Here is a 461,373-nt window from a genome sequence, read left to right as displayed (position 1 = left end):
TCATTATCACTTTTATCGACTCCAACACCAATGACAAACATTCTTTTATCAATATCCTTCGTACCACATCCAGCGGCAATGGGTATGAGAAGAATGAGTATTAATAGTAAGCTAATCCATCTAATTTGTTTTAAGGCTGCGGTTATCATGTTTATCCCTCCAGCTAATGAACCAACACACGATTAGCAAAAATAAGAAGAAAGGAGGAAACGCAACGAACAACGATCTTGCATACATTAAATAACTTGATTCGGTTATATTCATGCTGACGACGAGACTAATGCTCCAAACAACAAATGCAAAGATGTATGTAATCATATTGCTTTCTTTCTGCTTACGTCTCACTAGCTTAGCTGTGCTCTTTAGAAGCTCCAAGCTTACATGCCAAAAAATAATGATATTCACAAAGGTTACAGATATATGCAAGAAGAGAAACACAAACATAATTCGCTCTAGAAATGCTAGTGCAACCTTTAATGAGTCTGTACCTAGTATCCAAGGGAAATTGATATATTGGATTTGTTGAAAGCCATTGTATCCAATCGGTATAAAGTAATTCGTGAACAAAATCCAGGCTCCTAATACAAATAAAAGAAGGATTTGAAAGATAGTTAGCTTCTGTTTATTTTTGAACTCACGGTTAACGATGATCAAATTCGAAGCTCCTATAAAAATGAGAAAGGAGGCTGAAAATGCGAGAAGACTAGGAGCGTGATAAACATACATCATTGATTTCTTTACATAATCCCAATCTAGGGCTGTGTTGACATATAATATCCCGACAATATAAATCATAAGTGGAATATTAATGAACAATACAATTTCCAATGTATAGAGCAGCTTTTTAGTTTTCATAAAAAAGCTATACGTTATAAATAAAAGCACCAACGCAATGATCCAATGTATTTGTAAATGTGGCAATAAAAAACGCTTTAACAAAAAAGAATAATTGAGAAGTGTTTTTAAGCCGAATATAAACCACGCAAAACTAAGCATAAAAAAGATAGGGAATGCAATCCATTTAGGAATATGCTGTTGCAGCAATTCGGGTAATCCACGACCGGGATAATGATTAAAAAACTTAGTGATCCAATATATAAAAGCTACGCCTGCAAGCAGTGCGAGCAGCATAGACATTATCGTTCCCTTCTTGCTTGATTCGAATAAAAATGAAGGGATAACGGAGAGAATGCTTCCTACGAATTCAACAACTACAAGATAATAAAAATATCGGCTCACTGCTGCTCACCCTTCGATTTCAAATCTATATTTATTTTGAGATAAGGCTCGCCATAGCTTTCACTATTGGTTAAGTACATGACAATTGCCAGCAGGCCAAACGTAAGTCCGGCTAACCCGGCTATAGTAGCAAACAGAATAAACACATACTTCAATACTCTTATCGCTGAATTCAATTCACCAATAGGAATGGAGAAGTTACAAATTGCGACGGCAGAAACGACAATGATCATAATGTTAGAGGCGAGTGCAGCCTCTGTAATGGCAGTACCTAATATTAACCCGCCTACGGTTGTAGCTGCCGCACTTATCGTTTTTGGAAGTCTAATACTGGCCTCGATTAATAGCTCCATAATGATCAGCATAATGGTCACTTCAACATAGGATGGGTATGGAACGCCAACACGGCTGCCGGCAACAGATAAAGCAAGCTCTGTGTGTAAAATTTCTGGATTGTATGAAGTGGCTGCAACATAAAAGCCGGGTAGCAGCAGCGTGATAAATAAACCGACATACCTAATAATCTGTACGAATTTTGTATATAGTTTTGAGTGATATTTATCATCCATTGCAGCCATGAAGTCAGTAAAGATTGCAGGCGCAACAATCGTTGAAGGATCCCCATCAAGTGACAGTGCAATTTTCCCAACGCTAAGATTGTATACTATTCGATCGACACGCTCTGTAATCATAAAGAAGGGGAAGAGCGAAACCTTGCGTCCGTTAATTAATCTTTGTAATTCTACGGTAGATTGGATAAGTGGTTTATTTCTCAATTGCTCGAGTCTATATTTAATTTGTTCAAGGGCAGTTTGATCAACCAGCTCACGATCATAGATAACAGCTAAGGTTTGAATAGACTTCGAGCCAAGCTCTAGCATTTCAACGGTTAGCGTTGGTTGGTGGTATCGACTTCGAATGAGATTAATGTTTGTATGAATATCCTCACTCAAAGAGGATTGTGGTCCGAGCACTGTATTTTCAAGCGACGTCGTTGGCACCATATTCGTATTTACTTTTCTGATGTCGAACATAAAGAGATAATTATTCATCGAGACAACCACACTGCCCTTTGTCAGCTCTGAGAGCACCTGCTCCTGAGAGGTTATCTCTTGCCCATCTGGAAGTGAACGTAAATAATCAAGAAAGTTGCCCCGCGTTTCGATCTCGAAGAATGGCTTAATGATCAGCTGCTGGATTTTATCACTGTCAACGAGCGTTTTAATAAATACAAGCGTTGCTTCCTTCTGATTTGACTTAAGAGGCTTATTGACCATATCCGTTGTATGACCTAATTGCTGAATTAACCATTCAAGCGTTTGAGTTGCTTGGAGCATGCTGTCGTCCTCTTTTTCCTCGTAAATTGACTCTTCCGTCTGTTCTAATCCCTATAATAATGTTGTTTATGTTTACCACTGTTGTAAAAAAATATTCAGGAAATGGGTAATAAAACTAGACGAATTCGCTCATGATTTGCTACAATATATGTAAACGCTGTTTTATAATATAAAACATGAGGGGGTGAGTTTTTTGCCGATTATTCAGTCGGTAGACAGAGCACTTCAAATACTAGATTTGTTCGATGACTACAACAAAGAATTGAAAATTACTGAAATTAGCTTGCGCTTAGGTCTTCATAAAAGCACGGTACATTCATTGCTTAAGACGCTGCAATTACATGGTTATATCGAACAAGATGAGCATGGGCTGTATAAACTCGGCATGAAGCTATTAGAAAAAGGGCAGCTAATGTTAAGAGGACTGGATATCAGAGAAGTTGCTAACGTGTATCTCAGCAGGCTATCGGAAGAGACAGGGCAGACCGTACATCTCGTCATCCGAGATGGCTCAGAAGGCGTGTACATTGATAAGGTTGAAGGAAGCAAAGCAGCTATTCGTTACTCATGGATTGGCCGTAGAGTACCGCTCCATAGTAGTGCAGTAGGAAAAATACTTGCTGCATACATGCCTGTTAATGAAAGAGAGAAGCTGCTAGAAAATTATCAATATTCCATTCATACCTCACATACAATTAATAATGCAGATGACTTTGGAATAGAATTGCAACAGGTAATTGAAAGAGGAGTAGCCTATGACAGAGAGGAAAATGAAATAGGCGTTCGTTGCATCGCAGCTCCAATTTACGATCATAGTGGGCGGGTTATTGCCGCTATTAGTCTCTCAACGTTAATTACAACGGTCAACGATGAGGAGCTAGAAGCGTTGTTGCTACGCTTGAGTGAAACCTCGAAATATATTTCAACTGGACTGGGCTACAGGCCGTAAGGGTAGGAGATTTACGCTTCTCCCTCTTTATTATCGCCATTTTCAAGAACGTTGTTTTACATTATAAAACAATTGAATGGAGGATTATATTTATGAATATTTTTCGTTACCGTGATGCGCTACATACTTACCTGGGAGTAGTAACTGACAAGGGAGAGCTTTACCGCTTACCTGAATCGAATCTAATGGACCTTGTTGCTGCAGCACGTCATAATGGAAGTACAACCGCAGCGTATGTCCAATCTATTTTGCAGCAAGCAACACCTATTAGCTCAACGATAGATGAATTGCAGCTCCTTACACCTGTGGATGCTCCTGAGGTTTGGGCTGCAGGAGTGACCTATCAACGAAGCAGAGAGGCGAGAAATTATGAAGCAACGGAAGGCAAGCTAGATAGCCTAACCTTTTACGATAAGGTGTATGATGCGGATCGCCCAGAGCTATTTATGAAATCAACTGCTCAGCGTACAGTAGGACCTAATGAAGAGGTTTGTCTTCGCACGGATTCGAAGTGGCAGGTTCCTGAAGCTGAAATAGGGCTTGTTCTAGATGAAAGCGGTGCCATTATTGGTTATACGATTGGTAATGATATGAGCTGCCGTGATATCGAAGGTGAAAACCCTCTTTATCTGCCTCAGGCTAAAATATGGAGACGTTCCTGTGCGATCGGGCCGTTTGTTCGCTTGGCAGAAACGATCGATGATCCCTATTCACTCTCCATGGCATGTCGAGTATATCGAGATGGTCAGCTCGTCGTTGAAGAACAAGCAAATTCCAAGCAGCTAAAGCGCACATTTGACGAATTAGTTAGCTACTTAAAGAAGGATAATGTTCTATTTGCTGGAACGGTGCTGTTAACAGGTACATGTCTCGTGCCGCCTAATGATTTCACACTCCAATCGGGAGACAGAATTGAGATCGAGATTGAAGGATTAGGTACGCTTGTCAACGTTGCTGTCTATGAGCATGAATTAGCTGCAGAAGCCCTGCGATAAAACGCTATAATTAGGAGGATGTAACGATGTCTATCGAAACGAAAGTATTGACTGTTCAAAATTATATTAATGGAGCTTGGCTGGCACCAAAGTCAGACAATTATGTTGTCAATAAAAACCCAGCTCGCTTAAATGAAGAAGTTGGATCCGTTCCGCTTTCTAATGAAGAAGATATAGAGGCTGCTGTAGTGGCCGCGAGCGAAGCTCGTAAGAAGTGGCGCAGCATGACTGGTGCGGAGCGTGGCAATGTATTGTTCAAGGTTGCAAGCATCATGGAAGAAAGAGTGGAAGCGATCGGAACAATGATGACAAGAGAGATGGGGAAAACGCTAGGTGAAGCAAAAGGTGAAGTAACGAGAGGTATCGCAATTCTAAAATACTTTGCTGGCGAGGGAATGAGACCGGTAGGCGATGTTATTCCTGCCACTGACCCCTCCGCATTAATGTACACGACGCGAGCACCTTTAGGCGTTGTGGGCGTTATATCACCTTGGAACTTTCCAGTAGCAATCCCTATCTGGAAAATCGCACCTGCACTTATTTATGGCAATACGGTTGTTTGGAAGCCGGCGCGTGAAACATCTGTCACGGCATCACTTGTGATGAGCTGCTTTCATGAGGCGGGGATTCCAGCGGGCGTTCTAAATATGGTCATTGGAGAAGGAAGAATCATCGGCCAGACGATAGCTGAGCATAAAGATATCCATGGCATCACCTTTACAGGCTCTAATACGGTCGGCAAGCAAGTCGGTCAAACCGCTGCTGCGCGTGGTGCAAAATACCAGCTGGAAATGGGCGGGAAAAATCCGATCATTATTGCGGCAGATGCGGATCTGGAGCTAGCGGTAGAAGCGACGATCTCAGGTGGCCTGCGCTCCACGGGACAGAAGTGTACGGCAACTAGCCGAGTCATCGTGGTGAAGGATATTTATGAAAAATTCCGCGAGCTCTTAATCGAAAAGGTAAAGCAGCTTAAGGTAGGAGATGGACTAGATGGAACTACGTGGCTGGGTCCTTGTGCCAATCAAAAACAATACGAGACGGTTAAGCACTACATTCAAAAAGGTCTTGATGAGGGAGCTAAGATGGTTGTAGGTCAAGAGCAACAAGACGATAAGTCTATGGAAGGCTACTTTATCGCGCCAGTTGTTTTTGATAATGTCTCTTCACATATGGCGATTGCGCAAGAAGAAATCTTCGGTCCTGTTCTCACCTTAATTAAGGCAGATAGCTTTGAGGATGCGATTGCTTTAGCTAATGATACACAGTACGGCTTAAGCGCTTCGATCTACACAAAAAATATTGGTAATGCATTGACCTTTATTAATGAGACAGAAGCAGGTTTAGTTCGTGTTAATGCCGAAACTGCAGGAGTTGAGCTGCAAGCACCATTCGGAGGTATGAAAAACTCAAGCTCGCACTCACGGGAGCAGGGGCAAGCTGCCATTGAATTCTATACGTCGATTAAAACTGTGTTTATTAAGCCTTAGTAAAGGGAGCGATGTGGAATGACTGATCATCTCAGTCAAGTGATGGGACCTGAGAATGAAACGTTCTTCAAAATTGAAACACATGCACGCGGACCAGAAGGAAGCTTACCGTTCACACACGACATGCTGCTAAATGCGCCAAGCGGTGATCTTTTCGGTTGGAGTCAGAATGTTGGGATGGGCTGGAAGCCAAGCCGTCTCAAAGGAAAAGAAGTTCTTTTACTAGGAACTCAAGGTGGTATACGTTCGGATGATGGTCATCCCATCGCTCTCGGGTATCATACCGGTCATTGGGAGATTGGACTGCTCATGCGAGAAGCAGCCGACGAAATAAACAAACATGGAAATATTCCGTTTGCAGGCTACGTAAGTGATCCTTGCGATGGGCGTTCACAAGGGACAACAGGGATGTTCGATTCGTTGCCTTACCGAAATGATGCAGCGATCGTTATGCGAAGATTAATGCGTTCACTGCCCAATCGAGCAGCTGTACTAGGTGTTGCGACCTGTGATAAGGGATTGCCAGCTATGATGCTCGCCATCGCTGGCATGAAAAACATTCCAGGTGTAATCGTGCCTGGAGGTGTCACGCTCCCACCTACACACGGTGAAGATGCAGGCAAGATCCAAACAATTGGAGCAAGGTATGCAAACGGAGAATTATCACTAGAGGAAGCAGCAGATCTTGGCTGTCGCGCCTGCGCAACTCCAGGTGGAGGCTGTCAGTTTCTTGGTACAGCAGGTACGGCACAGGTCGTTGCAGAGGCACTTGGCTTAACCGTCCCACATGCTGCATTGTCTCCTTCCGGTCAGCCCGTGTGGCTAGAGATGGCACGTCAATCCTCGAGGGCAGCGATGCAGCTTGCCGGTCAAGGTCTCACGACAGCTGATGTACTAGTTGATGCTTCGATTCGCAATGCGATGGTCGTTCATGCAGCGTTCGGCGGCTCTACGAATTTGCTGCTGCACATTCCAGCTATTGCACAAGCAGCAGGCTTGTCCGTACCTGATGTAGCAGATTGGGCGAGTATTAATCGAAGTGTACCGAGATTAGTGAGTGTACTGCCGAATGGTCCAATTCCTCACCCAACGATCCGTTTATTTTTAGCTGGCGGTGTTCCAGAGGTGATGCTGCATCTAAGAAAGCTAGGGTTATTAGAGGAGCAAGTACTTACGGTAGCAGGTGTTACACTCGGTGAAACACTTGACTGGTGGGAAACGTCAGAGAGACGTAAGCGAATGCGGGATTATTTAGAGCAGCAGGAGGGAATTGACCCAGATACTGTTATCTATAGTCCTGAGCGAGCTAAGCAAGCAGGCTTAACCTCGACATTAACCTTTCCTGTCGGTAATATCGCTCCTGAGGGCTCGGTTATAAAGTCAACGGCTATTGAGCCATCGATGCTTGATGATCAGGGGGTATTTCGTCACATAGGAAGAGTTAAAGTATTTACAACAGAGCGCGATGCCATCCAAGCAATTAAAACAGGAGGCATCGTCGAAGGAGATATATTAGCTTTAGTTGGTCGTGGTCCTTCAGGTACTGGCATGGAGGAGACGTATCAGCTTACCTCTGCCCTTAAGCATTTGTCTTTTGGTAAGTATGTCTCTCTGTTAACAGATGCTCGTTTCTCTGGTGTCTCCACCGGTGCTTGTATTGGTCATATTGGTCCCGAGGCTCTTTCAGGCGGTCCGATAGGAAAGCTCCGCACAGGTGATTGGATTGACATTCGAATTGATACCCACAAGCTTGAGGGGAATATTAATATGGTAGGCTGTGGAGAGCATCCGGAATCACCAGAGGCAGGCAGCGCCATATTATCGAAGCGAACGATGCTATCAGACATTCATGAAGACATGCATCTCCCAGATGATACTCGTTTATGGGCTGCCTTACAAGCAGCAAGCGGAGGGACATGGAAGGGCTGTGTCTATGATACGGAACGTATTATTCGAACACTTGAAGCGGGCATGCGTACGCTCGAAGCTGAAAAGGCGATGACAAGTGGAAGCACAGAAAAGTAAAGAACGTATGGCAATCATAACGTTGTAATAGCATATAAAGCGAAGCCGGATTCGAACGTTGAATCCGGCTTCGTAGATTTTACGTTAAAATGACTTCATATACAGAGCAAGGAGATATCTTTATCGTTAATTCGTTATTGTTTATTTCTAACGGTTCAGCGGTTTGAATTGTAATTCGTTCAGGCTGCTCGAACGTATTGTGGTCTGTAATCGCTCCTGATATATAGCGAAGTTTCGCTGTTGAGAAGCTTCTTCCTTCTAAATGGGTATGCAATTGGACATCGTCATGAGCGGATAAATTGACGATCGTAAGATGAATACTGCCATCTTGTTTTTCTGAGGCGCTCACGTGCAGATGAGGAAGCTTTGCTTCATTAACTTGCAAGTCATCTGCTTCTAGTAAGCTGTCTACTAGTGTAGAATTGTGATGCCCTTTATACAGATCAAACACATGGTAGGTTGGTGTGAGTACGATCTGGTCACCCTCGGTTAAAATAAGAGACTGCAGAACATTGATCATCTGAGCCAGATTAGCCATTGTAACGCGATCACTATGTAAATTAAATATGTTCAAGGACAAGCCAGCTACGATCGCATCTCGCATCGTGTTTTGTTGATATAAGAAGGCGGGATTGGTGCCTTCCTCTGCAAGATGCCAGGTGCCCCATTCATCAACAATCAGGGCTACCTTTCCATCTGGATCGTACTTGTCCATTATTCGTTTATGCCGTACGATTAATTCATCCATAAAATAAGCTCGATCTAGCGTTCGATAATAATTATGTTCATCAAACGCTGTAGCAGACGATTTTGATTCCCATTTATACTTATCAGTAGAATAATAGCCTGGCATCGTGTAGTAATGAAGTGAGATTCCGTCCATGCGATGGCCAGCTAGCTGCATAACAGTGTCGGTCCAGTTTTGATCATCACCATCAGGACCACAAGCAACTCTTTGAATTTTTTTATTACCGTAATGACGAATGAAGGTTTCAAATTGTCGGTAGAGGTCAGAGTAATACTCCGGACGCATATGGCCACCACAGCCCCAATTTTCGTTTCCAATACCGATAAAATCTAGCGTCCACGGTTTATCTCTACCATGTGAGCGTCGAAGATCTGATTGCTCCGATTCGCCATCGAATGTAATATACTCTACCCACTCACTCACTTCTCTCGGTGTACCGGAGCCGACATTCGCCGCAATATAGGTTGAGCATTCGAGCAGCTCACATAGATCAAAATATTCATGAGTACCAAAGGCGTTGTTTTCGATAACACCGCCCCAGCCGCTATTCACCATCTTTTTTCGTTTAGGACCAATGCCATCTTTCCAGTTGTAATATTCAGCAAAGCAACCTCCGGGCCAACGAATGACAGGTACGTTAATATGCTTTAATGCATGCAGCACATCGGTACGAATGCCACGGATATTTGGAATCGGGCTATCTTGTCCAACGAAGATCCCATCATAAATACCTCTACCCAAATGTTCAGCAAAATGTCCGTAAATATTTTTGTTAATAACTGACAATTTCTTATTGACGTTAATGTGTAGTTTGGCCATTTCATACTTCCTTTCGTAATTGGGGTTGCTTTACTAGTGAACAATTAGTGCTATGCATAATATTACTATCATTTGCTTCTTATAGAAGCCTTTTTACGAGAAGGTAAAGAAATGATAACGTTATCAAAAAGTGAAAATATAGAAATTATAGATGGTGTAAAGAGATGATAATTAAGTAACAAATTGAAAATATACGAATGGTAGTAAGTACCTTAAAATTTAAATTGTGTTAAGTATTCATATTAAATGAGAGGGGTTTTAAAGTGAAGAAAAAAAAGTATTCAAAGGCAATACTTCTGTTGATCTCGCTGATGGTTACCACTGGAGCTCTAGCAGCATGTAGCTCAAACTCAAATGAAAAACAAAACAACACTCCAACTCAAACGAATGCAAACAACAACAATTCAAGCAACAATGGTTCTAACAGCAACAATTCAAATGATGCCGCAATCGGAGATGCTGATCCATTCGGCAAGTACGAAACACCACTTACGATTCATTTTACTAGAGATGTTGACAATGACACGCAAGATAATATTATTCCTAAAACACCAGGAGAGACGATTGAAGACAACAGATGGTTGAAAGCGTTTTCTGAAAAACTAGGTATTAATGTAGTCTATGACTGGACCGTTAGTACTGGCGATGCTTATACACAAAAAATGAACGTGACCTTAACGTCTGGGGATTTACCGGATATGCTTCGCGTATCGCCAGCGCAATTGAAGCAGCTTGCTGAAGCAGATTTAATTGAAGATTTAACACCATATTGGGAGCAGTACGCATCTGATGATCTAAAGGAACTGTATGCTGAACAAGGAACTGCAGTACTTAATTCTGGCACAGTTAATGGAAAGATAATGGGGATTGGTAAGGCAGACGTTTACGGTGATGGTGTATATCTGTGGATTCGCAAGGATTGGTTAGACAAATTAAGCATACCTGAGCCAACTTCTCTACAGGATGTATTGAAAATTTCTGAAGCATTTACAACACAAGATCCAGACGGTAACAATGTGAATGACACTTATGGCTTAGCTTTAACCAAGGATTTATACGGCGGTGCAATGGGCTTGGAAGGATTTTTTGCAGGCTACCATGCTTATCCGAATATGTGGATTGATGACGGCGCAGGCAATTTAGTTTGGGGAAGTACGCTTCCTGAAGTTAAGGAAGGGTTGAAAGCGTTATCTGAGATGTATGCAAGTGGTCAGCTTGATAAAGAGTTCGGTGTTAAAGATGGCGGGAAAGTAGCTGAAAGTATTGCAGCTGGTAAAATTGGTATCGATTATGGTGCACAATGGAATCCTATGTATCCGCTAATCAGCAACTACCAAAATGATCCTGATGCAAACTGGGTAGGCTATGCGCTCGTATCTGTTGACGGCAAACCAGCCCTTTCTCCACAAAAATTCCAATCAGACGGCGGCTACTGGGTAGTAAGAAAGGGATATTCTAATCCTGAAGCACTTATTAAAATGTTCAATTTGCACGTTGAGCTTAACTGGGGTGAATCAGGAGATTTCGATTACTATTACATGCCAGAAGCGAATGGTAGTGTAGGGGTATGGAAGTATTCTCCAGTACAGCCTGCATCAGCATTTAAAAACATTCGAGCTTTCCAAGAGATCGAAGAGGCAAGGAAAAATAATAGCTTTGACAGCTTAACAGGTGAAGCACTAGCTATTTATCGCAATATTACAGCATTCGAAAATGGGGATACGTCTCAATGGGGTTGGCCTAAGATCTATGGAGCAGAAGGCGTCTACAGACATGGGGTTAACTATATGAATGATAACCTATTCATGTATGAAGCGTTTGCTGGTTCACCTACAGAAACAATGGCTGAAAGAAAATCTACATTAGAGGCTTTGGAAAAAGAGACATTTGTAAAAATCATTATGGGTGCAGTTCCTTTGGATGATTTTGATAAATTCGTAGACGACTGGTATAAAGTCGGTGGATCCGACATTACCAAAGAAGTCAATGAATGGTATGCATCAAACAAGTAAAAAAATGATGGAAAGCAAGGTATATCCTTGCTTTCCATCTTCTTAATCCATAGGAGAGGGTGATTGAACTGAATATAAAAAAGTTAAAGAAGGAATTGCCGTTAAATCTCATGATATTACCAGGGTTTATATTCATTCTCATATTTAGCTATGTCCCTATGGCTGGCATTATTATTGCGTTTCAGAAATTTATTCCAGCTAAACGGCTCTTTGGTGATCAAAAATGGATAGGATTTGATAATTTTAAGTATGTAATGAGCCTACCTAATTTCGATAATATTCTGTGGAATACTTTTTATATTGCGTCGATGAAGGTCATATTGGGCTTAGTTGTTCCGATCACTATTGCATTACTATTAAACGAAATGAAGCATATTCTATTGAAACGCAGCATTCAAACAGCGATATACTTACCACACTTCCTATCATGGGTCGTATTAGGTGGTATCTTTATAGACATGCTGTCACCGACGGATGGCCTGATTAATACATTTTTAAATAAACTTGGCCTAGAATCTATATTCTTTTTGGGCGACAATAAGTGGTTCCCGTATACGATGATCATAACAGATACGTGGAAGGAATTTGGTTACGGAACGATTATCTATCTTGCAGCATTAACCGGGATTAATCCGAATCTGTATGAGGCGGCTCAAATTGATGGCGCTAACCGATGGAAACAGACGATACACATTAGTATACCTGGAATTCGGATGGTCATCGTCTTATTGATGGTCTTGAGTTTAGGTAATCTATTGAATGCGGGATTCGATCAAATATTCAACATGTACAGCCCAATGGTATATGAGAGTGGCGATATACTGGATACGTTCGTCTATCGGATTGGTTTATTAGATGCACAGTTTGGTGTAGCGACAGCAGTCGGATTGTTTAAATCTGTCATTGCGCTAATACTCGTCTCATCATCATACTATTTTGCTTATAGATTTGCTGATTATCGAATCTTTTAGGGGGTATAGGAATGCGAATCAAAAAAAAGCTAGACTGGTTTATTGTCATTAACAATATCTTTCTCATTTTGGTCGCGGCGGTCTGTGTGCTTCCAATGATTCATATTTTAGCAATCTCATTATCATCAAGTGCGATTGCAGCTACGGGTACGGTAACCTTTTGGCCTAAAGAATTTTCTTTAACCTCCTATGAATTTGTAGCTCAGCGTAAAGCGTTCTGGGACTCTATGATTGTATCGCTGCAGCGCATCGCCCTTGGAGGAGCAATTAATGTATTGTTAGCTACAACGATTGCGTATCCGCTATCTAAGGAAAAGAATGAATTTAGCTTTCGAACCTTTTATGCTTGGACCTTTTTCATTACGATGATTTTTGGCGCAGGATTAATCCCAACCTACATGCTTGTGAAGGAATTAGGGCTGATTGACACGATCTGGGCATTAATATTACCTGGTGCTGTACCTGTATTTAGTGTAATTATTCTGCTAAATTTCTTTAGAATCACACCGAAGGAATTAAGTGAATCTGCATTTATGGATGGCGCAGGTCATTGGAGAACCCTTTGGAGCATCTATATTCCAATATCGATGCCGGCAATTGCAACGATACTATTGTTTTCGTTAGTGGGGCATTGGAACAGCTGGTTTGATGGCTTAATTTATATGAACAATCCAGGTAATTACCCACTACAAAGCTATATACAGACGGTCGTCGTACAGAAAAACTTTGCGACATTAACACCTGAAGAAGCCAAGGTCATGGCTCAAATTTCCGACAAAACATTAAAGTCCGCTCAAATCTTTTTGGGTGCGTTACCAATCATTTGCGTATATCCATTTTTACAGAAATATTTTGTAAAAGGTATGGTTTTAGGAAGTGTGAAGGGCTAATGGTTAGCCAATGAGCTGTTGTTTGCGATATAAAAAATAGTAATGTGTTATGATAGAATTTTTGTTAAAATGTAGTAAAAGAATATAAAGGAGGGGGTGACGATTAAATCTAGCATTTTTGTTAGATTAATTGCTACATTCTTAGCAGCAATCGTAGTTATAGTCGCACTAGGGATCTATATGTACAACTGGAGCTTGAAAACGGTTAAGGACGAAATATTTAAATCAACGACTGCCCAGGTCACCTTTTACTTAGAGGGGCTAGAGGCAGAGATAGATCGTATAAAAATATTACAATATGATGTGCTGAATGACGAGGATTTAAATAAGCTTGCGATAAGACATTCGATTATGGACGATTATGAAACGATGGAGAGTATGAGAAAGCTGCATCATCGTCTAGTATCGATTCAAAACAGTAATGCGTATATTTCAAATGTTAGTGCGCATATCCACCCGATAAGAAAAACGATTTCCTCTAAGAAATCGGTAGGCGATTTGAATAGCGATAAATTTGAAGCATTACGAATACCTGTGGGGATGAAGGGCGCTCAATTATTAATTTATAATGGGAACCTTCATCTAACTACTTTTTTAAATGGACATATGGGGTTGAGCCCCTTGTATATGATTGAAATCGAACTAAATACCGCTGTATTCCGTGAAGCACTAAAGCAGTTCGATACCTATCCAGACAGCCGTTCGATCTTACTGGATCTAACGAATGGATTAACGATCTATAGTGAAGAGGATCAGTTATCTAACGAAGTTGTGCAATCCTTCGCAAAAGGTGAAAGCGATATCAAAATAGGTGAAGTCATAAGCCACGGCGATATGTTCATTATTGCTGAAAAATCCGACTACTTAAACATGGTACTGTTTCGATTCATACCGAAGGATGTTGTACTCGTTCCGACAAAAGGCTTTTACGTCTGGCTATGGGTGTTTACAGGTGTAGTACTTGTGCTTGTCATATTCATCTATGCTTATACCTATCAATTAATCCAGCGTCCGATGAAGGAGCTTGTAAAGTCGTTCCGCAGTGTTGAGAAGGGGAACTTTAACGTCAAAGTGGAAGTGAACCAAAACAATGAATTCGATTATTTGAACAAAGGCTTTAACTCCATGGTCCAAAACGTATCGAATCTCATTGATCAGGTGTATAAGCACAAGATTCTTGAACAAAAAGCTGAATTAAAGCATCTACAGTCTCAGATTAGCCCCCACTTTTTATACAATAGTTTTTTCTTAATTAATACGATGGCAAAGGTACAGGATGAGAATTTGATCCCTTTCACTAAGCTATTAGGTGAGTATTTCCAATTTATTACGAAAAATGATTCTGACTTTATCTCTTTATATGAAGAAATTGAACATGCACGAACCTATGCTGATATCCAATTGATGCGTTATCCTAGTAAGCTGACGATTGATTTCGAAGACAGTCTGTCTACATTTAAGGAGATTAACGTACCTCGCTTAATTGTTCAGCCTATCATCGAAAATGCATTCAAATATGCAGTTGAGCATACAAAGGGTCCCGTCACTATTCTCGTTTATTTTCAAATGGTGGATGACAAGCTGTCGATTGTTGTTGAGGATAATGGGAAGCATTTAACCAATGAAAAATTGCTAGAGCTGCAAAAGCAATTCAATGAAATTCAGAGCAGTGAGTCATCAGGGCTGAACAATATCCATCGACGAGTGCGTTTATTATACGGTGAAGATTATGGACTGCAGGTTGATCGAAGTGAGCTAGGCGGGTTAAAAGTCATATTACAAATTAATGCCAAGCTGAGGGAGTAGCCATGTTAAGACTTTTAATTGTAGATAACGAGGAAATTATAGTTAATCATCTATTTGAAGTTTTTAGAGGGATGGAGCACCTAGGGCTAGATGTGTATAAGGCCTATAGCGGCGAGGAAGCGATAGAATGGCTGCATCGCACGCGTATGGATATCGTGCTTACTGACATCGATATGCCGAATATAAACGGCCTACAGCTCATGGATGAGATCTTTAAGCAGTGGCCACAGTGTAAAATTATTTTTTTAACGGGACATAGTGAATTTAGCTATATCTATAAAGCGATCCAGCATCCCGACGTGAGCTATATTCTAAAGCTGGAGGATATTGATAAGGTCATTCAGGTTGTCGAGGAAACCGTACTTAAAATCCGCAAGGAAATCAAAACGGGCGATCTCATTAGAGAAGCCAAAGAGAAAATCCATATGGCATTAGAGCTGTTTCAGGAGGGTTACCTGCTTAGCTTGCTAAAGGGAAGCTCCATTGTAAAGGCAAGCAAGGATCAATTTGATCAGCTTTCCTTGCCGCTTAACGTTGAAGCTCCTGTTATTCTCGTTGTTGGCAAATTAGATGATATCACGATCGAGGACAATAACTATTTACAAAACGTGCAGCAAATTTACTCCGTTCGACAAATTATTAAACGCTATCTTACGACGAATTTAAAATGCGTTATTATTTTAGACGATCATTTTAGGTTTACTATTCTTATACAGCCGAAGGAAATGGCTAGTTCTACGGCATCTAACAATTATGAGCATACGTTACACTACATAAAAGGAATGCTGGAGTCCATTCAGCAAAGCTGTCAGGATAAGCTCGAGCATTCGATTAGCTTCACAGTAGGCAGCAAGCCGACGACTTGGACTGAGATCTCACAGCAGTATACAGCCCTGCATTCATTGTTGAATTACCGCATTGGAACCGAGAACACGATACTGCTCGTTGATAATGAAGTAGATCAAGCCGAAGAATCAGAGGCTAAAGTGAATAGCCCTTATGATGAAGAATTTGAGGCAGAGCAAACATTGCTGTCGCTTGCGACTCCCAATATGTTTACTTTTTTAGAGCAATATTTGGAATCAGGACAAAAGGAAAAGTATTTTGAGGAGCTAGAGCAAATATTACAGCCACTAAGCGCGATACATGATAAAAATAATTTGGTCGCTCAGCAAGCGTATTGCTCACTATCGATGTATTTATTATCGTATATGAACCGCTGGGGATTACGTGATAAGGTGATCGCGAAAATAGGTGAGATCCGTCTTGTAAACACCATTAATTTCTATAGCTGGGGCGATGCAGCTGCCTATATAAAGAAGCTATCACTATCAGTATTTGAGCTGCAGAAGCTAGAGCAAAAAAGAAGAGCGGATAATGTTATATCATTTATTCAAAATTTTATCGTTAACCATCTTGGAGAGGATTTGTCACTTGTTCGATTATCGGAGCAGGTGTATTTAAATCCATCCTATTTATCAAGAATATTTAAGCAAGAGACGAAAAAAAACTTAACAGAATTTATCGATGCAGCTCGAATTCAAAAGGCGAAGGAATTGTTGGTGAACGAAAATATAAAAATTCATGAGATTGCCAGACAAGTTGGCTATGAATCAGCCACCTCCTTTACAAGGTTCTTCAGAAGCTCAACTGGCTGCTCACCGCAAGAGTATCGCGATTCACATGTGATGAGGGTGAAGTGAAGGTTGGAAATTAAACAGCAAGCCAAGATCAAGACAACAAAAAAGCCCGAAAACCTTATGTATCAAGGCTTTCGGGCTTTTCCTATATGTATTAAACTTCACGTATATTCTTCTCATGGCGTCCCAGGAGGGATTCGAACCCCCGACAACTCGCTTAGAAGGCGAGTGCTCTATCCAACTGAGCTACTGAGACGCATGAGTAATAATATAGCAGATAAATTTCGAATTGACAATACCTCTGATCAAAAAAAATAAAAAAAAGTGCATTTTTTATTTTCAATACATCGTGCTATAATTTGACGGTGAATAGAATATGCCTTAATTTATAAGTGGTTAGGCGGTGTTATTATCTCGGATCAACCTAGTAAGAAGTTTAATCAACAGGATAATGTTTATTTATTTCCTACCATGCTTGATCAATACCAAATTCAACTGACACAGTATTTAGAAAAAGAGCAATATGAGGATGCGAAGGAGCTGCTTCGTTTTCTATTGCAATGCCAAGGTGATGAGCGTCAGCATGCTATAGAGTGGGGGAACCTGCTGAACTGGCTGGAGCAGGCATTTCCGAGCACTGATATTGTCGATGAATTGGATCAGGCGGAGGATTTGGAGCAGCAATTCAGAAAAGCAGCTTTAGGTGACTATGGCTCGATCAGTTCATTTCAAGCAAGTGAGAAGCTAATGAGTCAGCTGGAGAGCGGTGTACCGATGGAACAGCAAATCGTTGCTCTTGAGCGTGCTGAATTTATCGAGGCTGAAGGTTTAGATGAGCGATTAATCCAGTGGCTTGAATCAAGTGCACTACATCCTGCTCTGCAGTTTAAGGCGCTGCAAACGTTAAAGAAAAGAGGCGCTTCAGGGACGGTTACGTTTACTCGCTTAGGTGAAGTCGTTGAACTTGAAATAGAAAAAACACCACTTTCTATGAATGAATTTCCTGAATCTGTCAATGCTATTTTAGATAAGGCAGTAATGGCGCTAGAGGCGATTGATGTTACGATGCCAATTCTTGTTACAGAATTGTGGATGGAGTGCTTACAGTGCTTATACGGAACGCGTAGCTACGGCTGGATGCTGCATGAGGATGAGTACATTGAAGACTGCTTCGCCGCTGGACTACATACGACGATTCAGCTCATTGTGTACGGACAAGCAGTGGAGGATGACATTCGTGAGATATACGGCATAACAGATGAGTATCGCTTCCGCTACGAGCAGGCTAGTCGGATCATAAGAGACATTACACTTTATCTTCAAGAGCTAAGCTAATTCATGCCTTGAAATATAGCTATAACTTGTATATAATAGAGTGGTTTATTAGACGTGAAAACATGTAATGCGTGAGCATTTTTGGAGGGGAAAGCATAAAATGAAAGCAACTTGGGAAAAAATAGAGCTGAACACTGTATCATTAAATGTTGAGGTGGATGCAGATAAAGTTTCAGAGGCTCTTGATCAAGCATTCAAAAAAGTTGTAGCAAAAATTAACGTACCAGGATTCCGTAAAGGTAAAGTACCTCGCACTATCTTTGAAGCAAAATTCGGAGTAGAGAGCCTTTATCAAGATGCGATTGACATTCTACTGCCAGAAGCTTACACAGCAGCAGTGAATGAAACAGGTATTCAGCCTGTTGATCGCCCAGAGGTTGACGTTACACAATTTGCTAAAGGACAAGCATTTATCTTCACAGCAAAAGTAACGGTTAAGCCTGAAGTAACACTAGGTGACTACAAAGGCATTGAGGTTGCAAAAGTATCTGCAGAAGTAACAGAGGAAGAAATTGCTGCTGAGCTAGAGCGTTTGCAGCAACGTCACGCTGAGCTTTCTGTAGTTGAAGAAGGTGCAGCTCAAGATGGTGATATCGCTGTAATCGACTTTGAAGGCTTCGTAGATGGTGAAGCTTTTGAAGGTGGTAAAGGTGAGCGTTATTCACTAGAGCTTGGCTCTAACTCTTTCATTCCAGGCTTTGAAGAGCAAGTGGTTGGCATGCAGCTAGGTGACTTCAAAGATGTCGAAGTAACATTCCCAGAAAGCTACCACGCTGAAAACCTTGCTGGTAAACCAGCTGTATTCAAAGTGAAGCTTCATGAGCTAAAACGCAAATCCTTGCCAGCTCTTGACGATGAGTTCGCTAAAGATGTAAGTGAATTCGATACGCTTGAAGAGTATAAAAAGGATCTTGCTAGCAAGCTTCAAGAAAACAAAGAGCAAGAAGCTAAGCAAGCTCAAGAAGCTGAAGTAATTTCTAAAGTTGCAGAAGCTGCAACGGTTGAAGTTCCAGCTGCTATGGTAGAAACTGAACAAGACTATATGCTTAAGGACTTTGAAAACCGTCTTCGCATGCAAGGCATGTCGCTAGACCTGTATTATCAATTCTCTGGTCAAAACGAGGAAGCGCTTCTTGACCAAATGAAAGGTGATGCAGAAAAACGCGTGCTTAACAACCTTGTACTTGAGGCTGTTGCAAAAGCAGAATCTCTTGTTGTTTCTGAAGAAGAAATTACAGAAGAGCTTGAGAATCTGTCTAAAGCATACAACCGCCCAGCTGAAGAAATTCGCAGCATCTTTACTCAAAACGGAAACATGGAAAACCTTACAGAAGATCTATTGCTTCGTAAAGCAATCAAATTCCTTGTTGAAAACAGCGTAGCAGTTTAAGCGAAGCTAACATATACAGACGAAATAAGGCACGTGTCCAAACGTGCCTTATTTTAAACTATAGGGTATATGATTTGCTCGCTTGATAACTATTTTGCTGGTATTCAGCATACATAACGTAATGAAGAACACATACATATAGCTTCACCCATTGGTTTTAACAATCACATAGTCGAAAAAATGACATCAACTCAGCAACGTGTTACAATAGAAGTGTTCACTCTAGTTTAAATTGGAAAGAAGGTTGATCGCATGAATTTAGTTCCAGTCGTTGTTGAACAGACGAATCGTGGAGAGAGATCTTACGATATTTATTCTCGCTTGCTTAAGGATCGTATTATTTTTCTCGGAAGTGCGATTGATGATGATGTGGCAAATGCTGTCATTGCGCAGCTTCTGTTTCTTGCAGCTGAGGATCCAGAAAAGGATATCCATCTTTATATTAACTCACCTGGTGGTTCTGTAACTGCAGGGATGGCAATATACGATACAATGCAGTATATTAAACCTGATGTAAGCACTATTTGTATGGGGCTTGCAGCTAGTATGGGCTCTTTGCTATTGACAGCGGGTGCTCCAGGCAAGCGTTTTGCGCTGCCTAATGCAGAAGTTATGATTCATCAGCCGCTTGGCGGAGTAAGAGGTCAAGCATCTGATATTAAAATCCATGCAGATTGGATTTTGAAAACAAAACAAAAGCTTAACAATATCTATGTAGAACGTACAGGTCAACCGTATGATAAAATCGATCGCGATACAGATCGTGATAATTTTATGACGGCACAAGACGCTGTTGAATATGGCTTGATTGATAAAGTCATTACTGCGCCTGTAGGTTAACTAGAGAGCTGAAGGGGTGAATAAATGTTTAAGTTCAATGATGAGAAGACACAGTTAAAGTGTTCCTTCTGCGGTAAATCACAAGAGCAGGTGCGCAAGCTTGTAGCTGGCCCTAGCGTTTATATATGTGACGAATGTATTGATCTTTGCTCTGAAATTGTAGAGGAAGAGCTAGGTCAAGAGGAAGAAGTGGATTTGAAAAATATCCCTAAGCCAATGGATATTCGTTCAACACTGGATTCCTACGTAATTGGACAGGATTTCGCGAAAAAATCTTTAGCCGTTGCCGTTTATAACCACTATAAACGTATCAACACTGGCAGCAAGATTGAGGACGTCGAGCTGCAAAAGAGTAATATCTTACTATTAGGCCCAACGGGTTCAGGTAAAACATTGCTTGCACAGACGATGGCAAGAATCCTTAATGTTCCTTTTGCGATCGCTGACGCTACGTCCTTGACTGAAGCAGGATACGTTGGTGAGGATGTCGAGAACATTCTACTTAAACTGATCCAAGCTGCTGACTACGATGTAGAAAAAGCTGAGCGTGGTATTATTTATATCGATGAAATTGATAAAGTAGCTCGCAAGTCTGAGAATCCTTCGATTACACGTGATGTGTCTGGTGAAGGCGTACAACAGGCGCTGCTTAAAATTCTTGAAGGAACAGTTGCTTCTGTACCTCCACAAGGTGGACGCAAGCATCCTCATCAAGAGTTTATTCAAATCGACACAACAAATATTTTGTTTATTTGCGGTGGTGCGTTTGACGGACTAGAGCAAATTATCAAACGCAGAATTGGTAAGAAAATTATCGGGTTCAACTCCTCAGGCGAAACACAAAAGGATTTGAAGCCAGGTGAATATTTAGGAATGGTTCTTCCTGAAGACCTACTGAAATTCGGTCTAATTCCTGAATTCGTAGGCCGACTGCCAGTCATCTCTACGCTTGAGCCGCTAGACGAAGCTGCGCTTGTTCGTATTTTGTCTGAGCCGAAAAATGCGCTAGTTAAGCAATATCAAAAGCTGCTTGAACTAGACAATGTGAAGCTCGAGTTTAAGCAAGAGGCACTTGAGGCGATTGCACAGGAAGCCATTAAACGCAAAACAGGTGCACGTGGCCTGCGAGCAATTATTGAAGGCATTATGCTAGATCTGATGTACGAAGTTCCTTCTCGCGATGATGTAACGACATGCGTCATTACAGAGGAGACGGTAACTAACAAGATCGTCTCAGAGCTTAGCAATGCTGGCGAAGGCAATAAAGACGGTAAAAAAGAAGAAAGTGCTTAATGCACCTTGAATACAGCCAAAGGACCACCTCGTGCTTAATGAATACTTGAGCAAGGGGTGGGCTTTGGTATTTATGGGAGAGATCACTATGTACTTACGTCAGAACACCGTACCTGTCAAGGTTGGCAATCTAACGATTGGCGGCAGCAATGAGGTTCTCATTCAAAGTATGTGTACGACTAAAACAGCCGATGTTGATGCAACAGTTGCTGAAATTCTTCGTCTTGAAGAGGCTGGCTGCCAGCTTGTCCGTGTCACAGTGAACAATATTGAGGCTGCAGAAGCAATTAAAGAAATTAAAAAGCGGATCCATATTCCATTAGTTGCTGATATCCACTTTGATTACCGTTTAGCGCTTCGTGCGATTGAAAATGGAATCGACAAAGTACGCATTAATCCAGGAAATATCGGCCGCCGTGAGAAGGTTGAAGCGGTCGTTAAAGCGTGTAAAGAAAAAGGAATACCGATTCGTATTGGTGTCAACGCAGGTTCTTTGGAAAACCATTTACTCGAGAAATATGGTTATCCAACACCTGAAGCTATGGTGGAAAGCGCGCTTTATCATATTGGAATTCTTGAGGAATTAGATTTCCACGATATTATCGTTTCCCTAAAGGCGTCAGATGTACCGATGGCGATTAAGGCGTATTCTATGGCTGCTGAAGTCATCAAGTACCCACTGCACCTTGGCATTACAGAAGCAGGTACGCTTCATGCCGGCACAATTAAAAGCTCCGCGGGTATCGGTGCATTGCTATCGTTAGGCATCGGTAACACTGTGCGTATCAGCTTATCGGCAGATCCAGTCGAGGAAGTAAAGGTTGCTCGTGAGCTGCTAAAAACGTTTGGACTTATTACAAACGCTGCAACGCTAGTTTCTTGTCCAACCTGCGGACGTTTAGATATTGATTTGTTCGCTGTAGCGAATGAAGTAGAGGAGTATATCTCCAATATTAAAGTGCCATTAAAGGTGTCTGTACTAGGCTGCGCCGTAAACGGGCCTGGTGAAGCTCGCGAGGCAGATATCGGTATCGCAGGCGCTCGAGGTGAAGGCATGCTGTTCCGCTATGGGGAAATGATTCGCAAAGTACCAGAAGCAGAGCTATTGTCAGAGCTAAAGAAGGAAATTGATGAAATCGTACGTATTTATGAGGAGACAGGGGAAATACCTGGTCGCAAAGAGCATATTAAGCACTAATAAAATTCAAAAATAAGTAAAGCTAACAGCAACAGCAGAAAAGCGCTAATATCAAAATGACGCTTATCTGCTGTTTTTGTTGTGCTCTCTACTCATACGACAAGTGTCATGCTCTGTGCTACTGATTTCTACAATGGAAAATCCTGAAAAACAAAGTATTAAAGTCCATTTGAGCTTGTAATTCTGCAAAGCACTGTTTTAGCAATTTCCAGTCTAAAAGATTAATATGCCCGTGGAAGGGCAATAATATGTCTATTCAAATGAAATAAAGACTGGAAATGGAGTGAGGTACAACATGGATATGAGCATACTACTCATGGTTATCCAAGTGTTTTTTGCTGTAGTAATCGGTTTATACTTCTTCAATTTGCTGCGTAATCAGAAGCTTAACAAGGCGGCTGTTGACCGAGAGTCAAAGAAAGAAATGGAGAAGCTTCGTAAGCTTCGGTCTATCTCATTGACGAAGCCATTAGCAGAAAAAACAAGACCGCAATCTATGGACGATATCATCGGGCAAAAGGATGGATTAAAGGCGCTGAAGGCAGCATTATGCAGCGCGAATCCGCAGCATGTTATCATTTACGGACCGCCAGGTGTTGGTAAAACAGCTGCAGCACGTGTCGTATTAGAGGAAGCAAAGCGTAATGCTGCTTCTCCATTTTTACCTAGTGCAAAATTTACGGAAATCGATGCAACGACTGCTCGTTTTGATGAGCGCGGAATAGCGGACCCGCTTATTGGTTCGGTTCATGATCCGATCTATCAGGGCGCAGGTGCGATGGGGGTAGCTGGAATACCTCAGCCTAAGCCTGGTGCCGTAACCAAGGCGCATGGTGGTATATTGTTTATCGATGAAATTGGTGAATTACATCATGTACAGATGAATAAACTATTGAAGGTGCTTGAGGATCGAAAGGTATTTCTTGAAAGTGCGTATTATAATTCGGAGGATTCTAATATTCCTACGTATATTCACGATATTTTCCAGAATGGATTGCCAGCTGACTTTAGACTCGTTGGGGCAACGACTCGTTCTCCACAAGACATTCCGCCTGCGATACGCTCGCGCTGCATGGAAATTTATTTCCGTCCGCTGCTGGCTGATGAAGTAGGAGATATTGCGAATAACGCTGTGTTAAAAATTGGTTTCGCACCTTGCCCTGAGGCCGTTGAAGTTGTTAAGCAATATGCAACCAATGGCCGCGAAGCGGTAAATATTATACAGCTAGCAGCTGGGCTTGCTTTATCGGAAAAGCGTGATAAAATTCATGCTACTGACATTGAGTGGGTGGTTAACTCTAGTCAGATTCCACCTCGTCCAGAACGAAAAGTACCGTCTAAGCCGCAGATCGGGTATGTTAACGGTCTTGCAGTATATGGTCCAAGTATGGGAGCATTGCTGGAAATCGAAGTTAGCGCTATTCCAGTTGCGAAGGGTACAGGCAAATTTAACATTACTGGGGTGGTCGATGAGGAGGAGCTCGGCGGAGGCTCGCGGACGCTGCGTCGTAAGAGCATGGCTAAGGGCTCTATCGAGAATGTACTTACCGTATTGCGCTTAAAAGGACTTAACCCTCAGGATTACGATCTACATATTAATTTCCCTGGCGGCTCTCCAGTGGATGGACCTTCTGCGGGAATAGCGATGGCAACAGCGATTACTTCTGCGATCTTACAGGTGCCGATCGATAATAGATTAGCGATGACAGGAGAAATCGGGATACATGGCAATGTAAAACCAGTAGGCGGAGTGCTTGCAAAAGTAGAGGCAGCCTTTCAAGCAGGCGCAGTTCGTGTTATTATTCCTAAAGAAAACTGGCAAGAAATATTTTCCGATTTGAATGGATTGCAAGTTATTGCAGTTTCACGAATTGAGGAAGTGCTCGAGCAGGTGTTTCCAGAGCTTGCTAATTGGAAGGAAGAAGAGCAAGCTGAACAGTGGCGATTAAATTTGTTTAGCAAACCAACCTATCCATATTTGCAGGCTGATTCATTAGAATGATAAGATAATATGAAAGAACAAGGAATGGAGGTGCTGGAATGGGTTCTAGCAAAACGAAGACTCGTCGTATTCCGCTGCTCCCGCTAAGGGGCTTGCTTGTCTATCCCAGCATGGTGCTCCACTTAGATGTGGGTAGAGAAAAGTCAATTCGTGCTTTGGAGCGCGCGATGGTCGAAGATCAAAATATTTTGTTAGTTTCTCAAGCGGAGGTTAATATCGAGACCCCGCTTGAGGAAGATATATTCCGTGTTGGTACAATTTCTAAAGTGAAGCAAATGCTTAAGCTGCCTAATGGAACGATAAGAGTGCTGGCAGAAGGTCTATTAAGAGCGGAAATTGTTGACTATGTGAATAATGATGAATACTACGAGGTTCTTGTTAAGGAGCTGCCAGAGCCAACAGAGCAATCGTCTGCGATTGATGCATTGATGCGCTCGGTGCTCAGTCAGTTTGAGAATTATGTGTCCTTATCCAAGAAAATCACTGCTGAAACCTATGCCGCTGTATCTGATATTGATGATGCTGGACGGTTAGCTGATGTAATTACAAGTCACCTATCGCTTAAAATTAAAGATAAGCAGCTAATTCTTGAAACGGTAGATGTGGAGAAACGTCTTGAAGCTCTTCTTGAGCTGTTGAATAACGAACGAGAAGTACTTGAGATGGAGCGCCAAATTAATTCACGTGTCAAGAAGCAGATGGAAAAGACGCAAAAGGAATATTATTTGCGTGAGCAGATGAAAGCGATACAAAAGGAGCTTGGTGAGAAGGAAGGCCGGCTCGGTGAGGTAGAGGAGCTTCGCAATCAACTGGAGGAGGCTCAGCTGCCAGAATCCGTAGCTGAAAAAGTGAATAAAGAGATTGATCGTCTGGAGAAAATGCCACAATCTTCGGCTGAAGGTGGAATTATTCGTAATTATATTGATTGGCTGCTTGCACTTCCGTGGAGTAAGCTGACTGAGGATGATCTTGATATTGCTAGAGCAGAGCAAATTCTTGATGAGGATCATTATGGTCTTGAAAAGCCAAAGGAGCGTGTGCTTGAGTATTTGGCAGTTCAGAAGCTAGTTAAAAAGCTTAAAGGTCCGATTCTCTGCCTCGTAGGTCCTCCAGGCGTAGGGAAAACCTCGCTTGCCAAATCAATAGCAAAATCACTAGATCGTAAATTCGTTCGCATCTCATTAGGCGGTGTACGAGATGAGGCTGAAATTCGTGGGCATCGCAGAACGTATGTGGGCGCAATGCCTGGTCGAATTATGCAAGGAATGAAAACAGCAGGAACAAAAAATCCAGTGTTTTTATTAGATGAAATAGACAAGATGGCATCTGACTTCCGTGGTGATCCATCAGCGGCACTATTGGAGGTGCTCGACCCCGAACAGAACAGTACGTTCAGCGATCACTTCGTAGAGGTGCCGTTTGATCTATCCTCCGTTATGTTTGTAACGACAGCTAACTCTCTACATACGATTCCACGTCCCTTGCTGGATCGGATGGAGGTGCTTCAGGTTGCTGGCTATACCGAGCTTGAAAAGATGGAAATTGCAAAGCGTTATCTATTCCCTAAGCAACGCAAGGATCATGGCTTAGAGGAGGAGCAGCTATCTTTAGAGGATGATGCAATTAGCTTAATTATTAGACAATATACACGTGAAGCAGGGGTACGTAATCTAGAGCAGCAGGTCGCATCGCTATGTCGAAAGGCAGCAAAGGCTTTTGTTTCTGATGCTGAGCTTACTCATATTGGAATCGATGAAGCTAAGGTCAAGGAATGGCTAGGCAAGCCGATCTTCCGTTATGGTACGGTAGATGTACATCATCAGGTTGGTGCTGTGACCGGTCTAGCATGGACTGAGGTCGGAGGAGATACGCTCGTGATCGAGGTTTCTACTATGCCAGGCAGCGGTAAGCTGAACCTTACAGGTAAGCTTGGTGATGTAATGAAGGAATCTGCACAGGCAGCCTATAGCTATATTCGCTCACATGCGGAGGAGTTGAATATTGATCCTTCATTCCATGAGAAGCTGGATATCCATATTCATATACCGGAAGGAGCCATTCCGAAGGATGGACCGTCCGCAGGTATTACGATGGCCACGGCGCTCATATCAGCCCTTAGCGGCCGACTCGTCTCGAAGGATGTTGCAATGACCGGTGAGATCACATTGCGTGGTCGCGTGCTGCCGATTGGCGGCTTGAAGGAAAAGTCACTGGCAGCTCATCGTGCAGGAATCAAAAAAGTGCTGCTGCCCATTGATAATCAGCGTGATCTTGATGATATTCCGGACAGCATTAAGCAAGAGATGGATTTTGTTCCTGTAGCTCATCTAGATGAAGTGCTGAAGCATGCATTACTTGAGCAGAAGGAGCAAATAAACAATGAAAATTAAACAAACAGAATTCGTTATAAGTGCAGTACGACCTAATCAATACCCAGATGACGGCTTGCCAGAGATTGCTCTGGCAGGTCGTTCGAATGTTGGTAAGTCATCACTGATCAATCGGATGATCCAACGTAAGAACCTTGCAAGAACGAGCTCTCAGCCAGGAAAGACTCAGCAGCTGAACTATTACCGTGTAAACGAAGAGATCTATTTAGTAGATTTTCCGGGATACGGCTATGCTCGTGTTTCTAAGAAGCAACGAGAAGAGTTCGGTGTAATGATCGAGACATACTTGCGTGATCGTGAGCAGCTGGTTCTCCAGCTTCTAGTCATTGATATTCGTCATGAGCCATCCAAGGATGATGTGTTGATGTATGAATGGCTGAAATATTACGAAATTCCAACCTGCATCGTAGCTACGAAAGCAGATAAAATCCCACGCTCAAAATGGGATAAGCATTTAAAAGTAATTAAGGAGTCGTTAGGTGCTGAAAAAGATATTCCAGTCGTATTATTCTCCTCGGAAACAGGTTTAGGTCGTGATGAGCTTTGGGCCAAAATACTGCAAGCGATTAATGATGCTGGCATGAGTCGTGAAACTGAGCCGTTAGACCAAGAGGAGCAACCTATATTAGCTGATGCTTCCCTTGAGCAGGAGTAATAGAACAATTTCAATAACGGATAACAAATTGATGAGCAATAGTGAGATCGATTCGAAAGATAGCTAGGAATTGTTGTAATTGTCTTATATTTTTTTAGATAAAACCGTTTTTTCGCAAAATACGCTCAAAAATCAAAGATCTCTGGCAGGAATATCAATTGAAAATCTCGTATAATATAACATATAGGCGTGTATTCGGCCTTTCCTTGCAAAGTAAGGAGCTTGGAAAGCGAAGAATTGAGGAGATTTTTATGGCTAAGCGGATAGCCACAGAGTATGTCAGTGCAAAATTTCAGTTAAGCAGTTCAGAGCTTCAAGCATTTATGCAATTTATGGAGGAGCAGCAGCTTCGCCTTCAGGTGCTCATTCTTGAGAATGGGAGCCAGTCACTCGTTCTAGAGGACGTAGCCGGACATGAGAAGATTAAGATGACCTTTGAGCGTCACATTGATCAATATGTGTGTGAGATGTCATGCACCATTGTCCAACTAAAGCTGACGAACGCAATGCGCAAGGCGGTTTCCGTATTCCGCGGCAATGCAATCGTTAATCGAATTTATAGCCAATATACGATGCAATATCATTATAAGCAGGGTACCGTTCACCTTATCGTTGAAGTAACCGATAAAGGCAAGCGCGTTGTGTTCGAGAAGAAGAATACAGCCCTGAAACTACAGCGTGTATTCGAAAGCCGTCAAGTCGAAAGAGAGATTAAGCTCGTGCAGCTTGAGATTGACAGCCTTTTAGATGAGCGCAATGCTAACGTGAGCGCAGCTGAAATTGCGCAAATTGATGAAAAGCTAAAAGAGCTTACCTTCAAGCTGTTTAAGCTTGAAGCTAATTAACTTGGAGCAGGCATATGCCTGCTCTTTTTTTATCAATATGAACCATTAGTAAGATTAAGAAAATAAAGGTAAATTGAAAAAATAAATATTGAGTAATCGGTAGCAAAGTAGTGGAAATGCGAGTAAATTAAAGAGAAGTTGTGCTCGTAAAAAGCTAATGCAAAAAAGCAGTAAAAAAACTGTTGCATTTATCGTCATAAGATGTTATTTTTATTCTCGTTGAATACACATTGGGTTGTTCAAAATTAGGAACCAGGATTCACTCAGGACATAGTAATGTTACGAGAGATTAATCCCTCGAGAAGTGAATGACGTAGGTCCTAGCGGATGAAATTTGTTAAAAAACATTTTATTCCTAGGAAGGGGGAACCGAAGGATGGAATATTCTACTTTCGGAAGACACGTTGCTGTTGATGCATGGGGTGTTGATTTTGATTTACTAAATAGTGCAGAGGCGCTGCAATCTCATATGGTAGAGGCGGCAGAGGCTTGTGGAGCTACAGTATTATCTGTTCAATCTAAGCAGTTCGAACCTCAAGGCGCTACAGTACTAGTACTGTTGTCAGAGAGTCATCTCTCAATTCATACGTATCCTGAGAAAGGTTTCGCAGCACTTGATTGTTACACGTGTGGTGAAACTGTAGATCCTCAGCTTGCGATCGATTACATGCTTGCTGTACTGAAGCCAACAACTGCGCATGCGAAAAAGCTAGTTCGTGGAATGGGCGAGCTTCAAGTGGTTGAGCCAGAATTAAAGCAAACATCTTTAGTTTAACAATTAATTGAACAAGAAGAGTATATAATGAGGTAACCATAGGCAAACTGTCTATGGTTATCTTTTTAAATATTACGTAATCATGTCAATTGCGCGAAGTCGTACATATTATATTTCAAATAATAGTCAAAACTATAGTAATTAGATTTATGTTATAATAAGAATCATTATTAATTAGGGAGCAACGTTTAGAAAGGAGATCACCATGCATATTGTCGTTGTTGGCTTGAACTATCGTACTGCACCCGTAGAGGTTCGTGAGCGTTTTGCGCTTGCCGAGGAACAGCTTAGTGACGCACTAACTAAATTAAAATCAACAATGAGCATTATGGAGTGTGTGATGGTAGCTACTTGCAATCGTACGGAAATTTATGCAGTAGTGGAGCGCCCACAAATTTGTGGTCATGATGTACGCTGGTTTATGGAGCAATGGTTTGGGTTGCCGAGAGAGCAGTTCACAAACTATTTATATATGTACGAGGACCAACAAGCTATTTCACATCTTTTTAAAGTTGCTTGTGGTCTTGATTCGATGATTATTGGAGAAACTCAAATTCTAGGTCAGGTTCGTGATGCGTTTCTAGAAGCGCAGCGTTTGAAAACAACGGGCAAGATCTTTAATATGCTATTTAAGCAGGCGATCACGTTAGCCAAGCGAGCACATTCCGAGACAAAAATTGGTGAGCTTGCTGTTTCTGTTAGCTATGCAGCAGTAGAGCTAGGCAAGCATATATTCGGCAGCTTTAGTGAGAAAAATGTGTTCGTGTTTGGTGCTGGCGAAACAGGCGAGCTGACTGCAAAGCATTTACACAGCAATGGTGCTTCGAGAATTCAAGTTGTAAATCGTACCCTTGAAAAGGCTCAAGAGGTGGCTGCACAGTTTAATGGGGTGGCCTACACCTATGAGCAGGCAAGACCGGAGCTGGAGCAGGCAGATATTATGATCAGTTCAACGGCAGCTAAGCAGTATATACTAACGAAGTCTGATGTGGAAGCGATTATGGTGAAGCGCCGTAATAAGCCATTGTTTATGATAGATATCGCTGTGCCTCGTGATTTTGATCCGAGCATCGCATCGATTGATAATGTATTCTTATATGATATTGATGATTTGAAGGATATCGTTGAGAGCAATCTTGCACAACGCAAGATGGAAGCTGCCAAAATTGACGTGATGATCGTTGAAGAAATGAAGCAATTTGCAAGCTGGTATCAAACGTTAGGTGTTGTGCCGCTTATTCGTGCACTACACAGCAAAGCTGCACAAGTTCACGAGACAACAATGGATAGTCTCACAAAAAAATTACCGAATTTGTCCGAGCAGGAGCTAAAGGTCATCCGTAAGCTTACGAAAAGCATGGTCAATCAGATGATTCAGGAGCCAGTTGAACGGGTAAAAGAAATGGCTGGGGAGAAAAAGGCAGATGACGCGATTGAGGTCATTACGCAGCTGTTTAATCTCGAGCAGGAGCTATCCGAGCATAAGAATGGACAAGATTTAACGGATACGCCGGTTGTTGCTGCTTCTGACCGTAAAGGCATCGTTCGCTCTGCTAAAAAGCTTGCTGCCTTAGTGCGTTCATAGCCTTTCTAATGTTAGTGCCCTCAGGTTTCGAACATGCATATTGAAGTAGAACGCAGGGTGGTGCAAAGATGAATTGGGAATTGTGGATATACGACACGGTCGTCTATATATATGCCCTGAGTCTGCTGTTTTACTTTTCAGATTTTGTTTACGAAAATCGGAAAGCGAAGCAGCTAGGCACAGGGCTTCTTGTTTTTGTATGGATGCTCTCAGGAGGCTTTTTATGCATAAGGCTCATAACGGAATGGAAGGAGCCAGTTTTCGCATTTACGAATGTTGACCTTATGCAGCTGTTTTCTTGGATATTGATTACGCTCTCCTTTATTGTAAGGCGCTTCTACCGAATTGAGCTTATTGTGTTTTTTGTCAATATTATTGGATTTTCATTGTTCGCGCTTAACCTATATAGCAGAAAGCAAGAAGGTAATACGCTAGAGATGTGGCGAACAACACGAGAGCTGCTATATGTGCATATTAGCCTCGTTATTAGTGCATACGCGATTCTAACCGTTGGTGCATTGCTTGCTGTGATGTATCTCATCGTGCATTATGCGCTCAAAAAGAAAAAGTGGATGAAATGGCTGCGCAGGTTTCCCAGCCTCGAAGTTATTGCAGGTACGATGGAGCGTATGGTCATCATCGGATTTCCACTGCTTGTTATGTCGCTTGCCATTGCGCTAGTGCCGATTATGATTGAAGGAAAAGCGATTATGCTCCTAGATATACAGATCATTATGAGTGTATGCGCGATTGGAATTTATGGCTATTTCATTTATCAGCGTGCCGTACATAAAAAGCCAGGCCATGACATTGCACGACTGTATTTAGTTGCTTACGCCATTCAGATCGTGAATATGCTTTCTGGTGAATATTCTTCCTTCCATTAGTGAAGGTTGTTAGTGAGGCGGTTACATGACAGCTTATTATCCTATAATGCTCAACCTTCAAGCTCAGCGTATTATTGTCATTGGTGGTGGAAGCATTGCAGCGAAAAAAATTGTTGGGCTGCTAGAGAGCGGAGCAGAGCTTGTACGTGTTGTTTCTCCTCAGCTAAGTGCTCCCTTGCAGCTGCTAGCTGATCGGAAGGAGATCCAGTGGCTAGATCAGCGTTATGAGCCGCATTTACTGGAAGCGGCAACACTAGTATTTGCCGCTACCGATGATGCACAGCTGAATGAACAAATTAGCAATGATGCGAAGAAATACGATATACTGGTTTGTAATGTGAGTGAAGGACAGCAAGGAAGCTTTATAACGCCTGCCATTGCGAGATCTGGAGAGCTTACTGCAGCGATCTCATCTGCTGGCAGCAGCCCAAGCTTGGTGAAAATGATGAAGCAGGAGCTGGAGCAACATTATTTGCCGCGTTATGCGAATGCCCAGCAGCTTATGAAGCAGCTGCGTGCTCAAGTGCTCCGCAGCAATTTGAGCGCTGAGCAGCGAAAAAAACTGCTATCCGATGCTGCGAAGGAAGCTATGCATGTGATGGATATACCATTTGAAGCTTGGTATGCATCGTTGGTTGATAGAAATGTACTGGACGAAGGTGAGGATACGGAAGATGGAAGCTAGAGTAATTAAAGTTGGAACACGTCAGAGCCAGCTTGCTTTAACGCAAACAGGGCAAGTGATTAAACAGCTGGAAGAGCTATGTCAAAAGCATGATCTGCCTTACAGTTTTGAGATACATAAAATTGTAACAAAGGGCGATAAAATTCTTGACGTTACACTTTCTAAGGTTGGCGGTAAAGGGCTTTTTGTAAAGGAGATCGAGCAAGCGCTGCTGAATAGCGATATCGACTTAGCGATTCACAGCATGAAGGATATGCCATACGAGCTGCCAGAGGGATTAATGATTGGTGCAGTGCCAAAGCGTCTTACGCCACAAGATTGTCTTGTGCTGAAGCAGGGCTACTCCTTCGAGGACCTTCCACAAGGAGCAAAGGTCGGAACAAGCAGCTTGCGCCGCAGCAGTCAGCTAAAATATGCACGTCCGGATCTAGATATTCAGTGGATTAGAGGAAATATTGATTCTCGTATACGCAAGCTTGAGACGGAGGGCTTTGATGCGATTGTATTAGCTACGGCAGGCTTAATGCGTATGGGCTGGGAGCATAAAATTTCTACGTTATTGCCAGCTGATGTATGTGTGCCAGCTGTCGGTCAAGGTGCGCTAGGAGTACAATGCAGAACCGCAGACGAGAGTGTCAAGGAGCTGTTAGCACTGCTTAATGATCATGATTCTGAGATTACAGTGGCGGCAGAACGAAGCTTTCTCGGTACACTTCAAGGTGGCTGTCAGGTGCCAATCGGTGCACACGCAACGATCGTTGAACGCAATGGAGATGAAGAAGTATTAGAGTTAACAGGAATTGTAGGCTCTCCTGATGGTGTAACCCTATTAAAGTCAGTTCAGCGTGGAGCAGATGCGGTTCAACTAGGAGAACAGGTAGCGCGTCAATTGCTGGATGACGGAGCGCGCGACATACTAGCAAAGATTGAGGGATAACGATGAACAAGGGTAAAGTTTATTTGGTAGGCGCCGGTCCAGGCGATCCTAGACTCATTACGATACGTGGGATGCAGTGTATTAAAGAATGCACTGCGATCGTATATGACCGGCTAGCAAGTCCCAGACTATTGCGCTACGCTAGACCAGATGTAAAGCGTGTATATGTTGGGAAGCTTCCTGACCGACATACGATGAAGCAGGAGGACATTAATCAGCTGCTCGTAGATTTGGCACTCGAAGGACATACGGTAACACGATTAAAGGGTGGAGATCCGACAATTTTTGGTCGTGTTGGCGAGGAAGCAGGTTTGCTGAGAAAGCATAATATTGATTTTGAGATTATCCCCGGAATAACGTCGGCTATATCCGTGCCTGCGTATGCAGGAATTCCCGTTACACATCGTGAGCATGCATCGTCGTTATCGATTATTACAGGACATGAAAGCCCTGAGAAATTAGATCGGTCCATATATTGGGATAAGGTAACGAATGCTACGGGTACGCTTTTATTTTTAATGGGTGTAGCCAAAATAGATTACATATCAAAGCAGCTTATGAAGCATGGGAGAAGCGCAGATACCCCTGTAGCGCTCGTTCGTTGGGGGACGACGCCAGAGCAGCAAACGTTAGTTGGCACGCTCGGTACCATTGCTGAGCTAGTTAGGACGCGTAAGTTTGAATCACCAGCCATTATCATTGTAGGGGATGTAGTGAAGCAACGAGAAGCGTTACAGTGGTACGAGAAGATGCCGTTGTTCGGAATGCGAATTCTTGTAACACGAGCACGAGCGCAAGCAAGTGATTTCGCTGAAATGATTGAAGCGCTTGGTGGAGAGCCCTGTGAGTTTCCTGTTATTGAAGTACGTAAGCCTCAGGAATCTCAGCATTTACAGCATATTGAAGCCTGCTTAAAGCAAGCAGAAGGCTATGACTGGCTTGCTTTTACTAGTGTGAATGGCGTAGAGTACTTTTTCCAATACCTTATTGAGCATCGATTGGATATTCGAAAGTTTTATAAAGCTCGCGTTGCCGCTGTCGGTCCGAAGACAGCTGAAGCGCTTGAGCAGCGTGGAATAAAGGTAGACCTTCAAGCATCACGTTATGATGCAGAGGGATTATTAGAAGCATTTGAGCATGTTTTACAGCCTGGTGAGCGCGTGCTCTTGCCACGCGGAGATTTAGCGCGTGCAGTGCTGCCGGAGCAGCTGCGTCAACAAGGCATTCATGCTGATGAGATTAGTGTATATGAAACGGTAATCGCTCCGCTGCAGGAGCCGATCATTATAGATTGGTTAAAGGAAAAGCATATTCATATGCTGACCTTTACTAGCTCTTCTACAGTAAAAAATTTAATAAAGGTGTTGGAGCAAGCAGGGATCGAAGATCCTGTTGCCTTGATCTCACAATATCCAATTGCAAGCATTGGCCCAATTACAACGGCCACTATTGAGAGCTTCGGACTGAAGGTTACGATAGAAGCTGAGGAAGCGACGATTGAATCTTTAACGGCTGCTCTCATTGGCTATAATGCTGCACAGCGAATTGAACAGGAGGAAAAATAAATGGCATTTCCAATTACTCGAAACCGCAGATTAAGACGTTCTGCAGCATTAAGAAGCATGCTGCGAGAGCATACGCTGCAGGTTGAAGATTTTATCTATCCTATCTTTGTTACACATGGCGAAAATGTAAGAGAGCCTATTCCATCTATGCCAGGTGTTTATCATTTATCGATGGATCAATTAAAGCTGGAGATCGAAGAGGTTGTCGCGCTAGGTATTCAGTCCGTCCTTATTTTCGGGGTACCTAATTATAAGGATGAAGTAGGCAGCTCCGCGTATGATGACGAGGAAATCGTTCAGCAGGCTATTCGCGCGATCAAGCAATGGGCACCACAGCTTGTTGTCATTGCAGACACTTGCCTATGTCAATTTACAGATCACGGTCATTGTGGAGTAGTGCATGTGGACGAAGCGACAGGCGTTGCAGAGATTGTTAATGACGAGTCACTGCAGCTTCTTGTAAAAACTGCGGTTTCGCAGGCGAAGGCGGGTGCGGACATTATCGCTCCCTCTAATATGATGGATGGATTTGTAGCAGCGATCAGACAAGGGCTTGATGAAGCGGGCTTTGTAGATATTGCCATTATGTCATACTCTGTGAAGTACGCGTCGGCATATTACGGTCCGTTCCGTGACGCTGCGCACTCCGCGCCGCAGTTCGGCGACCGCAAAACGTATCAAATGGACCCAGCTAACGCTGTAGAGGCGCTGCGTGAGGCAGAAAGTGATGTGGAGGAAGGTGCCGACTTCTTAATGGTAAAGCCAGCACTAGCTTATCTTGACATCGTGCGTACGCTGGTTGATCAATTTGACCTTCCGGTTGTTGCCTACAACGTAAGTGCTGAATATTCGATGGTGAAGGCAGCAGCAGCGAATGGCTGGATAGATGAGCGGGCGATTGTACTGGAAACCTTGCTCGGCATGAAGCGTGCGGGAGCATCGCTTCTCATTACTTATCATGCTAAGGATGCCGCAAGATGGCTGAAGGGGGATGCTTAATATGGCGAAACGTATTGATACTTTGTCTAAGCAAGCGTTTGAGCGTGCGAAGAAGGTTATTCCTGGTGGAGTAAACAGTCCAGTCCGCGCTTATAAATCTGTGGGCTTAACTCCTGTTTATGTGGAGCGAGGAGAAGGCAGCAGAATCTATGACATCGATGGTAATAGCTATATTGATTACATATTGTCGTGGGGACCATTAATTGCAGGACATGCCCATCCTGAGGTTGTTAAAGCGCTGCAGGAGACGGCTGTAAAGGGTACGAGCTTCGGTGCACCGACTGAGCTGGAAACGTTAATGGCGGAGCTCGTTGTTGAGCGTGTACCGTCTGTTGATATTGTACGTATGGTGAACTCTGGGACAGAGGCTACGATGAGTGCGCTTCGCTTAGCTCGCGGCTATACAAAGCGTTCAAAAATATTGAAGTTTGAAGGCTCCTATCACGGTCATGCAGACAGCCTGCTCATTAAGGCTGGGTCAGGTGTAGCTACACTTGGCTTGCCAGACTCGCCAGGGGTTCCGGAATCCGTCGCGCAAAACACGATAACGGTACCATATAACGATATTGAAAGTGTGAAGCTTGCGTTCGAGCGCTTCGGCGAAGAGCTTGCCTGTGTTATTGTTGAGCCTATAGCGGGCAATATGGGCGTAGTGCCACCGCTTCCAGGCTTCCTAGAGGGTCTAAGAGAGCTTACTACACAGTATGGAAGCTTGCTTATTTTTGATGAGGTTATGACGGGCTTCCGTGTTGATTATTCGTGCGCGCAAGGTAAATTTGGCGTAACGCCTGATCTAACTTGCTTCGGTAAAGTTATCGGTGGCGGACTACCAGTTGGCGCTTATGGTGGTCGAGCTGAAATTATGGAGCAAATTGCCCCAAGCGGACCAATCTATCAAGCAGGTACATTGTCAGGCAATCCACTAGCGATGGCTGCAGGCTATACCACATTAAAGCTAATGACCAAAGAAGCCTACGAACAGCTTGACGTCAAAGCTGCTCGTCTGCAACAGGGCTTCGAGGACAATGCTCGTAAGTATGACATACCGATTACTGTAAATCGTGTTGGATCGATGGTATGTCCATTCTTTACCGCTGAGAAGGTTATTAACTTCGAAACAGCAAAATCATCCAATATCGACTACTTTACAAATTATTTCAGACATATGCTTGATCAAGGTGTTAGTGTTCCGCCATCTCAATTTGAAGGATTATTTTTGTCCATCGTGCATAGTGATGAGGATATTGAACATACGATTGCTGCTCATGAATATGCGCTGTCACAGCTAAAATAATCGGTTGAGGTGAATGCAATGTTAGAGGGGTTACTCTCGCGAGAAGGAACAGAGCTTGTGTTGAATTATACGGAATTAAAAAAACGCTTAACAGCAGAGCAGGCACAATATCAGCCTAAGGTCGGCAGTCACCCGCATCTTGTGCGGCAATGGCTGCTCGCCTGTTCAGTTTTTCCCGCAAAATGGTTGAATCGGATTTTCTCTGTAGGTGGAATTCGATTTGTCGGAGAGGATCTGCATCTGCTCGCCTATACGTATGCTGATTTAGAACAGGATGCAGATTACCGTGCGGCTAAGACAGAGGCAAAGGTTGGCGCTCCAAAAATTGAAGTGCTGTACGAGGATGATCATTTGCTAGTCGCTAACAAGCCTGCAGGGATGCCTGTCCACGGTGCGAACAAAGGTCAGCGTAACAGCTTGGATGTTGCTGTCGCTGTTCATATGCTGCGCAGCAATGATCCTATTATCGTCCGTCACATTCATCGCTTGGATGATGATACATCAGGACCTGTGTTATATGCGAAGAATGAGCTGGCACAGCAGCGACTAGATGAGCAAATGAGAAATAAAGAGATAGATCGTAAGTATGTAGCGATTGTTCACGGTCAATTAAAATCAAAAAAAGGGACAATTAGCGAGCCGATAGGCAAGGATCGTCATCAGCCTAAGCGAAGAATTGTGAATCCGAAGGGTGAGCACGCTGTCACCCATTATGAGCTGTTGGAGAGCGGCGAGAAGTATTCCGTTGTTAAGCTATCGCTCGAAACAGGGCGTACTCACCAAATTCGCGTACATATGAGTCATATCCGTCACCCGCTCGTTGGCGATTATCTATACGGCGGTAATACGGAGCTGCTTAGTCATCAGGCATTGCACGGTTCGAGCCTAACCTTTGTCCACCCGGTTACAGCTGAGGAGCTTGTCATCGAATCAAAACTACCGGATTGGTATGCACAAATTAAGCAGGATATAACTAAAAGTTAGTCATGCGTAGCCTTCCTTCACCATATAGATAAATAGTGAAAGCTTTTGTAAAACAAGCATTCATTATTGTGAAGGGAGGCTTTTTCGTGTCTAATGGACTTCGATTTGATATTTATGAGCGTGTACATTTACCTGAAAATGTAGCAGCAATTGATGAGCTGGAGGAAATTGAGCTAGTACCTCGGATTCAAGTGATAGATCAAGGTGAAAATGCGGTTTTACAGGGCCAGCTTGTATTGAACGGTATTTATCGAGCTCAAGGAGCAGCGGACGAGCAAGTTGCGCTTGAGCATTGGATTCCAGTAGAAATTACACTGCCAATGAATCGTGTAACGAAGCTTGATGAAATAACGGTAGATATTGATACGTTTGACGTCGTGCTGCTGTCATCACGTGCACTTAATCTAACAGGGATATTATCGCTGCGCGGAATTACGCTAGAGCAGGAAGAAGAAAGCGATAGTTGGAATGTGGAAGCTTTTACTGCATCGCACTCTCGTGGCGAAGAGGAAGATGGCAGAGAAGAGAATGCACAAGAAGCTGAGCAGCAGTTCAATTACGCCCAGCAGTATGAGGCAGTTCATCAATACGAGGCAGCTCAGCAATATGGAGAGGCTGAGCAGAGTCAAGAAGAAAGAGAATATGAAGCACAGCAAACTGAGGGAGCCGAGCAATATACGGAAGCTCATCAGTACGAGACATTCCAGCAATACGAAGCGGTTCAGCAGCATGAAGCAGCTGACCAAAATGAGGATGCTAGACAGTATGCTGCAGAAAATTATTATGAAGCGGCCCAGCAATATGAGGCAGCTTCACCCTACGAGTCTGCGGAGCAACAGGTTGAAGCTTATTACGCAGCGGCAGAGCATTCAGGCGAAGGGATGCAGCAGTATGAAGGTGAACAGCAGGAAGAAGCTCGTTATACCTACCCATACGAGCAGCCATATCGTGTAGAGGAACAGACAGTGGAAGCACCGCAGGAGCAGTATACTTATCCGGAAGCCTCTTTATATCATAATCAGATAGAGGCGGCTCCCGAAGAACAGATAGATGCAGCGCAGCAGGATCAGTCACGTCCAGACCTTAATAGCTATAATTGGGAGCAGTCCACGGCAGATCAGCTGTCGAGCTATGTTCAGTTTATTGAGCAAAAATACGCACCTGCTCCAGAGCAGGCTGTAACCAATGAGGACCATTGGAGCTTTGCTCGAGTGGTGGAGCAGCAAGAAGCGAACGCTAATCAAGCATCAGAAGAGCAGGTGGTGGAGGAAGCAGAGGAGCAGTTCTCCTATCAAGCTGAACAGGCTTCTCAGTTTACGCATAATGAGCAATCTGCTAGTGAGGCACGTGAAGAGGAAACTGCACTGCAAGAGGAGATTACTGCCAATAACTCAGATCTAGCGCAGGACAGCGAAAAGCAAGACAGCTCAGAGCAATGGAGTGCATGGGAGCCAGTAGCTTCGGAGGAACGTGCACAGGCAGAAGAAGATCAGGCAGAAGAATCCGAGGAGCAAAGCGAAGCCGATCAAGAGCAGAATGATAATGAACAACAAGAAGATGAGCGGGCGGAGGATGCAGAGGAAGCTAACGAACAAGTAAGTGAACAAGTAACAGAGCCTCCTGCTACACGCGAGCTTCACATCGCATTAAACGGCAACAAAGAGGAGAATGAAACGCAAGGGATTCGCACCATATTGAATTCAAGCTTAAGGGAACAGGCCGCTCAGCAAGCTGCAAACCTTCAGAAGCAGGAAGAAGATCGACAACAGGCTGAGGCAGCCGCGCAGCAAGCAGCGGATGATGAGGTTCAGTGGAAGCAGCTATTTATTAGCAAACGACCTGAGCAGAATGAATTTAAGCGTATCCGCATGATTATTGTGCAAAAAGACGATACCCTAGAGCAAATTGCTACGCGGTATAACATTAGTGCACGAGATATATTAGTGCGTAACAACTTGCATGAATCAGCCATTACAGCAGGCCAGCTGCTATACATCCCGTCTTAAGTTTTTGATGAGTTGTTTGAATAACCTCTCGTTGAAATTGACTAGAACCTCTTCATACGTTATTATACATATATATGTCTAATAATGATGATGAGGAATAGTATACGTACATTACCTTCAGAGAGTAGAGCTGTTCGCTGTGAGGCTTTACAGGATAATAAGTATATGGGTCGCCTCTGAATTGCCAAGCTGAACATAGCGATCTGATCGCTACTAATAGGTATGGCCGGCTGCAGCCGTTATCTGTATTGAGAGCCATACGAGGGTCGTTGTCGTATGGAATGAAGGTGGTACCACGGAAGAATAGCCTTTCGTCCTTTTTATAAGGATGAAAGGCTTTTTTATTGCATATTTATCGTATGGAGGATGAAGAAATGTCAGAGAATCAGTCTAAATTAAGCATGCCGACAACGTATGACCCGAAGGCTGCTGAACAAAAATGGTATGAATATTGGATGAACAACAACTATTTTCAAGCGGGGCAACGAAAAGATGCGGAGCCGTTTACAATTGTTATTCCACCGCCTAACGTGACGGGAATGCTTCATATTGGCCATGCGCTAGACTTTACGCTTCAGGACATTATTATCCGTGCGAAGCGCATGCAGGGCTATGACGCTCTATGGCTGCCTGGTTCAGACCATGCAGGTATTGCAACGCAAACAAAGGTAGAACAAAAGCTGCGTGAGCAAGGGATTTCCCGTCATGATCTCGGACGTGAAAAGTTCCTTGAACAAGTATGGGCATGGAAGGATCAATATGCCAACACCATTCGCGAGCAATGGGCAAAAATGGGACTGTCTCTCGATTACTCACGCGAGCGCTTTACGCTGGATGAAGGGCTATCGAAGGCCGTACGCGAGGTTTTTGTACGTCTATACGAAAAAGGCTTAATTTATCGCGGTAAAAAAATTATTAACTGGGACCCTGCAGCTAGAACAGCATTGTCAGATATTGAGGTTGAATATAAGGAGCTCAATGGTCATCTGTACCATTTACGCTACCCATTGAAAAACGGCTCTGGCTACATTACCGTAGCAACAACACGTCCAGAAACAATGCTTGGAGATACAGCGGTTGCAGTGCATCCTGAGGATGAGCGTTACAAGCATTTAATCGGTGAGATGATTGTTCTTCCGGTCGTTAACCGCGAAATTCCAATTATCGCTGATGAATATGTAGAGAAGGAATTTGGATCTGGCGCAGTAAAAATTACTCCTGCACATGATCCGAACGACTTTGAGGTTGGTGAGCGTCATAAGCTGCCGCAAATCATCGTTATGGATGAGACAGGTACAATGAATGATGAGGCAGGACCATATAAAGGAATGGATCGCTTTGATTGCCGCAAGCAGCTCGTTGCTGATCTTCAGGAGCAAGGCGTATGCGTGTTGATTGAGGATCATGTGCATCAGGTTGGGCACAGTGAGCGCAGTGGTGCTGTTGTAGAGCCTTATCTATCCACACAATGGTTCGTTGCTATGAAGCCTCTTGCTGAAGCGGCTATCGCAGCACAGAAGTCTGGTAAAGGTGTACAATTTGTTCCAGAGCGCTTCGAGAAAACGTATTTGAATTGGATTGAAAATGTTCGTGACTGGTGTATTTCTCGTCAGCTATGGTGGGGGCATCGAATTCCTGCATGGTACAACGATGAAACAGGTGAAATGATCGTATCGCGCGAGGACCAACAGGATCCGAATCTGCGTCAAGACAATGACGTGCTTGATACATGGTTCAGCTCTGCGCTATGGCCGTTCTCTACACTTGGATGGCCAGAGCAAACCGAAGACTTGAAGCGATACTACCCTACAAATGTGCTCGTTACTGGCTACGATATCATTTATTTCTGGGTCGCTCGCATGATCTTCACAGCGTTTGAGTTCACAGATGAGATTCCGTTCAAGGATGTTCTCATGCATGGACTTGTTCGCGATAAAGATGGACAAAAAATGTCGAAATCTCTTGGCAATGGCGTCGATCCACTTGAAGTAATCGAGCAATATGGTGCGGATGCGATGCGCTTCATGATCTCTACGGGCAGCACTCCGGGTCAGGATCTACGTTTCCGCTACGAAAAGGTAGAGCAAGCTCGTAACTTTGCCAATAAAATCTGGAATGCTTCACGTTTTGCTCTTATGAACTTGGAAGGCTTTACGTATGAGGATATTCAACTGGATGGGAAGCTTGGCACTGCAGATCGCTGGATCTTGCATCGACTGAATGAAACGGTTCGCGATGTAACTCGCTTAATGGACAGCTATGACTTCGGTGAAACGGGTCGCTTGCTTTATAACTTTATTTGGGATGATCTATGCGACTGGTATATCGAATTTTCGAAGCTTAGCCTTTATGGTTCCGATGAAGCGGCTAAAAAAGCAACGCAATCCGTGCTGGCTTATGTGCTGGATCGCACGCAGCGTTTAATCCATCCATTCATGCCGTTTATTTCTGAGGAGATCTGGCAGCATCTACCGCATCAGGGTGAAACGATTACGCTTGCTCCTTGGCCGGTATATGATGAAAAGCTAGCTGCTCCACAGGCTGTTAAGGAAATGGAGCTGCTCATGGATATGATTCGAGCTGTTCGTAATATTCGAGCAGAGGTTAATGTGCCGATGAGTAAGAAGGTAGATCTTATCGTGAAGCCTTCAAGCGAAGCGGAGCTTGCAATTCTAACTTCGAATGAAGAGTTTATTGAGCGCTTCTGCGGTACTTCAACGCTAGAGATAGCAATTGGCAAAGCCGCACCTGATAAAGCGATGTCTGCAATTGTAACTGGGGCAGAGCTATATTTACCGTTAGCTGGTTTGCTTGATATTGATAAGGAAATTGCTCGACTTGAGAAGGAAATCGAGCATTTGAATAAAGAGGTTGAGCGCGTAGAGAAAAAGCTTGCGAATGAAGGCTTTGTAGCGAAAGCGCCAGCTAAAGTGATTGAGGAAGAACGCAGCAAAATGAAGGATTATGCGGAAAAGCGTAACAAGGTTGTTCAACGTATTGCTGAGCTTCGCGGTTAATTCGCAGAAAAAAGGAGAATCGATATGAGCAAACTTCATGATGACGTTTTGATGCATTCCTATCAAGAAGCTGTCGATTGGATTAACGGACTGATTCCATTCGGAATACGTCCGGGACTGGAGCGTATTGAGCAGCTGCTCGATGCGCTTGAAAACCCGCATCGACGTCTGCGTTTTATTCATGTCGCTGGAACTAATGGTAAGGGCTCTGTATGCTCTTACCTTACGCATGTTCTTATAAAAGGCGGCTATGATGTTGGAACGTTTACTTCGCCGTATATTACAAAATTTACGAATCGCATGCAATATAATGGCCAAGATATAGAAGAGGAGACACTGCTTCAGCTCGCTAACAAGGTCCGACCGCTTGTCGAAGAGATGGCACGAACTGAGCTTGGTTCTCCAACGATGTTCGAGGTTACTGTTCTGATCGCCATCTTATATTATGCGACTGTAACCTATCCAGATTATGTCGTATGGGAGACTGGGCTAGGCGGCAGACTTGATGTGACGAATATCGTTCACCCTGTCGTTTCAGTCATTACAAATATCGGTCATGATCATATGGATAGACTTGGCGATACCATTGAAGCAATTACCGCTGAGAAGGCAGGAATTATAAAGCCGGGTACACCAGTTATTGCAGGTGTAACTCAGCCAGAAGCCATCCAAGTGATCACGAACACTGCTCGAGAAAAGAAGAGCACCCTATATTTGTATCAGCAGCAATTCGATCAGATGCCACTATATGTGGATGAGCAGGAGCAGCAATTCAGATTTGAAGGAATGTTCCGTAATCTTGAAGATGTTACAATCACGATGAAGGGCGCTCATCAACGACAGAATGCTGCAGTTGCCCTAATGACCATCGAAGTGCTTCGTCAATATTATGCGCTTGTCATCGAGGACGAGGATTTGCTTGAGGGAATGAAGATGACGACCTGGCCAGGGCGTCTAGAGCAAATCAGTGATCAGCCTCGCTTGCTAATTGACGGTGCACATAATCCTGAAGGCGCTGAGGTGCTTGTTGACTCCTTAACCTCTACGTTTAAATATGAAAAGTTACATCTTGTTATGGGAATGATCGAGAATAAGAATCACCGTGACACATTGAAGCATATATTAACTATAGCGGATACGTTAATACTTACAGAGCCTAATTATCGATCGGCAAAAGATGCTGAGCAGCTGCGTGCTGTGGTCGAGGATATTGGTCATGAGCTAGGCCTGCAGGCTTCTCCTAACGTCATCGTAGAGAAGGACTGGAAAAAGGCACTGGCATTATTACTTAAAATAACCGAACCATCAGATCTAGCAGTAGTTACTGGGACATTGTATTTGATAGGAGACGTACGCTCGTATATGCTACACAACAAGGATGCAGAAAAAGGCTGGTGAATTCTCTTTGAAAGCAAATGAACAAGTTCATTTCATCGGTATTGGTGGTTACGGAATGAGTGCGATTGCCAAGGTTGTATTGGAAATGGGCTACAAAGTAACTGGTTCTGATTTGGCACAGTCAGCACTTTCGAGCAAGCTCGCAGAGCAAGGAGCTCAGGTTAGTCTTGGTCATGATGCTTCTCATGTGGAAGGGGCGACACTTGTCGTATACTCAACCGCTGTCAGCTCTGATAATGTAGAGCTTGTTGCCGCTCAACGTGCAGGCATACCGGTGCTCCACCGCTCAGAAATGCTAGCTAAATTGCTTAATGCTACAGAAGGAATTGCAGTTGCGGGTGCACATGGTAAGACAACCACTTCATCCATGATCGCTCTTGTTATGGAACTGACGAATCAAGATCCTACGTACATCATTGGCGGAGAAATTGTTAATCTTGGTACCAATGCAAAAGCAGGCAAGGGTAGCTATCTTGTAGCAGAAGCAGACGAAAGTGATGGATCGTTCCTTAAGTACTTCCCATCAATAGCTGTTGTCACAAATATTGAAGCGGATCATCTTGAAAATTACGATGGAGATTTCGAAAATATTAAAAAAGCTTATGTACAGTTTCTAATGCAAGTTAAATCAGATGGCAAAGCGATCGTTTGTATTGATGACGCAAATGTTCGTGAGCTGCTGCCTCGCGTGTATGATTCAGAGGACTTACAGAAGAAGCAGCTGATTACTTATGGAATTACTGAGCAAGCGGATTATAAGGCGAGTCACATCGAAGAAGGAGATCGCTGTGTAAGCTTTGAGCTTCACCATCAGGGTCAGTCTCTAGGCAGCTTCAAGCTGTCTGTACCTGGACTTCATAATGTGTACAATGCAATGGCAACCATTATTACTGCCATTGAAGCAGGTGTAGCGATTGAGGAGATTCGTACTGCCATCACTAAGTTTGAAGGCGCCAAGCGACGTTTTCAAGTCGTGGCGGATGTAAATGATATGCTTGTGGTTGACGATTATGCACATCATCCTACAGAGATTACAGCGACTATTCGTGCAGCTAAAGCTTCTGGAAAACGTATTACAGCTGTTTTCCAACCGCAGCGATTTACGCGAACTTATTTTTTGTTGGATGAATTTAGCAAAGCGTTTCCAGAGGCGGATCGTGTGATCATCACTGATATTTATTCACCTGCTGGGGAAGCCGCAATAGAAGGGGTTTCTTCTGAGAAGCTCGTTGAATTAATAAAGGCAAGCGGTCAGCATAATGCTACGTATATTCCGACCAAGGAGCAGGTGCTGGCTCAGCTTAAGACAACAATTACCCCTGGTGATATCGTCATAACGATGGGTGCCGGTGATATATGGAAGGTTGCCCACGAGCTTGGCGATTACATCAAGCAATAAAAGACTACACGGTACAACAACATAAATTAGGAAAAGAACAAGCGGTGAGGGTTCTATTTAGCCCTCCATGCTTGTTCTTTTTTTGTTTTGGTCTTGAGAATCTATGAGCTATCACCGAAAACAATTTTCTTTTCTTGTCTATCATAATATGAATTCGCATTTCATAGAATACTAGTGATAGAAGAGAGGAGTGATTGTTGTGACAAAACCAAATCGCATTACATATCGTTTTGATCGTCAAGGAAATAAGATAGAAGAAACGCATCCAGCTCAGGAAGTTCTGCAGCCAGCTGCACTGCATGAAGAGGTTGAAGAACCTATACTTAGTAACGAGCAAAAGTGGAGCTTCGACGAGCCAGCTCATAATATAGATGCAACAACGACTTTGAATCAATACGAGATTGATATAGAAAAGCTAGAAAAACTAATTCGTGAAAGCAGCTTAGAAAGTAATCAAACTACTTATGATGAGCAGGTGCAAAAGGGTAACGTATCTGAGCAGTATATTGAAATCGAACAATATAAGCAGGAGCAGCAAGCAATCGTTGAACAAGCCAACCTATTACAAGAAGATGTGAACCAAGCCAAGCTGCAAGAAGAAGTGAAGCACGTTAAGATAAAACAGGAGTCATATAACGATACTCACGCAGAGCAGATTCCTGCGAATTGGTCTCATTACGAGGAACACGTTTATTCTCATGCTGTAAGCGACTATGTTGAACGTGATGATGAGAAGCAACGCTTATACGAGCTAGATCAGTATGAGGAAGCTTCAGCGGATTCAACGCGCGCTCGTAGCATTGATGAAGCCACGTTCCTTGAGCAAGCAACTCACGAGGAGCTAGATCGAAAACCTTTGCCTTGGTTAAATAGCGCGGTTTCTGTCATTAGTGCCATCGTGACGGGTATTTGTATTGGATATTTGATGCTATCACTAGTTTTTGGCGTGTCGGTATGGCCGCTTTCCGCACTGGCTAAGCCGAGCGAGGCTGAGCAAGCAGCAGCTGTCGGGTCAAATGATAATATGCCTGTGCCTGTAGTCGAGGGGCGGGATGCAAAGGAAGTTACATCAGGAACAGCTGTACAGCTTAGTGAAGCAAGCTTCCATTATCATGTGCTACAAGCAGGCGTATTCACTCAAGAAAAAACACGTGATGAAGTACTTGCTAGCCTGGAGCTAGGAGGGTTTAACGGACATTACATTAAAGATAGCAGTGATCGATATTTTGTATATGCTGGATTAGCAACGACTGCAACGAATGCAGCACCGATTCAAGGCAAAATAAAAGGTATTGAGACATATCGCAAGGAGATGACGCTTCAATTGCCATCTCAGTTTGCCTTCAATGGAGAGGCGGAGAAACTTGATCAATATTTTAAGGATAGCAATGCGTTAATTTCTATGTATGCTGATCTTGTAGCTATACAGCTTGAACAGACAAGCTTCAGCAAGATTGGTGAGGCTGCCTATTCCGCAGCCCAGATCTCCTACAATAATTGGCTGTCACTCGCTAATGAGATTGAGGCACATTGGGTTGATTCCGTTGATAAGCAGGAAGCCATTACATTAAAGGAAGAGCTGATGAATGCTCAGGCGCAATTGCAAAACTATCAAGCAGAGCCTAAGTCTGTATACCTATGGAGCATACAGTCATCCCTTGTGAAATCAGTACTCCTTCAGAAAGAATGGTATGAGTAAGTAAACTCATTGTCATCCCTGATCTAGGTGCGTATAATAGAGGGAGTAGACGCATGTAGAAAGGGATTGGACCAATGAAGAAAAACAAATGGACACTGTTACTACTTATATTACTTGGACTGCTTGCAGGTTCGCTTATTTCCTATTGGCTTGAATCCGTCCCTGGCCTATCGTTTTTAACGAATGCGATTACAACAGATTGGAGTCCTTCTTTTGATTTCCATGTAATCTCACTTGATTTGTCACTGCATGTTAATGTAAGCTTGCTTAGCATTGTGGGTATGGTAGTGGCCATTTGGTGGTATCGTAAGCTATAGAGGTAGAGGTAGTTAAAAAAGTTTCAACTTTGATCACGATGTTTTTCGTTGTAGCTTATTCGGCATCGAATCTTGAATTCAGCCGAGGGATTATGCTTCCGTGGTATGTTTTCTGCGAAAACATTGTAGATGCTCACGTACTAAATAATGTACGCTGCGCTACTCAATCTCTAGCTTCTTTCAATCTTCTCGGTGCTGAAAGCTGAACTTTTTTAACCTTATTGGATTAGGAAGTTAAAAAAGATTCAACTGATCACGATGATATTCGTTGTAGCGTATTCGACATCGAATATTGAATTCATCTTCTCGGTGCTGAAGGTTAAACTTTTTTAACATTTATTTTAAGTGGAAGTTAAGAAGATTCAACTTTGATCGTGAAGCAAGTACTAGATGCGTATCCGACGTCGTAAACGCACATCGGAAGCATTTTCCTTGTGCTGAAAGTTAAAATTTTTTAACCCCTGTGGAGGTTAAAATAGATTAAACTTTGATCACGATGTAATACGCTGTAGCTTAAAGTAGAAGGTACTCTTGTTCGAAGAGGTTGTACATGCATGTAAGGGAGAAAAATTAGATGAACGCATCTTCACATAATAATCTATATACATCGGTTAGCCAGCTTGTACTGGCTTCATCTTCACCGCGCCGGAAGGAACTGGTCGCCTTACTTGACCTTTCCTTGCCGGTTTCTGTTTTTTCAGTAGAGGTTGACGAGAGTATTACGGCAGACTGGAAGCCTGCTGAAGCTGTAGAGCAGCTTAGTATGGCTAAGGCAAAAGCAGTTGCGCAAGCCATTGCTGACAACAAAGCGCCTAGTCATATCGATCAGCATGCGCTCATCTTAGCTGCGGATACAGTCGTCGTCTTGGACGAGCAGATCATTGGAAAACCACGCTCAAGAGCAGAAGCTGTTCAAACCTTAAAAAGACTAAGAGGCAGGGAGCACCAAGTGTATACTGGAGTAACGCTGCTTCATCCTCTTACTGAAAAGCAGAGAGTATCACATCGTGCAACTGAAGTGCAGATGCGGCATATGTCTGATTCATGGATCGAACAATATGTTGCAACCGGAGAAAGCGATGATAAAGCAGGCTCATATGGAATACAAGGTAAGGGGGCTATTTTTGTAGACGGGATTCATGGCTGTTACTTTAATGTAGTAGGACTGCCTGTCTCGCTCGTAGCTCAAATGCTGGAGGAGAATTTTCAGGTCAATCTTTTTTAGTAAGTAAAAAAACATAAAAAACTATACCGGATGCTTATGTAATTCAATAGGAAGGTGGGAGTCAGGATGCAACATCAAACCTTGCGCCAGCTTCCCCATAACCAACGACCTAGAGAGCGCATGATTTCTTATGGGGCTGATGCTTTAAGTCATGCAGAATTATTAGCGATATTAATTCGGACAGGAACTAAAAATCAATCCGCAGTAGAACTTGCCACGAGCTTACTTCAGCAATGCGGATCATTAAGAGATCTAGTTGATATGAGTGTTGAAGAGCTGACGACAATTAAAGGCATAGGACAAGCTAAAGCATTGCAGCTATTGGCAGGCATTGAGCTCGGAAAAAGAGTGGCACGCAGCCGTCTAGGAGATGTTGTAACAGTTCGAAGCCCCTATGATGCTGCAATGTACGTCATGGAAGAAATGCGTTACTTAAAAAAAGAGCATTTTGTATGCTTATTTTTGAACACAAAAAATCATATTATCGGTAAGGAGACTTTGTCCATCGGAACGCTCAATGCGTCCCTCGTACATCCTAGAGAGGTATTTCGAGCGGCAATACGCATAAGCAGTGCATCCATCATCTGTCTGCACAATCATCCGAGTGGTGATCCGACTCCGAGTTCAGAGGATATACAAATTACACAACGATTGGCTGAAGCGGGATCCTTGTTAGGTATTGAGATACTTGATCATTTAATCATAGGCGATGGAAAATTCGTAAGTTTGAAGGAGCAAGGTAATCTGTAATATAATGTTTAAGGGTTGACCGACTAGAAGGGAGTTACATCATGTTTGGAAGTTTTACGAAAGATTTAGGAATTGATCTAGGTACAGCGAACACATTAGTATATATTAAAGGTAAAGGTGTGGTTGTACGCGAACCATCCGTTGTTGCTATTCGCAATGATACGAGAGAAGTCGTGCAGGTTGGGGAGCACGCGAAATTAATGATTGGTCGTACACCAGGTAATATTAGCGCGATCCGCCCGATGAAGGATGGTGTCATTGCGGATTTTGATATAACGACTGCTATGATCAAGTATTTCATTAAGAAGGCGCAAAAAAAACGCTCCTTATTCGGCAATCATCCGAATATTATGATCTGTGTACCATCAGGCATTACAGCTGTAGAAAAGCGTGCTGTTGAAGATGCTGCAAAGCAGGCAGGTGCGCGTGATGCACAAACGATTGAGGAGCCTTTTGCTGCTGCAATCGGCGCTGACTTGCCCGTTTGGGAGCCTACAGGTAGCATGGTTGTAGATATTGGCGGTGGTACAACTGAGGTTGCGATTATTTCACTTGGAGGCATTGTAACGAGCCGCTCCATTCGCGTTGCTGGCGATAATATGGATGAATCCATCATTCAGTTTATAAAAAAAGCATATAATCTTTTAATTGGTGAACGTACGGCGGAGCAGTTAAAGATGGAAATTGGCTCAGCTACGCATTTAGAAGAAAAGTTGACGATGGATATTCGAGGACGCGACATATTATCGGGATTGCCTAAAACGATGACCATTTCATCTGATGAGATTACAGATGCATTAGCAGATACGATTAATGCCATTGTAGAGGCAGTGAAAATTACGCTAGAAAAAAGTCCGCCTGAGCTGTCCGCTGACATTATGGATCGCGGCATTGTGCTTACTGGCGGCGGTGCTTTGCTTAAAAATATCGATCAATTATTAGTAAAGGAAACAGGAATGCCGGTTATGGTAGCCGATAACGCACTAGATTGTGTTGCAATTGGGACAGGTCTCGCCCTTGAGCATATGGATCTGTTTAAAACCAAATCATCTAAGTATAAGCGTTAGGCTATCCAACCGACATACGGCGGGTGACTCATTTGTTTAATTTTCTGAAAAATAAACGCTTATTTATGCTGATGGTCGGTTTTTTGGTGCTAATTGTAATGATAGGTCTTACAATTGGCGGCCGTGAAAAAATAACTTGGCCAGAAAAGTTTTTAAAGGATGCTGTAGGCTTTGTACAGCAAGTTATTTATCGGCCCGCAGGAGCAATTGCGGGCTTCTTTCAAGATATTAGACAACTAGATGAGATCTATGAGGAAAACGAAAGACTTCGTATGCTAGCAGCCGCGTATGCACGTGACAAGGTTGAATACAATTTTATAAAAAGCGAAAACGAACGATTAATGGAAGATCTGAATTTTAGGGAGCATCAGAAGGTCATGAACGATTATACCTATATGATCGCTCAGGTTATTTCCATCAATAATGATGCAAATAACCGTACCATTAACATTAATCTTGGCTCCAAGCATGGCGTCCAGAAGGATATGGCCGTTGTTACGGTGGATGGATTGGTAGGTATCGTTAATTCGGTTTCTCCCTTTACCGCCTCCATTACTCCATATACCGAGCTAAGTGCTACCGCGTCGACCTTCAACGCAATTTCTGCCACTGCAATGGGTAAGGAGTCAGACTCATTCGGAATATTGTCAGATTATGATACTGAGCAGGAACGAATCATCATGACGAAAATTGGTGAGAATGATCCAATGGTTGAAGGGGATGTCATCATTACATCAGGACTAGGAAACATTTATCCGCGCGGACTTCGCATTGGAGAAGTAGAATCGTTAAAGGTTGGGGATTTTGGTTTAACCTATGTAGCGACGATTAAGCCTTACGCTAATTTAAATAAATTGACAGAGGTTTTTGTTGTGTCTGCTCCCCAGCAATTAGATGATGAGGTTGATTCCACTGAGAAAGAGGAGACAACGCCATGAGCTTGAATCGTATCGTATTGCTTATGCTTGCGATATTTGTGCTGGAAGGCTCTCTTATGCCATGGCTCATTCCGGCTGAATACAGTGATCGAATTATTCCGCATTTTACGTTTGTGCTTGTTATATTTGCAGCATTATACGAGAGCAGATATCAAGCCCTTATATTAGGGATGTGCTTTGGTTTGCTGCAGGATATTATCTATTATGGTCATGTTATCGGTCCTCATTTCTTCTTTATGGGATTAATTGGTTATACGGTAGGTGTGCTGCTTGAACGAAAAAAAGCTACGCTTTTGTTAGCGATCGCAGTCGTTGGATTTGCAAGCCTTGCTTATGATTCCGCTCTTTATTTTGTATATTCAACATTCAAAATTACGAATGGTTCGTATCCATGGGCACTCATTCAGTACATTTTACCTAGTTTGTTCCTCCAGCTTGTTTTTACCCTATGTATCTATGTCCCAATCCGTAAAATGTTCGAGAAGCGAATGCGAGCCGCAGAATCCTCTGATGAAATATAGGTCGTAAGCAGGAAAGTCGCACGCTAAGCTAGAATACATTAGGTTGGGAGGGGCTTAGATGACTGTAAAACAACATATTATCATAAAAGGTGTTAAGGATGGTCTGCTTTTCCTTCTCGACGATCAATGTGATTTCGAGGCCATATTGAATGAGCTTAAACATAAAATCGAAAAAACACATCAACAGCTACTAACAGGTCCATTAATTCATATAACCGTAAAGCTGGGTAATCGAACGATTAGCGAGGAGCAGTCAAAGCAATTAACAGAAATTATTCGTTCGCAGGGCAATTTAATTATACATGCAATTGAAAGCGATGTTCCGACTGTACCTAAGGCGCATGCAGAGCTTAAGGTAATGACAGCAATCATACGAGCGGGTCAGGAAATCGAATATCATGGTGATTTGCTGCTGCTGGGAGATGTACATCCAGGTGGCTTGATACGCTGTACCGGGGATATCTATGTGCTTGGTTCATTAAGAGGTGTGGCGTACGCAGGAATTCATGGGCGAGAGGAAGCTATCATTGCGGCTTCATTGCTTAGGCCCTCGCATATGAAAATTGCTGACTTTTTATGTCCACCGTTAGACCAATTTGAGAATAGTGATGGAGTAATGGAGTATGCGTACATAGATAACGATCAGGTAAGCATACAAAAATTAACGCTTTTACATCGAGAGAATCGACTGCCAGTAATCATGAGGGGAGTGTAGCAAATGGGAGAGGCTATTGTAGTCACATCAGGTAAGGGCGGGGTTGGAAAAACAACAACTTCAGCTAATATTGGTACGGCACTAGCATTATTAGGAAAAAAAGTAGTATTGGTAGATACGGATATTGGCTTGCGCAACTTAGATGTCATTATGGGGCTAGAAAATCGAGTAATTTATGATCTAGTTGATGTAGCTGAGCAACGCTGCAGATTAGAGCAAGCGCTTATTAAGGATAAACGCTTTGATGAGCTGTATATGCTGCCTGCTGCACAGACAAAGGATAAAGATGATATTACGACAGATGCTATGCTTAAGATTATTACGGAATTAAAGCAAACGCATGATTTTGTAATCATTGACTGTCCCGCGGGAATTGAGCAAGGCTTTAGAAATGCAATAGCTGGCGCAGAGCGCGCAATTATCGTTACGACTCAAGAAACGGCTGCAGTTAGAGATGCCGACCGAGTGATAGGCTTGCTGGAGCAGCATAAAATTCCTTCTAAGCTTATCGTCAATCGGGTTCGTCCTGCAATGATGAAGCGTGGTGAAGTGCTTGAGATTAATGATATATGCCAAGTGCTTGCTATTGATTTGCTTGGAATAGTTCCAGAGGATGAAAAGGTTATCGCAGGATCGAACGCTGGTGAACCTGTAGCAATGAATCCAACCTTTAAATCAGGACTTGCTTATCGCAATATTGCACGACGCATGCTCGGAGATATGGTTCCGCTCATGACACTGAATGAAAAGACGGGGACATTAACGAAGCTTCGTAAGTTTTTCGGAATGAGTTGAGATAAGTGCTGAACAAAATTAAAAAAATTGACTGGATCATTACGCTTATTCTCTTAGCACTGATGGCTATCAGCTATTATGTGATTCACAGTGCAACATCGTATACGATTCTTTACGCTGGGTTTGAAAAAACTCAGCTTATGTATTTTGGACTAGGCTTTTTCGTCGTGTTCTCCATGTTATTTATCGATTATCGAATTTTCTTAAAGCTTTGGTGGCTGTTTTATTTAATAGGTGTTGCTTCATTAGTGCTCATATTTGTCTTGGGTGATGAGATCAATGGGGCAAAAGGCTGGTTTTCAATTGGGCGTCTATCGGTGCAGCCTGCTGAGGTCGTGAAAATTTTCTTAATTATCGGAATCGCATATTTGCTTGGACGCAGGCAAGGGGAATTGCTTCGATTTAGACAAGATATTTTGCCAATTGGATTGTTTTCGATTATTCCCTTTGCATTAGTTATGGCACAGCCTGACTTAGGGAATGCGATTATCTACTTTGTTATCGTTGTTGGTATGCTGTGGATGGGGAATGTGAAGTATTGGCATGCCCTGATCGGCATCGGAATCATTGTTGGCGCGCTTATGCTTTTCATGTTTTTATTTACAAGCTACAATGATGAAATAAAAGAGTTTTTTGTAGAGCATAACAAACCACATTGGTATGAACGAATTAATACATTTGTACACCCTGAGGAAGCAAGCTACGACGCCAGATTACAGTCTGAAAATGCACAGCAAGCGATCGGATCTGGAGGTCTGTCCGGACAGGGGTATCTGCAAGGAAGTATGAAGAACGGCGGGTTTATCCCTTATACCTACTCTGATTCGATATTTGTCGTTATTGGTGAAGAGTTTGGTTTTCAAGGCTCAGCATTATTGCTGCTGCTGTATTTCATGCTCATTTACAGGATGATTATTGTAGCCTTTAGCTGCAAGGATCGCCGTGCGAGCTATATCATTATTGGCATTGTCTCCATGTATGTATTCCAAATCTTTCAAAACATCGGGATGATGATTGGGATTATGCCGATAACAGGAATAACGTTGCCGTTTATTAGCTATGGCGGTACTTCGTTAATGATTAATATGTTTTCAATTGGAATAGTGTTCAGTATTCGTGCACATCAGCACCAGTACGAGCTAGAGGATTGATGTAGCTAAGAGAAGGGAGCTTTCAAAGTCATGTACAATGATTTTGAAAGCTCCTTTTTTGAGCTTAGAACTGAAACTTCATAGACCTAGCCATCATTGCCAGCCTGCTTCAATCAGCATACTTGTCCAGAATGCAACATATGGATAAGTATAAGAATGTTGATATGATGGAGTGATGGAGATGAATGAGATCGAGCGTGATCCTGAAGAGCTATGGAAGAAGGATCGGAGTTATTGGAAGCGTATGGAGGTAGAGGGACACGAGACACAAGAAGAGGAAGCTCATAGCTCCTATAGTTTTTTTAAGCATGTTAAAATTCAGTTCATTTTAGCAATCGTTTTATTTGCTGCTGTATTTGGTCTAAATTACTTGGAGCATCCAACCGTCTCTGAGGCTAAAGGTTGGCTAAAGACGGAGCTGGGGCGTTCCTTTGACTTTATCGCAATTGCGGCTTGGTATGAGCATACCTTTGAAGGCTCGCCATCCTTTATTCCAAGCTTTGGCTCAAAGAGCGAACTAGCGATAGCAGAGCATTCGAGTATTTCGACAGAAACAGCAGCACCTGTGGCAGGTGGTGTTTTGCTTCATTCCTTTGCTGAGCTGTTAAATGGAGTAGAAATAGCTGGTACTACCAAAGCAGAAGTACGAGCCGTAGATAAAGGACGAGTGATTTTAGTAACGGATAAGCAGGATAGTGTCATTATCCAGCATGCTAATGAACGGGTATCAATCTACTCGAGACTTAGTGATGTAAACGTTGAGGTTAGCGATTGGGTAGAAACTGGCAAGGTTATTGGGAAGCTTGCTCCGATTGCCGGCGAGGACTACAGTGTCCTATTTTTGGCGATGAAGCAGAAGGATCTCTATATTGATCCATTGGACGTGATTTCGCTTGAATAAATGGAGTCGGATCAAATGGAGCTTGCATCCGCTATTTGTAATCATATTGCTTTTCTCAGCATTAACCGGTTATTTTATTGAGCTCATGACGTTGTTTGCTATCGTTCTTGTTCATGAACTTGGACATTTATTTATGGCTCATGAGGTGGGCTGGAAAGTAAAAGCGGTTAGACTATTGCCCTTTGGCGGGGTTGTTGAAGTCGAGGAAGCAGGGGGCACTTCTGCGAAGGACGAACTGCTTGTTGCGATTGCAGGACCGCTGCAAAATGTGTGGATGATGCTTCTCGCAAAAGGCTTGGCTGAGCTAGGCTGGTGGTCTTATGAATGGTCGACTTATTTTATAGAAGCAAATCTATGGATCGCACTATTTAATTTATTGCCTGTTCTCCCTTTAGATGGTGGGAAAATTGTACAGGCACTGTTAAGCTATCGCTTCAGTTACTATAATACTTTGCTTTGGTCGATTCGACTAAGCGTTTGCTTTAGTGCGATTCTAGTCATATATTCCGTAGCACCACTTGCATTTAGCGAGACTCGCGGCATTAAGCTAAACGAGCTGATGATCGGTACATTTTTGCTTTTTTCCAATCTAGCAGCATTGCGCCATATACCCTTTCTCTTCTACCGCTTTATTCTTCACAGAACGGCGCGCTTAAAGCAGCTGGAGAAGAAACGTGCAAAAGCCTATCCTATTCTTGTCTCCTCTACCTTAAAGCTCTATGAGGCATTGAAAAGCTATCATAGAGAGAAGCTGAACATGCTCTGTGTTGTCGATCGAATAGATCAGCCCTGCCATATCATCTCTGAAGAAACCTCTTTACAATATTGTATAGAAGGCTTTGATGTTCATCGTGCAGTTGGCGAGCTTTTGCGTTAAAATAGTAGACAAGGAGAGGTGGTGGCAGGAAATGAAGCAATTGCTTATTCATATGGATCAGCTGCATACACAAGCGGCCGTTGTGAAAGAAGGGGTGCTGACTGATTTTTTTGTCGAGCAAACAAAGGAGCGGAGCTTGGTCGGAAATATTTATAAAGGCATCGTAAAAAATGTTTTGCCTGGTATGCAGGCAGCATTCATCGATATTGGCTTGTCGAAAAATGCTTTTATCTATGTTGATGACTTGCTTGACCCAAACATGGAAAAGCAACCAGAGCATAAGCCGGCTATTACTCAACTTGTTACGCCTGGGCAGCAGCTCATTGTACAAGTCGTAAAAGACTCCTTGGGCAATAAGGGAGCACGTGTAACGACTCATTATAATTTGGCAGGTCGCTGGCTAGTATATATGCCTAATGCTGATTATATCGGAGTTTCTAAAAAGCTATTAGATGAAGCTGAGCGCGAGCGATTACGTCGTATTGCAGAGTCTATGATGAAGGCACCAGAAGGTATTATTATGCGCACAGCGGCCATTGGTGAGACGGAGGAAGCACTGAAAAGTGATATTGAGCATCTAAGAGAGCAATGGCAGCATATTCTCGATCGTGCTAAAGCTCATGCAGGACCGTGCCTGCTGCATAGCGAGGAACAGCTTCTTAAACGAGTGTTTCGCGATCTATACAGCAACGAGGTTGATGCCGTATGGGTCAGCTCGAAGGAGCTTGAGGCGGAAGTGACGATGATCTTAAAGCTTATGTCTCCAAGCCATATGCCAGACATTCGCTGTTACATGCAAACAGAGCATTCCATCATCTCACATTTTTCAGTCAATAAGCAGCTGCGTGAAGCCTTTGAACGAAGGATTCCACTTGCAAGCGGAGGCTATATCATATGGGATACGACGGAGGCACTAACCGTCATAGATGTTAATACAGGGAAATATGTAGGCGTAAATGATTTAGAGGAAACTTTGTTTCAAACGAATAAAGAGGCTGCCGAACTTATTGCTCGATTGCTACGCATAAGGGATACAGGCGGTATGATCATTATTGATTTTATTGATATGGAGCAAGAGGAAAACCGCTCAAAAATCTATAAGCTTCTTAATCAAGCGGTGAAGGACGATGCAGCGAAATGCGCCGTGTTTGGCTGGACAAAGCTAGGGCTTATGGAGATGACGCGCAAAAAAACACGGGACAGCTATACGGCGAAATATTTACAGGAAATAGAGTTGAAGTGATAGGCGTGTTATGCTATAATCATTTGGTATGTTGTTCACAGCAACACTACAGGTACCGCACGAAACGGGTATAAGCACAGCTTGTCTGTCACCTGATTTAGGCGAGTCTTCGAATAATAAGGAGGTGCACCATTAATGTTCGCAATTATTGAAACTGGTGGTAAACAGTACAAAGTTCAAGAAGGAGATGTACTTTACATCGAAAAGCTTGAAGTAAGCGAGGGCGAAAGCGTTGTTTTCGACCGAGTTCTAGCTGTATCCGGTAGCAACGGTTTTGTAGCAGGTTCTCCAATTGTATCTGGCGCTAAAGTGACAGGAACAGTTGAAAAACAAGGCAGAGGTCAAAAAATCACTGTTTACAAATACAAAGCGAAAAAGAACTACCGTCGCAAGCAAGGTCATCGTCAGCCGTACACTAAAGTAACTATCGGAAAAATCGAAGCTTAATTAGGCTGTGATGATTACGATAAATATTGTACGCGACGAAGAGAACAATCGCATTGTATCGTTTGCTGTCGAGGGACATGCTAATTATGCGAGACATGGCGAAGACATTGTCTGCGCTGGTGTATCTGCTGTATCTGTTGGTACAGTAAATGCGATTGAAGCGTTGGCGGGAGTTGAACTTCCAGTCAAGATGAAGAATGGTTGGCTTTCCTCTAAAATTCCGCATCTATCTGATAAGGAAGTCGAGGCAAAGGTACAGCTGTTGCTGGAGTCTATGATTGTTAGTCTCGATACAATCGCTCAATCATACGGTGATCATGTAGCTGTACATGATCCACAATAAAATCATCGAAAGAAGGAGGGACACGAGATGTTGAAATTAAATCTTCAGTTGTTCGCATCCAAAAAAGGTGTAGGTTCTACTAAGAACGGTCGTGATTCTCACGCAAAGCGTCTTGGCGCTAAACGCGCTGATGGTCAAGTAGTTTCAGGCGGAAGCATTTTGTATCGTCAACGCGGTACAAAAATTCACCCAGGAACTAACGTAGGCATCGGTAAAGACGATACACTATACGCTAAGATTGATGGCGTAGTTAAGTTCGAGCGTTGGGGTCGTGATCGCAAAAAAGTGAGCGTATACCCAGTTGAAATGGCACCAGTTGCCGCAGCAGAAGCTTAATAAGGAAATAGCCCCTTCCAGCATTGCATGGTCGGGGCTATTTTTAATATAAGACATATTCAGTGACCGGCTAGAGTTGTCGGAATTGAAAGCAGTGATAGGCATTTAGCGTTTGTGCGAAAGGTTGGTTTAGATGAAAGGTTGGTTTAGGTGGCGGCTGTGGCTTTGGCTTACTGCAATTATTCCTGCATTATTCATCATCGTATGGCCAGGCCACAGCCTAGTTAATCTGCTTGCTGTAATATGGGTAGCAGTGCTTGGATTAGTGGATGTAAGGGTGCATCAGAAGCAGCATAAAGAGCAGCTGGCAAGTACGATTCGCTCAACGCACAAGCAATGGATCACAGTTATGAATCATCATCGACATGATTGGATGAACGACCTTCAGGTGCTATTCGGCTATGTCAAGCTTGGAAAGCAGGAGCGAGTAGCTGAATATGTAGAACGAATTAAGGTTAAAATGTTAGCTGAGAGTAGCGTCTCCAAACTGCAGGAGCCACATTTAGTCAGCTATTTGCTTGGCTTCCGCAGTTATCCAAGCAGTATTAGGCTAGATATCAGCTTTGAATATGAACATGATCGAGAATCGATTCATATAGAAGATCAGCAGCTAGGTGAGCTTATTATTGAAATATTGTCTATATATCGTCTCTATGCTAGTAAAGCTGGAGAGGATCAGCTGCTTAAATTAACATTTGCAAAAAAATCAAACGATCTACATATACAGTTTCTATATCATGGAAGCATAATGAATGAGTCATTGTGGAAAGAAAAAATAGAGCATCAGTTGAATGAGAATAGTTCTGCACAAATTATCGGAGCGTTAAGACCCGATCAGCTTGATTTGCAGATTACTAAGGTATGAACGGAGGCAAGTCATGTTTGTCGATAAAGCAAAGATATTTGTAAAAGGCGGAGACGGTGGCGATGGTTTAATCTCGTTCCGTCGTGAAAAATATGTAGAGAATGGCGGGCCGTACGGTGGAGACGGTGGTAACGGCGGTAATTTGATTTTTCGTGTGGACGAAGGATTAAGAACGCTAATGGATTTCCGTTATCAAAAACACTTTAAGGCTAGCCGTGGTGAACGCGGTAAGGTAAAAGGAATGCATGGTGCATCTGCGGAAGATACCGTTGTTCGTATCCCGCCTGGAACGGTTGTAACAGATGACGATACAGGTGAGGTTTTGGCCGACCTGACAAGACATGGACAAGAGGTTGTTATTGCAAAGGGTGGTCGCGGTGGCCGAGGCAATATGAGATTTGCAACACCATCGAATCCAGCTCCATACATTTCGGAGAACGGTGAGCCTGGTGAAGAGCGCTGGGTAGTTCTTGAATTGAAGGTTATGGCGGACGTTGGCTTGGTTGGATTTCCGAGTGTTGGGAAATCAACACTGCTATCCGTTGTATCGGGAGCGAGACCGAAGATCGGTGCTTACCATTTTACAACGATATCTCCTAACTTAGGCGTTGTCGATGTTGGGGATGGACGCAGCTTCGTTATGGCTGATCTTCCAGGACTAATTGAAGGTGCTCATGAGGGCGTAGGCCTTGGTCATGAGTTTCTAAGACATGTGGAGCGTACAAAGGTTATTATTCATGTCATCGATATGGCTGCGACAGATGGACGTGATCCGTTTGAGGATTGGATTAAAATTAATAACGAGCTAAAACTGTACAATGAGAAGCTTGCAGAACGACCGCAGATCATAGCTGTGAATAAGATGGATATGCCTGAGGCAGAGGAGAATTTCCCAATCTTTATGGAGCAGCTAAAGGCGTATGACGACAAGGAGCACATCATTATGCCAATTTCTTCTCTAACGAAGGAAGGGATCAATGATCTGATCTATAAGGCAGCAGATGTTCTAGAAGTAGTAGAGAAGCAGCTTGCTGAAGAAGAAGAGCAGAATATTGCGACTGCTGATCAATCAGAGCGTAAGGTGTTCAAATACGAGCGTAAGAAAGAAGCGGACTTCACGGTTAAGCGTGATAATGAAGATTATGTTGTTGAAAGTGAAGCAATTGAGCGCTATATGCAGCGCTTTAATATGACCAGCTACGATGCGGTTATGCGTTTTGCACGCATGCTGCGCCGTATGGGTGTTGATGAAGAGCTTCGTAGACGTGGAGCAAGAGATGGCGATACGGTGCGGATTGGTGATTTTGCATTTGAGTTTTTTGAAGGCTCTGATTACAATCCATACGATTAATGACATACTGACGAAAGACGATCGTGGACATATCCGCTATCGTCTTTTTTGTTAATACCTATTGAAATAGAACACGGAATTGTATATAATGTCCACTATAAGAAAACATATGTCTTTGCTAGGAGGACAGATGATGACGGCTCGATTTTATGTCGTTCGAGAGGATATTTTACCTGAAGCGATCGTAAAAACGATTCAGGTAAAGGACATTCTAAAAAGCGGCAAAGCTCAAACAATCAATGAAGCTGTTGAACGCGTCGGATTAAGTCGAAGTGCGTACTATAAGTACAAGGATGGCGTTTATGCACTAGCAGAGATTTCCAAGGAGCATATTATTACGGTAGCCATGGACTTGGAGCACCGATCTGGTGTATTGTCTAATGTATTAGCTATTATCGCAGCCAGCGAGGGGAATGTGCTGACGATGAATCAAAGCATTCCATTACAGGGATACGCGAATGTCGTGCTGTCGGTCGATGTATCGAAGCTTAATATGGACATGGATCCATTTATAGAGCTGCTTAAGACACAGTCAGGCGTTAGACATGCAGCTGTCATAGGGCAAGGATAGAAAAGTAAAACGAACCACAAGTGGAGGGATAGAGATGAAGCCAGTTAAAGTAGGGTTATTAGGATTGGGTACGGTTGGAACAGGTGTTGTCCGCATTCTTGAGAATCATCAGGAGGATCTCAATAAGCAGGTTGGTAGTGCGATTGAGATCGTAAAAGTATTAGTATCCAACGTCAACAAACCACGTAGCATTGCAATCGACCAAAGCAAGCTAACAGAGGATGCTTATGATGTCATTCGTCATCCTGAAATTGACGTCATCATTGAGGTGATGGGCGGCACAGATGCGACGAAGGATTACATCGTAGAAGCTCTTAACCAAGGAAAACATGTTGTAACAGCCAATAAGGATCTAATGGCGCTATATGGTGCGGAGCTTCTAGAGCTTGCACAGCGCAATGGCTGTGATATCTATTATGAAGCGAGTGTTGCAGGTGGTATACCAATCATCCGTACACTTGTAGATGGTTTTTCTTCAGATCGCATTACGAAGATCATGGGTATTGTGAATGGTACAACGAATTATATCTTAACGAAGATGACGCAGGAGGGTGCCTCGTACGCTGATGTATTGAAAGAAGCACAGGAGCTAGGCTATGCAGAAGCAGATCCTACAAGCGATGTAGAGGGACTCGACGCTGCACGCAAGATGACGATTTTGGCACGCTTAGGCTTCCATACGAATGTGGAGCTGAAGGATGTTTCTGTGGAAGGTATATCAACGGTTACGAAGGAAGATATTCAATATGCGAAGCGATTGGGATACCAGCTTAAGCTGCTTGGCATCGCAGAATGTGATGAGAATCAAGTAAGTGTGTCTGTTCAGCCAACAATGGTAAGCAATGCGCATCCGATTGCGTCCGTTAACGGAGTGTTTAACGCTGTGCTTGTAACAGGGGAAGCTGTTGGCGAAACGATGTTTTACGGAGCTGGAGCAGGTGAATTACCGACCGCAACCTCTGTAGTAGCTGACTTGGTAGCGATAGGTAAAAATATGAAGCTTGGCATTAATGGCAAGCGTGTTGTAGCTCCTTATAAGCAAACGGTATTAAAAACAGATGAGCAGATTTCTTCGAAATATTTCTTACTGCTTGAAGTAGCCGATCGTGCAGGGGTGCTTGCACAAATTACTCAGGAGCTTGCGAAAAATGAAGTCAGCCTAGAATCTGTACTTCAACAGGCAAATCCAAATGCTAGTACAGCAGAAATTATAGTTATTACCCATGACGCTAGCAAAGCAGCGATTCAAAGCTTGCTGAATTCATTCAAAGGCATGGACGTTATCCATCAAGTGAAAAGCGTATATCGAGTAGAAGGATAGGAACAGATGAATAATATAGTAAATGAGACAGTAGTCGTGAAAATACCTGCAAGTACAGCTAATCTAGGGCCAGGCTTTGATGCATTAGGCATGGCTTTATCATTGTATGCCTGGCTTGAGCTGTCAGTAGCGGAGACTACAGAAGTACACCTGTACGGAGATGGCATGGAGGAGCTGCCAACCGATACTAGAAACCTTGTATATAAGGTAGCACAGCAGCTGTTTGCCAAAGCAGGTTTAGAGGAACAGCCCTTAAAGATTAGCATGTATAGTGAAATCCCATTAACGAGAGGCCTAGGAAGCAGTGCATCGGCAATAGTTGGAGCTCTTGTAGCTGCCAATGAGATGCTAGGGAAGAAATTTTCAGATCAAGAGCTTTTCCATATGGCAACAGAGCTTGAAGGACATCCCGACAATGTCGGGGCATCCTTGCTTGGTGGAATTATCGTTTCATCATGGGATGGCATCGACGCTCCCTATGTTAAAATCACACCAGCTAATGCGCTGGAAACACTTGTTATCATACCGAATTTTCAATTATCAACGGAAAAGGCTAGACATGCTTTACCTGAGCAGTATACGAAGCAAGATGTTGTGTTTAATATAGGACGAAGCTCACTGCTTGTTGCGGCGCTGGCAAGTGGACAGCTGCAGCTTATTCGTCAAGCTATGCAGGACCGAATCCATCAGCCTTATCGTGCAGCTCTCATCCCTGGTATGAGTTATATATTAGAGCACGCAGTTGATTATGGAGCGCTTGGCGCAGCTTTAAGCGGTGCAGGACCAACGCTAATCGCATTTGTCGATTGTCATAGTGATAGCAAGGAACAGCTTGAACAATTTATGAATGAGACGATGAAGCGTGAAGGAATTAGCGCAGAGACGCTATGGCTTACTCCCGATCATTTCGGTGCTCGAGTAATTTACGAATCAGTAAATGCAGTGCATGATTTACCATTTATGGAACTTATCAAAGGGGAAGGTTACTGATGAAAACGGTAGCGCTATTACCAGCAGGGTCGGTTTCTGATGAAGCGGCAAAGCTATTTTTTCAAGATGAAGATGATCAAGTACAGTATCGGCATCATCGGATGATATCAGACGTGTTTTTATCGACAGTTAATGATGTAAGCCAATATAGTGTCATACCTATTGAAAACACGATTGATGGGTCTGTTTCGTTGCATTTGGATTGGCTTGTTCATGAGGTGGATTTGCCGATTCAAGCAGAATGGGTATATCCTTCAAATCAAAACCTGATCGGACGCCGTGTAGAACTTGAGGATGAGCGAGGAGAGATCGATTATTCTCGTATAAAGAAAGTAATCAGTCATCCTGTTGCAATGTCTCAGTGTTTGAATTTTATTCGCAAGCATCTCCCACATGCAGAGACAGAGCATGTAAGCAGTACTGCCGAATCAGTACGTATTGTTAAAGATCATCCGAACGAGGGTATGTTCGCGATAGGGACGAAGACAGCTGCAATCAACAACGGCTTAGATATCATCGCAGAATCCGTCACAGATCATCAAAATAACTATACACGCTTTTTCTTAGTAGGCAATAAGCCGTATCAGGGCATGGAGACGGAGCAAATTCGCACGAGTATATTAATTACGTTACCAGAGGATTTTCCTGGTGCGTTACATCAAGTTCTATCTGCATTTGCTTGGAGACGAATTAATTTATCTAGAATTGAATCAAGACCAACGAAAAAGAAGCTAGGCAGCTACTATTTTTACATTGAAATTAAGTATTCATTAAATGAGCTGCTGCTGCAAATGGCACTTAAGGAAATAGAAGCCATTGGCTGCCATGTACGAGTACTTGGTTGCTACCCAAGCTATACGTATGATCAACTTACTGCTAAGCAGCATGTATAACGCTTAGTATTAGCCGCTAACTATTGAAGATATTTATTAGTGAAGCTTTCGCGTTCATTAATAAATATCTTTTTTATTTGTTTAGTTTTTTTTCTTTGTTGTTATGGATTAGCATGAATAGGAAACTTACGTTAAAAATAGATGTTGAAAGATGAGAAATTGAAGATTGGGCGAATAACCTCTAAAATTTTTGCTAATTTCGGTGACGACTGCCCACTTCCTGCATAGGATGTATAGACTAAAATACGGCAAAAGCCCGTAGGCGAGTACATCTTGTATAGGAGGAATCAAGTAGTGAAGATACACATTATTAAGCAGGGTGACACGCTGCATCACCTCGCTCAAAAATATCATGTTTCCGTTGCCGAACTCGTCAACGCTAATCCAGGAATAGACCCGAACAATTTACAAATTGGCATGAAGATAAAGATTCCATCGTCATCCTCAGGTCATAGCGGACAATCACACGATAATATTATACATCAGCATGTGGTAAAAACTGGCGATACGATGTGGAAGCTTTCTCAAGAATGGGGTGTGCCTCTATCCACTCTCATCGCCGCTAACCAGCATATCAAAAACCCGAATGTGATGATGGCAGGCGAAATCGTAAATATTCCGAAATCGAGTGGTGCCCATGCTCACTCAGCTTCAGCTTCTATGGTTTCAGCTCAAGCTGTTCCAATTTCGCAATTGTTTAATCCAGAGCAAGGACATTCGCTTCCATCTGTTGGTTCTGTGATCGAACAAATTATGCCAGGATTCCATATCCATACGGTTGTAGCAGGCGATACATTAAATAAAATCGCTGAGCAAAACGGCATTACATTGGAATATTTAATGGCATTGAATCCGGGCTTAGGTGATGGAAGTAATCTGCTAATTGGAACGAAAATCGTTGTTCCAAAACCAGCTGCTTCTACTCCTGCACCTGATGCTGTTCAAACGTATACGATTCAGCCTGGTGACACGCTTTGGAAATTGTCACAGCAATGGAATGTTTCATTAGACGCATTAGTTGCGGCAAACGGTCAGTTAAGTAATCCGGATCAGCTATCACCTGGTCAAGTGATTAATGTTCCGAAAAATCTAACGACAGGAATAACGGCACAATCTGCATCTAATCCGATGATGATGGGAGCATCAACTGGTAAGAAAAATACTGGAGTAATCGGAAAAAGCAACACGAATATTAAAGGTACAGCACCGATAAATGTACAATATACTCCTCAAGAAGTACCGAAAGTAACGCCACAGGCACCAGCGAAGGTAACGCCTCAAGCACAAGCACCGGCGAAGGTTGTGCCTCAAGCGCCAGCAAAAGTAATGCCTCAAGCTCAAAAGCCAGCGAAAGTGATGCCGCAAGCACAAGCGCCAGCAAAGGTAATGCCGCAGGCTACAAAAGTTGAGGCTCAATCGAATAAGGTGGCTCCACTAGCAACAAAGGTAGAAGCCCAATCGAATAAGGTGGCCCCACTAGCTACAAAAGTTGAGGCCCAATCAAATAAGGTGGCCCCATTAGCAACGAAGGTAGAAGCCCAGTCGAATAAATTAGCACCGTTAGGTAACTCGAACGCAGTAGCGCCGCTTTCAACAAAGATGCAGCCGCTAGCGAATTCGAATGCGGTGGCTCCACTTGCAACGAAGATTGAAGCTCAATCGAATAAATTAGCACCGTTAGGTAACTCGAACGCAGTAGCGCCACTTTCAACAAAGATGCAGCCACTAGCGAACTCGAATGCGGTGGCTCCACTTGGAACGAAGATCGAAGCACAATCAAATAAAGTGGCGCCTCTAGCGAACTCCAATGCAGTAATGCCGCTAGGACATTCGAACGCAATCGCACCTCAATCGACAAAGGTACAGTCGCTAGCAAACTCGAATGCTATAGCGCCAATGTCAACAAAGGTACAGCCGTTAGCGAACTCTAACGCGATGTCGCCATACGGCAACTCAAATGCGGTGGCTCCGCTAGCAAATTCGAATGCAATGATGTCGCCATATGGCAATTCAAATGCAGTGGCTCCACTAGCGACAAAGGTTGAGGCTCAGTCGAATAAAATGAGTCCACTTGCGAACTCGAATGCCATAGCGCCAATGTCAACAAAGGTACAGCCATTAGCAAACTCGAATGCAATGTCACCATATGGAAATTCAAACGCGGTAGCGCCACTAGCAAACTCGAATGCAATGTCGCCATATGGCAATTCAAACGCGGTAGCACCGCTAGCAAATTCAAACGCGATCGCACCATTGTCTACTACAAAGGTACAGTCTTTAGCTAATTCAAATGCAGGATATCCGAATATGATGCCGTATGCGAGCAAAGTAGCACCAATGTCATATGAAGCGCCAGTAGCAAACAAAATCGCTCCGATGGCCGCAAACAAGATAGCACCAATGTCATATGAAGCGCCAGTAGCAAACAAAATCGCTCCGATGGCTGCCAACAAGATGGCACCAATGTCATATGAAGCGCCAGTAGCAAACAAAATCGCTCCGATGGCCGCAAACAAGATGGCACCCATGTCATATGAAGCGCCAGTAGCAAACAAAATCGCTCCGATGGCTGCCAACAAGATGGCACCAATGTCATATGAAGCGCCAGTAGCGAACAAAATGGCTCCGATGGCTGCAAATAAAATGGCACCAATGGCAAACTATGCAGGCTATAAGCCATTGCCATCTGAGCTTGAATATCAGAGCTATGCTTCTAATACACCATCTAATTCTAATATGCTCTATCAATACCAGGCTCCAAATGCGGTAGCTTATACTGCAGCGAACCAAAAGCCAATGGTTTATCCGACGGCTTATCAGCAACCAACATCGTATTATGGTTACGGGTACCCAACGTATCCTGCTCAGGCAAACTGGGGCTTTATGCAGCCAATGAATGTTAGCGGTAATGTTGCTGCGGCAAACACGATTAGTGCTCAATCTGCTATGTATCCACCAATGAATATTGCAAGTCATTCTAACGGATACTTTAATCCTTATCAAGCAGACTGTGGGTGCGGTGGAACGCAGGCTAACAAATTTGAAGCAATGAATCAAGCTGCAGCTACGAAGGTTAGTCCTGCTGCAACGTCAAAAATGAAGCGTGGCGGAAAAAAGGTTAATATTCAGTCGACTACAAAAACAGCAACGAAAAAAACTACAAAAAAGAAAACAGGCGGAAAGCCTTGGTTAAATATTTAATGCAATAGAACTTAAGCAAAGCAGTATTCTGTGCATGGATGCAGAATACTGCTTTTGTATTCATATTGGATGTTGGTATATATAAGAATGAAAATAAAATTATTGTCCACACTATGTATAACACACGTTGAAGGAGACAGCATGATGCATAATCTATTGTGGAAAAGATTAAAAGGTCGCATAAGGCGCAGGTTCAAAGCTCAAAAAAAGCTTGTCTGGGGTGCGGCTAGACTAGCATTTGCATTCTCTGCTGCTGTAGCTATTATTGTGCTTGCTTTCGGAGGCAGAACGGTCGCCGCGGAGCGGATAATTATTGCAGAAACGGAAGAGCTATCTTCATGGTTTGGCAATGGAAAGCAGCTGAGAGGAATACTCCATAAAGTATATGTATGTGGAGAAGAAATCGTTAATTTAGACATGCTATCCTATGAGGATGCGGTCATACTTGCCGAACAAAATCCACATTGGCAGCTTTCTGTTGACCAGACACATCAATTGATTCGATTTGAAGAGAAAATTGAAGATTTGTCACCGTATTGCAAAGCGAATGCATTTTTTGGGATAGATGATGAAGGGTTATTTTCACTATATGATGGAATTCCTGAACGAGAAAAAATAATGAAAACATTTTTTCAATTGAATATTCGTTACCTAGAGAGCAGATTGCCTAAGCAAGAGCTCGAGCATTTGCAGAATGGAATTAGAGTTCGGGATCTAGAGGAATATGACAGTGTGTTATCTACTTTTAATGAATTCCGTCTTGATCGAATTAGTCAATAGTTATCAATTATGTATCGATGATAACAAAGAACAAACATAAAGTCTGATGACTGAAGTTATTTTCAGTTGTCAGGCTTATTTATTTTTAGTTCAGTGATGAAACGTGAAACATTTGTTCTCATACGTACGTTGATTTGTTATAATGGTGGGTAGACGCTTAAAGAGCTTGTTTCTTTATGATCTTATAGCCTCTTAAGCAGTGAAAAGATTAGAGGTGAATGGATCAATGAGAGTGCTAGGAATCGATCCAGGCATTGCGATAGCTGGATTTGGATTCATTGATAAACAAGGACATAAGTTAACGCCTGTCCAATACGGAGCAATTACGACAGAAGCTCATACACCACCAGAACAACGTTTAATACAAATTTATGATTCTGCATGTGCACTTATGGAACGATATAAACCTGATGCTGTTGCCGTTGAAAAACTATTTTTTAATCGAAATGTTACGACGGCTTTTGCTGTAGGACAAGCAAGAGGAGTCATTATTCTTGCTGCCGCTCAGCGGGGGCTGCCTGTAGCTGAATATACACCTCTACAGGTGAAGCAAGCGGTCGTTGGATATGGAAATGCGGAAAAACGCCAAGTTCAGGAAATGGTTAAAATGTTTCTTAAGCTTAGCGCCATTCCAAAGCCAGATGATGTTGCTGATGCTTTAGCGGTTGCGATCTGTCATGCCCACTCGGCAGTGCTCACACAAAAAATTAATGAGGTGAAACCATCGTGATCGATTACTTGAAGGGTATTGTGACCTATGTTGAGCAAGATTACGCGGTAATAGAAGTTAAAGATATTGGTTACCGTGTATTTGCTCCGAATCCTTATGCGTTGCAGGCAGCACAGCAACCGATGATCGTACATATTCATTATCATGTGCGTGAAGATGCAATCTTATTATACGGATTTGAATCTAGAGAACAAAAAGCGCTATTTCGTAAATTGTTAGATGTTTCTGGCATAGGTCCTAAGGTTGCGCTAGGGATGCTATCTGCAGGTTCTCCTGAATCACTTGTTCAAGCGATTCAAATGGATAATCTAACTTATTTAACGAAGCTTCCAGGTATAGGTAAAAAAACTGCTCAACGTATTGTGCTTGATTTGAAGGATAAGCTTGGAGATCTTGGCTTTGATCAGTTTGGTTCAGGTACTGGGTTCTCATTACAATATGAGGATGCACCGCATGAAACGATACCAGAAGGCAAAGCGTGGATGGAAGCGAAGGAAGCGCTCAAGGCGCTTGGCTATACAGAAACGGAGCTTGATCAAGCGTGGCAGAAGCTTCAGCAAAGTGTTTCCTCTGACGACAGTGTGGATGTTTTGATGAAGAAGGCGCTGCAACAGCTATTTAAGGGATAACGGAAAGGAGCTCGAGCAGCATGGATGAACGGATAATTTCCGCAAATTTAATGATGGAAGAGCATGCGGCAGAACTAAGCTTGCGTCCTCGTTATTTGAACGAATACATCGGGCAAACAAAAGCAAAAGAAAACTTAATGATTTACATTGAAGCAGCTAAGCTGCGCAAGGAAGCACTGGACCATGTTCTGCTATATGGCCCTCCAGGACTTGGTAAAACGACATTGTCGAACATTATAGCGAACGAGCTTGGGGTGAATTTACGTACGACGTCAGGGCCAGCGATAGAGCGTCCTGGAGACCTTGCTGCGCTATTAACGAACCTGCAAGAAGGCGATGTATTATTTATCGATGAGATTCATCGCCTCCATCGTACAGTTGAAGAGGTGCTATATCCGGCTATGGAGGATTTTGCACTCGATATTATGATCGGAAAAGGTCCAAGCGCACGATCTGTACGGCTAGATTTACCTCCATTCACATTAATCGGGGCAACGACAAGAGCAGGGCTGCTGTCAGCTCCATTGCGTGATCGCTTTGGGGTCGTTAGCCGGCTAGAATTTTATACAGTTGATGAGCTTGCTTTTATCGTCTCAAGGGCAGCAGAAATATTAGACGTTGCGATTATCGGTGAAGCACCCTATGAAATTGCACTTCGATCTCGTGGGACTCCGCGTATTGCTAATCGTCTGCTTAAACGCGTTCGCGATTATGCGCAGGTACGGGGCGACGGCATCATTACAGAAGAGATTGCAAAGTCAGCGTTAGAGCTGCTTCAGGTCGATCCTAAGGGCTTGGACCATATCGATCATAAAATGCTGCATGCCATGGTGACAACCTTTTCCGGAAGGCCGGTAGGGCTGGATACCATTGCAGCTACGATCGGCGAGGAGCCACAAACGATTGAGGATGTTTACGAGCCGTATTTGATGCAGATTGGATTTTTGCAGCGAACACCTCGCGGGCGAATCGTAACGGAAGGTGCCTATCGACATTTAGGGCTACCATTTCCAGATCAAAAATAAGGATGTGATCATATGAACAAGCCATTTAGACGTGCAATGTCCACATTGCTTATCGTCATGGTTTTGCTCGCTGCTGGCACGTCACAGCTGGCACCGACAGCTCAAGCAGCGGTTCCAACGCTTGATAATATTCGGGTTGCGTTGTTTGTAAATCTACCAGGAAAATATACTAGTCTGACTAAGACTGCGACACTGAGCTCAAGCAGTGCGATGAATTTATCGGTAACAGCTTCTAAGCAAACGACGCAGTGGCTAAGCTTTCCTGAGAATGATCAGCTTAGACTCGCAATGAATGATTATAAAGTAAAGGTTTTTGAAGCTACTCAGTTTAATCAAGCGAAGCAGGTATACGATGCTGTTAAAGCAGCGGGAGGCTCACCGTTTCTAATTTCGCTTAGTAAAAAAAATACCGCTACCTATCAAGTATTAGAAGGTGGGTATAGTGCGCATAGTGAAGCGACTACTGCACTCAACAAATGGAAGGGTAATGCAACAATATCAAAGGCTGCAGGAACGAGTATGATCGTAGCAGGTCCTCACTCGCTTAGCAGTGGCAGCTATGCAACGAAATCCGAAGCACTCAAAGCAGCCGCAAGCTTTGGTGCACAGGGGCTAGATACAGCAGTCGGTATGAAGCTTAACAGCTCAGGTAAGCTGGAGTTTACCGTGCTCGTAGGCTTGGCAGGTACTGAAGCTGAGCTTGAGCTCGTAAAGACAGCTGCGTCAAAGGTGTCTAGCAAGCTAAGCACAGTAAAAGGTAACGAGGATATGCTTGTAATGCGTGTCGATCACAGTGTTGACGGCGCAGCGAATAGCTCCGATGAGCTCTACCTTTATAATCCTGGAATGGTTGTTTCCGTAAAAGCAGAAGCGAATGGTTATGTCTCTGTAGCCGAGCGGAGTGAGCGCAGCTATCGCGGAACGATCGAAGCGGGAGCACTCAACAATCAAATGTACATCGTTAATGAGCTGCCATTAGAGCAATATTTATATTCTGTTGTCGCTATTGAAATGTTCCCATCTTGGCCGATTGAAGCATTAAAGGCTCAAGCGGTGGCTGCTAGAACGTATGCACTGTACGGAGGGAATGGCTTTACGGTTGCCCATGTCGTCGATACAACGACAAGTCAAGCATATTATGGCGTACATTCAGAGCATCAGAATACAACTGCAGCAGTCGATGCTACTAAGGGCGAAGTGCTGATGTACAATGGAAGGCTGGTTGAAACGCTATTCAGCTCAAGTGCGGGTGGAAGAACCGCTGATGCGAAAGAGATATGGGGTAATGAAGTAGCTTACCTAAAATCTGTAGTAAGTCCCGATGCGATATCCGAGGCAGGACTACACAACTGGTATCGTGTCGTCCTGCCAAACGGCAAGGTAGGCTATATCCGTGAGGATCTTGTAAAGGATACAGGAATGAAGAATGCGGCGGGCAGGCCGATATTGCAATCCAATACGGATGGTACCAATATTCGCCGCAATGCATTAATTCAGAGCAATGTTTCACCAATCGAGGTCATTAACAGCGGCGTACAGCTTGTCGCACTTGAAAAAATTATACAATCTAATGCAATGACCTGGCGCAGAGGACCATATACAAGCGAGGAAATGCTAAAGGCGATAGGTGCAAGGCTATCGATTACGTCTCCGATTACAACGATGGAAGTTACGAAGAAGGGCCCATCGGGCAGAGCTACGGAGGTAAGCGTCAATGGTAAACCGCTAGCCGTAGCCAAGCCCGTTGATTTACGCGGTGTGCTTGGAGTAGACGGCACGCTTCAAAGCACGTATTTTTCCATTGAACAAACGGGACAGGTTGTCGTACTCGGTGCGAGCAGCAACAAAAGAACGAAGCAGGATGGCGCCTCTGGTTTGCAGGTGCTTGGTGCTAATGGTCAATCCTCTAAGGCTAGCTCTGACTACTTGTTTGTACTAGATGGAAAAGGCAATGTTCGGGCAGCGACAGCTGAAGCAGGCTTCCAGTTTGATGGTACGGGTAATGGTCACGGCGTAGGTCTATCCCAATATGGAGCCTACGGCTTAGCTAAGGAAGGGTATGACTATCAGTATATTCTGAAATACTATTATGCAGGATCAACAATTGCTAAGGACTGAGTAAACGATGAATGTAGATTTATTTGATTTTGAGCTTCCAGAGGAGCTTATAGCGCAAACACCTCTAGCGGAAAGAACGGCTTCAAGATTGCTCATGCTTAACAAGCAATCGGGAGCAATTGAGCACGGAGCGTTTATAGATTTATCGAGCAAGCTGCATGCGGGCGATGTCCTTGTGTTGAACGATACACGAGTTATTCCAGCAAGGCTGTTAGGAATGAAGCAGGATACTGGTGCGAAAATTGAGCTGCTGCTTTTAAAGCAGCTTGAGGATGATCGTTGGGAAGTATTGGCCAAGCCTGCAAAGCGGATGAAAATTGGTACAGTTGTAGATTTTGGCGACAACGGATCTGGCGAGCCGTTACTTCGGGCAACAGTAGAAGAGGAAGGGGAGATGGGAGCGCGAATCGTTCGATTTTCCTATGAAGGTATTTTTAACGAGCTGCTAGATCAGCTTGGAGAAATGCCGCTTCCTCCGTATATTAAAGAAAGACTAGATGAGAAGGAACGTTATCAAACTGTATATTCGAAGCATGAAGGCTCAGCTGCTGCGCCTACGGCAGGCTTGCATTTCACAGAAGCATTTTTGGCAGAGCTTGAGGCAAAAGGTGTGGAGCTGGCCTATATCACGCTGCATGTTGGCTTAGGTACGTTTCGCCCGATGTCCTCTGAAACGGTAGAAGAGCATGAGATGCATGCGGAATATTATGAGATTAGTGAAGAAACGGCAAAAATTTTGCAACGAGCTCGAGATGAAAAACGTAGAATAATAGCTGTGGGCACCACTTCAGCACGCACATTAGAAACGATTGGGCAGCGCTTTGGCGATGAACCACTTCAATCATGCAATGGCTGGACGTCGATTTTTATTTATCCAGGCTATACCTTCCAGCTTGTTAGTGGACTGCTGACAAACTTTCATCTTCCCAAGTCAACGCTAGTTATGCTTGTCAGCGCACTTGCTGGCCGTGAGCATATTATGCAGGCTTATGAAGAAGCTATTGGGAAGAAGTATCGATTCTTCAGCTTTGGAGATGCAATGTTTATATATTAAAAGATAGGACGAGTGAACAACTTGGCGATAAAATACGAATTTATTAAACAATGTAAGCAATCAGGGGCACGTCTTGGTAGAGTCCATACTCCACACGGCATCATTGAAACACCAACTTTCATGCCAGTAGGAACACAAGCTACGGTGAAAACAATGAGCCCTGAGGAGCTTAAATCGATGGATGCACAAATCATCCTCAGCAATACGTATCATTTGTTTTTGCGACCAGGGCATGAAATTGTAAAAAAGGCAGGCGGCTTGCATAAGTTTATGAATTGGGATCGTCCAATTCTAACTGACAGTGGCGGCTTTCAAGTGTTTAGCTTAAGCGATCGTCGTAAAATTACCGAAGAAGGCGTACAATTCAGCTCGCATTTAAGTGGCGAAAAATTGTTCTTAAGCCCTGAGAAAGCTATGGAAATTCAAAATGCACTTGGACCTGACATTATGATGGCTTTCGATGAATGTCCACCATACCCTGCGACCTATGAGTATGTAAAACAATCGACAGAGCGTACATCACGCTGGGCTGAGCGTTGTCTAGCGTCGCACCAGCGTAAACATGATCAAGCATTGTTCGCAATTGTACAGGGCGGCATGTATGAGGATCTTCGTGTACAGAGCGCAAAAGATTTGACTTCCATGGATTTCCCGGGTTATGCTATAGGTGGACTAAGTGTCGGAGAACCTAAGCATCTGATGTATGAGGTGCTTGATTATACAGTTCCACATTTACCTACGGATAAGCCTCGTTACCTCATGGGTGTAGGATCACCTGATGCGTTAATCGAAGGCTCAATACGTGGTATCGATATGTTCGACTGTGTTCTGCCTACTCGTATTGCACGAAATGGGACAACGATGACAAGCGAAGGAAGACTCGTTGTTCGTAATGCCAAATTCGCTGAGGATTTCGGATCATTAGATCCTAATTGCGATTGCTATACTTGTAAGAATTACTCTAGAGCATATATTCGTCACCTACTTAAAGCAGATGAAACGTTTGGCATTCGTCTAACGACCTATCATAATCTGCATTTTCTCGTGAATTTAATGAAAAACGTGCGTGAAGCCATTATGAACGATAGCTTGCTTGATTTTAGAGATCAATTCTTTGAACAATATGGCTTGCACGATAATGATAAAGGATTCTAACGTTGAAAGGGGTGATAACAAATGTCAATCTATCTAGCTGATGCAACGCAAACACAAAGTATTTGGGGATTATTACTTCCTTTCGTGCTTATGTTTGTTGTATTTTACTTCCTACTTATTCGTCCTCAACAAAAGAAGCAAAAGCAGCGTACTCAAATGCTACATCAATTGAAAAAGGGCGATAAGATCGTAACGATCGGTGGCCTTCATGGAACAATCGTTGAGCTTACTGATGATACTGCTGTTGTTCGTGTAAACGATACAGTTAAGCTTACGTTTGACCGCAGTGCGATCAGCACTGTATCTCAATCTGCACCATCTGCGGAATAGGCTACATAGCTTTTATAGCAATGAAAATGTCCCAATAGCGACACGGATTCATGTCGTCTATTGGGACATTTTTATTTACGCAAATTAACACCAATCATACCGCCGAAAGCTCCTGCTGCCAGCACAGATAACAGTAATGTAAAGCTGTGAAGGCTGAGTGATACGTCTGTTGCGAGGAAGCTTACAATGATAATTATAAGTCCATACAAAATTCCTAAGCTGCTGCCATAATACCAACCTTTAGAGCTAGCTCGCTTACCCGCACTAAAGCCTCCAACAAAAGAAGCTAAGCTATGTACAATAAAAGCCATCATCCCCAGATTGCTTTCCTTCACTGATGTAAAATGCAGTAACAATGAGAGCAGCAGTGCACCGGCGGCGAGCCAAATTAGCGCGAATGTAATTCCTGCCAGAAGTGGCATCGTCATTAGCTTGCGAGTACCTGTATTCATGATAACCCTCCTTAAAGTATTATAATTTACCTTATGGTCAACCCTCTGGAATTAGTACAAGTTGTCATTACAATATTTCTTTTTGTTAATTCCCATATAATACGTGACTCTAATCTGTATGAACCGTTACTCATGCGGTCACAATACCTCATACGTTAGTTAGAGAGGAAGTAGGTTCATGGATTGGATTGGATTATCATGGCGAACGTTATTAATGTACGTCATCGTATTCATTGTGCTGCGCCTCATGGGCAAACGTGAAATAGGGAAGCTGTCCGTATTTGATCTTGTAATTTCTGTTATGATTAGTGACTTAGCCGTCATCGTGATCGAAGATCCGGATAGTGAGTATACACATGGACTAATCCCTATCGCGATATTGTTAGTGGTTCAGTTCATTACTGCATTTATGTCCTTAAAGAGCCGCAAGCTACGTTTATTTCTTGATGGTAAGCCGTCAGTAATTATGGCTCAAGGACAGATTTATAAGGATGAGCTGAAGAAGCAACGATATAATTTGGATGATCTGATGACTCAATTACGTGAACAAGGGGTTGCTTCCATTGATGATGTTGAGTTCGCAATATTAGAAACGAGCGGAAAACTATCTGTTATTCCTAAGCCTAGTCAGCAGCAGGGAGATGCTAATGCTGAGCAAGCTAGTGATCAGAATGAACAGAATAAAGAACAGCAGGCACATCAACCAGCAACAAACGAGAATACCATACCACAAGGCTTCCGCTATGAGACCTTGCCGATACCACTCATCATGGACGGTAAAGTACAAGACAATAACCTTGAGAAGCTACAGAAAACAAGATTTTGGCTTAAAAATGTTATTCAAGAAAAAGGTGCTACACAGTTCAAAGAGGTGCTGCTCTGTACGATTGATCATAAAAATCGCATCTACATTGATATTGAGAAAAAGGATCATTAATGCGCGTTAAACCATTTACCAACATAAGGGATACGTGTTAAATCATCTCGATCTATAATTTTCATTAAAAACATAAAATATACGTAAATAATCATCGTCGTTGCACATGCAATCAGCAGACTAAGCCATTCTGGTTGAGCTGACAGCAGCGACTTTACATAATGTGCAAACGCCCCTGCGATAACAATCGCTGCTCCTACCTTTACAAAATCAAGGATATTCATTTGAAAGCCGACAAATCGCTTTACGCTAAACGCATGAAGGACGGTAACGAGTACAGTATTAACTGCAATCGCAATCAGCGCTCCAAGAATACCAAGTGCCGGATTGGATGCAAGGATAATGATCAGGCTGATTTTAACCACGGCACCAATAAAGGTGTTTCCTAATGCTACACCAGGCTTCTCTAACGCTTGCAGCGTCGCCTGCAGCGGAGCCTGAAGATAAATAAATATACCGATAGGAGCTATTAGCTGAAGCATAGGAGCATATTCTCTATGCGCATAGAGCAGCTCACAGATCGGCTCGGCAAACAAAAACATAATAATGGTAAACGGTGCTCCTGCTACGAGTGAGATACGCATCGATTGATGAAGACGTTTATGAATGAGACTGTTTTGTTTTTGTGCAGCTGCCTCGGATAAGGACGGTACAAGTGATACAGCTAAGGAATAGGTCAATGCTGTTGGCAGCAGAATAAGTGGCATAATCATACCCTGCAAAGCACCATACTGCGCGGTAGCTAAGCTTGTAATAATGCCAGCAGCTGCAAGGCTTCTCGCTGTAAAGATGGATTCTAACAAATAGCTGACTGAGCCTACAAGTCTGCTGCCTGTTACAGGAATAGATAGGGAAAGCAGCTTGCGAAGTATCGACGAATCCTTTGCTTCTATGGTCTTTGTTCTTTCCGTCTTTACTTCCACAGAAGTCGTATTCACTAATGCGGAGAGCTTGCGTTTGCGCTCTCGGTAATAGCAGAACAGCATCGTAAGTAATGAAGCCACTTCACCAATAACGACTCCAATCATTGCACCAGCTGCTCCCCATTGCAAACCGTAAGGCAAAAGCATATACGAGAGCACTAAAGAGAAAATAATGCGAATGATCGTTTCGATCGTCTGTGAAACTGCACTTGGAATCATATTCTGCTTACCTTGGAAGTAACCTCGATAAACTGCACTAACACCAATAATAACGAGTAGTGGTGTCATCACTAAAAAGGACTGATAAACTCGCGGCTCAGGTATAATGTACTTAATGATAAGCGGTGCAAAAAAAAGCATAAAGCTTGTTAGCGCAAGGGCAATCGATACACTTAGCACCATAGCTGTCCTGAAAATTCGTTTCACTCTGGCCGTGTCACCGACTGACTCTGCTTCTGCAATCCATTTTGCGATAGCTAAAGGGATGCCGCCTGTAATGAAGGTTAATAAAACAATAAGAAACGGATAGCTAAGCTGATAAATCCCAACTCCTTCAGCACCGATAATACGTGGCAATGTAATTCTTGGAATAAAACCTAAGATTCGATTTATAATTCCTGCCAGCAATAAAATCATGGCACCCTTAATAAAGCTTTGCTTTGTCATTACTTACACCTCTCTTAATAAGCCTGTACATTTCATCCTATGCTTGTCATCCTCCATTCCATGTCAAAATTGATAAGCATCAGCAGGAAATATGTTATAATTAGCGAATATATAGGTTGAGCTATGCTCCCTAAGCTTAGAGGAGGTGAAGCGATTGACCAGCATCGAGTGGGATTCAGTCATTGAAGAGCTTTGCAACAGTAAGGCGGAGGAATTTAGGCTGATTGGATATGATCATGTTGAGGCATCCGAGATATGGCGCTGCGTCAGTGCGAAGTATGCTAAGCAGGGCAAGCCGGAGCTCCATCAATTAGTGAGTGATATATTGTCTTTGAAACCAACACAATTTATGAATTTTCTCATGCTAAGTGCATATAAGGGAGACTCTTTCTAATTGTCGGAAGGAGTTTCTTTTTTTGACGTGAAATTACTCGATCTGTATAATGGGAATATTGAGATTTTAAGGGGGATAACTAAAGTATGGTAATGAAAAGATTGCTAGCCTTTTCCGTTGTGGTTGTAGTACTGTTTGGCGCAATCATATGGACAAGCCCTTCAATACTAAAAGAAGTAAAATTAGGATTGGATCTTAAGGGTGGCTTTGAAGTGCTGTATGAAGCCTCACCTTATGATGAAGGTGGAGTAGTAACACCAGAAAGTCTAAAGCAAACAGCAAAAGCATTAGAAAAACGGATTGATGAATCTGGTGTAGCTGAGCCAGAGATTTTACCAGAAGGATCGAATCGTATTCGTGTACGCTTACCTGGCGTAGAGAATGAAGAAGAAATTCGCGAGATGCTTGCTAAGCCTATTAACTTAACGTTTAGAGCACCAGACGGAACGATTATGCTTGATGGAAGAGACTTTAAGGAAAATAGTGCGGGTGTAGCTTATGATAACTTTAATCGCCCTATTGTTACGATTGAATTAAAGGATGGTAATAAGTTATATGATGTGACCAGTGCATTGGTAGGACAAAAATTAGCGATTTATTTGGATGAGGAAATGATATCTGATCCTGTCGTTAATTATCCAATTTCTGGAACATCCGCACAAATATCTCTAGGTGACGCAAAGGTTGCAGAAGCTGAATATTTGCGTGATCTCATTAATATGGGCTCATTGCCGCTTAAGTTGACGGAGAAATATACGCAAAGTGTTGGGGCGAAGCTAGGTCTTGACTCCATGAAGGATACGGTAACTGCAGGCGTAATTGGCTCAGTTATTGTACTAGTATTCATGATGCTAGTGTTCCGTATCCCAGGCTTTGTTGCATCGATTTCTATTATTACTTACGCTTGGCTCCTAATTCTCGTTCATAACTGGCTTAATGCCACTCTGACATTGCCAGGTATTGCTGCTTTTGTTCTTGGTGTCGGGATGTCTGTGGATGCGAACATTATTACGGCAGAACGAATTAAAGAAGAAATTCGCAGCGGAAAGAGCATGATTTCAAGCTTGAAGGCAGGCTCCAAAAACTCATTCCGTACTATTATGGACGCCAACATTACAAGTATTATTGCAAGTATTGCACTATATGTCATCGGAGACGGTGCAATTAAAGGCTTTGCACTTACGATGATCTTCAGTATTATTGTCAGCGTCATAACTAATATTTATTTATCACGCTTCCTGCTGTCTATGCTCGTACAGAGTAATGCTTTTATGAAGCCAAAATTTTACGGCGTAAAGGAGGAAGATGTTCGTGCGCTTTGATACAAAAATACGCTATGACTTTGTGAAAAATCGTAAGAAGTTTTTTACCTTTTCTATTGCGCTTACGATAATTGGAATATTGTCACTACTGATTTTCCAGCTTAATCTCGGTATTGACTTTAAATCAGGAACGACAATGGACACCGTGACAGAGCAACCGGTTAAGCAGCAAGAAGTAATCTCCGTACTCGATGAACTTGGCTACAGTGAAGTGCCAACGGTAGGCGGCACGAACAATGATCGTATCTCTGTACGATTTGGGGATGAGCTTACCAATGAACAAACTAGAGAAATTCAAACGGCTTTCAAAGCTTCATTCGGAGAAGGGGCTTCATTCGAGGTTAACGTCGTTTCTGCGGAATTAGCTCGTGAGCTGGCTGTGAAAACGATTTGGGCGATTCTCGCTGCTTCGATACTCATTATGCTATATGTGATGGTTCGCTTCGAATGGCGTTTTGCAGTTTCTGCGAATATAGCGATTCTATACGACTGCTTTGTCGTTGTAGCACTATTTTCGATTTTCAGGCTTGAAGTTGATCTACCGTTTATAGCAGCTGTATTAACGACGCTTGGTTATTCGATTAATGATAAAATCGTTATTTTTGACCGTATTCGTGAAAATCTACGATTTAATCCAACGAGAAATGAGAAGCAACTTACTGAGCTTGTTAATGCGAGTATCTGGCAAACGATGGCACGTAACCTTTACACTGTATTAACTGTATTTATCGTGACTCTATTTATCTTCTTGTTCGGAAGTGAGTCCATCCGATTGTTCTCACTAGCTATGCTGATTGGTCTTATTAGCGGTGCATATTCTACTCTTTGTATTGCAAGCCCATTATGGTTTGAATTTAAAAAGAGAGAGAAAAAGAAAAAAACGACAGGCGGTAACGCTAGACCTACCGATCAACCTATCGTCTAAGCTTGAAGCTATACAACGTAAAATAAATAAAAACTGGCTATGGTCACGTATGAATAACCATAGCCAGTTTTTTGTGACGAGAACATCGTCATGATTGACTTTGAATATTGCAGTTTTTTTTCGAGGCTATGCTATAATAAGTTATTGTAACGTTCATAACGATTGAATCGGCATTATATGTTTAGGAGGCTATTATGTCTACTGATGTTGACAAGGGAAAGGGTCTGCTGCAGCGTCTTATTCAACGTGTCTTTAATAAGCAAATCGGTCCAAATGAACAAGGACGCTTAGAGAACAGTGAAGACATTAAAAACGTTGTGCTGCGCATGATGGGTGTTATTGCAGTTGAATCATGCGAAGCTCGAGAGCAGGGTCACTATGTGATAGCTACGTTAACGATTAATGTTAACCCGAAAATAACAGTACAGGAAGGGTATGAAATTGCACAGCGAGTTCGCTGGCTGCTGATGCATCGCTTCACTCATTTAAGTGATGCTGTCATTCATGTGAAGCCTTTCACGCCTGAATATCCTTACAAAAACAATGAATCTAGCTCCTCGGAGGAGATTTCTACAATATTACAATAGCTGCAACTTGGTGGTGAAATAGAAAGGGCTGTCGATATGGTAAACCGAAGAAATCGCTGGCAGCTTGCATCATGGTCTGACGAATTTGAGCAATTAGCCAAACGATTAAGCAAACAGCTTAGCATTCCGACTCTCGTGACGAAGCTTCTTATTCAGAGAGGCTACCGTGATGAAGCAAGCATTGAAGCATTCCTATACGGAACAACAGCGTCATTGCATGATCCGTTTCAGCTAGCGGATATGGAAAAAGCGGTGAAGCGTATTATGCTGGCACTAGAGCGAAATGAGAAAGTAAGAATTTATGGAGATTATGATGCGGATGGTGTATCAAGCACAACGTTGCTTTGCTACACCTTTGATCGGTTAGGTCTACAATATGATTACTATATTCCACATCGAATGTTAGAAGGCTATGGAATGAACCGCGCAGCGATTGATAAGGCTAAGCAAGAAGGTGTGGAATTAATTGTAACGGTCGATACTGGTATTAGTGCTTATGATGAAGTAAATTATGCCGCATCTCTAGGGATTGATGTTGTTGTGACTGACCATCATGAGCCGCCAGAACAGCTGCCGCAAGCCTATGCCGTAGTCAATCCTAAGCAGGAGCATTGTCCGTATCCTTTTAAAGGCCTTGCAGGTGTAGGTGTAGCCTTTAAGCTGGCAACTGCATTACTTGATAAGCCGCCAATGGAATGGAGCGGTGTCGTCGCTTTAGGCACCATCGCAGATTTGATGCCGTTAGAGGATGAAAATCGAATTCTTGTTTCTTATGGACTTGCAGAGCTGCGCAAGGGTGAGCATATAGGGTTTAATGCTCTCGCAGAAGCAAGCGGAGCACAGATAGAGGAGCTAACGGCTACTAAGGTAGGCTTTGGTCTTGCGCCTAGAATCAATGCTGCAGGACGACTCGATCACGCGAGTATCGCTGTTCAGCTTCTTACGTCTATGGATAAGAAGAAGGCTGAACAAATTGCTGCTCAGCTTGATGCCTTGAACAAAGAGCGACAGGAAATTGTTGAGGAAATGGTCGTCGAAGCAGAAGAGCAATGGCAAAGAAAAAAACAATTAGCGTTAGAGCATAATGAGCAGGAGCCTAGTGTTATCGTGGTTGCACAGACAGGCTGGAATGTAGGTGTAATCGGTATCGTCGCATCTAAGCTGCTTGAACGTTATTATAAGCCAGTGCTCGTGTTCGGAATTGATGGGGAGACAAAAACAGCAAAAGGCTCTGCGCGTTCGATTGAAGGTTTCGATTTGCACGCAGCGTTAAGCGAGTGTGAAGAGCTATTGCTACATTACGGCGGTCATCAGGCTGCGGCAGGGATGACTGTGGCGGTTGAAGCGTTAGAGCAGCTAGAGCAGAAGCTAAGCGGGTTAGCAAACCAGTGGCTGTCAGAGGAGGATTGGATTCCAAAGCTGACGATTGACTTATCATGTAAGCTGTCCGATGTCACACTAGATACAATCTCGCAGCTATCCTTGCTTGAGCCTTTCGGCATGAGTAACCCTTCTCCTCGTGTGCTCATTAAAGGTGCAGCAATTAGTGAGCGAAAGGCGATAGGCAAAGAAGGAAAGCATCTTAAGCTACAGCTAAAGGATCACGGAAGCAGCCTCGATGTTATTGGTTTTGGTAAGGGCGAGTACGAACGACTTCTTCATCCGTATGATCGCGTTGAAGTGGTTGGCGAGCTTAATATAAATGAGTGGAATTCGATACGAAAACCACAATTGCAATTATATGATCTTCATGTCGAAAAAGATCGATTAAAAGTATTCCCTTCGCGAGAACAATTTGGTATTATTTATCAGTACATTCGTAAACAGGGCTCCATGCACCAAAGTGAACTAGTCAAGCAATTGTGCAAGATTAGTGGACTAGGGCAAGCAGAAATCGAATTAATCATTGATGTATTCGAAGAACTAAACTTTATCGTTCGTAAAGCTTCTCATATAACAGCTGTCTCAAAACCACAAAAGCGAGAGCTGACGAGCTCTACACGGTACCATCTAGCATGGCAAGATTTTGAAGCGAATTAAGAAAGGATTGAATCTGTTGACATATTCAACTATAAATTTTAAAGACTACATCCGTGTTATCGAGGATTTCCCAACTCCTGGTATTTCCTTCAAAGATATTACGACGCTACTGCAGGATGGGCAAGCTTATAAGGCAGCCATTCATGCGCTGCGTAACAAAGTGGAGCATTACAATATTGACGTTATTGCAGGACCAGAGGCTCGCGGATTTGTCATCGGCGCACCGCTTGCTCTAGAGCTCGGCGTCGGATTTGTTCCTGTAAGAAAGAGCGGGAAGCTGCCAAGTGAAACGATTAGCGCTAGCTATTCACTTGAATACGGTACGGATCAGCTTGCTATGCACAAGGACGCTATTAAACCTGGCCAACGGGTTCTAATTGCTGATGATTTGTTGGCAACTGGCGGTACGATTGCTACCGTTGTAGATCTTGTGAAGCAATTAGGTGGAGAGGTTGTCGGTGCGGCTTTTCTCATTGAGCTTGAAGAGCTGCAAGGAAGAAAGAAATTTGAAGGCATTGAGGTTCAATCACTTGTAACATACTAGCACCGGCAAAGGGTAGACCGATTAAAGCCTGTACTTTGAAATATTCATTGTACAGGCTTTCGCGGTCTGTTTTTTTACCACATTGACACCATTAAGCTAATACATTCATTAAATATAACAAGTCTCGATAGTGGATTTCTCAATCGAGCGTTGACGTAGGATGCTCGTAGAAGGCATAATAATGAGATAATAACTTTTGAGCTCGGAGAACGAGGAATGTCTAGCTTGGAAAGGGAAAACGATCATGGGCATTGAACAATTAATTGATAAAGCATCCGTTTATATGAAAGAGCAAGATCTCATGCTTATTAGAGAAGCCTATGATTTTGCTGAACAAGCTCATAAAGGACAGGTACGAAAATCAGGTGAGCCTTATATTCTTCATCCGCTTGCCGTAGCTGATATTGTACTTGATATGCACTTGGATGTGCTATCTATCGTTACTGCGCTGCTGCATGATGTGGTTGAGGATACAAAGGTAGATTTGCAAACCATTCGTGAGAAGTTTGGCGAAACGTGTGCCATGCTTGTTGATGGTTTGACGAAGCTGGAAAAGATTCGTTTCCAGTCACGTGAAGAGCAACAAAACGAAAACTACCGTAAAATGTTTGTAGCAATGGCTCAGGATATTCGTGTCATTATTATTAAGCTAGCTGACCGCTTGCATAATATGCGAACATTAAAATACCAATCAGAGGAGTCACAGCGACGTATCGCTTACGAAACGCTGGAGATTTTCTGTCCCATTGCGCACCGTCTAGGTATTTCTGCGATCAAATGGGAAATGGAAGATATTGCTCTTCGTTATCTTAATCCACAGCAATACTATCGAATTGCTAATTTAATGAAGAAAAAACGGGCTGAGCGAGAGGCGTTTATTGATGATGTAATTAATATGATTCGCGAGAAGCTTGCTGAAATGGGTATCGAGGGTGATATCTCGGGCCGACCAAAGCACTTGTATAGCGTTTATCAAAAAATGACAACTCGAAACAAACAGTTCAGCGAAATCTATGACTTATTAGCGATTCGCGTAATCGTGGATAATATTAAAGATTGCTATGCAACATTAGGGATTATCCATACACTTTGGAAGCCAATGCCAGGACGGTTCAAGGACTATATTGCGATGCCAAAGCCTAATATGTACCAGAGCTTGCACACTACAGTGATCGGGCCGAATGGCGAGCCGACAGAGGTGCAGATTCGTACGTGGGAAATGCACCGCACGAGCGAATACGGGATTGCTGCACACTGGGCTTACAAGGAAGGTAATCTCGTCCCAGATGGGACCTTTGGTGACAAAATGACGTGGTTCCGTGAAATTTTGGAGCTGCAGCAGGAAACGAAGGATGCGGCAGAATTTATGGAGTCATTGAAGATGGACTTCTTCTCTGACTTAGTGTTTGTATTTACGCCTAGCGGTGAGGTGATCGAACTTCCTGCTGGATCTGTGCCACTCGATTTCGCGTACCGCATTCATACGGAGGTTGGTAATCGCACGATTGGTGCAAAGGTGAATGGTAGAATTGTACCTCTAGATCATAAGCTGAAAACAGGCGATATAGTAGAAATATTAACATCGAAGCATTCTTATGGTCCAAGCTCGGATTGGTTGAAGATCGCTCAATCCTCTCATGCGAGAAGTAAAATTAAGCAATGGTTTAAGAAAGAGAAACGAGAAGAAAATGTTGCGAAGGGCAAGGATCTTATAGAACGAGAGCTTAAGAGACTTGGCTTAGAGCCGTATGTTTGGATGACAGACGAGAAGATGCAGGAGGCTGCAACTAAATTCACCTTCAATGATATCGAAGATATGCTCGCTGCTATTGGCTTCCAGGGGATAACAGCAGCTCAAATCGTTACGAAGCTGACGGAAAAGCTACGCCGTGAGCAAGAGGAAGCGAGTCAAATTGAGCTGACGAACGAAGTAACAGCAATTAAGAGCAGCTCGGCACCGAAGCATAGTAAAAATAACAATAACGGTATTCGAGTGAAGGGCGTAGATAATTTACTTGTTCGATTTGCACGATGCTGTAACCCTGTTCCAGGAGATTTAATCATCGGCTACATTACGCGTGGTCGTGGTGTTTCAGTTCATCGCATGGATTGTCAGAATATTCCGTTTGGTACCGATCATGAAGAGGTGGATCGTGTTATTGAAGTGGAATGGGTGGAATCGATAAGCGCGAATTATAGCGTCGATATTGAGGTTACAGGCAGTGATCGCCGTGGACTGTTGAATGAAGTACTGCAAGCAGTGTCTGAGACAAAAACCAATATCAGTGCAGTGTCTGGACGTACCGCCAAAAACAAAATGGCGATCATTCATATGACAGTGCTTATTAACAATACGGAACATTTGACGAGCGTAGTAGAAAAGATAAAGCGTATTAAAGATATATATTCCGTTCAGCGCATTATGCAGTAGAGGAGTTTTATTAGTGAGAGTTGTTGTACAACGAAGCAAGGCAGCTAGTGTTACGGTTGAGGGTAATGTGGTTGGCAGCATTGACCACGGACTTGTTTTGCTTGTAGGCATTACACATACTGACAGTGAGAAGGATCTTACGTGGATGGCGGACAAGCTTGCAGGCTTGCGGATTTTCGAGGATGAAGCAGGCAAGATGAACCTTGATATTACGCAAGTTGGCGGTGCGATATTATCCGTCTCGCAATTCACATTATATGGGGATTGTCGTAAAGGTCGCCGGCCTAACTTTATGCAAGCGGCAAGACCAGAGCAAGCAGAACTGCTCTACAATCAGTTTAATGAACTGCTGCGTGCAAAAGGTCTTGTTGTGGAAACTGGTCAGTTTGGAGCAATGATGGATGTGCAGCTAACAAATGATGGACCGGTTACGCTAATTATTGATAGCTTAGAATGAAGGCGCGTGAGCGTTTTCTTTTTTGTAATCTAATTGTAATATTACGATAATATGCTATTAATATGACACGCCTATAATAATAGTCGACCCCCTTTTTTAATAATATATTATTAATAGCCTGTGGAGATGCCGCAGGTTTTTTTCTGTCTATTTTTCGAGATTGGCTTGTTTGCTCAATAACTTGACTTTCCATTACACGAGAAGTAAAATAGGTTATCAGATACAAGTGAATAGTTTATTTGATGATGGGAAGAAGTAACTCAGCTACCGATGTTACCAGAGAAAGATGCCTTAGGCTGCAAGCATCTAACAGCGATTGAGTGAATAACATCCTTGAGAACATAAAATGAACGGCATCGAATGATGTGCCATTAGTTTTATGCGCGTTACGGGCGATATACGTATCGAGCGAATGATGGTTATACATAATTCGGAATGTGGGTGGTACCACGGGAGATACACTCTCGTCCCTTTTGATTAAGATCAAAAGAGGCGGGAGTTTTTTTGTTGTTTAAGCCCGTCTAATTGCTAAGCTGAACAATTGCTTTCGAATTAAACTTTTCTTGCAGAGAAGTTGCTCTTAGTAGTTGAAAAGTTTTGCTTATGCTTACGATGTAACTTTACTTTCAGTGAAGTTAATCAATGAAGTTAGTAAAGTTTTTAGGAGGTTATGTTATGTCTTTCCAAAGGTCTCCTGGTACGCAGGATATTTTGCCAGGCATGGTGGAAAAGTGGCAATATGTTGAGTCAAAGGCTCGCGAGATTTGCCGTCGCTACAATTTTAGAGAAATTCGAACGCCGATGTTTGAATCAACAGAGCTATTTCATCGTGGAGTCGGTGAGACGACTGATATTGTAGAGAAAGAAACGTATAATTTCATCGATCGCGGTGACCGTAAGCTGACACTTAGACCAGAAGGCACTGCTGGAGTTATGCGTGCCTATGTGGAAAACAAGCTGTATGGCGAACCAGACGTGTCTAAGCTGTACTATATTGGCTCAATGTTCCGCTATGAGCGTGCGCAGGCCGGAAGATATCGTCAGTTTAATCAGTTTGGTGTAGAAGCTGTTGGGTCTGTTGATCCAGCACTTGATGCTGAGGTCATTGCACTAGGCTATACGTTTTACACAGAGGTTGGTCTTAAAGGCGTACGTGTAGAAATTAACTCTGTTGGGACAACCGAGGTTCGTGCAGCGTTCCGCAGCAAGCTGCTAAGCTTTTTAGAGCCGAAGCGTGAGCTGCTATGCAAGGATTGCCAAAGTCGTATCGATCGCAATCCATTGCGCGTGCTTGATTGTAAAGTAGATCAGCACCACTTTACAGATGCTCCTTCCATACTTGATAGCTTGGATGAAGAGTGCGAGCAGCATTTTAATAAAGTGAAGCAGCACTTAACTGATATGGGCATTCCGTTTGAGATTAATCACCGACTTGTTCGCGGCTTGGATTACTACACGCACACAGCGTTCGAATTTAAAGCTGAAGGCATTGGTGCAATTGACACTGTAGGCGGTGGTGGTCGCTATAACGGTCTAGTCGCTGATATCGGTGGACCAGATCAGCCAGGGGTCGGCTTTGGACTAGGCTTGGAGCGTACAATTATGCTGTTAGAGCATCAAGCGACTGAGCTGCCAGATCTAACTTCACTTGATGTATATCTCATTGCACTTGGTGAGGCTGCAGATCGCGAAATTACAAAGCTTGTCTATGAGCTTCGCTCTGCTGGAATTCGAGCGGAACGAGATTATCAGGGACGCAAGATGAAGGCACAAATGAAATCAGCTGATCGCATGCAAGCAAAATATACAGCTATTTTAGGTGATGACGAGCTTGCAAACGGAGAAATCACGCTGAAGGAAATGGCTACTGGTGAGCAGCGTACTGTGAAGCTGCAAGAGGTTGCAGCAGCTATTCATGTTAAGTAGTGACTGAATCCATAAATTAATGAGAATAAGAAAGAGGGACTTCAAATGACGACGATGTTGAGAAACACAAACTGTGGGACACTATCTCTTGCAGATGTAGGTAAAGAAGTAACACTGAATGGCTGGGTACAACGACGCCGTGACCTTGGCGGCGTATTGTTTATCGATCTACGCGACCGCACAGGTATTGTACAGATCGTATTTAACCCTGATTTTTCTGGCCAAGCGCTTGAAATTGCAGACCGTGCACGTAATGAATATGTGTTGGCAGTTAAAGGTACAGTTGTTGAGCGTGATCCAGAAACATTTAACGACAACCTGTTCACAGGAAAAATAGAAGTGCGTGTGACAGAAATCGAGATTATGAACAGTGCTAAAACGCCTCCGTTCGCAATCGAGGATGGTGTTGATGTTGACGAGTCTATTCGTCTAAAATACCGTTACTTGGATCTTCGTCGTCCGGAAATGCACAAAACGCTATTGCTTCGCTCAAAAGCGGCTAAAATTTTCCGCGATTTCCTAGATGGTGAAGGCTTTATCGACGTAGAAACACCAATTTTGACAAAGAGCACACCTGAAGGCGCTCGTGATTATCTCGTTCCTTCACGTGTTCATGAAGGTGAATTTTTCGCACTACCGCAATCACCACAAATCTTCAAGCAATTGCTCATGGTTGGTGGAGTTGAGCGCTATTATCAAATCGCTCGCTGCTTCCGTGACGAGGATCTACGTGCTGACCGTCAGCCAGAATTTACACAAGTCGATATCGAGACTTCTTTCTTGTCTCAGGATCAATTGCTAGGCATGATGGAGCAGCTTATGGCTAAGCTTCTTCGTGAAACTGTTGGTGTAGAGCTTCAGCTTCCGTTCCAACGTATCACGTACAAAGACGCGATGAACAAGTACGGCTCTGACAAGCCAGATCTTCGCTTCGGTCTTGAAATTGAAGATATTACGGATATCGTAGCTTCAAGCGATGTTAAAGTGTTCGCAACGGTTGCTTCTAAGGGTGGCGTCGTTAAAGCGCTAAATGCGAAGGGCTGTGCGAACTGGAGCCGTAAAGAGCTTGATGATCTTCAGCCGTTTGCAGCACGCTATGGCGGTAAAGGTCTTGCATGGATTCAAGTTAAGGATGGCGAGTGGAGAGGTCCAATCGTTAAGTTCTTGAAGGAAGAGGAAATCGCAGCGTTGACTGAGCGTCTGAATGTTGAAGAAGGCGACCTGCTTACATTCTCTGCTGATAAGCCAAAAGTCGTTGCAGACGTGCTTGGTAACCTACGCTTGAAGCTTGGCAAGGATCTAAACCTTATTAATGAATCTGAATTCAAATTCGCTTGGGTCGTTGACTTCCCATTGCTAGGCTATGATGAAGAAGCGAAACGCTATGTAGCAGAGCATCATCCGTTCACTCGTCCTAACGAGGATGACATTGCTTACTTTGATACAGATCCAGGCCAAATTCGTGCACAAGCGTATGACTTAGTGTTAAATGGCTACGAAGTTGGCGGCGGATCGATGCGTATCTATAAACGTGATGTACAGGAAAAAATGTTTAAGGCACTAGGCTTTACAATGGAAGAAGCACATGAGAAATTCGGCTTCCTACTTGATGCCTTCGATTACGGTACACCTCCACATGGTGGTATTGCATTCGGCTTTGACCGTCTAGTTATGCTGCTTGCAGGTCGTACAAACCTTCGTGAGACGATTGCGTTCCCTAAAACAGCTAGCGCAACGGATCTGCTATGTGATGCTCCATCCGAGGTTGAGCTATCTCAGCTTGAACAGCTTCATATTCGCACAGTTGTAAAACCGAAGCCTGTTGCAGCACAAGCTGTAGAAGCGAATCAGGAACAATAATAACTGGAACCTAAAGGAGGCAGTACAGCAGCATGCTTCATCAATTTTCTCGAACAGAGCTTGCGATCGGTCCTGAAGGACTGGAGAAGATGAAAAATAGCACGGTTGCGGTTCTAGGCATTGGAGGCGTAGGTACCTTTGCCGCTGAAGCATTAGCAAGAACAGGAGTTGGCCGCATCATATTGGTGGATAAGGATGTTGTGGATATTACGAATATTAATCGTCAAATTCATGCTCTTACGACTACAATTGGTCAACCTAAAGCGGATCTAATGCGTGACCGAATTAAGCTAATTAATCCAGAATGCGACGCGATTGCACTACGCATGTTCTATACGGAAGAAACGTACGAAAAGTTCTTTGAACAAAAGCTTGATTACGTCGTTGACGCTTCCGATACGATCATTTATAAGGTGCACTTAATCAAAGAGTGCTTGAAGCGTAATATTCCGATTATTTCTAGCATGGGTGCGGCTAATAAAATGGACCCGACTCGCTTTAGAATAGCGGATATTTCTAAAACGCATACGGATCCCATTGCACGTGTGGTACGTACAAAGCTTCGTAAGGACGGCATTAAAAAGGGCGTTAAGGTTGTGTTTTCTGATGAAGATCCAATCAAACCGCGCGAGGATGTAACGCAGCGCATCGTGCCTGAGAATGCGCCAGAAATTCGTAAAGCGCAGCAGCCGCCAGCGAGTACTGCCTTTGTACCGAGTGTAGCAGGACTTGTTATGGCAAGCGCAGTAATTAATGACTTATTGAAATAAGTCATTAACAGCGAGCAGTTAAGCAGTAACAGTAATAACTTAAGAACGAATGGAATGTAATAAAAAGGACTATTTAAGCGAGGGAACTTCAGCTTGAATAGTCCTTTTCTACTCCAGCTATCATTGGATGATTGACGGAGTAGAAGGTATCTAGCATCATTCTACATAACATCATTTCAAGGAGGTTTCTAATATGCAGTCTAACGAACGATTTTCTGGACGCTCCAAGCAATATGTGAAGTACCGTCCTAGCTATCCGCCACAGGTCATTAGTCATTTAATGAATACCGTTGGCTGGACAGAGCAAATGCGTGTTGCTGATATTGGGGCTGGGACAGGGATATTTACAAAGCTGCTGCTAGATGAAGGGGTTAACGTAATTGCTGTAGAGCCGAATGAAGAGATGCGACAAGCGCTTAATGAGCAACTGCATGTATACGTTAGCGATCAAAAGGTGCACGCAAACATGCTGCTTGTAACGGCCGGTTCCGCTGAAAGTACAGAACTTGAGGATCAAAGTGTGGATGGTATTGTATGTGCGCAATCATTTCATTGGTTTGACCAAAAGCGTGCTCGTACCGAGTTTATACGAGTACTAAAACCGCAGGCGAACGTTGTGCTGCTATGGAATCAGCGGGATGTAGATGCCTCTGAATTTGTTCGTGATTACGAGTCGCTATTTTTACGATATGGTGAGCAGTATGATCAAGTAAAGCATAAGCAAATGAGCGTTAAAGCGCTAAGCTCCTTTTACGACAGCGAGCCGCAGCTAGTTAGCTACTACAACGAGCAGCCGCTCACTTATGAACAGCTCGTTGGCAGAATTCAATCCTCCTCTTTCAGCATCTCTGAGCACGATGTCCGCTACGATGCGTTTATGAATGATATTGAAGCATTGTTTCAGCGACATGAGCAGGGAGGAGTCGTTAAGATGATCTATCGAACAGATGTATATTGGGGCAGGATGAGATAGACCTTTATAGAATATGAACTAAAGGGATAAGAACGAATGTACGTTTATGCTATAATAGACATAATTACTTGAATAGGTTGTGTTTAGCATGGATTTATTTTCATTGGAAGATGAGCAGCAGCCTAATATTGAGCATAAGCTGCTTGCAGATCGAATTAGGCCTCAAACATTAGATGAATATATTGGGCAGGAGCATATCGTTGGTCCTGGAAAGCTACTAAGAAGAGCAATTGAAAGCGATCAGATCAGCTCAATCCTTCTGTATGGACCGCCAGGCTGCGGGAAAACGACGCTCGCGAACATTATTTCACAGCATACGAAGGGTGAATTTGTAAGACTGAATGCAGTGGATGCATCCGTTAAAGACGTCAGAGAAGTGATAGAGCGTGCTAAAAATAATAAAGCGCTCTACGGTAAAAAGACGATTCTGTTTCTTGATGAGGTACATCGCTTCAATACGTCACGCCAGGATGCGCTTTTACCTGCGGTGGAGCAAGGGATCATTATCTTTATTGGAGCGACGACAGAAAATCCATTTCATCATGTGAATGGAGCCTTAATGTCACGCTCAACGCTGTTTCAGCTGGAGCCATTAGAGCCTAAGCATACAATGCTAGCGATGGAGCGAGCGCTGTCTGATTCCGTTCGCGGTCTAGGCTTTATGAAGCTAAATGTGGATCAGGAAGCGCTAGAGCATTTTGCACTGATGGCAGGTGGAGACATTCGTAGAGCGCTTAATGCGCTGGAGCTTGCAGCAGTAACGACGAGCTCTAGCAGTGATGGAACCGTTCACGTTACACTTGAAATTGCCCAGGAATCGATTCGTAAACGGACGATTCGGGCAGATACGTCGATGCAGTATGATGTATTGTCCGCTTTTCATAAAAGCGTTCGCGGTTCAAGCGATGCTGCGCTTTATTGGTTTTTCTATGCAGTGGAAAAGCTGGGAATGGACCCGATGACGTTTCTAAGACGTCTAATCGTAGCCTGCAGCGAAGATATTGGTCTAGCAAACCCGCAAGCGATGGTACAGGCGGTTACCGCTATGGACGCTTATCATAAGATTGGCTGGCCAGAAGCGAAGTACAATATTGCACAAGCGATTCTATTCGCTGTAGAAAGTCCGAAGTCTAATGCAACGGCGGTTGCGATTGGCAAAGCGTATAGCATGATCGAGCAGTTTGGTGTAGACGAAGTTCCGCATCATTTGCGTGATACCCACTATAAGGGAGCGGAGCAGCTTGGACATAAAGGCTACAAGTATCCACACGACTACCCTAACCACTATGTGAAGCAGCAGTACCTGCCTGAACGAATCGCACATGTCGAGCTCTACCAAGCGACAGAGCAAGGAGCCGAAGCGAAAATTGCGATCAATCAAGAGAAGAGAAGAAGGCAGAAGTAGGCTGCTATTAGGTTACCGTGGTATTCGATTAAAAGAAATTCGACAATAACAGCGATGGGAACACCTGCATCCCGCAACGGCAGCACGCAGTCAGCAAGTTAAACATTAAACTAAAGTAAACGAAAAGCTGCTCCAACACTCAGACGAGTAATATGGAGCAGCTTTTTCTATAGATGCCAACGTACTAGCCGTAGGCGCTTCACTTCAGATTATTTATGCCGTCTAAACGTCCAGCCGAACACTTTAACGTGCACGAGCAGCTTGCTCAACCAGAAGGCTATTATATATAAAACAATAAAGACAACGACGAGCGGTCGAAACACAATCCAAGCTACGATCCAGCTTAAAAATACTTGCCATGGCTTCATACGACTAATCCACTTGCTAGGCGCTAAAAGGATGCGATAGAAGAAATAATTCTTCTGTAGTCCTTCTAGATATTCCTTTCGGATTTGCTCGTCAACTGGGTCCAGCTGAATTGCATTTTTTAGATAAAGAAGCTGAGCCTGATCATCACCTCGGCGATCAGCAGACCAGCTTAAATATAGATAAACGGTTTTGGATTCGGCATCACGCTTCAGCGCTTCCTTTTCCAGCTGCTTCGAAGCTTCCATATCTCCGAGAAGTGCTTCAATATAGCTTAAATTAGCTAAATAAAGCGCCTGCTCAGGATCAAGCTCAAGGGCAACTAATAGCTGCTGCTTGGCGGGCTCGTATTGATTACGAGTGAGCTTTCGATTAGCAAGTAAAAAGTAATATACTGCTTCATCTGGATCGAGCTGAATGGCTTGTTCGATCGTTGCATCAAACTGCTTCCAGTTCTCCGAATCGTAATAGCTTAATGTTTTAACATACCAGGCTTGCAAATTTTCTGGGTCACGACGCAGCGCTTCATCGCACCAATGAAGTGCATGATCATGTTCATCCTGACGGAAATAAATAAGAGCGATCAAAGAATAGGCTTCGGAATCGTCAGGATCCTCTTGAAGAAGTTTCATTGCTTCATCTAATGCTTCCTTATACCTCTTCCACTCCATAAGCTGATAGGCTCTAGATCGTGTCACATTATGGACCAGTTCAGTTACCATTGATGATTCCTCCTGCGTAAATATCCCTTATTTTAAGCCGTTGCTCTTCATATAGGCTAAGATGCCTTCATAATCACCATTAGGATCACTGAAGGTAGCATAGTTTTTAGCAGTAGAGAACCATTCTACGGTCGTTGCTTTCCGACGTTTAGCAGCTTGCAGCAGGTCAGTCTGCTCGATTGGTTGGATGCTGCCAGTTTCCAGTGTCCTCTCCAGTGCGCGTTCAACTGCATCACGTACGAGCTGTTCTAGGTCTGCTCCAGAAAAATGCTTTGTCTGTTTGGCGATTTGCTGTAGGTCAAGTTTACCGACAGGCTTACTGTCGAGCTTAAGCTTAAGGATTAGCTCGCGCTCTTGTTCAGCAGGAGGCTGTACAAACATCATATGATTAAACCGACCTGGACGACGTAGAGCCGAATCGAGATACCATGGCGTATTCGTAGCGCCAATAACGAATACACCGCTATTGAGCGCTTGAATTCCGTCTAGCTCCAGCAAAAGCTGATTGACCAGCATTCGGTCGTGATGCTGACGCATTTGGTTTCGGCTGCCTCCCATGGCGTCAAGCTCGTCTATGAAAATGACGCAGGGCTTGTTTTCACGTGCGCGTTCAAAAATATCATGCAGATTGACTTCACTTTGGCCAACATACATAGAAAGGATCGCTTGCAGCTCGATATGTAGAAAGTTTGCTTCAATCTCACCTGCAATCGATCTTGCTAAAAATGTTTTACCACAGCCAGGCGGTCCGTATAGTAAGATACTGCCACCGACATCTTTACCATAAGCCTCAAAAATCTCAGGCTGCTTGATCGGCAAAATAAAATTTAGATTGATTTTTTTCTTTACGTCCTCTAAGCCACCGACATCCTCGAAGGTTTCCTGTGGTTTTTCAGTTATGACAAGCTCTTGCTGATCCTGATCAAAGCGCATCAATTTGAGCTTATTGCGTCTGCGTTCACTTAATTCATCATGTCCATCAAAAGTCATTGAAGTTAATCCTCCATTCCAAACAAGCGATATCTTATGGTTTCATGATAGCCCATAATGTACTCGTTTGGTACTATTTGTTAATAAGTTAAGTTACTTGAAAAAGAATAGTGAAAACGAAAGAAATAGATAAATTAGATTGTAAACACTTACATTGTTGAAAATAGTGTTTCCTGATAATATTATTTTCAGCAATATTTGTTATGTACATAGCAATATAAGTAATTTTATAACTGAGTGATTATGATAATATCATCAGTGAAATTATTAAAAATCGTTATAATAGCAAGTTTTAGTAGAAGATAAGGAGGTGTTTTTAATTTCATTAATGATTCACACCCCTACGAATATTGCGCTTGAGAATAACCGCATATACGTACGTGCTCAAGCAGAAGATTGGCAGTATCAGTGGCCACTACATACACACCGAGGTTTAGAGGTTTATTATTTCATCCATGGTCAGGCAAATTATATTATCGGTGATAAGATTTATGAACTACTGCCTGGAGATATGCTTCTATTTCGAGGGGATGTCATTCATAGGGTAAATCCGAGCAATGAAATGAAATACATTAGGAGCTATATTAATTTTACAGTTTCATTTATAGAGAAAGAACTTCCAAATGAAATGTTCGATAAAATTATGGAAATGTTTGATAACCCTAGTGGCTTTCGGATTCATTGGTTACCCGAAGAAAGAGATGAAATAAGCAGATACTTTGCAACACTGGAAAACGAGAATAATAAAGAGTCTATCGGTTATAGCTATATGCTAAAATCGTTACTTGTTCAACTGTTAATCCACGTCTATCGAAAAAGCAAATATTTAATGGAAATCACACCCTCTGTAAAGCCTTCAAGCAGTCAATTAACGGTGCAGCGGATATTACAATATGTTAATCAAATGTATAGAAGCAATGAAAGCCTAGATGATATGGCAATACAGCTGCATTTAAGTAAATATTACATGTGTCATTGTTTTAAAGAGGTTACGGGCTATACGATTAACAACTATATTATGCGTAAGCGCATTGATGAGGCAAAGAGTCTATTGTTTGAAAGTGATGATACTATTTCTGAGATAGGCGAACAACTTGGATTTAATTCAACAATACACTTCAGCAGGACATTTAAACAATATGCAGGAATATCACCACAGTTTTTCCGAAAAAACACTGAACAACAAAAAAGGGGATGAACGCATTGATAATAAAATCAAAAGCAATCTATGTGCTATTAAGTATTCTAGTTATTGGTATGGTAGTATCTGCGTGTGGTAAAAATGAAAGCGCAAACAAGTCGGGTTCAACAACAAAAAAACAAGTTAAGCTAGATTTTGTATGGTTCTCTGATGGTAACGAAGGCGAAGTGATGAAAGAAATTATAGCGGATTATGAGGCAGAAAACAGTCATGTTGATATAGAACTGATCGAGGTGGCATACAGCGATTTATCCACAAAGCTAAAAACGATGATCAGTGGAGGCCAACCGCCTGCATTGGCACGTATTAGTACATCAGATATTGGATCGTTCTCCAATCAAGCTGTAGATTTAGCAGAAAAGCTGGGTGGGGTCGATGCATTCACCTCGCAATTTCTAGATTCGATTAAGCCTTATTATGTACTGGACAATAAAGTCGTGGCATCCCCAATGGATGTGACAGCTAACGGCATAATGTACAATAAGACGTTATTTAATCAGGCTGGTGTCCAGGTTCCGCAATCAGCAGATGACATCTGGACATGGGATGAGTTTAATACGGCGATTCAAACCGTATTAAATAATTCTGATGCGCAATTCGGATTAGCTTGGGATTTTACCCCTCATCGCTGGTCAACTCTTCTTTACCAATATGGTGGAAGCATGATTAATAGTGACGGAACTGCTGCTACGATTAATAATGAGGCTGGCGTTCAGGCTGTTGATTATTTCAAGAAAATGCATGACGATGGCGTAATTCCTACCTCGATTTGGCTAGGTGGAGAAAATCCTAACAACTTGTTCCGTACTGGAAAAGTTGCGGCCCATTTATCCGGTAACTGGATGATTAGCAATTATAAAGATATTACTGACTTTGAGTGGGGCGTAACGTATATGCCAATTGGTACGAATCGATCCTCTGTTCCAGGAGGAAAATTCGTGATGGCATTCCAAAAATCAGGTGTTGAGGATGAAGCTGCAGAGTTTATTCAGTATATATCCAGCAAAGAAATCAACTCAAAATTTAATGAAAAGTCTTTGTTTATGAGTCCGCGCAAGGATAGTGCTGAGCTTAATTATGAGTATGGCAAGGAAATGTTTGCGATTTTTGCTAATGAGTTGAGTAATACCATTCCAGCAGCTGCTGAGGATTGGTCCAAACAACAAATCGTGCCTAAATTCAGCAACGATCTGAAGGATGGATTGTCCGATGTCATCGCTGGAGGTAAAACATCACAAGCGATGCTAGATGACATTGCTGAGCTCATCAATGAGGCAATTGAAGACACGAAATAAGGATGAATAAAGGCATTGGGGCTGCTAGTGCAGCTCCAATGTTTCATACCTAGGAGGAATAGAAATGTCTACAGAGTCAATCGCAGTTCAGCAACAGCCTGTACAAAGGAGAAAAAGGAAGCTGCAGCTGGCACCTTATTTTTTTGTTTTGCCGAACTTATTGATCTTTACGATCTTTATTGTCGTTCCTACTATCCTTGGAGCTGTGTACTCATTACATGATTATGATGGTCTGAACCCTATGAAGTATATCGGGTTTGAAAATTATGTAGAGATTTTCTCAGATGATGCATTTTGGCTGACATTAGGTAAGACAGCTACCTATGCCGTAATAGTTGTACCATTGATTTATGCTTGTGCGCTAGGCATTGCAATTTTACTTGTACAACAAATTGTATTAAAAGGCTTTTTTCGCGCAATTTTCTATTGGCCGACCATGATTTCATTTATTATCGTAGGTCTAACATGGAGATGGATTTTCGGGGAATTAGGGATTATCAATGCAATTTTACAATTTTTGGACAAAAACACAGTTGGATTTTTATCGGATGCATTTTATTCGAAAGCAATTGTCATTATTGCAGCAGTATGGTCTAGACTTGGATTTTTCATGGTGATTTTTGTAGCGGGCTTGCTTGCTATTCCGAGAGACTATTATGAAGCGGCTCACCTAGACGGTGCATCTAAGCTAAAAGCTTTTTTTCATATAACAATGCCTTTGCTTAAGCCAACAACGTTGCTTGTTGTGATGCTTTGTACCATTGAAGCATTTAAGGCGTATCCCCTTATGTTTGCCCTTACTGGCGGAGGCCCGAATAAAGCAACAACTTATATCGTTCAATATATATATGAAACGGGATTTGCCAAGCAGGAGCTTGGTCTTGCCAGCGCGATGTCTGTTGTATTGTTTATCATTATAACGATCTTTACCGTATTGCAGTTCAAGCTGAGTAAAGGAGGAGAAAACGCATGACACAAACCTTTGCACAAAAGACTGTTGTTTATGTGCTATTAGTGCTATTGGCAGCCTTATGGTTGTTTCCTGTAATATGGATATTTCTTTCGTCCTTCAAAGATAATTCTGAGCTGTATCAATTTCCTCCTACGTTTTTTCCACAGCAGTTTACCTTTGAGCATTTTGTTAATGCATTTGAGAAGGGAAGCTTTGGACGATACTTTTTGAATAGCGCAATTGTGGCCGTGACATCTACACTATTACTGCTCATCATCAATTCGATGGCTGGCTTTGCACTTGCAAAATATCGATTCTGGGGAGGTACCTTTTTATTATTGGCGTTTATTTCGACACTTATGATACCGCTCGAGGTCATCATGATCCCCATATTTAAGGTGCTAAGCATGCTTGGGCTTTATAACTCATTGCTTGCGCTAATTATTCCTCCAGCAGCTACGCCAACCGGTGTGTTTTTGCTGCGTCAATATTTACTAAGCGTGCCTGATGAGCTATTAGAGGCGTCACGTATGGATGGAGCTAATGAATGGACGATTTACTGGAAGGTTGTTCTTCCATTATGCAAGCCTATTTTAGCAGCTTTAGCTATCTTCTCTTTTATGTGGAGATGGGATGATTTCCTATGGCCGCTAATCGGAATAAGCGATCCGAAAAAATATACGGTACAGTTGGCATTGTCCAATTTTATCGGGGAGTTCAATGTGGATTGGGGCAGCCTTCTGGCGATGTCAGTCATTACGATGATCCCTGTTTTAATCGTATTTTTAATATTTCAAAAGCAGCTGGTGAGCGGTATGGTTACTTCCGGAATGAAATAGATCATAGAACCAACAGAAAGAAAGAGGGGAACGACTTTGAAGATTAGCAGAAAGTTACTAACGATAACAGAGTGCATCGATTACATAGAACTCACGACAGATGCTGCGTTGTATCGTATTTATGCGATGAATGACGACATGTTTAGAATTCGTTGCAGCTTTGATCGTGAGTTTGCACCTGAAGCCTCCTATGCATTAGTTATGACAGCATGGGACGATGCAATGGACCACGTAATAAAAGACCGAAAGAAAATTACGGCGCTTTCATTAAAGATCGAAGAGCATGAGCATGATTATAGGTGCACTACGAAAAATCTCGTACTTAAAATCGTTAAGGAGCCTTTTGCTATTATATTTGAGGATCACGAAGGAGTGGTTCTTCACCAGGATGTTGGGAGTCGAAGTTATGTACAGGATGACTTGAATCGAATTTATCATTACTCAGTTTCTAGTGATGAAGATTATTATTACGGTTTTGGTGAAAAGAGCGGTTTACTTAATAAAAGAAATCGCAGGCTCCGTATGCAGAATGTCGATACACTAGGCTACAACTCAGAAAGCACAGACCCGTTGTATAAGCATATTCCATTTTATATTAAATTTAATGGAAAGAACCAAAGTGCCAGCGGAATGTTTTATCATAATACACATCAATCAACCTTCGACGTAGGTATGGAAAGAAGCGGATATTGGCCGAAATATACGTATTACAGCGCAGATGGAGGAGAGCTAGATTACTTTTTCATTCATGGACCTATGATAAAGCAAGTTGTTCAGCGATATACGGACTTAACAGGGAAAAGTATACTGACTCCGAAATTTTCACTTGGATACTTAGGCTCGACAATGTTTTACACGGAGCTAGAGGCTCATTCAGATCGAGCAATACTTGGTTTCTTAGAGCAATGTGAAGAGCAAGGAATTCCGTGTGACGGCTTTTTTATGTCATCAGGTTATACAACGGGGAAGGACGGTAAACGCTATGTTTTCAATTGGAACAAAGACCGTTTTCCTGATCCTGCACAGTTTGTTGAACAGTCGTCAAGTAAAGGCATTACGCTTTCTCCCAATATTAAGCCAGGCATGCTTACTACACATCCACTGTATGAGGAATTTTCTGAGCTCGGCCTATTTATTAAGGATGAGCATGCTCAAGCTCCAGTCATTGACCGTTATTGGGGAGGAGCCGCCTCATTTGTTGATTTTTCTAAACCTGCTGCACGAGAACGATGGAAGTCGCATATGAAGCAGCAATTGCTGAACTTTGGATTCACATCGATATGGAACGATAATAATGAGTATGAAATTCAGCAAACATCTGCTCAATGTGATTATGAAGGAGAAGGAAAGCCGATTTCCGCATTATCATCGGTCATGCCTAATCTTATGGCATTAACTGCAGTAGAAGCGATTGAGGAGAATAACGCATCCGTAAGACCGTATGTCATTAATCGTGCAGGTTATGCAGGTATTCAGCGATATGCTCAAACATGGGCAGGAGATAATTATACGAGCTGGCATAGCTTAAAATTCAATATCCCTTTAATATTAGGACTAGGTCTCTCAGGTGTTGCGAACCAAGGCTGTGATATTGGTGGTTTTTTTGGACCGGCTCCTGAACCAGAGCTGTTTGTACGATGGGTGCAGAACGGGATTTTCCAGCCACGCTTCTCCATTCATTCCTCCAACACAGATAACACAGTTACCGAGCCTTGGATGTATCCGAGCTATACACAGTATATCCGTGATGCAATCCAGCTTCGTTATCAGCTGATTCCATATTACTATTCATTGCTATATGAGGCTTCTGTAAGTGGAGCACCAATAATGCGGCCTCTTGTCTATGAGTTTCAAGATGACCCGCAAGTTTGGGAGGAAAGCTTTCAATTTATGATCGGCGCTTCTCTCCTCGTGGCAAATGTTGTAGAGCCTGAAGTACGAAAGCATAGCATATATTTACCTAGAGGAGCAAATTGGGTTGATTGGAGTACGAAGAAGCGATATGAGGGAGGACAGTATATTGAATTAGAAGTTACTCTATCTAGCATCCCCATGTTTATTCGCAGCGGTGGGATCATTCCGCTTGCAACTCAATTGCGCAATATACATCTGGATACGATCAAAAAACTGGTTGTACTTATCGAAGGTTCACAAGATGGATCATTTACTTATTACGATGACGATGGCGTTTCGAGTAGCTATAAAAATGAAAATTATTATAATTTAACCATAGACGTCGACGCAAAGGAAAATACGATCATCACGTTTACTGAAAAAGGATTGTACCATAGCCCGATTGAGGAGTTGGAAATTCAAGTTCTATGCTCTGATAACAGTCCTATTGCGATTGAGCTAGATGATGTGGTCATACCAAGGTTTTTAAATGAAGAAAAGTGGAAATGTAGTGACAAAGGTTGGTACTTCGATATTGAGTATAAGATGGCTTATATCAAGTACGTTCATCCTCGTTCAGATCATAAGCTGAAAGTGGATTTCTCAGTTAAGGATCTAATTTCGATTTAATATCAAAAGCAGCAGCACAGATTGTCACTGTGCTGCTGCTTTTTTACGTTATCATTCACTTTTTTATTCATAATAGGCTAGATTCAATCGGCTTTATACCGAACATAACAGCAAGATAAACAAATGTAACCAGCAAGATGCTGAGCAATATAATCCATATAATGCTGCGCTGTAGAAAAGCAGCTCGAATAGCATATAGCACTAACAGGGCAGCTGCAATCAGCAGCACACTACTTAGATTCCATTGCCATATCAGCTGTAAGTCAGGACTGAAGGACCCTTGGTAGATCGTAGTAAATAGCCAAGAGGGAGTTTCTGTCCGCAGCGTTTCCAGCACGTTGTGAGGCGGTGCTGTTTGTCCCATGATGGCAGTACTGCCAAGCACGAATAAAGCGATGATGCTCTCTATACGAAGCAGCTTTAGCTGTGATGGTAGTTTTCCTTCTCGAGCGAGTCGCGGATATACAAAGCCATTACTATACGCAAGCCATAGCAGCGGCAAAATGCTCGCATGCTTAATGAGCATTAGCTGGCCGTAATTTAACATAAGTGCATTGGTAGCCTGAGGTGTTGTGTAGGACATTAATGTAATGCCGGCAATGAGCGCTACGACAACACAAGTTATCGCTAGCGGAGAGAACCATTTCAGAAAGGAAGCCCAATGGTTATCATCAGTGGCAAACCAGCTTACGACGAACAAGATGCCAAGCCAGACGGCTACGGCTACAAAGTGTCCCGTATGTACGATGAGACCTTTGAAAGCGTCAAGTGAGGCAACGTGGCTGCCGTAGCCAAGCCAAAAGGTAAGCAGCAAGGTGAGCATAAGTGCGATCTTAGGCATATGCCTATCCTTGGCAAACACAGGGATGCCCACAATCATCGCGAGACCAGCAGCTCCGACTGCAGTCCATAGCCATGCCTCGCCGATTTGCAGATCCAGCAGAATGCTTTTCATCATAGCAGCATAACTAAGCTGGAAGGACTGTTTAAATTCTAAGGCGGTCAGATGAAGCGGGACATACGATAGAATTGGAATGGCGAGTATAGCAGAGAGGAGCAGCGCCTTTGGCACAACAATTGAAGGCTTATAACGCTGCGGCACAACCTGCATAACTGCATTTCCCATAACGATGGAAAAGCAGATATATAGTAAAAATTCTGATATATACTGCATACTACTTGCGCTTACGCATTGCAAAGGCAACGACTGCGATGATAATCAAACCAATTACGACATATGGCCATACGGCCGCGCTCTTCTCTGATGCAGGTGCAGCTTCTTCAGTCACATCAGTTGCGCTTGTGTCAGTGCTTGTTTCCGGGGTAGCTTCAGGTGATGGTTCAGCAGTTGGTTCTTCTGCAGTTTGCTCATCAATAGGCTCCTCAGTTGGCTCTGTCGCATCGGTATCCTGCTCCGTATTGCTTGCAGTTTCGGTTGGTTCAGGCTCAGCAGCTTGCACTGTAAAGGCTGTTGTGCCTTTAATTGCATGGCCATCAGCGCCGATTATGTTCCACTCAATGGAGTAGTTGCCATTGGCAAGTGTACCTTGCACCTCGCCACTCAATTCATTATCGTTTACTGAAATATTATCAACCTGCTGCTCTTCGCCGCTTTCATTAACAAGTGTAAATGTACTTACGGAAGAGATGCTCGTATTATACTTCAATGAAATTTGTGCAGGCGATTCGCTAAGCGTCTCTTGCTCTGCTGGAATCGATTCGGTTAATTTCGAATGAGCGAATGCTTGGACAGGCATTAAAACAAAAAGAATAACACATAACATTAATATTTTTTTCAACAGTAAATCCCCCTCAAATCATCATTCTCAAATGCATTATATCAAATGTTAGCACTTGGTAAATCAGTTCGGCAGCATAGAGTTCGAACATCTTATGAACAAACTTAAAGAAAGTAACCTAAAAAAGGATGGAATATGGTGCTAGCTGTCACGAATATATATGTCGTAATCATGGCGATTCTTTAAGCCATGAAAAAATGAAGGGAGGTGCATGTCATCCAGTCTCTGGATGACATAATCGGATTGGAGGATCCCGCATCGATTGGATGGTTCATGCTAAGTATAGTCATACTGCTTACAATGTACAGCGCTTACTTTTGCATCATACCTAATATACAAGCGGTCACTAATGGACATCGAATGCTGCAGTGGCTAAAAAAGCATGAACAGATCATCCTGATATTCCCTGCACTATGCTTATGTGTACTTGGGATGTGCGTTTTTAGGCTGTCACATGAAGTCCACAAGCTGCTTGTTTCGAATGAACTGCACTATAGTGAAGGCGCAATACTTACTGCATTGATCGTTATTATCGTTATTTCTCTATGGCTTGAGGTTCGTTATCGTTATAGGTGGCAGGAGTGGCTGTTGCGATTGCTACAGTTGGACAGCAGCACGGTACGAAAATCTATTAAAACGGAGCAAGAGCATTTAATGATTTCGAAGGAATTGGAGGAGTTTCAAGAAAAGCTTGCTAGAGAGGTGATGACACCAAGAATTGATATGATTTGTTTGGAGCAGCATCTGAGTTTTGAGCAAAATATTAATACTGCCATCCAACATATGCGTACGCGATATCCAGTAGTGAACGAGGATAAGGATGATGTTATCGGCTTTATGCATATTAAGGATTTACTAGCGATATATGATGAGGCCAACTCTAGAGCGCAATGGAAACGATGGATTCGTCCCATTATTACGGTGCCTGAGAGCATAGAAATATCCCAACTGCTCACGATGATGCAAGCTCAAAAAACACAGATTGCACTGCTGATTGATGAATTCGGCGGTACTTCTGGAATGGTAACGATGGAAGATATTATTGAAGAGATTGTTGGTGATATTCAGGATGAATTTGATGAAGAGGAGCTTCAGATTACAAAGCTAAAAACGGATGAATATAGGTTAAGTGCAATGCTGCTCATCGAGGAAGTGAACAGCTTCTTCAACATTCACTTGGAAGCAGATGATATGGACTCGATCGGTGGTTATATGTACGCAAATATACTATTCCCTCCGCATATAGGTCAAAGCGTGGTCTATGAACAGGGAGAGCATCAGTTCATATTTACAATTACTGGGATGGAGCAACTTCGAATAACGACTGTCGGGGTAAAACGTTGTAATAAGGAACTTCGTATGAGCAGTCCCCAGCTTTAAGTTTTATTCGATGTTGTTCAAGGATTAATGAGTAATCCTTGAACAACCATCGTATTTAGCCGTTTGAAAAACTAAAAGTTACGAAAGCAGCTACACTTGTTATGCTTGACTAGCAATTTTGTTAACCTTGTGTATCGTGCCGCCTCCAAGACAAACATCGCCGTCGTATAATACGACAGCTTGTCCTGGTGTTATCGCTTTTTGATGCTTTGCAAACGTAATAAGCGCTTCGTTATTTGGTAGCTTTTTAACAGTCACTTCTTGATCAGGCTGACGATAACGGAATTTTGCCGTGCATTGAACAGTATCTGCTGTGTCATCGTTGGTAATCCAGTTCATGTCCGTAGCAAGCAAGCTTTCGGAATATAAACTAGGATGATCACCCTGGACAACATAGAGAATGTTATTCTCCAAATCCTTATCAACTACAAACCACGGTTCGCCGTTACCACTGCCACCAATACCTAGACCTTGGCGCTGTCCAAGCGTATAGTACATTAAGCCGTCATGGCGTCCTTTTACTTCCCCACTTACGATATCCACCATATTCCCTGGCTGTGCAGGCAAGTAATGACTTAAGAACTGTTTAAAGTCACGTTCCCCAATAAAGCAAATACCAGTGCTATCTTTTTTCTTCGCTGTATATAAACCGGCTGCCTCGGCAATTTTTCTTACCTCAGGCTTCGGCAGATGTCCAATTGGAAACATTGCTTTTGCGAGCTGCTGTTGGTTCAGCGCATTAAGAAAATACGTTTGATCCTTGTTGCTGTCAACGCCCCGAAGCAGCTTCGTTGTGCCATCGGCTGAACGTTCTACTCTCGCATAATGACCAGTAGCCAAATAATCGGCATTCAGCTCTTCTGCTTTTTTTAGAAAATCACCAAATTTGATCTCACGGTTGCACATGACATCTGGATTTGGCGTACGTCCACGCTTATATTCATCAAGAAAATAAGTAAACACTTTATCATAATATTGTTTTTCAAAATTGACGGTATAATAAGGTATGCCGATCTGCTCACATACGCGGCGAACATCCTCTGCATCTTCCTCCGCTGTACAATGACCGAATTCATCAGTATCATCCCAATTTTTCATGAAGATACCGATGACCTCATAGCCCTGCTCTTTTAGTAGAAGAGCTGCAACAGAGGAATCAACCCCACCGGACATCCCTATAACAACCCGTTTATTTGAATTAGACATATAAGTCACCACCTTGTTCATTCAAGCAAAACATATTGTAACACAGAACGTAAAGTTTTTCATTTGGCATGTTTGAAAAGCAAGACTCTTGAGAATAGATATGATACCATATAAGAATAACCTATAAGTTTAATGGGATTACAATGATATGCAAAAGGAGTACAAATAAATGAAGATTTCGACTAAGGGAAGATATGGACTGACGATTATGATGGAGCTTGCTGCCAAATATGGAGACGGCCCCCTCTCCCTGAAAAGCATTGCGGAGAAAAATAATTTGTCTGAGCATTATTTGGAGCAGCTTATTGCACCATTAAGAAATGCAGGGTACGTCAAAAGTATCCGCGGTGCCTATGGCGGTTATGTGCTGTCGAAGTCGCCTGGTGACATTACTACTGGCGATGTCATTCGTACACTGGAAGGACCGATCTCTCCGGTTGACTTTACGGAGGAGGATGATCCGGCTAAGCGGAATTTGTGGCTGCGCATTCGTGACAATATCGCGAATGTGTTAGATTCTACAACGCTTAGTGACATGATTAATTATGAGCAGGATGATAATAATAGCGGCGAAGGAAGCTACATGTTTTATATCTAAACGAGCAGTGGAGTGAACGAATGCTATGAAGTCTTTTTATTTTGATCATGCAGCAACTACACCGATTCATCCGGAAGTTGCACATGAGATGATCGCGGTTATGCAGCAAGGGCCTGCAAATGCATCAAGCATGCATCATTACGGCCGTGCTGCAAAAGCACATTTGAACAGATCACGCGACACGCTTGCACGTCATTTAGGGTGCAAGCCTAGTGAGCTTACCTTTACATCGGGCGGAACAGAAAGTGATAACCTAGCCATAATAGGCGCTGCACGTGCACAGGCGGCGAAGGGTAGAAAAGGACTAATTACTTCATCTATTGAGCATCATGCTGTATTGCATACGATGCAGTGGCTGGCAGAGCACGAAGGCTTTGAGCTTCATATTGTTCCAGTTGATAACACGGGAATGGTTAAGCTTGATCAGCTAGCTGATGTATTAGATGAAAGCATTGGGGTAATTAGTATTATGCACGCGAATAATGAGGTTGGAACGATTCAACCGATTGAGCAGATTGGTAAGCTTGCACATGAGGCAGGCGCGCTGCTTCACGTTGACGCTGTACAATCCCTCGGGCATCTTCCGCTGAACCTCAATGAGCTGCCAGTGGATCTCGTGAGCTTCTCCTCCCATAAAATTAATGGTCCTCAAGGTATTGGTGCATTATACATTGCAACAGGCACACCAATTAGTGCCATTGTTCAAGGCGGCTCCCAAGAAAGAAAACGTCGAGCAGGCACTGAAAATGTTGCAGCGATTGTCGGTTTTGCAAAAGCTCTTGACATTTGTGTGAACGAGCGTAATAATTGGCAACCTTTTGTCGCTCAATTGCGTAATAAATGGGTAGAGCTGTTACAACAGGAGTTGGACCAGCACCCGTTCATAATAAATGGACATGCGACAAATACGCTGCAAAACATTGTTAACATAAGCTTTATTGGCGTAGACACGGAGAGCATGCTTATGAATTTAGATATGGCAGGAATTGCTGCTGCAAGCGGCTCTGCTTGTACGTCTGGTTCATTGGAACGATCTCATGTGCTGAAAGCGATGGGCTTAAGTGATGAACGACTGAATAGTGCGATACGCTTTAGTTTTGGGATGGGGAATACGATTGAGCAGCTGCAGGAAGCTGCGCCGATCGTTGCAGGCATCGTAAGACGTTTATCTACATAATTGAGGTTGCGGCTACATTGAAAAGATGAATGGATTAAAGCGTGCTACATTAGTAACATTTCAATAATTGGATATGCTACGTTTAAACTTGCCTTAAAGTGGACAACTTATAGAGGTGTGCGAACAAGAAATTTCTTACTTCTGCAGCAAGTTTAGGTTGGAGGTAGCACATATTGATTTCATTACAGCAGCTAATTGGTTTACCCGTCATTGCGATGAATAATGGGAAGCAAATTGGAATCGTTCAGGACGCATGGTTTGATGAGCATTGGCGCATGCAGGGGCTGGTACTTGAATATGCAAAATGGTTTGCTATGAAGGTGCGAACTGTACCGTGGAACAGCGTATGTTCTTGTGGTGAGGATGCTGTCTTTATTAAAGATGAGACACAAATCATTACAGGAAAAAGACAGCTGCTTCAACGTGGCTTTTGTACGGGCGTCATTCATTTGAAGGACATGCCTATCATTACGGTGACAGGTTCGCAGCTTGGGCGTGTGTCAGATGTATATTTTCAACCATTACAGGATACACAGATAGTAGGTTATGAGCTTACCGATGGTTTTGTTTCAGATCTAATAGAAGGTCGTAAATGGCTAAAGGCTCCAAGAAATATGAATGATATATTACTTGGACAAAATGCAATCATCGTTCCTGCTGTTAGTGAATCGGAATTGGAGCCAGTCGCAGCTTCCAATTTTAGAGGGTAAGGAGAATGTGTATGAGATGTCCGAACTGTAATTCCAAAGATATCGGGAAAATTGGTTCCCATCAATTTTATTGCTGGAGCTGCTTTATAGAACTGACAGTTAACGGCGATAAAATGTCAGTCTATCAGGTGGAAGAGGATGGAACGCTTAGCTCACTCGACGATTTATTTTTCGAGGAGCAGCCAGCAGCTGTAGACATACAATTAAACAGTTAAAATTTATCGATATAGAAAACGGCAATCCGCGTGAGGGTTGCCGTTTTTTGTGCTGAATAGGAATACTTGTACATATAATGGCAAAGAATAGCTAGAATGAAGGTGGTGAATATGTGGAGAGGTTTACAAAGAATAGACTTTTTGTTGTCTTAATCTATACGATTTTATTATTGTTTGTTATCTACTTTCTCCTATTGCTTAAACCGATCATTTTGTCCATCTTTTCGTTTCTAAAGGCGGTCTTAGGTCCATTTATTGTAGCGATGATTATTTCTTATATATTGAATCCTGTTGTCAGTATGCTGCACGATCGAAAGGTTCCAAGGACGATGGCTGTTCTACTCATTTATGCTGTTTTTTGCACGATCTTAACGGTTATTTTAGTAAATATTATACCGATGTTTATCGATCAGATGCAGGAGCTGAACAAGCATCTTCCTGAGCTATCCATGCGAGCACAAAACTTAGTTGTCGATATTAACAACAGCTCACTGCCTGAAAGCTTCCGTGAGGGACTGAATAAAACACTCGTACAATTTGAACGGAAAATATCAGAGACGTTGCTTACCTTCGTGGACAATATTGGTGGAATGGTCAATGCTTTGTTTGTCGCGTTTGTTGTACCGTTTCTTGCGTTTTATATATTGAAGGACTTTGAAGTGTTCGAACGAGCGATTATTAAATACGTACCAAAATCACATCGAAAAAATACGATTCGATTGTTAAAGGATGTCGATACTGCACTTGGCAGCTATATTCGAGGACAGCTGCTTGTTTGCTTAATAATTGGAACCTTCGCATATATCGGCTATCTCCTTGTTGGGATGCCCTATGCATTGCTGCTGGCAAGCATAGTGGCGATTACGAATGTCATTCCGTATCTTGGTCCGTTCATCGGAGCAGCACCTGCCCTGCTTATGGCATCTACCATTTCATTAAAAATGATGCTGCTTGTCGTGATCGTCAATACGGTCTGTCAAATTCTAGAGAGCAATATTATATCCCCTCAGGTTGTTGGTCGAACGCTGCACCTTCACCCGCTGGTGATAATATTAGCTGTGCTAGTTGGGGGCCAAGTGGCCGGTGTAGGGGGAATGATTCTTGCCGTGCCAATCTTCGCTTCCGGCAAGGTCATTATTCAGCATATGTTCGCCTATTATGTACGTCGAAAAATAATTTAACGGCAGCATTTGACAGCATCTTTCGCTGTAGCTATAATTTGAAAAGATGTATATGAAAATCGTTGATGAAAATAAGTACATCATAGCCCATTAGCCAGAGAAGGTGCTTCATTCCTATAGGGAATGGTTGAGAGAGCGCTACTAATGAAGAATGATGGAAAGCTGTTTCTGAGTGTGAGTCAAGCTCATCGGTTGGACCCGTTATCGTCCATGAGGCGATTGCTTTATGTTTTGAGCAATAACCAGGGTGGTACCGCGAACGATGATTCGTCCCTGTCTTGAACAGGGACTTTTTTTATTATTATGAGCAAATATTGCTATGGATCAGGAGGAATTTGCAATGAAAGCAAGTGAAATACGCTCTAAATGGTTAGCATTTTTTGAAAGCAAGGGACATGCGATTGAGCCAAGTGCATCACTCGTGCCGCACAACGACCCATCCTTACTTTGGATTAATGCGGGTATGGCACCGCTTAAGCCGTATTTCGATGGCCGCGTTAAGCCTGAGAATCCACGGATTACAAACTCTCAAAAATGCATTCGTACCAATGATATTGAGAATGTAGGTAAAACTCGTCGTCACCATACGTTTTTCGAAATGTTAGGTAACTTCTCTATTGGAGATTACTTCAAGGAAGAAGCGATCACGTGGGCATGGGAGTTCCTTACCGATAAAAAATGGATTGGCTTTGATCCAGAGCGTCTATCTGTTACCGTTTATCCAGAGGACGAAGAAGCATTTAAGTTTTGGAATGAAAAAATTGGCTTGCCAGCTGAGCGAATTTACAAGCTGGAGGAAAATTTCTGGGACATTGGCGAAGGCCCGTGTGGTCCTTGTACGGAAATTTTCTATGATCGCGGTGATCGTTACGGTGACTTAAATGATCCGGAATGCTGGCCAGGTGGTGAGAATGAGCGCTTCCTAGAGGTTTGGAACCTCGTATTCTCACAATTTAACCATAATAAAGATGGTAGCTACACACCGCTTCCGAATAAAAACATTGATACAGGAGCGGGGCTGGAGCGTTTTGCATCGATTCTGCAGGATGTTGATTCAAACTTTGATACCGACTTATTTATGCCGATTATCCGTCGTACAAGCGAGCTTGCAGGTGTAACCTATAAGCAAAACGAGGATCAAGACGTAGCATTAAAGGTTATCGCGGATCATATTCGTACCGTCGCTTTTGCTGTTGGTGACGGAGTTATGCCATCTAATGAAGGCCGAGGCTACATCATTCGCCGCTTGCTGCGCCGCGCAGTTCGCTACGGAAAAAAACTAGGGATAGACAAGCCATTCCTATTCGGTCTAACCGAAGTGGTTGGTCAAATTATGGGTGAATACTATCCAGCAGTAGTCGAGAAACGTGAATTTATAGAAAAAGTGATTCGTACGGAAGAGGAACGCTTCCACGAAACTTTATCTGACGGCTTAGGGTTGCTCTCTAACCTTGTTAATGAGGCAAAAGCAAGCAACGTAACGGTTATCGGCGGCGAGGATGCTTTTAAGCTGTATGATACGTATGGCTTCCCGTTCGATCTGACAGAGGACTTTGCGATGGAGCATGGCATGACGGTTGATCTAGACGGCTTTAATGCTGCGATGGAAGCTCAGCGCGCACGCGCTCGTGCTGCTCGACAAGATACAGGCTCGATGAAGATTCAAGGTGGACCTCTTGCTGATCTAACGGTTAACAGTCAATTTGTTGGCTATACTGAGCTAGAGAGCAAAGCTGTCATTACTGCGCTTATGTTTGATGACCAGCTTGTTGATGAAGTGCCAGCGGGTAATTCTGTTCATCTTATCCTTGACACAACACCATTCTATGCAGAAAGTGGTGGCCAGATCGGTGACCGCGGTACAATTACTGGCGATGGTTTTGTAATCGAGGTAGAGACAGTAACGAAGGCCCCGCATGGACAAAATCTGCATCAAGCAACTGTTGTTGAAGGTGTAGCTAAAGTGAATGCAGCTGTCACTGCGAAGGTAGATAAAGCTATTCGTGAGGATATCGTAAAAAATCATACGGCAACCCATCTTCTACATAAGGCTTTGAAGGAAGTGCTTGGCGATCATGTCAACCAAGCAGGTTCTCTAGTAGAAGGAGAGCGTCTGCGTTTTGACTTCTCACATTTTGGTTCCATTACGGTAGAGGAGCTTGCGCAGATTGAACGTAAAGTGAATGAGCAAATCTGGCTTGGTACACCGGTTGTTATCGAGCAAATGCCGATTGATGAGGCTAAAGCTCTTGGCGCTATGGCGTTATTCGGTGAGAAGTACGGCGATGTTGTTCGTGTCGTACAGGTTGGCAAATATTCGATCGAGCTATGCGGCGGCTGCCATGTGAATAATACATCTGAGATTGGTATCTTTAAGCTGCTTGGCGAGAGCGGCATCGGATCAGGTGTGCGCCGTATCGAAGCAGTAACGGGCAAGCAGGCGTATCTATATTATGAAGCTCAGCTTGATTTGCTTAAGCAAGCGGCTGCGCAGCTAAAAAGCAATGTAGCTGATGTACCTAAGCGCATCGATGGACTTCATGGTCAGGTGAAGGACCTACAGCGTGAAAATGAATCGCTGCAGAGCAAGCTAAGTCACATTGAAGCGGGCTCGTTACTAGACGGCGTTGTAAAAGTAGGAGAAATTTCTGTATTATGTGCAAAAGTAAATGCATCCAATATGGAAGCTCTGCGTAATATTGTAGATGAGCTGAAAACAAAGCTGCCTTCAAGCGTAATCGTACTAGGTGCAGCAGCAGATGACAAAGTGAATTTGGCAGCAGCTGTTTCAGCTGATCTCGTTAAGAAAGGTTTCCATGCTGGCAAAATTATTAAAGAAGCAGCTCAGCATTGTGGTGGTAATGGTGGCGGTCGTCCAGACATGGCACAAGCAGGCGGTAAGGATATCGAAAAACTTGAAGATGCATTGAAACTTACACAACAAGTAGTTGTGCAGCAAGCAAATGTGATATAGTAGAGATATGCCATTTACCGTGGTTATGTTAGAGGGGGTGTTGCTGATGAGTTCAATGGATCAGACGATGAAGTTTAGTGTGAAGAGTGAAGGAGAGCAATCTTCAGAAGATGTTCTGCTTAAGGTATACGATGCCTTACTTGAGAAAGACTATAATCCGATTAACCAGATCGTCGGCTATCTGTTGTCAGGAGACCCCGCATATATCCCACGACACAATAATGCGAGAAGCATGATCGGCAAGAAGGAACGCGATGAGCTAATTGAAGAGCTTGTTCGTTTCTATCTCTTGCACAAGAAACAATAGCTTAAGGGGCCGTATACGATGAGAGTCATGGGGTTGGATTATGGTGACCGTCGCATTGGCGTAGCCATTAGTGATGAGCTACGATGGACGGCACAGGGGCTAACCGTCGTGGAGAAAAGACGCGACGGTGGTGAACTCGACAGGATCGCTGAACTTGCACAGGAGCATGATGTTTCTGAGGTCGTGGTTGGGCTGCCCAAGAACATGAACGGTACGATCGGTCCTCGCGGTGAGATATGCCAGGATTTTGCCGAGCAAGTAAGGCAAAAGCTTGGCATGCCGGTTCACCTTTGGGATGAGAGATTAACCACAGTTGCAGCAGAGCGAACATTGGCGGAAGCCGAAATTGGTCTGAAAAAACGCAAGCAAGTCGTTGACAAAATGGCGGCAACGCTAATTTTGCAAAACTATCTTGATTCTAAATGAAAAGGTGAGTGTTAACATGGCAAACAATGAACATAACTATGAGGAACCAGAAATTATCTACATCCCAGATGAGGATGGCAATGAAGAAGAATTCGAAGTCATTATGAAGTTTGAGGTAGATGATTCTGACGCTAAATATATGATGGTCGTTCCTTTAATTTCTGAGAATGAAGAAGAGGACGAAGTATATGCATTCCGTTATACAGAAGACGGAGATGATCTTCAGCTATTCACAATTGATGATGAAGATGAATGGGCCATCGTTGAAGAAACGTTCAACACATTGCTAAGTGAGCTGGAGGAGTAGAGGATGTCTTTTCAATATCCAACATCATCTCCTAAGCTCTCATCAAGCTTAAATGAGCATTATGGACGCGAGGTAGAGCTCTTTAATGACGAAGGTGCTACTGAAGCATTTACAATCAAGCTGGAATTCACCTGGGGCGATATTGCCTATGTTGCTCTGCAATCAGCTGCAATGGTTGCTGAGGACGAGGTTGAATTTATGAGAGTGATCGTTGAAGGTGACGATATACAGCTTGAAAGCATCGCTGATGAGGATGAATGGGAAGCAGTGTCTGAGGCATACGACGATTTAATGTTCACCGACGAGGAAAGACCTTAATTGAAAAGCGTTCATCAAAAAGAGCGGCATAACACCGCTCTTTTTGATGATGTTAAAGCACGATAGCTAATAAGAGAGGTGCAAAGCTTTTGAATCATATAGATGATGAAATGTTAGAATCTAAGCCAGTAAAAGCAAAAAAAGCAAAGCGAAAAAAACCAAGAATTTGGTTAGTTTCGTTCTGGGTTTGCTTCTCCTTGCTATTTCTAATGGTCATCGTTGCTGTTAGCGGCTTGTATTATGTATGGAATCAGCTGAGTCCTACAAAAGCAGGTGCTCCTATTGAAGTAACGATTACGAAAGGGATGTCTGCGAATTCTGTATCTAAGCTGCTTGAAGAGAACGGTATTATAAAGAATAGCTTTATATTTGGATATTATCTTGTCTTAAAGGACGAAGGAGCTAATTTTCAAGCGGGCAAGTATAAGCTGAACCCAGGTATGGACAAGGCAGAAGTAATTGCTAAGCTTAATGCTGGTGACGTTATTGCCGAGGAAACGGTTACGTTTACGATTCCAGAAGGCTATTCTGTTGAACAAATTGCTGACAAGCTCTCTGCGGAAGGGCTTGGAGATCGCGAAAAGTTTATAGCGCTGGCCAACGAGGATCGTTCATGGTCAGGCGCCGAAACGGTATTACTGCTGCCGAATAAGCTTGAAAACGTAAAGTATCGCTTAGAAGGTTATTTGTTCCCTGACACCTATGAATTTGTGAAGGGGATATCCGAAGAAGAAATGATTATAAGATTGCTGAGAGAGCAGGATCGTAAGCTAGCGACACTGCCTGAGGACTGGGTAGATCAGCTAGATGTGCTCGGCTTAACGATGCATGAGCTGCTAACGATTGCCTCCTTGATTGAGCGTGAGGTTGTCGTTGATGAGGAGCGTCCAATTGTAGCAGGTGTTATCTATAATCGCTTAGCTAAACCAATGAGACTGCAAATCGATGCAACGATACAATACGCACTAGGGAAACAAAAGGATGTATTGTCCTATGAGGACACGGAGCTTGACAGTCCGTATAACACATATCAAATCGATGGACTGCCGCCAGGACCAATTGCTAATCCAAGCTTGGAATCTATTAAGGCAGCGTTGTACCCTGATGAACATAATTATTTCTATTATGTTACGAAGAAGGATGGTACTCAAACACATTTATTTGCTGAAACCTTTAGTCAGCATGAACGGAATATAGAAAAAAGTAAGCAAGCGACCCAATAATGGGGCGCTTGCTTAGATGAGGTGAGTATTTATGTCATATAATCCAGAATTACTAGCAACAGCTGCTCACATGGATGAACTGGAGAAGCTGATTGATGCAGGCGCAACAGCGATTGTTGTCGGTGAAGCAAAATTTGCTAGCAGGCTAGCTGGTCAATTTGATCTCAATATGATTAAACAAGCGACTGAGCTGGCGCACAGTAAGAAAGCTAAGCTGTATGTATCGATGAACAATTTGATCGATAACGCAACGGTTGATGAGCTTCCACAATATATCCAATCGATACAATCGTTCGGGGTAGATGCAATTGTCTATGGAGATCCAGCCGTCCTCATGGCCGTAAAGGAGCATGCGCCGGGCATGAAGCTGCATTGGAATGCTGAGATGACGTCAACAAACTATGCCACTGCAGAATATTGGGCTAGACGCGGAGCTACACGGTTCGTTATGGCGCGTGAGCTGAATATGGAGCAAATTGTAGATACAAAACAAAAAAGTGCAATTGAAATTCAAGTGCAGGTGCATGGCATGACAGCGATCTATCATTCGAAGCGTTCATTGGTACAAAGCTATGCTGAGCACCATCAGGAACGTGATCGCTATGCGCAGCTACAGCAAGCAGCAGGACTTTATTTAATGGAAAATGACCGTCCAGACGAGCGGTTTCCAATATTTGAGGATGAATACGGCACTCATATTATGAGCTCTGACGATATTTGTATGTTGGAAAATATGCATGAGCTGCTAGATGCTAGAGTTGATAGCTTCAAAGTTGAAGGAATACTCAAGTCAGTAGAATATAATGTAACGGCCGTAAAGGCGTATCGAGCGGTAATTGATGCGTACTTGGCAGATCCAGATAACTATGAATTTGATGAATCCCAGCTGGAGCCTATTCGAGAGCTGCAGGACCCAGGACGTGAATTAAGCTTTGGCTTCTTCTTCAAGGAACAAGTATATTAATTTGTATGTGCAGTAGGAGGTTAGACATGAGTACGACAACGAAAAGAGTTCCTCGCTTTAACGGTAAACGCAATCGTTTAGCTCGCCCAGAGCTGCTTGCCCCTGCCGGCAATCTTGAAAAACTAAAATTTGCTGTGCATTATGGTGCGGATGCCGTTTATATCGGTGGGCAGCAATACGGATTGCGCTCAAATGCGGATAACTTTAGCTTCGAAGAGATGAAGGAAGGCGTTGAGTTTGCTAAGAAATACGGCGCTAAAGTCTTCGTAGCAACGAATATTTATGCCCATAATGAGGATTTAGAAGGCATTGAGCAATATTTGAAAAACCTACAAGATGCAGGGATTGCAGCAATCATTGCGGCTGATCCCATCATTATTGAAACAGCTCAGCGTGTTGCTCCTAACATGGAGGTTCATCTCAGCACCCAGCAATCGGTGCTTAACTGGAAGACAGTCCAATTCTGGAAGGAAGAAGGCCTGCCACGCGTGGTGCTGGCACGTGAGACAAGCTTCGAAGAAATTCAAGAGATTAAAAATCATGTTGATATTGAGATCGAAGCATTTATTCATGGTGCAATGTGCTCGTCGTTCTCTGGCCGTTGTGTGTTATCCAATCACTTTACGGATCGAGATTCCAATCGTGGTGGCTGCTGCCAATCCTGTCGCTGGAAATATGACCTGTTTCTCGAGGGAGCGCCAGTTAATGAAGAGGGCGAAGACCCATTTACAATGGGCTCGAAGGATTTGTGCATGATTGAGCATATTCCTGATCTCATTGAGGTGGGGATCGACAGCTTTAAGATTGAGGGTCGAATGAAGAGCATTCATTATGTTGCATCGGTCGTAAATGCGTACCGTCAAGCTATTGATGCTTATTTCGATGATCCCGAGCATTACGAGCTGAAGCAGGAGTGGCTTGATGAAATTAATAAGGCAGCTAATCGACCGCTTAATACAGGGTTTTTCCTTGATGTTCCTGGCACAGAGGATCATATCTATACAGCGGAAGAGAAACCGGCACCTTATGATTTCGCTGCAGTTGTTCACGACTACGATGAATCGACACAGTTTGCTACAATCGAACAACGTAGTCACTTTACGGTTGGCCAGGAAATCGAATTTGTCGGGCCGGGTGGAAGATTCTTTAAGCAAACCGTTTCCGAGCTAACGGATTTAGAAGGTAACAAGCTGGATGTCGCACGTCATCCATTGCAAAAGCTGCGTATTCGTACATTGAAGCCAGTTCAACCAATGGATATTATGCGCAAAAAAATTAAATAACAATTACGCTGGACCCATGTGAAATTAAATTTTACATGGGTCTTTTTTACTGCAGACATTGACAATTTTCGCCGCTTAACAAATAATAGAGCTAGACAGGACTGCTGTACATAAACCAAAAAATGAAAGCGTTTAACTCAAATCAAAGGGCGGTGCTATAGGTGAAAGTAAAAAAGGATGACGCTTCGAAAAAGCAAAAGAAAGTGAAGAAGAAAGCTCCTATTAATATGAATCCGTTTCAATCTGTGGGTACAAAGCTGTTCTTCTATATCTTCGGTGGTATATTGGCCTGTGTATTAACGATGGGCATTATGGCTTACAACCAATCAAAAAGTATTATAGAGAATAAAGTATCTGAATCAGGACAGCAGACGATTAGTCAGCTTGCTGTGAATTTAAACAATACATTAAAGAAATACGACGACCTTACATTACAGGTCATGGTCGACCCTGCTTTTCATGAGCTTGTAGGCACGATTACGGATAAGCAATTAGGAGAGTATGAAAAATTTGAAGCGACAAAGGATATTTCCAGTAAGCTGCAAAGCATGATATTTGGTAATGATAATATTAATGGTATGGCTCTTATTCCAGTAGACTCAAGCGCCAATATCATTACAGCAGGAAGTGCTCAGCATAGTAAAGTTGAACAACTGAAGGATGAGCCATGGCTGGAAGAGGTTAAAGAGCTAAATGGCCGAACGGTATGGATTGATGCAAGACCAGGTGGACTTATCGCTAACAATACTTCGAGCGCTAGCTTTGGTGTAGCTCGCCTGTTGAAAAATACAACAAGCAGTCAAGCCGTTTATGTGCTAGTGCTTGATATTTCAACTAAAGGTATATTAAATGAGCTTGATAGAATCTCACTTGGTGAAGGTAGCGAGCTGTCTATTGTCAATGCAGATAACCAATATATGGTGCATGCTGAAGCTTCTAAAGTAACAACAGAATCAGTATTCAAGCTAGATGGATCTGAACATAATAGTGTTAGCACCACTTTAGAGGGTATCGGCGATGTGCTGTTAATGCACAATGTACTGGAATACACGGGATGGTACCTAGTCGGGAATATTCCGGTAGAAGAGCTGGTTAAGGATGCCGAGGTGATCAGAACCCTCACGATTAATCTAGCGATTATTGCAGCATTAATTGCGGTTGGGATAGCAGCAATTGTTATTATAACGATTGGTCGTCCGCTCATTAACCTCCGTAATTTAATGCAGGAGGGTGCAAAAGGAGATCTAACGGTTCGTTCGACGATTAAAAAGCGTAAGGATGAGATTGGGCAACTTAGCAGCAGCTTTGACCAAATGATGGAGCAAATTACGTACTTGGCAGAGCAAACTAAAAATTCTGCTGACGCCGTTCTAATGACGGCATCGACGTTAACCGATGCATCGACTAAAACAGCAATCTCAGCAAAGGAAATAGCTGTCGCGACAGAAGAAATTGCAAATGGCAGTACGAGCCTTGCAGTGGAAGCTGAGCGTGGCAATGACATTACACATATGATTAATGAGCAAATGCAGCAAGTCATACATGCGAATGAGCAGATGGTTCAATCTGCGTATGACGTTGAACAAGCGAGTGGTAAAGGAACAGCTTATATGGCTGAGCTCATTGAGAAAACTGGGATGACAGAGGTTATGACAAGAGAGATGGTCACGAAGGTAGACTCGCTGAAGGACAGTACCCGTTCCATTGTTCAAATTTTAGATGTGCTTAATGCTGTAACGAAGCAGACGAATATCTTATCACTGAATGCGACAATTGAGGCGTCTAGAGCGGGTAATGCAGGCAAAGGCTTTATGGTCGTTGCGAATGAAATTCGAAATCTCGCTGACCAATCTACACAATCGATTGATGTTGTAGCTCAAATTACAGATCGAATTCAAAGTGAAATCGTTGAGACAGTTGATGTGCTTTCCAAAGCTTATCCAATGTTCCAAGAGCAAATTCATTCTGTAAAGGAAGCCAATGTTATTTTCGAAAATGTACAAGGGCAAATGGGTGGACTGATAACAAAGCTAGAGGAGGTTACTCGCTCTGTACAAAAGCTAGAAGCCTCTCAGCACGTCCTTAATGAAGCAATGAGCAATGTTAGCGCAGTTGCACAGCAGTCATCAGCTACTTCCGAGGAGGTTGCAAGCTTAAGCTCTGAACAGCTGAGTGTTAGTGATAATTTAGTTATACTATCTACTGAGCTAAGCGAAGTGTCTAATGCACTGAAAGAAACATTGTCTCAGTTTAAAGTTTAGATATTGAATGTAGTGAATAGAAGCAGGTAATAGGGATATGAAGTCCCTATTACCTGCTTCTTTACGTAGGTTCGTAGAACTAATATATTGGAGTTGAATGCTTCCTGATTATGGTATATTCCGATAAAATAAAACATTTTAATTTCGAAATATGTAGAATTTTGGTGGGTAATGATGGTATGATTAGAGAAGTTTAATATTTAGTTCTAAAGCAGTACAATAATTTAAGGTGGTGCTAGACAGCATGAAGAAAGTCAGACAAAAAAATTCTTCATCGAATCAACAGAACAAGGATGCTAAAGCCGAAATGAAAAAAAGTTTCGAGCTATTAGGCAAAACATTTAGATCACAAATTAATACGATGAAGAGTGGAAATCGCAATAAGCTTACGCATAGTATAGGCGTTAAGCTGCTTATTATTATGTTTGTTAGTATCGTACTCTGTGTTTCAGCAGTTGGTACGATCTCGTTCCAAAAAGCAAAGAGCTTACTAGAAAGCAACGTATCAGCAGCCAACGTTCAGACGATTAATCAGGTTGGTAATAGCATTGATACAGTTCTGAAAAGCTATATAGATGTATCATTCCAAATTATGTTTGATAATACCATTATAACCGCAATGAAAACGTTGCTTACGACAGACAATACATATGAGCAGTTAGAAGCAAACCGTAACTTAACGGAAAAACTATCAAACTATATGGTGACGAATACGACGATTCGTAATATAGCAATTGTACCAATGTCGGAAAAGATTGAGCCATATATCAATGGTACAGCGACAAATTTAGCAGTACAACGCAAAACAGGTGAACAGTATCGCAGTACTGATTGGTTCCAAACTGCAGTTGAGGAAGCAGGGGCAGCTGTGTGGGTTGAGCCTCAAGCTGAAGGAATAATAGACCCTACACCATATCGATCGGTTGCGCTATCACGTCTCGTTCGAGATCTAGCGAATCCTGATCAATCCTATATGCTCGTGTTAGAGTTCGATGTTCAAAACCTATTCTCAGCAGCAAACGATGTTGACCTAGGAAAAAATAGTGAAGTAGTTATTCTGAATAATGAACATAAATTTGTTTTTAGTCAGAATGAAGAGGCTTACGGTACGGAACCGAATATTGTGATCTCAGAATCAACGACTGAGCTTACTGCGGATAGTCGAACAGTTAAAGGTACAGACGAAAAAAGCTACCTAGCCGTTTTCCAGACTTTGAATAACTATGATCAGTGGCGTGTAATTGCTGCCATCCCAGTAGAGGTTTTTGCAGCACAGGCTGCACCGATAGGTAATATTACCGTTATCATTTGTATTATTGCTGCCTTTATTGCGATTGCAGTCGGAATCTTCATTATGCGCAATATTGGTGCTCCGCTTGCGAAGCTTAGCGGTCAGATGGAAAAAGGTGCAGATGGTGACTTAACCGTTCGTGCATCGATTAAGGAACGTAAGGATGAAATCGGTACGTTATCGAAAAGCTTTGATGTGATGATGGAGCAGATCTCGTTATTAGCTACGCAGACGACTAGCTCCGCGGCTGAGGTTCTTAAAACCGCCTCTGAGCTTAGCGAAACGTCCAATAAGACAGCCATTGCATCCAGAGAGATTGCTGTGGCAACGGATGAAATCGCAGGTGGTGCATCAAGTCTTGCGGTGGAAGCAGAAAAAGGAACTGATTTGACGAGCCGGATTAACGAGCAGATGGATCAAATGAATCAGCATGCTAATAATATGTCACAGTCTGCCCAAGAGGTTGAACGTGCCAGTCAGCAAGGAACAAGCTATATGGCAGAGTTAATCGATAAGACCGGCACGACAGAACAGATGACACGTGCAATGGTAGATAAGGTTAATAAACTGAAGGAAAGCACAACATCGATTGTCAAAATCTTAGATGTTCTAAATGCAGTAACGAAGCAAACGAACATTCTTTCACTAAATGCTACGATTGAAGCTGCACGAGCAGGAGCAGCGGGTAAAGGCTTTATGGTAGTTGCGGATGAGATTAGACAGCTTGCCGATCAATCACGTCAATCGATTGAGGTTGTTGCTGACATTACGACAAAAATTACGACCGAGATTGAAGAAACGGTAGCCGAGCTAGATAAAGCCTATCCATTATTCCAGGATCAAATTAATTCTGTTAAGGAAGCTAACCAGCTGTTTCTATCTGTACAAGCTCAGATGGACGGATTTAAGGATAGCATGAACTTAGTAAAAGAATCGATTGATGATCTGAATCAATCTCAGCATGTGCTTAGCGATTCTATGAACAATGTTAGTGCGGTTGCTCAGCAATCTTCTGCTACGAGTGAAGAAGTTGCATCACTTAGCACAGAGCAATTAAACATTAGTGAGCATCTTGTGGAGCTATCCAATCAGCTGCAGCAAGTATCCAACAGCTTAAAAGATAGTCTATCAAAATTTAAGATCTAGTGTTCATTCTTTTTCAGGCTAATCCCTATGGATTAGCCTGTTTTTTTGTTTTTAGCACGTCATAAATAGGCAATACTAAATGTACAACCGAGGAGGAGTACATTTATGCATAAAAGAGCGCTTATCGTTGGTATAGGCTTTACATGCTTGATGTTCATCTATATTGCACGCTTAATGTTTGTTCAAATTATCCCAACTGCGATCAATGGATCGAGTGTAAATAATAAATATAAAGAACACAATTGGAAGGCTACTGCAGTGACGCAGCGAACGAAGCAGCTTCAGCTCGATGACGGTCGTGCTGTTTTCCTAGACCAGCATGAGCAGCCGCTGCAAACGGAGCGATATAAGACAATCGCATTCTTTCCGATAAAACGCTGGGATGAATTGACTTTAATTGAGGCGACTAAGCTTGGCACGATATTGGACCGAGCACCAAGTGAGCTCATGTCGTGGGTGAAGGAGCTAAAGTTTGCTGATTTCATCTACGATGATAAGCATTTACCAGTCCGATTGACTGAACAACAAATTAGGCAGCTCAGTCAGCTCGATCAGGAAGGGTTTGAGATAGTAGATTATACAGCGAGAAATGGACACAACGATAGCTACAGACATGTGATTGGTTTTATCGGTGAGCATCCAGAGTGGGTAGAGCAGCGCTATCGTTCAGAAATCGATACACTAAAAAACTGGGATCGCAACTCTAAGGTAGGAGTAAGCGGCTTAGAGCATTCATTAGACCGAATATTGCACGGTATAGGTCCAACCTACATATCATACACGTTGGACGGTCAATCGAGATATATGGCTGGTATTGGAGCTAGATTTATTGCACCGAACAATCCATACTACCCTTTACATGTTGTAACGACATTAGACTTAGAGCTGCAAAGCTCAATTGAGAAGCTAATGGATGAACGAAACGTTGCAGAGGGAGCAGTCGTTCTGCTTGATGCAAGCAACGGCGACATCAAAGCGATGGTTTCCCGTCCACGATTACAGCCGGAGTCTTGGGCAAATATCGATAACAATAGCTGGCGTAACCACGCGCTAACAGCCTATGAACCGGGCTCTATATATAAAATAGTTACTGCAGCAGCGGCATTGGAGTATGGTGTAGTAACAGAGGATGAGCAATTTCATTGTAGTGGTGAATATGGCAAATATGGCTTATCCTGCTGGAAAAAGGGTGGCCATGGAAAGCAAACATTAGCAGATGCTTTTGCCAATTCCTGCAATATCGTTTTTGCAACATTAGCTGAACGATTAACGTCACAGCAGCTTCATGATACTGCTGCAGCACTAGGTGTAATCCATCCTGTAGGCTGGCATAACGATCAGCGCATATCACCTTTACCTGGCCCAATGCGTCTTCTTGAAGAGGAGGAGGCTGGTACTGCCGTTCATGATGTTTTGACAAGAGATGGAGGAATTATGGCACAGTCTGGCATTGGGCAGCGGGATGTACGCTTAACACCACTGCAAGCTGCTAATATGATTGTAACGATCTTGAACGGAGGACTGCAGTATGAGACAAGAGTTGTATCAAGCATCAATTATGCAGATGGAATTCCAGTCGTCGAGCTTCCTGTTCATATCGGACACGAACATAAATATCGTATCCATCCATCTACAGCACATCGTTTAAGGTATTATATGGAACAAGTTACAGCGCGCGGAACAGCTGCTTATTTGCAGGGTGGAGCATGGTCTTTAGCTGGAAAAACGGGAACGGCTCAATTAAGCGGGAAGTTAGATGGTTACAACAATCAATGGTTTACTGGTTATGCGCCGGCAGACAAGCCTCGTTATGCTGCAGCCGTACTATTGAGAAAGACAAGAGCTGATAGCAAAAACAAAGCGGCAGCCTTATTTCAAGAGGTGATGGAGCTTGCTGCAGAGCACGAATTAGAGGAGCAGGGGCATAGCAGGAAGTGATTGTGATAAAAAAGGAGTAAGCTGGAGTATTACTCCAGCTTACTCCTTCTGTTAAGTACATGCTGCACTTATTGCTCTTCTACCTTATCCAGACTATCATATTCTCCGATCGGCTTACGAATCCAACGCTCGAAGTAGCCTTGATCATATAATGCTTTCACGAGAATAAGTAAAATTGGCGACATAATCATACCTGCGACACCAAACAAGGAAAGCGAAATAATCATAAATGCCAGCATTGTAAATGCTGAAACACCAAGCGAATCACCAGTAATTTTAGGCTCAAGCAATTGTCTTGCCACAATCACAACAAGCCAAATCGCTGTTACCCAGATCCCTAGCTGGACGTCTCCAACAATAAAAAGATAAGTAATCCACGGTATGAAGATTGTACTTACGCCAAGCAGTGGCAGTACATCAAAGATAGCAGCAATGATAGAGATAATGAGAGCATTTTTCACTCCTAATAGAAGGAGTGAAGCTAGAATAACGATAAACGTAATGCTAATGAGCTTACTTTGTGCCTTGATATAGACCCAAATCCCTTTTAGCACGTTATCTCGTAAAAAGAAAAATGCCTGCTTAAACGTATTCGGTGTTTTCTCATTGGCAATTCTTTTCCAATCTACGATTTCAATACTTAGGAAGTAGGCTAATATAAGACCGATAGCCGCATTAAATATAAAGGAAGTAAACGATGAAATTGAATTGATGACAGCCGTTAGTGCAGCCATCAGCCAGGTTTGAATTTTATCCGATGCGCTTTGCAATATCGCAGCGAGCTCATCGGCAATATTAATGTCAAATGGAAGACGTGAAAGCTGTTCTTCGACATACAGCGTTCCTTGCGTGATATTCGCTGTTAGTAGCTTCTGATAATAAGGAAGATCGGTGATAAGCTCTGTCCCTTGCATAGCAGCAATAAAGATGATTGCGCCAATAGAGCCAAGGATGATAAGCGTAAAGAGAATAGCAGAGATCGCAGCAGCGATGCTTTTTTTCATGCCTAGCTTGTGCAGACGTTTAGCTAGCGGTTCAATACATACGAAAATAACTAAGGAAAAAAATATCGGCTTAGCGATGTTGTAGATTAGGCTAAACAGCCACATTGCTAGTATGACCGTAACGACAATCAGACCGATATCGAACATCGTACGCCAATACTTTTTATAGAATGATAACAAGAGCATTCATCCTTTCAACCAAAATCTGAGATTGTTTACAACAGTAAATATTAGTGAGGAAAATGAGAAAATATGATACAATATTAGCTAGTGCTTTTAATAATTTCTTAATGATATAAAGCCTATATTGACTATATCATTTTTTGGGTGAGGAAGACAATCATGGAGAATCTCTTAACTTGGGGCTTTTATTTTATGACCTTCTACGCATTTATTCCAGGATTGCTTAGCAGAGTATTCGGTTATCGCGTATTCAAAAAGGGAGATGCAAGAAATGAACTTGCCTTAACCTTCGATGATGGGCCTGACCCTATATATACAGAGCAGCTACTAAATCTGTTGAAAAAATACAATGCTAAGGGTACATTTTTCGTAGTTGGTGTACATGCCGAGCAGTATCCTGAGCTGTTGTTACGTATGAAGGAAGAAGGCCACACGATTGGTGTACACAATTATGAGCATAAAACGAATTGGTTTATGCGGCCGAAAACGGTAAAAAAACATATTGAATTAACGAATGATATTATCGAAAAGGTGACAGGCGAGCGTTCGATTTATTACCGTCCTCCATGGGGGATAATGAATCTATTTGACTATAGAAATGTATCGAAGCTTCATATTGTGCTATGGTCCTCATTGTTTGGAGATTGGTCAGAAAAGATTACAGCTGACAAATTAAAAAAACGTATGCTAAAAAAAGTAGCGCCAGGAGAAGTGTTATTGCTTCATGACTGCGGAAGAACATTAGGTGCTGATGTGGATGCGCCTCGTAATATGCTGATTGCGCTAGAGGCCTACCTAAAGGCCGCGACCGAAAAAGGGTTGAAAATGGTTACGATTGACGAGCTGATTGCATTAAGTGAAGGGAAGCTTAAGCAAAAACGTTCACTTGGTAAACGAATGCTCATTAAGCTATGGCTTGGCTGGGAAACATTGTTTCACAAGGTGATGAAGTTGAAGGCAGTAAAGGTAGAGGATGGTTCCATGCTGCATTATCGTCTGATTACCTACAAGGGTGAGGAGATAAGCATGCATCAGGATGATGTACTATCGAATGGCGATCTCATTGCAGAGCTGCATTTTGATAATAGAAAATTATCTGAGATAGCTTTTACATCAAAAAATCCTTTAGTGGTTGCTGTTAAAACGATTCGTGAAGTAGAAAGAGCACTCCCTAAGCTTGCAACGATGCTGGCTGCTGAGCAACAAGCTAAGCATATTAAAGCCATTCAAGGAATCACGATGATTAATCGTGGGGCAGACAAGCTTGGTTTTAGCATTCATAGTATGCCTGAGGGCTTGTTCAAGAAAAGCACGGAAATGTATTTGAGTGTATTGATGAAGGTATTAACACCGAAACAAAACAGTGTTCAGTCCAATGCTGCCGCTAGAAAGGCGACAGTGGAAGAACCTAAAATCCTCATAATGTCGACAAACTATTTATATGAAAATTTCGCTCAGCACTAATAGATAATTATCATGAGTTAACACATACCTTAGAAATAATAAGCGTATTCGACTAAATCGAATACGCTTATTAATTTTTTAGATAAAATCTACTGTAGTGTTATTCTTTAGTATTGACACGTTACATTCAAAGAGCCTAAAAAAAGGGGTTCGAAATGCGGCTGCATTTCAAACCCCTTAAATTTATTGTATGCTGCTACATTTTCATAACAGCGCCTGTGTTAGCGCTTGTTACGAGATGAGCGTAACGTGCTAAGTAGCCGCGTTTAATCTTAAGATCAAAGCCAGGCCATGCAGCTTTACGAGCTTCAAGCTCCTCATCGCTAATCAGTAGGTTCATCGTACGATTGTTCATATCGATCTCAACGATGTCACCATCTTGGATGAAGGCGATTGGACCACCGTCAGCTGCCTCAGGTGAAACGTGGCCAATGGAGATACCACGAGAAGCACCGGAGAAGCGTCCATCTGTAATTAAGGCAACCTTAGCGCCAAGTCCCATACCCGCAATTTGGGAGGTAGGAGCAAGCATCTCAGGCATACCAGGACCACCACGTGGACCTTCATAACGAATAACGACAACGTCGCCTTCTTTAATTTTTCCGTTTGCAATACCTGCAAGACAGTCATCTTGAGAGTCAAAGCATACAGCAGGACCTTTGTGATAGCCGCCAACAGATTTATCTACCGCACCTGTCTTAATAACTGCGCCATTAGGAGCAATGTTACCGAACAGAATAGCTAGTCCACCACGCTCTGTATGCGGGTTATCGATTGTATGAATGACATCTGTATCTTTAATCTCGCAGCCTTCAACATTTTCACGAATCGTTGTACCAGAAACGGACAAGCAATCCCCATTAAATGCGCCTTCTTTTTTCAATAGCTCGTTGATGATCGCACTAACGCCACCAGCATTGTGCACATCTTCGATATGATAGTCAGAAGCAGGAGCAATTTTCGCTAAATGTGGTACACGCTCAGCAACCTCGTTAATGTTCTCGATGGAGTACTCGATACCAGCTTCATGCGCAATAGCAAGTGTATGAAGAACCGTATTCGTAGAACCACCCATTGCCATATCTAACGCAAAAGCATTATCGATCGCTTCCTTTGTTACGATATCGCGAGGCTTGCGATCCATTTTAATAAGCTCCATCAGTTGACGTGCAGATTGTTTAACAAATTCTTTACGCTCTGGAGAGACAGCAAGAATCGTACCATTGCCCGGCAATGCAAGTCCTAGGCCCTCTGCAAGACAGTTCATGGAGTTCGCAGTGAACATACCTGAACAAGATCCGCAGGTTGGGCAACCAAATTGCTCTAACTCTAGCAATTGATCGTCATTGATAATTCCGGATTGGTGAGCACCGACACCTTCAAAAACGCTGGAAAGTGAGATTGCGCGGCCATCAGAAGTTCTGCCCGCTTTCATCGGTCCACCACTAACGAGCATCGTAGGAATGTTAACACGCAATGCACCTAGAATCATACCAGGTGTAATTTTATCGCAGTTAGGTATGCAAATCATTCCGTCGAACCAGTGAGCATTAACTACTGTTTCTACAGAGTCCGCGATAATCTCACGACTTGCCAAGGAGTAACGCATACCGATATGGCCCATGGCAATACCATCGTCTACGCCGATCGTATTGAATTCAAATGGAACACCGCCAGCTTCACGGATGGCTTCCTTTACAATTTTACCGAACTCCTGTAAATGCACATGACCTGGAACAATGTCGATGTAGGAGTTACATACCGCAATAAACGGCTTATCGAAGTCTTCTTCCTGAACGCCTGCAGCACGAAGCAAGCTGCGATGTGGCGCGCGGTCAAACCCCTTTTTAATCATATCAGAACGCATTCTTTGTCTTGCCATATGAAGTTCCTCCTTATACCTTTACGCTATAATGACTTTCATTGTTTACACTCTTAAATTACGAGTTCAAACCGATTTCTATTTGAACATCCTATTAAGTCTATAAAAATAATATTAGCATACTGAAAACGTTATGGCTAGAAAGTTATGCTGGATAAAGTAAGGAATTAAAGCAGGCTGTCGAACTTTTTGCTATACTATGAATAGTTAATCATAGAATAAGCTTCAGCGACGTAAAAAGTCGATAAAGGAGAAAAAGACAAATGACGGATAATAACGAGCACAAAATTGAAATTATGTATCAGCTCGATGAATCATTCCGGGAAATACGGAGCGCAATTAATACATATTGGAGTAAATACAGTGTTCATGGAATTGGTATTACACATGGACGATTATTGTCCACACTCGCCAATGAAGGAGCACGAAAGGCATCGTATTTGGCTGATCGACTTCATATTACATGTGGTGCGGTAACTGGTATTGCTGACAAGCTTATCGAGCACGGTCTTGTCGTACGATTGAAGGATGATTCGGATCGCAGAGTGGTGCTTTTAAGTTTAACTGAGCTTGGTGCAAAGCGTGCGGAGGAAATTAAAATGATAAGAAAGAACCTCATGCTAAACATGTTTGCAAGTTTGAGTGAAGAGGAAATGGAGCAAGGCTTACAGCTCTTTACGAAAATTAAAAGCAATTTATTTGATTATTTGGATTCTGAAGAAGAATGAAAAAAGAAGCTTTGTAGCACATTAATATCATTAAGATTAATAGATGAAATTAAGCATAATGTTCGTGTTTTAGCCGTGTAATCGCTTTTAATTGTGACTAAATTTTGAAATTTATAAAATTTTGCTTAAAAACCGAAGAATATTGTGTAATATGAAGAAGTATTTTGTCGAATTACAACACAAGGAGAGAAAAACTGTGAAAAAGAGATTGACTTTAATGTTATCCCTAGTTCTAGTCATGGCTTTACTTGCAGCTTGCGGCAGCAATAACAGCAAGAACGAAGGATCCAATGCATCGGAGAGCGACAAAAAAGATCTGAAGATCGCTCTTGTTCTTCCAGAAGAAATTGGTGTTAACCCATTTTTCGAGCTAGCAGATCAAGGATTACAAAAAGCAGGTGAAGAGTTCGGTGTAAAAGTTTCAACGATCCAATCTTCAGATCCAAATGCTTTTGAGCAAAACTTCCGTTCTACAGTAGCTGAAGGCTATGATTTAATTATTACTGCTACTTTCCAAGCAGAGGATGTATTAAGAAAAGTAGCGGCTGAAAATCCTGACAAAGCATTTGCTATTATTGACACAGTTATGCCAGACGTTCCAAATGTACGAAGCGTTGCATTTATCGAGAATGAAGCTTCTTTCCTTCTTGGCGCAGCGGCTGGACTAATTACTGAATCAAATGTAGTTGGTAATATCGTTGCTGTTGAAGGCGCATTGATGGATAAATACACAATCGGCTTTGAAAAAGGTCTTGCTCATACGAATCCAGATGCAAAAGTTCTTGTAAGCTACGTTGGTGGCTTCACAGATTCAGCAAAAGCAAAAGAGCTTGCTAAGGTTCAACATTCACAAGGTGCTGACTTTATTGCTGGTATGTCTGCTGTTGGTGACTTCGGAGTGTTTGAAGCAGCTGCTGAAGACGGCTTCTATACATCTGGTCAGGACGTCGATCGTACGGTTATTGATCCAGAGCACATTATTCTTTCTCAAATTAAAAACGTAGACGTTGTAACTTACGATACGGTTAAACAATTCGTAAACAATACGTTTGAATACGGTGAAAATTACTACGGTCTTGCAGATGATGGCGTGGGACTTACTTTTGTAACAAGAGAATCTGAATCTCCATTAAGCGATGCAATCGGTGAAGAAAGCCTAGCTAAGCTTAAAGAAATTGCAGAGGGTATTAAAGACGGTTCCATCGACACTTCTGTTACTGCACAATAAGTGTTAGCCTAGTTACATTACCGGCTGCAGCCTATGCAGCCGGTTTAATTGTTTGAAAGGAGCGTTTGTATGCTGCTTGAAATGGACAGTATTACAAAGTCGTACGGATTAGTTAGAGCGAATCAAAACGTTAACTTTAATCTGCGCAAAGGCGAGGTTCATGCGTTAATTGGAGAAAATGGTGCTGGAAAAACAACGCTTATGCGTATTTTGTATGGTATGGAGAGTCCGACAAGCGGTCAGATCAAAATCGATGGAAAACCTGTTACATTCCATGATCCAACAGACGCAATAAAACATAAAATCGGCATGGTGCACCAGCACTTTATGCTGTTTCCAGCCTTTTCAATTGCAGAAAACATCGTCATTGGCGGGGAGCCAAAAAAGGGAATTGTTTTCGATCGTAAGCAAGCGATTGAGCAAACGATCGCTTTATCAGAGCAATATGGGATGCCGGTTGATCCCAAAAAGAAAGTTGCAGACTGCTCGCTCGGTATGCAGCAGCGAGTGGAAATACTAAAAGTGCTATATCAAGGTGCAGAAACAATTATTTTAGATGAGCCCACTGGTGTACTTACTCCGCTTGAAGTAAAAGAGCTTCTAGCATCTATTAAAGCGTTAACTGCAAAGGGAAAAAGCTTCATTATTATTAGTCATAAGTTAAGTGAAATTATGGAGGTTTCTGATCGTATTACTGTCTTGCGCGATGGCGTTGTAACAGGTACGGTGAATGCTTCGGAAACCAATGAAGAGCAGTTATCACGAATGATGGTCGGCCGCGAGCTTATCAAGCTTGAACGTAGTGAAGCCAAGATTGGCAAACCAGTACTAGAGTTGAAAGATGTAACTATTGTCGGCAATAAAACCAAGCCCTTGCTTGAAGATGTACAGTTTAATGTGCATGAGGGAGAAATTGTTGGTGTTGCTGGTATTTCTGGTAATGGGCAATCTGAGCTGCTACAGGCGATATCAGGGCTAATGCCAATAGATCGTGGTACGATTGCTTTACAGGAGAAGAATATTACTGGCGCTTCAGTAAAAATGATACGCGAAAGTGGTCTGGCTCACATACCTGAGGATCGATATTTATGGGGTGTGTCTAAGGAAGCGACCGTTTCAGATAATGGAATAATGGGTCATCTGTCTAGAACGAGTAAGCGTGGAATGCTGGATGGCAAGGCGATTCGCACACTTGTGTCTGGCTGGGTAGAACGATTCGGTATTAAGACTGGCTCGCTTCATACGAAAGCACAATATTTATCAGGCGGTAATCTGCAAAAGCTAATCGTTGCAAGGGAGATTGCACAGCAAACACCATTTTTAATTGCTGCAGAGCCAACGCGGGGAGTCGATGTTGGTGCAATGGAAATCATCCATGGCGAGCTGCTTAAACGTAGAGACGAAGGTGCAGCGATTTTACTCGTTTCAAGCGAGCTTACAGAAATTATGAAGCTTTCAGATCGAATTCTTGTGATGTATGAAGGAAAAGTTGTTGGTGAGCTGGATGCAGCCACAGCTACAGAAGAACAAATTAGTTTATTAATGGCTGGAGGGAAAGCGGTTGGACAAGCTTAAAAGTACACTACAATCACTTGTACAGCCTCTGCTTGCAGTATTAGTCGGCTTGCTCGTAGGTGCAATTGCGATATTAATTGTTGGCGGTGACATACTGGAAACGTATCGTGAGATGTGGAAGGGTGCTTTTGGCAGCTTCTATTTCCTTACGAATACTTTAGCACGTGCAACACCAATTATTTTAGTAGGTTTGGGTGTAGCGCTGGCGTTCCGTGCTGGTTTTTTCAATATGGGTTCAGAAGGACAGATGGTGTTAGGTGCATTAAGTGCAGCCTTAACCGCACTGTACATTCCAGGACCGGGCTGGGTGAAGATAATTGCTGCTTTTGCAGCAGCGGTTGTTGTAGCAGGGCTATGGTCAGCATTAGCTGGTTGGCTTGATTCAAAGTTCGGTATGAATCTGCTCATAACAACGTTACTTCTCAATTACATTGCTACGTTGTTTGCGGGATATATGGTTGCTTATCCGTTCAAGGACCGTTCAGGTTCAGCGGCCTTATCCCAAACAGAGATGATTGACGCAAGCGTCATGTTACCTAAGCTATTCCAAGGAATGACGGTTCACGTAGGCTTTATTATCGCGATTGTTGCTACATTAGCACTGCATTTCTTCATTAACTCGACAACAAAGGGCTATGAGATTCGTATGCTGGGAGGCAATCCCTTATTCGCCAGCTATGGTGGTGTAAGTCGCGGTAAGCTGATGGTGATGAGTATGTTCATTAGTGGAGCATTCGCTGGGTTAGCGGGTGTATCCGAGGTTTTAGGTACTCAGTATCGCTTTCTTGATGGATCACTAACTTCGGCTAACTATGCTTGGTCAGGTATTATGGCTACTTTACTTGCTAATTCTAACCCTATTGGAACGGCGATTGCGTCATTACTGCTGGCCGCTCTTCAAACTGGCGGAATGGGTGTAGAGCGTAATACTGACGTACCACTTGAAATTTCAAGCATAATTCAAGCCGTATTGATACTATTTATTTCTGCAAAATTCACGATTTCATTCATTAAACGTAAGAAAGCGGGGGCAAAAGATGGATCAGCTGTTTGATGTGTCATTGTTCGCTGCAGCATTACGTATGGTTGCTCCTATTTTGCTGGCAGCGCTAGGCGGAGCAATCTGTGCTCGAGTAGGGTTGTTTAATGTCGGCTTGGAAGGCTTGATCTTGATCGGTGCTTTTTCAGCTATATTAGGGAACTATCTAACAGGCAGCATTGCTGTGGCGATATTGTTCGCAATGGGATTTTCCTTACTGTTTTCGCTGCTGTTAGCTTATATGAGTATAAATTTGCAAGCGAATGTTATTATCGTCGGGATTGCGCTTAATTTCCTTGCTGCAGGTTTAACTACCTTTGCACTTCGTGCAATTTTTAATGTGAAGGGCGCCTATTATGACAAGGATATGAAGGGGCTGCCTAAGCTGGATATCCCCGTTCTTAAAGATATTCCGTGGCTTGGAGATGTGTTATCTGGTCAATCAATTCTTGTTTATGCGGCGATTGTTATCGTTATTGTACTGCAATTTTACTTGTTCAGAACGGTATCAGGCTTCCGATTGCTTGCTGCTGGTGAAAATCCTGTAGCATCAAGAAGCTTGGGACTTAATGTGAAAAAAATTCAATATGCTGCTGTACTGATTTCCGGCGCACTTTGTGGCTTGGCAGGTGCACAGCTGTCACTAGGTAATGTTACGATGTTTACGGAAGGCATGACCAATGGTCGTGGCTTTATTGCTCTAGTAGCAACGATGCTTGGACAATCTAATCCAATTGGTGTTGCAGGAGCAAGTATGTTGTTTGGATTTATGGAAGCATTGAGCTATCGCTTGCAGAACTTCTCTGTTCCGTCCAATATAACGGCTATGCTACCGTTTGTCGTCACAATTATCGCTATGATCTTCTTTAAAAGCTCCGGCTATAAAAATGAAGCGAAGAAATCAAGCGGCAGCTCCAGATAACTATTGTACGAGCGTTGAAGCAATCAAGATTAATGGTACAATAAGTAAGCAGAGAACATAGGCAGAGACGAGGAGGTTTTTTCATGCATAAAAAAGCTGAGCGCTTGAAAAAAGTAAAGGCACCATTAGCTGTAAATGTTCCGCCTGAGCTGGCACATCGGGTGCCACCTGGCCAAACGGTAACGGATCGCTTTCCGATTTTACATGAAGGTGATGTACCTGAGTATGATATGTCTACTTGGAGCATCAAGATTTTTGGTGAGGTCGAGAAGGAGCTGACATTTAGCTTTGATGAACTAATGAATATGCCTCAGACAGATATTACATGTGATATACACTGTGTGACACGCTGGTCGAAGCTTGATACAAACTGGACAGGCATCAAATTTTCTGATTTGCTGCCAAAACTCGGTGTGAAGCCTGAGGCAAAGTATGTTATGGTTCATGGTGATAACGACTATACAGCAAATATTCCACTTGAGGATTTGCTCCGTGACAATATTTTACTGGCACATAGCTATGAAGGTGAGCCTTTAACAGCAAAGCATGGCGGTCCGATGCGACTAATTGTACCTCATTTATATTTTTGGAAAAGCTGCAAATGGATTACTGGCTTTGAGTTTATGACGGAGGATGCTCCCGGCTTCTGGGAACAGAATGGCTTCCATAACTATGCAGAGCCTTTTGCTGAGCAGCGTTTCTCAGGCGACGGATTTGATCTGCCTGAAGATGAATGGCATAAGAAGGAGTTCGATTAAATGTTTTTATCTATATTAGAGGTTCAATCTGAGGAGCTTCCAGGACTTGCTATCGTTTGCGGCGATCCACGGAGAGCGAAAAAAATAGCCGATAAGCTTGAGGATGCCCGCGAGCTAGCTTATGCTCGTGAGTATCGTACGTTTGTCGGAACCTATAAAGGTGTTAAGCTTGCTGTAGTCAGCCATGGGGTTGGCTGCCCAGGAGCAGCAGTTTGCTTTGAGGAGCTTATTAAGGGCGGTGTACATACGCTAATCCGAGTTGGTACGGCAGGCTCTTATTCCGCCGATCACCCGGCTGGAAGCCTAGTTGTAAGTACAGGCGCGATTCGTACAGATGGATTAACGAAGCAGCTTGTTCCAGATGGCTTCCCAGCTATTGGCGATAGCGAGGTTGTAGCAGCACTTTATGAAGCCGCACAGACACAAGGCGGTATTGTGAAAAAAGGGATTACCGTTACGCTTGATGTATTCTTCAACGGTGTTGTAGACATTCCGCATAAAACATACAAAGCAGCAGGTGCTTTAGGTGTTGAGATGGAAATCGCTGCACTCTATGTTATTGCTGCGCTGCGCGGAGTACGTGCTGGGGCAATTGTAGCGATGGATGGCTATGCTGATTCAGATCTGGCTGCAGATTATGATCCTCATACTAATGTAGTGAGTGATGCTGTTGAACGCGAAATTAATGCAGCGCTAGAAGCGATGGTCGTACTAGCTAAGTAAAAAGTAGGTGGGAAGATGGGCAATTTGTTTTATGCGCATCATCTAGAGAAAACGAGCTACCCAACGTTTAGCGCGTACTATTATAGACAGTGGAAAAACTATGAGATGGATTTTCATAAGCATGACTCCATCGAAATGATGTATGTTATTAATGGTCACTGCGAGATTGAATTGCTCGAATCTGGGTCCCTAAAGCCAATCGTAAAAAGGCTAAAGAAAGGTGAATTCATATTGCTCGATGGACGTGTCTCACATCGCTTGCTTGTGAGAGATGAGATAGGCTGTCGAATGCTAAATATCGAGTTCACCTTTCAACCAGCTGAGTATCAATTACCAGCAATTGCTTCACTAGCTGATGAAGATGAGGATTTACAATATCTTCTTCAGCATGCTGGAGCATTTTTTGTTTTACGAGATATTGATGAGGTTTATTCAACTTTGAAAGCATTAGTATTGGAGCTTGATAATAAGCAGTCAGGCCGCAGCTTGAAGCGTGAGTTATTATTCACGCAACTCATTGTCCTTGTTGCCAAGCTGTTCAAAGCATCTCTTTGCTCAGCAGAGCAGTCAAGTGGTGCACTACACTATGTGCGTGAGGTACTAAACGATATTCATCAGCATTATGATGGTGACATTACCGTTGCGAGCTTAGCCAGGTCCGTCAATGTACACCCTAATTATTTGCATCGAATATTCCGAGCAGAAACGGGCATGACGATCGTTAGCTACTTAAATCGTTACCGCATGGAAAAGGCGATGATGCTGCTGCGGGAGACGGACATCCCTGTTGCACATATTTGTGAATATGTCGGAGTAAACAGTAGAGTATACTTTCATGATTTATTTAAGAAGCATACATCATTAACGCCAATGCAGTATAGAGAGAAAAGCAACAGACAGCATTATAACAATGAAGAAGTCAGAAAAGGTTAGAATAACTGACACATGATATGAAAAATGGTAACAATATTGTTAACGCTTCCTTAAGATGCACTGCTACAATGATAGCGTCATCACTTTAAGGAGGCGTTTTTATATGTCGACATTCAAGATTACATTTATCGGAGCAGGATCCATTGGATTTACACGCGGATTGCTTCGAGATCTACTCGCAGTGAAGGAATTTTCACAGATTGAGATTGCATTTACAGATATTAATGAGAATAACCTAGAGATGGTGCGCGCCCTTTGTCAGCGTGACATTGGTCAAAATGGACTAAACATAACGATTTCCGCAACGACAGATCGAAGAGAAGCGCTGCAAAATGCTAAATACGTCATATGTACGATTCGCGTTGGTGGACTAGAGGCATTCTCTACAGATATTGATATTCCGCTTAAATACGGGATCGATCAATGCGTTGGCGATACATTATGTGCAGGTGGTATTATGTACGGACAACGTGGAATTGCAGAGATGCTTAGCATATGCAGCGATATACGTGAAGTAGCTAGACAGGATGTATTGCTGCTTAATTATGCGAATCCTATGGCGATGCTGACATGGGCCTGCAATCAATATGGTGGTGTTCGTACGATTGGGTTATGTCATGGCGTACAAGGTGGCCATCATCAAATTGCGGATGTATTTGGCTTGGAGAAAAAAGATGTAGATATTATTTGTGCAGGAATTAATCATCAAACATGGTATATCCAGATTAAACACAATGGTAAGGATTTAACTAAAGATTTGCTTGAAGCGTTCGAGAAGCATCCGGATTATAGTAGAACAGAAAAAGTAAGAATTGATATGCTCCGTCGATTCGGCTATTACAGCACAGAATCCAATGGGCACCTTAGTGAGTATGTGCCCTGGTATCGCAAGCGCGAAGAGGAAATCAACGACTGGATTGACCTCAGCTCGTGGATCAATGGAGAAACTGGTGGCTATTTACGCGTATGTACCGAGGGGAGAAATTGGTTCGAAACTGATTTCCCGAATTGGATGAAAAATGATCCGATGATCTTTTCGGAGGAGAATCGTGGTGAAGAGCATGGCTCATACATTATCGAAGCGCTTGAAACAGGTAGAGTGTATCGTGGACATTTTAATGTGAAGAATGAAGGTATTATTACGAACTTGCCTTCTGATGCCATTATTGAAGCTCCTGGATATGTCGATCGTAATGGAATATCGATGCCAATGGTCGGTGATTTACCGCTTGGACCAGCAGCCGTTTGTACTGCCAGTATCTCTGTACAAAGGCTTGCTGTAGAGGCTGCTGTGAGTGGAGATGACCAGCTGCTTCGTCAAGCATTCATGATGGATCCACTGATCGGAGCCGTATGCAACCCTAAAGAAATATGGCAGCTCGTCGATGAAATGCTTGTCGCAGGCGAGAAGTGGCTGCCGCAATATAAGGATGCTATTGCGAAAGCAAAGCATCGTCTCGCGAATGAGCCGTTACTTCCTACAAGGGATTATAAAGGGGCTGCAAGATTAAAAGTAAAATCAATCGAAGAAATGGCATTAGACAAACAAGAAGCGAATCGTAATGCTGGTGAATCCGATAAGGGTAAAGTTCGAATCTAGCTATTGTTCTCTTAATGGGATAAATGGAGACGGATATCAACGATTATCTATATATGTAAGTTGAACATTTAACGGTCTATTTTTTTGCTATGTATGGTAAACTGTTCATTGATTGGAGAGTCAAAACCTACATAAGGGAGAGAAGCTATTTGTCACAGTGGAATTACTTCGCTAGATTACGTCGCAATTTTTCTTTAAATTCGATCCCTCCAGATCAAAGATTAGGCAGAGAAGCAATGATTTCACTTATCATTCATGCATGCTTTCAGTTTGGTGCATCGATGTCCGGTTTGTTTCTCAACTTATATCTATGGAGACTTACACAAGACTTTACCATTAATGCCGTCTATAACATTGTGAACTTTGGAATGACCCCGTTTGCATTTGCAATTGGTGGACTTATTGCAAAAAAGCTTGATCGAATGGTCGTGTATCGACTAGGTATTATGCTTTGTGCTGTTTTCTATCTGCTCGTTATTTTGGCAGGAGAAACGGTGCCGAACTATTATATAATATTCGCCTTGCTTAACGGCATTTCATCTGGTTTCTATTGGACAGGTTTTTTGATCCTTCAATATGATGTCTCAACAGATCGCAATCGTGTTCGCTATCTAGCTATTAATATGGTTACCTTTAACTCAGCTGGTCTTTTGGGTCCTGCCTTAGCTGGATCGATTATCGCACGCATGGAAGGGTTGGAAGGCTACCTTATTATCTTCTTAATTGCATTTATAATGTTTGTCATAGCTGCAATCATTAGTACAAAAATTAAAGCAATCGTTAGTCATCACAAGAAGTACTATTTGAAGTATGTTGGACTTGTGATGAAGAAGAACAAGCTTTGGCTGTATAGTTTATATAGCTTTTTTATATTTGGCTTATTTCAAGGGATTATGCTTTTTTTGCCCAATATACTTCTCTTTCAAGCGCTGGAGCGTGAGGATCTCGTAGGTTACTTCGGAGTGTTGTTTTCAGGGATAACGGTAGCTACTGGCTATGTTATATCCCGAAAGGCACAAAAGGAGCAAGCGAGAAAGTATATTATGTATGCTACGATGTGTGTTGTTGCAGCATCATGCATGTTACTTATTGATATTAAGCTCTGGTCAGTCATCATATTTATGGTTGTATTTTCGATATGTAATCCGCTTTCCGTCAATTCCATGACCTCGTATTTTTATCGTCTAATAAGCGGGCTTCCATTGAAGGGCCAGCTTAAGGTAGAATCGGTTGTCATGCGGGAGGCATTTCTCAATGGTGGTCGCGTGTTTGCTATATTCATTCTTATTATGCTCGCAAGTGACCTACAATCCAAGTGGTTGGCGATTGTTATTGCTATAATGGCTGCTGCACAGTTTTTAATTTTGCTGCTTATCAGACCAGAGAAAATTGAATCAGCTTCATCCGAAGTAAGTAATTCCGTTGCTAAGTAGATTAGCTATAGGCTGCATAGGCTATTAAAAGCTAACAGGTGGAGAACATTTCTCCACCTGTTTTTAGTTTGAAGCAACCGTGATTATCCGATTCTTATGGTATCGTATCGTTGATTAGATAACTTGAAAGATTGATATTGATACTACATATCGCGGTTTTGTGTTACGGAACTAGAGCTTCCTTCTTCTCCAATAAATGACGATCAAACAACCAATAGCCATAAAGCCAGCACTGATTAATGTAAGCTGAAAATGCTCCTGCTGTTTTGCCGAATCGATGAGCTGAGTCGAGGCTTGGCCATTCATATTACCTGGAAATCCCCCAAAGCCGCCGCCTTGCTGACGATCACCGTTACGAAAATTCGGTCTTTGCCCATCCTCAACGTTTGGTATCGTAATCTCTAGACCTACAATCTCTTGCTCTTCAGTAGTCTGAGCAGCTTCATTTATGTTTATATCTCCAGAGGAAGTGGCCTGCATTCCGTCCGGCAATTGAAAACCATCGGGTATTGGCATGCCCTCAGGTATTTGCAGGTCGTCAGGTGCTTGTATGCCGTCAGGCATCTGCATGCCCTCAGGTATTTGCATACCGTCAGGCATCTGCATGCCGTTTGGCATTTGCATACCATCTGGCATTTGTCTATTGCCACGTTGTCCCCCGAATCCACCGCCCATTCCGTTGCTCGCCGAACCAGTTCCATCGCCATACGAGGCCATTTCTCCGGAGAGCTGCTTCGTTATCGATTCTGCCTGTGTCTTTGCAAAGCTAATTAACGATTCTATTCCTTCTTCAAACTGTTCGAAGGTGACGAAAGCAGTTGGATCGTTTTTAACATATTCACTAATTAATGCTTGAAGCTGACGTACACGATTTTCGAATGTATCTCCACTAAAATAATCTGTTATGATAGCTTCAATGATATGATGATACTCCTCTTGATAGGCGTCTTCTGCGATAAGCTTAGCAATTAATGGCCGACTGCTTAATGATACGCCTGTAGGTTCATCAATTAGGATACCTGTACCTCCAAAGCCGCCAAATGCCATATTGAGATCCCAAGGAAAGATCGTGAATACACCGTTTTGCTCGTATAGATAATAGTTGTGTTTAAAGTTTCCTGCGTAGCTGTCCATATTTGCTGTTACGGTATTGAACGCGATAAATTGTAAGGCAGCCTGGACGTCTAACACTTGATCAAGCTCAGCAGGATCGCCATTGTTCAACCGATCCGTCATCTCTACTAATGCATCATTCGCTTCACCGTGCTTCGCATCCAGGCCAGTATAGACCTCTAATGAGCCTAACGCGGATAAATCAGCTCCATCACCTCCGTTAGACTTATACAAGGTACCTGATGCAGATGGAAATTCTCGCTCAATAAACGCGGTATTTATTTGTTCAACGGCTGTATACAGTCCCCACAGCTCGTCATTAATGTATACGTTGACAAAGGAATATTTTGGAGTAGGAATACCTATGCCTTCAGCAATTTCGTAAGCGATATATTCTCTTATATAGCTGGCATCGCTATATTCATTATTTAAGTTGATTTTTGTAATACCGCCGATGCTTTGCGTAACATACTCATCTAATGACAGCTTAAAGCTATAGCGATCAGAATCACTCATGCTCGCGACAGAACGCAAACTAGAGTTTCCTTTCGTACGTAAGCCAATATGCTCAAGCAGATGTCCATTGTAGTTAACAGCTGCTTCGATATACTCCTCTGAAGTAGCATTGTCTAAAAGGCTTTGAAAGGCCTCCTCATCAACGGTAATGTTAATATCAATGACTTGATCCTTCGGAAATATATCTTCGTCTAAAGTTGCTTCACTTATCATTGCAATGGACTGTGACGATGGTTCTGTTAAGGTATCGCTGCAGCCGCTAAGCAGTCCAGCGAGCAGTAGCAACGAAAATATAAGCATGCGGGTTAAATGCTTCATTGCGATTCCTCCTTATGAAACATAATCACCGTTATAGCTAATAAGCACAGCACTTTGTACGCCCGGAATTGCAGAAATTCCGTTAACAAAAGCACCAGTTTGCTCCTTCATGCGAACCTCAAAGGTTATTTCAATATTGCCAGCAGTAACAGATTTTTGTTTTACATTGAATTTTTTCACGACCTTGGCAAGTTGCTGTTCAAGCTGTTGCTCTGCTTGATCATTCCCGCAATGAACGACGAGCAGATAAGGCGCTTCTGGAGTGCTCCCTTTTATGAAGAAGAATAAAATTAACCCGATAATAAGAGAGCCGATTAATGCTAATGTATAAAAGCCAGCGCCCGTGACGATACCAGCGACAGCAGCCCAGAACAGGAAGATAAGATCGGTAGGGTCCTTAATAGGTGTTCTAAAGCGGACGATCGACAAAGCACCAACCATACCGAGCGAAAGGACGAGATTAGAGTTAATTGCGATAATGACTGTAGCTGTAATCATCGTCATACCAATTAATGCGACATTAAAGCTTTTTGAATAGAGAATACCGCTGAAAATCCGGCGATAAAGGAAATATATAAAAAGTCCAATCAAAAATGAAAGGCTAAGTGAGATAATGATTTCACTTATTGCAATATCCGTACCGAAGTTCTCAAGTACAGAGTTTTTTATAATATCAGTAAAATTAGTGCTTCTACTATTTTCTGTTGCAGCAGCAGCTACTGTTGCTTGATTTGTCATATCCATTAATAATCCTCCCAGTTGTTGCGTTTATTGTATTTTCTACAGATGACGTATTTAGAAGCTGAAGTACGATGCAAGCCTTCAAGCTGTAAAGCTGCTTGGATAGCTGAAGGCATATATTCATCATATTTGATTTCCATAATGATCCTATTGTCGTCAAGTGCGGGTATGGAGCAAAGCTCCTGATCAAAAATGTTCGTATGATGGAGCGCCGTACGTAAATCTTTATCAAACGTAATTCGTACATTACCGTATTGATATACATAGGGTTCACGCACATAATCTACAATAACGACTGGTCTAAGCAGCTTATTGTGAATGAGGTTGTAGATCTCTCGTAATAGCGGCTTATGTTCAGCTATGAGTACCTCATAGTTGCCTGCAAGTATTTGCTCGACCATGGCACGTGTAAGGGGCTCCTTGACCTTTGCAATGTAGTCTCGAAACTTAATTTTTTTCTCGAAATGAATAACGTTATCACGTTGGTTGTACATGCGAATTCGATATTTTACACGATCACGTACTCCACCAAGCTTTTCGTGAAGGGCTGTATTGGCCGCATCATCAAAATAAAGAGAACGGATATGATACTCACCAGTCTCGCTTGCATGCTGATCCAATGTTAATAGACCTTTTAGTTTTTGCGTGATAAGAATGCGTTGCTGCGGACTGATGTAGTATTTGAGTTCATTGCGATACTTTAAAGTCTCGTTCATTCGTACACCTCTCTTGTCTGTTAGAATGTTGATCATGTTGATCAAGTGGATAGCTTTATTGTAGGAGGCAATGCTTATATAAATCTGAAGCTAAACTGAAGAAAAGCTGAATGCTTGTCAAGCTGAAAATATGTTAAAATTTTGTAAAGTGTAAAAGGAGGCAATGCATATCGGATGAAGGATCATATATGGTTAATAGGCTTCGTTGCGGTTATTTTACTTGTCATTATTGCGCTGCAATGGCCTGATAATAATCAACAGCAGCAAGAGAGTGAAGGTGTTACACAGGAGCAAGTTCAACAAGAGCAGGAGGACCAGAATCGGGAGCGAGTGAACTCACAGCCACAGCAGACAAGTGTAGCAGCAGACGAGTATGCTATATACGGTGTATCGGTGTCGCTATTAAACGATACTGGGCGCGCGATAACCTGGCTTTCTCAAAAACGTATAGAACAAAGCGTACTGCAGCTGAAAAGAATTGATGATTCGTGGGAAAAAGCAATAATGATAGAGGCGGATGAACGTTCGTATACTGATCGAGAAGGAACGCAGATCTATGCATATACAGCAAGCTCGGAGCAATTCCAATCTGGTGAACAATATCATTACCGAATGATAGCTGGTGGTCAGCTTATTTCAGAGGAGTATACATTACACATAGCAGATATGTCTGAGGAGAGTTTTCAGTTCATACATATTACAGATAGTCAGGGGAAAGTGGAGAACGATTATAAGCAATGGGGGAGAACGCTGCAAGCAGCAATAGAAGCAGCACCACAGGCTGGATTTATTGTTCATAGCGGAGATTTGACGGATGATCCTACGAGTGAGCAGCAGTGGAAATGGTTCTATCACTATGCTCCAGCATTTTCGTTAATTCCATTTATGCCGACGACAGGGAATCATGAGGAGATCGATGGTAATGCAGCAGGCTTTTCTGTTCGGTTTAGTATGCCAGACAATGGTGCCACGGGCTCGCAACAGAATACTACTTATTATACTGGGTATCGCAATATGCTGTTTATTAGTTTGAACACGGAAGGGAACATAAAGGGTCAAGCAGAATGGCTTGAGCAGGTACTAGAAGAGCATCGCGCACAATACCAATGGGTTGTTGTATCTATGCACCGAGGGGGTTATGGAGCCAACCGCTTTAAGGATGGAAAGGACTGGGTCAAATTATTCGATCAATATCGTGTTGATCTTGTGCTGCAGGGGCATAATCATCAATATTCTCGTAGTTTTCCTCTCGTAGATGGTGAGATAGTAAATGAGCAGGAGAAAGGAACCATCTATGTCACGTTAAATGCTTCAGGGACTAAGCTTAATGAAGAGAAGAAGGAAAAAGACTATCAAGCCGTTGCTTTTCAGAATGGAAAGACGATGTATGCGGTCGTAGATGTATCACAAGAGGAGCTCATCTATTCCGCGTTTGATATAAGCGGCAAGCTGCTAGACCAATTTAGAATAGCGAGCAGTGGAAACAAAAACTAATTTAAATAATGGCACTCAAGTCTTAGTAGATGACTTGAGTGCCGTTTTATTTCAATCATTGTTATCGTTTGTTACTACTGGGAAATGAATCGCGAAGGTTGTTCCCTTGCCAATATCACTGCTCACCTGAATATGCCCATGGTGGGCATCGATAATAGATTTAGTAATGGATAAGCCTAAACCTGCACCTCCAGAGGTACGAGCTCTTGCTTTATCTACACGAAAGAACCGCTCGAACAAATGCTGCTGATGCTCTTTGGCAATGCCTACTCCGTTATCAGAGATAGATAGAATGACATGCTCTAAATTTTTCTCTAAGGTAATCGTAATAAAGCCATTAGAGGGTGCCGTATGCTGTATGGCATTGTTTATTAGATTAAGCATGACTTGCTTCAATCCGTTTTTACTGCCTAGTATGGTATACGTGTCCTTTTCGGTAAAATTAAACTGAACCGTTCGTTGCCCAGCCATCATGTCGAGCTGCAGCTTCATACTTATGACTAAGGAGTCGAGCTCGACTAGTGAAAATTCTTCAATCAGGCTGCTCTGATACGTATGGTCAAGCTTTGCAAGCTGGAGCAAGCTCTCAACTAAAGCTTTCATGCGAGTAGATTCCTGTTCCATCGCCTTAAGAGACAGCTCAAGCTGCTTTGGATGATGCATCGCACCTCGCTGCAGCACCTCAATAAAGCCATGAATGGATGTTATAGGTGTGCGCAGCTCATGTGAAGCATCCGCAATGAATTGCCGCATACGTTCGTTCATTAATCGTTCGGAGTCGAACGAATCCTCTAATCGTGCGAGCATATCATTGTAGGCAGCTGCAAGCTGTTGGAGCTCCTGCTGTGGCATCATAGGCAGCTGCTCAGTTAGATTTTGTGCGTTTGTGCGCTCAACCGTTCGGATCATGTCATTCAGTGGTCGAAGCGCTTTTCTAAGGCTGAGCAGCATAAGCACAGTACCTGCGGCAAGTGCAATGAGAGCAACAGCGATATAGATTCCAAGCTGAGTATAGAGCTGAGCTTGCAGTGGCTGGAGCTCGATACTAACCTGCAGCAGCATACTTGGCATGTCTCGTCCGCTCATATCTCGAAAGACGACCATGTGAGCATTACCTTCCGCATCAGTAAATCGATAGAATAGCTTATGATTTCGATTGCGAAATTGCTCGAATAGCTCCTCATATTGTGCAGCAGATATGATAGGGGCAAGCTGTGAATCTACATCTATATCTGATAGCAGTGTTTGCCGTCCAGTCTGATCGACGTAGCTAACGATCATGCCTGGTTGAAAGATAATGGCTCGTCCAGGTCTTGGGCCAATTGGCTCCTTCAGGTGTGAAAAGATTAAGTCTGGTGGCCATGTTCGAATTTGAGCATGGAGAGCTTCTGCTTTGTTCTTGTACAGAAAATCCTTCATAAATGTATACTGAAGCACTCCGATCAGCATAAATAATAATGCGATAACCATTAGTGTGATGGCGGTGATTTTACCACGCAGAGTGTTCATACGATATCCAGTCTGTAACCAGCTCCGCGCAGCGTACGAATGATGCGGTGCTCCTTATCACCAAGCTTCTCTCTTAATGAGCGAATATAAACCTCTACAATATTATGCTCACCGCCAAAATCATAGCCCCACACCTTATCCAATATCGTTGTCTTACTAAGAACTGCACCGTGATTCGTTAATAGCAGCTTTAATAGCTCATACTCAGTTGGTGACAGCTCAAGAACCTCTTGCTCGTGCACAATTTCTTTGCGGCGATCATCTAGTGTAAATGATCCATAGTGAACGGCACTTAGCAGCATTGGGAATTGATTGCGTAGACGAGCATGAATTCTCGCTAGCAGCTCAGAAAAGCTGAAAGGCTTCACGATATAATCATCTGCACCGAGCATAAGCCCATGAATTCGGTCACTGACATCCTCCTTTGCCGTAAGCATTATAATTGCAAGCTCACTCCCATCTTCCTTTAGCTGCTTACATGTATCAAAACCGTTAAGCTCCGGCATCATCACATCTAATATTACGATATGGGGCTTAAATTCAGCTGCAAGCTGCAAAGCTTCATGCCCATTCTTAGCACATTGCACGGTAGCTCCTTCATTGCTTAAACCAAGCTCTAAAAATTGCAGTATGCTTTCCTCATCGTCAACCAACATTACTTTTATACCTACTAAAGGACTCATGCTTGTCTCCTTGTTGATGTAATCTCTTTCTATTATTGAGCTTAGAGTGGATGACTCAAATAAAAAAGGATAATATAATATCATAATATACTTCATTTTAGGAGCATCTACATGAAAATTAGCTTAAAAAAAGTAGTGAACGGATCGATTGTTATTGCATTTATCGGAATGCTGATTTGCTTCCCTTTCCAGGACGCATTTATAGGTGGGCTATTATTCGCTGCTTGCAGTGCCGCTACGATAGGAGGTCTTGCGGATTCCTTTGCCGTAAGGGCATTATTCGGTCAGCCGCTGAAGATACGTTGGCCACATTGGATGGGCACGAACATTATCGCTCGTAACCGAGAGCGGCTCATTAAAGAACTCGTTGATATGGTAGAGCATGAGCTGCTGTCACCCGACATGATAATTAAGCAGCTGAAAAGCTACAAGCCAGCTCATGCAATTATTACTTATATGACAAGCGAGCAGGGAGAGCGTGCACTTAAAGAGCTCGCTACAAGGCTGCTTAGTGACTTGCTAAAGGTAAGCAGTCCTGCCGTGATTAGCCTGTCGTTAAAACGGCTAGTGAAGCAAGGCTTACATGCAACACGTCCAACCGTAGTGGTCGGCGGTTTCATTACGTGGTTAATCCGTGAGCAATATGATAGAAAAGTGGCAAGCGTACTAGCTAAGCAGCTAAAGCAGTTTATTCAGCAGGATGCAGTGAAGCAATTTGTCTATGAGTTTATTGCAACGGCGCTGCGCTCATATGAAAACAATAAAAAAGGTCGACAATTTGTAAATGGCATTGCTGGTCTGAATGCAGAGGAGCTAACAAGCAAAATTATGTCACTGGCGTCCGATACTTTGACAGGCGTTGAGAATGGAGAGCATGCCTTGCTAAGCAAGCTTCGGCAAATGCTGCAACAGCTTGTAATGAGCTGGGAAGAGGATGAGAAGCAGTCAGACCTGTGGAATGAACGGATTAGAAAGCTTGGAGAAGCAGTACTTGGAGGTATTCTGACTCCGCAGATGATCGAGGATGCCATCCAGCTGCTTATTACACAGTTGGATGATGCGGATGATTCGTCAACAGATGCTTCGATCGTTAAGCAATGGCTCGATCAGCAGATTAACAAGCTGCTCACTCGTCTAAGTGAGCAAAGTGAAATGCATGAGCAAATTAACCATTATATGATTTCTACATTAACAGCGTTTATTGAACGCAATCATAACTATATTGGTAAGCTTGTTCGTGAAAAGCTAGAGCAATTTGATGAACAGCAGCTCATAGAACTGGTCGAAGAAAAGGCAGGAAAGGACTTGCAATATATTCGCTTAAACGGGACATTTGTCGGAGCATTAATCGGAGTCATGCTCTTTCTTGTGCAAGCATTGATTGGAGGGCTGCTGGCATGACGATGAGACAACGAGCGAATTATAGCTTAATTGCATTGGCCTGCTTATTTATTATCTCGCTGATCCTGCATTGGAGGCTGGATCAACCGTGGTGGACAAAAGCGATGCTGTTTATCTCAGAAGCAGGTATGGTCGGAGCGCTGGCAGATTGGTTTGCTGTATCTGCACTATTCAGACATCCTTTAGGTATGCGCTGGATTCCTCATACTGCCATTGTTCCGCGAAATCGAGATAAGCTCGTAGACGGTGTTGTCCTTCTCGTAGAACAGCAGCTTCTGAATAAGAAGATGATTGAGGATCAGCTTGCTAAGCTGAATTTTACAGAGCTGCTCATCTCGTGGCTGGATAAACGATGGAATGTGAAGCTAGCAGAGCAGACGATCCGTAGGCTGCTGGCGTTGGTGCTGCGTAATGTGCAGACTGAATCGGCTGTACCTGTGTTAGAAAAGCAGCTTAAAGATGCTGTCAGTCGAACAAAGCTCGCACCACATGTTAGCAAAGGGCTAGCCTACGCGATGGAGAAGGGGTATGATCATCAGCTGCTTGATCTGCTCATTAATACTGCTCAGAAGCGGGTGCTACAAAGCGATGTTAAGCCAGCAATCAAACGATTGCTAGAATCCGAAAAAGATAAAATGCTTGGTAAAGACGGTGGAAGCTGGTTAACGAGGGCGCTGTTTTCATTTGCTCAAGCAGCAGATGCTGTTAATTTTGATGATGCAGTAGACGTCATCTATCGTGATTTACTTCTGCTGCTTGCACAGCTGAAGGATCATGACCATGAGCTAAGAATATTGCTTCGCAGCCAGCTTAAGCAGCTAGTTGTACTGCTTGAGAGAGAGGATATAGAAGACGCACTCGAGGTTTGGAAGCAGCAGCTGCTACAGGAGCTGTCGATTGCACCGTTCCTACAGCAGCTAGTTAATGGCTTAGTAGAACAGCTTGCTCCAGCTGCTTCAGCAGCGCAGGATATAGAGGCGACAACGATGCAGAAATGGCTGGCACGATTATTGCATCAATATTATAACTGGATGAAAACAGATGAGCTGTCGAAGGAACTGATAGAACAAAAGCTGAAAAGCTTTATGCTGCATATGATCGAGAAGGAGCATAAAGTGATTGGTCAAATTGTTCGCAGCACACTGGATACATTCTCAGAAGAGAGACTTGTGCAATTTATCGAGAGTAAGGTAGAGGTTGATTTGCAGCGGATTCGGGTGAATGGAGCGTTCATTGGAGCTGTAATCGGTGCGCTGTTGTACGGTTTACTGTATGGTGTCTATGAGCCGGTGCTTGAGCTCCTTGGTCGTAGCTAGAAGAAAACAGAAGCAGGATTGTAGACAATTGGAATGTTCATCCAAGTTTATTCATATGATTGTCCATAGAGGAGGGATCACATGAATAAGCTGATTAGCCGCTATTATCAATTGAAGCAGAGAAGTAAGTCAATCGAACAAGAGCTTGCTGAGCTAAAGGAGCAAATTGTTCAGCAGATGAATAATGAGGAAGTAACGGAACAAACGATAGGCGCTTACCGAGTGAGACTCATTCAGTCGGAACGCAAGGAATACCATGAAACTTTACTGTATAACGCTCTTCCTGATCCTGAGCTATGGCGTATGCTTTCCAAGCCGGATCAAGGTAAAATAACAGGTCTCATAAAGGTTGGCGCACTTAAGGAAGAGCATCTGAAGGATACGTATACCGTTAAGCAGCAGGTAGCGCTTATTATCGACAAGAAGTAAATACACAAAGCAATAGAGGCATTCATTAGTCATGAGAATGATTAATGAATGCCTCTATTTTTTGCTTGAGATGTTGCATGAAAAATAGCTAGATCGAACACATATTAGCTTCGCTATTAGCCTGTTGTGCGTCTAGGGTAGAAAATGGTTCGAAGATAGGTGAAAATGGTTGCTCGATAGCAAACAGATTCCTACGTATAAGCAACAGCTTTCTCTCCCTGATCAAGTTGAAAACAATCTACAATTACGATAACAAGTAAGCGCTTACGATGCGGTGCAACGTTGAAGGAGGCCGATGATGAATCCTGTAGTGGAACCTAAACGAAAACGAATTAATTTTTCTATAAGCTTACGATATCGCTTATTGCTTTATGCTGCGCCATTTTTAGTGCTTGTACTCATTTTTAGTTACTTCCCGTTGTACGGTTGGACGTATGCCTTTTTTAATTATCGGGTTGGATTTCCGTTATTTGAAACTGAATTTGTAGGGTTTAAATGGTTTACCTCGATTATATCCAACGAGTATCAGGTGCAAGAGGTTGTTCGTGTAATGAAAAACACGTTCGTAATTAGCACACTTGGCTTATTGACGTCTGTATTTCCAGTTATCTTTGCGATATTTCTCGTTGAAATTCGCACCAACTGGTACAAGCGCTTGGTGCAAACGTTAACGACGCTGCCGAATTTTATTAGCTGGGTATTAGTGTATGCCATTGCCTTCATGCTTTTTTCCGTCGACAGCGGCATTATTAATAAGCTTATGATCAGCTTGGGACTCCAATCACAGCCCGTCAATTATTTGGCCTCGTCCGAGCATATATGGCTGAAGATGACGCTATGGTCACTGTGGAAGGGGCTTGGCTGGAGTGCGATTCTCTACATTGCTGCGATTACCTCCATTGATCAGGAGCTATACGATGCAGCGAAGGTAGATGGGGCGGGGAGATTCCGGTTAATGTGGCATATTACGCTGCCAGGTGTCATGTCCACATTCTTCGTCTTATTGCTGCTATCGATTGCAAACTTTATTAACAACGGTCTTGAGCAGTACTTCGTATTCCAGAACAGCTTGAACAAGGACACCATTGAAGTGCTGGACCTGTACGTATACAACACGGGATTAGTGGGCTACAACTTCTCGTTTGCTACGGCCGTAAGCATGCTGAAGTCACTCGTCAGTATCTTTCTATTATTTGTTGCCAATCAGCTATCCAAATGGGTGCGGGGCGAATCGATTATTTAGCAGCTGCTAGAAAGGAGCAGGTAGCATGAAGCAAAGCTTTAGTGACCGATTGTTTAACGTATGCAATTATATTGGGTTTGGCATATTTACGCTAATCTGTATATTTCCATTCTATTACCTATTCATCCAAACGATTAGTGATAATTCGTTGAGTGCAAGCGGTCAAGTCACGTTTTATCCCAAGGGTATTCATTTTAATAATTATGTAGAGGTGTTGAAGGTAAAGGGGCTATCGAATGCAGCACTCGTGTCGGTTGCCCGAACCGTACTCGGTACGATTGGTACTGTCATTGGCTCTGCATTTCTCGGTTATTTGTTTACAAAGAAAAAGATGGCTGGGCGAGTATTTTGGTACCGCTTTGTCATCGTAACAATGTATTTTAATGCAGGTATTATTCCGTGGTTCATCATTATGATGAATTTGAATCTAACAAATAATTTCTGGGCGTACATTCTACCAGCCATCGTCTCACCATTTAACGTCATTCTTGTAAAAACGTTTGTGGAATCATTGCCTGAGGCGCTTGAAGAATCAGCAGAGATGGATGGAGCAGGGACGATTCTCTTATTTACTCGCATTGTCTTTCCACTCATTGTACCGATTGTAGCAACCATTGCGATATTTTCAGCGGTTAATCAATGGAATTCGTTTATGGATACGGTGTTCCTGATGACCAACGACAAGCTATATACATTGCAATTTGTCCTTTATAAATACTTAAATGAATCGAATTCACTGGCTGCAATTATTCGTTCAGGACAGGGAATGGAAAATATCGATCTTTCTAAGCTGCAAACGTCAACCTCGATTCGAACGACTGTAGCGATGATTGTGGTTACTCCGATCTTGCTCGTTTATCCGTTCTTTCAACGTTTTTTTGTAAAAGGCATTATGATTGGCGCAGTAAAAGGCTAGTCAGCAGCCCATAGCGATGGCTCCAATCTCTAATAGAGGGGGGTGATTTCCACACCAAGTAATGTCATTAGGTTTTAATAAGAAGGGAGTATAGAGTATGAGAAAAAAAACTAGAAGAACATGGCTTGTCTTGCTTTCATCAATGCTTGTGCTATCGATGCTGGCTGCCTGCAGCTCAAAAAACAATGATCCGCAGCCAACTGCTTCAGCTAATAACCCAGGCACGACTACGGAAGGGGACACAGATAAGCCTCAGCGTGAAGAAATAACGATTGACGTCTTTTCTATGCTGTCGAACTTCTCTGGTGAGCAAACAGGCTGGTTCGCTCATGTACTGAAGGAAAAGTTTAATGTGAAGCTAAATATTATCGCATCTAACCTTGAAGGCGGCGGTGATATTAAATTCCAATCGATGATGGCTGCTGGGGATTTGGGTGATCTTGTCGTATTCGGGGCAACGGACAGCAAATATTTGGATGCCATTGCTGCCGGTATGCTGCTAGATTGGACGAAGGATGGCCTCGTGGATACGTACGGAAAAAACATGCAGCAATATGCACCGAAGGCCCTAGAAAAGAATAAAGCACAATTTGGCGGCGGAACAAGCATTTATGGCATTGGCAATGAGGTAGGAGCTGAGTCAGATGGTCCGTCTGAGGCACTAGAGTTAAATTATCATCCCAATCTGCGCTGGGATCTATACGAGCAGCTTGGTCGTCCAGAGATTAATACGATGGAAGACTATTTACCGGTACTGAAAGCGATGCAGGAGCTTCAGCCGAGGAGCGACAGCGATAAGCCAACGTATGCTTTCTCGATGTGGAGCGACTGGGATGGCAATATGATGATGAACACAAAGGCTTGGGCAGGTATGCATGGCTATGAGGAAAGCGACGGCTTTAACCCAGGCGGCTTTACACTTGTATCAGCAGATACGGAAGATGTTCAAGGTATATTAGATGAAGACAGCTACTATATGCGCGGTCTTCGCTTATACTTTGATGCGAATCAAATGGGTCTAGTTGATCCAGACTCGATTACGCAAAACTTTGATGAGGCTGTTAATAAAATGAGAGATGGCCAGCTGCTATTCTCTTGGTTCTCCTGGTTTGATGACGCTTATAATACGCCTGAGCGCATGGAGGAAGGCAAGGGCTTCCACCTCGTTCCATTCAACGAAGCAAGATCATATTCCTATGGCTTTGATCCGTACGGAGGGAATCGAGTATGGTCCATTGGTTCGAAGGCCGAGCATCCAGAACGTGTGATGGAGATCATTGATTGGTTGTATTCACCTGAAGGTAATATGACAGCGAACTATGGTCCAGAGGGTATGGCTTGGGAGCTTAAGGATGGAAAGCCTGTTCTTACTGCACTTGGAGAAGAAGCATTTCCAGCTAACAAAACACCAATACCTGATGAGTTCGGTGGCGGTGTATGGGATGATGGCCGTAATCAAATTAATAACACTACCTTTAAGAGCACGATGATTAATCCGGATAATGGTGATCCTTACGATTACTCATTATGGACATCTACGCTTGCTAAGGATCCAACGAAGCTAGAGGAAAACTGGAGATCGGTCATGGGAGCATCGACTGCGGTGGAATGGTTTGTCAATAACGATAAAATAGCCGTTCAAAAATCGATCTACACGGGTCAGCCTTATGTAGAGATGAACGATGACCTTAAGCAGAAGCAAGGTCAGGTTGCTTCGGTAATTAAGGAATACTCATGGAAGCTTATTTATGCTAAGGACGAAGCGCAATTTAATCAATTGAAGGATGAGATGATTAATAAAGCGAAGGGTCTAGGCTATGATGATGTTGTTGAATTTAATAAAGAGCAGCATAAAGTAGTGTTCGAACTACGTAAAAACTCTTAAGTTAGATAAAGAAAGTATGGCGATGACCATACTTTCTTTTCTCTATTTTCAAGCAAATAGAAGTTGTTTACAATAGTAGTAAATATATACATATGGAGTGATTGCTTCGATGAAATCAGTTTCGCGTATCAAGCAGTTTTTCAAAAAAGGGACATTGAGGCGCACGCTCATTATTTATTTGCTTATCGCATGCTTAATTCCTCCATCCATACTAGCTGGATATACGTACAGCTCGATGCATTCAATACTCCAGCATAAAATATCTGCTGGAATTGAAGCGAGTTTAAGGCAGGAAGCGATGGGGATTGAGAATTTATTGAGCAATCTTGATTTTGTCTCGAAGCAGTTCGCATTAGATGGACAAACCGCTGCTAGAGTAAACGAATATATGAGCACGACGAGCCTATCAGAAAAAGTGGATATGATTGAGCAGATTGAGGCTACTTTTAACGTTGTAAATTTTACGAATCCAAATGTTGGACTTATGGTTTACTATCATGAGAATACTGAGCAGCCGATACTTTTTAACAATCTATCAGTTAGGGAGGATTTTAATATTAATGAGCTGCCTTTATTTGTACGCTACAATGGAACCGCTTACTATGGGCCACATCAGACACAATATAAAAATAGTGAGAATATCGTTTTTTCCTCGATTCGTGAAGTGAGATCTGACAGCAATGATTCCCTCTATATTTATTTAGAATCCAATTACAACATGTTCCGCAAAATGATGAATAATCATTGGTATGGTATGCCTGTCCATCATTATCTGATCTCGGATCAGAAGGAGGTGCTCTTTGCCGATGCCAATGACCCGCCTATTGCAGCAGAGGAGCTGAGCTGGGAGCTAGTCTCTAGTGGCGTGAAGCAGATACAAGGACACTACCTCTTTGGCTACGAGAGCATTCAAGGCTGGAAGCTTGTTATTGCGGTTAATAAGGATGAATATAATCGAGAGATCAATGCTTGGTTTTTAAGAATGGTAGCTTTAGTTCTAGGCTCGCTCATTCTAGCATTGATTATTGCGATGATGATATGGCGAAAAGTATACGGATCTTTAAGACGGATGAACCTAGAAATAATTAAATTAACAGGGGAACGTGAATCTCCTGTTAAGCCGATCGGCATCGAGGAGTTCGATACACTGCTTTATAACTTTCAAGGGATGAAGCATACCGTCAATGAACTGATTGCAGAGGTATCGCAAAATGAGCGCAATAAATCACAGCTGGAAATTGAAAAGCTGCTTAGCCAGATCAATCCACATTTTTTACATAATACACTTAATACGGTGCAATGGATTGCACGTGCTAAAGGACAGGATGATATCGACCGGATCGTCACACTGCTAGTAAAGCTGCTGCACTATAATATGGGGAAAAGCAGCCTAATCGTAACAATTAGACAGGAGCTGGAAGCACTTCAGCATTATATCGATCTCCATAAAATTCGCTACGAGGATGAGCTGAGCTTTAAGCTTGACATAGATGAACAGATGCTAGATGTTAACGTTCCAAGGTTTTTATTGCAGCCACTCGTTGAAAATGCTATCTATCATGGTCGCGGCGAGGAGCATAGCGTGATCGCCATTACGATTAGACCTCATTCGGAGCATGAAATAATGCTTAAAGTGGAGGACAATGGCCGAGGTGTTGATCGAAAAATATTAGAGCAGCTGCTTCCAGCTTCAAAAACGTCTTCTAGCGGCATGGGCATCGGTCTTAGTTACGTTCGACGATTGCTGGAACGCTTTTATGGTGGACGTGGGGTGCTACAGCTAGAAAGCATGGAGGGCGTTGGAACAAGTCTAACTGTCATTATTCCAAATAAGCTGGAGGAGGAGCGGCATGATTAATGCTCTTGTTGTAGATGATGAACGCTTAGTACGACAAGGCTTGCAATCCTTAATGAACTGGCAAGCATTTGATATTTCATTTGTCGGTGAAGCGAAGGATGGCGTGCAGGCGTTGAAATTTTTATCAGAGCAAGAAGTTGATGTCATGTTTGTTGATATTACGATGCCGAATATGAATGGCTTTGAGCTCATTAAGCATGTACAAGAGCGGCATCCACATGTGAATTTTGTCATCTTGACCTGTCATCACGAATTTGACTATGTGCAGGAAGCGCTGCAGCTAGGAGCTATTGATTATATTGTGAAGACACTGCTGAATCGTGACAATGTAGAGGAAACGGCAAAGCGCATCGTCTCAAGGCTTAAGCGGGAGCTTAAACGAAAACAGGATGTACCCACGCTGTACCCAGGCGGTATTTATCTATATTATTATACATCACATTCAGCCTATCATCCTCAGCATGCTCATTCATTGCAAACGGAAGGAAAGAAGCTAGATCCACACTGGTTTCGTTTGCATCCTGGCTATTCAATAGAAAAGCTGGACAATGTAGTTCAGTATGTGGATGTTGTGGTTGTAAAGCTAAGCGCTAGTAAACGAATGAACACGGAGGCAGTCGAGTGCTGGCTAATGGAGCAAGGAGAGCGATTGTTATTCTATAGTGGAGATAGAGATCAATATCTGCATCTGACGGATGCTCAGCTTTCACACTGGATGCAGCAACTTAGCGCATCAAGCAAGGAACAGGAGCAACGCTTTTTTCATGATACGGAAACCTATCGTTGGCTGCTGTACCCACAGGAGTGGGCGAGATGGGTCGAAGAGGTGCTGCAGCTCAAGCCTAGTCCAGCTTATATGCAGCAGCTGTGTCATTACTTTTATCGTCAGGTGCTCCTTACGATGACGATGAGTCATGCAGAGTATGGTGGGAAGCAATTAGATCAGCCGCAAGCGTTGACTTGGAAATGTACAGAACGATGGCTTCAGCAATTTTCTATTTTTTTGCGCAGCAAAATGGGAGATCTATCCTTCTCGCACGAGGTTATGCTTTGCATGATTAAAGCAATTCGTTATATGCATGAGCAAATATCTCTAGAGCTGAATCAAAGTGAGCTTGCCTATCAAGTTGGCATGAGTCGCAGCTACTTCAGCCAATGCTTTAAACGCTTTTTTGGAGTATCCTTTGGCGACGTACTTCGGACGCTCCGGCTGAATGCTGCCAAGCAGCTGCTAATCACGACTCAGCTAACGATCTCAGAAATTGCCAATCGCGTTGGCTTTGTTGATCACAAGTACTTTAGTCGAGCATTTAAAGCGCAGCTAGGCGTGTATCCGACAGAATATCGCTCACTTCATGCGGAGGAGTTGAAGTGATTATGGTGAGCAGATGGCTTGCTGTTGTAGCGATCATATATGTCGCTGTATGTAGTACTGGCTGCACTCGCGCCTCTAGCATAGAAATAGCACAGAATAGTGAACTGCTTTATGATGAGCCAATTCTGCTTCGAGTCCCTTATTCATACTCTGATATCGAGCTTCCGGAGGGTGATGTTGGTGATGATAATTTTGTAACACGCTATATATTGGAGAAAACAGGCATTGAGGTTCAATATAGCTGGGAGGCAAGCGGAGAAGAGCAATATAATACGATGCTAGAGCTAGCCATACGCAGCAATGACTTACCTGATGCATTTATCGTTAATCGGCAGCAGCTGTTTCAGTTGGCGGAAAGAGGACTAATTGAGCAGCTGGATGACGTTTATGAACAGCATGGCTCCCCTCTCGTAAAGTCGATCTATGAGTCGACAGGTGGAAAAGCGTTAGAGGAAGCGAAAATCGATGATAAGCTATTCGGACTGCCCAATGTTGGCATAGAGGCAGATGCGCCAACGTACTTATGGGTTAGACAGGATTGGCTTGATAAGCTGAGGCTTGAACCGCCTAGAACACTACAAGACATTGAGAATATTGCAATGGCGTTCGTGCATCGTGACCCCGATGGTAATAAGGAGCACGACACCTATGGACTCCCCGTTGACAAATCGCTTGTCTATCAGCAAAAAACCGGAGTGTTGGGACTAGACTCTTTTTTCGCAAGCTTTCACGCTTTCCCGCAAAATTGGATCGTCAATCAAGAAGGACATCTTGTGTACGGATCGATTCAAGCTGAATCGCGTGCAGCGCTTGAGAAGCTGGCGGAATGGTATGAACATGGAATTATTGATCGTGATTTTATGCTGCGTAAGGATGCGAGCTTGCTGGTAACGCAAAATCAAGTGGGGATGATTTTTGCACCGTGGTGGGCGCCCTTCTGGCCGTTAAGTGCATCGGTATCACTGGATACGAAGGCAGAGTGGAAGGTTTATATGGCGCCGTTAGATGCTGGGGGTCAATTTACAACGAAGTCTGCGCCGATAACGGACCGCTATCTAGTCGTTCGTAAAGGCTACCCGTATCCCGAAGCCGTAGTGGCACTTCTTAATCTGTTCACAGCCTTGGAGCGCTATGACAACATAGAGGATGAAGCTAGTAAAGAAATACGAAGTATAGCAGCACAGCAGGGTGTACAGCTGCGTAATTACTATTCATTTGATCTGCTGCTGGACGATCCAGATGGCGTGGTAAAGCGTTATGAGATGCTGCAGCAGCTGTTAGCAGAGGAACTAACCGAGGAAGAGCTGACGCCTGAGCTGTCAAGGCTGTACCAATACGTTGTGCAGGAGGAGGAGCAGCCGAAGAAGGATATGGAGGCATGGAGTGTAGCTGAGGCCTATATGCAGGGAGGGGAAATATCGAAGCAGCCGATGATAAAGGTAGAGAGCTACAGCATTGAGCATTTGCCGGCTTATTCGACTTATTGGGAGCAGCTTCTTGAGCTAGAGATGAACTATTTTCTAATGATGATTACAGGAGAGCTGCCGATTAGCAGCTTTGATAGGTTTGTAGAAGAGTGGATGAATCAGGGTGGAATACATCTAATGAGAGAAGCAAGTGAAGCGTACGAGCAGCATAAGTACAGCGTAAAGTAAGCTAATAATAAGTGTCGATAATAAATGTAAAGCTGCGGGCTAATTGCTGCCCGCAGCTTTACCTGTTGCTTCTGTCGTTTCATTTAACAGTGAGAAGAATAATTCTTGACCCTATTAGTATAAAAATCATATGATGGCTGAACAACAGCATAAAAATATAACTAGGCGCGTGTACGTGTGTCTAGTGCAGCTCTAAGTATGGTCCCAAGCTATAGCTTGCTGTCCGAGCTCAGCGAGATGGCGATTAATCGTTGAATACGGCTTGCTTCCAAAAAATCCGCGGTATGCAGCAAGCGGAGAAGGATGGACCGATTCAATAATGATATGATGAGCGGCGATAAGCTTTTTCTTCGCTTGCGCAGGCTTGCCCCATAGCACAAAGATGACAGGGTTTTCTCTTTTGCTAAGCAGCTGAATGACTTCATCGGTGAAAACTTCCCATCCTTTTCCTTGATGCGAGTTCGCTTCACCAGCACGTACGGTCAGTACAGTATTGAGCAGCAGCACGCCTTGTCTTGCCCACCCCTCGAGGTTACCGTGCTGTGGTGCAGCTATGCCGAGGTCGTTCTCCAGCTCCTTAAACATATTTCTAAGTGATGGAGGAAGTTTTACGTTAGGTTGAACCGAGAAGGCAAGTCCATGTGCTTGTCCTTCACCATGATACGGGTCCTGTCCCAAAATAACGACTCGTGTATCAGAGTAATCCGTTAGCTTTAATGCGCGAAATAAATGATCTTGCTTTGGATATATGTTCAATGTACTGTACTCTGTTATAATAAATTGTTGTAATTGCTTATAGTATGGCTTTAATTGCTCCTGCTGCAATAATTTTCCCCATTCATTGCTTGGTAGCTGCATATGCTGTAATCCCTCCTGACAAATCTAATTGAACAATACTATAGGTAGCTAGGAGAATCAACCCTATAAGAAGGCAAAGGAGGCGTCAATATGAGCTTTTTGGATAAATTAAAAAGTGGTGTATCGGAAGCAGGTACGAAAGCGAAAATACTCGTCGAAATTAATAGGCTAAAATTAATCAATGTTGGCAAACAAAACGAAATTAGCGGATTGTATAAGGAAATTGGGGAGAAGGTAGCACTTGCAGCAGAAGCAGGTCAAGAGCTGCAGCTATCGTTTTTTAGCCACCAGCTTGAGCAAATTTCAATGCTTAAAACAGAAATAGAGCAAAACCAATTGAAAATGTTGAATTTAGCAGATGACAAGCAGTGTCCGAGCTGCAATCGCAGTAATCCGATTGATGCGATTGGGTGTGTGCATTGTAATGCAAGCTTTATCGTTCAGGAGCATTCAACGATTGAGCCCCAATATATCGAGCTGAACCATCCAACGAAGCAAGCACGGCGAGACGATGAGTAAGGTGGTTCGTGTGAATAGTAAGCGATATATATATCGATATACCTGCCATGAGCAGGAGCTAGCCTTATGCAGCTTGGAAATTAGGCAAATGCTGCGTGTAGAGCCAAGCTGGTATCAATCAACGGCAGTTATAGATAGCGAGCTAGAGGTTTCTCCGCAAAGAAGCCCATATGTAAAATACCGACTGGAAGTGTTGCTCAGTGCTGAAAGCTACGAAGACTTGCTCCATGAAGCAGCGGAATTACAGCTACAGGAAGTATATAAGATTACTGCGCTTGAGGTGATCCAAGACGGTAACGCGAGTAAGCTGCCTTACGAGCTGAGGAGAAGGATGGAGCGGGAGCTTGGGACCGCGATTGGCGGCAGCATTCATCTTAAGTCCCCTGATGTTTGGCTAGGCGTCATACAGCTCGAGGGAGAGTGGCTGCTCGGCATATACGAGCAACATGCTGGCAAGTGGCAGCAATATGATCGCAAGCCAAGACACTACTCTACTGCGTTAAGTACACGCGTTGCACGTGCAGTGGTCAATACACTACTGCCTCAGCTGGATTCAACGGTAACACTGCTTGATCCTTGCTGCGGCATCGGAACGGTCTTGCTACAGGCCTGCGATCAAGGAGTCTCTGCAAGAGGCTATGATATTAATCCACTCGCAGTTGTTGGTGCCCGTGAGAATATGGCTGCCTTCGATTTTAGCTGCAGCATCGGCATTGCCGATATGAGAGAGCTGCAGGATGATTACGATGTCGCGGTGCTGGATTTGCCGTACAATCGTTGCTCCGTGCTGCCGGAGTCCGAGCGTAAAGAGATGCTGCAGGCCTTGAGCAAATTAGCGAAAAGAGCAGTGATCGTCTCTGTCGAGCCAATCGAGCATGAGCTGCAGGCGATTGGAGCTACGATCATCGATGCTGGACAGGTGCAGAAAACTCATTTCAAGAGAGATATATGGCTTGTACAGTTTGATCAATAGCGTTAGGGATACACGCTCGAGTCATTTTTATTACACTAGAAATGCCCATCACGGTTAGAAATCTAAACGTGATGGGCATGTTGTTGTTGCAGATGTATCAGGTTGGATGTAGCTGAAGCTTTTCAATATTATACCGGGAGCTCAGGAACGATAAGCGCGACGGCGGTACATATTAGCACGATGCAAACAAAGATGCCATCGTAGGCAGAGAAGCTAGTGATATAATAATAGGTTCGCTTTTGCTGAAATTGCTTTGCTTCCATTGCAATACCGATGCGATGGGCTCTGCGGATCGCCTGTGCAATTAGCGGAATGCTATACAGCTTTATCATCTGATAGATTTTAGCAAAGCCGCGATCTGCTTGAACTCGCCGTATACGTAGTGCTCGTCTTCGTAATTGAACCTCTTCGATCATGTAAGGTACGAGGCGCAGCCCTGCAAGAAACGCATACGCATACTTAGCTGGTAAACGAAGCTGCTGCATAAATGAATAAAGCAGCTTTACAGGTGGTGAGGTAAGCAGCAGCAGTAAGCTGATGATGCCGATTAATAAGGACTTCGTTCCGATCATCATACCTGAATGAATACTTTCATGGGAGATCTTTATGATCCACCATTGCCAGATGATATCATTTCCTCTGCCGAATAACGTCAAGGTGATACCTGAGGACAAGCTGGATATGAGGATCGGAATATGAAGTAAGGCAACCTTCCGCGCGGGGAAACCACTGCTAGACCAGAGCACGATACTAAGGCAAATGATATAGCCAACATATAATCCAATGGCGCGACTGAAAAATACAAACAGCATGATAGCGAATAAGGCAACAAATTTTAATGAAGGATTACAGCGATGTAGCCAGGTTTGTTTGTTAGGTGTGAACCAGTTGAGTAAGCTGTTCATCGTCTGCCTCCTTAGAATATAGCGCATGTGCTGGTAAACATGTCGTTAACGTACCATGCTCAATATGCCAAATTTGTGTTGCGAAGCGCCTCATAATTTGCTCATCATGCGTTATCATCATAATCGTTACGCCACTAGCCTGTAGCTGCTGCAGCCACTCAAGCATAATAAAGGTGCTGCGTGCATCTTGACCGAAGGTAGGCTCATCCAGTAATAGTATGGAACGATTTTCGACAAGTGCTGTCAACACGCTTAGTCTACGCTTCTGTCCGATGCTTAGCTCATAAGGATGTCGGTCAGGCGGTACGCTTAATTGAAGCTGCTCGAGTGCCGCTGATGCTTCAAGCGTTAGCTGCTGAAGATCGATTCTGCTCTTGCGTTGTTTAGGAGCAAATAGCCTTTTTATCCAATGTTCGCCTTGCTCCTTCTCTGTTCGTTCCTTATCATACTTGACGATAAGTGAATGCGTAACCTCATCAATGATTCGATCTGTAATGAATTGCAGCTCAGGATTTTGAAAGACATAGCTCATCGAAGGAGGTATGTCCTCGCCCACGTCCTCACCTTGGATGCGATAGCTGCCATTAGAGGCTAGCAAGCGTGCCAATGCGAACAGCAGTGTGCTTTTACCAGCCCCATTTGCACCTCTTATCGCAATCCAATCTCCTTGCTGTGCGGCGGCATATGGTACAACGAGTGAATACGCTCCGCGTTTAACTTTAAAGTTTTGCAGCTCGAGCAATGGTTGGCTACCGCTAATGTTTGGTTGAGCTTGCAGCTCGGCAGTAGCTTCAGCTCGGAAGGCTAAGCTTAGTGAGTTCGATTGATAAGAAAAATACTCCTCCCATATATTCGGATACCATATCCCTTCCTGCATTAAAAATGACTTCTGCTCTGCAAATACATGAGACGGGTGGCCATCAGCAATAATGTCACCTAGACGATTTAACACTACGACACGATCAAACCAGTCGAGAATACCGTCAATATGATGCTCAACGACAATGACGGTATGCTGCGCTAACGTGCTACGGATCGTTTCCCATATATATTGCTTGCCCTCAGGATCTAGCAGGGCAGAAGGCTCATCAAGAAATACAACATCCGGCTTAAGAAGCAATACCGCCGCAAGAGCAAGACGCTGCTTCATCCCTTGTGACAGCTCTGCAATCGGAGTATGTAGCTTGGGCAAGTGCAACTGGACATGCTCCAGAGCTTCCTCAATGAGCTGCTTCATCTGCTCTTGTGGGATTTGTTGATTTTCAAGGACAAACGCAAGCTCCTCATCGACATAGCTCATGCAGAATTGCGTGTCTGGGTCTTGAAAGACAAAGCCCCAGCTCTCTGGCTTTGTAATTTGCTCTGCCAGCAGTGGGATTTGGACTGCTCCCGGTATAATGCCGCTAATAATTTGTAAAAGCGTAGACTTGCCACAGCCGCTAGGTCCAAGCAGCAGTAGTTTTTGACCATGAGGGATGGAAAGGGTGAGATCGTTGAATATAAGCTGCTTTTCCCCACTGTACTTGGCTCTCAGCTTCGTAACACCTATCGCTTTATTCGTCATCCGTTAAACTCCTTCTTTACTGCTTAAGGTTGTCAATTTCTGAATAGTCAATTGGGCGAATTAACGAAGTGACCTTCGTTTTTTCTAGCGCAAGCACGATATAGTAGGCGAAGATCCCTGTAAAGATAAAGGCGCTAATGACACGTAATCCGTACTTCACGATTAATGCCCATGTTTCCAATTCAGCGTAACCATAGCTTAGATCTAGCAGGAAGCCGCCAACGCAGGACATGATGCCTGCTAATCCTGCAACTGCAATTGAAAATTTGCGATATCGGAATGCTAGGAAGACGAGCTCAGCTCCAAGACCTTGAATTAATCCGTACATTAGAACCTCAAAACCGTTACCGACTAACGCGGATAGACTTGCACCTGCAACACTTGCCAATAGCGCTGCCCCAGGCTTGCGAATAAGAAGAGCAGCAAATGGACCGACCATAAACCACATACCATAAATTAATTGACGCAGCGTTGGCAATAACGGCTTCACTACGCTGTATAGATCGTCCCAAAACTTCATGATTACTCCAAATACGATACCTATCACTATAATGACAACGATGTCTACTAAACTAAGTTTTTTCATGTTTTGACTCCTCCAACATTGTTTTGTATGCACAAAAAAACCGTCTGGATATACGCAGACGGTCAGAAAATCCCTCTTTTTCTAAACACCCATTCTCTACGCTGGTATTATCCAGTTCAGATCAACGGTCAGTAGCGGGGTAATAGCTACTATCTCAGCCTGTTTCCACAAGCACCCGGACGGTTTATATGCAACTGTGATCTAATGTACTATACATTTCCAAACTTGACAACTGTATATTAAGAAATTGTAAAGGTTGAGGAATATTTATAGCTCGTCGGGATGGCGGAAATTAGCCATCTGCTCTAACAGCTCGTGAGGCTGCTCCGCGACAAGATTAAGTGCAGCGTAGCGTCCTTTTAAGAATTGCTCCTGTACCATATGATCAAACAGATGGATTAGCGGGTTGTAGTAGCCTTTAACATTCAATAGACCGCATGGCTTTTTGTGCAGCCCAATTTGACTCCATGTAATGACTTCAAAGTACTCCTCCATTGTCCCAGCACCGCCAGGCATAGCAATAAAGCCGTCTGATAGATCCATCATTTGATGCTTACGCTCATGCATTGAATCAACCTTAATGAGCTTGGTAAGCTGCTCGTGGGCAATTTCTCGATGTGCCAGATGATGAGGGATTATGCCGATAACCTCTCCGCCAGCTTTTAACACAGCATCTGCAACCGCCCCCATCAAGCCCGTGCGCGAGCCACCATAGACGAGACCGATGCCACGTTGAGCAAGCTCATTACCTAATGCAATAGCAGCTTGTTCATAGTCAGAAGAAGCTCCAATACTGGAACCACAGTATACAGCAATACGTTTCATAGCAACTCTCCATTCTACATTAGGATAGGTTTAGTATAATTTTTCCAAAAGACATAAGCAAGCAGGAGTAAATGTGGATACTGTAAAGCATGCGGCAGAATAAGCTTGGGCCATTTAATGCAATGTGTAGTGCGTGTTTAACCTTATGCGCTTGGACTTGTCAACATTCAAACATATTACTTCGTCTACGTTGTTAGGACTAAGATCAGGACGTTAAGTCTTGCAGGATGGAGAACGTCATTGAATATTATTTGGTAGTGTCATGGATGTTGGGTGGGAATATGTCGTTATGTCATGTGGAGGGGAATTTGAGATTTTGAGATGGCAAAATGGTTCGGAGTGAGAATTCCTTTATGACATATCGAATAAAGCTCAGTATACAAGCTCCTACTTGCCGTAAGGCGCAGCTAGTTAATGTCACTTCCAGCCGGCGATATAAAACCCGCCAGTCTGGAAGTATATTTCCGCTGTTTAATAGCTTTAGTCTTCGTCATTAAATGTATCTAAAGCGGCATTCCCTTGTCCTTGATCACCAGGGTACTCACGCTCGGTTCCTGCATGCTGTGCTCGATCTTCATAATCAAATCGATTGGGAGGACGTTGATCCTTGCGCCACGGTGTACTCTTACCTAGTTGTTCTGCATTCATAGGCGAACCATATGGGCCGTCCGCGAATTCTTCTGGAATAAGGTCGTTGCGCTGGGATTCTACAGTGGCAAGATCAGTAGACTCGCTTCGTTTTTCATTCATAAAACCATCTTTAGACATGGAATACCTCCTACAGAATTTTCCATAGTATGCCCATGAGGCGGCAGAATATTATGGAGCACATGATAGATAAAGATTCTTTGCAAATTTTACTGAGGTGGTTGTTATAAGCTTTTATATACGCTACAATGGAAGGAACTTGAGGAACGGAGGGTTGTCCTAATTATGGGTGTTATAACTTACGGAAGATTGCGTTTTTTACTTTGTCCTACGAATTAAATAGTGAACAAAGGCTCTGTCTGCGTGCGGAGCAAACGGAATCGGTCTGCCCATTTTAGGATATCTCGCTTATTTAAAGTGTTTAGGGACAGTAATGATTGCTGTCTCTTTTTTGTGCTTGCAATAGATCATTTACTTAAGATGGAACATGATTCATGCTCAGCTTTTGCCATTTTATCGTTGTGGCATAGGCTTGTTTGAGTATGCAAATTGTTAAGCTCCCTTCTAGTAAACCGCTGCAGACAGCGGTTTTTGTTTTGAAAAAAACAAGAATGGAAGGGATTTATCTATGATGAGGCATAGCAAACAAAACCGAGCGAAAAGCAAAAAGAAAATCAGTCCTAATTTTACAGGTCAACATTTGCTTCATAATCCAAAAACGATTAGGAGATTGATCGAAGTGGCGAGATTAAAGTCTAATGATCTGGTACTTGAGATAGGGGCAGGGAAAGGAGGACTTACTTTCCCGATTGGCGAGCAAGTAAGGAAGGTTATTGCTGTGGAAATCGATGCTGCTTATGCTCAAGCACTGAAAAGCAAAGTCACTGCAAGTGAGCGTTCACATATTTCAATCGTTCAAGCGGATATTAGAACGTATTGCTTGCCAACAAGTTCATTCTCAGTCGTGGCGAATATTCCGTTTTCAATTACGACGCCGATTCTAGAGAGGCTGCTTGGTGCAGAAGGAAGAGCACTGCAAAAAGCAACATTAATTGTAGAGAAGGGTGCAGCAAAACGGTTTACACAAAAAACTACGTTTGATTCACGTTTATTGATGTGGAAAATGTTCTTTACGTTCAAGCTCGAGAGCGTCATTCCGAGAACAGATTTTGCACCGCCACCGCGAGTAGATGCTGCAATAATGATCATAAAGCGCAGAGAAACGGCTTTAATTCCTATGCAAGAAGCGAAAAGATTTGTTGCGTTCGCAGCTTATGTGCTTAGAGCCTACAAGGCACCGGTATCTGAAGTGCTCAGAGGTATTTTTACACCAGCACAGCTTAAAATTGTATTGGCACAAGCTGGTCTCCATCGAGAGCATATCGTAGTGGATATGAAGCTGCATCAATGGGGGACGCTATTTCATGCAATGCTGAAGCATGTCCCTGCTCATCGCTGGCCAAGGAATTAATATATTAGAAACAACAGGAACAATTACAAAGGCCAAGCTAAGTAGACACATCTACCTAGCTTGGCCTTTACCACTATATTATCTCCTACTCGACTTATCCTTTTCCTTATAAAACTCATGATACAGCTTCATCAGTGCCCGTTTCTCGATCCGAGAGACGTAGCTGCGACTAATCCCTAAATCCTTAGCAATTTCGCGCTGCGTGCGCTCATCACCGCCGCTAAGTAAGCCAAATCGCGTGATGATTACCTCTTTCTCTCTATCATCAAGAATACTGAGGTTTTTGAAAATTTTACTCTTTTCCATCTCTAGCTGTACTTGATCGGCAATATCGTCCCCTTCATTGCCAAGTATATCGATTAAAGTTATTTCATTGCCCTCTTTGTCAGTGCCGATAGGGTCATGAAGCGAAACGTCCTTGCGAGTTTTTTTGAGGGAACGAAGGTGCATTAGTATCTCGTTCTCAATACAACGAGCAGCAAAAGTAGCCAGCTTGGTGCCTTTGCCTTGCTGAAAGCCTTCGATCGCTTTAATTAACCCAATCGTGCCGATTGAGATGAGATCCTCTTGATCCTCACCCGTATTGTCGAACTTCTTCACGATATGTGCGACTAGACGCAAGTTATGTTCGATTAACGTATTTCGTGAATCTACATCCCCCTCAGCCATTCGCGTCAGATGATACTGCTCTTCCTCTTCCTTCAACGGCTGTGGAAAAGCATTGTTCTTGACGTAGGATACTAATAAGGTCAATTGCTTAATAAATAAGGCGATTGATGTGAAAAAACCAGGCATAGCTCCACCTCCTGATGAACTTTACATGGGCCTAAAAAAGGCAGCTGCAGTCTGTTCTCTAATGTATGTGGGTAGCTGCCCAGTTGTGCCTGTACCTTAAAAATAGGTACGAGCATATGTAGCATTCATGACAGGAACGTTCAACTAATCGTTATGCATTAGCTTTTTTATTAGCATCTCGGAACCTAGTCGGGGACATGCCCTTATAATCCTTAAATACTTTGCCAAAATAGCTTAAATGATTAAAGCCGCATCTGAACGCGATATCGATTACAGGCATATTCGTTTCAACTAATAGTGTGATAGCATGCTCCAGTCGAACTTGGATTAAATATTCAATGGGTGTTATACCGAGCAATTTTTGAAAGCAACGATTACATTCACTTGTACTTATATTTACCGAGTTTGCAATATCGATAAGCTTAATTGATTCATGAAAATGCGTATGGATATAGTTTAGCATCATATTAATGCGCTGCTGATTAATGGACAAATCAATTTGACTATTACTGATAAGTATCTCCCTAGAATCAACGACGAGGTGATTCCAAATCTTAGCTAAATGACTGATGACTAACAGTTCATAGCCGAATTTCCTTTGCTGATCTAATTGATAAATACAGGTTAATAGACGGATGCATTCCTTCTGCCATGCAGCATCGCGTAATTCAATATAGGGGATGCCCTTACTGTTCACTAGAGCATGAATATAATTTTCATAAATGAGACCGTGTTCAACATTAGCGATCTGCGGGCTAACAATAACTGAAAACAAAATTGCATTTTGTGAGCTAGTTGAGCTAATAGAATGTAACACCTCAGAGTTAATAAAAACACCTTCACCAGCTCGAAGAACAATAGATGCATCGTTCGCTCTAACCTCAACTTCTCCTTCTAATACAACAGAGAATTGAAATTCTTTATGCCAATGTAAATTTATATAGCCTAAATCATAGTTATGAAGATCGTCCAAATAAACCTGTATTGGAAATTTTATGCTGCCGTACTGTATTAATTCTTTTTTACGATGATCAACGTTAATTTTATTAATTTGCATAAATCCTCCATATTAGGGTAGTTAATGATAGATTTAGAAGGAATAATTAGAAATAATTAATATGTGAATCAATTTCATAAATCTAAAGCCCCGATATGACTAGCTTTCTAAGGCATGAAAAAAGGAGAACCTCCCCAAATCTCGAAATTGTTAAGTACCACCAAAACAATGAGATGAAAGGATGAACCCCTATGCCATATATTCGACACGAAAGTCTGTTTTCCTTGCAAGACTTGTTTTCTATGGAGCAAAAATTTCGTTTTGAAGCCATATTTAGTGCAATAGATATTCAACCTTTACTGTCCGTGGTCAGTAAAAAATCAAGGCTTGGTGCTCCCGTTGAAGTTCACTACTCGGCGATGATTTACTCGTTAATCGCTAGACTCATTTCACGCATCCCGACAATTAAAGATTTAATCAAAAGGCTCCGTGAGGATCTTTTGTTTCGTCTGGATTGTGGCTTTATGCTGTCAGATTCCATTCCTTCTGAAGCATCCTACTCTCGGCTTATTCAGAAAATTAGTCAGAGCAACGCACTAGAGCAGATGCAACAACAAGTCATTACTCATGCACTGCAAGAAGGATTTATTCTCGACGATACGATTGCCATCGATGCTACACATGTAGTCGCTCGTGATCAAGCACCTAAGAAGCAAGCGAAAGAAAAGCCTGAACCTAAAAAACGTGGACGTAAGTCGAAAGAAGAACATAAGATTTGGCTCGCACAAAAACAAGCTGAAGAAGCAACAAAAACGATTTACCAACGAGAAATAGCTGATCAATTGACAACATCCTACGAACAGCTAAGCCAACAGATGCCACTAGACCCACAGTGGGGCATCAAGAAAAATAGTGAACAAAACAACGTCTTTTGGTATGGCTACAAGGCACATTTGGCGGTTGCCACAAGTAGTCAATATATTCTAGGTGCGTTGCTATCTTCAGGTAATTTAAATGATGGAAAAGCTGCTATTCCTTTATTAAAGGGGCTTGCCCTTCATCATCCGTGCTTTAAGTATCGCTATGCAACAATGGATGCTGGGTATGACCATGAACCAATTTATGAGCAAGTAAGAAAAGCAGAAGCTCATGCGATTATCGCCTACAACCGTCGACGAGAACCCGAATATATCGGATTCGATGAGCATTTTGCTCCAACCTGTGTAAGAGAACAATCCTATCGTTATGATAGCTACGATGCGAAATACGAGACGCTAAAGTATATCCGTCCGAAAGCATGTGAAGAATGTCCGCTTAAAAAAGATAGTTTGTGTCAAAAGGTGTACAAAATTAAAATAACATCCAGTCTTCGCAAGTATACGGCACCTGCACGAGGAACGGTATCTTGGGATCATATAGCTAAACGCCGAACCGCTGTTGAACGTGTGAATGCCTATTTGAAGGGGTATTTTCAACTGAATCATATTCGTCATCGTTCAGGTCAAAAAGCAAAAGCACATTTGACGCTGGTTTCTTTAGTATACAATGCAACGAAATTAGCAGTAGACCGCATCAATAAAAGATTAAAACATCAAGCAGCTTAAGCTTCAAAAAATAGGAATTAATAAATTCTGTTAGTCTGACTTTGTTTAGATAAGTGCATTATGAAATTGATTCATGTATACTAGTATAATTATATTATTTACTGATAGTTTTTCAATCAGGTTGGAGGGCTTTATGAATTTTAGCTTTAAGCATACACTGTATGCATGTTTTATCGGTTATGTTACGCAAGCAGTGGTTTCGAATTTACCGTCATTGTTGCTAATAATATTTCAAGATCAATTTAATCTCTCCTTAGAAAAAATAGCTTTACTCATTACGATAGGTTTTTCTGTTCAGATTTGTATCGATATTATCGCTGGTAAGGTAGTCGATCGTATCGGTTATAGAGCTTCGATCATTATTGCAAACCTATGTTGTGTTGGCGGCTTGGCATGTATGAGTATTTTACCCGAGTATATGGAGCCGTTTTGGGCTTTACTCATTGCGATATCATTAAATTCAGTGGGTGGAGGTTTTATTGAAGTCGTAATAAGCCCGCTTGTAGGGGCATTGCCTGGTGATGAAAAAGCTAATGCGATAAGTGTGCTGCATTCCTTCTATTGCTGGGGGGTAGTTGGGGTTATATTCCTCACTACCTTGTATTTTACAATATTCGGTCTGCGTAACTGGATTTACTTGCCTATTATATGGAGTATCGTTCCTTTAATTAATACCTTCTTGTTTACAAGTGTTCCTGTAAGAGAGCTTGTGGAGCAGCATGAGCGGACATCAATGAGAAGGCTCTTAACATTAAAAACGTTTTGGTTATTGTTTGTGCTTATGATTTGTGCCGGAGCAGCTGAGCAGGCGATGTCAAAATGGTCCTCGTTGTATGCTGAGCGTGGGCTCGGTGTTTCTAAAGCTTTTGGTGATTTGTTGGGGCCCTGTGCATTTGCTGCGCTCATGGGGTTAGCGCGGATTGTTTATAGCAAGTTAGCGAGAAAAGTGGATATGAAGAAGCTGCTAATGTGGTCATCTGTTTTATGTATTTTTAGTTATCTTATTGCATCATTGGCGCTTGACCCGATTGTTGCATTAATAGGATGCGCACTTACAGGTTTAGCAATAGGTGTGATGTGGCCGGTTGCGATTAGCTTATCCTCTGAAACCTATCCAAGAGGCGGTAATTCCATGTTTGCTCTTTTGGCACTTGGTGGAGATATTGGGTGCGCGATTGGACCAAGCGCGGTAGGGATCGTGTCACTAGCAGTATCACATTCTAGTTGGTCATTAATAGAAGAAATACAAACGAGCAGTCAGCTTGCCGAGTTTAGCTTAAGAGGGGGCTTGCTGTTAACGATCATATTCCCAATAATTATTATCGTTTGTATTAGACAGCTGCAAAAAACAAAGAATGTATCCGTGAAGGTTTTGTAATAAACACATCGTTGCAACACATCGAACTGAATGATAGCAGTTGAATGACAGATTGATAAACAGAAGAGCAGCCTACTCCAAGTGAAGTGCACCCTGTCAAGTGGACAGTGTAAATAACAAAAATAATTTGCTTGGAGACCTCAGCTCATTTGAATGGAACTGGGGTCTCTTTATTATGCAGCTTGCCGGTATTCATTTGGTGACAAACCGCCTAGACGCTCTGTATAGCGATAGTTGTTATAATAGAGGATATATTCACTAACATCCTTGAGGACATTTTCATAAGTGTCATACTTTGTAAGATAATAGCTCTCTGACTTGTACGTCCCCCAAAAACGCTCAATCGGCTGGTTGTCCAGGCATCGACTCACGCGAGACATGCTTTTCCTAAATCCGTATTTCACATGGAGTCGGTTATACTCATGGGACGTGTACTGGAAGCCTCTGTCGCTTTGGATGAGCGGGATTACACCAGGATTTTTCTCGTAAGCCTTCTTCAGCGTATCCATTACGAGCTTATTGTTGTTGGAACGACCTAATACCCATGAAACAATGGAGTTATCGTACACATCAATAATCGCGCTTAGATAGGCTTTGCAACCATTTCCATACTTCAGTTCTGTCACATCTGTACACCACTTTGAATTAGGAGAATGGGCATCAAAGCTACGATTCATTACATTTTCAACAATATGGATCTCAGGAGTTTTCACGTAGCTTGGCCGTTTCCTACGAATGACCGCTTTGAGTCCAAGGGCCCGCATGATTCGGTAATATCGCTTCTTGTTATACTTCTTTTTGAGTTTTCGGTTGAGCTGAGTACGTATTTGACGGTAACCGAGTATTCCTTTTCGCTTGTCATAACGAAGCTTTACTTCTTTGGCTAACAAACGGACTTCCATTTCCCTGGCAGATGGCGTCCAGTTTAGCCACTTATAATAGGCAGATCGAGCTACCCCCGCTAGTGCACATAACTTTGTAATGGCGTACCCTTTTTCTTTGTTCAATTCTTGAATCGCTTGATACAAGTTTACGTGTCGAACAAGGGTTAGCGTGTATTTCGTCGCTTGATCTCTTCCAACTTTTTTGCGAAGGCATTCTCCATCTCTAGGTATTCGTTTCGAGCTTCTAGTTCCTTGATCCGTAGCTTAAGACGTTCATGCTCATCTAGCTCGTCTACAGGCTTTTTACGACCACGGTTGTCCTTGAGAGCATCCTCGTTGCCTGCTTGATATTTACGAACCCATGCATAGACTTGCTGATAAGAGACGCCGTACTTTACGATCGCTTTCTGATAATCCATGTTATTAGCGATGGTATATTGTGCAATTTCAATGCGTTCTTCAAACGTTGTTTTACGTCCTTTATTCATAGGAGATAGCCCTCTTCCTTTACGAGTAGGTTTCAATTCTATCTCACCAGTATACTTGGAAATCCATTTCTGCAGGACACTTCTACTTGAAATATTGTGTTTTTTTATTGCAGCTGCTACGGAATAATGACCAGACAATACATCTTTAATAGCAGTTAGCTTTAATTCCTTCGAGTACGTTTTCCATGTATTCGATTCCTTTAATCCATTAAAACCATCCGCCATATATTTTCTTATCCAATCACGAACAGTGAGTGGACTAACGCCTAGCTGTTTCGCTTCATAGGTTGGATTGGATTTGTGTTCTAAACATAGCTGTACGACATACAATTTCGTTTCCAAAGAGGTTAGACTTCTTTTAGACATTAGAAAAACTCCCATCATTGTAGCAGTAGAAGTTTTTGTTTTTTCTACTGTCTACTATGATGGGAGCATATCACAAGTGGAGTAGGCCTTTTTATTGAGATGATATTTCAATAGCGCATGTTGAGTTGATTAATGGGTAGCTTTCCAGCTATTCTATTTATAGGAAAATTTATTAATGATGGTGGTGAAAGATTTGTCTAATGCATTACTTACGCTTAAGCATGTTACGAAGGAATTCAATGATCGTATCGTGTTATCCGATATATCGCTGCAAATTAAAAGAGGCGATTCAATCATCATTATGGGAAGCAATGGTTCGGGCAAAAGTACATTGCTTCGTCTAATAAGCGGGCTTATTCCAGTAACTGCAGGAGAAAGATTGATAGATTCGACTGGAATTGTGCTAGGCTATGCGCCAGACCGTATGCCTAAGCTTAAAATGACGTCTACGGAGTATTTGACTCATATGGGAAGAATTGCACATATTCCGAAACAGCAGCTGCAAGCGCGCATTGATGAGCTGCATTCCTTGTTCCAGCTAGAGCAATCTACGATTAAAATGACACAGTTCTCTAAGGGAATGCTGCAAAAGGTTAACATTATGCAGGCAACACTTAATAGACCTGATCTTGTTGTATTGGACGAGCCATTCTCAGGACTTGATAAACCATCAGCTGAACATCTGGTGTCCTCCCTTCAGGCTATTCAAGCAGAAGGAGCCTCCATCGTTGCTGCTGTGCATGATCCATTACTCGCAAGTCGACTAGACAGCACGATCTATTTTATTCAACAAGGGAAACTAAGCGAGGAGCTAATGACTGATGCAGCAAGCTTCGACCAGATTAGCTTCGAGATTGTTTGTTATGTAGAAGAAGAGCTGCAAGAGCAACTTGCTAGTCAATTTCCTGAAGTCGTATTTCAATCTTCAGATGAGAACCGAAACATCATTACGATCCAGAAGAAGGATTATAACGACTTTATGACGGAGCTGCTGAAGAATGGCATAGAACTATTCTCGCTGCAGAGAAAGGTAGGGTGATGTTATTGATTTCCTTGTTATCCTATTTACATACTTGCTTTATCCGTTCCTACCGATTTGGCCCACCTAGCTTTATATTTTTGGCGGGAATTGTTTTTATATATAGCGTTGTACCTAATCCAGTGATGGAGAGCTATTCCTTTTCAGTATCCTTTTTATTTATTATTTCAACGATGCTAAGCTATGCCATTATCGATAATGAAACGATGAATCAAGAGGCGATATCGATTATACATGCTGGGAATATACGCACTTTATACATAGCGAAGCTGCTGTACAGCTGGTTCTTTACTGTCCCCTTTGCAATCTTTGCTCTGCTATACCCCGCACTAACTTATAAATTCGATAGAGCTCCTAGCATAACGGAGCTATTGATGTCACTGCTGTATCATTTATCTGCATCATGGCTTGCAGTAGCCATCACTTGCTGGTTCTGTACGAAATTCATCCGTTCCCGTTTAATGTCATTTTTACTGTTGACCTTGGTTGTCGTTGTTGCATTCAGTGCCCAGTCAATCAACAATCTATTGCCGAGTGCGATTCAATATGTGACGATATTGTTCCCACCTGTCAATGCTATGATGGATGTGCTATATAATTATGAGAATCATGCCCTTGGCATGAAGTGGATGCCAATAGGTGTGACGTTGCTTTACAGCTTTGCTTCATCTGCATTATTTCTAATTATACTGAATAGAAAAAAGCAGGATTCACCGACTTGAGTAATGAGCATGAGCAAGATTGTTGGATCGTGATCGAATGAAAGAGAATTAAGGGTAAGAGTATAGAAAAAGAGGAAAATAGGTCAAGCGATTTCCTCTGCTCTTACCCTAATTTATTGTTGAGAAAATGATATAAATTGCATACAATGATGAAGAAGATGTTGTTAATACATAAAATTAAGAAGTCAATTTTTAATGAAACTTGGTTAAGCGCTTACTTTAGTGGAGTTTTATTAATTTTCAATAACCCGCGTCACTACAGGGCTTGCGGGCCGTGATCTAGAGATTTGTATAGTAGACAGAATCATGTATGTTGACCCTTTGGATGCAGCACAATTATGATTCAGGTACACCACGAGGTTGCTTCTTGAGCTATATTCACTTTTTATTTTAGAAAAGGAGAGGGTAGCAATATGAAAGCGCTTAAAAGAATGGGGTCATTATTGTTCACTGTAACGCTTTGCTTCGCTTTAATTGTAGGGTGCAGCAGCAACTCAACAGGAACAGGTAACAGCAATTCAGGAGGTTCAAAGTCTACAACAACACCTAGCAGTAATCAAGACAGCAATAAAAATGAAAGCAAGGAACGTGTGAAATTAAGAGTAGAAGTGTTCGATCGCGGTAATGCGCCCGAAGGATTAACGGTTACAAATAATCTTATGACAGAATACGTACAGAAAAACTTTGGAGATCCAAACAACATAGATATCGAATATGTTGCTATCCCGCGCAGTGAAGAGATCAACAGCTTAAACGTGCAAATGGCTGCGGGAACTGCCCCAGACTTAATCTTTACGTACAATGAAGGTGCAGCATATAGCTGGGCGCAGCAAGGGGGCTTAACGGATCTTGGGCCAATTATTGATGAACATGGACCAAATATAAAGAATTATCTTGCCGATTCCTTGCAATACGGTGTATTTGAGGGAACACAGTATGCGGTTGTGGCAAGACGTGTAAATCTTCAAAAGTATTCTAGTTTAATTCGCAAAGACTGGCTTGACCAGCTGCAGCTGCCAGTACCGACAACTACTGAAGAAACCTACGAGACGCTAAAAGCCTTCAAGGAGAGTAATTTGGGTGGCCAAAGAACGATTCCATTAAGCTTTGCTTTAGCTCCAGACTCGTATGAGCCAGTGATTTGGTCCTTCATTAAGGAGCAATCGGACGAGGCGCGTTACTTGCGTTCTGTAACGATTGGTTCGCGTGAGTATCCGATTTTGATGGATGGTCATAAGGATGCGCTGCAATTTCTGAATAAGCTGTACAACGAAGGCTTGCTCGATCAAGACTTTGCTTTAGATAAAGATAAGAAGAAAAAAGAAGAGAATTTCGTTAATGGATACACAGGATTATATATGGCAGATACAGGTACAGCATTTGGAGGCGGGGAAAACTCCGTTGTTATGACACTTGAAGGTAACGTTGAGGGTGCTGAGGTTGTTCCAGTGCTGCCTTGGACTGATTTTGAAGGGAAGAATAGACAGCCTGCTTATAACCCAAGCGGTATGTATATTATGGTTCCTTCCTTCAGTGAGCGTGCGGAAGAAGCAGTTAAGTATTTGAACTGGATGGCACAGGATGAAGTGATTCAGTACATGGCTTTCGGTGAAGAAGGCTTGCATCATGATCTTGTAAACGGTTACCCAGTTGGTAATTCAAGTGAGGAAGCTCAAAAGCTGCTATTCAACTCTGGTGATATGCTCATTATTACAAACGGCATTGATTTCGGTTCACCTGAAAAAAATAACGAATATAACGCATTAAGCGTAGTAGAAAAACATCGTGAAATCGCGACAATCTCAAGAGAATATGCGAATAAGGATGCAGTAAGTCAGCCAATCAAATTTGAGAAGCCACTTGATTCAGAAGCTAAATATTCAGTAGTTATGCTAGAAAAGTACGAGGAATTGCTCGTTAAATCTATTATGGCTAAGCCAGATAGCTTCGATCAAACGTATGAAGCAGCGCTAAAGGATTTCATGGATACAGCAGGTAATGAGGTTATTCAGGAGCGTACTGCAATGTATGAGGCAATGAAATAAATATTGGCTCGTGCAATGGGCGGGAGGTCTATTCCCGCCCTCCTTTGTCTTAAAGCATCGTTAGAGGAGTGAGAGAGTCATGGTTCGTAAAAGTTACGTGCTTAAGCACTGGCAGCTATATATTATGCTAATTCTACCGTTGGCGTATTTTTTCGTTTTTAAGTATTTGCCCATCTATGGTGTGACGATCGCCTTTAAAGACTTCAACGTTTTCAAAGGGATTTCGGCTAGTGAATGGGTCGGACTAGAAGTATTCAAAGATATTTTTTCTCAGAAGAGCTTTTATGTTGCGCTTAGAAACACGTTTATGCTGAACGGCCTGGATTTGGTATTTGGATTTCCAGCACCGATTATTTTGGCCATCTGCTTGAATGAGCTGCGACTGCAAAAATTCAAAAAAGTGGCACAAACGATGCTCTATTTGCCGCACTTTATATCATGGGTCATTATTGGCGGTATCGTGTATCAGGTGTTTGCAACGAATTATGGGATGATCAATCTGCTATTAGAGGATCTCGGAATTGGCCCGATTCCATTTCTATCAGAAAAAAATGCTTGGCTCGCAACGTATACGAGCGTTGGTATTTGGCAAAGTGTAGGCTGGGGCAGCATCATTTATCTTGCAGCGATTACAGGTATCAACAAGGAGCTGTATGAGGCTGCTGAGGTTGATGGAGCTAGTCGACTAAGAAGAATATGGCATATTACGATACCTGGTATTCGGACCACCATTATTGTGTTATTCATTCTAAAAATTGGTGACATGGTCGATATCGGCTTCGATCGTCCGTTTATTATAGGTAATGTCATGGTTAGAGATTATTCTGATGTGTTAAGCACTTATATTTATCGTATCGGCTTACAGAGTGGACAGTTTTCAACTGCAACCGCTGTAGGTTTATTCCAAGCAGTCGTAGGCCTTGTATTTATTCTAACGGCGAACTATGTGTCGAAAAAGACGACGGATGAAGGCATTATCTAGCTTACTAGCGAGAAAGGAGCGATTGAGATGCAAAAAACGAGTAAGTTTTCGTTATTCGATGTTATTAACACATTATTTATTGTCGGCTGCGTCATCTTGTGCCTTGCACCGTTTCTGCACATCATGTCTGTCTCTTTAAGCTCTAATGCACCGATTGTTTCAGGAAAGGTTACGATCTATCCAATTGACTTGAATTTTGATGCGTACAAACGCGTATTTGCAGATATAACGATGATACGTTCATTACTATTTACCATTCTATTAACAGTGATGTTTACAGGCTCAGCGATGATTATGACGACAATGGCTGCATACTCCTTATCTGTTAATAGTCTGAAGGGCAAGCAGCTGTTTATGTTTATTATTGTATTTACGATGTTTTTTAGCGGCGGATTAATTCCAGAGTATTTGCTCATGAAGGATTTGAAGCTGCTAGATTCTATGCTTGTATTGATCCTACCAGGATTAGTCAGTCCGTTTTATATGATTATTATGGTGACGTTCTTCCGTTCGACTATTCCTGAGAGTTTGAACGAAGCAGCGGAAATTGATGGCTGCAGCGATTTTGGTAAGCTATTCCGCATCGTATTACCACTATCCCTGCCTGTGCTTGCAACCTTGAGCTTGTTCTACGCGGTTGGTAGATGGAATGGGTTTCGAGATGCGCTATTCTATATTACCGATCAAAATCTATACCCTTTACAGCTGAAGCTGTATCAGATGGTTATGAACAATATGATATCGGAGGTGACATTAGCAGAAGGAGCAAACGCCTCCGCAGTCGAATATATGCCAGAGAGTCTAAAAGCGGCCAGCATTATGTTTGCTACCGTTCCGATTCTTATTGTATATCCGTGGCTGCAACGATATTTTGTAAGCGGATTAACACTTGGTTCTGTAAAGGGATGATTGTGCGCCTATGAAAAAAAGCTGGTATACCAAAACAGTGCTCTCTTATGTTCCGACGCTCTATCTTACGATAGCCATTATCGTATTCATTGCTATTTTTGTAGTTAGTGAAGTATCGATGAAAGAAGCAGAGCGGACAAATAAGTATTCCACAGAATATATCGCAGATACGCTAGAGACCTCCCTCATGACGATAGAACGTCGCATGCTGGAGGAGCTGCGTATTGGCGATGCACTGTATGAGTATTTCGAGTTTAATGGTTCGACGAATGATCGATTATTGAACTACGAAGCGAATAAGAAGCTTAGACAGCTCGTTCTAGAATATCCAATCATACAATCCGCATATCTGTACCGAATCGAGGATGAGATGGTGCTGTCGATGAACGAGTATGAGTCTTTAAGTGAATTCGAAGATCAGCTCTTTGTGCTGTCCGAGCTTAAGCGCACGGACAGAAGCCGTAGATGGTCCTTACCTCGCAGCTATACGGATGGTATGGGTGAGGAGCCGCAGTATACCGATGTTATATCCTTTAGTCAGCGAACACATCTGCCCATGGGCAGTCAAGGAATTGTAGTGATTAATGTTTCGATTGATGCTCTTCTGTCAAATATTGAAAAAATGATTGACCCTGAACGTACGTTTTTGCAGATTTCAGCAGGTGAAGATATCATTGTGTATTCCTCATCAGAGACCGGTATCGAGAATCATGAGATTATGAACGCTTTAAGCTCCGGGTACTTGCAATGGCACTTCACCAGCGGAATACAATCCAAATTATCCTTTACCTCGTTGCAGACATTGTCGCGAATTTGGATTGCTGTCGGTATTGCGGTCATCATCGGAAGCTTTATTTATACGTTATTTATTACGAAGCGCAACTATCGCCCAATTCAAAACATTGTGGAGCAAATTCAATCGTTCCAGATGAAGCAAAGCACGGTAAAAGGCAATGCAACGGATGAGTTTTCCTTTATTCAAAAAGCTATTGAACGATTAAATGATGAAAATATGCAATATGAAGCTCAAGTGCAGGAAGCAAACCAACATAAGCGAATGCAGGCTTTCGTACATTTTTTGGAGCGGAGCGATGGTGCAGGGAAAAAGAAATGGAAGGATACCTTGGAAAGACTAGGCTATCCACAGCAATTTGGTCATGCACTTGTAGCTGTCGTTGAGATTGATCATTATCAAGCATTCGAGGATAAGTATAAAAAGTCATATGATCAGGGGCTAATCAAATTTGCTATGAGCAATGTGCTGCAGGAATATGTGCACGAAAAAGGCTTTACATGGTCTGAGTGGACGCGATTAAACCGCATGCCGATGATCTATCTGTTTGAACATGAGCAGCAAAGCAATGAGTGGCTGAATAAGCTTGAAACCTTTCGAGTATGGGTCGCTGCTAACCTTGGCGTGACGGTAACAATCGGTGTGGGTCAGCATGTTGGAAGCTGGGATGAGCTGTCTCATTCCTATAATGAGGCCGTGGAGGCCTTGCGCTATAAGCTGTCCTATGGCTGTAATCGAACGTTGCATTATACGCAAATCGCTTCCTCCAAAAGCGGTCAGATTCACCTTTACTATCAAGAATGCAATGCGCTGATCTATGATTATCGATTAGGACAGCAAGGATGGGATGAACGCGTAACAAGCTTTTTTGCGAATCTTGAACGTGAGGTACTGACTAATGAAGAAAATGTTCATCTGCTTCAATACTTCAAAAGTCTATTTGAGCAGATGGCCGAGAAGCTTCCGCAAGAGCTAAAGACACAATGTCAAGAAGTGCTCCTGCCAGAATGGAATGAACTACTGCATAAGGAATCAATGAAGGAAATTGCACCTCGACTCGCAGAGCTGCTGCTCCAATCGCACAATGAATACCTTGACTACGTAAGATCAAAGGACAGCAAACAGACGGTGCACAGCATTCGGGAGTATATCGAGGAGAATTATAAAAATCCCGAGCTATCCTTGAATCTCATTAGTGAGAAATTTAATCTAAGCAGTAAATATGTCAGTCAGCTCTTTAAGGAGCAATTAGGAATTAATTTTGCTGACTTTCTAATGGAGCTAAGAATTGAGCACGCCAAGCAGCTGCTGCTTGTAACCAGTAGCAGCATTAATGAAATTTCATCAAAAGTAGGCTATGAGATCCCTTTATCCTTCGGACGTGCTTTTAAGAAGCATGTCGGTGTTAGTCCGAGTGACTATCGAAAAAATATGAGCAGGGAAGAGGATATAGGCTAGGGTAGCTTACAATGGTTCAGCAATACAAGGACAGGGGATGAACAAGCATGGAAGAGTCAATCTATCAAAAGCTCATTACGCTAAACGATGCAGAAGTACGATATGCACTGCAGCATCAAATTAAAGATGGCAGTCGCAATGACGGTGGAGTGATCGATGAATATAGCGGTCTGGCATTTGCAAGCCATGGTGGTACAGCAGCCTATATGGCATCGATGACAGCAGCTTTATATACGAAACAATCTAAATATTATCGCAACAATGAGGTGGCCGAAGCGCTCTACAAGGCTGCTCAGTTTATGCTTAATAGGCAGCATGAGGATGGGACAATTTCGCTGGGTGGTACGAACTTCAATTCTCCGCCAGACACTGCTTTTGTCGTTAATGGTATGGCGCAAATCTATTGGGTGTTAAGCGATGAGACATGGGAGCGGGGTAAAGCATTGGCAGAGCAGATTAAGACATTTTTAGAACGTGCGATGCCTGCGATGCTTACAGGAGGTTGTCATACCCCGAATCACCGCTGGGTATTAACCGCAGCACTGAGTAGCCTATATCGTATTTTTGGCGATGAGCGCCTACGGACACGTGCGGAGGAATGGCTTGCTGAAGGATTGGACTGCACTGATGATGGGGAATGGACCGAACGAAGCAATGGGATTTATAATGCCGTTACCAACATTATGTTTATCTACAGCAGCATAGGCTTCCAAAAGCCAGAGCTGCTTGAGCCCGTAAGAAAGAATCTAGAGATGATGGCTTATTTGGTCTTCGATGATGGTGAGGTCGTTACAGACTATTCTGGTAGACAGGACTGGGGCGTACGGCACAATCTATCAGAATACTTTTTGTGCTATCAGTGGATGGCCGAGCATGATTGTAATCCGTTGTTTGCAGCGATGTATGACCTAGCAGCAGCAGCGTTAACGCATCTTGGGCCCGTTAACAATCATGCGCTGCTCGGCAGCATGTGCTATCCGTGTCCGAATGTTGAGCATATTGCACGTATCGATGTACCCGATAACTTTAAGAAGGTGCTAAATGTTAATTATCCGATGAGCGATCAGCTACAGCAGATGGAGCAAGCTGGACATCATGGCATCATACACCATAGCAGTATGCATACCTCCTTCGGTGCACCTGTCATGCGCTATAAGGAAGGTAAGCAGAGTGCGCTGATTATGTCAGGTACACCATCTTTCTTCTCATTGCGTAACGGAGATGCGAAGCTTCTTGCCGTTAGCTTAGCTACGACGTTTTCGCCGGGTGTTGTAGAGATGGAGAACTTTGTAGAAACGGACGATGGCTGCAGATTTAGTACGACACAGGAAAAAGGCTACTATGGACCTGTGCCATCTAACCATTTGCCTGCTTCTGCCCAGGCGGCGATTAGTCCCTGGTATCTGCTTCCACATCATCTAAGACCGCATACCCATGTGCAGCAGCTAACGATTACAGCAGAGCTTATAAAAGGGGATAATGAATGGCTAATACGCATTCATAGTGACGAGCGTCATGATGTAATTACTCAGCTATCACTGCTCTTTCCTCGAGATATGCAGCTATCTGGTAGCGGACTGCAGAAGGCCGGTGAAGGTTTATGGCATTGGAGCGATGGTGAGCTTTTGGGACATAGCGGCTCCTATAGTATGCAGCTAATCGGAGGAGCAAAGCAGCACAACATAACACATATGCGCAATGCTATCGCGCAAGGTGATGCACAAAGAGTGATGATTAATCTCGTGACGCCTTTTGAGCATGAATTGAAAATTACATTAAATAGCTAACGTAAACAGCGAAAGTGAATGAAACTAAACCAACTGCATAGATAGACGATAGATGAGTAATTCATGCTAGGAGGCTAGTATACAATGAGCGTTGATGCGATAAAGCTTGCAAGTCAGTATATACCGATTCTAGAGCTGGATGAGCATGAGCCCTTTCTGCCTCAGGCAGTAGGGGTGACGGTGCTGGATCAATCAGCGCCGTCACCTTCGTTTCGTAGACAGATAAAACTTGATCCTAAGTTCACGATGCTTGTTATTGAGTTCGCCATCTATTGGGACTACGATATCCAGCATCTCTATGATTTAGAGCATGTATGGGTCTATGTAGGTAAGGATGGTTCAGTCACTGATTGTGAAGCGAGCTTTCACGGCAAATACTTTAAGGGCCTTCTTCCAGATCGTAGCAACGTTGAGGGGCAACGGGTAAAGCTATATTGTCAAGCTGGTAAGCATGCCTTCTCCCCCTTGAAGGAAATATTTCCGCTTATCCCTAACTATAGCACCTGTACGTATGAAGAAGCTGGAGAAGCGGGGCTTATCATAACAGCGCCTTTTCAAGGTGTAATAGAAACGAGCGAACAAATTAATAGTGTTGTTCACTCTAATCTACAGCGTTATCGGTTTCGTCCTAGTGGGCGCTACAGCAGCTATTCCATACCAGAGGAACTGCTAATGAGCTGGGAGCAGCTGCGTCAAGTGATACCGACTCGCATTCAGGAGCAGCTTAGGCTTATGGAATCAGATTAAATGATGCTTGCTTCTGTTTTTTTTTCTAAAAAATAGCAGGAAATGCTTGCGTGAACTCGAATATTTGCCATTGTAGTTAAATTTTCAAATCAATATGAAATGAGGAATGTTCGTGCCGGAGATCGTAAAAGTATATAAGCAGAGCATACCAGCAGTTAAATTTATTGGTAGAAAATATGGCGAGGATGATCGTGTGAATGGCAGCTTTGCAAGCCAATGGCAGCAATGGATCGAGCAGCGCTTATTTGATCCGATTGAACAAGCGGCTGGAGGTATAGATGCCTGTAAACAGCTGATGGAAGATGGAGAAGCAGCACTTGGGTTTATGAGATATAAGGAAGGCGAACCGTTTCAGTACTGGATTGGGATGTTCACTCCTCCAGATACGGAAGTGCCTGAAACGTATGACTTTATTATGATTCAACCAACAGAGGCAGGAATTTGCTGGTTAAAGGGCAAAGAGCCAGATATCTATGCAAAGGAAGATCGTTGCATGGCTAAGCTTGCTGAAGAAGGCATGCAGATTCATCGAAATAAAGAAGGAGCTATGCTGTTCTTTGAGCGCTATGCGATGCCAAGATTCGATGAACGTGATGAACAGGGCAATATTATATTAGATATTGGTTTTATACTTCACCAATAGAAGCATGGGAACGAAGGAGCGATGGATGCATCGCTTCTTTTTTGTACTCTAGAACAGACAGTGATACTCCATATGATGTGTAACATAAGCCAAGATTGTAATTGCATAGGCGGGTGAACTATACGGCGATGGATAGCCCGCATATAGTATAGTGTGGCAAGCTATTAGCTAGTATCTGCTAGCGAAGGGGTGATCACATGGATGCTATTATGCAGGACGAACTTTATTTATTTGTTAAGCAATATGTGGAGCCAGAACTGCTAATTTTAATTCCGGTGCTTTTATTTTTCGGATGGATGATGAAAAGAACTCCTAACATTCCAAATTGGGTAATCCCATATGTAAATACGGCAATTGCCATTGCAGGTGGTGTCGTTCTAGCAGCGACAATCGTTGATGGAATAATACAAGGTATACTAGTTTCCGCGATGACAACGCTCTCGCACAATTTATACAGTCAGTGGCGTAAAAAGAATATTGAATAATTCGTTTTAATAGAGCAAGGGACAGTCCATGCTTGCCACGGCTGTCCCTTGCTTTACTGCTACTGGATAACGGCGTCACTAGGACGGGGTTCCTTTACTTACGGTAACCTTAATCGTAAGATAATAAGGTAATCAAAAAGTCCAAAGTTGATTACGATGTAAAGTGTTATAGCATAGTCGACGTCGAATCTTGAACGCTACCGAAAACTCCGGTGCTCACGTAGTAAGTCCCTACGCTGCGCTCCTCGTTTTCTAGTATCGTCCAAGCTTCTTGGTACTGAACTACGAACTTTTTGACTTTAATCGTAAGATAATAAGGTAATCAAAAAGTCCAAAGTTGATTACGATGTAAAGTACTATAGCATGGTCGACGTCGTATCTAAGAAGTGTAATTGGAATACATATAAAGGAGAGGGACAACATGAATGAAACGATAAGGCTGCTAAATAATCATCGCTCGATTCGTAAGTACTCAGATCGACCAGTAACGACAGAGCAGCTTCACACTATTATTGCCGCTGGACAAAGCTCCTCGACCTCAAGTAATATGCAAGCCTACAGTGTGGTGCGCATTACGGATATGGAAATTCGAAAGCAGCTCGCTCAGTTAAGCGGGCCTCAGCACCACGTTGAAGAAGCACCTGAATTTTTAGTATGGTGTGGGGACTTGAACCGCATACACGTAGCAGTGGATGGCATGATCCCTTCAACAACGGTAAGCGATAAACTTGCATTATCGGAGCACTTTATTATTGCGACAGTAGACGCCGCTTTGGCGGCACAAAACAGTGCTATTGCAGCCGAGTCGCTCGGACTTGGCATATTATATGTTGGTGGCATACGCAATCATATAACCAAGGTAGCTGAGCTGCTGCAGCTTCCTGATTTGGTTTATCCGCTGTTTGGCATGTGTATTGGCTATGCTGCGGAGGAGCCTCTGCTAAGGCCGCGTCTTCCACAGGAGGCCGTGCTGCATGAAAATGTTTATGATTCCAATAAGCAGCGTGAATATATAGGGCAGTATAATGAAGTAATGAAAAGCTATGTTCGTGAGCGGAGCAATGGCAAGCAGCAATTCAATTGGAGTGAAGCGATGGCTAAGCGGCTTGAAGGAAAGCAACGTGAGGATATACTTCCGTTTCTACATAGTAAGCAAGTATTAAAGAAATAGCTACTCCGACTAAATAAAAAAGCGGGCTCGCATCCTTCATGCTCTGTGAAGGTAACGAGCTCGCTTTTAATTGATCTCCGATTGCTGTGGTGCAGTTAGATGTTTTTTGCCTGTTGCCAGCGCAAGCAGGAAACAAAGAAAAAGTACCGCTCCTGCCATCCAATAAGGATAATCGATATTTACATCATAGAGGGCACCCGCAACAATAGGACCGAGAATATTACCAAGGCTTGTATAGGCTGAGTTCAACCCTGCCACGTAGCCTTGCTGATGGGTGGTCATTTTCGACATCAAAGTTCCGAGCGCAGGACGTAATATATCCATTGCCAAAAACACGAGGAACGTTACGGCGAAGATGAGCCAGTATTTATGAACAAACAAGGTTAATACGATGAAAAGTGCTGCACCGAGCAAGCATATCGTAATGACGCGATATTCGCCAAATTTATTTAACAGTTGCCCGAATATCGTTGCCTGTACGACGGCACCTGCGATGGAACCGAACGTTATAATGTATGCAATATCTAAGGTACTGAATCCAAATTTATCATCAACAAACAATGTAAATACCGTTTCGAAATTTGCAAGTCCAAACGAAGCGATAAAAATAATAATCAGACTTACAAAATAAGGCTCCTTTACGGACAAAGCAAGCTGTCGCCACAATGGCATGCTTTCCTTCTCTTCTACATGATCATGATTCTCCACTTCGGTCTCTGCCTTAACGGGAGGTGGCAATAGAAAGAATGTGATGATCGCAGCAATTAAGCCCGCAACCGCTGCACAATAGAACGGAACACGTACACCAAATTGAGCAATAAGACCGCCAATACCAGGTCCAATAATAAAGCCTGTTGTAATCGCTGCGTTAATATACCCCATACCTTGTCCACGCTCATAACGAGTCGTTACGTCAGCAGCATAGGCTAGCACAGCTGGCATAATTAAGGCAGCTCCGACTCCGCCAATAATCCTAGCTAAAAACAGCAGCCATACGGTGTTAGCTGCGCCGAACATCCATTCTGATACTGCAAAGACTAGCATGCCAATAATAATAATTGGCTTGCGACCGAATTTATCGGACAACCGTCCTGCAAGTGGTGAGAAAACGAGCTGTGACAGTGAAAATGCCGCAACCATCAAGCCAATTGTTCCACCAGTAATATGAAGCAGATCCATATACTTTGGAAGGATAGGGATAACAAGGCCAATACCGACAAATACAATAAAGATGTTGATCATTAATAATAAGATAGATCCACGGTTGCGTAGCAGCAAAGACATGATGACCTCCAAAAACTTAGCTAAGTGTAGATATTAAGTGTATTCAATGATACAAAATAATAAGAAAGTAACGGATAAAGACGCTAACTGCTAACATAACATGAGCGGTATGCATAATCTCATATTATCACACAAAATAATTTTAACGTAAAGTGAAAACTTATGCTCTCAGACGGTCGAACAGGCGCTATTCTCATAAAAGCTTCATATAATAGGCTAAATGGGCTAACAACGTGAGAGGGGTATGTGTCTATGAATAAAAAGACGATAAGAATGGTGTCCCTGCTGCTGTATGTTTTACTTGCAATCACAGCGGTCTTCTCATACTGTACGTATTATGAATGAGCCATATCAATATGAAGAATGTCCATGAGTGAGGACATTCTTCTTTTATTATGGAAGAGCAGGATATCGATTGCATAAGGCGTATACATAAAAGAACGAAGTGATAACGCTCGGAAAGACTAATTTCTATATGAAAACTATGAGAAAGTATTGGGTGTTACTTGATTTGAACGTAACGTAAGATAAACATAATATTCATTTTAGAGGAGCTTGGGATAATGAACAGAAATGATCAGCAATTATATTACACCCAGCCGGCTAACGAATGGGAAGAGGCGTTGCCGATTGGTAATGGTAGAATTGGTGCTATGGTGTTTGGCTCAATCTCACGTGAACGGCTACAGTTAAATGAGGATACCTTGTGGTCAGGCTTCCCAAGAGATACGAATAATTATGAGGCGCTGCGCTATCTTAAACAATCAAGAGAGCTCATAGCAGCAGGGAAGTATGCAGAAGCAGAGGCGTTAATTGAACAAAAAATGTTAGCGCTTAATTGTCAAGCATACCAGCCGTTTGGGGATTTGTTCGTAACATGGCTTAATGCACCGGAGCAAGCTGCAGGGTACAAGCGCGGATTAGATCTTGAAACAGCCGTTGCTTTTATGGAGCTTGAAGCTGATGGTGCTCGATATACAAGACAAGCATGGGTAAGCGTTCCGCATCAAATATTCGCACTGACCTATCGCAGTGAAGGCAAAGCGATGGATCTAGAGGCTAGCTTTTCGCTGCCACATCCGTCTAATAGCAGCTCTTCAAGTCAGGATTATACGATTGAAGGTCGCTGCCCTACTCATATTGCGGACAATTATTTTGGCGACCACCCATACGCGGTACAATACGAGGAAGATCGAGGGATTATTTTCCAATCAAAGCTGCGTGCGTTAAGTGATGGTTCTGTTGAATACACAGCTGAAGGTATTAAGGTCAAGGATGCAACCTACGTCTATTTTATCGGCAGTATTGCAACGAGCTTTACCGCCTTTGATGAACAGCCGCATCAGCATTATTCCTTGCTATCGAAGGATAACCTAGCGGTGCTGGATGCGATCAAGGGTTATACGTATGAAGAGCTTATGGATGCTCATAGGCTAGAGCATCAACGATTGTATAAACGAATGAGCTTTACTTTGGGACGAGCAGAAGAGGGACATGAGCTGCCAACCGACGAGCGATTGGCTCGCTACAAGCAGGGCGCAATGGATTTAGGCTTGGAGAGCTTATATTTTAATTATGGGCGCTACCTGCTAATTACAAGCTCGCGACCTGGAACACAGCCTGCAAATTTACAAGGAATATGGAATCATCGGGTTCAGCCGCCTTGGAATAGTGATTACACAACGAATATTAATACGGAGATGAATTACTGGCCTGCAGAGCTTTTGTCGTTAAGTGAATGTCATGAGCCGCTGCTTCAAATGATTGAGGAGCTGGCCGAAACTGGTGCAAGGACGGCAAAAATTCACTATAAGGCAGAGGGCTGGGTCGCTCATCATAACGTGGATATTTGGAGAATGTCTAGTCCAACGGGCGGGCATCCAAGCTGGGCGTTTTGGCCGATGGGCGGCGTTTGGCTTACACAGCATTTATGGGAGCGATACTTATTCCATCCAGATCTAGACTATCTTAAAGAGAAAGCGTATCCGCTATTGAAGGGTGCTGCGCAGTTCTGCTTGGACTGGCTAATTGAGGATGAACAAGGGCAACTCATTACATCGCCTTCTACATCACCGGAAAATAAATTCGTATATGATCAGGGCAAAGTGAGCAGTGTTGCTCAAGCATCAGCGATGGATATGACACTAATTCGAGAGCTTTTCGAGCATGTTATTGAAGCTTCTGAGCTGCTTAATGAGGACGAGCCTTTCCGAACTGAACTTTCCGCTGCACTTGAAAAAATGGTGAAGCTGAAGGTTAACGATAAAGGGCTGCTTCAGGAGTGGGATGTTGATTTTGAAGAGCATGAGCCTGGACATCGTCATGTTTCCCATCTGTACGGCCTATACCCAGGTACAACGATTCAACAGCCTGAACTTATCGAGGCCGCACGACAAACCTTAGGCAGTCGTATTTCACATGGCGGCGGACATACAGGCTGGAGCTGTGCATGGCTTATTAACCTCTATGCACGACTTGGAATGAAGGAAGATACGTATACGTTTATTCGTACGCTGCTTGAAAGATCGACATATACGAACCTGTTCGATGCACACCCTCCATTTCAAATTGATGGAAATTTTGGCGGGATCGCTGGCATGGCGGAGGCACTTGTGCAAAGTCATCGTGAGTCGATAGAATTATTGCCGACTTTACCTGAGCCTTGGGAGGCTGGTGAAGTGAGTGGCTTGATGGCAAGAGGAGGCTTTAAGCTTAGCATTCAGTGGGAGGACAGTAAGCTTACTGAGGCGACAATTTTATCGCTTTATGGAAAGCCACTGCAGCTTAGCTATAAACATTCCATCGTCATTATTGATGAGACGTCGGGAATAAGCTACAACGGTAACGAAGTCATTGAAACTGTTGCGGGACATACGTATCGGGTTCAGTTGGCATAGCAATAGGTTAGTATATGAGAATGAAAATGCATGGCATGAAAAGGAGAGAATGAGATGACTAACAATAAGCACTATCCGTTCCAAGATCATACCCTTCCACTAGATGAGCGAGTGAAGGATTTAATCGCACGTTTTACATTGGATGAAAAAATCGAATCCATGGTGCAATATCAGCCAGCTATTGAGCGTCTCGGTGTATCAGCCTATAAGCATGGTACAGAAGCGGCACACGGTATGGCTTGGCTTGGTGAGGCAACCTCTTTTCCTCAGCCGATTGGACTTGGCTGCACATGGAATGACAAGCTGATGCAGCAGATCGGATCAGTCATTGGTGATGAGGCACGTGTGTTTTATCAGCGTAACCCTGAGGTTAACGGACTAACACTATGGGCGCCAACTGTCGATATGGAGCGTGATCCGCGCTGGGGCCGTACAGAAGAAGCGTATGGTGAGGATCCTGTGCTTACTGGCGAGCTGACAGCTGGTCTTGTAAAAGGAATGCAGGGCGATCATCCTACCTACTATAAATCGATTGCAACTCTTAAGCACTTTATTGGAAACAATAATGAGGTGAATCGTGGTAGCTGCTCAGCTAGCATTGACCCTCGTAATATGAAGGAATATTATCAAGCTGCGTTCAAGCCAGCCTTCGTTAAGGGTGGAGCGAAGTCGATGATGACCTCCTATAATGCTGTAAACGGCACCCCGACAATTGTAATGGATGACGTTAAAAAGGTAGTAAAAGAAGAATGGAATATGGATGGCTTTATAGTAAGTGATGCAGGCGATCTGCTCGGCATCGTTAACGACCATCATTATTTCGAGGAATATAAGCATGCTGTTGCTCACTCTATTAAAGCGGGCATTGACAGCATTACGGATGATAAAGAAAAATCATGTGCCGCGATTCGTGAGGCATTAACGGAAGGCTTGTTAACAGAAGCTGATCTCAATCAGGCGCTATTTAACACATTCCGAGTTCGCTTTATGCTTGGAGAGTTTGATCCTGAGGAATTGAATCCATACGCCAATACGCCAGAGTCTAAGCTAATGGCACCGGAGCATGCTGAGCTATCACTGCAGGCTGCGAAAGAATCTATTGTGTTGCTTAAGAATGAGAAGCAGCAATTGCCACTATCTAAGCAGCTAGGCTCTGTTGCTGTCGTTGGTCCTCTAGCGGATGTCGTTTACCGTGATTGGTATGCTGGAACCCTTCCATATAAAGTATCTGTGCTGGATGCTGTGAAAAGTAAGCTGGACAATGCGCAGGTTTCGTTTGCTTCGAGCAATGACCATGTAAAGCTGTCGTCAGGCGCTCGTGGAAGTTTTGCTGTGGACGAAGACCAAGATCAAAAGCTTAAGCTTGTTGACAGTTCACAGCAGGCAACGGTGTTCGAATTGACAGATTGGGATTGCGGAAGCTACACGTTTATGAACGTAGCAACGGGTAAGCTGCTTACTACAGCTGATGACAAGCATCTAGCAGCTAGCGCGGATGAAGCCTATGGATGGTTCGTTAAAGAGGTTATTCGCCTTAAGCAGCAACGGGATAACTTGTTCTCCATTCAATCTTGGAATCATAAGGCGATTAAGCTTCCAACCGCTATAAATGAGTTTGTAACGGTCGATGAAAACGGTCAGTCCACAGAACAGGATCTGATTACGGTTGATAAAGTTAAGGATGGCATTGCTGAGGCAAAGGAATTAGCTGCTGCAGCAGAGCAAGCGATTGTCGTTGTAGGTAATAATCCATTAATTAATGGTAAAGAGGAAATTGATCGTCCAAGCCTTGAGCTTGCAGCGGATCAACGCAAATTAATAGAAGAAGTGCTTTCCGTAAATCCAAATACAGTCGTCGTCCTCGTTGGCGGCTATCCGTTTGTATTAGGAGAACTTGCGGATCGAATTCCGGCAATACTTTATATTTCGCATGCAGGTCAAGAGCTGGGACATGCTGTCGCAGATGTGCTCTTTGGAGACTATTCGCCAGCAGGTCGTCTAAATATGACATGGTATCAATCCGAGCAGCAGCTTACTGATATTATGGATTATGATATTATGACGTCAAAGCGTACGTACTTGTACTTGGACGAAAAACCGTTGTATCCATTTGGTCATGGTTTAAGCTATGCTACCTTCCAATATCGTAACTTTACGGTTGCTGATTCGTTCAACGAGCAAGATGAGCTCATCGCTTCTGTAGAAGTGACGAATACGTCTGATCTTACGGCTGACGAGGTTGTTCAGCTTTATGTCACGGTTACAAATTCTCGTGTACAAAGACCTCGTAAAAAATTAGTCGGCTTTGCTCGCGTCTCTGTTGCTGCTGGGGAAACTAAAGTCGTATCGCTGCCGATAGCAAAGGACTATTTGATGATGTGGGACGTTACGCGCGATCGCTTTGTGCTGGAGCAAGCGACGTACACATTAGCCGTAGGCTCAACCTCCGAGCAGCTGCATCATTCGCTTGAGCTACAGCTAGAGGGCGAAGTGATACCGGCTCGTGATCTATCAGCTTGGACTCGTGCCGAGAATTATGATACGTATGAATCAGTTTACTTGGATGAATCGAAGGAAGGCACAACTTGTGTCATCGCTAAGGAGCAAGGAGAAGGGAAAGTTACTTTCCTAGACGTCGACAGCTCTAAAGCTGCTAGTCAGTTCAAGGCTAGAGTGGCAGGTGGAAGTGAAGGCGGTAAGCTCATTCTGTATTCTGCGCAGAAGCTTATTGCAGAGCTTAACATCGCTGCTTCAGGTGAGCAGGAGTGGAGCGATGCTATAGCGGAGCTTCAAGAGAAGCTAGGGAACGACCTTACTATAGTACTTCATGGTTCGATCAAGCTAAGCGGATTCCAAGTCGTGTAAAGATATATAGTGGGAAATAATGATAACCCGCAGAGGGCATGCGAATGCTCCCTGTGGGTTATCGTTTTTTTACGGATGTGTTATCATATTTTAATGGGACTACTAAAATAACACCAAATGAGGTATACACGATGCTGTACAGGCAAATTCAGAAAATATTATCGCTGCTTGATAATATTAGGCTTAAGAAGAAGCTATTTATATCCTTTATTGCGGTCGCTTTTGTACCTATCGTTATTGTAGGTATGTATTTAACGGGGCAGTTTCGTGATCATGTGCTTGAACAAGCGACAGAGCAATCCTATAACAACGTCGAGCGGATCAAATCGCAGCTTGAGGATGTATTACAGCGTCCGATTGATATATCAGGTATACTGATGAGTGATAATCAGCTTTCTACCTTAATGAACACGCAATATGCCAGCACATATGAAGTCGTGGAAGCGTATCAGAACTATCAAGACTTTAAAGAATTTATTAAGTTGTACAGTGAGATCTACAATATTCGGTTTTATATGAACAACCCTACTTTATTAAACAACTGGGAGTTTATCCAGCTGACGAAGGATATTACAGATACAAATTGGTATAATTATTCTGATCAGAGTGGATTTATTTATTGGGGCTATATTCCTGATGAAACGAAAAGGAATCAATCCTTTGTTTCTCTAGTACGCAAGGTTGAATTTCCTTTATATCGTTCAAACGGAGTGCTCGTGATGAATATTAATCCAGAGGCACTGCAAAACATTGTCCGACAAGAGACGTTCGATACGTATATCATCGATAGCTCAGAGATCATTGTTGCGGCTAAAGATCCTAAGCTCGTAGGAACTCCGCTATCAGATCAGCATTTTTCTGTTGGGCATCACTGGGAAGTAGGACAATATGAGATGGATATTGATGGTGAGCCTTCTCGCATCATTATCGAGGAAGTGAAGCCGCAATATAGTCAGAACGGATTCAAGATTATGTCGATCTTTACCATTGACTCCATCGTGGATGGGGCGAACCGTATATCTAAAGATGGCTTAATGATTATGTTGATCAGCATTTTTATATCTATGGTACTTATTTATATGACCTCTTCCTTACTATCGAAGCGAATATTGTCGCTCGTTAAAAACATCCATAAGCTCAGCACCGGTGATTTAACCGTAACCTCAACGATATCAGGTACAGATGAAGTGGGCTTATTATCTAAACAGTTTAATAATATGGTCAGCAGCATTCGTGACTTGATGGAGAGGGTTCGCGTTACTGAAAATCAACGGAACCAATTGGAGCTTAAGCAAGGTGAAATTAAGCTGAAAATGATGGCCAGTCAAATCAACCCTCATTTCTTATTCAATGCATTGGAATCGATCAGAATGCATGCACATATGAAAGGTGATAAGGAGTTAGCGAATATTGTACGCATGCTAGGTAAATATATTCGCAAAAATTTGGAGGTTGGCAGTGGCTTAATCTATTTATCTGATGAGATCGAGGTTATTCAATACTACTTGGTCATTCAGCAATTTAGATTTGGTCAGGAGAGATTAACATTCGACCTGCACATCGATGAAACAGCTGTTGATGTAAAGCTCCCGCCGTTATTAATTCAACCGATTGTTGAAAATGCAGTCGTGCACGGCATGGATCAAGTATTAGAAGAAGGAAAAATAACGATTACCGTTAAGCTCGAGGATCAAATGCTCCATGTTTCTGTGTCTGATAACGGTGATGGGATGTCACCGGAGCGATTAGAGGAAGTTATGCAAGCGATTAATCAGTCAGAGGAGCAGGAAGGGGGCCGAATTGGTCTTCGCAATGTACATCAACGCCTGATGATGATTTACGGCACTGATGCTGGCTTAAGCATACATTCGGAACGAGGAAAAGGCACGCTCGTTTCTTTTTCAATAAATACAGGAGGTCAACTACATGTTTAAGGTAATGATTGTTGATGACGAACCAATGATCAGACAAGGCCTGCAAACGCTTATAGAGTGGGAGCAATATCAATTTGAGGTTTGTGCTGTTGCGAGCAATGGAGTGGAGGCGCTCGAAAAATATAAAGAGCATCGCCCGGAGCTTATTCTAATCGATATTAGAATGCCGATTATGGATGGGCTGCAAACAATCAGTGAGCTACGCAAGCTTGGTTCAAGGAGTCGAATTCTTATTTTAAGTGGCTATGGTGAGTTTCAATATGCACAGCAAGCTATTCGGTATCGCGTTGATGGCTATATTCTTAAGCCGATTGATGAGGTAGAGCTCACTAATTTTATTGAAAAAATAAGCAGAGAGCTGCAAGATAAGCAGCATGAGCTAGAAATTAGCGAGCAAACGCTTGGCTTATTGAAGGATGAATGGCTAAAAGCTTTTATCTCTATGGATTTAACAGATGCGGAGCTAACGAGTGAGCACTGGGAGCGACTGTTCTCTACACAAGAACAAGAACTTACGCTCATTATGATCGATACGTATAGTCGAGAGCACTCACTGACCGTTCGCAATCAGATTAAGCAACAGCTTAGCGATTTTGTAGAGGAGCAGGGCTGGGGGGAAGTGTTTGCCAATGAAAACTACATCGGCATTCTGTCCTATAATATCCATATGAATAGCTCAAAGCAGGAGCGTATCGTTGAGCAGCTGGAAAGTGCATGTGGAGAACAGATATATTTCGTTGCATTAGCAAGTAATGAAGAGCAATCAATCGCAACGCTCTACAACCAAGTAAAAGAGATGAAGGAGCTGTTGAAGCAGCGATTTTTTCTGCAAGAGAACAGCATGTATTCATTAGATTCAATCGTTGATAGGCTGACTCGGGATACGATTGAGAAAGACATAACGACAGCGATGGTCATCGATCAATCATCGCAGCGTCTCTTATATAGCATTGATGTTGGCAATAGGGAGCTAGTAGATGAACTGCTGATTTCAACGGACGAGCAGTTTAAGGCACTAGGATTGTATGAGCAGCAAATAAAAAATGGCTGGGCACAGCTGCTAACCTTCGTTATTAACAGGTTAAGCTCGATTCATCCTCGTTTACAGCTTGAGCAAGACTTGAAAATTGTTACAACGCTTTATCTAGCCCATCATAACCATATTATGCTGGATCAATTGAAGGAAAAAATCTATTCCATCATTGAACGGTTAAATCAGAACGAGAGCGGTAACACCTCGGTTATGAAGCAGATGATGGATTTCATTGACCGACATTATATGGAACCATTGCGTCTAGAGACGATGGCTGAGATTTTTAACTATAATAGTGGTTACCTTGGCAAGCTTTTCAAGAACCATTCGGGGGAGAGTTTTAACACCTATCTTGATCAAGTTCGTATTAATCGGGCGATTGAGTTCTTACAAGAAGGAAAAAAAGTTCATCAGGTTGCAGAGCTAGTCGGATATGCGAATGTAGATTATTTTCATAGTAAATTCAAAAGATATAAAGGAGTCTCTCCATCCGCTTATAAGCCAGGCGGAAAACAAAATATAACGAAATAAAGCATTACGTTTAACGTTAATTATTGTTAAAACTCTATTACATATGCCTTAAGCCAAATTAATCCATGTTTGGTTTTGGGCATATTTTTTTTGCCGTTGTCCAAATAATATATGAAAATAAGGTGATTTTTCAGGAGTGTCTCGTTATTTTTTTGTTTTTTGCAGTGAAAATCGATAAAGTTATATGATTTTATGACAAATTATTTGGGTATTTGAGCGCTTACATTTGTACTAAACTAAGGGTACGAAAATGATACGTATTGATTGAGCATCTTGAGGGTAGGAGGAAATCGAATGAAATCGCAAACATCAAATCAAAACAGCGTAGCGAAAATAAGCAGTACGAAGCGTTTCTTTCGAACAATGGTACAACAGAAATATTTATATTTTATGTCTCTACCATTTGTTATTTGGATTATTGTTTTTAGTTACGTACCAATTTGGGGATGGTTGATGGCCTTCCAAAACTATCGACCACGTAACAATATACTTAATCAGGATTGGGTCGGATTTAAGCATTTTATTGAGCTTTTCTCGGACGAGCGTTTCTATCTAGTTCTACGTAATACGCTAGCAATGAGCTCAATGGGACTAATCGTTAGTTTTACAGTTCCCGTAATATTTGCACTCTTGCTAAATGAGCTCCGTCAGCAATTTTTCAAACGGACGATTCAAACCATTGCATACTTGCCACACTTTGTATCGTGGGTTGTTGTATCAGGGATCGTTACGAAAATGCTGTCTACAGACGGTGGCGCTGTCAATGAACTTTTAATGGCACTGCATATTATTGATCAGCCAATTCAGTTTATGGCTAAAGGTGAATGGTTCTGGGGTATTGTAACAATCGCTGATGCATGGAAGGAAACAGGCTGGAACACTATTATCTTCCTCGCGGCGATGTCTGGAATAGATCCTGAGCTGTACGAAGCTTCAACAGTAGATGGAGCGGGACGCTTCAGAAAAATGTGGCATATCACACTTCCTGGTATTCGTACGACGTTTATGGTATTGTTCATTCTTTCAATTGGTCACTTAATCAGTATCGGTTTTGAAAAGCAATTCTTGCTAAGTAATCCGTTAGTTAACGATTATGCGGAAGTCTTAGACCTTTATGCACTGAATTACGGGATAAACTTAAGTAGGTATTCTTATGGTACGGCAATCGGTATTTTCAACTCGGTAGTCAGCATCATTCTCGTATTCCTTGCCAACTTTATTTACAAAAAGGTTACGAAAGAATCTGTCATCTAGGAGGAGATAACGATGAGTACACAAAAAGGTCTGTTGAATCAACGCTCATTTAGGGATAAATCGTTTGATGTATTCAATATCCTCTTCATGATTGTCGTAGGTATTGTAACGCTTTATCCATTCCTTAACGTATTAGCGATTTCATTTAATGACTCCGTTGATACCGTTCGCGGCGGGATCTCGATCTATCCGCGTGAGTTCACACTTGAAAACTATAAAACCATTTTTGCATATGACACATTATTAACTGGTTTACAAAACACAGTCATTCGTACCGTATTAGGTACTTTGATCGGTGTACTAACGGCTTCGATGCTTGCCTACACGCTTAGCCGCGTAGATTTCCAAGCTCGTAAATGGATGTCACCGTTATTCGCGACAACGATGTACTTCTCTGGCGGATTAATCCCAGGCTACATGCTTATGCGTCACCTTGGCCTAATTGGTACATTCGAGGTTTATCTACTGCCTGCACTATTAAGTGTATGGAACGTGTTTATTGTTCGCTCCTACATTGACGGCTTGCCGCTTGCGCTGCAAGAATCTGCTAAGCTGGATGGAGCCAATGACTTCGTAATCTTCTGGAAGGTCATCCTTCCGCTCTGTACGCCAGTATTGGCTACTATCGCACTGTTCGTTGCGGTAGGACACTGGAACGCTTGGTTTGATACGTATCTGTACAACAGTCGTAGTCCAGAATTAACGACGTTGCAGTATGAGCTGATGAAGGTTCTACAATCTACCTCATCGAGTACAAACTACCGTGATCCGAATGCACAGCAAGCCATTGCATCCGTTTCTCCGGAGTCCATTAAAATGGCCATTACAATCGTTGTAACTGTTCCGATCTTAGTCGTTTACCCATTCCTTCAAAAATACTTTGTTAAAGGGATGACTCTTGGAGCAGTAAAAAGCTAATCAAGCTTCATTGATATTACTGAGATGCTTGACCTAAAGCTAAGCATCTCATAATATACAAACACACATAAAAAGGGAGGCACTAACATGAAGAAAGTAAAATTGGGTCTAAGCTTGCTGCTAGTTATGACAATGTTGTTCTTGGCAGCTTGCGGCAACAACAGCAACAATGCAGGTTCAACAAACTCAGGCAGCAGCAATTCTGGTGAAGAAGCTAGCCTTGAACCAATGACACTTCGCCTTGCATCAGGCGACGCAAACCCACAATGGGATAACATGCAAAGTGATATCGGTAAGTTCATTAAAGAGAAAACAGGTATTACGATCGAGCAGGAGTTCCCTGTTGGCGGCTCTGATGCCGATATGTTCGCACTCATGGTTGCAAGTGATGAGTATCCAGATCTAGTTATGCCTAAAGGTAATGTGAACAAGCTAGTTGATGCGGGTGCATTAATCGATCTTCGTCCATTGCTTGAAGAGCATGCACCTAACATCATGAAAGTATATGGTGAGTATATCAACCGTCTTGTTCACAGTGCAGAAGACGATTCCATCTATGTTCTTCCGCTTGATGGTGTTGGTCAAACATACTTTGATGCTGGCGGCGGCTTCCAAATTCAGCACCAAGTGCTTGAAGAGCTTGGCTACCCAGAAATTAAAACTGTAAAAGACTACGAAAATGCAATTAAAACATACCTAGAGAAAAACCCAACAACTGAGGATGGTCAACCTCGTATTGGTCTATCTCTAAATGGTGGTGAGTGGCAGATCCTTATCTCTGTTACAAACCCTGCGTTCTATGCAACAGGTGCACCAGATGATGGTGAGTTCTATGTTAACCAAGACACGTATGAAGTTATTATGCACTACCAACGTCCTGAAGAAAGAGAGTACTTCCGTTGGTTGAACCATATGAACGATATCGGCTTGCTTGACAAAGAGTCTTTCGTTCAAAAATACGATCAATATAAATCTAAAATTGCATCTGGTCGCGTACTAGGTATTATCGACCAAGACTGGGATTATGCTGAAGCTGAAAACGCATTGAAAGCTGAAGGCAAGTTCGAACAAACGTATGCAAACTTCCCTGTAACGCTTGACGAAAGCTATCAAGATGCTTCGTTCATGGGTACTGGTTACCTAGCGAGCTATGGTATTGGTATTACAGTTGATGCAAAAGATCCAGTTCGTATCATTAAATTCCTAGACTACCTAGCTTCTGAAGAAGGTCAAATTCTTGTAAACTGGGGTATTGAAGGTCAACACTATACTGTGGAAGACGGTAAACGTGTAATCATTCCTGAAGTTCTAGATATGAAAGTAAATGACAACAACACGTTCAAAAAGCAAACAGGTATTGGTAACTACTTTATGTCTGCTCGTTATGGTGATGGTGTGCTTGATTCTACAGGCAACTACTTCACTACAAACTTCCCAGACCAAATTGTTGCTCAATACTCCGAAGCAGATAAGAAAACTCTTGCTGCATACGGAAAAACAGTATACAAAGATTTCTGGCCAGCAGATGATGCATTCAAAGAGCGTGCATACGGTGCAGGTTGGACAATTAACTTCGATACTGCTTCTGACGCTAACGTTATCTTCCAAAAATCTCAAGACATTATGAAGAAATATATTCCACAAGCGATTCTAGCTGATCCAGCTGACTTTGATAAAGTATATGATGAGTTCATGGCTGAGCTAGATAAAATCAACGTAGCTAAAATGAACGCTGAATATTCAGAGCTTATTAAGAAACGCGTTGAAATGTGGTCTAAGTAATAGCATAGTTTATAGGCAAGAGCCCAGTGATGGGCTCTTCGCTGTATTAAGAGGAGAGATAAGATGATTAATGATAAATTGCCTAAGCTATGGTATGGCGGCGACTATAACCCTGAGCAGTGGGATGCTGCAACAATGGAAGAAGATATTCGCATGTTTAAGCTTGCGAATATTGATATTGCAACGGTGAACGTTTTTTCGTGGGCTGCGATTCAGCCTTCGGAGGATACGTATGATTTTTCACGCCTTGACTCTATCATTGAGCGATTGACACAGGATAATATCTATATCTGTCTTGCAACAAGTACAGCACACCATCCAGCATGGATGGCTCATCGTTACCCTGATGTAACACGTGTTGACTATGAAGGGCGTAAGCGTAAATTTGGCGGAAGGCATAATTCATGCCCGAATAGCCCAACGTATCGTAAATATTCCGTAGAGCTGGCTTCTCGCTTGGCAGAACGCTATAGCTCGCACGAGGGATTAGTCGTCTGGCATATCTCCAATGAATATGGCGGTTACTGCTATTGTGACAATTGTGCTGAAGCGTTCCGCGGTTGGCTGAAAGAGCGTTATCAAACGATCGAAGCATTGAACAAAGCATGGTACACGTCATTCTGGGGGCATACATTCTATGATTGGGCAGAAATCGTTCCACCGAACGCGATTAGTGAGGAATGGGCAGGCAATCGTACGAATTTCCAAACGATTTCACTAGATTACCGCAGATTCCAATCTGATAGTTTGCTAGTATGCTTTAAGCTCGAATATGATGCTATCCGTCAGCATTCTAAGGATGTTCAAATTACAACGAATTTGATGGGAACGTACCCTGAGCTGGACTACTTCAAGTGGGGGAAAGCAATGGATGTTGTTTCTTGGGATAACTACCCATCCTTAGATACTCCGTTTAGCTTTACGGCAATGTCCCATGCACTTATGCGTGGACTAAAAGGCGGACAGCCGTTCATGCTAATGGAACAAACACCGAGCCAGCAAAACTGGCAGCCGTACAATTCCTTAAAGCGTCCAGGAGTTATGCGACTGTGGAGCTATCAGGGGGTAGCGCATGGTGCAGATACGGTAATGTTCTTCCAGCTTAGACGCTCGATCGGTGCTTGCGAAAAGTATCATGGAGCAGTAATCGAGCATGTTGGACATGAGCATACTCGTGTGTTCCGTGAAGTGACGGAGCTTGGCAATGAGCTTGTTAAGCTAGGAGATGAGCTGCTAGATTCACGCCATCAATCTAAGGTTGGTATCGTGTACGACTGGGAAAACCGTTGGGCACTTGATCTAACGAGCGGCCCAACGATCGATTTGAAATATGTTGATCAAGTTCATCGCTATTATGATGCATTCTTCAAGCATAATATTCAAGCAGACATGATAAGCGTAGAAGAGCAATTCGATAAATACGAAATCGTCGTTGCTCCGGTCATGTATATGGTGAAGCCTGGCTTCGCAGAAAAGGTTGAAGCATTTGTTGCTGGTGGTGGGACGTTTATTACAACCTTCTTCAGCGGGATTGTTAATGAGAATGATATTGTAACGATTGGTGGATATCCAGGTGAGCTGCGCAAGGTGCTAGGCATTTGGGCAGAGGAAATCGATGCACTGCTACCATCGCAAAGCAATGAAATCGTCATGAATGAGCAATACGGAAAATTGAACGGAACTTATTCGTGCAACATCCTATGTGACCTCATCCATAGTGAGGGTGCAGAGGTGCTTGCCACGTATGGTACAGATTTCTATAAAGGCATGCCGACGCTGACTCGCAATGCATTTGGTAAAGGAGATGCATGGTATGTTGCTACGAATGGAGACGATGCATTCCTCTCTGACCTCGTAGAAACAATCATCGACCAGCGTGGAATTAAGCCGCTTGTTGAGCCTGTAGCTGGAGTAGAGGTAACTGAGCGAGTAAAAGGCGAGCATCGTTACTTGTTCGTGCTTAATCATAATGCCGAAGAAGCTAAGGTGAATTTGGGCGATATTGCAGGTGTCGATCTGCTAACGGATCGGGAGGTTAGTGGGGAGGTTCAAGTACCTCAAAAAGGCGTAATGATCATTAAGAGGTAGTAGAGGTAGTTCAAATATCCGACTTTGATGACGATGTAACGCGTTGTAGTTTAGTCGACGTCGAATATGGAGCGCTAGCGAAAACTCCGTTGCTCACGTACCAAAAACGTACGCTGCGCTACTTGTTTTCTACTAGCGCTCCATCTTCTTGATCCTGAAAGCCGAATATTTGAACCTTCATTGTAATAGGTAGTTCAAAACGCACGACTTTGATGACGATGTAGCGCGCTGCAGTTTAGTCAGCTCCAGTGAAGCACAATACCTCCATCAGCGCCCCTCATTCCGCAGGAATGTTCAGCGATGGAGGTATTCGTGTGTAACGTTGAAAGATCAGCAACAACCTGAGTTGTCAAACAAGAAAACACCTCGGTATAAGCTGAAGAAAAAAAGAGCCTCAGTGAAGCACAATACCTCCATCAGCGCCCCTCATTCCGCAGGAATGTTCAGCGATGGAGGTATTCGTGCGGAACGTTGAAAGATCGGCAACAACCTGATTCGTCCAACAATAGAACATCTCAGTATAAGCGAAAGAAAAAAAGAGCCTCAGTGAAGCACAATACCTCCATCAGCACCCCTCATTCCGCAGGAATGTTCAGCGATGGAGGTATTTGTGTGTAACGCTGAATGTTCAGCAACAACCTGATTCGTCCAACAAGAAAACATCTCAGTATAAGCGAAAGAAGAAAAAAGCCTCAGTGAAGCACAATACCTCCATCAGCGCCCCTCATTCCGCAGGAATGTTCAGCGATGGAGGTATTCGTGCGGAACGCTGAATGTTCAGCAACAACCTGATTCGTCCAACAAGAAAACATCTCAGTATAAGCGAAAGAAGAAAAAAGCTCCAGTGAAGCACAATACCTCCATCAGCGCCCCTCATTCCGCAGGAATGTTCAGCGATGGAGGTATTCGTGTGTAACGTTGAAAGATCAGCAACAACCTAAGTTGTCCAACAAGAAAACATCTCAGTATAAGCTAAAGAAGAAGAAGCCCCAGTGAAGCACAATACCTCCATCAGCGCCCCTCATTCCGCAGGAATGTTCAGCGATGGAGGTATTCGTGTGTAACGTTGAAAGATCAGCAACAACCTGAGTTGTCAAACAAGAAAACACCTCAGTATAAGCTGAAGAAAAAAAGAGCCTCAGTGAAGCACAATACCTCCATCAGCGCCCCTCATTCCGCAGGAATGTTCAGCGATGGAGGTATTCGTGCGGAACGTTGAAAGATCGGCAACAACCTGATTCGTCCAACAATAGAACATCTCAGTATAAGCGAAAGAAAAAAAGAGCCTCAGTGAAGCACAATACCTCCATCAGCGCCCCTCATTCCGCAGGAATGTTCAGCGATGGAGGTATTCGTGCGGAACGCTGAATGTTCAGTTATGGAGGTATTTGTGTGTAACGCTGAATGTTCAGCGATGGAGGTATTCGTGCGGAACGCTGAATGTTCAGCGATGAGGGTCATTGTGCGGAACGACGTTGGTATTTATGGACGAAATAATCAACCACCGAAAAGCTGATGGCAATGACGGCATATAGGAAGCCGTAGTCGCTTAGTATCGTATTGAGAAACATACATACTACTCCCAGTACAATAAAACATACGGTGCGAGCCCAGTATTTAACCTGGAAGTAATCCATCATTAATGAAGGCAGTGCAAAGGCTGTAACAAGGATTGGATAAAGCATAAATAAAGCGCTGTATAACAACATTAGAATTGAATCATTAACAGAAAAAGACTGCAACGAATAATTCGATCATCAAGCATCAGAACAGTTGCCATACATAAAAAGGACATACATAGAAGACTTAAAAATGGGTGACAAACATAAGACATAAAGGTTTTGATCGGCATAAGTGACCTCTGTACATTTGTTATATATGTTGATACGAGCTGTATACGATATTTGTTTCTGAACCCGCAGAGATTATGACAGCAAACGCAAGAGAAGCAGTGAAAAAAACCAAAAACCGGAAACAATACCATCGTGTAAAACTTTTTTTGTAGTAATTATATACAACCCTTTAGTTTAGATGCTGTTCCATCTCACGGAGCGGCATCTTTTTTACATAGATTTTTTTTAAGTGGTAAACAATAAGAGTGGAAGCGAGGAGGATAAATATGAGTAAACAAAAACGAAAACCACCTACAAAATACTCAAAATCCAATTTAAGTGCTGTAGAATACCAAAACTTTGCAAAAACAAAAGAGCCGCCTCGAAGCTTATTGAAAAATTGCATCAGAGCTTTTCTCATTGGTGGAGCTATTTGCTGCTTCGGTCAAGGTGTTACTGAATTTTACATGTTTGCGTTCAAAATGACAAAGGAACAGGCTTCTGATCCAACGGTAGCTACCTTAATCTTGATTTCGGTTATTTTAACGTCGCTTGGTATTTACGACAAATTTGCGCAGATTGCTGGTGCAGGATCAGCAGTTCCTGTAACTGGATTCGCAAACTCTGTATGCTCTGCTGCTCTTGAGCATCGAAGTGAAGGGCTTGTCCTTGGCGTAGGCAGCAATATGTTTAAATTAGCGGGCTCGGTCATTGTATTTGGTACCGTTGCCGCGTTTTTTGTAGGGATCGTTTATTTCGTATTTGGAATAGGAGGACATTGACATGCTTACGGGTCAACAAACATGGAAATTTCAAAGGCAGCCTCACATTATTAGTACTGCAACCGTTGTTGGTCCCGATGAGGCAAAAGGGCCGCTGAAGGATACCTTCGATAAATGCTATGATTCACTTGATATTAATGAAAAAACATGGGAAAAGGCAGAGCGGCAGCTGCTATCAGAGGCTACATCCTTAGCACTCTCCAAAAAAAATCTTACTAAGGATGACCTGCAGATCTATGTAGGTGGAGACTTACTTAATCAAATTATTAGCAACACCTTCGTTGCCAGAGAATTAAGCGTTCCATACTTAGGTGTATTCGGGGCATGCTCCACCTCAATGGAATCTCTAGCAATCGTTGCACAGCTCGTTAGTACAGGCGCAGTTAAAAAAGGCATGGCTGCTACGAGCAGTCATAACTGTACAGCTGAGAAGCAGTTCCGCTATCCAACAGAGTATGGTGCACAAAAGCCTCCTACTGCACAATATACGATTACAGGTGCAGGTGCGGCCGTTGTAGCTTTAGATGGAGATGGCCCCGCCATTGAAGCCGCGACAATTGGTAAAGTGATAGACCTTGGGATCACTGATCCCTTCAATATGGGCGCTGCCATGGCACCAGCAGCTGTTGATACGATCATCGCACATCTGAATGATATGAATCGTACACCGAAGGATTATGATCTAATCGTAACGGGAGATCTAGCATCGGTTGGACATCCAATTGCGACTGATCTACTCATGAAAGAGCAGGTGCCTATTCAAACAACTCAATTTAATGATTGCGGGTTAATGATTTATGACATCGCTAACCAACCCGTACAAGCAGGTGGTAGTGGATGTGCATGCTCAGCCGTCGTTACTTATGGCCATATTATCGATGAGCTTAATAAAGGGCATCTGCGTCGGGTGCTTATCGTTGCGACCGGAGCATTGCTTAGTCCAGTATCTTTCCAGCAAGGCGAAAGCATCCCTTGTATCGCTCATGCCGTTGCATTAAAGGGCAAGGGGGTGGAATAAATGCTAATCTATGTGTGGGCGTTTATTATAGGTGGGCTTATATGTGTCATTGGCCAGCTTATGTTTGATGTTGCAAAGCTAACACCCGGTCATACGATGTCTATTCTTGTTGTTGCAGGAGCAATTATTGATGGATTAGGCTGGTATGAGCCATTAGTCGATTTTGCAGGTGCAGGCGCAACTGTTCCTATTACAAGCTTCGGGAATGCCTTGGTGCACGGCGCATTGACTGAGCTGCAGGAAACCGGATGGATTGGTGTCATCTCAGGAATATTTAAGCTAACGAGTGCGGGGATTTCCTCTGCCATTATCTTCTCGTTTTTAGCAGCGCTAATTGTTAAGCCAAAGGGTTAATGATGCAGACGAGTTGAAAAATAATTAAAGGTCAGAGCACTTCATTGGTGATCTGACCTTTCTTATTATTTACTCCTATTAATGAAGGCTTTAATGCTTTGTACGATCAAATTCTCAGCTTGGTTAAGGCTATCCATGTTTAAGGCTGATTGTGTCAGCTCTGCTCGTTTATGCTCTAGCACTTCTGCTTCTTTAAGCAGCTTATTGCTTTGCTTCATTTGCTCACGATAGCGTGCTGATATTTCCGCTAGCTCATCCTTGAATTGATCATCTGTACTTGGATTAATCGAAATTTCGTACATATCAATGATTTCATCCGTATCAAAAGTAGGTTCATATTCATGCGGAGCGGTGCTGTCGAAAATAGCAAAACCAAGCTCACGACATATGACCATATCTAAGCTTTTTGGATCTAGTCCGCACTGATAAATTTCTAGATCATAGCCCAGCTCAGTGCCGCGTGCCACAAGCTTGCGCAGCAGCGTTGATTTTCCAGAGCCTGGTCTACCCTTAATTAAATACCTTTTAAGCCCCAACGTTAGCTCTGGAACAAAGTCAACAGCTCCTTTTGGCGTCGCGGCTCCAAGAAAGCGGTACTTCGTATCTGATGAGCGACCACGTGGTTCACGATCTGGGAGTAGCTTATGCATCAGCTGCTCAGCAAAGGCATTGGCCGCTTTAAAGCTGCTTTGATCAATATATATTTTTTCCCATTCATCATGTATGTTTAGTGCCTGGGCATAGCCTTTGTATGCTTCCTGATGCAATTCCGTAATGCGAACCGTTAAGTCATCAAGGGTAGCGCGCTGTGCATCGATGACTTCCATATTGTAAAAGTCATATACATTCAACGTAGTAACAGATTCCTGATGCTTTTCTGCCAATATTCGGTGGGGTGGTGTTGAGCTTAATATCGCTAAATTAATCGCAGGAAATATTATCCCTTGCAGATGATCGGGATCAGAGGGATGATGTATCAGCTCGAGCTCCACACCTTCGTCCTTTAACGATTCGTAAAAACGCTGCATAATTGCACTGTTGTCAGATAAATAAGGTCCATCTACTATGCATAAATATTGGATCGATTTTAATGCTTCAGGGATGAGACTCATATGTCCTTGTGCTGTATTGCCTGTTAAAAAGTAATGTAGCTGTGACAAATGCTCACACACCTTTCTTTTCAAAATTTCGAGGAATACTACATAGTATTAAATAAATTGAAATCTGTGCATCTACCTACTCTGTACATATTGCTCGGTTTACATTTAGACAAAGTAACAAAGGAAATTGTAACTAATTACAATAAATCAGAATTGCTATGTTTTTGATATATATCGCTATTTAATTGCTCTATAATTGGAATATACAGCCATGAATAAGCGCCTTGAAAGATTAGATGTAGGAGGAAATCTTATGAACAATCGTTCAATTGCCATGCAGGCTTGTAATCAAATGTTGCAGCAATTAAGCACAGCTATTCTCGGAAAAGAAAGTGAAATTGAGCGATTAATGATAGCGGTCCTAGCTGGAGGCCATGTACTGCTAGAAGATGTTCCAGGCACAGGTAAGACGCAGCTTGTGAAATCACTCGCAACCGTTTTAGGCGGTCAATTCCGACGAATTCAATGTAATCCGGATTTACTTCCAACCGATATTACGGGGGTATCGATCTTTCATCCCGCAGAGCAGCGGTTTGTGTTCCGTAGCGGACCAGTGCATACGAATGTGCTGCTTGCCGATGAGATTAATCGAGCCACCACGAAAACCCAATCCGCACTGCTTGAAGCGATGGAGGAAGGCTATGTAACAGTAGATGGAGAAGGCTATAAGCTTCCAGAGCCATTTATTTTATTGGCCACGCAAAATCCAATCGAATTTGAAGGCACCTATTCCCTTCCAGAAGCGCAGTTAGACCGCTTTATGATGAAGCTGTCGCTTGGCTATCCATCCGCCAAAGATGAAATGGCAATGGTTCAAAACATAGATCGCATTCATCCATCAGATCATATTATCCCATGTATTGAGATTAATGAGCTTCTATTAATAAGAGAATACGTTGATGCTATTCACCTTGATCATTCTGTTGCATCCTATTTGATGTCGCTCATTCAGGCGACACGAGATCATATTCATTTACGGCTAGGAGCAAGCCCACGATCTTCCATTTCCCTTGCGAAGGCTGCTCGCGCTCGCGCTTTTTTGCATAAGCGTGAATATGTCATTCCAGATGACGTAAAGGAGCTCTTTCTGCAAATTATTGGTCATCGTGTGCTGCCTAGTATGGAGGCAAGGATGCAAGGAGTAACTACGGAACAAGTGCTAATGCAGCTGCTGGAATCAACCCCCATTCCGCTATCTGTGCTTAGATAGGGGGCAGGCAAATGTCAAAAGTAAAATGGTTCATGCTGCTAACCTGTTATAGCTCAAGCTTGTTATTTTATTTATTTCAAGGGGGGCGCAGCTCTGTCCTATTGTTCGGTATACTGAACGCGTTATTACTATATCTCTTGCTCGTTAGCGTACTAGGTATGCGAAAGCTGTCAGGTTCAAGAACGATTGGCTCTATTGACCAGCAGTTTATGGCAGGACAAACGATTAACGTTACTGTATGTTTAGAGCATCGCAGCTTTATACCTATGCCATATATGAAGATTGAAGATACGTTAATTAGACATAACGGTCATATTGTTCCGCATGAAGGACTTGTAATTCCTAATTTATTTCGAGAGATGGAATGGGGCTATCAGATTAAAAACATGAAGCGGGGCATATATCATTTTAAGCAGCTTAGCTGCTCGACCTTTGATGTGTTCGGCTTGCTTGAATTCAAGCACACGTTGAAGCAAGAGAATCAGCTTCAAGTGCTGCCCCGTATACTAAATAATGTAAATTGGGAACAGCTGCTTAGCGGAAGAAAGGGGCAATTTCACCTTCATTCCAAGGATCGATATGCTAAAGAGAGTAATCAGCAGAGTGGCATTCGCGACTATGTACATGGTGACCGTCTAAGTCGCGTGCATTGGAACGCGACAGCTCGTACAGGTCAATGGAAATCCAAGGATTTTGAAAAAGAAGCGATGCCGAAAGGGATTGTTATTCTGGATCGTTATCTAGGAAAGCCCTCAGGAAAACCCTCAAGTTCATTAGAGGACGATGCTTTTGAGGCATTAGTTTCAATCAGCGCATCATTGCTTCAATACGGCATGCAGCAGCAACAGCTATTTACTTTACTGTCGCCAGGCAAGGAGCTTTGGAGCAGTAGTCAATTTCACGGAACGTCGGGCTATTGGCAAGCGATGAAGCATTTGGTTACGGTTGAGCCAGATGGAGAGCGTCCGCTCAGCTTACTGCTGCAGCGAGCAGTTGTAGAGCTTCCGCTAGCAAGCACGGTGATGGTTGTTACCTCAGACGCTACAACGGATATGCTGGCAGCTGCTAATGTTCTTAAGCAAAAAGGATTTTTGCCGATTGTTTTCTTTAGTGGACAAAGCACCAACAAGAACGCAGGGCAGCATCGTATAGCTTCACAGTATGCTTATGCTGGCATCCCGTTCTATGACTTATCCGCTCATATGGATTGGTCGGCAGCAGCGGGAGGTGAGGGCTAATGAATCGCGTAGGTTCTCACTTCTTAAGATTGCTTCCGTTGTTAGCAGTTTTATTTATCGTTGATATATTATCTGTATTTCAAGGCTATTGGTGGAAGGATACTTATCGGTCGATCTATTGGACATTAAGTGTTATAACGGTGATTAATTTAATCTTTCCTAAACGACCGATGATGCTTCGAATTCCGATGGATCTGTGTATAGCGGTATTCGTGACGTTCCGAGTAACCTGGCACCGGCAACCAGAAGTTGTTGAGCGCTTTATTGAGCGCATTCCGACACTTTCTCCTTTTATAGAAATAACGATGGCTGTCGTTTTGATCTTATTGCTATTGGAACGATTCGTCGTAAATAAGCGAAGACTAATTATTGTATTTGCAATTGGATTACTGATCATTACGATACGGGATTCGTTTTCACCGTTAAAGCTTTGGATGAATGTTATTCTGCTTGTTGTGATTTTTTTACTTTGGCACACGATTTTGCATTATCGCTCGTTAGATCATAGTACTTTTAGTAAGCTCATGAAAAGACCACATGCTGTTTTTGTACCGTTTGTTACTGTACTCGCCGTCATTACGATGATCGCGATTAGTTTGCCACATGGTCCTCCACTACTCGAAGACCCCTATGCATTATGGAAGAAATCAAAAGGAGAATCAGTTCCAGCCTTTTTAGGAAACAAAGGTTATGGAGGGGGATCTACGCCTGATCTGAACACTAGCTCAGGATATAGCAGAGACAGCTCTCAGCTCGGTGGTGGATTTAACTATGACTACTCTCCCGCATTAACGGTGACGACATCTCATAAAGGCTACCTGAAGGGTGAAACGAAGGCATTCTATGATGGAAAGGGCTGGATTGATGACAAGCTTGGCACTGAGAGGTCGATTCGGCTTCAAGTCCCGATTGACCCTCCGTCAGAACCGCTAGCGGACTACTCCATCGTAGAACAAAAGGTGATCGTGCATCGGGAGGAGCAGCAGCTTGCGCTGTTTTCTAACGGCGATCCGCAAATGCTGACAGAGATGCAATATGACGCATCCAACCCGAATGAGGAACAACGGATAGAGCTACTACCAGACAACTATCCACTTGATGATTATACGTGGAACGACACGACATCCTCGCTTGTATCAGCTGAACAAGAACGATATCTTCCGATTACAAGCTACACCTTAGCATCCAAAGCATTAATTATCGATCAGCAAGGCTTGAAGGAAGCGAAGGCTGAGTTTGGAGAACTGTCCAGCTTGGAGGATGAGGAAGCGCGGCAGGCGTATCTATCCGTTCCCGATATCGTTCCTGCACGTGTCCATGAGCTAGCTGTAACAGTGACGGAGGCAGGAAAGAATGATTATGAACGGGCGTTGCTGCTCGAGCAGCATTTGCGTATGAATTATTCATATACAAATAAGCCGGATCTTTCGCTACTAACAGGAGAATCTGAAGACTTCGTTGACCAATTTTTATTCGAGCTGCAGCAGGGCTATTGTGATTACTTTTCAACAGCAATGGTTATGATGGCAAGGACATTAGGTATGCCAGCTCGTTGGGTAATCGGGTACACAGCAGGCTCTAATAATATTGAAGAGATGTACGAAAGTAATCCTTATATGATTGAACAGATGCTACAGGAAACGAGTGGAACGTTTACAATTCGCAACTCAGATGCTCATTCCTGGGTAGAGATTTATTTTGATGGCTATGGCTGGGTAAGCTTTGAGCCAACTCCTGGCTTCTCTATGCCGCTACAGTTCGGAGCGGAGGAAGAGGTAGACTTACTTAGCGATTTGTTATTACCTCCAGTATCGGGTGAGGATACTTTAGCGGCTGATGAAGGCTGGAGCTTAACTGATGCACAGAGAAATCTGATCTGGTGGAGCTGCGCGCTTCTATTAATTGCTGTTACGGCTTTTGCACTTATTCGTTACAGAAAGCAAGTTGTGCTTAAACTGCGGAACTTCCGCTATATCTCGTATACGGACAACCAGATCATTGTATTAGAAATTAATCGTCTACTGAACAAAGGTAAGCGAATTGGTCTGCCTGTTGGTACATCTATGACGATGCGAGAGATGATCGAGCACTGGAAAGCGCACTATCCACAACTGAAGCAGACGCTGGAGCAGCTGCTCGTATCGTTTGAAGCAGCTCAATACAGTAAAAATTCGATGACTAGTAAGGATGTAGAGCAAGTAAGAGAACATATTCAACGCGTGAAAAAGGTGTGGAGAAGTAAAAACTAGTAGCTAATTTAAATTTTTTCTTCTATTATATATAGAGAAGATTGTGTGCAACGAATTTACCCGTCCGCAAGCCTAGCATGCGGGCGGGATTTTGTTTTGAAACAAAGTGAATTTATGGTATATTCGTAAGATACAAAGTGCGAAGGAGTTCGTTGAATGGTTGAAGTTTTTCTACCAAAGCTAAGAGTAAAATCCATTTACGATATTCCGTTGGATGAGCTGTATGCTCAAGGAATTCGAGGATTGATTACAGACTTGGATAATACGTTAGTTGGAGCGAAGGCTCCGCTTGCTACTGATGAGCTAGTGAAGTGGCTAGCAACCGTAAAACAAAGAGGAATTGACGTTGTCATTGTGTCTAATAATAACGATAGCCGTGTAGGGGCTTTTGCTGCTCCGCTAGGCTTGCGTTATATTCATGCTGCACGCAAGCCTGCACAGCGTGCATTCCGTAGAGCTTTAGAGCTGCTACAGCTGGAAGCAAGTCAAACGCTAATGGTCGGCGATCAGCTAATGACCGATGTATTAGGTGGCAATCGTATGGGACTACATACGGTATTGGTTGCACCGATCTCACCGAATGATGAAGGATTTATGACTAAAGTGAATCGCAGAATGGAACGTATTGCGATTGCAAAGCTGCGTAAACGTGGCTTATGGCAAGAGGAGGAGTAATTAGTGAATCAAATATCAGAGCATGCTAGCTGCGCTGGCTGTGGTGTTCGTATACAAACAGAGAATAAAGAGCTGCCAGGCTTTGTCCCTGAAGCTGCACTTGAGAAGGAACCGCTTATCTGTCAGCGCTGCTTTCGAATTAAGCATTACAATGAAGCTGCATCTGTAGCGGTTGATCAAGATGACTTTTTACGTTTGTTAGGTGGAATAGGCAATACGAAGTCATTAGTCGTTCATATTGTAGATATTTTCGACTTTGAAGGTAGTTTAATTTCTGGCTTGCAGCGATTTGTAGGTAATAATCCAGTCCTGTTAGTCGTTAATAAAATTGATCTATTGCCTAAATCAATTAATACGAACCGAATTCGCAATTGGGTTCAGCAGCAAGCAAAAAAAGAAGGCTTGCGAACGGTTGACGTCGTACTCTGCAGCGCAAAGCGCAACATTGGATTTGAACGAGTGATTGAAGAGATTGATCGATATCGTGATGGCAAGGATGTCTACGTGGTTGGAGCTACCAACGTTGGAAAATCAACGTTGATTAATCGTCTAATCAATGACTACAGTGATTTAGAACAGGAGCTCACAACGTCACGCTACCCAGGTACAACATTGGATGCGGTGCACATTCCGCTGGATGACGGTAAAGCGATTATTGATACGCCAGGCATTGTGTATAGCAGCCGTATGACAGAGATTGTACCGCGAAGCTTCCTAGGAACGTTGCTTCCTGAAAAGCCAATTAAACCGCTAGTTTATCAGCTGAATGAAGGACAGACCTTGTTTATGGGAAGCATTGCTCGATTCGACTTCGTGGAAGGAGAGCGACAATCCTTTACTCTATATGTGTCGAACGCGATGAATATCCACCGTACTAAAATTGAGCGAGCGGATGAGCTATATGCAGAGCATCAAGGGGGCTTGCTTGGCGGCCCATCGAAAGAACAGCTGGAGGAGCTGCCAGAATGGACACGCCATTCGATTCGCATCAAGCGCGGTAGCTTTAACGATGTATATATTGCTGGTCTAGGCTGGATACAAGTGAATAGTGATCGCGGCGCTTTGATTGATCTTTACGCACCGAAAGGCATTAAGGTTGTGGCGCGTGACTCGATGATTTAATGAATTATGGGAGAGACTTGAATGGAATTAAAAAGATGGCAGGAAGAAAACAATGGTGCTGATCTCTATTGTGTTATCGGTGATCCGATTTCTCAGTCGAAATCACCATTGATGCACAATCAAGCTTTTCAAGAGCTTGGCTTGAACGCTGTTTACGGTGCCTTTCAGGTCAAGGATAATGAGCTTGCCGACTTTATGCAAAAGGTAAGAGAGTACGGTATAGCTGGTTTAAATGTAACCATTCCGCATAAGCTCAATGTGATGGGATTTTTGGACGAGATCGATCAGGATGCACAGGAGCTTGGAGCAGTAAATACGATTGTAAATCGTGACGGCAAGCTTATAGGCTACAATACCGATGGCATTGGCTATGTACGCTCCTTGAAGGAGGAAGCGATAGAATCTCTTGACGGTAAGCATATTGTGGTCATTGGTGCTGGAGGAGCTGCAAGAGGTATTATTCATGCTTTACTTAAGGAGAAGCCTGATCGCATCTTGATCGTGAATCGTTCGATTGATCGAGCCGAGCAGCTTGCAGCGTCATTGAAGCATAACGGAGCGATTGCTGTACATCCTTCTGAGGAGCTTCAGAAAGTATGCAATGACGCGGATGTTGTTATTAATACAACCTCTGTAGGCATGTATCCTAATGAAGAGGAGCAGCCAGCGCAAGGAGAATGGCTTAAAGCGGGTGCTGTTGCAAGTGATCTTATCTATAACCCTTTATATACTCGCTTTGTTCTAGACGCTGAGCAGCATGGCTGTCTGAAGCATGGCGGTTTAGGAATGTTTATATACCAGGGCGCTTATGCCTTTGAATATTGGACGGGCAGACAAGCTCCAGTGGACGTCATGCGCAAAGCAGTGCTACAGGCGTTGACTTAAACAAGTCATAATACGTTATATCAATTTACGGCTTCACATACAGAGACGAAAGAGGTTTATAATTATGTTAACAGGAAAACAAAAACGATTTTTGCGTGCAGAAGCACATCATTTAACTCCAATCTTTCAGATTGGGAAGGGCGGAACGAACGAGCAGCTCATTCGTCATATTGTAGAGGCGATCGAAAAGCGAGAGCTTATTAAGCTGTCTGTGCTTAACAATTGTGCAGAGGACCCAAAAGAAATTGGACAAGAGGTGGCAGAAGCGGCTGGCTGTGAACTTGTTCAGGTCATTGGGAAAACGATCGTCCTATACAAGGAATCTAAGGATTACAAAACAATTGAACTGCCATAGTAGGCTGTTCAACGCATACATCTAAGGAGCTGGCATGATGCGAAAGATTGGAATTATGGGAGGAACCTTCGATCCAATTCATATTGGACATTTAATTGCTGCATCACGGGCAATGGAAAGTGCGTCACTTGACGAGGTTTGGTTTATACCAGCTGCCTCTCCTCCTTTAAAGCCCAATTCCCCGCTTGCTACAGAACAGCAGCGGCTTGAGATGGTCAAGCTTGCAACACAGCACGAGCCAAGGTTCCGAGTGCTTGATATTGAGCTGAATCGCGGTGGGATAAGTTATTCCATTGATACGGTAATGGATTTATTAGAGCAGTATGCTGGGCATTATTTTTATTATATTGTAGGTTCGGACCGCATCCATGATTTGCCGCAGTGGCATCGCGCAGAGGAGCTGCTTCAGCTGATCGGGTTTGTTGGGCTGAATCGACCTTCTGAGCCGTTAGACCTTCTTCGTCTGCCTGAGCGATGGAGACAAAAGCTTACCCTTGCTTCGATGCCGCTGATTGACATTTCATCAACGGAATTGAGAAAGCGTGCGAAGGAAGGCCTGCCACTGCGCTATTATGTTACGGATGAAGTGGAGCAATATATAAGGAGGTTTCGCTTGTATGGATAAGAATCAGATGATGACCTCGGTGTCAGAGCAGATGCCGCTACGTCGGTGGATTCATACGCAAGGTGTAATGAGCACCTCCAGAAAGCTAGCAGAAAAGTATGGAGAAGATCCGGAAAGAGCTGAGCTCGCAGCGATTATTCATGATGTTGCCAAGTATTGGCCCATTGAGCAGCAGCGTCAGTATATTATAGACCATCAGCTGGACAATGAGCTGTTGCAGTATAATAAGGAATTGTGGCATGCCGAGATTGGTTATCACGTTGCGTGGGCACAATACGGGGTAGAGGACGCGGGTATTAGAGATGCGATCCGTTATCATACGTCGGGACGTGCAGGCATGAGCACCATTGAGAAGATCGTATGGCTTGCTGATTATATCGAGCCCAATCGTGATTTTCCTGGAGTGGAAGAAGCAAGAAGGCTTGCAGATCAAAGTCTAGAGGAAGCTGTATTATTTGGACTTAATGCAACCATTATTTTATTGGTTGAGAAGCAGCGGATCATCTACCCGGGTACGCTTGCTGCACGAAACGACCTTATACACATAATGAATCTTTAGGAGGAATCTTATGAACGTAACGATTGAAAAAGTAATGGATGCTGTAGTAGAAGCAGCTGAGGATAAAAAAGCACATGATATTATTGCGCTAGATCTACGCGGTGTATCGTTAGTCGCAGATTATTTTGTAATTTGCAGCGGAAACTCTGATACTCAAGTGCTTGCCATCACGACTGAAATTCGCAAGCTGGCGGATCGTCTAGGTGTTCCAATCCGCGGAATCGAAGGGGAGAAAACAGCACGCTGGGTGCTAATTGACCTTGGAGATGTCGTTGTGCATATTTTCCATCGCGAAGAGCGAGAGTATTATAATATCGAGAAAATTTGGTCAGATGCGAAGGTTGTGGATTTAGGATGAGCTTTGTAGCGGGAACGCTGGATACGCTGAAGGTAGCGAGAGAAGTATCTCCGTATGGTTATTTTCTAACAGATGGCGTGGATGAGGTTTTGTTGCCTTATACAGAGCTAGTTGGCTCGAAGCCTCATGTCAACGATATGGTTGACGTATTTTTGTTCTACGATTCTGAGGACCGTATATGTGCAACGATGAATAAACCGCTCATTACACTAGGCGAGATGGCTCGCTTAGCTGTTGCTGACGTGCACCCAAGACTGGGCTGCTTCTTGGAGATGGGACTCGGTAGACAGCTTTTACTGCCACTGAGCGAACTTCCAGAGAAGGTTGAGTATCGTCCAGTACCAGGGGACGAAGTATTTGTATTTCTGACGCATGATAAAAGCGGCAGACAAATTGCTAAGCTTGCGCAAGAGCAAGAGCTTGCACCGTTAACATTCCCTGCTCCAGCTGCTTGGAAAAATCAATGGGTTGATGGCTGGGTAACAAAAAGTCTGCAGATGGGCTCATTTGTTGTTATTGATGGAGGCGTAGTTGGTTTTGGTGCTTATGGCTTAATTCCAAGCTCAGAGCGACTGGAGACGCTTCGCCTTGGACAGCGAGTGCACGCTAGAGTGACGTTCGTGCGTGAGGATGGACGAGTTAATTTGTCTATGACACAGCAAAAGGAATATGGACGAATTGAAGATGCAGATCGAATTTTAGCTTTTATAAAAGAGCGTCCTAGCGGTGGCATGCCATACTCTGATGAGACGGAAGCGGAGATTATCCGTAATCGCTTTGGTATTAGCAAGAGCGCCTTTAAGCGTGCGCTTGGTAAGCTAATGCGAGATGGTCTTGTTTCGCAGCACGGGAGTTGGACCTATCTTGCCGAGCATGCACCTAATAAGCTCAATAAGCCGGATGAGCGAGAGGATGATCAATAATGTCATCCTATGAGCAATTTGCATCGGTCTATGACCGGCTTATGGCCGATATGCCCTATGATCGATGGTTAAGCTTCGCTAAAGCTGTATGGGAGCGTTACGGTGTTCCACAGCATGTCGTTGATCTAGGCTGCGGAACTGGGGCGATAGCAATACCTTTAGCTAGTGAAGGCTTCGACGTGACGGGCATTGATCTGTCCGCTCATATGCTGGAGGTTGCATTAAGCAAGTGGAACGCGCAATGTGAATCCGCACGTGGAAGCCTTAAGCTCGAGCAGCAGAATATAAGCAGCTGGAGTGTGGATAATTCAGCTGATTCTATCATTTCCTTCTGTGATTGCTTAAATTACATCGTTGACGAGGATGAACTGCTAGCGGCACTGCAGGCTACCTATGAAGGTCTGAAGCCTGGGGGAACGTTTATATTCGATGTGCATCCGGTGTCGCGTTTTGAGCAGTATGCAGCGGAGCAGCCCTTTGTTTACGATGAGGATGGGATTGCTTATCAGTGGATATCTGATTATGACGAGGATGAGCATATTATCGAGCACCATTTAACTATTTTTGTGTTGGGACAAGACGGCAGATATAGCCGGATTGATGAACAGCACATTCAGCGCGCATATCCCCATATGTGGCTAGTTGGAGCACTTCGTGAGATAGGGTTTCGTGAGGTACATATCTATCAAAATTTTGCACTTGAGCAGGCTGAAGCTGATGCAGAGCGGCTTTTTTTCGTTGCACTGAAATAATAAAGGTTCGTAAATATAATATGAGGCTTGGCACATGGATAAGGCGATGACAAAGCTGAAGCTTATGTCATCGCCTATTATATTCCAGTAGTTGGGACGAATTTCGTCAATGGTCGAGCATTATATTCAGACTCTCAGCTATTCTCGCAATGCATCAGTAAGCTTACTATGCATACTAGATGTAGTATGTGCTTTGCTGGATTGGCTGGCACGCAGTTTGTGAAGCGAAAGCTTTAATTTGTTGTTTTCACTTGCAAGCTGCTCGATATAAGCAAGCAAGGCTTCATCCTTCATACCGCTAGTGTGGAATAAATGTTCAAGCCTTGATATAGCCTCTTGGGCGGTTCTGATCGGTTGCATGAGGTCCCTCCTTCGGACGAATAAAGCATGAATTTATCATAACGAATTTTGCAAGACTAGTCGAGTTTCTTGTAAAGCCTTGCTGTAATTGGGCTCGCCGCTTTGAAAATATTTTCATAGCAGAAAACTATGAATTTGAATTGACTCCTTCTATATATTGATGTATTATTCTATTCAGTGACTATATCTAGTTGCAGTTGTAGTCAAAACAGCAATCATCTAGTATGCGGACAAGCAAGCGCATCTACCAATCATATAGTAAGGTAGAGCGCTTTTTGATTGCGATAAATGAGAGAGGGAGATCGAGATATGTTGGTTGTGTATGATTCCAAAACGGGAAACGTTAAGCGTTTTGTGAAAAAACTTAATATGCATGCGGTGTCCATTGATGAAATGCCGAAGGTGGAAGAACCCTACGTATTAATTACATATACAACTGGCTTCGGACAAGTCCCACCAAAGGTAACTGAATTCCTACAGCATAACCACAAGATGTTGAGAGGGGTATCAGCTAGCGGGAATCGAAACTGGGGAACAGGATTCGCCAAAAGTGCTGACACGATCGCTTCAGCCTACAATGTGCCTGTTATTTCAAAGTTTGAGCTATCAGGAACGACGCAAGACACGTTACAATTTATCGAGAGGGTGCAATCCATTGAATCATATTGAGTTGAATAATGAACTAATGCAGCGTGGAGCTGACGGATTCTATCAGCTTGAAAAAGATAAAGAAGCAGTAGCCGCATTTATGACGGAAGTTGAAGAAAAAACGATGAAGTTTGACTCCTTCGAGGAGAAAATGAAGTATCTTATCGACAACGATTTCTATGTTAACGTATATGAACAATATACATATGATCAAGTAAAGGCTATCTTTGATCTAACAGCAAAAGAAAACTTCCAATTTCAATCGTATATGGCTGCTTCAAAGTTTTATAAAGACTATGCCATGAAAACAAATGATAAAAAGCAATATCTAGAGCAATATCATGAGCGTGTAGCAATTGTTGCATTGCATCTAGGTGAAGGTGATTATGAACGAGCTACAAGAATTGCACAAGCAATGATTGAGCAACGTCTTCAGCCAGCGACACCTACATTCCTTAATGCAGGGAAAAGCCGTCGCGGTGAAATGGTCTCCTGCTTCCTGCTTGAGATGGACGATTCGTTGAACTCAATTAACTACGTGATTGGAACTTGTATGCAGCTTTCTAAAATTGGCGGCGGTGTTGCCGTTAACCTGTCTAAGCTACGTGGACGCGGAGAGCCGATTAAAGGTGTAGAGGGCGCTGCAAAAGGAATTATGCCAGTGCTTAAGCTAATGGAGGATGCATTCTCTTATGCTGATCAAATGGGACAGCGAAAAGGCTCTGGAGCTGGCTATTACAACATCTTCGGCTGGGACGTTATAGAGTTCCTTGATTGTAAAAAAATTAATGCTGATGAAAAATCTCGTATTAAGACGCTTTCGATCGGTCTTATTATTCCAAATAAATTTTACGAGCTAGCTGCTCAAAATAAACCATTGCATGTATTTGGACCATACTCGGTGTATAAGGAATATGGTACACATCTTGACGATATGGATATCGATGCAATGTATGACGAGTTGCTCGCTAATGACAATGTGAAGAAAAAAGTTGTGATGAGTGCGCGTGACATGCTGACTAAGATTGCTTCCATTCAGCTTGAGTCAGGCTACCCATACATTATGAATAAAACGAATGCGAATAGTATGCATGCATTGAAGGACATTGGCTCAGTTAAAATGTCCAACCTATGCACGGAAATCTTCCAGCTGCAGGAAACATCTGAAATTAACGATTATGGATATGAAGATATGATTCGCCGCGATATTAGCTGTAATCTAGCTTCACTAAACATCGTTAATGTCATGGAGCGCAAAGCGGTAAAAGATTCCGTACTTGTCGGAATTGAAGCATTGACAACAGTCAGTGACTTGTCTCAAATTGACAATGCTCCTGGTGTTCGTAAAGCGAACGAAGAGCTGCATTCCGTCGGTCTTGGTGCAATGAACTTGAATGGCTATTTGGCAAAAAACAAAATTTCATATGAAAGCCCTGAAGCACGTGAATTTGCTGGTGTGTTCTTCATGATGATGAACTACTATTCACTACAGAAAAGTATGGAAATTGCTAAGGAACGCGGAGTAACGTTTAAAGATTTTGAACGTTCTGAGTATGCGAAAGGCACTTACTTCGATCGTTACCTTGAGAAGGATTTTCGTCCACAGCTAGCTCGTGTACAGGAGCTATTCGAGGGAATGGAAATTCCAGGACCTTCAGAGTGGGCTCAGCTTAAAGAGCAGGTGCAAAAGCATGGTCTATATCATGCCTATCGCTTGGCGATTGCTCCAACTCAAAGCATTAGCTACATTCAAAACGCTACCTCTAGTGTAATGCCGATCGTAGAGCATATTGAGACGCGTACGTATGCGAACTCTACAACATATTATCCAATGCCTTATCTTTCTCAGGATAATTTCTTCTTCTACAAATCTGCTTACAATATCGATCAATTTAAGCTTATCGATTTAATCGCAGAATTAGGTCAGCATATTGATCAAGGGGTTTCTACGGTTCTTCATGTGAACAGTAATGTTACAACTCGTGAGCTTGCGCGATTCTATATTTATGCTGCGCAAAAGGGCTTGAAATCTCTATATTATACAAGAACGAAACGACTATCTGTCGAGGAATGCACAAGCTGCGCTGTATAAGCGCAGCTATATTTCATCTTGCAAAGAGGAGTATGCTAATTATGAAAGCAGTTAACTGGAACCGTCCTGATGACGATTTTACACAAACGTTTTGGCAGCAAAATGTAATGCAATTTTGGACGGATGAAGAGATTCCGTTATCTGATGATAAGATGGACTGGGAGCTTATGACGCCCGAAGAGCGCAAATTATATAAGCATGTCTTAGGTGGACTTACGCTGTTAGATACGATTCAAGGCGGTATAGGCATGCCGAAAATTTTAGAGCATGTCGATGGGTTGCAGCGTAAAGCCGTGCTTGGCTTTATGGCGATGATGGAACAAATTCATGCAAAATCATATAGTAGTATCTTTACGACACTTGCTTCTACAGAGGAAATTGATGAGATCTTCCGTTGGATTGAAACAAACCCTCAGCTTCAGAAGAAAGCAAGCGTTATTGCAGAATGGTACAACAGCATCGATACACCTCGTAATCTTTATCGTGCGATGGCAGCCTCTGTTATGCTAGAAAGCTACTTGTTCTATAGTGGATTCTTCTATCCGCTGTATTTGGCTGGTCAAGGAAGAATGACGAGCAGCGGTGAAATTATCGATCTCATTCTACGTGATGAAAGTATTCATGGCCTGTACGTAGGTGTGCTTGCACAGGAGCTAATGGCAACCTTCCCTCAGGAAGAACAAGAGAAGCTTGCACAAGAAGTACTTGATTTATTGCTTGAGCTATATGAAAATGAGGTTATCTACACTGATGACCTTTACACTTCTGTCGGACTTGAGGAAGAAGTCAAGGCATACGTAAGATATAATGCGAACAAAGCTTTAATGAATCTAGGGTTAGAGCCTCATTTCCCAGAAGAGCCGATTAATCCAATCGTATTTAACGGAATTAGTACACATACGAAGCAGCATGACTTCTTCTCGAAAAAAGGAAATGGCTATATTCGCACGCTTAATGTTGAACCATTGACAGATGAAGATTTTGTGTTTAATTTTTAATTAAAGACTTTTATCAACTCGCTCTCGTACATAGCTACGAGAGCGTTTTTTGACAAAGGAGAGGATCCGCTATGAAGACGATACAAGTGCAAGAGCTTGTGCAGCAGTTCCAGCTTGAAGTGCTGGCAGGCTCTAATCAGCTCGATCGCAGCATTATGAAGGCACGCGTTTATCGACCAGGATTAGAGTTTGTAGGCTACTTTGATTTTTTTCCACAGCAGCATATACAGATTTTGGGACGTAAAGAAATTACATATTTACACGGTTTAACTGAAGAGGAACGAAATCATCATATCGGCAACATTGTAAAGTACCATCCTCCTTGCTTTATTGTTACTGCAGGCCAGGACGGATTAAAATATCTTAAAAAATACTGTGATGAAGAATGCATTCCACTGCTGAGAACAACCGAGAGTACGGCAGCGTTTATCGGCAAGCTTGATCATTACCTGCTTAAAGTATTAGCACCAGAGCAAGCGATACATGGTGTCTGCATGAATGTCTCTGGAATTGGAATTCTAATACGTGGGAAATCAGGTGTTGGGAAGAGTGAAACGGCGCATACGCTTATTAGACGTGGGCACCGGCTCGTCGCAGACGATATCATTGTGTTGAAGAAGCTAAGCCAGCACACGCTGCTTGGGACGCACAATGAGAAGACGAAGGAATTCCTTGCATTACGCAGTGTTGGGTTAGTCAATGTTGTCCGGCTGTACGGACGCAGAGCATTCCAAGAAGAAACGAGAATTTCACTTGATATTGAATTGACGCGTTGGCGCGATAATGATCTCAATAACGACCTTGATTTAGAGCCTCAGTTTGTTGAATATATGGGCGTGAACATCCCTCACGTCGAAATCCAGCTTCAGCCTGGACGTGATGTTGCAGGACTTATCGAAGCTGCTTGTAATAACTGGTATCTCAAGCAGCAAGGTTACAGTGCGATGGAGGATTTCATGAAGCGACTTGATATGAATTAGTGCTTTTCATGAATGAATTCGAGAAGAGATGGTAAAACTTAATGGGTAACTCACAACCTATCCTTTTAATGGGAGTTTATGCTACAATAATGTTCGAGACTAGCAAGAATGTACGAACAGGTGGAATAGGAGGAGGAGTATAGTATGGAAGCTTGCTCGATTGTGAATAAATCAACACTGCACCTCGTTGGTATTCCGTATTGTGGTCCTTATTCATCTTTTCCTGATGAAGCGATTCGACTGCAATCAGATTTTTTGGCAAGAAGGCATGAGCTGACTCATGCTATACAACCTAATATTTTGTATTGCCCTTACTTTGGTAATGAGTCTTTTGCTACATATTGGACATGTGTAGAATGGGAGCGATCCGATGAGACTTTGCCAGAGGGAATGGTAGCCATTACGATACCTCCGCATCGATATGCTGTCGTAAGCAGTACTTCGCAACGTATTGGAGAGGGCTATGAGCTATTGAATACTTGGATTCATGAGCAAGGATATCAAAAGCTTGAGCATGCTGTATCGATGGAAATCTTTTATATAGAAGGTCAGCATTTGGAGGAAGAGGTTGTAGATTTATATATCCCTATTGCTGATTAATGATTAAGTTGTGCATATAAAAAGCTGTCCAGTTGGTAGGCGGCTTACCCTTCATGAGGGTGAGCTGATTGCTACACAGGACAGCTTTTACTTTTGTCACATCTTTTGTTTAATCGAGGCTGGGAGTGAGCGGTAGCTGCTTACTTTGTTTTTTCCTGTCGTTTTAGAGAAGTACATCGCTTCATCTGCTTGCTTCACAAGCAGCATAAGCTCTGTTGCTTCCTTGCTCGTACTAAATCCGACGCTTATCGTTACGATGGTTTCCAGCTCTACTCTTGCCCGTATTTTTTCAGCGACCGCCATCGGCTTTACACTATCTATCGCAATACCGCCGAGCAGCTCTTCACCGCCATATCGTCCTGCGACTCCGTAGGGAGCCACTTCTTCCTTTAATATAGCGGCAACTTGCTGTAGTGCTTCATCAGCCACTTGATGACCCTTCGTGTCATTTAAAGCTTTAAAGTTATCGATATCACAGAATATGACGGCTACAGGCTTTCGCTGCATCATCGACTGCAGCTTTTTTTGAAAATGTCTTCGGATATACAAGCCTGTTAAGCCATCAATAATCGCAGATTGGTAAGTGGACAATAGTCGATCCATTACCCAATCAAGCAGTAGATAAAATAGTATAGCGTAATACATAATTGGAAGCAGCTCGACCAACGTATGCAGCCAAGCTTGTGACCATTCAAAAACATATCGATCCAGCATTAAACCAAGCTGATAAATAAACATAACGAGCAAGCTATAGTAATAAGATGTTGGCATATCGATTTGTCGTGTGACGACTAGCATCGTAATGATGAGAATAAACATATAGAAATCAAGTATAGGAAAAGCAAGTCCAGCACCAATTTCATATGGCGCGACAAAAAAACTTGCTGCAAACGCAGCTGCTGCTCCAAGTAACAGCATTATCATCGGTGCTATGCGCAGCTTTATTCCTACTGCATACATCTTCATCAGCACAAAATTTATCAGAATAAAGGAAATGATGACTGCCATTGTCGAAATAATATAAAGTAGATATGGGATTTGCTGTTGTGTCGAGACTTGGTAAAGATTCAAAAGCTGTGGCAGCCCTGCCGTAATAAGACTGCTAATGAGTAAAATGAATACTTGCTTGTTACGATAACTGACCATAATTTTAATCGAAGTTAAAAGCGTGATCGCGAGAATAACACAGCATATCATTGAGCTAATAAATGGGAGTAAAGCTATCATGTTCGTAGTTGTTAGATTCATATGTATAACCTCTATGCATTATATTTATGGTAACAGAAACATATGTTCTAATATATCATAAATTGTCGTATGATAGAACGTTAATTACAGATATAAGGAGCTGGTATCAGTGAAAATTTTACAAGCATTGTTTTTCCCACCTGAGCAGCCAGGCGGCGTTTCCTCTATGGTACCTTACATTAAGGAGCGCTTTAATCATGTCGATGATGAAATGGAGCTGTTTTCTCTTCCAAAACGAATTCGTAACAAGGGAAGCGAACAGGTATCCTTCAAAACGTTCGACTATACACCTTATATCGGAAATAAGCTGGTAGATAAGTATATTCAAACGTATCGTGATTATCTATGGTGGACAAAAATGAGAATTAATCAATCGTATGATCTCATTCATGCTCATCATCCGATTGCCGCAATGGTCATGAAGCAAGTATTTCCTAATACGAAGCTCGTCTTAACATTGCATTCAAGCTATGAGCGAGAGCTGATCTTGAATAAAGCGATTGAGCCTGATGGTGTGGAGCAGCAATTTTTAACGAAAATCTACCGGGAGCTTGAGGTGGTCGCAGACCGTATATTGACGGTGTCGCACGCATTTAAGAATTACTTAGCCGACTATGTTGAGCATGTAGACCGTATTAAAGTCATTCATAATGGCTTTGACGAAAAGAGATTCCGTCCTACGGCTCATGAGAACGAAGTCACACAGTTTATTACAGTATGTCGACTTGTTCCAGCGAAGGGGCTAGATGTGCTGCTAAGGGCATGCGCAAGATTGAAGGCGAAGGGACATCCGTTTATGCTTCATATAATAGGGGATGGTCCGATTCGCAAGGAGCTAGAAACGTTAGCACAAAGCCTAGGTCTTTATGATGATATTATTTTTTATGGCTATATGCTTCACCCCGAGCAGTTCATGCCATTTTTCGATGTATTTGTGCTGCCGTCACGTGCTGAAGCATTCGGCTCTGTATTTGCAGAAGCTGCATTGTGTCAGCTTGCGTTAGTAGGTACCGATGTTGGAGGTATTGCTGAGCAAATCCAACATCGAGTAAATGGACTGCTCGTACCTGTGGAGGATGATGAGGCATTAGCAGAAGCGTTAGAGTCTGTCGTTATCGATCCTGATTTTCGTTATCAGCTTGCGCTTGCAGCATCGAACAAAGCTAAAAAGGATTATTCCTTGGAGCGAGTCATTGCTCAGCTAAAAAAGGTTTACCGTGAGGAGCTTGCGAGCAATAATCCATAATCTAAAAAAGAGCAGAACACCAACTACTCGTGTACCTGACGTTACGCATGCTTAGTAAACTAGTACGGTACAGTAGCTCGGTTCTGCTCTTTCTGTTTCGCATTAAGGCTTCTTAAGCGGTGATAGTCGCTTTTTAGCAATAAGTATAAACCAGCCTAGACTTATAAATCCGAACAACGGGTAGAGCGTCGTAAGCAGTTTGCCAAAGCCAAGCTGACTAAGAAAATAGCAGCATATGAGAGCGATAAAAATAATGAGGTTCGTAGAAAGCTTCGATCGCTCATGGACTTGCAGTGCAAGTCCATAAATATCGGCAAGCAGCGTCGTAAACACTTCCGAGAATATGATCGCTATATAAATATAGTACACAATGGAGCTCATATTCAGCGCAATGCCGCCCATAGGGATAGAGAATTGTTGGATGCCAGGCATATGAGCAGAAAGGGCGATGTGACCGACACCAAGCATAAAACCAATTCCTAAGCCACCAAGCAAGGAACCGTATTTAATAACGGCTGGATTTGTCGTTTGAGCGCCGATAGGCACAAGTACGGCCTGTGCAAGTGCAAGATTAAACGCAGTATACAAAAAGGGTGTACTTAGTGCCGTCCAAAGCGGAAAGTCTGTTTTTATGGTCATAAAGCTCATCGTATTAGGCATTTTTAGCGTGTGGAAAAACATAATAAGTGTAAACAGAAGCATAATCGGCACAACAATGGAATTAACAGCAATGATCGCATGCATGCCACGACGAAGCAATAGGAAGCAGATCACACACGTAGCAATTAATCCGAGCTGATAGGGAAGATTCCAATTTTCTTCAAAAACGGTTCCAGCACCAGCTAGCATAACGGCAGATACACCGAGCAATACGACAAGCATAAATAAACTGATTAGAGAGCCAAGTTTTTTTCCGAACAAAGCAATATTTAGGTCCTCATAGGATTTGGCTTGAATCTGATGTGCAAGAAGCATTACCTTATTCCCAAGCCAAATAAAAAAGAAAGTGGCAGCTATAATTGCGTAGGTTCCCCAGTTGCCAAATCGTGTGAAAAACTGCAAAATTTCTTGCCCAGTTGCAAAGCCTGCACCAACGATCGTCCCCATGTAAATGGCAGCGATTTGCAAAGATTTCATCCAGTCTCTAAGTTTCATAACGACCCTCACCTCTACTTTACTGATATCCATTATATGTATAGGTGCTGACAAGCATGACAAGCAGTCTACGATATTTCTAGTTCGGATGGTCCCAAAATCTTATAATCTTACTGCTTGCTAGAAGAAGCGACATATGTTATTTTACGTAAAAGAGAATGAAGCGGAGGTTATAGGAATGGAACAATTAAAACAACGTATTTTACAGGAAGCGGACATCGTTTCGAACGATATTCTAAGAATGGATTCAATCATTAATCAACAGGTAGATCCTTCGCTCATCATGGAGATTGGAAAAGAATTTGCTGCACGATTCAAGAATGAAGGTGTAACGAAAGTATTAACGATAGAGTCTTCAGGGATTCCAGCTGCCTTCGCAACTGCATATGAACTCAATATTCCTCTAGTGTTTGCTAGACGCAAGCAGACCGTTATTAACGATCCTAACTCCTATGTGGAGCGAGTTCCATCGTTTACAAAAGGTATGGTCTCTGATTTAGTTATAACAAAGCAGTTTTTGAGTGAAGATGACCGTATATTATTTATCGATGATATCATTGCTAATGGTGATGGTGCTCGTGGTGTTGTAAAGATCATTCAGCAGGCTGGGGCAACGCTTGTAGGAATGGGTATCGTCGTTGAAAAGTCGTTCCAGGCAGGTGCGAATTATTTCCGCGAGCAAGGCTATCGTGTCGAATCTCTAGTGAAAATTGCTTCACTTGAATCAGGAGAAGTTGTATTTAAAGATTAATTTCCATTGGATTATGGTTGAGAGTTCACTTTATCTTCCTTATAATAAAAGGAAGAGCGAAGGGGGGCGTAAGTAATGGAACATTTAACGAATCAATTTATGAACGAAAAAATTACGGATGCAAAGGTAGCCTTCGAGCGTGCATTGGATTGCAAGCATACTGAGTTTGATGATTTATATCCGTATATGATTGAGCATCCTCAATTTTTCTGGTACAAACGTTATGTGGCTTGGTCTGAATTACTTACGATTGTAAAGCTATGTGAAGAGCTGTCCATCGCATGGAAAGAGCAATTTACAGAAAAGCAGGCTTCTTATATCGAGGACAGAGTGATGTCTTCAAAGGTGCTAGATGAATGGTACGAAACGAATGATTCGAAGGAACACGCAATTAATGAATAATGTTGTTGAAAGTCTTAATGAATGCTTCATTCATTAAGACTTTTTATTCATTCGCTTTATGAATCCAAGGAGGAAGTTATGATAACTGAGGATAAACTGAACGAGTTTCGTGTATCCGGTGAACTCGTAAGAGTGGTTCGAGATAATATAGAGAGTAATGATGTTAAAGGAATCGTAGTTGCATGGGATGATGAAATTGTTTTGGTACGAAGACCAAATAAACGAGTCGTAAAGCTTAGTCGTGCGTATCAATATATAGCGGCATCTGAAGACAGACCAACCATTGTTGATTAAGGAGAGATGATGATATGCTATGTCCAATATGTGACGGAATTGCTTTAAGAGAAGTTGAGAAGAATGGGGTTTTGATTGATATCTGCCCGTCGTGCAAGGGAGTCTGGCTTGATCGAGGAGAATTGGATAAGCTGATGCAGGATGTACATGCTGCCCACCAGGAGTATGATCAGTTGCAGGCTTATGCTGCTTCCCAGCAGCGGCAGCCACATCGTCAACCATCCCCTCCGCCATATCAGGCGGCACCTTACCCGCCTACGAGTCACGGGTATCATCCTCATTACAAGGATAACTACAAATACAATAAGAATGTCAAATACGATAAATATGGACGACCATATCGCAAGAAGAAATCCGTGTTTAATATGCTTGAAGATCTATTTGACTAACAAAAATGAGTGAGAGGCAAAATAGCCTCTCGCTCATTTTTGTTTTTCCGATAAATACATAGCGAGCAACAATTTGGTTAACCTAATTTCATGTCTTTTAGAATGAAAGGGGTAATGTAATGAAGAACATAATTGCTCTAGCTATCGTGCTAGTACTTTTCAATATGAGTCAAAGCGATATGATTTATGCTGAACAAGAGGCTGAACGACAAGCAACGAATGAGAAGCAAGATATACACCGGATGGCCATCGTCATTGATGATCTTGGGAACAAGATGGAAGGTACAGACGAAATTTTATCGATTGAAATGCCTGTTACCGTTGCAGTGATGCCCTTCTTACCGACAACAAAACGCGATGCCGAGGCCGCACATGCTGCTGGTCATGAAGTAATTGTTCATATGCCCATGGAGCCAAAGAAAGGCTTGAAAAAATGGCTGGGTCCCGGTGCTATAACGGTTGATCTCTCCAACGAGGAAGTAAGGGCAAGAGTAGAAGCAGCCATCGATCAGGTACCTTATGCGGTAGGCATGAACAATCATATGGGCTCTAAAGTGACAGAGAATGAGCGAGTGATGCGCATTATTCTTGAGGTATGTAAAGAGCGAAACCTATATTATTTGGATAGTAAAACGTCATTTAAGACAGTAGCTGGAAAGCTCGCTGAAGAATTAGGGGTTCCGTACGCGGAAAATTCTTTATTTCTAGATGATGAATATACTGCTATGCATGTACATAGACAAATGCAGAAGGCATTCGAGCTATTACAGGAACGAGAATCAACGGTTATTATTGGACATGTCGGTCCTCCGGGAAAATATACCTCTGCAGAGCTGGTTAAATCCATTCCAACTCTGCAGCAATTTGGGAAGCTCGTCTATTTGAGCGAGCTAATAAAAGCAAACCTAATTGATCCAGAAGTATTGTGATATACCGTCTGCGATCGACCGTGCAATGTTAGTTTGTTCAGGCGGGGAGGTTAGTCGAGCACGATCTTCGCTATTACTAATGAAGCCTAGCTCGATGAGCACTGCTGGTGATTTTACATGCTTTAGCACGTAAAAGGTTTTTACAGCTATTGGACGTTTAGCAGTATTGTACAGGTTGTTCATCTCAGATTGAATGCTGCTTGCTAGTAAATAGCTTTCACCGCTTTTTTGGTGAAGCACGAGTGGTCCATGTGCTCTTGGAGTGCCTGAATTAACGTGCAAGCTGACAAAAATAACATGCTTAATTTCTCTCGTTAGTCCCATACGCTGCGACAGATCCCTTAAATGCCTAGAAGACGTGCGATGCCACCGATTGTCATCGCTTAATGCATAATCATGCGAGCGATTCATAATGGCCGGAATTCCACGACTTTGCAATAGGGCGTATAGTCGCTTTCCAACTTCTAAATTAATGTCTTTCTCATAGAGGCTGCCATGTGAAGCGCCACCATCGACACCACCGTGACCAACATCAATAATGACGGCTGTTGCTGGTAAATAAGGGGTGATAGGAACCTCATTGTTGACGTTGTGATCAGGATTAGTCTCATCCCAGCGCAACGCTGAGTCTGCAAGTGAAGGCTGTAAAGCATTTAGGGACCTTGCATCAGCAGCATCACTTATAGGTCCACATAATGTGAGAAGAAACAACCATGCGATAACGTATAGTATGCGGTAATGTTTCATCAATCGTGTCATAAGTTCACTGCCTTTCGCTTCTATGCCGTTGTCTAGATTATAATGGCTGATGATTTGTTATTTCATTCATCGATTGAATTACAGTATACAGGGCAATACTACAGCTATAAGGGGGTGCAGACATGGCTAAAAAAATTTCTGGCCAAGAATATGTACAATATTTAACAGAGCAGTTTGTTGAGTACATTGAAAAGCCATCCGAGCAGAAAATTGAGGCAAAAAAACAAGCCAAAGCTCAGAAAGAGCAATGGCTAGTTAGATGGTTTGGTGCTGGTGGAGCATCTCTGCAGCTATGGCTTAATAAAAGGCGAGAGTCACGTTAAAGCTCATACTGTGCACAATCATAAAATGAACCTTGGTCCATTAAGGTCTCGTATGGGATATAACGTGTTAGCTGATCATTTTCACTTTGCAACGCCAAATATAAATCAAATTCATTCCATTCATGATAGCCGGTAATAGAGTAGACAGAAAAAACAAGATTATTCCAGCTTTCTGTTGTATAGCGCAGCTGACTGCCTAGCTCAATCATCACTTCAACTGATGTATCGTCCTCAAAGCTGTAATTGAGTGGTTCAGTTGTCAGCCAAGGCATGACGTCATAAGGAGAAAAATAAGTAACAGAATCTATACCAGTAATTAGGGCAGGCTGCTTCGATGCGCCTTGCCCTATTTGTGTATGTTGTTTTGAAGCAGCCTCTACATCACTTTTCTGAATTGGAAAATCCTCTAATAAAAAAGGTTCAATATATGCAATCGCATCATTCTTCTCCTCACTGACGGGAATAATGCTGTGGAATGGCCCTGCATAGATCAACTGGTCCGAGTGCTCAGCTAGAATTTGGAGCGAAGCTGGATCACCTGTACCGTATTCGCTAAGTGCATACCCGCCTTGCTCTACGGCATGGATTATCATATAACCGACCACTTCATTTTTTTGCTTTAATAGCACAAGCCAGCCATGGGTGCCTGGCCCTAAAGAAGAGATCGTAAGGGAAGCATTCTTCCAGTGCGAGAAGCTCGGCTGCTGCATTAATTGCTCATGCCACTGCTTAGCAGCCTTAGTTATTTCCGTTTGATCGCTTTGAATAGTTTCCTTTGGTGAAGCTAGTAACGAATTTAGCGGCAGATAGCTAGAAAGCAGTATAGACGTTAATAATGGAGCAATCACGATTCGAAGCATCATTTTTTTCATCAAATCACCTCTTTACAATCGTACTGGACAAGCCAAAAAAAGAGTGTTACATCTTGTCACGAGTTAGCCTGTGTAAATCTTCTTTTTTTGTTGAGCTAGGGAGGATCTCGTCATATCTGCATTAATCAATTCCATCAAGATGAAATATTCCGCTATTAATGACGGAAACCGTAACACGAGGCTCATATTGCCAGCGAATTTCTTCTTCTCTTTTTTCCTTTAATTGCTCGATTTCGAGCTTTTGCTCCTCGTCTGTTGCTTGAGCAAGCAGAGGCTTATAAAATCCTTCTAGTCGCTCTAGCTCCTCTTGTAGCCGTGCCTGTGCTTTCTCAGCCCACTCGTAATTGTAGCTTTTCAGTCTTTTTTCTAGATGACTTTCTGCAATAGACAACGCCTTTGTATAAGAAATTCCATTTTTCGCGATATGTACATTCGCTGGCAGCCGAGGCGACAGGCGCATCGAAGTGAGTCGATCGTAAAACTGCTCCTGGCAATGACCAGTAACTAACGAAATGCCTAGGCTATGAATCTCCTCACGCTTAAGATCACAGCTGAATTCAACCATATAGTTAATGCCAAGCCATACGGTATATGGTCTTGAGTCATAAGGATGGAGTGTACGAGTCTGTGGCTCCTGATATAGACAAACATAGCTGCCATTATTCTCCGCTGATTCAAATAGCTGTTTAAGTCTGCTAGATCCAAAGTGCAGATGCTCTCTTGGTATACGCGGGAGAGGCTTTGGAACGATTCCGTAAGCTCGCTCCATCGCTTTTTCTTCCGGGGTTAACAGCTTAGGCTCCTCGACAGGATGTTCTGCTAATGTCGCCTCGTATTTTTCTTCGTCCGTTACAAACAAAAAGCTCATCGTTTCAGGCGTTTCATTCAGACGATCGATGAAGCTCCAATAATACGGCCGATTAGTTAGCTCTCGATCTGCTGCTTGCGAAAGCTTTACTTTAATATGGTATGGTGATTTATCTAAAATCTCACATTGAGTGGCTTCTAAATACTTTAAGACGAAGCGATGAATTTGTTTTGTATTCATAAGTCACCTCGGTTAATTATTAATTTTGTCTTCTTGATAGGTCGTAATACTTGCACCGATATGATCAATCTCTTCATGCAACTGCTGACTGCTGCGAGAGCGAAGAATGGCTTTAGCTAAGCGCTGCTCGATCGAGCCTTCTTTTGATTCGAGCCGCTCGATAATATGATCAAGTTCGCCGATAACTAGCTCGAACAGGTTTATTTTTTCGTGCAGCAGATGAAGAATATGTTCTTCGATTGTATTTTTAGTGCACAAATTAAAAATGTTTACGTCCTCGGTCTGACCAAGACGATGTACACGGCCAATACGCTGCTCAACACGCATTGGATTCCACGGAAGATCAAAGTTAATCATATTGTTGCAAAATTGTAGATTGATACCTTCGCCTCCGGCTTCTGTAGCGATCAGCACGCGTGCTCTGCCGCGGAAGATATCCATCATCCAATCCTTCTTGCCGCGATTCATGCCTCCACGGTAAGGAACAGCTGGAATGTTATGCTTCTCGAAGAATTGAAGTAAATACTCCTGCGTCGCTCGATACTCTGTGAATAGAATGACCTTACCTTCGCACTCATTAATAATTTCAAGCGCTTTTTCTGCTTTCGTGTTGGAGGTGATTGCACGAATGACTTCAACGAGCTCCCATACGCGAGCACGAACTGGAGAATCCTCAGCTGTTTTTTTGAACATATTGACAAGGGTTAAAAAAACAGCATCTCGACTGCTGCACACTTCTCGTTGAAGCGTCACTAACGAAAGAATGCTGCTTATATCAATTCCATCTTGATTAGCTTGCTGCTGGACGAAATCCGTCACTGCGTCATAGAGTGCCTGCTCTTCCTTTGAGAGCTCCAGTGTTATATTGCGAACGATACGTTTTGTAAAATGAATCCCTCCGTCACCTCGACGATTGCGAATCATAATGGAGGATAGGATGTGCTGCAGCTGCTCTTCGTTTTTTGGAAGTCTCTTATCTGCCACGTAATTGCTATTAAATTCCCCTTGAGCGCCTAGCTGACCAGGCTTCAGTAAAGAAATCAAGTTAAATAGCTCCTCAAGATTGTTTTGAATCGGTGTAGCCGTAAGCAGCAAGCAATACTTTTTGCTAAGCTGTGTTGCAAATTGATAATTGGTTGTCTTTTTATTTTTTAATTTATGTGCTTCGTCAATAATGATTAGATCATAATCAGTAGCTAGCACTACTTCTCTATGAGGATCGCGCTTTGCGGTATCGATCGATGCAACCACAATCTCATTGCCCCAGCTATGGGATTTTTTTTGTGCCACCGCCGCAATGCCGAATTTCGTATTCAATTCACGTACCCACTGCAGCACAAGCGAGGCAGGCACGAGAATTAAAGCTTTTTTTACAAGCCCGCGCAATAAATATTCCTTAAGAATTAAGCCAGCTTCGATCGTTTTACCTAAGCCGACCTCATCGGCGAGAATTGCACGACCACCCATTTCATTCAGCACTCGCTTTGCAGTTTCCAGCTGATGAGGCATCGGCTCAATGCTAGGCAAGCTCCGAAGGCATAACAGCTCATCAAACGAATGGATGACGGTTGCTTCACGCGCCTCCATTGCGAGCTGGAACATGCTCCATTGATCCCACGGGCCATTATGCTCGATGCGCTGCTGCAGTTCTTTAAACCACTCACGCTGAAAGCTTACATTAACAGCAGGATGTATCGGTTTTTGATGCGTATCGTCATTCGAAGAATTTGTAGTAAATAATCGATTATTCATAGTTGCTCCTTTATCTATCATTGCTTAGCTCTAGTATTCCCCAAACGATGGTAAACATAATCTGAGTGGGCATCGGAAAGCTTAGTTACTAAAACGTTCAAAAAGCAAGACTATAAAAACTATATATTGTATGTTATTATTATTTAGGCACTACATATTGGATAATTTGATGAGGAGTGACTTAGATGAGCACGTTGCAAGGTTTGAGTGAGAAGATTTTTCTAGACCGTTATGCACGAAAAAATGCTGATGCTTCTCAAGCGCAGCCTGGGGATACAGTACTTGTTTTGTTAAAGGAAGACTTGGCGTTTCCGGTTAAGGAAGCGGGGGAAGTAATCGCTCGTCGCGGAGACGAGGTAGATGTCTTAATGCGAAGTGGTGAGACGGTTACGACAACGATTGCCAAGCTTACACATACATTGGAAAAAACACCAGCAGAAATGTGGGATCGATTAGCAGCAGCAATGTCCAGTGTTGAAGCTTCTAAGGAACAGCAGCTTTGGCAGGAGCGTTTCCGCTATATTTTAGATGATTGGAAGTTAGTTCCAGGCGGTCGGATTGCTGCTGGAGCTGGAGCAAGCGATGAGCTAACACTATTCAACTGCTATGTTATCCCATCTCCGCATGATAGCCGTGGCGGAATTATGGCAACATTGACAGAAATGACTGAGATTATGGCGCGAGGCGGAGGCGTAGGCATTAACTTGTCATCTCTTCGTCCAAAGCGTACCGTTGTTGCAGGAGTTAACGGCTCCTCAAGTGGTTCCGTTTCGTGGGGCGGATTATTCAGCTATACTACTGGTTTGATTGAGCAGGGCGGAAGCCGGCGCGGTGCGTTAATGCTTATGATTAATGACTGGCATCCAGACGTGATGGAGTTTATTACCGTTAAGCAATCGATGGGGAAAATTACAAATGCGAACCTTTCAGTTTGTGTAAGTGACGCCTTCATGGAGGCTGTTAAGCAAGATGGAGATTGGGAGCTCGTATTCCCAGATACGACAGATCCAGAATACGATGAGCTGTGGAATGGCGACCTGGACGCTTGGCGTAAGCTTGGTAAACCGGTACACGTTCATTCTGTAATGAAGGCTAGAGAGATCTGGCATACGATTATTGAATCGGCTTGGAAATCTGCTGAGCCAGGCGTTGTGTTTATGGAGCGCTACAACAATATGTCTAACAGCTGGTACTTCAATCCGATTATTTGTACAAATCCTTGTGGTGAACAGGGACTTCCAGCTTGGGGCGTATGTAACCTGTCGGCCATTAATTTATCTAAGTTTTATGATGAAGCTAACGATGATGTGGCGTGGGACGAGCTTGGTAAAGTGACGCGCTGGTCTGTTCGCTTCCTCGATAACGTTATCGATCGTACACCATATCATTTTGAAGAAAATGAGAAAAATCAGAAAAAAGAGCGACGCATTGGACTTGGTTCAATGGGACTTGCTGAGCTGATGATTAAGCTGAAGGTACGCTATGGATCACCAGAATCTCTGAAATTCCTTGATAAGCTGTATGGCTTTATTGCGAAGGAGGCATATCTTGCTTCCGCAGAAATCGCTGGTGAGAAAGGAAGCTTTGAAGCGTTCGACGCTGATCTATTCCTGCAAAGCGGATTTATGAAAAATATGATTTTGGAGTTCCCTGAGGTTGAAGAGGCGATTCGCGCGACAGGTATGCGCAACGTTACAGTTATTACTCAGGCGCCTACTGGATCTACCGGTACGATGGTTGGTACTTCTACAGGAATTGAGCCTTATTTTGCATTCCAATATTATCGTCAAAGTCGTCTAGGCTTCGATGCTCAATACGTTCCTATTGCGCAGCAATGGCTAGATGCACATCCTAACCAAGAGCTGCCGGATTACTTTGTTACGGCAATGAGCCTAACAGCAGAGGATCATATTCGCGTCCAAGCAGCCATCCAGCGCTGGGTGGATAGCTCAATCTCTAAAACAGCGAACTGTCCGAACGACTTCACTGTCGAAGAAACAGAAAAGCTATACGAGCTTGCATATGAGCTTGGCTGTAAAGGTGTAACGATCTATCGTGATGGTAGCCGTGATGTACAGGTTCTGTCCACATCTTCAAAGGATGAAGAGAAGAAGGATGAGGTGCAGCCTGCTCAAGAAGCTGCTGCAAGCATTACTGAGCCAGCGACAGGTGCAATGGATGTAGCTGGTCAGACTCGCTCCGTTGCGAGCAGCGATGATCGTCAATATAAGCGTCGTCCACAGGTATTGCTTGGAGCGACGTATCGTATGAACACACCGCTTGGCATGGCATACATTACGATCAATGATCTAGATGATGTGCCTTCTGAAATATTCCTTATCGTTGGTAAAGCAGGCTCTGATGTGTTTGCAATGGCGGAAGCTCTTGGCCGCGTATGCTCATTGTTCCTACGCTACGGCGATCATGGCAACAAGGTACAGCTGCTTATTAAGCATTTGAAAGGCATCGGAGGCACTGGTGCAATCGGCTTCGGTCAGCATCGTGTGGAGTCTATTGCTGACGCTGTTGCGAAAGCGTTAGAGCTTCACCTGCAGAATAAGGAGCATGCTTCAGCGGCTGAGCATTCACTTCCAGGACATTTCCTAGCTGAGGATACTGTGGCGTCAACTGTAGCGCCAACTGTTGAAACTCACACGCACAAAGGGAGCACAGACGGCGTTGATCTATGTCCATCCTGCGGCTCAGCAAGTCTCATTAATATTGAAGGCTGTAAGCAATGCAGCTCTTGCGGCTATAGTAAGTGTGGATAAGTAAAGTGTAATTTTATACAATAGATAATGAAATAAAAATAAGAGGGTGCATCTTAAATTTAGATGCACTTTCTTTGTATTAAAAAGGTATTGTCAGTTTCGTTATAATGAGTGCTATAGCAATAACCTATGAATAAGGATTGGAGTCTACAATGAATAATAGTAAATTTTTTATTACAGCAATTCTGTTAGTTATCTTAATAATTGGTTTGTCAGCTTGTGGGAATTCATCTGATGACAAGGTATCAATCGATAATCAGATTGAAGACGATGAAATATCAGAGAGCACGGATACATTTTCAAGTGAGCCACCTAATAACACAGATAAAGAAGTTTCGACAGAGAATGAAAACTTACAGGAAGACTCTATAGAAGATACAGTATCAAAAATAGAAGCAAGAAAAAAAGAGTTTATAGAAAAATTGGATAACATTCAAAAGGAACTTGATGCTTTACCAGAAAAGAAGGATTCCGATGAAGGTGTAACAAACGCTATGAAGAACTATTATGGAATTTCTTACGAAATGTATGATAAAGCATTAAATGAAATTTATGCTTTGCTAAAAGAAAAGTTATCTCCAGAGACAATGGATACTTTAAAAACAGAGCAAATTAAGTGGATAGAACAAAAAGAAGATACCGCGAACGAGGAAAGAAAAAAGTATGAAGGCGGAACGTTTGAAAATGTTGCTTATTATATATCTACATACGAGTCAACAAAGGAAAGATGTTATGAATTAGTTAACGAATATATGACAGATTAAAAGGCAATTTAATAGCTCTTTAGGATAGAAACTCATAAAGGACTAAATCATTATGCGATTTAGTCCTTTATTTTTCTTATACTAGCTCTTTCTTATCATGTTATTTTATTTGCAGAACGCAAGTAATGTTTTCATATAAAAATGACCAAACCATTATCGGTTTGGTCATTTTTATTTTTGGAACGGATCGTTCCAGCTACACAACATTAAATCTGTTGATAACTAATTTATATTAGGTTCTGCTATTCACTACACGGAATATGTAAGCTGAGCTAATTGATTAGTTGTCGACTCTTTATCTTGTAGACCCGTCCAATACCTATTCATAATGTTATGTAGCTGCTGCATTTGATCGAAGTTTAAATTCAAATCCGAGATTAAACCGAATTGTGCAGTTATGTCTTTAAACATCTGAAAATTTGCGGGACGATATAGAAGCTCTTCTCCTTCCCATTCTGCAGCCTGTTGAAGCGCTGGGATAGAATAGGTATGTTTGCGTATATGCAATTGAGCTTCTGAACTGCTTAAAAAATTTAGAAATAGTTTAGCAAGCTCTTTTTTCTTGGATCGTTGATTAATGGCAAATCCAATCGGCAGTAATAATGTTTTTGGTACGTTTACGTAAGGTAGCGGTACGATTTCAAACTCAAAGGATGTTTCTTTCAATTGATTTAATCGATAATAGGTAGTCATCATTACGGGCACGGATTGCTCTAAAAACATTTTCTCTACATTGGTGTCGTTGGATGACAGCAATAATGAGAATGTATTTTGTCTATGTATTAATTGGTAACACATATCAATTCCATCGAGAATTTCCTGAGATGACAACGCATTAGGCACTTCTGTAAAATTCAATCCACTTTGCATTAGGAAGATCGGCCAGCGATTCCATGTGCCGGGATAAAAATAAAAACTTAAGTTGCTGCTGGTTTTTTCCTCAATCAGCTCCAGCATGTTAATGAATTCATTCCATGTCCAGTTAGACGGAGGATCAGGAATTTGATGTGTTGTAAAAAAGTCTTTGTTATAGCATAGTACGACAGCAGAAAAAATTATGGGTTGAGCATATAATTGTTCATTAACTGTAAAAGCCTCATTCAAAAAAGGATATATTGAGGTATTCGGCTGAATCACTTCAAACAGATGAGACAAATCTTCAATTAACTCTGAGAAATGAAGAAAATTCAGATGGTTAATGGCAACAGCATCTACAAATTCATTTTTTAAGTAAGCTTCGGTCGTTTCAACATAATTGGCAAACTGTAAAGGGATTAAATTAATTTTTATTGAAGGATAGCGCGCTTCAAACGCTTCAATCAAATGTTGAAGATCCAGCTCATCATTCAACGTTGTATAGTATCCAATCGATAGTGTCGTTACCTGCTTAGCGATCACTTTTATTCCTACTCGAGGTATCCGCTCGATTAAGCCTTCGTTTAATAATACGTCTAATCCTTTTTGAACGGAGTTTATGCTTAGCTGGTATTCTTTACTCAGATGTAATATTGAAGGGATATAGGAGCCAATTACATACTCATTAGTTGTAATTTTAGTACGTATAGCTTCGATCATATAGTTTAATCGCTCATCAAAAGTGGTTCTGCTCGGTTTTCTCAACGCCATCGACCCCTTAACTTCTGTCATACAAACTACTAATCTAAGGTGAATTATACATGAAATTGTATTTTTGATGAAGCACTTATGAAGTTGTTAAGAGATCTAATCGATTTTTAGGGTCATGTACAATTTTATTACGTTGGAAATGTAATCATTGACATTATATAGAAGGCTAAATTAGAATGTAGGTAAGATATGATATAGATATGATACAGTTTTGCGAGGTGATAGCGATATATTGTTAATGTTAAATTGAAATGTCAATATTGTAGTTCAAAGATTATTCTGTTTTGTGTAAGTAAACTAAATAGTAAGGAGTGACGGTATTGAAGCAAAAAGCGATCAGTATTATTGCAAGTGTCAGTCTATTTTTTAGTTTATTATTGCAAGCGGTTTCACCAGTGGTGGTATCCGCAGATGAGGCAGGTAGCTCTGCATTACTTGTTAATCCAGGGTTCGAAAGTGAACTTATAAATAATGAGATCCATGGCTGGAGTATTGATTCGAGCGTAGTAGGCAATGGAACGATCGAAATCAGTACAGCATACGCAAAATCTGGTACACAAAGCTTATTGTTTGAAGATACAAACAATAAGTCTAGTGGAGCGAGATTTCGAGTATTAAGCAATGAAATTACAGCTCAAGAAAATGACAAGGTCACATTTGATGTGCACGTATATAAGGCAGAAGCAAAGGATCAATCCCATGGTATCCAGCCTGTTATTTTCTATTATGATGCAGCAGGAAACACGACGAAGACCAATGATTTTGTACAATACGGAGCAGCAGCTGTGCCGGTAGGCTCATGGCACAAGCTCACTGTTACCGGTGTTGTGCCCCAAAATACTGCTTACATTAAAGTAGGTTTGTACTCTGGTGATGTCAGTTTAACGAAAGTGTATATGGATGATGCGCACGTAGTGATTGAATCAGAACAGCCAGAACCTCCAACACCAACCGCATCTCCTGAACCGACTTCACCTTCAGTACCATCAGAAATACCATCAACCGACTTAATAAATGCAGATCTTGAAAGTGAACTTGTGAATGATACGATACTAGGCTGGAGTATTGACTCAGGCCTAGAAGGCAATGGTTCAATGTCAATTAGTACGGCATACGCAAAATCCGGCACACAAAGCTTATTGTTCGAAGATACGAACAATGCGTCAAGTGGAGCCAGATTTAGAGTGTTAAGCAACGCAATCACTGTGCAAGAAAATGATACAGTAACGTTTGATGTTCATGTGTATAAGGCGGAGGCAAAGGATCAATCCCATGGCATTCAGCCTGTTATTTACTATTATGATGCAGCGGGCAACACAACGAAAACCAATGACTTTGTACAATACGCAGCAACTGCAGTACCAGTAGGCATATGGCAAAAGCTAACCGTTACTGGCGTTGTACCAGCAGATACAGCTTACATAAAGGTAGGCTTATATTCCGGTGATATCAGCCTAACGAAAGTATATATGGATGATGCAGCGATCAGCATTGATCCAGAAATACCAACGCCAACGTATCACGACATGATTTTCAATCCTGGATTTGAAGAAGATCTAGTTAATGGAGTCATTCCGGGCTGGAGTTTAGCTGCAGGCACAGAAGGGACAATCGAATTAAACGAGCAGATTGTTAAATCTGGTTCTTCAAGTCTATACTTCAAAGATTCTAACAATGAAAAAAACACTAGAGTAATTAGCGAACCTTTTGCGATCGAAGGCGGTAAAACGATTATTGCAGAAGCGAGTGTATACGTAATCAGTCAAACGCATAATATTGTGCTTGAATTTTACTATTATGACGAGAATGGCGTGCAGCTTGGCTTTAATCAGACGCTGTTCTCTAGCAATACGCTTGGTTCAAATAAATGGTCAGTGATGAAGCTGCAAACAGACGTGCCTGCTAATGCGGTTTCCGCTCGTATTGGTTTCAATTCAGGTGAAATTAGCTTAACCGAAGCCTATTTTGATGACATATCTACGATGACATTAGCAGAGGAAGAGCCATTAGACCGCCAGTATCAGGCTCCGGTTGATCTTGGAGATATGGTTTACGTAAATCTAGGTCAAGCAGCAGCAATCCAGAGTAACGCTAATGGTGAAAATGAAGTTTATTTTATTACAAACGGTGATCCAGGAACATTCTATGCTGTAGATCTTGAAACGGGCAAGTACCTGTTCTCAGAGGTCATTCCTCATACTGAGGCAACATGGGCAATCACTATTGGGGAAGATAAAAATGTTTACTTCTCTGGAACAGGGGACGGCATTTTATATCGCTATCTTCCAACAGAAAAACGTATTGAAAAACTAGGCTATAACACTGCAGATAATTGGGTGTGGGATTTAGAGATGATCGATGACAAAGTATACGGTGGAACATATAACCCATCAACCGATGGAAAAGTGTTCGAATATAATACGACAACAGGTCAATTCCGTAATTATGGGGTGGTAGGAACTGGTCAGAATTATGTACGTGGTATTGCTGTAGATGAGCAATATATATATGCTGCTCTTGGTACAACAATCGAATTGAAAAAAATTGACCGTGTTACTGGAGAGATAACAGAAGTAATTGTTCCTGGATATTCGGGTAATACAGGAACAGCAGGAGATGTGTATCTGATCAATGATAAAATCTTCTTCTCATCAAGTACACAAAACATGGTAGTCATTGACAAAGAAACACTAGAGATTGATAAAACGTTTTTACATCAAGCGATGATTTCAGAGCCAGACCCTAACGATTCAAACCTAATTTACTATGTGTACGCTAAAAAAATGTATCAATATGATATGGAGGCTAAAACGATAACATTAGTTGAACTTCCGTATGATTTGCCAGATACTCCACGTTATAAGGATTTCGCATGGATAACGCTAAATAGCGGTGAGAAAGCAAATGAAACAGTGCTAGCGGTCATTACGCAATACGGCGAAACGATGCTTATTGATCCGGAAAGTGGTTGGATCAAGTATATAAATTTAGAAATAGCAGCAAATAGTGTTAGTATTCAAGCGATGGAGCATGGTCCAGATGGACGTATCTATATGGGTGGTTACCAGCGAGGCATGAGCATTTATAATCCTTTCACAGATGGGATTGACGTCAATATTCCTAACTTCGCCCAGCCTGAAGGCATCGGTTTTATGAATGATTACGTTTATTATGGAACCTATGTGAGCGCAGTAATGTATAAATATGATCCCAAACAAGAAGCTGAAATGAATGTTAATCCAAGCTTAGTGTTTGATATTGAACATCAAGATCGACCATTTGCAATAACAAGTGGTGACAATAAGCTGTTTGTGGGCACGGTGCCTGATTATGGCTACTTAGGTGGGGCTTTAGCGATATATGATGAAGCAACGGATACTTGGGAGCAATATAACCATGAACAATTTGCTATTAATCAAAGTGTAATGAGTCTTGCATATCGTAACGGCTTATTGTTTGGCGGTACTACGGTATGGGGTGGACTTGGAATTAATCCAACGGAAGAAGAGGCTGTTATATTCGCTTGGGATACGGAGCGCAATGAAGTCGTGAAGCAAATTAAGCTAAGTGAGCTTGGTCTGTCTATCGATGAAACGCCGCGTATGATTGGTTCGATCTCCTTTGGACCTGATGGTTTGCTATGGGGCGTAGTGGATGGAACAATTTTTGCCTTAAATGTTGATGATATTAATAGCCCTGAAATTGTAAAAAGCAAGATGATATTTCCAAGTTTATATAACACTAGTAAATGGCTTGCATATGAGCTGGAGTGGGCGCCAGACGGTATGATTTATACAACACTTGGTCGCAAATTAATCGCTTTAGATCCAGATACATTACAATTTAAGGTGCTGGATGAGACATTTACGAACGAGATGACCATTGGTATTGATGGTAGCATCTATTATGCTCCAGGAGCAAAAACCTTTATGTATCGCATAGCGATTCCTGAGACGGATGCAACCTTATCTGCATTAGCTGTAAATGGTACCCCTATTGCTAATTTCTCGCCAGGAGTACTAACGTATGAAGTAGCAACGAAAGAGCAATTAGAAATAACTGCTACTGCGACTCAAAGTGGAGCTATCGTAGAAATTATAAACAATGAAGATGGTAGTGCTTCTGTATATGTTACAGGAACTGATGGAAAATCTTCACTAATATATCGAATCTCAGCAGTAGATCCAGTAGACCCAACACCGACACCAACTCCAAAACCTAATCCAGACAACAATAACGGTTCAGGAGAAGGCGATCATACAGGTGTTCAGCAAGTTACGGATAGTGAGCTGCTATCTCCGGTTGATGGCATTGTAACGATTAAATTAGGTGAAGGAAAATCAGAGGCTGTATTCCCGCGGCAAGCCTCAAAGCTATTAAAATCGGATGTTCAAATTCAAGGTGCTCAAGGAAATATACTGTTGACGAAGGAAGCTCTAGCTCAATTCGAAGCAGCTTCAGATGGAGCGTTTGCTTTGAATTTATTGCAAGCTAAAGTAAAGGCAGAGGAATTCGCAGGAGCATATGGAGCTACTATTTCAGCTGCATCGACACCGATTAAGCTAGAATTTAAATCTAAACAAACCGACGGCAATGAGGTAAGCATTGATTTTATTCAAGACGTTCAGTTGCAATTGAATATCGATCATGAAGCCAATAAAGATCTGACGGCGATTTATCAGGTGTTATCTGACGGTTCCCTAGTGTATGTTGGTGGTACTATAAAAGACGGAGTCATTACGGCAGCTATCACGGCTCCAGGAACGTATATTGCTCTTACTTTTGATAAGCAGTATGACGATGTGCCTGAAAATCATTGGGCGTTTGCAGCGATTCAACAAGCATCTCTTCAATTGGTTGCCCAAGGTGTGAATACTTCACAGTTTGCTCCGAATGAAAGCATTACTAGAGAAGAATTTGTCACGCTAATCGTACGTGCGCTAGGCTTAGAACTTAAAGATAGCGAGACGAAATTTGCAGATGTAGCACTAGACAGCTCGTACGCAACATACATTGCTGCCGCTCATAAAGCTGGACTAATTAACGGAAAAGGCAATGACAGCTTTGACCCAAGAAGTACAATCTCTCGCGAAGAAATGGCTGTTGTACTGCTAAGAGCTTATCAGCATGCAAATGGTGAAGCGAGTGCAGCTGCGCAGCATAGCTTTGCCGACGAGCACGAAATGAGTCATTGGGCTAAAGCTAATATCTCTTTAGCATATGAGTTAGGCTTGATTCAAGGGCTAGGAAACAATCGCTTTGCTCCTCAAGCTGAATTAACTCGTGCTGAAGCAACTCAAGCTATTATGAATCTATTATTGAACGAATAATTTGAAACTAGAACCTTCCGATCCTTGCAAGGGATTGGAAGGTTCTATGTATCCTAAAAGAGGAGTTAATCATAATGAAAACAATCAAAATACTTGTAACTATGCCCAAGCATGCCACATTTTATACCTTTTTTAATCAGGAAATAATAGATAGTCTGGAGCAATTGGCAGAAGTCATCTGGAATGAAAGCACAACGGAGCAATTTACGAAGCAACAGCTGCGCACCGTTATAAAAGATGTAGACTTTATTATTACAGGCTGGGGGACTCCTATACTAGACGAAGAAATATTGCAGAACGCCAATAAGCTTAAGATGGTTGCGCATACAGGAGGCTCGGTGAAGCCGTATGTCACAGATGCTGTATATGAGCGAGGCATTACAGTAGTTAGTGGGAACAACATATTTGCGGAATCTGTAGCAGAGAGTGTAATCGCCTATGCGCTAGCTTCATTGCGGGATATTCCTAAGTACTCATCTGATCTAAAGCAAGGTATATGGCCGAGTGGCTATTACAATAAAGGCCTATTAAATAAAAGGATTGGAATTGTCGGCTATGGTATGATTGCTAAATACACAGTTGAAATGCTAAAGCCATTCCATGCTGAAATACTTGTTTACTCTAAACATATTTCTCAAGAGGAACTTGATAAGCATCAGATGAAGAAAGCTGATTTGGAAGAAATATTCTCGACGTGCGATATTGTCTCGCTTCATTCAGCTAGCACACCTGCCAATTACCACATGATTAACGAGTCACTGCTGATGTCCATGCAAGAGGGAGCGCTATTGCTTAATACAGCTCGAGGGGCAATTATTGACGAAGAAGCATTAGTGCGCGTGATGCGAACAAAAAATATATATGCAGTACTCGATGTTTTTGAAGTTGAGCCATTACCTGCAAAACATCCGTTAACAACGCTTGAAAATGCGATATTGATGCCTCATATGGGAGGGCCAACGGTTGATCGTCGATTCATTGTAACACGACAAATCATCAATGAAATAAAACGCTTCTTAAGCGGCGAGCCATTGATCTGTGAAATATCTCAAGCCTATGCCAGTACAATGACACGCTAATATAATTGTGCCTCTTGCAGTGAAATACCTTTACCAGTGAAATTCCGGGCATAAGCTGACGGCTTTAATTGGTAAAGGTATTTCTAATCGTAAGCAACAATTATGAAATCATCAGCTCAATTGTTAGTTTTTTACTGTAACAACCATACTGCTTGTACTAAAATCAAAATATTCTTACATTTTATAGATGTTATAAAATGTAACACATATAAATGAAGACTCATCATTCATTGGTTTACTTTAGCAAATTCCACTCTTTTTGAAGTGAGATGGAAAATAATAAAACCTCTAATGAAGTAGTGAAATGAGATTAGATCCATAAGAAACGAAATGATATAAATAATAAATCCTATTTTATTTATTTCAACCACTTTATCATTTTCAGCAGCTGAAATCCCTTTACGCATAAGCAAACTTATTTTTTGAAGCGCTATCATTGTTTCTGAGCAAGATAGGAAGATAACCCTAAATTTACATCTGATTAAACCAGAAATACAATGTAATCGAACAGGTGAACGACCTGTCATCATTAGATTAGGGAGGAAATATACATGTCAAATAAGTTAACACGTAAATGGGTTGTTTTACTGCTCGCATGTACTATGCTAATCACGTTGCTAGCTGCATGCGGAAGCAAAAGTAACAACGGAGGAAATAACGGGGCGAGTGGTAACGCTGGTTCAAACAATAGTGGATCGAATGCTCCAGCAACTACTCCAGCAACTACTCCAGCAGCAGCTGATTATGGTGACACGGGTGGATTGACTTTGCCATTAGTAGATAAGCCTACAGAAATTACATGGATGGTCGCTGCTGATTTTAACGTTGACAACACATTAGTTGTTCAAGAGCTTGAAAAGCGCACAGGCATTAAAGTTAAGTTCCAAACGGTTCCTTCCGCTCAGTACAAAGACAAATTGAGTGTAACGTTAGCTTCTGGTGACCTGCCTGATATTTTTTATGGATTACCTTTAAATGATCTGAAAGAAATCGGTCAAGAGGGTGGCGTTGCAGCCATCAATGATTATACTGATATGCTACCTAACTTCAACAAGCTATATATGGAAGAGAACCCTTGGGTAATTTCCTCTTATGGTGACGAAAATGGAAAGCTGTATTCATGGCCGATATATGAGCTGAATCGTGATGTTAACCACGGATTTATGTATCGTAAAGATATTTTTGATGCAAACGGAATTCAGCCGTGGACAGATACTGAAAGCTTCTACCAAGCAATGAAACAGCTAAAAGAAATTTATCCTGATTCTTATCCGTATGCTTCTAAAACAGGTGTTGGCATCTTTAGAGATTGGGCCTATGGATGGGGGATAGGTTCATTTGAATATCCAGTATTTTATAATGAAGGCGCTGGACAGTGGCAGCTTGCTTCTACTACAGCGGAGCACAAAGCACAATTAGATTTCATGAAAACGCTTTATAATGAAGGGCTCGTTGATCCTGAGTTCATTACAGACACGACTGATTCATGGACTTCAAAAATGACGACTGACCGTTCATTTGTAACATGGGATTGGATTGGCCGACTAGATCTATTTTATGGTCAAGTGAAAGACGCAAATCCTGACTATAACCTACGCTATGGTTACCCAGTTGGTCCTACAGGAAACATTCGCACACTGCCGAAAGTTGATGCGAACTTCGCTCTTGCTGTAGCACAAAATAAAAATACAGAAGCATCCTTGAAGCTTCTTGACTATTTAACAAGTGAGTCTGGTTCGCAATTGATCTCATTAGGTGTTGAAGGAGTTAACTATGAGTGGGATGCAAATGGTAAGCCGGTATACCCTGAGCTTGCTGATCGTGAAGTAGTGGATATATTTGCTCTTGGGGAAAAATATGGTATGTGGTTAGAAAGTACGTATCTTCGCCCAGATAAACGTTCTGTTTATTTCAATTTCACAGAAAGAGAACAAGAAGCTCAAGATATGATTAACAATGATAACCGCTTCGAGGCATTAGATCCTGTTCTTAACTTCACAGCTGATGAAGTATCGGCTATTGTCGATATTAAATCTTCAATCCAAACAGCGGCAGAAGAATTCAATACAAAATACATTCTAGATCCTGCATTCGGTGAAGCGCAATGGAATGAATGGGTTGCTCGGACTGAATCCTTAGGTGTTGCGAAAATGCTGGAGATTTATAACGCTGCACAAGCACGTTATGAAGCTGCACAATAAGATTAACATCGAGTAGGGATGGTGGCACTAGTATTGGTTAGTGTCACCATCTTATTAGAGGAGGAAGAATTATGTCGGATACTAACACCGCTGAAATGCGATCAAAGACAGCACCTTCATTCAAACGCAAAATGAACAATCTAGGCAGAAGTATTGTTCGTGACCGTCAATTATTAATTATTTTTATTCCTTGTCTTGTATTTTATTTGTTATTTCGTTATGGTCCATTATACGGATTAATTATTGCCTTTAAGGATTATAGTGTTTTTAAAGGTATAATTGAAAGTCCTTGGGTTGGTTTTGATAATTTTATTAAGTTTTTTAACGCCATAGAATTTTGGCAGCTGTTCAGAAATACGTTTTTACTAGGATTTTTAACGCTTGTCTTTTCTTTCCCAGTTCCAATATTACTTGCTCTACTATTGAATGAAGTACGTATTTCTTGGTTCAAAAAAGGTGTACAGACAGCTAGTTATTTACCTACGTTTTTATCAGTTGTTATTATTTCAAGTATGATTATTGATTTCCTATCTCCTACCAATGGAATTATTAATAGGCTGTTGGTGATGCTCGGCTTTGAAAGTAAGTATTTTCTTATTGATCCGAATTGGTTCCGTCCGATTTATATACTATCGGAAATTTGGACCAATGCAGGATATGAGTCGATCGTATATTTAGCAGCTATTGCTGGCATTAGTCCGACATTGTATGAAGCAGCGAAAGTTGACGGTGCAAGCAGATTTAAGATGATATTCAACGTCACACTGCCAAGCATTCTACCAACGGTATTAATTATGTTGATTCTAAAAACAGGTAACATGATTACGATTGGCTATGAAAAGGTTCTGCTGCTCTATAATACCATGACTTACGAAGTAGCAGATGTATTCTCTACCTTTGTATATCGTAAAGGATTACTTGCAAATGATTATAGCTACGGTGCAGCAGTAGGTCTGTTTGAAGCGTTTGTAGCGATGGCATTACTATTAATTTCCAACTATGCAAGTAAGCGTATGGGAGGTAGTGGGCTATGGTAGGACATAGAAAGCTGAGTCTATTCGATATTACCAACACTTTAATTCTATTGCTTGTTGCGTGCTCAACAATATTGCCGCTCGTTTATATAACAGCTATCTCGCTCAGTGATACGGCTAGTGTAACACAAGGTAAAGTCTTCTTATGGCCGAAAGGATTGAATTTTGAAGCCTATGGTCAAGTATTGAACGATGTCAAAATTCCACGATCATATCTAAATACCATTATGTATACCGCTTTAGGAACTTTCATTAATGTGCTTATGACCTGTCTAGCAGCCTATCCTTTAGCGCAGCGTGGATTTGTAGGAAGAAAGTATTGGATGTTTTTAATCGTAGCTACCATGTTCTTAAACCCTGGTATTATTCCAAACTACCTGATCGTTAAGGAACTCGGATTGCTGGATTCGGTTTGGGCACTCGTTATCCCCAATGCGATATGGACATTCCAGTTAATTATACTGAAAAGTTTCTTTGAAAACTCATCCAGCTCTATTCGTGAAGCTGCTAAGGTTGACGGTGCATCGGAGTATCGTATACTATTCAATATTATGATACCGCTTTCAAAGCCTGCGCTTGCATCTATTGCACTATTTTACTTTATTGGTCATTGGAATAGTTATTTTTTACCAATGATTTACTTGAACACAGACACATTGTACCCATTGCAGGTTGTATTGCGTCAAATGCTTGTGTTTAGCGAAAGTACGGGCTCCAATCTAGTGGAAGCTGCGGCGCTTGCACCTCAAGCGAAAAAGAATGCAACAATTGTGTTAGCAATGATTCCGGTTTTATTAGTGTATCCGTTCGCACAAAAATACTTTGCAAAAGGTGTTATGCTTGGCTCAGAAAAAGGGTGAACGATGAAGCGATTGAATGTATAGATTAGAGCGGCATCGATAGTTTATGAGAGAAAGGATGAATCAAGTGAAACGATATATTACAAGCTTTGGCGTATCGCAAATTTTTTTATCACTACTCATTGTCATTGTAATTATGTCGTATTCGTCATATTCGATCTATCGAACGTCGATTTCTAATATTTACGATAACATTAAAGAAACGAACAAGCTGGCGACACAGTCAGCAATGTTGTATTTCGATAATGTATTTCAATCCATTCATAATTTAATTCATTCACTGGAACAAATGCCCCCATATGAATATCCGCTTCATCGTAACGGGAAATTGGATTCTTATGAGGCGCATAAGTTTACGAATAATTTAACATCAACATTATTTACGATCGACTACATTGAGGAGATTATCGTACTGTTTAAGGATGAAGAGTTAGCCTTCACCTCAAAAGGAACGGTAGCCTTTGATTTCTTATTTAAAGAAAAATACGTGAATGATCAATATACCCAAGTCTTTTGGAATGACTTTATGACGTCAGATCGTCCGCTGAAGGTGTTTCCAAGCTCTACCTACAGGGTACTCTATTCTGATCACCTTGCTTATGATGAAAAAAATCTCATGATTATTGCTAGCGACAATCGGTACACCAAAAGCAAAAAAGATTTTTTAATTGTTATTGATACAGAAAAGCTTATGGCTCATTTTGGGCAGACAACCTTTATTCCAGGCTCATCGTTAAAGATACTTGACCAAAATCATAATACTATTTTTAGTAGCGATGATAATTTAGAGCTTGTTGAGGTTCTGAATGACGTCATTCTGTCTAAACAATATGAAGAGCAGGCCGATGAGTTGTCAGTAAAAACGGAAAACTATGAGTATACGATCTATACATCGGACTACAATGACTTTGTATATATTAGCAAAGTACCTTATGAATTTAAAAACTTAAATTCGGTAGCTATTGGAAATCGAACGATTATCGTCATCAGTATAGCAAGTGCTATTTTAATTTCAGTGTTTATCAGTATTTATTTGTATCGGCCAGTACGAAAAATCATGAAAGTACTTGGAAAGGAAAATAGCAAAGGTAACGATTTTAGTAAAATTCAAAGCGGTGTAATAAGACTGCAACAGGAAAACGATCAATTCAAACAGCAGCTTGACTATGTAGAAACCGAATTGAAGCGAAATACTTTCATAAAAATAATAGATGACTACTTACATAGTGAGCAGCATGAGTTTCAGCTACAAAAATACTACCCTGAATTTTTTAATTCCAAGTATTTTATTTTAGGATTAGTTAGCGTGCGGGAAAAATCGATGCAGAAAGGCTTCACGCTCGCCGTTGAGAAAATTGCAGAGAAAATGGTGAGAAAATTAGAGAAGGAAGAATTAGAGGCGCAGGCGTTTCATTATCTTAGGGATCAATTTATCGTCATTATTTCTCTGCATCAGCATGCTGATCGAGATAAGATTCATCGGAAGTTAAATCGTTCAATCCTTCAGTTAGAAAAAGAAGATTTAATTGGCTATGATCTATGGATATGCGTAAGTAAAGAATACCGAGCGACGATTGAAAATTGCGGAAGCGCCTTTAAAGATGTAGAAAATGCTCAAAAATATCGGAATATTAATGAAAAAAACAAGGTTATGGACGCAAGCAAAATCGATTTTGTATGGAGCATTTATTTCCCATATGAGAATATGGAGCGAATGACGAATTACATTATGAGTGGTAAGGTCGAGAAAAGCATTGAGCTAATAAAAGAAACGCTAAAAGAAAATTATGATCGCAATATTCATGAGCACCAATTCAAGTACGTAGCCCAATCTATCTTTTTCTACATGTATCGTAATATAGGCAGCATGATGCAATCTATTCATGAATTGTATCGCATTGAGAACGAGTTTTTAATGCAGCAGGAATATGTAACCGACTACGAAGAGGTGGAGGCATTGCTCATTGATGCAATCTCCGAGATGGCTAAGTTTACGACAAAAACAGTCGAGGCAAAGCTGAACCCTGCATTTATTACTCAATATATCGAGATACACTATATGGAAAATATGTATCTTGAGGATATATCGGAGGTTATGGATACTACACCAAAATACTTCTCGAATTACTTCAAAAAAACATTCGGAATTAATTACGTTGAGTATCTGAACAAAGTGAGATTATCACATGCCCGTACGATGCTCAGAGAGACAACGCTATCAATTGGCGACATCGGAGCGAAAACTGGGTATTTAAATTCATCAACGTTTACGACAACCTTCAAGAAATATTATGGCATCTCTCCGAGCGAATATCGCAGACAGGCTATTGCTAGATCGGATGATTAACCCAAAGCAAATTAAATGTAGTAGAAAATAATAAAATCGCTCCTATGAGCGATTTTATTATAGCTGCGATTAAATTTAGATTTTATCAGTGGTATAGAAGATAGAATGCTGTAGTGGAAACAGTATGGCACGAAGAGATTCTGCTAAGGTGTTGGTATCAATCTCATCGTTTTTGTACCCATTTATAATATTGCAGATGAAGTATTCAGGTGTAAAGGACAAATAGTATGTTTCATGCGCTGGCTGCTCGATTTCTTCATGCGACAGGATAAGAGTTTTGTTGCTGTAATTTAAGTAAAAGTTTCGATCACCAATTTGCAGCACAATATTCATTCGATCATCATGGAACAAGCTAGCGAGTAATCGAGCTTCGAATTCAGAGCGTAATTTTCCTATGAGCGAATCGATGTTTAACATTTTCCACATCGTATAATTTATCGGAACTTCTGTTGCAGCAATTGATTGAACATACGAATATAGCTTATGGTCTCTAGTTAATTTTGCTTGAATATGGGTACAGCCTGACCGTAAATTGCATAAGGCAGTGAATAAGGAGATTACTTCATGCTCTGCTTCAGGCAAGTAATTGAGCTCATAAAGTATCGCACGATCAGTGGAGGATTTTTCAATTAAGCCGTAGGCAACAATTTTGGCTCCATCATGCAATAGAAGACAATCTGTTTTTTTCCATTCTGGCCATTTAATAAGATCGTGCCAATAAGAGGCATTCCTGACTACGGTACAGGTTCTCGATTGGTTATATTGTTCATATATCGCTTGAAGCTGGTCTATGTACTCAATCGAAAATGGGATGATTTTATAGAGCGATGACGGAGCTTGATAGGAAGGTCGCTCAATCATATAAGCGCTTTCAGGGATAAGCTTCCAACCAAGCTTTTCATAATAAGGGTGAATGACGGCAAACAGCAGCCCTAGGTCATATTCATTTTTAATCATCCATTCACACTGGGCGTTCAATATACTTTGGGCTAATCCCATACCCCGATAATTAGGGTCAGTACCGACGCTTCCGATACCGCCTACTTTTAATACAGTATTTCCTACGCGCAGCTTCAGAGGGAAAATTTGTATAGACGACGCAATGTTTTCATCTACAGTTGCATACCAGGTCGTTTCAGGCTGATAGGCTGTATCCTGTAGCAGGCGATCTCGAAAATAATCTCCGCCAACAATAAAAACCTTGTCTAGGATATAAAATATTCTCTCTAATTGAGCTGGACTTGGAGAATGAGTAATGTTAATGGATGGCTGATTTGTTGTCATTGTCTGTACCTCCATAGTGTCAATTTCTAGTCATTGATCGATATAGGACTTCTGTCATCATACGAAAGATTATATAGCGTCGTAGGCAGCATTGGTATATAAAGACGATTAATTATCCTACAAAGTAAAGGAGCTGGCAGTATGGTTCAGAACTTGAAAGCTTATGATGTCGTTGTACTTGGCGGAGGGCCTGCAGGAATAACTGCTGCAATCAGTGCGGCGAGAAACGGTGCAAGCACATTATTAGTCGAGCGTTATGGATTTCTAGGCGGCATGTCGACAGCTGCATTAGTATATCCTTGGATGACGTTCCACTCTTCAGCAGGTGAACAAGTAATAAAAGGGCTGGCACAGGAAATTATTGACCGCTTGCAGGCGCGAAACGGTTCACCTGGACATTTGCGAGATACGATTGGTTTTACATTCTCCTTAACACCTTATCATCCTGAAATTTATAAGGTCGTTGCCTATGAAATGCTGCAGGAGGCAGGGGCAGAGGTGCTGCTGCATACATCAGCGATTGATGTGTTTACTGAAAACGAAACCATTAAACATGTGGTGGTAAATAATAAATCAGGAACAACGAAGGTGAGCGGTAATTTTTTTGTTGATGCGACAGGCGATGCAGATATCGCATATATGTCTGGTGCGCCATGGGAGCAAGGGAATAGCAATCAAAAGGTACAGCCAATGACGATGAAGTTTCGAATGAAAGGTGTACAGCTGAACAAAGTAAAGCAGTATATAAAAGAAAATCAGGATCAATTTTATGAAAAAACGATGTTTGATCAATTAGATGATATCCCTCTAACTTCGATAGCCGGCTTTTATCGGCTGTGGGAGCAAGCGAAGCTATCAATACCTAGAGAAGGCGTGTTGTTTTTCGCTGGACCAGCAGCAGATGAAGTATTAATCAATGTTTCAAGAGTATCTGGACTTGATCCGACAAATGCGGCGGATTTAACAAAAGCTGAATATGAAGGTAGAAAGCAAGTGCTGGAGCTGGAGCAATTTTTCAAGCAATATGTACCTGGATTCGAACATGCGTCTGTCTCAGAGGTAGGTTCGCAGATCGGTGTACGTGAAACAAGACGAATTATCGGTCATTACGTGCTTAATGGCATCGATGTACTGGATGCTCGTCGTTTCCCAGATGTGATCGCAAGAAGTGGATATCCTATCGATATTCATAATCCTGAAGGGAAAGGAATCACTGCTAATTTTATTAGAGAGGGAGGGGCATATGATATTCCATATCGATGCCTTATTCCGCAAAAGGTCAGTAATTTGCTGTTAGCTGGACGCTGCATCTCAACAACACATGAAGCACAAGCAACGACTAGATTAACCCCTAGCTGCATGGCCATCGGGCAAGCAGCAGGCACAGCTGCAGCCATCGCGGTTCAGCTGCAATGCGCCAATCATGAGGTTCCTATTGATATGTTGCAGGGCAAGCTGTTAGAGCAGTATGCCGAGCTTGGGCTTGATGGGGAGGAAGCAAGCAATGGTTAATGATGTTGCGATTGAGCTATTGGAGGATCAAAGAATATTACATTTCGCAAAGGATCAATTCATGCAGCAGTTGAAAGCTGCAGAAGCAGGCGAAGCAGCGCGGAGTGTAAACATATTCGAACGAGTAGTTATTGGGACATTTACTCACTTGCAGTCAAGTGCTCCAGAATTAGCCTCATTTTTGGGGAGCAAGATAAATACTGCGAAGTTTTCAGATGAATTTGTACTTCATGTCGACGAGAAAACGCTATATATCATTGGAGTTACTCCGCGTGCCGCATTATACGCGGTTTATCATTACTTTGAAATTCAGTACGGGATGCACTGGATTTATCCTGGTCAGCCACCTACGTTTCTAGAACAAAAAGAGAAATTAACGCTGCAGACACCGCTGCATGTTGCTCCATTAGTAGAGCGAAGAGGCTTAGTCATCGAGACGATTGATGATTTGCCCTTTATTGAAGCACTTATTGATTGGTTAGCAAAGCATAAAATAAATGAATTATTTTTCACCTTTACATTATGGGACAAAATAGGATCAGCGATCCAAGAGATGATTCTCGACAGAGGCATTGATCTTACCTTAGGCGGACATAGCACCTCCTTTTTCCTAAAGCAGCTACAAAGTATTCCTGCGGCTGATCATCCTTATACAGCAAAGCAACAGCTTGATTACTCTGATCTGAGCTGGCAGGATGAACTATGTGACCATATTACGCTTAATTGCCACAAAGTTGGAAATCTTAAGCGTATATCATTATGGCCTGAAGATATTAAGCATCAGTCTTCAAGTCATTTCTTGACAACCTATATTGGATTTACTGAGCGTTTACAGCAAAAGCTCCATCGCAGAGGATTATCACTGGAGGTCGAGCATATCGCCTACAATGCTGGATTAGCTTGGGATATGCTTGAGCGTCAAGGTCAAGCGATATCGTCAAAGGTGAACACGCTGTTTGCATATTGGGGCAGAGATTATAGCAAGAGATTAGATCAGTCTATTAATGCCAGTGACAAGACAGCCTATACTGCATTAATTGATTGGCAGGAGCAAACAAATTACCATTCAACCAAGCTCACCATTTTTGAGTATTACAGTGATCATTTTATGCTTAGTCCGTTGTTTCCGATGCTGGCGCATAGAATAGCTGAAGATATTAAGTTTTATGTCTCGTTAGGTGTTCATGGAATAACGAATTTGATCGTGCCGAGTCATGTCGAGCGTTATTCCTATCAATGGAATCAAAATTTTAATTGTTATGTCTTTGCAAGATCGCTGTGGAACCATTCACTAGATGACACGATAAATTTGTTTATTCAATATTTCCCCTCTGAAATTCGTTCGACAGTACGAGCGTTACTGCTGAAGCTTGAACAGGAGATTGCGATTTTAACGAGATGGAATGTTCCCTTTTTCCCAGCTAGAGCAGTAGACCCGCTAAAAACACTCTCGGTATCGATCGAGGACAGTAAAGAAGTGGTTGAACAGTTAGATCGGATTATTAAGCTAGTGCAAACCTATCTAAACAAAGAAGAACTGAAATCCTCGTTACAGCTGAATGAAACACTTTTACATTACGAACGATATGCAGAGTCTGTTAAGGAGCAGTGGCTTTCTCTATCAAATTAAAGCGTAAAAAAGGCGGTGTTGGTTGTGGTTATTTCCATTGGAATTATTGGCACGAAGGAAGTTGTTAAACAAATTAAGCGTGTAATCAAAGCGTTTCCAACCTTTTCACCTTCTACGTGTATTGTTAATTCCGAAGACGATATCCCGATCATAGCTGAGCAATTGAGTAAAAGGGTAGAGGTTATTCTAATTTCAAGCGCATGGACGAATCGAAAATTGAAAAATAGACTTAAGCTTTCCATTCCAGTTCATTACTTGCCTATTACAGAAGCAAGCTTGTATAAAGCGCTGCTGCAGGCCGTGAATGGATTCCAACAAGTAAACGGGATTTCGATTGACACGTTGACGAATGTGGTAGTTTCAAGGGCGGTTCAGGAGCTTGCCTTAGAAGAATTGGATTGTCATGTATTCAATGGCCCGCTATACGCTACGACAGATCAGCTTGTTGCTTTTCATAGAGAGCAGGTTGTAGCTAGCAGATGTTCAATCGTTTTAACTGGCGTCCAGTCTGTTGCACAGCAGCTTAATGAGGAAGGGATCAATAGCATATGGATGACCCCCTCTGATCAGGATATTGTCGTGACCTTGGAGCGAGCACTCCTATCTACGGAATCTCGAAAAAATAAAGAGGCTCAAGTCGTAGTTGGGGTAATCAATGTAGATGATTTTGAGAAGCTAGCAAAGGCGAAGAAAAATGAGCACGAAGTACAAATGCTTAAATTAGATATTCAACGCATGATTCTTAATTATGTGGAATCGCTTGATGGATATGCTACGTATTTGGGTGGAGATGAATATTTGTTTTTTACTACGCGAGGAATATTTGAACGTGAAACGAGAGGCTACAAATTAATACCTCTTGCGAAGGATGCAAAATTAAATTATAGCATTAGCTTAAGCTTGGGCATTGGCTTTGGCATGACAGCCAATGATGCAGGGACAAATGCGCGTGAAGCCCTTCGAAAAGCGAAAGAAGCGGGAGGAAATGGCTGCTTTATTGTTCGTGAAGATAAATCAGTCATTGGTCCTGTTGAAATGTCCGATCCGATCAAGGCTTCCATTGCCCCACTTGATCATTTGCTCGTTAAGAAGGCTGAAGCAGCTGGCATGACTAGCAATTATTTAAGTAAGCTTGTGACTTATATGTGTAAGCATCAGAAATTTGAGTATCACGTTCATGAACTGGCAAGCATACTGAATATTACGGCGAGAAGCGCTCATCGACTATTGTTAGTATGGCTTGATTATCAATTAATCGAAATATCACGCATCGAGAAAGTACCAAAAGGGCGTCCTCGTCAAATGTATTGGTTTAAATTTATTGAGCAAAAGGCTTATTGAGATCAATATCAGGCATAAGCCATTGCTAGTCTATCTTTATGCTCGTATTGAGAGACCATTAGCTAATAGTTAGTGGTCTCTTTTTTTATTCTTTCATGGAAGCCATTACTCCTGGTAAGGTCGTGAAAAGCAGCGGACTTAAAGACAATTAGTCGTCCTGTCTTTTAATCATATGGCTGATTACAATGAAGTTAATTCCAGAATATGAAAGGAGTTTGCATAATGAATACGTATGAGCAGTTACTTACTGAATTAACTACACCTACAGAGGAACTAGTTCAGGATTTAGAGAAAATTGATGGAGATATTACACTTCTAGGTGTTGGGGGTAAAATGGGACCAACCTTAGCTGCACTAGCAATGAATGCCATTTCTGAAGGTGGCTTAAATAAAAAAGTAATTGGTGTTTCAAGATTTTCAGACACTGAGGCTCGCCAAGAGCTGGAGGATTTAGGGGTACAGACCATTTCCTGTGATCTATTAGATGATGCTGCACTACAGGCATTGCCTCAATGTGAAAATGTTATCTATATGGCGGGCAATAAATTCGGTACAACAGGTCGCGAGCATTTTACGTGGGCGATGAATGCTTATTTGCCAGGTCGCGTTGCAGAAAAGTATAAGGATTCCCGCATCGTTGTATTTTCATCGGGCAATATTTATCCTTTTATGCCCGTAAACAGCGGCGGAGCTGATGAAACAGTCGAGGTTCAGCCCGTCGGTGAATATGCACAATCAACGCTTGGCCGCGAAAGGATTTTTGAACATCATTCTCACAAAAACGGAACGCCGATGACGATGTATCGACTTAATTATGCGATTGATATGCGCTACGGAGTGCTGCTAGAGCTTGCAAAAGCTGTAAATGAAGGAAGAGCGATTGATCTAACAACGGGTTTTGCTAATGTGATCTGGCAGGGAGATGCCAATGCAATGGCGCTGCGTTGCTTGAACCATTGCAGCTCACCTCCGACCATTATGAACATTACAGGTCCTGAAACGATGTCGATTCGCTGGGCAGCTCAGCAGTTTGCTAGCCGACTTAATAAACCAGCCATCTTTGAGAATTCTGAAGCAGACGTTGCCCTTTTGAACAATGCATCCAAGTCGCATCAACTGTTTGGTTATCCTCGTGTAAGCCTCCTGCAGATGATTGACTGGACAGCGGAGTGGGTTCAAAGCGGAGGGAAAACGTGGAACAAGCCTACACATTTTCAAGAGCGTGGAGGTAAATTCTAATGAAACTTGAGCAATCGTTGCTTGAAGCTCTGCACGAAGGGCTTGTTATTCCAGCTCATCCCTTAGCACTTACAGAAGATCGCAAATTAGATGAGCGGCATCAGCGAGCATTAACTCGCTATTATATGGCATCAGGTGCAGGTGGGGTTGCGGTCGGCGTTCATTCCACTCAATTTGAAATTCGTGACCCTGAGCATCAGCTATATGAGCCAGTATTGCGATTAGCGGCTGAAGAAATCGAGCGTGCTAAGCTGGATCGTCCATTTCTTAAAGTAGCAGGCGTGTGTGGTCCGACGGAGCAAGCGCTTACTGAAGTAAACATCGCATTAAATCTAGGCTACGATACCGTTCTTCTAAGTATGGGAGGGTTGCAAGGCTTGTCCGAGGAAGAGCATCTGGATCGGGTTCGCAGCATAGCAAGCAAAGTTCCTGTTATCGGCTTTTATTTGCAGCCATCCGTAGGTGGTCGAGTGTTTAGTTACGAGTTTTGGAGACAATTTGCTGAGATCGATAACATTGTAGCGATCAAGATGGCCCCTTTTAATCGTTACCAAAGCATTGATGTAGTTCGTGCGGTATGCTACTCAAGCCGAAGAAACGAGATTGCCCTATATACTGGCAATGACGACAACATCATTAATGATCTATTAACGACGTATCGTTTTACAGTAGAGGGAGAAGTGGTAGAGAAACAGGTGGTTGGTGGACTGCTAGGACACTGGGCAGTTTGGACGCAAAAAGCAGTAGAGCTGCTAGAGGAGATCAAGTTGGCTCGTCGATCACAGCAGATTGATATCAATTGGCTGTCAAGAAACATTGAAGTGACGGATACGAATGCGGCATTTTTTGATGCAGCAAATCATTTTGCCGGCTGCATTCCTGGAATTCATGAAGTGCTGCGTCGTCAAGGCTTGTTACAGGGCACATGGTGCCTAAATCCGCATGAGGTGTTATCACCAAGACAATTTGAAGAAATTGATCGCATGTATGAATGTTATCCTCATCTGCATGATGATGATTTTGTAAGAGACAATCTTGAAGTCTGGTTAGCACCATAAGTCGATGCTGTAAGAAGGAGGGAGAAGATGAGATTTAAAGATGTATTTTCTATCATCGGCCCTTCGATGATCGGCCCATCAAGCTCTCATACAGCGGGTGCGGTTAGAATCGGAAGAGTTGCACGAAAGCTGGCGGGAGCTCTACCTGAAATCGCAGAAATTTATTTATATGGATCATTTGCGGAAACGTATCATGGTCATGGAACAAATTTAGCATTAGTAGCAGGCTTGTTAGATTTTCACACGGATGATGATCGAATTAAGGATTCATTGACTCTAGCACGTCAAAGCGACATGCGTGTAACGTTTCATCCAATGCAGCAGTCATTGCCGCACGTTCATCCGAATACGGCTAAGCTAGTGCTGCAGGCTGGAGATAAAAAGTATGAGGTTGTTGGTTGCTCCATTGGTGGAGGAAATATAGAGATTATAAAAATCAATCAATACAATATAAAGTTTAGTGCGAATTATCCTACACTGCTTATCTTTCATAACGATAGACCTGGTATGATTGCAATGATTACACATGTACTGCAGCAGTATCATATGAACATTAGCCATATGAAGGTGGAGCGCGCATCGCGCCATGGGGATGTCTTGACGGTTATTGAACTAGATGAATGGAGAAACAAAGAGGTGCTAAAGCACCTCTTATTAGTCCCGGATATTAATGAAGTGCATGCTATTGACCTAATGGAAGGTGATCAGCAGTGAGATTTCAAACGTTACAGCAGATCAAGGACATATGTGAAGCGGAGCAGCTCACGATAGCTGAATTAATGATAACCGAGCAAATGCAGCAATCCGCTCAAACCAGAGAACTCATCGAAGGGCAAATGAGTGGATATTACCAAATTATGAAGGAAGCCGTTCGCAAAGGGATTGAAGAGACGGTTACTTCGCGAAGCGGGTTAACAGGTGGCGATGCAAAGCGAGTGCATGACTATTTAAGCGGCGGCGTTTCCTCCTTAGATCAGGAAGCCTGCCTGGCACTAGCATATGCATTATCTGTATCTGAAGTCAATGCCTCCATGGGCAGAATTATTGCTACACCAACAGCAGGCTCGTGTGGAATTATTCCTGGAGTTTTCGTTAGCTCACAGCAACGGTTCGGCTGGAGTGACGAGAAATTAGTGAATGGACTGTTTACAGCAGGAGCGATTGGCTATGTCATAGCTAACTCTTCATTCGTTTCAGGTGCAGAGGGCGGCTGCCAAGCAGAGGTAGGATCTGCTATCGGGATGGCAGCGGGAGCGATAACCGAATTAAGAGGTGGAACCCCAGAACAAGTAATGCATGCTGTTGCACTTGCTTTGAAAAATTGTTTGGGGCTAATTTGTGATCCTGTTGCAGGATTAGTAGAAATTCCTTGCATTGTTCGCAATGGATTTGGTGCGGTGACTGCATTGGCAGCGGCAGATATGGCTTTAGCAGGCGTGAGGAGTGTTATACCTTCTGACGAGGTGATTGGCGTTATGCTTCAGGTTGGGTTATCGATGCCGTCACAGTATCGTGAAACCGCACAAGGCGGATTAGCCCAAACACCAACCGGACGTCGCATTGCTAAACAATGGAATAGAGCGGAGGCAGAGGATGACAATGAAACGATTAGTTGATGAAGATCTAACGTCACGTATGATTGCTTTTCGCCGAGAGCTGCATTCGTTTCCAGAATTGAGTTTGGAGGAAGAACAAACTTCAAAAAAAATTGCATCCCAATTAGATGAGCTGAACATTCCTTATCGAACGAACGTGGGCGGATACGGTATCGTTGCAGATCTAAGAAGTGAGGTTGAAGGGCCTACGATTGCTCTACGTGCTGATATGGATGCCTTACCTATAGAGGAAGAAACAAATTTACCGTATGCTTCAACCCGAAAAGGAATTATGCATGCTTGTGGACATGATGCGCATACCGCAATTTTATTAGGTGCAGCCGAATTATTGCAGCGAGAAAAGCTAAATGGTCATGTTCGATTTATATTTCAGGGTGCGGAGGAGCTTAATCTAGGTGCTAAAGCAATGATTGAGGCTGGTGTGCTGGATGAAGTAGAAGAGATCTATGGATTGCATAATTTACCTACGTTATCAGCTGGCAAGCTAGCTACTTGCACAGGTTCAATGATGGGCTCTGTTGATCGAATCGATATCCGCATTGAAGGAAAAGGGGCACATGGAGCGATTCCTAATGAAGGAGTAGATCCGATTCTATGTGCTTCTGCCATAGTGATGGCATTGCAAAGCATTGTTAGTCGTGAATTAAGTCCGTTCGATCCTGCAGTCATTACCATCGGCAGCATAAAGGCTGGTGATGCGAATAACGTTATTCCGCAATATGCAACGCTTAGTGGAACCGTTCGAACCTTTAATCCGCTCATTCAAAGAACGATGCAGACGCGTATTGAGCGCATTTTGAAAAATACTGCCGACAGCTATCGCTGCAGCGCAAAACTGACCTATACAGAGCAAGTCCCTGTATTAGTTAACGATGAGCAGTCTGCTTTTGTTGTAAATGAAGCGATAGATAACGTAATTGGCTCCGAGCATAGAATAGAAGCGGCGCCTACGTTGGCAGGCGAAGATTTTTCGCTATATTTGGAGAAGATCCCAGGATGTTTTTTTTGGTTAGGCTCTGGTCCCATGCAGCGTGCACATGAAGCATATGGCTTGCATCATCCGAGATTTACACTTGATGAGTCTTGCTTACCGATCGGTGCTGTTGTGCTTGCACAAATTGTTAAGCAACGGCTGGGTACATAGCAGGTCATTCGTCCTTCAGTCAATATACGTGAATGATAAGATAAGGAAGGTTGTTGCACATGTCACTAAAAATCGGAATGATTGGAACAGATTCATCGCATACCGTTGCCTTTGCACGAATAATTAATGATCAGGCGCATCCCTTTCATGTAGCAGGTGGGAAAATTACGCACGTTGTACGCACCTGGTCAGCAGATTTTCAGTTAAGCTATTCTCGTGAAGAGCGATTTAGCTCACAGCTATTCAATGATTTTGGTATCCCTTTTGCTCAGATGACTGATATTGGCAAGTATTGTGATGCATTCATGCTTGAAGCAGCTGACGGGCGAAAGCATCTAGAGTTATTTAAACAACTAGTAGTATGGAATAAGCCGATTTTTATTGATAAGCCGTTAGCAATAGGGGTTGAAGCAGCAAATGAAATCATCCAATTATCCAAACTTCATAACGTACCCGTAATGAGCAGCTCCGCTTTGCGCTATTCGCATGCACTGAATGAGCAATTAAGCAGCATCGATAAGCAGCAGATCAGAAAAGTAACGGTCAAATGTCCGTTAATCATTGAACCGACACAATCGAGGTATTACTGGTATGTCATTCATGGAGTGGAAGTGCTTTATGCGATATTAGGCGCTGGATGTATCGATATTGCTGTTGCGATTAACGAGCATTCGGATGTTATTACTGGTATATGGAGTAATGAAATGATTGGTGAAATTGTTTGCGCTCACGATACAACACAGCCATTCGAAGTAATTGTACATACCGAAAATCAAGAAGTTTTCATCTCGTTAAGCGATCAAGCGCACCAGATACCCTACTATGCTAGTTTACTAGAAGAGGTTATGTTGTTTTTTACTCATAAAACATCACCGATTTCTTATGACGAAATGCTAGAAGTTGTTTCGTTTATTGAAAAGGCCGAACAACAATATAAATCTATAACATGAACGGATAAGGAAGGGATCATGATGAAAAAACTTAAAGTGGCTGTCATTGGTTGCGGTACGATTTCTCGCGGTCAGCATATTCCCGCTTACATAAACAGCGGAATGGCAGAGATTAAATACTTGGTGGATGATATTGTTGAACGAGCTGAGGATGCGGCTAAGGAATTCGGTGTAGCCAATGCAACCAATGACTTGCAGGCTGTTTTGGCTGATCCTGATATCGATGCGATTTCAGTATGTACGCCAAATACAACACATGCCCCTATTTCTATTGCAGCAATGAGAGCGGGCAAGCATGTACTGTGCGAGAAGCCAGCGGGCATGAATTATGATGAAGTGCTTGAAATGAAGCAGGTAGCCGATGAAACGAATCGCATTCTAAATATTGGAGTAGTCAATCGCTACAATACAGCAGTGAATAAAATCAAAGCGATCATTGATAACGGAGAGCTTGGCAATGTGTATCATGTATACTGTTCATTTAGATCGCATCGATCCATTCCTGGCTTAGGCGGTCCTTTTACGATTAAAGCCAAATCAGGTGGCGGCGTGCTTATCGACTGGGGCGTGCATTTCCTGGATTTAATTTTCTACGTGTTAGGCGAGCATACGAAAGCTAGAACTGTTTCTGGTGCAACTTATGGCGAGCTTGGTGCACAAATTCAAGACTATACGTATACAAGCATGTGGGCTGGTCCTCCGAACCGAGAAGGGATTTTCAACGTGGACGATTTTATTACAGGTCTTATTCGTACAACTGGGCCTACGATCAGCTTGAATGGAGCTTGGGCACAAAATATTGGCGAAAATGCAATGTTTATTGAATTTTTAGGATCAAAAGCAGGCATTAAACTGCAATATGGTGGAGATTTCAAAATTTTCAGTACAAAAAATGGCATGTTGCTTGAAACGGAAGCAAAGTTTATAAAGGAAAATATGTTTGAAGAAGAAATAAAATCCTTTTTAGTTTCAGTTTCAGAGAATAAGAAGGACCGAGCGAATATCGATCATATTATGACTACGACAAAGGTGCTTGATGCATTGTATGAATCATCTATTAAAGGTAGAGAGATTATGGTGTAACCATTCCATCGGAGGTGAAGCAATATGAAATTTGGCATTAGCACATATAGCTTGCATCAAGCTTTTAAATCAGGTCAGCTTACCATCGCAGGAGTTATCGAGACGGTTGCCGAGCTTGGAGCAGAGCATGTCGAAATTGTTCCGCTAGGGTACAATCTAGTGGATCAGCCCGAGTTGATTCCGATTATTAAACACAGTGCTCAGCAAACAGGGCTTGAGCTGTCTAATTATGCGATTCAAGCTAATTTTTCAGATCTATCTGCGACTGCTTTTCAGCAAGAGATTGAGAGAGTTAAGTCTGAGGTTGATGTTTGTGCCGAGCTTGGTATTCGTAAGATGAGGCATGACATTGGATTTTCTAAAGATGTCTCCTATGAGCATTTTATAAAGGAGCTTCCTGCATTCGTTACTGCAGCAACACAAATTTCTGAATATGCAGAGCAATATCATATTACGGCAAGTATTGAAAACCATGGTTTTTATGTGCAGCATAGCGAGCGCGTTCGGAAAATTGTTGAGGAGGTTAATCGTCATAACTTTAAAATGACCGTTGATATCGGGAACTTTTTATGTGTTGATGAAAATCCAGTGAGTGCGGTGGGAAGCTCTATTGAACTTGCTTCGATGGTTCATGTCAAAGATTTTTATATTCGTCCTGCCACGCACATCGTTAGCGAGGGTTGGTTTCAATCGGCTTCTGGTCAGTGGCTTCGTGGATCTATTCTTGGTCAAGGTGACATTGAGATGATGAAGGTGCTTCAACTTGTAAAAGACAGTCAGTACGATGATTATATTTCGCTAGAATTTGAAGGCATGGAAGAATGCATTAAGGGTACTAGGCTAGGTTTTGAATATTTGAAAAAAGCGTGGCAGCTGCTTGACTAATATTGTATGACCTAAGGAGGATGAATAGGTTGGAAACCAAGTTAACGAATAAAATTGGCGTTATTGTTGATAGCTTTGGCGTAGGCGTTAAGGAAGGACTCATTAAAGCGAAGCAGGTCGGTGCTGATGGTGTACAAATCTACGCTGTTAAAGGTGAATGGAGTCCAGAAAATTTATCAGCAAGTGCTCGTAAAGAATGGAAGGACTATATAGCTTCGTTAGGTCTCGAAATTTCTGCATTAGTAGGGGATTTGGGAGGGCATGGTTTCCAAGACCGCAGTCAAAACAAACAAAAAGTTGAAAAATCAAAGCGAATTCTTGATTTGGCATTAGAGATGGGGACCAATGTTGTAACTACGCATATTGGTATTGTCCCGCATGACAAAGAAAGCATTATGTATGCTGCAATGCATGAAGCATGTGAGGAATTAAGTGATTATGCACATCGCATGGGGGCATATTTTGCAATTGAGACTGGTCCAGAGCGAGCAGCAGACTTGAAAAGCTTTTTGGATGGTTTGTCATCGAAAGGTGTAGCTGTCAATTATGACCCAGCTAACTTTGTTATGGTTACTGGGGATGACCCTGTGCAAGGTGTTTATACACTTAAGGACTACATTGTACATACGCATGCAAAGGATGGCGTTAAGCTTGCACATATTGATCCTCGTGATGTATACGGCCAATTCGGCTATTCAGTGGATGAGGAGAAAATTGCCGAATTACTTGCTCAAGGAACAGCATTCCGTGAGGTGCCGCTTGGTCAAGGCTCAGTTAATTGGGATGCTTATTTACAAGCACTAGTAGATATCGGCTATAAAGGCTATCTAACGATTGAGCGTGAAGTAGGAGAAAATCCTGAGGAAGACATTCGTATTGCGGTACAGTTTTTGAAAGATTATCGAGCATAACTATTTTAACGAGGTAATTGAGCCAATTGAATTGACACGTTGGGATGGCTAGGCATATATGTCTAGTCATTTTCTTATCATACAGATAGTAAAAGGAAATGACCACCTGCTATCGAATACAACTAATGTAAAAAGTTGTTACTTCAAAGGAGGCTTGAAGTGAAGAAAAAGCTATCATTAGAGCAATTCCTGCGGGCAAGAGATTACTTGATGAGTCACGGTAGAGATATAGAGCAGCAATTATTCCGCTACTATTTTGAACATGGTTCTTCAGGTCATGTTATAAACGCACTGAAAAATTATCAGGGTGAAGATGGGGGCTTTAGGAATTTGGGAGAAGGACATGCTGTCATTACGAATGTAATGGATACAAGTATGGCCTTTCAATACCTTAGTGAGGTTGGTGCAACGATCAACGATGAGATCGTTCAGAAAGGTATTAACTATTTAATAGCTGCCTATGATCATGAGCATGAGGGTTGGCAGGGGAGACCTTACCAACAGAATCGTGGTTGGTTAGATAATCCTTGCGCTGAATTGGTAGGTTATTTATATGAGTATAGAGAACTTGTCCCAGTTGATTTTCTCACCCATGTCACTGAAAAAGCTATAAGTTGTATGGTTGCTTTCAAAGATTCAGACGATGAATATTATTTTTTAGATGCTCTATGTTTACTTCGTCTAGCAGTAAGAATTGATGAGCCCCATCAAACAAAGATATTGGAGATGTTGGCCAATAATATACCCGAAATCATTGAAACGAATCGTGAAAAGTGGGCTACAACCTATTGTGCAAAACCGTTTTTCTTCGCTCACTCACCGAATAGTCCGTTATTTTTACGTATACAACATGATGTCATCCGAAGCTTAGAAAACGAAATTGATACGCAAGCTGAGGATGGTCATTTTGTATTGAATTGGCATGCGAATGAAGAGTCAGCCGTAGCATGGAAAAGTATCTGGACAATGGATGCTTTAAGAGCATTTCAGCATCATCATATGATTGAAACCAAAAATACAGCGATCTAGCGTACAGAACGTAAAATTTATTATGAGGTGATGTTATGGATATCAAGATTATGTATAAAGCGAAAACATTTATGTATAAGAACGCTAGATTGTTGGATAGACGACGCTTTGAATATTTTTTTGAAGGAGGTAGTAAGGAAGCTGTCATATCTGCGCTTGCAGCTTATCAGAATCCAGATGGAGGGTTTGGAAACGCACTTGAGCCCGATATTCGTTGTCCGCAAAGCCAACCGATTGCAACAGAGGTCGCCCTTCTCATAATGGATGAGATCGGATGCTATGATCAAGATATGATCCGAGGAATTGTTAACTATCTCAGATCCATTACAGTTGAGGCTGGCGGATTTCCAGTCGCATTACCCGTACTGAATGAGTATCCTCATGCCCCTTGGTGGAGTAATCATAAGGAGCTTATCGCGAATATTAACCCTACAGGACGAATGATGGGACTTCTGTTAAAGCAACAAGCAGTTAATGACTTTTATAATGAAGAATGGTTTCAACAATCTCTTCGATTCGTGTGGAGTTATATGGAGGAAAAGCATCCAGAAGAATATCATGATGGCGTGCAATGGATTACATTTCTGGAGCATGTACCGGATCGCCAAAGAGCAGAGATAATCATCAACTCAAAGCTGGACCCAGCATTATCAAAGTCCGAAACGATGGAACGGGATCCTAACGCCGAAGGCTATACCCACAAAGTTCTGGATTGGGCTCCGTCTAGAGAAAGCTATGCTGCGAAGTTTATATCAGAGAGTGAATTTGATGTACATCTGTCTCACCTGTTGAACGGGCAAATGGAGGATGGCGGATGGCCAATTAATTGGCCTGAGATTAGTCCCGGTGTAGGCTTGGAATGGCGAGGCTTTATTACAGTTGATCGATTGAAAACTTTAAAATCTTTTGGGCTATTATAAGGACGAGCTAAGTCAAAAACCTGTTTCATCTATGTTACAATAAGCTTGGATTACACCATAATTGACAACATATGCAGAGGTGTTATGATGAGCAAGCTAGATCCTATCATGCAGCATCAACAGTCTAATAGAAGTGTAAACAGAAGAATGATCATGATCTTTTTATTTGTGTCGGCACTGTTTTTTGGTTCCATGTACATATCGTTTCACCAGCTAAAAGTGAATGATATGACCGTAAACATCTTTAATGTCTTGGGGATCGTGCTCTTACCATTACTGTATTATATGTTGATTGTTAAGCCTAAGAATGGTAAGGCAGGGTTCACTTATATCATATTTATAGCGTCAATCGCGTGTACGTATTGGATAACGCCAGTTGAGCAAAAAGAATTTCTTAAAACGCTATTGCGCTGGCTCATACCTCTTCTAGAGGTCGTTATTGTTTTGTATATCGCGATACGATTATACTTCATAATAAAACGCTATAAGCTAGCGAGGAATAATAATGAAGCACAACCGATGGATAGCTTACATGAAGCGCTAGTTCCACTATTAGGTAAAGGTGCTTTGCTTGAAATTGTGATGACAGAAATAAAAGTCATGTATTATTCGATAGGCGTGCTGTTTAGAAAGCCTTCGCTCCCACAAGACAGCTATTATACATACCACAGGCATTCTCAAATTAAGCCCATCGTCATTGTCTTTATCATCATTATCACTTTAGAAGCTGTAGGCTTGCACTTTTTGTTAAGCATGTGGAATGACATTATTGCATGGATTGCTTTAGTGCTGAATGCTTACGCAATACTGTATCTAATCGCTTTAAGTAACTCATTTCGATATTTACCTAACCTATTACATAACGATAGACTTCATATCCGTCTAGGTATTCAATGTGACATATCTATTCCCCTACATAGTATTCAATCCATTGATAAAGCTAAAGAAATAGGCTTAGGTGAGAAGCAGCCAAAAGACCTCTACATCGCACATCTAAGATTCGATACTCCCCAGTTTCATATTCAACTAAAGGAACCTATTAACGTAAAGGGCTCCTATGGCATAAGTAAGACCATTTCAGCAATTGTATTACGTGTGGATGAGCCACAGTCATTTCTAGACCATTTGAAGCACAGAATGAACAATCATGATGATCATTCAATACGCTAAACAGGCAAGTGGTCGGAACAAGTGCTAGGGTGCACATGTCCGACCACTTGCTTGATTGCTCTTGTTGATGTAAAGATAATGCACCATCAAGTCAAAAAAATAGGATGTCAGCATAGTTCATTACTGATATGATCAAGATGATGGTTGCCATTAGACATTTCACGATTTGGAAGTGGGAAGGTGGGGGATATGAACAATTACCATTTTACGAATGGCCTATTGCTGCTAAAAAGAGGAATCCATTCCTTACGTGCTAATCCCGAAAGTAGAACCAATCTCAACAAAGAAATGGTGCAGCAAATTGAACATGAAGCGCAAAAATTACTTCATGAGCAGATACCGACACTGGACATGGATACGTTTGATCTGTTTAAGAAAACAGGCTCAAGGCAGCAATATGAACAGCTCTATTTTGCTAGAAGAAAGCGACTGACTGCATTAGCGCTAATGGTGATTATCCAACCATGCGAGGAGCGTTATGTTAAAGGCTTACAAAACATAATTGAGGCGATATGTGAGGAATTCACATGGTGCTTACCAGCTCATTATGACGATGCTCGCTCCATCGATTTATTTGCAGCGGAGACAGCATTTACGCTGGCAGAGCTTAGTGAACTCATCGGTGAACGCTTGCCAGAGTCACTTAGACAACGAATGAGGCAGGAGGTGCTCCATCGCGTACTTGAGCCATTTCTAGCAGAAGAGTCTATCTGGTGGGAGAAGGCCGAGCATAACTGGGCATCAGTATGTGCTGGATCAATTGGTGCAGCGGCAATATATTACTTGAAGGATGAGCAAGAAAAGCTAGAAGCTATCCTTCAGCGCTCAGAGCAGGCGATGATTCATTATCTTGATGGATTTGACGATGACGGAGCTTGCAAGGAAGGCTATTCTTACTGGCAGTACGGATTTGGCTATTTTATTTATTTTATGGATTTATTGAGAGCATATCGAAACGGTCAATCGAGACTGCTTGCTACAGAAAAGGTGAAGCAGATCGCACTTTTTCAGCAAAAATGCTTCCTGTCTGGAAAATCAGTCGTGAACTTTTCAGATTCCTTGCCCCAGGTTGGGGTATATATGGGGCTGACACAGTATCTGCATGCACAATATAAAGAGGTACATATACCGGAAGAAAATGCAGCGGCATCCTTTCATGAGGATCACTGTGGACGCTGGGCACCTGCAGTGAGGAATTTGCTATGGACGATGGAAGATAACGGTGCTCCTTGGCGTAATGAAACCTATATAATGAAGCAAGCACAATGGCTTGTATCTAGAGCAGAACGAGCTGGTAGCAGCTTCGCTTTTGCAGCTAAAGGCGGACATAATGCAGAGCCACATAATCATAATGATCTGGGTCATTTTATATTAGCAGTAGACGGTCACTCACTGCTTGTTGATGCAGGCAGCGGTTTGTATACACGAGATTATTTTGGTGAGAAGCGTTATGAGTATATATGTGCTAGCTCAGCAGGCCACTCCGTGCCAATCATTGATGGGGAGCTGCAACAGCCGGGCTCACACAGCCGAGCAGTGCTACTGCAATGCGAGACGAGCGATGATGTCGATTCGATGACGCTAGATTTAAGAGAGGCGTATGCAAGCAAGCATTTATCAGGCTTCACCCGTAAATTTCAATGGGAGAAAACGCGAGGAAGGCTTGTCCTGCATGATGAATTTCTATCTAATTCCCAATCCATGTCGGTGATCGAGCGTTTTATTGTAGCTCATAAGCCTGAGACACTTAATCCTAATCAACTTATCATTTCACACCAATCTGCAAGCGTTATCATTAGCTTTGATTCAGCTGAGCTAGCTTATGAGACCGAAGCCTTTGAATATATCGATCATTTCGGCAAGCCGACAGTGTTATACCGGTTAGATTTTCTGCCAACGGCATCTCTAACAAGTAAGACGCTTACGTTTACATTTGAATTACGGCGAGAATCAGATTCAACATTTCAATAGCATATTAAAGGAGTGTGGATTATGAACCAGAAAGCATGGCAAGCTGAAGCTTGGGAGAAGATTGTTAAGAAGGTAGAGAAAACGAGTGAAAGAATTCAAGATCGCTTTCCACATGCAAGTGTAGCGGGAGTCTATCAATTGGAGCCTGCCTCGTGGTGGACTGCAGGCTTTTGGCCAGGGCTCTTATGGCTGATTTATCGCGATACGAAGGATGATCGACTGCGCAGCTATGCACAATCGTGCGAATCACAGCTCGATCAAGTCATTTTAGATTATGAACGTCTTGATCATGATATCGGATTTATGTGGACGTTGACGAGTGTTGCTCGCTATAAGCTATTAGGTGAAGCATCGGCAAAACGAAAAGGGTTGCTTGCTGCCAATCTATTAAGCGCAAGATTTAATAATAAGGGAAACTATATACGAGCTTGGAATCCATGGAGTCCTGGAGAGGATAACTCTGGTCTAGCCATAATCGACTGCATGATGAATCTACCACTATTGTTTTGGGCAACACAGGAAAGCTGTGATCCGAGATACAAGCATATCGCAGAAGCACATGCGAATATGGTACTGCAGCATTTTATTAGACCGGACGGCTCGGTTAATCATATCGTTCGTTTTGATCCTAGCACGGGCGAGCAGCTTGAGGTCATTGGCGGTCAAGGCTATGCGCCAAATTCTGCCTGGTCCAGAGGAACGGCATGGGCGCTCTATGGACTAACCCTTGCTTATCAATATATGAAGGATGACCAATATCTCGATGCAGCCAAGCGCGTCGCTCATTTCTTTATCGCTAATCTTCCAGACGATTATGTACCACATTGGGACTTCCGTCTGCCAGAGCAGATCGCTAACCCGAGAGATTCTTCAGCAGCTGCATGCGCGGCTTCAGGCTTACTGCTCCTCTCTCGTATGGTCAGTGTGGAAGAGCAGGCACTTTACCGCAATTCAGCTGAAAAAATCATCTACTCACTCTATAAGCATTATGGAACATGGGATCTTGAAGCGGAGGAGGGCTTGCTGCTGCACGGTACGAGTCATTTTCCAGAGCAGCGTAATGTCGATGTTCCGCTCATCTATGGTGATTATTATTTTGCTGAGGCTATTGCACAACTAAATGGCCACACAGAGCTGTTCTGGTAAATAGCCATTTTACTTTTATATTGGATGTGATTCTTTTAACGTTCATACGATTTGCACAGATTCAACCTTGCAAGCCTAGAGGCTGGGACAAAACCCAGCCCTAACAAACAAAGAAAGCCGTTGAAATTTTACGACGAGTAAAATTTCAACGGCTTTAATTTTTTTAAATACAAAAAGAACACCATCTGTTAAAATTGAATCACCACAAAACAAATCCAACAGGAAAGGTGTTCCTTATGTTTAAAGATTATAACATGAATCAATTAGTTTTGCCTCTAGATTTAGAAGTTAAATTACAAGAAAACGACATTGCGTTTCATATCCATCATCTTGTAGAAACTATTCCAGATGAAGCCTTTGCTTCATTTCTTCGTCATTCAGGTTGTCCAGCTTATCATCCACGTATGATGCTCAAACTTATTTTATGCGGCTATACTCAGTCTGCTTTTTCAGGTCGAAAAATCGAAGCATTAACGAAGGACAGCATTCGTATGATGTGGTTAGCCCAAGGATATGAGCCTAGCTACCGCACCATTAATCGTTTTCGTATTCATCCTGAAATGAAAACTCTTATCCGTCAATGTTTTATTCAGTTTCGTTGTCAATTAGTTGAAGAAAGGCTCATTGATCAGGAGGCTATTTTTATTGACGGTACAAAGATCGAAGCCAATGCGAATAAGTTTACATTCGTCTGGAAAAAAGCCATCGAAAAGCATCACCGTAGACTCATTGAACAATCGAATCAGCTCTACAACGAATTGCTAAACAACAAAATTATTCCTGAAATAGCAAGTGAACAGGATGGGCAGCTTTCCAATGAACAACTGCATGAAATCGCAGAAAAACTCGAGGAAGTTGTAGAGGACTATACACAAGCTATTGCTCATACAGAGGACGTCGCTGAGCGTAAGCAGCTACGCCGTCAACGCAAAACACCTAAGCAAATGGTCAAGCAGGTTCGAGAATGGATTGGACGCAAACAAAAATATGAAAAGGATCTAGACATTTTAGGTGCACGCAACAGCTATTCTAAAACAGATCATGATGCCACCTTCATGCGTATGAAAGACGACTACATGAAAAACGGACAACTCAAGCCTGGTTACAACGTCCAAATTGCAACCGAAGGGCAATACACGTTGGCCTATGGCATTTTCCCTAACCCAACCGATACAAAAACGTTGATTCCATTCCTACATACCATTGAAGAAGAATACTTTGAATTACCTCAACATATTGTTGCGGATGCAGGCTATGGCAGTGAACAAAATTATGATCATATTTTAACGAAGATCAACCGTACACCTCTGCTCACGTATGCTCATTACTTGAACGAGCAAAAAAGAAGATTCAAGACAGACCCTTTCCAAACGAGTAACTGGGAGTACGATGCAGAGCAAGATGTCTATCTATGCCCGAATGAAAAGAAACTATGGTTTCAACGCAAGGTGACACGAAGAGATCGATCGGGCTTTACACGTCAATTCAAGTTGTATGAGTGCGAGGATTGTACCGGTTGTCCATTCCGTTCTACCTGCACCAAGGCGCAAGAAGCGAATCGTACGCTCATGATCAATGAAACATGGGAGCAGCAAAAAGCCTATGTGAGAGAGAAGCTTTCAGAAGACAAAACAAACAAGCTCTACCGCCAACGAAAAATTGACGTAGAGCCAGTTTTTGCCTTCTTGAAGGCTAATTTAGGTTTCACTCGCTTTATGCTTCGAGGGAAATCTAAAGCTGAACATGACATCGGTTTAGCATTAATGGCTGTAAACTTACGAAAATATGCGGTGAGGACGTAAGTTTTCACCTCGAAATAACAAGTAAATACGCAAAAGGATGAAATCTGAATCGATTTCATCCTTTTGCGTTTATGAGAAGCTAGTTTTGTCCCAGCCTCTTCTTTTTTTATTCAACCTGATAAAAGTCAAAATAGTTTCATTTCGATCAAAATAGCGTTACAGCAAGCAAAAGTATATTTTGTACAATGGTAGCATCAAGTGCCAAGCGAGGTGGTTAAATGGACAATAGCCAACAAGTAAAGGTGAAGCGACGACGAAGCTCGATGCAGACGAAAGAGACAATCGCAGGCTTCATATTTGTAACGCCGATGCTTTTGGGCGTCAGCTGTATGGTTTTGCTACCGATATTAGCAGCTTTCTATATTAGCTTTACCGAATGGAATATGATCAGTGGAATTAAAGGAATTAAGTGGATCGGCATAGATAATTTTGAGAGACTGGTGGAGGACAAAAAGTTTATTCGTGCCCTGAAGAACAATTTCCTGTTTTTGTTTACTGTCCCCGCATATATGATTATTTCGCTGTTTTTAGCTATCATCATTAACCGCTATGTTTACGCAAAATCGTGGTTTAAGGTAATCTATTTCTTGCCGTATATTTCAAGTGTTGTTGCAGTAGCAACCGTATGGCGTGTTTTATTTCACCCATCTGTAGGTCCAGTTAATCAGTTTCTTATGACGTTAGGCATCGATGACCCGCCGAAGTGGATTGCTGATCCGCAATATGCACTTATTTCCGTTATGATGATTTCGGTATGGATATCGATTGGCTTTAATATGATTGTTTATTTGGCTGGACTACAGTCGATCCCGAAGGATTTGTACGAGGCAGCTGAGATTGATGGTGCAGGCGGTTGGTACCGACTTACACGGATCACCATTCCATTGCTATCACCAACAACCTTTTTTCTACTCATTACCGGCATTATTTACACATTCAAAGTATTTGATCTCATCGCCGTTTTGACGCAGGGCGGACCTGCAGGCTCGACGAATGTAATGGTATGGAGCATTTATGAATCGGCTTTTGTAAGCTTAGAGGTCGGCTATGCCTCTTCGATGGCGTTAGTGCTCTTTGGCTGTATTTTGCTCATTACGATTATCCAGTGGATTGGTCAGAAAAAGTGGGTGAACTACTAATGAGAAAAAAAGAAGTCGCACTTAAAGGAATCATTACAGTGTTGATGGCTGTAGTTGGTATTCTATTTCTTCTTCCCTTTGCTTGGATGCTGTCTGCATCCTTTAAGCTAGAGGGTGAGGTGTTTACGTATCCTATTCAATGGATTCCATCAGAGTGGATTGGCTTTCGTAACTACGAGGAGGTATGGTTCGGGAAGCATCCATTCTATAAATACTATTGGAATTCGATTAAGGTAAGTGTAGCGACAACCATATTGTCATGCACAGTATCTGCACTTGCTGCCTATGGTTTTTCTAAAATTAATTTTAAGGCGAGCAAATGGCTGTTTTTTATCGTGCTAGCAACCTTTATGGTGCCGCAGCAGGCGATACTCGTTCCGCAGTTTATTCTGTATCGTATGATCGGTCTTTTTGATAGTCATCTTGGGCTCATTCTACTGAACGGCTTTAGTGTATTAGGAACGTTTATGCTGCGTCAATTTTTCATGGGACTGCCTAATGACTATATTGAATCTGCCAAAATCGATGGAGCGGGACATTTTCGGATATTCGCTAAAATTGCATTGCCGCTCATTACACCGGCTGTCGCAACCTATGCCATTCTTCGATTTATATGGACATGGAATGATTACCAGAATCCCTTCATCTTCTTGCGTACAGATGCGCTTTATCCGATCCAACTTGCGATGCAAAAGTTCACCTCGATTAATGGCGAGTTCTATTCTCTAATTATGGCTGCCGCAGTTTCGGCTATTGTACCTTTGCTTATTCTGTTTGTTATTGGACAAAAAAGAGTGCTTGAAGGTATTGCTCTTGGTGGTATAAAAGGATAGTGCTGGCGCAGCAAGAAGTAAAAATAGTGCTACAAAAAGTCAATTTACATGAATCGAGTTGCAGGGCATCATTGATAAAATGAAGCTGTAATGATATTAAAGCGTTTACAAGGAGGGTTAAGATGAAACAAGGAAAGTTTAGTTTATTGATGGTTCTTATACTCATTGCTAGTTTGCTGGCAGGTTGCTCTAGTGCAAATAATAAACAGACTAACAATAATCAGACAAACAATAACAATTCTGAACAGACGCCGGCTACAACTACAGAGACAAGTCCTGAGCCTGCAGCTACTGAGGAGCAGCAGGAGGAGGTAACGTTAAAGTTTCATACACATGGTACCGAGGCTCAATATAACTGGGAAGAGACGATAGCTGCTTTTGAGGAGGCTTTTCCACATATCAGCATCGACCTCATCCTATTAAGCGAAAAGGGTGACACACAGGAAGCAACGCAGAAGCTAGACCTAGCAGCTGCTTCGGGTGAACAGCTTGATATTTTAATGTTTAGTGATCCAGCATCGTATGCACAGCGTGTTGGACTAGGAATGGTTGCTTCCATTGATTCCTTTATCTCAGAGGAAGGCTATACCGTTACGGATGAATATAAAGTAGATACAGTGATGAATGGCAGCTACTATGCACTGCCAGGTAAATTTAATCCATGGTATGTCATGCTTAACAAGGATCATCTTGATGAAGCTGGACTAGATGTTCCTACCGATTGGACCTGGGATGAATTTGCACAATATGCGAAGCAGCTTACCACGGGTGAAGGAGCAGCTAAACGTTATGGGACGTATTTCCACGGTCCACAAAATGGCGGCTGGATGGAATATATGCGTTTAGCACTTGCTAATCGAGCGGATAATACTGATTTTCTTAAGGGAGATGGCAGCTCGAATTTGGATGATCCGATGTTTAAGCGCACATTAGAGCTGCGTGTACAGATGGAAAGAGAAGATGGCTCTTCAACACCATATGCAGATATGCTGTCGCAAAAATTGCATTATCGCACACAGTTCTTCAATCAATCAGCAAGTATGGTTATGATCGGAAGCTGGATGAACAGTGAGCTTGGTGGTACGGAGCAGAACCCACTTAATCACCAAGTAGCAATTGCCCCTATTCCAAAAAACAATGCAGCTGATGAGATTGGCTACACGATGGTGACGACTGATTTTATGGCTGTAGCTGAACAATCGAAGCATAAGAAGGAAGCTTATCAATTTATTCGCTGGTATACGACAGAAGGTCTAAGTAAATATGGCTTGAATATTCCATCTTGGAAGCAAATCTCAGATGATCAGCTCGGTACGATTATTGATAATATACTGAGCGTCACGTTAAGCCCTGAGAAGGTAGATAAAGAATCACTTATCCATGTATTGTCGATATCCAAGTCAGGAAAGATCATTCCGCCGGTAACGTATCAGGCAGAAGTTTATAAAGCAATCAATGAGGAATATGAGCTTATGATTCTAGGCTCGCAGGATCTAGATACGACGCTGCAGAATATGATTACAGAAGTGCAAAATATTATCGACAACAATCAATAAATGGATTACTATGTTCCTTAAGAGGCGGCTCATCCGCCTCTTTTATTGTAGAAGGGGGAGTGTTCATGCAAGGGAAGTGGATGCAATGGATAACGGATGGAGCGTTTCGTTATAAATTAATTGCGGCTTCTATTGCCTGTTTACTTATTCCTACCCTTATTACGTTAATCGTATCGAATGCGCTTACGCGAGAAACGGTGCGACAGCAGGTTTCTTCCAGTGCAGAGGATCAGCTCCAGCTTATTAATAGCAATTTATCGAATGTATTCCGTTATATGCTCTACATATCTAACTATATACTCGTTGATCCAGAGATGAATACGATCTTGAAGGAACAGGCAGCTGGGAAACAGTATAGTGGGGAAAATGCGGAATATCGAGAATTTGCTGATCGCTATACGGTGACGAATAAAATAGATAATATTTCGATGATTGGAGAAAAGGCGTATGTCACGATACTGCTGCCCAATGGAAGATATTTTACGAATTATCCGGTAGAAGAATATGATCCTAAGCTGCTTTTTCAGCAGGAATGGTTTAAGCAGCTAGAGCATTTGAAGGGATCAGAGCTTTATTGGGTAAAGACTCATCCCTCTCCTTATCTATTCGAACGGACGAAGCAGCGCTCGCAGCTGTCAGTAGCAAGAACATTACGCAGCGCAAATATGAGGATTTATGCTTATGTTGTCGTTACGGTAACGGAAAATTATATTCATCGCATGTTCGAGCAGACCAATGCAGAGGTAGAGGTTATGCTAGTTGATGAGCAGCATTCCATCATATCTCATATCGATCAACAAAGACTAGGTGAGCGCCTAGATTATTTGGAGCATATTGGAGCAGAATCGACCATTATCCAGCTAGCGCAAAAGGATGTATTAGTCACTCAGACTAATACAGAGGTCGCAGGGTGGAGACTTGTGTCTCTTATTCCATATGAAACAGCAATTGGAGAAATTAATCGTAATTTTAAGACGGTTTTTTTACTTCAAGTGATTGTATTTATTATCTTTCTCCTTCTATTAATTGGCTTAATTCGTACGTTTACGAGGCCTTTAGTTAGGCTAGGCAGAGTAGCCCGTATCGTAGAGCGAGGTAATCTAGAAGTGCGATCTAATATTCGAGGACGCGATGAGATTGGCCGCCTAGGCAACTCCATCGATCAGATGCTAGATCGGATTAAGCAAATGATTACGGAAATTACAGCTGAACAGATGCGCAAGAGAAAAGCCGAATTAGCGATGCTACAGGCACAGATCAATCCTCACTTTTTATTCAATGTACTGAACTCAATACGTATGAAGGTGCTGTATAAGGGAGATAAGGAAAGCGCAGAGATGCTCTCGTCTTTATCGCGCTTACTACGAATGACCATTGATCGTAAGGATGAAATGATTACATTGCATGAGGAAATTGTAACAATTCTCGATTATATGAAGCTGATGAATATGCGTCAGAAGGAAAAGGTAGAGCTGAAGCTTGAGGTGTCATCTGAAGCGATGATGGCTAGAGTACCGCGTTTCTTGCTACAGCCTGTTATCGAGAATGCAATGATTCATGGTTTACAGCAAAGAGCAGGCACGATCACGCTTATCGCGAACGTTGAGCATCACTTCGTAAAAGTTTTCATTCAGGATAATGGCCACGGAATTGATGAGGATTCGTTGTCAGCCTTACGTTCAAGACTTGCTCAAGCAGAACCACCTAGTGAGGAAGATAAAGGGAAAGGCCTATCTAGCTTAGGACTTGCAAACGTTTACGAGCGTTTATCGATACTTTTTGCGGAGCAGTTTGAATTTCGCATTGACAGCAGCGCCGCAGAGGGCACGACCGTTACAATGTTGATTCCATACAGAGAGGATGAAGCATAGATGTACAGTGTCATGCTGGTAGATGACGATTATCCTGTATTAGAGCTGCTATCGGAGATGATTGCTTGGGAAGAGCTTGGCCTTCAGCTGGCTGGCATTTATGAGAATGGATACGATGCATGGAATGCTGCACAGCAGTCTATGCCTGATATATTAGTGACGGATATAGGTATGCCTAAGATGAATGGACTTGAGCTGATTCGTGAGCTGAAGGGGGAGCGAAGAGAGCTCAAGGTCGTTATTCTATCTTGCCACAGTGAGTTTCATTACGCCAGAGAAGCGATGCAGCTGCAAGTGCAGGATTATATTGTGAAGGATACACTAGACCCTGACGATTTACAGCGGATTATGCAGCGCTTTGCTTATAGCTTAGCTGAAGAAAAACGTTATCATGATGAGCAGAAGCAAATGAGATTGCTCATTAATCGTTCGCGGGACGCACTTAAAACAAAATGGCTGCAGTCAGCAGTGCAGCAGCCTTACTGGAATGCAGATGAGTGGAAACGTGAGTTAAACGCATTAGGATTGGCATTAGACGATAAACAAGGTGTAATTGCTGCCATTGGCAGACTGGTTGATTACCGCACGGCAAAGCAACGCTTCCATTCTGAGCATTCTCTTAGCTTTGCGGTAACGAATGTGCTGGAGGAAGCGTTGCAGGTCACCTCTTACGCGAACGAACTACTATTAATACCGAGTCGACAAAATGAATGGGTATTGCTATATAGCTGCTCATCTTGCTTGAAGGTTAATGCGTATGATCTGCTTCGAAATTGTTTGTTACAGCTGCAGCAAGCAATAAAAGGCTCGCTTAAGCTGTCGATAAACTTTGTAATAGGCAGTCTATGTGATCTGAATACGACTGGACTCAAGCAGTCCTTGAACCAGCTAATGGAAGACCGATATTGTCACTTTTATATGCAGCCAGCATCAATCGCCTCGCTGCGATCACTGACCACTCAACCTAACGATATCTTTGCCGTTTATGATAAAGCATGTCAGCAGTTTTCAGAATGTATAATAAAGCGTGATCATCGGCAATTGCTACAGCTGATTCAATGGTGGATCGATCACATCGCAGCGGAGCGTTATGAGCCGGAAAACGTTAAAGACTGGCTGTTAAAGCTCGTATTAGATATTCGCTTAAAGCAGCATTCAAGAACGTATTTCCGAGCTGCTCAAACGGTAGAGTATTTGCACCAGGAGGTTAACGAGCTCGGTTCGCTTACAGAAATCCACAAATGGCTGTTAGAGCATATGGAGCTTATGCTGAATGTCGAGGAGGAACAAGCAAGATCACAGCGTAAGGAAGTGATGGATGCATATCAATTTGTAGAGGCTCATATGGATCAGCGTATTGGTCTGGAAGATATCGCGGAGTACTTGCATCTCAATGCCAGTTATTTCAGTAGATTATTTAAGAAAGAAACAGGAGAAACCTTTATTGAATATGTCATCCGAACTAAAATGAAGCGAGCTAAGGAGCTTCTTGATCAGACGACACTATCTGTCACGGCAATATGCGAGCAGCTTGGCTATGATAATCCGAGCTACTTTAATAAATTGTTCAAAAGCTGTCAAGGCATTACGCCAACGGAGTATCGACATAAACGCTAACTGAACATTTTTCGGTTAATAGTTGACAACATTTTTGAGATTCAGCTATACTGTCTGTAATCTAAATAATTCATACTGTGAAAGAGCGCAGTAGCAGCTTTGTCTCTGTTATAGAAAGTCAGGGGTTGATGGAACCTGATACATGCAAAGACTGTGAATTACACTCTGGAGTACTTGGGTAATGCCAAGCGGAAGAAGCGAACGATATCTCGCTCAGAGTGGCATAGTGACATACTATGCAAATTGGGTGGTAACACGGTAAGCATCGTCCCTTTGTCTGCACTGCAGATGAAGGGGCTTTTTTATTGCAATAAAAAGAAAGAGGAGTGGTAAGAATGAACATTATCGATGAATTAGAATGGCGCGAAGCGATTAACCAGCAAACAGACGCGGAAGGGTTACGTAAGCTAACTAGCGAGAAATCAATTTCTTTATACTGCGGTGTTGACCCAACGGGCGACAGCATGCATATCGGTCACTTGATTCCATTTATGATGCTGAAAAGATTCCAGCTTGCAGGACACCGTCCCGTTATATTAATTGGCGGAGCAACCGGAACGATAGGTGATCCAAGCGGTCGTGCTTCTGAGCGTTCCTTACAGTCACTCGAGCAAATTGAGCAAAATGTTAAAGCTTTAACGGAGCAAATGAAAAAGCTGTTCGTAACTGAGGGAGACAATCAGGTTCGACTCGTGAATAACTACGATTGGATTTCGAAGATTAATGTTATCGAGTTTTTACGTGATTACGGTAAAAACTTTAGCATCAACACGATGCTTGCCAAAGACGTTGTATCCAGCAGGCTCGAAAGCGGTATTTCCTTTACTGAATTTTCGTACCAAATTCTTCAGTCGTTAGACTTTTTGCATCTATACCAGCATGAAGATGTTCAGCTGCAAATCGGTGGCTCTGATCAATGGGGGAATATTACCGCTGGTCTAGATCTGATTCGTAAAAAAGAAGGTGCAGATACAGAGACTAAAGCATTTGGCTTAACGATTCCACTAATGCTGAAATCCGATGGAACGAAATTTGGTAAAACAGCTGGCGGTGCAATCTGGCTTGATCCAAATAAAACGACACCATTTGAATTTTACCAGTTCTGGGCAAATACAGATGATCGTGATGTTATTAAATACTTGAAATACTTCACCTTCCTAGGCAAAGAGGAAATCGATGCTTTAGCTGAGAAGGTAGCTACAGAGCCGCATAAACGCGAAGCTCAAAAAGCACTTGCTGAAGAGATGACTCGATTTGTCCATGGTGAGGAGATGCTTGAGCAAGCGAAGCGCATTACTGCCGCATTGTTCAGTGGAGATATCAAATCCCTAACCGCTGATGAGATTGAGCAGGGCTTTAAAGAAATGCCGACTTTTACGGCAAGCCGTGAAGAAAGTAATCTTGTCGATTGGCTTGTTGAGCTCGGTATCGAACCGTCTAAGCGCCAAGCACGTGAAGACATCACTAAGGGTGCGATCATGCTGAATGGTGATAAAGTTACAGAGCTTGATTTTGCAGTTACAGCTGATCTTGCAATCGGTGGGAAGTTTATTATTATTCGCAAGGGTAAGAAAAACTACAGTCTTGTTAAGCTTGAACAAAACTAATATGAGGAGATGTGTAAAGTGGTACCTATGTCAAGGACACAGTAAAAAAAAGAGATTACGCAACTAAGAGATGGTTTCTGTATTGTACAGGAGCCATCCTTTTTAAATTCCATTGGTAACGATAATTGTTGTAATAGACGATGTAATGATCGATTTTCGCTTTAAGTTCATCCAGAGTTTGGACAGATTCAAAGTTCACTTCATCTTTAAAATGACCGAAAAATGATTCCTGAGGCGCATTGTCCCAACAGTTTCCTCGGCGTGACATCGATTGATCTAAATTGTGTTTCTTTAGTAGTTTTTGATATTTCGGGCTTGTATAATGAAATCCTTGATCTGAATGAATAAAAGCCTTTGGGTGGAGTTTGACTTTCTTATTGCGTACTAACCTTTCAATCGTTTTTGTTGCAATGTCTAATGTGATTCGGTCCGAGACATGATAAGCTAATATTTCGTTGGTAGAGCCATCTTTTATGGTCGACAAATAAGCCATACACTTTCCGTTATACGGCAAATAGGTGATATCCGTTAAAAGTACTTTCCCAGGGACACCTTGTTTAAACTCTCGGTTTAATTTATTTGACACAACACGATGTTCTTTCGTTGCTCTTGCTATTTGTTTATAAGGATTTGGTCTGCGGTGAGGACAGACAATCCCGTACTTCTGCATGATGCGTTGGATCTTTTTACGGCTCATAACACACTTGTAATCCTGTTCAAGCGTCATCTTGATTGAACGTGAGCCCTTTTTATAACCACGCCGATTAAAGGCTCTTAAAATCAAATCTCGTGCTTCTAAATCCTTCTGTTCCTTAATTACTCGCGTATCTCGCGCTTTTAAGAAGCTGTAATAGCCTGAACGAGAAACATTTAATAGTTCGCAAAAATAGGTTACCATGCGTTCAAATGGAAACGTAGTGAGTGTGTCTGAAAGTAATTGAAAAATCTTATTTGTGCTTATTTTTTGGCCTTCGTTTAGTAGCCTCCTTTCTGTCGCTTCGAGCTTTTTTAGCAGCTCTATCTGCCCTTCCAATAGCTGAATACGTGCAGCCTGTCTTTCCATTATTTCAGCCATTGTTAATTCACGCTTTAATGGTCTACCTGATCCAGACTTTCGTGTATCCGTTAACCCGATTAAACCATTCTTTTCATACGCTTTTCGCCAACGTGATGAAGATTGTTCAATTCGTTTGATACCAATCATTTTTTCATCAAATCCGTATTCCTTGAAGATTTGTCTTGGTGTTTTCCCGGTTAAGTATTCATCGATAAACTTACTTTTGAATGCATCTGTATACGTAATGGTACGTTCACTAACTTGTTGTACATTTGGATTCTTTTGAAGTAGCTGTACATCTTTGGGTGAAAATAATAGTTTACTCATAGTAGCCTCTAGTCCTCGTCCTCTAATCTTAATTTCTAGTATATAAAAAAACCTGTAGTTCGCACACTCTTTTTCAAGTGTCTTAACTACAGGTATCATTCTAGTGTACACATAGCGTACACATCTTTTTTTTATAATGATCTTGTAACAGGAACACAATAATAACGAACGATACGTGAGAGGTCTGGGGTGAGAAGGATGAAACGCACACTGCTACTTGTAGAGGATGATGTGCATTTAAGGGAAATTATTAGTGATTATTTTATTGCCGAGCAATGGTCTGTTGTGGAGGCTGAACATGGAGTTATTGCGATAGAGAGGTTTGATGAGCAAGTATTTGATCTTGTCATTCTTGATATAATGATGCCGCTGCTTGATGGCTTTTCAGTGTGTCGTCATATAAGAAAGCATTCTGATGTGCCAATCATTATGATAACAGCAAGAGTAGCTGATGATGATCAGGTCTATGGCTACGAGCTAGGTGCTGATGAATATGTCACGAAGCCGTTAAGTCCCAAGGTGTTAGTTGCCAGAGCAAATGCATTAATAAAAAGAGCAGAAGGAATGATTGGTTCTGATGATGATCAGCTAACCTTTGGACAGCTATCGATTAGGCCTCGATCACACCAAGTGAAGGTCAATAGAGAAGAGGTGCATTTGTCTCCGAAGGAATATGAGCTGCTCCTCTATTTCATAAGACATCAACTTAAGGTGCTAAGCCGAGAGCGGCTGCTAATTGCGATATGGGGTATGGACTATGAAGGTGATGAGCGAACGGTTGACACCCATATTAAAAAACTTAGAGCCAAATTAGGAACCGAAGGACGCTTCATCAAAACCGTCATTCGTGCAGGCTATAAATTTGATTCGTCGTTATGAAACGTCATTCAGTAGTACGTAAGCTCTTTATTATTACTTCGTTCATTATTATTGGTTTACTTACGATAGTCCTTATGTTAGAAAGCTTGTTTTTTGAACGATTCTACAAATCAGTTAAGCAGCACGAGCAAGAGACAGCGATAGTGAAGCTGATAGATGAAGTAGAAGCTCTGCAGTCTAATGAACAGGAGATTGCTTATACGATTGGAAGGGCGATGAATGAATACGACGCTAGTATTGCACTACTTAATGAAGATCTCAGTGTAAGGCCGTTGGATGTTTACTTCATTCATTTGCAGAGTGGTACGCAAATCATTAAGGTGATGATCAATGAAGAGGGTATGCGATACGGTGAGTTACCGAGCGGTATCTCTCAAGGGCAAACATTGGTGGTTGACGGGATTTTTATGGATCAGCACGATACCGTTATGCATCCTATTAATTTTAATCCTGAAGCCTCACAGCCTGAGCCTGGCTTAGTACGTGTGAGTGGAACAATTAGTAGACTACTATTGCCAGAGCAGCGCTCGTACAACCCGCTGTATCAGGATTTGCTTATTACAGATATGATCCAAGATTGGAACACAAGTGAACCTGCTGCTACCAGCAATCCGAAGCCATATGTGACTACGGAATGGATAGATTCATGGAGTGGTGTCACCTATATTGCTACATTAGGCAAACTAGAGGCGTCCAATACAAGTATTGTGATGATGGAATCGCTTCAACCAGTCAACGAAGCCATTGCGATGCTGCGTAAGTATGTGATGGTGCTGTTTCCTTTCATTGTCGTGATCGTTATTATACTAGCAGTAATGTATTCACGTTATATTGCAAGACCTTTAGTTAAAATTAATGGTTTTGCAGCTCAATTAGCACAGCTGCAGTTCTCTGGAACACCACCTGTTCAATCACGTGATGAGTATGGTGAGCTTTCGAGTCACCTTGTCACATTATCACATAATTTGGAGCGAGCGCTTGAAGAAGTTAAGCTAAGAAATGAACAGCTCCAAGTTGAAATCGATCATAAGATACAGCAGGAGGAGCTGCGTAAGGAGCTTGTTGCAAATATTGCTCATGAGTTAAAAACTCCGCTTTCGGTAGTGAAAGGATACGCTGAGGGCTTGCAAGATGGGATTGCAGCACATAAGCAGGATGCATATCTTGCTCATATCGTACGCGAGACCGATGTGATGAATGAATTAATTATGGATTTATTGGAGCTATCCAAATATGAAGGCAATGCGATCAAGCTCAAGTTAGCCAATATTAATCTTGTAGAGCTGTTGCAAGCTGAAGTGCAAGCCTTAGCGATTCATCTAGCGAATAAAGCATTAAAGGCCAATATTGAAACGTCAATGCTAACCGAGCCATATGTTGTAGGTGATTATAAACGGTTGAAGCAAGTAATTGTCAATTTACTAAGCAACGCAGCTCGTCATGCTGATTCAGGTTCAACAATAACCATTACCGTTAAACCTATCGATGCCGGAAGGGTTAAAGTAACCATTTATAATGAAGGACAGCCTATTTCAAAGTCGAATCTGCAGCGGATATGGGATAAGTTTTACAGAGTAGAGCAAGCACGAGATCGACGATCAGGAGGAACTGGGCTAGGTCTTACAATCGTCAAACATATATTACTTCTGCATCATAGTGAGTTTGGTGCAGTGAATCAGTTAGATGGCGTAGCATTTTATTTCACACTAAAAGAAGGACGTGTAGAAGATGATGATAAAAACTAAAGTATTCATTGGAATAACTGTACTAGCATTCGTGCTTGGCGGATGCGGCAATGCTAATAACGGAGCAAATAAAATTAGCTCGGAACCAACACCAACACCTACAGCACTAGAACAGCATGATGACGTTAGCAATGAGGAGCTGCTTATTATTATTGATCAGACGGAAAAACCGATTGAGGGTGAGAAGGGTAGCTTTGATTTTGTTGTTAAGAAACGCCCTGAAGGCTATGCCTTGACGACGATGGAGTGGAGCTCGGCTAATCATCACGTCGAGAATAGCTTACAGGAAGCGATTCAGCATGGTGCGGATGGAGAGGATGGCTTCTACATTAGTGGCAATGGACAATTTATGGGCTTTTTCTATGACAGCTCTTTAGCTGGAGAAAAAGGAGAGGTTACCTTTACGTTCAGTAATGAGCAAGGCGATGAAGTGAAGTGGAGCAAGGAAATCACATTACTTTAGGCTGAATCTAGCTAGAGGAACAGTAAAAAGCGCACTGATTGGTCATACTAACGATGACTAATCGGCGCGCTTTTTAAGTTTTAGTCATAAAGATAATTAACGATTCTGACGCAGCTTATAATGCACATGTGCAGTATACAGCATCTTTTCAAAAAGTGGATGAAATACCGCTTGATGCTGAATGGCTGCAGGCTCGAGCATCAGTGCTTTATTGTTATCAATCTGCTCGGTGATCTTTGCTTCCAGCTCTTTTAATGAAAAGGCTTCGTAGAATTCAACTTTTGTTTCTAATAAATCAAGGCGAAATTCCATAAACAATCTCCTTCGTTCATTAAATGTTCAAAATTCAATTTATTTTACACAGCGTTTTCGTGTACACTGACTATAAACAAGAAAGGAGGGGGAGAAATGTCTGATATACCAACGTCGGCATGGGTTTTTAGCATTGTAATTATTGCCCTCGTTACTTGGGTCACGTTATGGGTCACAAAAAAGGCTTATTCAAAAAAATGGGATGAATCTGATAAGAACGAGATACAGTAACTGCTGCTACCTGCAGCAGTTATTTTATTTTAGCGGAAGTTAATAAAAGTCCCGCTTTGATCACGATGTAGTACTGAACGCATAATCGACATCGAATTTTGAATTCAGCCGGGTCTTCCAGTGCTCACGTACATATTACGTACGCTGCGCTCCTCAGCCCCTAGCTTTATCCAAACTTCTTGGTGCTGAAAACGGTACTTTTTTAACTAGATTTAATATCACTAAACAAAAACTCACTAAACAAAAAAACTTCCTCGCCGACGGCAGAAGAAGCAATGTTAAAAGTGGTGCCGCCTAGAGGACTTGAACCCCCAACCTACTGATTACAAGTCAGTTGCTCTACCAATTGAGCTAAAGCGGCTCGGTATAAAGTTGAATCGGATTGTGTTACAATGGTGCCGCCTAGAGGACTTGAACCCCCAACCTACTGATTACAAGTCAGTTGCTCTACCAATTGAGCTAAAGCGGCACGTGTCGAACACAAAAAGTATTATCACATAAATAAATAAAATAATCAACCCCTCTATTCAAAGATTAAATTTTCCGAAAATTCACTATCAGTGAGCATTAAAAAAGACTATGCTGATCACATGAGATCAGGCATAGTCTGTTGTCTGTATAGTTATTAAGCTGTTTCTTCGTTTGTTACTTCAACACGCTCATTAATTTGCATTTCTATTTTACGAATTCTGTTTTTACTTGTTTCGCGTACGATAAAGGTTAAGTGTTCATATTCTAGCGTTTTATTCGCTTTTGGTTCTTGAAGGTTGCTATACACCCATCCCCCGATGGTTTCAACCTCTTCTTCCTCGAAGGAAACTCCAGTCATTTCTTTAATCTCATCGAGCAAAACCTTACCATCAAGAAGGTAGCAGTTTTCATCAAGCAGCTCGATTTCCTTACGTTCATCAGCATCGAATTCGTCTCGAATTTCACCGACGATTTCTTCAATAATATCTTCAATTGTAATTAATCCCGAAGTTCCACCATATTCATCGACTAGTATAGCGATATGAACGCGCTCCTGCTGCATGCGCTTCAACAACGTTTTAACTGGTGTAACCTCAGATACGCTTAATACAGGATGAATAAGCGATTTAATATCGAAGCTATTCCCTTTCGTATACTCTAAAAATAGCTGCTTCGTATTAATCATACCTACAATATTGTCCTTGCTTTCCATTGCAACAGGAAAGCGAGTGTATTGCTCACGGCGAATGATGTCCAAATTCTTCTCAATCGAATTATTTGTATATAGACAAATCATATCCGTACGTGGCACCATAATTTCTTTAGCTAACAGCTCATCAAATGCGAAAATTCGGCTCACATACCCATACTCGGTATTATTGATTTTACCGCTTTGAAAGCTCTCATTCAAAATAATTTGAATTTCTTCCTCTGAGTGAGCATCCTCATGCTCCTTGACTGGCTGAAGTCCGAATAGTCTGACAAGTCCGTTTGCTGATCCATTCAATGTCCAGATAAAAGGATACAACAGCTTATAGAACCATATAAGCGGCTTTGCTATTAGGAATGAAATTTGCTCTGCTTTCTGTATTGCCCACGTTTTTGGAGCTAACTCACCAACAACAACATGAAGAAATGTAATGATGATAAATGCAATCCCGATCGATAATGGATGACTAAGTGAATCAGGCATACCCATGTTATGAAATACTGGTGAGAGAATGGCTTTCACTGTTGGTTCACCTAAAAAGCCCAGACCTAAAGCGGTGCAAGTGATACCTAACTGACATGCAGATAAGTAAGCATCCAGATTACTTGTAATTTTTTGAACTGATGCGACACCCTTCTTTCCTTCTAGCACAAGTTGATCAATTCGACTAGAACGAATTCTTACGATGGCGAACTCCGCTGCGACGAAAAACCCAGTCAAAAAAATTAGTAAAGCAATCATGAACAACTTCAGACCTATGTCCATTTGTAATTTTCACTATCCTTTTTATATATATTTTGGTGCTTATATTATACTATATCGAAAATATGAGTTATCTATCAACCTGAGAAAGCTTGTGAAACGGTTTATATTACGTTATAAAAAGCATCAAATGGTGATTAGAAGAAGCTAAAGGCGCTATTTTGCCCTAAAACCCTATAGTTTTCGTTCAAAAGCTTCGTTTTCTAGATTTGACTGGTTAAATTTTACTGTAAATTCCAAGTGCGTGCGATCCACTATACGTATGTTATAATTATGTATAATGAGTATTCATTTTTTATATGTAATGGTCGATATATTACATAATGTACAGTGTCTATTCATATTGAATAACGCTTGAACTCCTCTAGAAGTGAAGACTATATTATGGAGGTATATTAGTGGAAGCAAACGATATTAGAGCTGTAATGCAGCAGCAGCAAACCTCACAGCTCGATTACTATACAGGAAAAAAGGTTGCTAAAACAAAGGACAATGCAGCATTTGATAAGCTATTGCAGCAGTCTGAGCAGAAGGTATGGGATCCAAAACTAGCAGATACGGCTCAAGATGATAACGAACGGGTTATTTGGGGGTATCTGCAAGCCAGTGGAGTAAGTCATGTGCAAAAATTCGGCGAATACGAAGCAAGTGCTGTTCATATCGGTACTGCCGCGGCTGCACAGACAGCAGCGCCATTAGCTAAAGCCTCTGCGATTAGCAGCTTTGATGCTTTGATCGAGCATGCTGCGAGCAAGTATGGAGTAAGCGCAGATCTGATTCAAGCGGTTATTCAGACAGAATCCAACTTTAATCCAAATGCTGTGTCGTCAGCAGGAGCAAAGGGTTTAATGCAATTGATGGATGGAACCGCAAGAGGTCTAGGCGTGACTAATTCCTTTGATCCGCTGGAAAATATTGAAGGCGGTACGAAATATTTGGCCATGCTTCTTAAGAAATATAATGGAAACGAATCGATCGCACTTGCAGCGTATAATGCAGGTCCTGGGCGTGTTGATCGTCTAGGGATTTCAAATGCTTCTGAGCTTGAGCAAAAGCTTCACCTATTGCCAACAGAGACTCAGCGCTATATTAGCAAGGTCAAGGCTATATTGGCATAACTTAGAAACGGGAATACGATATTTCCACAGAAGTGGGGGTTTCGTAGCTCCCGTTTTTGTTGTATATTGTAGGTTGTTAATCGAATTTGAACGGAAGAAGGTATACAGCTTATGCTTTATTTTGACCATTGTGCTTCGACACCTCCGCATGAGGATGTTGTTCGGACGATGATGGAGGTAATGACAAAGCATTATTCGAATCCCTCCTCCTTACACAGTGGTGGTGTTGCTGCTGCTCGACTTATCGAGAAAGCAAGGGAGCAGGCTACACAGCTATTGAACACGAAGCAGGGCCGCTGGATCTTTACTTCAGGCGGTACAGAATCGAATAATTTGGCTATAAAGGGTGTTGCGCGTGCGTTCAGCAATCGTGGCAAGCATATTATTACAAGTAGCATAGAGCATGCCTCTGTATATGAGGTAATGCAGCAGCTTAAGGAAGAAGGCTTTGAGATCACTGAGCTTGAAGTCGATGCGACAGGACATGTGTCCGTAGATGATGTTCGAGCGGCTTTACGCGAGGATACGATTCTTGTGAGCATCATGCATGTTAATAATGAGCTTGGAAGTATACAGCCCATCGCTCAAATTGGTCAGCTGTTGAAAAGCTATCCAAAGCTGCAATTTCATGTTGATGCAGTACAAAGCCTAGGTAAGCTGCCTATTGATATTGAAGGCTGGGGAATTGACCTGCTTAGTGGTTCTGCACATAAATTAAGAGGACCTCGCGGAGTAGGGTTTTTGTATATTAGGAACGGGCTTGAGCTTGCACCGTTGCAGGCTGGTGGCTCTCAGGAGTATAGCATTCGTGCAGGCACAGAAAATATAGCAGCAATCGTGGCAAGCGCTAAGGCGCTTCGACTAGCTGTAACAAGTCAGCAGCAATCTGCAAAGCAAGCAGAAGAGCTTTCTACTTATTTAAAAGAGCAAATAGGGAAGCTGCCTGAGCTTAAGCTTAACGGGGGAGCACCTCAATCTCCTTTTATTGTGCACTTTTCTTATCCAGGCATGAAGCCCGAGGTCGTTATTCATATGCTAGAGCAGCGTGGAATTTTAGCTTCAACTCGATCAGCCTGCTCCTCTAAGGATGACAAGCCTAGCCGAGTATTACTTGCTGTCGGAGCGACAAGAAGTGAAGCGTCTGGTGGTATTCGAATTAGCTTTGGGCAAGAGCATACCATCACCGATGTTGATCGGCTAATTGATGCAATGAAGGATATAATACAAACATTGAAACCGCTGGAGAGGGGTAATACGAAGTGAATTTCGACCGCATAGTTTTGCGTTACGGTGATCTAACGATGAAAGGTCGTAACCGTAAAGTATTTGAAGATAAAATGCTAAAATCAGTCAAGAGAGCGATGAAGCCATTCGAGCAAGTCACCTATTGGAGAACATATGGACGCTTATACGTGATATTGAACGGCACGCCTCACGAGCCTGTCATTGATCGTTTGAAGGACTTATTCGGTATTGTATCGGTAAGCCCGGTTATTTCCGTGCCTTCTGAATTAGAGGCAATTCAGTCTGCTGCTTTAGATATTATGGCTTCATTAAAGTCTATGCCTAAAACATTTAAGGTAAGCGTGAAGCGAGGATGGAAGGGATTCCCTCATGTCACTCATGAAGTAAATCACCTTGTAGGTGGACATATTCTGCCAAAATACCCTGAGCTGAAGGTTGATGTTCACAATCCAGAATTAAAGCTGAAAATCGACATTCATGAGGAATCGACTTATTTGTATTGGGAGAGCATTCCTGCTGCTGGCGGCTTCCCTTATGGAACGAGTGGAAAGGCGATGCTTCTTCTATCAGGCGGTATTGATAGTCCTGTCGCTGGATGGTTGGCTTTGCGAAAGGGCTTAGAGCTTGAGGCTGTGCATTTTCACAGCTATCCATTTACTAGTGAACAGGCTACAGAGAAGGTAAAAACGCTAACAAGAAGACTTTCTTACTATAGTGGTGTACCGATTCGTCTACATCTCGTACCATTTACCGATATTCAAACCAAAATTGTACAAGGCAATCAAGAAAATTTAACCATTACATTAATGCGCAGAGCAATGCTTCGTATTACAGAGCAGCTTGCTGCTCAGGTTAAAGCTAACGGAATTGTTACGGGTGAGAGCTTGGGGCAGGTAGCAAGTCAGACGCTTTCTAGTATGAATGTCATTGGTCGCGTCGCTTCGTTGCCATTTATTAAGCCATTAATCGTTATGGACAAGCAGGAAATTATTGAAATTGCCAAAAAAATTGAGACGTATGAAACGTCAATTTTACCTTTTGAGGATTGCTGTACATTATTTTTGCCAAAATCCCCGAGTACAAATCCTAATCTACGTGTTGTTGAACGAGTAGAAAGCAACATGGAAAATTATGACGAGCTTATTCGGCAGGCAGTTGAAGGTACAGAAACCGTACTGCTTAACTGGAACGAACAAGCTAAGCCGGAGAGTAAAGAAGAAGAGGACTGGTTCTAGGCCTTGTAAAATATTAACTTGCTAATCTTTATTACATTAAAAAAGCACCTATTCCAGTCATTATGCTGTAGAACAACTAATGGCTGTGATAGGTGCTTCTTTATATTAGTTAAGCTGCAGATTGAGACGATTTCGCCTGTTTTCGTTTGTTTAACGTGTAGCCTGTGCCAAGAACGATGAGCATGACAGCGACGATAAACACCCAATACAACACGGGCTTGTCCTCAAAGAAGGCGCTAAGGTTAAAATATTTCGCTTTTTCACTGGAGATCATATTTGCAGCAGTATAAGCAAGAACTGCTCCTCCAATATATAAAATCCAATTATATTTGTTCACAAGCTTAATAAATAAAGTACTTCCCCATACAACGACTGGCACACTTATAATAAGTCCAATTACAACAAGCATCATATGACCGCTTGCCGCTCCAGCTACTGCAATGACATTATCTAGCCCCATGGCCGCATCGGCAATAATGATAGTCCGTATTGCTTGACCAAGTGTGGTGCCAGCCTTAATGTCGTCATGCTCATCCTCTTGAACGAGCAGCTTAAATGCAATCCATACGAGCAAAAGTCCCCCTGCTAAATGAAGCCATGGTAGATCTAAAAGCTTAACGACAAGTAATGTCGCTAATATTCTGATTGTGATGGCACCGACTGTTCCCCAAATAATTGCTTGTTTTTGTTTATCCTTTGGTAAATTACGCGCTGCCAGTGCAATAACGATGGCGTTATCACCTGCTAGCACAAGATCGATAAAAATGATGTTAAGCAGTGCAAACCACCATTCTCCGGATGTAATATCCATTCTGTCGGTTCCTCCTTAATAAAATGTCCATATAGAAGCTTACACCAATTTATGCTAAACGTGAAGTGAAATTTTACTAGATCGAATCATATTTGGACAACCAAAATCATACCCTCAGTACAGGGAGGGAAAGATGTGGACAGCCTTATAGTGTTTATGCAAATTGTACTTATCAATTTATTATTAAGCGGAGATAATGCCATTATTATCGCTATGGTAAGCAGTCAGCTGCCAGAGAAACAGCGTAATAAAGCGATATGGCTCGGAACGCTTGCAGCGGTTGTTATGCGCTGTCTGCTCGTGTTATTGGCACTTCCATTGCTAAGCATTCCATTTATTCAAGCAGCAGGTGGTGTCGCTTTGTTATTCATCACATTTAAGCTTTTAGTTGATCTGAGAAGCAACAAGCAAGAGCAACAGCTTGTGAAGCAGCTTACGATGACTGGGGCGATCTGGACGATATTTACGGCTGATTTTGTTATGAGCTTAGACAATGTATTAGCTATTGCGGCCGTTGCCAAAGGTGACCTGGTACTTATTATGCTCGGAATTGCAATAAGCATCCCTATGATCATTTGGGGGAGTAAGCTTTTGGACACTCTGCTTAAGAAGTTTGTTATTCTCGGCTATTTGGGTGCAGCATGCTTGGCCTATGCTGCAGGGGAAATGTTTATAAAAGATGTAGGAATGCACGCCTTACTCTTGCATAAATTAAACAACTATTATACGATCATTCCAATATTATGTATTCCTCTTGTTATCTTTGCTGCATTAGGTCAGGTAGCGTCAAGAATTTTGTGTAAATAAAAATAACCTTTACTTGTAGCAGTTGAATTACGTGTTGCTTTTGAACATGGCTTGTAGTTCTGCACGAGCTTGGTCAAAGCCAATATGACATCTTGTAGCAAAGCGTTGGTTATAGCCTTCGAACTGTGAAACTAAAAATTTCTCTAGTGCTTCTTCGTGAGGAAATTGTTCTTTCCGTTTCGTGTATTTCTTGATCTGCTTGTTAAAAGATTCAATAAGATTCGTAGAGTAAATGCTTCTCCAAATCGACTGTGGAAAGCTGTAAAACGTGAAGATATACGGATTCTCCACTAAAGCTTTCGTTGCTTTAGGATAAGCAGTTTTCCACTTATCACAGAAACGTTCTAGCGCTTCACGACCAGCTTGCTCATCCTTTGCGCGGTATATTGTTTTGAAATCATCACAGATCTCAGCACGATCAGACACACGCACTTTATGAGCAAGATTGCGAGCAAGATGAACACAGCAGGTTTGGTATTTGGCACTTGGAAAGACCTCGAAAATGGCATCAACCATACCTTTTAACCCATCAGAAATAAAGAGTAGCACTTCTTCTGTGCCTCTTTCTCGAAGGTCTTGCAGAAGCTCTTTCCATACGTAGGCAGACTCAGTTGGAGCGATGGCATAGCTAAGCACCTCCTTAGAACCGTCTTCACGAATGCCTACAGCTAGGTAAACGGCTTCTTTCGAAACAGTCTCACGCTTTACAGCAATGTAGGTTGCATCCAAATAGACACAGACATAGCGCTGGGCTAATGGGCGCTTTAGGAACGCATCAACATGCTCTACCATCACTTGCGTCATGTTAGATATGGTTTGTGGTGTGTAATGATGCCCATACATTTTCTCGATCAGATCAGCGATTTCAGTCATGGTTACGCCCTTTTGGAACATATGAATGACAAACGATTCTAACGTGTCGTTGGATCGCTTGTAGGGCGCTACGGTCTGCTGCTTGAACTCTCCATTACGATCACGAGGGATTTGAAGGTGCAGATCGCCGTATTCCGTATGGAGCGTACGTGTATAGCTGCCGTTACGAGAATTGCCTGTATTGAAGCCTGCACGATCATACTTTTCGTAATCTAGGAAGGCGGTTAACTCGGTTGTTAACAAGTGATTCATCGCTCTTTCGAGGTGAATACGAAAAATTTCAGTCACATCTTGTTTTGTAACTAGAGCTTGGACTAAATCTGTTGTAAAATGATTCATAGGGAAGACCTCTCTCTGTGAATTTTGTGTGGTAACTCAATTCTACAAGAAAAGGTCTTCCTTTTGCATTTATTCATTTACACATAATATTTTATACTCTCTAGGTCAGCAAAGGCGACAGCAATAATTAGAAGCATATTTCCATTATTTTATGAATGGGAATATGTTTTTTTGTGCAAACATAGTCTAAAGCCTAGTTTTTTTACAACAATTCCGTTAAACTAAAAAAGATCAAAAAATGTAAGAAGCTTAAGGAGCGGAATGCAGAATGAATAATAGATATTCCGCCGGAATTATCTTACTGATTATTGGTGCTGTCATTTTGTTAGGAAAAGCAGGATTATTCAGCTTTTTAGGAATGATGTTTTGGCCTTTACTGGTTCTAATTCCTGGCATATTAATTCATGTGCTTTATTTTGGCAGAGTGCTCCCAGCAGTAACGTTAGTTCCAGCGGGTATGTTGGTAGTCTATGCTATTCTCTTTATTTTCTGTAATATTTTTGGTTGGGATAGCTTACGTTATCTTTGGCCGCTGTTTATATTTGGTGTAGCCGTTGGATTGTTTGAATATTATCTATTCGGTTCATCTAAGCAGCGTTATATAAAGACAACTGCCATAGGGCTTGGTGCTGCATCATTGGTTTGCTTGTTATTAATTGCACTTTGGGGCTGGGGCATATATGTCGTAGCAATCATTTGTATGTTAATCGGGCTGTACATGATGTTTGGATCTCGCGTGCGTTGGTAATTTAAACAAATGGAGTGGACACATCTAAATGAAGGCAAGAGAAAATTTACGTAACATCGCTATTATTGCACACGTAGACCATGGTAAAACGACACTGGTTGATAAATTGTTACAGCAATCAGGTACGTTTAAAGAACACGAAAGTGTTCAAGAAAGAGTTATGGATTCCGGCGACATTGAACGTGAACGCGGAATTACAATCCTTGCAAAAAATACAGCAATTAATTACAAGGATTATTTAATTAATATTGTTGATACACCAGGGCACGCTGACTTCGGTGGCGAGGTAGAGCGTATTATGAAAATGGTCGACGGTGTATTGCTTGTCGTTGATTCTTTTGAGGGCTGCATGCCGCAAACAAAATTTGTTTTGCGTAAAGCGCTGGAATCTGACCTGACTCCAATTGTAGTAGTTAATAAAATTGACCGGCCAAATGCTCGCCCAGCTGAGGTTATCGATGAGGTGCTTGATCTGTTTATCGAGCTAGGAGCGAATGATGAACAGCTTGAGTTCCCAGTCGTTTATGCATCGGGTCTAATGGGGACGTCTAGTCTTGAACCGGAACCTGAGAAACAAAATAATAATATGCAGACGTTATATGAAACAATTATTGAACATATTCCGTCTCCTAAAGAGAGTGTAGATTTACCGCTTCAATTTTTAGTTACTTTACTTGATTACAATGAGTACTTGGGACGCATTGCGATTGGCCGTGTTAACCGTGGTGTGATTAAGCAAGGTCAACCTATTGCTGTTATTAACCGCGAAGGTGTTGTAAAGCAAGCAAGAATTGAGAAGCTTTTCGGCTTCCAAGGCTTGAAGCGTCAAGAAATTCAAGAAGCAGGCGCAGGAGATATCGTTGCAATTGCCGGGATTAAAGAAATTAATATCGGTGAAACGATTGCTGATCCTGCAAACCCAGAAGCATTGCCTGTACTGAAAATTGACGAGCCTACACTGCAAATGACATTCCTAGTTAACAACTCTCCATTCGCAGGTCGTGAAGGAAAATGGGTGACTTCTCGTAAGCTTCGTGAACGCTTATTCAAGGAGCTTGAGACAGATGTTGCACTAAAGGTTGAAGAAACAGAATCTCCGGATGCATTTATCGTATCTGGTCGTGGTGAGCTGCATCTTAGTATTCTGATTGAAAATATGCGTCGTGAAGGCTATGAGCTTCAAGTATCTAAGCCAGAAGTTATCGTTAGAGAAATTGATGGTGTTAAATCCGAGCCTTATGAGAGATTGCTGATTGATATTCCGGAAGAAAGCATGGGCTCAGTAATGGAATCATTAGGAACGCGTAAAGCGGAAATGGTCAATATGATCAATGATGGCTCTGGTCAAGTTCGTCTTGAGTTCATTATTCCTGCACGTGGACTTATCGGTTATCGAACAGCGTTCTTAACATTGACAAGAGGCTACGGCATTATGAACCATGCCTTTGACAGCTACGGTGAATACGTTCCTTCAACTGTTGGCGGACGCCATCAAGGTGTACTGGTCAGCAGTGAAAACGGTGTGAGCACATTCTATGGTATGCTAGGTGTAGAGGATCGTGGTTTGCTATTCCTAGAGCCAGGCTCTGAGGTTTATGAGGGCATGATCGTAGGAGAGCATAATCGTGATAACGATATTATCGTTAACATCTGTAAAGAAAAGCAGCTTACTAACGTTCGATCTTCAGGTAAGGATGATACCGTTAAGCTAAAAACTCCGGTACTATTCTCACTCGAGCAAGCGCTGGAGTATTTGAATGATGATGAGTATTGTGAAATTACTCCAAAAACTGTTCGCTTACGTAAAAAAATCTTAAACAAAAGTGAGCGTGAGCGCGCGGAAAAACATCGTAAAATGGCACAAGCAAATTCATAATTGCTTGAGGGAGGCATATGAATGCAAGCGTGGTTAAGTGAGCATCCGCTCATTTCATATCTTTTCATTCTTGGGATGACGTTTTACATTTTTCAAAACGTGTTTAGACCTCAACGGGTCAAGCTACCTTTGTTGAAGGCAATCTTCATGTATTTGACGATGATTATTGGTGCGGGTATTTTGCTCATTATGCAAATCGACCGATTGCCAATTATTCAGTGTATGGCTGTTGCCATCGTTATGATGGTTATGCTTAGAGCTCGTCAGTTGTATGATAAGTGGAAAGATAAATCTACGACAGCAAAGTAATGCTTTAAGGTGTACACGTGAAGCAGCACCTACTAACCTTATGGTTGGTGAACAGGTGCTGCTTTTTTTACTTAAGTCTTATTCTTTTTTACAAATGAATAACGAATGAAGGTGATGGTATGGCTACAAATAAGCCTCAGCACACTGGCGAGCAGCAGATTGCAAGCCGTGTTCAAACTAAAAAGTCGAAGAAAAAGGCAAAGAAAAAACGCCCGTTTCTAAAGGCATTATTATTTATGCTTATATTTATATTATTAGCTGCAGCAGGAATAGGAACTTATGTATATATTAAGGGCAGTGATGCGATTAAAAATATTAGTATAGCAGTAGACGAGGATGAATCAGGTGCGAAAATCTCTATACCTGTAAATGAATCAGTAAAAGAAAAACCGGTAACGATGCTGCTGCTTGGCATTGATCAACGCAGCGGAGCGGGCGGATTGAACACTGACGTTGTGATGGTTGCTGCTCTAAATCCAAACACTAAAAAAGGTGCAGTCGTTGCAATGTCGCGTGACACAAAGATTACCTATGATGGGAAAACGCGTAAAGCCAATGCTTTTTATGCGAACTATTATGTAGCTGCTCAGCGTGAAGGCGCTGATAAAGTAGAAGCGATGAGAAAAGCAAAGGAAGCTGCGAAGCAATTGTTCGGTGATTTTTACGATATTCCGTTGCAATATGCTGTTTCTGCTAACTTCCAGGGCTTCCAAGATGTTGTTGATGTGTTAGGTGGCGTTGAGGTTGACGTAGATATGCGAATGCGCTGGACAGATTCGCACGATGGCACTGATATTGATCTGCACCCAGGATTGCAAACACTTGATGGTAAGAAAGCGTTAGACTTTGTACGCTTCCGTCAGTCAAAAGGTAATCCGAATGCTTCCAGCGACTTTGAACGTAATTCACGACAGACGATTGTCATTAAAGCGATTATGAACAAAATGATTTCTTTAGGCGGCGTTACAAAAATCGGATCGGTTATCGATGAAATAACGGAAGACGTTCATACCGATATGCCGAGTGAAGAGCTAACAAGAATGCTGACGACCTACTACAATATTGACCTTGATGATATTACGTTTACGACGCTTCAAGGCAAATGGAAAAGTCCATATGTTGAAGCAGATGAAAGCTCATTAGCGGAAGTTAAGCAATTGTTACAATCGATAATATCAGAATGAGTTATCCAGTACCGTCATATACTAAAGTAGTTAAGCAACCACAGTCACGAGAGAATGTGAGGAGGCAGAGCTATGATGGTATTGAACTGGAATTGGATGGAGCATCATAAGCTCGCATGTAAAGCCTAGTACAAGAGACTAGGCTTTTTGTGTTTTTATTTCCCTTTCATGTTTTGCTCATGTTCCTCGACTAGCTGCTCAGGTGTTTGATACGTACCATTACTTTCTGTAGCTTCGATTTGATGTTCCTTTTGTGCAGGCATGAGGTCCGCTGGGACTTGCGGTACAATACGTCCAACAATATCAGCAAGCTCTTCGGCTATCCCTTGAAATGGTCTGCCTGCTCGCATATCTTTACCGACCTCTGCAATCCGCTCCTGCAGATCGATGTCTGCTGTAACGATTGCATTGATACCTAGTGGATCGTTCCGAAATGCCTCGGCTACAGAGTATTTAATCGTACCTACACGTGAGCGTTCTAGATTTGGATCAACATTAATACCTACGATTGCATTATTTCCCATAATGACAACATGAGCGTCCTCTACACCTTCAATGCCTTTCGCGAGCTTTTCCAGATGCACAATGGCTTCATCTTGATTAGCTGATATTGACTGGGGCTTAACTTGCTGTGTTTGCATCGTCTGATCGTTATTATTGTTGTTGGAGGGTGGGGTTGCATTCGAGTTACAGCCAACAAGCATTGTTATCATCATCGTTAATACAACTAGTTCCTTTTTCATATGTTTCACCTCGAGTAGTCACCATACTAATTTCAGTTGTAGTATGACCATAGCAGCCGTATTCTATGTGCATTGACGAGAATGAGGAGGGAGCTCTATGAGCCAAATTGTAGTTCTTGATACGAATGTGCTGTTGCACGACCCACAAGCGATTTTTGCTTATCCAAAGGATGAAGTGATCATTCCTGCGATTGTATTGGAGGAAATTGACTCGAAAAAGCGGCTTGCTGATGAGCTCGGAAGAAATGCGAGGTCAGTTTCTCGTTCATTAGATAAAATCAAGGAGGAAGGTAAGCTTCATAGCGGTATTAAGCTGCCGAGTGGAGGGAGCATTCGCGTTGAGCTGAATCACCGTAATTTTGCGCAGGTGCAAGAGCTATTTGGTGAGATCACGAATGATCATCGCATTATAGCTGTAGCAATGAATTATCATGTCGAGCAGCAGGAGCTTCCAGAGTCCGAGCGTAAACAGGTCATGCTAGTGAGTAAGGATGTTTTAATGAGAATAAAAGCAGACGTGCTTGGGCTTGCGGCTAAGGACTACATAAGTGATCCTGGACTGCATGCTGATGATCGATATAATGGATACTTTACGCTGCATGTGCACCCTGCGATTATTGATGAATTTTATTCGTTCCGATATTTAATGATTAACAGCCTAGGATTACAGCATCGATTAAATCCTCACGAATTTGTCATATTGAAGGATGAGCTTGGAACGACAAAATCTGCTCTGCTCAAGGTTAATCATAATGCAACAAAGCTCGAGCCACTGTTTTTAAGTAATGATCCTGTATGGGGAATTACTGCACGCAATGCTCAGCAACGAATGGCATTAGAGCTGCTCATGAACGATGATATTCCTCTCGTGACGTTAACAGGAAAAGCTGGCACAGGAAAAACATTACTAGCTCTTGCAGCGGGTCTTTTGAAGGTGGAGGATGAGCACAAGTATAAAAAACTTCTCATTGCACGGCCGGTCGTCCCGATGGGAAAAGATATCGGTTACTTGCCTGGAGAAAAAGAGGAAAAGCTCCGACCGTGGATGCAGCCTATCTATGATAATTTAGAATTTTTGTTCGACACAAAAAAATCTGGCGATATAGATAAAATACTAATGGGACTCGGCAGTATTCATGTCGAGGCATTAACCTACATAAGAGGACGATCGATACCTGGACAATTTATTATCATTGATGAGGCACAGAACTTAACGAGCCATGAAATTAAAACGATCGTATCGCGCGTAGGTGAGGGTAGTAAAATTGTGCTTGTAGGCGATCCAGAGCAAATTGATCATCCGTACCTTGATTCCATAAGCAACGGGCTGACGTACGTCGTGGAGCGCTTTAAGCAAGAAAGCTTAAGCGGTCATATTGCATTAGAGAAGGGGGAACGCTCCAAGCTAGCTCAGCTAGCCGCTGATTTGTTGTAGAGTGTATAATAGCTGTCCATAAGCTATCCTAGAAAAGAAAGTTGTCTTTTCTCATAACAAAGCAATCAATAACAAGCGTTGAGGGTCAACTTAATCCTCAGCGCTTGTTTTCTTGTTACACTGTTTGTTATATTTACTTGCTGAAAAGCACTTCATCAATTTGGGAGGCAATTAAACCTGCTCCTCTTTCGACATTTGCTAAAATGTGTGCTTCCGCCTTCAACGCTGGGTAATACGAGGATTGCATGACAACGCCGGGATCTCCACCCATAACAAAATATTTGAATATTTTGTTGTTTATTATTGTAATCCATACTCCATATCCATAATGGATAAATTCACTTTCTTGAACGTGCGGAGATAATAAACGCTCAGTTAAACTTTTCGATAATAATTGGTTGCTCATTATAGCGTTCCAAAATTTGGATAAATCATATGCCGTAGTATACGCCCCACCATCAGGTCCTCCTACAATTGGAATTGAGTATATGTTGGTTTTCCAATGATCATCGTTACCCACATAGCCAATAGCGGTACGTTCAGGTAACTTATTCATCGAAAAGTATCCTGAATCATTCATTCCACAAGCTCGAAATATGTTTTCTTCGACATAATCGTTAAAATTTAATCCAGTTATTTTTTCAACAATTAATCCAAGTACAATGAATCCAGCATTGCTGTATGAAAACTGCGTTCCGGGTTCAAACTTCATTGGTCTTCCGTGGAACAATGGTAGGAAATTTTTTGGTGAAGTTATATTGTACATCGGCACTGTTTCCCAAATACTTTCATAATCAGTCATAGATTCTTCATCGTGGTAATCAGGAATACCAGATGTGTGAGTTAGTAGATGGTGCACTGTGATTCTTGGATCAAGTTGATTTAGATTAATATCTAAATCACTTATTAATGTGTCAAATTCTAATCGTCCGTTCTGAACAAGCTGACAAATAGAGATTGCAGTAAATATTTTGCAACCAGATGCTATCCCAAATCTTGTACTCATTGAATTCTTGATCTTGTCACTACGGTTGGCAAACCCATAACAACCTTCAAACTTTGTTCCATTTTCTGCTCCAAATAAAACTACACCTGAAAATTTAATTCGTTGATTCTCTTCTTGATTATGTGTATTAACTATTTCATTTATATCCATATTTCGCCCTCCACTCAATGCCTTCTGAATGGAGTATAGAAAAAATCTTGGCCTAAAGATATAACCAGAACAATTATATAAGTCCTATACATAAGAAGGCTCGACAGTGCTGAGGAGCTGCCGAGCCTTCTTAAATCAGTTATTTGAATAGACAATTTTCTTTATTGTATCATGGGATAAATGATAACTTTTCGAGAGTCGATCAATGGACTGGCCAATCTTGAACTTCTCGCGAATCTCTTTATTTCTGCGGGCCAGTTGTTCTCGTTGACCCGACTTTTCACCCCATAGTTTACGTGCTCCATCTTTTTGTGGAATATATACGAATTCACCTTGAATGTATTCTTGGATTTCCTTAAGCAAGTTTTCAGGGAAAATGACATTACCCCTAACATATTTCATCGCGGCACCGCTCCTTATATATAATATCTATAAGGCAAAACGGAACCCGCTATCTATTATTAACACAATATGAACAACATGATATCAACCTTCTTTCAGAAGTATAGATGGGTTTACGATAAAAGATTACCATACTCTACCAGTTCATTCAATAACCCGGAAGCGAAGCCCACGAAGGCTCAGCCAGTAGATGGAGGTGATCCCACAAAGCGATGCCCACAAAGACGCCGCAGCGGAGGCAGATGGAGAGGTTTTAACCACGTAGCACTACCCAAGAAGAGCTCCAGCGGAGTAAATAGTGAGAGCGTAGAAGCGGAAGCGGTTGCCTTTGTCCTCTGGTTTCTACAATGATCAGTATTCAAGAAACCAGAGGGCAACAGCAATCGAAGCCTCACTATTTACGGAGCGCTGAAATCAAAGGGCAACAGCAATTGTAACCTCACCATCTACGGAGCGCTGAAACCAGAGGGCAACAGCAATCGAAGCCTCACCATCTACGGAGCGCGATATTATACGATAAAATAGCTCTCATCTCAAGAGTCTTTGTTACTAAAGCAATGAAAGCGATATACATAGTGACGAGATCTTGCTATACTTAATGTATCGTTATGAAAAGGAGACGAGCTGTGTTTACTAGAAGAACAATTCCCTTTATAATTGGTTCTATTTTGCTAGTAGCTGTTGCTTTTCTATTTTTAACGCGTGCATTAGATTGGACCTATGTGTCTGAATTGTATAAAGATGAGCCAGCTGTTGTCGTTGTGCCCGATGCTGAGCCCGTACGAACAGTGGAGCTAGAGCTAGGAGTTATGCTGCCAGAAGAGCAGTATAACGAGCTTGTCCTCTTATCACAGCGCGTTAGCGAATTACATCCGCATATTCGTGTAAAGATCAAAAACTTTTTTGATGATCATTTAACCTTTGAAGAGTGGGAAAAGCTGGCACAGCTTGGCGGACTAGGTGACGTACAGCTTGTGAATAACGAGTGGGTTGTCCCACTTGCGATTCAAGGGCTATTTCAGCCTGTAGATCGCTTAATGAATAATGATGTGCTTAGTGATCAGTTTCCAAGTGTTGTTGATGCCTTGAGATGGAACGGATATATGTGGGCCATCCCCTACGAAACGAATCCCTATATTCTTTTCATGCATAAACAGGCATTTGACGAAGCTGAGAGCAATGACCTGACCCCAGAAATAACGATACCCTTTGTACTAGATGAAAGCTTGGCATTAAAAGGTGGAGTGATTCCAACCAACCCCAGTTCCGAGCAAGACGAGCAACAAGATCAATCGGAGATGATGAATTTAAGCTTTGAGTATTTGCTAGACCGTTATCAGCAGGCAAAGTCTTTTGAGGGGCCTCTTTTGTCGATAGATTCGGAACATATGAATGGCATCCTCGTATGGCTATCCATGTGGTATAAGGATCAGGACCAGCCTATGCAGCTAGGTATGCTCAATGAAACACAGTATGATGCATTGCATTTTTTACAACAAAATGTGGAACTAATGAAGCCCTCTATGGAGATAGATGAATCCTCGATTCCATTTTTATACCTGGTAACGCTTAAGCAATATTATGAGCAAAGAGAGTTAATCGATACAAACTACGTAACCAGCAAGCTGCAAATTCCACTTCCTTGGCTTAATGGGAAAAGCTTTATGATCAGTGCAGGCACGAAGGAGGCTGAAGCTGCTATGCTATGGCTCGAAACATTAAATCGTTATCAGCCAGAGGGAACAGTTGTCCATCGTAAAATTTACGCCTCCTATAGCAATGATTCAATGCAACTGCTCATAAAAGATATATTGCAGCAGAAGCTATTAGCTAGTCAGCATTTTGCTGTCGATTTACATTGGGTTAAACGATATGAACAGCTGGAGCAGCAATGGAGAGAGGGTGCTTCGTTGTCAGAAAAGCTTGAGGTGTTTATTAATGGGAGCCAATAGTAGCAAGCTCCTATCAAACAAAACGAATGGGTAGAGTTTTCAGAACGCCATCTGAATCCTCTATCCATTTTTTTATTACTTATTGCATCTATAGAGCTAGCTTCAATTCAATAATCAGCTGGTCGTCCTTTACCTCTACGTTTTTTGCGCGAAGCAGCTTGATGAGCATGTTCGGGTAGAAGTTTAGGTCAAATTGTTCGGCAAGCTCCTGCTTCGTTGAATCAGGCAAGGCAAAGCCGTTAAATTTTAGCTCATCCATTGAGAATTGAATATAGTTGGAGGGCTCGTCGACTACCGTATACTGTCCGGTAATTTCGATCTCGATTTCATCTCGTTTCCCGTACGCTGTAATGGACCCTTCATTAAAATCAAACTTAAAGTATTCAAACATAGGGTCATAATCCTGTAAATATTGGTTAAGGACGTCTTCTGGTAATGTAACCGTGTAATTGAAGCCTTTGTAGCTAAAATATTGACTGTTTTTTTGCAGCCAGCCAGGTAGCTCGTTCATCGCAGAGGCTAGTGCTTCAAAGTAAGCTCTTACCTGTACGATGCCTTGCTGCTCCCAAAACTGGATGAGCTGCTCAATGAGCAGCGTAACACGCTCTGCGTCTGTACGGCCGTTTAGCTGAGTATCGATTTGTTGCTCAAGCTCAACGATTCGCTGCCGTTGATTCTGTAGATCCTGCTCCATTGCAATTAGCTGCTCATTTTCCGCGGCGTATTGCTCATAAAGGCTGCTAAGCGCTTCGTAATCTTCAATATATGCATCCAATAAGCGGCGGTCTTGAGATAAAATATATTCAATCATCTCTAAAGAGTATAAAAATTGCTCAAGGCTTTTTGATTTAAGAATGCTTAAATAAATATCGATACGCTCACCCTTATAGTAAGCGGCAAGCACTTTGCCTGCTTGCTTTCTTTTATTCTCTATCGCATCTTCGCCTTCATATAGCTTAAGCTCCGTATCCAAAATCTGTTCTTGAAGAGTAAGCTGCCTTGCTTGAATACGTTCTATTTCTTTATCGATTTCTACAATAGATAGGCTTGATTGTAGTATATCATGCAATTCCTCATCTTCTGTTGCTAGAGGGGAGGTGGATGAAGCTGCTGGTTCAGCGATGACTAATGCTTCAGAACCTAGCAATAGCGACGAGATCAAGATAAGGCATAATAGTTGTCTCCATATATTCAAAACGACCGACCCTCCTTATCTTCCATTGTATGCAACAGGTTGGCCTAATATATCTTGATTGTGAATAGCAAAAGGTCGTACAAGTGGAACTTGTACGACCTTTTGAAGGCAATTGTTTTAGAACGGTATACTCATCTTGAATACAGACCAATACGTAAATCCAACGAATGAGATCACCATGTATCCCCAAAACATCGCTATGTAAGTTTTTTCTGAGAATTTCAAATAGCCAAGAAAAACGAATGCAGCTGCTTGTGCTAGAAATAGTAATGAAAATTCATACATATGACCAGCATATGCCATTAAACCAATCACAAGGCACCAGAAGCCAAGTACACGATACATACGTGCCATATCGCTACCCCCTTTCTTGTTGAACGACCCAAATTCCTAAATCCCATTATAGCGTTAGGTACTAAATGTGTAAACTATCCCCATGTCGAAAAAATGAATTTATTTCGTCTGAATTGTGAACGTGTTCATAGTATGGACAACATTATGAAGTTCTATGTATGAGATTTTTAGAAAATGGTAATACAAAATAGTAAACAATAGATTCTATGAACTCTACTAAGAACATAGAGATAAGTAAGCGCCTTTACGTTAGGAGGTTAAATTGCATGACAGCAATTAGACAGGACGCATGGACACCAGATGATGATCTCATGCTGGCAGAGGTAACTCTGCGTCATATTAGAGAGGGCAGTACTCAGCTTTCTGCATTCGAGGAAGTTGGAGAGCGCATTGGCCGCACATCTGCAGCCTGCGGCTTTCGTTGGAACAGCTTTGTAAGAAAACAGTATGAAGAAGCGATACAAATAGCAAAGCAGCAGCGTCACAAACGAAATTATATGAAAAAACAGGTTTCTTCCTTACCACAGGTTTCTTCGGTTTCCGTCTATGAAACAGAGGAGCGGACTTTAAAAACGGAGCAAACATCTTTTGAAGAAAGTCTATCGATCGATGCTGTTATTCGTTTTCTACGTGAATGGAAGATGACGTATCAAGATTTAACTCGACAGATTCGCAGCTATGAGAAAACATTGAGGGAAAGAGAAGATGAGCTTCATCAGCTTCGTATTGAAAATGAGAAGCTAACGAAGGAAGTAAATATGGTTCAAAACGATTATCATGCGGTGAATGATGATTACAAAACATTGATTCAAATTATGGACCGTGCACGCCGTCTTACTGTTCTTAATACGGAAGAGGAAAATAAACCGCGCTTTAAGATGGACGCGAACGGAAACTTAGAAAGAATTGAATAGGCATGACAAAAAAAGCGCTGCTCAGTAGCGCTTTTTTTGTTGTTCATGTATGCTTGTATAAAGGAAAAACCTTCTAGATAGGAGATTGTAATGAGATTCGAAGTCATTGGAACCGGTTCGATAGGGCTGCTGCTCGCTGCAAAACTATTACAGGCTCAATATTCAGTTCAGCTATGGTCACGCACTAATGAAACTGCAGCATTAATTAACGACCTAGGCATTGAGTTATACGAGCTTGGCAGTGAAGAGAAAATTAAACTGAATTGCTCATGTAACGCTATCGGACAGCTCGATCCTGAGCTTGAGAATGAATCTATAGATGAAACCTATGCGATCGTGGCTGTAAAGCAAACGCATATGGATGAAGCATTTCTACTACAGCTTAAGAAGCTCACTGAGCTAAAACGCTATCGATCGATTGTTGCAATTCAGAATGGAGTTGGACATATTGCTAGACTAGCTGAAACGGTGGCTTGTCCAATCATTACAGCGGTAACGAGCGAAGGGGCGAAACGGATCAATAGAAACCAGGTTGTTCATTCTGGAAGCGGGATAACTGTGGTTGGTGAAGAACTAGGTCGGGATACGGGACAAATTTACCAGAATATATTAGAGAATGCTATGCAAAAGGCAGGATTTACAGTATTTGTGTCGAAAAACATCAAGGAGCAGATTTATCGTAAATTAATGGTCAACTCGATTATTAATCCACTAACTGCATTGTTTAATGTAACAAACGGCGAGCTTCCACAATCAAAGCAACGCCTAAAGCTAATGAAAGAGCTGTTTTCTGAAACTAAAAGCATCCTACAAGCTGAAGAACATTCGCTTGTAGATTGTACATTTGACGAGGTGCTTAACGTTTGTCGCGCAACAGCAAGCAATACATCCTCGATGCGTGCAGATGTGTTAAATGGTCACATGACCGAGATCTCCTCCATTAATGGTGCTGTAGCTCGGATTGCGACACGCAGTAATAAACAAGCGCCTCTGAATGAAAGCATGGTACATATCATCGAAGCACTACATCCTGAACAATAAGGAGTGAGCATTCAGAGCTTATGTGGGATATCATTTCAGCAATTGCAACTATACCTATTCTTCCATTTATTATTGTCTTTATAGGCTATGAAATATTTATAAAAGATCGTAAGCGAGCAATTCGTATGGCGATGGACGTTTCTACAATATTTTTTATATTGAATGTCGGGGCGCTATTTAATCAATTGTTCCATATCGGATTTGGTATATATGGAATTCTACTCGTTATGATTATCGGTGCGGGCTTGCTGGGGAATATTCATTATCGTAAAAGCGGCAATATCCCGTGGAAGCGCATTGTTCGAGTCATATGGCGCGTTACATTTTTCATAATGGTACTCTTATATCTAATACTTAATATTTATGTGCTGCTTAAGCTTGCGTTTACGGTATAATACATATATTAAAGACGTCTCCGCTACGGTGGAGACGTTTTTTTACAACTAAAATAAAATATTGTACTTTAACAGTAAGATCATGTATCGTTAAATGAGTGAGCTTTTATAAAGATTAGGAGGTAGAGATAGCGTGACTGATCTACAAAAATATGAGCTGCCGATTGCTCAGCAATTAACAGCTGATTATATAGATGGTAAGGAAGAAGTTGTTCGCTCGTTGTATGGCTATTACAGTGGGAATGAGGAGGATTGGACGCTTCGCTCGAAACGGCTTGATGAGCATGCAGAAAAGCGTGCATCATCCGCTGAGCTTGCAGCTGTGCTGCGCTCCTACATGGGGAATGTGGAATGGACTGAGCAGCAGCAAAAAAACTTGCTACATATCGAACAGGGAGCACAAGTCGTAATCGGTGGTCAGCAGGCTGGCTTATGGAGCGGTCCACTGCTTGTTGTTCATAAAGCTGTATCGATCATATTAGCAGCTGAGTCAGCAAGCAAACAGCTGAAACGTCCTATAGTACCTGTATTCTGGATCGCTGGTGAAGATCACGACTGGGACGAGGTTAACCATACGTATATTGTTGGTGCCGATCAAAGCTTAAAGAAGCTGATCTTAGCTAAGTCGGATAATAGCCGTACGTCCGTTAGCCGTACCGAAGTAAGCAGTGAGCAGTGGAAGGAAGCCATTGCAGAGCTTAGTGAGCAGCTACCTGGCTCTGAATTTAAGGAAGGCTTAGTTGCGCAGCTAATGGAAATAGCAGAGAACAGCAAGACACTTTCGCAATTTTTTGCAGCTATTCTACAAAAACTGTTTGCATCGTATGGCCTGTTATATATTGATTCTGACTACGCCGAGCTGCGTGCACTGGAGAAGCCTATGTTCAGACAACTGCTGCAGCGTAATAATGAGCTCGAGTCCGCTTATATGGCTGCAGCTGAGCAAGTACGCCAATTGAGCTACACCCTTCAGGCAGATGTGAATGCAGGCAGTAGCAACCTGTTTCTGTTCGCTGAAGAGCTGGGCGGAGATCGTACACTGCTCTATAAGCAAGGGGATAAGTTCCAAGATCGTAAAGGTCAGGTTCAATGGAGCTATGAGCAGCTTCTTCAGCTGCTTGAAGAGCATCCAGCTAGCTTTAGCAACAATGTACTGACAAGACCGCTAATGCAGGATTATGTGTTCCCGGTGCTAGCGACTGTACTAGGTCCTGGAGAAATATCTTACTGGGCACTAACAGGACAAGCGTTCAAAACGTTAGATATGGAGATGCCGATTATCGTTCCTCGTATGTCGTACACATTAGTCGAAGGCATTATCGCGAAAAATATGGATAAATACGATCTAAGCTTCCGGGATGTTATGGAGCATTTCCAGGAGCGTAAAAAGGCTTGGCTGCAAGAGCAGGATGAGCTGCATATTAAGGATCGCTTCGAAGGTGTGAAGGAGCAGTTTGTAGAGCTGTACAAACCTCTGATCGAGCTGGCGGGTTCGATACAGGCTGGTCTGACGAAGCTTGGTGAGACGAATATGTCTAAGATCGTTGAACAGATATCATTTATGGAATCGAAAACAATCGATGCCCAAGAAAAGCAATTCGAGGCAGCCATTCGTCAGCTTGACCGTGTAGAGCTTGCTCTTAAGCCAGCCGGTAAGCCACAGGAGAGAGTGCTTTCAATGATTTCATATTGGAATCGATACGATGCTGTATGGCTGGAGGCTATTATGAATGCACCGTACTCAAGAACGGGTGGACATGAAATTGTAAAGCTGTAAAATTGTAAGGAAGACGTTAGGAGGAACAGATAAGATGAGTTCAGTTGAAAACAGTATCATTACCGATTTGTCTCTTGCACCAGAGGGGCATTTGAAAATTGATTGGGCAAGCGCGCATATGCCTGTGCTCAATCGTGTTCGTGAGCAATTCGAGAAAGAGCAGCCGTTTAAAGGGCTGAAGGTTTCGATTTCACTTCATCTGGAAGCAAAAACAGCTTATTTGGCAAAGGTTGTTCAAGCGGGTGGTGCAGAGGTGACGATTACAGGAAGTAATCCATTGTCTACGCAGGATGATATTTGTGCTGCGCTAGTTGAAGATGGAATTACCGTATTCGGTAAATACAATCCGTCACCCGAAGAGTTTAAGCAGCTTAACGTAAAGGCGCTGGAAAGCAAGCCTGATCTAATTATTGATGATGGCGGCGATCTAGTAACCTTGCTCCATACAGATTATGGGCAATATGGCGTTAATCTGCGTGGAGGAGCCGAGGAGACAACGACAGGAATCATCCGTTTAAAGGCGCTTGAGAAGGAAGGGGCACTTAGCTTTCCGATGGTTGCCGTAAATGATGCGTATTGCAAATACTTATTCGATAATCGCTATGGAACAGGTCAATCCGTGTTCGACGGTATTAACCGTACGACTAATCTTGTCGTAGCGGGCAAAACGGTTGTTGTAGCTGGCTATGGCTGGTGCGGTAAAGGTGTAGCAATGCGTGCCAAAGGACTTGGTGCTCAAGTTATCGTTACTGAGATTGACCCAATCAAGGCAGTAGAAGCGTATATGGATGGCTTCACGGTTATGCCAATGATTGAAGCGGCAAAGCATGGAGACTACTTCGTAACCGTAACGGGAAATCGTGATATTATCCGTAAGGAGCATTACGAGGTCATGAAGGATGGGGCTATTCTATCTAATGCAGGCCACTTTGATGTCGAGGTCAATAAAGTGGATCTCGAAGCGATGAGTGTTAGTAAGCGTGTTGTACGACGCAATATAGAAGAATATGTAATGGAAGATGGACGCAAGTTTTATTTGCTAGCTGAGGGTCGTTTGGTTAACTTGGCGGCAGGAGACGGGCATCCTGCAGAAATTATGGATATGACCTTTGCGTTGCAAGCGTTAAGCTTAAAGTACGTCAATGACCATTATGAGTCCATGGGTAAAGTGGTAGCAAATGTCCCTTATGATATTGATCAGCAAGTTGCCAGCTATAAGCTTGAAGCGCTTGGTATGGGGCTTGATACACTAACGAAGACACAGGCTGATTATTTAGACAGCTGGAAATAAATACAATTAAATATTTTATTAAAATCCTGCTTACAAAAGCAGGATTTTTGTTTTATGTGGCGAATTAGTTTGACTAGGTGGTGGAAAGTGGGGGAAAGTGGAGCATATAGGGGAAGGAGTGGAGCGAAATTATGTTTATGGGAGAATATCAGCATTCGATCGATGAAAAAGGTCGGCTTATTATCCCTGCCAAATTTCGTGATCAGCTCGGTTCCGGCTTTATTGCTACACGTGGACTCGACAACTGCTTATTCGTATACCCAGTCAGTGAGTGGGCGATATTGGAGCAGAAACTGAAAGCACTGCCACTTATGAAATCAGATGCACGTGCGTTTACACGCTTTTTCTTCTCGGGTGCTACTGAATGTGAGCTAGACAAGCAAGGTCGAGTGAATATTCCACCGCATTTACGCGAATATGCCAAGCTAGAGAAGGATTGCATGGTGCTTGGTGTATCCAACCGTGTTGAGGTATGGAGTAAATCAACTTGGGAAGGCTATTATCAACAATCTGAGGAAACGTTTAATGAAATAGCCGAAAAGCTTGTAGATTTTGATTTTAACTTTTAGTATGACAACGAGAATTGAGGGATGAAGGTGTTCGCACACACAACTGTATTATTGGAAGAAGCTGTTGAAGGCTTAAATATAAAACCGGATGGCATCTATGTGGACTGCACGCTTGGAGGAGCAGGACATAGCTTGCGCATTGCTGAGCAGCTAGGCGAATTTGGTCGTCTTATTGCTTTTGACCAGGATGATTGGGCGCATGAAAATGCTAAGCAGCGACTAGCTCCTTATATGGATAAGGTCACGCTTGTTCGCAGCAACTTTCGTCATCTGGAAGAAGAGCTGCTGAACTGCAATGTTCCAATAGTCGATGGTGTTCCACAGGTAGACGGAATATTATTTGACCTTGGTGTCTCGAGCCCACAGCTAGATGAGGCGGAACGAGGCTTTAGCTATAACCACGATGCGCCGCTTGATATGAGAATGGACCGCGAGCAGGAGCTAACTGCTCACCATATTGTTAATGAGTGGGACGAGCGTGATATTGCACGGATTCTAGATCGCTATGGCGAAGAAAAATTTGCTCGCAATATTGCCAGGTCTATCGGTAAGCTTCGTCAAGTAAAACCAATTGCGACGACGGCTGAGCTTGCAGAAATCGTTAAAAATGCAATTCCAGCTGCAACGAGACGTACGGGTGGACATCCTGCCAAGCGTTCGTTTCAAGCATTGCGTATTGCTGTCAACGATGAATTAGGTGCAGAGGAAACGGCACTTGAAGCATCGGTGCGCTGCGTTGCACCGCAGGGTAGAATATCTGTCATTACGTTTCATTCGTTGGAGGATCGTATTTGCAAGCAAATTTTTGCGAAGTACGTAGAGAAATGCACATGTCCACCTGACTTCCCAATGTGTGTCTGTGGAAATGATGGAATATTAAAGCTAGTTAATCGAAAGCCAATCGTACCGAGTAACGCAGAGTTGGACGCGAACCCTCGTGCAAGATCGGCTAAATTAAGAATAGCTGAAAAGCTGTAGGAGGGGATTATTCGTGGCCTATTATGGTAATCTAGCAGTTAAACCGAAGCGTAGAGAACAAGACCAATACGTCATACGCGAAACGAGAAAAAAAGTTGTAAGAAGAAAGTCGATACCAGTTGCGGAAAAAATGCTCTACTTAATGACGGTATTAGTAGCGGTTGTGATTGCTAGTTTCATTATTTTTAGATATGCAGACATATACGATATCAATTTAAATATAAAAAATGTGAATAATGAAATGCAAAGTATGGAGATTCAGATACAGCAGCTAGAGCGTCAGGTGCAAGCGTTAAGTAATCCAAGTCGCATCCGTCAGTTTGCTGAAGCGCAAGGGATGTCAAGCAGCTTAGAATCTGGAATAGTCGTTAAGAAGTCATCCGTCCTAGAAGGGACAGCAAAGCTAGAATAGGAAGTGATTACGATGATTAAGCGAATTAAATTACGCACATTAACGCTTGGAGGGCTTATCACCCTCCTTTTTCTGTTTCTCATGTTCCATATCTATAAAACTCAAATCGTAGAAGGAGCAATGTGGCGAGAGCTTGCCGAAAAGCGCTGGTCCACCTCCGAAACGTTTCAAGCGAAGCGAGGCACAATTACTGATCGAGATGGAAATGTGCTTGCGATGGATGCACTAGCTTACAATGTATCGATCAACCCGCAGCTTATACATAATCTCGGAATTGCTGAGCAGATCAAGGAAGGCTTAGCCTCCATCCTAGAAGTCGATCGTAAATATATTGAAGACCACCTCAATGCTACACGTAAAGATGGTACATATTATGCGAATCGTGAGCTGCGCCAGGGAGGCTGGAATATTGAGAAAGAAGTAGCAGACCTGCTTGTTGCCTTTAGTGATGAGCTGAAGGAAGAGCTTCGTAAAAAGAAGCTTGGCACGGATACGGGCATTTACTTAGCAGAAACATACGAACGCTTCTATCCACATGAAAAGTTCGCTTCACAGGTGATTGGCTATATAAGCTTAGATGGAGAGAATAAAATAGGCCTTGAGTCGACCTACAACGATATCCTCGAAGGGCAAGACGGTCATATCTCCTATCAGAAGGACGGCCAACGTGTTCAAATTATGGGTAGTGATGTGGACTACGTTCCAGCAAAGGACGGTCAGAAGATTCAGCTGACGCTTGATCGTGACATCCAAAACTATGCAGAGGAAGCACTTCGTGACGTAGTAGAGAAATATTCGCCGAAAAGCGCAACGGCAATTGTAGCTAATCCGAATACAATGGAAATATTAGCTATGGCGAATATGCCAGAATTCGATCCGAATGAGTATTGGGATACGGATTATTCTGCGATGTACAATCACGCTGTAGGTTCGCTTTATGAGCCGGGCTCTACATTTAAGATCGCAACGCTTGCTGCTGCGATTGATCAAGGCGTGTTTGACCCAGATGAGTATTTTCAGTCTGGTAGCATTAAGATTGCTAATGACCCTACCCCAATTAGGGACCACAATCGTTTAGGTTGGGGACAAATCACCTTCCTAGAAGGCTTAAAATACTCGAGTAACGTTGCATTTGTAAAGCTAGGCTACGAGCGGCTAGGTGAGCAAAAATTCAGAGAGTACTTAACGAATTTTGGCTTTGGTCAAAAAACGGGAATCGAAGTGCCTAATGAAGCAACAGGAACGATACGCTTCCAATATCCGCGTGACGTTGCTGCTGCTACATTTGGGCAAGGGGTTGTCCTGGTAACGCCAATTCAACAGATTGCCGCAGTAGCAGCAGTTGCTAACGGCGGAAAGCTTATGAAGCCTTATATTGTGAAGAGCATCACCGATCCCGCAACGAAAACGACGACGGTGGTCGAGCCAACTGTCGTGAGAAGAGTGATTTCAGAGGAGAGCTCTAGGCTTGCCAATGAGTATTTGGAGCAGGTTGTTGCCGATCGGGAAAGAGGTACAGGTCGTAATGCGTATATTGAAGGCTACCGTGTCGCAGGTAAAACGGGTACAGCACAAAAGGTAGTAAACAATGAGTACTCGACCGATAAATACGTTATTTCCTTTATTGGTTATGCGCCTGTTGAGGATCCGCAATTAATTGTATTTGTCATCATTGATGAGCCTAACGATAAGAACGCTGGTGGTGGTTCCGTTGCAGCACCGGTGTTTCGAGAAATATTGTTAAAAAGCTTACGTAAGCTGGAAATTCCACCGAGCTATGACGTCACCCCAGATCCTTCGGCTAATGGTGATGGTGAAAATGTGGTGGCGTTGATTAAAGCGCCAGATGTGACAGGGTTGAAGGGTGTTCTAGCGAAGGAGAAGCTAAAGGCTGCTGGCCTAAAGCATGAATTTATTGGGGATGGGGCTATTGTTGAACAGCAAATTCCTGCAGCAGGCTCGCTTGTCCATCCGACGCAATTGATCTATCTTGTAACCGAGCAAAAGGAAAACCTGGTTATACCTGATCTGATTGGTGCATCGTTGCGTGATGCAGTGGAGATCACTGCACTGCTCGGTGTTAAGCTGAAGATTGAGGGCAGCGGCTACGTTTATGATCAGCAGCTTGTCGAGGATAAAGGCTCTCGGACGGTTACGATCAAGCTGGAGCCACTCGCATCTTCTGAATTCGTGCAGCCGACTGAGGAAAGCACTGAAGAGCAATCTGACATTGAGTCTAGTGGCGAGGAAGCAGAGTCAGAGGCGCTCGATACTGATGCTGAAGCGGATAACGAGCAAGAGCAAGAGAAAGAAGGATTAGACGAGGCTACAGCCGAAGCGTCGACGACGGAAACCGGCTAGTAAGGAACAGTGTAATGAAGGAGAAGGCGAAAGAAGTCTTCTCCTTCATTTTATTTGGCAGCGTGAGTGTTCTATCTTGTCCTACAGTTGAATACGCATGAAAAGAGAGTTGTTAAAATCATCATGCAGATTCAGGCGATAGGGGGATAGAGATGAAGGTATCAAATGTAACGGTAAGAAGAAGGTTGTTTATTATATTGATGATTGCCATCGTCGCGTTCATCGGACTTATTGTGCGACTAAGCTATGTCCAGCTTATTAAAGGAGCTGAGCTGTCAGAGAAGGCAGAGGATTCATGGCGGCGTGATATTCCATATGTCGCTAAGCGAGGTGAGATATGGGATCGCAACGGTGTCCGGTTGGCATATAGTATAAGTACTCCTACGATTTGGGCAGTACCAGTACAAGTCAAGGATAAGGAAGGTACGGCCAAAGCTCTTGCTCCACTGCTTGGAATGGAAGAAGAGGACGTCCTCGAGAAGATATCGAAAAGAGAAATGAATGTAAAACTCGGTCCTGGTGGCCGGAAGATGTCGCCCGAACGAGCAGCCGAGATTCGAGCACTGAATCTACCTGGTATCGTCGTAGCAGAGGACAACAAACGCTATTATCCGTATGAGCGGTTGGCTGCACATTTGCTAGGCTTTACAGGGATCGACAATGATGGCTTAACGGGCCTTGAGTTAACGCATAATGACAAGCTGAAAGGTGTAGGAGGCATGGTGAGCTTCTTATCCGATGCAGCAGGTCGGCAGATGCCTAATTCCTCCGATACATACGTTGCGCCTCAAGAGGGCTTAACGCTTCAATTAACGATTGATCAGCAGATTCAGACGGTAATGGAGCGGGAGCTGGATCAAGCGATGACGGGACTCAATGCTGATGCGGTAATAGCGATAGCTATGAATCCGAATAGCGGCGAAATACTTGGAATGGCAAGTCGTCCAACCTATAGCCCAAGCGATTATCAAGAGGTGGATCCGATCGTGTACAACCGCAACCTTCCGATCTGGATGACCTACGAGCCTGGTTCAACCTTTAAAATTATTACACTCGCAGCTGCACTTGAAGAAAATAAAGTTAATCTCAAAAACGAGAAGTTCTATGATGGTGGTGCAGTGGAAATAGGCGGGGCAAGGCTTCGTTGCTGGAAAAAAGGTGGACATGGTAGTCAAACCTTTTTGCAGGTTGTTGAAAACTCCTGTAACCCTGGCTTCGTAGAGCTAGGTAATCGTCTAGGCAAGGATAAGCTATTTGAATATATACGTAACTTTGGCTTTGGCTCTAAAACAGGCATAGACATTGGCGGTGAGGAAAACGGCATACTATTCAAGCTAAGTCAGGTCGGTCCAGTGGAGCTCGCTACCACCGCATTCGGACAAGGGGTTTCTGTTACACCAATCCAGCAAATTACTGCCGTATCAGCAGCGATTAATGGAGGCACATTGTATAAGCCGTATGTCGCTAAGGCGTGGATTAATCGAGAGAGCGGTGAAGTAGTCCAGGAGATCGAGCCTACAGCTGTTAGAGAGGTTATCTCAGAAGCTACGTCGAAGCAGGTGAGAGAGGCGTTAGAGAGCGTTGTCGCGCTAGGCACCGGTAGAAATGCCTTCATTGATGGCTATCGTGTTGGAGGGAAGACAGGTACAGCGCAAAAGGTTGTAAACGGTCGCTATTCTACATCGGAGCATATCGTTTCCTTCATCGGCTTTGCGCCTGCAGACGATCCTCAGATTGTCGTCTATGTTGCGGTAGACAATCCAGAGGGGATACAATTTGGTGGTGTGGTGGCAGCCCCGATTGTTCGCAATATTATGGAGGATGCGTTACAAATTTTAGAGGTACCAAAGCGTGAAACACAAATTGATCGCTTATACCGCTACGGTGAAACGCCAGTTGTTAATGTTCCAAATCTAGTAGGCAAGACGATAACCGAAATTTATGAAGATTTGAATATGAATTTTAACCTAACGAGCTCAGGCACGGGCAATACGGTCATTAAACAAGCTCCTGCTGCAGGGGAGAGGGTGGAGCGCGGCTCTACGATTCGAATATACCTTGGAGATGAATCGGATTTACCGGAAGGAGCGCTTCATTCTCACAACTAATGACCTATTGTTTTTAGGCAGTTGGAAGCATAAGCGAGAGAATAGCTTAGAAGTTTTCATTTGATTCTCTCGCTTGTCGTTTTCACATGCTATAATAAAAAAGCATGTTTCAGCGTTATTGAACATAATTGTTAAAAAAAGCTATTGAATTGGCAAGCTAATGCGAGGTAGTATATTGTTCGGGCTATATGTGGAAGGAAATCATTAGTCTTTGCATGCAGATCATGATGAAGGAGTTAATGACATTGATAAGAAGAACCATTGCGCAGCTCACAGACATGAGTGGTGCAATATATAAAGGAGAGCTGAAGGAGCTCATCGTAGAGGGAATTAAAAGAGATTCAAGATCGACAGAGGGTGAGCTGTTCATTCCACTAACAGGCGATCGCTTTGACGGACATCAGTTTATACACCAAGCGATCGAGAATGGAGCAAAGGCTGCTCTGTGGAAAAAAGGAGTTCCTGTTCCAGACGATCTTGAGCAATTCCCATTACTATTCGTTCGTGACCCACTTGCTGCGATGCAAAAGCTAGCGATGAGCTATCGTGGCGAGCTGTTTACTCGTGTTGTGGCAATTACAGGCAGTAACGGGAAGACGACTACGAAGGATATGACAGCAGCGCTGCTTAGTACGACCTATAACGTAAGAAAAACAGAAGGTAATTTGAATAATCATATAGGATTGCCACATACAATTCTTGCTTTAGATGAGGATACGGATGTTGCTGTCGTTGAGCTTGGTATGAGTGGTTTTGGCGAAATTGAGCTGCTATCAAAAATCGCACAGCCTGATGTGGCTATTATAACGAACATCGGGGATGCGCATATGCAACAGCTTGGCAGCAGAAGAGGCATCGCCCAAGCGAAGCTTGAAATTATTCACGGCTTGGGAGAGGAAGGAATATTCATATACAATGGTGATGAACCGCTGCTAGAGGAAGAAATGGCGAAGCTGTTCATGCCAAGCACAATTGAGAAGAAAACGTTTGGACTTGGCGAAGCCAATGAGTGGTCGGCTGATCATATTGTACTTGATCCTGTGAAGAGCACGTTCGAGGTGCAATATATGGGCAAGTCCTGCAGTGTTGGACAGCAACAAATCATGATACCAGGCCGTCATAATGTTAGTAACGCCCTTGCCGCTATTGCGGTTGCTCGGTTGTTTGGTGTTCCTGCGGAACAAATTAGCGAAGGCTTTCAATCGATGCAGCTTACAGGCATGCGAATTGCACCGTCAACAGCGTTCAACGGAGCTACACTGCTCAATGACGCCTATAATGCCAATCCGACAGCGACTAGAGCGGCGATCGAGCTAGTAGGCAGTCTAACTGGCTTTAGGAAGAAGTGGCTAGTGCTTGCAGATATGCTCGAGCTCGGTCCAGATGAAGAGAAGCTTCATCGTGAGATGGGAGAATATGCGGATGACTCCAAGGTTGATGCTGTCATCGCTTGTGGCGAGTTAGGTAAGTACATTGTAGAGGGTGCTCGCGCTCATTTTAACGAGGAAGAGCAGCTTCAGCATTTTAATACAAAGGAAGAGCTAATTGCTTGGCTTCTGCCCCGTGTAAAGCCTGAGGACCTTGTGCTGGTCAAGGGTTCTAGAGGTATGAAGATGGAGCAGGTTGTCGAAGCTTTGGAAAAGGGGTGAGTGTATGGACATGATGGTCATTTTATTATCATTAGGAGTTTCCTTCATACTAGCAGTCTTATTCGGACCACTGTTCATACCGTTATTAAGACGATTAAAATTCGGACAGCAAATTCGTACGGACGGTCCACAAAGCCATTTGAAAAAAAGCGGAACACCTACAATGGGTGGCATCATCATTATGCTTGCGCTGCTTATTACATTTATTAAGTTCGCAGAGATTAGTAGTGAGTTTTGGGTGTTGCTTACCGCATCGCTTGGCTTTGGTATCGTCGGATTTTTAGATGATTATATTAAAATTGTATTTAAGCGTTCATTAGGTTTAACAGCTAGACAAAAGCTAGTCGGTCAGCTTATATTCTCTGTCATCGTCTGCTGGCAGTTATATAATATGGGCCACAGCACGGAGCTGCTTATACCTGGAACTACTGCTGGCATAGATCTTGGTTGGTTCTATTATCCATTCGTCGTTATTATTATGTTCGCGGCAAGTAATTCAGTGAACTTTACGGATGGTGTTGACGGACTGCTCGCTGGTACAAGCGCCATTGCGTTTGGTGCTTTCACTATTATCGCGCTGAAGGTTGTGGAATATGATGCAGCTATCTTTTCAGCTTCGATGGTTGGAGCGGTGCTTGGCTTCCTCGTTTACAATGCGCATCCTGCGAAGGTGTTCATGGGGGATATGGGCTCGCTAGGTATTGGCGGTGGTATTGCTGCAGTAGCGATCCTGACAAAAACGGAGCTTCTGCTTATTCTTATTGGCGGTGTATTCGTACTAGAAATGCTTTCTGTTATTATTCAGGTTACTTCCTTTAAGCTACGTAAAAAACGTGTATTCAAGATGAGTCCCATTCATCACCACTTTGAACTTTCAGGCTGGTCAGAATGGAAGGTCGTAACGGTGTTTTGGTCGGTGGGATTATTGCTAGCAATTATAGGATTGATGTTCATTTTATAGAGGAAGTCAAAAAGTCCGGCTTTGATCACGAAGCTGGACTGAATGTTTATTCGACTACGAATATTGAATTCAGCCGAGTCTTCCAGTGCTCACGTACCAACTACGTACGCTGCGCTCCTCAGACTCTAGCTTCATCCAATCTTCTTGGTGCTGAAAGCCGAACTTTTTGAACCTTATTTGAAGGGAAGTCAAAAAGTCCGGCTTTGATCACGAAGCTGGACTGAATGTTTATTCGACTACGAATATTGAATTCAGCCGAGTCTTCCAGTGCTCACGTACCAATAAACGTACGCTGCGCTCCTCAGACTCTAGCTTCATCCAATTACAGCGTTTTTGAAAAAAACGCACATCGGAAGCAGATGCCTTGGTGCTGAAAGCCGAGCTTTTTGATCCTTATTTGTAGGAAACTCAAAAAGTTCGGCTTTGATCACGAAGCAGTAATGAAAGAATTTTCGACATCTATATTGGATTATTTTCAATTAACACATCAAATGTACATATTGTCAAAGTGAGGTCTTAATATGAACCATCCGTCACAGTATATAAATAAAAAAATAGTAGTACTAGGCTTAGCTAGAAGTGGCGTTAGTGTAGCCAAGCTGTTTCATCAGCTTGGAGCAATTGTCACGGTTAATGATCGGAAAACACGTGAGCAGTCTCCTGAGGCTGCAGAGCTTGAAGCATTAGGAATAGAAGTGATATGTGGATATCATCCTGACGATTTGGTTCAGGCAGATACTGCATTACTAGTAAAAAATCCAGGAATTCCATATTCAGCGCCGCCTATAGTACGTGCGCAGCAATTAAATGTAGAAATCATTACAGAAGTAGAAGTAGCATATTGGGTTAGTCAAGCACCGATTATCGGTATTACGGGCTCGAATGGGAAGACGACAACGACGACGCTTATTGGCAAGCTGCTAGAAGCAGCCCGCTTGCAGCCTGTCGTTGGCGGAAATATCGGTTTGCCATTGTGTGAAATTGCAAGAGAAGTAACGAAGGATCAATGGATTGTAGCCGAGCTTAGCAGCTTTCAGCTGAAAGGAACAGCTAAGTTCGCACCTAAAATCGCTCTTATTCTAAATATTGCGGAGACACATCTCGATTATCATGGAGATTTGCAGGATTATATCCGTTCGAAAGCGAAAATATTAGACAATCAGAATAAAGATGATGTTGCTATTCTGAATTGGGATGATCCCGTTACGCGAGAAATGATTACTCATTGCCGAGGCATTAGCTTTCCGTTCTCGATCTATGAGACGCTTGAGCAGGGGGTATATGTCGACCCGCCATATGAACCAATTCAGGCAGGGGAGCCATTGCCTGACGCAGCCGAGGAAGCGGCAGCGCGTCACATTATGTATCGCATGTCGTCAGACGTTGAACCTAAGTCACTTATGCCATTGCACATGCTGGGCATACCAGGGCGTCATAATGCGGCAAATGCGCTTGCGGCAATTGCTGCATGTCTTATGGCAGGAGCTGCCCCAGAAGCGCTTGTAAAGCCGCTTGAGCACTTTAGAGGTGTAGAGCATCGGTTGGAATTTGTGAGCGAAGCTAATGGCATCACATTTTATAATGATTCGAAGGCGACAAATGCAACGGCGACAATTATGTCGATCCGTTCCTTATCAGCGCCTATTGTTCTTATTGCAGGCGGATTAGATCGAGGCTCAGATTATGCTGAGCTGGAGCCTATCTTCCGTGATCGTGTAAAGGGACTAGTTGCTTTAGGCGAAACTAGAAGCAAGCTAGAAGCGGTTGCTAGTCAGGCAGGTTTAGAAGAGGTGAGACTCGTCGAACCTAAAGCTAGTGCCGAGGAAACGCTTGACGAGGCGGTGAAGCTGGCAGCACAACTAGCGGTCGAGGGAGACATTGTGCTGCTGTCACCTGCGTGTGCGAGCTGGGATATGTTTTCATCTTATGAGCAAAGAGGAAGCATGTTTAAGAAATCGGTGCATACCTTGTAAGTAGGGGGCTAGTCCCTACTTCGTATATGTAGAGGTGTGTAAGATATGGTTAAGGCTCGCTCTGCCCCAGACATTTGGCTTTTAATATCCATTCTGCTAATTTTGGGAATTGGACTAATGATGGTGTATAGCGCCAGTGCAGTAAAAGGTTTTCATGAATTCGGTGATCCATTTTACTTTTTAAAGCGCCAAGCCATATTTGCTGGCTTAGGGCTTGTATCGATGCTGTTCTTATCACGTGTAAACTATACATTATGGAAGAAATTAGCACCAATTTTGCTGCTTGTTTGCTTTGGCTTACTCCTGCTCGTATTGATCCCGGGTATCGGTGTCGTACGTGGTGGAGCACGCAGCTGGCTGGGCATAGGCTCCTTCGGCATACAGCCTTCGGAATTTATGAAGCTAGCAATGGTTATTTTTCTAGCAAAATGGTTATCGATTGAGCAGCAGAAGATTACGCAATTTACGAAGGGCTTAATGCCTCCATTAGCTCTCGTGTTTGTAGCTTTTGGCTTAATTATGCTTCAGCCTGACCTTGGTACAGGTGCAGTCATGGTCGGTGCATCGATTATTCTGATCTTTACCGCAGGTGCAAGGCTCATTCACCTAGGTGGACTTGCAATGATTGGGGTTGTCGGCTTTGTTGGGCTAATTATTGCTGCTCCATATCGTCTGAAACGTATCACCTCCTTTTTAGATCCTTGGGCAGATCCACTTGGTGGAGGCTATCAGATTATTCAATCATTATTTGCTATAGGACCTGGAGGCTTAGTAGGATTAGGGCTTGGAGCAAGCCGGCAGAAATTCAGTTATTTGCCCGAGCCACAAACCGATTTTATTTTTTCCATATTAGCGGAGGAGCTCGGCTTCATCGGTGGAGCGACGCTTATCCTATTGTTTTTAATCGTCGTTTGGCGAGGTGTCCGAACAGCGATTTCAGCGCCAGATACGTTTGGCAGCTTGCTGGCCATCGGCATAACGAGCATCATTGGAGTACAAGTGCTTATTAATATAGGCGTAGTTATTGGTATGATGCCAGTAACCGGTATAACCTTACCGCTAGTGAGCTACGGAGGTTCATCGTTAACGCTATTACTAACGGCATTTGGCATCCTGCTCAATATTTCTCGATATTCGAGGTGACTGACATGAAAATATTGTTAACAGGTGGAGGTACTGGTGGCCACATTTATCCTGCTTTGGCAATTGGGCAATACTTGAAGCAGCAGGACCCAGCAACTGAGCTGTTGTATATAGGAACAGACAAAGGAATGGAAAGTAAAATTGTTCCACGAACAGGCATTCCTTTTGAAAGTATAGAAATTACGGGTTTTAAGCGGAAACTGTCCTACGATAATGTACGGACAGTTATCCGTTTTTTACGGGGAGTATCGCGTTCTAAGCAGCTAATTAAACAGTTTAAGCCAGATGTCGTTGTAGGCACTGGTGGTTATGTGTGTGGGCCAGTCGTATATGCGGCTGCCCGCTTAGGTGTGCCCACCTTTATTCATGAGCAAAATGCAATACCTGGTCTTACGAATAAATTTCTTACCCGCTATGTTTCCCACGTTGGAGTCAGCTTTGAGGATTCCTTAGCTGCCTTCGCTAAGGCTAAGCAGGTAAGCTTTACAGGAAACCCTTGTGCCTCTCAAGTGCTGGAGGCCTATCCAGGTCGTGGCAGAGCATCACTAGAACTTGAGCCTAACCAACGCTATGCACTCATCGTTGGTGGAAGCCGTGGGGCAAAAGCACTTAACGAAGCTGTGATCGCTTTTGCTGAGGAAGAGGAGCTGTTGCAGAAGCTCGACTCATTCGTCATTGTTTTCGCTACAGGTGAAACGTACTATGAGAACACCTTGGAGAAATTAAGAGGAACGGCTGCGTTTGAACGCGGCAGCATTAAGCTCATGCCCTATATCAATAATATGGCTGAGGTGCTGACGGACGCTTCCATCGTCGTGAGCCGATCTGGAGCCTCATCGTTGGCGGAAATTACCGCGCTTGGTAAGCCATCCATCTTAATTCCGTCACCGAATGTTACGAACAATCATCAGGAGGCTAATGCAAGAAGCTTAGAATCTGTAGGTGCAGCGGAGATCATACTTGAGCGTGAGCTAAGTGGCAAAGCGTTGCTGGAGCGTATGGCTGCCTTGCTGCTTGATGAACATAGACTTTCTAAAATGTCACAGGCCTCTTTATTTTTAGCGGTGCCGGATTCTTCGAATCGTATCGCACTTGCATTAAATAGAATTAGAAAAAACAAACGATAAGATTGATTTAGGCGATTGTCACATAAATGAGTGGTAAGGCATAAGATACCGTATAATTCGTGATCAGAGCTATGCGGTGCCTGTGTTTCCACTCGTCGGACTGTGATTGCTTGAGAATGATGTGCAGCGATTCTCAAAAGGAGGAGAACATAATGAATCTATTTATAGAGGAGCTTGAAGAGCATCAAATCGGGGAATATCTCTTCAATGAGCCGCTATCGAAGCATACAACTTGGAAGATTGGCGGTAACGCTGATCTGATGGTCCTTCCTCAAGGCAAGGAACAGCTCATCAAATTAATCCAATTGCTGAATAAGTATAACCTGCCGTGGACGACGATCGGACGCGGCTCCAATATGCTTGTTAGTGATAAAGGATTGCGCGGCGTAGTGATAAAGCCTGGTAAAGGCCTGGATTATGCTCATTTTGAAGGCAATACAGTTACTGCTGGTGCAGCGTATTCCTTCATTAAGCTAGCCGTTACTGCTGGCAGACAGGGTTTAACTGGTCTGGAGTTTGCCGGAGGCATTCCAGGCACGGTTGGCGGCGCTGTCTATATGAACGCTGGCGCGCATGGATCTGATGTATCACGTATTTTTAAGTCAGCTGAAATTGTACTGTCAAACGGAGAATTGGTTACCTATTACAGCGAAGATATGAATTTCTCTTATCGCCACTCCATTATGCAGGAAATATCGGGATTCGTCATAGAGGCTACCTTCGAGCTTGCGAAGGGCGATCGCCAACATATTACTGCAGAAATGGCAAGGCATAAGGAACGCAGATTGCAAACACAGCCCCTACAAATGGCTTGTGCGGGGAGTGTGTTTCGCAATCCGCCGGGAGATTACTCGGCACGGTTAATTGAGGAGGCTGGCCTCAAAGGGTTCCAATGTGGAGGAGCACAAGTATCCGAGCTTCATGCCAATTTTATCGTCAACACAGGACAGGCGACAGCTAATGACGTTCTCGCTCTTATTACACATATTCAAGGCGTTATAAAGGAGCGTAATGGTATCCTCTTAATACCTGAAGTATTGGTGGTGGGCGAGCGGTAATTCGGAGGTGATACATTGGACAGATTGGTGATTGAAGGCGGAAAGCCTTTGTCAGGAACTGTTGTAATCCAAGGTGCCAAAAACGCGGTGCTGCCGATTATGGCTGCCAGTCTGCTGGCTGAAGGAACAACCGTACTCGAAAATGTTCCACATTTGCTTGATATCGAAGTGATGATCTCGATATTACGAGAACTTGGTTGTCGAGTAGAGCATAAGGGAAGTACGATTATCATTGACACAAAAGGAGCATCTGCTTCACATGTTCCGGAAGGGCTAATGAAACAGATGAGGTCTTCCATCTTTTTGATGGGACCATTGCTGGCGAAGTACGGCAAAACTCAAGTGTATCAGCCAGGTGGATGTGCAATTGGGGAGCGGAAAATCGATATCCATCTGGATGGTTTGAAGGCGCTAGGCGCAACGATTGAAGAAACAGGAAATACGATTCTTTGCAGAGCAGAAAAACTGATCGGTTCCGATATTCACTTGCATTTTCCTAGTGTAGGTGCAACGGAGAATATTATGATGGCGGCAGTTTTAGCTGAAGGTCGAACAACGATTACTAATGCTGCACGTGAACCGGAGATTCAAGATCTTCAGCATTTTCTTAATGCAATGGGTGCCAAGGTGCTCGGTGCTGGAACAGATACGATTACGATTGACGGAGTTAGCTCATTAAAAGCCTGTGAGCATAGAGTAATTCCAGACCGAATCGTAACGGGGACATTAATGATCGCAGCGGCTGCAACTCGCGGTCAAGTTACGCTACACAAAACCCAGCCTAGTCATCTCACGTCGCTTATTCATGTGATGCGCCGTGCAGGTGTTCAAATTCATGTTGATGGTGATATAATTAGAGTCGACAGCAGATTGCGCAGCAAGGCTGTTGAGAAAATTGTAACAGCACCATACCCAGCCTTTCCAACGGATCTGCAATCGCAGGTGATGGTTATGCTTGCTCTTGCGGATGGCGTTAGCGTCATTAAAGAAACGATCTTTGAAGGTCGCTTAAAGCATGTAGATGAGCTGGCAAGGATGGGAGCAGATATAAGCGTTGATATGAATACAGCCTATATTCGAGGTGTTCCTCGGCTATATGGTGCAACGGTAGAGGCGACTGATTTGCGTGCGGGTGCAGCTCTAGTTATTGCAGGGTTAGCTGCACAAGGAAAAACTGTAGTAGAGCGCATACATCACATAGATCGAGGCTATGATCGTATAGAAGATATGCTTTCCTTGCTAGGTGCCAAAATTACTAGATTAACAGCACTTTCTAAGAATGAGACCTATGCGCAGTAGACTTTGGAATGATAATCGGCTTCCTCATCATTGGTGAGGAGGCCGCGTTGTGTTAAGGAGTGGACAAGCGATGAATACCGATTTGCCAGTGCTAAAAGTACCTGAACCGAAAAAGAAAAGCAACAAAAAGCTAATAACGATAATTGTCATCTTATTTATTGCATTATTAATCATCGTGTTTTTTAACTCCTCGCTAAGTAAAATAACAGAAATCCAAGTTACCGGCGCGCAATTTACTAGCAATGCTGAAATAATAAATGATGCTGACCTTAAAGTAGGCGATTCATTTCTGTTCAGCTCAAGTAAAAAGATAAAAGAGTCATTGCTACGAAATAGCAGTATACAAAATGTCGATGTCTCCAAAAAGTTTCCGGGGATAGTAAAAATCAATGTGCAGGAATATAAGGTCGTTGCGTTCGAACTGTCCGAAAATGGTGATTTGATCGCACTACTTGCAAGCGGTGCGAGTGTCGTTACCAATAGTGAGCGTATGCAAATTATGGACAAGCCCATATTAACGGGCTGGCAGTCGGACGATATGAATAAAAAAGAACTGATGAAACAGCTCTCAACGATTGACAACGCATTGCTTTCCGATCTTTCGGAGATATCTCCCATACCTTCATCTGCTTTTCCCGATCGAATTTTAATTTTTACAAGAACAAAGTTCGAGGTGATTACAGCAATTAGCTTGCTGCGAGAGAAGGTAGGTACGATGAATGGCGTGATCGAGAGTCAAGCGCCAGGTCGACTTACGCTGCTTCTAGCTGATACATTTGTTCCGTTCGATATCGAAGCAGAAGAGGATGAATCTGGAAATGAGTAAAGTAAGCAAAAAGACACTACTCAACAGCTATAATCAATGGTAAAATTTTATGTGGGAATCTATCTAATCTTTTAAGTGAAACTTAATACCTATCTATTTTGGATTAACTCAAAATATAGGGAATTATTCCTACTTCTTATTAAAAGTTTCGAAAATAATGTTGAAAAAAGAGGGAAACCCACATATTTGTTGAATAGATGATAGTGGGCTTTCCACGAGTAAAAGTATAAGCGATCGAATATCAACTATTCATCGTTAAAACTATAAATATTTGAAACGGAGGTGCCGCGCAGTGAGCAACGGTGACATTATTGTCAGTTTGGACATCGGTACATCCAAGGTTCGAGCGGTTATCGGTGAAATTAATAGCGATAATTCGATTAATATCATTGGTGTTGGTACAGCAGACTCTGAAGGGATTCGGAAAGGTGCAATTGTAGATATTGATCAAACCGTCCTGTCCATTAAAAATGCGATTGAGCATGCAGAGCGTATGGTAGATATCGAAATCTCAGAGGTATATGTAGGAATTCAAGGAAGCCATATAGGCGTACAGACGAATCATGGTGTCGTCGCAGTGTCGAATGAGGATCGTGAGATCGGAGAAGAGGATATTGAACGAGTACTACAGGCTGCCAAAGTCGTTACGTTACCGCCAGACCGTGAAATTATAAACCTTGTACCGAAACAGTATATTGTAGATGGATTGGAAGGAATCTCTGATCCAAGAGGCATGATAGGAGTAAGATTAGAAGTAGAAGCAACAGTGATTACAGGTGCAAAGTCAGCTGTACATAATCTCGTTAGATGTGTGGACAAGGCTGGATTAAAAATTAATGGTGTCATTTTACTAACACTTGCATCTGGCGTTATGACTTTATCTAAGGATGAAAAGGAAGCAGGAACGGCGCTCGTTGATATCGGTGGTGGTTCAACGACGATTGCGATCTATGAGCAAGGCGGCATAACCGCAATCTCATCGCTTCCAATCGGCGGACAATTTGTTACGAATGATATTGCCTATGGACTGCGCTCTCAAAGCGATCACGCGGAGAAAATCAAACTGAAGTTTGGCTGTGCGAATATCGAGGATGCAGCTGATGAAGTAAGATTCAAAGTGACACGTATGGGTAGCAATGTAGAAAAAGAATTCTCACAAAAGGATTTGGCGAGTATTATCGAGCCTCGTATGCAGGAAATATTCCAGCTTATTAAAGCAGAGGTTACTGCTCTTGGCTACGGTGATAAGGTTGATAGCTATGTGTTGACTGGTGGCTCCGTCTCCTTACCTGGTACGCTAACATTAGCACAGGCGGAGCTAGATGCAAGTGTTAGAATTGCTTTGCCTGATTTTATCGGTGTAAAGGACCCTTCTTATAGCAGTGGAGTTGGAATGATACAATATGTTTCAAAATACATGGGTGTCCGAGGAGCTAGCACTACAACGAAGAAGCCAGTTAGTCGCAAAGGAAACAATCCAGCTTCGTCCAAACCCCGTATGTTAGAACGAATAAAAAATATGTTTCAGGAATTTATTTGACAGGGGGAAGAGAATAGATGTTGGAATTCGACTTAGAACTTGAGCAGCTAGCTCAAATTAAAGTTATTGGTGTTGGTGGCGGTGGTAGTAACGCAGTAAACCGCATGATTGAAAACGGAGTAAAAGGTGTAGAGTTTATAACAGTAAATACTGACGCACAAGCGTTGAATCTAGCTAAATCAGAGCATAAGCTGCAAATTGGTGATAAGCTAACTCGCGGGCTTGGCGCAGGAGCGAATCCTGAGGTAGGTAAAAAAGCAGCAGAAGAATCTCGTGATCTAATTGCTAACCAGCTGAAGGGTGCGGACATGGTGTTCGTAACTGCAGGTATGGGCGGAGGAACAGGTACTGGTGCTGCCCCTGTTATTGCTGAAATTGCACGTGAATGCGGTGCTCTAACTGTTGGTGTTGTTACTCGCCCGTTTACGTTTGAAGGACGTAAACGCTTTGGACAAGCTGAATCAGGAATTGAAGCGTTAAAAGAAAAGGTTGATACATTAATTGTTATTCCGAATGATCGCCTTCTTGAAATCGTAGATAAGAAAACTCCAATGCTCGAAGCATTCCGTGAGGCAGATAATGTTCTCCGTCAAGCGGTGCAAGGCATTTCTGACCTGATTCAAGTTCCTGGTCTAATCAACCTAGACTTTGCTGACGTGAAGACAATTATGACAGAGCGCGGCTCTGCACTAATGGGTATTGGTCTAGCAACTGGTGAAAACCGTGCAGCTGAAGCGGCTCGCAAAGCCATTCAAAGCCCATTACTTGAAACATCGATTGATGGTGCACGTGGTGTTATTATGAACATCACTGGCGGTAGCAATCTGTCTCTATATGAAGTTAATGAAGCGGCTGAAATCGTTATTTCAGCATCTGATCCAGATGTAAATATGATTTTCGGTGCGATTATTGACGAGGATATGAAGGATGAGATTAAAGTAACGGTCATTGCTACTGGCTTTGAGGCGAAGCAAGTGGAAGGGCCTCCACGTCGCCCAGTGACACAAGCAACCGGCGATGCTGGCGATGCTGGAAAATCTCAATCTTCTAAACCTATTGGAACAAATCTATCGAGCGATTTGGAAATCCCTGCATTTCTGCGTCGTAAATAATAAGTAGGATGAATCCCCTTATGCTTTATTCGATACACAATCGAATGGAAGCTAAGGGGATTTTTTTGTATGCATTTTTAAGATTAGCTGCATGGGGATGATCCTCTATCATCGCACACTTCAACTGACAGCATATGCGAAAGTTTACCGTTCTTCTTTGACAAAAATAGAGTGAATAGCGTGACATAAACTGACAGACTTTGGAATAAATATAACCTATACTGTTTACATTGTTTAGATCTAGCATAGGTACGCAACAGCTGCATCGGAGTTGAAGTAAATGGCTATATATGCTGATATCATCTTTCTAAGAGAGCTTTTAGTAGACGGAATTATATTATTACTAACGGGCTGGGTACGCGGTGTACGACCGAAGCCTTGGAGACTGCTGACAGCATCCGCACTAGGAGCCATGTACACACTTGCCATGCTCATCCCGAGCTTAGGCGGCATGTATCACATATTGATAAAGCTTTTTATATCCTTTTTGATGATCTATATCAGCTTTGGCTATTATTCCTTGCAAACTTACTTAAGAGATTTAATAAGCTTCTATCTCATAAGCTTCGTATTAGCTGGAGGACTGCTCGGTATATATTATATGCTCATGAGCAGCTCGCAGCAGGTTTGGGCTAATCTTATTTTTACTGGTGGCGAAGTGACAACGAAGCTGCAGATGGGTACCTTCTATCTCATTGTATGCAGTATGGTTATTATCTATTTGTGGATGAATTTTGTTCGAAGTAAACGTAAACAGCAGCTTATGGAGCAGCATATTGCTGATGTAGAGCTTCACTTAGCTGGACAGGTCACCCATTGCCATGGACTTATCGATACGGGCAATCAGCTCTATGACCCATTAACGAAGACACCTGTCATGATTGTTGAAGTTAACCAGCTCGCTCATCTGCTGCCTTTTGCGCTAGTAGAGCAGCTCAAGCAAGGGGACATGAACCGTGTGCTAAGCACGATCACGGAGCATGAAGACATGGAGAAATGGCAGGACCGCATTCGAATCGTTCCTTATCGAGGAGTAAATCGAAACGCTCAATTTATGCTTGCTCTTAGACCTGATCTGGTCAGAGTTAAGCATAACGAAATCGTTTATGATGCCGCAAAAGTACTGATAGGATTTGATGGTGGACAGCTGAGCGCAGATGGCTCCTATCAAGCGATCGTTCATCCATCGTTAATGATTAATCAAACATCATCCGTAGGATAGGGAGGAATCGATACATGCTAGTTAAATACAAATTACGTATGCAGCTTACCTATTATAAGTTATTGCTGAAGCTGGGGTTAAAGTCCGAGACCATTTACTACATTGGAGGCAGTGAAGCGCTTCCACCTCCGCTTACTCGTGAAGAAGAGGAATATTTACTGCAGCGTTTGCCTACAGGAGACGAAGCGGTTCGATCGATGCTTATTGAGAGAAATTTGCGTCTTGTCGTGTACATTGCGAGAAAGTTTGAAAACACAGGCATTAACATTGAAGATCTTGTATCCATTGGAGCGATTGGTCTTATTAAAGCTGTGAATACCTTCGACCCCGAGAAAAAAATTAAGCTTGCAACCTATGCTTCCAGATGCATTGAGAATGAAATCCTTATGCATTTACGAAGGAACAATAAAACAAGAACAGAGGTAAGCTTTGACGAGCCGCTGAACATAGATTGGGATGGCAATGAGCTGTTGCTCTCTGACGTACTAGGCACAGAAAACGATACGATTTATCGAAATATTGAGGAGCAAGTAGATCGCAAGCTGCTGCAAAAGGCATTGGAAAAGCTATCTGATCGTGAGCGGGTGATTATGGAGCTTCGGTTTGGACTAGCTGATGGTGAGGAAAAAACACAAAAGGATGTTGCAGACATGTTAGGCATATCTCAATCCTATATTTCACGTTTAGAAAAACGTATCATTAAGCGTCTTCGAAAAGAATTCAATAAAATGCTTTGACGTTCAGGTATTGTAACTTGAGATGTATAATGCGAGAGGAAGTGTAGCAAGTCATGCCGTTCACAACAATGTCCAAGGACATGATGACGCTTGAATACGCCGGTTATCACCTTACGATATCTAATCTGGAGCTAAAGCGCGATGCTCAGGCAGTCATTGTTAAGATGAACATCTTGAATAGCGGAACCGTAGAAAAGGTATTAAGCAGTAAATATTTTGTGTTAGCTGCGAATGATCAAGAGGTGTGTCCACATGCCAGCTACTTAAGTGAGCCTGGCAGACCAGGCATGCTATGGACATGGAAAAGACTAAAGCCTAGTGAAGCATGCACGATTATTATGCGTTATCCTCGAGTAAACAGCTCAGAGCAATTTGCATTAAAAATGATTTATCGGCAATTCATACATACGATAAAACATTTTTATCCTATGTAAAAATTATCTTTTTTATGAGCAGGCTGCTTCGTTAGAGGCAGCCTGCCTTCTGTCGCAAAATGTCAAAATAGGAATAAAATCATCCCCCAAGGAGATAATGAATGTTAATGTTTCCCCTTGGGAGGTAATGAGAATGACCCGTAATAAAGTTGAGATTTGTGGCGTAGATACCGCTAAACTGCCAGTGCTTACTAACGTTGAAATGCGCGAATTGTTCACAGCTCTACAAACCCGAAATGAGTGGGGGGCTAGAGAAAAATTAGTTAACGGGAATTTAAGATTAGTTCTCAGTGTGATTCAGCGATTTAACAATCGAGGCGAATTCGTAGATGATTTATTTCAAGTCGGTTGTATCGGCCTAATGAAAGCTATTGATAATTTTGATTTAGGTCAAAACGTAAAGTTTTCTACTTACGCTGTTCCGATGATCATCGGTGAGATTCGCAGATATTTGCGCGATAACAATCCGATACGAGTATCGAGAAGCTTACGTGACATTGCATACAAAGCACTGCAGGCACGTGACAGCCTAACGAATCAATTTTCACGTGAGCCAACTGTTCATGAAATATCAGAGTTGTTAAATGTACCAAAGGAAGACGTTGTGTTTGCTCTCGATGCGATACAAGATCCGGTTTCGCTTTACGAGCCGATCTTCAATGACGGAGGCGACCCTATCTATGTGCTTGATCAAATTAGTGATGATAAAAACAAGGACATTACATGGATCGAGGAGATCGCTCTACGTGAGGCGATGCAGCGATTAAATGAGCGGGAAAAAATGATCTTATCTATGCGATTTTTTGAAGGTAAAACGCAGATGGAGGTAGCAGAAGAAATCGGGATTTCGCAGGCTCAAGTGTCGCGCTTGGAAAAGTCAGCTATTGGACAAATGCAAAAATACGTCAACACTTGATCCTTTGCCTGCAAAGCGCTTGTCATCCATGGTATACGAGCAAACTATATGTGATGACACAATGTACGAGGCTAGTTAAAACAAATTAAATTGCATTACGAAGCATGGTAACGTCAGTCAAGCTGCCTAGGAATATTCCTAGGCAGCTTTTTTATCGTACAACTCCAGAAATACTTTGCTTTTACCCATCATATACTAGGGCATAGCGATGAAGGAGCGTGAGGTCATGAAAATATCAGATTTTCAGTCCAAGGATGTGATTAATATTGTGGACGGGAAGAAACTAGGTAATGTTAGTGATATTGAGCTTGATCTTAGACAAGGAAAGATTGATGCGATCGTTGTCCCACAGCTTCAGCGAATGTTTGGCTTTTTTAGTTCTACAGGCTCAGAAATCGTGATTCCATGGCGCAACATTGTAAAAATAGGGCAGGATGTCGTGCTTGTGCGGCTAGAAGAAACAAAAAATCTTCGAAATGAAACCGATGATTTGCATGTGCAAACATAACAGGATACACTAAAAACATGAACACACATGGGGTGAGAGGCTTGGAACCGTTTGTACAGCATCAATCTGAGGAGCATCAGCTGCTGCTCTCGCAATGGATGGAGCATAATCAACAACTAACCGTAGGCTTTACTACTCGCAATGGTGGTGTAAGTAAGACGCCTTTCGATACATTTAATATTGGATTGCATGTCAATGACGATGCAGAAGACGTGCTGCTTAATCGTCAAAAATTAGCACATAGCGTTGGCATGAGCTTCGAGGCTTGGACCAATGGTGAGCAAATTCATAGCAATCAAATCGCGATTGTGACTAGCAAGGAGCGGGGAAGTGGCCGAAGCAGTATGGAGGATGCGATAAAAGGAGTGGATGGCCTACTTACGAATGAGCCTGATATATTGCTAACCTCCTTCTATGCGGATTGTGTACCGCTATATTTTTGGGATGCAGAGCACCAGGTCATTGGTCTTGCTCATGCAGGCTGGAAGGGTACAGCAGCGGCTATCGGAAAGCAAATGATAGACACAATGAGTACGGTCTATCATTCTAAGCCTGAGCAGATTCGCTGTGCGATTGGACCAGCAATCGGAGCATGCTGCTATGAAGTGAATCACGTCGTTATCGACCGAATCGAGGAGCTTTGGCATACGCTAGAGCTTCCTGGGGAAGCGTTAGCATCTGTTTTTACAAAAAAACAGGCGGGCCACGCGCATATTAACTTGAAAGAAATAAATCGACAGATTATGATAAAAGCAGGAATAATGCCGAGTCATATCGAAATAAGTGAGTGGTGTACCGGCTGCTCTCGACAATTGTTTTATAGTCATCGCATGGAGAATGGCAAAACAGGTCGCATGGCAAGCTGGATTGGAATTCGAAAAGGGTGAGGCAAGATGAGCATACAGGAGCGAATATACAACGTGCAGAAGCGGATTGAAGCCGCTGCAGCTCGCTCTGGACGAGCAGTTGAAGATATTCATGTTGTGGGCGTAACAAAGTATGTATCGACAGAGCGTACAATTGAAGCTTTGCAAGCAGGTGTTAACGAGCTAGGAGAAAATCGCTGGCAGGTGGCAAAGCCGAAATGGGAATACATACATGAGCATAAATCAGAGCTGCCAGATCCGATCTGGCATTATATCGGTTCACTGCAAAGCAATAAGGCCAAGGAGGTAGTCGGTCGCTTCGACTACATTCACTCGTTGGATCGCCTTTCGCTGGCAGAGGCTATACAGAGACAAGCTGAAAAAGCAGACCTTACAGTAAAATGCTTTGTACAGGTTAATATTTCTGGTGAAGCATCAAAGCAAGGACTTCCTCCAGAGGAAGTACTGGACTTCTTACAGCAATTAGAGCGTTTTGATCGAATTATTCCCGTTGGATTAATGACGATGGCGCCATTCGAGCTGAAGGCCGAGGAGACTCGTCCTGTATTTGCAGGGTTAAGACAGCTTCGAGATAACCTGCTTGAGCAATTAGGCGACGCTTGCACATTAACTGAGCTTTCGATGGGCATGTCCAATGATTTTGAGGTCGCCATTGAAGAAGGGGCAACCTACGTGCGGCTTGGCACAATACTTATTGGAACAGAGGAGGATGAACAATGAGCGTATTTGGTAAATTCATGAATTATTTCGGGTTGCAGGAGGAAGAAGAAATTGTAGAGCGTGAACGAATTCCTGCACAAGACGAGCAAGAAGTCGAAACGAATCCCTTTGAACAACGTAAACAATCTAGAAATACACATCTAACAAGCGTTGGCGGCAATGTTGTTAGCTTGCACACACAAAAAAATACACGTATGGTGCTGAGTGAACCAAAAAGCTATGATGAAGCTCAGCAGATTGCAGACGAGATTCGCAACCGCCGTTCAGTTGTCGTTAATTTGCAGCGTGTACGTTCAGATTTGGGCTTGCGTATCGTAGACTTTTTATCAGGTACAGTTTATGCGCTAAATGGGTCGATTTCCAAGCTTGGACCGAACATTTACTTGTGTGCACCTGAATCCGTTGAGGTTCATGGTTCAATAACGGAGTTAACGACCGAATAATAATTACACAAATGAGGTGACACACTTTTGTATATGACGATTAGTTCCATTGTATCAACGCTTTTTACGCTGTATTACTATCTCATTTTGGCCTATATTTTGATGTCATGGTTCCCAAATGCTCGTGAGAGCTCCATAGGTCAATTTATCGGCAAGCTGGTAGATCCGTATCTAGCGATTTTCAGAAAATTTATTCCGCCAATCGGCGGCATGCTGGACATTTCACCGATCGTTGCCTTTATTGCACTTCGATTTATTCAATCCGGTGTATTCTACTTAATCGATTTGTTGTTCGGTCGGGGATAGCAGTACCGTGTTAATTACTTTTCTAAGGTGAGTGTATGATGAATACAGGCTTCTATAGTCATTTTCATTCCGAGGAGAAGGCGTTTGTTGATCGAGCGCAAGAATGGATAGAGAGGTCCGCCGAGCTTCATGAGCTGAGGCGGACTGATTTTTTAGATCCAAGACAGCAGTTCGTCATTACGACGCTTTGCAATCGGAATGGGTCAGTCAATGTGAAATTTGAAGGCGGCAGTGAAGCAGCTGAGCGCAGAAGAGCGATTATCGCTCCGGATTATCGTGATCTGGAATATGAAAATGCCGAGCTTGCTATTCTTCAAGTGACGAGTCAAAGTGAAAAATTTAGTGAGCTGGACCACGGAGATATGCTAGGTGCATTGCTTGGATTAGGCATAAAGCGTGAAAAAGTTGGTGATATTCATCTACATGATACGTTTTGCCATATCGTTGTGGCGCAAGAATTGTCCAGTTATTTTGATCTAAATCTTAGACAGGTTCATCGCTTAGCAGTGCTAACTGATGTTCTAGATATCGATAAGCTTCAGCCTGTTGAGCAGAAGCTAGAGGAAATGAGCTTTACCGTTGCTTCGATGCGACTCGATGGCATTGCTAGCGATGCTTATCGAATTAGCCGTGCGAAAATCGTTGAACCGATTAAGGCGGGGCGCTGTCGTCTTAATTGGAAAACGGTGGAGGATCCTTCGGCACAGCTGAAGGAAGGCGATGTCGTATCGATCAAGGGCTTGGGTCGATTTAAGCTGCTTCAGGTCGATGGCGTCACAAAAAAAGGTCGAACACGTGTGAAAATAGGTAAATATATTTAAGATTATGCAGGAAAATGAATAGCGCTGTCGAATAACAAATGTAATCGACGATCAAAAAAGTATCGCTTTTTATATTCATAGGAGGTGCTCCAATGTCATTGACACCATTGGACATACATAACAAGGAGTTTTCACGAAGAATTCGCGGTTACGATGAAGATGAGGTTAATGAATTTCTTGATTTGATCATTAAGGATTATGAAGCGATGATCCGTGAAAATAAGGAAATGCAGAATCAAATTCTTACATTACAAGAGCGTCTTAATCATTTCTCCAACATTGAAGATACGTTAAGCAAGACGATCATTGTTGCGCAAGAGGCTGCCGATGAGGTACGCAACAACGCGAAGAAGGAAGCTCAGCTTATTGTGAAGGAAGCCGAGAAAAATGCTGACCGTATCGTCAACGAGGCTTTGAATAAGTCTCGTAAAATTTCTCTTGAAGTTGATGAGCTTAAAAAGCAAGCTTCGATCTATCGTGCTCGTTTCCGTACGCTTGTAGAAGCACAGCTTGAGCTTTTGACCGAGGAAGCATGGGAAAGTCTTGATATTAATAAGCCAGAAAATCGAGTAGCTGCCGTAGAATAATAGCTACCAAATTGGGCGATACTGTATCAGAATATGAGATCATTTTCAATTGACAACACGAACGTAATTCGATATAACTATTGTATATTTGATAATTCGATGACGAGAACAAGTACATAGATGTTCATGCCTCAGAGAGCCGATGCGTGGTGAGAATCGGTGCAAGACATCTACGGAACATCATCTCCGAGAAGCTGCGCTGAACAAGAGCAGGAATGCTTAGTAAGTGTAGACGGCTGTCCACCGATAACAGGATGCAGATGACAAGGATCATCTGACTAAGGTGCCGTTTGAGCTTGTTTTTGCTTGCACGGAACAAGGGTGGTAACGCGAGCAACCTCGTCCCTTTTTGGGACGGGGTTTATTTTTTTTTCTGAGGAACGAGAGGGGATAGAAGCATGCAGCGTGTTGACGTAAAGGAACGTGCACGAGCTCGTGAATTGCGAGTGCTGGAAAAGTGGCAAAAGGAAGATACATTTAAAAAATCGATTGAGAACCGAGCAGGTAAACCAAACTTTGTATTTTATGAAGGGCCTCCAACTGCGAATGGTAAACCGCATATCGGTCACGTGCTAGGACGTGTTATTAAAGACTTTATTTGTCGATATCGTACGATGAGTGGGTACCGCGTTATCCGTAAAGCTGGATGGGACACACACGGTTTGCCAGTTGAGCTTGGTGTTGAGAAGCAGCTCGGTATTTCAGGCAAGCAAGAAATCGAAGCCTATGGCATCGAAAAATTCGTTAAGGAATGTAAGGCAAGTGTATTTGAATATGAGAAGCAATGGCGTGAGCTTACGGAAGCGATCGGCTATTGGACAGATATGGATCACCCATATATTACGCTAGACAACAATTATATTGAGAGTGTATGGCATATTCTTTCGAAGATTCATGAGAAGGGATTGCTGTATCGCGGACATCGAGTAAGTCCATACTGCCCATGCTGTCAAACGACACTTAGCTCACATGAGGTTGCGCAAGGCTATGAGGATGTGAAGGATCTAAGTGCTACGGTTAAGTTCAAGCTGAATGATTCTAACGAATTCATTCTCGCTTGGACGACGACGCCTTGGACTTTGCCTGCTAACGTGGCGCTTGCTGTTAATCCAGAGCTAGTATACGCACGTGTGAGCAAGGACGGCGAAGTATATATCGTTGCTGAAAATTTAGTTACATCTGTTATGAAGGATGAGTATGAGGTTATTGGTACGCTTAAGGGAAGCGAGCTAGTAGGCCGCAGCTACACTGCACCGTTCGGTTATGTAGCGATTGAAAAAGGTCATGTTGTGATCTCAGGCGACTTTGTAAGTGATACGAGCGGTACAGGTATTGTTCATATCGCACCTGCACACGGGGAGGATGACTACCGAGTTGCTCGTCAAAATGGTATTAGCATGCTAGCTGTTGTGAACAATGCTGGCCGATACATTGATGAGGTTACCGATCTTGCGGGACGTTTCGTTAAAGATTGCGACGTTGATATCGTGAAGATGCTAAGTGAAAAGGGACTATTGTTCTCGAAAGAGCGCTACGAGCACAGCTACCCATTCTGCTGGCGTTGTAAGTCACCATTGCTCTACTATGCAACGGAAAGCTGGTTTATTGAAACAACTGCTGTTAAGGATCAGCTCATTAAAAACAACAGTGAAGTAGATTGGTACCCTGGTCATATTCGTGAAGGTCGCTTCGGTAAATTCCTTGAGGATCTTGTGGATTGGAATATTAGCCGTAATCGCTACTGGGGTACACCGCTGAATGTATGGATCTGTGAAGCGACAGGTAAACAGTATGCACCAAGCAGTATCGCTGATTTGCGTGATCGCGCCGTTGATTTTGTACCAGAGGATATTGAGCTTCATAAGCCTTATGTCGATGATATTCTACTGAAGAGTCCGTTCGCTGAAGGGGCAGTTATGCGCCGCACGCCAGAAGTTATTGATGTATGGTTTGATAGTGGCTCTATGCCGTTTGCACAGCAGCACTATCCGTTCGAGAACGCTGAGCAGTTCGCTGATCAGTATCCTGCGGATATCATTTGTGAAGGTATCGACCAAACACGTGGTTGGTTCTACAGTCTATTAGCTGTATCTACATTGTTCAATGGCAAGGCACCATATAAAGCGGTATTGTCCACAGGCCATATTCTTGATGAAAATGGACAAAAAATGTCTAAGTCAAAAGGCAACGTGATTGACCCTTGGGATATCATTAATGAATTTGGTACGGATGCATTCCGTTGGGCTTTGCTTGCGGACAGTGCGCCATGGAATAGCAAACGCTTCTCGAAGGGCATTGTGGCCGAGGCGAAATCCAAGGTAGTAGATACGATTGTAAATACCCATGCATTCTATGCGCTTTATGCGTCCATCGATGGATTTAAATATGAAGAGCATGAGCTAGTGGCATCGAGCAATAAGCTGGATCGCTGGATCATTAGCCGATTGAACAGCTTAATCGTAACAGTAACAAAAGGACTCGAGGCTAACGACTTCTTAAATCCTGCAAAAGCGATTGAAACGTTCGTTGACGAACTGAGCAACTGGTATATCCGTCGTTCACGTGACCGCTTCTGGGGAAGTGGCTTATCTGAGGATAAAGTAGCTGCATATCAAACCCTTCATAACGTGCTTATTTCGCTAGCGAAAATTATTGCGCCGTATACACCTCTCGTAGCTGAAGATGTATATGTGAATCTTGGTGGAGGGGAAAGCGTGCATCTTGCTGACTTCCCAATTGCCGATGAGACACTTATCGACGCTGAGCTAGAGCGTGATATGGAAAGCTCCAAAGTTATCGTTGAGCTTGCTCGTAACGTCCGTAATGAAACGGGTATTAAAACTCGTCAGCCGCTTAGCGAGCTCATTGTTTCACTGGATCGTGAGTTTGATCTTTCTTCCTATGAAGACATCATTAAAGATGAAATTAATGTGAAGCATATTACGGTGCAGCATTCAGATAGCGGCTTTGTTGATTTCAACTTGAAGCTGAATCTAAAGGTTGCCGGCCGGAAATTTGGTAAGCAGGTATCTCCAATTCAGCAGTCCTTTAAGGATATGACCGCTGATCAGACAAGAGCGATTGTAAATGCTGGGGAATATGTGTTCACAACAGAAGATGGCGAGCAGCTCGTTATCACACTAGATGAAATGCTTGTAGAGAAAAAAGCGAAATCGGGCTTTGCATCTGCATCTGGCAGTGGTGTTACGGTGGCTCTGAACACGGATATTACACCTGAGCTTGAGCAAGAGGGCTGGGTGCGTGAAGTGATTCGTGCTGTTCAAGATACACGTAAGAAACTCGATCTTCCAATCGAGAAGAGAATTGAGCTTGTATTAGACGTTGATAATGAGCTTAAGGCTGCGCTTGAAGCCTTCTCAGAAGTGCTTCGTGATAACGTTCTGCTTCAATCAGTATCCTACCAGAAGGTAGATCATATGGAAAATGTACAGCTAGGCGACAAGACGGTTGGCATTTTCATTAGCAAATAGGGATATATTAATACAAGCCCGCTTGCCAAAGTGGCAAGCGGGCTTGTCCTATACATAAAAGATAAAGAAAGGATGACTCCAGTTGCCTGAACAAGATGATAAGGAGCTTACACAGCTTAAAAAATCATTAGATGCTGTTGAAGAACGGCTAATAAAAGTTACGAATGACTTAGAGCGTACGCAAATTGCTGATTATGTCAATCTAATGAATCGACCAATGAAGCTGATGTGGCGCCATTTTATGGCCGGAATCGCTAGAGGAGTCGGCTCAGCACTCGGTGTAGTCATTTTTGCAACGCTCATCCTTTATTTACTGCAAATGCTCGGTGCACTTAATTTGCCGATTATTGGAGACTATATTGCAGATATTGTACGCATTGTACAAAATCAGCTCGATATCCAACCGTAACATTAAAGGAAAACGTTACAGATCTTCAAGGTCATGATCGCCCTCATCATTTTTTAGATAGCGTTGGTATGCTTGACTACGTACAACAAATACATCTTTACCTGTAATATCAGTTGCAATAAAGCTTTCAATGGGTTCAACGAAGCCCTCATATTCATCCTCAAGATCTCTTGCGAATTCGGTATCGAGCATCATGATTGAGCCATCATAAGAGGAGTTACCGTAATCGAGTACGGAGCGAAGCGTATCCTCACCGTCATAAGCGGCATAGTCCATATCGTCCATACTGATTTGCTCCATCTTAATGGGCTCATACTCATAGTTGGCTCTATATTCCTCGATTCGAGGCGAGTGCTGCTCACAGGTTGCGGTTTCGGGTATCGCTTCCAAGCGTTCAATAGGAATTGGCTGCTGACATACATTGCATACACCATATTGATTATCATCGATTCGTTTGATCGCATCCTCGAGCTTTGATAAATGCCGCTGCTCTCTCCGCAGAAAGGCAATTTCTTTTTCCTGCTCGAAAAGCTCAGTTCCATAATCACCAAAATGATTATCATAATTGGCTAGCTCCGAGGTTATGTTAGGATCACTGCCAACGGATGACTCTCTGTAGTGCCGATCTATCTGTTCTAACAGTTCTTTTCGTGCATCGAGTAACACTTCCTTAAATTGCTTCAGCTGCCCATCGCTTAAGTGTGATTGCAAATCGATCACCTCATTTCTTGATACGTGCACTATATTGTGTGTTAATTTTCGAAAAACTAATAGGGCAAAGCTTGGGTGTACAGGACATCGCAGGGAGATAAGGTAGAATGTGAAACGTGGATATGCTACACTAAACGGGGGTATAAGCTTACATCATATGTAGGAGTGAAGTTATGAGAATATTGTTTTTCATTATTGCGATAGTCGCATTCGTTATTGATTACATAACGAAAAAATGGATTGCCACCAATATGAAGATTGGTGATGAGTTTAGTGTTATTGGAGATTTCTTTCTTATTACCTCGCATCGTAATCGAGGCGCAGCATTCGGAATATTACAGGAGCAGCGGACCTTTTTCATTATCATTACCGTCGCAATAGTCGTAGGTATACTGTGGTACGCACATATTATGCGTGATAAGGGCTCCAAAACATTGCTTGTTGGGCTATCCTTGGTCCTTGGAGGAGCATTAGGTAATTTTATTGATCGTGTACGTTTTGGTGAAGTGGTTGACTTCTTTAAGTTTAACTTCGGAAGCTATACTTTTCCGATCTTCAACATTGCTGATTCAGCGATCGTCATTGGAGTAGGATTAATTTTACTGGATACACTTCTTGATATGAGACGTGAACAGAAAGGTAAGGTTGCACTTGAGCATGAAGAATGAGGAACAGCACGACAATATGCTGCAATTTCAATCCGAAGCAGTACATAAAGGGGTAAGGATAGATAAGTTTATTACCGATCAGCTCAATGATCCTGCCGTATCTAGAACCCAGGTACAGGATTGGATAAAAAATAATTACGTACAGGTCAATAATCAATCAATTAAAAGCAACTACAAGCTTAATGAGCAAGATGTAGTCGTTATACATATTCCTGAGGCAACGGAGCTTGAGATCGTTGCTGAAGCAATCCCGCTTGACGTTATTTTTGAAGATCAGGATGTTATTGTTGTTAATAAGCCAAGAGGTATGGTTGTGCATCCAGCTCCTGGTCACTCCAGTGGTACGCTAGTGAATGCGCTCATGCATCACTGTACCGACCTATCGGGCATTAATGGTGTGCTTAGACCAGGCATTGTTCATCGTATCGACCGTGATACGACGGGATTGTTGATGGTTGCCAAAAATGATCTTGCACATCTATCGCTTGCAGAGCAGCTGAAGGAGCACTCGGTAACGAGACGCTATACTGCGCTTGTGCATGGCAATATGCCGCATGATGAAGGAACGATCGATGCACCAATTGGTCGAGATCCTAATGATCGTAAGCTCTTTACCGTTACTGATCATAATGCGAAGGATGCGGTCACTCATTTTCGAGTAATCGAGCGAATAGGCAATGACTTTACGCTTGTCGAGCTTGAGCTAGAAACAGGTAGAACGCATCAAATTCGCGTGCATATGAAATATATCGGCTATCCGCTTGCTGGTGATCCTGTATATGGACGCAACAAAACGGTACCACTTGCTGGACAAGCCTTGCATGCTGGAGTACTTGGTTTTACACATCCTCGTACTGGAGACAGGCATCAGTTCGAAGTGCCGTTGCCTGATGATTTTACTACGATATTGAAAAATCTGCGATCAAGATAGGTCGCAGATTTTTTTTATTCCATGTAAATATGTACAAAGATTTGGCTAGATTCTGTATTATGTTTCAGGGCGATGTACGATATTCTTTTACGTAGATAATAGAGACGTAGAAGGATTGGTGAGACATATGGCAATGGTTAATCAACACTTTTTAGAGCTGCAGGGCAGCTACTTATTTTCAGAAATTGCTAAGCGTAGATCAAAATATATGGAGCAGCATCCAGATGCAAATGTAATTAGTCTAGGAATCGGTGACGTGACGCGTGGATTGCCGCAGGCAGTCATTGAAGCGATGCATCAAGCAGTGGATGACATGGTCAATCCATCCTCCTTTAGAGGCTATGGTCCAGAGCAAGGCTATAGCTTTCTGGTAGACGCCATTATTACTGGCGACTATCATCGTCGCGGAATTGAGCTTAGTAATGACGAAGTATTCGTCAGTGATGGTTCGAAATGTGATGTAGGCAACATTCAAGAAATATTTAGTCAGGACAGTATCGTAGCTGTACAGGACCCTGTCTATCCGGTTTATGTCGATACGAATGTAATGGCAGGACGTGCAGGGGGCTTCGACACAGCTCTTGGTCGCTATAAAAACATCGTTTACTTAGATTGCTCTGCAGACAATGACTTCAAGCCCGCATTGCCTACAGAACGTGTAGACCTGATCTACCTATGCTACCCGAACAACCCGACAGGCATGACCTTAACGAAGGATGAGCTGAAGGTATGGGTAGATTATGCGATTGAGAACGATTGCTTAATTTTATTCGATTCTGCATACGAAGCCTTTATTACTGAGGAGGATGTTCCTCACAGCATCTATGAAATCGAAGGAGCTCGTCAGGTAGCGATTGAATTCCGAAGCTTCTCCAAAACAGCTGGCTTTACAGGCATGCGTTGTGCTTATACGGTAGTACCTAAGGAGCTAAGAGGACGTGCTTCCGGAGATAATCTCGTTAGCATTAATGAGCTATGGAATCGCCGACATACGACGAAGTTTAATGGTGTGTCCTATGTCACACAAAAAGGGGCTGCCGCTATTTATACACCTGAAGGTCAAGCGCAAACGAAAGAGTTGATCGAGTACTATATGGCAAATGCTGCAATGATACGTGATGGCTTACAGGAGGTGGGCTTCACGGTATATGGAGGAGTAAATGCACCGTATATCTGGCTCAAAACACCAAATAATATGTCATCATGGGATTTCTTCGATTTTCTCTTGAAAGAAGCAAATATTGTAGGTACACCAGGAGTTGGCTTCGGCACATGCGGTGATGGCTATTTCCGGCTAACAAGCTTTGGCAGCCGAGAAAATACAGAGCAGGCGATCGCTCGTATTAAAAAGCTGAGCTTCTAATTGCAGCTAAAGCAGGTTGAATACAGCTTGTTGACGGTTGACAGATAGAATCAGTATACAGATAGATAACAGATAAGGATTAAATCATAAGCTCTAGGGGAGGCTTCTCCCTAGAGCTTATGATTTTTTACATTAGTCTGTTAATGGGTGGAGATGAATGGCGAATCAATAAGCGGCGCGAACAAAAAACATAGAACGGATCTTGACAATAGCTGTCGAACATGCGATAATTTCTACGATACAGATGTACCTTTAATTCAGTCCCGTGAGGCTGGCAAGGTAACGTGAATATTTGGATATGGTATAGTTGTCTCTTCCTAGAAGAGTTCTGCGTAATTCACGCAGAATGTCTTCTGCTGTGGATAATTGTATTCCTTGTCCGGATCGTCATAACTCCTTGCGAATTCGCAAGGAGTTTTTTCGTTGCCATGTGAACACAATAATGCGAAGTGCAGAAAGTGGTGAAGCAGATGTCAGAAGCAGAACTTCATATTTTAATGGATGAAACGGCGATTCGCAGAGCATTAACGAGAATAGCTCATGAAATTGTTGAGCGAAATAAAGGAATTGAAGATTGCATCATTGTAGGCATTAAAACAAGAGGGGTCTACCTTGCTAATCGGATTGCAGCTCGAATATCTGATATCGAAGGCATTGAGGTTCCCGCCTATGAGCTTGACATAACGAAGTACCGTGATGATCGTGATGAGCTTTCTGCTGACCTTTCGCTTGAAGCAGCTGAGCAGCCTGGTGAAACTGAGCTAGCAGCAATTAATGTGAAAAATAAAAAGGTAATCTTAATTGATGATGTTCTATATACGGGGAGAACGATACGAGCGGCTATGGATGCGATTATGGATCAAGGGAGACCGCAAAGTATTCAGCTAGCAGTTTTAGTTGATCGAGGGCATCGTGAGCTTCCGATCAGACCAGATTTTATCGGCAAAAACGTTCCTACCTCTAGACATGAAGTGATTCAGGTACAGCTTTCAGAGATTGATATGGTCGATCAGGTGACGATTTTTGACTAGGAGGAACCTTATATGAATGCAATATCCATTCAAACAAAAAGCTTACTTGGTTTGAAGGACTTAAGCCAGCAAGAGATACAATCCATACTTGATCGTGCAGCTTATTGGGAGCAGCACCCAAGCAAAACACATGAGCTGCTTAAAGGGAAATTTATTGCGAACATGTTTTTTGAGAACAGCACGCGAACTCGCACATCCTTCGAGGTAGCAGAAAAGCGTCTTGGAGCGGAAGTTATTAATTTCAGTGCAGCAGCATCCAGCGTGGAGAAGGGCGAATCGATCTACGACACGGTACGAACGCTTGAATCAATGGGTATCGATGCAGGTGTGATTCGATTGAAGCCAATAGGGCTGCTTGCGGAGATGGCTGAGAAGATTCAGGTGCCGTTAATTAATGCAGGTGACGGCAACAATGAGCATCCAACTCAGGCGCTGCTTGATCTGTATACGATGCAAAAGCATTTCGGTTCATTAAAAGGTCTGAATGTTGCAATCATTGGTGATATCTACCATAGCCGAGTAGCACGCAGTAATCTATATGCCCTACGCAAGTTCGGAGCGAATGTTGTTTTCTGTGCACCTGATAATATGAAGGCTCCTGAGCTTGAAGCTGAATATGTAAGTATGGAGCAAGCAATCAATGCAGATGTAGTCATGATGCTGCGTGTTCAGTTAGAGAGACATGCACTCGGTATGCTGAAATCAGCAGAATCGTACCGTGAAAGCTTTGGCTTAACGACTGAAAGAGCATCACGTATGCAGCCGCATGCGATCATCATGCATCCAGCGCCTGTGAATCGAAATGTGGAAATTGACAGTGAGCTTGTAGAAGCGCCAAACAGTAAAATTTTCCCTCAGATGGCTAATGGGGTTCCAATTCGAATGGCAGTTGTAGAACGATCGATGTCGTAACTAACGATCTACTTACGAATTTATTAAGTTCAGAGTAAACATCGTAACAATGAGGAGGAATATAAATGTCTTTATGGATTTTGAACGGCAGTGTTTGGAATGAATCGACAGCTGCACTTGAGACGAAGCATATCCAAGTAGAAAATGGCATCATTAAAGCGATTGTAGAAAGTACTGAACAAATCTCGACGGAAGGCTCCGAGGTTGTAGACGCAGCAGGAAAACTCGTATCGCCAGGCTTTATCGATATGCACGTGCATTTGCGTGATCCAGGCTTTACACATAAGGAGGATATCGTAACCGGCTCGCGTTCAGCGGCAAAGGGTGGGTTTACAACGATCGCTTGCATGCCGAATACAAGGCCTGTAACCGATACTCCTGAGACAGTTTCCTACATTATTAACAAAGCAGAGGAAGCGAAGCTTGTTAAGGTGCTTCCATATGCATCCATCACTAAAAATGAATTAGGACGAGAGCTAACAGACTTTGCAGCATTAAAAGAGGCTGGAGCAATCGGCTTTACAGATGATGGTGTTGGCGTGCAGAATGCCCAGATGATGAAGGATGCAATGGCGCTCGCTAAGTCGCTAGATATGCCCGTTATTGCGCACTGTGAAGATGATACCTTAGTCAAGGGTGCATGGGCTTCGGAAGGTGAATTTTCTAGAAAACACGGCATCAAAGGAATTCCGAACGAATCAGAAGCGATTCATGTTGGTAGAGATGTATTGCTAGCAGAGGCAACAGGGGTTCATTATCATGTATGCCACGTGAGCACTGAGCAATCCGTTCGATTGATTCGTCTTGCGAAGCAGGTAGGTGTGAGTGTCACTGCTGAGGTTTGCCCACATCATTTGATCCTATCTGATGAAGACATTCCAGGTCTTGATGATGCGAATTGGAAGATGAATCCTCCACTACGTACACCAAGAGATGTAGAAGCAGTTCTAGAAGCGCTTGAGGATGGTACGATTGATATGATCGTTACGGATCATGCTCCGCATAGCGCTGAAGAGAAAGCGAAGGGCGTAGATTTGGCTCCATTCGGCATCGTAGGATTGGAAACAGCATTCCCATTGCTATATACAAAATTCGTAGAAACGGGTCGTTGGACTCTTGGCTTCTTATTGCAGCGCATGACTGCTGATCCTGCTCGCGTTTTCCGCTTAGAGCAAGGGGCATTAGAAGTTGGAAAGCCTGCGGATATAACAATTGTAGATTTGCAAACAACGAAAAAAGTAGACCCTAGCACATTCTTATCCAAGAGCAACAATACACCATTCGGTGGCTGGGAGCTTAAGGGCTGGCCTTGTGCGACAATCGTAGATGGCAATATCGTCTGGACTGAATAGAAAGAACAACTTTGGAGGAGTGAAACGGATGCAAGCTAGATTATTGTTAGAAGATGGAACGTTATTTACTGGAGTATCCTTTGGAGCTGAAACCGAGAAAGTCGGAGAGGTTGTTTTTAATACAGGTATGACAGGCTATCAAGAGCTGCTGTCTGACCCTTCCTACTGTGGGCAAATCGTGACGATGACTTACCCACTAATTGGCAACTACGGCATTACACGCGATGACTTTGAAGCAATTCGTCCTAACCTATTTGGGATGGCTGTTCGTCGCTATGAGCCAATTCCAAGCAACTGGCGCGCACAGTTCTCTCTTGGAGAGCTATTGAAGGAGTATGAAATCCCTGCGATTGCTGGCATCGATACACGCATGCTTACACGTAAAATTCGTCAGTTTGGTTCTATGAAAGGTATTCTTACTACTGGTCAAGAGCATGTAGAAGAGCTGCTAGAGCGTATGAAAGCTACACCTGTACTTACTGATCAAGTTGCGCGTACATCTACAGAATTCGTATACTCTGTGCCTGGAAGAAAAGAGCGCATCGTTCTCCTAGATTGTGGTTCAAAAAATGGTATCGTACATGAGCTTGCTCAACGTAATTGCGATATTATCGTCGTACCGCACAATACAACGGCAGAAGAAATTCGTCGCCTAGCACCAGATGGTGTTCAGCTGTCTAACGGCCCTGGGGACCCGAAAGACAATATGCATGTCGTTGAAACGATTAAGCAGCTGCTTGGCGAATTCCCAATCTTCGGAATTTGTCTAGGTCATCAGCTGTTCGCACTCGCTTGCGGCGCAGATACGAACAAGCTTAAATTCGGTCATCGTGGCGGTAATCACCCAGTTAAAGAATTGGAAACGGGTCGCTGCTACATTACATCACAAAATCACAGCTATGCTGTTACCGAGCAATCAATTGAAGGTACAGACTTAATTGTTACTCATATTAACAACAACGATAAAACAATCGAAGGTATAAAACATAAAAATTACCCAGCTTTCTCTGTGCAATATCACCCAGAGGCAGCGCCTGGGCCTAATGATACAAGTCACTTGTTCGATCAATTTATCGAAATGATTCGCAAGCATAAGCAAGAGAATCCACAAAAACCTCGCCAAGCTGTATTGTCTGAAAAATTGAGAGGAGAACTAACAAATGCCTAAAAATACGAAACTAAAAAAGATTCTAGTTATTGGTTCTGGTCCAATTGTTATCGGGCAGGCGGCTGAGTTCGACTATGCAGGAACTCAAGCATGTCAAGCATTGAAAGAAGAAGGCTATGAGGTTGTACTTATTAACAGCAACCCTGCTACCATTATGACGGATACAAACATGGCTGATAAAGTTTACATCGAGCCAATTACACTTGATTTTGTATCACAAATTATTCGTCAAGAGCGTCCTGACGGCTTACTGCCTACACTAGGCGGTCAAACAGGTCTTAACATGGCTGTTGAGCTTGCTCGCGCAGGAGTGCTTGAGCAAGAAAATGTGAAGCTGCTCGGTACACAGCTGACTGCAATTGAAAAAGCAGAGGACCGTGACCTTTTCCGTGAGCTTATGAGAGAATTGGAGCAGCCAGTTCCAGAGAGTGATATCGTTACAACGGTAGAAGAAGCAGTAAGCTTCGCCAACACAATCGGCTATCCAATTATTGTTCGTCCTGCGTACACACTTGGTGGAACAGGCGGCGGGATTTGTGCGAATGAAGAAGAGCTTCGTGAGACGGTTGCATCTGGTATTCGCTACTCTCCAATTAACCAATGTCTAATTGAAAAATCAATTGCAGGCATGAAGGAAATTGAATATGAAGTTATGCGTGATGCGAACGACAACTGTATCGTTGTATGTAATATGGAAAACTTCGACCCAGTCGGTGTGCATACGGGAGATTCCATCGTATTAGCACCATCTCAAACACTATCAGATCGTGAATATCAAATGCTTCGCAGCGCATCATTGAAAATTATTCGTGCATTGAACATCGAGGGCGGATGTAACGTACAGTTCGCACTTGATCCACATAGCTTCCAATATTATGTGATCGAGGTTAACCCTCGTGTATCTCGCTCATCTGCACTTGCTTCTAAAGCTACAGGCTATCCAATTGCTAAGATGGCAGCGAAAATCGCGATCGGTTATACGCTGGACGAAATTGTTAACCCAGTAACAGGTCAAACCTATGCATGCTTTGAGCCTGCACTTGACTATATCGTATCAAAAATTCCACGCTGGCCATTCGACAAGTTCGTTGATGCGAACCGTAAGCTTGGAACGCAAATGAAAGCAACTGGCGAGGTTATGGCTATCGGTCGTACCTTTGAAGAATCTATGCACAAAGCTGTTCGTTCACTTGAAATTGGTGTGCATCGTATTCACTTGAAAGAAGCAACTGAGCTGACTGATGATGTACTGCGTGCGCGTTTGCTTAAACCAGACGATGAGCGTCTGTTCTTGGTCGCTGAGGCATTCCGCCGCGGCTATGCATTGCAGGAAATTCAAGATATTACGAAAATCGACTGGTGGTTCCTTGATAAGATTGAAGGAATCGTGAAGTTTGAGGATAAGTTGCGTACGACAGCTGAGCTTTCAGAGGAACTGTTGTATGAAGCGAAGCGTATGGGCTTCTCCGACCGCTCTATTGCTGAAATTCGTCAAGAAGGCTTCGCAGGAGGCGTATATACGAACGAGCATGACATTCGTGAGTATCGTAAATCACTCCAAATGGTGCCTGTATATAAAATGGTAGACACTTGTGCAGCAGAGTTCGAAGCTGTTACACCGTACTACTACTCAACCTATGAGGTTGAAAATGAAGTGACTGAATCTGCTAAGCAGAAAATTTTAGTGCTTGGCTCTGGTCCTATCCGGATCGGTCAAGGTATTGAGTTTGACTACTCAACGGTACATGCGGTATGGGCAATTCAGCATGCTGGCTATGAAGCGGTTATTATTAACAACAACCCTGAGACAGTATCGACGGACTTTAGCACATCTGATCGCTTGTACTTTGAGCCGCTATTCTTCGAGGATGTAATGAATGTTATTGAGCAAGAGAAGCCGATTGGGGTTATCGTTCAGTTCGGAGGACAAACAGCAATTAACCTTGCTGCTCCACTAGCAAAAGCAGGCGTTAACATTCTTGGCTCCAGCCTCGAAAGCATTGACACAGCCGAGGATCGTAAAAAATTCGAGGCGCTACTTCGCAGCTTGAATGTGGCACAGCCTGAAGGAAGCACGGTAACCTCTGTAGATGAAGCAGTAGAAACTGCGCAACGTCTTGGTTATCCAGTACTCGTTCGTCCATCCTATGTACTAGGCGGACGTGCAATGGAAATCGTCTACTCTGATGCTGATCTGCTTAGCTACATGAAGGTCGCAGTAAAAATTAATCCGGAGCATCCAGTATTGATTGACCGCTATATGCTCGGGAAGGAAGCGGAAGTTGACGCGATTTGCGACGGCGAGACTGTACTAATCCCAGGTATTATGGAGCATGTAGAGCGTGCAGGTGTTCACTCTGGTGACTCAATCGCCGTGTATCCTCCACAATCTCTGTCTGATGATATTAAGCAGCAAATTGTCGATATTACGATTAAGGTTTCCAAAGCATTGAAGGTTATTGGACTAGTAAACATTCAATTCGTAATCCATGACGAAAAAGTATATGTGATCGAGGTTAACCCTCGTTCATCACGTACCGTGCCATTCCTGAGCAAGGTAACGAATATTCCGATGGCTAATGTAGCGACTCGCGCGATCTTGAACGAGAAGCTAGCTGATCTTGGTTACGTGGATGGCTTATGGAAGGAAGACGATCATGTATCGGTAAAAGTACCTGTATTCTCCTTCGCTAAGCTTCGTCGTGTTGACCCAACATTGACGCCTGAGATGAAATCTACAGGTGAGGTAATGGGACGAGATGAGCAATATGCGAAAGCATTGTACAAAGGGTTGATCGGTGCAGGAATGAAAATTCCTAATGCCGGTACAATTCTAGTAACGGTGAGCGATAAGGACAAGGCTGAAGCAGTTGAGCTAATGCGCGGATTCTCTAACTGTGGCTATAAACTAATGGCTACAGGTGGAACAGCGGATGCACTTGAAGCAGCTGGTCTTTATGTAGAACGTGTGAACAAGCTAAGCGAGGGCACACCGAATATTCTAGATCATATTCGTGAAGGTCGCGCACAATTTGTGATCAATACACTTACAAAGGGTAAAACGCCTGAACGTGATGGCTTCCGCATTCGTCGTGAAGCAGTAGAAAATGGTGTCGTTGTCATGACTTCTCTAGATACAGTGCGCGCACTGCTATCTATGATGCAAACGATCAATTTCTCTTCACGCTCAATGCCTGTGTCTCATCAAAAATAATAGGTAACAAGCTCGATGCTACTTCACTTGTGAGGTAGCATCGAGGACTATATAGCGCTTTTTATACGAAAGGCTTGTAACGAAACCGAGGAGGAATAACAATGGCATTAACAAATGCTGAAGCAGCGGCAAAAGTAATGGTGGCGCTTGATTACCCACAGGCTTCCGAGGCTGAGCAGCTGCTGGAGCAAATTAGCGGCATTCCTTGTTATATTAAAGTAGGAATGCAGCTGTTTTATGCAGCGGGACCATCCTTCGTGGAAGGCTTGAAAAAGCGCGGCTTTAACGTATTTCTAGATCTAAAAATGCATGACATTCCTAACACCGTAAAGGGTGGAGCGGCTAGCATTGCATCCCTTGGAGTAGATATGTTCAATGTACATGCAGCAGGTGGGCAAGCGATGATGGAAGCTGCGATGGAAGGGGTGCAATCGGTCTGTGGTTCGAAGCAACGTCCTGTCGTCATCGCGGTAACACAGCTAACAAGCACATCTCAGCAAGTGATGAATGAACAGATCGGTATCGCGGGTACAGTTGAAGCAGCAGTGCTTCGTTATGCTCAATTGACGAAGCAGGCAGGTCTTGATGGGGTCGTTGCTTCTCCTTCAGAGGTATTATCGATTAAACAAGTGTGCGGTCAGCAATTTCAGACGATTACACCAGGGATTCGTCCAACAGGAGCTGCGCTCAATGATCAGTCACGCATTATGACTCCAAGTGAGGCACTTCAACAAGGCACGGATTATATGGTAATTGGTCGACCGATCACTGCTGCCAGTGATCCACGCCAAGCATTAGAATCTATTATTGAGGAGTTGGTTGCACATGAGTAACACAGTTTTAGAGCAATTAGCAAAAGACATTGCCACATCATTGCTAGACATTGAAGCGGTAGCATTGAAACCGAATGATCCATTTACATGGACATCTGGCATTAAATCACCGATATATTGCGACAATCGGTTAACGATGACATATCCTGACATCCGTAATAAAGTCGCTGAAGGCTTTGTCACGCTCATCCAGCAGCTTTATCCTGATGCAGAGGTTATTGCAGGTACATCAACAGCCGGCATACCTCACGCTGCATGGGTGGCTCAAAAGCTAAATCTGCCAATGGCGTACATTCGTGATAAAGCGAAAGGTCATGGCAAGCAAAATCAAATCGAGGGCCGTATCCATCCTGGACAAAAGGTCGTCGTGATCGAGGATCTTATCTCAACTGGCGGCAGCTCGATAAAGGCAGCACTGGCTGTACGGGAAGCAGGAGCGGAGCCGCTTGCGGTGCTTGCGATATTTACTTATCAATTCCAATCAGCAATTGATGCTTTTTCGGAAGCTGGAATTCCACTTCATACATTATCTAATTACACTGCATTAATTGAGCAGGCCGTTGCTTCCGGGAAAATAGCAGAGTCAGATGTTGCGGCGCTGCAAGCATGGCGTGAAAATCCAAAAGCATTTGGAAATGCATAGTATATATAGGAAATGAGCAGCTTCGTTAAGCACATCTGAATAATACAGCAAAGGCTATTTCTATTCGTAGGCATCGAATGAAGTAGCCTTTGCTGTTTGCCTCTATGTAATATTCATCGGTATATGAAAGATACGTAAAATTTTACAGAAATATTGCAGAAGCTGTAACCTTTTTGGCTTGGTTAACGTCTGTACAATAGATTACGTGTGGGGAGTGTCGTGAAATCTAATGAAGAAGGAACAAGAAGTACATAATGATGCCGCAAGCAACGCTCCTTTACTACAAGTAAAGGATATGGAGCGCAGCTTTCAGGTCGGCAGTAAAGAGCTTCATGTACTGAAAGGTATTAATATGGTCGTTCAGCGACAGCAGCTCGTTATGCTTAAGGGTCGCTCTGGATCAGGAAAAACTACATTATTGAACAGCTTGGGTGGGCTGGATACGCCAAGCAAAGGGATGATTTACTTTAATGGCAAGCCTTTCAGTACATTAAGCGACAAACAACGTACAGCAATTAGGCGAGATGAGATGGGCTTCATCTTTCAAGCATTTGCGCTTATGCCTTTGCTGTCTGCGTATGAGAATGTTGAGCTCTCCTTGCGTATGGCGAATAAGCCGAAAAAGGAATGGAAAGAGCGAATAGAAGAATGTTTAACGCTAGTAGGCCTAGAAAAGAGAATGCATCATCGGCCGTTCGAGCTATCAGGCGGTGAGCAGCAGCGTGTCGCTATTGCCAAAGCCATCGCTCATCGACCGATTCTTTTGCTTGCGGATGAGCCAACAGCAGAACTTGATACAGCAATGTCAGCACAAGTGATGGCATTATTTCAAAACATTATTAGAACAGAACAAATATCAATATGTATGACGACTCATGATCCTACAATTTTGGAGGTTGCAGACCATGTTTATGAGATGGTGGATGGAAAATTTATATCGTAAAGCTAGTATCGTACTAATAGTCGCAGCAGTTTTTTTAAGTGGCTGCAGTTTACTTCCAAGTGAAAAAGAAGAAGAGGTGCTTCCAGAAATTAAGCCTCCTCAAATATCGCAAAAACCTGAATATACTGTACAATCTAAAACATTAGAATCTACTGTGTCCGTGATGGGTAAGGTCATCTCGCTTGAAGAAGAGACCGTATATTTTACAACTGGCGATCATAATGTGATGGACGTATATGTGAAGACGGGAGATCAAGTACAAGCAGGTGATACGATTGCCGTGCTTGATATGACTGAGCTGGAAAAAACACTGCGTATGGAAAAGCTGTCATTTCAACGTGATGAGCTTGCGATGAAGGAGCTGCTTCGAACACGTGATGAGATGGATCAGTCAGACTTTGAGCAGCAGCGTATAGCGTTTGAAGAAAAACGTCAAAAGCTTGCGGACATGGAAGCTGATATTGCGAAAGCAACCATTACAGCTCCATTTTCTGGTACGATCGTTTCCTTGTCTGTGAAGAAGGGAGATCTTGTAAAGGCGTATGATCCGATCGCGATTGTTGCTAATACAAATCTGCTCGTTCCTGCATCAAAGCTTAATAAAACGGAGCAAGAAAAAATCGCAGTTGGAATGGAGGCTACAGTCACCATTTCTAATGGCGGTTCAATTAAAGGTAAGGTTAAGCAGCTTCCAGTAAAAACAACTGAATCTTCAGGTGGCGGTAACGGAGGCCCAGGTGGAGGCAATGCTGACATTGAAAGAATAGAAGACTTTATGATTATCGATGTGGACAGCTTGCCTGAAGGTGCTACACGAGGAATTCCTGCTTCGATTAAAGTGGTGACCAAACGTACGGAAAATGCAATCGTTATTCCACCTTCTGCACTTCGCAGCATCGGCAATCGTACGTATGTACAGGTCGTTGATGAAAATGGCAACAAACGTGAGGTGGATGTAGAGGTTGGACAGCAAACCGCTACAGATGTCGAAATATTACAGGGACTGAAGGCTGGTCAGAAAGTAGTAGGTCGATAATCGATGAGACTTCCTTTCTTTCGCTTTATATTCCGTAAAATGTGGAATACTCGCTGGCTCACGATTAGTACATTAGCTGGACTTATCGTTGCTGTCGCATTTGCCACGAGTATACCGATGTATGCGGATGGTGCTTTAAAGCGTGTAATTGCTAAGCAGCTTGAGAATGACAGTGTAGACTCGCCTGCTGGCTCTTTACTTATGAAATATCAAGGGGTCGCATCAACACCTACGAACTTAGAAGGACTTAAGGCGGTAGAGCAATATATACAAGTTGACCTGCCAGAGATCATTGGTTTTGACCATCATACCTTTGCTCAGCAATACGGAATTCGCAGCAGTAATGTGCTTCCGACAGATACCTCTCTAATCGATGCAAGTCGTACACGTACGCTTGCGATTCAAAGCATGAGTGGACTGCAGGAGCATAATGAGCTTGTGCAAGGTCAATGGTTTAAGGACACAGTAGATGGCAGTGGAGTAATTGAGGCAGTCATGCTTGAGGAAGGGATGTTCCGTAACGATGTACATGTAGGAGATCTCTATCAGTACCGGATTGGAAACAGCTCTCAATCTCTGCTCGTAAAAGTAGTAGGGGCTATTACACCGACTGACATGACTGATTCGTACTGGATGCTCGGATTAGAAAGCAATTTTACAACGTTGTTTATCTCCGAGAAGGTTATGAAGGAGCATATATTAGAAAAGCAAAAGATCGTTCTTCAAAACGCTGCTTGGTATTATAATTTTGATCTTACACAAATTCAAAGCAGTCAAATTAACCCGCTTGCTTCTACATTAAGTAGACTTGACATTGAGCTGTACCAACGATTAAAGGATACGCGTGTCGATAAGTCGTTTGCTGAAACGCTAGATCAATTCCGTAAGCAAAGCACGCAGCTGCAATCGCTATTGTTCACATTAGCTGCACCTATGCTAGCCATGGTGTTCTACTTTATTACAATGAATGCGAAGCAGGCACTTGATAAGCAGCGAAGCGATATCGCGGTGCTGCGCAGTCGGGGGGCCGGTACTAGGCAAATTGTCTCGATGTATATTATTGAAAGCTTGATGCTAGGCTTCGTTGCGCTGATCGTTGGTCCGTTACTCGGATACTTTATGTCCAAAGCGATCGGTTCAGCAGACGGATTTCTCCATCTTGTAAACCGTAAATCGATAACGATTGGTTTTTCTGTGGAGACTGTAATCGCTGGTCTTGTAGCAGTCTTTATTGCGATGCTGGCTACGATTGTTCCTGCCATACAATATGCAAGAGCTTCTATCGTAAGCTATAAACAAGATTTGGCTCGTTCAGATAAAAAGCCTTTCTGGCAAAAATGGTATCTTGATGTGCTGCTTGTTTTATTATCCGCGTATGGATGGTATTTATTTAATGAACGTCAATTACTGTCGCTAAATACAGGACTTGGTGCAGAAGAGATGCAGGTTCAGCCATTCTTATTCTTTATTCCAGCTATTGCAATCTTTGCAGTTGGTCTCGTCTGCTTACGAGTATTCCCTTGGATATTAGCGCTGTTCAAATGGCTGGGTAAAAAATACTTGCCAGTATCGTTGTATTTAACACTTACACAGCTTTCTCGTTCTTCTAAAGGCTACTATCCATTAATGACATTGCTTATTCTAACGATCGGGCTAGGTGTATATAACGCTTCAGCTGCCAGAACGATTGATCTTAACTCCACCGAGCGTACGCTCTACCAATACGGTACGGATGTCGTTATTCAAACGGTATGGGACGGTGTTCCAGAACGTACGCCTACACCAACACAGCAGCCTGGTGGCGGCGGTGGTGGCAACGGTGGTGGCGGCAACGGTGGTGGTGGCGGTGGCAACGGTAATCAGCCACCTGCAAAAATACTGTATAGTGAGCCGCCATTTGAGCTATTCCGTTCCAGTCCAGGTGTAACTGCTGCAGCACGAGTGCTGCAAACACAAAGCAATATTGTTGTTTCGGGTAAGACAGTAGGAAAAGGCAATATTATGGGGATTGACAATAAAGACTTTTCTGAGGTCGCTTGGTTCGGGGATGAATTGTATCCCGTTCATCCTGCATATTACTTATCGTATTTAGGTGAATACGAGCATGGTGCCATTATCCCGCAAAATATTGCTGATAAATATCAGATGAAGGTCGGCGACTATGTAACAGTTAACTTTACAGATGGTTCAGTTGAATTTTCGGTGGTGGGTATCGTGCCTTATTGGCCTAGCTTATACCCTGATGAAGAACCTTTCCTTATTGCCAACTTGGACTATATCTATGATCAGCTTCCTTTAATTCCTTATGAGGTATGGTTAAAGATGGAGCCTGATGCTCCAGTTGCTCCGATCTATGAATCGTTAATTGCAGCAAATATGGAAGTAGCAAGCGTGAAGGATGTACGAAATGAACTTATTATCCAATCCAAGCTTCCTACACGTGGCGGGGTATTTGGTATTCTAAGCTTAGGCTTCCTAGTTACTGTTGCAATTACGCTTGCAGGCTATCTGCTATATTGGTTCTTCAACTTGTCTGGTCGTGTCGTACAGTTCGGTGTGCTGCGAGCGATGGGTCTTTCTAAGGCACAGCTTACGAGCATGCTGCTTCTTGAGCAGCTCTTTACAGCTGGACTTGCGATAGGCTTAGGCTTTGGGATCGGTAAGCTAGTCAGTTATATCTTCCTGCCGTTCCTACAGACAGCAGATTCTGCAACGAAGACGGTACCGCCATTCCGAGTTATCTTCCAAGCAAGCGATACGAACCAATTAATTATGGTCGTAACGGTAATGATGCTAATAGGTGCTACCTTCTTGTTCTTGCATATTCGTAAGCTGAAGGTACATCAGGCAGTGAAGATGGGAGAGGAGCGCTAACGGATGATACATTGTGAAGGGCTAGTCAAAATATACAAAACAGATGATCTAGAGGTTGTCGCGTTGCAGGGCTTGAATCTGTCTGTCTCGCAAGGCGAGCTTATGGCGATCATCGGTAATAGCGGAAGCGGAAAGTCAACGCTTCTGAATACGCTGGGCGGTCTTGACCGCCCCTCTGCGGGACAGGTAAGAGTAGGGAAGTGGGATCTGCTTAAAATGACCGAAGAGCAGCTTGTCGAGTATAAACGCGACACAGTAGGGTTCATCTGGCAAAACAATGCACGAAACCTGCTACCCTATCTAACCGCACTTGAGAACGTGGAAATGCCGATGATGCTCTCAGGTAAGCTGGATCGCGAATACGCGAAGCAGCTGCTCGAGTGGGTCGGACTAGGTCATCGTATGAACAACAAGCTTCATCAGCTATCAGGTGGTGAGCAGCAGCGTGTAGCGATCGCCATCTCTTTATCTAACCGTCCACAGCTTCTGCTTGCCGATGAGCCGACGGGATCAGTAGATACGGCTACCTCAGATATGATCATGAACATATTCCGTAAGCTTAACAAAGAGATCGGCGTTACGATTGTTATCGTTACGCATGATATGGAGCTAGCAAGTCAGGTTGATCGTGTCGTGGCGATCCGGGATGGATTGACGAGTACGGAATTCGTAAAGCATAATCCAGAACTTGGAGCAGCTAAGGATGGATTCGTTTCCTTCTCATCTCATCGTGGCGACAATGCTGCGCATGTCGCATACGTTGTCGTTGACCGAGTCGGAAGACTACAGGTGCCTAAAGAGTATCTGAAGGCAATGAACATTAAGGACAAGGTGCTAATGGAGTTTGACGGCGAGAAGCTCACGATCACATCTCCAGAGCAGCCGGCAAAGGCTGAATCTCAGGCTGAGGAAGAAGCTCCTAAGGATGAAGCAAGTGATGCAAATGATAGTAAGGCTGAGACAGCAGAAAGCGATGTGAGCGTCGCTGAGGTAGCTCATAAGCGCTAACTAATCATCATAATATCTAAATGCATAGCAGGATGGAAAAAATGTACGCATTTTTTTCCATCCTGCTTTTTTGTGTGGGCGTGCCCAGAGGCACGCATTATCTAGTTGGTGAAAGTCCAACCGAAGGAGGGGCCAAGCCACCTTTGTAGCTAGGGTACCTGCGTATGGCGAAATCTGTACGTAGAAGCGTATCGACGAAAGTACCTGTCAGAGATAGGGCGAGCAACATACCAGGCTGTAACATAAAGTGAATCCTGCCGCGTCGTTAAAAAGGCCTTGCAAAAGGGAAAAGGGGAAGCCGAGTCTCGCTAAATTAGACGAAGGCCAAGGAAGCTGCACAAGAACTTGGAACAACAGTGAAGAATCCTCCGGCGTATGGGGAGCTGCATGGTATGAAAGATAATGCAGTGAACTGGGGAGACCCTCCCCTGCACAGAAAAAAAAAAAAAAAAAAACTGTAAAGAGATACTCTATAAGCCCAAAAAGCGAAATGAGTCATCTGCAGGAAGGGAGTCCGAGGGGCTCATAGTACCTAAGAATCTCAGGACAACATAACCTGTGGGAGGAAAGGAGCCCTGCTTTGTTCAAGCTATTTAAGGAGGTACGAGTGAGTGAATGCCAAAAGGCTAACAACACCAAAGGAAAAAGTTCAACAACTCCAAGAAAAGCTAGGTCATGCAGCCAAGGAGAACAAAAAGCGTAAATTCCACGCTTTGTATGACAAAATCTATGCATGGAATACATTGGGGGAAGCTTGGAACCGAGTACGGGCAAACAAAGGAGCAGCTGGAGTCGATGGTGAAACATTGGCGAATATCGAAAAGATAGGCGTCGAGGCGTTTCTACATGACTGTCAAAAGCAACTAGAACAAGGGAATTACCATCCCGAGCCTGTAAGACGGCAATACATTCCGAAGAAGGATGGGAAGCAACGTCCGCTAGGTATTCCAACCGTGCGAGATCGAGTCATACAAATGGCAACAAAACTCATGATTGAGCCCATATTTGAAACTGACTTTCAAGAATCCTCTTATGGTTTTCGACCGAAGCGCAGTGCTAAGCAAGCGCTAGATCGTATACGAAAGGCATGCAACCGTAAAGGTAACTGGGTGATCGACGTCGACATCCAAGGCTACTTTGACAACATTAATCAAGAGAAACTGATGAAGTTGGTGGAAATGCGAATCAATGACAGACGAGTTCTGAAACTCATTCGCAAATGGTTGCAAGCTGGTGTAATGGAGGAAGGACAAGTCCGACGTTCAGATTTAGGCACACCTCAAGGTGGAGTCATTAGCCCGCTATTGGCGAATATCTATCTGAATTATTTCGATGTGATATGGGAACGACATGGTAAAGCATTAGGTGAACTTACGAGGTACGCAGATGATTTTGTCGTCGTGTGCAAAACCAAGAAAGATGCCGACCATGCGTTTAAGTTGATTAGAGCCATTATGGAACGATTAGAACTAACGCTGCACCCTACAAAAACTCGAATCATCGGTCTATGGACAGGGGAAGAAGGTTTTGATTTTCTCGGTATGCACCATCGAAAAACGAAGGCAGAAACGTCAACGGGTAAAATATACTATACTACTCAACAATGGCTGACAACGAAAGCAGAAGAACGGATACGGGAAGTGGTCAAAGAAAGATTAGCGCCCCCACGTATGCGTGTCATCTCCTTCGCAGACCATGTGAAATGGTTAAACCCAAAGATTCAAGGATGGCGTAATTATTATTACACTTCCTACAGTCAGTTAAAACTAGCTAAGCTAGATTGGTATATTTTACAACGATTCACAAGATGGTACGCCAAGAAGAGACAGCGAAGAAGATGGATGAGCTCATTTCATGAAGTAAAGTTTATAGCCAAGCAAGTTGGATTAAAAACACTATTGTAATCTGCATGCGCATGAAAGAAGAACATCGGAAAGCCGTATGAGGGAAAACTTCACGTACGGTTTGATGAGGAGAGACTGAAATAAAATTCAGCCTTTTACTCTAGAACATTGTAGCCCAATAATTATTGATTGCTATTTGCAGACACAATCACATTTGGAATAGATATCGCGGTTGGCATAACGTTTCACTAAGAAATTCATGGTGTAATAATCCCTTCTTTCATCAATCTTTCTTTATCAGTAAGAGCGAATCTCCCTGGTGTCCAGCTTTCTAAGGCGCCACTGCCTCCAATGATCTCACCGTCTAATTCATAAATGGAGGCATACACTTTCTCTCCAGAAGCCTGTCTTTCCTCCAGCACATAACCCGTAATATAAAGTTCTTGTCCTCTATAAGGCTCTAAATCTAAACCTGAAGAAATACGCAACGATTCAATACGTTCAGGATAATAATTCATGACTTCACTATTCTCACTAAGCTTCTCTTGAATGTGCCATCCATAGGATTCTAAATATTGAATATGGACATCTAATAATTCATCAGGGGTTTCTTTATTACAGCCAGTTAATAGAGTAACACTACAACAAAGCAATATAATGAGTATTTTTGTACTCACAAAACTCACCCTCCCTTAATTATCCAGTTGTTAATAATAACGCTAGCAAAGTTTACATAGTTGCACACTATATTGAAAAGGCACAGGTCAGCCTGACGTTCTCAGACCGTATAAGGCACGTCGACGACTTCTGAACATAAATACCTATCTAACATTAGTTAGGTGTGAGAAAGGAAGCTAGAGTCTATGATAAGCACTCCAACGGACGATGAGACTGTTATCGAAGAAACTAAGCCCTAGTGAATTATAAGGTGAAGAGGACTAAGCAGATACAACCTACAAAGACGCTCCAGCGGAGTCAGGGTGAAGAGGACTACGCAGATACAACCTACAAAGACGCTCCAGCGGAGTAAGGTGAAGAGAACTACGAAGCACAAGCCCCAACAAACTCTCCAGCGGAGTAAACAATGAGAGCGTAAAAGCGAAGCGTTTGCCTTTGTCCACTGATTTCTACATATAATATTCTTCAAGAAATCAGTGGACAACAGCAATTGGAGCCTCATTGTTTACGGAGCGCTGAAATCAGTGGACAACAGCAAATGGAGCCTTATTGTTTACGGAGCGCTGAAATCAGTGGACAACAGCAATTGGAGCCTTATTGTTTACGGAGCGCTGAAATCAGTGGACAACAGCAAATGGAGCCTCATTGTTTACGGAGCGCTGAAATCAGTGGACAACAGCAAATGGAGCCTCATTGTTTACGGAGCGCTGAAATCAGTGGACAACAGCAAATGGAGCCTCATTGTTTACGGAGCGCTAAAATCAGAGGACAACAGCAATTGAAGCCTCAATGTTCACGTAGCGCTGAATGAAGCTGCATAAATTGGGCACGCTATCCTTATCAATGGAGGTGAAAAGGAATATGTGGGTGTACTGGATTCGATTGTATGAATCGAAATTTCAAGCAAGCTGTGTTGTTCAGCGTATGGAGCATGATTATTGGATGTATGGTATGGAATGCCCCAAAGAAATTGAAATCTACAAATCAAATCGAGGAAAATACGGTGTAAGATATATGCCTGCACACCGCCAATAAAACGATGCTAAGGGCTCGAAAAATAATGAATGAGAAAATCTGAAGAAAATGTTGTAAAAAATGCTTGACGTGAGATGTTTGTTTATAGTATATTAATTCATGTCGCCATTGCGAGTGGACAAATTTTCAATGACGCGGGGTGGAGCAGTTGGCAGCTCGTCGGGCTCATAACCCGAAGGTCACAGGTTCAAGTCCTGTCCCCGCAACCAAATTCTCTAGTCGGTAATGATAGCATTCATTATATGATCGAGGGCCCTTAGCTCAGTTGGTTAGAGCAGTCGGCTCATAACCGATTTGTCGGGGGTTCGAGTCCCTCAGGGCCCACCATTTATTTTGCCGGGGTGGCGGAACTGGCAGACGCACAGGACTTAAAATCCTGCGGTAGGTGACTACCGTACCGGTTCGATTCCGGTCCTCGGCACCATTGCTTTACATAACTCTACATATTCAAATATACTTATACGCCGGGGTGGCGGAACTGGCAGACGCACAGGACTTAAAATCCTGCGGTAGGTGACTACCGTACCGGTTCGATTCCGGTCCTCGGCACCATTTATTGAAAATGTATATTTAATAGAATAGAGTCATGTCCATCCATTAAGCCTAGCTTAGTGGATTTTTTATTTTAAAGAAATTATCGTATCTTTGAAAAGTATATTCTGGTATTATAAGGAATTATCTTACGAGGTGGCGATGCTGGTGAAGTTTGTGATGATATTTGGACCGCAAGCAGTAGGGAAAATGACTGTGGGACATGAGCTTGAGAGGATTACAGATCTAAATCTGTTCCACAATCATATGACGATTGAGTTATTAGCTCCCTATTTTGGCTTTAACCACGAAATGTGGAGATTAGTGAATAAATTCCGTGAAGATGTTTTTGAAGCAGCAGCTGCTAGCGATATGTATGGAATGATTTTCACCTATGTTTGGGGCTTTGATCTACAAAGTGACTGGGACTATGTCGATAAGGTTTGTAAAATATTCGAAAACAACGGCGGAGAGGTTTATTTTGTAGAGCTAGAAGCTGATCTAGAGGAGAGAATAGAAAGGAATAAAACGCCTCATAGATTAGAGCACAAACCAACCAAACGAGATGTCACACGTTCGGAGCAGGAATTAATTAGGACAGCAGAGCAGCATCGCTTGAACTCCCTTGATGGCGAGATAACAAGAGAGAACTACATAAGAATTAACAATACGCGTCTAGCTGCCTGCGAAGTAGCTAATATGATCAAGACGAATTTCAATTTATAGAATGAACAAAAAGAGGAGAGTAAAATTCTACTCTCCATTGATATGTATATGTAGGTGTTGAAACAAAACTGCGCATGACCTCTAATGCTTCTATAAAATATTGGTTATTCCAATCAATCCTAATAATCGCTTGCTAGTATAGCTTGCACCGCAGACAATGTACTATATTTTCTATTAGTTAAGATTTTGCAAATGTTATAGAAATTACAGAAGGAGGATTTAAGTCCTCCCTCAGTATCTAACCAAACTTAACGGTGTTCAACTAAACATACATAGCTAAACTTACTAAATAGTTACAGCACAGCCCCTATGCATTAGTGGTGGAGGGGCTTTTTTGTTGGTAAAATCAATAAAATTTTAGTTTGTTAACTGTTGCCCACTTTGACTGGAGAAATGATTGTCTGAAGATGAGCTGTAAATGTCTGAAGATGAACTGTTGTCTGAGGGTGTAATTTGCTTATACATTTCTACTATTCGCTCCATTTCAGAAATAGCTTGTTGGTGAGATTGAAGAGCAGTATGTATAGTTTGTATAGCTTGACGCTCTTTTGAAATTAAATTTTGAAATTGCTGAGCACTTTTTTGTTCTTGTTGTTTTAATTGTTCATAAACGTGGTAGGAGTGAGTCGTTTGCTGAATCAACATCTGAACCATTTGCTCGCATTCGTTCATCGGATTTGGATTATTCTTATTCATTTTATCTAACACCCCCCCTTAATTTAATACTTATATTATTGTCAAATATTTGAAAGTTAATCAGTGAATATAGCTCTCACCTTTATTGGCGGGAACTCTTTAATTGGTATAATAAAGGTCGCCCATTTTTTGTTTTTACACCTTGGTGCATTCTCGTCCCCAGTTCGTCCCCAACAATAATTTACTAGAGTGTGTTTAGTGAGATTTAAATAAGTTAAGAAAACAAGAAAAACCCCTTGATTATCAAGGGGTTCGAACGTTTATGTACTGGTAGGACGGGCGGGGATCGAACCCGCGACTTCTACCCTGTCAAGGTAGCACTCTCCCGCTGAGTTACCGTCCTGTATATTTATAGCGACAATAGATATATTAACATAGCATACAACATTTAGCAACATATTATTTGTGAGTAATTGTACATAGGCTGGTTAGGCTACAGATTGATAGGATAGTGCATTAGACTTAATTTATGCACTAGTGCGCAACATATTAGCGGTTATGACCGTTTATTCGAGTGAAGCTATTATAACTACGAGGAGGAATTGATGTGAAAGGAAAACGAATAACAGCTATTGTATTATCATTGCTAATGGTACTGGCATTAACTCCTGTTGCTTCTGCTTTCGGCGACATTAAAGGGCTGAAAGGAGAGAAGCACATTACTCATTTGAAGGAGCGCGGTGTAATTAAGGGTGATTCCAAAGGAAAGGGTAAGGGTTCATATCATCCTCAAGCTAAGCTAAGCTATGCACAAGCAGTTGTCATGCTTGATGAGGCGTTCGAGCTTGATTTATCTCATATTAAATTTGTAAAAGAGCCTAAAGTAAGTGATATTTACAAAAAAGTGAAGGATGGAAAATGGTACTCAGAGGCATTTTTACATGGGTTCTATAACGGAATTGAACTAGACAAAAATGTTAATCCGAATGCTTCCATAACTCGCGAAGAATTCGCTGCACTATTAATTAATCAAGTCGACCGTAAAGGTGACTACGCATTAATTATGATGCACATCGACTATAAAGATATTGATAAAGCTAAGGATGAATACAAGGATGAAATCCAAAAGCTATTATTGCTTAAATTCGCTGAATTAAGCAAAAATGGTAACTTCAATCCTACTAAGCCGATCACTCGTGAAGAAGCTGCGATTTGGCTAGATAAAGCGTTAACCTTCGTTGATGAAACATTCGGTAATAAAGACGATGAGAACAAGCCATCTGCACTTACGGATGTTACTTTCAAAACAGAAAAAGTTACGGATCAAGTAAATAAAGTAACGGTAAGCGCAACTGTGCCTCATCCAGGCTACGGCATCGCTATTACAGAAATTACATTTGATCAAGATACAGCATATGTAAAGATTAAACAAGTCGATCCTGATCCAAATAAAATGTATCCACAGGTTATCTCTACAGCTATTGCTGAAACCTATGTTGCATCGCATTATAAAGTGAAGCTAATCACTCCATAATAAAACGAAAAGAAGGTAGGATTGAATCCTATCTTCTTTTCGTTTTATTTGACATCTTACAAAAAAACTTCATAATAAAACCATTACCATACATATATCTACAGCGACTAAGGTTGTAAGAAGGAGCAGGTGTAAGTGATGACAGAACAGCATTTGATGCTGCATACAGATAAATATCAAATTAATATGATGTACGCGCATTGGAAGCATCATACGCATCATCAAAAAACAGTATTTGATGTATATTTTCGCAAGCTGCCATTTGGCAATGGCTTTGCCGTTGCTGCTGGCTTAGAGCGAGTTGTTCGCTATCTCGAGAATTTACGATTTAGCGATGAAGATATTGCGTTTTTAGCAAATCAAGAGGAAAATTATGATCTGGCATTCCTAGAGGAACTGCGCCAATTCAAATTTCACGGTGATTTATATGCTGCGATCGAAGGGACATTAGTTTTTCCGAATGAACCGATCATCCGGGTCGAAGCTTCTATATTTGAAGCTCAAATTATTGAGACTGCGTTATTGAATTTCGTGAATTTTCAAACGCTCATTGCTACAAAGGCAGCAAGAATTAAGCAGGTGGCTCCGAATGACATTCTAATGGAGTTTGGAAGTAGGCGTGCTCAGGAGGCTGATGCAGCGATATGGGGAGCTAGAGCGGCTTGTATCGTAGGCTTCCATGCAACGAGTAACATGCGGGCAGCAATGTTGTTTGATATCCCAGCCAAAGGAACGCATGCCCATGCATGGGTGCAAATTCATGATAGTGAGCAGGAGGCGTTTGATCGTTACGCTGAGGCTTTGCCTGATGATGTAACGCTGCTCGTTGATACGTACGATACCCTTCGTGATGGGGTACCACATGCGATTGAAACAGCGAAGAAATTAGCTGAGAAAGGTAAACGCATGAAGGCGATACGTCTGGACAGCGGTGACCTAGCTTATTTGTCCAAGCGTGCACGTACGATGCTAGATCAGGCGGGATTAGAGGATGTGAAGATTGTTGCATCTAATGATTTGGATGAAAACATTATCGTGGAGCTTAAGGCGCAGGGTGCCCGTATTGATAGCTGGGGGATAGGTACAAAGCTTATAACAGCGGCTGATAACCCCGCTTTAGGTGGAGTCTATAAGCTTGTTGCCAAAGAGAATGAAGGTGAGTATGAGCCTGTCATTAAAATATCAGGCAATCCGGAGAAAATTACGACTCCTGGTAAGAAAAATGTTTACCGGATTATAAGCAATGAAACAGGTAAGGCAGAGGCTGATTATATAGTACTGCATGATGAGCTGCTCGAGGGTAGCGCAGAGCCGCTTATGCTATATGATCCTGCACATCCCTACATCAGACGCAAAGTGGAGAATTACAGCGTGCAGGCAATCCTTGCACCGATTTTCGTTAATGGACAGCTCATTTATGAATTGCCGACTGTAAAGGAAATAGCTGACTATCACCGTTCACAGCTGGATCTATTTTGGCCTGAGACGCTGCGCAAGTTAAATCCTGAGAAATATGATGTTGTGCTTAGCGATAAGGTTTGGAATATGCGTAAAGAGCTAATAAACCAGCATACGAAATAAGAAAAGGTAGGATGGGGTTCTTGCAACCCATCCTACCTTTTTCATTTAAAAGGTTGGTAATTGATCGAGATTATTATCAGGGGTATCGTCAGGGATGGACCGAATATGCTGCTCATGGTCTCGTCCCTTAAATAGCTGCAAGTTTTTAATCTCTCCGTTTTTCACCATTTCCTGCGCTTGTAGATAATCAACAACTTCTCCAGAGGAAAACTTGAATTCAATAATATCTCCTTCACTGTTTCTTCTTACCGCGACAACCTCGTGCTGCATAAGATTAGCTCCCTCCTATTCGATAATTGACGGTTTGCCTTGCTCTACAATTTCCATTGCACCCGTCTTACCGATATAGTTCCCTATTGTGTCGCTATAATGCATGAGCTTGATTTTCCGCTGAAGTTCCAGTGGAAGAGTAAGCAGCTCTTTTAAGGTTGTATGAACATGGCCCGGCCCTTCAAGTTGGCAATCATGATAGAAGGTTTGTACACCAGCCTGGTGTAGTTCCTCTAGCAGCTTTGGATTAAAAGTCATGTCTGCAGAGTAGAAGAAAGTATCATTTATAATAAATGAGTAGCTGTCTTTGTTTTTAATATGATCTGTCTTCAGCAGCTTTATCTTTAGATCCTCTGCAAGCTGAATATCTGTGTTTGGCTGAAGTGGAACGACATTGAAGAAGCATTCAATGTGATCGAGCTCCCCCTGTACAAGGCCGCCACGTAAGGAGTGGTTCCATAGTGGTTCAATTAATGTTTCGGCAATATAAAGGGTAGGCTTTCTTGCGTAAGTATACATCATCTGATAAGCGAGCTCTTCAAGTCCGCCTATATGATCTGCGTGAATATGGCTAATTAGAACACCATCTAACTCTGCAAATGTTCTCCCTGATTGATATAAAGCATGTGGCAAGGTAATACCACAGTCGATTAAAAGTTTCATATTATCCGTTTCAAGGAGTGCATTGTTATTAAAGTAGGCTTTTGCAAAAGCATTTCCCGTACCAATCATCGTAATTTTCAAGCAGATGCCTCCTCACATGACATTCATCTATAAAGATAGTCGTTTATGATCAAAACTTCAGTAATGTACATCACAAAATATGAAGCTTAATTGGTCAAATTTGGAACAATATATTTCCATAGCTAGCATTTTAGCGGAAGTATAGCGGATATTCAACATGAATTGTAGTTATTATTACAAATTGTAGCGTAATTATGATTAATGTAAAATTTTTCAACGTTAAATTTCTTTCATTAACCGCAACTTTTTTATATGAATATAGTCTAACGATTTAGAAGCTCATATACTGGAGGTTGTTAGACCATGAAAGGTAAAAAGTTATTGCTGCTCGTTTGCGTAGTGATGATATGGAGCTCAACCATTATATTCGCAAATGCATCCAGTCAGAAAATTAAGGTTTTAGTGAATGGTATCAATATTGGCGAAGTGGGTGTGCTCTTTGAAAATACAACGTATTTACCGCTGCGAAAAGTTGGAGAATCACTTAATGCAATCGTTGAGTGGAACTCTAACAGCAAAACCGCAGTGATCTATGATCCAAATGTCCATATGTTTGTATACAATAGCAGCAATGGCGCGGAAACTACATTTGGTGAAGTATCAAAAGGCTTTAGCGGGAAAATAAAAATCTTTGCTCAAGTAGATAATGTACAATTCAAGCTGAATTCAGTAAAATTTGCGATTGTTGATCCAAGCGGCAAGGAAACGCTCATTCAAAAAATTGCTGTCGATAAGGAAAGAGACAATTATTGGTTCGTTACTGATGAGACGAGCTATCGCTTTAGTTCCTCCGGTAATTATGTCATTCGCTGTTATATGCAAACTGAATTTAGCGATGAGTGGGTCGTTACATCGGAGAAGATCATATCCTCCACTTAAATTCATTTGACCGTGTTCACACATTCTGTTAGGATAGAATGGTTTACATAATCAAAATTTCTAGTGAAATGAGGGTACGACTGTGAGTGAACATGAACACGGACCAGACTGTGGATGCGGACATGACCATGACCATGAGCATGAGGAGCATGTCTTTATAATAGCCGATGATGAAGGCGAAGAGCGTGAAATGGTGATGGTATACACCTTTGAATCAGAGGATCAATTGTATGCTGTACTGCTTGATCGTCAAGATCCAGAGCGCGATGGTGTTATTTTCCGAATCGAGGAAGAAGAAGAGGAAACATTCCTTGTTGGTATTGAAGATGATGAGGAATGGGATCGTGTTCAAGCGATCTACGAAGAAATTGCTCGTAGCGAAAACGGTGAGTAACAATGTACTATGCGGCTGTGCATACTGATGCATGGCCGTTTTTTTGTGCGTCTATCTCGTTTTCATGAATATTTCATAAAGTTTCCGTTGAATCGTCTCGAAATTTGTGAAAAAATGTGAGAGACAACAGAACAATTTTATTGTATAGTATTGTTATTGCAATAAAGCAAATGGGAATAGTCGGATATAATGAGTGTAACGGACTTAACATATATAAAATAATTGGTTAACGAAAATAGCCTCAAGCAAGTAGGGGGGGAGACCTTTGATTCAGCTAAAAAATATTAAAAAAGTTTATGGTAAAAAGAAAACTCAAACTACGGCACTTTCTGGGCTGAATTTGACTGTGGAAAAGGGCGAGATTTTTGGTGTAATTGGTCATTCGGGAGCAGGAAAAAGTACGTTGATCAGATGCATTAACCTGCTTGAACGACCTACATCTGGCGAGGTTTGGGTTGGCGGGGTCGAGCTTACGCGGTTAGGAAAAAAAGAGCTGCAGCAGCACAGAGGAAAGATCGGGATGATCTTTCAGCACTTTAATCTATTGTCCTCTGCTACTGTATATGACAATATTGCGTTTCCGCTAACGATAAGAGGAGCTGGAAAAGCTGAAATAAAAAGCAAAGTGGAAGAACTGCTAAGCTTAGTTGGCCTTGAGGAGCATCGTAATAAATATCCAGCACAACTATCTGGTGGGCAAAAGCAGCGGGTAGGTATTGCAAGGGCGCTTGCCAGTGATCCGGACGTGCTGCTATGTGATGAGGCAACCTCTGCACTGGATCCTCAAACAACTGATTCTATTCTTAGCTTGCTTCTAGACATTAATAAAAAGTTTAACCTTACGATTATGCTCATTACTCATGAGATGCATGTGATTCAAAGCATATGTGACCGTGTTGCTGTTATTCACGCTGGAGGCATCGTTGAGGAAGGACCCGTTACAGAGGTATTCTTAAAGCCAAAGCATTTCATTACGAAGGAATTTGTCAATCGTGATTCGTTTAGCGGAGAGCATGCAGTATACCGGACAGGTCAGAAGTGGAAAAGACTCGTTCATATTACGTATTTAGGTTCAAAAACCTATGAGTCGACACTATCACAGGTGGTTAGAGAAACCGGTGTAGACTTTGCTATTTTACAGGGGGCAATCTCAACGATTAAGGATACTCCTTATGGTAAACTGATCGTTGCGCTTGAAGGTACAGAGGATGCGGTTCAGCAAACGATTCAAAAGCTGCAAGAGCATGACCTTGATGTGGAGGTGATGGAATAATGGATTTCTCTTCAATCGATTGGAATGAAATGGGAGGAGCAACAATAGATACCCTGCAAATGATGGGATTTGCAACGTTGTTTACGTTTATTATCGGGCTGCCGCTTGGAATCATACTATTTGTTTTCTCAAAGTCCAATTCCATCGTGCTGCAAGCCATATACAGAGTATTGTCACTCGTTGTAAACATCATCCGCTCCGTTCCTTTTATTATATTGATTCTGGCTCTCATTCCTTTCACTCGCATGATTATGGGAGTATCTACTGGCGTAGAAGGGACAATTCCGCCCCTTGTTATTGCAGCTGCGCCGTTTTTTGCAAGACTCGTAGAAACGTCTTTACGAGAGGTGGACAAAGGCGTCATTGAAGCCTCTTATGCAATGGGAGCTTCCACGATGCAGGTCATTCGTAAAGTTCTGCTACCAGAATCACTGCCAGGTCTTATTGCCGGTATGACGATTACAGTCGTTACGTTAGTTTCCTATACTGCAATGTCAGGTATGGTTGGCGGCGGCGGGCTGGGTGACTTGGCAATTCGATATGGCTACTATCGGTATGAATCCGAGATTATGCTCATTTCCGTTGTGTTTATGATCATTTTAGTGCAAATACTACAAATGGTTGGCGACCGACTAGTGATTTATTTTTCGAGGAAATAAGGAAATATATATATAGATCAAGCCTTATTTACAAAAAAGATTTTTTGGAGGGGTAACTGTATGAAAAAATGGTCTTTGTCTGTACTTACTTTAGCGTTAGTATTCGTTTTAGCAGCTTGCGGAAACGGAAACGATGCAGCTAACAACTCGGCAAACTCAACAAATAAGGAAACGGGCTCTAATGGAGCTGAAGCACCTGCACAGCTTGAAAAGCTTGTTGTTGGTGCGACAGTACCGCATGCTGATATTCTTAAGTTTGTAGCTCCAGCACTTGAAGAGGAAGGCATCGAATTAGAGGTAAAAGAGTTTACAGATTATGTTCAACCGAACATTCAGCTGCAAGAAAAACAGCTTGATGCAAACTACTTCCAGCACCAGCCTTATCTTGATGAGCAAAATGCACAAAACGGCTTTGAGCTAGTTGCTGTAGCAGGTATTCATGTAGAGCCATTCGGCGCTTATTCTAAAAAATATACATCTGTAGAGGAAATCGAGGATGGCGCTAAAGTTGCGATCCCGAATGACCCAACAAATGGTGGACGCGCGTTGTTGCTGCTTGAGAGTCAAGGCTTCATTAAGTTGAATCCAGAAGCAGGAATTACTGCAACGAAAAAAGATATTACGGAGAATACGAAAAATCTAGACATTATTGAGTTAGATGCAGCAATGCTTCCACGTCAATTGGAAGAGGTCGATTTTGCGCTGATCAATACGAACTTCGCATTGGAAGCACAATTGAATCCAATGAATGATGCACTGTTTATCGAGGATAAAGATTCGCCGTACACAAATATCGTTGTAACTCGTCCAGATAATAAGGACGCTGAGGCGATTCAAAAACTTGTTAAGGCTCTTACTTCAGAAGAAGTAAAGCAATTCATCGAGGAAACCTATGAAGGAGCACTGGTTCCAGTATTCTAATCTCAGGATAAATCAATATTCTCACTGTATCCCGCTGCATTTGTAGCGGGATTTTTTTAGTTATAATTGTTGTGTTGTATTAGGGAAGCTAGGGGAGAGTTGAGAACTGATCAGCATGTGGTGAAGATTGGAAATCGAGGTATGTATAAAAAAGGAGTCCCTTCAGATTATATACACTCTGAAGGGACTCCTATTACATTGGAGGAGGGCTGCTAGAAGATCGCTGTTTCCTCTACGATCACCTTAACATGCTCGATTGTGCGGTCCTCAGGACCCTTTACTGGCAGGCCGACCTCTACATGCTCGATGATATAATCGATGTTGTTTTGTGAAATAACTTCACCTGGCAGTAAGATTGGAATGCCTGGTGGATACACATAAATAAACTCTGCAATAATACGTCCAGCCGATTCCTTGAATGGGATGACCTCGGTTTCTGCATAGAAAGCGTCACGAGGAGTAAGTGATAGCTGAGGAATCTCTGGAATTTTAACGACAAGCTCTCGAGCCTCTGCGCCTTCATAGTACGTTTCAGATAATGTTTTTAAGGCAATAATGAGCTTCTGTACTGACTCTGAGTTATCACCTGGTGTAACTAGGCACAATATGTTATACATATCGCTCATCTCAATCTCAAGGTTGAAATGCTCGCGTAGCCAATTTTCTGTATCATAACCGGTAATGCCTAGATGGCGAACGTGTATCGTCACCTTTGTAGGGTCATAATCATACGTTGCTTCATCACCTAGAATCTCTTCTCCGAAGCAGTATAGTCCTGGAATTTGGTTAATCGCTTCACGTGCTTGATTAGCTAGCTCGATGGCTTGTTCTGCAATTTTCTCACCATAAAGCGCTAGCTGTCTTCTAGAGGTGTCTAATGAAGCGAGCAGCAAATAGGAGGTTGATGTTGTCGTCAGCATGCTTAATATCGTTTGCACACGCTGTGGATTAATAAGTCCTTTTTTCACATTCAATACGGAGCTTTGAGTCATAGAACCGCCAAGCTTATGCACGCTTGTAGCTGCCATATCTGCTCCAGCCTCCATAGCTGACATTGGAAGCTTTTTATTGAAGTGAATAAGCACACCATGTGCCTCGTCGACAAGAACGGGAATATGGTAGCTGTGAACAAGTTCAACGATTTCCTTCAAATTGGCACAAATGCCGAAATAGGTTGGGTTGATGACAAGCACAGCCTTTGCGTCTGGATGTCGCTCTAACGCACGTCGTACCGAACGAGTCGTAATCCCATGATCAATGCCAAGCTTACTGTCTTGAGCTGGTGAGATAAAAACTGGGCGAGCACCGGCGAATATAATAGCAGACAGCACGGATTTATGAATATTGCGCGGAATAATAATTTTATCCCCAGGCGCGCATACCGATAAGATCATCGTCATAATTGCTCCGCTTGTGCCTTGAACGGAGAAATAGGTGTAATCAGCTCCGAATGCGTCTGCAGCTAGCTGCTGAGCTTCTTCTATCACTCCAGTAGGCTGGTGTAGATCATCAAGTGGTGCAATGTTAATTAAGTCAATGGACAGGGCATTTTCGCCAATAAAAGAACGAAATTCGGGATCGCTCCCTAATCCTTTTTTATGTCCCGGAATATGAAACTGTACTGGGTTCTGCGCTGCATGTTTCGTTAGCGCGGTAAAGAGCGGTGTACGATGATGATCCATCGTTTACATCCCTGCCTTTCTTCAGATGTACAAACATATAGAGTATAACAAAAACAAAAGGATATGCAATATATTTCAAAACAAAAAATAACAGCTAGCTGCACTGAAGATAAAAGTTGTGACGAAATGTTCATAGTTAAGAGCAGAGCGATTATGTTACGATTATAAGATGGAGGGATATAGAAATATGGATAAACGTATGCTTGTCGTCATGGCAATTCTAATGATTACATTTATCGGATTTGGAATTATTATACCAGTTATGCCAGAGATCATATTAGAGACAGCATCCAGCAATGCAGAAATACATAATGGTGCGATTCTTGCGATCTATTCGTTAGTTTCATTTATTCTATCTCCAGTTTGGGGAGGATGGTCTGATCGAATCGGCAGACGTAAAATAATAATTGTGGGCTTAATCGGCTTTAGTATTAGCTTTCTAATGTTTGGCTTAGTGGCCGGCAATCTTGTACTGATGTATGTGGCGCGCGCGCTAGGAGGATTATTCTCAGGTGCTGTAACCTCGGTTATCGTCGCTTATGTAGCTGATATTACAACGGCTGAAACGCGTACGAAAGGAATGGCCTTCGTAGGGATCTCCATTGGCTTTGGCTTTATGATTGGCCCTGCTATTGGTGGGATGCTAAGTGTAATCTCTTATCAAACGCCTTTCTTCGTAGCTGCAGCACTTTCGCTTTTAACTACACTGCTTGCGATTACAATCTTAAAGGATACCGACGCACGAGTATCTAAGGACGAGCCGAGAGTGTCACGATGGAAGGCATTTGAGGGTGTGTCCAAATATTTATACGTGCTTGCATTTTTCGTTACATTTACGCTCGCATTCATCGAAGCAACACTGCAGCTGTTTGGTATTGAGCGCTTTGATGTTACTCCTGGTCAAGTTGGACTTATGTTCCTATATTCAGGACTTGCCGGAGCCGTTATACAAGGCGGAGTCATCCGTCGTTATGTGAAGCCTGGTCAAGAGCCTAAGTTTATCGTTGCAGGACTGATTATATCAGCCATAGGATTTTTTATGCTGCTTGGCGCACATAGCTTTACTTGGGCGACGATCTCGATCGTTGTATTCGGAATTGGTAATGCGATTACAAGACCGTGTATTACGTCATTAATTACATTGAAGACACGTGTAAGCGTTGGAGTAGCATCAGGTCTAAGCAATTCTATGGACAGCCTAGGAAGGATTGCAGGCCCACTAATTGGAGCGTTTCTGTTCTCATTCTCCATTACACTGCCTTACGCTGTAGCTGGCGTACTGAGCCTACTAGCACTGCTGCTCGTTTATTACTATAAGCTCGCAGATCGTAATGCGAATAAGCTTGTAGAGCAATAGAGGATACACATCAATTAAAAAAGACTCACCTCATGCCTAGCAACGCAAGGGCATGAGGTGAGTCTTTTCATTCGTATTAAGCATAAGCAAGACATGCTTTCTTGTATAAAGGCATAAGCTGATGATAGGTGCGAGCTGCAAACTCGATGAGCAGCTGTTCATCCTGCACGATCGGGTCGTTTGGTTTTAGATGCTGACCGATGAGAAGCTCTGCTTTACCTACATCACGGAATCTTGTCAATAATTTTTCCCAGCCATCAGTATCAAGCTCCGAAGCTCGAGTAGCTTCCTTTTTCATATGATCGACAGAGACGACGTACTGCTCTGGAATTTGAGCGATAAATTCATCTAAATCATTGAGGAAGGAAGCAGCAATATTGCGCTTTCCAGGTACTTCATAGATTAAAGCGAGCCAAACGAATAAATGATCATCAAAAAGTCCTAGCTGAAAATGTGGATGAGCTTTATAACCACGCTTTGAAGCACATAGCGCAAGCCAAGTATCGTTTGGAGGATTTACTGTGCGCCGAGCATGCTTAGCGATATGAAGATACATTTCGTTGCCAACAGCTGGACTAATGTCAGCAGCTAACTGCTCGCCAATACGCTGAAATTTTGGTCTAATATGCTCAATAATGCCTGACATGCGTTCTTCAAGACCAGGAATATGAAATACTTCAAAATCTTTCGGTGAAAAGCCAGTAGTTGTAGTTGTTGTCATAGCATGCGTCCTTTCAAGATTGTTTTAATTATTGAGAAGTCTTATCATTTAATAATTATTATAACATATAAATAAGCGCATGTCTCGTTAGGGATAATAGAAGGCTGTACCGTTTAAATTATCATTAGTTTCTAAAGAAGTTATAGTAAATACGATTAGGAAATGCTTTAACGGATAAAAATAGTCAATAAACCAAGTTGCCAATACATAAGATGAAGTATAAGATAGTGGTAACAGCAAATAGTCAGAACATTTAGGCGATTTGCTGAGCAGTCAAATTAGGGGGGATTGCCGTGAATAGAAACTATGAAGTAGAATATTGCAACCTTGAGCTTCGTTTCGAGCGGCGGCAAATCCAAAATCTAATACGGGAGCTTATTCAGGAGGGTTACTCTCTATATTGGAGTGAGACAGATGGTAAGTTTCTTGTTTCTATCCGAACGGGGCGAAAGCTAGTGAAGCTTCACTTCGAAAAGGTGAATCAGCGCTACCGTATAGTTGGGGATTACATTATAAAGGATGAACGATTATCCGAGCTGCTTGAAAAGCTAATTAATGATTCTCGTGGTCATGCTGTAGTTAAAAGAATCAAGGATCGCCAAATCGTCATTGAAAACATTATGTTTGGTGAAATTATTCGATTGGTGGAGGTGTCTGGTATGGAGCATCGCATTATTTATCAGAAAAAGCCTTTTGTTACCTTTGAAGACATGATTCAAGCTTTTCAATCGAAGCGAGCCGAGGAAAGAATCGGTGTACTGCGCATGGAGTTGGATTACGAGCTAAGCAATTTGCATGAAGCCATTCTGGAGAAAAATGAAGACCAAATCGAGCAAATCACGAAGAAGCTGCAGACACTAAGACTTGAAATGTTGCAGCTGGAAATGTAACTATCAAATTATAGAAAATATACAAAAACGAGGGCTAACCCTCGTTTTTTTTGTTCTATGTTTGGACACTATAAACATAACTTAGCTGTCTCATTGATAATTATGATGAGAAATTCATCACAAATTCACGGATAACTGTTTTCTTATTGTAGTAAAAGGAGTAAAATAGAGCTATTGCAAAAAAATAAAGAAGAAGGATGGAATAAACCAAATGTCAAAACAACAAATTGGCGTTATCGGCATGGCTGTTATGGGCCGTAACCTAGCTCTTAATATTGAAAGCCGTGGATTTACTGTATCAGTATTTAACCGCTCCAAAGAAAAAACAGATGAGCTTATGGCAGAAATTTCAGGCCAAGGCAAAAATCTTGTACCTACGTATACGATTGAAGAGTTCGTTCAATCACTAGAAGTTCCGCGCAAAATTTTAATTATGGTACAAGCAGGCGCGGGTACAGATGCGACAATTAACTCCCTAATTCCACATCTTTCTGAAGGTGACATCATCATCGATGGTGGTAATGCATACTTCCCTGATACTCAGCGTCGTAGCAAAGAACTTGAAGAAAAAGGATTCCGTTTTATCGGTACGGGCGTATCCGGCGGAGAAGAAGGCGCACTAAAAGGTCCTTCCATCATGCCAGGAGGACAAAAATCAGCTTATGAGCTTGTTGAGCCAATTCTAACTGCAATCTCTGCAAAAGTTGGCGACGATGCTTGCTGCACATATATTGGACCAGATGGTGCTGGACACTATGTAAAAATGGTTCATAACGGAATTGAATATGGTGATATGCAGCTTATTTGTGAAGCGTATGACCTATTGAAAAATGTACTTAACGTATCAACTGAAGAGCTTCATGAAATTTTCACAGAGTGGAATAAAGGTGAGCTTGATAGCTACCTAATTGAAATCACTCGTGATATCTTCTCTAAATACGATCCTGAAACTGGCAAGCCAATGGTTGACGTTATCCTTGACTCTGCTGGCCAAAAAGGAACAGGAAAATGGACGAGCCAAAGCTCACTAGACCTAGGTGTGCCATTGTCCATCATCACTGAGTCTGTATTTACACGCTTCTTGTCTGCTATGAAGGAAGAGCGCGTAGCTGCAAGCAAAGTGCTTAGCGGACCAGAGCGTCCAGCATTCACTGGCGACAAAGCTGAGTTCATCGAGGCAATCCGTAAGGCGCTTTATGCAAGTAAAATTTGCTCTTATGCACAAGGCTTTGCTCAAATGCGCGCAGCATCTGAAGAATACGGCTGGGATCTTCGTTACGGAGACATCGCTATGATCTTCCGCGGCGGCTGCATCATTCGTGCACGCTTCCTTCAAAATATTAAAGATGCTTACGATCGTGATCCTAACCTTCGTAACCTTCTGCTTGACGAATACTTCAAAAACATTGTGGAATCCTATCAAGCAGCATGGCGTGAAGTTATTGCGATCGCTGTTAAATACGGTGTTCCAGTGCCAGCGTTCTCTAGTGCACTATCATACTTCGACAGCTACCGTTCTGAGCGTCTGCCAGCTAACCTGCTGCAAGCGCAACGTGATTACTTCGGTGCTCATACGTTTAAACGTGTGGATAAAGAAGGTTCGTTCCACTTCAACTGGATGTCCTAATTTAATCGGTTTGAAGTCCGTGCACCGCTTCGCGAAGCCATTCGCGTAACCGCTCGGCTTCTTGTTCACTGCTTGAACGGCGGTGAATCAACGCCATTGCTGCTTCAGCATAGGCGTGGAAATTTTTAATTAATCGTGGCTGAGACAGTCCCAGTACAGCTGGGTCTGCATCAGCCACTTTTTTTGTTATATAGCCGAGCATCCAGACAACATCATCGCGTGACAAGGGATAGGTTGGATCAAGAATTTGATTAATTTTTTGTTTCGTTTGATCTTGAAAGATACGGATGGTTTGTTCTTTCATGGTTGTTCCTCCTTGAGTTGAAAGTTTGTCTTTTATCAACATACATCTACCCTTCACAGGGCTAAAGTGTTATGATAGACAAGATGAGCATTGGTAAAGGATGATAGCATGAGTGATTTTAACAAAATTATTTTAATTGGCTTTATGGGTACTGGTAAGTCAAGTGTTGCTGAAGCATTAGCTGAAGCGCTTCAGCTGCCAAACCTCGATGTTGACAAAGAAATTGTCGCTTCGGATGGTCGTGTAATTCCTGATATATTCGTACAGGAAGGTGAAGATGGCTTCCGTACAATCGAATCTAACGTACTTAAGCAGCTGTTAGAGCTGCCGAATCCAGCGATTATTGCTACTGGCGGAGGAGCTGTGCTTAAGGCGGTCAATCGAGAGCTCATGCTCGCAAGTGGCCTTGTTATCCAGTTAAGTGCAAGTGCAGATGTTATTATTTCTCGTGTTTCCAACGATCGCGGCCGTCCGCTATTACAAGGTGATGTAGCAGAGCGAGTGCATACATTGCTTGAAGCACGCGCAAACGCATACGATTTTGCACATCTAACGATCGATACATCTGATCAATCCATCTCACAAATCGTAAATGAAATAGCTAATGCTTGGCATAAAAGCCAATCAAGATAGATTAGAAAAGGAGATTTAGACATGGATGTTATTGTAACCCCAACTCCGAACCTTCAAGGTGAGATCGGAGCATTATCTTCGAAAAACTATACGACGCGTTATTTGCTTGTTGCAGCTTTAGCTGAAGGCAAGAGCACGATATATTATCCCGCTCATAGTGAAGATAGTGACGCGATGCGTCGCTGCATCCGCGATCTAGGTGCTACTCTAGAAGAGGATGATGAGAAAATCGTTATTACCGGCTTTGGCCGCAATCCGAAGGATATAAAGGAACTAGATGTTGGTAACGCAGGCGCAGTTCTTCGTTTTTTAATGGCAATAGCTTCTTTATGTCCAGATGTGACGTTTATTAACCGTTATCCTGAGTCGTTAGGTAAGCGTCCGCATATGGATTTAATTGATTCGTTGACTTCGATGGGTGTAGAAATCGAGCATAATGAAGGCAAGCTTCCTATTCGTATTAAAGGCGGAAAGCCTCGTGGTGGTCACATTAAAGTCTCTGGAAATATTAGCTCGCAATTTTTAAGTGCTCTATTATTCCTAACCCCACTGCTTGAAGAAGATAGTGAAATTGAAGTGTTGCATGATCTCAAATCGAAAGTTGTGATCGGTCAAACGCTAGAAGTGCTGGAGCAAGCGGGCATTGTTATTCATGCAAGCGAAGATTACATGCGTTTTACTGTTCCGGGCAATCAATCCTATCAAGCACGTGAATATACCGTTCAAGGAGATTATCCTGGATCTGCGGCAATTTTAGCTGCAGCGGCAGTAACAAACTCTAATGTTATTGTACATCGATTAATGGAAAATAGTAAGCAGGGTGAACGTGCAATTGTAGATGTTTTGAAAATGATGCAGGTACCACTAACGCATGAAAACAACATCGTTCATGTTCAGGGCAATAGCAAGCTAAAAGCGGTAGAATTCGATGGCGATCACGCAACAGATGCTGTACTTGCGATGGTTGCAGCTGCTGTATTTGCAGAAGGCACATCTCGCTTTTACAATGTAGAAAACTTGCGCTACAAAGAATGTGACAGAATTACTGACTATTTGAATGAGCTGCGCAAAGCCGGTGCAAATGTGGAAGAGCGTCAAGCTGAAATCATTGTCCATGGTCGTCCGGAAGGGCTGCCTGGCGGTGTGGAAATTAATGCACATTACGATCATCGCGTTATTATGGCTTTAACGATCGTAGGCTTGCGCTCAGCTGCACCGATTCGTATAAAGGATGCACACCATGTAGCCAAATCCTATCCTAATTACTTTGAGCATTTGCAAGCACTTGGTGCAAAGGTCGAATGGGTGGAAGCTTAATAGGCTAATGAGCATATTGCAACAAACAGCTGAGAGGGCTTATCCTAATTAAAGGATAGGCCTTCTTACATATGTATCCAACAATCGAATATACTATGACAAGAGGTGAAGAAAAATGTCTTTTAGTAATCCAAGCCGTGAACAGCTGAAAGAGCTGCTGCAGCAAACGAAAACGATTGCTGTAGTTGGATTGTCCGACAATCGCGAACGAGTGTCTTATATGGTGTCGGAAGCGATGAAAAAAAAGGGCTATCGGATCATCCCCGTTAATCCGAATGCGACTGAAATTTTAGATGAGACATGCTACCCTTCGTTATCAGATATTCCTTTTCCCATTGATCTCGTTAATGTATTCAGAAGAAGTGAGTATACACCAGAGGTTGCGGAGGAAGCTGTGAAGATTGGAGCAAAGGTATTATGGCTGCAGCTTGGTATATTCTCCGAAGAAGCGGCACATATTGCCGAAGCAGCGGGCATGACGGTTGTCATGGATCGTTGTATTAAAGTAGAGGATTCAATCCTATTACCTAACGGCAAGCAAGCATAAAAAAACGAGTTATGCTAGGCTATATGTAAATGATGGAGCTGCTATTCTTTTGTAAAGCAAAAGAATGCAGCTTCTTCGCGTTAAGCTTGTTTTGACAAATAATACGAATAGCTTTAACATCGTTATAGGGTTTACATAGGCTTAACATGTTCGTCGCTTAAGTCATCGGAACGGGGGATAGTGATGGCGTTTATTGGAAAAATGCAGCAGCTTGGACGGGCAGTAATGCTGCCTATGATCATATTGCCTGCTGCAGCTGTATTTCAAAGCTTGGCTCAGCTTCCGTGGGAACATATCGGCTTGCCAGGCATGACTACTTATTTGCAGATTGCATCGGACGCAATCTTTCAATATCTACCATATATATTTGCGATTGGAATCGCGCTAGGCTTAACGAGCTCAGGACTGGCTGCTGGAATGGCAGCATTAGTCGGAATGTTTATCTATACAGGTATTACGACGCAATATGCACCAGGGACAGAACCTACTGTGCTTATTGGAACCTTAATTGGTATATTAGCAGGTGTGTCCCATTTACGATTTAAGGATCTACGTCTCCCAGAATATATACAGTTTTTCGGAGGGCCGCGTTTCGTACCTCTTTTTGTCAGCTTTATTACTTTGCTGTTTTCCTTGTTTATTGTAAATTTATCAGAGCATCTAGAATGGCTGCTTATCGAGCTAGGTGAGGTCGTCTCATTAGCAGGCGGATTTGGGGTGTTCTTGTACGGCTTTATTCATCGCATTCTTGTTATATTCGGGCTTCATCATCTTGTTAGTCACCTGTTTTGGTTTCAAGTCGGAGGCTATGAAACCGAGCAAGGTTACATGGTATATGGTGACTTGCCGCGGTTTTTTGCTGGAGATCCATCCGCGGGTGTATACATGGCAGGACTATACCCGACAATGATGTTTGCATTGCCAGCGATTGCAATTGCTATTATTCATGAGGCACGTGAGGACTTAAAGCCCAAAATAAGAAGAACATTTACGCTTGCTGCTTTATCATCCTTTTTGACGGGGGTTACCGAGCCAGTAGAATTTGCCTTCTTATTCGTAGCTCCTTATCTCTATGTTGTACATGCCCTACTATCTGGCATCATCATGTGGATAACGAGCGAGCTCGGCATTCTTCATGGTTTTTCATTCTCAGCAGGCGCGATTGATTATTTGATCAACATGCACCTTGCCACGAAGGGCTGGCTTATTATTCCGATAGGTATCGTGACAGGGATCGTGTACTACTTTTTATTCCGCTGGGCTATACGACGCTTTCAAATTCCAACGCCAGGGCGGGAGGAAGGCTCACAGCTGGACGAGTGGGCAGGAGATATCCCATACCGCGCACCGTTAATTTTGCAAGCAATCGGCGGAAAAAATAATATTGTGCAAATGGAATCCTGCATAACTAGGCTTAGACTGAAGGTTAAATCCGAGAAGAGTATGGACATTAATGCACTTCGCAATTTGGGTGCAGCAGGCGTCATTCGCCTAGGTGGTGGACATGTTCAGGTCGTATTCGGCACATATTCTGAGCTGATTCGGGAGGAAATGTTAAAGACCATGCATCGGGATCAGCAGCAGCTTTCATTCCATTCCCCGATGCAAGGGAAAATGATTCCGCTGTCTGAAGTTCCAGATCCTATCTTTTCGGCGCAGCTTGTCGGAAATGGTGTTGCTTTTATTCCTGATCGAGGCGAGCTTGTATCGCCTGTTAAAGGGAAGGTCATGCATATATATCCAACGATGCATGCGATAGGTCTCTTGACGGAGGAAGGACTTGAGGTACTGCTGCATATCGGTATTGATACGTCCAAGCTTGTTGGAAAAGATTATTTCACAGCTGTTGTCAAAGAAGGCGAAGAAGTTGAGCCTGGTCAGCTGTTAATTCGTTTTAATTTGCATAAAGTAAAGAAAGATAGTAAGTCTCTTGCTACACCAATGGTTATTACAAACTCAGACCGAGTTAAGGCATGGCGCTACGCTCCGTTTATGGCAGTGAAAAAGGGCCAGTCCTCCATTATGTCGGTCGTTATAGAGGATAGCAAGAACGAGGGGGAAGTATGATGATTCAAGGAATTGGCGCGTCATCAGGCATTGCGATTGGAAAAGCTTTTGTACTCCCAAACTGGGAGCTGGAGGTTCCAGAGCAGCGTATCGATGTTGCAGATTTTGCGAGAGAGTTTGAAAGAGTATATGAAGGCATAAGAACCTCCAAGGATGAGATTAATCAAATCAAAGATGAGCTCAAGGATACGGTAGGGCTCGAGGAAACTCAAATCTTTGATGCACATCTCGCTATTTTGGATGATCCGATCTTTATGAACGAGATTCAAGGCATCATCCAGCGCCAATACAAGGCAGCTGAGGTAGCAGTGAAAGAAGCGGTTGATCACTTTGTGACGATGTTCGATTTGCTGGAGGATGAGTATATGAAGGAGCGAGCGCTCGATATTCGTGATGTCGGCAATCGACTTCTTAAGCATTTGCTCGGTGTACCGGAAATTCAGCTTCCTAGCGATAATCAGCCTTTTATCTTGATTGCGAAGGAGGTTTCTCCTTCTCAGCTAGCCCATCTTAATCCTGAGAACGTACTTGGCATCGTCACGCTTACAGGAAGTACGACCTCTCATTCTGCTATCATGGCTAGAGCGCTTGGTATTCCACTCATCGTGGGTGTTGAAGGAAAGCTTACAGAATCGCTTGTAACGGGTCAAAGCGTAATCATAGATGGAAGTGATGGTTCAATCTACATTGAGCCAACAGAGCATATTGTAGAGCTTTATAGACAGCTACAGGAGCAGCAGCGAGAGGCCAAGGAGATGCTGCAGCATCTGGCAGGCTACCGCTCTGTAACCGCTGATGGTAAGTTCGTTCGACTTGAAGCAAATATCAGCTCCTTGAAGGAGCTCGAGATAGCTTTGAGAGGGGGAGCACAAGGAGTCGGATTGTTCCGAACCGAGTTTTTATATATGGACCGGATGCAATTCCCTACGGAGGATGAGCAGTATTCTGTTTATTCCACTGTTGCTGAAAAGCTGCGGGAGCATTCTGTTGTTATTCGGACTCTTGATATCGGTGGAGACAAGCATCTTGATTATTATGAGATTGATGAAGAGCAGAACCCGTTTATGGGCTATCGGGCCATTCGCATCTCGCTTGATCAAAAGCAGCTATTTAAGACTCAGCTTCGTGCGATTCTACGCGCAAGTATTCATGGCCAGATTAAAATCATGTTTCCATTTATTACATCGGTTAATGAGGTTAGAGCGGCAAAGGCTGCGCTTGAGGAAGCGAAGCAAGAGCTGCGTGAGGAAGGCGTTATGTTCGATGAGCAGATCCCTGTGGGCTGTATGATTGAGGTGCCAGCGGCAGTGATGATTGCTGATGCACTTGCGAAGGAAGTTGACTTTTTCAGCATCGGTACGAATGATCTTATTCAATTTACACTTGCTGTCGATCGTATGAATGAGCGCATCTCCCAGATGTATGAACCGTATCATCCAGCAGTAATCAAGATGCTGAGCCTCATTGTAGAGGCTGCGAAGCGCAATCATTTACCAGTCGGTGTGTGTGGGGAGCTAGCAGGCGACATCCGTGCTTTGCCTATATGGCTAAGCTTAGGAGTAGATTCGTTAAGTATGTCTGCGCATTCGATATTGCCACTAAAATCTAGATTAATCTATGCATCGCAAGAGGAATGCAAGGAGATCTTTGCCGAAGTGCTTGAATGTGGAACAACAGAGGAAATTAAGGCGACTCTTGATCAATATATGGAAATATACGATCTAACAGCGAATGGTTAACCCATTCGCTGTTCTAGTGCTTGTACGAAGGCAAGCGCATAGGGTGGAAGATCTGGCGGGCGGCGTGCTGAAATTAAATTTCCATCGACGACGACTGCTTCATCTAGCCATACTGCACCTGCATTCTCCATATCATCACGGATCCCTGGTGTTGAGGTCACGGTTCTGCCCTGCAAAATTTTTGCAGAGATCAGTACCCAGCCAGCGTGGCAGATTTGCCCAATTGGCTTGTTAGCATCGTTGAGCTGTCTGACAAGATCAAGCACTTGAGGATATCTTCTTAGCTTATCTGGTGCCCAGCCTCCCGGTACGAGCAATCCGTCAATTTGGCTAGCGTCAAGTTCGTCAAAGGATAGATCAGCGACTGCAGGTACTCCATATTTACCGATATGTGTAGCGCCCTTTTTCGGACCAGCGAATAATACGGTGGCACCTGCTTCACGCGTTCGGTATACCGGATACCATAGCTCTAAATCCTCAAATTCATCATCTAATAAGCAAATGACTGTTTTATTTGTTAATGTCATCTTAACCCCTCCTTGTAAAGTGGACTTAGTCCATTGTATCGAAGCTGAAAGGTAGAGGCAAATGAATCCAAAAATGACGAGCAAGAATTATGTTGAAAATAGAAAGCAATGGCAAAAAAAACTGCGATGGCTGCCGGCTATCGTATGGATGGGCGTTATTTTTTATATGTCGTCCCGCACGGGTGATGAAATCAATACCGTGCTGCCATTTATCCAGAAATATTTCCCGTTCATCGAAGATTTTAATTGGGGGCATTATGTAAGTTATTTTATTTTGGCTATGACGGTGGATTATGGATTTGGCTCTAAAGCATCCAGGTGGTCGACCAAGGTTATCATCGTATGTGTCTGTACGTTTTATGGCGTTACAGATGAGATTCACCAATATTTTGTAGGTGGAAGAATGATGGATCTATACGATATCCGCAATGACTGCATCGGTGCGACTCTATGGGTGCTGTTGTCAAAGCTACCTTTCGTTCAAAGCATTTGGAAAAAATTTAGTTATGAAGACTAGCAGGAAATGAATCAAAAAATGTCGAATCCCTTACAACATGACAAGAATATATTCATGATGTTGTTAGAACGTGTGAGGGAGTGGATTCTCATGCAAAAGATGTGTAATTGTGGAGAATTGATGAGTTTGAAATTAAGGACAGTTATTTTTTCAGGTAAGGTCGAAATCGATAACGTTCCTATCTATACATGTGCGATTTGCAGTCATAGTGAGGTAATTCCAGAGGTTAAGGCAGATTTGTCTGGACTCATACAAGAGCTGGGAGCTCGTCCAGAAAAACAGAGCTACTTGTTTAACGAGTGCAATGAGTGGGCAAATATATTAGTAGAATATAAGCTAGCTCAAAAAACAGCTCAATCCGCACAATATAAACTGGAGCAAATGATTGAGCAGCGAACCAACGACTTGCTTGATTTGTATTTGCTTGCTCAAAATTTGAAGGATGAGGTCTGGCTGGAATCTATTCGCAAACGACTGCTTCAAATCGGCGCGCAAATGAAATATTGATGAAGTTTCGTATACATAACGCGGATTTTATAGCTTAAAATACGCTTGGCAACGTAGAAACATTGCGAAAAATGTTATTTTACAGTATTATAATTCCAATATGTGTCGAACGTATCAATTATTTTATAGTAAATGGAGAGAGTGCACGTGACGGTAACAATATATGATGTAGCAAGAGAAGCAGGAGTGTCGATGGCCACGGTATCTCGCGTAGTGAACAATAATCCTAACGTGAAGCCTGCTACACGTAAAAAGGTATTTGAAGCAATAGAGCGTCTAGGCTACCGACCAAATGCTGTTGCACGTGGTCTTGCCAGCAAGAAAACAACAACAGTAGGTGTTGTTATACCTGATATTTCAAATGCGATCTTTGCAGAGGTTGCTCGCGGTATTGAAGATATTGCGAATATGTACCATTACAATATTATTTTGTGTAATGCAGATAAGAAGAAGGAAAAGGAAATTCGTGTTATTAACACACTTCTTGAGAAGCAGGTTGATGGCTTGCTATTTATGGGCGGGGCGGTTACGGAGGATCATCAGCAAGCATTCCGTACTGCAAATGTTCCTATCGTCCTATGTGCAACATCAGAGGATACTGGCAATCTAGCTTCCGTAGATATCGATCATGAAGCTGCTGCTTATGATGCCGTTCAAGCTTTGATTAAGGAAGGGCATACGTCGATTGCGATGATTAGTGGCACGTTAGAGGATCCATCCAATGGCTTTGCTCGTTTTAGCGGCTACAAAAAAGCATTAGCTGAAGCAGGGATTACATACGATGAATCGTTAGTACGTATCGGTAATTATCGCTATGAATCTGGGGCAGACGCAATGCGCTATTTCCTTGATCTAGACAAGCGTCCAACGGCAGTGTTCTCTGCAACGGATGAAATGGCGATCGGGGCAATTCATGCCATCCTTGACCGCGGACTGCAAGTGCCTAACGATATTTCTGTAATTAGTGTAGATAATAGCCGAATGGCTTCAATGGTTCGTCCTCAGCTTACAACGGTTGCGCAGCCAATGTATGATATTGGTGCGGTATCCATGCGTCTACTGACAAAGCTGATGAAAAAGGAAAATGTTGATCAAGCCCAAGTAGTGCTGCCTCACGAGCTTGTCGTGCGTCAATCTGTAGGAGGAAAGCAATAATGGGCTTTAACCGTATCGGTATTATTGGAGCAATGACAGAAGAAATTGAATTGCTTCATCAAAATGTTCAAAATATTAAAGAGAAGCACATAGCAAGCGTTACTTACTATGAAGGGAGCTTGCATGGTGTTGACGTTGTTTATTGTAAATCAGGAGTAGGCAAGGTCAATGCAGCAATGTGCACGCAGGTGCTGCTATCCTTTAATGTCGATTGTGTCCTATTCACAGGTGTTGCGGGCGCATTAGATCCTAGCTTGAACGTAGGAGACATTGTTATATCGAGCAGCGCGATGCAGCACGATATTGACGTAACACCATTGGGCTTTGCAAAAGGGATGATTCCTTTTCAGGACATCTCTGATTTCCCAGCAGATGAGTCATTAATGAAGCTTGCCAAATCTGCAGGAGATGAGCTGTTTCCTAATCGTACGCTAATTGGCCGAATCGTATCTGGTGACCAATTTATTGCTAGTGTTGATAAGGTTAAAGAACTATATGAGCAGTTCGGAGGGGCGTGCGCCGAGATGGAGGGGGCAGCCGTTGCACAGGTCTGTGCAGCGAATGATATTCCCTTTCTAATTATTCGTTCGATGTCGGATAAGGCAGATGGATCCGCAGAAGTCACGTATACGGAATTCGTTGTGACTGCTGCAAACAATTCCTATGCGATGATTGATCGAATCGTATCTACTATCCGCTAATATCATCACTGATTTGAGGGCTGGATTAAAGTCATTTGATATGACTTTAATCCAGCCCTCGCTGTTTTAATACGAGTAAACTGCTGTAGTAATCCCTTAATTATTGCGTCAAATCATTTGATCGGTGCTCGTTTACATATCTTGAACTGATAATTCTGCGATATGTTTGTTGCGTGCTGTAATTTCTTCTCTACGTGGTATCGCTTGGATACTGCCAGCTTCATCCTGCCAATATAATGGCAGCTGCTGCGTGGTAACGGTGCTCCATTGTTGAAGCCAGCCCTTCGGTAAAGGGGTAAGGTTTCGCTTTTGCTTAGCTTCAAGCAGCTGGTGAAGGAATGCATGGTCTGCCATCTCAAGCCATACATATGACCACGCACGGGGTACGACTCGAAACAGGTCATAGCCCCCACCGCCAAGCGCTACCCATTTACCGTTGCAGTAGCTATGTGCTAGCTCGTGAATGAGCTGAGGAATTCGTTCATAGATGCCAATGGAGCAGTGCAAGTGTGAGAGTGGATCATAGGCATGCGCGTCACATCCATGCTGACTAACAATTAGATCAGGTTTATAATGCTGTATCGTTTTCCGCAATGTATATTCGAAGCTGTTAAGCCATGACTCATCCTCTGTATAGGGCTCTAGCGGCACATTGATGCTAGTACCATAGCCTTGCTCGATACCGCGCTCATAATGATAACCGGTTCCAGGAAACAGAAATTTACCCGTTTCATGAATGGAATAGGTGCATACGGAAGGCTCTGCATAGAAGGCAAGCTGAACACCGTCCCCATGGTGCACGTCTGTGTCAATATAGAGCACTCTAATTTGGTGCTGTCGTTGTGCTGCACGAATCGCAATAACTGCATCGTTATAGATGCAGAAGCCAGCTGCTCGGTTAGGAAGAGCATGATGAAGCCCGCCAGCCATATGATAAGCGTGCTGTAGTCGCCCTTGAACGACCTCCTCCACCGCATGTACTGTTCCAGCAACGATACTGCATGCAGCCTCATGCATCCCAGCAAAATAAGGTGTATCGTCCGCTTGCAGCCCATATAGCTCAGCATTTTCCTTCAGATGAACGGGAGGTTGTGTCGTGCTGAGCAATTTAATCGCCTCGATGTAAGATTCTTGATGTCCAAGCAGCAGCAAATCTTCCATATCATATTTAGGTGGCTCTAAGATATCTGTCTGTGATAGTGCGCCTACATGCTCCAATAACGAGATCGTTAGATCATAGCGAATAGGATGGAACGGATGATCTTTTTCAAATTGGTAGCTGCTTGCTGCTTTGGAATGGATAAAGCGAATCTGTGGGTTCGTCATAGCCTCACATTCAATCCTTTCTGCTTGGACAGATACTAATAAAACATGCTTTAGAAGCACAATCCCAGCTGAATTCAAAATTCGACATTAAATCAAGGTACAAAATCTAGCTTTCAGCACCAAGAAGTTTGAAAGAAGCTAGAGATTGAGAAGCGCAGCGTACGTAATTGGTACGTGAGCATCGGAAAGCTAGGCTGAATTCAAAATTCGATGCCGAATAACCTAACGGTTATACTTCGTGATCAAAGCTGGACTTTTTGAACCTACCTCATTAAATCAAGGTACAAAAATCTAGCTTTCAGCACCAAGAAGATTAAATGAAGCTAGGGATTTGAGGAGCGCAGCGTACGCTATTTTGTACGTGAGCACCGGAAAACCCGATGAAATTAATATTTGCAGTCGAGTATGCTATCAGTCTAACTTCGTGATCAAAGCTGAACTTTTTGAATTACCTCGTTAAATCAAGGTTCAAAAATTTAGCTTTCAGCACCAAGAAGTTTGAAAGAAGCTAGGGAATGAGGAACGCAGCGTACGTTATTGGTACGTGAGTACCGGAAGACCCGGCTGAATTCAAAATTCGACGTCGAGTTACCATACAATGACACTACGTGATCAAAGTTAGATTTTTGTACCCACCTCATTAATTCAAGGTACAAAATCTAGCTTTCAGCACCAAGAAGATTAAATGAAGTTAGGGATTTGAGGAGCGCAGCGTACGTTATTTGTACGTGAGCACCGGAAAACCCGATGAAATTAATATTTGCAGTCGAGTATGCTATCAGTCTAACTTCGTGATCAAAGCTGAATTTTTTGAATTACCTCGTTAAATCAAGGTTCAAAAATTTAGCTTTCAGCACCAAGAAGTTTGAAAGAAGCTAGGGAATGAGGAACGCAGCGTACGTTATTGGTACGTGAGTACCGGAAGACCCGGCTGAATTCAAAATTCGATGCCGAATAACCTAACAGTGACACATCGTGATCAAAGTTAGATTTTTGAACTTCCTCTAATACATGAAGCGATTGCGGAAGCGTACCCGATCAAACAGCTCCACCGACGACAACGGGACCTCAGGGCCGATTTTCACCATCAGACAGTTTGCGGGATGTGCACAAATCTCAGGATCATCCGTTGCATACCAAATCATATCCACTGATTGCATTAGCTTTTCCATCATTTTTCGGTAATCCCATACGTTAAGTCCGCTTCCTTCTAAATCCCAATGCCAATAATATTCAGTCGTATACACAATTACATTATCTAGCTGCCCCTCTGCGAATGCGGTCATAATTAGCTGCTTACCAAGCCCACAGCCGCGATAGTGATCGGCTACCTCAATCGCACCAAGTTCAACGAGATCCTGCATATTCCCTTCTGACCAGCGTTCGTACTCGTCTGGATAATGAAAGGTTACATAGCCTACTATGTGCCCCTTGAGATGAGCAGCAATGATTCTGCCTTCAGGCAAACCAGCGATCTCTACAAGCGCTTCATGCTGATCTCTTGGCTTTCGGAACGCATCAAGCGTGCCATCTAATGTCATCTCGCGGAGCCGTTCAGGAGGGATCGGTCCTTCAATAACTAGTGTTTGGTTAAGTGTAGAGATAAAGTATTCCCTATATTGAAACCGCTTTCTATGCTCCATAGGTTGTACCTCTTTCTTAAAAGGCGTTATTCCCTTCTACTATACATAATTCAACGTAATATGGAAAGATATAGTGCAATAGATTAGTTATATGATATAATAATTTTATTGTAAGCGCATTCTTTGGATTTTTATTGAATAGATGGGAGAGTGAAACGATGATTGACCTGCATCAAGAACGTATACCAGCAACAGTTAAGAATGGAAATCTTCAAAATTACGAAGCGGCACGTGAGAACTTTTCTTGGGATCAAATTGAATCCCAGTTTAGCTGGGCCACGACTGGTAAAGTAAATATCGCGTACGAAGCCATAGATCGTCATGTTGAGCAAGGAAATGGTGATAAGCTTGCTCTTATATACAGTGATCAGCAGCGTGAAGAGCGTTATACGTATGAGCAGCTAAGTCAAGCCAGCAATCGTTTTGCCAATGGACTCCGTAATTTAGGGATCAGCAAGGGAGACCGCGTCTTTATTTTTATGCCGCGAACTCCTGAGCTATATGCAAGTGTGCTTGGAATTATTAAAGTAGGTGCAATAGTTGGTCCGCTATTCGAAGCATTTATGGAAACAGCCGTAAAGGATCGATTACAGGATAGTGGTGCTGTCGCCATTGTAACGACTCCTGCTTTGCTCTCACGTATTAAGCGTGATGAGCTGCCTCAGCTTAAGCATATTATCGTTTATGGCGATGATGTAGTAGAAGAGGAAGGTGTGATCAGCTATAGCAAGCTGATGCAGGAGCATAGTGATCAAGCTGCAATCGAGTGGGTAGATCGTGAGGATGGCCTTATCCTCCATTATACATCGGGTTCTACAGGTAAGCCGAAAGGCATTTACCACGTACACAATGTCATGGTGCAGCAGCTGTATACCGGACAAATCGTATTGGATTTGAAGAAGGATGACGTATTTTGGTGTACGGCAGATCCTGGGTGGGTAACTGGAACCGCATATGGCATCTTCGCTCCATGGCTCAACGGTGCGACCAATGTTGTACGAGGTGGACGATTTAGTCCTGATGATTGGTATCGTGTGATACAGAAGTATGGTGTTACCGTATGGTATAGTGCACCTACTGCTTTTCGCATGCTGATGGGCGCAGGGGACGACGTAGTAAAGCAGTATGATCTGAGCAGCTTGCGACATGTGCTAAGTGTTGGTGAACCCCTCAATCCAGAGGTAGTTCGCTGGGGAATGAAAGTATACAATCAGCGCATTCATGATACGTGGTGGATGACAGAGACAGGAGCACAATTAATTTGCAACTATCCAAGCATGGATATTAAACCTGGCTCGATGGGTAAGCCAATACCAGGAGTAGAAGCAACGATTCTTGATGATCAAGGTAATGAGCTTCCTCCATATCGTATGGGTAATCTCGCAATCAAAACAGGCTGGCCATCGATGATGCGCAAAGTATGGAACAATGATGCGAAGTATGCAGAATACTTTAGAATTCAGGGCTGGTATGTATCCGGAGATTCGGCTTACTACGATGAGGACGGATATTTCTGGTTTCAGGGTAGAGTAGATGATGTCATCAATACATCTGGAGAGCGCGTAGGCCCATTTGAGGTAGAATCTAAGCTTGTCGAGCATCCTGCGGTCGCTGAGGCGGGTGTCATCGGTAAACCTGACCCAGTACGCGGGGAAATCATTAAAGCTTTTATTGCGCTTCGTGACGGCTATGAGCCTACGGAAGAGCTAGAGAAGGAGATCAAGCAATTTGTTAAGGTGGGATTATCAGCTCACGCTGCACCTAGAGAGATTGAGTTTAAGGAAAAGCTACCTAAAACGCGCAGCGGAAAAATTATGCGTCGAGTGCTGAAAGCATGGGAGCTGAATCTGCCTACAGGTGATCTCTCCTCCATTGAGGATTAATAACAAGCAATCATAATAACTTACAGACACAATGCCTGTCGGGTAGCCGGCAGGCATTGTTGTGCTATTGTCGATCCTTTAGCATTTCGTTATAATGCTATAAACTGTTAATAGGAGTGATCGTGCATGGATATTAAACTAATAACTACAAAGACGGAGGAACAAATACATAAGCTTGCGCGGCTCGCATATGAGATTTGGAATGAATACTATATTCGCTTATTATCCCAGCAGCAAATAGATTATATGCTTGATCGATTTCAATCGGTACAGGCGATAACTGAGCAGCTTAAGCAAGGCTATCATTATTTTTTCATCCAGCAAGAAAGAAATATAGTAGGATATGCAGCTGTTAAGCAGGAGGGAGAGTCTCTATTTTTAAGCAAGCTGTATATTAAGAAGGAAGCGAGAGGTCAAGGCTTCGGTAAAGCAGCGCTGCAGCTCATTACTAAAATGGCGGCTGAACGCCAGCTTTGCAAGATCTGGTTAACTGTGAATCGTCACAATGCATCCTCTATTGCCATGTATGAGCGAATTGGCTTCGACATTGTGAACGAGCAGGTAGCGGATATTGGCAATGGTTATGTGATGGACGATTATATAATGGAGCTTACGATTTCATAAATGAGAGGTTCATTTAAAAATTAAAGGGATGGTACAGTATGCCGGAGCACTGTACCATCCCTTTATTGTATTACGGTGATCTTACATAGTATTACTCTTCGTGAACGTTGCATTGTTAGGTGCTATTGCGCGACCAGCTTCGCTGAATGGCCCGATTCACCTTGTTCATTGACAGCGGTGATGACATAGGCTCCGCCAGATTGCGCACCGCTATGCTCATAGGATGCTGAGCTAGTCGAGCCTAGCTTCGTATAGTTTCCATCATTATCAGCACTATAGTAAACGTTATATTCAGTAACTTGCTCTGATACGGAATTAGTGGACCAGCTTAAGAGTAGGTTCATTCCTACATATTCACCATATAGACCGACCGGAGCTGATGGAGCGCTAAGCGCAGGCTGATTATTGCCGCTATTACCACCGTTACCGTTATTACTGTTGCCGTTATTGCCGTTACCATTGCTATTGCCTTCAACGTTGCCTGAATCTGAATCAGTGTCATTAGGGAACTCTGGTAACTCAAGATCTGGCGGTTGGATATTACTTCCGTATTCTACCTTAAGACTTGGCTCAGATTGCTTACCAACGACATCAACTGCAACGACGTAGAAGCTTGTATGCTGTGCAGGGTTCACATTTACATTTACAGCGTAGTTTTCTTTCGTCCACACAATAGAATCGCCATATTTCTCGTATGGCCCCCCGTTAACGGAACGGAAAATCCGATATCCAACAACATCAGGTGAGCTGCTATTGCTGAATGTTAATACGAAGTCACTGCTTAATCTAACGTTTGGCGGATAAGCTGGAATTGCACCGTCATCCTCCCTAGGATCAACGACGGATGGGGCATCCCTACCTGCATCTGCCGGAACATAAGTGGATAGATCTCGTCTGCTGCTTGCAGGAAGCTTGGATTGAGCGGCCTGCAGATCAAGCATCAATTGATCGAGTGGTGCTTTTCGTACAATAACTTGCTTTTCCACCAACATATCCTCTGGCGTAAGCTCATTTGGCTTATAGTTAACGCCATTGTACTCAATGACCTTCATATTGATGAGTGAATCATCTGTTTTTTTCGGTAAATATTCTTTATTGAACCAGTCTGTGACAACCAAGCCTGCTGATTTGTTCAAGCTTGATGGAAGCAAGCCGCTCGTTGAGGATACGGTTGCCTTCACGATGTTTTCAGGCTGTTCGAATTTCTTATTCTCGAATAGATCTGGGCGGTTTTCTGTTAATTCATTCATAATGGTCGCCCAAATCGTACGTGCACGTGTTCGTGCGTTATTAGAAAGCGTGTGGATTTGCTTCTCATAACCAGCCCATACACCGAGCGTAACATCTGGTGTAAAGCCAACGAACCAAACGTCTCCGTAGCTTTGTGTAGAACCGGTCTTTCCTGCAAAGTCAATCGTATTATAGGCTTTTAATTGACCTCGAAGCGCAGCCCCTGTACCTGCACCGTCAGCGATCGTGGTGCGTAGCATATCTGACATCAGAAATGCCGTTTGCTCAGAAAATACACGCTTTGGCTTTAACTCATGCTCATAAATCGCTTTACCGTTAGCATCAGTAATTTTAGAGATCATGTATGATTTGTTGATTTGACCTTTGTTAGGGATGGAGCCGTAGGCATTCGTCATTTCCTCAACAGTTACCCCACGTTCCAAGCCACCGATAACTCCAGTTTTTGCGTAATAATCTGACTCAGTTAATGTTGTAATTCCTAGCTCCTTAATAAAGTCTAGAGCTACTGGAATCGTTAATTCCTCATTGTAAATTTTTAGAGCCGGAATATTTAATGAACGATTCAGTGCTGTACGTGCTGTAACCAGTCCAGCGAATCTTCGATTGGCGTTCATCGGAATATGATAACCCTTTTGGCCATCCTCAAGAATTAGAGGTGCATCGTCAATAATGCTCGCAGGCTGAATTAACCCTTTCTCAAGAGCGGGTAAATAAGCTGCAAGTGTCTTCATTGTCGAACCAGGCTGGCGGATCATTTGCGTTGCATGATTTAGCTGCTCTTTGTAGAAATCTCGTCCTTCGAGCATACCAAGAATTGCGCCAGTGGAATGGTCAACGAGTATCGCTCCGACTTGCTCTATCCCTTTTTCTGGATGGTCAGGAGTAAAGTTGTCAGGATTACTGCCGATTTCGTGCATCATATCATACACTTCTTTGTCAATCGTCGTATGAACATGATATCCACCACGCAGTAGCATCTCGCGAGCATCTTCAACAAGATAGGAATTCTCATCTTTGTTAAGGTCAGCTAGCGTCAAGTCTTTGTTGTTCTGCAGCAGCAATATTTTTGCTGCTTCTCGCTCAGCTTCGAGCATAAGGTAAGGATAAGTGTTATATGCTTTTTCAGTAGGCTCTGTAATCGAAGAGCGTATATCAAACGCCAATGCTTCGTTATACTCGGCTTCAGTAATTTTATTCGTCTCTCGCATTCTGCTCAATACAAGCTTCTGACGTTTAATCGCATTTTCGATGCCTTGTTCATTATATTGACCGGTACCTGTGAATGCGGTATATCTGCTTGGTAATTGAGGCAAACCAGCAAGGTATGCAGCCTGTGCAATATTGAGCTTATTAAGGTCTTCGATTCCGAAAATACCTTTAGCTGCTGCCTTAATTCCGAATACTTGGTATCCATTTGAGCCGTTACCGAATGGCATTTTGTTTAAATATGCAGTTATAATTTCTTCTTTTTTCAAGTAACGCTCCATACGAAGCGAGAGAAAAATCTCTTTGATTTTACGGCTTTCTGTACGATCAAGACTTAAAAAGACACGACGGGCAAGCTGCTGTGTCAGTGTACTTCCGCCAGTCTGCGTATCTTCGTTAAATAGCCGTTCTTTAACCGCTCGTCCTAGTCCGTATGCATCGACACCTGGATGCTCCCAGAAGTTTTGATCTTCCGTCGCAGTAAGTGCGTCTAACACACTCTGTGGGATTTCATCGTATGTAATAACGATACGATCCTCATCTGTTCGAAGCTGACCGACTAGTGTTCCATCGTTAAAGTAAACATAGCCTGTCATAGAATATTCTTCTATTTTACTTTGAATATAGGATTGAGGACGAATTTCCTCGTCTTTAACATTAGCAGCAACATAACCTGCCACTGCTCCGCCTGCAAGTAAGCCTCCAAAAACTACGAATAATAAAACCCATTTAATGGTTAAGAAGCTAATAAGGCTAAACCACCGAAAAGCGCCATATGGCCTCGACTGTGATTTTTGTTCCTCTTCCATATGTTCACATTCCTCCTCTAGCATAACATTCGTATTATACCACAATTCAACATGTGCGTATATTACAGGTCAGTGCTTACAACACACTAGTTTTGACGCACATTACTCCTATAAAGTTGCTTGTTTTAGTGAATAAGGAAGACAATACTATACACACGCTGCCAGCAATAAATGAATAATTTGAAACCTAAATAAGGGAAATGATGTATAATCTAATAGATTGAACCATTTATTGAAATTAACATCAAAGGAGGGAGGACCATGGAAGCCGTATTTTGGATATGCTTTTTGATTGGTGTTATTTATACGATTGTCGTTGTCATCTTTGGTGATGTATTAGCAGGTGCACTAGATGCATCATTAGAATGGCTGCAGCTCGATAATTTACCAGTCATACAACCGTTGACGTTAATGAGTGGATTAACGATCTTTGGAGGTTCAGGCATTGTACTCCTTCAGTTTTCTGCACTAACTATGACAATCGTTGTGTTAGCCTCGCTCGGTTTAGCAATCGTCGGTGTTATTATCGTCTACTTCGTGTACGTTAAGCCGATGGCTAATGCAGAGAGTTCAATCGGATATTCCATTTATGACTTGGTTGGAAAGGAGGCTCAGGTTGTTGTACCAATCCCCGCAGAGGGCTATGGCGAGGTCATGGTTAAAACTGTTGGTGGTGTAGTCAGTCACACCGCAGCGAGCTTTGGAAAGGTCGAGATCGATGGTGAACGGTCCGTAGTAGTCATTGAGGTACAGGATGGTGTGTTATTAGTATCTGAATTAAATTTAGATTAGGAGGCTGAGAAATGGAAGAATGGTTAACAATTCCTATTATTGTCGTTGGTGTTATCGTAGTACTGGGGCTTGCCTTTTGGGCAAGATATAAAACGGTTAGTCCAGATGAAGCGATGCTAGTGACGGGTTCTTTTCTTGGAACGCGCAATACGATGGTCGATGAATCGGGTCGAAAAGTAAAAATTATTCGTGGTGGCGGTTCATTTATTATTCCAATATTTCAGCAATCGCAATTTTTATCATTATTATCCCATAAGCTAGATATTGCTACACCTGAAGTGTATTCCGCGCAAGGTGTACCTGTCTTCTCGAACGGTGTTGCGATTATTAAAATTGGTGGGTCTGTAGAAGATATCGCAACGGCAGCCGAGCAGTTTCTTGGAAAGCCAACTGAAGCGTTAAAGGTAGAAGCGCAAGAGGTGCTGGAGGGGCATTTGCGTGCGATATTAGGGACTATGACTGTAGAGGAAATATACCGAAATCGTGATAAATTTGCTCAAGAAGTTCAAGGGGTTGCAGCACGTGACCTTAAAAAGATGGGACTTCAAATTGTATCATTCACGATTAAGGATGTGCGTGATAAGCACGGATACTTAGATGCCCTTGGTAAGCCAAGAATTGCAGCTGTAAAGCGTGATGCTGAAATCGCTGAAGCTGAAGCAGATCGTGATGCAACGATTCAGAAGGCGCTCGCTACGGAGGCAGCACAAAAAGCTGAGTTGTTAAAAGATACAAATATCTCTGAAGCTGAACGCGATAAAGAAATGAAAATAGCATCCTTCAAAAGAGATCAGGATACTGCGAAGGCGGAAGCTGATCAGGCGTATGCGATTCAAGAGGCAAAAGCGAAGCAGCTCGTTGTTGAAGAGCAGATGCGAGTAGAGCTAGTACGTAAAGAACGCGAAATTGATCTAGAAGCAAAAGAAATTCTAAGACGCGAGAAGCAGTATGACGCAGAGGTTAAGAAGAAGGCAGATGCTGATCGTTACGCAGTTGAACAAGCGGCAGAAGCGAATAAAGCGAAGCAGCTTAGAGAAGCGGATGCGATACAATATCGAATTGAAGCTGAGGCGAAGGCTGTTGCCGAGCAGAAGCGGTTGGAAGGTATTGCGATTGCCGACGTTGAGCGAGCACAGGGTACAGCTACAGCAGAAGTTATCCGATTAAAGGGCTTGGCTGAAGCTGAAGCGAAAGAGAAGCTAGCCCTTGCCTTCGAGAAATTCGGTGAGGCTGCTGTTCTTGACATCGTACTGAAGATGCTTCCTGAGCTAGCTGGGAAAATTGCTGAGCCGATGGGCAATATTGAAAAGCTATCTGTTGTTGATACAGGCAATGGAGAAGGGGCGGCAAGAGTTAGTAATTATGTAACCTCACTAATGGCAACTGCACCAGAAATGCTGGAAAATGTTACAGGGATTGATGTGAATGGTTTGATTTCCCGTCTAGCTAGTGGGAAAGGAATCCAGCAGCAGCAAAGTCCAATAGACGGTAATGTCGAAGCTGTTGTTCAGCAGCTATTAACGAAGGATAAGCCAGTGGATAGCGACAACTAATCAATCAATTCTAAATAAAAAAGAGGCTGGGACAAAACTAGCTTCTCATAAACAAGACAGGGATGAAATCGATTCAGATTTCATCCCTGTTGCATATTGCTTGTTATTATCGGTGAAAACTTACGTCCTCACCGCATACTTTCTCAAGTTAACAGCCATTAATGCTAGTCCAATATCATATTCGACTTTAGATTTCCCTCGAAGCATAAAACGAGTGAAACCTAAATTAGCCTTCAAGAAGGCAAAAACTGGCTCTACGTCAATTTTTCGTTGGCGGTAGAGCTTGTTTGTTTTGTCTTCTGAAAGCTTCTCTCTCACATAGGCTTTTTGCTGCTCCCATGTTTCATTGATCATGAGCGTACGATTCGTTCCCTCTTGTGCTTTGGTGCAGGTAGAACGGAATGGGCAGCCTGTACATTCTTCACATTCATATAGCTTAAATTTTCGCATAAAGCCTGAGCGGTCTCTGCGCGTAACATAGCGCTGAAATAGAAGTTTCTTCTCATTGGGGCACAGATAGTGATCTTGCTCTGCATCGTACTCCCAATTACTCGTTTGGAAAGGGTCTGTCTTGAATCTTCTTTTTTGCTCGTTCAAGTAATGAGCATACGTGAGCAGAGGTGTACGGTTGATCTTCGTTAAAATATGATCATAATTTTGTTCACTGCCATAGCCTGCATCCGCAACAATATGTTGAGGTAATTCAAAGTATTCTTCTTCAATGGTATGTAGGAATGGAATCAACGTTTTTGTATCGGTTGGGTTAGGGAAAATGCCATAGGCCAACGTGTATTGCCCTTCGGTTGCAATTTGGACGTTGTAACCAGGCTTGAGTTGTCCGTTTTTCATGTAGTCGTCTTTCATACGCATGAAGGTGGCATCATGATCTGTTTTAGAATAGCTGTTGCGTGCACCTAAAATGTCTAGATCCTTTTCATATTTTTGTTTACGTCCAATCCATTCTCGAACCTGCTTGACCATTTGCTTAGGTGTTTTGCGTTGACGGCGTAGCTGCTTACGCTCAGCGACGTCCTCTGTATGAGCAATAGCTTGTGTATAGTCCTCTACAACTTCCTCGAGTTTTTCTGCGATTTCATGCAGTTGTTCATTGGAAAGCTGCCCATCCTGTTCACTTGCTATTTCAGGAATAATTTTGTTGTTTAGCAATTCGTTGTAGAGCTGATTCGATTGTTCAATGAGTCTACGGTGATGCTTTTCGATGGCTTTTTTCCAGACGAATGTAAACTTATTCGCATTGGCTTCGATCTTTGTACCGTCAATAAAAATAGCCTCCTGATCAATGAGCCTTTCTTCAACTAATTGACAACGAAACTGAATAAAGCATTGACGGATAAGAGTTTTCATTTCAGGATGAATACGAAAACGATTAATGGTGCGGTAGCTAGGCTCATACCCTTGGGCTAACCACATCATACGAATGCTGTCCTTCGTTAATGCTTCGATTTTTCGACCTGAAAAAGCAGACTGAGTATAGCCGCATAAAATAAGTTTGAGCATCATACGTGGATGATAAGCTGGACAACCTGAATGACGAAGAAATGAAGCAAAGGCTTCATCTGGAATAGTTTCTACAAGATGATGGATATGAAACGCAATGTCGTTTTCTTGTAATTTAACTTCTAAATCTAGAGGCAAAACTAATTGATTCATGTTATAATCTTTAAACATAAGGAACACCTTTCCTGTTGGATTTGTTTTGTGGTGATTCAATTTTAACAGATGGTGTTCTTTTTGTATTTAAAAATATTAAAGCCGTTGAAATTTTACTCGTCGTAAAATTTCAACGGCTTTCTTTTTTTGTTAGGGCTGGGTTTTGTCCCAGCCTCTTTTTGTTCCGATATTAACGGCTGTAGAACTCGACGATTTGCTTCTCATCGATTTCTTGTGAAAGCTCAGAACGCTCAGGAAGACGAACGTATTTACCTTCAACTGCTTGATCGTTAAACTCAAGGTAAGCAGGTAGGTGTACGCGACCTTCAATCGCTTCTTTCACAGATTTCATTCCACGGCTGCGCTCACGCAAGCCAATTACGTCGCCAAGAGAAACGGCATAAGACGCGATGTCAACTTTTTTGCCATTAACTGTGATGTGACCGTGAGCAACAAGCTGACGAGCACCTGCACGAGAATTAGCAAAACCTAGACGATATACTAGGTTATCAAGGCGGCTTTCAAGAAGCACCATGAAGTTTTCACCGGCAATACCTTTCATTTTCGTAGCTTTAACGTAAAGGTTGTGGAATTGCTTTTCACTCATACCATACATATGACGAAGCTTTTGCTTCTCCATAAGTTGTAGGCCGTAACCGCTAATTTTGCGGCGAGAGTTAGGGCCATGTTGTCCCGGAGGGAAAGCTCTCTTAAGATCTTTACCGTTTCCAGCTAGTGAAATTCCAAGACGGCGGCTTAGTTTAAATTTAGGACCAGTATAACGTGACATGTGTCGATTAACTCCTTCATCAAATGAGATTATTGAGGATGGGGTTGTGTTTCGCGGATATGAAGGTGCAGCACAATTACTGCACTGTCAAGCACATCAGCCGCAGGCTAGACAGTCCTTGCATATCCTGAGGGTGACACAAAACCGTACGCCCATAATACCATCATTAATATTATAAAGTCTCCAATTGAAAAGTCAAGAAATGATATGCTAGAGTAACAATATTACTATCATTTTACAAAAATACCGTCTAAAGTCCTATTATTTTATTCGTCCGTAGTGCAAAATCCTTAAAAATAGAGTATGATAATAAGATAGAAAGCTCATCTCCTTAGGGCAGTGAAAGAAAGGGTTGGGTGCATGATGAAGGACGGAACGAATGGAATTTATAAGCCTATGATTTGGTTTGCCGATGAAGATTTCCATGATGCAGACGAGCCATACATGCCAGAGCTTTATAATGAAAGCTTCTATGCATGGTATGAAGACGCTCGAGATATAGATGCATGTCGACATGGAATGTTCTGCCTATATACACGATCAGCCTCCCTTTATTGTACTGAGCCTACCGATCCGATGAATGTTTTGCAGATGCGAAGCAAGGAACAGTTGAATGAGGCTATAAGCAGGCTGGCTGCTCAATGTATTGAACAAGAAGAATATATTGATTTTACGGAGCAGGACGTCCAGTTTAGTGCGGTTCCTGTCAGAAGACGGAAGGATAATAAAATATTTGCTGTGTTTATGTATGTAGTGGAACATAAGCACGCGATTAGTAAAGCTGAGCTTGGCGCTTATATGAAGCATTTTCGTATTCATTTTTACCGTGTATTTGAAAGTGTTTTCGTTAAGGAGATTATGCTGCAGAAAACGTTAGTGGATAAGGAAGCAACGCACCGAGAGCGGCTGTTTTTAGTATCGAAGCGGCTTTATGATCAAATCGATGCCGAAAGCGTTGTGCGGGAAATGCTGCATAGCCTTGAAGAGCTGTATCAAGATTCTGAAATTTATTTGTATCTTTCACAGGATCACCTTGAAGGAGATCATCGAGTACGTCCTCTAGAGTTTAGAAACTCTTCAAACGACATCGTAACAGAAGCTTTCCTAGAAGGAAAATGCTGTATAGATCGTAATCATCCTGGCTATATTCGCTTGGCGATCCCAATGAATGGGAAGCAAGCGGCATATGGTGTGCTTTGTATCGAAATCAACCGTACGCATTGGGATGAATCTGATCTTCCAGCCTTTATGCTCATTGCAGATACTGCAGGGTCGGCCTTCGAAAACGCTAAGCTCTATGAGCAATCAAATTTATTGATTAACGAATTAAGAATTATTAACGAAATGACGAAGCGGCTTAATCAGTCACTCCGTTCAAGAGAAATATATCAATATGCGACAGTAGAGCTTCTTAAAATATTTAAAGCCGATTACTGCTGTGTATTGCAGCTTGATCGTAATCGCAACGAATTTAAAGTCAGAGCAAGTAATTTGGAATCGTTGCTTGGTAAAACCTATACCAACGATTATGGGTTTACTGGCATTGTCTACCGTACGAAGGAAGCGCTGTTTACATCTGATTATTGGAATACGCAAACGGTTCCTTCTGAGCTGATGGAAGATACGAATTCAAGATCATTGATTGGTGCGCCGATTTTTATAGATGGGGAAGTCGTTGGAGTCATTCTTGTTACACATACTCAAGCCAATTACTTTTCCTATGACAACTTTAAACTTCTGCAGGTTGTAAGTACGCATATCGGACTTGCAGTAACGAACGCCTCACTGCACGCCGAGATGCACAAAATGATCATTACCGATCAGCTTACAAATTTGCATGTACGACACTACTTGGATGAACAAATTCAGCGCAAGCAACGAAGTGATACGCAAGGGTCGTTAATCCTTGTAGATATTGATTTCTTCAAGGGAATCAACGACACCTTTGGTCATCAGGTAGGAGATCGGGTGCTCATTCAGGTCTGCGCAATTATACGGAGCTCCATACGTAATGGTGATATCGCCGCTCGTTGGGGCGGTGAGGAGCTGGCGATTTACTTGCCGAATGTAACTGCTATTCGAGCGGCACAAATTGCTGAGCGAATTCGCAAGCGTGTGGAGTATGAAACCAATCCTAAGGTAACCGTTTCTTGCGGAGTAAGCGAATGGGATCAATCTCATGAAAAAATAAGTGTTGAATCATTGTTCTATCGTGCGGATATGGCGCTTTACGAATCGAAAAAGAGTGGCCGTAATCGAATTAATATCGGGTAAATAACTTGCTTCTAAGCCATTATATAATGTAAACAATAAAGAGGCTGGGACAAAACTAGCTTCTCATAAACGCAAAAGGATGAAATCGATTCAGATTTCATCCTTTTGCGTATTTACTTGTTATTTCGAGGTGAAAACTTACGTCCTCACCGCATATTTTCGTAAGTTTACAGCCATTAATGCTAAACCGATGTCATGTTCAGCTTTAGATTTCCCTCGAAGCATAAAGCGAGTGAAACCTAAATTAGCCTTCAAGAAGGCAAAAACTGGCTCTACGTCAATTTTTCGTTGGCGGTAGAGCTTGTTTGTTTTGTCTTCTGAAAGCTTCTCTCTCACATAGGCTTTTTGCTGCTCCCATGTTTCATTGATCATGAGCGTACGATTCGCTTCTTGCGCCTTGGTGCAGGTAGAACGGAATGGACAACCGGTACAATCCTCGCACTCATACAACTTGAATTGACGTGTAAAGCCCGATCGATCTCTTCGTGTCACCTTGCGTTGAAACCATAGTTTCTTTTCATTCGGGCATAGATAGACATCTTGCTCTGCATCGTACTCCCAGTTACTCGTTTGGAAAGGGTCTGTCTTGAATCTTCTTTTTTGCTCGTTCAAGTAATGAGCATACGTGAGCAGAGGTGTACGGTTGATCTTCGTTAAAATATGATCATAATTTTGTTCACTGCCATAGCCTGCATCCGCAACAATATGTTGAGGTAATTCAAAGTATTCTTCTTCAATGGTATGTAGGAATGGAATCAACGTTTTTGTATCGGTTGGGTTAGGGAAAATGCCATAGGCCAACGTGTATTGCCCTTCGGTTGCAATTTGGACGTTGTAACCAGGCTTGAGTTGTCCGTTTTTCATGTAGTCGTCTTTCATACGCATGAAGGTGGCATCATGATCTGTTTTAGAATAGCTGTTGCGTGCACCTAAAATGTCTAGATCCTTTTCATATTTTTGTTTGCGTCCAATCCATTCTCGAACCTGCTTGACCATTTGCTTAGGTGTTTTGCGTTGACGGCGTAGCTGCTTACGCTCAGCGACGTCCTCTGTATGAGCAATAGCTTGTGTATAGTCCTCTACAACTTCCTCGAGTTTTTCTGCGATTTCATGCAGTTGTTCATTGGAAAGCTGCCCATCCTGTTCACTTGCTATTTCAGGAATAATTTTGTTGTTTAGCAATTCGTTGTAGAGCTGATTCGATTGTTCAATGAGTCTACGGTGATGCTTTTCGATGGCTTTTTTCCAGACGAATGTAAACTTATTCGCATTGGCTTCGATCTTTGTACCGTCAATAAAAATAGCCTCCTGATCAATGAGCCTTTCTTCAACTAATTGACAACGAAACTGAATAAAACATTGACGGATAAGAGTTTTCATTTCAGGATGAATACGAAAACGATTAATGGTGCGGTAGCTAGGCTCATATCCTTGGGCTAACCACATCATACGAATGCTGTCCTTCGTTAATGCTTCGATTTTTCGACCTGAAAAAGCAGACTGAGTATAGCCGCATAAAATAAGTTTGAGCATCATACGTGGATGATAAGCTGGACAACCTGAATGACGAAGAAATGAAGCAAAGGCTTCATCTGGAATAGTTTCTACAAGATGATGGATATGAAACGCAATGTCGTTTTCTTGTAATTTAACTTCTAAATCTAGAGGCAAAACTAATTGATTCATGTTATAATCTTTAAACATAAGGAACACCTTTCCTGTTGGATTTGTTTTGTGGTGATTCAATTTTAACAGATGGTGTTCTTTTTGTATTTAAAAAAATTAAAGCCGTTGAAATTTTACTCGTCGTAAAATTTCAACGGCTTTCTTTGTTTGTTAGGGCTGGGTTTTGTCCCAGCCTCTTTATTGTTTTGTCATACGTACAAACGTCAAGAGGATTGAGTTATTCTACCCATTGATGTTAGATATCAGCGCATAACTAAGCTAGCTTTGAGTTAAGCTATAACGGAATGAAGTTATAATCGAGGTGGCTTATGCGTAAAAATAGTAGTCTGATTGGCTTGTTTGTTTGCTGTATCATTATAGCAGCCTGCAGCATTATTACGGATAATCGAACGGGTGATGAGTGGCTAGAACTTTTGCGCGCGGGAATGGTTGCAGAGGACGACTTTCGCTTTAGCGGCACGGTTGTAATGGGTTTTGAGGATGGGGTGGCACTGCAGCCGTTTGCCTTTGAAGGTGAAATAGAGAAGCATAAGCAGATCGCTATGTTTGCAGAGCAGTCGAACAGCTTTGTAAGTAACCCAGTTAATGAAATTGATTTTATTGCGAAAAATTATACAGAGGCAAAGGTTACGTATAATGGACTTGATGAGTCAGAGCAAAGCAATATTATAGTGCTGGGTGTAACCGTAGATCCAGAGGCAGCTACAACAAGGTGGAAGGAGCTGCTCAAAAAAGAGTTAACTAATGTGACACTGGACGCTTTAACTCGTGCAAAGGATCAAAAAAAGCATCTTACACTTGTCCAACAGGAAGTGGATCGTTCACAACAAGAGCTTGAGCAAATGCTAAAGGAATTGAAAGTCGCTATGAATGTGGAAATTACGATTGATCCTACTCGTATCGTTCCGCTTCAATTAAACGAGCATGTTTCCATGGATTATATGAAAGATGGCTTAGAGATCAAGGAGTTTCGTAAAAGCAATATCAAGTTTGATCTAAGTCCAGCTCAAGTGGTACGATAGATTTTGTTGAAGGAAGCGTATAGGGGGAATGATTTATGCGTGACAGTAGAATTGATCAATTGGCTCGTAATCTAGTGCAATATTCGATCGATGTACAACCGGGTGAAAACATTTTGATTGAAATGATTGGGGAAGAGATAGAGCTCGTAAAGGCGCTCGTAGAAGAGGTGAGCAATCGCGGTGGTCGGCCGTTCGTAGAGCTTAGTCATCGCGCCGTTACTCGCAGTTTGCTGAAGCATGCGTCTAAGGAACAAATTGAATTATGGGCTGAGCTTGATCTTGCAAAAATGCAAAAAATGCACGGATATATCGGCATCCGAGCAAGCGATAATGTAAACGAACTAAAAGATGTGCCTGAGCAGCAAATGAAATGGTATGAATCGATTCATCTTAAAAAGGTGCATATGGAGCAAAGAGTGAATCACACAAAATGGGTCATCCTACGCTATCCAAATGCATCCATGGCCCAGCTAGCTGGTATGAGCACAGAAGCATTTGAGGATTTCTATTTCAATGTATGCAATCTTGATTATGCGAAAATGGAAGTGGCAATGGAGGCGCTCTATCAACGAATGAGCAATGCTGATCAAGTTCGCATTACAGCTCCAGGAACAGAGCTTTCGTTCTCCATAAAAGGAATCGGAGCAAAAAAATGCTCCGGACATCGCAATATTCCTGACGGAGAAGTTTACTCTGCACCAATTCGCGATTCGGTGGAAGGCACCATCCACTATAATACGCCTACGGTGTATGGTGGAACTACATTTCAAAATGTGAAGTTGACCTTTGAAAAAGGTAAAATCGTTCATGCTGAAGCAGGAGATCAAACGGAGAAATTAAATCAGATATTGGATACGGATGAAGGATCACGTTACATAGGAGAATTTGCTATCGGCTTTAATCCGTATATTTTGCATCCAATGAATGACATACTATTTGATGAAAAGATCGCAGGCAGCCTTCACTTCACACCAGGACAATGCTATAAAACTTGCGACAATGGAAACAACAGTGCGATTCATTGGGACCTTGTATTAATTCAGCGAGCAGACTACGGCGGTGGCGAAATATACTTTGATGGCGAGCTCATTCGCAAGGATGGACAATTTGTCACTCCTGATTTGCAAGCATTGAATCCGGAGCAATTAAAAGCTTAATATTTTATTTGGAAAATGCTTGAAGGTTACTCTATTTCAATGTATGATGGTAACTATATAAAACTTATTTTTCTATGGAGGGATCTCCCATGTCGAATAACGCGGCAATTGTCGAAATTTCACAAGCGGCGAGTAAATTTACTTCGTCTATCGTGCTACAGGCTGATAGCAAATACATTGATGTCAAAAGTATTTTAGGCTTGTTCACAACGTTAGTGGGCGGTCACGCTTATGAGCTGCATGTTCATGGACCAGACGCAGAAGAAGCTAAAAAAGCAATGTCTGAAGTTTTTGCTAAGCATAGCTTGAACGTTACGATTATTTCAGAGTAAATGATGAATCGGGCACTTCTCCAGTGGAGAGGTGCTTTTTTAATGTGATCAACAACAGTAAATCAGTAATCAAAGGCTAGAGCTATTGAATCAAGCTTTTATTCATGTTCACACTAGTTTATCCTTGTACTTATCTTGTTTTTCGTCTAATATAAAGAGAGGTAAAGTTGTTGGAGAAGCAGTGAAGGAGGGATTCGATGTCTGCACTAGAGCGCACTGAATTATTAACTGAACGAGCACTACGTCTTCTGCAGGAGGATGCAGCTAAAATAGAAAAGCTTATTGAAGTCCAGATGGCGAATCTTACTACCCGTCAATGTCCATTATACGAAGAAGTACTTGATACACAAATGTATGGATTTTCACGTGAGGTTGATTTTGCAATTCGTATCGGCTTAGTTTCCGAGATAGAGGGAAAAGAAATATTAAGTCGACTAGAACGCAATCTGGCTGTATTATATGAAGCGTTGGATCAGAAGGGACAGTCTCAATAGAGATTGTCTTTTTTATTTATTAACATTTTTATGTTTTACTATAAAGTGGAAAATATGAAAGAGCTTGTTTATTTGTGTGCTTCAACTTGATTAAGGAAATGATATCCTATACAATGTACATATATGGCCTATTGAGGAGTGAATGACATGACCGAGGAACTTCAAACTGGTTTAATTCGTATTTCTGATGATGTAGTAGCAACTATAGCGGGACTTGCAGCACTCGAAACGCCTGGCATTGCAGCAATGTCTGGTGGCATATCAGAAGGGCTTGCTAAACGACTAAGTGGAAAAAACGTACAAAAAGGTGTATCGGTTGAGGTAGGTCAGCTAGAAGCAGCAATTGATCTTCGTATTATCGTACACTACGGAATCCCAATTCAAGAGGTTTGTCGTCAGCTTCAGCTTAATGTTCGAGAACAGGTTTCTAACATGACTGGACTTCAAGTTGTTGAAGTAAACGTCAAGGTTGAAGGAGTAGCCTTCAAAGAAGAAGAGCCAGAAGAAGTAGTAATGCGTTTGAAATAAACGGAACATAATAAACCGAACGACAAGAAAACGACTGTCTCCTAATCGATAGGAACAGTCGTTTTTTTCGTTGTCGTAGATGTAATTGTCGTCTTGTCCATCACCTGATAATACTCTCTTGAGATGCTCAGCAATATTCCCATGCCCATGAGCATAGCAAGAATAGAGGAGCCCCCGTAGCTTATGAATGGCAGCGTAACCCCTGTTAGAGGAATTGCTCCGGAAACACCGCCAATATTAATAAAGGCTTGAAAAGCAATCAGTGATACGATGCCAATACCTGTTAACATTCCGAACTGATCCGGGCAGCGAACAGCGACGATAAAGCCTCTCCATAAGAAAATAATCATAAAGATAAGGAACAATGCAGCTCCAATAAAGCCAAGCTCCTCAGCAATAACAGCAAAAATAAAGTCACTGTATGGATATTTCAAATAATGGAGCTTTTGAATGCTTTCTCCGAAACCAGCTCCAATAAAGCCGCCATGCCCAAAGGCTTGCAGTGAAGATACAAGCTGCCATGCACTGTTCTGAGCATTCCCGATTGGATCAAGGAAAGCCGTGAACCTTGCGATTCGATAATTCCAGGCAGTTGGATTCGTTAGAATCGAATAGGTGACGATCGGTGTAAGAATAGCGGTTCCGCCAAGCAATGTTAACAATAAATGCTTTAGCTTCGCGCCTGATGCCCAGATCATCATACCCGCACTACCAGCAATTACGATAACGGCGCCAAGGTCAGGCTGTAACATAATTAGTCCGCATATAAATGCGATGATGATAAGAACAGGGAGTAGTCCGCGCTTAAAGTCACGAAACTTTTCTCCCTTCTTCGATATCAGTGCTCCTAAATATACTATAAGGGCAATTTTAGCGAACTCTGTAGGCTGTATCCCGAGACCTGCATATCCGAACCAGCTTCGCGCACCATTAATTTCCGGCGCGATAATCGGTACGAGTATTAGCATAATAATGACTGGAATAAAGAAAAGAATTTGCAGCTTTTTGAATCTGCGGAACGGAATGTTCATAATGAAAAACATCATGAACACACCAAGGCCAGCAAATATGAACTGGCGCTTCGTAAAGTAAAGAGCATCAAAATTCATTCCTGCAGATACAACCGCAACACTTGAGCTCGCGCTAAACACCATTACTAGACCGAAACCGACAAGTATTAGCGTCATAATTAGAAGTAGAAAATCTGGTCTACCTTTACTAGTTTTTTGCGGAGCTTTCATAATATTACCTCTTTATTAGCTTAATGCAGAATATAAAGCTTGAATACCTTTGTTTGCAACATCCATTACATGCTTAGGAATAGGTGTTTCATAGTCAAGACCATGCGGAAACGTAGAAAGACCAATGTATACGTCCTCAATAATAAGCACAGCATGTGGATTTTCAAGCTTACCTTCAATCGCACGTGTGTTCACACGAAGATAGTATACATCGTCAGATTGCGAGTCTTCAATTTTCAAATCATATGTAGCACGAGTGTATTCCCATTGGCCACGGAAAAAGCCAGCTTTTTCTGCTGCTTCATCAAGATAGCCAAGCTCACTTTTGAGCCCGTTAAGTCCGGAATTTTCGATAATCATTCCTGTTCCTCCTATAACATTAGTTGTGAAGTGTCATCTAACTACGAGTTTCGATTCTCATAGCAGTAGGCTGCTCTGCAATCTGTCCAAAGCAATATGCGATGGAACGGATGATCTATACAAATCTAGTATCGAGCTATTCTTTCATAATGATAGTATGTTTCATTGGCTAGTGCAAGCATTACTGATAGACAAAATACCTCGAGCGCGATATAACATTACTAGATTCATCCATTACAGCATTACCGCTGTTACGATTTTTCTGTTACACTATAATAAGAATTTTGATCTAAAGGATAAGGAGGTAACTGCATGACGATATTACAGCAGCTAGAGCGGTACACCGAAGAAGTTTTTGATCAGGCGGTGTCATGGCGTCGTTATCTTCATCAATATCCAGAGCTTTCTTTTCACGAGAAACGTACATCAGCATGGATTGAGCAGCGTCTAGAGGAAATGGGCTGCAGTGTAACACGCTGTCAACATAATTATGGACTCATCGTTACAATTAAAGGCGATCTGGCCGGGCCGACAATTGCTTTACGTGCAGATATGGACGCGCTGCCGATCCAGGATGAGAAGTCTGTAGATTATGCATCTAATGTACCTAATGTGATGCATGCATGTGGTCATGACGCACATACCTCTTCATTGCTTGCTATTGCACAATTTTATGTACAGCGAAAGCATGAGCTCAAAGGCGAGCGTAGGCTAATATTTCAGCCAGCAGAGGAGCTGGCACCTGGCGGTGCGGCGTCAATGATTGCTGAAGGTGCGCTTAGTGGAGTAGATGTTATATATGGAGTCCATCTTTGGACACCGCTAGCGTATGGTAAAGTCGCAACAAAAAGCGGTAACTTTATGAGCGCGGTCGATGATTTCTCAGTAGAAATTCAAGGCTTAGGTGGTCATGGTGGAGTACCGCATCATACAATTGATGCAATCGTCATTGGCTCGCAAATTGTACAAAGCCTGCAAACGGTCGTCAGTAGAAATATAGATCCGATCTCACCAGCAGTTGTTACCATTGGAACTTTTCAGGCTGGACAAGCAAATAATGTCATTGCTGAGCGTTGCTTGCTGAAGGGGACGATTCGTACCTTTGATGAGAGAAGTCGCGAGATTGCTCAGAATAAGGTCGAAAAAACGATTCAAAAGCTTTGTGAGCTGCATGGAGCAACGTATCGTTACGAGCTGAAAAAAGGCTACCCGGCAGTAGTTAATGACCAGGCTGAGGCGAATCGCGTGTTAGAGGTCGCTCGCACGATTGTGGGGGATGAAAACACTGAGGAAGCAGCTCCGATTATGATTGCAGAGGATTTCGCTTTTTACTTAAAGGAAGTGCCAGGGTGTTTTATGTTTGTTGGTGCAGGAAGCGAAGCAGCCGGTGCTGTATATGCGCATCATCACCCGCGCTTTGATCTGGATGAGCGTTCGATGAAGCTTGCTATTCGCATGCTGGTTGAAGCTGCTGAGCATTATGCGAATCAAGTTCAAGCTCAATAAAGCAAACTAAAAAACGAGCTTATCACTGATGTGGAATTATTCATTCCACTCAGCGATAAGCTCGTTATTTGTGTTATACAGCTCAGCGCTTTCCTTTTCATTCAGATCCCATACGAGATCATTACCCCAGTAGAAAGCGATTTTCTCAGGTATACGTTCCATACTCCTTGCATAGATTGCTGCTGTTTCACCTGGTTCAAGCACCAAGTCCTCAAATATATAGATTTGATTCCCCGTAACACTTACAAGCTTCCATTGGCTTAAATCTAAGTCCTGAGAAGTATAGTTTGAAACCAATGCCTTCTGATCATCCTTCACAACTGTTAATCGAATACCAGTATAGGGTGCAGCCTTTAATGTGACATCATCATTGCTCGTTTCCTGCTCATCAAACCAAAGCCCGACTTTGTTTGTTTTCGCAAGCTGTTCAAACTTTTTATAAATGTTTTCCATTTTAATATTTGGCTCTGTAACTAGCACTTTTGCATAGCCTGTCTCAAGAAGCAATTCATTCATAATCGTACCGTCTCTAAGCTTGACTATGGCAAGCAGCTGACCGTTTTCATTACGCATTTCTTGATCAAAGCTAAGCATTACCTCCTGCGAGTTAGTTAATTGATCGGATATAAATTCATAAATCCGATCTCCAAGTATTTCATGATTAATATTAACAACGTCAATAGATAAAAAGGTTACTTGCTCAATATGATCACCAACAATGATTTCGAAGGTGTTGTTATTAATAATTTTACCAATAGGATACCAGGTATTCTCTTTCATATTTGAAGTCGCAGAAGGTAGTCCAGAGCATGCGCTAATGAATATAAAAGCTGCTGCAAGAATGGCGACACAAATCAAATTCCTCATGTAAAGAATATCCTCCGAAATGTCGAAAATCGTAAAAAAAGAACGATAATTATAGCTATTATACCATAGATTTCGTATTTACATATAGATTTCATGCAATATGAAGTAAAACAGGCATAAAACACCTGTTAAACCTCAATACTGAACGTAAGGAGAATGCAGTAAGGAAGGGTAGATATATGCAGCGTAGGAACGTTTTGATTGTGCAGCGAGATATGACATTACTATTAGATCGAGAGGCTCATTACGCCGCTGAGGCACGTTCAGCGATTGGGAGCTTTACAGAGCTCCTAAAGGTGCTTGGTCAATTTGAGGTCTATGAATGTACACCAGTCACCGTTTGGAACGCACTTGCTCTAGGATTGAAATGTGAGAAAATTATTGATGTATTACATACATATGCCAAGGGGGCACTGCCTGCTGCCTGCGAGAGTCAAATCAAGCTTTGGGCTTCTCGCTTTGGTCGCTTAACACTATTGCTAGATGATCAGCAGCTTATTATGCAGGGAGACGAGGCAATGATGCAAGAGCTGGAAAGCTTGAATCTTGGTTCAAGCTGGATAGAAGCTAAGCATCCTAACAATAGATGGATAATCAAGCAGGAGGGTCGCGGCTTTCTTAAGCAAGAGCTTGCGAAAGCAGGCTATGCGGTTCAGGATTTAGTTGGTTATCACGATGGAGAAGCTGTACATATGGAGCTCAGACAACAAGCTCAATCTGGGGCTAGCTTTCATCTGAGGGATTATCAGCGCAAGGCCATCGCTGCTTTTCATCGTGATCGTGTAGGCGGTAGTGGGGTAATCGTACTTCCGTGCGGTAGCGGGAAAACGGTAACTGGGATTGGAGTCATGGCCAGTCTTCAAACTGCTACGCTTATCGTAACATCGAGTGTAACTTCAGCGAAGCAGTGGCGTGATGAGCTGCTGGACAAGACATCGCTTAGTCCAGAGGATATTGGCTTGTACGGGGGTAAAGCTCGTTCCGTAGAGAAGATAACGATTGCGACCTATACAATTTTGACCCATCGAAACAAGTCTACTGATCAATATGATCATATGAAGTTATTCTCCGAGCGAGATTGGGGACTCATTATATATGATGAGGTCCAGTTGCTGCCCGCTCCGATATTTCGCATGACCGCGATGATTCAAGCAACAAGGCGTCTGGGGTTAACCGCAACTTTAATTCGTGAGGATGGCTGTGCGAATGATGTATTCTCTCTTGTCGGCCCCAAGCTGTACGATCTAAGCTGGAAAAAAGCGGAGGAACAGTCCTATATTGCAAAGGTTCACTGCACAGAGGTTCGAGTTAAACTTCCAGCTCATGCTGAAGAGCAGTATAACACGGCATCTGCAAGACTACGCTTAAAGATCGCGGCTATTAATCCTAATAAGATTGCGACAGTTAAACAAATTATGAGGCTTCATCCAGACTTGCCAACGCTAATTATTGGTCAATACATAGAGCAGCTGAAGGAGATGTCAGTCGAGCTAGGTGTCCCATTGCTAACAGGAAGCACGGACTATGAACAGAGAGAAGCGATATTTAAGAAATTTCGCAATCGAGAAATTTCAACCTTGGTTGTCTCACGAATTGCAAACCTAGCAGTAGATTTACCAGACGCAGCAGTTGCCATTCAAGTATCTGGCAGCTTTGGCTCGCGCCAAGAGGAGGCGCAGCGCATCGGTAGATTGCTTAGACCGAAACGTGGAGCCAACGAGGCCTGGTTCTATACGCTCGTAACGGAAGGCAGTAAGGAAACTGAATTTGCGTTAAAAAGAGGGTTGTTTATGCTCGAGCAGGGCTATCAATATCGTTGCATACATGAGCAAGAGGTGTTTCTATGATGACGTTGCAGTGCTGGCTTCATGTTGTTCCTCGTGAGCAGCGAGAGCAATTTATGCATAGCAAGCTTTGGCGAAGCTATATGGACGAGTGGATCTGGGGACTTGCGGTCGTAGATGAAGAAATCGTTGAAAGCACATATGAGCAACTCAATGAGTTTGAGCAGGATATATTGCTGGAGCTGCTGAAGGAAGGCTTGTTGCTAAAACCGCAGCACTTGGACACGCTTGTTCACATATTAATTCGTCGTTTAGGCCGCCCATTGCAGCAATGCAAGCAAGCGCTGCAGCTTTTATTAGAAGCGGGAATTGTTCTAGCTTTTCAAGATCCATGGCGCGGCTTGATATTGTGGATGCCGCTCCCCATATTAAACAATTGGCGAAAAAAGCTGTGTGTACCACTGTCTATTCCGTACGAAGAACTACAAGATAAACAGATTAATGATTCGACCGCTATAAGCATAGAGCATTGCAGATATGAGCACGAGCTGTCTTTGCCTGTTCAGCTTACGATGTTTTTACAGCAAATTCACAATACGCCGCTGCAGGTTACAAAGCAGGGTCAGTTAAGTAAAGCTTCTACTAAACAGCTCCAAAAACGGTTGAAGCTGCTAGATGAGCGGACAGAAACTGAACTTGCGTGGAAAAATCTGATGCAAGGCTCTGGAGCAATTGTGGAATTTTTTCTAGAGCTTGCCTTCAATCTTGGTATTGCTATTCAGAAGGAGAACCAGATTCGTTTAGTTTACGGAAAGCTCAAGGAATGGCTCGCTTTACCTCAATCAAGGCAGCAGGACATCCTCTGGCAGTGGCTCATCCAGCAGCTTGTGTTATCGGACCTTCCTGTCGATGCAATACTTGTAATGCTCGATAGCAAACAGGATAATCACTGGCATGCCTATAGGATGCCCGCTGAGGCAGTATCCTCCTTGCTAGAGCTGCTGGAGCTATGTGCTGATTGTGGCTTCCTCTCATACAGCAGCAGTCCTGATAAGGGCATCCTATATATACGTCGTTCAACTGTCGCTCAGCCAGAGCACCAGCTTCATATTCAACAAAATGGTGAGCTGCTTTTGCTTCCCGGCATTATGCCGTACGTATTGTGGAGCGGGTTAGAAATAGCTGAAGTCGTATCGGCACAAGAGGTGGTTAGCCTTCGTTTAACTTTAAAATCACTGCAACAAGCACGTCATTCCACCGATCGAATTCGTGAATGGCTTCAAGGGCATACTAATAATCAGCTCCCGATAATGGTTGAACAGCTGCTCCTCATGGCAGAGGATGCTAGATCTGTATCTAATTCTACACTGAACAACGAGAGCGGAAACAATGCGAATGCTGATCAGGAAGAGATCGATTTGCTATCTATGAGTGAAGTACAGGACGGTTGGTTCGAGATGTGCTCCTTCAGCAGCTGGGGGGTGTATTGCAGACATCCGCTTGGTCAATTAATGGATACTCCACTTGCGGATTACAGTGCTTTGCGGGAGTATTTTAATCAAGAGGCTAAGGCACGGGCTTCCATACCGAGAAGCTGGCAAAGCGAGCTTCGTAGTTATCATTTGTCCACGAAGCAGCAAATCGTCGAGGCGGCGATCGAGCAAGGCTTATGCTTGAATGTTACGACTTCGAGTGGCAGCTGTAAGCTTGTCCCTTTATTACTGGAATACGACAGCGAGGAAAGCATTCTGCAAGCTTTATCGTATAAAGTGCCTGAAAGCAAGCGTCCACCGCTGCGAATCGAGCTAAAAGCGATTGAAGCCATCCAGCTAGCAATGGGTCAATAGCATTAAATAAATGTATTGGCATTCGCTGAGTTGTGTGATAACGTATAAATGTAGTATGCAGAAAGAGGTGGTATAATGTACGAACAAGGACAAGCTATTGCCACCGAACCTGGAGCTGCGTCAATTGATATGGCGTCTTTACTTCTTAAAGCCTACGAGCTTGGGGATACCATTATTGCATCTGACTCCGTTGCCAATTATTTATATTGGCAAGCTGAGGTTGCTAAAAATACAGAGGTTAAAGTTATTCAGCGTGAGTTTGAACGAGCAAAGGAGCTGTTTGAAGAAACACAGCGCTTTGGCAGATTTCATCCAAACTACCATGAAGCAAAGGATCGCGTGAAAGCGATCGAAGCAAAGCTGAATGACATTCCGTGTGTGCGAGCGTTTAAGGAGCACGAAAAGCAGCTTGATGAGCTGCTTCATGAAGTTGCGACAACAATCGCAAGAGCAGTATCAGAGACGATAAAGGTTCCAAGCAATGAAAAAGCAGGTGGAGGCTGTGGCAGCGGAGGCTCATGCAGCTGTGGCAGCGGAGGCTGCGGTTAAGTTCATATTGGCTGGAGGGAGTAGTCAGTTATGTTACCAGAACGCACGGGTTATATAGTGTGGGTAAGTGATCTAAAGGCGGCACGCGGCTTAGAACGACTAGGTACGGTGCATTATATGTCTCGCAAGCTACATTATGTAGTCTTATATATGAATGCAGATAAGGTGGAGGAGAATCTGAAGCAGCTGCATAGGTTAGCCTATGTACGCAAGATTGAACGCTCTTATCGCAATGAACTTAAGACGGAATACAGTAAAGATGTAGAAGATAAGACAAGAGCATACAGCATTTAGTTAACAACGGGGGTGTCTTGAGGTCATTGTAATGACCTCGAGCACCCCCTTTTTTTCAATTAAAATAGTCTGAGCCAACCATTTCATGTATAATGGCTTCAATTAGAGAGGTGACATCAGAATGCCATTAAATTTTCATCAGTTACATATTTTCCATACCGTGGCTGAGCGAGGAAGCTTTTCCGCTGCTGCCCAAGCTTTATATATGACACAGCCTGCCGTAACGATGCAGGTGCAGTCTCTGGAGGAGTACTTCGGTACGAAGCTGTTTATGCGTTCCACAAAAAAAATCGAGCTAACCGAGGCAGGCAAGGTACTGCTTCCTTATGCGAAGCGGAGCATTGATCTGATCCGTGATACCGATCAAGCCATGACCAGCTTCACACAGCAGCAAAAAGGACGGCTTCTGATCGGGGCTAGCTTAACGATCGGTGAATCTATTCTACCGCGCTGGCTCGGTCCATTCGGTAAGGAATATCCGAATATCGGGATTAGTATGAAGGTTATGAATACGACGCATCTTATAGAGGAAATCGAAAATCATCAATTGAATTTTGCGATTATTGAAGCGCCAATTGAGCATCATGACCTGCAGATTGAAGCCGTCATGGAGGATGAGCTTATGCTAGTTGTCCCAGCAGATCATCCGTTAACGAAACGTGACGACCTAGAGCTAGCAGACGTACTCGAGTATCCGTTCATCCTTCGTGAGCAAGGCTCAGGCACTCGCCAAGTAGCGGAGGATATACTCATTGCACATGGACATAATCCTCAATCGCTTAAAATCGTCATGGAGCTGGGCAGCACCGGGGCAATAAAGTCTGCTGTTGAGGCTGGACTAGGCATATCCTTTCTGTCCGTTTCATCCGTAAAGCACGAGATTGCATTAGGACTTATTCGAACAATACCGATTAAAAACGTAACGTTTAAGCGGAAGTTTTATTCCGTTTACTTAAAATCATCGCTGCTGCCTATTAGTGCGGTTACATTTCTGAATTTTTTAAGAGAGAGGGATCTTAGTCAATGGCTCTAAGTCAGTACATCGATATGCATGTCCATACAACGGCATCTGATGGGCAATACAAGCCTGAGCAAATCGTCGCAATGGCCGCAAAGCTCGGGCTTGGAGGTGTTGCTGTAACGGATCATGATACGACTGCAGGTATTGCTGAGGCACGGGCAGCGGCAATCAAGCATAATATTCGATTTTTACCTGGAATAGAAATTAGTACGGTTGCCGATGGTCTCGATATTCATGTGCTAGGATATTTTACAAGAAATGACGATGAAAAGTGGCAGCAGCGGCTAGGTAAGCTTGGTGCAACGCGTGAGGCAAGGAATGAGCTGCTCATCAATAAATTGAACGAGCTTGGCATTTCCGTTACGCTGGATGAGGTTGTGGCTGTAAGTGGAGATCAGGGCTCCATTGGCCGTCCTCATGTTGCCGAGGTGCTTATCGCAAAAGGGATAGTGGAGACGAAGCAGCAGGCGTTTGATGAATATCTCGGAGAGGGCGGTAAAGCGTTTGTTCAGCCGCGTCGTATTCACCCGACTGAAGCTTTCCAATGGATCCGTGATGCTGGTGGCGTATGTGTGCTTGCACATCCAGGTATCTATCATAATGAGACACTTGTAGAACAGCTGCTAGCCGCAAAGCCTGATGGCGTTGAGGTTATGCATAGTGATCACACTCCTGAGCAGATCACCCGCTACATAGAGCTCGCGGATCGCTTTGGATTAATAAAAACAGCTGGATCAGATTTTCATGGAGCGAGTGATGACGGCAGTAGCTTTCATGGTGGGCTAGGCTCAGTTACAGCTGATTTATCGGTATACGATCAATTGGTTGCACTCCATCAGCAGCGAGCAGTAAGCTTTAAGAAGAAAAGCACTGATGAAGAGTAGTGAGAAGTAGGAAATTACGTTGTAAATAAGTGCTAAGTGAATCAATTTCATAAATCTAAAGCCCCGATATGACTAGCTTTCTAAGGCATGAAAAAAGGAGAACCTCCCCAAATCTCGAAATTGTTAAGTACCACCAAAACAATGAGATGAAAGGATGAACCCCTATGCCATATATTCGACACGAAAGTCTGTTTTCCTTGCAAGACTTGTTTTCTATGGAGCAAAAATTTCGTTTTGAAGCCATATTTAGTGCAATAGATATTCAACCTTTACTGTCCGTGGTCAGTAAAAAATCAAGGCTTGGTGCTCCCGTTGAAGTTCACTACTCGGCGATGATTTACTCGTTAATCGCTAGACTCATTTCACGCATCCCGACAATTAAAGATTTAATCAAAAGGCTCCGTGAGGATCTTTTGTTTCGTCTGGATTGTGGCTTTATGCTGTCAGATTCCATTCCTTCTGAAGCATCCTACTCTCGGCTTATTCAGAAAATTAGTCAGAGCAACGCACTAGAGCAGATGCAACAACAAGTCATTACTCATGCACTGCAAGAAGGATTTATTCTCGACGATACGATTGCCATCGATGCTACACATGTAGTCGCTCGTGATCAAGCACCTAAGAAGCAAGCGAAAGAAAAGCCTGAACCTAAAAAACGTGGACGTAAGTCGAAAGAAGAACATAAGATTTGGCTCGCACAAAAACAAGCTGAAGAAGCAACAAAAACGATTTACCAACGAGAAATAGCTGATCAATTGACAACATCCTACGAACAGCTAAGCCAACAGATGCCACTAGACCCACAGTGGGGCATCAAGAAAAATAGTGAACAAAACAACGTCTTTTGGTATGGCTACAAGGCACATTTGGCGGTTGCCACAAGTAGTCAATATATTCTAGGTGCGTTGCTATCTTCAGGTAATTTAAATGATGGAAAAGCTGCTATTCCTTTATTAAAGGGGCTTGCCCTTCATCATCCGTGCTTTAAGTATCGCTATGCAACAATGGATGCTGGGTATGACCATGAACCAATTTATGAGCAAGTAAGAAAAGCAGAAGCTCATGCGATTATCGCCTACAACCGTCGACGAGAACCCGAATATATCGGATTCGATGAGCATTTTGCTCCAACCTGTGTAAGAGAACAATCCTATCGTTATGATAGCTACGATGCGAAATACGAGACGCTAAAGTATATCCGTCCGAAAGCATGTGAAGAATGTCCGCTTAAAAAAGATAGTTTGTGTCAAAAGGTGTACAAAATTAAAATAACATCCAGTCTTCGCAAGTATACGGCACCTGCACGAGGAACGGTATCTTGGGATCATATAGCTAAACGCCGAACCGCTGTTGAACGTGTGAATGCCTATTTGAAGGGGTATTTTCAACTGAATCATATTCGTCATCGTTCAGGTCAAAAAGCAAAAGCACATTTGACGCTGGTTTCTTTAGTATACAATGCAACGAAATTAGCAGTAGACCGCATCAATAAAAGATTAAAACATCAAGCAGCTTAAGCTTCAAAAAACAGGAATTAATAAATTCTGTTCGTCTGACTTTGTTTAGATAAGTGCATTATGAAATTGATTCAAGTAGAAAATAATAAATGAATTAGCTTTTTAGAATAAAAAGCAAACAGGCCGGCAGGATCACCCTGCCGGCCTGTTTGCTTTTATTTAACGGTATGCGGAAGCGCCTTTAGCTTTTCCTCATCAGGCGTAATATAAACCGTTTTTTGCTGATCATAGATGACAAAGCCAGGCTTAGCACCGCTTGGCTTTTTCACATGTCGGATCAAGGTATAGTCAACTGGTACCATACTGGACGATTTAGCTTGAGAATAATATGCCGCAAGCATCGCTGCTTCCTCAAGTGTTGGATTGCCAAATTCATTGCTGCGAATGACGACATGGGAGCCTGGAATATCCTTTGTATGCAGCCAAGTATCATTACTGTTAGCAAGTCGGTTGGTGACATACTCATTTTGCAAATTGTTTTTGCCCACATAGATGTCAATACCTTCTGAGGAAGTGTAGCATAGCAGCTGAGGCTTGTTGCTCTTTTTGCGCTTGGCTCCTTTTTTTACTCGTTCTCTTAAATAACCGCCAGCTACGAGCTCCTCACGTATTTCTTCAATATCGCTTAGAGATGCAAGCTCAAGCTGCTGCAACAGAGTAGAAAAATACTCCAGCTCACGATTGGTAAGCTCGATCTGCTCCATCACGCTGACCTGCGAATTTTTTTGCTTCGTATAACGCTTGAAATACCGCTGAGCATTTTCAGAAGGAGTAAGCTGTGGATCAAGCAGTACGTGGAGGATCGCGCCGTTCTCATCGTAATAGTTAACTAAATCGACGGACTCATCCCCGCGCTTGATCTGATGCATATAAGCCGTGATTAGCTCACCCATAATGCGATAGCGATCTGCATCCTGAGCTTCATCATATGTATGCTGCAGCTTTACAAGCTTTTGCTCATTTTTAGAAATTTCGTTCGTAACAAAACGGATCAAATCCCCAGCGCGCTGCTTGACAGTATCTCGCTCCGCCTTATCGCCATAGAACGCTTCTAGCACCTCACTGACGGCTCGATATTCTGTGAACGAACCATCAATATGAGTGAGTGCAACGACAGAGAAATATTGCTTGTCACGAGCAGTTTCCTTCACGATCATTGGGCGGAACTGCTGCTGTTGCACAGTCTCCATCATATGCTTAAAGCTGGACCATAGGTCGTCAATATGATCGACTCGCAGCTGACCATCAAGCTGAAGCGGACGTTCTGTCGCATCGAGCCATTGGTCGTGCTGCTTCGTTATAGCGCGATAGATGATTTCATTTGCAAGCAGTGGAGAGAAACCGCTGAAGCTGCCTACTAACGTCTTGCTTGTAACACTGGCTTGTTCATCATCTCGATGTAAGGCATCAGTAAATTGCTCTTTCGTGTTTACTGCCAGCGGGTCAAGCTTGTTCTGCTCAGGTGGCGGCGTGTAGCTGCTTCCTGGCATGACAATACGGTAGCTGCTCACTGCTGGCGTTACGTGTTGAATGCCATCATGCACCGTATTCGTGTCCGGATCGATAAGGATAATATTGGAGTGTCGACCCATTAATTCAACGATGATCCGCTTGAACGATGTATCGCCAACCTCATCACGGTGGCGAACATCGATATGGATAATTCGTTCACGGCCAACCTGGGTAATTCGTTCAATGACACCGCCCTCACAGTACTTTCGCATCAGCATGCAAAACATTGGAGCCTCTAAAGGGTTAATATAGGTTGCATTCGTAAAATGTACACGTGGATACGTAGGATTAGCAGACAGTAGCAGCTTACCGCTCATTCCATTTCCGCGAATACCGAACACAAGCTCTTGGTTCGTTGGCTGATGGATTTTATGGATGCGAGCTCCGATACATTGTTGCAGCTCGTCTACAAGACTCTTTATTACAATTCCGTCTAAAGCCATGACTTTGTCCTCATTTCCTCAATTCATAATTCTATCATGCCATAACTAAAGTAAAAACTTAAGTGCTTTAGGGATATTTTATTGTTTGTCCGAATACATTTACGTTAGAAAGGTTGTCTAGGAAACTGGACAAAAACAGGAGGGAAGCAGAGGATGAGTCAACTATTTTGGCATCAATTGGATCGAAAGGAGCTCGTTGATACGCTGAATAGCTCGGAAGAGTCTGGATTAAGCATAGAGGCTGTTAATGAGCGTCTTGCCGAGCATGGCTGGAATGAGCTAGCTGAGACGAAAAAACTTTCACCGCTCACATTGTTTCTGAATCAGTTTAAAGATTTCATGGTTTTAGTGCTTATGGGAGCGACATTAATCTCTGGTCTGCTTGGAGAGTATTTGGATGCTATAACGATACTGGCAATCTTAGTGATCAATGCTGTTCTTGGCTTTATTCAAGAGTTTCGTGCGGAGCGTTCTCTCGTTGCACTAAAAGAGCTGTCGGCTCCAACCGCTAAAGTTATTCGTGAAGGAAAGCAGTTTACGGTAGCAACGAAGGAGCTAGTCATCGGCGATATTGTCCTGCTTGAAAGTGGGGATCGTGTACCTGCTGATATTCGTTTTCTAGAGGCTAACAACTGCTATGTAGAAGAGTCAGCGCTAACAGGTGAATCGATTCCTGTGTCTAAGCATGAAAGCACGCTACGTGAGGCAGAGCTTCCTTTAGGTGATCAGCGAAATATCGGCTTCATGGGAACGTTAGTCACGCGCGGGACAGCACGTGGTATTGTCATTCGGACAGGAATGGCCACAGAAATGGGTAATATCGCGAACCTGATTCAAGCGACAGAGGAAATGCAAACTCCGCTGCAGCACCGTTTAGAGCAGCTGGGCAAGCTATTAATAGGTATTGCTATCGCACTAACCATTATGGTTATCGTAGCGGGTATTATGCATGGGCAGCCTGTATATGGCATGTTCTTAGCTGGGGTCAGCCTTGCAGTCGCAGCCATTCCAGAGGGGCTGCCTGCCATTGTTACAGTTGCGCTTGCACTTGGCGTACAGCGAATGATTAAACGTAAGGCAATTGTTCGGAAGCTGCCTTCCGTCGAGACGCTTGGCTGTGCTTCTGTCATATGCTCCGATAAGACAGGAACGCTCACACAAAACAAAATGACCGTAACAAGAATGTGGCTAAGTGATCGCACCTTAAAGGTGACAGGAGACGGCTATGAACCAGTCGGCAAGGTGCTGGAGAACGAACAGGAGCTTGATGTTAGGCACGATAATTCGGTAAAACGTCTGCTGCAAATTAGTGCTCTGTGCAACAACGCAAGAATTGAAAAGCAAGAAACGGTACAGCGTAAAGGGAAAGCGATGGTCGAGCAGGAGGAGTGGGTACTGAATGGAGACCCGACGGAGGGAGCACTTACCGTATTAGCCGCTAAGCTAGGCTCACCCGTCAAGCTGCTCGAAACACAATACCGCAGAATCCAGGAGTTTCCATTTGATTCAGAGCGCAAGCTCATGTCGGTGGTGTCAGAGCATCAGGGCGGCCGCATATTGCACGTAAAGGGTGCCCCTGATGTGCTGCTTGATCAATGTACACATATTTTGTGGCAAGGAAAAGTAATCAGCATGACGCCTGCGCTTAAAGCGAAGTGTCAAGCGGCGAATGAAAAAATGGCACAGTCAGCACTGCGTGTGCTTGCCTTTGCCTACCGAGATCTTACTTCATCGAATCGTCTTGCTGATGCGGCAGATGCTGAAAGGAATTTAATTTTTGTAGGCTTAACCGGCATGATCGACCCGCCTCGAGCAGAGGTGAAGGATGCGATCGCCACTTGCCGAGCAGCAGGAATAAAAACAGTGATGATAACAGGAGATCACCAGCTTACTGCAGAGGCGATTGCTGGCTCACTTGGCATTATCCCGCGCGGAGGCGAGACATTATCTGGCAAGCAGCTTGAACAGCTATCGGATGAGGAGCTCGATCAGCGTGTTGAAAACATCTATGTATATGCACGTGTATCGCCAGAGCATAAGCTGCGAATTGTACGATCCTTGCAGCGTAAAGGACATGTCGTCGCTATGACAGGTGATGGCGTGAATGATGCGCCAGCGATTAAAGCAGCAGATATTGGCATTGCAATGGGGATTAACGGTACTGATGTATCGAAAGAAGCTTCCTCTCTCATCCTAAGTGACGATAACTTCTCAACCATTGTAGCAGCTATTGAAGAGGGTCGTGGCATCTATGAAAACATACGTAAGTTTATTCGATACTTGCTTGCATCGAATGTCGGTGAAATATTAGTGATGTTCTTTGCGATGATGGCTGGATTGCCGCTACCATTAGTTCCAATTCAAATTCTATGGGTCAATCTCGTGACGGATGGCTTGCCTGCTATGGCTTTAGGTGTGGATCAATCTGAAAATGATTTGATGCAGCACAAGCCGAGAAAAGCAAAGGAAAATATATTTGCAAGACGCTTAGGCTGGAAAATCATTAGCCGCGGCGTATTAATCGGATTATGTACATTAGGTGCATTTTGGGTGACATTGCTGGAGGGAGATCTTGTACGAGCGCAAACCGTAGCTTTTGCAACACTTGTTATGGCACAGCTCATTCATGTGTTTGATTGCCGCAGCTCACGCTCCATCTTCCACCGAAATATTTTAGAGAACAAATATCTTGTGCTTGCAGTCGTTTCATCGCTTGTGCTCATGCTAGGCGTTATGTATATCGAGGCTCTACAGCCGATATTTAACACGGTGTCTATTGGCCTGCGTGAATGGTGTCTAGTCATTGTTGCTGCTGCATTCCCTACGCTGTTCTTTGGCGTCGGTAGCGTGCTTAGTGGTGGGAAGACGAAGAGTAACAAAAAGTGGAGCTCCACAGCGAAAGCTGCTTAGGGGATGCTTCAACGTCCGGCTTTGATGACGATGCTATTGCGTTGAAGCTTAGTCGGCGGCGAATATGGCCCGCTAGCGAAAACTTTGGTGCTCACGTACCAACACCGTACGCTGCGCTACTCGTTTTCTACTAGCGCTCAAGCTTCTTGGTCCTGAAAGCCGAACTTATGAAGCTTTATTTGGAAGAGGATGCTTCAACGTTCGGCTTTGATGACGATGTTATTGCGTTGTAGTTGATTCGGCGGCGAATATGGCACGCTAGCGAAAACTTTGGTGCTCACGTACCAAGTACGTACGCTGCGCTCCTTGCTTTCTAGTAATAGCAACAGCGGAACTCATTCGCTATATAAGCCACCCTCCTTCCGCAGGAAGGTTCGAGCGATAGAGGGAATGAGTGTAGCGCTGAAAGCCGAACTTATGAAGCTTTATTGGAATAGGATGCTTCAACCGTCCGGCATTGATGACGATGCGTTGCTCTGGAGCGTAGTCGGCGGCGAATATGGCACGCTAGCGAAAACTTTGGTGCTCACGTACCAACACCGTACGCTGCGCTCCTCGTTTTCTACTAGCGTGCCATCTTCTTGGTCCTGAAAGCCGAACTTATGAATCTTTAATTTGTAGAGGATGCTTCGACATCCGGCTTCAATGAACGTATCACACAATTGTGCAAATGTTTATACAAATGCTTTATTCTCAATCTCCTCGTCTTTTTCTATGCTTATTTACACAGATATTTATTAGACGGACGAGGAGAGAGAGAAGATGGAATTTACAAAAATGCATGGACTAGGTAATGACTTTATTGTTGTATATGGTGAGAGAGAACTGCCAAGTAATGTGTCACAGCTTGCTATTGACGTATGCAATCGTTGGTATGGCATAGGTGCGGATGGCTTAGTGTATATCCTGCCCTCCGAGCGCGCGGACTTTTCTATGCGCATCATTAATTCAGACGGAACGGAAGCGGAGCAATGCGGTAATGCGATTCGCTGTGTATCTAAGTACGTGTACGATAACGGTCTCATTGATCGAGACGAACTTGCTATTGAAACATTAGGTGCTGGTGTACAAAAGGTACAATTGACCATTGAAAATGGAAAGGTCGAAAAGGTTCGCGTTGATATGGGAGAACCGATTCTAAATGGTACACAAATTCCTACATTAATCGATGCACCGCAAGTCGTAGAGCATCCGATTGAAGTGAATGGTCAGAAGTACAGCTTTACAGCGGTTTCAATGGGCAATCCACACTGTGTTATTCCAGTGGAGGATGCAGCAAACTTTGATTATTCTGTTATTGGGCCTATGCTGGAGAAGCATGAGCTATTTCCCAAAAAAATAAATGTTGAATTTATTACAGTATATAATCGCAACCATGTTGAGATGCGTGTGTGGGAAAGAGGAGCTGGACCAACGCTTGCGTGCGGCACTGGAGCTTGTGCAACATTGGTCGCTTCTGCTCTTCGCGGCGTGACTGACCGGGAAGCGAAAATATCTTTGCAAGGCGGAGACCTTTACATTGAATGGAATTCAAGCGATAATCATGTATATATGACAGGATCTGCGGAAGAGGTGTTTCGCGGCAGGTTCGAGTAGAGTATATAGGTGGCGTTGCAGGGATGGAATTGAATTTCAGAGATGCGCTAAATTCACGCATCTTAGTTGGTGACGGAGCAATGGGAACCTTTCTGTATAAGATGGGGTTCCCTATTGGTGTTCCATATGAGCAGTATGTAACTACAAAGCCTGAAGCTGTGCTAGATGTTCATCGTCAGTATGTTGCTGCAGGTGCACAAGTGATCCAAACGAACACGTACCAAGCCAACAGTGTGAAGTTTTCGCGCTACGGCATAGAGGATCAAGTTGAGGAAATTAACCGCATGGCTGTTCGACTAGCCCGTGAAGCAGCAGAAAAAAATGCCTATGTTGTTGGAACGGTAGGCTCTATACGAGATGGCAAGCGAGGAAATGTTCGAACGCTGCAGCTAACTGATGCGCTTCATCGTCAAATTCATGCTTTACTCTCTGAAGGTGTAGATGGACTGCTTTTTGAAACCTTCTATGATCTAGATGAAATGATGCTCGCTTTGCGCATTGCGCGTGAAGAGACGAATGTACCTATTATTTGTCAATTCGCAGCTGAGGATTCGGGGAGAACAGTGGATGGCTATGCGCTAGATACAGCGTTCGATCAGCTGCTTAGTGAAGGAGCAGACATTGTCGGCTTCAACTGTCGAACTGGACCTAATGGGATATTGAAGCTGATTGATGGTATCCATTCGGACAAGCTGACGTATTCTGTCTTTCCGAATGCTGGTGCTGCCAGCTTTGAGGATGGGAAGTATGAATATTCCGCTGGTCCAGATTATTTTGCCAAGATGTCACAGCAATTTGCTGATCGTGGAGCACGTTTAATTGGTGGCTGCTGTGGTACAACACCTGATCATATTGCTGCGATTGCAGAGGCGCTTCATGGCTACATACCTACAGCACCTGTCATTGCACCTAAGAAGAAGCCAATCGAAGCAAGCGAGCCTTCGACTATTCAAGCGAAATGGGGCAGCGCTCGTCGCAGTAGTGAAAATATTCTTAAGAAGGTGAAGGAGCGTCATACCGTTATTGTAGAGCTTGATCCACCACGTGATCTCGATATTACGAAATTTATGCAAGGCGCTCAGGCACTTAAAGATTGCAACGTTGATGCCGTAACGATGGCAGATAACTCTTTAGCTGTAACGCGTATGAGTAACCTGGCGCTAGCGGCGCTCGTTCAGGAGCATATCGGATTGACTCCACTTATTCATATCGCATGTCGTGACCGTAATCTGATTGGTACTCAGTCTCATCTCATGGGTCTTGACGCTCTAGGTATCGATCATGTGTTGGCCGTTACTGGAGATCCAGCGCGCTTCGGAGATTTGCCAGACTCAAGCTCAGTTTATGATCTGACCAGCTTTGAATTGATCCGTATGACGAAGCAGCTTAATGACGGCATCGCTTTTTCCGGTAAGCCATTAAAGCAAAAGGCGAATTTTATCGTTGGCGGAGCATTCAACCCGAATGTTAAGCATTTGGATAAAGCGGTGCAGCGCTTAGAACGAAAAATTACAGCTGGGGCAGATTACATTATGACTCAGCCGGTATATGACGTTGCACTAATTGAACGAATTGCTGAAGCGACGAAGCACCTTTCTGTTCCAATATTTATCGGGATTATGCCTCTTGCGAACGGTAGAAATGCAGAGTATCTGCATAACGAAGTACCAGGTATTCAGCTGTCGGATGAGGTTCGTGCACGAATGTCTGGACTAGAGGGTGAAGCTGGACGGGCTGAAGGGGTTAAAATTGCTAAGGAGCTTATCGATTGTGCGATTAAGCATTTCAACGGAATTTATATTATGACGCCATTCCTTCACTACAATATGGCTGTGCAATTAACTGAGTATATTCATGAGAAAACACGCGTCTAACGTACAGATTGCGAGAAAATTGTCGTTAGAGCTTGTTCTGCTTGCAAAAATCAATTAAAATGAAATTTATGTTATTGTATAGCTATGAATTATTGTATGTTGAATAGTGTTTTCGTTAACACTAGCAATAGGAATCATTTTCTATACTACTGAATATGGTGTGTTGCATTTGTATCTTACAATTGAAAGATGCATGCAAAAGGGGGATCTGGCTTGGCCATTAAGCTTATCAATATCGGGTTCGGTAACATTGTTTCTGCGAATCGTATTATTTCGATCGTAAGCCCTGAATCGGCTCCAATTAAGCGTATTATTCAAGAGGCGCGTGATCGCCATATGCTTATTGATGCTACGTATGGACGTCGTACTCGTGCGGTTATTATTACCGACAGCGACCATGTGATTTTATCTGCTGTGCAGCCAGAAACTGTTGCACACCGATTGTCCACGAAGGACGATGATAATGATGAATAGTACGAGGAGTTTAGAACAATGGGATTGTTAATTGTTTTGTCGGGTCCTGCCGGAGTAGGTAAAGGAACCGTATGCACTGCTTTGCGTGCACGTATGCCAGAGCTTGTATACTCCGTGTCTGCTACGACTAGACAGCCGCGACCAGGCGAAATTGATGGGGTAAATTACTTTTTCAAAACAAAAGAGCAGTTTGTCGAGCTAATCAAAGCGGACGCAATGCTTGAGTATGCGGAGTATGTTGGTAATTATTACGGCACACCGCGCAGCTTCGTTGAAGAGACATTGGCCTCTGGTAAAAATGTCATCTTAGAGATTGAAGTCCAGGGGGCTGTAAAGGTTAAGGAAAAATTCCCTGAAGCGATCATGGTATTTCTGTTGCCGCCATCGTTTGATGAGCTAAAGGCAAGAATTATCGGACGAGGAACGGAAACATTGGATACAATTAATACACGTATGAATGTTGCTGCTCAGGAAATGGGTCTGCTTAATCATTATGATTATGCGGTTACGAATGATCATATCGAGGTAGCGTGTGACAAAATTCGTAGTATTATTATTGCAGAGAACTGCCGCCGGGAGCGTCTACCAGACCATATATTGAATATGGCTGCCGCTGCTGAGAAAGCATAAATGAGGTGAATGTGCGATGTTATACCCATCGATTGATGAATTAGTACAGAAGGTAGATAGCAAGTATACATTAGTTGTTGCAGCATCAAAGCGAGCTAGAATGCTGCGTAACGGTGAAAAGTCAGAGCTGACAGGTGCTCGCTCACATAAAGCGGTAGGCTTTGCACTAGAAGAAATTTATGCTGACCTTATCAAGGTTGAGTATATTCCTGGTAAGGAAAAAGACGAGCAGAAGGATGCCCGTCAACAGGAAAAGGCGTAATATACTGTTGTTGCGATAAAAAGATGTGTGCAGCTGGCTGCACACATCTTTTTTAATTTATTTGCACAAAAAGAAGGTTAATTTATACGATATGTTGAATTACTTACCTTACGAGAAAATATGATATGATAAAGGGAAAATTGCTAAAGGCTTCATATTACTTCATTCTAGGCGATGACACAACTTATTTTCTAGGAGGGATTATGATGGAAAACTTAACTTATCCGATTGGAAGATTTGTGTTTGAAGGCATGACCGCTGCACAAAAAGATGAGTGGATTCAGCAATTAGAGCAATACTCATCACAGATTAGTGGGCTCGTTGCCCAGCTGTCTGAGGAGCAGCTCGATACACCGTATAGAACCGGAGGCTGGACAATACGTCAAGTTGTACATCATGTTGCTGATTTTTCTATGCATGCACTAATCCGCTTTAAGTTAGCGCTAACAGAAAATAATCCTACGATTAAGCCTTTTCTCGAGGATCGTTGGTCATTGTTAAGTGATACGAAAGACATGACGATTACAGCGAGCTTGTCAATTATTGAAGGAACCTTTGCAAGAATGACTACTTTACTTAAATCGATGAGCATTGCTGAATTTGAACGTCAGTTTTATCATCCGGAGAAGGGCACTCAGATGTCCTTGAAGCAATTTTTAAGCTTTACGAGATGGCATGCTTATCACCACTTGGCACATTTACAAAACGCGAAGGAGCGCTTGAACTGGTAAGCGCGCTCTGGATTTAACGTTAGGACAGGAGATGGCATAGTGTTAAACGGAAAGACAATCATACTTGGAATTAGCGGTGGTATTGCCGCTTACAAGGCAGCGACAATATGCAGCAGGCTCGTTAGCTTAGGTGCAGAGGTTCACGTCATGATGACGGAATCGGCGGCTAAATTTATTACGCCGCTTACGCTCCAAACGCTCTCGAAAAATCCAGTTCATATCGATACCTTTGAGGAGCGTAATCCGGAGGTTGTCACACATATTGATCTCGCCGATCGGGCTGATGCTATTCTCCTTGCTCCAGCCACCGCTAATGTAATTGCGAAGCTAGCGCATGGGCTAGCAGATGATATGCTTAGCACAACCATGCTGGCTGCTACCTGTCCAATCGTTATTGCCCCAGCGATGAACGTTCATATGTATGAGCATCCTGCAGTCGTTCACAATATTGAACTGCTTATGCAGCGCGGTGTTCAATTTATAGAGCCAGGTACAGGGCAGCTAGCTTGTGGCTATGTGGCCAAGGGCAGACTGGCTGAGCCTGAAGATATCGTCGCTACCTTGGATCAATGGCTTAATCAGCCTAAGCTGCTTGCTGGGAAGAAGGTTCTCGTAACAGCTGGAGGAACGATTGAGCGGCTTGATCCTGTACGATATTTAACCAATGACTCATCAGGTAAAATGGGCTTCGCTGTAGCACAAGCTGCTCAAGAGCAGGGCGCTGAAGTGACCGTTATTGCTGGTCGCACTAGCGCACCAGCTCCACAAGGCGTAGAGCTGGTACAGGTAGAATCTGCAGAGGATATGCTGCAAGCGGTGCTTGCTCGCTTTGAAACTAGCGATATTGTCATTAAGTCTGCTGCTGTCGCTGATTATCGTCCTAAGGTTATTCATAACCAAAAGCTTAAAAAAACAGGCTCTGATGAGCTGGTGTTACAATTAGAGCGAACAACGGATATACTAGAGACGATAGGTAAACGAAAATCACACCAGACGGTTGTCGGCTTTGCCGCTGAGACAGAGCAGATCGACGTATATGCGCTCGATAAACTTAACCGGAAAAATTGTGATTTTATTATCGCCAATGATGTATCGACAGAAGGTGCTGGCTTTAACGGTGATACGAATATCATTTCGATTTACAGTAAGCAAGGACTTGTGGAGCGGCTTCCACTCATGTCGAAGCTGGACGCTGCACGGCGGCTGCTAAACATCGTTGCACAGCATGCATTAGAAGCTAAGGATGATGAACGTGATCGCTAATATTATTGTTGATGTGCCGAGCCGTCAAACGGATCGGCCTTTTGATTATGAGGTGCCGCACGACATGCAGCCATGGATCGAGATTGGTAGCCGGGTGGGTGTACCTTTTGGTCCGCGAGTGCTGCAGGGCTTCGTTGTCGGTTTGTCTACAGATACGGATTATGATTCTACTAAGCTGAAGGAGATTAAGGAGCTGCTTGATCCAGCACCACCCCTGCTGCCAGATATGGTTGATCTGTCAGAATGGCTAAGTCATAAATATTGCTGCTCACGCATCGCTTCTCTTCAGGTGATGCTTCCTACAGCTTTAAAGGGCAAGGAAGTTAAATATATCGCTTTATCTGATTCCTCTCAAACTGGAGAGTACTCAGATAAGGCGTGGCTGCAAGTGCTGCAGGCTGAAGGAGGCTCGATATCCTTTAATAAGCTAATGTCGATGTTCCCCGAGGAGCATCGTGAAATCAAGCAGGCTGTGCAGCAGGGTATATTGACTTTATCAGCAAAGGTAAAAGATCGCATGGGCGTAAAGAAGGCATTAACTGTCATGCCTCCTGATGATCTAGAGGCTGCAAAGGGGCAGCTGGAATCCTTGAAAAAAGCGCGTAAGCAGCATGAGGTGCTCACGTATATGCTTGAGCATCCAGTACCAATTGCGCTTGCAAAGCTTGTCGCTGAGCTGAATACGAGCTCAAGTGTTGTACATAGTCTTGTCGATAAAGGCATACTTCATTTAGTTGAGGTCGAACAAAAGCGTGATCCCTATAAAGGACGGGAATTTGCTCGTAGCAAGCCCCTCCCGCTTACTTCGCTGCAGCAGCAGGTCTATCATCGCATTATTGAACAGATGCACCAGCAATCAGGACAGACGATGCTGCTGTATGGTGTAACGGGCAGTGGTAAAACGGAGGTATATCTGCAAAGCATTGCAGATTGCTTAGCTTTAGGCAGGCAGGCGATCGTGCTCGTACCCGAAATTTCACTTACTCCGCAAATGGTTGAACGGTTCAAATCACGTTTTGGTGATGCTGTAGCTGTTATGCACAGTAGATTATCTGATGGAGAACGTTATGATGAATGGCGTAAAATACGTCATGGTCAAGCCGATGTTGTGGTAGGTGCGAGGTCCGCTATCTTTGCACCGTTTGCTCAGATCGGACTCATTATTATTGATGAAGAGCATGAAACATCCTATAAGCAAGACGATACGCCCAAATACCATGCTCGTGATGTTGCTGTGCGTCGTGCTAAGCAGCATGGGGCAGTAGTTGTGCTGGGGTCAGCTACACCTTCGCTTGAAACGTATATGGCAGCGAGCCGCACGCCTGCTGACGGCAGCGAGCCGCCTCTTCTGCCTATGCCTGAAAGAGTGTCAGGTCAGCCTATGCCAGAGGTGCATATTGTTGATATGAGAGACGAGCTGTCACGAGGAAATCGCTCGATGTTTTCTACTTCGCTGTACGACGCGTTAAAGCTGCGGCTGGAGCGTGGGGAGCAGGCTGTTCTGCTGCTTAATCGACGCGGTTACTCTACCTTTGTTATGTGCAGATCTTGCGGATATACTGCTGCTTGTCCACATTGTGACATCTCTTTAACTTTTCACCAGAAAACGCATGTGCTGCGCTGTCATTATTGTGGTTACACGGAGCAGGAGCCTCGAACATGTCCAAGCTGCGACTCTGAGCATATCCGGTTCTTTGGCACTGGCACTCAGAAGGTTGAGGAGGAGCTTGCGAAGCTGTTCCCAGGTATTCGTGTTATTCGCATGGATGTAGACACGACGACTGAAAAAAATTCGCATGAAAAGCTTCTTAAAGCTTTCGGTGAGCGGAAAGCGGATGTGCTACTTGGGACGCAAATGGTTGCAAAAGGGCTTGATTTCCCATATGTTACATTAGTAGGCGTTATCGCTGCCGATACAACTTTAAATCTGCCGGATTTTCGTTCTGCTGAGCGGACGTTCCAGCTGCTAACACAAGTGGCAGGCAGAGCAGGTCGCCATCACTTGCAAGGTGAGGTTATGATTCAAACGTATAACCCAGAGCATTATGCGATCGTAGCGGCTGCGGATCATCATTACGAGCAGTTTCTGGAGCAGGAGCTGGAGCTGAGAATGCAGATGATGTATCCCCCTTACTGCCGATTAGTGTGTATTACGATGTCGTCAGAGAGACTCGATCAGCTGACGGAAGTTAGTGCGAGATTTGCACAAGAGCTAAGGGAGCTTGCTGAATATGAAGGCGTGCTCGTTCCGCTGCATAGCCGGATGATGCGTGCGCTAGAAATTCTTGGTCCAGTTGCTTCACCTCTTGCGCGTATTAAGGATCGATACCGTTACCAATGTGTGATAAAATATCGAGGAAGCATAGATGCATCTTCGCTCTTAGAACGTGCGATGAAGCCATTTGTAGAAGGTAAGCTGAGTAAGCAGGTTCAATTCAGTGTTGATATTGATCCACAAGTGATCCTGTAATTAACAACAACAATGAAAGATAGACTGAAGATAAGAGAGGGATAAAGATGAGTATACGAATTATTGTAAAGGACCCGGATCCTGTGCTGCGTGAAGTAGCTAAAGAGGTGACGAAGTTTAATTCCAATTTGAAAAAGCTTCTAAAGGATATGGCAGAGACGATGTATGATGCAGAAGGCGTTGGTCTTGCTGCTCCTCAGATTGGTATCTCTAAGCGCGTCATTGTCGTTGATGTAGGGGATGAGAATGGGCTTGTTGAGATGGTTAACCCGGTAATCTTAGAGCGTGAGGGTGAGCAAATCGGTCCGGAAGGCTGCTTAAGTATTCCGAATTTGAACGGTGAGGTGCTACGTGCTGACCGCATCGTTGTACAAGGGCAAAACAGTGACGGAGAAACGTTTAAGCTCGAAGCGAAAGGATATTTTGCACGAGCATTCCAGCATGAAATCGACCACTTGAACGGTGTGTTGTTTACAGATATTGCATTAAATACGTACGATATTTCGGATCGTGTAAAAAAAGGCGGCGAACAATAAATATGCGGATCGTTTTTATGGGGACACCGAGCTTCGCTGTCCCTTCACTTCGTGCATTAGTTGAGCAAGGCTATGAGGTTGTAGCTGTTGTATCTCAGCCAGATCGGCCTAAAGGCAGAAAAAAATTGCTGACACCAACTCCTGTGAAGGAGGCAGCACTAGAGCTTGGCATTCCCGTTCTTCAGCCAGAGCGCATGCGCAATGAGGATGCAATAGCTGAAGTCGCTTCCTATAAACCGGAACTCATCGTAACAGCAGCCTATGGACAAATTTTGCCTAAAGCGGTGCTTGAGCTTCCGCAGCATGGCTGCATTAATGTGCATGGCTCACTGCTGCCTAAGTATCGTGGAGGCGCTCCGATTCAGCGCTCGATTATAAATGGCGAATCGGAAACAGGCGTTACGATCATGTATATGGCTGAGGGGCTGGACACTGGTGATATGATTAGCTCTGTCGCGATTCCGATTACGGATGAAGACAATGCTGGAACGATATTCGAAAAGCTTAGCATCGCTGGAGCTAAGCTGCTCATCGATACTGTGCCGCCACTTATTCGAGGTGAGCTTCAAGCGATCCCTCAGGATGATAGCTTAGCTACATATGCACCAAACTTAACACGTGAGGATGAAAGAATTGAGTGGGATAAGTCAGCCATCTCGATCTTCAATCAGGTTCGCGGGCTATCGCCAATGGCAGGAGCTTTTACAACGCTGAACGGCGAAGTATTTAAAGTATGGGGCTGTAAGCCGCTTTCAGCATCATCTAATGCTGCAACGGGTACGATTGTTAGTGCATCTGCAGATGGCATCGTCGTACAAACCGGAGAAGGTCAGCTGCTGCTTACGATAATTCAGCCGGCTGGAAAACGTATGATGAATGTAAGTGATTGGATACAAGGTTCTCGTGCTATTGTCGGTGCACGCTTCGGTGAAGAGGTACAAGCATGAGTGAGCGACAAAACAATAAGAAACATTCACATAGCAACAATAGAAAGCATCAGAATAGACAAGCGACTGACAATGGAAAGTCAAGCTCTAAGCAGCAAGCGACTCGTTCAGCAAGACAGGTTGCGCTCGATGTGCTTGTAAAGGTGGAGGAAGCAGGTGCATACAGCAATTTGCAATTGAATCGCACGCTGCAATCCGAGCAACTTTCTCGTGCAGATGCTGGTCTTGCAACTGAGCTTGTATATGGCACAATTAGTCGGAAGCTAACGATCGATTATTGGCTCTCGCAGCTTGTTGCTAAAGGTTTGCATAAGCTTCAGCCATGGGTTCATCAGCTGCTGAGAATGAGTATGTACCAGCTGCTGTGGTTGGACCGAATACCTGCTCATGCTGTCGTTAATGAGGCGGTTAAGATAGCGAAAAAAAGAGGACACCAAGGTATATCTGGTATGGTGAATGGTGTGCTGCGCAATGTGCTACGTAAGCAGGAAGAGCTAAAGCCAGAGCTTATTGCTTTGTCTACTGATGCAGAAACGCTCAGTGTGCGTTACTCATTCCCCATATGGCTGGTAGAGCGCTGGTTAACAGTGTACGGACGGCAAGCTACTGAGCAGATTCTTCATGCAAGCAATGAGCCGCCGCATAGCTCAATTCGAGTCAATACGATGAAAACTTCACCGCACGCGGTGCTGGAGGAGCTAGAGGCTGCAGGCTTGCAAGTGTCTTTATCGCCAATTGCTCCAGCTGGGATTAATGTAGAAAAGGGTGGACATCTTGCTGCGCTTGAGGGCTTTAAGGAAGGTCATTGGTCATTGCAGGACGAAAGCTCGATGCTCGTAGCGGAAGTGCTGGAGCCGAAGCCTGGTATGAAGGTGCTTGATGCATGTGCTGCGCCCGGAGGGAAGAGCATGCACATTGGCGAGCTAATGAAGGGTGAAGGGATGCTTCTATCAAACGACCTTCATGAGCATAAGCGCAAGCTGATCGAGGAGCAGGCTGCTCGGTTAGGCTTGGAGCATGTACAGACCTCGAGTCAGGATGCTGCTTTGTTAGCTGATTCTTTAGAGCCGGCAAGCTTTGATGCTGTGCTGCTTGATGCACCATGCAGCGGCTTTGGTGTTATCCGCCGCAAGCCTGAAATTAAGTGGACGAAGCAGCCCGGTGATGTAAAGGATATTGCGGGCATTCAAACTCAATTGCTCGATGCCATGAGTGGTCTGGTGAAGCCAGGCGGTGTGCTCGTATATAGTACCTGCACCATTGCTAAGGAAGAGAATGAAGAGCAGGTGGCCAGCTTCCTAGCTCGTCATAAGGAGTATAGCTTAGATGCACAGTGGCCAGAAGCGCTGCTCACATCCTTAAAGCAGCAAGGTATTGTCTCAGAACAATTTGATGGGCAGCTTCAGCTGTTGCCGCACCATGCGAGCAGCGATGGCTTTTATATCGCTCGCTTAAAAAGGAGTGCTCAGAGCTCGAATAGCTCAACGCTATAGTTTGTGTTAAAATAGTTGCAGCGCAGCTTGAAGCTGCGTGTAACCTCTAAAATTGAATACAGGTGTGATAAAATGAACCCTTTTATTTATGACTATACACATGAAGAGCTCCAGCAATGGATGAAGGATAATGACGAGCCTGCTTTTCGTGCGGATCAAGTGTTTGATTGGATATATGTCAAACGAGTAAAAAGCTTTGATGAGATGACGAATTTATCGAAAGGCTTACGTGAAAAGCTTAGTAACCAGTTTGAGTTCGTAACGCTTACTGAAATTACAAAGTTTGAATCGCGTGACGGCACAGTTAAGTTTCTGTTTGGCTTACATGATAATCATGCGATTGAAACGGTTATTATGCGCCACAGCTACGGTAATAGCGTGTGCGTAACGACGCAGGTAGGCTGCCGAATTGGCTGTACCTTCTGTGCGTCAACCTTAGGCGGCTTGAAGAGAAATCTAACTGCTGGTGAAATCGTTGCGCAGGTCGTTACTGCACAGCAAATGCTAGATGCAACAGGTGAGCGAGTATCGAGCATCGTTATTATGGGCTCAGGTGAGCCGTTCGAAAATTATGATGCGACGATGGCGTTTTTACGCAATATGATCCATGAGAAAGGCTTAAATATCGGTCAGCGTCATATTACCGTTTCGACAAGTGGTATCGTGCCGAGTATCTATAAGTTTGCAGAAGAAAACACGCAAATTAACTTGGCCTTGTCCATTCATGCACCGAATGATAAGCTTCGTTCCAAGCTAATGCCTGTCAACAGGCGCTATCCATTCGATGATGTAATCGAATCGATTCGCTACTATTTAGGTAAGACGGGTAGACGGATTACATTTGAATATGCGTTAATTGGCGGCGTCAATGATCAGGTGGAGCATGCTGAAGAGCTAGCTAGCGTCATCAAGGATATGCTTTGCCATGTTAACCTTATCCCAGTTAACCATGTACCAGAGCGCAATTATGTTCGTACACCACGAAACGATATTTTTGCATTCGCGAAAGTTCTTGAAAACAATGGAATTAACGTAACAATTCGCAGGGAACAAGGACATGATATTGCGGCAGCATGTGGGCAATTACGTGCGAAACATATGGAGTCTACGGCGAGGTGATAACGCTTGTTAATGGTTAATCGCAGTGATATAGGAAGAATCCGTCAAGTGAACGAGGATAGTGCATTGACGGGTTCGATAAATGATCAGCTTGCGTTTGCTATCGTTGCAGATGGCATGGGAGGACACCAAGCTGGTGATGTAGCAAGTCAAGTTGCTGTGGAGGCTTTTGAACGCATTCTGCAGCAGCATAATGAAATTTCCAACTGGACGGCCGAAGATGCGAAGCGACTTATGAGAATTGCGATTCGTCAGGCGAATGAAGAAATCTATCGTCTTGCGAAGCAATTGACACAGTACCACAATATGGGGACGACAATAGTAGCTGCGCTCTTCATTCACTCACTTGTCGTTATTGGACATGTAGGTGACAGCCGTGCTTATCGTGTCAATGAGGAACGGATTGAGCTGCTTACCGAGGATCATTCCTTAGTTAATGCGCTCGTTCAGTCCGGACAGCTAACTGCTGAAGAGGCGGAGCATCATCCACGTAAAAATGTACTAACGCGCGCCATCGGCACCGATGATGATGTAGAGGTAGATGTACGCGTTATGGAATGGAAGAATGAGGATCTTTTGCTGCTATGCAGTGATGGATTAAGCAATCGCGTTAGCGAGGAGCAATTGCATCAGACGATTGCCTCCTCGCTGCCCTTGCAGCAGCGTGCCGATCAATTAATAGAACTTGCATTAGAGGCAGGCGGCGAAGACAATATTACACTCGTATTGTGTGATATGAAGGATAGCCCCGACAGAAGGGAGGAATCATAATGATTGGACACGACTTGGCTGGTCGCTATGAGATTATTTCCCGTATTGGCGGTGGGGGCATGGCCCTTGTTTACAAGGCTCATGATGTGTTGCTTAATCGCAAGGTTGCTGTCAAAGTACTGCGTCAGCAATTCGTTAATGACGAGGAGTTTATTAGTAGGTTTCGTAGAGAAGCGCAGAACGCAGCTGCTTTATCGCATCCGAATGTTGTTAGTATTTATGATGTTGGTCAAGAAGAAGATATACATTATATCGTTATGGAATATGTCGAAGGACATAATCTGAATGAAATTATAGTTGAACGTGCACCATTGCAGATTGAAGAAGCGGTTCATATCGCTCAACAAATATGTGATGCACTTGATCACGCACACGCTAATCATATTATTCATCGTGATATTAAGCCTCATAACATATTAATCGGCAATAACGGGCGTGTGAAGGTAACGGATTTTGGTATAGCTAGAGCTGCAACTTCTTCAAAAATAACACACACAGGCTCTGTAGTTGGCTCTGTGCATTATTTTTCACCTGAGCATGCAAAAGGTGTGAATACAGGAGAAAAATCGGACTTATATTCCTTAGGTATTGTATTGTATCAGATGGTAACAGGTAATCTTCCGTTTTTCGGAGAAAGTCCGATTAGCATCGCGTTAAAGCATTTACAGGATCATTTTGAAGAACCGCGCGTCGTTAATTCTCATATTCCGCAGTCAGTTGAGAACATTATATTAAAGTCGATGCGTAAAAACCCGAACGATCGTTATGAATCAGCACGAGCGATGATGGCTGATCTAGAAACTTGCTTGCAGCCGCATCGTCTCTATGAGCCAAAGATTACGTTTAATGATGCTGTGGATATGCAGGAAACAAAGGTTATGCCAGCCATTCGCTCTACCTCTATGCCTAACGATATGAACACAGGGCAGATGAGCAGCACGGCACGCTACAGCGATACGGCAAGACTTACTGATACAGCATCCGTCACGATGCATACTGGACAATTTGTTGATGGAGAGCCTGTAAAGACATCTGGAGGCTGGAAAAAGCCGTTAATTGTTGTGCTTATTACGTTAGTGTTTTTAGCGGCCCTGCTGTGGGGATTTTTTAGGCTGCTGGATTCCTTTAGGACAGAGGATGTGAAGGTTCCTTATGTTGTTGGGGAAACAGAAGAAGTAGCTCGTAAGATGTTGGCAGAGGCTGGCTTAAATGTGACAGAGCCAGTAACGCGAGAAACGAGTAAGCTTATTCCTAAGGATCAGGTTATTGCGCAGTCTAAGATGAGTATGATGGTTAAGAAAGGCACATATATTGAGCTTACGATAAGTGCTGGTCCCGAGCTGAAGGAATTGGATAACTATATCAATTCTATGAAGCAGCAGACGGTTAATGCGTTAATTGATCTCGGGGTTAAGGAAGCTCAGATCGACTTTACTGAAGTGTTTGACGAGTCGCCTGCAGGTACAATTCTTGAGCAATCTCCACCAGCTGGTGAAGAAATAAATCCAGATGATGTGTTGATTAGCTTTACAGTAAGTAAAGGGCCTGAGCTTGTTGAAATGCCTGATCTGACTGACGCTCGGTTAAAGGAAGCGAAGCTGCTTCTGGAATCACGTGGTCTTGTGTTAGAGGAACAAGATATCAAGTATGAAGCTAGTTATCTGTTCGAGAAGGATCATGTTATTAGTCAAGGCAATGCAGAGCCGAACGAGATGGTGGAAAAAGGTACAAAAGTGACGCTTGTCGTAAGCTCTGGCTATCCAAAGGATGCAAAGAACTATCAATTTAATGTAAGAATTTCGCCCGCTATGCATGGATCAGCGAGTGAAGTGAAAATATATTACTCAGACGCGCGTGGTGAAAACATGGAGCTCGAACCGCGAACAATTACAAGTACTGTTGATATTTCCTTGACACTTGTACTTGATCCAGACACGGTAGCCAAGGTATCGGTTTATCGAGATGGCGTATTTATGGACATTAAAGATATTTACTATGGAGATATTGCACAAGGCTCACATGAAATGGTTGTACCAGGACAAGAGCTTGAACCTACGCATACTCCTGACGAGGAAACATTCTCACGTGGCGGTGAGCACAACGAAAATACGGAGGCTAATGATAACGATGAGCAAAGCGATCAACCGGCGAACACAACAGAAGAATGATAAGGTTGTGCCAGATTCTTCAGCAATGCTGCCTGGTGTGATTGTGAAAGCTTTAAGCGGATATTACTATGTTCAGCCTCATGATAATCAAACCTCTTCTAGCACGGTACAATGCCGTGCTAGAGGAGTTTTTAAGAAGAAAGGCCTGACTCCGCTAGTTGGAGACGAGGTCTATTATGTATTAACTGAAAATGGCGAAGGGACCGTTGTCGAGCTGCTGCCTCGTTCGACGGAGCTCATCCGTCCACCTGTCGCAAATGTTGATCTTGCGGTGCTCGTGTTCTCGGTTGTGGAGCCCTCGCTTAATTTTCAGTTGTTGGACAAGTTTCTTGTACATATCGAGCATGCAGGCATAAAGCCGCTGTTAGTTTTAAGTAAGCAGGATTTTGCGATGTCAGAAGAGGCTGAGACGCAGCTTAAGGAAGAAGCTAAGTCAAGCCTTGAAGCTGTTAAGCGAATTTATGGCAAGCTGGGCTATGAGATCTATAGTACGAGCTCTGTTGAGCATGAAGGGATTGGCGCCTTGCACGAGCGATTGAAGGGCCATGTTGCTGTGTTCGCAGGACAGTCGGGCGTCGGTAAATCTTCACTGCTTAACGCACTTGTACCGGGTCTCACACTCGAAACGAATGAAATTAGCAATAAGCTAGGCCGAGGTAAGCATACGACGCGCCATGTTGAGCTTATTGATATTGGCGGTGGCTATGTTGCTGATACGCCAGGCTTCAGCCAACTTGATTTCCAAGAGCTAGGCATATCTGATCTGTCCTACGGATTTATAGAAATGCGTGAGCTGTCCCCTAACTGCAAGTTTAGAGGCTGTACGCATGTTCAAGAGCCAGGCTGCGCCGTATTAGATGCAGTCGAGAACGGCGAGATCGAATCCAGCAGACATGAGCATTATTTAGCCTTCCTGACGGAGCTGAAAGAACAAAAACGGAGGTACTAATTCAACATGACCATTATTGCACCATCTATACTATCTGCTGATTTTTCTCAGCTAGGTTCAGAAATTAAATCCATTGAAGAAGCTGGCGCCGATTGGGTGCATATTGACGTAATGGATGGAAAATTTGTGCCGAATTTAACGTTCGGGCCACCGGTTATTGGAGCCGTACGTTCAGTAACGAAGCTGCCTTTTGACGTACACCTAATGATAGAGCGTCCAGAGCTGTCGATACAAGATTACATTGCAGCGGGTGCTGATCGCATCACAATTCATCTAGAAGCCTGTGCGCACCTTCACCGCACGATCTACGCGATTAAGGAGCAAGGGCTACCCGTTGGTGTTGCACTTAATCCTGCAACGCCTGTGCAGTCGCTAGCGCCTGTTCTAGAGGATATTGATATGGTGCTAATCATGACGGTGAACCCAGGCTTTGGCGGACAGTCATTTATTCCTTATTCTACGACGAAGCTAAGGGAGCTGCGCAGCATGCTAGAGGCTCGTTCACTAACACATGTTGATGTTCAAGTGGATGGAGGCATTAATGCGCAGACAGCTGCACTCGTTCGCGAAGCAGGTGCCAACGTCCTAGTCGCCGGCAATGCCGTCTACAACGCACCAAACCGCGCAGAAGCAATCGCATCGCTGAGATAGTGGTAAGAAGCGGGGTATCCGCGAGCCGCAGTATCGTGATCGGCGATGAAGAAGTACAAGCAGTACAAAGCAAATATACAATCGAAGGTTTAAGATTGAGCTTATTACATCGGGGAACTTTAGACTTTCAGCACCAAGAAGATGCCATGAAGCTAGAGAAGCGAAGCGCGGAGCGTACGTAATGTGTACGTGAGCACTACAGCGAGCGATGAATGCGATATTCGCCGTCGAATATGGATCGTAGGTATAACATCGTGATCAAAGCTCAATCAATCCAAATTCCAATCGAAGTTTTAAGATCGAGCTTTCAGCACCGAGAAGATGCCATGAAGCTAGGAAACGAGGAGCGGAATGTACGGGTTAAGTACATGAGCACCGGAGGCTTCCGATGAATGGCATATTCGAAGTCGAATACGCATCGCTGAGTACACATCGTGATCAAAGCTCGATCGAGCTTTCAGCACCAAGAAGATCGCGAGAAGCTAGAGCGAAGCGCGGAGCGTACGAATTATGTACGTGAGCACTGGAGCGAACGATGAACGCGATATTCGCAGTCGAATACGCATCGCTGAGTACACATCGTGATCTAAGCTCGATCAATCCAAATTCTAATGAAAGTTTTAAGATCGAGCTTTCAGCACCAAGAAGATCGCGAGAAGCTAGAGAAGCGAAGCGCGGAGCGTACGAATTATGTACGTGAGCACTGGAGCGAGCGATGAACGCGATATTCGCCGCCGAATACGCATCGCTGAGTACACATCGTGATCAAAGCTCAATCAATCCAAATTCTAATGAAAGTTTTAAGATCGAGCTTTCAGCACCAAGAAGATCGCGAGAAGCTAGAGAAGCGAAGCGCGGAGCGTACGAATTATGTACGTGAGCACTGGAGTGAACGATGAACGCGATATTCGCCGCCGAATACGCATCGCTGAACGTTCATCGTGATCAAAGCTCGATCTTAAAACCTCATCTACAGGGGGGATCGTATGAAGGTTAGCGTTTCTACGGTAATGTGGCTCCTACTCTACGCCCTGCTTGCTGGCGGGAGTCTTGCATTATTCTCTACTATTACAACTTTTGCAAAATACCTCTTTTCCTTGCTTACCGTATATATCGGTATTCGTTTTTTTCGCCGCTTTGAAACAATCGGCCTACGTATTACGTTCATTGTTCTAGCTATTGCGATGTATTTTTTAATTGTGGTTATTATCGCGATGTTCCAATTTATAAGGGATAACCCTGATGTAATGCAGGCTGCAAGCCTATAATAAAGTTCGTTCTCCTAGGCGAGTGTTGGTCTACGTTTTCGAGTTTCTGCATAATATGGTTTACAAGAGCGGAGATTTGAGTATGCGGATCACCGTGCGTTTCAAGGAGGGATGGGCATGAAATTTTACACGATTAAACTGCCGAAGTTTTTAGGCGGGTTTGTCAAAGCTTTACTAAATACATTTCAGAAAAATTAATATCATATCGACACCAAGTGATTGGGCTTCGTTCCAGTTTTAGGTTTACAAAAAAAAGCACCTGAGGATCAGGTGCTTTTGTCTATGGTAAGTAGAGCGTATTACACGCGAGTTACTTTACCAGATTTCAACGCGCGAGCGCTGACGTATACACGTTTTGGTTTACCATCAACTAGAATACGAACCTTTTGAACGTTAACTCCCCAGTTACGACGAGTTGCGTTGTTCGCGTGAGATACGCTGTTACCTTTTTTAGGCGATTTGCCAGTAATGAAGCATTTGCGGGACATAAAAACACCTCCTTCACGAATTATGAGCGAAAATAGCTTAACCGTTCATAGCTTTAACATATCCATGCTATGCTTGCTTTTGCTTCTCATCATTATAACATTACAATTATAAACACGCCTAAATATCGTAACATAAAGTTTGACACGGTTCAACCTAATTCTACGGCTATTTAAGTGATTTTTAACATTTGGCTTCAATAACTTCCGAGTTTATAGTACAATGTAAATCAGTCCATAATATAGGGCAAGGGGTGTAGTAGTATGCCAATACAATTAAACAATACGTTAGGGCAAATTCAAGTTTCTGATAATTGTTTAGCTACCATTGCTGGATATGCTGCTTTAGAATGTTATGGGCTAGTTGGTATGGCATCACGTAACGGACTTAAGGATGGAATTGCAGTACTTCTCGGTCGAGACAACTTGACTAAAGGTGTTGAAATAAGGCAAGTTCAGAACGGTGTAAATATCGATTTATACATTATTGTAAGTTATGGTACAAAAATTTCTGAAGTAGCAAATAATATTCGATCTAAAGTTACTTATGTTGTAAACGAAGTAATAGGCCTTGATGTCAACGAAGTCAATATATTCGTTCAAGACGTGAGGGTATCTACTTAGCAGGAAGGGGAATTTCTTTGAGTAAGCGAGCAATTGACGGATCTGATTTTGCGAGTATGGCATTATTAGGCGCCGACTTACTAAAGCGTAATGCTGAAAAGGTAAACGCACTTAACGTATTTCCAGTGCCAGATGGTGACACAGGAACAAACATGAATCTAACAATGACCTCTGGTATTACGGAGCTAAAAAACAAACAGTCCGCCCATTTAGGGAAAACGGCAGAAGCGTTGTCTAAAGGCTTGCTAATGGGGGCACGCGGTAATTCAGGCGTAATACTATCACAGCTGTTCCGTGGCTTCTCGAAATCTCTAGCACATGTGGAGCAGGCTACAGCAATGGATATTGCAGCAGCACTTCAGCATGGTGTTGATTTGGCTTATAAAGCAGTAGTTAAGCCAGTTGAAGGAACGATTCTAACGGTAGCCAAAGAAGCGGCACGTCATGCAGTTCAATTTGCAAGACGCAATACTGAGGTGCTAGAGCTAATGGTGGAAGTGCATGCACGAGCAAATGAGGCGCTTCAAAAAACTCCAGATCTATTACCAGTATTGAAGCAGGTAGGCGTCGTAGACTCTGGCGGTCAAGGTCTCGTGTACATTTATGAAGGCTTTGTGCAAGCTCTTTCTGGTGCAAAGGTTGAAGTTGGACAGGATAGTGCAACTGTAGCAGCACCCGCTGAAATCAATGTGGTGAAGCATTCCGAGCCAACATCTGCACAAGCGAAGCTAGAAACTTTAGATATTGAATTCTTTTATGATATGGAATTTTTTATCAAGCGCAATGTGTCAGGAAATTCCGTGGCAGTGTTTGATGAATCCGCTTACAAGAAAGCATTATCTAAAGACGGAGATTCAATTCTAGTCATAACGGATGATGACATTATTAAAGTTCATGTTCATTCTCGCAAGCCAGGCGATGTATTCAATCTGTCTGTACGCTACGGTGAGCTGACAGATATTCATATTCTGAATATGCGTGAGCAGCATCGCCAGCTGCTTGAGGAAGAAGAGACTAGCAGTGAGGCTAATTTGTCTGCTGCTGAGCTTTTGGCAGGACAGGCTATTGATAATCGCCCTACAGAGCATGGCTTTGAGCGCGCTCCTTACGGTATGATTGCTGTTGCACTTGGTGAAGGCGTCGCTGAGCTGTTCCGCAGCAGTGATGTGGATGTTGTGCTATCAGGTGGACAAACGATGAATCCAAGTACAGAGGATTTTGTTAAAGCAATAGAGGCTTTATCTGCTGAGCATATTTTCATATTCCCTAACAATAGCAATATTATTCTAGCGGCAGAGCAGGCTGCTCAACTAACAGAGCGTCAAGTGACCATCATCCCAACGAAGACGATTCCGCAAGGTATTGCCGCAGTGCTCGCGTTCAAAGAGGATGAAACACCTGAGCGCAATAAAGAATGGATGCAATCTGCTGCTAGCATGGTAATCTCGGGTCAAGTGACTAAAGCGGTAAGAGACACAAGCATAGATGGTGTAGAGATTACCGAGGGTCATTATATTGGACTTAAAGAGAAATCGATCGTAACCTCTGAGGCTGACCTGCTTGCTGCTTGTCAAGCACTGCTTGCTAGCATGCTTGAGGATGAGGGAGACATCATTACTATATTAACGGGTGAAGATGCAACGGAGGATGTTACTTCGGCGATCTGTGAATGGATTAATGAGAATCACTCGGATTTAGAAATTGACCTTCAATATGGTGGTCAGCCTCTTTATCCGTATGTATTTGCAGTTGAATAATGGTTAGTTCATAACAGAGAGGAGTTGAAGTAAATCGTGAGTAAAGTGAGAATTGTTACTGACAGCACAGCTGATATTCCAGCTGAAGTCCGTGAAGAGCTTGGAATTACAATGATTTCTTTAAAAGTTCTTTTTGGTGAAGAAACATATCGAGATGCAGTTGATTTGACACCGGAGGAATTTTATTCACGCTTGAAGGCATCTACAGCTTTACCTAAAACGTCTCAGCCCTCGCCCGCTGAATTTTTAGAGGTTTATGAGCAATTGCTTGCAGAGGATCCGACTGCTCCAATTATTTCAGTTCATCTTGCCTCTGTGCTCAGTGGTACGTATCAATCTGCGACAATTGCAAAGTCGATGGTGGAGGTTGAAGGAGCGGACATTACTGTCGTTGACTCCTGCTCCGCCTCTTATGGACATGGCGCGCAGGTAGTGCTTGCTGCTCAGATGGCACAAAGTGGTGCTTCTGTTGATGAGATTGTTGCTGCCATGAAGCAGTGTCAGAATGACAACACAGGCGTTTATTTCCTTGTCGACACACTCGACTATCTACAAAAGGGCGGAAGAATTGGCAAGGCTTCTGCTATGATTGGATCGTTACTTAATATTAAGCCTATTCTTTCGCTCGAGCCGAACGGAACGGTTACTGCTGTGGATAAGGCTAGAGGCACTAAAAAGGCGATGTCAAAGATTGTTGAGCTTCTCAAGCAAAGCTATGGTAACGATGAGCTTATTCTAGTTGTTGCGAAGACGGATGACGATACTACGCCAAATGAGCTTGAGCAGCGTGTCACTGCTGAGCTCAATATTAAGGAAGTTCGTTATACAACGGTTGGTTCAGTAATCGGTACATACACTGGCCCAGGAACTTCGGCAGTATTCTTATTTAAGGTGTGAAAGTGGAATGATCAAACTTGATCAAATTCCTGTAAAGCAGTTGAAAGGCGTGAGTGCTCTTAAGGAAAAAGAGCTCCACGCCTTTGGCTTATTTACAGTGAATGATATACTGTTATATTTTCCGTTTCGCTATGAGGATTATCGCGTACGAGATCTTCTTGATGTAAAACCGGGTGAAAAAACAACGGTTGTTGGCATTGTACGCGGTGCTCCAGTTCTTCAGCGCTACGGGAAAGCTAAATCTCGTTTAACCTGCAAGATTCAGGTAGGCATGCAATTAATTACTGCGACTTGGTTTAATCGTCATTTCCTCCGTGAGCAGCTGACAACGGAGCGTGAGGTGCTGCTTACGGGTAAGTGGGAGCCTTCTCGCCTGCAGCTGACGGTGTCCGAGTCCGAGTTCTTAGATCAGGCAAAGCCTTCTGCGAAGATGGATACACTCCAGCCGGTCTATTCGGTTGGCGGGAAAATTACTCAGCCTTGGCTTCGAAAATTGATTGCTTCAGCGCTAGAGCAATATAGCTCGATGGTTGAGGAAATATTGCCTTATTCGCTTGTGGAAAAATACAAGCTGATGAATCGTGCGGAAGCGATACGGCACATACATCTTCCAGGCGATCTAGAGGCTGGTCAAGAGGCTCGACGTAGAATGGTGTATGAGGAGCTGTTCTTGTTTCAGCTTCGTCTGCAGGCTTATCGTGCACTGTCTCACCGACGTAAGGCAGGTATTGCGATGCCGCTAAAGAGTGAGTGGATTCGTGAATTTGCTGCAATGCTTCCGTTCGAGCTTACTACTGGTCAAAAAAAGGCAATCAATGATATATCGGTTGATATGCGCCGAAGCTATAGTATGAATCGCTTGCTACAGGGGGATGTCGGCTCCGGCAAAACGGTAGTCGCTGCTATTGCTCTATATAGTGCAATTCGAGCAGGCTATCAAGGTGCGCTAATGGTACCTACCGAAATACTTGCTGAGCAGCATATGAAAAGCCTATCCCGCTTGTTTGAACATACGAATATGAGCATTCGTTTATTGACTGGCAGTGTATCTGAGCGAAAACGCAAGGATATTCTTGCTGAGCTGCAGATGGGCTTAGCTGATCTCGTTATTGGCACACATGCATTAATTCAAGAGGATGTGCATTTTAATAAGCTTGGTCTTATTGTCGTTGACGAGCAGCATCGCTTTGGTGTGAATCAGCGAAGCATACTGAGGAAAAAAGGCATTCATCCAGATGTACTGACGATGACTGCAACGCCTATCCCGCGTACGCTTGCCATTACTGCCTTTGGAGATATGGATGTTTCAACGATTCGTGAGCGTCCAAAAGGGAGAAAGCCCATTGAGACCTACTGGCTTAAGTCACAATCGTTGGATCGTGCGCTCAAATTTATTCGCAAGCAGGTTGCCGAAGGCAGGCAGGCCTACGTGATCTGTCCGCTTATCGAAGAATCGGACAAGCTCGAGGTGCAAAATGCAATTGATGTTCATTTGATGATTCAGGGCGCATTTCCCGATCTAAAGGTCGGTCTGCTGCATGGCCGGATGAGTACTGCTGAGAAGGAGCAGGCAATGGGCAGCTTTGCAGCAAATGAGTCACAGGTGCTCGTTGCTACGACCGTTGTCGAGGTTGGGGTAGATGTGCCGAATGCTACGGTGATTATGATTATGGATGCAGAGCGCTTTGGATTATCTCAGCTGCATCAGCTACGCGGACGTGTAGGTCGTGGCGAGCATCAGTCGTACTGTATTCTGCTTGCTGATCCGAAATCAGAGGTTGGTCAAGAGCGGATGAAGGTGATGACCGACACGAATGACGGCTTCGAGGTTGCTCGTCGAGATCTTGAGCTGCGCGGTCCAGGTGAATTTTTTGGAACGAAGCAGAGCGGCTTGCCGGAGTTTAGACTAGCAGATATGGTTGCTGATTATGAGCTTTTGGAGCAGGCACGCGAGGATGCCGCTGCGCTTGTAGCAACAGAGAGCTTTTGGCAGGATGCCGTTTATTCAAGATTAATAGAATGGCTCCGCAATGACCCATTATTTCAAGGAGAACAGATAGATTAGTCAAGATTTTGGTTTTATTCGCATATAGTTAACTCATTAGGATAGTTGCCTTGGAGGTGTCTAACGTATGAGTTATCAACGATATGGGATTAGTCCACAGTTTGTAGAACGAATAAAGCTTAAGATGAAGAACCCCATCGTTAAAGAAAAGATGCGAAATTTGCTTGGTGATGTAACGAAGTATGACTTGCAGGATCGTGCTAAGGTCCGCAGGCTAACTCGAACATCTGCTACAATTTTGCAGGAGAAGCTGAGTGAGGTACAGGAAGAGCAAATTATTAATTTTGTGCTTGCCCAAAAAATTGACCCTAATAACACGCTGCATCTTATAAAGCTTTGGGGAATGTTTAGGTAGCTATTTCTTAAAAGATGACTAGGTGTGCCGTAATCGTATAACGATTTCGAGCATGCCTAGTCTTTTTTTGGAGACAACGTAACCTTTTGGAAACAACAGCCGTCTATGCTGATATGTTTACGTTTAACAATTTTTGGAAGGTGGTTTGTTGATGAGAAAGGTTAGGTTGGGTCTCTTGTTATTTGCGCTTCTGCTTGTAGCTGTCGGTTGCGATATAGGAGCAACGCCGGATAAGGCTGCAGAGACGGAGCGGCCTGTGGTAACGATGGCGTTCGAGGAGACGAAGCAACCCGAGAAGCCAATAGAGACGCTCACGGAGAGACCGATCGAGGAAATGCCTGTCGAATCACCAACGGAGCAGCGCTTGGCTACGGAAGCAATACGTTATGCGTATCCGCCAGATGAGATGCCTTCGGTTACGGCATCGTTTCGTCTTCCCTTCGCGCTTGATGTCGGGGAAGATGCCGTTGTATACGTGCAAAAGGTTGGCTCAACGGAGGTGTTCGAGCTAACTTCAGATCAAACTGTGATTGCGCTGCAAACGCTTCGGCTTACTGACCCAGCCTCTTCCGCTGGTTGGAGCTGGCTTGAGGAGGAGCCTACCGGTTCCTTAGCGTTAATGGTAATCAAGAGCGGAGAGGACGCTTACGAGACGAGTTTTTATTACGAAGAGAATGTACTTTCCTCGTCAACGGAT

At 42.9% G+C, this 461,373-nt stretch carries 397 protein-coding genes, 8 tRNA genes, 2 pseudogenes, 1 riboswitch and 5 other annotated features (2 of these 413 cut by a window edge); of the genes and pseudogenes, 333 read left to right on the top strand and 74 right to left on the bottom strand.

The features are described 5' to 3' along the window. The 3 genes in view from NSQ99_RS14355 to NSQ99_RS14345 are tightly spaced (each overlapping or abutting the next) and all read right to left on the bottom strand, a layout consistent with a single transcriptional unit that may run on beyond the window. On the bottom strand, window positions 1-149 hold the 5' portion of the coding sequence (locus NSQ99_RS14355) for a Ger(x)C family spore germination protein (protein WP_340837361.1). 214 nt of this gene lie to the left of the window's left edge; the window shows 149 of its 363 coding nt (coding positions 1-149); its start codon is at window positions 147-149; its stop codon lies off the left edge, out of view. Next, a complete protein-coding gene (locus NSQ99_RS14350; RefSeq protein ID WP_340837359.1) occupies window positions 121-1,239 on the bottom strand; it encodes a GerAB/ArcD/ProY family transporter in 1,119 nt (372 codons plus the stop codon). Before NSQ99_RS14350 ends, NSQ99_RS14355 begins: the two co-directional genes overlap by 29 nt. Next, window positions 1,236-2,576, bottom strand: coding sequence for a spore germination protein (locus NSQ99_RS14345; RefSeq protein ID WP_340837358.1), 1,341 nt, complete (start codon window positions 2,574-2,576; stop codon window positions 1,236-1,238). Before NSQ99_RS14345 ends, NSQ99_RS14350 begins: the two co-directional genes overlap by 4 nt. A gap of 193 nt (window positions 2,577-2,769) precedes the next feature. On the opposite strand from NSQ99_RS14345, the gene NSQ99_RS14340 reads away from it, so the two are divergent. The 4 genes from NSQ99_RS14340 (at window position 2,770) to NSQ99_RS14325 (ending at window position 8,035) form a co-directional block, all read left to right on the top strand. Beyond that, complete coding sequence (locus NSQ99_RS14340) at window positions 2,770-3,525, top strand: IclR family transcriptional regulator (RefSeq protein WP_340837356.1); 756 nt, start codon at window positions 2,770-2,772, stop codon at window positions 3,523-3,525. 92 nt (window positions 3,526-3,617) lie between these two features. Next, complete coding sequence (locus tag NSQ99_RS14335; RefSeq protein WP_251665962.1) at window positions 3,618-4,520, top strand: fumarylacetoacetate hydrolase family protein; 903 nt, start codon at window positions 3,618-3,620, stop codon at window positions 4,518-4,520. Between the two features lie 26 nt (window positions 4,521-4,546). After that, window positions 4,547-6,010, top strand: coding sequence for an alpha-ketoglutaric semialdehyde dehydrogenase GucD (gucD, locus tag NSQ99_RS14330; RefSeq protein WP_340837354.1), 1,464 nt, complete (start codon window positions 4,547-4,549; stop codon window positions 6,008-6,010). Between the two features lie 18 nt (window positions 6,011-6,028). Further along, window positions 6,029-8,035 carry a YjhG/YagF family D-xylonate dehydratase gene (locus NSQ99_RS14325; protein WP_340837352.1) on the top strand — a complete coding sequence of 669 codons (2,007 nt, stop codon included), beginning with the start codon at window positions 6,029-6,031 and terminating at the stop codon, window positions 8,033-8,035. Window positions 8,036-8,114: 79 nt separating this feature from the next. Here the strand turns inward: NSQ99_RS14325 and NSQ99_RS14320 are convergent, their stop codons facing one another. Then, on the bottom strand, window positions 8,115-9,602 hold the full coding sequence (locus NSQ99_RS14320) for an alpha-N-arabinofuranosidase (RefSeq protein ID WP_340837350.1): 1,488 nt from the start codon (window positions 9,600-9,602) through the stop codon (window positions 8,115-8,117). Window positions 9,603-9,865: 263 nt separating this feature from the next. On the opposite strand from NSQ99_RS14320, the gene NSQ99_RS14315 reads away from it, so the two are divergent. The 5 genes from NSQ99_RS14315 to NSQ99_RS14295 all read left to right on the top strand — a co-directional run bounded on the left by NSQ99_RS14315 (window position 9,866) and on the right by NSQ99_RS14295 (window position 16,984). Then, the gene (locus tag NSQ99_RS14315) at window positions 9,866-11,614 is read left to right on the top strand and encodes an extracellular solute-binding protein (RefSeq protein WP_340837348.1); all 1,749 of its coding nucleotides are present in this window, start codon (window positions 9,866-9,868) and stop codon (window positions 11,612-11,614) included. 110 nt (window positions 11,615-11,724) lie between these two features. After that, window positions 11,725-12,585 carry an ABC transporter permease gene (locus tag NSQ99_RS14310; protein ID WP_251666353.1) on the top strand — a complete coding sequence of 287 codons (861 nt, stop codon included), beginning with the start codon at window positions 11,725-11,727 and terminating at the stop codon, window positions 12,583-12,585. A gap of 11 nt (window positions 12,586-12,596) precedes the next feature. Then, complete coding sequence (locus NSQ99_RS14305; protein WP_251665955.1) at window positions 12,597-13,475, top strand: carbohydrate ABC transporter permease; 879 nt, start codon at window positions 12,597-12,599, stop codon at window positions 13,473-13,475. Window positions 13,476-13,571: 96 nt separating this feature from the next. Next, entirely contained in the window at window positions 13,572-15,281 is a 1,710-nt protein-coding gene (locus NSQ99_RS14300; RefSeq protein WP_340837346.1) for a sensor histidine kinase, read from the top strand. A 2-nt stretch (window positions 15,282-15,283) separates the two neighbouring features. Beyond that, the gene (locus NSQ99_RS14295) at window positions 15,284-16,984 is read left to right on the top strand and encodes a response regulator transcription factor (RefSeq protein WP_340837344.1); all 1,701 of its coding nucleotides are present in this window, start codon (window positions 15,284-15,286) and stop codon (window positions 16,982-16,984) included. Between the two features lie 116 nt (window positions 16,985-17,100). On the opposite strand, the gene NSQ99_RS14290 is transcribed toward NSQ99_RS14295, so the two are convergent. Further along, window positions 17,101-17,177: transfer RNA gene (locus tag NSQ99_RS14290), tRNA-Arg, on the bottom strand. Window positions 17,178-17,392: 215 nt separating this feature from the next. On the opposite strand from NSQ99_RS14290, the gene NSQ99_RS14285 reads away from it, so the two are divergent. The 53 genes from NSQ99_RS14285 to yajC all read left to right on the top strand — a co-directional run bounded on the left by NSQ99_RS14285 (window position 17,393) and on the right by yajC (window position 76,738). Beyond that, on the top strand, window positions 17,393-18,256 hold the full coding sequence (locus tag NSQ99_RS14285; RefSeq protein ID WP_251665949.1) for a hypothetical protein: 864 nt from the start codon (window positions 17,393-17,395) through the stop codon (window positions 18,254-18,256). A 100-nt stretch (window positions 18,257-18,356) separates the two neighbouring features. Then, a complete protein-coding gene (gene tig / locus NSQ99_RS14280) occupies window positions 18,357-19,646 on the top strand; it encodes a trigger factor (RefSeq protein WP_251665947.1) in 1,290 nt (429 codons plus the stop codon). A gap of 252 nt (window positions 19,647-19,898) precedes the next feature. Continuing rightward, window positions 19,899-20,486, top strand: a complete 588-nt coding sequence (clpP, locus tag NSQ99_RS14275) for an ATP-dependent Clp endopeptidase proteolytic subunit ClpP (RefSeq protein WP_251665945.1) — start codon at window positions 19,899-19,901, stop codon at window positions 20,484-20,486. 24 nt (window positions 20,487-20,510) lie between these two features. Beyond that, entirely contained in the window at window positions 20,511-21,779 is a 1,269-nt protein-coding gene (clpX, locus tag NSQ99_RS14270; protein ID WP_251665943.1) for an ATP-dependent protease ATP-binding subunit ClpX, read from the top strand. Between the two features lie 88 nt (window positions 21,780-21,867). Then, complete coding sequence (ispG, locus tag NSQ99_RS14265; protein ID WP_251665942.1) at window positions 21,868-22,977, top strand: flavodoxin-dependent (E)-4-hydroxy-3-methylbut-2-enyl-diphosphate synthase; 1,110 nt, start codon at window positions 21,868-21,870, stop codon at window positions 22,975-22,977. A 295-nt stretch (window positions 22,978-23,272) separates the two neighbouring features. Next, window positions 23,273-24,979, top strand: coding sequence for an ATP-dependent protease LonB (gene lonB, locus NSQ99_RS14260; protein ID WP_251665941.1), 1,707 nt, complete (start codon window positions 23,273-23,275; stop codon window positions 24,977-24,979). A 38-nt stretch (window positions 24,980-25,017) separates the two neighbouring features. Further along, window positions 25,018-27,369 carry an endopeptidase La gene (gene lon, locus NSQ99_RS14255; protein ID WP_340837341.1) on the top strand — a complete coding sequence of 784 codons (2,352 nt, stop codon included), beginning with the start codon at window positions 25,018-25,020 and terminating at the stop codon, window positions 27,367-27,369. Beyond that, window positions 27,359-28,024 carry a ribosome biogenesis GTP-binding protein YihA/YsxC gene (yihA, locus tag NSQ99_RS14250; protein WP_340837337.1) on the top strand — a complete coding sequence of 222 codons (666 nt, stop codon included), beginning with the start codon at window positions 27,359-27,361 and terminating at the stop codon, window positions 28,022-28,024. The genes lon and yihA overlap by 11 nt, the downstream gene beginning before the upstream one ends. Before the next feature lie 251 nt (window positions 28,025-28,275). Continuing rightward, on the top strand, window positions 28,276-28,869 hold the full coding sequence (locus NSQ99_RS14245; RefSeq protein WP_251665937.1) for a non-ribosomal peptide synthetase module: 594 nt from the start codon (window positions 28,276-28,278) through the stop codon (window positions 28,867-28,869). A 376-nt stretch (window positions 28,870-29,245) separates the two neighbouring features. Then, a complete protein-coding gene (speD, locus tag NSQ99_RS14240; RefSeq protein ID WP_251665936.1) occupies window positions 29,246-29,644 on the top strand; it encodes an adenosylmethionine decarboxylase in 399 nt (132 codons plus the stop codon). 205 nt (window positions 29,645-29,849) lie between these two features. After that, window positions 29,850-31,229, top strand: a complete 1,380-nt coding sequence (hemA, locus tag NSQ99_RS14235) for a glutamyl-tRNA reductase (RefSeq protein ID WP_340837335.1) — start codon at window positions 29,850-29,852, stop codon at window positions 31,227-31,229. A 68-nt stretch (window positions 31,230-31,297) separates the two neighbouring features. Then, entirely contained in the window at window positions 31,298-32,116 is an 819-nt protein-coding gene (ccsA, locus tag NSQ99_RS14230; RefSeq protein WP_251665934.1) for a cytochrome c biogenesis protein CcsA, read from the top strand. Window positions 32,117-32,141: 25 nt separating this feature from the next. After that, window positions 32,142-32,801 (top strand): precorrin-2 dehydrogenase/sirohydrochlorin ferrochelatase family protein, encoded by a 660-nt coding sequence (locus tag NSQ99_RS14225; RefSeq protein WP_340837333.1) that lies wholly within the window; start codon window positions 32,142-32,144, stop codon window positions 32,799-32,801. Continuing rightward, window positions 32,791-33,738, top strand: a complete 948-nt coding sequence (hemC, locus tag NSQ99_RS14220; RefSeq protein ID WP_251665932.1) for a hydroxymethylbilane synthase — start codon at window positions 32,791-32,793, stop codon at window positions 33,736-33,738. The genes NSQ99_RS14225 and hemC overlap by 11 nt, the downstream gene beginning before the upstream one ends. Window positions 33,739-33,740: 2 nt before the next feature. Next, window positions 33,741-35,303: a uroporphyrinogen-III C-methyltransferase gene (gene cobA / locus NSQ99_RS14215; RefSeq protein WP_340837332.1), complete on the top strand. Its 1,563-nt coding sequence runs from the start codon at window positions 33,741-33,743 to the stop codon at window positions 35,301-35,303. Beyond that, on the top strand, window positions 35,304-36,302 hold the full coding sequence (gene hemB, locus NSQ99_RS14210; protein WP_251665930.1) for a porphobilinogen synthase: 999 nt from the start codon (window positions 35,304-35,306) through the stop codon (window positions 36,300-36,302). Then, window positions 36,295-37,596, top strand: a complete 1,302-nt coding sequence (hemL, locus tag NSQ99_RS14205) for a glutamate-1-semialdehyde 2,1-aminomutase (RefSeq protein ID WP_340837330.1) — start codon at window positions 36,295-36,297, stop codon at window positions 37,594-37,596. The genes hemB and hemL overlap by 8 nt, the downstream gene beginning before the upstream one ends. Before the next feature lie 18 nt (window positions 37,597-37,614). Further along, window positions 37,615-38,580, top strand: coding sequence for an RluA family pseudouridine synthase (locus NSQ99_RS14200; RefSeq protein WP_251665926.1), 966 nt, complete (start codon window positions 37,615-37,617; stop codon window positions 38,578-38,580). 86 nt (window positions 38,581-38,666) lie between these two features. Then, window positions 38,667-40,586 (top strand): LysM peptidoglycan-binding domain-containing protein, encoded by a 1,920-nt coding sequence (locus NSQ99_RS14195; RefSeq protein ID WP_340837328.1) that lies wholly within the window; start codon window positions 38,667-38,669, stop codon window positions 40,584-40,586. A gap of 78 nt (window positions 40,587-40,664) precedes the next feature. Next, window positions 40,665-40,908, top strand: a binding site (T-box leader). 52 nt (window positions 40,909-40,960) lie between these two features. Continuing rightward, a complete protein-coding gene (locus NSQ99_RS14190; protein ID WP_340838796.1) occupies window positions 40,961-43,603 on the top strand; it encodes a valine--tRNA ligase in 2,643 nt (880 codons plus the stop codon). A 24-nt stretch (window positions 43,604-43,627) separates the two neighbouring features. After that, window positions 43,628-45,001, top strand: a complete 1,374-nt coding sequence (locus NSQ99_RS14185) for a bifunctional folylpolyglutamate synthase/dihydrofolate synthase (protein WP_340837327.1) — start codon at window positions 43,628-43,630, stop codon at window positions 44,999-45,001. A 7-nt stretch (window positions 45,002-45,008) separates the two neighbouring features. After that, entirely contained in the window at window positions 45,009-46,400 is a 1,392-nt protein-coding gene (murC, locus tag NSQ99_RS14180; protein WP_251665920.1) for a UDP-N-acetylmuramate--L-alanine ligase, read from the top strand. Window positions 46,401-46,599: 199 nt separating this feature from the next. Continuing rightward, window positions 46,600-48,099 (top strand): hypothetical protein, encoded by a 1,500-nt coding sequence (locus tag NSQ99_RS14175; RefSeq protein ID WP_340837326.1) that lies wholly within the window; start codon window positions 46,600-46,602, stop codon window positions 48,097-48,099. Between the two features lie 74 nt (window positions 48,100-48,173). Next, window positions 48,174-48,416, top strand: a complete 243-nt coding sequence (locus tag NSQ99_RS14170; RefSeq protein ID WP_251665918.1) for a DUF4321 domain-containing protein — start codon at window positions 48,174-48,176, stop codon at window positions 48,414-48,416. 574 nt (window positions 48,417-48,990) lie between these two features. Then, window positions 48,991-49,641 carry a Maf family protein gene (locus NSQ99_RS14165; RefSeq protein WP_340837324.1) on the top strand — a complete coding sequence of 217 codons (651 nt, stop codon included), beginning with the start codon at window positions 48,991-48,993 and terminating at the stop codon, window positions 49,639-49,641. A gap of 66 nt (window positions 49,642-49,707) precedes the next feature. Next, window positions 49,708-50,391 carry a RadC family protein gene (radC, locus tag NSQ99_RS14160; RefSeq protein ID WP_251665914.1) on the top strand — a complete coding sequence of 228 codons (684 nt, stop codon included), beginning with the start codon at window positions 49,708-49,710 and terminating at the stop codon, window positions 50,389-50,391. Window positions 50,392-50,432: 41 nt separating this feature from the next. After that, window positions 50,433-51,458: a rod shape-determining protein gene (locus tag NSQ99_RS14155; protein ID WP_251665913.1), complete on the top strand. Its 1,026-nt coding sequence runs from the start codon at window positions 50,433-50,435 to the stop codon at window positions 51,456-51,458. Between the two features lie 23 nt (window positions 51,459-51,481). Further along, the gene (gene mreC, locus NSQ99_RS14150; RefSeq protein WP_251665911.1) at window positions 51,482-52,396 is read left to right on the top strand and encodes a rod shape-determining protein MreC; all 915 of its coding nucleotides are present in this window, start codon (window positions 51,482-51,484) and stop codon (window positions 52,394-52,396) included. Further along, complete coding sequence (gene mreD / locus NSQ99_RS14145; protein WP_251665910.1) at window positions 52,393-52,917, top strand: rod shape-determining protein MreD; 525 nt, start codon at window positions 52,393-52,395, stop codon at window positions 52,915-52,917. Before mreC ends, mreD begins: the two co-directional genes overlap by 4 nt. Window positions 52,918-52,975: 58 nt before the next feature. After that, on the top strand, window positions 52,976-53,632 hold the full coding sequence (locus NSQ99_RS14140) for a septum site-determining protein MinC (protein WP_340837320.1): 657 nt from the start codon (window positions 52,976-52,978) through the stop codon (window positions 53,630-53,632). 3 nt (window positions 53,633-53,635) lie between these two features. Continuing rightward, complete coding sequence (minD, locus tag NSQ99_RS14135; RefSeq protein WP_251665908.1) at window positions 53,636-54,427, top strand: septum site-determining protein MinD; 792 nt, start codon at window positions 53,636-53,638, stop codon at window positions 54,425-54,427. A 5-nt stretch (window positions 54,428-54,432) separates the two neighbouring features. Further along, a complete protein-coding gene (locus tag NSQ99_RS14130) occupies window positions 54,433-55,578 on the top strand; it encodes an FtsW/RodA/SpoVE family cell cycle protein (protein ID WP_251665906.1) in 1,146 nt (381 codons plus the stop codon). Between the two features lie 181 nt (window positions 55,579-55,759). Next, a complete protein-coding gene (locus NSQ99_RS14125; protein WP_251665905.1) occupies window positions 55,760-56,479 on the top strand; it encodes a M23 family metallopeptidase in 720 nt (239 codons plus the stop codon). Beyond that, on the top strand, window positions 56,472-57,356 hold the full coding sequence (locus tag NSQ99_RS14120; RefSeq protein ID WP_251665904.1) for a M50 family metallopeptidase: 885 nt from the start codon (window positions 56,472-56,474) through the stop codon (window positions 57,354-57,356). Before NSQ99_RS14125 ends, NSQ99_RS14120 begins: the two co-directional genes overlap by 8 nt. Before the next feature lie 31 nt (window positions 57,357-57,387). Next, window positions 57,388-58,599: an Rne/Rng family ribonuclease gene (locus NSQ99_RS14115; RefSeq protein WP_251665903.1), complete on the top strand. Its 1,212-nt coding sequence runs from the start codon at window positions 57,388-57,390 to the stop codon at window positions 58,597-58,599. 40 nt (window positions 58,600-58,639) lie between these two features. Beyond that, window positions 58,640-58,718, top strand: a sequence feature (ribosomal protein L21 leader region). Window positions 58,719-58,734: 16 nt separating this feature from the next. Then, a complete protein-coding gene (gene rplU, locus NSQ99_RS14110) occupies window positions 58,735-59,046 on the top strand; it encodes a 50S ribosomal protein L21 (protein WP_251665902.1) in 312 nt (103 codons plus the stop codon). 10 nt (window positions 59,047-59,056) lie between these two features. Further along, window positions 59,057-59,389 carry a ribosomal-processing cysteine protease Prp gene (locus NSQ99_RS14105; protein WP_251665901.1) on the top strand — a complete coding sequence of 111 codons (333 nt, stop codon included), beginning with the start codon at window positions 59,057-59,059 and terminating at the stop codon, window positions 59,387-59,389. A gap of 27 nt (window positions 59,390-59,416) precedes the next feature. Next, window positions 59,417-59,725, top strand: a complete 309-nt coding sequence (rpmA, locus tag NSQ99_RS14100) for a 50S ribosomal protein L27 (protein WP_251665900.1) — start codon at window positions 59,417-59,419, stop codon at window positions 59,723-59,725. A gap of 133 nt (window positions 59,726-59,858) precedes the next feature. Beyond that, entirely contained in the window at window positions 59,859-60,590 is a 732-nt protein-coding gene (locus NSQ99_RS14095; RefSeq protein ID WP_251665899.1) for a Spo0B domain-containing protein, read from the top strand. 13 nt (window positions 60,591-60,603) lie between these two features. Beyond that, complete coding sequence (gene obgE / locus NSQ99_RS14090) at window positions 60,604-61,941, top strand: GTPase ObgE (protein WP_251665898.1); 1,338 nt, start codon at window positions 60,604-60,606, stop codon at window positions 61,939-61,941. Window positions 61,942-62,074: 133 nt separating this feature from the next. After that, a complete protein-coding gene (locus NSQ99_RS14085; RefSeq protein WP_251666352.1) occupies window positions 62,075-62,512 on the top strand; it encodes an ACT domain-containing protein in 438 nt (145 codons plus the stop codon). A gap of 34 nt (window positions 62,513-62,546) precedes the next feature. Continuing rightward, entirely contained in the window at window positions 62,547-63,833 is a 1,287-nt protein-coding gene (locus NSQ99_RS14080) for a homoserine dehydrogenase (protein WP_251665897.1), read from the top strand. 6 nt (window positions 63,834-63,839) lie between these two features. Next, the gene (gene thrB, locus NSQ99_RS14075; RefSeq protein ID WP_340837316.1) at window positions 63,840-64,823 is read left to right on the top strand and encodes a homoserine kinase; all 984 of its coding nucleotides are present in this window, start codon (window positions 63,840-63,842) and stop codon (window positions 64,821-64,823) included. Then, entirely contained in the window at window positions 64,823-65,716 is an 894-nt protein-coding gene (pheA, locus tag NSQ99_RS14070) for a prephenate dehydratase (protein WP_340837315.1), read from the top strand. The genes thrB and pheA overlap by 1 nt, the downstream gene beginning before the upstream one ends. 294 nt (window positions 65,717-66,010) lie before the next feature. Continuing rightward, window positions 66,011-68,917, top strand: a complete 2,907-nt coding sequence (locus tag NSQ99_RS14065; RefSeq protein WP_340837314.1) for a LysM peptidoglycan-binding domain-containing protein — start codon at window positions 66,011-66,013, stop codon at window positions 68,915-68,917. A 141-nt stretch (window positions 68,918-69,058) separates the two neighbouring features. Continuing rightward, window positions 69,059-69,697, top strand: coding sequence for a BofC C-terminal domain-containing protein (locus NSQ99_RS14060; protein WP_340837313.1), 639 nt, complete (start codon window positions 69,059-69,061; stop codon window positions 69,695-69,697). A gap of 226 nt (window positions 69,698-69,923) precedes the next feature. Continuing rightward, window positions 69,924-70,427: a crossover junction endodeoxyribonuclease RuvC gene (gene ruvC, locus NSQ99_RS14055; RefSeq protein WP_251665889.1), complete on the top strand. Its 504-nt coding sequence runs from the start codon at window positions 69,924-69,926 to the stop codon at window positions 70,425-70,427. Beyond that, the gene (gene ruvA / locus NSQ99_RS14050; RefSeq protein WP_251665887.1) at window positions 70,424-71,056 is read left to right on the top strand and encodes a Holliday junction branch migration protein RuvA; all 633 of its coding nucleotides are present in this window, start codon (window positions 70,424-70,426) and stop codon (window positions 71,054-71,056) included. The genes ruvC and ruvA overlap by 4 nt, the downstream gene beginning before the upstream one ends. Before the next feature lie 20 nt (window positions 71,057-71,076). Beyond that, a complete protein-coding gene (gene ruvB, locus NSQ99_RS14045; protein ID WP_251665885.1) occupies window positions 71,077-72,081 on the top strand; it encodes a Holliday junction branch migration DNA helicase RuvB in 1,005 nt (334 codons plus the stop codon). Between the two features lie 12 nt (window positions 72,082-72,093). Then, the gene (locus NSQ99_RS14040; RefSeq protein ID WP_340837311.1) at window positions 72,094-74,199 is read left to right on the top strand and encodes a SpoIID/LytB domain-containing protein; all 2,106 of its coding nucleotides are present in this window, start codon (window positions 72,094-72,096) and stop codon (window positions 74,197-74,199) included. Window positions 74,200-74,206: 7 nt separating this feature from the next. Continuing rightward, entirely contained in the window at window positions 74,207-75,253 is a 1,047-nt protein-coding gene (gene queA, locus NSQ99_RS14035; protein ID WP_340837309.1) for a tRNA preQ1(34) S-adenosylmethionine ribosyltransferase-isomerase QueA, read from the top strand. Between the two features lie 21 nt (window positions 75,254-75,274). Then, window positions 75,275-76,408, top strand: a complete 1,134-nt coding sequence (tgt, locus tag NSQ99_RS14030) for a tRNA guanosine(34) transglycosylase Tgt (protein ID WP_340837308.1) — start codon at window positions 75,275-75,277, stop codon at window positions 76,406-76,408. A gap of 21 nt (window positions 76,409-76,429) precedes the next feature. Further along, on the top strand, window positions 76,430-76,738 hold the full coding sequence (yajC, locus tag NSQ99_RS14025; RefSeq protein WP_251665879.1) for a preprotein translocase subunit YajC: 309 nt from the start codon (window positions 76,430-76,432) through the stop codon (window positions 76,736-76,738). 71 nt (window positions 76,739-76,809) lie between these two features. On the opposite strand, the gene NSQ99_RS14020 is transcribed toward yajC, so the two are convergent. Beyond that, on the bottom strand, window positions 76,810-77,190 hold the full coding sequence (locus NSQ99_RS14020) for a TIGR04086 family membrane protein (RefSeq protein WP_340837306.1): 381 nt from the start codon (window positions 77,188-77,190) through the stop codon (window positions 76,810-76,812). Window positions 77,191-77,368: 178 nt separating this feature from the next. Here NSQ99_RS14020 and NSQ99_RS14015 point away from each other — a divergent pair, with 178 nt between their 5' ends. Further along, on the top strand, window positions 77,369-78,127 hold the full coding sequence (locus NSQ99_RS14015) for a DUF421 domain-containing protein (protein ID WP_340837305.1): 759 nt from the start codon (window positions 77,369-77,371) through the stop codon (window positions 78,125-78,127). Here the strand turns inward: NSQ99_RS14015 and spoVB are convergent. Continuing rightward, window positions 78,124-79,716: a stage V sporulation protein B gene (spoVB, locus tag NSQ99_RS14010; protein ID WP_340837303.1), complete on the bottom strand. Its 1,593-nt coding sequence runs from the start codon at window positions 79,714-79,716 to the stop codon at window positions 78,124-78,126. The genes NSQ99_RS14015 and spoVB overlap by 4 nt on opposite strands. A 154-nt stretch (window positions 79,717-79,870) precedes the next feature. Between spoVB and NSQ99_RS14005 the strand changes: the two genes are divergently transcribed. From NSQ99_RS14005 to NSQ99_RS13945, 13 genes are all read left to right on the top strand, one after another. Beyond that, on the top strand, window positions 79,871-80,110 hold the full coding sequence (locus NSQ99_RS14005) for a post-transcriptional regulator (protein ID WP_285855561.1): 240 nt from the start codon (window positions 79,871-79,873) through the stop codon (window positions 80,108-80,110). A gap of 86 nt (window positions 80,111-80,196) precedes the next feature. After that, window positions 80,197-81,432 carry a protein translocase subunit SecD gene (gene secD, locus NSQ99_RS14000; protein WP_251665872.1) on the top strand — a complete coding sequence of 412 codons (1,236 nt, stop codon included), beginning with the start codon at window positions 80,197-80,199 and terminating at the stop codon, window positions 81,430-81,432. Further along, a complete protein-coding gene (gene secF / locus NSQ99_RS13995; protein WP_340837300.1) occupies window positions 81,422-82,357 on the top strand; it encodes a protein translocase subunit SecF in 936 nt (311 codons plus the stop codon). The genes secD and secF overlap by 11 nt, the downstream gene beginning before the upstream one ends. Before the next feature lie 194 nt (window positions 82,358-82,551). Continuing rightward, complete coding sequence (locus NSQ99_RS13990) at window positions 82,552-82,944, top strand: cation transporter dimerization domain-containing protein (protein ID WP_340837299.1); 393 nt, start codon at window positions 82,552-82,554, stop codon at window positions 82,942-82,944. A gap of 36 nt (window positions 82,945-82,980) precedes the next feature. Continuing rightward, on the top strand, window positions 82,981-84,984 hold the full coding sequence (recJ, locus tag NSQ99_RS13985; protein WP_251665868.1) for a single-stranded-DNA-specific exonuclease RecJ: 2,004 nt from the start codon (window positions 82,981-82,983) through the stop codon (window positions 84,982-84,984). Window positions 84,985-85,015: 31 nt separating this feature from the next. Then, window positions 85,016-85,528 (top strand): adenine phosphoribosyltransferase, encoded by a 513-nt coding sequence (locus tag NSQ99_RS13980; protein WP_251666351.1) that lies wholly within the window; start codon window positions 85,016-85,018, stop codon window positions 85,526-85,528. Between the two features lie 244 nt (window positions 85,529-85,772). Next, window positions 85,773-87,959 (top strand): RelA/SpoT family protein, encoded by a 2,187-nt coding sequence (locus NSQ99_RS13975; RefSeq protein ID WP_251665867.1) that lies wholly within the window; start codon window positions 85,773-85,775, stop codon window positions 87,957-87,959. A 13-nt stretch (window positions 87,960-87,972) separates the two neighbouring features. Then, window positions 87,973-88,416, top strand: a complete 444-nt coding sequence (gene dtd, locus NSQ99_RS13970; RefSeq protein ID WP_251665866.1) for a D-aminoacyl-tRNA deacylase — start codon at window positions 87,973-87,975, stop codon at window positions 88,414-88,416. Between the two features lie 233 nt (window positions 88,417-88,649). Further along, window positions 88,650-88,891, top strand: a binding site (T-box leader). Window positions 88,892-89,091: 200 nt separating this feature from the next. Then, window positions 89,092-90,342, top strand: coding sequence for a histidine--tRNA ligase (gene hisS / locus NSQ99_RS13965; RefSeq protein WP_251665864.1), 1,251 nt, complete (start codon window positions 89,092-89,094; stop codon window positions 90,340-90,342). Window positions 90,343-90,396: 54 nt separating this feature from the next. Next, window positions 90,397-92,202, top strand: a complete 1,806-nt coding sequence (gene aspS, locus NSQ99_RS13960; protein ID WP_251666350.1) for an aspartate--tRNA ligase — start codon at window positions 90,397-90,399, stop codon at window positions 92,200-92,202. A gap of 32 nt (window positions 92,203-92,234) precedes the next feature. Then, window positions 92,235-92,972 (top strand): tRNA threonylcarbamoyladenosine dehydratase, encoded by a 738-nt coding sequence (locus tag NSQ99_RS13955; RefSeq protein WP_251665863.1) that lies wholly within the window; start codon window positions 92,235-92,237, stop codon window positions 92,970-92,972. 193 nt (window positions 92,973-93,165) lie between these two features. Beyond that, on the top strand, window positions 93,166-93,945 hold the full coding sequence (locus NSQ99_RS13950; protein WP_340837296.1) for a class I SAM-dependent methyltransferase: 780 nt from the start codon (window positions 93,166-93,168) through the stop codon (window positions 93,943-93,945). Between the two features lie 88 nt (window positions 93,946-94,033). Then, entirely contained in the window at window positions 94,034-95,350 is a 1,317-nt protein-coding gene (locus NSQ99_RS13945) for a replication-associated recombination protein A (protein ID WP_340837294.1), read from the top strand. 209 nt (window positions 95,351-95,559) lie between these two features. On the opposite strand, the gene NSQ99_RS13940 is transcribed toward NSQ99_RS13945, so the two are convergent. Both NSQ99_RS13940 and NSQ99_RS13935 read right to left on the bottom strand, forming a co-directional pair. Further along, entirely contained in the window at window positions 95,560-96,438 is an 879-nt protein-coding gene (locus NSQ99_RS13940; RefSeq protein WP_340837293.1) for a tetratricopeptide repeat protein, read from the bottom strand. A gap of 27 nt (window positions 96,439-96,465) precedes the next feature. Continuing rightward, entirely contained in the window at window positions 96,466-97,428 is a 963-nt protein-coding gene (locus NSQ99_RS13935) for an ATP-binding protein (protein ID WP_340837291.1), read from the bottom strand. A 310-nt stretch (window positions 97,429-97,738) separates the two neighbouring features. Between NSQ99_RS13935 and NSQ99_RS13930 the strand changes: the two genes are divergently transcribed. The 5 genes from NSQ99_RS13930 (at window position 97,739) to NSQ99_RS13910 (ending at window position 104,238) form a co-directional block, all read left to right on the top strand. Beyond that, on the top strand, window positions 97,739-98,626 hold the full coding sequence (locus NSQ99_RS13930; protein ID WP_340837289.1) for an AraC family transcriptional regulator: 888 nt from the start codon (window positions 97,739-97,741) through the stop codon (window positions 98,624-98,626). Between the two features lie 59 nt (window positions 98,627-98,685). Beyond that, window positions 98,686-99,924 (top strand): ABC transporter substrate-binding protein, encoded by a 1,239-nt coding sequence (locus tag NSQ99_RS13925; protein ID WP_445670552.1) that lies wholly within the window; start codon window positions 98,686-98,688, stop codon window positions 99,922-99,924. A 64-nt stretch (window positions 99,925-99,988) separates the two neighbouring features. After that, complete coding sequence (locus tag NSQ99_RS13920; RefSeq protein ID WP_340837287.1) at window positions 99,989-100,897, top strand: carbohydrate ABC transporter permease; 909 nt, start codon at window positions 99,989-99,991, stop codon at window positions 100,895-100,897. Continuing rightward, entirely contained in the window at window positions 100,894-101,715 is an 822-nt protein-coding gene (locus NSQ99_RS13915) for a carbohydrate ABC transporter permease (protein WP_340837285.1), read from the top strand. The genes NSQ99_RS13920 and NSQ99_RS13915 overlap by 4 nt, the downstream gene beginning before the upstream one ends. A 36-nt stretch (window positions 101,716-101,751) precedes the next feature. Continuing rightward, window positions 101,752-104,238 (top strand): glycoside hydrolase family 31 protein, encoded by a 2,487-nt coding sequence (locus NSQ99_RS13910; RefSeq protein ID WP_340837283.1) that lies wholly within the window; start codon window positions 101,752-101,754, stop codon window positions 104,236-104,238. A 67-nt stretch (window positions 104,239-104,305) separates the two neighbouring features. Here the strand turns inward: NSQ99_RS13910 and NSQ99_RS13905 are convergent, their stop codons facing one another. Together NSQ99_RS13905 and NSQ99_RS13900 are read right to left on the bottom strand one after the other, a co-directional pair. Further along, a complete protein-coding gene (locus NSQ99_RS13905) occupies window positions 104,306-105,364 on the bottom strand; it encodes a copper resistance D family protein (protein ID WP_340837281.1) in 1,059 nt (352 codons plus the stop codon). A 49-nt stretch (window positions 105,365-105,413) separates the two neighbouring features. Beyond that, window positions 105,414-106,037: a copper resistance CopC family protein gene (locus NSQ99_RS13900; RefSeq protein WP_251665853.1), complete on the bottom strand. Its 624-nt coding sequence runs from the start codon at window positions 106,035-106,037 to the stop codon at window positions 105,414-105,416. A gap of 273 nt (window positions 106,038-106,310) precedes the next feature. Between NSQ99_RS13900 and NSQ99_RS13895 the strand changes: the two genes are divergently transcribed. Continuing rightward, window positions 106,311-107,417: a hemolysin family protein gene (locus NSQ99_RS13895; protein WP_340837279.1), complete on the top strand. Its 1,107-nt coding sequence runs from the start codon at window positions 106,311-106,313 to the stop codon at window positions 107,415-107,417. A 99-nt stretch (window positions 107,418-107,516) separates the two neighbouring features. Here the strand turns inward: NSQ99_RS13895 and mnmA are convergent, their stop codons facing one another. Next, window positions 107,517-108,623 (bottom strand): tRNA 2-thiouridine(34) synthase MnmA, encoded by a 1,107-nt coding sequence (gene mnmA, locus NSQ99_RS13890; RefSeq protein ID WP_251665850.1) that lies wholly within the window; start codon window positions 108,621-108,623, stop codon window positions 107,517-107,519. Between the two features lie 169 nt (window positions 108,624-108,792). On the opposite strand from mnmA, the gene cymR reads away from it, so the two are divergent. The 16 genes from cymR to NSQ99_RS13810 all read left to right on the top strand — a co-directional run bounded on the left by cymR (window position 108,793) and on the right by NSQ99_RS13810 (window position 126,942). Then, on the top strand, window positions 108,793-109,221 hold the full coding sequence (gene cymR / locus NSQ99_RS13885; protein ID WP_340837277.1) for a cysteine metabolism transcriptional regulator CymR: 429 nt from the start codon (window positions 108,793-108,795) through the stop codon (window positions 109,219-109,221). Window positions 109,222-109,246: 25 nt separating this feature from the next. After that, on the top strand, window positions 109,247-110,398 hold the full coding sequence (locus NSQ99_RS13880; RefSeq protein WP_340837274.1) for a cysteine desulfurase family protein: 1,152 nt from the start codon (window positions 109,247-109,249) through the stop codon (window positions 110,396-110,398). A 173-nt stretch (window positions 110,399-110,571) separates the two neighbouring features. Further along, entirely contained in the window at window positions 110,572-111,108 is a 537-nt protein-coding gene (locus NSQ99_RS13875) for a PRC-barrel domain-containing protein (RefSeq protein WP_251665845.1), read from the top strand. A gap of 11 nt (window positions 111,109-111,119) precedes the next feature. Continuing rightward, window positions 111,120-111,323 (top strand): hypothetical protein, encoded by a 204-nt coding sequence (locus tag NSQ99_RS13870; RefSeq protein ID WP_251665843.1) that lies wholly within the window; start codon window positions 111,120-111,122, stop codon window positions 111,321-111,323. Window positions 111,324-111,436: 113 nt separating this feature from the next. Continuing rightward, on the top strand, window positions 111,437-112,504 hold the full coding sequence (locus NSQ99_RS13865) for an AI-2E family transporter (protein WP_251665842.1): 1,068 nt from the start codon (window positions 111,437-111,439) through the stop codon (window positions 112,502-112,504). Window positions 112,505-112,844: 340 nt separating this feature from the next. Next, window positions 112,845-115,478, top strand: coding sequence for an alanine--tRNA ligase (gene alaS / locus NSQ99_RS13860; protein ID WP_340837269.1), 2,634 nt, complete (start codon window positions 112,845-112,847; stop codon window positions 115,476-115,478). 46 nt (window positions 115,479-115,524) lie between these two features. Further along, window positions 115,525-115,785 carry an IreB family regulatory phosphoprotein gene (locus tag NSQ99_RS13855; protein ID WP_251665838.1) on the top strand — a complete coding sequence of 87 codons (261 nt, stop codon included), beginning with the start codon at window positions 115,525-115,527 and terminating at the stop codon, window positions 115,783-115,785. An 18-nt stretch (window positions 115,786-115,803) separates the two neighbouring features. Beyond that, window positions 115,804-116,211 (top strand): Holliday junction resolvase RuvX, encoded by a 408-nt coding sequence (gene ruvX / locus NSQ99_RS13850; RefSeq protein WP_251665837.1) that lies wholly within the window; start codon window positions 115,804-115,806, stop codon window positions 116,209-116,211. Window positions 116,212-116,227: 16 nt separating this feature from the next. After that, window positions 116,228-116,518, top strand: coding sequence for a DUF1292 domain-containing protein (locus NSQ99_RS13845; RefSeq protein ID WP_251665836.1), 291 nt, complete (start codon window positions 116,228-116,230; stop codon window positions 116,516-116,518). Between the two features lie 3 nt (window positions 116,519-116,521). Beyond that, window positions 116,522-116,836 carry a DUF1292 domain-containing protein gene (locus NSQ99_RS13840; RefSeq protein ID WP_340837265.1) on the top strand — a complete coding sequence of 105 codons (315 nt, stop codon included), beginning with the start codon at window positions 116,522-116,524 and terminating at the stop codon, window positions 116,834-116,836. 89 nt (window positions 116,837-116,925) lie between these two features. Continuing rightward, window positions 116,926-118,059 carry an endolytic transglycosylase MltG gene (mltG, locus tag NSQ99_RS13835; RefSeq protein WP_340837263.1) on the top strand — a complete coding sequence of 378 codons (1,134 nt, stop codon included), beginning with the start codon at window positions 116,926-116,928 and terminating at the stop codon, window positions 118,057-118,059. 31 nt (window positions 118,060-118,090) lie between these two features. Then, window positions 118,091-119,023 (top strand): peptidase U32 family protein, encoded by a 933-nt coding sequence (locus tag NSQ99_RS13830; RefSeq protein ID WP_340837261.1) that lies wholly within the window; start codon window positions 118,091-118,093, stop codon window positions 119,021-119,023. A gap of 26 nt (window positions 119,024-119,049) precedes the next feature. Beyond that, entirely contained in the window at window positions 119,050-120,306 is a 1,257-nt protein-coding gene (locus tag NSQ99_RS13825) for a peptidase U32 family protein (RefSeq protein ID WP_340837259.1), read from the top strand. A 161-nt stretch (window positions 120,307-120,467) separates the two neighbouring features. Beyond that, window positions 120,468-122,567, top strand: a complete 2,100-nt coding sequence (locus NSQ99_RS13820) for a methyl-accepting chemotaxis protein (protein WP_340837257.1) — start codon at window positions 120,468-120,470, stop codon at window positions 122,565-122,567. Window positions 122,568-122,811: 244 nt separating this feature from the next. Continuing rightward, on the top strand, window positions 122,812-125,004 hold the full coding sequence (locus tag NSQ99_RS13815; RefSeq protein WP_340837255.1) for a methyl-accepting chemotaxis protein: 2,193 nt from the start codon (window positions 122,812-122,814) through the stop codon (window positions 125,002-125,004). Between the two features lie 105 nt (window positions 125,005-125,109). Beyond that, the gene (locus NSQ99_RS13810) at window positions 125,110-126,942 is read left to right on the top strand and encodes a peptidoglycan D,D-transpeptidase FtsI family protein (RefSeq protein WP_340837253.1); all 1,833 of its coding nucleotides are present in this window, start codon (window positions 125,110-125,112) and stop codon (window positions 126,940-126,942) included. Window positions 126,943-127,010: 68 nt separating this feature from the next. On the opposite strand, the gene NSQ99_RS13805 is transcribed toward NSQ99_RS13810, so the two are convergent. Beyond that, window positions 127,011-128,126, bottom strand: a complete 1,116-nt coding sequence (locus NSQ99_RS13805; RefSeq protein ID WP_340837251.1) for an AI-2E family transporter — start codon at window positions 128,124-128,126, stop codon at window positions 127,011-127,013. A 162-nt stretch (window positions 128,127-128,288) separates the two neighbouring features. Here NSQ99_RS13805 and NSQ99_RS13800 point away from each other — a divergent pair, with 162 nt between their 5' ends. Next, complete coding sequence (locus NSQ99_RS13800) at window positions 128,289-129,593, top strand: polysaccharide deacetylase family protein (protein WP_340837249.1); 1,305 nt, start codon at window positions 128,289-128,291, stop codon at window positions 129,591-129,593. A gap of 196 nt (window positions 129,594-129,789) precedes the next feature. Here the strand turns inward: NSQ99_RS13800 and ilvD are convergent, their stop codons facing one another. Next, complete coding sequence (gene ilvD / locus NSQ99_RS13795; RefSeq protein ID WP_251665825.1) at window positions 129,790-131,475, bottom strand: dihydroxy-acid dehydratase; 1,686 nt, start codon at window positions 131,473-131,475, stop codon at window positions 129,790-129,792. Window positions 131,476-131,738: 263 nt separating this feature from the next. Here ilvD and NSQ99_RS13790 point away from each other — a divergent pair, with 263 nt between their 5' ends. The 10 genes from NSQ99_RS13790 (at window position 131,739) to NSQ99_RS13745 (ending at window position 142,414) form a co-directional block, all read left to right on the top strand. After that, the gene (locus NSQ99_RS13790; RefSeq protein WP_251665823.1) at window positions 131,739-132,203 is read left to right on the top strand and encodes a MarR family winged helix-turn-helix transcriptional regulator; all 465 of its coding nucleotides are present in this window, start codon (window positions 131,739-131,741) and stop codon (window positions 132,201-132,203) included. 196 nt (window positions 132,204-132,399) lie between these two features. Then, a complete protein-coding gene (locus NSQ99_RS13785) occupies window positions 132,400-133,431 on the top strand; it encodes a BMP family lipoprotein (RefSeq protein ID WP_340837246.1) in 1,032 nt (343 codons plus the stop codon). Window positions 133,432-133,500: 69 nt separating this feature from the next. Next, a complete protein-coding gene (locus NSQ99_RS13780) occupies window positions 133,501-135,006 on the top strand; it encodes an ABC transporter ATP-binding protein (protein ID WP_340837244.1) in 1,506 nt (501 codons plus the stop codon). Continuing rightward, window positions 134,993-136,060 (top strand): ABC transporter permease, encoded by a 1,068-nt coding sequence (locus tag NSQ99_RS13775; protein ID WP_251665818.1) that lies wholly within the window; start codon window positions 134,993-134,995, stop codon window positions 136,058-136,060. Before NSQ99_RS13780 ends, NSQ99_RS13775 begins: the two co-directional genes overlap by 14 nt. Next, window positions 136,044-136,967 (top strand): ABC transporter permease, encoded by a 924-nt coding sequence (locus NSQ99_RS13770; protein ID WP_251665817.1) that lies wholly within the window; start codon window positions 136,044-136,046, stop codon window positions 136,965-136,967. The genes NSQ99_RS13775 and NSQ99_RS13770 overlap by 17 nt, the downstream gene beginning before the upstream one ends. A gap of 83 nt (window positions 136,968-137,050) precedes the next feature. Beyond that, window positions 137,051-137,725 (top strand): sulfite oxidase-like oxidoreductase, encoded by a 675-nt coding sequence (locus NSQ99_RS13765; protein WP_251665815.1) that lies wholly within the window; start codon window positions 137,051-137,053, stop codon window positions 137,723-137,725. Continuing rightward, the gene (locus NSQ99_RS13760) at window positions 137,726-138,448 is read left to right on the top strand and encodes a nucleoside phosphorylase (RefSeq protein WP_251665813.1); all 723 of its coding nucleotides are present in this window, start codon (window positions 137,726-137,728) and stop codon (window positions 138,446-138,448) included. 15 nt (window positions 138,449-138,463) lie between these two features. Then, window positions 138,464-139,381: an AraC family transcriptional regulator gene (locus tag NSQ99_RS13755; RefSeq protein ID WP_251665812.1), complete on the top strand. Its 918-nt coding sequence runs from the start codon at window positions 138,464-138,466 to the stop codon at window positions 139,379-139,381. A 103-nt stretch (window positions 139,382-139,484) separates the two neighbouring features. After that, complete coding sequence (locus tag NSQ99_RS13750) at window positions 139,485-140,981, top strand: alpha-glucosidase/alpha-galactosidase (protein ID WP_340837239.1); 1,497 nt, start codon at window positions 139,485-139,487, stop codon at window positions 140,979-140,981. A gap of 149 nt (window positions 140,982-141,130) precedes the next feature. Further along, window positions 141,131-142,414, top strand: coding sequence for an MFS transporter (locus NSQ99_RS13745; protein ID WP_340837237.1), 1,284 nt, complete (start codon window positions 141,131-141,133; stop codon window positions 142,412-142,414). A 171-nt stretch (window positions 142,415-142,585) separates the two neighbouring features. Here the strand turns inward: NSQ99_RS13745 and NSQ99_RS13740 are convergent, their stop codons facing one another. Genes NSQ99_RS13740 through NSQ99_RS13730 form a run of 3 tightly spaced genes read right to left on the bottom strand, consistent with a single transcriptional unit; the run spans window position 142,586 to window position 145,818 of the window. Further along, window positions 142,586-144,361, bottom strand: a complete 1,776-nt coding sequence (locus tag NSQ99_RS13740; RefSeq protein ID WP_251665807.1) for a CotH kinase family protein — start codon at window positions 144,359-144,361, stop codon at window positions 142,586-142,588. 12 nt (window positions 144,362-144,373) lie between these two features. After that, a complete protein-coding gene (locus NSQ99_RS13735; protein ID WP_445670519.1) occupies window positions 144,374-145,105 on the bottom strand; it encodes a DUF4956 domain-containing protein in 732 nt (243 codons plus the stop codon). Then, a complete protein-coding gene (locus tag NSQ99_RS13730; protein ID WP_340837235.1) occupies window positions 145,105-145,818 on the bottom strand; it encodes a polyphosphate polymerase domain-containing protein in 714 nt (237 codons plus the stop codon). Before NSQ99_RS13730 ends, NSQ99_RS13735 begins: the two co-directional genes overlap by 1 nt. 174 nt (window positions 145,819-145,992) lie before the next feature. Between NSQ99_RS13730 and NSQ99_RS13725 the strand changes: the two genes are divergently transcribed. Then, window positions 145,993-147,312 (top strand): metallophosphoesterase family protein, encoded by a 1,320-nt coding sequence (locus tag NSQ99_RS13725; protein ID WP_340837234.1) that lies wholly within the window; start codon window positions 145,993-145,995, stop codon window positions 147,310-147,312. 51 nt (window positions 147,313-147,363) lie between these two features. Here NSQ99_RS13725 and NSQ99_RS13720 read toward each other — a convergent pair whose 3' ends face one another. Both NSQ99_RS13720 and NSQ99_RS13715 read right to left on the bottom strand, forming a co-directional pair. Further along, a complete protein-coding gene (locus NSQ99_RS13720; RefSeq protein WP_251665804.1) occupies window positions 147,364-148,821 on the bottom strand; it encodes a sensor histidine kinase in 1,458 nt (485 codons plus the stop codon). Then, the gene (locus tag NSQ99_RS13715; RefSeq protein WP_251665803.1) at window positions 148,818-149,504 is read right to left on the bottom strand and encodes a response regulator transcription factor; all 687 of its coding nucleotides are present in this window, start codon (window positions 149,502-149,504) and stop codon (window positions 148,818-148,820) included. Before NSQ99_RS13715 ends, NSQ99_RS13720 begins: the two co-directional genes overlap by 4 nt. Window positions 149,505-149,615: 111 nt before the next feature. On the opposite strand from NSQ99_RS13715, the gene NSQ99_RS13710 reads away from it, so the two are divergent. From NSQ99_RS13710 to NSQ99_RS13670, 9 genes are all read left to right on the top strand, one after another. After that, window positions 149,616-150,905, top strand: a complete 1,290-nt coding sequence (locus NSQ99_RS13710; RefSeq protein WP_251665802.1) for a DUF445 domain-containing protein — start codon at window positions 149,616-149,618, stop codon at window positions 150,903-150,905. After that, window positions 150,902-152,221, top strand: coding sequence for a DUF445 domain-containing protein (locus NSQ99_RS13705; RefSeq protein ID WP_251665800.1), 1,320 nt, complete (start codon window positions 150,902-150,904; stop codon window positions 152,219-152,221). The genes NSQ99_RS13710 and NSQ99_RS13705 overlap by 4 nt, the downstream gene beginning before the upstream one ends. An 81-nt stretch (window positions 152,222-152,302) precedes the next feature. Then, window positions 152,303-152,650, top strand: a complete 348-nt coding sequence (locus NSQ99_RS13700) for a hypothetical protein (protein WP_251665799.1) — start codon at window positions 152,303-152,305, stop codon at window positions 152,648-152,650. A 298-nt stretch (window positions 152,651-152,948) separates the two neighbouring features. Next, window positions 152,949-153,893: an ABC transporter permease gene (locus tag NSQ99_RS13695; protein WP_340837230.1), complete on the top strand. Its 945-nt coding sequence runs from the start codon at window positions 152,949-152,951 to the stop codon at window positions 153,891-153,893. A gap of 25 nt (window positions 153,894-153,918) precedes the next feature. After that, window positions 153,919-154,809: a carbohydrate ABC transporter permease gene (locus NSQ99_RS13690; RefSeq protein ID WP_251665796.1), complete on the top strand. Its 891-nt coding sequence runs from the start codon at window positions 153,919-153,921 to the stop codon at window positions 154,807-154,809. Between the two features lie 97 nt (window positions 154,810-154,906). Then, a complete protein-coding gene (locus tag NSQ99_RS13685; RefSeq protein WP_340837228.1) occupies window positions 154,907-156,694 on the top strand; it encodes an ABC transporter substrate-binding protein in 1,788 nt (595 codons plus the stop codon). Between the two features lie 109 nt (window positions 156,695-156,803). Continuing rightward, window positions 156,804-158,552: a sensor histidine kinase gene (locus NSQ99_RS13680; protein ID WP_251665794.1), complete on the top strand. Its 1,749-nt coding sequence runs from the start codon at window positions 156,804-156,806 to the stop codon at window positions 158,550-158,552. After that, on the top strand, window positions 158,545-159,927 hold the full coding sequence (locus tag NSQ99_RS13675; RefSeq protein WP_251665792.1) for a response regulator transcription factor: 1,383 nt from the start codon (window positions 158,545-158,547) through the stop codon (window positions 159,925-159,927). The genes NSQ99_RS13680 and NSQ99_RS13675 overlap by 8 nt, the downstream gene beginning before the upstream one ends. Window positions 159,928-159,929: 2 nt before the next feature. Continuing rightward, window positions 159,930-161,582: an extracellular solute-binding protein gene (locus NSQ99_RS13670; RefSeq protein ID WP_340837225.1), complete on the top strand. Its 1,653-nt coding sequence runs from the start codon at window positions 159,930-159,932 to the stop codon at window positions 161,580-161,582. Between the two features lie 192 nt (window positions 161,583-161,774). Here NSQ99_RS13670 and NSQ99_RS13665 read toward each other — a convergent pair whose 3' ends face one another. Further along, on the bottom strand, window positions 161,775-162,440 hold the full coding sequence (locus NSQ99_RS13665; protein WP_340837223.1) for a uracil-DNA glycosylase: 666 nt from the start codon (window positions 162,438-162,440) through the stop codon (window positions 161,775-161,777). A 90-nt stretch (window positions 162,441-162,530) separates the two neighbouring features. Between NSQ99_RS13665 and NSQ99_RS13660 the strand changes: the two genes are divergently transcribed. Next, a complete protein-coding gene (locus NSQ99_RS13660; RefSeq protein ID WP_340837221.1) occupies window positions 162,531-162,959 on the top strand; it encodes a zinc ribbon domain-containing protein in 429 nt (142 codons plus the stop codon). A 10-nt stretch (window positions 162,960-162,969) separates the two neighbouring features. Beyond that, on the top strand, window positions 162,970-163,932 hold the full coding sequence (locus NSQ99_RS13655) for a TRM11 family SAM-dependent methyltransferase (protein WP_340837219.1): 963 nt from the start codon (window positions 162,970-162,972) through the stop codon (window positions 163,930-163,932). A 128-nt stretch (window positions 163,933-164,060) separates the two neighbouring features. Here NSQ99_RS13655 and NSQ99_RS13650 read toward each other — a convergent pair whose 3' ends face one another. From NSQ99_RS13650 to NSQ99_RS13630, 5 genes are all read right to left on the bottom strand, one after another. Next, on the bottom strand, window positions 164,061-164,837 hold the full coding sequence (locus tag NSQ99_RS13650) for an energy-coupling factor transporter transmembrane component T family protein (RefSeq protein ID WP_251665784.1): 777 nt from the start codon (window positions 164,835-164,837) through the stop codon (window positions 164,061-164,063). Then, a complete protein-coding gene (locus tag NSQ99_RS13645; RefSeq protein ID WP_340837218.1) occupies window positions 164,806-166,401 on the bottom strand; it encodes an ABC transporter ATP-binding protein in 1,596 nt (531 codons plus the stop codon). Before NSQ99_RS13645 ends, NSQ99_RS13650 begins: the two co-directional genes overlap by 32 nt. A 16-nt stretch (window positions 166,402-166,417) precedes the next feature. Beyond that, window positions 166,418-166,987, bottom strand: coding sequence for an ECF transporter S component (locus NSQ99_RS13640; protein WP_340837215.1), 570 nt, complete (start codon window positions 166,985-166,987; stop codon window positions 166,418-166,420). Between the two features lie 76 nt (window positions 166,988-167,063). Continuing rightward, window positions 167,064-167,176, bottom strand: a riboswitch (TPP riboswitch). A gap of 78 nt (window positions 167,177-167,254) precedes the next feature. Next, window positions 167,255-167,812 (bottom strand): LOG family protein, encoded by a 558-nt coding sequence (locus NSQ99_RS13635; protein ID WP_340837214.1) that lies wholly within the window; start codon window positions 167,810-167,812, stop codon window positions 167,255-167,257. Between the two features lie 480 nt (window positions 167,813-168,292). Continuing rightward, window positions 168,293-168,580, bottom strand: a complete 288-nt coding sequence (locus NSQ99_RS13630; RefSeq protein ID WP_340837212.1) for a hypothetical protein — start codon at window positions 168,578-168,580, stop codon at window positions 168,293-168,295. A 508-nt stretch (window positions 168,581-169,088) separates the two neighbouring features. Between NSQ99_RS13630 and erm the strand changes: the two genes are divergently transcribed. Next, window positions 169,089-169,931, top strand: coding sequence for a 23S ribosomal RNA methyltransferase Erm (erm, locus tag NSQ99_RS13625; protein WP_340837211.1), 843 nt, complete (start codon window positions 169,089-169,091; stop codon window positions 169,929-169,931). Between the two features lie 78 nt (window positions 169,932-170,009). Here the strand turns inward: erm and sigK are convergent, their stop codons facing one another. Both sigK and NSQ99_RS13615 read right to left on the bottom strand, forming a co-directional pair. Then, window positions 170,010-170,726 (bottom strand): RNA polymerase sporulation sigma factor SigK, encoded by a 717-nt coding sequence (sigK, locus tag NSQ99_RS13620; protein WP_251665775.1) that lies wholly within the window; start codon window positions 170,724-170,726, stop codon window positions 170,010-170,012. A gap of 151 nt (window positions 170,727-170,877) precedes the next feature. Further along, window positions 170,878-171,783 carry an AraC family transcriptional regulator gene (locus tag NSQ99_RS13615; RefSeq protein ID WP_340837209.1) on the bottom strand — a complete coding sequence of 302 codons (906 nt, stop codon included), beginning with the start codon at window positions 171,781-171,783 and terminating at the stop codon, window positions 170,878-170,880. Between the two features lie 191 nt (window positions 171,784-171,974). On the opposite strand from NSQ99_RS13615, the gene NSQ99_RS13610 reads away from it, so the two are divergent. Together NSQ99_RS13610 and NSQ99_RS13605 are read left to right on the top strand one after the other, a co-directional pair. Continuing rightward, complete coding sequence (locus tag NSQ99_RS13610) at window positions 171,975-173,327, top strand: transposase (RefSeq protein WP_340835123.1); 1,353 nt, start codon at window positions 171,975-171,977, stop codon at window positions 173,325-173,327. A 133-nt stretch (window positions 173,328-173,460) separates the two neighbouring features. Continuing rightward, window positions 173,461-174,705 carry an MFS transporter gene (locus NSQ99_RS13605; RefSeq protein ID WP_340837208.1) on the top strand — a complete coding sequence of 415 codons (1,245 nt, stop codon included), beginning with the start codon at window positions 173,461-173,463 and terminating at the stop codon, window positions 174,703-174,705. A gap of 173 nt (window positions 174,706-174,878) precedes the next feature. On the opposite strand, the gene NSQ99_RS13600 is transcribed toward NSQ99_RS13605, so the two are convergent. Both NSQ99_RS13600 and NSQ99_RS13595 read right to left on the bottom strand, forming a co-directional pair. Then, a complete protein-coding gene (locus tag NSQ99_RS13600) occupies window positions 174,879-175,733 on the bottom strand; it encodes an IS3 family transposase (RefSeq protein WP_340834468.1) in 855 nt (284 codons plus the stop codon). A 20-nt stretch (window positions 175,734-175,753) separates the two neighbouring features. Next, on the bottom strand, window positions 175,754-176,443 hold the full coding sequence (locus NSQ99_RS13595) for a helix-turn-helix domain-containing protein (RefSeq protein WP_340834466.1): 690 nt from the start codon (window positions 176,441-176,443) through the stop codon (window positions 175,754-175,756). A 175-nt stretch (window positions 176,444-176,618) separates the two neighbouring features. On the opposite strand from NSQ99_RS13595, the gene NSQ99_RS13590 reads away from it, so the two are divergent. From NSQ99_RS13590 to nfsA, 11 genes are all read left to right on the top strand, one after another. After that, window positions 176,619-177,482, top strand: coding sequence for an ABC transporter ATP-binding protein (locus tag NSQ99_RS13590; protein ID WP_340837206.1), 864 nt, complete (start codon window positions 176,619-176,621; stop codon window positions 177,480-177,482). Window positions 177,483-177,607: 125 nt separating this feature from the next. Beyond that, window positions 177,608-178,204: a hypothetical protein gene (locus NSQ99_RS13585; protein ID WP_340837205.1), complete on the top strand. Its 597-nt coding sequence runs from the start codon at window positions 177,608-177,610 to the stop codon at window positions 178,202-178,204. Between the two features lie 413 nt (window positions 178,205-178,617). Next, window positions 178,618-180,249 (top strand): extracellular solute-binding protein, encoded by a 1,632-nt coding sequence (locus tag NSQ99_RS13580; protein WP_340837203.1) that lies wholly within the window; start codon window positions 178,618-178,620, stop codon window positions 180,247-180,249. Between the two features lie 79 nt (window positions 180,250-180,328). Continuing rightward, complete coding sequence (locus NSQ99_RS13575) at window positions 180,329-181,231, top strand: ABC transporter permease (protein WP_251665770.1); 903 nt, start codon at window positions 180,329-180,331, stop codon at window positions 181,229-181,231. Between the two features lie 27 nt (window positions 181,232-181,258). Continuing rightward, window positions 181,259-182,140 (top strand): carbohydrate ABC transporter permease, encoded by an 882-nt coding sequence (locus NSQ99_RS13570; RefSeq protein WP_251665769.1) that lies wholly within the window; start codon window positions 181,259-181,261, stop codon window positions 182,138-182,140. A 10-nt stretch (window positions 182,141-182,150) separates the two neighbouring features. After that, window positions 182,151-184,391 (top strand): helix-turn-helix domain-containing protein, encoded by a 2,241-nt coding sequence (locus NSQ99_RS13565; RefSeq protein ID WP_340837202.1) that lies wholly within the window; start codon window positions 182,151-182,153, stop codon window positions 184,389-184,391. Window positions 184,392-184,438: 47 nt separating this feature from the next. Then, window positions 184,439-186,178, top strand: coding sequence for a hypothetical protein (locus tag NSQ99_RS13560; RefSeq protein WP_340837200.1), 1,740 nt, complete (start codon window positions 184,439-184,441; stop codon window positions 186,176-186,178). Window positions 186,179-186,262: 84 nt separating this feature from the next. After that, on the top strand, window positions 186,263-186,925 hold the full coding sequence (locus NSQ99_RS13555) for a hypothetical protein (RefSeq protein ID WP_251665766.1): 663 nt from the start codon (window positions 186,263-186,265) through the stop codon (window positions 186,923-186,925). 112 nt (window positions 186,926-187,037) lie between these two features. Beyond that, window positions 187,038-187,568, top strand: a complete 531-nt coding sequence (locus tag NSQ99_RS13550; RefSeq protein ID WP_251665765.1) for an AraC family transcriptional regulator — start codon at window positions 187,038-187,040, stop codon at window positions 187,566-187,568. 197 nt (window positions 187,569-187,765) lie between these two features. After that, window positions 187,766-188,053, top strand: a complete 288-nt coding sequence (locus tag NSQ99_RS13545; protein WP_251665764.1) for a phage holin family protein — start codon at window positions 187,766-187,768, stop codon at window positions 188,051-188,053. A 421-nt stretch (window positions 188,054-188,474) separates the two neighbouring features. After that, on the top strand, window positions 188,475-189,224 hold the full coding sequence (nfsA, locus tag NSQ99_RS13540; protein ID WP_340837198.1) for an oxygen-insensitive NADPH nitroreductase: 750 nt from the start codon (window positions 188,475-188,477) through the stop codon (window positions 189,222-189,224). Window positions 189,225-189,290: 66 nt separating this feature from the next. Here nfsA and NSQ99_RS13535 read toward each other — a convergent pair whose 3' ends face one another. After that, the gene (locus NSQ99_RS13535) at window positions 189,291-190,508 is read right to left on the bottom strand and encodes an MFS transporter (protein ID WP_340837197.1); all 1,218 of its coding nucleotides are present in this window, start codon (window positions 190,506-190,508) and stop codon (window positions 189,291-189,293) included. 563 nt (window positions 190,509-191,071) lie between these two features. Between NSQ99_RS13535 and NSQ99_RS13530 the strand changes: the two genes are divergently transcribed. The 8 genes from NSQ99_RS13530 (at window position 191,072) to NSQ99_RS13495 (ending at window position 205,810) form a co-directional block, all read left to right on the top strand. Further along, window positions 191,072-193,405, top strand: a complete 2,334-nt coding sequence (locus tag NSQ99_RS13530; RefSeq protein WP_340837195.1) for a glycoside hydrolase family 95 protein — start codon at window positions 191,072-191,074, stop codon at window positions 193,403-193,405. Window positions 193,406-193,459: 54 nt separating this feature from the next. Beyond that, window positions 193,460-196,270, top strand: coding sequence for a glycoside hydrolase family 3 C-terminal domain-containing protein (locus tag NSQ99_RS13525; protein WP_340837194.1), 2,811 nt, complete (start codon window positions 193,460-193,462; stop codon window positions 196,268-196,270). Between the two features lie 131 nt (window positions 196,271-196,401). Continuing rightward, a complete protein-coding gene (locus NSQ99_RS13520) occupies window positions 196,402-198,204 on the top strand; it encodes a sensor histidine kinase (protein WP_251665759.1) in 1,803 nt (600 codons plus the stop codon). After that, window positions 198,197-199,768 (top strand): response regulator transcription factor, encoded by a 1,572-nt coding sequence (locus NSQ99_RS13515; protein WP_251665758.1) that lies wholly within the window; start codon window positions 198,197-198,199, stop codon window positions 199,766-199,768. Before NSQ99_RS13520 ends, NSQ99_RS13515 begins: the two co-directional genes overlap by 8 nt. Before the next feature lie 363 nt (window positions 199,769-200,131). After that, entirely contained in the window at window positions 200,132-201,022 is an 891-nt protein-coding gene (locus NSQ99_RS13510) for an ABC transporter permease (RefSeq protein WP_432806902.1), read from the top strand. Window positions 201,023-201,034: 12 nt separating this feature from the next. After that, window positions 201,035-201,940, top strand: coding sequence for a carbohydrate ABC transporter permease (locus tag NSQ99_RS13505; protein ID WP_340837191.1), 906 nt, complete (start codon window positions 201,035-201,037; stop codon window positions 201,938-201,940). Window positions 201,941-202,027: 87 nt separating this feature from the next. Further along, a complete protein-coding gene (locus NSQ99_RS13500; protein WP_251665756.1) occupies window positions 202,028-203,722 on the top strand; it encodes an ABC transporter substrate-binding protein in 1,695 nt (564 codons plus the stop codon). 63 nt (window positions 203,723-203,785) lie between these two features. Then, window positions 203,786-205,810: a beta-galactosidase gene (locus NSQ99_RS13495; RefSeq protein WP_340837189.1), complete on the top strand. Its 2,025-nt coding sequence runs from the start codon at window positions 203,786-203,788 to the stop codon at window positions 205,808-205,810. A gap of 1,457 nt (window positions 205,811-207,267) precedes the next feature. Here the strand turns inward: NSQ99_RS13495 and NSQ99_RS13490 are convergent. Beyond that, window positions 207,268-207,495 carry a hypothetical protein gene (locus NSQ99_RS13490; protein WP_340837187.1) on the bottom strand — a complete coding sequence of 76 codons (228 nt, stop codon included), beginning with the start codon at window positions 207,493-207,495 and terminating at the stop codon, window positions 207,268-207,270. 434 nt (window positions 207,496-207,929) lie between these two features. Between NSQ99_RS13490 and spoVAC the strand changes: the two genes are divergently transcribed. The 3 genes from spoVAC to spoVAE are packed head-to-tail and all read left to right on the top strand — an operon-like array spanning window position 207,930 to window position 209,796. Beyond that, window positions 207,930-208,424, top strand: a complete 495-nt coding sequence (spoVAC, locus tag NSQ99_RS13485; protein ID WP_251665753.1) for a stage V sporulation protein AC — start codon at window positions 207,930-207,932, stop codon at window positions 208,422-208,424. Between the two features lies 1 nt (window position 208,425). After that, a complete protein-coding gene (spoVAD, locus tag NSQ99_RS13480; protein WP_340837185.1) occupies window positions 208,426-209,442 on the top strand; it encodes a stage V sporulation protein AD in 1,017 nt (338 codons plus the stop codon). Beyond that, complete coding sequence (gene spoVAE, locus NSQ99_RS13475; protein WP_251665751.1) at window positions 209,443-209,796, top strand: stage V sporulation protein AE; 354 nt, start codon at window positions 209,443-209,445, stop codon at window positions 209,794-209,796. It abuts the gene before it with no gap. 65 nt (window positions 209,797-209,861) lie between these two features. On the opposite strand, the gene NSQ99_RS13470 is transcribed toward spoVAE, so the two are convergent. After that, entirely contained in the window at window positions 209,862-210,956 is a 1,095-nt protein-coding gene (locus NSQ99_RS13470) for a hypothetical protein (protein ID WP_340837183.1), read from the bottom strand. A 253-nt stretch (window positions 210,957-211,209) separates the two neighbouring features. Here NSQ99_RS13470 and NSQ99_RS13465 point away from each other — a divergent pair, with 253 nt between their 5' ends. From NSQ99_RS13465 to NSQ99_RS13410, 12 genes are all read left to right on the top strand, one after another. Next, window positions 211,210-212,166 carry an AAA family ATPase gene (locus tag NSQ99_RS13465; protein ID WP_445670518.1) on the top strand — a complete coding sequence of 319 codons (957 nt, stop codon included), beginning with the start codon at window positions 211,210-211,212 and terminating at the stop codon, window positions 212,164-212,166. A gap of 11 nt (window positions 212,167-212,177) precedes the next feature. After that, entirely contained in the window at window positions 212,178-213,404 is a 1,227-nt protein-coding gene (locus NSQ99_RS13460; protein WP_340837182.1) for a DUF58 domain-containing protein, read from the top strand. Then, window positions 213,404-215,653, top strand: a complete 2,250-nt coding sequence (locus NSQ99_RS13455; RefSeq protein WP_340837181.1) for a transglutaminaseTgpA domain-containing protein — start codon at window positions 213,404-213,406, stop codon at window positions 215,651-215,653. Before NSQ99_RS13460 ends, NSQ99_RS13455 begins: the two co-directional genes overlap by 1 nt. A 156-nt stretch (window positions 215,654-215,809) precedes the next feature. Continuing rightward, window positions 215,810-216,328 (top strand): YqeG family HAD IIIA-type phosphatase, encoded by a 519-nt coding sequence (locus NSQ99_RS13450; RefSeq protein WP_251665747.1) that lies wholly within the window; start codon window positions 215,810-215,812, stop codon window positions 216,326-216,328. Window positions 216,329-216,331: 3 nt separating this feature from the next. Next, window positions 216,332-217,450, top strand: coding sequence for a ribosome biogenesis GTPase YqeH (gene yqeH / locus NSQ99_RS13445; RefSeq protein WP_340837180.1), 1,119 nt, complete (start codon window positions 216,332-216,334; stop codon window positions 217,448-217,450). A 21-nt stretch (window positions 217,451-217,471) separates the two neighbouring features. Then, the gene (gene aroE, locus NSQ99_RS13440) at window positions 217,472-218,335 is read left to right on the top strand and encodes a shikimate dehydrogenase (RefSeq protein ID WP_340837179.1); all 864 of its coding nucleotides are present in this window, start codon (window positions 217,472-217,474) and stop codon (window positions 218,333-218,335) included. 64 nt (window positions 218,336-218,399) lie between these two features. Continuing rightward, window positions 218,400-218,690 carry a ribosome assembly RNA-binding protein YhbY gene (gene yhbY, locus NSQ99_RS13435; RefSeq protein ID WP_251665744.1) on the top strand — a complete coding sequence of 97 codons (291 nt, stop codon included), beginning with the start codon at window positions 218,400-218,402 and terminating at the stop codon, window positions 218,688-218,690. A gap of 34 nt (window positions 218,691-218,724) precedes the next feature. Continuing rightward, complete coding sequence (nadD, locus tag NSQ99_RS13430; RefSeq protein WP_340837178.1) at window positions 218,725-219,315, top strand: nicotinate-nucleotide adenylyltransferase; 591 nt, start codon at window positions 218,725-218,727, stop codon at window positions 219,313-219,315. Beyond that, a complete protein-coding gene (gene yqeK / locus NSQ99_RS13425) occupies window positions 219,308-219,874 on the top strand; it encodes a bis(5'-nucleosyl)-tetraphosphatase (symmetrical) YqeK (RefSeq protein WP_340837176.1) in 567 nt (188 codons plus the stop codon). Before nadD ends, yqeK begins: the two co-directional genes overlap by 8 nt. Before the next feature lie 10 nt (window positions 219,875-219,884). Beyond that, window positions 219,885-220,232, top strand: a complete 348-nt coding sequence (rsfS, locus tag NSQ99_RS13420) for a ribosome silencing factor (RefSeq protein ID WP_251665742.1) — start codon at window positions 219,885-219,887, stop codon at window positions 220,230-220,232. Next, a complete protein-coding gene (locus NSQ99_RS13415; RefSeq protein WP_251665741.1) occupies window positions 220,229-221,155 on the top strand; it encodes a CvfB family protein in 927 nt (308 codons plus the stop codon). Before rsfS ends, NSQ99_RS13415 begins: the two co-directional genes overlap by 4 nt. After that, a complete protein-coding gene (locus tag NSQ99_RS13410; protein ID WP_340837173.1) occupies window positions 221,155-221,907 on the top strand; it encodes a class I SAM-dependent DNA methyltransferase in 753 nt (250 codons plus the stop codon). Before NSQ99_RS13415 ends, NSQ99_RS13410 begins: the two co-directional genes overlap by 1 nt. A gap of 138 nt (window positions 221,908-222,045) precedes the next feature. Here the strand turns inward: NSQ99_RS13410 and NSQ99_RS13405 are convergent, their stop codons facing one another. Next, complete coding sequence (locus NSQ99_RS13405; protein WP_251665739.1) at window positions 222,046-222,267, bottom strand: hypothetical protein; 222 nt, start codon at window positions 222,265-222,267, stop codon at window positions 222,046-222,048. A gap of 309 nt (window positions 222,268-222,576) precedes the next feature. On the opposite strand from NSQ99_RS13405, the gene nrdI reads away from it, so the two are divergent. The 5 genes from nrdI to NSQ99_RS13380 all read left to right on the top strand — a co-directional run bounded on the left by nrdI (window position 222,577) and on the right by NSQ99_RS13380 (window position 227,585). Beyond that, entirely contained in the window at window positions 222,577-222,936 is a 360-nt protein-coding gene (nrdI, locus tag NSQ99_RS13400; protein ID WP_251665738.1) for a class Ib ribonucleoside-diphosphate reductase assembly flavoprotein NrdI, read from the top strand. After that, on the top strand, window positions 222,923-225,007 hold the full coding sequence (gene nrdE, locus NSQ99_RS13395) for a class 1b ribonucleoside-diphosphate reductase subunit alpha (RefSeq protein WP_251665737.1): 2,085 nt from the start codon (window positions 222,923-222,925) through the stop codon (window positions 225,005-225,007). Before nrdI ends, nrdE begins: the two co-directional genes overlap by 14 nt. A gap of 41 nt (window positions 225,008-225,048) precedes the next feature. Continuing rightward, on the top strand, window positions 225,049-226,005 hold the full coding sequence (gene nrdF, locus NSQ99_RS13390) for a class 1b ribonucleoside-diphosphate reductase subunit beta (RefSeq protein ID WP_340837169.1): 957 nt from the start codon (window positions 225,049-225,051) through the stop codon (window positions 226,003-226,005). Window positions 226,006-226,076: 71 nt separating this feature from the next. Next, entirely contained in the window at window positions 226,077-226,985 is a 909-nt protein-coding gene (gene hprK, locus NSQ99_RS13385) for an HPr(Ser) kinase/phosphatase (protein WP_340837168.1), read from the top strand. A 144-nt stretch (window positions 226,986-227,129) separates the two neighbouring features. Next, window positions 227,130-227,585: an effector binding domain-containing protein gene (locus tag NSQ99_RS13380; protein WP_340837165.1), complete on the top strand. Its 456-nt coding sequence runs from the start codon at window positions 227,130-227,132 to the stop codon at window positions 227,583-227,585. A gap of 96 nt (window positions 227,586-227,681) precedes the next feature. Here the strand turns inward: NSQ99_RS13380 and NSQ99_RS13375 are convergent, their stop codons facing one another. After that, complete coding sequence (locus NSQ99_RS13375) at window positions 227,682-228,833, bottom strand: GGDEF domain-containing protein (protein ID WP_340837164.1); 1,152 nt, start codon at window positions 228,831-228,833, stop codon at window positions 227,682-227,684. 109 nt (window positions 228,834-228,942) lie between these two features. Between NSQ99_RS13375 and NSQ99_RS13370 the strand changes: the two genes are divergently transcribed. Continuing rightward, complete coding sequence (locus NSQ99_RS13370) at window positions 228,943-230,079, top strand: glycosyltransferase family 4 protein (RefSeq protein WP_340837162.1); 1,137 nt, start codon at window positions 228,943-228,945, stop codon at window positions 230,077-230,079. Window positions 230,080-230,181: 102 nt separating this feature from the next. Here NSQ99_RS13370 and NSQ99_RS13365 read toward each other — a convergent pair whose 3' ends face one another. Then, window positions 230,182-231,216 carry a YkvI family membrane protein gene (locus tag NSQ99_RS13365; protein WP_340837160.1) on the bottom strand — a complete coding sequence of 345 codons (1,035 nt, stop codon included), beginning with the start codon at window positions 231,214-231,216 and terminating at the stop codon, window positions 230,182-230,184. Window positions 231,217-231,412: 196 nt separating this feature from the next. On the opposite strand from NSQ99_RS13365, the gene NSQ99_RS13360 reads away from it, so the two are divergent. The 5 genes from NSQ99_RS13360 to NSQ99_RS13340 all read left to right on the top strand — a co-directional run bounded on the left by NSQ99_RS13360 (window position 231,413) and on the right by NSQ99_RS13340 (window position 233,999). Continuing rightward, on the top strand, window positions 231,413-231,985 hold the full coding sequence (locus NSQ99_RS13360; RefSeq protein ID WP_340837158.1) for a xanthine phosphoribosyltransferase: 573 nt from the start codon (window positions 231,413-231,415) through the stop codon (window positions 231,983-231,985). Between the two features lie 75 nt (window positions 231,986-232,060). Then, window positions 232,061-232,387, top strand: coding sequence for a hypothetical protein (locus NSQ99_RS13355; protein ID WP_251665729.1), 327 nt, complete (start codon window positions 232,061-232,063; stop codon window positions 232,385-232,387). A 78-nt stretch (window positions 232,388-232,465) separates the two neighbouring features. Further along, window positions 232,466-232,681, top strand: a complete 216-nt coding sequence (locus NSQ99_RS13350; protein WP_251665728.1) for a hypothetical protein — start codon at window positions 232,466-232,468, stop codon at window positions 232,679-232,681. A gap of 14 nt (window positions 232,682-232,695) precedes the next feature. Beyond that, window positions 232,696-233,070 carry a TFIIB-type zinc ribbon-containing protein gene (locus NSQ99_RS13345; RefSeq protein WP_340837155.1) on the top strand — a complete coding sequence of 125 codons (375 nt, stop codon included), beginning with the start codon at window positions 232,696-232,698 and terminating at the stop codon, window positions 233,068-233,070. A gap of 119 nt (window positions 233,071-233,189) precedes the next feature. Further along, entirely contained in the window at window positions 233,190-233,999 is an 810-nt protein-coding gene (locus NSQ99_RS13340) for a divergent polysaccharide deacetylase family protein (RefSeq protein WP_340837153.1), read from the top strand. On the opposite strand, the gene NSQ99_RS13335 is transcribed toward NSQ99_RS13340, so the two are convergent. After that, entirely contained in the window at window positions 233,976-234,746 is a 771-nt protein-coding gene (locus NSQ99_RS13335) for an N-acetylmuramoyl-L-alanine amidase family protein (protein WP_340837151.1), read from the bottom strand. The genes NSQ99_RS13340 and NSQ99_RS13335 overlap by 24 nt on opposite strands. A 134-nt stretch (window positions 234,747-234,880) precedes the next feature. Between NSQ99_RS13335 and NSQ99_RS13330 the strand changes: the two genes are divergently transcribed. Beyond that, window positions 234,881-235,081 carry a YqzE family protein gene (locus NSQ99_RS13330; RefSeq protein ID WP_251665724.1) on the top strand — a complete coding sequence of 67 codons (201 nt, stop codon included), beginning with the start codon at window positions 234,881-234,883 and terminating at the stop codon, window positions 235,079-235,081. Here NSQ99_RS13330 and NSQ99_RS13325 read toward each other — a convergent pair. The 3 genes from NSQ99_RS13325 to NSQ99_RS13315 form a co-directional block, all read right to left on the bottom strand. Continuing rightward, window positions 235,078-235,953 carry a hypothetical protein gene (locus tag NSQ99_RS13325; protein WP_340837149.1) on the bottom strand — a complete coding sequence of 292 codons (876 nt, stop codon included), beginning with the start codon at window positions 235,951-235,953 and terminating at the stop codon, window positions 235,078-235,080. The two genes, NSQ99_RS13330 and NSQ99_RS13325, sit on opposite strands and share 4 nt — an antisense overlap. A 121-nt stretch (window positions 235,954-236,074) precedes the next feature. Beyond that, window positions 236,075-237,001, bottom strand: coding sequence for a YqhG family protein (locus tag NSQ99_RS13320; RefSeq protein WP_340837147.1), 927 nt, complete (start codon window positions 236,999-237,001; stop codon window positions 236,075-236,077). Between the two features lie 12 nt (window positions 237,002-237,013). Continuing rightward, window positions 237,014-238,753 (bottom strand): DEAD/DEAH box helicase, encoded by a 1,740-nt coding sequence (locus tag NSQ99_RS13315; RefSeq protein ID WP_340837145.1) that lies wholly within the window; start codon window positions 238,751-238,753, stop codon window positions 237,014-237,016. 185 nt (window positions 238,754-238,938) lie between these two features. Between NSQ99_RS13315 and NSQ99_RS13310 the strand changes: the two genes are divergently transcribed. Together NSQ99_RS13310 and NSQ99_RS13305 are read left to right on the top strand one after the other, a co-directional pair. Continuing rightward, the gene (locus tag NSQ99_RS13310) at window positions 238,939-241,524 is read left to right on the top strand and encodes an adenosylcobalamin-dependent ribonucleoside-diphosphate reductase (RefSeq protein ID WP_340837143.1); all 2,586 of its coding nucleotides are present in this window, start codon (window positions 238,939-238,941) and stop codon (window positions 241,522-241,524) included. 152 nt (window positions 241,525-241,676) lie between these two features. Further along, the gene (locus NSQ99_RS13305) at window positions 241,677-242,288 is read left to right on the top strand and encodes a lysozyme inhibitor LprI family protein (RefSeq protein WP_340837141.1); all 612 of its coding nucleotides are present in this window, start codon (window positions 241,677-241,679) and stop codon (window positions 242,286-242,288) included. A gap of 249 nt (window positions 242,289-242,537) precedes the next feature. Here the strand turns inward: NSQ99_RS13305 and NSQ99_RS13300 are convergent, their stop codons facing one another. Next, complete coding sequence (locus NSQ99_RS13300) at window positions 242,538-243,908, bottom strand: extracellular solute-binding protein (RefSeq protein ID WP_340837140.1); 1,371 nt, start codon at window positions 243,906-243,908, stop codon at window positions 242,538-242,540. Between the two features lie 326 nt (window positions 243,909-244,234). Here NSQ99_RS13300 and NSQ99_RS13295 point away from each other — a divergent pair, with 326 nt between their 5' ends. From NSQ99_RS13295 to NSQ99_RS13270, 6 genes are all read left to right on the top strand, one after another. Then, complete coding sequence (locus NSQ99_RS13295) at window positions 244,235-249,244, top strand: S-layer homology domain-containing protein (protein ID WP_340837138.1); 5,010 nt, start codon at window positions 244,235-244,237, stop codon at window positions 249,242-249,244. Between the two features lie 74 nt (window positions 249,245-249,318). Then, window positions 249,319-250,323 carry a hydroxyacid dehydrogenase gene (locus NSQ99_RS13290; RefSeq protein ID WP_340837136.1) on the top strand — a complete coding sequence of 335 codons (1,005 nt, stop codon included), beginning with the start codon at window positions 249,319-249,321 and terminating at the stop codon, window positions 250,321-250,323. 551 nt (window positions 250,324-250,874) lie between these two features. Next, the gene (locus NSQ99_RS13285) at window positions 250,875-252,524 is read left to right on the top strand and encodes an extracellular solute-binding protein (protein WP_340837135.1); all 1,650 of its coding nucleotides are present in this window, start codon (window positions 250,875-250,877) and stop codon (window positions 252,522-252,524) included. A 131-nt stretch (window positions 252,525-252,655) separates the two neighbouring features. Continuing rightward, on the top strand, window positions 252,656-253,561 hold the full coding sequence (locus tag NSQ99_RS13280; RefSeq protein ID WP_340838792.1) for an ABC transporter permease: 906 nt from the start codon (window positions 252,656-252,658) through the stop codon (window positions 253,559-253,561). Continuing rightward, window positions 253,555-254,418, top strand: coding sequence for a carbohydrate ABC transporter permease (locus NSQ99_RS13275; RefSeq protein WP_340837133.1), 864 nt, complete (start codon window positions 253,555-253,557; stop codon window positions 254,416-254,418). Before NSQ99_RS13280 ends, NSQ99_RS13275 begins: the two co-directional genes overlap by 7 nt. 58 nt (window positions 254,419-254,476) lie before the next feature. Next, entirely contained in the window at window positions 254,477-256,765 is a 2,289-nt protein-coding gene (locus NSQ99_RS13270) for a helix-turn-helix domain-containing protein (protein WP_340837131.1), read from the top strand. A gap of 75 nt (window positions 256,766-256,840) precedes the next feature. Here the strand turns inward: NSQ99_RS13270 and NSQ99_RS13265 are convergent, their stop codons facing one another. After that, window positions 256,841-258,049: a GNAT family N-acetyltransferase gene (locus tag NSQ99_RS13265; RefSeq protein ID WP_340837129.1), complete on the bottom strand. Its 1,209-nt coding sequence runs from the start codon at window positions 258,047-258,049 to the stop codon at window positions 256,841-256,843. Window positions 258,050-258,190: 141 nt separating this feature from the next. On the opposite strand from NSQ99_RS13265, the gene NSQ99_RS13260 reads away from it, so the two are divergent. The 24 genes from NSQ99_RS13260 (at window position 258,191) to tyrS (ending at window position 288,079) form a co-directional block, all read left to right on the top strand. Continuing rightward, window positions 258,191-259,561 carry an FAD-dependent oxidoreductase gene (locus NSQ99_RS13260; RefSeq protein WP_340837127.1) on the top strand — a complete coding sequence of 457 codons (1,371 nt, stop codon included), beginning with the start codon at window positions 258,191-258,193 and terminating at the stop codon, window positions 259,559-259,561. Beyond that, a complete protein-coding gene (locus tag NSQ99_RS13255) occupies window positions 259,554-261,191 on the top strand; it encodes a hypothetical protein (RefSeq protein WP_340837126.1) in 1,638 nt (545 codons plus the stop codon). Before NSQ99_RS13260 ends, NSQ99_RS13255 begins: the two co-directional genes overlap by 8 nt. A gap of 24 nt (window positions 261,192-261,215) precedes the next feature. Beyond that, window positions 261,216-262,532: a GTP cyclohydrolase IIa gene (locus NSQ99_RS13250; RefSeq protein ID WP_340837124.1), complete on the top strand. Its 1,317-nt coding sequence runs from the start codon at window positions 261,216-261,218 to the stop codon at window positions 262,530-262,532. A gap of 222 nt (window positions 262,533-262,754) precedes the next feature. Further along, window positions 262,755-263,771 (top strand): NAD-dependent epimerase/dehydratase family protein, encoded by a 1,017-nt coding sequence (locus NSQ99_RS13245; protein ID WP_340837122.1) that lies wholly within the window; start codon window positions 262,755-262,757, stop codon window positions 263,769-263,771. Continuing rightward, complete coding sequence (locus NSQ99_RS13240; protein ID WP_340837121.1) at window positions 263,771-264,829, top strand: dihydrodipicolinate synthase family protein; 1,059 nt, start codon at window positions 263,771-263,773, stop codon at window positions 264,827-264,829. The genes NSQ99_RS13245 and NSQ99_RS13240 overlap by 1 nt, the downstream gene beginning before the upstream one ends. Window positions 264,830-264,856: 27 nt before the next feature. Next, entirely contained in the window at window positions 264,857-265,543 is a 687-nt protein-coding gene (gene sdaAB, locus NSQ99_RS13235; RefSeq protein ID WP_340837118.1) for an L-serine ammonia-lyase, iron-sulfur-dependent subunit beta, read from the top strand. Continuing rightward, on the top strand, window positions 265,540-266,445 hold the full coding sequence (sdaAA, locus tag NSQ99_RS13230; RefSeq protein ID WP_340837117.1) for an L-serine ammonia-lyase, iron-sulfur-dependent, subunit alpha: 906 nt from the start codon (window positions 265,540-265,542) through the stop codon (window positions 266,443-266,445). The genes sdaAB and sdaAA overlap by 4 nt, the downstream gene beginning before the upstream one ends. Continuing rightward, window positions 266,423-267,589, top strand: a complete 1,167-nt coding sequence (locus NSQ99_RS13225; protein ID WP_340837115.1) for a M20 metallopeptidase family protein — start codon at window positions 266,423-266,425, stop codon at window positions 267,587-267,589. The genes sdaAA and NSQ99_RS13225 overlap by 23 nt, the downstream gene beginning before the upstream one ends. A 59-nt stretch (window positions 267,590-267,648) precedes the next feature. Beyond that, complete coding sequence (locus NSQ99_RS13220; RefSeq protein ID WP_340837114.1) at window positions 267,649-268,539, top strand: Gfo/Idh/MocA family oxidoreductase; 891 nt, start codon at window positions 267,649-267,651, stop codon at window positions 268,537-268,539. An 18-nt stretch (window positions 268,540-268,557) separates the two neighbouring features. After that, entirely contained in the window at window positions 268,558-269,622 is a 1,065-nt protein-coding gene (locus NSQ99_RS13215) for a Gfo/Idh/MocA family protein (RefSeq protein WP_340837112.1), read from the top strand. 24 nt (window positions 269,623-269,646) lie between these two features. Further along, window positions 269,647-270,507, top strand: coding sequence for a sugar phosphate isomerase/epimerase family protein (locus NSQ99_RS13210; protein ID WP_340837110.1), 861 nt, complete (start codon window positions 269,647-269,649; stop codon window positions 270,505-270,507). A gap of 29 nt (window positions 270,508-270,536) precedes the next feature. Next, window positions 270,537-271,418, top strand: a complete 882-nt coding sequence (locus tag NSQ99_RS13205) for a sugar phosphate isomerase/epimerase family protein (protein WP_340837109.1) — start codon at window positions 270,537-270,539, stop codon at window positions 271,416-271,418. A 159-nt stretch (window positions 271,419-271,577) separates the two neighbouring features. Then, window positions 271,578-272,447 (top strand): hypothetical protein, encoded by an 870-nt coding sequence (locus NSQ99_RS13200; RefSeq protein WP_340837107.1) that lies wholly within the window; start codon window positions 271,578-271,580, stop codon window positions 272,445-272,447. 35 nt (window positions 272,448-272,482) lie between these two features. Continuing rightward, window positions 272,483-273,367 (top strand): hypothetical protein, encoded by an 885-nt coding sequence (locus tag NSQ99_RS13195; protein WP_340837105.1) that lies wholly within the window; start codon window positions 272,483-272,485, stop codon window positions 273,365-273,367. A gap of 108 nt (window positions 273,368-273,475) precedes the next feature. Then, window positions 273,476-274,537: a hypothetical protein gene (locus NSQ99_RS13190; RefSeq protein ID WP_340837103.1), complete on the top strand. Its 1,062-nt coding sequence runs from the start codon at window positions 273,476-273,478 to the stop codon at window positions 274,535-274,537. A gap of 189 nt (window positions 274,538-274,726) precedes the next feature. Continuing rightward, window positions 274,727-276,508: a heparinase II/III domain-containing protein gene (locus NSQ99_RS13185; RefSeq protein ID WP_340837102.1), complete on the top strand. Its 1,782-nt coding sequence runs from the start codon at window positions 274,727-274,729 to the stop codon at window positions 276,506-276,508. Window positions 276,509-276,529: 21 nt separating this feature from the next. Beyond that, window positions 276,530-277,654: a glycoside hydrolase family 88 protein gene (locus tag NSQ99_RS13180; RefSeq protein ID WP_340837100.1), complete on the top strand. Its 1,125-nt coding sequence runs from the start codon at window positions 276,530-276,532 to the stop codon at window positions 277,652-277,654. 236 nt (window positions 277,655-277,890) lie between these two features. Beyond that, window positions 277,891-279,456, top strand: coding sequence for an IS1182 family transposase (locus tag NSQ99_RS13175; protein WP_340835000.1), 1,566 nt, complete (start codon window positions 277,891-277,893; stop codon window positions 279,454-279,456). A gap of 218 nt (window positions 279,457-279,674) precedes the next feature. After that, window positions 279,675-280,595 carry a carbohydrate ABC transporter permease gene (locus tag NSQ99_RS13170; RefSeq protein WP_251665713.1) on the top strand — a complete coding sequence of 307 codons (921 nt, stop codon included), beginning with the start codon at window positions 279,675-279,677 and terminating at the stop codon, window positions 280,593-280,595. After that, the gene (locus tag NSQ99_RS13165; protein ID WP_340837096.1) at window positions 280,595-281,428 is read left to right on the top strand and encodes a carbohydrate ABC transporter permease; all 834 of its coding nucleotides are present in this window, start codon (window positions 280,595-280,597) and stop codon (window positions 281,426-281,428) included. The genes NSQ99_RS13170 and NSQ99_RS13165 overlap by 1 nt, the downstream gene beginning before the upstream one ends. Window positions 281,429-281,550: 122 nt before the next feature. Next, window positions 281,551-282,984 carry an extracellular solute-binding protein gene (locus NSQ99_RS13160; RefSeq protein WP_340837094.1) on the top strand — a complete coding sequence of 478 codons (1,434 nt, stop codon included), beginning with the start codon at window positions 281,551-281,553 and terminating at the stop codon, window positions 282,982-282,984. Between the two features lie 65 nt (window positions 282,985-283,049). Beyond that, the gene (locus NSQ99_RS13155; RefSeq protein WP_251665710.1) at window positions 283,050-284,855 is read left to right on the top strand and encodes a cache domain-containing sensor histidine kinase; all 1,806 of its coding nucleotides are present in this window, start codon (window positions 283,050-283,052) and stop codon (window positions 284,853-284,855) included. Next, the gene (locus NSQ99_RS13150; protein ID WP_251665709.1) at window positions 284,856-286,472 is read left to right on the top strand and encodes a helix-turn-helix domain-containing protein; all 1,617 of its coding nucleotides are present in this window, start codon (window positions 284,856-284,858) and stop codon (window positions 286,470-286,472) included. A gap of 68 nt (window positions 286,473-286,540) precedes the next feature. Beyond that, window positions 286,541-286,748: a binding site (T-box leader), on the top strand. A gap of 59 nt (window positions 286,749-286,807) precedes the next feature. Beyond that, the gene (tyrS, locus tag NSQ99_RS13145; RefSeq protein ID WP_340837091.1) at window positions 286,808-288,079 is read left to right on the top strand and encodes a tyrosine--tRNA ligase; all 1,272 of its coding nucleotides are present in this window, start codon (window positions 286,808-286,810) and stop codon (window positions 288,077-288,079) included. 55 nt (window positions 288,080-288,134) lie between these two features. Here the strand turns inward: tyrS and NSQ99_RS13140 are convergent, their stop codons facing one another. Next, on the bottom strand, window positions 288,135-289,463 hold the full coding sequence (locus NSQ99_RS13140; protein WP_340834771.1) for an IS3 family transposase: 1,329 nt from the start codon (window positions 289,461-289,463) through the stop codon (window positions 288,135-288,137). Between the two features lie 198 nt (window positions 289,464-289,661). On the opposite strand from NSQ99_RS13140, the gene NSQ99_RS13135 reads away from it, so the two are divergent. From NSQ99_RS13135 to NSQ99_RS13125, 3 genes are read left to right on the top strand one after another with little or no spacing between them, the layout of a single operon-like run. After that, window positions 289,662-290,342 carry a response regulator transcription factor gene (locus NSQ99_RS13135; protein ID WP_340837089.1) on the top strand — a complete coding sequence of 227 codons (681 nt, stop codon included), beginning with the start codon at window positions 289,662-289,664 and terminating at the stop codon, window positions 290,340-290,342. Beyond that, window positions 290,339-292,087: a sensor histidine kinase gene (locus NSQ99_RS13130; RefSeq protein WP_251665706.1), complete on the top strand. Its 1,749-nt coding sequence runs from the start codon at window positions 290,339-290,341 to the stop codon at window positions 292,085-292,087. The genes NSQ99_RS13135 and NSQ99_RS13130 overlap by 4 nt, the downstream gene beginning before the upstream one ends. After that, the gene (locus NSQ99_RS13125) at window positions 292,071-292,550 is read left to right on the top strand and encodes a hypothetical protein (protein ID WP_251665705.1); all 480 of its coding nucleotides are present in this window, start codon (window positions 292,071-292,073) and stop codon (window positions 292,548-292,550) included. Before NSQ99_RS13130 ends, NSQ99_RS13125 begins: the two co-directional genes overlap by 17 nt. Window positions 292,551-292,646: 96 nt before the next feature. On the opposite strand, the gene NSQ99_RS13120 is transcribed toward NSQ99_RS13125, so the two are convergent. Beyond that, window positions 292,647-292,862 carry a DUF2536 family protein gene (locus NSQ99_RS13120; protein ID WP_251665704.1) on the bottom strand — a complete coding sequence of 72 codons (216 nt, stop codon included), beginning with the start codon at window positions 292,860-292,862 and terminating at the stop codon, window positions 292,647-292,649. Between the two features lie 96 nt (window positions 292,863-292,958). Between NSQ99_RS13120 and NSQ99_RS13115 the strand changes: the two genes are divergently transcribed. Next, on the top strand, window positions 292,959-293,093 hold the full coding sequence (locus NSQ99_RS13115) for a hypothetical protein (RefSeq protein WP_285855558.1): 135 nt from the start codon (window positions 292,959-292,961) through the stop codon (window positions 293,091-293,093). A 285-nt stretch (window positions 293,094-293,378) separates the two neighbouring features. On the opposite strand, the gene NSQ99_RS13110 is transcribed toward NSQ99_RS13115, so the two are convergent. The 3 genes from NSQ99_RS13110 to NSQ99_RS13100 form a co-directional block, all read right to left on the bottom strand. Continuing rightward, window positions 293,379-293,454: transfer RNA gene (locus NSQ99_RS13110), tRNA-Thr, on the bottom strand. A 32-nt stretch (window positions 293,455-293,486) separates the two neighbouring features. Then, window positions 293,487-293,562: transfer RNA gene (locus tag NSQ99_RS13105), tRNA-Thr, on the bottom strand. 156 nt (window positions 293,563-293,718) lie between these two features. Then, entirely contained in the window at window positions 293,719-295,014 is a 1,296-nt protein-coding gene (locus tag NSQ99_RS13100) for a hemolysin family protein (protein ID WP_340837085.1), read from the bottom strand. A gap of 419 nt (window positions 295,015-295,433) precedes the next feature. Here NSQ99_RS13100 and NSQ99_RS13095 point away from each other — a divergent pair, with 419 nt between their 5' ends. From NSQ99_RS13095 to thiI, 3 genes are all read left to right on the top strand, one after another. Further along, on the top strand, window positions 295,434-296,153 hold the full coding sequence (locus NSQ99_RS13095) for a lytic transglycosylase domain-containing protein (protein ID WP_340837083.1): 720 nt from the start codon (window positions 295,434-295,436) through the stop codon (window positions 296,151-296,153). 111 nt (window positions 296,154-296,264) lie between these two features. Further along, window positions 296,265-297,416: a cysteine desulfurase family protein gene (locus NSQ99_RS13090; protein WP_251665702.1), complete on the top strand. Its 1,152-nt coding sequence runs from the start codon at window positions 296,265-296,267 to the stop codon at window positions 297,414-297,416. Further along, on the top strand, window positions 297,413-298,633 hold the full coding sequence (thiI, locus tag NSQ99_RS13085) for a tRNA uracil 4-sulfurtransferase ThiI (protein ID WP_251665701.1): 1,221 nt from the start codon (window positions 297,413-297,415) through the stop codon (window positions 298,631-298,633). The genes NSQ99_RS13090 and thiI overlap by 4 nt, the downstream gene beginning before the upstream one ends. 109 nt (window positions 298,634-298,742) lie before the next feature. Here thiI and NSQ99_RS13080 read toward each other — a convergent pair whose 3' ends face one another. Continuing rightward, a complete protein-coding gene (locus NSQ99_RS13080) occupies window positions 298,743-299,444 on the bottom strand; it encodes a TerC family protein (protein WP_251665700.1) in 702 nt (233 codons plus the stop codon). Window positions 299,445-299,579: 135 nt separating this feature from the next. Between NSQ99_RS13080 and NSQ99_RS13075 the strand changes: the two genes are divergently transcribed. Further along, window positions 299,580-300,251, top strand: coding sequence for a TerC family protein (locus tag NSQ99_RS13075; protein WP_340837079.1), 672 nt, complete (start codon window positions 299,580-299,582; stop codon window positions 300,249-300,251). 27 nt (window positions 300,252-300,278) lie between these two features. On the opposite strand, the gene NSQ99_RS13070 is transcribed toward NSQ99_RS13075, so the two are convergent. Next, window positions 300,279-301,463: an IS256 family transposase gene (locus tag NSQ99_RS13070; protein ID WP_210178541.1), complete on the bottom strand. Its 1,185-nt coding sequence runs from the start codon at window positions 301,461-301,463 to the stop codon at window positions 300,279-300,281. A gap of 268 nt (window positions 301,464-301,731) precedes the next feature. On the opposite strand from NSQ99_RS13070, the gene NSQ99_RS13065 reads away from it, so the two are divergent. From NSQ99_RS13065 to NSQ99_RS13050, 4 genes are all read left to right on the top strand, one after another. Then, window positions 301,732-302,211, top strand: a complete 480-nt coding sequence (locus NSQ99_RS13065; protein WP_251665698.1) for a hypothetical protein — start codon at window positions 301,732-301,734, stop codon at window positions 302,209-302,211. Window positions 302,212-302,239: 28 nt separating this feature from the next. Continuing rightward, window positions 302,240-304,087 carry a translational GTPase TypA gene (typA, locus tag NSQ99_RS13060; RefSeq protein ID WP_251665697.1) on the top strand — a complete coding sequence of 616 codons (1,848 nt, stop codon included), beginning with the start codon at window positions 302,240-302,242 and terminating at the stop codon, window positions 304,085-304,087. A gap of 21 nt (window positions 304,088-304,108) precedes the next feature. Then, window positions 304,109-304,396, top strand: a complete 288-nt coding sequence (locus NSQ99_RS13055) for a YlaH-like family protein (RefSeq protein WP_251665696.1) — start codon at window positions 304,109-304,111, stop codon at window positions 304,394-304,396. A 119-nt stretch (window positions 304,397-304,515) separates the two neighbouring features. After that, complete coding sequence (locus NSQ99_RS13050) at window positions 304,516-305,580, top strand: LCP family protein (protein ID WP_340837077.1); 1,065 nt, start codon at window positions 304,516-304,518, stop codon at window positions 305,578-305,580. Window positions 305,581-305,735: 155 nt separating this feature from the next. Here NSQ99_RS13050 and NSQ99_RS13045 read toward each other — a convergent pair whose 3' ends face one another. Further along, window positions 305,736-306,323, bottom strand: coding sequence for a YhcN/YlaJ family sporulation lipoprotein (locus NSQ99_RS13045; protein WP_251665694.1), 588 nt, complete (start codon window positions 306,321-306,323; stop codon window positions 305,736-305,738). A 97-nt stretch (window positions 306,324-306,420) separates the two neighbouring features. On the opposite strand from NSQ99_RS13045, the gene NSQ99_RS13040 reads away from it, so the two are divergent. After that, the gene (locus NSQ99_RS13040; protein WP_340837075.1) at window positions 306,421-307,758 is read left to right on the top strand and encodes a PhoH family protein; all 1,338 of its coding nucleotides are present in this window, start codon (window positions 306,421-306,423) and stop codon (window positions 307,756-307,758) included. Between the two features lie 133 nt (window positions 307,759-307,891). Here NSQ99_RS13040 and NSQ99_RS13035 read toward each other — a convergent pair whose 3' ends face one another. After that, window positions 307,892-308,914 carry a serine hydrolase domain-containing protein gene (locus NSQ99_RS13035; protein ID WP_340837073.1) on the bottom strand — a complete coding sequence of 341 codons (1,023 nt, stop codon included), beginning with the start codon at window positions 308,912-308,914 and terminating at the stop codon, window positions 307,892-307,894. A gap of 135 nt (window positions 308,915-309,049) precedes the next feature. Beyond that, window positions 309,050-309,316 carry a CD3324 family protein gene (locus NSQ99_RS13030; RefSeq protein WP_340837071.1) on the bottom strand — a complete coding sequence of 89 codons (267 nt, stop codon included), beginning with the start codon at window positions 309,314-309,316 and terminating at the stop codon, window positions 309,050-309,052. Between the two features lie 626 nt (window positions 309,317-309,942). Between NSQ99_RS13030 and NSQ99_RS13025 the strand changes: the two genes are divergently transcribed. Continuing rightward, the gene (locus NSQ99_RS13025) at window positions 309,943-311,268 is read left to right on the top strand and encodes a hypothetical protein (RefSeq protein WP_340837069.1); all 1,326 of its coding nucleotides are present in this window, start codon (window positions 309,943-309,945) and stop codon (window positions 311,266-311,268) included. Between the two features lie 88 nt (window positions 311,269-311,356). On the opposite strand, the gene NSQ99_RS13020 is transcribed toward NSQ99_RS13025, so the two are convergent. Together NSQ99_RS13020 and NSQ99_RS13015 are read right to left on the bottom strand one after the other, a co-directional pair. Then, complete coding sequence (locus NSQ99_RS13020) at window positions 311,357-312,463, bottom strand: hypothetical protein (protein ID WP_340837067.1); 1,107 nt, start codon at window positions 312,461-312,463, stop codon at window positions 311,357-311,359. A 117-nt stretch (window positions 312,464-312,580) separates the two neighbouring features. Further along, window positions 312,581-312,817, bottom strand: a complete 237-nt coding sequence (locus NSQ99_RS13015; protein WP_251665688.1) for a DUF2626 domain-containing protein — start codon at window positions 312,815-312,817, stop codon at window positions 312,581-312,583. A gap of 266 nt (window positions 312,818-313,083) precedes the next feature. On the opposite strand from NSQ99_RS13015, the gene NSQ99_RS13010 reads away from it, so the two are divergent. The 33 genes from NSQ99_RS13010 to NSQ99_RS12850 all read left to right on the top strand — a co-directional run bounded on the left by NSQ99_RS13010 (window position 313,084) and on the right by NSQ99_RS12850 (window position 348,832). After that, window positions 313,084-313,731, top strand: coding sequence for an RsfA family transcriptional regulator (locus NSQ99_RS13010; protein ID WP_251665687.1), 648 nt, complete (start codon window positions 313,084-313,086; stop codon window positions 313,729-313,731). 90 nt (window positions 313,732-313,821) lie between these two features. Beyond that, a complete protein-coding gene (locus NSQ99_RS13005; protein WP_340837065.1) occupies window positions 313,822-314,772 on the top strand; it encodes a ketopantoate reductase family protein in 951 nt (316 codons plus the stop codon). A gap of 20 nt (window positions 314,773-314,792) precedes the next feature. Continuing rightward, the gene (locus NSQ99_RS13000) at window positions 314,793-315,167 is read left to right on the top strand and encodes a DUF3397 domain-containing protein (RefSeq protein WP_251665685.1); all 375 of its coding nucleotides are present in this window, start codon (window positions 314,793-314,795) and stop codon (window positions 315,165-315,167) included. Between the two features lie 133 nt (window positions 315,168-315,300). Beyond that, window positions 315,301-316,944, top strand: a complete 1,644-nt coding sequence (gene bshC / locus NSQ99_RS12995) for a bacillithiol biosynthesis cysteine-adding enzyme BshC (protein WP_251665684.1) — start codon at window positions 315,301-315,303, stop codon at window positions 316,942-316,944. Window positions 316,945-316,978: 34 nt separating this feature from the next. Further along, a complete protein-coding gene (locus tag NSQ99_RS12990) occupies window positions 316,979-318,235 on the top strand; it encodes an adenosylhomocysteinase (RefSeq protein ID WP_340837063.1) in 1,257 nt (418 codons plus the stop codon). Between the two features lie 131 nt (window positions 318,236-318,366). Continuing rightward, window positions 318,367-318,804 (top strand): division/cell wall cluster transcriptional repressor MraZ, encoded by a 438-nt coding sequence (gene mraZ, locus NSQ99_RS12985; protein WP_251665682.1) that lies wholly within the window; start codon window positions 318,367-318,369, stop codon window positions 318,802-318,804. A 27-nt stretch (window positions 318,805-318,831) separates the two neighbouring features. Next, on the top strand, window positions 318,832-319,782 hold the full coding sequence (rsmH, locus tag NSQ99_RS12980; RefSeq protein WP_251666344.1) for a 16S rRNA (cytosine(1402)-N(4))-methyltransferase RsmH: 951 nt from the start codon (window positions 318,832-318,834) through the stop codon (window positions 319,780-319,782). A gap of 13 nt (window positions 319,783-319,795) precedes the next feature. Further along, on the top strand, window positions 319,796-320,194 hold the full coding sequence (locus NSQ99_RS12975; protein ID WP_251665681.1) for a cell division initiation protein: 399 nt from the start codon (window positions 319,796-319,798) through the stop codon (window positions 320,192-320,194). A gap of 12 nt (window positions 320,195-320,206) precedes the next feature. After that, window positions 320,207-322,555 (top strand): penicillin-binding protein, encoded by a 2,349-nt coding sequence (locus tag NSQ99_RS12970; RefSeq protein ID WP_251665680.1) that lies wholly within the window; start codon window positions 320,207-320,209, stop codon window positions 322,553-322,555. Window positions 322,556-322,707: 152 nt separating this feature from the next. Then, window positions 322,708-324,663 (top strand): stage V sporulation protein D, encoded by a 1,956-nt coding sequence (locus NSQ99_RS12965; protein WP_340837060.1) that lies wholly within the window; start codon window positions 322,708-322,710, stop codon window positions 324,661-324,663. 239 nt (window positions 324,664-324,902) lie between these two features. Continuing rightward, entirely contained in the window at window positions 324,903-326,312 is a 1,410-nt protein-coding gene (locus NSQ99_RS12960; RefSeq protein WP_445670551.1) for a UDP-N-acetylmuramoyl-tripeptide--D-alanyl-D-alanine ligase, read from the top strand. Between the two features lie 4 nt (window positions 326,313-326,316). Next, a complete protein-coding gene (mraY, locus tag NSQ99_RS12955; RefSeq protein ID WP_340837056.1) occupies window positions 326,317-327,273 on the top strand; it encodes a phospho-N-acetylmuramoyl-pentapeptide-transferase in 957 nt (318 codons plus the stop codon). Between the two features lie 521 nt (window positions 327,274-327,794). After that, window positions 327,795-329,246, top strand: a complete 1,452-nt coding sequence (gene murD / locus NSQ99_RS12950) for a UDP-N-acetylmuramoyl-L-alanine--D-glutamate ligase (RefSeq protein ID WP_340837055.1) — start codon at window positions 327,795-327,797, stop codon at window positions 329,244-329,246. A 45-nt stretch (window positions 329,247-329,291) separates the two neighbouring features. Beyond that, on the top strand, window positions 329,292-330,389 hold the full coding sequence (gene spoVE, locus NSQ99_RS12945; protein WP_251665675.1) for a stage V sporulation protein E: 1,098 nt from the start codon (window positions 329,292-329,294) through the stop codon (window positions 330,387-330,389). 5 nt (window positions 330,390-330,394) lie between these two features. Continuing rightward, window positions 330,395-331,516: an undecaprenyldiphospho-muramoylpentapeptide beta-N-acetylglucosaminyltransferase gene (murG, locus tag NSQ99_RS12940; RefSeq protein WP_251665674.1), complete on the top strand. Its 1,122-nt coding sequence runs from the start codon at window positions 330,395-330,397 to the stop codon at window positions 331,514-331,516. Between the two features lie 152 nt (window positions 331,517-331,668). After that, on the top strand, window positions 331,669-332,574 hold the full coding sequence (murB, locus tag NSQ99_RS12935) for a UDP-N-acetylmuramate dehydrogenase (protein ID WP_340837053.1): 906 nt from the start codon (window positions 331,669-331,671) through the stop codon (window positions 332,572-332,574). Between the two features lie 15 nt (window positions 332,575-332,589). Continuing rightward, window positions 332,590-333,873 (top strand): UDP-N-acetylglucosamine 1-carboxyvinyltransferase, encoded by a 1,284-nt coding sequence (gene murA, locus NSQ99_RS12930; RefSeq protein ID WP_340837052.1) that lies wholly within the window; start codon window positions 332,590-332,592, stop codon window positions 333,871-333,873. 49 nt (window positions 333,874-333,922) lie between these two features. Next, on the top strand, window positions 333,923-334,699 hold the full coding sequence (locus NSQ99_RS12925; RefSeq protein WP_340837050.1) for a cell division protein FtsQ/DivIB: 777 nt from the start codon (window positions 333,923-333,925) through the stop codon (window positions 334,697-334,699). A gap of 292 nt (window positions 334,700-334,991) precedes the next feature. Further along, window positions 334,992-336,239 carry a cell division protein FtsA gene (ftsA, locus tag NSQ99_RS12920; RefSeq protein ID WP_340837049.1) on the top strand — a complete coding sequence of 416 codons (1,248 nt, stop codon included), beginning with the start codon at window positions 334,992-334,994 and terminating at the stop codon, window positions 336,237-336,239. Between the two features lie 17 nt (window positions 336,240-336,256). Continuing rightward, a complete protein-coding gene (gene ftsZ, locus NSQ99_RS12915; protein ID WP_251665669.1) occupies window positions 336,257-337,351 on the top strand; it encodes a cell division protein FtsZ in 1,095 nt (364 codons plus the stop codon). A gap of 280 nt (window positions 337,352-337,631) precedes the next feature. Beyond that, the gene (gene spoIIGA, locus NSQ99_RS12910) at window positions 337,632-338,573 is read left to right on the top strand and encodes a sigma-E processing peptidase SpoIIGA (protein WP_340837047.1); all 942 of its coding nucleotides are present in this window, start codon (window positions 337,632-337,634) and stop codon (window positions 338,571-338,573) included. A gap of 14 nt (window positions 338,574-338,587) precedes the next feature. Then, window positions 338,588-339,310: an RNA polymerase sporulation sigma factor SigE gene (gene sigE, locus NSQ99_RS12905; RefSeq protein WP_251665667.1), complete on the top strand. Its 723-nt coding sequence runs from the start codon at window positions 338,588-338,590 to the stop codon at window positions 339,308-339,310. Window positions 339,311-339,378: 68 nt separating this feature from the next. Further along, the gene (locus NSQ99_RS12900; RefSeq protein ID WP_340837046.1) at window positions 339,379-339,744 is read left to right on the top strand and encodes a hypothetical protein; all 366 of its coding nucleotides are present in this window, start codon (window positions 339,379-339,381) and stop codon (window positions 339,742-339,744) included. Between the two features lie 133 nt (window positions 339,745-339,877). Next, window positions 339,878-340,660 carry an RNA polymerase sporulation sigma factor SigG gene (sigG, locus tag NSQ99_RS12895; RefSeq protein ID WP_251665665.1) on the top strand — a complete coding sequence of 261 codons (783 nt, stop codon included), beginning with the start codon at window positions 339,878-339,880 and terminating at the stop codon, window positions 340,658-340,660. Between the two features lie 226 nt (window positions 340,661-340,886). Then, a complete protein-coding gene (locus NSQ99_RS12890; RefSeq protein WP_340837044.1) occupies window positions 340,887-341,168 on the top strand; it encodes a YlmC/YmxH family sporulation protein in 282 nt (93 codons plus the stop codon). A gap of 41 nt (window positions 341,169-341,209) precedes the next feature. Further along, a complete protein-coding gene (pgeF, locus tag NSQ99_RS12885; RefSeq protein WP_340837043.1) occupies window positions 341,210-342,055 on the top strand; it encodes a peptidoglycan editing factor PgeF in 846 nt (281 codons plus the stop codon). A 6-nt stretch (window positions 342,056-342,061) separates the two neighbouring features. Continuing rightward, window positions 342,062-342,775: a YggS family pyridoxal phosphate-dependent enzyme gene (locus NSQ99_RS12880; protein WP_251665662.1), complete on the top strand. Its 714-nt coding sequence runs from the start codon at window positions 342,062-342,064 to the stop codon at window positions 342,773-342,775. Next, complete coding sequence (locus NSQ99_RS12875) at window positions 342,772-343,218, top strand: cell division protein SepF (RefSeq protein WP_251665661.1); 447 nt, start codon at window positions 342,772-342,774, stop codon at window positions 343,216-343,218. Before NSQ99_RS12880 ends, NSQ99_RS12875 begins: the two co-directional genes overlap by 4 nt. Window positions 343,219-343,251: 33 nt before the next feature. Further along, complete coding sequence (locus NSQ99_RS12870; RefSeq protein ID WP_251665660.1) at window positions 343,252-343,524, top strand: YggT family protein; 273 nt, start codon at window positions 343,252-343,254, stop codon at window positions 343,522-343,524. Window positions 343,525-343,562: 38 nt separating this feature from the next. After that, window positions 343,563-344,345 carry a YlmH family RNA-binding protein gene (locus tag NSQ99_RS12865; protein ID WP_340838791.1) on the top strand — a complete coding sequence of 261 codons (783 nt, stop codon included), beginning with the start codon at window positions 343,563-343,565 and terminating at the stop codon, window positions 344,343-344,345. Between the two features lie 92 nt (window positions 344,346-344,437). Further along, entirely contained in the window at window positions 344,438-344,932 is a 495-nt protein-coding gene (locus NSQ99_RS12860; protein ID WP_251665659.1) for a DivIVA domain-containing protein, read from the top strand. Window positions 344,933-345,022: 90 nt separating this feature from the next. Further along, window positions 345,023-345,282 (top strand) — a binding site (T-box leader). Between the two features lie 48 nt (window positions 345,283-345,330). Next, window positions 345,331-348,423 carry an isoleucine--tRNA ligase gene (gene ileS, locus NSQ99_RS12855; RefSeq protein WP_340837040.1) on the top strand — a complete coding sequence of 1,031 codons (3,093 nt, stop codon included), beginning with the start codon at window positions 345,331-345,333 and terminating at the stop codon, window positions 348,421-348,423. A gap of 82 nt (window positions 348,424-348,505) precedes the next feature. Beyond that, entirely contained in the window at window positions 348,506-348,832 is a 327-nt protein-coding gene (locus tag NSQ99_RS12850) for a DUF5665 domain-containing protein (protein ID WP_251665657.1), read from the top strand. Window positions 348,833-348,847: 15 nt separating this feature from the next. Here NSQ99_RS12850 and NSQ99_RS12845 read toward each other — a convergent pair whose 3' ends face one another. Next, window positions 348,848-349,543: a TraR/DksA C4-type zinc finger protein gene (locus NSQ99_RS12845; RefSeq protein WP_340837038.1), complete on the bottom strand. Its 696-nt coding sequence runs from the start codon at window positions 349,541-349,543 to the stop codon at window positions 348,848-348,850. Window positions 349,544-349,716: 173 nt separating this feature from the next. On the opposite strand from NSQ99_RS12845, the gene lspA reads away from it, so the two are divergent. The 15 genes from lspA to ltrA all read left to right on the top strand — a co-directional run bounded on the left by lspA (window position 349,717) and on the right by ltrA (window position 369,423). Next, window positions 349,717-350,211, top strand: a complete 495-nt coding sequence (gene lspA / locus NSQ99_RS12840) for a signal peptidase II (RefSeq protein WP_251665655.1) — start codon at window positions 349,717-349,719, stop codon at window positions 350,209-350,211. Then, the gene (locus NSQ99_RS12835; protein WP_251665654.1) at window positions 350,201-351,142 is read left to right on the top strand and encodes an RluA family pseudouridine synthase; all 942 of its coding nucleotides are present in this window, start codon (window positions 350,201-350,203) and stop codon (window positions 351,140-351,142) included. Before lspA ends, NSQ99_RS12835 begins: the two co-directional genes overlap by 11 nt. A 133-nt stretch (window positions 351,143-351,275) precedes the next feature. Beyond that, entirely contained in the window at window positions 351,276-352,505 is a 1,230-nt protein-coding gene (locus tag NSQ99_RS12830) for an LL-diaminopimelate aminotransferase (RefSeq protein WP_340837036.1), read from the top strand. A gap of 470 nt (window positions 352,506-352,975) precedes the next feature. Then, a complete protein-coding gene (pyrR, locus tag NSQ99_RS12825) occupies window positions 352,976-353,536 on the top strand; it encodes a bifunctional pyr operon transcriptional regulator/uracil phosphoribosyltransferase PyrR (RefSeq protein ID WP_340837034.1) in 561 nt (186 codons plus the stop codon). 12 nt (window positions 353,537-353,548) lie between these two features. Next, the gene (locus tag NSQ99_RS12820; RefSeq protein WP_251665651.1) at window positions 353,549-354,448 is read left to right on the top strand and encodes an aspartate carbamoyltransferase catalytic subunit; all 900 of its coding nucleotides are present in this window, start codon (window positions 353,549-353,551) and stop codon (window positions 354,446-354,448) included. Between the two features lie 65 nt (window positions 354,449-354,513). Continuing rightward, complete coding sequence (locus tag NSQ99_RS12815) at window positions 354,514-355,800, top strand: dihydroorotase (RefSeq protein WP_251665650.1); 1,287 nt, start codon at window positions 354,514-354,516, stop codon at window positions 355,798-355,800. A gap of 28 nt (window positions 355,801-355,828) precedes the next feature. Next, window positions 355,829-356,968: a glutamine-hydrolyzing carbamoyl-phosphate synthase small subunit gene (carA, locus tag NSQ99_RS12810; RefSeq protein WP_340837030.1), complete on the top strand. Its 1,140-nt coding sequence runs from the start codon at window positions 355,829-355,831 to the stop codon at window positions 356,966-356,968. Beyond that, the gene (carB, locus tag NSQ99_RS12805) at window positions 356,961-360,182 is read left to right on the top strand and encodes a carbamoyl-phosphate synthase large subunit (protein WP_340837029.1); all 3,222 of its coding nucleotides are present in this window, start codon (window positions 356,961-356,963) and stop codon (window positions 360,180-360,182) included. Before carA ends, carB begins: the two co-directional genes overlap by 8 nt. Window positions 360,183-360,283: 101 nt before the next feature. Further along, the gene (gene pyrF, locus NSQ99_RS12800; protein ID WP_251665647.1) at window positions 360,284-361,015 is read left to right on the top strand and encodes an orotidine-5'-phosphate decarboxylase; all 732 of its coding nucleotides are present in this window, start codon (window positions 360,284-360,286) and stop codon (window positions 361,013-361,015) included. Next, window positions 361,008-361,658, top strand: a complete 651-nt coding sequence (gene pyrE / locus NSQ99_RS12795) for an orotate phosphoribosyltransferase (protein WP_340837027.1) — start codon at window positions 361,008-361,010, stop codon at window positions 361,656-361,658. The genes pyrF and pyrE overlap by 8 nt, the downstream gene beginning before the upstream one ends. Before the next feature lie 229 nt (window positions 361,659-361,887). After that, entirely contained in the window at window positions 361,888-362,601 is a 714-nt protein-coding gene (locus NSQ99_RS12790) for an ABC transporter ATP-binding protein (protein WP_340837025.1), read from the top strand. After that, a complete protein-coding gene (locus NSQ99_RS12785) occupies window positions 362,564-363,637 on the top strand; it encodes an efflux RND transporter periplasmic adaptor subunit (RefSeq protein ID WP_340837022.1) in 1,074 nt (357 codons plus the stop codon). The genes NSQ99_RS12790 and NSQ99_RS12785 overlap by 38 nt, the downstream gene beginning before the upstream one ends. Window positions 363,638-363,640: 3 nt before the next feature. Further along, window positions 363,641-366,511 (top strand): ABC transporter permease, encoded by a 2,871-nt coding sequence (locus tag NSQ99_RS12780; RefSeq protein WP_340837020.1) that lies wholly within the window; start codon window positions 363,641-363,643, stop codon window positions 366,509-366,511. Between the two features lie 3 nt (window positions 366,512-366,514). After that, window positions 366,515-367,519: an ABC transporter ATP-binding protein gene (locus tag NSQ99_RS12775; RefSeq protein ID WP_251665643.1), complete on the top strand. Its 1,005-nt coding sequence runs from the start codon at window positions 366,515-366,517 to the stop codon at window positions 367,517-367,519. Between the two features lie 611 nt (window positions 367,520-368,130). Beyond that, window positions 368,131-369,423, top strand: a complete 1,293-nt coding sequence (gene ltrA / locus NSQ99_RS12770; RefSeq protein WP_340835877.1) for a group II intron reverse transcriptase/maturase — start codon at window positions 368,131-368,133, stop codon at window positions 369,421-369,423. Window positions 369,424-369,620: 197 nt separating this feature from the next. On the opposite strand, the gene NSQ99_RS12765 is transcribed toward ltrA, so the two are convergent. After that, window positions 369,621-370,040, bottom strand: coding sequence for a DUF4830 domain-containing protein (locus tag NSQ99_RS12765; protein ID WP_251665642.1), 420 nt, complete (start codon window positions 370,038-370,040; stop codon window positions 369,621-369,623). Window positions 370,041-370,565: 525 nt separating this feature from the next. On the opposite strand from NSQ99_RS12765, the gene NSQ99_RS12760 reads away from it, so the two are divergent. From NSQ99_RS12760 to NSQ99_RS12730, 7 genes are all read left to right on the top strand, one after another. Further along, entirely contained in the window at window positions 370,566-370,823 is a 258-nt protein-coding gene (locus NSQ99_RS12760) for a hypothetical protein (RefSeq protein ID WP_340837018.1), read from the top strand. 61 nt (window positions 370,824-370,884) lie between these two features. Next, complete coding sequence (locus tag NSQ99_RS12755; protein WP_340837016.1) at window positions 370,885-371,076, top strand: hypothetical protein; 192 nt, start codon at window positions 370,885-370,887, stop codon at window positions 371,074-371,076. A 133-nt stretch (window positions 371,077-371,209) separates the two neighbouring features. Next, window positions 371,210-371,285, top strand: a tRNA-Met gene (locus NSQ99_RS12750). Between the two features lie 41 nt (window positions 371,286-371,326). Continuing rightward, window positions 371,327-371,403 (top strand) — tRNA-Ile (locus NSQ99_RS12745). Between the two features lie 8 nt (window positions 371,404-371,411). Further along, window positions 371,412-371,500 (top strand) — tRNA-Leu (locus NSQ99_RS12740). A gap of 39 nt (window positions 371,501-371,539) precedes the next feature. Further along, window positions 371,540-371,628, top strand: a tRNA-Leu gene (locus NSQ99_RS12735). A gap of 147 nt (window positions 371,629-371,775) precedes the next feature. Beyond that, window positions 371,776-372,333: an AAA family ATPase gene (locus NSQ99_RS12730; RefSeq protein WP_340837015.1), complete on the top strand. Its 558-nt coding sequence runs from the start codon at window positions 371,776-371,778 to the stop codon at window positions 372,331-372,333. 357 nt (window positions 372,334-372,690) lie between these two features. Here NSQ99_RS12730 and NSQ99_RS12725 read toward each other — a convergent pair whose 3' ends face one another. Then, window positions 372,691-373,029, bottom strand: coding sequence for a hypothetical protein (locus NSQ99_RS12725; protein ID WP_251665638.1), 339 nt, complete (start codon window positions 373,027-373,029; stop codon window positions 372,691-372,693). A gap of 268 nt (window positions 373,030-373,297) precedes the next feature. After that, window positions 373,298-373,372 (bottom strand) — tRNA-Val (locus NSQ99_RS12720). A gap of 204 nt (window positions 373,373-373,576) precedes the next feature. Between NSQ99_RS12720 and NSQ99_RS12715 the strand changes: the two genes are divergently transcribed. Next, entirely contained in the window at window positions 373,577-374,503 is a 927-nt protein-coding gene (locus NSQ99_RS12715; protein ID WP_340837013.1) for an S-layer homology domain-containing protein, read from the top strand. Window positions 374,504-374,641: 138 nt separating this feature from the next. Continuing rightward, on the top strand, window positions 374,642-376,084 hold the full coding sequence (locus tag NSQ99_RS12710) for a nicotinate phosphoribosyltransferase (RefSeq protein ID WP_340838790.1): 1,443 nt from the start codon (window positions 374,642-374,644) through the stop codon (window positions 376,082-376,084). Between the two features lie 45 nt (window positions 376,085-376,129). Here the strand turns inward: NSQ99_RS12710 and NSQ99_RS12705 are convergent, their stop codons facing one another. After that, the gene (locus NSQ99_RS12705; protein ID WP_251665636.1) at window positions 376,130-376,354 is read right to left on the bottom strand and encodes a DUF3892 domain-containing protein; all 225 of its coding nucleotides are present in this window, start codon (window positions 376,352-376,354) and stop codon (window positions 376,130-376,132) included. Between the two features lie 15 nt (window positions 376,355-376,369). Continuing rightward, complete coding sequence (locus NSQ99_RS12700) at window positions 376,370-377,104, bottom strand: MBL fold metallo-hydrolase (protein WP_340838789.1); 735 nt, start codon at window positions 377,102-377,104, stop codon at window positions 376,370-376,372. Window positions 377,105-377,401: 297 nt separating this feature from the next. On the opposite strand from NSQ99_RS12700, the gene NSQ99_RS12695 reads away from it, so the two are divergent. The 5 genes from NSQ99_RS12695 to NSQ99_RS12675 all read left to right on the top strand — a co-directional run bounded on the left by NSQ99_RS12695 (window position 377,402) and on the right by NSQ99_RS12675 (window position 381,224). Further along, a complete protein-coding gene (locus NSQ99_RS12695) occupies window positions 377,402-377,977 on the top strand; it encodes a stalk domain-containing protein (protein ID WP_251665635.1) in 576 nt (191 codons plus the stop codon). Between the two features lie 82 nt (window positions 377,978-378,059). Next, window positions 378,060-378,371, top strand: coding sequence for a DUF1292 domain-containing protein (locus NSQ99_RS12690; protein ID WP_251665634.1), 312 nt, complete (start codon window positions 378,060-378,062; stop codon window positions 378,369-378,371). 265 nt (window positions 378,372-378,636) lie between these two features. Next, window positions 378,637-379,644 (top strand): methionine ABC transporter ATP-binding protein, encoded by a 1,008-nt coding sequence (locus tag NSQ99_RS12685; RefSeq protein ID WP_340837011.1) that lies wholly within the window; start codon window positions 378,637-378,639, stop codon window positions 379,642-379,644. Beyond that, a complete protein-coding gene (locus tag NSQ99_RS12680) occupies window positions 379,644-380,303 on the top strand; it encodes a methionine ABC transporter permease (RefSeq protein ID WP_251665632.1) in 660 nt (219 codons plus the stop codon). Before NSQ99_RS12685 ends, NSQ99_RS12680 begins: the two co-directional genes overlap by 1 nt. Before the next feature lie 60 nt (window positions 380,304-380,363). Then, window positions 380,364-381,224: a MetQ/NlpA family ABC transporter substrate-binding protein gene (locus NSQ99_RS12675; RefSeq protein ID WP_251665631.1), complete on the top strand. Its 861-nt coding sequence runs from the start codon at window positions 380,364-380,366 to the stop codon at window positions 381,222-381,224. A gap of 212 nt (window positions 381,225-381,436) precedes the next feature. Here the strand turns inward: NSQ99_RS12675 and NSQ99_RS12670 are convergent, their stop codons facing one another. Further along, on the bottom strand, window positions 381,437-382,906 hold the full coding sequence (locus tag NSQ99_RS12670) for an aminotransferase class I/II-fold pyridoxal phosphate-dependent enzyme (RefSeq protein WP_251665630.1): 1,470 nt from the start codon (window positions 382,904-382,906) through the stop codon (window positions 381,437-381,439). 187 nt (window positions 382,907-383,093) lie between these two features. On the opposite strand from NSQ99_RS12670, the gene NSQ99_RS12665 reads away from it, so the two are divergent. Continuing rightward, window positions 383,094-384,263: an MFS transporter gene (locus NSQ99_RS12665; protein WP_340837009.1), complete on the top strand. Its 1,170-nt coding sequence runs from the start codon at window positions 383,094-383,096 to the stop codon at window positions 384,261-384,263. Between the two features lie 76 nt (window positions 384,264-384,339). On the opposite strand, the gene NSQ99_RS12660 is transcribed toward NSQ99_RS12665, so the two are convergent. After that, a complete protein-coding gene (locus NSQ99_RS12660) occupies window positions 384,340-384,984 on the bottom strand; it encodes a YktB family protein (RefSeq protein ID WP_340837007.1) in 645 nt (214 codons plus the stop codon). A 293-nt stretch (window positions 384,985-385,277) separates the two neighbouring features. Between NSQ99_RS12660 and NSQ99_RS12655 the strand changes: the two genes are divergently transcribed. Both NSQ99_RS12655 and gndA read left to right on the top strand, forming a co-directional pair. After that, a complete protein-coding gene (locus NSQ99_RS12655; protein WP_251665627.1) occupies window positions 385,278-385,874 on the top strand; it encodes a hypothetical protein in 597 nt (198 codons plus the stop codon). A gap of 211 nt (window positions 385,875-386,085) precedes the next feature. Next, window positions 386,086-387,501 carry an NADP-dependent phosphogluconate dehydrogenase gene (gndA, locus tag NSQ99_RS12650; RefSeq protein WP_251665626.1) on the top strand — a complete coding sequence of 472 codons (1,416 nt, stop codon included), beginning with the start codon at window positions 386,086-386,088 and terminating at the stop codon, window positions 387,499-387,501. Between the two features lies 1 nt (window position 387,502). Here the strand turns inward: gndA and NSQ99_RS12645 are convergent, their stop codons facing one another. Continuing rightward, window positions 387,503-387,805: a hypothetical protein gene (locus tag NSQ99_RS12645; protein ID WP_251665625.1), complete on the bottom strand. Its 303-nt coding sequence runs from the start codon at window positions 387,803-387,805 to the stop codon at window positions 387,503-387,505. A gap of 108 nt (window positions 387,806-387,913) precedes the next feature. On the opposite strand from NSQ99_RS12645, the gene NSQ99_RS12640 reads away from it, so the two are divergent. From NSQ99_RS12640 to ptsP, 5 genes are all read left to right on the top strand, one after another. Beyond that, window positions 387,914-388,438: a shikimate kinase gene (locus NSQ99_RS12640; protein ID WP_340837006.1), complete on the top strand. Its 525-nt coding sequence runs from the start codon at window positions 387,914-387,916 to the stop codon at window positions 388,436-388,438. Between the two features lie 21 nt (window positions 388,439-388,459). Then, complete coding sequence (gene aroA, locus NSQ99_RS12635; protein ID WP_340837004.1) at window positions 388,460-389,755, top strand: 3-phosphoshikimate 1-carboxyvinyltransferase; 1,296 nt, start codon at window positions 388,460-388,462, stop codon at window positions 389,753-389,755. Window positions 389,756-389,870: 115 nt separating this feature from the next. Next, window positions 389,871-390,302 (top strand): CoA-binding protein, encoded by a 432-nt coding sequence (locus NSQ99_RS12630; protein ID WP_340837003.1) that lies wholly within the window; start codon window positions 389,871-389,873, stop codon window positions 390,300-390,302. A gap of 183 nt (window positions 390,303-390,485) precedes the next feature. Then, window positions 390,486-392,369, top strand: coding sequence for a glucose PTS transporter subunit IIA (locus NSQ99_RS12625; protein WP_340837002.1), 1,884 nt, complete (start codon window positions 390,486-390,488; stop codon window positions 392,367-392,369). Continuing rightward, the gene (gene ptsP, locus NSQ99_RS12620; RefSeq protein ID WP_251666339.1) at window positions 392,369-394,108 is read left to right on the top strand and encodes a phosphoenolpyruvate--protein phosphotransferase; all 1,740 of its coding nucleotides are present in this window, start codon (window positions 392,369-392,371) and stop codon (window positions 394,106-394,108) included. The genes NSQ99_RS12625 and ptsP overlap by 1 nt, the downstream gene beginning before the upstream one ends. On the opposite strand, the gene NSQ99_RS12615 is transcribed toward ptsP, so the two are convergent. Continuing rightward, a complete protein-coding gene (locus NSQ99_RS12615) occupies window positions 394,105-394,635 on the bottom strand; it encodes a type 1 glutamine amidotransferase domain-containing protein (protein WP_251665620.1) in 531 nt (176 codons plus the stop codon). The genes ptsP and NSQ99_RS12615 overlap by 4 nt on opposite strands. Window positions 394,636-394,696: 61 nt before the next feature. Here NSQ99_RS12615 and NSQ99_RS12610 point away from each other — a divergent pair, with 61 nt between their 5' ends. From NSQ99_RS12610 to NSQ99_RS12595, 4 genes are all read left to right on the top strand, one after another. Next, complete coding sequence (locus tag NSQ99_RS12610) at window positions 394,697-395,152, top strand: VanZ family protein (RefSeq protein WP_340837000.1); 456 nt, start codon at window positions 394,697-394,699, stop codon at window positions 395,150-395,152. A 120-nt stretch (window positions 395,153-395,272) separates the two neighbouring features. Beyond that, window positions 395,273-395,659, top strand: a complete 387-nt coding sequence (locus NSQ99_RS12605; RefSeq protein WP_251665618.1) for a hypothetical protein — start codon at window positions 395,273-395,275, stop codon at window positions 395,657-395,659. A 147-nt stretch (window positions 395,660-395,806) separates the two neighbouring features. Next, the gene (gene ccpA, locus NSQ99_RS12600) at window positions 395,807-396,814 is read left to right on the top strand and encodes a catabolite control protein A (RefSeq protein WP_340836998.1); all 1,008 of its coding nucleotides are present in this window, start codon (window positions 395,807-395,809) and stop codon (window positions 396,812-396,814) included. After that, a complete protein-coding gene (locus NSQ99_RS12595; protein ID WP_340836996.1) occupies window positions 396,814-397,515 on the top strand; it encodes a 5'-methylthioadenosine/adenosylhomocysteine nucleosidase in 702 nt (233 codons plus the stop codon). Before ccpA ends, NSQ99_RS12595 begins: the two co-directional genes overlap by 1 nt. A 132-nt stretch (window positions 397,516-397,647) precedes the next feature. Here NSQ99_RS12595 and NSQ99_RS12590 read toward each other — a convergent pair whose 3' ends face one another. Beyond that, complete coding sequence (locus tag NSQ99_RS12590; RefSeq protein WP_340836995.1) at window positions 397,648-398,841, bottom strand: acetoin utilization protein AcuC; 1,194 nt, start codon at window positions 398,839-398,841, stop codon at window positions 397,648-397,650. Window positions 398,842-399,845: 1,004 nt separating this feature from the next. Beyond that, the gene (locus NSQ99_RS12585; protein WP_340836993.1) at window positions 399,846-400,484 is read right to left on the bottom strand and encodes a GNAT family N-acetyltransferase; all 639 of its coding nucleotides are present in this window, start codon (window positions 400,482-400,484) and stop codon (window positions 399,846-399,848) included. A 158-nt stretch (window positions 400,485-400,642) separates the two neighbouring features. Between NSQ99_RS12585 and acsA the strand changes: the two genes are divergently transcribed. Both acsA and NSQ99_RS12575 read left to right on the top strand, forming a co-directional pair. Next, window positions 400,643-402,367 (top strand): acetate--CoA ligase, encoded by a 1,725-nt coding sequence (gene acsA / locus NSQ99_RS12580; protein WP_251665613.1) that lies wholly within the window; start codon window positions 400,643-400,645, stop codon window positions 402,365-402,367. 126 nt (window positions 402,368-402,493) lie between these two features. Further along, entirely contained in the window at window positions 402,494-402,991 is a 498-nt protein-coding gene (locus NSQ99_RS12575; RefSeq protein ID WP_251665612.1) for a GNAT family N-acetyltransferase, read from the top strand. A gap of 122 nt (window positions 402,992-403,113) precedes the next feature. Here the strand turns inward: NSQ99_RS12575 and NSQ99_RS12570 are convergent, their stop codons facing one another. After that, a complete protein-coding gene (locus NSQ99_RS12570; RefSeq protein ID WP_340836990.1) occupies window positions 403,114-406,257 on the bottom strand; it encodes a transglycosylase domain-containing protein in 3,144 nt (1,047 codons plus the stop codon). 261 nt (window positions 406,258-406,518) lie between these two features. Between NSQ99_RS12570 and NSQ99_RS12565 the strand changes: the two genes are divergently transcribed. Together NSQ99_RS12565 and NSQ99_RS12560 are read left to right on the top strand one after the other, a co-directional pair. Continuing rightward, complete coding sequence (locus tag NSQ99_RS12565) at window positions 406,519-407,049, top strand: protease (RefSeq protein WP_251665609.1); 531 nt, start codon at window positions 406,519-406,521, stop codon at window positions 407,047-407,049. Window positions 407,050-407,060: 11 nt separating this feature from the next. After that, complete coding sequence (locus NSQ99_RS12560) at window positions 407,061-408,602, top strand: flotillin family protein (RefSeq protein WP_251665608.1); 1,542 nt, start codon at window positions 407,061-407,063, stop codon at window positions 408,600-408,602. 135 nt (window positions 408,603-408,737) lie between these two features. On the opposite strand, the pseudogene NSQ99_RS12555 reads toward NSQ99_RS12560, so the two are convergent. Then, window positions 408,738-410,291, bottom strand: a pseudogene (locus NSQ99_RS12555) (IS1182 family transposase); the annotation flags it as partial. A gap of 172 nt (window positions 410,292-410,463) precedes the next feature. Further along, window positions 410,464-411,063 carry a 30S ribosomal protein S4 gene (rpsD, locus tag NSQ99_RS12550; RefSeq protein ID WP_251665607.1) on the bottom strand — a complete coding sequence of 200 codons (600 nt, stop codon included), beginning with the start codon at window positions 411,061-411,063 and terminating at the stop codon, window positions 410,464-410,466. Window positions 411,064-411,423: 360 nt separating this feature from the next. Between rpsD and NSQ99_RS12545 the strand changes: the two genes are divergently transcribed. Beyond that, window positions 411,424-413,337, top strand: a complete 1,914-nt coding sequence (locus NSQ99_RS12545; RefSeq protein WP_340836988.1) for a sensor domain-containing diguanylate cyclase — start codon at window positions 411,424-411,426, stop codon at window positions 413,335-413,337. A gap of 153 nt (window positions 413,338-413,490) precedes the next feature. Here NSQ99_RS12545 and NSQ99_RS12540 read toward each other — a convergent pair. Then, window positions 413,491-415,041, bottom strand: a pseudogene (locus NSQ99_RS12540) (IS1182 family transposase); the annotation flags it as partial. A gap of 290 nt (window positions 415,042-415,331) precedes the next feature. Between NSQ99_RS12540 and NSQ99_RS12535 the strand changes: the two are divergent. The 5 genes from NSQ99_RS12535 (at window position 415,332) to NSQ99_RS12515 (ending at window position 418,556) form a co-directional block, all read left to right on the top strand. Further along, a complete protein-coding gene (locus tag NSQ99_RS12535; RefSeq protein ID WP_340836987.1) occupies window positions 415,332-416,045 on the top strand; it encodes a hypothetical protein in 714 nt (237 codons plus the stop codon). Window positions 416,046-416,080: 35 nt separating this feature from the next. Further along, the gene (locus NSQ99_RS12530; RefSeq protein ID WP_340836985.1) at window positions 416,081-417,202 is read left to right on the top strand and encodes an aminopeptidase; all 1,122 of its coding nucleotides are present in this window, start codon (window positions 416,081-416,083) and stop codon (window positions 417,200-417,202) included. 89 nt (window positions 417,203-417,291) lie between these two features. After that, complete coding sequence (locus tag NSQ99_RS12525; RefSeq protein ID WP_251665603.1) at window positions 417,292-417,534, top strand: HPr family phosphocarrier protein; 243 nt, start codon at window positions 417,292-417,294, stop codon at window positions 417,532-417,534. A 197-nt stretch (window positions 417,535-417,731) separates the two neighbouring features. Beyond that, a complete protein-coding gene (locus tag NSQ99_RS12520) occupies window positions 417,732-418,028 on the top strand; it encodes a YlaN family protein (RefSeq protein WP_251665602.1) in 297 nt (98 codons plus the stop codon). Between the two features lie 147 nt (window positions 418,029-418,175). Then, entirely contained in the window at window positions 418,176-418,556 is a 381-nt protein-coding gene (locus tag NSQ99_RS12515) for an Asp23/Gls24 family envelope stress response protein (RefSeq protein ID WP_251665601.1), read from the top strand. A 41-nt stretch (window positions 418,557-418,597) separates the two neighbouring features. Here NSQ99_RS12515 and ftsW read toward each other — a convergent pair whose 3' ends face one another. Next, window positions 418,598-419,797 carry a putative lipid II flippase FtsW gene (gene ftsW, locus NSQ99_RS12510; RefSeq protein WP_340836981.1) on the bottom strand — a complete coding sequence of 400 codons (1,200 nt, stop codon included), beginning with the start codon at window positions 419,795-419,797 and terminating at the stop codon, window positions 418,598-418,600. Window positions 419,798-419,812: 15 nt separating this feature from the next. Then, complete coding sequence (locus NSQ99_RS12505) at window positions 419,813-420,157, bottom strand: YugN family protein (protein ID WP_340836979.1); 345 nt, start codon at window positions 420,155-420,157, stop codon at window positions 419,813-419,815. A gap of 312 nt (window positions 420,158-420,469) precedes the next feature. Here NSQ99_RS12505 and NSQ99_RS12500 point away from each other — a divergent pair, with 312 nt between their 5' ends. Beyond that, a complete protein-coding gene (locus NSQ99_RS12500) occupies window positions 420,470-421,663 on the top strand; it encodes an amidohydrolase (RefSeq protein ID WP_340836977.1) in 1,194 nt (397 codons plus the stop codon). 36 nt (window positions 421,664-421,699) lie between these two features. Here NSQ99_RS12500 and NSQ99_RS12495 read toward each other — a convergent pair whose 3' ends face one another. Continuing rightward, window positions 421,700-422,530, bottom strand: a complete 831-nt coding sequence (locus tag NSQ99_RS12495) for a thermonuclease family protein (protein WP_251665597.1) — start codon at window positions 422,528-422,530, stop codon at window positions 421,700-421,702. Between the two features lie 179 nt (window positions 422,531-422,709). On the opposite strand from NSQ99_RS12495, the gene NSQ99_RS12490 reads away from it, so the two are divergent. The 7 genes from NSQ99_RS12490 (at window position 422,710) to NSQ99_RS12460 (ending at window position 430,426) form a co-directional block, all read left to right on the top strand. Next, a complete protein-coding gene (locus tag NSQ99_RS12490; protein ID WP_340836975.1) occupies window positions 422,710-424,377 on the top strand; it encodes a DNA repair helicase XPB in 1,668 nt (555 codons plus the stop codon). Further along, complete coding sequence (locus NSQ99_RS12485; protein ID WP_340836973.1) at window positions 424,374-426,161, top strand: hypothetical protein; 1,788 nt, start codon at window positions 424,374-424,376, stop codon at window positions 426,159-426,161. The genes NSQ99_RS12490 and NSQ99_RS12485 overlap by 4 nt, the downstream gene beginning before the upstream one ends. Before the next feature lie 75 nt (window positions 426,162-426,236). Then, window positions 426,237-426,710 carry a YlbF family regulator gene (locus tag NSQ99_RS12480; RefSeq protein WP_251665594.1) on the top strand — a complete coding sequence of 158 codons (474 nt, stop codon included), beginning with the start codon at window positions 426,237-426,239 and terminating at the stop codon, window positions 426,708-426,710. 30 nt (window positions 426,711-426,740) lie between these two features. Continuing rightward, window positions 426,741-427,004: a YlbG family protein gene (locus NSQ99_RS12475; RefSeq protein WP_251665593.1), complete on the top strand. Its 264-nt coding sequence runs from the start codon at window positions 426,741-426,743 to the stop codon at window positions 427,002-427,004. 121 nt (window positions 427,005-427,125) lie between these two features. Continuing rightward, window positions 427,126-428,037, top strand: a complete 912-nt coding sequence (locus tag NSQ99_RS12470; protein ID WP_340836972.1) for a selenium metabolism-associated LysR family transcriptional regulator — start codon at window positions 427,126-427,128, stop codon at window positions 428,035-428,037. After that, window positions 428,028-428,909 carry a PHP domain-containing protein gene (locus NSQ99_RS12465; RefSeq protein ID WP_251665591.1) on the top strand — a complete coding sequence of 294 codons (882 nt, stop codon included), beginning with the start codon at window positions 428,028-428,030 and terminating at the stop codon, window positions 428,907-428,909. The genes NSQ99_RS12470 and NSQ99_RS12465 overlap by 10 nt, the downstream gene beginning before the upstream one ends. 164 nt (window positions 428,910-429,073) lie before the next feature. Continuing rightward, window positions 429,074-430,426, top strand: a complete 1,353-nt coding sequence (locus tag NSQ99_RS12460) for a transposase (RefSeq protein WP_340835123.1) — start codon at window positions 429,074-429,076, stop codon at window positions 430,424-430,426. Window positions 430,427-430,581: 155 nt separating this feature from the next. Here NSQ99_RS12460 and NSQ99_RS12455 read toward each other — a convergent pair whose 3' ends face one another. Then, window positions 430,582-432,381, bottom strand: coding sequence for an Rqc2 family fibronectin-binding protein (locus NSQ99_RS12455; RefSeq protein WP_340836970.1), 1,800 nt, complete (start codon window positions 432,379-432,381; stop codon window positions 430,582-430,584). 153 nt (window positions 432,382-432,534) lie between these two features. On the opposite strand from NSQ99_RS12455, the gene NSQ99_RS12450 reads away from it, so the two are divergent. From NSQ99_RS12450 to spoVM, 19 genes are all read left to right on the top strand, one after another. Beyond that, window positions 432,535-435,291, top strand: coding sequence for a calcium-translocating P-type ATPase, SERCA-type (locus tag NSQ99_RS12450; protein ID WP_251665589.1), 2,757 nt, complete (start codon window positions 432,535-432,537; stop codon window positions 435,289-435,291). Between the two features lie 762 nt (window positions 435,292-436,053). Further along, the gene (gene dapF, locus NSQ99_RS12445) at window positions 436,054-436,887 is read left to right on the top strand and encodes a diaminopimelate epimerase (protein WP_340836967.1); all 834 of its coding nucleotides are present in this window, start codon (window positions 436,054-436,056) and stop codon (window positions 436,885-436,887) included. A 23-nt stretch (window positions 436,888-436,910) separates the two neighbouring features. Then, on the top strand, window positions 436,911-438,761 hold the full coding sequence (locus tag NSQ99_RS12440; protein ID WP_251665587.1) for a bifunctional homocysteine S-methyltransferase/methylenetetrahydrofolate reductase: 1,851 nt from the start codon (window positions 436,911-436,913) through the stop codon (window positions 438,759-438,761). 213 nt (window positions 438,762-438,974) lie between these two features. Continuing rightward, window positions 438,975-439,235: an extracellular matrix/biofilm regulator RemA gene (gene remA / locus NSQ99_RS12435; RefSeq protein ID WP_005548256.1), complete on the top strand. Its 261-nt coding sequence runs from the start codon at window positions 438,975-438,977 to the stop codon at window positions 439,233-439,235. A gap of 18 nt (window positions 439,236-439,253) precedes the next feature. After that, complete coding sequence (gmk, locus tag NSQ99_RS12430) at window positions 439,254-439,865, top strand: guanylate kinase (RefSeq protein ID WP_340836887.1); 612 nt, start codon at window positions 439,254-439,256, stop codon at window positions 439,863-439,865. A gap of 16 nt (window positions 439,866-439,881) precedes the next feature. Further along, on the top strand, window positions 439,882-440,127 hold the full coding sequence (gene rpoZ / locus NSQ99_RS12425; RefSeq protein WP_251665585.1) for a DNA-directed RNA polymerase subunit omega: 246 nt from the start codon (window positions 439,882-439,884) through the stop codon (window positions 440,125-440,127). A 203-nt stretch (window positions 440,128-440,330) separates the two neighbouring features. Further along, window positions 440,331-440,858 (top strand): YfiT family bacillithiol transferase, encoded by a 528-nt coding sequence (locus NSQ99_RS12420; RefSeq protein WP_340836885.1) that lies wholly within the window; start codon window positions 440,331-440,333, stop codon window positions 440,856-440,858. A gap of 39 nt (window positions 440,859-440,897) precedes the next feature. Continuing rightward, on the top strand, window positions 440,898-442,121 hold the full coding sequence (gene coaBC / locus NSQ99_RS12415) for a bifunctional phosphopantothenoylcysteine decarboxylase/phosphopantothenate--cysteine ligase CoaBC (protein WP_340836883.1): 1,224 nt from the start codon (window positions 440,898-440,900) through the stop codon (window positions 442,119-442,121). After that, window positions 442,105-444,591 carry a primosomal protein N' gene (gene priA / locus NSQ99_RS12410; RefSeq protein WP_445670550.1) on the top strand — a complete coding sequence of 829 codons (2,487 nt, stop codon included), beginning with the start codon at window positions 442,105-442,107 and terminating at the stop codon, window positions 444,589-444,591. Before coaBC ends, priA begins: the two co-directional genes overlap by 17 nt. Window positions 444,592-444,638: 47 nt before the next feature. Next, window positions 444,639-445,127: a peptide deformylase gene (gene def, locus NSQ99_RS12405; protein WP_251665581.1), complete on the top strand. Its 489-nt coding sequence runs from the start codon at window positions 444,639-444,641 to the stop codon at window positions 445,125-445,127. A 2-nt stretch (window positions 445,128-445,129) separates the two neighbouring features. Then, on the top strand, window positions 445,130-446,074 hold the full coding sequence (gene fmt / locus NSQ99_RS12400) for a methionyl-tRNA formyltransferase (protein WP_251665580.1): 945 nt from the start codon (window positions 445,130-445,132) through the stop codon (window positions 446,072-446,074). Further along, window positions 446,071-447,567, top strand: a complete 1,497-nt coding sequence (rsmB, locus tag NSQ99_RS12395) for a 16S rRNA (cytosine(967)-C(5))-methyltransferase RsmB (protein ID WP_251665579.1) — start codon at window positions 446,071-446,073, stop codon at window positions 447,565-447,567. The genes fmt and rsmB overlap by 4 nt, the downstream gene beginning before the upstream one ends. Window positions 447,568-447,639: 72 nt before the next feature. After that, window positions 447,640-448,686: a 23S rRNA (adenine(2503)-C(2))-methyltransferase RlmN gene (rlmN, locus tag NSQ99_RS12390; protein ID WP_251665578.1), complete on the top strand. Its 1,047-nt coding sequence runs from the start codon at window positions 447,640-447,642 to the stop codon at window positions 448,684-448,686. Between the two features lie 12 nt (window positions 448,687-448,698). Continuing rightward, entirely contained in the window at window positions 448,699-449,457 is a 759-nt protein-coding gene (locus NSQ99_RS12385; protein ID WP_251665577.1) for a Stp1/IreP family PP2C-type Ser/Thr phosphatase, read from the top strand. Further along, complete coding sequence (pknB, locus tag NSQ99_RS12380; protein ID WP_251665576.1) at window positions 449,457-451,625, top strand: Stk1 family PASTA domain-containing Ser/Thr kinase; 2,169 nt, start codon at window positions 449,457-449,459, stop codon at window positions 451,623-451,625. The genes NSQ99_RS12385 and pknB overlap by 1 nt, the downstream gene beginning before the upstream one ends. 25 nt (window positions 451,626-451,650) lie before the next feature. Next, window positions 451,651-452,574: a ribosome small subunit-dependent GTPase A gene (rsgA, locus tag NSQ99_RS12375; protein ID WP_251666337.1), complete on the top strand. Its 924-nt coding sequence runs from the start codon at window positions 451,651-451,653 to the stop codon at window positions 452,572-452,574. A 6-nt stretch (window positions 452,575-452,580) separates the two neighbouring features. Continuing rightward, window positions 452,581-453,225, top strand: coding sequence for a ribulose-phosphate 3-epimerase (gene rpe / locus NSQ99_RS12370; RefSeq protein ID WP_251665575.1), 645 nt, complete (start codon window positions 452,581-452,583; stop codon window positions 453,223-453,225). A gap of 986 nt (window positions 453,226-454,211) precedes the next feature. Further along, on the top strand, window positions 454,212-454,493 hold the full coding sequence (locus NSQ99_RS12365; protein ID WP_340836878.1) for a hypothetical protein: 282 nt from the start codon (window positions 454,212-454,214) through the stop codon (window positions 454,491-454,493). Between the two features lie 117 nt (window positions 454,494-454,610). Next, a complete protein-coding gene (spoVM, locus tag NSQ99_RS12360; RefSeq protein ID WP_123039970.1) occupies window positions 454,611-454,691 on the top strand; it encodes a stage V sporulation protein SpoVM in 81 nt (26 codons plus the stop codon). Between the two features lie 101 nt (window positions 454,692-454,792). Here the strand turns inward: spoVM and rpmB are convergent, their stop codons facing one another. Then, window positions 454,793-454,981 (bottom strand): 50S ribosomal protein L28, encoded by a 189-nt coding sequence (gene rpmB, locus NSQ99_RS12355; RefSeq protein WP_251665573.1) that lies wholly within the window; start codon window positions 454,979-454,981, stop codon window positions 454,793-454,795. A 261-nt stretch (window positions 454,982-455,242) separates the two neighbouring features. Between rpmB and NSQ99_RS12350 the strand changes: the two genes are divergently transcribed. From NSQ99_RS12350 to NSQ99_RS12325, 6 genes are all read left to right on the top strand, one after another. Further along, a complete protein-coding gene (locus NSQ99_RS12350; protein WP_251665572.1) occupies window positions 455,243-455,602 on the top strand; it encodes an Asp23/Gls24 family envelope stress response protein in 360 nt (119 codons plus the stop codon). 17 nt (window positions 455,603-455,619) lie between these two features. Then, entirely contained in the window at window positions 455,620-457,359 is a 1,740-nt protein-coding gene (locus NSQ99_RS12345) for a DAK2 domain-containing protein (RefSeq protein ID WP_251665571.1), read from the top strand. Between the two features lie 36 nt (window positions 457,360-457,395). Continuing rightward, a complete protein-coding gene (locus NSQ99_RS12340; protein WP_251665570.1) occupies window positions 457,396-458,256 on the top strand; it encodes a DegV family protein in 861 nt (286 codons plus the stop codon). Between the two features lie 7 nt (window positions 458,257-458,263). After that, a complete protein-coding gene (gene recG, locus NSQ99_RS12335; RefSeq protein WP_251665569.1) occupies window positions 458,264-460,321 on the top strand; it encodes an ATP-dependent DNA helicase RecG in 2,058 nt (685 codons plus the stop codon). A 67-nt stretch (window positions 460,322-460,388) separates the two neighbouring features. Continuing rightward, window positions 460,389-460,676, top strand: a complete 288-nt coding sequence (locus tag NSQ99_RS12330) for a stage VI sporulation protein F (RefSeq protein ID WP_251665568.1) — start codon at window positions 460,389-460,391, stop codon at window positions 460,674-460,676. Between the two features lie 151 nt (window positions 460,677-460,827). Further along, a protein-coding gene (locus tag NSQ99_RS12325; protein WP_340836873.1) for a hypothetical protein crosses the window boundary here: on the top strand, window positions 460,828-461,373 show its 5' portion. Its footprint extends 525 nt past the window's final position; 546 of the gene's 1,071 nt are visible here — the first part of the coding sequence; it begins with the start codon at window positions 460,828-460,830; its stop codon lies beyond the right edge, outside the window.

This window comes from Paenibacillus sp. FSL W7-1287 (assembly GCF_038004245.1).
In the GTDB taxonomy this organism is placed as follows: Bacteria; Bacillota; Bacilli; order Paenibacillales; family Paenibacillaceae; genus Pristimantibacillus; species Pristimantibacillus camelliae.
Note: the sequence above shows the minus strand (reverse complement) of the source record. Positions and strands in the feature narration are given on the sequence as shown.

What these genes read in the sequence shown, in the direction of transcription:
- NSQ99_RS14345 (WP_340837358.1), bottom strand. Translation starts at nt 2,576, where the DNA reads ATGCTCCAAGCAACTCAAACGCTTGAATGGTTAATTCAGCAATTAGGT.
- NSQ99_RS14335 (WP_251665962.1), top strand. Translation starts at nt 3,618, where the DNA reads ATGAATATTTTTCGTTACCGTGATGCGCTACATACTTACCTGGGAGTA.
- gucD (WP_340837354.1), top strand. Translation starts at nt 4,547, where the DNA reads ATGTCTATCGAAACGAAAGTATTGACTGTTCAAAATTATATTAATGGA.
- NSQ99_RS14325 (WP_340837352.1), top strand. Translation starts at nt 6,029, where the DNA reads ATGACTGATCATCTCAGTCAAGTGATGGGACCTGAGAATGAAACGTTC.
- NSQ99_RS14320 (WP_340837350.1), bottom strand. Translation starts at nt 9,602, where the DNA reads ATGGCCAAACTACACATTAACGTCAATAAGAAATTGTCAGTTATTAAC.
- NSQ99_RS14310 (WP_251666353.1), top strand. Translation starts at nt 11,725, where the DNA reads ATGATATTACCAGGGTTTATATTCATTCTCATATTTAGCTATGTCCCT.
- NSQ99_RS14305 (WP_251665955.1), top strand. Translation starts at nt 12,597, where the DNA reads ATGCGAATCAAAAAAAAGCTAGACTGGTTTATTGTCATTAACAATATC.
- NSQ99_RS14295 (WP_340837344.1), top strand. Translation starts at nt 15,284, where the DNA reads ATGTTAAGACTTTTAATTGTAGATAACGAGGAAATTATAGTTAATCAT.
- NSQ99_RS14285 (WP_251665949.1), top strand. Translation starts at nt 17,393, where the DNA reads ATGCTTGATCAATACCAAATTCAACTGACACAGTATTTAGAAAAAGAG.
- tig (WP_251665947.1), top strand. Translation starts at nt 18,357, where the DNA reads ATGAAAGCAACTTGGGAAAAAATAGAGCTGAACACTGTATCATTAAAT.
- clpP (WP_251665945.1), top strand. Translation starts at nt 19,899, where the DNA reads ATGAATTTAGTTCCAGTCGTTGTTGAACAGACGAATCGTGGAGAGAGA.
- clpX (WP_251665943.1), top strand. Translation starts at nt 20,511, where the DNA reads ATGTTTAAGTTCAATGATGAGAAGACACAGTTAAAGTGTTCCTTCTGC.
- ispG (WP_251665942.1), top strand. Translation starts at nt 21,868, where the DNA reads ATGTACTTACGTCAGAACACCGTACCTGTCAAGGTTGGCAATCTAACG.
- lonB (WP_251665941.1), top strand. Translation starts at nt 23,273, where the DNA reads ATGGATATGAGCATACTACTCATGGTTATCCAAGTGTTTTTTGCTGTA.
- lon (WP_340837341.1), top strand. Translation starts at nt 25,018, where the DNA reads ATGGGTTCTAGCAAAACGAAGACTCGTCGTATTCCGCTGCTCCCGCTA.
- yihA (WP_340837337.1), top strand. Translation starts at nt 27,359, where the DNA reads ATGAAAATTAAACAAACAGAATTCGTTATAAGTGCAGTACGACCTAAT.
- NSQ99_RS14245 (WP_251665937.1), top strand. Translation starts at nt 28,276, where the DNA reads ATGGCTAAGCGGATAGCCACAGAGTATGTCAGTGCAAAATTTCAGTTA.
- speD (WP_251665936.1), top strand. Translation starts at nt 29,246, where the DNA reads ATGGAATATTCTACTTTCGGAAGACACGTTGCTGTTGATGCATGGGGT.
- hemA (WP_340837335.1), top strand. Translation starts at nt 29,850, where the DNA reads ATGCATATTGTCGTTGTTGGCTTGAACTATCGTACTGCACCCGTAGAG.
- ccsA (WP_251665934.1), top strand. Translation starts at nt 31,298, where the DNA reads ATGAATTGGGAATTGTGGATATACGACACGGTCGTCTATATATATGCC.
- NSQ99_RS14225 (WP_340837333.1), top strand. Translation starts at nt 32,142, where the DNA reads ATGACAGCTTATTATCCTATAATGCTCAACCTTCAAGCTCAGCGTATT.
- hemC (WP_251665932.1), top strand. Translation starts at nt 32,791, where the DNA reads ATGGAAGCTAGAGTAATTAAAGTTGGAACACGTCAGAGCCAGCTTGCT.
- cobA (WP_340837332.1), top strand. Translation starts at nt 33,741, where the DNA reads ATGAACAAGGGTAAAGTTTATTTGGTAGGCGCCGGTCCAGGCGATCCT.
- hemB (WP_251665930.1), top strand. Translation starts at nt 35,304, where the DNA reads ATGGCATTTCCAATTACTCGAAACCGCAGATTAAGACGTTCTGCAGCA.
- hemL (WP_340837330.1), top strand. Translation starts at nt 36,295, where the DNA reads ATGCTTAATATGGCGAAACGTATTGATACTTTGTCTAAGCAAGCGTTT.
- NSQ99_RS14200 (WP_251665926.1), top strand. Translation starts at nt 37,615, where the DNA reads ATGTTAGAGGGGTTACTCTCGCGAGAAGGAACAGAGCTTGTGTTGAAT.
- NSQ99_RS14190 (WP_340838796.1), top strand. Translation starts at nt 40,961, where the DNA reads ATGTCAGAGAATCAGTCTAAATTAAGCATGCCGACAACGTATGACCCG.
- NSQ99_RS14185 (WP_340837327.1), top strand. Translation starts at nt 43,628, where the DNA reads ATGAGCAAACTTCATGATGACGTTTTGATGCATTCCTATCAAGAAGCT.
- NSQ99_RS14170 (WP_251665918.1), top strand. Translation starts at nt 48,174, where the DNA reads ATGAAGAAAAACAAATGGACACTGTTACTACTTATATTACTTGGACTG.
- NSQ99_RS14165 (WP_340837324.1), top strand. Translation starts at nt 48,991, where the DNA reads ATGAACGCATCTTCACATAATAATCTATATACATCGGTTAGCCAGCTT.
- radC (WP_251665914.1), top strand. Translation starts at nt 49,708, where the DNA reads ATGCAACATCAAACCTTGCGCCAGCTTCCCCATAACCAACGACCTAGA.
- NSQ99_RS14155 (WP_251665913.1), top strand. Translation starts at nt 50,433, where the DNA reads ATGTTTGGAAGTTTTACGAAAGATTTAGGAATTGATCTAGGTACAGCG.
- mreD (WP_251665910.1), top strand. Translation starts at nt 52,393, where the DNA reads ATGAGCTTGAATCGTATCGTATTGCTTATGCTTGCGATATTTGTGCTG.
- NSQ99_RS14140 (WP_340837320.1), top strand. Translation starts at nt 52,976, where the DNA reads ATGACTGTAAAACAACATATTATCATAAAAGGTGTTAAGGATGGTCTG.
- minD (WP_251665908.1), top strand. Translation starts at nt 53,636, where the DNA reads ATGGGAGAGGCTATTGTAGTCACATCAGGTAAGGGCGGGGTTGGAAAA.
- NSQ99_RS14125 (WP_251665905.1), top strand. Translation starts at nt 55,760, where the DNA reads ATGAATGAGATCGAGCGTGATCCTGAAGAGCTATGGAAGAAGGATCGG.
- NSQ99_RS14115 (WP_251665903.1), top strand. Translation starts at nt 57,388, where the DNA reads ATGAAGCAATTGCTTATTCATATGGATCAGCTGCATACACAAGCGGCC.
- rplU (WP_251665902.1), top strand. Translation starts at nt 58,735, where the DNA reads ATGTTCGCAATTATTGAAACTGGTGGTAAACAGTACAAAGTTCAAGAA.
- NSQ99_RS14105 (WP_251665901.1), top strand. Translation starts at nt 59,057, where the DNA reads ATGATTACGATAAATATTGTACGCGACGAAGAGAACAATCGCATTGTA.
- rpmA (WP_251665900.1), top strand. Translation starts at nt 59,417, where the DNA reads ATGTTGAAATTAAATCTTCAGTTGTTCGCATCCAAAAAAGGTGTAGGT.
- NSQ99_RS14095 (WP_251665899.1), top strand. Translation starts at nt 59,859, where the DNA reads ATGAAAGGTTGGTTTAGGTGGCGGCTGTGGCTTTGGCTTACTGCAATT.
- obgE (WP_251665898.1), top strand. Translation starts at nt 60,604, where the DNA reads ATGTTTGTCGATAAAGCAAAGATATTTGTAAAAGGCGGAGACGGTGGC.
- NSQ99_RS14085 (WP_251666352.1), top strand. Translation starts at nt 62,075, where the DNA reads ATGACGGCTCGATTTTATGTCGTTCGAGAGGATATTTTACCTGAAGCG.
- NSQ99_RS14080 (WP_251665897.1), top strand. Translation starts at nt 62,547, where the DNA reads ATGAAGCCAGTTAAAGTAGGGTTATTAGGATTGGGTACGGTTGGAACA.
- thrB (WP_340837316.1), top strand. Translation starts at nt 63,840, where the DNA reads ATGAATAATATAGTAAATGAGACAGTAGTCGTGAAAATACCTGCAAGT.
- pheA (WP_340837315.1), top strand. Translation starts at nt 64,823, where the DNA reads ATGAAAACGGTAGCGCTATTACCAGCAGGGTCGGTTTCTGATGAAGCG.
- NSQ99_RS14060 (WP_340837313.1), top strand. Translation starts at nt 69,059, where the DNA reads ATGATGCATAATCTATTGTGGAAAAGATTAAAAGGTCGCATAAGGCGC.
- ruvC (WP_251665889.1), top strand. Translation starts at nt 69,924, where the DNA reads ATGAGAGTGCTAGGAATCGATCCAGGCATTGCGATAGCTGGATTTGGA.
- ruvB (WP_251665885.1), top strand. Translation starts at nt 71,077, where the DNA reads ATGGATGAACGGATAATTTCCGCAAATTTAATGATGGAAGAGCATGCG.
- NSQ99_RS14040 (WP_340837311.1), top strand. Translation starts at nt 72,094, where the DNA reads ATGAACAAGCCATTTAGACGTGCAATGTCCACATTGCTTATCGTCATG.
- queA (WP_340837309.1), top strand. Translation starts at nt 74,207, where the DNA reads ATGAATGTAGATTTATTTGATTTTGAGCTTCCAGAGGAGCTTATAGCG.
- yajC (WP_251665879.1), top strand. Translation starts at nt 76,430, where the DNA reads ATGTCAATCTATCTAGCTGATGCAACGCAAACACAAAGTATTTGGGGA.
- NSQ99_RS14020 (WP_340837306.1), bottom strand. Translation starts at nt 77,190, where the DNA reads ATGAATACAGGTACTCGCAAGCTAATGACGATGCCACTTCTGGCAGGA.
- NSQ99_RS14015 (WP_340837305.1), top strand. Translation starts at nt 77,369, where the DNA reads ATGGATTGGATTGGATTATCATGGCGAACGTTATTAATGTACGTCATC.
- spoVB (WP_340837303.1), bottom strand. Translation starts at nt 79,716, where the DNA reads ATGACAAAGCAAAGCTTTATTAAGGGTGCCATGATTTTATTGCTGGCA.
- secD (WP_251665872.1), top strand. Translation starts at nt 80,197, where the DNA reads ATGGTAATGAAAAGATTGCTAGCCTTTTCCGTTGTGGTTGTAGTACTG.
- NSQ99_RS13990 (WP_340837299.1), top strand. Translation starts at nt 82,552, where the DNA reads ATGTCTACTGATGTTGACAAGGGAAAGGGTCTGCTGCAGCGTCTTATT.
- recJ (WP_251665868.1), top strand. Translation starts at nt 82,981, where the DNA reads ATGGTAAACCGAAGAAATCGCTGGCAGCTTGCATCATGGTCTGACGAA.
- NSQ99_RS13975 (WP_251665867.1), top strand. Translation starts at nt 85,773, where the DNA reads ATGGGCATTGAACAATTAATTGATAAAGCATCCGTTTATATGAAAGAG.
- hisS (WP_251665864.1), top strand. Translation starts at nt 89,092, where the DNA reads ATGTCTTTCCAAAGGTCTCCTGGTACGCAGGATATTTTGCCAGGCATG.
- aspS (WP_251666350.1), top strand. Translation starts at nt 90,397, where the DNA reads ATGTTGAGAAACACAAACTGTGGGACACTATCTCTTGCAGATGTAGGT.
- NSQ99_RS13955 (WP_251665863.1), top strand. Translation starts at nt 92,235, where the DNA reads ATGCTTCATCAATTTTCTCGAACAGAGCTTGCGATCGGTCCTGAAGGA.
- NSQ99_RS13950 (WP_340837296.1), top strand. Translation starts at nt 93,166, where the DNA reads ATGCAGTCTAACGAACGATTTTCTGGACGCTCCAAGCAATATGTGAAG.
- NSQ99_RS13945 (WP_340837294.1), top strand. Translation starts at nt 94,034, where the DNA reads ATGGATTTATTTTCATTGGAAGATGAGCAGCAGCCTAATATTGAGCAT.
- NSQ99_RS13940 (WP_340837293.1), bottom strand. Translation starts at nt 96,438, where the DNA reads ATGGTAACTGAACTGGTCCATAATGTGACACGATCTAGAGCCTATCAG.
- NSQ99_RS13935 (WP_340837291.1), bottom strand. Translation starts at nt 97,428, where the DNA reads ATGACTTTTGATGGACATGATGAATTAAGTGAACGCAGACGCAATAAG.
- NSQ99_RS13925 (WP_445670552.1), top strand. Translation starts at nt 98,686, where the DNA reads ATGGTAGTATCTGCGTGTGGTAAAAATGAAAGCGCAAACAAGTCGGGT.
- NSQ99_RS13920 (WP_340837287.1), top strand. Translation starts at nt 99,989, where the DNA reads ATGTCTACAGAGTCAATCGCAGTTCAGCAACAGCCTGTACAAAGGAGA.
- NSQ99_RS13915 (WP_340837285.1), top strand. Translation starts at nt 100,894, where the DNA reads ATGACACAAACCTTTGCACAAAAGACTGTTGTTTATGTGCTATTAGTG.
- NSQ99_RS13905 (WP_340837281.1), bottom strand. Translation starts at nt 105,364, where the DNA reads ATGGGAAATGCAGTTATGCAGGTTGTGCCGCAGCGTTATAAGCCTTCA.
- NSQ99_RS13895 (WP_340837279.1), top strand. Translation starts at nt 106,311, where the DNA reads ATGCTAAGTATAGTCATACTGCTTACAATGTACAGCGCTTACTTTTGC.
- mnmA (WP_251665850.1), bottom strand. Translation starts at nt 108,623, where the DNA reads ATGTCTAATTCAAATAAACGGGTTGTTATAGGGATGTCCGGTGGGGTT.
- cymR (WP_340837277.1), top strand. Translation starts at nt 108,793, where the DNA reads ATGAAGATTTCGACTAAGGGAAGATATGGACTGACGATTATGATGGAG.
- NSQ99_RS13880 (WP_340837274.1), top strand. Translation starts at nt 109,247, where the DNA reads ATGAAGTCTTTTTATTTTGATCATGCAGCAACTACACCGATTCATCCG.
- NSQ99_RS13870 (WP_251665843.1), top strand. Translation starts at nt 111,120, where the DNA reads ATGAGATGTCCGAACTGTAATTCCAAAGATATCGGGAAAATTGGTTCC.
- alaS (WP_340837269.1), top strand. Translation starts at nt 112,845, where the DNA reads ATGAAAGCAAGTGAAATACGCTCTAAATGGTTAGCATTTTTTGAAAGC.
- NSQ99_RS13855 (WP_251665838.1), top strand. Translation starts at nt 115,525, where the DNA reads ATGAGTTCAATGGATCAGACGATGAAGTTTAGTGTGAAGAGTGAAGGA.
- ruvX (WP_251665837.1), top strand. Translation starts at nt 115,804, where the DNA reads ATGAGAGTCATGGGGTTGGATTATGGTGACCGTCGCATTGGCGTAGCC.
- NSQ99_RS13845 (WP_251665836.1), top strand. Translation starts at nt 116,228, where the DNA reads ATGGCAAACAATGAACATAACTATGAGGAACCAGAAATTATCTACATC.
- NSQ99_RS13840 (WP_340837265.1), top strand. Translation starts at nt 116,522, where the DNA reads ATGTCTTTTCAATATCCAACATCATCTCCTAAGCTCTCATCAAGCTTA.
- NSQ99_RS13830 (WP_340837261.1), top strand. Translation starts at nt 118,091, where the DNA reads ATGTCATATAATCCAGAATTACTAGCAACAGCTGCTCACATGGATGAA.
- NSQ99_RS13825 (WP_340837259.1), top strand. Translation starts at nt 119,050, where the DNA reads ATGAGTACGACAACGAAAAGAGTTCCTCGCTTTAACGGTAAACGCAAT.
- NSQ99_RS13815 (WP_340837255.1), top strand. Translation starts at nt 122,812, where the DNA reads ATGAAGAAAGTCAGACAAAAAAATTCTTCATCGAATCAACAGAACAAG.
- NSQ99_RS13810 (WP_340837253.1), top strand. Translation starts at nt 125,110, where the DNA reads ATGCATAAAAGAGCGCTTATCGTTGGTATAGGCTTTACATGCTTGATG.
- NSQ99_RS13800 (WP_340837249.1), top strand. Translation starts at nt 128,289, where the DNA reads ATGGAGAATCTCTTAACTTGGGGCTTTTATTTTATGACCTTCTACGCA.
- ilvD (WP_251665825.1), bottom strand. Translation starts at nt 131,475, where the DNA reads ATGGCAAGACAAAGAATGCGTTCTGATATGATTAAAAAGGGGTTTGAC.
- NSQ99_RS13790 (WP_251665823.1), top strand. Translation starts at nt 131,739, where the DNA reads ATGACGGATAATAACGAGCACAAAATTGAAATTATGTATCAGCTCGAT.
- NSQ99_RS13780 (WP_340837244.1), top strand. Translation starts at nt 133,501, where the DNA reads ATGCTGCTTGAAATGGACAGTATTACAAAGTCGTACGGATTAGTTAGA.
- NSQ99_RS13770 (WP_251665817.1), top strand. Translation starts at nt 136,044, where the DNA reads ATGGATCAGCTGTTTGATGTGTCATTGTTCGCTGCAGCATTACGTATG.
- NSQ99_RS13765 (WP_251665815.1), top strand. Translation starts at nt 137,051, where the DNA reads ATGCATAAAAAAGCTGAGCGCTTGAAAAAAGTAAAGGCACCATTAGCT.
- NSQ99_RS13760 (WP_251665813.1), top strand. Translation starts at nt 137,726, where the DNA reads ATGTTTTTATCTATATTAGAGGTTCAATCTGAGGAGCTTCCAGGACTT.
- NSQ99_RS13755 (WP_251665812.1), top strand. Translation starts at nt 138,464, where the DNA reads ATGGGCAATTTGTTTTATGCGCATCATCTAGAGAAAACGAGCTACCCA.
- NSQ99_RS13750 (WP_340837239.1), top strand. Translation starts at nt 139,485, where the DNA reads ATGTCGACATTCAAGATTACATTTATCGGAGCAGGATCCATTGGATTT.
- NSQ99_RS13740 (WP_251665807.1), bottom strand. Translation starts at nt 144,361, where the DNA reads ATGAAGCATTTAACCCGCATGCTTATATTTTCGTTGCTACTGCTCGCT.
- NSQ99_RS13735 (WP_445670519.1), bottom strand. Translation starts at nt 145,105, where the DNA reads ATGGATATGACAAATCAAGCAACAGTAGCTGCTGCTGCAACAGAAAAT.
- NSQ99_RS13730 (WP_340837235.1), bottom strand. Translation starts at nt 145,818, where the DNA reads ATGAACGAGACTTTAAAGTATCGCAATGAACTCAAATACTACATCAGT.
- NSQ99_RS13725 (WP_340837234.1), top strand. Translation starts at nt 145,993, where the DNA reads ATGAAGGATCATATATGGTTAATAGGCTTCGTTGCGGTTATTTTACTT.
- NSQ99_RS13720 (WP_251665804.1), bottom strand. Translation starts at nt 148,821, where the DNA reads ATGAACACTCTGCGTGGTAAAATCACCGCCATCACACTAATGGTTATC.
- NSQ99_RS13715 (WP_251665803.1), bottom strand. Translation starts at nt 149,504, where the DNA reads ATGAGTCCTTTAGTAGGTATAAAAGTAATGTTGGTTGACGATGAGGAA.
- NSQ99_RS13710 (WP_251665802.1), top strand. Translation starts at nt 149,616, where the DNA reads ATGAAAATTAGCTTAAAAAAAGTAGTGAACGGATCGATTGTTATTGCA.
- NSQ99_RS13705 (WP_251665800.1), top strand. Translation starts at nt 150,902, where the DNA reads ATGACGATGAGACAACGAGCGAATTATAGCTTAATTGCATTGGCCTGC.
- NSQ99_RS13700 (WP_251665799.1), top strand. Translation starts at nt 152,303, where the DNA reads ATGAATAAGCTGATTAGCCGCTATTATCAATTGAAGCAGAGAAGTAAG.
- NSQ99_RS13695 (WP_340837230.1), top strand. Translation starts at nt 152,949, where the DNA reads ATGAATCCTGTAGTGGAACCTAAACGAAAACGAATTAATTTTTCTATA.
- NSQ99_RS13690 (WP_251665796.1), top strand. Translation starts at nt 153,919, where the DNA reads ATGAAGCAAAGCTTTAGTGACCGATTGTTTAACGTATGCAATTATATT.
- NSQ99_RS13685 (WP_340837228.1), top strand. Translation starts at nt 154,907, where the DNA reads ATGAGAAAAAAAACTAGAAGAACATGGCTTGTCTTGCTTTCATCAATG.
- NSQ99_RS13680 (WP_251665794.1), top strand. Translation starts at nt 156,804, where the DNA reads ATGAAATCAGTTTCGCGTATCAAGCAGTTTTTCAAAAAAGGGACATTG.
- NSQ99_RS13675 (WP_251665792.1), top strand. Translation starts at nt 158,545, where the DNA reads ATGATTAATGCTCTTGTTGTAGATGATGAACGCTTAGTACGACAAGGC.
- NSQ99_RS13670 (WP_340837225.1), top strand. Translation starts at nt 159,930, where the DNA reads ATGGTGAGCAGATGGCTTGCTGTTGTAGCGATCATATATGTCGCTGTA.
- NSQ99_RS13665 (WP_340837223.1), bottom strand. Translation starts at nt 162,440, where the DNA reads ATGCAGCTACCAAGCAATGAATGGGGAAAATTATTGCAGCAGGAGCAA.
- NSQ99_RS13660 (WP_340837221.1), top strand. Translation starts at nt 162,531, where the DNA reads ATGAGCTTTTTGGATAAATTAAAAAGTGGTGTATCGGAAGCAGGTACG.
- NSQ99_RS13650 (WP_251665784.1), bottom strand. Translation starts at nt 164,837, where the DNA reads ATGAACAGCTTACTCAACTGGTTCACACCTAACAAACAAACCTGGCTA.
- NSQ99_RS13645 (WP_340837218.1), bottom strand. Translation starts at nt 166,401, where the DNA reads ATGACGAATAAAGCGATAGGTGTTACGAAGCTGAGAGCCAAGTACAGT.
- NSQ99_RS13640 (WP_340837215.1), bottom strand. Translation starts at nt 166,987, where the DNA reads ATGAAAAAACTTAGTTTAGTAGACATCGTTGTCATTATAGTGATAGGT.
- NSQ99_RS13635 (WP_340837214.1), bottom strand. Translation starts at nt 167,812, where the DNA reads ATGAAACGTATTGCTGTATACTGTGGTTCCAGTATTGGAGCTTCTTCT.
- NSQ99_RS13630 (WP_340837212.1), bottom strand. Translation starts at nt 168,580, where the DNA reads ATGTCTAAAGATGGTTTTATGAATGAAAAACGAAGCGAGTCTACTGAT.
- erm (WP_340837211.1), top strand. Translation starts at nt 169,089, where the DNA reads ATGATGAGGCATAGCAAACAAAACCGAGCGAAAAGCAAAAAGAAAATC.
- sigK (WP_251665775.1), bottom strand. Translation starts at nt 170,726, where the DNA reads ATGCCTGGTTTTTTCACATCAATCGCCTTATTTATTAAGCAATTGACC.
- NSQ99_RS13615 (WP_340837209.1), bottom strand. Translation starts at nt 171,783, where the DNA reads ATGCAAATTAATAAAATTAACGTTGATCATCGTAAAAAAGAATTAATA.
- NSQ99_RS13610 (WP_340835123.1), top strand. Translation starts at nt 171,975, where the DNA reads ATGCCATATATTCGACACGAAAGTCTGTTTTCCTTGCAAGACTTGTTT.
- NSQ99_RS13605 (WP_340837208.1), top strand. Translation starts at nt 173,461, where the DNA reads ATGAATTTTAGCTTTAAGCATACACTGTATGCATGTTTTATCGGTTAT.
- NSQ99_RS13595 (WP_340834466.1), bottom strand. Translation starts at nt 176,443, where the DNA reads ATGTCTAAAAGAAGTCTAACCTCTTTGGAAACGAAATTGTATGTCGTA.
- NSQ99_RS13590 (WP_340837206.1), top strand. Translation starts at nt 176,619, where the DNA reads ATGATGGTGGTGAAAGATTTGTCTAATGCATTACTTACGCTTAAGCAT.
- NSQ99_RS13585 (WP_340837205.1), top strand. Translation starts at nt 177,608, where the DNA reads ATGGAGAGCTATTCCTTTTCAGTATCCTTTTTATTTATTATTTCAACG.
- NSQ99_RS13580 (WP_340837203.1), top strand. Translation starts at nt 178,618, where the DNA reads ATGAAAGCGCTTAAAAGAATGGGGTCATTATTGTTCACTGTAACGCTT.
- NSQ99_RS13575 (WP_251665770.1), top strand. Translation starts at nt 180,329, where the DNA reads ATGGTTCGTAAAAGTTACGTGCTTAAGCACTGGCAGCTATATATTATG.
- NSQ99_RS13570 (WP_251665769.1), top strand. Translation starts at nt 181,259, where the DNA reads ATGCAAAAAACGAGTAAGTTTTCGTTATTCGATGTTATTAACACATTA.
- NSQ99_RS13565 (WP_340837202.1), top strand. Translation starts at nt 182,151, where the DNA reads ATGAAAAAAAGCTGGTATACCAAAACAGTGCTCTCTTATGTTCCGACG.
- NSQ99_RS13560 (WP_340837200.1), top strand. Translation starts at nt 184,439, where the DNA reads ATGGAAGAGTCAATCTATCAAAAGCTCATTACGCTAAACGATGCAGAA.
- NSQ99_RS13555 (WP_251665766.1), top strand. Translation starts at nt 186,263, where the DNA reads ATGAGCGTTGATGCGATAAAGCTTGCAAGTCAGTATATACCGATTCTA.
- NSQ99_RS13545 (WP_251665764.1), top strand. Translation starts at nt 187,766, where the DNA reads ATGGATGCTATTATGCAGGACGAACTTTATTTATTTGTTAAGCAATAT.
- nfsA (WP_340837198.1), top strand. Translation starts at nt 188,475, where the DNA reads ATGAATGAAACGATAAGGCTGCTAAATAATCATCGCTCGATTCGTAAG.
- NSQ99_RS13535 (WP_340837197.1), bottom strand. Translation starts at nt 190,508, where the DNA reads ATGTCTTTGCTGCTACGCAACCGTGGATCTATCTTATTATTAATGATC.
- NSQ99_RS13530 (WP_340837195.1), top strand. Translation starts at nt 191,072, where the DNA reads ATGAACAGAAATGATCAGCAATTATATTACACCCAGCCGGCTAACGAA.
- NSQ99_RS13525 (WP_340837194.1), top strand. Translation starts at nt 193,460, where the DNA reads ATGACTAACAATAAGCACTATCCGTTCCAAGATCATACCCTTCCACTA.
- NSQ99_RS13520 (WP_251665759.1), top strand. Translation starts at nt 196,402, where the DNA reads ATGCTGTACAGGCAAATTCAGAAAATATTATCGCTGCTTGATAATATT.
- NSQ99_RS13515 (WP_251665758.1), top strand. Translation starts at nt 198,197, where the DNA reads ATGTTTAAGGTAATGATTGTTGATGACGAACCAATGATCAGACAAGGC.
- NSQ99_RS13510 (WP_432806902.1), top strand. Translation starts at nt 200,132, where the DNA reads ATGGTACAACAGAAATATTTATATTTTATGTCTCTACCATTTGTTATT.
- NSQ99_RS13505 (WP_340837191.1), top strand. Translation starts at nt 201,035, where the DNA reads ATGAGTACACAAAAAGGTCTGTTGAATCAACGCTCATTTAGGGATAAA.
- NSQ99_RS13500 (WP_251665756.1), top strand. Translation starts at nt 202,028, where the DNA reads ATGAAGAAAGTAAAATTGGGTCTAAGCTTGCTGCTAGTTATGACAATG.
- NSQ99_RS13495 (WP_340837189.1), top strand. Translation starts at nt 203,786, where the DNA reads ATGATTAATGATAAATTGCCTAAGCTATGGTATGGCGGCGACTATAAC.
- NSQ99_RS13490 (WP_340837187.1), bottom strand. Translation starts at nt 207,495, where the DNA reads ATGCTTTATCCAATCCTTGTTACAGCCTTTGCACTGCCTTCATTAATG.
- spoVAC (WP_251665753.1), top strand. Translation starts at nt 207,930, where the DNA reads ATGAGTAAACAAAAACGAAAACCACCTACAAAATACTCAAAATCCAAT.
- spoVAD (WP_340837185.1), top strand. Translation starts at nt 208,426, where the DNA reads ATGCTTACGGGTCAACAAACATGGAAATTTCAAAGGCAGCCTCACATT.
- spoVAE (WP_251665751.1), top strand. Translation starts at nt 209,443, where the DNA reads ATGCTAATCTATGTGTGGGCGTTTATTATAGGTGGGCTTATATGTGTC.
- NSQ99_RS13465 (WP_445670518.1), top strand. Translation starts at nt 211,210, where the DNA reads ATGAACAATCGTTCAATTGCCATGCAGGCTTGTAATCAAATGTTGCAG.
- NSQ99_RS13460 (WP_340837182.1), top strand. Translation starts at nt 212,178, where the DNA reads ATGTCAAAAGTAAAATGGTTCATGCTGCTAACCTGTTATAGCTCAAGC.
- NSQ99_RS13455 (WP_340837181.1), top strand. Translation starts at nt 213,404, where the DNA reads ATGAATCGCGTAGGTTCTCACTTCTTAAGATTGCTTCCGTTGTTAGCA.
- NSQ99_RS13450 (WP_251665747.1), top strand. Translation starts at nt 215,810, where the DNA reads ATGGTTGAAGTTTTTCTACCAAAGCTAAGAGTAAAATCCATTTACGAT.
- aroE (WP_340837179.1), top strand. Translation starts at nt 217,472, where the DNA reads ATGGAATTAAAAAGATGGCAGGAAGAAAACAATGGTGCTGATCTCTAT.
- yhbY (WP_251665744.1), top strand. Translation starts at nt 218,400, where the DNA reads ATGTTAACAGGAAAACAAAAACGATTTTTGCGTGCAGAAGCACATCAT.
- nadD (WP_340837178.1), top strand. Translation starts at nt 218,725, where the DNA reads ATGATGCGAAAGATTGGAATTATGGGAGGAACCTTCGATCCAATTCAT.
- yqeK (WP_340837176.1), top strand. Translation starts at nt 219,308, where the DNA reads ATGGATAAGAATCAGATGATGACCTCGGTGTCAGAGCAGATGCCGCTA.
- rsfS (WP_251665742.1), top strand. Translation starts at nt 219,885, where the DNA reads ATGAACGTAACGATTGAAAAAGTAATGGATGCTGTAGTAGAAGCAGCT.
- NSQ99_RS13415 (WP_251665741.1), top strand. Translation starts at nt 220,229, where the DNA reads ATGAGCTTTGTAGCGGGAACGCTGGATACGCTGAAGGTAGCGAGAGAA.
- NSQ99_RS13410 (WP_340837173.1), top strand. Translation starts at nt 221,155, where the DNA reads ATGTCATCCTATGAGCAATTTGCATCGGTCTATGACCGGCTTATGGCC.
- NSQ99_RS13405 (WP_251665739.1), bottom strand. Translation starts at nt 222,267, where the DNA reads ATGCAACCGATCAGAACCGCCCAAGAGGCTATATCAAGGCTTGAACAT.
- nrdI (WP_251665738.1), top strand. Translation starts at nt 222,577, where the DNA reads ATGTTGGTTGTGTATGATTCCAAAACGGGAAACGTTAAGCGTTTTGTG.
- nrdF (WP_340837169.1), top strand. Translation starts at nt 225,049, where the DNA reads ATGAAAGCAGTTAACTGGAACCGTCCTGATGACGATTTTACACAAACG.
- hprK (WP_340837168.1), top strand. Translation starts at nt 226,077, where the DNA reads ATGAAGACGATACAAGTGCAAGAGCTTGTGCAGCAGTTCCAGCTTGAA.
- NSQ99_RS13380 (WP_340837165.1), top strand. Translation starts at nt 227,130, where the DNA reads ATGGAAGCTTGCTCGATTGTGAATAAATCAACACTGCACCTCGTTGGT.
- NSQ99_RS13375 (WP_340837164.1), bottom strand. Translation starts at nt 228,833, where the DNA reads ATGAATCTAACAACTACGAACATGATAGCTTTACTCCCATTTATTAGC.
- NSQ99_RS13365 (WP_340837160.1), bottom strand. Translation starts at nt 231,216, where the DNA reads ATGAAATCTTTGCAAATCGCTGCCATTTACATGGGGACGATCGTTGGT.
- NSQ99_RS13360 (WP_340837158.1), top strand. Translation starts at nt 231,413, where the DNA reads ATGGAACAATTAAAACAACGTATTTTACAGGAAGCGGACATCGTTTCG.
- NSQ99_RS13355 (WP_251665729.1), top strand. Translation starts at nt 232,061, where the DNA reads ATGGAACATTTAACGAATCAATTTATGAACGAAAAAATTACGGATGCA.
- NSQ99_RS13350 (WP_251665728.1), top strand. Translation starts at nt 232,466, where the DNA reads ATGATAACTGAGGATAAACTGAACGAGTTTCGTGTATCCGGTGAACTC.
- NSQ99_RS13345 (WP_340837155.1), top strand. Translation starts at nt 232,696, where the DNA reads ATGCTATGTCCAATATGTGACGGAATTGCTTTAAGAGAAGTTGAGAAG.
- NSQ99_RS13340 (WP_340837153.1), top strand. Translation starts at nt 233,190, where the DNA reads ATGAAGAACATAATTGCTCTAGCTATCGTGCTAGTACTTTTCAATATG.
- NSQ99_RS13335 (WP_340837151.1), bottom strand. Translation starts at nt 234,746, where the DNA reads ATGAAACATTACCGCATACTATACGTTATCGCATGGTTGTTTCTTCTC.
- NSQ99_RS13330 (WP_251665724.1), top strand. Translation starts at nt 234,881, where the DNA reads ATGGCTAAAAAAATTTCTGGCCAAGAATATGTACAATATTTAACAGAG.
- NSQ99_RS13325 (WP_340837149.1), bottom strand. Translation starts at nt 235,953, where the DNA reads ATGAAAAAAATGATGCTTCGAATCGTGATTGCTCCATTATTAACGTCT.
- NSQ99_RS13320 (WP_340837147.1), bottom strand. Translation starts at nt 237,001, where the DNA reads ATGAATACAAAACAAATTCATCGCTTCGTCTTAAAGTATTTAGAAGCC.
- NSQ99_RS13315 (WP_340837145.1), bottom strand. Translation starts at nt 238,753, where the DNA reads ATGAATAATCGATTATTTACTACAAATTCTTCGAATGACGATACGCAT.
- NSQ99_RS13310 (WP_340837143.1), top strand. Translation starts at nt 238,939, where the DNA reads ATGAGCACGTTGCAAGGTTTGAGTGAGAAGATTTTTCTAGACCGTTAT.
- NSQ99_RS13305 (WP_340837141.1), top strand. Translation starts at nt 241,677, where the DNA reads ATGAATAATAGTAAATTTTTTATTACAGCAATTCTGTTAGTTATCTTA.
- NSQ99_RS13290 (WP_340837136.1), top strand. Translation starts at nt 249,319, where the DNA reads ATGAAAACAATCAAAATACTTGTAACTATGCCCAAGCATGCCACATTT.
- NSQ99_RS13285 (WP_340837135.1), top strand. Translation starts at nt 250,875, where the DNA reads ATGTCAAATAAGTTAACACGTAAATGGGTTGTTTTACTGCTCGCATGT.
- NSQ99_RS13280 (WP_340838792.1), top strand. Translation starts at nt 252,656, where the DNA reads ATGAACAATCTAGGCAGAAGTATTGTTCGTGACCGTCAATTATTAATT.
- NSQ99_RS13275 (WP_340837133.1), top strand. Translation starts at nt 253,555, where the DNA reads ATGGTAGGACATAGAAAGCTGAGTCTATTCGATATTACCAACACTTTA.
- NSQ99_RS13270 (WP_340837131.1), top strand. Translation starts at nt 254,477, where the DNA reads ATGAATCAAGTGAAACGATATATTACAAGCTTTGGCGTATCGCAAATT.
- NSQ99_RS13265 (WP_340837129.1), bottom strand. Translation starts at nt 258,049, where the DNA reads ATGACAACAAATCAGCCATCCATTAACATTACTCATTCTCCAAGTCCA.
- NSQ99_RS13260 (WP_340837127.1), top strand. Translation starts at nt 258,191, where the DNA reads ATGGTTCAGAACTTGAAAGCTTATGATGTCGTTGTACTTGGCGGAGGG.
- NSQ99_RS13255 (WP_340837126.1), top strand. Translation starts at nt 259,554, where the DNA reads ATGGTTAATGATGTTGCGATTGAGCTATTGGAGGATCAAAGAATATTA.
- NSQ99_RS13245 (WP_340837122.1), top strand. Translation starts at nt 262,755, where the DNA reads ATGAATACGTATGAGCAGTTACTTACTGAATTAACTACACCTACAGAG.
- NSQ99_RS13240 (WP_340837121.1), top strand. Translation starts at nt 263,771, where the DNA reads ATGAAACTTGAGCAATCGTTGCTTGAAGCTCTGCACGAAGGGCTTGTT.
- sdaAB (WP_340837118.1), top strand. Translation starts at nt 264,857, where the DNA reads ATGAGATTTAAAGATGTATTTTCTATCATCGGCCCTTCGATGATCGGC.
- NSQ99_RS13225 (WP_340837115.1), top strand. Translation starts at nt 266,423, where the DNA reads ATGACAATGAAACGATTAGTTGATGAAGATCTAACGTCACGTATGATT.
- NSQ99_RS13220 (WP_340837114.1), top strand. Translation starts at nt 267,649, where the DNA reads ATGTCACTAAAAATCGGAATGATTGGAACAGATTCATCGCATACCGTT.
- NSQ99_RS13215 (WP_340837112.1), top strand. Translation starts at nt 268,558, where the DNA reads ATGATGAAAAAACTTAAAGTGGCTGTCATTGGTTGCGGTACGATTTCT.
- NSQ99_RS13210 (WP_340837110.1), top strand. Translation starts at nt 269,647, where the DNA reads ATGAAATTTGGCATTAGCACATATAGCTTGCATCAAGCTTTTAAATCA.
- NSQ99_RS13195 (WP_340837105.1), top strand. Translation starts at nt 272,483, where the DNA reads ATGGATATCAAGATTATGTATAAAGCGAAAACATTTATGTATAAGAAC.
- NSQ99_RS13190 (WP_340837103.1), top strand. Translation starts at nt 273,476, where the DNA reads ATGCAGCATCAACAGTCTAATAGAAGTGTAAACAGAAGAATGATCATG.
- NSQ99_RS13185 (WP_340837102.1), top strand. Translation starts at nt 274,727, where the DNA reads ATGAACAATTACCATTTTACGAATGGCCTATTGCTGCTAAAAAGAGGA.
- NSQ99_RS13180 (WP_340837100.1), top strand. Translation starts at nt 276,530, where the DNA reads ATGAACCAGAAAGCATGGCAAGCTGAAGCTTGGGAGAAGATTGTTAAG.
- NSQ99_RS13175 (WP_340835000.1), top strand. Translation starts at nt 277,891, where the DNA reads ATGTTTAAAGATTATAACATGAATCAATTAGTTTTGCCTCTAGATTTA.
- NSQ99_RS13170 (WP_251665713.1), top strand. Translation starts at nt 279,675, where the DNA reads ATGGACAATAGCCAACAAGTAAAGGTGAAGCGACGACGAAGCTCGATG.
- NSQ99_RS13165 (WP_340837096.1), top strand. Translation starts at nt 280,595, where the DNA reads ATGAGAAAAAAAGAAGTCGCACTTAAAGGAATCATTACAGTGTTGATG.
- NSQ99_RS13160 (WP_340837094.1), top strand. Translation starts at nt 281,551, where the DNA reads ATGAAACAAGGAAAGTTTAGTTTATTGATGGTTCTTATACTCATTGCT.
- NSQ99_RS13155 (WP_251665710.1), top strand. Translation starts at nt 283,050, where the DNA reads ATGCAAGGGAAGTGGATGCAATGGATAACGGATGGAGCGTTTCGTTAT.
- NSQ99_RS13150 (WP_251665709.1), top strand. Translation starts at nt 284,856, where the DNA reads ATGTACAGTGTCATGCTGGTAGATGACGATTATCCTGTATTAGAGCTG.
- tyrS (WP_340837091.1), top strand. Translation starts at nt 286,808, where the DNA reads ATGAACATTATCGATGAATTAGAATGGCGCGAAGCGATTAACCAGCAA.
- NSQ99_RS13140 (WP_340834771.1), bottom strand. Translation starts at nt 289,463, where the DNA reads ATGAGTAAACTATTATTTTCACCCAAAGATGTACAGCTACTTCAAAAG.
- NSQ99_RS13135 (WP_340837089.1), top strand. Translation starts at nt 289,662, where the DNA reads ATGAAACGCACACTGCTACTTGTAGAGGATGATGTGCATTTAAGGGAA.
- NSQ99_RS13130 (WP_251665706.1), top strand. Translation starts at nt 290,339, where the DNA reads ATGAAACGTCATTCAGTAGTACGTAAGCTCTTTATTATTACTTCGTTC.
- NSQ99_RS13125 (WP_251665705.1), top strand. Translation starts at nt 292,071, where the DNA reads ATGATGATAAAAACTAAAGTATTCATTGGAATAACTGTACTAGCATTC.
- NSQ99_RS13120 (WP_251665704.1), bottom strand. Translation starts at nt 292,862, where the DNA reads ATGGAATTTCGCCTTGATTTATTAGAAACAAAAGTTGAATTCTACGAA.
- NSQ99_RS13115 (WP_285855558.1), top strand. Translation starts at nt 292,959, where the DNA reads ATGTCTGATATACCAACGTCGGCATGGGTTTTTAGCATTGTAATTATT.
- NSQ99_RS13100 (WP_340837085.1), bottom strand. Translation starts at nt 295,014, where the DNA reads ATGATTGCTTTACTAATTTTTTTGACTGGGTTTTTCGTCGCAGCGGAG.
- NSQ99_RS13090 (WP_251665702.1), top strand. Translation starts at nt 296,265, where the DNA reads ATGCTTTATTTTGACCATTGTGCTTCGACACCTCCGCATGAGGATGTT.
- NSQ99_RS13080 (WP_251665700.1), bottom strand. Translation starts at nt 299,444, where the DNA reads ATGGATATTACATCCGGAGAATGGTGGTTTGCACTGCTTAACATCATT.
- NSQ99_RS13070 (WP_210178541.1), bottom strand. Translation starts at nt 301,463, where the DNA reads ATGAATCATTTTACAACAGATTTAGTCCAAGCTCTAGTTACAAAACAA.
- NSQ99_RS13065 (WP_251665698.1), top strand. Translation starts at nt 301,732, where the DNA reads ATGAATAATAGATATTCCGCCGGAATTATCTTACTGATTATTGGTGCT.
- typA (WP_251665697.1), top strand. Translation starts at nt 302,240, where the DNA reads ATGAAGGCAAGAGAAAATTTACGTAACATCGCTATTATTGCACACGTA.
- NSQ99_RS13055 (WP_251665696.1), top strand. Translation starts at nt 304,109, where the DNA reads ATGCAAGCGTGGTTAAGTGAGCATCCGCTCATTTCATATCTTTTCATT.
- NSQ99_RS13050 (WP_340837077.1), top strand. Translation starts at nt 304,516, where the DNA reads ATGGCTACAAATAAGCCTCAGCACACTGGCGAGCAGCAGATTGCAAGC.
- NSQ99_RS13045 (WP_251665694.1), bottom strand. Translation starts at nt 306,323, where the DNA reads ATGAAAAAGGAACTAGTTGTATTAACGATGATGATAACAATGCTTGTT.
- NSQ99_RS13040 (WP_340837075.1), top strand. Translation starts at nt 306,421, where the DNA reads ATGAGCCAAATTGTAGTTCTTGATACGAATGTGCTGTTGCACGACCCA.
- NSQ99_RS13035 (WP_340837073.1), bottom strand. Translation starts at nt 308,914, where the DNA reads ATGGATATAAATGAAATAGTTAATACACATAATCAAGAAGAGAATCAA.
- NSQ99_RS13030 (WP_340837071.1), bottom strand. Translation starts at nt 309,316, where the DNA reads ATGAAATATGTTAGGGGTAATGTCATTTTCCCTGAAAACTTGCTTAAG.
- NSQ99_RS13015 (WP_251665688.1), bottom strand. Translation starts at nt 312,817, where the DNA reads ATGGCACGTATGTATCGTGTACTTGGCTTCTGGTGCCTTGTGATTGGT.
- NSQ99_RS13010 (WP_251665687.1), top strand. Translation starts at nt 313,084, where the DNA reads ATGACAGCAATTAGACAGGACGCATGGACACCAGATGATGATCTCATG.
- NSQ99_RS13005 (WP_340837065.1), top strand. Translation starts at nt 313,822, where the DNA reads ATGAGATTCGAAGTCATTGGAACCGGTTCGATAGGGCTGCTGCTCGCT.
- NSQ99_RS13000 (WP_251665685.1), top strand. Translation starts at nt 314,793, where the DNA reads ATGTGGGATATCATTTCAGCAATTGCAACTATACCTATTCTTCCATTT.
- NSQ99_RS12990 (WP_340837063.1), top strand. Translation starts at nt 316,979, where the DNA reads ATGAGTTCAGTTGAAAACAGTATCATTACCGATTTGTCTCTTGCACCA.
- mraZ (WP_251665682.1), top strand. Translation starts at nt 318,367, where the DNA reads ATGTTTATGGGAGAATATCAGCATTCGATCGATGAAAAAGGTCGGCTT.
- NSQ99_RS12970 (WP_251665680.1), top strand. Translation starts at nt 320,207, where the DNA reads ATGATTAAGCGAATTAAATTACGCACATTAACGCTTGGAGGGCTTATC.
- NSQ99_RS12965 (WP_340837060.1), top strand. Translation starts at nt 322,708, where the DNA reads ATGAAGGTATCAAATGTAACGGTAAGAAGAAGGTTGTTTATTATATTG.
- NSQ99_RS12960 (WP_445670551.1), top strand. Translation starts at nt 324,903, where the DNA reads ATGACATTGATAAGAAGAACCATTGCGCAGCTCACAGACATGAGTGGT.
- mraY (WP_340837056.1), top strand. Translation starts at nt 326,317, where the DNA reads ATGGACATGATGGTCATTTTATTATCATTAGGAGTTTCCTTCATACTA.
- murD (WP_340837055.1), top strand. Translation starts at nt 327,795, where the DNA reads ATGAACCATCCGTCACAGTATATAAATAAAAAAATAGTAGTACTAGGC.
- spoVE (WP_251665675.1), top strand. Translation starts at nt 329,292, where the DNA reads ATGGTTAAGGCTCGCTCTGCCCCAGACATTTGGCTTTTAATATCCATT.
- murG (WP_251665674.1), top strand. Translation starts at nt 330,395, where the DNA reads ATGAAAATATTGTTAACAGGTGGAGGTACTGGTGGCCACATTTATCCT.
- murB (WP_340837053.1), top strand. Translation starts at nt 331,669, where the DNA reads ATGAATCTATTTATAGAGGAGCTTGAAGAGCATCAAATCGGGGAATAT.
- ftsZ (WP_251665669.1), top strand. Translation starts at nt 336,257, where the DNA reads ATGTTGGAATTCGACTTAGAACTTGAGCAGCTAGCTCAAATTAAAGTT.
- spoIIGA (WP_340837047.1), top strand. Translation starts at nt 337,632, where the DNA reads ATGGCTATATATGCTGATATCATCTTTCTAAGAGAGCTTTTAGTAGAC.
- sigE (WP_251665667.1), top strand. Translation starts at nt 338,588, where the DNA reads ATGCTAGTTAAATACAAATTACGTATGCAGCTTACCTATTATAAGTTA.
- NSQ99_RS12900 (WP_340837046.1), top strand. Translation starts at nt 339,379, where the DNA reads ATGTCCAAGGACATGATGACGCTTGAATACGCCGGTTATCACCTTACG.
- sigG (WP_251665665.1), top strand. Translation starts at nt 339,878, where the DNA reads ATGACCCGTAATAAAGTTGAGATTTGTGGCGTAGATACCGCTAAACTG.
- NSQ99_RS12890 (WP_340837044.1), top strand. Translation starts at nt 340,887, where the DNA reads ATGAAAATATCAGATTTTCAGTCCAAGGATGTGATTAATATTGTGGAC.
- NSQ99_RS12880 (WP_251665662.1), top strand. Translation starts at nt 342,062, where the DNA reads ATGAGCATACAGGAGCGAATATACAACGTGCAGAAGCGGATTGAAGCC.
- NSQ99_RS12875 (WP_251665661.1), top strand. Translation starts at nt 342,772, where the DNA reads ATGAGCGTATTTGGTAAATTCATGAATTATTTCGGGTTGCAGGAGGAA.
- NSQ99_RS12870 (WP_251665660.1), top strand. Translation starts at nt 343,252, where the DNA reads ATGACGATTAGTTCCATTGTATCAACGCTTTTTACGCTGTATTACTAT.
- NSQ99_RS12865 (WP_340838791.1), top strand. Translation starts at nt 343,563, where the DNA reads ATGAATACAGGCTTCTATAGTCATTTTCATTCCGAGGAGAAGGCGTTT.
- NSQ99_RS12860 (WP_251665659.1), top strand. Translation starts at nt 344,438, where the DNA reads ATGTCATTGACACCATTGGACATACATAACAAGGAGTTTTCACGAAGA.
- ileS (WP_340837040.1), top strand. Translation starts at nt 345,331, where the DNA reads ATGCAGCGTGTTGACGTAAAGGAACGTGCACGAGCTCGTGAATTGCGA.
- lspA (WP_251665655.1), top strand. Translation starts at nt 349,717, where the DNA reads ATGAGAATATTGTTTTTCATTATTGCGATAGTCGCATTCGTTATTGAT.
- NSQ99_RS12835 (WP_251665654.1), top strand. Translation starts at nt 350,201, where the DNA reads ATGAAGAATGAGGAACAGCACGACAATATGCTGCAATTTCAATCCGAA.
- NSQ99_RS12830 (WP_340837036.1), top strand. Translation starts at nt 351,276, where the DNA reads ATGGTTAATCAACACTTTTTAGAGCTGCAGGGCAGCTACTTATTTTCA.
- pyrR (WP_340837034.1), top strand. Translation starts at nt 352,976, where the DNA reads ATGTCAGAAGCAGAACTTCATATTTTAATGGATGAAACGGCGATTCGC.
- NSQ99_RS12820 (WP_251665651.1), top strand. Translation starts at nt 353,549, where the DNA reads ATGAATGCAATATCCATTCAAACAAAAAGCTTACTTGGTTTGAAGGAC.
- NSQ99_RS12815 (WP_251665650.1), top strand. Translation starts at nt 354,514, where the DNA reads ATGTCTTTATGGATTTTGAACGGCAGTGTTTGGAATGAATCGACAGCT.
- carA (WP_340837030.1), top strand. Translation starts at nt 355,829, where the DNA reads ATGCAAGCTAGATTATTGTTAGAAGATGGAACGTTATTTACTGGAGTA.
- carB (WP_340837029.1), top strand. Translation starts at nt 356,961, where the DNA reads ATGCCTAAAAATACGAAACTAAAAAAGATTCTAGTTATTGGTTCTGGT.
- pyrF (WP_251665647.1), top strand. Translation starts at nt 360,284, where the DNA reads ATGGCATTAACAAATGCTGAAGCAGCGGCAAAAGTAATGGTGGCGCTT.
- pyrE (WP_340837027.1), top strand. Translation starts at nt 361,008, where the DNA reads ATGAGTAACACAGTTTTAGAGCAATTAGCAAAAGACATTGCCACATCA.
- NSQ99_RS12790 (WP_340837025.1), top strand. Translation starts at nt 361,888, where the DNA reads ATGAAGAAGGAACAAGAAGTACATAATGATGCCGCAAGCAACGCTCCT.
- NSQ99_RS12785 (WP_340837022.1), top strand. Translation starts at nt 362,564, where the DNA reads ATGTTTATGAGATGGTGGATGGAAAATTTATATCGTAAAGCTAGTATC.
- NSQ99_RS12780 (WP_340837020.1), top strand. Translation starts at nt 363,641, where the DNA reads ATGAGACTTCCTTTCTTTCGCTTTATATTCCGTAAAATGTGGAATACT.
- NSQ99_RS12775 (WP_251665643.1), top strand. Translation starts at nt 366,515, where the DNA reads ATGATACATTGTGAAGGGCTAGTCAAAATATACAAAACAGATGATCTA.
- NSQ99_RS12755 (WP_340837016.1), top strand. Translation starts at nt 370,885, where the DNA reads ATGGAGGTGAAAAGGAATATGTGGGTGTACTGGATTCGATTGTATGAA.
- NSQ99_RS12725 (WP_251665638.1), bottom strand. Translation starts at nt 373,029, where the DNA reads ATGAATAAGAATAATCCAAATCCGATGAACGAATGCGAGCAAATGGTT.
- NSQ99_RS12710 (WP_340838790.1), top strand. Translation starts at nt 374,642, where the DNA reads ATGACAGAACAGCATTTGATGCTGCATACAGATAAATATCAAATTAAT.
- NSQ99_RS12705 (WP_251665636.1), bottom strand. Translation starts at nt 376,354, where the DNA reads ATGCAGCACGAGGTTGTCGCGGTAAGAAGAAACAGTGAAGGAGATATT.
- NSQ99_RS12695 (WP_251665635.1), top strand. Translation starts at nt 377,402, where the DNA reads ATGAAAGGTAAAAAGTTATTGCTGCTCGTTTGCGTAGTGATGATATGG.
- NSQ99_RS12680 (WP_251665632.1), top strand. Translation starts at nt 379,644, where the DNA reads ATGGATTTCTCTTCAATCGATTGGAATGAAATGGGAGGAGCAACAATA.
- NSQ99_RS12675 (WP_251665631.1), top strand. Translation starts at nt 380,364, where the DNA reads ATGAAAAAATGGTCTTTGTCTGTACTTACTTTAGCGTTAGTATTCGTT.
- NSQ99_RS12670 (WP_251665630.1), bottom strand. Translation starts at nt 382,906, where the DNA reads ATGGATCATCATCGTACACCGCTCTTTACCGCGCTAACGAAACATGCA.
- NSQ99_RS12665 (WP_340837009.1), top strand. Translation starts at nt 383,094, where the DNA reads ATGGATAAACGTATGCTTGTCGTCATGGCAATTCTAATGATTACATTT.
- NSQ99_RS12660 (WP_340837007.1), bottom strand. Translation starts at nt 384,984, where the DNA reads ATGACAACAACTACAACTACTGGCTTTTCACCGAAAGATTTTGAAGTA.
- gndA (WP_251665626.1), top strand. Translation starts at nt 386,086, where the DNA reads ATGTCAAAACAACAAATTGGCGTTATCGGCATGGCTGTTATGGGCCGT.
- NSQ99_RS12645 (WP_251665625.1), bottom strand. Translation starts at nt 387,805, where the DNA reads ATGAAAGAACAAACCATCCGTATCTTTCAAGATCAAACGAAACAAAAA.
- NSQ99_RS12640 (WP_340837006.1), top strand. Translation starts at nt 387,914, where the DNA reads ATGAGTGATTTTAACAAAATTATTTTAATTGGCTTTATGGGTACTGGT.
- aroA (WP_340837004.1), top strand. Translation starts at nt 388,460, where the DNA reads ATGGATGTTATTGTAACCCCAACTCCGAACCTTCAAGGTGAGATCGGA.
- NSQ99_RS12630 (WP_340837003.1), top strand. Translation starts at nt 389,871, where the DNA reads ATGTCTTTTAGTAATCCAAGCCGTGAACAGCTGAAAGAGCTGCTGCAG.
- NSQ99_RS12625 (WP_340837002.1), top strand. Translation starts at nt 390,486, where the DNA reads ATGGCGTTTATTGGAAAAATGCAGCAGCTTGGACGGGCAGTAATGCTG.
- ptsP (WP_251666339.1), top strand. Translation starts at nt 392,369, where the DNA reads ATGATTCAAGGAATTGGCGCGTCATCAGGCATTGCGATTGGAAAAGCT.
- NSQ99_RS12615 (WP_251665620.1), bottom strand. Translation starts at nt 394,635, where the DNA reads ATGACATTAACAAATAAAACAGTCATTTGCTTATTAGATGATGAATTT.
- NSQ99_RS12610 (WP_340837000.1), top strand. Translation starts at nt 394,697, where the DNA reads ATGAATCCAAAAATGACGAGCAAGAATTATGTTGAAAATAGAAAGCAA.
- NSQ99_RS12605 (WP_251665618.1), top strand. Translation starts at nt 395,273, where the DNA reads ATGAGTTTGAAATTAAGGACAGTTATTTTTTCAGGTAAGGTCGAAATC.
- NSQ99_RS12595 (WP_340836996.1), top strand. Translation starts at nt 396,814, where the DNA reads ATGGGCTTTAACCGTATCGGTATTATTGGAGCAATGACAGAAGAAATT.
- NSQ99_RS12590 (WP_340836995.1), bottom strand. Translation starts at nt 398,841, where the DNA reads ATGACGAACCCACAGATTCGCTTTATCCATTCCAAAGCAGCAAGCAGC.
- NSQ99_RS12585 (WP_340836993.1), bottom strand. Translation starts at nt 400,484, where the DNA reads ATGGAGCATAGAAAGCGGTTTCAATATAGGGAATACTTTATCTCTACA.
- acsA (WP_251665613.1), top strand. Translation starts at nt 400,643, where the DNA reads ATGATTGACCTGCATCAAGAACGTATACCAGCAACAGTTAAGAATGGA.
- NSQ99_RS12575 (WP_251665612.1), top strand. Translation starts at nt 402,494, where the DNA reads ATGGATATTAAACTAATAACTACAAAGACGGAGGAACAAATACATAAG.
- NSQ99_RS12570 (WP_340836990.1), bottom strand. Translation starts at nt 406,257, where the DNA reads ATGGAAGAGGAACAAAAATCACAGTCGAGGCCATATGGCGCTTTTCGG.
- NSQ99_RS12565 (WP_251665609.1), top strand. Translation starts at nt 406,519, where the DNA reads ATGGAAGCCGTATTTTGGATATGCTTTTTGATTGGTGTTATTTATACG.
- NSQ99_RS12560 (WP_251665608.1), top strand. Translation starts at nt 407,061, where the DNA reads ATGGAAGAATGGTTAACAATTCCTATTATTGTCGTTGGTGTTATCGTA.
- rpsD (WP_251665607.1), bottom strand. Translation starts at nt 411,063, where the DNA reads ATGTCACGTTATACTGGTCCTAAATTTAAACTAAGCCGCCGTCTTGGA.
- NSQ99_RS12545 (WP_340836988.1), top strand. Translation starts at nt 411,424, where the DNA reads ATGATGAAGGACGGAACGAATGGAATTTATAAGCCTATGATTTGGTTT.
- NSQ99_RS12535 (WP_340836987.1), top strand. Translation starts at nt 415,332, where the DNA reads ATGCGTAAAAATAGTAGTCTGATTGGCTTGTTTGTTTGCTGTATCATT.
- NSQ99_RS12530 (WP_340836985.1), top strand. Translation starts at nt 416,081, where the DNA reads ATGCGTGACAGTAGAATTGATCAATTGGCTCGTAATCTAGTGCAATAT.
- NSQ99_RS12525 (WP_251665603.1), top strand. Translation starts at nt 417,292, where the DNA reads ATGTCGAATAACGCGGCAATTGTCGAAATTTCACAAGCGGCGAGTAAA.
- NSQ99_RS12520 (WP_251665602.1), top strand. Translation starts at nt 417,732, where the DNA reads ATGTCTGCACTAGAGCGCACTGAATTATTAACTGAACGAGCACTACGT.
- NSQ99_RS12515 (WP_251665601.1), top strand. Translation starts at nt 418,176, where the DNA reads ATGACCGAGGAACTTCAAACTGGTTTAATTCGTATTTCTGATGATGTA.
- ftsW (WP_340836981.1), bottom strand. Translation starts at nt 419,797, where the DNA reads ATGAAAGCTCCGCAAAAAACTAGTAAAGGTAGACCAGATTTTCTACTT.
- NSQ99_RS12505 (WP_340836979.1), bottom strand. Translation starts at nt 420,157, where the DNA reads ATGATTATCGAAAATTCCGGACTTAACGGGCTCAAAAGTGAGCTTGGC.
- NSQ99_RS12500 (WP_340836977.1), top strand. Translation starts at nt 420,470, where the DNA reads ATGACGATATTACAGCAGCTAGAGCGGTACACCGAAGAAGTTTTTGAT.
- NSQ99_RS12495 (WP_251665597.1), bottom strand. Translation starts at nt 422,530, where the DNA reads ATGAGGAATTTGATTTGTGTCGCCATTCTTGCAGCAGCTTTTATATTC.
- NSQ99_RS12490 (WP_340836975.1), top strand. Translation starts at nt 422,710, where the DNA reads ATGCAGCGTAGGAACGTTTTGATTGTGCAGCGAGATATGACATTACTA.
- NSQ99_RS12485 (WP_340836973.1), top strand. Translation starts at nt 424,374, where the DNA reads ATGATGACGTTGCAGTGCTGGCTTCATGTTGTTCCTCGTGAGCAGCGA.
- NSQ99_RS12480 (WP_251665594.1), top strand. Translation starts at nt 426,237, where the DNA reads ATGTACGAACAAGGACAAGCTATTGCCACCGAACCTGGAGCTGCGTCA.
- NSQ99_RS12475 (WP_251665593.1), top strand. Translation starts at nt 426,741, where the DNA reads ATGTTACCAGAACGCACGGGTTATATAGTGTGGGTAAGTGATCTAAAG.
- NSQ99_RS12470 (WP_340836972.1), top strand. Translation starts at nt 427,126, where the DNA reads ATGCCATTAAATTTTCATCAGTTACATATTTTCCATACCGTGGCTGAG.
- NSQ99_RS12465 (WP_251665591.1), top strand. Translation starts at nt 428,028, where the DNA reads ATGGCTCTAAGTCAGTACATCGATATGCATGTCCATACAACGGCATCT.
- NSQ99_RS12460 (WP_340835123.1), top strand. Translation starts at nt 429,074, where the DNA reads ATGCCATATATTCGACACGAAAGTCTGTTTTCCTTGCAAGACTTGTTT.
- NSQ99_RS12455 (WP_340836970.1), bottom strand. Translation starts at nt 432,381, where the DNA reads ATGGCTTTAGACGGAATTGTAATAAAGAGTCTTGTAGACGAGCTGCAA.
- NSQ99_RS12450 (WP_251665589.1), top strand. Translation starts at nt 432,535, where the DNA reads ATGAGTCAACTATTTTGGCATCAATTGGATCGAAAGGAGCTCGTTGAT.
- dapF (WP_340836967.1), top strand. Translation starts at nt 436,054, where the DNA reads ATGGAATTTACAAAAATGCATGGACTAGGTAATGACTTTATTGTTGTA.
- NSQ99_RS12440 (WP_251665587.1), top strand. Translation starts at nt 436,911, where the DNA reads ATGGAATTGAATTTCAGAGATGCGCTAAATTCACGCATCTTAGTTGGT.
- gmk (WP_340836887.1), top strand. Translation starts at nt 439,254, where the DNA reads ATGGGATTGTTAATTGTTTTGTCGGGTCCTGCCGGAGTAGGTAAAGGA.
- rpoZ (WP_251665585.1), top strand. Translation starts at nt 439,882, where the DNA reads ATGTTATACCCATCGATTGATGAATTAGTACAGAAGGTAGATAGCAAG.
- NSQ99_RS12420 (WP_340836885.1), top strand. Translation starts at nt 440,331, where the DNA reads ATGATGGAAAACTTAACTTATCCGATTGGAAGATTTGTGTTTGAAGGC.
- priA (WP_445670550.1), top strand. Translation starts at nt 442,105, where the DNA reads ATGAACGTGATCGCTAATATTATTGTTGATGTGCCGAGCCGTCAAACG.
- def (WP_251665581.1), top strand. Translation starts at nt 444,639, where the DNA reads ATGAGTATACGAATTATTGTAAAGGACCCGGATCCTGTGCTGCGTGAA.
- fmt (WP_251665580.1), top strand. Translation starts at nt 445,130, where the DNA reads ATGCGGATCGTTTTTATGGGGACACCGAGCTTCGCTGTCCCTTCACTT.
- rsmB (WP_251665579.1), top strand. Translation starts at nt 446,071, where the DNA reads ATGAGTGAGCGACAAAACAATAAGAAACATTCACATAGCAACAATAGA.
- rlmN (WP_251665578.1), top strand. Translation starts at nt 447,640, where the DNA reads ATGAACCCTTTTATTTATGACTATACACATGAAGAGCTCCAGCAATGG.
- NSQ99_RS12385 (WP_251665577.1), top strand. Translation starts at nt 448,699, where the DNA reads ATGGTTAATCGCAGTGATATAGGAAGAATCCGTCAAGTGAACGAGGAT.
- pknB (WP_251665576.1), top strand. Translation starts at nt 449,457, where the DNA reads ATGATTGGACACGACTTGGCTGGTCGCTATGAGATTATTTCCCGTATT.
- rsgA (WP_251666337.1), top strand. Translation starts at nt 451,651, where the DNA reads ATGCTGCCTGGTGTGATTGTGAAAGCTTTAAGCGGATATTACTATGTT.
- rpe (WP_251665575.1), top strand. Translation starts at nt 452,581, where the DNA reads ATGACCATTATTGCACCATCTATACTATCTGCTGATTTTTCTCAGCTA.
- NSQ99_RS12365 (WP_340836878.1), top strand. Translation starts at nt 454,212, where the DNA reads ATGAAGGTTAGCGTTTCTACGGTAATGTGGCTCCTACTCTACGCCCTG.
- spoVM (WP_123039970.1), top strand. Translation starts at nt 454,611, where the DNA reads ATGAAATTTTACACGATTAAACTGCCGAAGTTTTTAGGCGGGTTTGTC.
- rpmB (WP_251665573.1), bottom strand. Translation starts at nt 454,981, where the DNA reads ATGTCCCGCAAATGCTTCATTACTGGCAAATCGCCTAAAAAAGGTAAC.
- NSQ99_RS12350 (WP_251665572.1), top strand. Translation starts at nt 455,243, where the DNA reads ATGCCAATACAATTAAACAATACGTTAGGGCAAATTCAAGTTTCTGAT.
- recG (WP_251665569.1), top strand. Translation starts at nt 458,264, where the DNA reads ATGATCAAACTTGATCAAATTCCTGTAAAGCAGTTGAAAGGCGTGAGT.
- NSQ99_RS12330 (WP_251665568.1), top strand. Translation starts at nt 460,389, where the DNA reads ATGAGTTATCAACGATATGGGATTAGTCCACAGTTTGTAGAACGAATA.